Annotated in this window: 436 protein-coding genes, 5 tRNA genes, 1 other RNA gene and 7 pseudogenes (2 of these 449 running past the window's edge); 224 read left to right on the top strand and 225 right to left on the bottom strand. The window is 66.5% G+C overall.

Going from position 1 to position 453220, the window contains the following annotated elements; translation table 11 throughout:
- The 3 genes from AB0876_RS07925 to AB0876_RS07935 all read right to left on the bottom strand — a co-directional run.
- Window positions 1–34, bottom strand: the 5' portion of a protein-coding gene (locus tag AB0876_RS07925) for a hypothetical protein (RefSeq protein WP_491839954.1). The gene continues 521 nt to the left of window position 1, outside the view; 34 of the gene's 555 nt are visible here — the first part of the coding sequence; its start codon is at window positions 32–34; its stop codon lies beyond the left edge, outside the window.
- Window positions 35–78: 44 nt separating this feature from the next.
- A complete protein-coding gene (locus tag AB0876_RS07930) occupies window positions 79–702 on the bottom strand; it encodes a hypothetical protein (RefSeq protein ID WP_526041666.1) in 624 nt (207 codons plus the stop codon).
- A gap of 72 nt (window positions 703–774) precedes the next feature.
- Window positions 775–1425: a hypothetical protein gene (locus AB0876_RS07935; RefSeq protein ID WP_526041667.1), complete on the bottom strand. Its 651-nt coding sequence runs from the start codon at window positions 1423–1425 to the stop codon at window positions 775–777.
- 157 nt (window positions 1426–1582) lie between these two features.
- On the opposite strand from AB0876_RS07935, the gene rpsF reads away from it, so the two are divergent.
- From rpsF to AB0876_RS07960, 5 genes are all read left to right on the top strand, one after another.
- The gene (rpsF, locus tag AB0876_RS07940) at window positions 1583–1873 is read left to right on the top strand and encodes a 30S ribosomal protein S6 (protein ID WP_018603055.1); all 291 of its coding nucleotides are present in this window, start codon (window positions 1583–1585) and stop codon (window positions 1871–1873) included.
- A 69-nt stretch (window positions 1874–1942) separates the two neighbouring features.
- Window positions 1943–2443 (top strand): single-stranded DNA-binding protein, encoded by a 501-nt coding sequence (locus AB0876_RS07945; RefSeq protein WP_064932225.1) that lies wholly within the window; start codon window positions 1943–1945, stop codon window positions 2441–2443.
- 35 nt (window positions 2444–2478) lie between these two features.
- The gene (gene rpsR / locus AB0876_RS07950; RefSeq protein ID WP_055119147.1) at window positions 2479–2742 is read left to right on the top strand and encodes a 30S ribosomal protein S18; all 264 of its coding nucleotides are present in this window, start codon (window positions 2479–2481) and stop codon (window positions 2740–2742) included.
- Window positions 2743–2754: 12 nt separating this feature from the next.
- Window positions 2755–3210 carry a 50S ribosomal protein L9 gene (gene rplI / locus AB0876_RS07955; protein ID WP_491839951.1) on the top strand — a complete coding sequence of 152 codons (456 nt, stop codon included), beginning with the start codon at window positions 2755–2757 and terminating at the stop codon, window positions 3208–3210.
- A gap of 514 nt (window positions 3211–3724) precedes the next feature.
- Window positions 3725–6799, top strand: coding sequence for a replicative DNA helicase (locus AB0876_RS07960; protein ID WP_526041926.1), 3075 nt, complete (start codon window positions 3725–3727; stop codon window positions 6797–6799).
- A gap of 49 nt (window positions 6800–6848) precedes the next feature.
- Here AB0876_RS07960 and AB0876_RS07965 read toward each other — a convergent pair whose 3' ends face one another.
- The 3 genes from AB0876_RS07965 to AB0876_RS07975 form a co-directional block, all read right to left on the bottom strand.
- Window positions 6849–7229, bottom strand: a complete 381-nt coding sequence (locus AB0876_RS07965; protein WP_448444513.1) for a hypothetical protein — start codon at window positions 7227–7229, stop codon at window positions 6849–6851.
- Window positions 7226–7474, bottom strand: a complete 249-nt coding sequence (locus AB0876_RS07970) for a transposase (protein WP_448444515.1) — start codon at window positions 7472–7474, stop codon at window positions 7226–7228. Before AB0876_RS07970 ends, AB0876_RS07965 begins: the two co-directional genes overlap by 4 nt.
- 349 nt (window positions 7475–7823) lie before the next feature.
- The gene (locus AB0876_RS07975; RefSeq protein ID WP_448444517.1) at window positions 7824–8387 is read right to left on the bottom strand and encodes a TetR/AcrR family transcriptional regulator C-terminal ligand-binding domain-containing protein; all 564 of its coding nucleotides are present in this window, start codon (window positions 8385–8387) and stop codon (window positions 7824–7826) included.
- A gap of 124 nt (window positions 8388–8511) precedes the next feature.
- On the opposite strand from AB0876_RS07975, the gene AB0876_RS07980 reads away from it, so the two are divergent.
- On the top strand, window positions 8512–9483 hold the full coding sequence (locus AB0876_RS07980) for an amidohydrolase family protein (protein ID WP_526041668.1): 972 nt from the start codon (window positions 8512–8514) through the stop codon (window positions 9481–9483).
- A gap of 1015 nt (window positions 9484–10498) precedes the next feature.
- On the opposite strand, the gene AB0876_RS07985 is transcribed toward AB0876_RS07980, so the two are convergent.
- Entirely contained in the window at window positions 10499–11401 is a 903-nt protein-coding gene (locus AB0876_RS07985) for a serine hydrolase (protein ID WP_064880301.1), read from the bottom strand.
- Window positions 11402–11651: 250 nt separating this feature from the next.
- Here AB0876_RS07985 and AB0876_RS07990 point away from each other — a divergent pair, with 250 nt between their 5' ends.
- Window positions 11652–12494: an NHL repeat-containing protein gene (locus AB0876_RS07990; RefSeq protein WP_526041669.1), complete on the top strand. Its 843-nt coding sequence runs from the start codon at window positions 11652–11654 to the stop codon at window positions 12492–12494.
- Between the two features lie 26 nt (window positions 12495–12520).
- On the opposite strand, the gene AB0876_RS07995 is transcribed toward AB0876_RS07990, so the two are convergent.
- Window positions 12521–13357: a peptidoglycan-binding domain-containing protein gene (locus AB0876_RS07995; protein ID WP_064880305.1), complete on the bottom strand. Its 837-nt coding sequence runs from the start codon at window positions 13355–13357 to the stop codon at window positions 12521–12523.
- 226 nt (window positions 13358–13583) lie between these two features.
- On the opposite strand from AB0876_RS07995, the gene AB0876_RS08000 reads away from it, so the two are divergent.
- Window positions 13584–14612, top strand: coding sequence for a coiled-coil domain-containing protein (locus AB0876_RS08000; RefSeq protein ID WP_526041670.1), 1029 nt, complete (start codon window positions 13584–13586; stop codon window positions 14610–14612).
- A 28-nt stretch (window positions 14613–14640) separates the two neighbouring features.
- Here AB0876_RS08000 and AB0876_RS08005 read toward each other — a convergent pair whose 3' ends face one another.
- Window positions 14641–16692 (bottom strand): class I adenylate-forming enzyme family protein, encoded by a 2052-nt coding sequence (locus tag AB0876_RS08005; protein ID WP_526041671.1) that lies wholly within the window; start codon window positions 16690–16692, stop codon window positions 14641–14643.
- Window positions 16693–16833: 141 nt separating this feature from the next.
- Between AB0876_RS08005 and AB0876_RS08010 the strand changes: the two genes are divergently transcribed.
- From AB0876_RS08010 to AB0876_RS08030, 5 genes and pseudogenes are all read left to right on the top strand, one after another.
- Window positions 16834–17613 (top strand): glycoside hydrolase domain-containing protein, encoded by a 780-nt coding sequence (locus AB0876_RS08010; protein WP_448444531.1) that lies wholly within the window; start codon window positions 16834–16836, stop codon window positions 17611–17613.
- Window positions 17614–17635: 22 nt separating this feature from the next.
- Entirely contained in the window at window positions 17636–18394 is a 759-nt protein-coding gene (locus AB0876_RS08015) for an SCO6745 family protein (RefSeq protein WP_526041672.1), read from the top strand.
- Between the two features lie 11 nt (window positions 18395–18405).
- The gene (locus tag AB0876_RS08020) at window positions 18406–19053 is read left to right on the top strand and encodes a maleylpyruvate isomerase family mycothiol-dependent enzyme (protein ID WP_448444535.1); all 648 of its coding nucleotides are present in this window, start codon (window positions 18406–18408) and stop codon (window positions 19051–19053) included.
- Between the two features lie 242 nt (window positions 19054–19295).
- The gene (locus tag AB0876_RS08025; protein ID WP_526041927.1) at window positions 19296–19721 is read left to right on the top strand and encodes an MmpS family transport accessory protein; all 426 of its coding nucleotides are present in this window, start codon (window positions 19296–19298) and stop codon (window positions 19719–19721) included.
- Window positions 19718–22617: pseudogene (locus AB0876_RS08030) on the top strand (MMPL/RND family transporter). The gene AB0876_RS08025 and the pseudogene AB0876_RS08030 overlap by 4 nt, the downstream one beginning before the upstream one ends.
- Window positions 22618–22632: 15 nt before the next feature.
- Here AB0876_RS08030 and AB0876_RS08035 read toward each other — a convergent pair.
- Window positions 22633–23664 carry a fused (3R)-hydroxyacyl-ACP dehydratase subunits HadA/HadB gene (locus AB0876_RS08035; RefSeq protein ID WP_064880320.1) on the bottom strand — a complete coding sequence of 344 codons (1032 nt, stop codon included), beginning with the start codon at window positions 23662–23664 and terminating at the stop codon, window positions 22633–22635.
- Window positions 23665–23765: 101 nt separating this feature from the next.
- Between AB0876_RS08035 and AB0876_RS08040 the strand changes: the two are divergent.
- Together AB0876_RS08040 and AB0876_RS08045 are read left to right on the top strand one after the other, a co-directional pair.
- A pseudogene (locus tag AB0876_RS08040) lies at window positions 23766–23979 on the top strand (hypothetical protein).
- On the top strand, window positions 23943–24983 hold the full coding sequence (locus tag AB0876_RS08045; protein ID WP_526041673.1) for a hypothetical protein: 1041 nt from the start codon (window positions 23943–23945) through the stop codon (window positions 24981–24983). Before AB0876_RS08040 ends, AB0876_RS08045 begins: the two are co-directional and overlap by 37 nt.
- Here AB0876_RS08045 and AB0876_RS08050 read toward each other — a convergent pair.
- Complete coding sequence (locus tag AB0876_RS08050; protein ID WP_526041674.1) at window positions 24940–25515, bottom strand: PadR family transcriptional regulator; 576 nt, start codon at window positions 25513–25515, stop codon at window positions 24940–24942. The genes AB0876_RS08045 and AB0876_RS08050 overlap by 44 nt on opposite strands.
- A gap of 102 nt (window positions 25516–25617) precedes the next feature.
- Here AB0876_RS08050 and AB0876_RS08055 point away from each other — a divergent pair, with 102 nt between their 5' ends.
- The gene (locus AB0876_RS08055; protein WP_499047958.1) at window positions 25618–26034 is read left to right on the top strand and encodes a nuclear transport factor 2 family protein; all 417 of its coding nucleotides are present in this window, start codon (window positions 25618–25620) and stop codon (window positions 26032–26034) included.
- A 37-nt stretch (window positions 26035–26071) separates the two neighbouring features.
- Here AB0876_RS08055 and AB0876_RS08060 read toward each other — a convergent pair whose 3' ends face one another.
- Window positions 26072–27937, bottom strand: a complete 1866-nt coding sequence (locus AB0876_RS08060; RefSeq protein WP_526041675.1) for a hypothetical protein — start codon at window positions 27935–27937, stop codon at window positions 26072–26074.
- 171 nt (window positions 27938–28108) lie between these two features.
- On the opposite strand from AB0876_RS08060, the gene AB0876_RS08065 reads away from it, so the two are divergent.
- From AB0876_RS08065 to AB0876_RS08075, 3 genes are all read left to right on the top strand, one after another.
- Window positions 28109–28447, top strand: a complete 339-nt coding sequence (locus AB0876_RS08065) for an ArsR/SmtB family transcription factor (RefSeq protein ID WP_491839476.1) — start codon at window positions 28109–28111, stop codon at window positions 28445–28447.
- 3 nt (window positions 28448–28450) lie between these two features.
- The gene (locus AB0876_RS08070) at window positions 28451–28936 is read left to right on the top strand and encodes an SRPBCC family protein (RefSeq protein WP_526041676.1); all 486 of its coding nucleotides are present in this window, start codon (window positions 28451–28453) and stop codon (window positions 28934–28936) included.
- Window positions 28937–29021: 85 nt separating this feature from the next.
- Complete coding sequence (locus AB0876_RS08075) at window positions 29022–29480, top strand: hypothetical protein (protein ID WP_526041677.1); 459 nt, start codon at window positions 29022–29024, stop codon at window positions 29478–29480.
- A 10-nt stretch (window positions 29481–29490) separates the two neighbouring features.
- Here the strand turns inward: AB0876_RS08075 and AB0876_RS08080 are convergent, their stop codons facing one another.
- From AB0876_RS08080 to AB0876_RS08110, 7 genes are all read right to left on the bottom strand, one after another.
- Window positions 29491–30123, bottom strand: a complete 633-nt coding sequence (locus tag AB0876_RS08080) for a DUF305 domain-containing protein (protein ID WP_526041678.1) — start codon at window positions 30121–30123, stop codon at window positions 29491–29493.
- Complete coding sequence (locus AB0876_RS08085) at window positions 30120–31652, bottom strand: LVIVD repeat-containing protein (RefSeq protein ID WP_526041679.1); 1533 nt, start codon at window positions 31650–31652, stop codon at window positions 30120–30122. Before AB0876_RS08085 ends, AB0876_RS08080 begins: the two co-directional genes overlap by 4 nt.
- 103 nt (window positions 31653–31755) lie before the next feature.
- Window positions 31756–32541: an MHYT domain-containing protein gene (locus tag AB0876_RS08090; RefSeq protein WP_491839482.1), complete on the bottom strand. Its 786-nt coding sequence runs from the start codon at window positions 32539–32541 to the stop codon at window positions 31756–31758.
- Between the two features lie 42 nt (window positions 32542–32583).
- On the bottom strand, window positions 32584–33168 hold the full coding sequence (locus AB0876_RS08095; protein WP_491839483.1) for a GTP-binding protein: 585 nt from the start codon (window positions 33166–33168) through the stop codon (window positions 32584–32586).
- A complete protein-coding gene (locus AB0876_RS08100) occupies window positions 33149–33526 on the bottom strand; it encodes a DUF742 domain-containing protein (protein WP_110776968.1) in 378 nt (125 codons plus the stop codon). Before AB0876_RS08100 ends, AB0876_RS08095 begins: the two co-directional genes overlap by 20 nt.
- Window positions 33523–33978, bottom strand: coding sequence for a roadblock/LC7 domain-containing protein (locus AB0876_RS08105; protein WP_491839484.1), 456 nt, complete (start codon window positions 33976–33978; stop codon window positions 33523–33525). Before AB0876_RS08105 ends, AB0876_RS08100 begins: the two co-directional genes overlap by 4 nt.
- On the bottom strand, window positions 33975–36515 hold the full coding sequence (locus AB0876_RS08110) for a sensor histidine kinase (RefSeq protein ID WP_526041680.1): 2541 nt from the start codon (window positions 36513–36515) through the stop codon (window positions 33975–33977). Before AB0876_RS08110 ends, AB0876_RS08105 begins: the two co-directional genes overlap by 4 nt.
- A 941-nt stretch (window positions 36516–37456) precedes the next feature.
- On the opposite strand from AB0876_RS08110, the gene AB0876_RS08115 reads away from it, so the two are divergent.
- On the top strand, window positions 37457–37723 hold the full coding sequence (locus AB0876_RS08115; protein ID WP_491839486.1) for a hypothetical protein: 267 nt from the start codon (window positions 37457–37459) through the stop codon (window positions 37721–37723).
- A gap of 230 nt (window positions 37724–37953) precedes the next feature.
- Window positions 37954–38763 (top strand): L,D-transpeptidase, encoded by an 810-nt coding sequence (locus AB0876_RS08120; protein ID WP_526041681.1) that lies wholly within the window; start codon window positions 37954–37956, stop codon window positions 38761–38763.
- A 153-nt stretch (window positions 38764–38916) separates the two neighbouring features.
- Here the strand turns inward: AB0876_RS08120 and AB0876_RS08125 are convergent, their stop codons facing one another.
- Both AB0876_RS08125 and AB0876_RS08130 read right to left on the bottom strand, forming a co-directional pair.
- Window positions 38917–39393: a hypothetical protein gene (locus AB0876_RS08125; protein ID WP_491839488.1), complete on the bottom strand. Its 477-nt coding sequence runs from the start codon at window positions 39391–39393 to the stop codon at window positions 38917–38919.
- Between the two features lie 231 nt (window positions 39394–39624).
- Window positions 39625–40293, bottom strand: coding sequence for a DUF732 domain-containing protein (locus AB0876_RS08130; RefSeq protein WP_491839489.1), 669 nt, complete (start codon window positions 40291–40293; stop codon window positions 39625–39627).
- A gap of 342 nt (window positions 40294–40635) precedes the next feature.
- Here AB0876_RS08130 and AB0876_RS08135 point away from each other — a divergent pair, with 342 nt between their 5' ends.
- Entirely contained in the window at window positions 40636–41475 is an 840-nt protein-coding gene (locus tag AB0876_RS08135; protein WP_491839490.1) for an SDR family oxidoreductase, read from the top strand.
- Here the strand turns inward: AB0876_RS08135 and AB0876_RS08140 are convergent, their stop codons facing one another.
- Window positions 41476–42327 (bottom strand): class I SAM-dependent methyltransferase, encoded by an 852-nt coding sequence (locus AB0876_RS08140; protein ID WP_526041682.1) that lies wholly within the window; start codon window positions 42325–42327, stop codon window positions 41476–41478.
- A 155-nt stretch (window positions 42328–42482) separates the two neighbouring features.
- Here AB0876_RS08140 and AB0876_RS08145 point away from each other — a divergent pair, with 155 nt between their 5' ends.
- Complete coding sequence (locus tag AB0876_RS08145; protein WP_526041928.1) at window positions 42483–43628, top strand: glycoside hydrolase 5 family protein; 1146 nt, start codon at window positions 42483–42485, stop codon at window positions 43626–43628.
- Window positions 43629–43633: 5 nt separating this feature from the next.
- Here the strand turns inward: AB0876_RS08145 and AB0876_RS08150 are convergent, their stop codons facing one another.
- Entirely contained in the window at window positions 43634–44530 is an 897-nt protein-coding gene (locus AB0876_RS08150) for an alpha/beta fold hydrolase (protein WP_448444566.1), read from the bottom strand.
- Window positions 44531–44780: 250 nt separating this feature from the next.
- Between AB0876_RS08150 and AB0876_RS08155 the strand changes: the two genes are divergently transcribed.
- Window positions 44781–45674: a LysR substrate-binding domain-containing protein gene (locus AB0876_RS08155; protein ID WP_526041683.1), complete on the top strand. Its 894-nt coding sequence runs from the start codon at window positions 44781–44783 to the stop codon at window positions 45672–45674.
- Here AB0876_RS08155 and AB0876_RS08160 read toward each other — a convergent pair.
- Window positions 45671–46024, bottom strand: coding sequence for a VOC family protein (locus AB0876_RS08160; protein WP_055119019.1), 354 nt, complete (start codon window positions 46022–46024; stop codon window positions 45671–45673). The genes AB0876_RS08155 and AB0876_RS08160 overlap by 4 nt on opposite strands.
- A gap of 62 nt (window positions 46025–46086) precedes the next feature.
- Complete coding sequence (locus AB0876_RS08165) at window positions 46087–47007, bottom strand: TIGR03619 family F420-dependent LLM class oxidoreductase (protein WP_055119016.1); 921 nt, start codon at window positions 47005–47007, stop codon at window positions 46087–46089.
- 94 nt (window positions 47008–47101) lie between these two features.
- Between AB0876_RS08165 and AB0876_RS08170 the strand changes: the two genes are divergently transcribed.
- Window positions 47102–47881, top strand: coding sequence for an SDR family NAD(P)-dependent oxidoreductase (locus AB0876_RS08170; protein ID WP_526041684.1), 780 nt, complete (start codon window positions 47102–47104; stop codon window positions 47879–47881).
- On the opposite strand, the gene AB0876_RS08175 is transcribed toward AB0876_RS08170, so the two are convergent.
- From AB0876_RS08175 to AB0876_RS08195, 5 genes are all read right to left on the bottom strand, one after another.
- Window positions 47846–48469: a TetR/AcrR family transcriptional regulator gene (locus tag AB0876_RS08175; RefSeq protein WP_526041685.1), complete on the bottom strand. Its 624-nt coding sequence runs from the start codon at window positions 48467–48469 to the stop codon at window positions 47846–47848. The two genes, AB0876_RS08170 and AB0876_RS08175, sit on opposite strands and share 36 nt — an antisense overlap.
- A 7-nt stretch (window positions 48470–48476) precedes the next feature.
- On the bottom strand, window positions 48477–49682 hold the full coding sequence (locus AB0876_RS08180) for an FAD-dependent oxidoreductase (RefSeq protein WP_526041686.1): 1206 nt from the start codon (window positions 49680–49682) through the stop codon (window positions 48477–48479).
- On the bottom strand, window positions 49675–51846 hold the full coding sequence (helR, locus tag AB0876_RS08185; RefSeq protein WP_526041687.1) for an RNA polymerase recycling motor ATPase HelR: 2172 nt from the start codon (window positions 51844–51846) through the stop codon (window positions 49675–49677). The genes AB0876_RS08180 and helR overlap by 8 nt, the downstream gene beginning before the upstream one ends.
- A 106-nt stretch (window positions 51847–51952) precedes the next feature.
- Window positions 51953–54496, bottom strand: coding sequence for a DEAD/DEAH box helicase (locus AB0876_RS08190; RefSeq protein ID WP_526041688.1), 2544 nt, complete (start codon window positions 54494–54496; stop codon window positions 51953–51955).
- A 124-nt stretch (window positions 54497–54620) separates the two neighbouring features.
- Window positions 54621–55094 carry a carboxymuconolactone decarboxylase family protein gene (locus AB0876_RS08195; protein ID WP_448444578.1) on the bottom strand — a complete coding sequence of 158 codons (474 nt, stop codon included), beginning with the start codon at window positions 55092–55094 and terminating at the stop codon, window positions 54621–54623.
- Window positions 55095–55179: 85 nt separating this feature from the next.
- Here AB0876_RS08195 and AB0876_RS08200 point away from each other — a divergent pair, with 85 nt between their 5' ends.
- A complete protein-coding gene (locus AB0876_RS08200) occupies window positions 55180–56025 on the top strand; it encodes an adenylate/guanylate cyclase domain-containing protein (protein WP_526041929.1) in 846 nt (281 codons plus the stop codon).
- On the opposite strand, the gene AB0876_RS08205 is transcribed toward AB0876_RS08200, so the two are convergent.
- A complete protein-coding gene (locus AB0876_RS08205; protein WP_110776985.1) occupies window positions 55988–56596 on the bottom strand; it encodes a cutinase family protein in 609 nt (202 codons plus the stop codon). The two genes, AB0876_RS08200 and AB0876_RS08205, sit on opposite strands and share 38 nt — an antisense overlap.
- 159 nt (window positions 56597–56755) lie before the next feature.
- Between AB0876_RS08205 and AB0876_RS08210 the strand changes: the two genes are divergently transcribed.
- Both AB0876_RS08210 and AB0876_RS08215 read left to right on the top strand, forming a co-directional pair.
- Window positions 56756–57133, top strand: coding sequence for a nuclear transport factor 2 family protein (locus AB0876_RS08210; RefSeq protein WP_064880378.1), 378 nt, complete (start codon window positions 56756–56758; stop codon window positions 57131–57133).
- Window positions 57134–57184: 51 nt separating this feature from the next.
- Window positions 57185–57904 carry an NUDIX domain-containing protein gene (locus tag AB0876_RS08215; RefSeq protein WP_448444583.1) on the top strand — a complete coding sequence of 240 codons (720 nt, stop codon included), beginning with the start codon at window positions 57185–57187 and terminating at the stop codon, window positions 57902–57904.
- Between the two features lie 3 nt (window positions 57905–57907).
- Here AB0876_RS08215 and AB0876_RS08220 read toward each other — a convergent pair whose 3' ends face one another.
- Window positions 57908–58402, bottom strand: a complete 495-nt coding sequence (locus tag AB0876_RS08220; RefSeq protein WP_448444585.1) for a flavin reductase — start codon at window positions 58400–58402, stop codon at window positions 57908–57910.
- Between the two features lie 89 nt (window positions 58403–58491).
- Between AB0876_RS08220 and AB0876_RS08225 the strand changes: the two genes are divergently transcribed.
- Complete coding sequence (locus tag AB0876_RS08225; RefSeq protein WP_526041689.1) at window positions 58492–59673, top strand: zinc-dependent alcohol dehydrogenase; 1182 nt, start codon at window positions 58492–58494, stop codon at window positions 59671–59673.
- Window positions 59674–59678: 5 nt separating this feature from the next.
- Here the strand turns inward: AB0876_RS08225 and AB0876_RS08230 are convergent, their stop codons facing one another.
- The gene (locus tag AB0876_RS08230) at window positions 59679–60392 is read right to left on the bottom strand and encodes a WHG domain-containing protein (protein WP_448444589.1); all 714 of its coding nucleotides are present in this window, start codon (window positions 60390–60392) and stop codon (window positions 59679–59681) included.
- Between the two features lie 59 nt (window positions 60393–60451).
- Between AB0876_RS08230 and AB0876_RS08235 the strand changes: the two genes are divergently transcribed.
- The 10 genes from AB0876_RS08235 to AB0876_RS08280 all read left to right on the top strand — a co-directional run bounded on the left by AB0876_RS08235 (window position 60452) and on the right by AB0876_RS08280 (window position 70313).
- Window positions 60452–63298, top strand: coding sequence for an MMPL/RND family transporter (locus AB0876_RS08235; RefSeq protein WP_526041690.1), 2847 nt, complete (start codon window positions 60452–60454; stop codon window positions 63296–63298).
- A 340-nt stretch (window positions 63299–63638) separates the two neighbouring features.
- Window positions 63639–64640, top strand: a complete 1002-nt coding sequence (locus AB0876_RS08240; RefSeq protein WP_526041691.1) for an AAA family ATPase — start codon at window positions 63639–63641, stop codon at window positions 64638–64640.
- A 7-nt stretch (window positions 64641–64647) separates the two neighbouring features.
- Window positions 64648–65514 carry a DUF58 domain-containing protein gene (locus tag AB0876_RS08245; RefSeq protein ID WP_499047997.1) on the top strand — a complete coding sequence of 289 codons (867 nt, stop codon included), beginning with the start codon at window positions 64648–64650 and terminating at the stop codon, window positions 65512–65514.
- On the top strand, window positions 65504–65977 hold the full coding sequence (locus tag AB0876_RS08250; protein WP_448444599.1) for a hypothetical protein: 474 nt from the start codon (window positions 65504–65506) through the stop codon (window positions 65975–65977). The genes AB0876_RS08245 and AB0876_RS08250 overlap by 11 nt, the downstream gene beginning before the upstream one ends.
- A complete protein-coding gene (locus AB0876_RS08255) occupies window positions 65968–66927 on the top strand; it encodes a hypothetical protein (protein ID WP_448444601.1) in 960 nt (319 codons plus the stop codon). The genes AB0876_RS08250 and AB0876_RS08255 overlap by 10 nt, the downstream gene beginning before the upstream one ends.
- The gene (locus tag AB0876_RS08260) at window positions 66924–67832 is read left to right on the top strand and encodes a VWA domain-containing protein (protein WP_448444603.1); all 909 of its coding nucleotides are present in this window, start codon (window positions 66924–66926) and stop codon (window positions 67830–67832) included. The genes AB0876_RS08255 and AB0876_RS08260 overlap by 4 nt, the downstream gene beginning before the upstream one ends.
- Entirely contained in the window at window positions 67829–68479 is a 651-nt protein-coding gene (locus AB0876_RS08265; protein WP_491839513.1) for a hypothetical protein, read from the top strand. The genes AB0876_RS08260 and AB0876_RS08265 overlap by 4 nt, the downstream gene beginning before the upstream one ends.
- Window positions 68480–68527: 48 nt before the next feature.
- Window positions 68528–69127 carry a TetR/AcrR family transcriptional regulator gene (locus tag AB0876_RS08270; protein ID WP_491839514.1) on the top strand — a complete coding sequence of 200 codons (600 nt, stop codon included), beginning with the start codon at window positions 68528–68530 and terminating at the stop codon, window positions 69125–69127.
- 139 nt (window positions 69128–69266) lie between these two features.
- Window positions 69267–69806 (top strand): hypothetical protein, encoded by a 540-nt coding sequence (locus tag AB0876_RS08275; RefSeq protein WP_491839515.1) that lies wholly within the window; start codon window positions 69267–69269, stop codon window positions 69804–69806.
- 66 nt (window positions 69807–69872) lie between these two features.
- On the top strand, window positions 69873–70313 hold the full coding sequence (locus AB0876_RS08280; RefSeq protein ID WP_526041692.1) for a hypothetical protein: 441 nt from the start codon (window positions 69873–69875) through the stop codon (window positions 70311–70313).
- Here the strand turns inward: AB0876_RS08280 and AB0876_RS08285 are convergent.
- On the bottom strand, window positions 70292–70912 hold the full coding sequence (locus tag AB0876_RS08285; RefSeq protein ID WP_064932302.1) for a TetR/AcrR family transcriptional regulator: 621 nt from the start codon (window positions 70910–70912) through the stop codon (window positions 70292–70294). The two genes, AB0876_RS08280 and AB0876_RS08285, sit on opposite strands and share 22 nt — an antisense overlap.
- 410 nt (window positions 70913–71322) lie before the next feature.
- Between AB0876_RS08285 and AB0876_RS08290 the strand changes: the two genes are divergently transcribed.
- The 4 genes from AB0876_RS08290 to AB0876_RS08305 all read left to right on the top strand — a co-directional run bounded on the left by AB0876_RS08290 (window position 71323) and on the right by AB0876_RS08305 (window position 75154).
- Entirely contained in the window at window positions 71323–71721 is a 399-nt protein-coding gene (locus tag AB0876_RS08290) for an STAS domain-containing protein (RefSeq protein ID WP_491839517.1), read from the top strand.
- A 98-nt stretch (window positions 71722–71819) separates the two neighbouring features.
- Window positions 71820–72776 carry a helix-turn-helix transcriptional regulator gene (locus AB0876_RS08295; RefSeq protein ID WP_491839518.1) on the top strand — a complete coding sequence of 319 codons (957 nt, stop codon included), beginning with the start codon at window positions 71820–71822 and terminating at the stop codon, window positions 72774–72776.
- A 34-nt stretch (window positions 72777–72810) separates the two neighbouring features.
- Window positions 72811–73716: an alpha/beta hydrolase gene (locus tag AB0876_RS08300; protein WP_491839519.1), complete on the top strand. Its 906-nt coding sequence runs from the start codon at window positions 72811–72813 to the stop codon at window positions 73714–73716.
- Window positions 73717–73792: 76 nt separating this feature from the next.
- Window positions 73793–75154 (top strand): FAD-dependent oxidoreductase, encoded by a 1362-nt coding sequence (locus tag AB0876_RS08305; RefSeq protein ID WP_491839520.1) that lies wholly within the window; start codon window positions 73793–73795, stop codon window positions 75152–75154.
- Here AB0876_RS08305 and AB0876_RS08310 read toward each other — a convergent pair.
- Window positions 75151–75603 (bottom strand): 6,7-dimethyl-8-ribityllumazine synthase, encoded by a 453-nt coding sequence (locus tag AB0876_RS08310; protein WP_491839521.1) that lies wholly within the window; start codon window positions 75601–75603, stop codon window positions 75151–75153. The two genes, AB0876_RS08305 and AB0876_RS08310, sit on opposite strands and share 4 nt — an antisense overlap.
- A gap of 9 nt (window positions 75604–75612) precedes the next feature.
- Window positions 75613–76374, bottom strand: coding sequence for an alpha/beta hydrolase family protein (locus AB0876_RS08315; RefSeq protein WP_491839522.1), 762 nt, complete (start codon window positions 76372–76374; stop codon window positions 75613–75615).
- Window positions 76375–76518: 144 nt separating this feature from the next.
- Between AB0876_RS08315 and AB0876_RS08320 the strand changes: the two genes are divergently transcribed.
- Entirely contained in the window at window positions 76519–77412 is an 894-nt protein-coding gene (locus tag AB0876_RS08320; protein ID WP_064961132.1) for a mycobacterial-type methylenetetrahydrofolate reductase, read from the top strand.
- A gap of 30 nt (window positions 77413–77442) precedes the next feature.
- A pseudogene (locus AB0876_RS08325) lies at window positions 77443–78942 on the top strand (DUF222 domain-containing protein); the annotation flags it as partial.
- A 269-nt stretch (window positions 78943–79211) separates the two neighbouring features.
- On the opposite strand, the gene AB0876_RS08330 reads toward AB0876_RS08325, so the two are convergent.
- The 3 genes from AB0876_RS08330 to AB0876_RS08340 are packed head-to-tail and all read right to left on the bottom strand — an operon-like array spanning window position 79212 to window position 81476.
- Window positions 79212–80030 carry an SDR family NAD(P)-dependent oxidoreductase gene (locus AB0876_RS08330; protein WP_526041693.1) on the bottom strand — a complete coding sequence of 273 codons (819 nt, stop codon included), beginning with the start codon at window positions 80028–80030 and terminating at the stop codon, window positions 79212–79214.
- On the bottom strand, window positions 80023–80427 hold the full coding sequence (locus AB0876_RS08335) for a nuclear transport factor 2 family protein (RefSeq protein WP_526041694.1): 405 nt from the start codon (window positions 80425–80427) through the stop codon (window positions 80023–80025). The genes AB0876_RS08330 and AB0876_RS08335 overlap by 8 nt, the downstream gene beginning before the upstream one ends.
- Complete coding sequence (locus tag AB0876_RS08340; protein WP_526041695.1) at window positions 80424–81476, bottom strand: zinc-binding dehydrogenase; 1053 nt, start codon at window positions 81474–81476, stop codon at window positions 80424–80426. Before AB0876_RS08340 ends, AB0876_RS08335 begins: the two co-directional genes overlap by 4 nt.
- A gap of 117 nt (window positions 81477–81593) precedes the next feature.
- Here AB0876_RS08340 and AB0876_RS08345 point away from each other — a divergent pair, with 117 nt between their 5' ends.
- Window positions 81594–82424 carry an IclR family transcriptional regulator gene (locus AB0876_RS08345; RefSeq protein ID WP_491839697.1) on the top strand — a complete coding sequence of 277 codons (831 nt, stop codon included), beginning with the start codon at window positions 81594–81596 and terminating at the stop codon, window positions 82422–82424.
- Here the strand turns inward: AB0876_RS08345 and AB0876_RS08350 are convergent.
- Window positions 82390–83100 (bottom strand): fumarylacetoacetate hydrolase family protein, encoded by a 711-nt coding sequence (locus AB0876_RS08350; RefSeq protein ID WP_491839530.1) that lies wholly within the window; start codon window positions 83098–83100, stop codon window positions 82390–82392. The two genes, AB0876_RS08345 and AB0876_RS08350, sit on opposite strands and share 35 nt — an antisense overlap.
- Window positions 83101–83125: 25 nt before the next feature.
- Entirely contained in the window at window positions 83126–84952 is a 1827-nt protein-coding gene (locus AB0876_RS08355) for an acyl-CoA dehydrogenase C-terminal domain-containing protein (protein ID WP_526041696.1), read from the bottom strand.
- A gap of 138 nt (window positions 84953–85090) precedes the next feature.
- Between AB0876_RS08355 and hrpA the strand changes: the two genes are divergently transcribed.
- Window positions 85091–89020, top strand: coding sequence for an ATP-dependent RNA helicase HrpA (gene hrpA, locus AB0876_RS08360; protein ID WP_526041697.1), 3930 nt, complete (start codon window positions 85091–85093; stop codon window positions 89018–89020).
- Here hrpA and AB0876_RS08365 read toward each other — a convergent pair whose 3' ends face one another.
- From AB0876_RS08365 to AB0876_RS08380, 4 genes are read right to left on the bottom strand one after another with little or no spacing between them, the layout of a single operon-like run.
- On the bottom strand, window positions 89021–89926 hold the full coding sequence (locus tag AB0876_RS08365) for a fumarylacetoacetate hydrolase family protein (RefSeq protein WP_526041698.1): 906 nt from the start codon (window positions 89924–89926) through the stop codon (window positions 89021–89023).
- Window positions 89923–90762 (bottom strand): alpha/beta fold hydrolase, encoded by an 840-nt coding sequence (locus AB0876_RS08370; protein WP_491839534.1) that lies wholly within the window; start codon window positions 90760–90762, stop codon window positions 89923–89925. The genes AB0876_RS08365 and AB0876_RS08370 overlap by 4 nt, the downstream gene beginning before the upstream one ends.
- A gap of 48 nt (window positions 90763–90810) precedes the next feature.
- Window positions 90811–92070 (bottom strand): acyl-CoA dehydrogenase family protein, encoded by a 1260-nt coding sequence (locus AB0876_RS08375; RefSeq protein WP_526041699.1) that lies wholly within the window; start codon window positions 92068–92070, stop codon window positions 90811–90813.
- The gene (locus AB0876_RS08380; RefSeq protein WP_526041700.1) at window positions 92063–93265 is read right to left on the bottom strand and encodes an acyl-CoA dehydrogenase family protein; all 1203 of its coding nucleotides are present in this window, start codon (window positions 93263–93265) and stop codon (window positions 92063–92065) included. The genes AB0876_RS08375 and AB0876_RS08380 overlap by 8 nt, the downstream gene beginning before the upstream one ends.
- A 59-nt stretch (window positions 93266–93324) precedes the next feature.
- Between AB0876_RS08380 and AB0876_RS08385 the strand changes: the two genes are divergently transcribed.
- Window positions 93325–94461: an FAD-dependent oxidoreductase gene (locus AB0876_RS08385; protein WP_526041701.1), complete on the top strand. Its 1137-nt coding sequence runs from the start codon at window positions 93325–93327 to the stop codon at window positions 94459–94461.
- On the opposite strand, the gene AB0876_RS08390 is transcribed toward AB0876_RS08385, so the two are convergent.
- The 3 genes from AB0876_RS08390 to AB0876_RS08400 form a co-directional block, all read right to left on the bottom strand.
- On the bottom strand, window positions 94437–94847 hold the full coding sequence (locus AB0876_RS08390) for a cupin domain-containing protein (protein ID WP_526041702.1): 411 nt from the start codon (window positions 94845–94847) through the stop codon (window positions 94437–94439). The genes AB0876_RS08385 and AB0876_RS08390 overlap by 25 nt on opposite strands.
- A gap of 82 nt (window positions 94848–94929) precedes the next feature.
- A complete protein-coding gene (locus tag AB0876_RS08395) occupies window positions 94930–96147 on the bottom strand; it encodes an alpha/beta hydrolase (protein ID WP_526041930.1) in 1218 nt (405 codons plus the stop codon).
- A gap of 128 nt (window positions 96148–96275) precedes the next feature.
- Window positions 96276–97154: a helix-turn-helix transcriptional regulator gene (locus tag AB0876_RS08400; protein WP_526041703.1), complete on the bottom strand. Its 879-nt coding sequence runs from the start codon at window positions 97152–97154 to the stop codon at window positions 96276–96278.
- A 74-nt stretch (window positions 97155–97228) separates the two neighbouring features.
- Here AB0876_RS08400 and AB0876_RS08405 point away from each other — a divergent pair, with 74 nt between their 5' ends.
- A complete protein-coding gene (locus tag AB0876_RS08405) occupies window positions 97229–97822 on the top strand; it encodes a class I SAM-dependent methyltransferase (RefSeq protein WP_526041704.1) in 594 nt (197 codons plus the stop codon).
- Here AB0876_RS08405 and AB0876_RS08410 read toward each other — a convergent pair.
- The 4 genes from AB0876_RS08410 to AB0876_RS08425 form a co-directional block, all read right to left on the bottom strand.
- Window positions 97806–99617 (bottom strand): CocE/NonD family hydrolase, encoded by a 1812-nt coding sequence (locus tag AB0876_RS08410; RefSeq protein ID WP_526041931.1) that lies wholly within the window; start codon window positions 99615–99617, stop codon window positions 97806–97808. The two genes, AB0876_RS08405 and AB0876_RS08410, sit on opposite strands and share 17 nt — an antisense overlap.
- A gap of 179 nt (window positions 99618–99796) precedes the next feature.
- On the bottom strand, window positions 99797–100195 hold the full coding sequence (locus AB0876_RS08415) for a heme-binding protein (protein WP_491839541.1): 399 nt from the start codon (window positions 100193–100195) through the stop codon (window positions 99797–99799).
- Window positions 100196–100498: 303 nt separating this feature from the next.
- Entirely contained in the window at window positions 100499–100963 is a 465-nt protein-coding gene (locus AB0876_RS08420; protein ID WP_526041705.1) for a DUF4383 domain-containing protein, read from the bottom strand.
- Window positions 100964–101022: 59 nt separating this feature from the next.
- Window positions 101023–102570, bottom strand: a complete 1548-nt coding sequence (locus AB0876_RS08425) for an acyl-CoA carboxylase subunit beta (protein WP_526041706.1) — start codon at window positions 102568–102570, stop codon at window positions 101023–101025.
- A 49-nt stretch (window positions 102571–102619) separates the two neighbouring features.
- On the opposite strand from AB0876_RS08425, the gene AB0876_RS08430 reads away from it, so the two are divergent.
- Window positions 102620–103063: a PPOX class F420-dependent oxidoreductase gene (locus AB0876_RS08430; RefSeq protein WP_491839700.1), complete on the top strand. Its 444-nt coding sequence runs from the start codon at window positions 102620–102622 to the stop codon at window positions 103061–103063.
- Window positions 103064–103078: 15 nt separating this feature from the next.
- On the opposite strand, the gene lipE is transcribed toward AB0876_RS08430, so the two are convergent.
- The 5 genes from lipE to AB0876_RS08455 are packed head-to-tail and all read right to left on the bottom strand — an operon-like array spanning window position 103079 to window position 106516.
- Entirely contained in the window at window positions 103079–104314 is a 1236-nt protein-coding gene (lipE, locus tag AB0876_RS08435; protein ID WP_526041707.1) for a lipase LipE, read from the bottom strand.
- A complete protein-coding gene (locus AB0876_RS08440; RefSeq protein ID WP_491839545.1) occupies window positions 104311–104796 on the bottom strand; it encodes a peroxynitrite isomerase in 486 nt (161 codons plus the stop codon). The genes lipE and AB0876_RS08440 overlap by 4 nt, the downstream gene beginning before the upstream one ends.
- A gap of 56 nt (window positions 104797–104852) precedes the next feature.
- A complete protein-coding gene (locus AB0876_RS08445) occupies window positions 104853–105488 on the bottom strand; it encodes an SRPBCC family protein (protein ID WP_526041708.1) in 636 nt (211 codons plus the stop codon).
- Window positions 105485–105838 (bottom strand): ArsR/SmtB family transcription factor, encoded by a 354-nt coding sequence (locus AB0876_RS08450; protein WP_526041709.1) that lies wholly within the window; start codon window positions 105836–105838, stop codon window positions 105485–105487. Before AB0876_RS08450 ends, AB0876_RS08445 begins: the two co-directional genes overlap by 4 nt.
- A gap of 45 nt (window positions 105839–105883) precedes the next feature.
- The gene (locus AB0876_RS08455; protein WP_526041710.1) at window positions 105884–106516 is read right to left on the bottom strand and encodes a class I SAM-dependent DNA methyltransferase; all 633 of its coding nucleotides are present in this window, start codon (window positions 106514–106516) and stop codon (window positions 105884–105886) included.
- A 61-nt stretch (window positions 106517–106577) separates the two neighbouring features.
- Between AB0876_RS08455 and AB0876_RS08460 the strand changes: the two genes are divergently transcribed.
- From AB0876_RS08460 to AB0876_RS08480, 5 genes are all read left to right on the top strand, one after another.
- Complete coding sequence (locus tag AB0876_RS08460; RefSeq protein WP_526041711.1) at window positions 106578–107120, top strand: hypothetical protein; 543 nt, start codon at window positions 106578–106580, stop codon at window positions 107118–107120.
- A gap of 99 nt (window positions 107121–107219) precedes the next feature.
- Window positions 107220–108620, top strand: coding sequence for a PepSY domain-containing protein (locus AB0876_RS08465; RefSeq protein ID WP_526041712.1), 1401 nt, complete (start codon window positions 107220–107222; stop codon window positions 108618–108620).
- Entirely contained in the window at window positions 108613–109116 is a 504-nt protein-coding gene (locus AB0876_RS08470; protein ID WP_526041713.1) for a copper chaperone PCu(A)C, read from the top strand. The genes AB0876_RS08465 and AB0876_RS08470 overlap by 8 nt, the downstream gene beginning before the upstream one ends.
- Window positions 109109–110329 carry a Dyp-type peroxidase gene (locus AB0876_RS08475; protein WP_526041714.1) on the top strand — a complete coding sequence of 407 codons (1221 nt, stop codon included), beginning with the start codon at window positions 109109–109111 and terminating at the stop codon, window positions 110327–110329. Before AB0876_RS08470 ends, AB0876_RS08475 begins: the two co-directional genes overlap by 8 nt.
- 88 nt (window positions 110330–110417) lie before the next feature.
- Complete coding sequence (locus tag AB0876_RS08480) at window positions 110418–111086, top strand: GNAT family N-acetyltransferase (protein WP_055118904.1); 669 nt, start codon at window positions 110418–110420, stop codon at window positions 111084–111086.
- A gap of 19 nt (window positions 111087–111105) precedes the next feature.
- On the opposite strand, the gene AB0876_RS08485 is transcribed toward AB0876_RS08480, so the two are convergent.
- Window positions 111106–111714 (bottom strand): TetR/AcrR family transcriptional regulator, encoded by a 609-nt coding sequence (locus tag AB0876_RS08485; protein ID WP_055118902.1) that lies wholly within the window; start codon window positions 111712–111714, stop codon window positions 111106–111108.
- 118 nt (window positions 111715–111832) lie between these two features.
- Here AB0876_RS08485 and AB0876_RS08490 point away from each other — a divergent pair, with 118 nt between their 5' ends.
- From AB0876_RS08490 to AB0876_RS08515, 6 genes are read left to right on the top strand one after another with little or no spacing between them, the layout of a single operon-like run.
- The gene (locus AB0876_RS08490) at window positions 111833–112825 is read left to right on the top strand and encodes an NAD-dependent epimerase/dehydratase family protein (protein WP_491839546.1); all 993 of its coding nucleotides are present in this window, start codon (window positions 111833–111835) and stop codon (window positions 112823–112825) included.
- 5 nt (window positions 112826–112830) lie between these two features.
- Window positions 112831–115050 carry an acyl-CoA dehydrogenase family protein gene (locus tag AB0876_RS08495; protein ID WP_526041932.1) on the top strand — a complete coding sequence of 740 codons (2220 nt, stop codon included), beginning with the start codon at window positions 112831–112833 and terminating at the stop codon, window positions 115048–115050.
- A gap of 9 nt (window positions 115051–115059) precedes the next feature.
- Window positions 115060–116280 carry a thiolase family protein gene (locus tag AB0876_RS08500; RefSeq protein WP_491839547.1) on the top strand — a complete coding sequence of 407 codons (1221 nt, stop codon included), beginning with the start codon at window positions 115060–115062 and terminating at the stop codon, window positions 116278–116280.
- Window positions 116281–116285: 5 nt separating this feature from the next.
- Window positions 116286–116708 carry a Zn-ribbon domain-containing OB-fold protein gene (locus AB0876_RS08505; protein WP_491839548.1) on the top strand — a complete coding sequence of 141 codons (423 nt, stop codon included), beginning with the start codon at window positions 116286–116288 and terminating at the stop codon, window positions 116706–116708.
- 44 nt (window positions 116709–116752) lie between these two features.
- A complete protein-coding gene (locus tag AB0876_RS08510; protein WP_491839549.1) occupies window positions 116753–117031 on the top strand; it encodes a hypothetical protein in 279 nt (92 codons plus the stop codon).
- Window positions 117032–117083: 52 nt separating this feature from the next.
- Window positions 117084–117974: an SDR family NAD(P)-dependent oxidoreductase gene (locus AB0876_RS08515; RefSeq protein WP_526041933.1), complete on the top strand. Its 891-nt coding sequence runs from the start codon at window positions 117084–117086 to the stop codon at window positions 117972–117974.
- On the opposite strand, the gene AB0876_RS08520 is transcribed toward AB0876_RS08515, so the two are convergent.
- The gene (locus tag AB0876_RS08520) at window positions 117971–118630 is read right to left on the bottom strand and encodes an enoyl-CoA hydratase-related protein (protein WP_491839550.1); all 660 of its coding nucleotides are present in this window, start codon (window positions 118628–118630) and stop codon (window positions 117971–117973) included. The genes AB0876_RS08515 and AB0876_RS08520 overlap by 4 nt on opposite strands.
- Window positions 118614–119243, bottom strand: a complete 630-nt coding sequence (locus tag AB0876_RS08525) for a TetR/AcrR family transcriptional regulator (RefSeq protein ID WP_526041715.1) — start codon at window positions 119241–119243, stop codon at window positions 118614–118616. Before AB0876_RS08525 ends, AB0876_RS08520 begins: the two co-directional genes overlap by 17 nt.
- 103 nt (window positions 119244–119346) lie before the next feature.
- Between AB0876_RS08525 and AB0876_RS08530 the strand changes: the two genes are divergently transcribed.
- The 6 genes from AB0876_RS08530 to AB0876_RS08555 all read left to right on the top strand — a co-directional run bounded on the left by AB0876_RS08530 (window position 119347) and on the right by AB0876_RS08555 (window position 127701).
- A complete protein-coding gene (locus AB0876_RS08530; protein ID WP_491839552.1) occupies window positions 119347–120057 on the top strand; it encodes a TetR/AcrR family transcriptional regulator in 711 nt (236 codons plus the stop codon).
- Window positions 120057–122654: an ABC transporter ATP-binding protein/permease gene (locus AB0876_RS08535; protein WP_526041716.1), complete on the top strand. Its 2598-nt coding sequence runs from the start codon at window positions 120057–120059 to the stop codon at window positions 122652–122654. Before AB0876_RS08530 ends, AB0876_RS08535 begins: the two co-directional genes overlap by 1 nt.
- Window positions 122651–124387 carry an ABC transporter ATP-binding protein gene (locus tag AB0876_RS08540; RefSeq protein ID WP_491839554.1) on the top strand — a complete coding sequence of 579 codons (1737 nt, stop codon included), beginning with the start codon at window positions 122651–122653 and terminating at the stop codon, window positions 124385–124387. Before AB0876_RS08535 ends, AB0876_RS08540 begins: the two co-directional genes overlap by 4 nt.
- 100 nt (window positions 124388–124487) lie before the next feature.
- On the top strand, window positions 124488–125870 hold the full coding sequence (locus tag AB0876_RS08545; protein ID WP_526041717.1) for a 9-bladed beta-propeller domain-containing protein: 1383 nt from the start codon (window positions 124488–124490) through the stop codon (window positions 125868–125870).
- A gap of 134 nt (window positions 125871–126004) precedes the next feature.
- Complete coding sequence (locus AB0876_RS08550; RefSeq protein WP_526041718.1) at window positions 126005–127213, top strand: cytochrome P450; 1209 nt, start codon at window positions 126005–126007, stop codon at window positions 127211–127213.
- A complete protein-coding gene (locus AB0876_RS08555) occupies window positions 127210–127701 on the top strand; it encodes a hypothetical protein (RefSeq protein ID WP_526041719.1) in 492 nt (163 codons plus the stop codon). Before AB0876_RS08550 ends, AB0876_RS08555 begins: the two co-directional genes overlap by 4 nt.
- Window positions 127702–127721: 20 nt before the next feature.
- On the opposite strand, the gene AB0876_RS08560 is transcribed toward AB0876_RS08555, so the two are convergent.
- On the bottom strand, window positions 127722–128984 hold the full coding sequence (locus AB0876_RS08560; RefSeq protein ID WP_491839558.1) for an amidohydrolase family protein: 1263 nt from the start codon (window positions 128982–128984) through the stop codon (window positions 127722–127724).
- 25 nt (window positions 128985–129009) lie between these two features.
- On the opposite strand from AB0876_RS08560, the gene AB0876_RS08565 reads away from it, so the two are divergent.
- Window positions 129010–129876 (top strand): AraC family transcriptional regulator, encoded by an 867-nt coding sequence (locus AB0876_RS08565; protein ID WP_526041720.1) that lies wholly within the window; start codon window positions 129010–129012, stop codon window positions 129874–129876.
- Here AB0876_RS08565 and AB0876_RS08570 read toward each other — a convergent pair.
- Together AB0876_RS08570 and AB0876_RS08575 are read right to left on the bottom strand one after the other, a co-directional pair.
- Window positions 129785–130603 (bottom strand): DUF2127 domain-containing protein, encoded by an 819-nt coding sequence (locus AB0876_RS08570; RefSeq protein WP_526041721.1) that lies wholly within the window; start codon window positions 130601–130603, stop codon window positions 129785–129787. The genes AB0876_RS08565 and AB0876_RS08570 overlap by 92 nt on opposite strands.
- Window positions 130604–130630: 27 nt before the next feature.
- Window positions 130631–131293: an O-methyltransferase gene (locus tag AB0876_RS08575; protein WP_526041722.1), complete on the bottom strand. Its 663-nt coding sequence runs from the start codon at window positions 131291–131293 to the stop codon at window positions 130631–130633.
- Window positions 131294–131322: 29 nt separating this feature from the next.
- Between AB0876_RS08575 and AB0876_RS08580 the strand changes: the two genes are divergently transcribed.
- The 5 genes from AB0876_RS08580 to AB0876_RS08600 all read left to right on the top strand — a co-directional run bounded on the left by AB0876_RS08580 (window position 131323) and on the right by AB0876_RS08600 (window position 134040).
- Window positions 131323–132030, top strand: a complete 708-nt coding sequence (locus AB0876_RS08580) for a histidine phosphatase family protein (RefSeq protein ID WP_526041723.1) — start codon at window positions 131323–131325, stop codon at window positions 132028–132030.
- Window positions 132031–132162: 132 nt separating this feature from the next.
- Window positions 132163–132450, top strand: coding sequence for a hypothetical protein (locus AB0876_RS08585; protein WP_055118876.1), 288 nt, complete (start codon window positions 132163–132165; stop codon window positions 132448–132450).
- Window positions 132451–132550: 100 nt separating this feature from the next.
- Window positions 132551–133453 (top strand): DMT family transporter, encoded by a 903-nt coding sequence (locus AB0876_RS08590; protein ID WP_491839563.1) that lies wholly within the window; start codon window positions 132551–132553, stop codon window positions 133451–133453.
- 12 nt (window positions 133454–133465) lie between these two features.
- Entirely contained in the window at window positions 133466–133894 is a 429-nt protein-coding gene (locus tag AB0876_RS08595; RefSeq protein ID WP_526041724.1) for a hypothetical protein, read from the top strand.
- On the top strand, window positions 133891–134040 hold the full coding sequence (locus AB0876_RS08600; RefSeq protein WP_526041725.1) for a hypothetical protein: 150 nt from the start codon (window positions 133891–133893) through the stop codon (window positions 134038–134040). The genes AB0876_RS08595 and AB0876_RS08600 overlap by 4 nt, the downstream gene beginning before the upstream one ends.
- A 4-nt stretch (window positions 134041–134044) precedes the next feature.
- On the opposite strand, the gene AB0876_RS08605 is transcribed toward AB0876_RS08600, so the two are convergent.
- The 3 genes from AB0876_RS08605 to AB0876_RS08615 all read right to left on the bottom strand — a co-directional run bounded on the left by AB0876_RS08605 (window position 134045) and on the right by AB0876_RS08615 (window position 136740).
- The gene (locus tag AB0876_RS08605) at window positions 134045–135196 is read right to left on the bottom strand and encodes an MCE family protein (protein WP_491839704.1); all 1152 of its coding nucleotides are present in this window, start codon (window positions 135194–135196) and stop codon (window positions 134045–134047) included.
- 242 nt (window positions 135197–135438) lie between these two features.
- On the bottom strand, window positions 135439–136146 hold the full coding sequence (locus AB0876_RS08610) for an SDR family NAD(P)-dependent oxidoreductase (RefSeq protein WP_491839565.1): 708 nt from the start codon (window positions 136144–136146) through the stop codon (window positions 135439–135441).
- 15 nt (window positions 136147–136161) lie between these two features.
- Window positions 136162–136740 (bottom strand): TetR/AcrR family transcriptional regulator, encoded by a 579-nt coding sequence (locus AB0876_RS08615; RefSeq protein ID WP_491839566.1) that lies wholly within the window; start codon window positions 136738–136740, stop codon window positions 136162–136164.
- An 87-nt stretch (window positions 136741–136827) separates the two neighbouring features.
- Between AB0876_RS08615 and AB0876_RS08620 the strand changes: the two genes are divergently transcribed.
- Window positions 136828–137388: a carboxymuconolactone decarboxylase family protein gene (locus AB0876_RS08620; protein WP_418021114.1), complete on the top strand. Its 561-nt coding sequence runs from the start codon at window positions 136828–136830 to the stop codon at window positions 137386–137388.
- Between the two features lie 12 nt (window positions 137389–137400).
- Here AB0876_RS08620 and AB0876_RS08625 read toward each other — a convergent pair whose 3' ends face one another.
- Window positions 137401–139554 carry an elongation factor G-like protein EF-G2 gene (locus tag AB0876_RS08625; RefSeq protein ID WP_491839567.1) on the bottom strand — a complete coding sequence of 718 codons (2154 nt, stop codon included), beginning with the start codon at window positions 139552–139554 and terminating at the stop codon, window positions 137401–137403.
- A gap of 152 nt (window positions 139555–139706) precedes the next feature.
- Here AB0876_RS08625 and AB0876_RS08630 point away from each other — a divergent pair, with 152 nt between their 5' ends.
- Window positions 139707–140504: a hypothetical protein gene (locus AB0876_RS08630; RefSeq protein WP_526041726.1), complete on the top strand. Its 798-nt coding sequence runs from the start codon at window positions 139707–139709 to the stop codon at window positions 140502–140504.
- On the opposite strand, the gene AB0876_RS08635 is transcribed toward AB0876_RS08630, so the two are convergent.
- The 6 genes from AB0876_RS08635 to AB0876_RS08660 form a co-directional block, all read right to left on the bottom strand.
- Complete coding sequence (locus AB0876_RS08635; protein ID WP_526041727.1) at window positions 140484–141839, bottom strand: 9-bladed beta-propeller domain-containing protein; 1356 nt, start codon at window positions 141837–141839, stop codon at window positions 140484–140486. The genes AB0876_RS08630 and AB0876_RS08635 overlap by 21 nt on opposite strands.
- On the bottom strand, window positions 141836–142363 hold the full coding sequence (locus AB0876_RS08640; RefSeq protein WP_526041728.1) for a hypothetical protein: 528 nt from the start codon (window positions 142361–142363) through the stop codon (window positions 141836–141838). The genes AB0876_RS08635 and AB0876_RS08640 overlap by 4 nt, the downstream gene beginning before the upstream one ends.
- Window positions 142364–142587: 224 nt before the next feature.
- Window positions 142588–143748: a hypothetical protein gene (locus tag AB0876_RS08645; protein WP_526041729.1), complete on the bottom strand. Its 1161-nt coding sequence runs from the start codon at window positions 143746–143748 to the stop codon at window positions 142588–142590.
- A 132-nt stretch (window positions 143749–143880) separates the two neighbouring features.
- Window positions 143881–144165: a WXG100 family type VII secretion target gene (locus AB0876_RS08650; RefSeq protein ID WP_064935325.1), complete on the bottom strand. Its 285-nt coding sequence runs from the start codon at window positions 144163–144165 to the stop codon at window positions 143881–143883.
- A 96-nt stretch (window positions 144166–144261) separates the two neighbouring features.
- On the bottom strand, window positions 144262–144681 hold the full coding sequence (locus tag AB0876_RS08655) for a TIGR03668 family PPOX class F420-dependent oxidoreductase (protein WP_418021118.1): 420 nt from the start codon (window positions 144679–144681) through the stop codon (window positions 144262–144264).
- 34 nt (window positions 144682–144715) lie between these two features.
- Complete coding sequence (locus tag AB0876_RS08660) at window positions 144716–145126, bottom strand: hypothetical protein (protein WP_055118855.1); 411 nt, start codon at window positions 145124–145126, stop codon at window positions 144716–144718.
- A 92-nt stretch (window positions 145127–145218) separates the two neighbouring features.
- On the opposite strand from AB0876_RS08660, the gene AB0876_RS08665 reads away from it, so the two are divergent.
- The 4 genes from AB0876_RS08665 to AB0876_RS08680 are packed head-to-tail and all read left to right on the top strand — an operon-like array spanning window position 145219 to window position 149046.
- Window positions 145219–146358, top strand: coding sequence for an extracellular solute-binding protein (locus tag AB0876_RS08665; protein WP_526041730.1), 1140 nt, complete (start codon window positions 145219–145221; stop codon window positions 146356–146358).
- 8 nt (window positions 146359–146366) lie between these two features.
- A complete protein-coding gene (locus AB0876_RS08670) occupies window positions 146367–147239 on the top strand; it encodes an ABC transporter permease (protein ID WP_526041731.1) in 873 nt (290 codons plus the stop codon).
- The gene (locus tag AB0876_RS08675; RefSeq protein WP_526041732.1) at window positions 147236–148009 is read left to right on the top strand and encodes an ABC transporter permease; all 774 of its coding nucleotides are present in this window, start codon (window positions 147236–147238) and stop codon (window positions 148007–148009) included. The genes AB0876_RS08670 and AB0876_RS08675 overlap by 4 nt, the downstream gene beginning before the upstream one ends.
- Window positions 148006–149046, top strand: coding sequence for an ABC transporter ATP-binding protein (locus tag AB0876_RS08680; protein WP_526041733.1), 1041 nt, complete (start codon window positions 148006–148008; stop codon window positions 149044–149046). The genes AB0876_RS08675 and AB0876_RS08680 overlap by 4 nt, the downstream gene beginning before the upstream one ends.
- Before the next feature lie 75 nt (window positions 149047–149121).
- Here AB0876_RS08680 and AB0876_RS08685 read toward each other — a convergent pair whose 3' ends face one another.
- The 3 genes from AB0876_RS08685 to AB0876_RS08695 are packed head-to-tail and all read right to left on the bottom strand — an operon-like array spanning window position 149122 to window position 150955.
- Complete coding sequence (locus AB0876_RS08685; protein WP_526041734.1) at window positions 149122–149691, bottom strand: orotate phosphoribosyltransferase; 570 nt, start codon at window positions 149689–149691, stop codon at window positions 149122–149124.
- A 60-nt stretch (window positions 149692–149751) separates the two neighbouring features.
- On the bottom strand, window positions 149752–150546 hold the full coding sequence (locus AB0876_RS08690) for a HugZ family pyridoxamine 5'-phosphate oxidase (RefSeq protein ID WP_526041735.1): 795 nt from the start codon (window positions 150544–150546) through the stop codon (window positions 149752–149754).
- A 19-nt stretch (window positions 150547–150565) separates the two neighbouring features.
- Window positions 150566–150955, bottom strand: coding sequence for a hypothetical protein (locus AB0876_RS08695; protein WP_526041934.1), 390 nt, complete (start codon window positions 150953–150955; stop codon window positions 150566–150568).
- A 296-nt stretch (window positions 150956–151251) separates the two neighbouring features.
- On the opposite strand from AB0876_RS08695, the gene treS reads away from it, so the two are divergent.
- Both treS and AB0876_RS08705 read left to right on the top strand, forming a co-directional pair.
- Window positions 151252–152997 carry a maltose alpha-D-glucosyltransferase gene (gene treS, locus AB0876_RS08700; RefSeq protein WP_526041736.1) on the top strand — a complete coding sequence of 582 codons (1746 nt, stop codon included), beginning with the start codon at window positions 151252–151254 and terminating at the stop codon, window positions 152995–152997.
- Window positions 152994–154316, top strand: a complete 1323-nt coding sequence (locus AB0876_RS08705) for a maltokinase N-terminal cap-like domain-containing protein (RefSeq protein ID WP_526041737.1) — start codon at window positions 152994–152996, stop codon at window positions 154314–154316. Before treS ends, AB0876_RS08705 begins: the two co-directional genes overlap by 4 nt.
- A gap of 61 nt (window positions 154317–154377) precedes the next feature.
- On the opposite strand, the pseudogene AB0876_RS08710 reads toward AB0876_RS08705, so the two are convergent.
- Window positions 154378–154593 (bottom strand): annotated as a pseudogene (locus AB0876_RS08710) (type ISP restriction/modification enzyme); the annotation flags it as partial.
- 149 nt (window positions 154594–154742) lie between these two features.
- On the opposite strand from AB0876_RS08710, the gene AB0876_RS08715 reads away from it, so the two are divergent.
- Window positions 154743–155708 carry a gamma-glutamylcyclotransferase gene (locus tag AB0876_RS08715; protein WP_526041738.1) on the top strand — a complete coding sequence of 322 codons (966 nt, stop codon included), beginning with the start codon at window positions 154743–154745 and terminating at the stop codon, window positions 155706–155708.
- A 67-nt stretch (window positions 155709–155775) separates the two neighbouring features.
- Here AB0876_RS08715 and AB0876_RS08720 read toward each other — a convergent pair whose 3' ends face one another.
- Window positions 155776–156162, bottom strand: a complete 387-nt coding sequence (locus tag AB0876_RS08720; RefSeq protein WP_526041739.1) for a YgjP-like metallopeptidase domain-containing protein — start codon at window positions 156160–156162, stop codon at window positions 155776–155778.
- Between AB0876_RS08720 and AB0876_RS08725 the strand changes: the two genes are divergently transcribed.
- The 4 genes from AB0876_RS08725 to AB0876_RS08740 all read left to right on the top strand — a co-directional run bounded on the left by AB0876_RS08725 (window position 156161) and on the right by AB0876_RS08740 (window position 160879).
- Window positions 156161–157276: a hypothetical protein gene (locus tag AB0876_RS08725; protein ID WP_526041740.1), complete on the top strand. Its 1116-nt coding sequence runs from the start codon at window positions 156161–156163 to the stop codon at window positions 157274–157276. The two genes, AB0876_RS08720 and AB0876_RS08725, sit on opposite strands and share 2 nt — an antisense overlap.
- A 2-nt stretch (window positions 157277–157278) precedes the next feature.
- Window positions 157279–157722, top strand: a complete 444-nt coding sequence (locus AB0876_RS08730; RefSeq protein WP_526041741.1) for a hypothetical protein — start codon at window positions 157279–157281, stop codon at window positions 157720–157722.
- A 340-nt stretch (window positions 157723–158062) separates the two neighbouring features.
- On the top strand, window positions 158063–159538 hold the full coding sequence (locus AB0876_RS08735; RefSeq protein ID WP_526041742.1) for an MFS transporter: 1476 nt from the start codon (window positions 158063–158065) through the stop codon (window positions 159536–159538).
- A gap of 87 nt (window positions 159539–159625) precedes the next feature.
- Entirely contained in the window at window positions 159626–160879 is a 1254-nt protein-coding gene (locus tag AB0876_RS08740; RefSeq protein WP_526041743.1) for a transposase, read from the top strand.
- Window positions 160880–160928: 49 nt separating this feature from the next.
- On the opposite strand, the gene AB0876_RS08745 is transcribed toward AB0876_RS08740, so the two are convergent.
- The 6 genes from AB0876_RS08745 to glgX all read right to left on the bottom strand — a co-directional run bounded on the left by AB0876_RS08745 (window position 160929) and on the right by glgX (window position 167760).
- Window positions 160929–162038 carry an acyl-CoA dehydrogenase family protein gene (locus AB0876_RS08745; RefSeq protein ID WP_526041744.1) on the bottom strand — a complete coding sequence of 370 codons (1110 nt, stop codon included), beginning with the start codon at window positions 162036–162038 and terminating at the stop codon, window positions 160929–160931.
- 8 nt (window positions 162039–162046) lie between these two features.
- Window positions 162047–163204 carry an acyl-CoA dehydrogenase family protein gene (locus AB0876_RS08750; protein ID WP_526041745.1) on the bottom strand — a complete coding sequence of 386 codons (1158 nt, stop codon included), beginning with the start codon at window positions 163202–163204 and terminating at the stop codon, window positions 162047–162049.
- A gap of 71 nt (window positions 163205–163275) precedes the next feature.
- Complete coding sequence (locus AB0876_RS08755) at window positions 163276–164046, bottom strand: ABC transporter permease (protein WP_526041935.1); 771 nt, start codon at window positions 164044–164046, stop codon at window positions 163276–163278.
- 25 nt (window positions 164047–164071) lie between these two features.
- A complete protein-coding gene (locus tag AB0876_RS08760) occupies window positions 164072–164899 on the bottom strand; it encodes an ATP-binding cassette domain-containing protein (protein WP_526041746.1) in 828 nt (275 codons plus the stop codon).
- Window positions 164896–165348 (bottom strand): MarR family winged helix-turn-helix transcriptional regulator, encoded by a 453-nt coding sequence (locus tag AB0876_RS08765; protein ID WP_491839583.1) that lies wholly within the window; start codon window positions 165346–165348, stop codon window positions 164896–164898. Before AB0876_RS08765 ends, AB0876_RS08760 begins: the two co-directional genes overlap by 4 nt.
- A 300-nt stretch (window positions 165349–165648) precedes the next feature.
- Window positions 165649–167760: a glycogen debranching protein GlgX gene (gene glgX / locus AB0876_RS08770; protein ID WP_526041936.1), complete on the bottom strand. Its 2112-nt coding sequence runs from the start codon at window positions 167758–167760 to the stop codon at window positions 165649–165651.
- 75 nt (window positions 167761–167835) lie between these two features.
- On the opposite strand from glgX, the gene AB0876_RS08775 reads away from it, so the two are divergent.
- Window positions 167836–168651, top strand: coding sequence for an enoyl-CoA hydratase/isomerase family protein (locus AB0876_RS08775; protein ID WP_526041747.1), 816 nt, complete (start codon window positions 167836–167838; stop codon window positions 168649–168651).
- On the opposite strand, the gene AB0876_RS08780 is transcribed toward AB0876_RS08775, so the two are convergent.
- The 7 genes from AB0876_RS08780 to AB0876_RS08810 all read right to left on the bottom strand — a co-directional run bounded on the left by AB0876_RS08780 (window position 168644) and on the right by AB0876_RS08810 (window position 174158).
- Complete coding sequence (locus AB0876_RS08780) at window positions 168644–169204, bottom strand: isochorismatase family protein (protein ID WP_491839585.1); 561 nt, start codon at window positions 169202–169204, stop codon at window positions 168644–168646. The genes AB0876_RS08775 and AB0876_RS08780 overlap by 8 nt on opposite strands.
- 10 nt (window positions 169205–169214) lie before the next feature.
- The gene (locus AB0876_RS08785; RefSeq protein WP_526041748.1) at window positions 169215–170501 is read right to left on the bottom strand and encodes a hypothetical protein; all 1287 of its coding nucleotides are present in this window, start codon (window positions 170499–170501) and stop codon (window positions 169215–169217) included.
- Window positions 170498–170908 carry a hypothetical protein gene (locus AB0876_RS08790; protein WP_491839587.1) on the bottom strand — a complete coding sequence of 137 codons (411 nt, stop codon included), beginning with the start codon at window positions 170906–170908 and terminating at the stop codon, window positions 170498–170500. The genes AB0876_RS08785 and AB0876_RS08790 overlap by 4 nt, the downstream gene beginning before the upstream one ends.
- Window positions 170909–170934: 26 nt before the next feature.
- Window positions 170935–171120: a hypothetical protein gene (locus AB0876_RS08795; protein WP_526041749.1), complete on the bottom strand. Its 186-nt coding sequence runs from the start codon at window positions 171118–171120 to the stop codon at window positions 170935–170937.
- Window positions 171117–172949, bottom strand: a complete 1833-nt coding sequence (locus AB0876_RS08800; protein ID WP_491839589.1) for a hypothetical protein — start codon at window positions 172947–172949, stop codon at window positions 171117–171119. Before AB0876_RS08800 ends, AB0876_RS08795 begins: the two co-directional genes overlap by 4 nt.
- 87 nt (window positions 172950–173036) lie before the next feature.
- The gene (locus AB0876_RS08805) at window positions 173037–173831 is read right to left on the bottom strand and encodes a DUF427 domain-containing protein (protein ID WP_491839590.1); all 795 of its coding nucleotides are present in this window, start codon (window positions 173829–173831) and stop codon (window positions 173037–173039) included.
- 36 nt (window positions 173832–173867) lie between these two features.
- Window positions 173868–174158, bottom strand: coding sequence for a hypothetical protein (locus AB0876_RS08810; protein WP_491839591.1), 291 nt, complete (start codon window positions 174156–174158; stop codon window positions 173868–173870).
- 114 nt (window positions 174159–174272) lie between these two features.
- On the opposite strand from AB0876_RS08810, the gene AB0876_RS08815 reads away from it, so the two are divergent.
- The 5 genes from AB0876_RS08815 to mmpH all read left to right on the top strand — a co-directional run bounded on the left by AB0876_RS08815 (window position 174273) and on the right by mmpH (window position 178440).
- Window positions 174273–174830, top strand: a complete 558-nt coding sequence (locus AB0876_RS08815; protein WP_526041937.1) for a hypothetical protein — start codon at window positions 174273–174275, stop codon at window positions 174828–174830.
- The gene (locus tag AB0876_RS08820) at window positions 174805–175260 is read left to right on the top strand and encodes a PPOX class F420-dependent oxidoreductase (RefSeq protein WP_526041750.1); all 456 of its coding nucleotides are present in this window, start codon (window positions 174805–174807) and stop codon (window positions 175258–175260) included. The genes AB0876_RS08815 and AB0876_RS08820 overlap by 26 nt, the downstream gene beginning before the upstream one ends.
- A 130-nt stretch (window positions 175261–175390) precedes the next feature.
- The gene (gene manT, locus AB0876_RS08825) at window positions 175391–176635 is read left to right on the top strand and encodes an MMP alpha-(1->4)-mannosyltransferase (protein WP_526041751.1); all 1245 of its coding nucleotides are present in this window, start codon (window positions 175391–175393) and stop codon (window positions 176633–176635) included.
- The gene (locus tag AB0876_RS08830) at window positions 176629–177351 is read left to right on the top strand and encodes a class I SAM-dependent methyltransferase (protein ID WP_526041752.1); all 723 of its coding nucleotides are present in this window, start codon (window positions 176629–176631) and stop codon (window positions 177349–177351) included. Before manT ends, AB0876_RS08830 begins: the two co-directional genes overlap by 7 nt.
- A 9-nt stretch (window positions 177352–177360) precedes the next feature.
- Window positions 177361–178440 (top strand): MMP endo-(1,4)-3-O-methyl-alpha-D-mannosidase, encoded by a 1080-nt coding sequence (gene mmpH / locus AB0876_RS08835; protein ID WP_526041753.1) that lies wholly within the window; start codon window positions 177361–177363, stop codon window positions 178438–178440.
- Here the strand turns inward: mmpH and AB0876_RS08840 are convergent.
- Complete coding sequence (locus tag AB0876_RS08840; RefSeq protein WP_526041754.1) at window positions 178437–179108, bottom strand: class I SAM-dependent methyltransferase; 672 nt, start codon at window positions 179106–179108, stop codon at window positions 178437–178439. The two genes, mmpH and AB0876_RS08840, sit on opposite strands and share 4 nt — an antisense overlap.
- 54 nt (window positions 179109–179162) lie before the next feature.
- On the opposite strand from AB0876_RS08840, the gene AB0876_RS08845 reads away from it, so the two are divergent.
- Window positions 179163–179732 (top strand): TetR/AcrR family transcriptional regulator, encoded by a 570-nt coding sequence (locus AB0876_RS08845; RefSeq protein WP_491839596.1) that lies wholly within the window; start codon window positions 179163–179165, stop codon window positions 179730–179732.
- On the opposite strand, the gene AB0876_RS08850 is transcribed toward AB0876_RS08845, so the two are convergent.
- Window positions 179709–180293 (bottom strand): TetR/AcrR family transcriptional regulator, encoded by a 585-nt coding sequence (locus AB0876_RS08850; RefSeq protein ID WP_491839597.1) that lies wholly within the window; start codon window positions 180291–180293, stop codon window positions 179709–179711. The two genes, AB0876_RS08845 and AB0876_RS08850, sit on opposite strands and share 24 nt — an antisense overlap.
- 94 nt (window positions 180294–180387) lie before the next feature.
- Between AB0876_RS08850 and AB0876_RS08855 the strand changes: the two genes are divergently transcribed.
- On the top strand, window positions 180388–181749 hold the full coding sequence (locus AB0876_RS08855) for a cytochrome P450 (RefSeq protein WP_526041755.1): 1362 nt from the start codon (window positions 180388–180390) through the stop codon (window positions 181747–181749).
- Between the two features lie 4 nt (window positions 181750–181753).
- Here the strand turns inward: AB0876_RS08855 and msrA are convergent, their stop codons facing one another.
- Window positions 181754–182266: a peptide-methionine (S)-S-oxide reductase MsrA gene (gene msrA, locus AB0876_RS08860; protein ID WP_491839599.1), complete on the bottom strand. Its 513-nt coding sequence runs from the start codon at window positions 182264–182266 to the stop codon at window positions 181754–181756.
- 35 nt (window positions 182267–182301) lie between these two features.
- Here msrA and AB0876_RS08865 point away from each other — a divergent pair, with 35 nt between their 5' ends.
- From AB0876_RS08865 to AB0876_RS08880, 4 genes are all read left to right on the top strand, one after another.
- Entirely contained in the window at window positions 182302–182706 is a 405-nt protein-coding gene (locus tag AB0876_RS08865) for a hypothetical protein (RefSeq protein WP_526041756.1), read from the top strand.
- Window positions 182707–182748: 42 nt separating this feature from the next.
- Entirely contained in the window at window positions 182749–183255 is a 507-nt protein-coding gene (locus AB0876_RS08870; RefSeq protein WP_491839601.1) for a nuclear transport factor 2-like protein, read from the top strand.
- Complete coding sequence (locus AB0876_RS08875) at window positions 183252–184283, top strand: NAD-dependent epimerase/dehydratase family protein (protein WP_526041757.1); 1032 nt, start codon at window positions 183252–183254, stop codon at window positions 184281–184283. The genes AB0876_RS08870 and AB0876_RS08875 overlap by 4 nt, the downstream gene beginning before the upstream one ends.
- 62 nt (window positions 184284–184345) lie before the next feature.
- Window positions 184346–185164 carry a class I SAM-dependent methyltransferase gene (locus AB0876_RS08880; RefSeq protein WP_526041758.1) on the top strand — a complete coding sequence of 273 codons (819 nt, stop codon included), beginning with the start codon at window positions 184346–184348 and terminating at the stop codon, window positions 185162–185164.
- 62 nt (window positions 185165–185226) lie between these two features.
- Here the strand turns inward: AB0876_RS08880 and AB0876_RS08885 are convergent, their stop codons facing one another.
- Window positions 185227–185445 (bottom strand): hypothetical protein, encoded by a 219-nt coding sequence (locus tag AB0876_RS08885; RefSeq protein ID WP_055118792.1) that lies wholly within the window; start codon window positions 185443–185445, stop codon window positions 185227–185229.
- Window positions 185446–185554: 109 nt separating this feature from the next.
- On the bottom strand, window positions 185555–186121 hold the full coding sequence (locus AB0876_RS08890) for a DUF4262 domain-containing protein (RefSeq protein WP_526041759.1): 567 nt from the start codon (window positions 186119–186121) through the stop codon (window positions 185555–185557).
- A 10-nt stretch (window positions 186122–186131) separates the two neighbouring features.
- Here AB0876_RS08890 and AB0876_RS08895 point away from each other — a divergent pair, with 10 nt between their 5' ends.
- Window positions 186132–187664 carry an HNH endonuclease signature motif containing protein gene (locus AB0876_RS08895; RefSeq protein ID WP_526041938.1) on the top strand — a complete coding sequence of 511 codons (1533 nt, stop codon included), beginning with the start codon at window positions 186132–186134 and terminating at the stop codon, window positions 187662–187664.
- 10 nt (window positions 187665–187674) lie between these two features.
- On the opposite strand, the gene AB0876_RS08900 is transcribed toward AB0876_RS08895, so the two are convergent.
- Both AB0876_RS08900 and AB0876_RS08905 read right to left on the bottom strand, forming a co-directional pair.
- Entirely contained in the window at window positions 187675–188130 is a 456-nt protein-coding gene (locus tag AB0876_RS08900) for an SRPBCC family protein (protein WP_491839606.1), read from the bottom strand.
- A gap of 20 nt (window positions 188131–188150) precedes the next feature.
- On the bottom strand, window positions 188151–189122 hold the full coding sequence (locus AB0876_RS08905; protein ID WP_526041939.1) for an aldo/keto reductase: 972 nt from the start codon (window positions 189120–189122) through the stop codon (window positions 188151–188153).
- A gap of 61 nt (window positions 189123–189183) precedes the next feature.
- Here AB0876_RS08905 and AB0876_RS08910 point away from each other — a divergent pair, with 61 nt between their 5' ends.
- The 4 genes from AB0876_RS08910 to AB0876_RS08925 all read left to right on the top strand — a co-directional run bounded on the left by AB0876_RS08910 (window position 189184) and on the right by AB0876_RS08925 (window position 191935).
- A complete protein-coding gene (locus tag AB0876_RS08910) occupies window positions 189184–189543 on the top strand; it encodes a DUF427 domain-containing protein (protein ID WP_526041760.1) in 360 nt (119 codons plus the stop codon).
- Window positions 189544–189552: 9 nt separating this feature from the next.
- The gene (locus tag AB0876_RS08915) at window positions 189553–190452 is read left to right on the top strand and encodes a DNA-3-methyladenine glycosylase family protein (protein ID WP_526041761.1); all 900 of its coding nucleotides are present in this window, start codon (window positions 189553–189555) and stop codon (window positions 190450–190452) included.
- Window positions 190453–190524: 72 nt separating this feature from the next.
- Entirely contained in the window at window positions 190525–191076 is a 552-nt protein-coding gene (locus AB0876_RS08920; protein WP_491839609.1) for a Dps family protein, read from the top strand.
- 34 nt (window positions 191077–191110) lie between these two features.
- Window positions 191111–191935, top strand: coding sequence for an MBL fold metallo-hydrolase (locus AB0876_RS08925; RefSeq protein WP_491839610.1), 825 nt, complete (start codon window positions 191111–191113; stop codon window positions 191933–191935).
- A gap of 1 nt (window position 191936) precedes the next feature.
- Here the strand turns inward: AB0876_RS08925 and aqpZ are convergent, their stop codons facing one another.
- Together aqpZ and AB0876_RS08935 are read right to left on the bottom strand one after the other, a co-directional pair.
- A complete protein-coding gene (gene aqpZ, locus AB0876_RS08930; RefSeq protein ID WP_491839611.1) occupies window positions 191937–192710 on the bottom strand; it encodes an aquaporin Z in 774 nt (257 codons plus the stop codon).
- A 113-nt stretch (window positions 192711–192823) separates the two neighbouring features.
- Window positions 192824–193624 carry a PaaI family thioesterase gene (locus AB0876_RS08935; protein ID WP_526041762.1) on the bottom strand — a complete coding sequence of 267 codons (801 nt, stop codon included), beginning with the start codon at window positions 193622–193624 and terminating at the stop codon, window positions 192824–192826.
- A gap of 63 nt (window positions 193625–193687) precedes the next feature.
- Between AB0876_RS08935 and AB0876_RS08940 the strand changes: the two genes are divergently transcribed.
- From AB0876_RS08940 to AB0876_RS08955, 4 genes are all read left to right on the top strand, one after another.
- Window positions 193688–195745, top strand: coding sequence for a heavy metal translocating P-type ATPase (locus tag AB0876_RS08940; protein WP_526041763.1), 2058 nt, complete (start codon window positions 193688–193690; stop codon window positions 195743–195745).
- A 394-nt stretch (window positions 195746–196139) separates the two neighbouring features.
- On the top strand, window positions 196140–200729 hold the full coding sequence (gltB, locus tag AB0876_RS08945; protein ID WP_526041940.1) for a glutamate synthase large subunit: 4590 nt from the start codon (window positions 196140–196142) through the stop codon (window positions 200727–200729).
- Window positions 200722–202188: a glutamate synthase small subunit gene (gene gltD, locus AB0876_RS08950; RefSeq protein ID WP_526041764.1), complete on the top strand. Its 1467-nt coding sequence runs from the start codon at window positions 200722–200724 to the stop codon at window positions 202186–202188. The genes gltB and gltD overlap by 8 nt, the downstream gene beginning before the upstream one ends.
- A gap of 37 nt (window positions 202189–202225) precedes the next feature.
- On the top strand, window positions 202226–203536 hold the full coding sequence (locus AB0876_RS08955) for a glycosyltransferase 87 family protein (protein ID WP_526041765.1): 1311 nt from the start codon (window positions 202226–202228) through the stop codon (window positions 203534–203536).
- Between the two features lie 8 nt (window positions 203537–203544).
- Here the strand turns inward: AB0876_RS08955 and AB0876_RS08960 are convergent, their stop codons facing one another.
- The 5 genes from AB0876_RS08960 to AB0876_RS08980 all read right to left on the bottom strand — a co-directional run bounded on the left by AB0876_RS08960 (window position 203545) and on the right by AB0876_RS08980 (window position 208354).
- On the bottom strand, window positions 203545–204825 hold the full coding sequence (locus AB0876_RS08960) for a 9-bladed beta-propeller domain-containing protein (RefSeq protein ID WP_491839616.1): 1281 nt from the start codon (window positions 204823–204825) through the stop codon (window positions 203545–203547).
- Between the two features lie 59 nt (window positions 204826–204884).
- A complete protein-coding gene (locus AB0876_RS08965) occupies window positions 204885–205373 on the bottom strand; it encodes a YbaB/EbfC family DNA-binding protein (protein ID WP_491839617.1) in 489 nt (162 codons plus the stop codon).
- Window positions 205374–205697: an ESX-1 secretion-associated protein gene (locus tag AB0876_RS08970; protein ID WP_491839618.1), complete on the bottom strand. Its 324-nt coding sequence runs from the start codon at window positions 205695–205697 to the stop codon at window positions 205374–205376.
- A gap of 20 nt (window positions 205698–205717) precedes the next feature.
- Window positions 205718–206914 (bottom strand): EspA/EspE family type VII secretion system effector, encoded by a 1197-nt coding sequence (locus tag AB0876_RS08975; protein ID WP_526041766.1) that lies wholly within the window; start codon window positions 206912–206914, stop codon window positions 205718–205720.
- A gap of 588 nt (window positions 206915–207502) precedes the next feature.
- Window positions 207503–208354 (bottom strand): LLM class F420-dependent oxidoreductase, encoded by an 852-nt coding sequence (locus AB0876_RS08980; protein WP_055118769.1) that lies wholly within the window; start codon window positions 208352–208354, stop codon window positions 207503–207505.
- Between the two features lie 150 nt (window positions 208355–208504).
- On the opposite strand from AB0876_RS08980, the gene AB0876_RS08985 reads away from it, so the two are divergent.
- Complete coding sequence (locus AB0876_RS08985) at window positions 208505–209851, top strand: NAD-dependent succinate-semialdehyde dehydrogenase (protein WP_526041767.1); 1347 nt, start codon at window positions 208505–208507, stop codon at window positions 209849–209851.
- Here AB0876_RS08985 and AB0876_RS08990 read toward each other — a convergent pair.
- The gene (locus AB0876_RS08990; RefSeq protein ID WP_526041768.1) at window positions 209844–211460 is read right to left on the bottom strand and encodes a SulP family inorganic anion transporter; all 1617 of its coding nucleotides are present in this window, start codon (window positions 211458–211460) and stop codon (window positions 209844–209846) included. The genes AB0876_RS08985 and AB0876_RS08990 overlap by 8 nt on opposite strands.
- A gap of 103 nt (window positions 211461–211563) precedes the next feature.
- On the opposite strand from AB0876_RS08990, the gene AB0876_RS08995 reads away from it, so the two are divergent.
- Together AB0876_RS08995 and AB0876_RS09000 are read left to right on the top strand one after the other, a co-directional pair.
- Window positions 211564–211941: a thiol-disulfide oxidoreductase DCC family protein gene (locus AB0876_RS08995; RefSeq protein ID WP_526041769.1), complete on the top strand. Its 378-nt coding sequence runs from the start codon at window positions 211564–211566 to the stop codon at window positions 211939–211941.
- A gap of 9 nt (window positions 211942–211950) precedes the next feature.
- Window positions 211951–212958, top strand: a complete 1008-nt coding sequence (locus AB0876_RS09000) for a PHP domain-containing protein (protein WP_526041770.1) — start codon at window positions 211951–211953, stop codon at window positions 212956–212958.
- Here AB0876_RS09000 and AB0876_RS09005 read toward each other — a convergent pair.
- Both AB0876_RS09005 and AB0876_RS09010 read right to left on the bottom strand, forming a co-directional pair.
- Window positions 212947–213237, bottom strand: a complete 291-nt coding sequence (locus tag AB0876_RS09005; RefSeq protein WP_526041941.1) for a YiaA/YiaB family inner membrane protein — start codon at window positions 213235–213237, stop codon at window positions 212947–212949. The two genes, AB0876_RS09000 and AB0876_RS09005, sit on opposite strands and share 12 nt — an antisense overlap.
- 48 nt (window positions 213238–213285) lie before the next feature.
- Window positions 213286–213915, bottom strand: a complete 630-nt coding sequence (locus AB0876_RS09010; protein ID WP_526041771.1) for a TetR/AcrR family transcriptional regulator — start codon at window positions 213913–213915, stop codon at window positions 213286–213288.
- Between the two features lie 60 nt (window positions 213916–213975).
- Here AB0876_RS09010 and AB0876_RS09015 point away from each other — a divergent pair, with 60 nt between their 5' ends.
- Window positions 213976–215136, top strand: coding sequence for an FAD-dependent oxidoreductase (locus AB0876_RS09015; RefSeq protein ID WP_526041772.1), 1161 nt, complete (start codon window positions 213976–213978; stop codon window positions 215134–215136).
- Window positions 215082–215513 (top strand): hypothetical protein, encoded by a 432-nt coding sequence (locus AB0876_RS09020; RefSeq protein WP_526041773.1) that lies wholly within the window; start codon window positions 215082–215084, stop codon window positions 215511–215513. The genes AB0876_RS09015 and AB0876_RS09020 overlap by 55 nt, the downstream gene beginning before the upstream one ends.
- Here AB0876_RS09020 and dinB read toward each other — a convergent pair.
- Both dinB and AB0876_RS09030 read right to left on the bottom strand, forming a co-directional pair.
- Window positions 215510–216730 (bottom strand): DNA polymerase IV, encoded by a 1221-nt coding sequence (gene dinB, locus AB0876_RS09025; RefSeq protein WP_526041774.1) that lies wholly within the window; start codon window positions 216728–216730, stop codon window positions 215510–215512. The two genes, AB0876_RS09020 and dinB, sit on opposite strands and share 4 nt — an antisense overlap.
- Before the next feature lie 13 nt (window positions 216731–216743).
- Window positions 216744–217385: a TetR/AcrR family transcriptional regulator gene (locus AB0876_RS09030; protein ID WP_526041775.1), complete on the bottom strand. Its 642-nt coding sequence runs from the start codon at window positions 217383–217385 to the stop codon at window positions 216744–216746.
- A gap of 79 nt (window positions 217386–217464) precedes the next feature.
- Here AB0876_RS09030 and AB0876_RS09035 point away from each other — a divergent pair, with 79 nt between their 5' ends.
- The gene (locus tag AB0876_RS09035; protein WP_526041776.1) at window positions 217465–218934 is read left to right on the top strand and encodes a flavin-containing monooxygenase; all 1470 of its coding nucleotides are present in this window, start codon (window positions 217465–217467) and stop codon (window positions 218932–218934) included.
- A gap of 78 nt (window positions 218935–219012) precedes the next feature.
- Here AB0876_RS09035 and rraA read toward each other — a convergent pair whose 3' ends face one another.
- The 8 genes from rraA to AB0876_RS09075 form a co-directional block, all read right to left on the bottom strand.
- Window positions 219013–219498: a ribonuclease E activity regulator RraA gene (gene rraA, locus AB0876_RS09040; RefSeq protein ID WP_135361332.1), complete on the bottom strand. Its 486-nt coding sequence runs from the start codon at window positions 219496–219498 to the stop codon at window positions 219013–219015.
- 20 nt (window positions 219499–219518) lie between these two features.
- Window positions 219519–220283, bottom strand: coding sequence for a MerR family transcriptional regulator (locus AB0876_RS09045; protein WP_526041777.1), 765 nt, complete (start codon window positions 220281–220283; stop codon window positions 219519–219521).
- Between the two features lie 44 nt (window positions 220284–220327).
- Window positions 220328–220891, bottom strand: coding sequence for a hypothetical protein (locus AB0876_RS09050; protein WP_526041778.1), 564 nt, complete (start codon window positions 220889–220891; stop codon window positions 220328–220330).
- An 89-nt stretch (window positions 220892–220980) separates the two neighbouring features.
- Window positions 220981–221835 carry a CopD family protein gene (locus AB0876_RS09055; protein ID WP_526041779.1) on the bottom strand — a complete coding sequence of 285 codons (855 nt, stop codon included), beginning with the start codon at window positions 221833–221835 and terminating at the stop codon, window positions 220981–220983.
- Window positions 221811–222317 carry a copper resistance CopC family protein gene (locus AB0876_RS09060; protein WP_491839635.1) on the bottom strand — a complete coding sequence of 169 codons (507 nt, stop codon included), beginning with the start codon at window positions 222315–222317 and terminating at the stop codon, window positions 221811–221813. The genes AB0876_RS09055 and AB0876_RS09060 overlap by 25 nt, the downstream gene beginning before the upstream one ends.
- Window positions 222314–222967 (bottom strand): YcnI family copper-binding membrane protein, encoded by a 654-nt coding sequence (locus AB0876_RS09065; RefSeq protein ID WP_491839636.1) that lies wholly within the window; start codon window positions 222965–222967, stop codon window positions 222314–222316. Before AB0876_RS09065 ends, AB0876_RS09060 begins: the two co-directional genes overlap by 4 nt.
- 34 nt (window positions 222968–223001) lie before the next feature.
- Window positions 223002–223529: a hypothetical protein gene (locus tag AB0876_RS09070; protein WP_491839637.1), complete on the bottom strand. Its 528-nt coding sequence runs from the start codon at window positions 223527–223529 to the stop codon at window positions 223002–223004.
- A gap of 9 nt (window positions 223530–223538) precedes the next feature.
- Window positions 223539–224195, bottom strand: coding sequence for a DUF6474 family protein (locus AB0876_RS09075; RefSeq protein WP_491839711.1), 657 nt, complete (start codon window positions 224193–224195; stop codon window positions 223539–223541).
- Between the two features lie 212 nt (window positions 224196–224407).
- Between AB0876_RS09075 and AB0876_RS09080 the strand changes: the two genes are divergently transcribed.
- The 3 genes from AB0876_RS09080 to AB0876_RS09090 are packed head-to-tail and all read left to right on the top strand — an operon-like array spanning window position 224408 to window position 227281.
- Complete coding sequence (locus AB0876_RS09080) at window positions 224408–225613, top strand: hypothetical protein (RefSeq protein WP_526041780.1); 1206 nt, start codon at window positions 224408–224410, stop codon at window positions 225611–225613.
- Window positions 225614–225650: 37 nt separating this feature from the next.
- On the top strand, window positions 225651–226142 hold the full coding sequence (locus AB0876_RS09085) for an ImmA/IrrE family metallo-endopeptidase (protein ID WP_135459462.1): 492 nt from the start codon (window positions 225651–225653) through the stop codon (window positions 226140–226142).
- Window positions 226139–227281 (top strand): hypothetical protein, encoded by a 1143-nt coding sequence (locus AB0876_RS09090; RefSeq protein WP_526041781.1) that lies wholly within the window; start codon window positions 226139–226141, stop codon window positions 227279–227281. The genes AB0876_RS09085 and AB0876_RS09090 overlap by 4 nt, the downstream gene beginning before the upstream one ends.
- A 79-nt stretch (window positions 227282–227360) precedes the next feature.
- Here the strand turns inward: AB0876_RS09090 and AB0876_RS09095 are convergent, their stop codons facing one another.
- The 4 genes from AB0876_RS09095 to AB0876_RS09110 all read right to left on the bottom strand — a co-directional run bounded on the left by AB0876_RS09095 (window position 227361) and on the right by AB0876_RS09110 (window position 230378).
- Window positions 227361–227759, bottom strand: coding sequence for a secretion protein EspR (locus AB0876_RS09095; RefSeq protein ID WP_055120869.1), 399 nt, complete (start codon window positions 227757–227759; stop codon window positions 227361–227363).
- A gap of 890 nt (window positions 227760–228649) precedes the next feature.
- On the bottom strand, window positions 228650–229186 hold the full coding sequence (locus AB0876_RS09100) for a hypothetical protein (protein WP_064884533.1): 537 nt from the start codon (window positions 229184–229186) through the stop codon (window positions 228650–228652).
- 244 nt (window positions 229187–229430) lie between these two features.
- The gene (locus AB0876_RS09105) at window positions 229431–230054 is read right to left on the bottom strand and encodes a superoxide dismutase (RefSeq protein ID WP_003883955.1); all 624 of its coding nucleotides are present in this window, start codon (window positions 230052–230054) and stop codon (window positions 229431–229433) included.
- A gap of 165 nt (window positions 230055–230219) precedes the next feature.
- Window positions 230220–230378 carry a hypothetical protein gene (locus AB0876_RS09110; RefSeq protein ID WP_164681027.1) on the bottom strand — a complete coding sequence of 53 codons (159 nt, stop codon included), beginning with the start codon at window positions 230376–230378 and terminating at the stop codon, window positions 230220–230222.
- Between the two features lie 425 nt (window positions 230379–230803).
- Here AB0876_RS09110 and AB0876_RS09115 point away from each other — a divergent pair, with 425 nt between their 5' ends.
- Genes AB0876_RS09115 through AB0876_RS09125 form a run of 3 tightly spaced genes read left to right on the top strand, consistent with a single transcriptional unit; the run spans window position 230804 to window position 233219 of the window.
- Window positions 230804–231145 carry a rhodanese-like domain-containing protein gene (locus AB0876_RS09115; RefSeq protein ID WP_491839640.1) on the top strand — a complete coding sequence of 114 codons (342 nt, stop codon included), beginning with the start codon at window positions 230804–230806 and terminating at the stop codon, window positions 231143–231145.
- A gap of 41 nt (window positions 231146–231186) precedes the next feature.
- Window positions 231187–232314 carry a DUF4328 domain-containing protein gene (locus AB0876_RS09120; protein WP_526041782.1) on the top strand — a complete coding sequence of 376 codons (1128 nt, stop codon included), beginning with the start codon at window positions 231187–231189 and terminating at the stop codon, window positions 232312–232314.
- A 5-nt stretch (window positions 232315–232319) separates the two neighbouring features.
- On the top strand, window positions 232320–233219 hold the full coding sequence (locus AB0876_RS09125; protein ID WP_526041783.1) for a glycerophosphodiester phosphodiesterase: 900 nt from the start codon (window positions 232320–232322) through the stop codon (window positions 233217–233219).
- Between the two features lie 13 nt (window positions 233220–233232).
- Here AB0876_RS09125 and AB0876_RS09130 read toward each other — a convergent pair whose 3' ends face one another.
- The 4 genes from AB0876_RS09130 to AB0876_RS09145 form a co-directional block, all read right to left on the bottom strand.
- On the bottom strand, window positions 233233–233781 hold the full coding sequence (locus AB0876_RS09130) for a ferritin (RefSeq protein WP_491839642.1): 549 nt from the start codon (window positions 233779–233781) through the stop codon (window positions 233233–233235).
- Between the two features lie 149 nt (window positions 233782–233930).
- Entirely contained in the window at window positions 233931–235202 is a 1272-nt protein-coding gene (locus AB0876_RS09135) for an LCP family protein (RefSeq protein WP_491839643.1), read from the bottom strand.
- A gap of 25 nt (window positions 235203–235227) precedes the next feature.
- A complete protein-coding gene (locus AB0876_RS09140; RefSeq protein WP_491839644.1) occupies window positions 235228–235992 on the bottom strand; it encodes a CPBP family intramembrane glutamic endopeptidase in 765 nt (254 codons plus the stop codon).
- Between the two features lie 34 nt (window positions 235993–236026).
- Window positions 236027–236821 (bottom strand): DUF2470 domain-containing protein, encoded by a 795-nt coding sequence (locus AB0876_RS09145; protein ID WP_491839645.1) that lies wholly within the window; start codon window positions 236819–236821, stop codon window positions 236027–236029.
- A 146-nt stretch (window positions 236822–236967) separates the two neighbouring features.
- On the opposite strand from AB0876_RS09145, the gene pheA reads away from it, so the two are divergent.
- A complete protein-coding gene (gene pheA, locus AB0876_RS09150; RefSeq protein WP_491839646.1) occupies window positions 236968–237912 on the top strand; it encodes a prephenate dehydratase in 945 nt (314 codons plus the stop codon).
- Complete coding sequence (locus AB0876_RS09155; RefSeq protein WP_491839647.1) at window positions 237909–238598, top strand: histidine phosphatase family protein; 690 nt, start codon at window positions 237909–237911, stop codon at window positions 238596–238598. Before pheA ends, AB0876_RS09155 begins: the two co-directional genes overlap by 4 nt.
- Here the strand turns inward: AB0876_RS09155 and AB0876_RS09160 are convergent.
- Genes AB0876_RS09160 through AB0876_RS09170 form a run of 3 tightly spaced genes read right to left on the bottom strand, consistent with a single transcriptional unit; the run spans window position 238595 to window position 240634 of the window.
- A complete protein-coding gene (locus AB0876_RS09160) occupies window positions 238595–238795 on the bottom strand; it encodes a hypothetical protein (protein ID WP_491839648.1) in 201 nt (66 codons plus the stop codon). The genes AB0876_RS09155 and AB0876_RS09160 overlap by 4 nt on opposite strands.
- Window positions 238796–238844: 49 nt before the next feature.
- On the bottom strand, window positions 238845–239195 hold the full coding sequence (locus AB0876_RS09165; RefSeq protein WP_491839649.1) for a metallopeptidase family protein: 351 nt from the start codon (window positions 239193–239195) through the stop codon (window positions 238845–238847).
- A gap of 2 nt (window positions 239196–239197) precedes the next feature.
- Window positions 239198–240634 (bottom strand): septum formation family protein, encoded by a 1437-nt coding sequence (locus tag AB0876_RS09170; RefSeq protein WP_491839650.1) that lies wholly within the window; start codon window positions 240632–240634, stop codon window positions 239198–239200.
- Window positions 240635–240789: 155 nt separating this feature from the next.
- Between AB0876_RS09170 and serS the strand changes: the two genes are divergently transcribed.
- Both serS and AB0876_RS09180 read left to right on the top strand, forming a co-directional pair.
- Window positions 240790–242046: a serine--tRNA ligase gene (gene serS, locus AB0876_RS09175; RefSeq protein WP_491839651.1), complete on the top strand. Its 1257-nt coding sequence runs from the start codon at window positions 240790–240792 to the stop codon at window positions 242044–242046.
- A gap of 33 nt (window positions 242047–242079) precedes the next feature.
- Window positions 242080–245403 (top strand): ATP-binding protein, encoded by a 3324-nt coding sequence (locus AB0876_RS09180; RefSeq protein ID WP_491839652.1) that lies wholly within the window; start codon window positions 242080–242082, stop codon window positions 245401–245403.
- 16 nt (window positions 245404–245419) lie between these two features.
- Here the strand turns inward: AB0876_RS09180 and AB0876_RS09185 are convergent, their stop codons facing one another.
- Complete coding sequence (locus AB0876_RS09185) at window positions 245420–246127, bottom strand: hemerythrin domain-containing protein (RefSeq protein ID WP_526041784.1); 708 nt, start codon at window positions 246125–246127, stop codon at window positions 245420–245422.
- Between the two features lie 120 nt (window positions 246128–246247).
- Between AB0876_RS09185 and AB0876_RS09190 the strand changes: the two genes are divergently transcribed.
- On the top strand, window positions 246248–247066 hold the full coding sequence (locus AB0876_RS09190; RefSeq protein ID WP_491839654.1) for a DUF5718 family protein: 819 nt from the start codon (window positions 246248–246250) through the stop codon (window positions 247064–247066).
- Window positions 247067–247069: 3 nt separating this feature from the next.
- Here the strand turns inward: AB0876_RS09190 and AB0876_RS09195 are convergent, their stop codons facing one another.
- Both AB0876_RS09195 and AB0876_RS09200 read right to left on the bottom strand, forming a co-directional pair.
- A complete protein-coding gene (locus AB0876_RS09195; protein ID WP_448446133.1) occupies window positions 247070–247405 on the bottom strand; it encodes a hypothetical protein in 336 nt (111 codons plus the stop codon).
- Window positions 247402–248958, bottom strand: coding sequence for a Rieske 2Fe-2S domain-containing protein (locus AB0876_RS09200; RefSeq protein WP_491839655.1), 1557 nt, complete (start codon window positions 248956–248958; stop codon window positions 247402–247404). The genes AB0876_RS09195 and AB0876_RS09200 overlap by 4 nt, the downstream gene beginning before the upstream one ends.
- A gap of 90 nt (window positions 248959–249048) precedes the next feature.
- On the opposite strand from AB0876_RS09200, the gene AB0876_RS09205 reads away from it, so the two are divergent.
- The 3 genes from AB0876_RS09205 to AB0876_RS09215 are packed head-to-tail and all read left to right on the top strand — an operon-like array spanning window position 249049 to window position 251478.
- Window positions 249049–249858 (top strand): lysophospholipid acyltransferase family protein, encoded by an 810-nt coding sequence (locus AB0876_RS09205; RefSeq protein WP_526041785.1) that lies wholly within the window; start codon window positions 249049–249051, stop codon window positions 249856–249858.
- A gap of 7 nt (window positions 249859–249865) precedes the next feature.
- Window positions 249866–250654 carry a lysophospholipid acyltransferase family protein gene (locus AB0876_RS09210; protein WP_491839657.1) on the top strand — a complete coding sequence of 263 codons (789 nt, stop codon included), beginning with the start codon at window positions 249866–249868 and terminating at the stop codon, window positions 250652–250654.
- Window positions 250654–251478 (top strand): HAD family hydrolase, encoded by an 825-nt coding sequence (locus AB0876_RS09215; protein WP_491839658.1) that lies wholly within the window; start codon window positions 250654–250656, stop codon window positions 251476–251478. The genes AB0876_RS09210 and AB0876_RS09215 overlap by 1 nt, the downstream gene beginning before the upstream one ends.
- Before the next feature lie 21 nt (window positions 251479–251499).
- Here the strand turns inward: AB0876_RS09215 and AB0876_RS09220 are convergent, their stop codons facing one another.
- Window positions 251500–253107 (bottom strand): N-acetylmuramoyl-L-alanine amidase, encoded by a 1608-nt coding sequence (locus tag AB0876_RS09220; RefSeq protein WP_491839659.1) that lies wholly within the window; start codon window positions 253105–253107, stop codon window positions 251500–251502.
- A gap of 141 nt (window positions 253108–253248) precedes the next feature.
- A complete protein-coding gene (locus AB0876_RS09225; protein ID WP_526041786.1) occupies window positions 253249–254208 on the bottom strand; it encodes a hypothetical protein in 960 nt (319 codons plus the stop codon).
- A 242-nt stretch (window positions 254209–254450) separates the two neighbouring features.
- On the opposite strand from AB0876_RS09225, the gene glf reads away from it, so the two are divergent.
- From glf to AB0876_RS09295, 14 genes are all read left to right on the top strand, one after another.
- Window positions 254451–255689 (top strand): UDP-galactopyranose mutase, encoded by a 1239-nt coding sequence (gene glf / locus AB0876_RS09230; RefSeq protein WP_526041787.1) that lies wholly within the window; start codon window positions 254451–254453, stop codon window positions 255687–255689.
- Window positions 255686–257623 carry a glycosyltransferase family 2 protein gene (locus tag AB0876_RS09235; RefSeq protein ID WP_526041788.1) on the top strand — a complete coding sequence of 646 codons (1938 nt, stop codon included), beginning with the start codon at window positions 255686–255688 and terminating at the stop codon, window positions 257621–257623. The genes glf and AB0876_RS09235 overlap by 4 nt, the downstream gene beginning before the upstream one ends.
- 1 nt (window position 257624) lies before the next feature.
- A complete protein-coding gene (locus AB0876_RS09240) occupies window positions 257625–258158 on the top strand; it encodes a phosphatase PAP2 family protein (protein ID WP_526041789.1) in 534 nt (177 codons plus the stop codon).
- Window positions 258155–259096, top strand: a complete 942-nt coding sequence (locus tag AB0876_RS09245) for a decaprenyl-phosphate phosphoribosyltransferase (protein ID WP_526041790.1) — start codon at window positions 258155–258157, stop codon at window positions 259094–259096. Before AB0876_RS09240 ends, AB0876_RS09245 begins: the two co-directional genes overlap by 4 nt.
- Before the next feature lie 31 nt (window positions 259097–259127).
- On the top strand, window positions 259128–261116 hold the full coding sequence (gene aftB / locus AB0876_RS09250; protein WP_526041791.1) for a terminal beta-(1->2)-arabinofuranosyltransferase: 1989 nt from the start codon (window positions 259128–259130) through the stop codon (window positions 261114–261116).
- 114 nt (window positions 261117–261230) lie between these two features.
- On the top strand, window positions 261231–261659 hold the full coding sequence (locus AB0876_RS09255) for a hypothetical protein (protein ID WP_526041792.1): 429 nt from the start codon (window positions 261231–261233) through the stop codon (window positions 261657–261659).
- Window positions 261660–261794: 135 nt separating this feature from the next.
- Complete coding sequence (locus AB0876_RS09260; protein ID WP_055118679.1) at window positions 261795–262790, top strand: esterase family protein; 996 nt, start codon at window positions 261795–261797, stop codon at window positions 262788–262790.
- A gap of 202 nt (window positions 262791–262992) precedes the next feature.
- Window positions 262993–263904 carry an alpha/beta hydrolase-fold protein gene (locus AB0876_RS09265; protein WP_491839712.1) on the top strand — a complete coding sequence of 304 codons (912 nt, stop codon included), beginning with the start codon at window positions 262993–262995 and terminating at the stop codon, window positions 263902–263904.
- A 75-nt stretch (window positions 263905–263979) separates the two neighbouring features.
- The gene (locus tag AB0876_RS09270; RefSeq protein ID WP_064882834.1) at window positions 263980–264426 is read left to right on the top strand and encodes a hypothetical protein; all 447 of its coding nucleotides are present in this window, start codon (window positions 263980–263982) and stop codon (window positions 264424–264426) included.
- A 42-nt stretch (window positions 264427–264468) separates the two neighbouring features.
- Complete coding sequence (gene culp6, locus AB0876_RS09275; RefSeq protein WP_491839667.1) at window positions 264469–265482, top strand: carboxylesterase Culp6; 1014 nt, start codon at window positions 264469–264471, stop codon at window positions 265480–265482.
- A gap of 254 nt (window positions 265483–265736) precedes the next feature.
- Complete coding sequence (gene fadD32, locus AB0876_RS09280) at window positions 265737–267629, top strand: long-chain-fatty-acid--AMP ligase FadD32 (protein WP_491839668.1); 1893 nt, start codon at window positions 265737–265739, stop codon at window positions 267627–267629.
- A 62-nt stretch (window positions 267630–267691) separates the two neighbouring features.
- Window positions 267692–273139, top strand: coding sequence for a polyketide synthase Pks13 (gene pks13, locus AB0876_RS09285; RefSeq protein ID WP_491839669.1), 5448 nt, complete (start codon window positions 267692–267694; stop codon window positions 273137–273139).
- A complete protein-coding gene (locus AB0876_RS09290) occupies window positions 273136–274689 on the top strand; it encodes an acyl-CoA carboxylase subunit beta (RefSeq protein ID WP_055118670.1) in 1554 nt (517 codons plus the stop codon). Before pks13 ends, AB0876_RS09290 begins: the two co-directional genes overlap by 4 nt.
- 38 nt (window positions 274690–274727) lie before the next feature.
- On the top strand, window positions 274728–276143 hold the full coding sequence (locus AB0876_RS09295) for a phytoene desaturase family protein (protein WP_526041793.1): 1416 nt from the start codon (window positions 274728–274730) through the stop codon (window positions 276141–276143).
- Window positions 276144–276289: 146 nt separating this feature from the next.
- On the opposite strand, the gene AB0876_RS09300 is transcribed toward AB0876_RS09295, so the two are convergent.
- A complete protein-coding gene (locus AB0876_RS09300; protein WP_491839671.1) occupies window positions 276290–276898 on the bottom strand; it encodes a TetR/AcrR family transcriptional regulator in 609 nt (202 codons plus the stop codon).
- A 39-nt stretch (window positions 276899–276937) separates the two neighbouring features.
- On the opposite strand from AB0876_RS09300, the gene AB0876_RS09305 reads away from it, so the two are divergent.
- Window positions 276938–277387 carry an SRPBCC family protein gene (locus AB0876_RS09305; RefSeq protein WP_418021164.1) on the top strand — a complete coding sequence of 150 codons (450 nt, stop codon included), beginning with the start codon at window positions 276938–276940 and terminating at the stop codon, window positions 277385–277387.
- A 76-nt stretch (window positions 277388–277463) separates the two neighbouring features.
- Here AB0876_RS09305 and AB0876_RS09310 read toward each other — a convergent pair whose 3' ends face one another.
- The 6 genes from AB0876_RS09310 to AB0876_RS09335 all read right to left on the bottom strand — a co-directional run bounded on the left by AB0876_RS09310 (window position 277464) and on the right by AB0876_RS09335 (window position 291022).
- Window positions 277464–280664, bottom strand: coding sequence for an arabinosyltransferase domain-containing protein (locus tag AB0876_RS09310; RefSeq protein ID WP_526041794.1), 3201 nt, complete (start codon window positions 280662–280664; stop codon window positions 277464–277466).
- Window positions 280661–283954 (bottom strand): arabinosyltransferase domain-containing protein, encoded by a 3294-nt coding sequence (locus tag AB0876_RS09315; protein WP_526041795.1) that lies wholly within the window; start codon window positions 283952–283954, stop codon window positions 280661–280663. The genes AB0876_RS09310 and AB0876_RS09315 overlap by 4 nt, the downstream gene beginning before the upstream one ends.
- A gap of 184 nt (window positions 283955–284138) precedes the next feature.
- Entirely contained in the window at window positions 284139–287417 is a 3279-nt protein-coding gene (locus tag AB0876_RS09320; protein ID WP_491839674.1) for an arabinosyltransferase domain-containing protein, read from the bottom strand.
- Window positions 287407–289287 carry a galactan 5-O-arabinofuranosyltransferase gene (locus tag AB0876_RS09325; RefSeq protein ID WP_491839675.1) on the bottom strand — a complete coding sequence of 627 codons (1881 nt, stop codon included), beginning with the start codon at window positions 289285–289287 and terminating at the stop codon, window positions 287407–287409. The genes AB0876_RS09320 and AB0876_RS09325 overlap by 11 nt, the downstream gene beginning before the upstream one ends.
- Complete coding sequence (dprE2, locus tag AB0876_RS09330; RefSeq protein WP_064882760.1) at window positions 289287–290051, bottom strand: decaprenylphospho-beta-D-erythro-pentofuranosid-2-ulose 2-reductase; 765 nt, start codon at window positions 290049–290051, stop codon at window positions 289287–289289. The genes AB0876_RS09325 and dprE2 overlap by 1 nt, the downstream gene beginning before the upstream one ends.
- A gap of 92 nt (window positions 290052–290143) precedes the next feature.
- Window positions 290144–291022: an SDR family oxidoreductase gene (locus AB0876_RS09335; protein WP_491839713.1), complete on the bottom strand. Its 879-nt coding sequence runs from the start codon at window positions 291020–291022 to the stop codon at window positions 290144–290146.
- A gap of 83 nt (window positions 291023–291105) precedes the next feature.
- On the opposite strand from AB0876_RS09335, the gene AB0876_RS09340 reads away from it, so the two are divergent.
- The 3 genes from AB0876_RS09340 (at window position 291106) to AB0876_RS09350 (ending at window position 293475) form a co-directional block, all read left to right on the top strand.
- Window positions 291106–291669, top strand: coding sequence for a TetR/AcrR family transcriptional regulator (locus AB0876_RS09340; protein ID WP_491839676.1), 564 nt, complete (start codon window positions 291106–291108; stop codon window positions 291667–291669).
- A 95-nt stretch (window positions 291670–291764) separates the two neighbouring features.
- The gene (locus tag AB0876_RS09345; protein ID WP_491839677.1) at window positions 291765–292847 is read left to right on the top strand and encodes an oxygenase MpaB family protein; all 1083 of its coding nucleotides are present in this window, start codon (window positions 291765–291767) and stop codon (window positions 292845–292847) included.
- A 1-nt stretch (window position 292848) separates the two neighbouring features.
- Window positions 292849–293475, top strand: coding sequence for a TetR/AcrR family transcriptional regulator (locus AB0876_RS09350; RefSeq protein ID WP_491839678.1), 627 nt, complete (start codon window positions 292849–292851; stop codon window positions 293473–293475).
- Window positions 293476–293528: 53 nt separating this feature from the next.
- Here AB0876_RS09350 and katG read toward each other — a convergent pair whose 3' ends face one another.
- From katG to AB0876_RS09370, 4 genes are all read right to left on the bottom strand, one after another.
- On the bottom strand, window positions 293529–295730 hold the full coding sequence (gene katG / locus AB0876_RS09355; protein ID WP_491839679.1) for a catalase/peroxidase HPI: 2202 nt from the start codon (window positions 295728–295730) through the stop codon (window positions 293529–293531).
- Between the two features lie 33 nt (window positions 295731–295763).
- The gene (locus AB0876_RS09360) at window positions 295764–296168 is read right to left on the bottom strand and encodes a Fur family transcriptional regulator (RefSeq protein WP_064931554.1); all 405 of its coding nucleotides are present in this window, start codon (window positions 296166–296168) and stop codon (window positions 295764–295766) included.
- A 102-nt stretch (window positions 296169–296270) separates the two neighbouring features.
- Window positions 296271–297653 (bottom strand): decaprenylphosphoryl-beta-D-ribose oxidase, encoded by a 1383-nt coding sequence (gene dprE1, locus AB0876_RS09365; RefSeq protein ID WP_491839680.1) that lies wholly within the window; start codon window positions 297651–297653, stop codon window positions 296271–296273.
- Between the two features lie 124 nt (window positions 297654–297777).
- Window positions 297778–298200: a GtrA family protein gene (locus AB0876_RS09370; RefSeq protein WP_491839714.1), complete on the bottom strand. Its 423-nt coding sequence runs from the start codon at window positions 298198–298200 to the stop codon at window positions 297778–297780.
- Between the two features lie 48 nt (window positions 298201–298248).
- On the opposite strand from AB0876_RS09370, the gene AB0876_RS09375 reads away from it, so the two are divergent.
- Window positions 298249–298875 (top strand): TRIC cation channel family protein, encoded by a 627-nt coding sequence (locus tag AB0876_RS09375; RefSeq protein ID WP_526041796.1) that lies wholly within the window; start codon window positions 298249–298251, stop codon window positions 298873–298875.
- Here the strand turns inward: AB0876_RS09375 and pdxR (AB0876_RS09380) are convergent.
- Entirely contained in the window at window positions 298872–300281 is a 1410-nt protein-coding gene (gene pdxR, locus AB0876_RS09380; protein WP_526041797.1) for a MocR-like pyridoxine biosynthesis transcription factor PdxR, read from the bottom strand. The genes AB0876_RS09375 and pdxR (AB0876_RS09380) overlap by 4 nt on opposite strands.
- Before the next feature lie 49 nt (window positions 300282–300330).
- On the opposite strand from pdxR (AB0876_RS09380), the gene AB0876_RS09385 reads away from it, so the two are divergent.
- The 3 genes from AB0876_RS09385 to AB0876_RS09395 all read left to right on the top strand — a co-directional run bounded on the left by AB0876_RS09385 (window position 300331) and on the right by AB0876_RS09395 (window position 302571).
- The gene (locus AB0876_RS09385) at window positions 300331–300804 is read left to right on the top strand and encodes a carboxymuconolactone decarboxylase family protein (protein ID WP_526041798.1); all 474 of its coding nucleotides are present in this window, start codon (window positions 300331–300333) and stop codon (window positions 300802–300804) included.
- A gap of 601 nt (window positions 300805–301405) precedes the next feature.
- On the top strand, window positions 301406–302053 hold the full coding sequence (gene mspA / locus AB0876_RS09390) for a porin MspA (protein WP_491839683.1): 648 nt from the start codon (window positions 301406–301408) through the stop codon (window positions 302051–302053).
- 98 nt (window positions 302054–302151) lie between these two features.
- On the top strand, window positions 302152–302571 hold the full coding sequence (locus tag AB0876_RS09395) for a pyridoxamine 5'-phosphate oxidase family protein (RefSeq protein WP_526041799.1): 420 nt from the start codon (window positions 302152–302154) through the stop codon (window positions 302569–302571).
- A 5-nt stretch (window positions 302572–302576) separates the two neighbouring features.
- Here AB0876_RS09395 and wzm read toward each other — a convergent pair whose 3' ends face one another.
- From wzm to AB0876_RS09420, 5 genes are read right to left on the bottom strand one after another with little or no spacing between them, the layout of a single operon-like run.
- Window positions 302577–303407: a galactan export ABC transporter permease subunit Wzm/RfbD gene (gene wzm / locus AB0876_RS09400; RefSeq protein ID WP_491839685.1), complete on the bottom strand. Its 831-nt coding sequence runs from the start codon at window positions 303405–303407 to the stop codon at window positions 302577–302579.
- The gene (gene glfT1 / locus AB0876_RS09405) at window positions 303404–304330 is read right to left on the bottom strand and encodes a galactofuranosyltransferase GlfT1 (RefSeq protein WP_491839686.1); all 927 of its coding nucleotides are present in this window, start codon (window positions 304328–304330) and stop codon (window positions 303404–303406) included. The genes wzm and glfT1 overlap by 4 nt, the downstream gene beginning before the upstream one ends.
- Window positions 304320–305117: a galactan export ABC transporter ATP-binding subunit Wzt/RfbE gene (gene wzt / locus AB0876_RS09410; RefSeq protein WP_491839687.1), complete on the bottom strand. Its 798-nt coding sequence runs from the start codon at window positions 305115–305117 to the stop codon at window positions 304320–304322. Before wzt ends, glfT1 begins: the two co-directional genes overlap by 11 nt.
- Before the next feature lie 7 nt (window positions 305118–305124).
- Window positions 305125–305640 (bottom strand): bacterial proteasome activator family protein, encoded by a 516-nt coding sequence (locus tag AB0876_RS09415; RefSeq protein ID WP_491839688.1) that lies wholly within the window; start codon window positions 305638–305640, stop codon window positions 305125–305127.
- A 23-nt stretch (window positions 305641–305663) separates the two neighbouring features.
- Window positions 305664–307622 (bottom strand): DUF6541 family protein, encoded by a 1959-nt coding sequence (locus AB0876_RS09420; protein ID WP_526041800.1) that lies wholly within the window; start codon window positions 307620–307622, stop codon window positions 305664–305666.
- A gap of 124 nt (window positions 307623–307746) precedes the next feature.
- On the opposite strand from AB0876_RS09420, the gene AB0876_RS09425 reads away from it, so the two are divergent.
- Entirely contained in the window at window positions 307747–308943 is a 1197-nt protein-coding gene (locus tag AB0876_RS09425) for a cysteine desulfurase-like protein (protein ID WP_491839690.1), read from the top strand.
- A gap of 5 nt (window positions 308944–308948) precedes the next feature.
- On the opposite strand, the gene AB0876_RS09430 is transcribed toward AB0876_RS09425, so the two are convergent.
- Window positions 308949–309926, bottom strand: a complete 978-nt coding sequence (locus AB0876_RS09430; RefSeq protein ID WP_491839691.1) for an NAD(P)H-quinone oxidoreductase — start codon at window positions 309924–309926, stop codon at window positions 308949–308951.
- A 67-nt stretch (window positions 309927–309993) separates the two neighbouring features.
- Here AB0876_RS09430 and AB0876_RS09435 point away from each other — a divergent pair, with 67 nt between their 5' ends.
- Both AB0876_RS09435 and AB0876_RS09440 read left to right on the top strand, forming a co-directional pair.
- On the top strand, window positions 309994–310506 hold the full coding sequence (locus AB0876_RS09435) for a MarR family winged helix-turn-helix transcriptional regulator (protein ID WP_055118620.1): 513 nt from the start codon (window positions 309994–309996) through the stop codon (window positions 310504–310506).
- 19 nt (window positions 310507–310525) lie between these two features.
- Window positions 310526–310615 (top strand) — tRNA-Ser (locus AB0876_RS09440).
- Window positions 310616–310690: 75 nt separating this feature from the next.
- On the opposite strand, the gene AB0876_RS09445 is transcribed toward AB0876_RS09440, so the two are convergent.
- From AB0876_RS09445 to AB0876_RS09455, 3 genes are all read right to left on the bottom strand, one after another.
- The gene (locus tag AB0876_RS09445; RefSeq protein ID WP_526041801.1) at window positions 310691–311212 is read right to left on the bottom strand and encodes a DUF1990 domain-containing protein; all 522 of its coding nucleotides are present in this window, start codon (window positions 311210–311212) and stop codon (window positions 310691–310693) included.
- Between the two features lie 476 nt (window positions 311213–311688).
- Window positions 311689–312480 carry a hypothetical protein gene (locus tag AB0876_RS09450; RefSeq protein ID WP_526041802.1) on the bottom strand — a complete coding sequence of 264 codons (792 nt, stop codon included), beginning with the start codon at window positions 312478–312480 and terminating at the stop codon, window positions 311689–311691.
- Window positions 312481–312851: 371 nt separating this feature from the next.
- Window positions 312852–313016, bottom strand: a complete 165-nt coding sequence (locus AB0876_RS09455) for a hypothetical protein (protein WP_526041803.1) — start codon at window positions 313014–313016, stop codon at window positions 312852–312854.
- Between the two features lie 223 nt (window positions 313017–313239).
- On the opposite strand from AB0876_RS09455, the gene bsh reads away from it, so the two are divergent.
- The 4 genes and pseudogenes from bsh (at window position 313240) to AB0876_RS09475 (ending at window position 316385) form a co-directional block, all read left to right on the top strand.
- On the top strand, window positions 313240–314265 hold the full coding sequence (bsh, locus tag AB0876_RS09460) for a bile salt hydrolase (protein WP_491840077.1): 1026 nt from the start codon (window positions 313240–313242) through the stop codon (window positions 314263–314265).
- Between the two features lie 128 nt (window positions 314266–314393).
- A pseudogene (locus tag AB0876_RS09465) lies at window positions 314394–315306 on the top strand (acyl-ACP desaturase); the annotation flags it as partial.
- Between the two features lie 145 nt (window positions 315307–315451).
- On the top strand, window positions 315452–316177 hold the full coding sequence (locus tag AB0876_RS09470) for a cutinase family protein (protein WP_491840078.1): 726 nt from the start codon (window positions 315452–315454) through the stop codon (window positions 316175–316177).
- A 58-nt stretch (window positions 316178–316235) separates the two neighbouring features.
- On the top strand, window positions 316236–316385 hold the full coding sequence (locus tag AB0876_RS09475; RefSeq protein ID WP_526041804.1) for a hypothetical protein: 150 nt from the start codon (window positions 316236–316238) through the stop codon (window positions 316383–316385).
- A gap of 13 nt (window positions 316386–316398) precedes the next feature.
- Here the strand turns inward: AB0876_RS09475 and pdxR (AB0876_RS09480) are convergent, their stop codons facing one another.
- Window positions 316399–317796 carry a MocR-like pyridoxine biosynthesis transcription factor PdxR gene (gene pdxR / locus AB0876_RS09480; RefSeq protein WP_526041805.1) on the bottom strand — a complete coding sequence of 466 codons (1398 nt, stop codon included), beginning with the start codon at window positions 317794–317796 and terminating at the stop codon, window positions 316399–316401.
- A gap of 46 nt (window positions 317797–317842) precedes the next feature.
- Between pdxR (AB0876_RS09480) and AB0876_RS09485 the strand changes: the two genes are divergently transcribed.
- Window positions 317843–318265 carry a hypothetical protein gene (locus tag AB0876_RS09485; protein WP_526041806.1) on the top strand — a complete coding sequence of 141 codons (423 nt, stop codon included), beginning with the start codon at window positions 317843–317845 and terminating at the stop codon, window positions 318263–318265.
- Window positions 318266–319174, top strand: a complete 909-nt coding sequence (locus AB0876_RS09490; protein ID WP_491840081.1) for an NAD-dependent epimerase/dehydratase family protein — start codon at window positions 318266–318268, stop codon at window positions 319172–319174.
- Here AB0876_RS09490 and AB0876_RS09495 read toward each other — a convergent pair.
- Window positions 319161–319976 (bottom strand): crotonase/enoyl-CoA hydratase family protein, encoded by an 816-nt coding sequence (locus tag AB0876_RS09495; RefSeq protein ID WP_526041807.1) that lies wholly within the window; start codon window positions 319974–319976, stop codon window positions 319161–319163. The genes AB0876_RS09490 and AB0876_RS09495 overlap by 14 nt on opposite strands.
- A gap of 19 nt (window positions 319977–319995) precedes the next feature.
- On the opposite strand from AB0876_RS09495, the gene AB0876_RS09500 reads away from it, so the two are divergent.
- A complete protein-coding gene (locus tag AB0876_RS09500; RefSeq protein WP_526041808.1) occupies window positions 319996–320541 on the top strand; it encodes a TIGR03086 family metal-binding protein in 546 nt (181 codons plus the stop codon).
- On the opposite strand, the gene AB0876_RS09505 is transcribed toward AB0876_RS09500, so the two are convergent.
- Both AB0876_RS09505 and hisC read right to left on the bottom strand, forming a co-directional pair.
- The gene (locus AB0876_RS09505) at window positions 320538–320999 is read right to left on the bottom strand and encodes a DUF4334 domain-containing protein (protein ID WP_526041809.1); all 462 of its coding nucleotides are present in this window, start codon (window positions 320997–320999) and stop codon (window positions 320538–320540) included. The two genes, AB0876_RS09500 and AB0876_RS09505, sit on opposite strands and share 4 nt — an antisense overlap.
- The gene (gene hisC, locus AB0876_RS09510) at window positions 320996–322078 is read right to left on the bottom strand and encodes a histidinol-phosphate transaminase (RefSeq protein WP_526041810.1); all 1083 of its coding nucleotides are present in this window, start codon (window positions 322076–322078) and stop codon (window positions 320996–320998) included. The genes AB0876_RS09505 and hisC overlap by 4 nt, the downstream gene beginning before the upstream one ends.
- 88 nt (window positions 322079–322166) lie before the next feature.
- Between hisC and AB0876_RS09515 the strand changes: the two genes are divergently transcribed.
- Together AB0876_RS09515 and AB0876_RS09520 are read left to right on the top strand one after the other, a co-directional pair.
- A tRNA-Ser gene (locus AB0876_RS09515) sits at window positions 322167–322258 on the top strand.
- Window positions 322259–322295: 37 nt separating this feature from the next.
- Window positions 322296–322368 (top strand) — tRNA-Arg (locus tag AB0876_RS09520).
- 145 nt (window positions 322369–322513) lie between these two features.
- On the opposite strand, the gene AB0876_RS09525 is transcribed toward AB0876_RS09520, so the two are convergent.
- Together AB0876_RS09525 and AB0876_RS09530 are read right to left on the bottom strand one after the other, a co-directional pair.
- Window positions 322514–322927, bottom strand: a complete 414-nt coding sequence (locus AB0876_RS09525; RefSeq protein WP_526041811.1) for a hypothetical protein — start codon at window positions 322925–322927, stop codon at window positions 322514–322516.
- Between the two features lie 103 nt (window positions 322928–323030).
- The gene (locus tag AB0876_RS09530) at window positions 323031–323384 is read right to left on the bottom strand and encodes a Fe-S protein (RefSeq protein ID WP_491840087.1); all 354 of its coding nucleotides are present in this window, start codon (window positions 323382–323384) and stop codon (window positions 323031–323033) included.
- 64 nt (window positions 323385–323448) lie between these two features.
- On the opposite strand from AB0876_RS09530, the gene AB0876_RS09535 reads away from it, so the two are divergent.
- Entirely contained in the window at window positions 323449–323949 is a 501-nt protein-coding gene (locus AB0876_RS09535; protein WP_491840088.1) for a metallophosphoesterase family protein, read from the top strand.
- A gap of 5 nt (window positions 323950–323954) precedes the next feature.
- Here AB0876_RS09535 and AB0876_RS09540 read toward each other — a convergent pair whose 3' ends face one another.
- Window positions 323955–324293, bottom strand: a complete 339-nt coding sequence (locus AB0876_RS09540; RefSeq protein WP_491840089.1) for a winged helix-turn-helix transcriptional regulator — start codon at window positions 324291–324293, stop codon at window positions 323955–323957.
- Window positions 324294–324395: 102 nt separating this feature from the next.
- Here AB0876_RS09540 and AB0876_RS09545 point away from each other — a divergent pair, with 102 nt between their 5' ends.
- The 6 genes from AB0876_RS09545 (at window position 324396) to AB0876_RS09570 (ending at window position 331502) form a co-directional block, all read left to right on the top strand.
- Window positions 324396–325271, top strand: a complete 876-nt coding sequence (locus AB0876_RS09545) for an NAD(P)-dependent oxidoreductase (protein WP_526041812.1) — start codon at window positions 324396–324398, stop codon at window positions 325269–325271.
- The gene (locus tag AB0876_RS09550) at window positions 325268–326137 is read left to right on the top strand and encodes an NAD(P)-dependent oxidoreductase (protein WP_491840091.1); all 870 of its coding nucleotides are present in this window, start codon (window positions 325268–325270) and stop codon (window positions 326135–326137) included. The genes AB0876_RS09545 and AB0876_RS09550 overlap by 4 nt, the downstream gene beginning before the upstream one ends.
- 18 nt (window positions 326138–326155) lie before the next feature.
- Window positions 326156–328033: an alkyl/aryl-sulfatase gene (locus tag AB0876_RS09555; RefSeq protein WP_526041813.1), complete on the top strand. Its 1878-nt coding sequence runs from the start codon at window positions 326156–326158 to the stop codon at window positions 328031–328033.
- A gap of 88 nt (window positions 328034–328121) precedes the next feature.
- A complete protein-coding gene (locus AB0876_RS09560) occupies window positions 328122–329258 on the top strand; it encodes a TIGR03364 family FAD-dependent oxidoreductase (RefSeq protein WP_526041814.1) in 1137 nt (378 codons plus the stop codon).
- A gap of 26 nt (window positions 329259–329284) precedes the next feature.
- Window positions 329285–329983, top strand: coding sequence for a phosphonatase-like hydrolase (locus tag AB0876_RS09565; RefSeq protein ID WP_491840094.1), 699 nt, complete (start codon window positions 329285–329287; stop codon window positions 329981–329983).
- Between the two features lie 184 nt (window positions 329984–330167).
- Entirely contained in the window at window positions 330168–331502 is a 1335-nt protein-coding gene (locus AB0876_RS09570) for an MFS transporter (RefSeq protein WP_526041815.1), read from the top strand.
- 50 nt (window positions 331503–331552) lie between these two features.
- Here AB0876_RS09570 and AB0876_RS09575 read toward each other — a convergent pair whose 3' ends face one another.
- A complete protein-coding gene (locus tag AB0876_RS09575; RefSeq protein ID WP_491840254.1) occupies window positions 331553–332299 on the bottom strand; it encodes a GntR family transcriptional regulator in 747 nt (248 codons plus the stop codon).
- Between the two features lie 60 nt (window positions 332300–332359).
- Entirely contained in the window at window positions 332360–333115 is a 756-nt protein-coding gene (locus AB0876_RS09580) for an SDR family NAD(P)-dependent oxidoreductase (protein ID WP_526041816.1), read from the bottom strand.
- Between the two features lie 48 nt (window positions 333116–333163).
- On the opposite strand from AB0876_RS09580, the gene AB0876_RS09585 reads away from it, so the two are divergent.
- Window positions 333164–333772 (top strand): histidine phosphatase family protein, encoded by a 609-nt coding sequence (locus tag AB0876_RS09585; RefSeq protein WP_491840097.1) that lies wholly within the window; start codon window positions 333164–333166, stop codon window positions 333770–333772.
- A 9-nt stretch (window positions 333773–333781) separates the two neighbouring features.
- On the top strand, window positions 333782–334804 hold the full coding sequence (locus AB0876_RS09590) for a phosphotransferase family protein (RefSeq protein WP_088305307.1): 1023 nt from the start codon (window positions 333782–333784) through the stop codon (window positions 334802–334804).
- 4 nt (window positions 334805–334808) lie between these two features.
- On the opposite strand, the gene AB0876_RS09595 is transcribed toward AB0876_RS09590, so the two are convergent.
- Window positions 334809–335204: a LapA family protein gene (locus tag AB0876_RS09595; RefSeq protein ID WP_055118451.1), complete on the bottom strand. Its 396-nt coding sequence runs from the start codon at window positions 335202–335204 to the stop codon at window positions 334809–334811.
- Window positions 335205–335318: 114 nt separating this feature from the next.
- Here AB0876_RS09595 and AB0876_RS09600 point away from each other — a divergent pair, with 114 nt between their 5' ends.
- The 5 genes from AB0876_RS09600 to AB0876_RS09620 are packed head-to-tail and all read left to right on the top strand — an operon-like array spanning window position 335319 to window position 339424.
- Window positions 335319–336251 (top strand): ABC transporter substrate-binding protein, encoded by a 933-nt coding sequence (locus AB0876_RS09600; protein WP_526041817.1) that lies wholly within the window; start codon window positions 335319–335321, stop codon window positions 336249–336251.
- Window positions 336252–336279: 28 nt separating this feature from the next.
- Entirely contained in the window at window positions 336280–337386 is a 1107-nt protein-coding gene (locus AB0876_RS09605; protein ID WP_526041818.1) for an ABC transporter ATP-binding protein, read from the top strand.
- 3 nt (window positions 337387–337389) lie between these two features.
- Window positions 337390–338061: an ABC transporter permease gene (locus tag AB0876_RS09610; protein ID WP_526041819.1), complete on the top strand. Its 672-nt coding sequence runs from the start codon at window positions 337390–337392 to the stop codon at window positions 338059–338061.
- A complete protein-coding gene (locus AB0876_RS09615) occupies window positions 338058–338840 on the top strand; it encodes an ABC transporter permease (protein WP_526041820.1) in 783 nt (260 codons plus the stop codon). The genes AB0876_RS09610 and AB0876_RS09615 overlap by 4 nt, the downstream gene beginning before the upstream one ends.
- Entirely contained in the window at window positions 338837–339424 is a 588-nt protein-coding gene (locus AB0876_RS09620; RefSeq protein WP_055118442.1) for a putative glycolipid-binding domain-containing protein, read from the top strand. Before AB0876_RS09615 ends, AB0876_RS09620 begins: the two co-directional genes overlap by 4 nt.
- Here AB0876_RS09620 and AB0876_RS09625 read toward each other — a convergent pair.
- On the bottom strand, window positions 339387–340331 hold the full coding sequence (locus AB0876_RS09625) for a prephenate dehydrogenase (RefSeq protein ID WP_491840255.1): 945 nt from the start codon (window positions 340329–340331) through the stop codon (window positions 339387–339389). The genes AB0876_RS09620 and AB0876_RS09625 overlap by 38 nt on opposite strands.
- Window positions 340332–340429: 98 nt before the next feature.
- Here AB0876_RS09625 and AB0876_RS09630 point away from each other — a divergent pair, with 98 nt between their 5' ends.
- The 3 genes from AB0876_RS09630 to AB0876_RS09640 all read left to right on the top strand — a co-directional run bounded on the left by AB0876_RS09630 (window position 340430) and on the right by AB0876_RS09640 (window position 341520).
- On the top strand, window positions 340430–340936 hold the full coding sequence (locus AB0876_RS09630; protein ID WP_491840103.1) for a tRNA adenosine deaminase-associated protein: 507 nt from the start codon (window positions 340430–340432) through the stop codon (window positions 340934–340936).
- Window positions 340933–341388, top strand: coding sequence for a nucleoside deaminase (locus AB0876_RS09635; protein WP_418009426.1), 456 nt, complete (start codon window positions 340933–340935; stop codon window positions 341386–341388). The genes AB0876_RS09630 and AB0876_RS09635 overlap by 4 nt, the downstream gene beginning before the upstream one ends.
- A gap of 41 nt (window positions 341389–341429) precedes the next feature.
- A tRNA-Ser gene (locus tag AB0876_RS09640) sits at window positions 341430–341520 on the top strand.
- Window positions 341521–341558: 38 nt separating this feature from the next.
- Here AB0876_RS09640 and AB0876_RS09645 read toward each other — a convergent pair.
- Window positions 341559–342431: an SAM-dependent methyltransferase gene (locus AB0876_RS09645; RefSeq protein ID WP_526041821.1), complete on the bottom strand. Its 873-nt coding sequence runs from the start codon at window positions 342429–342431 to the stop codon at window positions 341559–341561.
- Window positions 342432–342538: 107 nt separating this feature from the next.
- On the opposite strand from AB0876_RS09645, the gene AB0876_RS09650 reads away from it, so the two are divergent.
- The gene (locus AB0876_RS09650) at window positions 342539–343096 is read left to right on the top strand and encodes a TetR/AcrR family transcriptional regulator (RefSeq protein WP_526041822.1); all 558 of its coding nucleotides are present in this window, start codon (window positions 342539–342541) and stop codon (window positions 343094–343096) included.
- Here AB0876_RS09650 and AB0876_RS09655 read toward each other — a convergent pair.
- From AB0876_RS09655 to AB0876_RS09665, 3 genes are read right to left on the bottom strand one after another with little or no spacing between them, the layout of a single operon-like run.
- Window positions 343093–343632: a nitroreductase family deazaflavin-dependent oxidoreductase gene (locus AB0876_RS09655; protein WP_526041823.1), complete on the bottom strand. Its 540-nt coding sequence runs from the start codon at window positions 343630–343632 to the stop codon at window positions 343093–343095. The genes AB0876_RS09650 and AB0876_RS09655 overlap by 4 nt on opposite strands.
- 10 nt (window positions 343633–343642) lie before the next feature.
- On the bottom strand, window positions 343643–345418 hold the full coding sequence (locus AB0876_RS09660; protein WP_526041824.1) for a peroxidase family protein: 1776 nt from the start codon (window positions 345416–345418) through the stop codon (window positions 343643–343645).
- The gene (locus AB0876_RS09665; RefSeq protein WP_491840108.1) at window positions 345378–345788 is read right to left on the bottom strand and encodes a hypothetical protein; all 411 of its coding nucleotides are present in this window, start codon (window positions 345786–345788) and stop codon (window positions 345378–345380) included. Before AB0876_RS09665 ends, AB0876_RS09660 begins: the two co-directional genes overlap by 41 nt.
- Before the next feature lie 110 nt (window positions 345789–345898).
- On the opposite strand from AB0876_RS09665, the gene AB0876_RS09670 reads away from it, so the two are divergent.
- Window positions 345899–347254, top strand: a complete 1356-nt coding sequence (locus AB0876_RS09670; RefSeq protein WP_526041825.1) for a WS/DGAT/MGAT family O-acyltransferase — start codon at window positions 345899–345901, stop codon at window positions 347252–347254.
- A 14-nt stretch (window positions 347255–347268) separates the two neighbouring features.
- On the opposite strand, the gene AB0876_RS09675 is transcribed toward AB0876_RS09670, so the two are convergent.
- The 3 genes from AB0876_RS09675 to AB0876_RS09685 all read right to left on the bottom strand — a co-directional run bounded on the left by AB0876_RS09675 (window position 347269) and on the right by AB0876_RS09685 (window position 351001).
- Window positions 347269–349041 carry a penicillin-binding transpeptidase domain-containing protein gene (locus tag AB0876_RS09675; protein ID WP_526041826.1) on the bottom strand — a complete coding sequence of 591 codons (1773 nt, stop codon included), beginning with the start codon at window positions 349039–349041 and terminating at the stop codon, window positions 347269–347271.
- 24 nt (window positions 349042–349065) lie between these two features.
- Window positions 349066–350394, bottom strand: coding sequence for a PE-PPE domain-containing protein (locus tag AB0876_RS09680; RefSeq protein WP_526041827.1), 1329 nt, complete (start codon window positions 350392–350394; stop codon window positions 349066–349068).
- Window positions 350395–350500: 106 nt separating this feature from the next.
- Window positions 350501–351001: a lipoprotein LpqH gene (locus AB0876_RS09685; RefSeq protein ID WP_491840112.1), complete on the bottom strand. Its 501-nt coding sequence runs from the start codon at window positions 350999–351001 to the stop codon at window positions 350501–350503.
- 138 nt (window positions 351002–351139) lie between these two features.
- On the opposite strand from AB0876_RS09685, the gene AB0876_RS09690 reads away from it, so the two are divergent.
- Entirely contained in the window at window positions 351140–352048 is a 909-nt protein-coding gene (locus AB0876_RS09690) for an alpha/beta fold hydrolase (protein ID WP_526041828.1), read from the top strand.
- On the opposite strand, the gene AB0876_RS09695 is transcribed toward AB0876_RS09690, so the two are convergent.
- Window positions 352035–352484 carry a lipoprotein LpqH gene (locus AB0876_RS09695; protein ID WP_491840114.1) on the bottom strand — a complete coding sequence of 150 codons (450 nt, stop codon included), beginning with the start codon at window positions 352482–352484 and terminating at the stop codon, window positions 352035–352037. The genes AB0876_RS09690 and AB0876_RS09695 overlap by 14 nt on opposite strands.
- A gap of 66 nt (window positions 352485–352550) precedes the next feature.
- On the opposite strand from AB0876_RS09695, the gene tgt reads away from it, so the two are divergent.
- Entirely contained in the window at window positions 352551–353795 is a 1245-nt protein-coding gene (tgt, locus tag AB0876_RS09700; protein ID WP_526041829.1) for a tRNA guanosine(34) transglycosylase Tgt, read from the top strand.
- A gap of 7 nt (window positions 353796–353802) precedes the next feature.
- On the opposite strand, the gene AB0876_RS09705 is transcribed toward tgt, so the two are convergent.
- Window positions 353803–355011, bottom strand: coding sequence for an MFS transporter (locus AB0876_RS09705; protein ID WP_526041830.1), 1209 nt, complete (start codon window positions 355009–355011; stop codon window positions 353803–353805).
- 73 nt (window positions 355012–355084) lie between these two features.
- Between AB0876_RS09705 and AB0876_RS09710 the strand changes: the two are divergent.
- From AB0876_RS09710 to AB0876_RS09720, 3 genes and pseudogenes are all read left to right on the top strand, one after another.
- Window positions 355085–356397 (top strand): annotated as a pseudogene (locus AB0876_RS09710) (acetyl-CoA hydrolase/transferase family protein).
- Window positions 356398–356458: 61 nt separating this feature from the next.
- On the top strand, window positions 356459–357808 hold the full coding sequence (hpnE, locus tag AB0876_RS09715; protein WP_526041831.1) for a hydroxysqualene dehydroxylase HpnE: 1350 nt from the start codon (window positions 356459–356461) through the stop codon (window positions 357806–357808).
- Complete coding sequence (locus AB0876_RS09720) at window positions 357805–358395, top strand: TetR/AcrR family transcriptional regulator (protein WP_526041832.1); 591 nt, start codon at window positions 357805–357807, stop codon at window positions 358393–358395. The genes hpnE and AB0876_RS09720 overlap by 4 nt, the downstream gene beginning before the upstream one ends.
- Here the strand turns inward: AB0876_RS09720 and AB0876_RS09725 are convergent.
- The 4 genes from AB0876_RS09725 to AB0876_RS09740 form a co-directional block, all read right to left on the bottom strand.
- Window positions 358382–359146, bottom strand: coding sequence for an amino acid ABC transporter ATP-binding protein (locus AB0876_RS09725; RefSeq protein ID WP_526041833.1), 765 nt, complete (start codon window positions 359144–359146; stop codon window positions 358382–358384). The genes AB0876_RS09720 and AB0876_RS09725 overlap by 14 nt on opposite strands.
- Window positions 359143–360561 (bottom strand): ABC transporter permease subunit, encoded by a 1419-nt coding sequence (locus AB0876_RS09730; protein WP_526041942.1) that lies wholly within the window; start codon window positions 360559–360561, stop codon window positions 359143–359145. The genes AB0876_RS09725 and AB0876_RS09730 overlap by 4 nt, the downstream gene beginning before the upstream one ends.
- Window positions 360562–360656: 95 nt before the next feature.
- Window positions 360657–361538: a tRNA glutamyl-Q(34) synthetase GluQRS gene (gluQRS, locus tag AB0876_RS09735; protein ID WP_526041834.1), complete on the bottom strand. Its 882-nt coding sequence runs from the start codon at window positions 361536–361538 to the stop codon at window positions 360657–360659.
- A 13-nt stretch (window positions 361539–361551) separates the two neighbouring features.
- Window positions 361552–361920: a hypothetical protein gene (locus AB0876_RS09740; protein WP_526041835.1), complete on the bottom strand. Its 369-nt coding sequence runs from the start codon at window positions 361918–361920 to the stop codon at window positions 361552–361554.
- Window positions 361921–361970: 50 nt separating this feature from the next.
- On the opposite strand from AB0876_RS09740, the gene AB0876_RS09745 reads away from it, so the two are divergent.
- The 3 genes from AB0876_RS09745 to AB0876_RS09755 all read left to right on the top strand — a co-directional run bounded on the left by AB0876_RS09745 (window position 361971) and on the right by AB0876_RS09755 (window position 367089).
- Window positions 361971–363272 carry a carboxylesterase family protein gene (locus AB0876_RS09745; protein WP_526041836.1) on the top strand — a complete coding sequence of 434 codons (1302 nt, stop codon included), beginning with the start codon at window positions 361971–361973 and terminating at the stop codon, window positions 363270–363272.
- A 91-nt stretch (window positions 363273–363363) separates the two neighbouring features.
- Window positions 363364–366165, top strand: coding sequence for a helix-turn-helix transcriptional regulator (locus tag AB0876_RS09750; protein WP_526041837.1), 2802 nt, complete (start codon window positions 363364–363366; stop codon window positions 366163–366165).
- A 69-nt stretch (window positions 366166–366234) separates the two neighbouring features.
- Complete coding sequence (locus AB0876_RS09755; protein ID WP_491840125.1) at window positions 366235–367089, top strand: hypothetical protein; 855 nt, start codon at window positions 366235–366237, stop codon at window positions 367087–367089.
- Here AB0876_RS09755 and AB0876_RS09760 read toward each other — a convergent pair.
- The gene (locus AB0876_RS09760; protein WP_526041838.1) at window positions 367086–368159 is read right to left on the bottom strand and encodes an ATP-dependent DNA ligase; all 1074 of its coding nucleotides are present in this window, start codon (window positions 368157–368159) and stop codon (window positions 367086–367088) included. The genes AB0876_RS09755 and AB0876_RS09760 overlap by 4 nt on opposite strands.
- Before the next feature lie 218 nt (window positions 368160–368377).
- On the opposite strand from AB0876_RS09760, the gene AB0876_RS09765 reads away from it, so the two are divergent.
- Together AB0876_RS09765 and ligD are read left to right on the top strand one after the other, a co-directional pair.
- Complete coding sequence (locus AB0876_RS09765; protein ID WP_526041839.1) at window positions 368378–369436, top strand: ATP-dependent DNA ligase; 1059 nt, start codon at window positions 368378–368380, stop codon at window positions 369434–369436.
- A gap of 1 nt (window position 369437) precedes the next feature.
- A complete protein-coding gene (gene ligD, locus AB0876_RS09770; protein WP_526041840.1) occupies window positions 369438–370484 on the top strand; it encodes a non-homologous end-joining DNA ligase in 1047 nt (348 codons plus the stop codon).
- Between the two features lie 444 nt (window positions 370485–370928).
- On the opposite strand, the gene AB0876_RS09775 is transcribed toward ligD, so the two are convergent.
- The 6 genes from AB0876_RS09775 to AB0876_RS09800 all read right to left on the bottom strand — a co-directional run bounded on the left by AB0876_RS09775 (window position 370929) and on the right by AB0876_RS09800 (window position 377233).
- A complete protein-coding gene (locus tag AB0876_RS09775; protein WP_526041841.1) occupies window positions 370929–373535 on the bottom strand; it encodes a hypothetical protein in 2607 nt (868 codons plus the stop codon).
- On the bottom strand, window positions 373528–375003 hold the full coding sequence (locus tag AB0876_RS09780; protein ID WP_526041842.1) for a hypothetical protein: 1476 nt from the start codon (window positions 375001–375003) through the stop codon (window positions 373528–373530). Before AB0876_RS09780 ends, AB0876_RS09775 begins: the two co-directional genes overlap by 8 nt.
- Window positions 375000–375980 carry a hypothetical protein gene (locus AB0876_RS09785; RefSeq protein WP_526041843.1) on the bottom strand — a complete coding sequence of 327 codons (981 nt, stop codon included), beginning with the start codon at window positions 375978–375980 and terminating at the stop codon, window positions 375000–375002. The genes AB0876_RS09780 and AB0876_RS09785 overlap by 4 nt, the downstream gene beginning before the upstream one ends.
- 115 nt (window positions 375981–376095) lie before the next feature.
- Window positions 376096–376488: a DUF732 domain-containing protein gene (locus AB0876_RS09790; RefSeq protein WP_526041844.1), complete on the bottom strand. Its 393-nt coding sequence runs from the start codon at window positions 376486–376488 to the stop codon at window positions 376096–376098.
- Complete coding sequence (locus tag AB0876_RS09795; RefSeq protein WP_526041845.1) at window positions 376482–376838, bottom strand: hypothetical protein; 357 nt, start codon at window positions 376836–376838, stop codon at window positions 376482–376484. The genes AB0876_RS09790 and AB0876_RS09795 overlap by 7 nt, the downstream gene beginning before the upstream one ends.
- Entirely contained in the window at window positions 376835–377233 is a 399-nt protein-coding gene (locus tag AB0876_RS09800; RefSeq protein WP_131809084.1) for a hypothetical protein, read from the bottom strand. The genes AB0876_RS09795 and AB0876_RS09800 overlap by 4 nt, the downstream gene beginning before the upstream one ends.
- Before the next feature lie 708 nt (window positions 377234–377941).
- Here AB0876_RS09800 and AB0876_RS09805 point away from each other — a divergent pair.
- Window positions 377942–378055: pseudogene (locus AB0876_RS09805) on the top strand (ATP-dependent DNA ligase); the annotation flags it as partial.
- Window positions 378056–378061: 6 nt separating this feature from the next.
- Here AB0876_RS09805 and AB0876_RS09810 read toward each other — a convergent pair.
- The 3 genes from AB0876_RS09810 to AB0876_RS09820 all read right to left on the bottom strand — a co-directional run bounded on the left by AB0876_RS09810 (window position 378062) and on the right by AB0876_RS09820 (window position 381824).
- Window positions 378062–379327, bottom strand: a complete 1266-nt coding sequence (locus AB0876_RS09810) for a hypothetical protein (protein WP_526041846.1) — start codon at window positions 379325–379327, stop codon at window positions 378062–378064.
- A 560-nt stretch (window positions 379328–379887) separates the two neighbouring features.
- Complete coding sequence (locus AB0876_RS09815) at window positions 379888–380940, bottom strand: aldo/keto reductase (protein WP_526041847.1); 1053 nt, start codon at window positions 380938–380940, stop codon at window positions 379888–379890.
- A complete protein-coding gene (locus tag AB0876_RS09820) occupies window positions 380937–381824 on the bottom strand; it encodes an SDR family oxidoreductase (RefSeq protein WP_526041848.1) in 888 nt (295 codons plus the stop codon). Before AB0876_RS09820 ends, AB0876_RS09815 begins: the two co-directional genes overlap by 4 nt.
- Window positions 381825–381907: 83 nt before the next feature.
- Here AB0876_RS09820 and AB0876_RS09825 point away from each other — a divergent pair, with 83 nt between their 5' ends.
- Window positions 381908–382474 carry a TetR/AcrR family transcriptional regulator gene (locus AB0876_RS09825; RefSeq protein WP_526041849.1) on the top strand — a complete coding sequence of 189 codons (567 nt, stop codon included), beginning with the start codon at window positions 381908–381910 and terminating at the stop codon, window positions 382472–382474.
- Here AB0876_RS09825 and AB0876_RS09830 read toward each other — a convergent pair.
- The 7 genes from AB0876_RS09830 to AB0876_RS09860 form a co-directional block, all read right to left on the bottom strand.
- Window positions 382458–383021, bottom strand: coding sequence for a TetR/AcrR family transcriptional regulator (locus AB0876_RS09830; RefSeq protein ID WP_491840132.1), 564 nt, complete (start codon window positions 383019–383021; stop codon window positions 382458–382460). The genes AB0876_RS09825 and AB0876_RS09830 overlap by 17 nt on opposite strands.
- Window positions 383022–383046: 25 nt before the next feature.
- The gene (locus AB0876_RS09835; RefSeq protein WP_491840133.1) at window positions 383047–383511 is read right to left on the bottom strand and encodes a GreA/GreB family elongation factor; all 465 of its coding nucleotides are present in this window, start codon (window positions 383509–383511) and stop codon (window positions 383047–383049) included.
- A gap of 96 nt (window positions 383512–383607) precedes the next feature.
- Entirely contained in the window at window positions 383608–384858 is a 1251-nt protein-coding gene (locus tag AB0876_RS09840; RefSeq protein ID WP_526041850.1) for an NAD(P)/FAD-dependent oxidoreductase, read from the bottom strand.
- Between the two features lie 74 nt (window positions 384859–384932).
- Window positions 384933–386498 carry a PucR family transcriptional regulator gene (locus AB0876_RS09845; protein ID WP_526041851.1) on the bottom strand — a complete coding sequence of 522 codons (1566 nt, stop codon included), beginning with the start codon at window positions 386496–386498 and terminating at the stop codon, window positions 384933–384935.
- 3 nt (window positions 386499–386501) lie between these two features.
- Window positions 386502–387524, bottom strand: coding sequence for a S1C family serine protease (locus AB0876_RS09850; protein WP_491840136.1), 1023 nt, complete (start codon window positions 387522–387524; stop codon window positions 386502–386504).
- Between the two features lie 50 nt (window positions 387525–387574).
- On the bottom strand, window positions 387575–388366 hold the full coding sequence (gene lucA, locus AB0876_RS09855) for a lipid uptake coordinator LucA (RefSeq protein WP_526041852.1): 792 nt from the start codon (window positions 388364–388366) through the stop codon (window positions 387575–387577).
- A gap of 84 nt (window positions 388367–388450) precedes the next feature.
- Window positions 388451–388536 (bottom strand) — tRNA-Ser (locus AB0876_RS09860).
- A 69-nt stretch (window positions 388537–388605) separates the two neighbouring features.
- Here AB0876_RS09860 and ffs point away from each other — a divergent pair.
- Window positions 388606–388700: signal recognition particle sRNA small type (gene ffs, locus AB0876_RS09865), an RNA gene on the top strand.
- A 34-nt stretch (window positions 388701–388734) separates the two neighbouring features.
- The gene (locus tag AB0876_RS09870; RefSeq protein WP_526041853.1) at window positions 388735–390015 is read left to right on the top strand and encodes an aspartate aminotransferase type Ic; all 1281 of its coding nucleotides are present in this window, start codon (window positions 388735–388737) and stop codon (window positions 390013–390015) included.
- A 12-nt stretch (window positions 390016–390027) separates the two neighbouring features.
- Here the strand turns inward: AB0876_RS09870 and AB0876_RS09875 are convergent, their stop codons facing one another.
- Complete coding sequence (locus AB0876_RS09875; protein ID WP_526041854.1) at window positions 390028–390693, bottom strand: MmpS family transport accessory protein; 666 nt, start codon at window positions 390691–390693, stop codon at window positions 390028–390030.
- An 81-nt stretch (window positions 390694–390774) separates the two neighbouring features.
- Here AB0876_RS09875 and AB0876_RS09880 point away from each other — a divergent pair, with 81 nt between their 5' ends.
- Window positions 390775–392853 (top strand): DNA polymerase III subunits gamma/tau, encoded by a 2079-nt coding sequence (locus AB0876_RS09880; RefSeq protein ID WP_526041855.1) that lies wholly within the window; start codon window positions 390775–390777, stop codon window positions 392851–392853.
- Between the two features lie 15 nt (window positions 392854–392868).
- Here AB0876_RS09880 and AB0876_RS09885 read toward each other — a convergent pair whose 3' ends face one another.
- Both AB0876_RS09885 and AB0876_RS09890 read right to left on the bottom strand, forming a co-directional pair.
- On the bottom strand, window positions 392869–394182 hold the full coding sequence (locus AB0876_RS09885) for a class I SAM-dependent methyltransferase (RefSeq protein WP_491840140.1): 1314 nt from the start codon (window positions 394180–394182) through the stop codon (window positions 392869–392871).
- 13 nt (window positions 394183–394195) lie between these two features.
- A complete protein-coding gene (locus AB0876_RS09890; RefSeq protein ID WP_526041856.1) occupies window positions 394196–395599 on the bottom strand; it encodes an FAD-binding oxidoreductase in 1404 nt (467 codons plus the stop codon).
- Between the two features lie 65 nt (window positions 395600–395664).
- On the opposite strand from AB0876_RS09890, the gene AB0876_RS09895 reads away from it, so the two are divergent.
- Window positions 395665–396102 carry an SRPBCC family protein gene (locus tag AB0876_RS09895; RefSeq protein WP_036442858.1) on the top strand — a complete coding sequence of 146 codons (438 nt, stop codon included), beginning with the start codon at window positions 395665–395667 and terminating at the stop codon, window positions 396100–396102.
- On the opposite strand, the gene AB0876_RS09900 is transcribed toward AB0876_RS09895, so the two are convergent.
- Complete coding sequence (locus AB0876_RS09900) at window positions 396099–396848, bottom strand: Rv3717 family N-acetylmuramoyl-L-alanine amidase (protein ID WP_491840258.1); 750 nt, start codon at window positions 396846–396848, stop codon at window positions 396099–396101. The genes AB0876_RS09895 and AB0876_RS09900 overlap by 4 nt on opposite strands.
- Window positions 396849–396997: 149 nt before the next feature.
- On the opposite strand from AB0876_RS09900, the gene AB0876_RS09905 reads away from it, so the two are divergent.
- The 3 genes from AB0876_RS09905 (at window position 396998) to AB0876_RS09915 (ending at window position 398832) form a co-directional block, all read left to right on the top strand.
- Window positions 396998–397330, top strand: a complete 333-nt coding sequence (locus AB0876_RS09905; RefSeq protein ID WP_054603655.1) for a YbaB/EbfC family nucleoid-associated protein — start codon at window positions 396998–397000, stop codon at window positions 397328–397330.
- Window positions 397331–397942: a recombination mediator RecR gene (gene recR, locus AB0876_RS09910; protein WP_003883644.1), complete on the top strand. Its 612-nt coding sequence runs from the start codon at window positions 397331–397333 to the stop codon at window positions 397940–397942.
- A 179-nt stretch (window positions 397943–398121) separates the two neighbouring features.
- Window positions 398122–398832: an MBL fold metallo-hydrolase gene (locus AB0876_RS09915; RefSeq protein ID WP_526041857.1), complete on the top strand. Its 711-nt coding sequence runs from the start codon at window positions 398122–398124 to the stop codon at window positions 398830–398832.
- 70 nt (window positions 398833–398902) lie between these two features.
- On the opposite strand, the gene AB0876_RS09920 is transcribed toward AB0876_RS09915, so the two are convergent.
- Window positions 398903–399613 carry a type 1 glutamine amidotransferase gene (locus AB0876_RS09920; RefSeq protein ID WP_526041858.1) on the bottom strand — a complete coding sequence of 237 codons (711 nt, stop codon included), beginning with the start codon at window positions 399611–399613 and terminating at the stop codon, window positions 398903–398905.
- The gene (locus AB0876_RS09925; protein WP_491840145.1) at window positions 399610–400830 is read right to left on the bottom strand and encodes a Mur ligase family protein; all 1221 of its coding nucleotides are present in this window, start codon (window positions 400828–400830) and stop codon (window positions 399610–399612) included. Before AB0876_RS09925 ends, AB0876_RS09920 begins: the two co-directional genes overlap by 4 nt.
- 74 nt (window positions 400831–400904) lie before the next feature.
- Between AB0876_RS09925 and AB0876_RS09930 the strand changes: the two genes are divergently transcribed.
- Window positions 400905–401894 carry a DEDDh family exonuclease gene (locus AB0876_RS09930; protein WP_526041859.1) on the top strand — a complete coding sequence of 330 codons (990 nt, stop codon included), beginning with the start codon at window positions 400905–400907 and terminating at the stop codon, window positions 401892–401894.
- Window position 401895: 1 nt separating this feature from the next.
- Here AB0876_RS09930 and AB0876_RS09935 read toward each other — a convergent pair whose 3' ends face one another.
- From AB0876_RS09935 to AB0876_RS09945, 3 genes are all read right to left on the bottom strand, one after another.
- The gene (locus tag AB0876_RS09935; protein WP_055118348.1) at window positions 401896–402282 is read right to left on the bottom strand and encodes an SHOCT domain-containing protein; all 387 of its coding nucleotides are present in this window, start codon (window positions 402280–402282) and stop codon (window positions 401896–401898) included.
- A gap of 51 nt (window positions 402283–402333) precedes the next feature.
- Complete coding sequence (leuA, locus tag AB0876_RS09940) at window positions 402334–404151, bottom strand: 2-isopropylmalate synthase (RefSeq protein ID WP_526041860.1); 1818 nt, start codon at window positions 404149–404151, stop codon at window positions 402334–402336.
- 178 nt (window positions 404152–404329) lie between these two features.
- Window positions 404330–405403, bottom strand: coding sequence for a lytic transglycosylase domain-containing protein (locus AB0876_RS09945; RefSeq protein WP_526041861.1), 1074 nt, complete (start codon window positions 405401–405403; stop codon window positions 404330–404332).
- Between the two features lie 194 nt (window positions 405404–405597).
- On the opposite strand from AB0876_RS09945, the gene AB0876_RS09950 reads away from it, so the two are divergent.
- Entirely contained in the window at window positions 405598–405813 is a 216-nt protein-coding gene (locus AB0876_RS09950; RefSeq protein ID WP_044521346.1) for a hypothetical protein, read from the top strand.
- A 13-nt stretch (window positions 405814–405826) separates the two neighbouring features.
- Here AB0876_RS09950 and relB read toward each other — a convergent pair whose 3' ends face one another.
- The 7 genes from relB to AB0876_RS09985 form a co-directional block, all read right to left on the bottom strand.
- Entirely contained in the window at window positions 405827–406465 is a 639-nt protein-coding gene (relB, locus tag AB0876_RS09955) for a type II toxin-antitoxin system RelB family anti-toxin (RefSeq protein WP_064878781.1), read from the bottom strand.
- Between the two features lie 12 nt (window positions 406466–406477).
- Window positions 406478–407665, bottom strand: a complete 1188-nt coding sequence (locus AB0876_RS09960; RefSeq protein ID WP_526041862.1) for an NAD(P)/FAD-dependent oxidoreductase — start codon at window positions 407663–407665, stop codon at window positions 406478–406480.
- Window positions 407662–408954, bottom strand: coding sequence for an FMN-binding glutamate synthase family protein (locus tag AB0876_RS09965; RefSeq protein ID WP_526041863.1), 1293 nt, complete (start codon window positions 408952–408954; stop codon window positions 407662–407664). Before AB0876_RS09965 ends, AB0876_RS09960 begins: the two co-directional genes overlap by 4 nt.
- Window positions 408954–409676 carry a protein glxC gene (locus tag AB0876_RS09970; RefSeq protein WP_526041864.1) on the bottom strand — a complete coding sequence of 241 codons (723 nt, stop codon included), beginning with the start codon at window positions 409674–409676 and terminating at the stop codon, window positions 408954–408956. The genes AB0876_RS09965 and AB0876_RS09970 overlap by 1 nt, the downstream gene beginning before the upstream one ends.
- Window positions 409664–410533 carry a class II glutamine amidotransferase domain-containing protein gene (locus AB0876_RS09975; RefSeq protein WP_526041865.1) on the bottom strand — a complete coding sequence of 290 codons (870 nt, stop codon included), beginning with the start codon at window positions 410531–410533 and terminating at the stop codon, window positions 409664–409666. The genes AB0876_RS09970 and AB0876_RS09975 overlap by 13 nt, the downstream gene beginning before the upstream one ends.
- Window positions 410534–410547: 14 nt before the next feature.
- Window positions 410548–411852: a type III glutamate--ammonia ligase gene (gene glnT / locus AB0876_RS09980; protein WP_491840155.1), complete on the bottom strand. Its 1305-nt coding sequence runs from the start codon at window positions 411850–411852 to the stop codon at window positions 410548–410550.
- 133 nt (window positions 411853–411985) lie between these two features.
- Window positions 411986–413239: an ammonium transporter gene (locus tag AB0876_RS09985; RefSeq protein ID WP_090517592.1), complete on the bottom strand. Its 1254-nt coding sequence runs from the start codon at window positions 413237–413239 to the stop codon at window positions 411986–411988.
- A 188-nt stretch (window positions 413240–413427) separates the two neighbouring features.
- On the opposite strand from AB0876_RS09985, the gene AB0876_RS09990 reads away from it, so the two are divergent.
- From AB0876_RS09990 to AB0876_RS10000, 3 genes are read left to right on the top strand one after another with little or no spacing between them, the layout of a single operon-like run.
- Window positions 413428–414738, top strand: coding sequence for a cytosine permease (locus AB0876_RS09990; RefSeq protein WP_526041866.1), 1311 nt, complete (start codon window positions 413428–413430; stop codon window positions 414736–414738).
- Complete coding sequence (gene biuH, locus AB0876_RS09995) at window positions 414735–415421, top strand: biuret amidohydrolase (protein ID WP_491840157.1); 687 nt, start codon at window positions 414735–414737, stop codon at window positions 415419–415421. Before AB0876_RS09990 ends, biuH begins: the two co-directional genes overlap by 4 nt.
- Window positions 415418–416140 carry a GntR family transcriptional regulator gene (locus tag AB0876_RS10000; RefSeq protein ID WP_526041867.1) on the top strand — a complete coding sequence of 241 codons (723 nt, stop codon included), beginning with the start codon at window positions 415418–415420 and terminating at the stop codon, window positions 416138–416140. The genes biuH and AB0876_RS10000 overlap by 4 nt, the downstream gene beginning before the upstream one ends.
- A 5-nt stretch (window positions 416141–416145) precedes the next feature.
- On the opposite strand, the gene AB0876_RS10005 is transcribed toward AB0876_RS10000, so the two are convergent.
- From AB0876_RS10005 to AB0876_RS10015, 3 genes are all read right to left on the bottom strand, one after another.
- Window positions 416146–417324 (bottom strand): lipase family protein, encoded by a 1179-nt coding sequence (locus AB0876_RS10005; RefSeq protein ID WP_526041868.1) that lies wholly within the window; start codon window positions 417322–417324, stop codon window positions 416146–416148.
- A 65-nt stretch (window positions 417325–417389) separates the two neighbouring features.
- Window positions 417390–418760 (bottom strand): alpha/beta hydrolase-fold protein, encoded by a 1371-nt coding sequence (locus tag AB0876_RS10010; RefSeq protein WP_526041869.1) that lies wholly within the window; start codon window positions 418758–418760, stop codon window positions 417390–417392.
- Window positions 418761–418898: 138 nt separating this feature from the next.
- Window positions 418899–420170 carry a hypothetical protein gene (locus tag AB0876_RS10015; protein WP_526041870.1) on the bottom strand — a complete coding sequence of 424 codons (1272 nt, stop codon included), beginning with the start codon at window positions 420168–420170 and terminating at the stop codon, window positions 418899–418901.
- 1099 nt (window positions 420171–421269) lie between these two features.
- On the opposite strand from AB0876_RS10015, the gene AB0876_RS10020 reads away from it, so the two are divergent.
- From AB0876_RS10020 to AB0876_RS10040, 5 genes are all read left to right on the top strand, one after another.
- Window positions 421270–422706: a sugar transferase gene (locus tag AB0876_RS10020; protein ID WP_157923473.1), complete on the top strand. Its 1437-nt coding sequence runs from the start codon at window positions 421270–421272 to the stop codon at window positions 422704–422706.
- Between the two features lie 198 nt (window positions 422707–422904).
- Entirely contained in the window at window positions 422905–424086 is a 1182-nt protein-coding gene (locus AB0876_RS10025) for a CpaE/TadZ family protein (protein ID WP_491840162.1), read from the top strand.
- The gene (locus AB0876_RS10030) at window positions 424079–425278 is read left to right on the top strand and encodes an MATE family efflux transporter (RefSeq protein ID WP_491840163.1); all 1200 of its coding nucleotides are present in this window, start codon (window positions 424079–424081) and stop codon (window positions 425276–425278) included. Before AB0876_RS10025 ends, AB0876_RS10030 begins: the two co-directional genes overlap by 8 nt.
- 115 nt (window positions 425279–425393) lie before the next feature.
- The gene (locus tag AB0876_RS10035) at window positions 425394–426617 is read left to right on the top strand and encodes an O-antigen polymerase (RefSeq protein WP_526041871.1); all 1224 of its coding nucleotides are present in this window, start codon (window positions 425394–425396) and stop codon (window positions 426615–426617) included.
- Window positions 426569–428170 carry a glycosyl hydrolase family 28-related protein gene (locus AB0876_RS10040; RefSeq protein ID WP_526041872.1) on the top strand — a complete coding sequence of 534 codons (1602 nt, stop codon included), beginning with the start codon at window positions 426569–426571 and terminating at the stop codon, window positions 428168–428170. Before AB0876_RS10035 ends, AB0876_RS10040 begins: the two co-directional genes overlap by 49 nt.
- Before the next feature lie 18 nt (window positions 428171–428188).
- Here the strand turns inward: AB0876_RS10040 and AB0876_RS10045 are convergent, their stop codons facing one another.
- From AB0876_RS10045 to AB0876_RS10065, 5 genes are read right to left on the bottom strand one after another with little or no spacing between them, the layout of a single operon-like run.
- Complete coding sequence (locus tag AB0876_RS10045; RefSeq protein ID WP_526041873.1) at window positions 428189–429298, bottom strand: glycosyltransferase; 1110 nt, start codon at window positions 429296–429298, stop codon at window positions 428189–428191.
- A complete protein-coding gene (locus tag AB0876_RS10050; RefSeq protein WP_491840167.1) occupies window positions 429298–430239 on the bottom strand; it encodes a UTP--glucose-1-phosphate uridylyltransferase in 942 nt (313 codons plus the stop codon). The genes AB0876_RS10045 and AB0876_RS10050 overlap by 1 nt, the downstream gene beginning before the upstream one ends.
- A 33-nt stretch (window positions 430240–430272) precedes the next feature.
- A complete protein-coding gene (locus AB0876_RS10055) occupies window positions 430273–431826 on the bottom strand; it encodes a glycosyl hydrolase family 28-related protein (RefSeq protein WP_491840168.1) in 1554 nt (517 codons plus the stop codon).
- Entirely contained in the window at window positions 431823–432953 is a 1131-nt protein-coding gene (locus AB0876_RS10060) for a glycosyltransferase family 4 protein (RefSeq protein ID WP_491840169.1), read from the bottom strand. Before AB0876_RS10060 ends, AB0876_RS10055 begins: the two co-directional genes overlap by 4 nt.
- A 35-nt stretch (window positions 432954–432988) precedes the next feature.
- Window positions 432989–433588: a nitroreductase family protein gene (locus AB0876_RS10065; protein WP_491840170.1), complete on the bottom strand. Its 600-nt coding sequence runs from the start codon at window positions 433586–433588 to the stop codon at window positions 432989–432991.
- Window positions 433589–433675: 87 nt separating this feature from the next.
- Here AB0876_RS10065 and AB0876_RS10070 point away from each other — a divergent pair, with 87 nt between their 5' ends.
- From AB0876_RS10070 to AB0876_RS10130, 13 genes are all read left to right on the top strand, one after another.
- Window positions 433676–434941, top strand: a complete 1266-nt coding sequence (locus AB0876_RS10070) for an aspartate kinase (RefSeq protein WP_491840171.1) — start codon at window positions 433676–433678, stop codon at window positions 434939–434941.
- 1 nt (window position 434942) lies between these two features.
- Window positions 434943–435989 (top strand): aspartate-semialdehyde dehydrogenase, encoded by a 1047-nt coding sequence (locus AB0876_RS10075; protein ID WP_491840172.1) that lies wholly within the window; start codon window positions 434943–434945, stop codon window positions 435987–435989.
- Window positions 435990–435996: 7 nt separating this feature from the next.
- Entirely contained in the window at window positions 435997–437121 is a 1125-nt protein-coding gene (locus tag AB0876_RS10080; RefSeq protein WP_491840173.1) for a DUF4185 domain-containing protein, read from the top strand.
- 193 nt (window positions 437122–437314) lie between these two features.
- Window positions 437315–437773 carry a hypothetical protein gene (locus AB0876_RS10085; protein ID WP_491840174.1) on the top strand — a complete coding sequence of 153 codons (459 nt, stop codon included), beginning with the start codon at window positions 437315–437317 and terminating at the stop codon, window positions 437771–437773.
- A 50-nt stretch (window positions 437774–437823) separates the two neighbouring features.
- Complete coding sequence (locus AB0876_RS10090) at window positions 437824–438264, top strand: Fur family transcriptional regulator (RefSeq protein ID WP_055118294.1); 441 nt, start codon at window positions 437824–437826, stop codon at window positions 438262–438264.
- 113 nt (window positions 438265–438377) lie between these two features.
- Window positions 438378–438905, top strand: coding sequence for a hypothetical protein (locus tag AB0876_RS10095; protein WP_491840175.1), 528 nt, complete (start codon window positions 438378–438380; stop codon window positions 438903–438905).
- Between the two features lie 17 nt (window positions 438906–438922).
- Complete coding sequence (locus AB0876_RS10100; protein ID WP_169619451.1) at window positions 438923–439564, top strand: sensor domain-containing protein; 642 nt, start codon at window positions 438923–438925, stop codon at window positions 439562–439564.
- Window positions 439565–439640: 76 nt separating this feature from the next.
- Window positions 439641–440912 (top strand): ergothioneine biosynthesis glutamate--cysteine ligase EgtA, encoded by a 1272-nt coding sequence (gene egtA, locus AB0876_RS10105; protein ID WP_526041874.1) that lies wholly within the window; start codon window positions 439641–439643, stop codon window positions 440910–440912.
- A complete protein-coding gene (gene egtB, locus AB0876_RS10110) occupies window positions 440909–442183 on the top strand; it encodes an ergothioneine biosynthesis protein EgtB (RefSeq protein ID WP_491840177.1) in 1275 nt (424 codons plus the stop codon). The genes egtA and egtB overlap by 4 nt, the downstream gene beginning before the upstream one ends.
- The gene (egtC, locus tag AB0876_RS10115; protein WP_526041875.1) at window positions 442183–442875 is read left to right on the top strand and encodes an ergothioneine biosynthesis protein EgtC; all 693 of its coding nucleotides are present in this window, start codon (window positions 442183–442185) and stop codon (window positions 442873–442875) included. Before egtB ends, egtC begins: the two co-directional genes overlap by 1 nt.
- Window positions 442872–443837, top strand: coding sequence for an L-histidine N(alpha)-methyltransferase (gene egtD / locus AB0876_RS10120; protein ID WP_526041876.1), 966 nt, complete (start codon window positions 442872–442874; stop codon window positions 443835–443837). The genes egtC and egtD overlap by 4 nt, the downstream gene beginning before the upstream one ends.
- Window positions 443834–444967, top strand: a complete 1134-nt coding sequence (egtE, locus tag AB0876_RS10125; protein ID WP_526041877.1) for an ergothioneine biosynthesis PLP-dependent enzyme EgtE — start codon at window positions 443834–443836, stop codon at window positions 444965–444967. Before egtD ends, egtE begins: the two co-directional genes overlap by 4 nt.
- Entirely contained in the window at window positions 444967–445278 is a 312-nt protein-coding gene (locus AB0876_RS10130) for a hypothetical protein (protein WP_526041878.1), read from the top strand. Before egtE ends, AB0876_RS10130 begins: the two co-directional genes overlap by 1 nt.
- 16 nt (window positions 445279–445294) lie before the next feature.
- Here AB0876_RS10130 and AB0876_RS10135 read toward each other — a convergent pair whose 3' ends face one another.
- A complete protein-coding gene (locus tag AB0876_RS10135; protein ID WP_526041879.1) occupies window positions 445295–445975 on the bottom strand; it encodes a class I SAM-dependent methyltransferase in 681 nt (226 codons plus the stop codon).
- An 18-nt stretch (window positions 445976–445993) separates the two neighbouring features.
- Entirely contained in the window at window positions 445994–447463 is a 1470-nt protein-coding gene (locus AB0876_RS10140; RefSeq protein ID WP_491840183.1) for a glutamate-cysteine ligase family protein, read from the bottom strand.
- A 48-nt stretch (window positions 447464–447511) separates the two neighbouring features.
- On the opposite strand from AB0876_RS10140, the gene AB0876_RS10145 reads away from it, so the two are divergent.
- On the top strand, window positions 447512–448645 hold the full coding sequence (locus tag AB0876_RS10145; protein ID WP_526041880.1) for an acyltransferase family protein: 1134 nt from the start codon (window positions 447512–447514) through the stop codon (window positions 448643–448645).
- Here the strand turns inward: AB0876_RS10145 and AB0876_RS10150 are convergent.
- Both AB0876_RS10150 and eccE read right to left on the bottom strand, forming a co-directional pair.
- Complete coding sequence (locus AB0876_RS10150; RefSeq protein WP_526041881.1) at window positions 448619–449338, bottom strand: DUF5336 domain-containing protein; 720 nt, start codon at window positions 449336–449338, stop codon at window positions 448619–448621. The genes AB0876_RS10145 and AB0876_RS10150 overlap by 27 nt on opposite strands.
- Before the next feature lie 15 nt (window positions 449339–449353).
- Window positions 449354–451060: a type VII secretion protein EccE gene (eccE, locus tag AB0876_RS10155; protein ID WP_491840186.1), complete on the bottom strand. Its 1707-nt coding sequence runs from the start codon at window positions 451058–451060 to the stop codon at window positions 449354–449356.
- A gap of 62 nt (window positions 451061–451122) precedes the next feature.
- Between eccE and eccB the strand changes: the two genes are divergently transcribed.
- Window positions 451123–452628: a type VII secretion protein EccB gene (gene eccB, locus AB0876_RS10160; protein ID WP_491840187.1), complete on the top strand. Its 1506-nt coding sequence runs from the start codon at window positions 451123–451125 to the stop codon at window positions 452626–452628.
- Here eccB and eccD read toward each other — a convergent pair whose 3' ends face one another.
- Window positions 452629–453220, bottom strand: partial view of a type VII secretion integral membrane protein EccD gene (eccD, locus tag AB0876_RS10165; protein ID WP_526041882.1) — the 3' portion only. 929 nt of this gene lie beyond the right edge of the window; 592 of the gene's 1521 nt are visible here — the last part of the coding sequence; the start codon falls outside the window, past its right edge; its stop codon occupies window positions 452629–452631.

The following is a 453220-nucleotide window of genomic DNA, read 5'->3' on the forward strand; positions in this document are numbered from 1 at the left end:
GTTGTTGACCCTCGGATTCTGAGGGAGAGGTCACTGCTGCTCCGATCGTGAGTGGTTGGCAGGTCGGTACCTGAGCGGTCAGCCCGGGTACGGCGGGTAGGGCTGGGGAGCAGGCGGATTCTGCTGGGCCCGGATCCAGGCCCCGGTCGGCGGCAGCAGGACCAGCACGAGCGTCACGATCGGGAAGATGACACCCACGAGATCAGCGCCGACGCCGCGGTCGTACTCGTAGTCGGCGATGGCCGACGGTGTCCACGTGAGGTTGATCAGCGTGCTCAGGATGGACACCGCGCATCCCGCGGCCACGAGCCAGCGGCCAATCATCTTGCGTAGCAACAATGTCACCGTTCCGATCAGAAGCAGCAGCCCGGCGACGATGTTCAGCGTCGTCATGGCGATCAGCGGTGTCCACCCGCCCCAGGCGGAACCGGCTACTTCGGACGATCCGTTGATCAACACGGAAAGTCCGAAGGCCATCGCCAGGCCGCCGAAGAAGTTCGCCAGGCCGCCGAGCCCGGCCAGAACCCCTGCGATGATGCCGGTCACCCCGCTGGGGGACGCGGGTGGCGCGGGTGGCAGGCCATAGGGCTGTTGCGGGTAGCCGGGCGGGAAATAGCCGGGCTGTTGTTGATACCCAGGCTGCTGGGGGTAACCGGACTGATCGGGAGACCCCGGACCGTAAGGCCCATTGGGATAGGTCACGGCTGCCCCCGATCCTCGAAGTTTGACGGGCTCACCCTATTCCGGATGGGGGCGGACAGAGCGGCTTTGGCGTCAACTCCAGCCCGGGTACTGCGGGTAGGTCGGGGGCGTAGCCGGATTCTGTGGGTAGGGCTGGGGCGCAACCGGATTCTGCTTCGCTCGGATCCACGCCGTGGTCGACGGAACCAAGGTCAGCACGATGGTCGCGATCGGGAAGATGAGTGACACCAGTACGAGTGGGCTGCCGGGGGCGCCGGGGTAGTCGTTCTGGAACGAGGCAGCCGCAGCGAAGCTGCCCACCCGGCCGAGAATAGCCAAGGAGCACCCGATCACGACGAGCATACGGCCGATCAACTTGCGTTGAAACAGCATTATCGAGCCGGCCAGGAGCACGAGTGCGGAGGTGCCGGTGACCACCGTTGCGACGATCTCGAGCACATGGGTTTTGGTGCTGAAGTTGCGGAGACCGGTCGACAAGATCCAGTTGAGAATCAGGAGGCTGCCTTCGGCCGCGCCCTCGAGCGCGCCCAATCCCGCCAGGACGGCGGCGATGATCCCTGTGACCCCGCTGGGTTCCCCGGATGCCTGTGCTTGGGGCTGCTGTCCGGGATAGCCGGGTTGTTGGCCCAGCACCGGCGGGAAACCGGGTTGCTGTGTGTAGGGCGGCTGATAGCCGGGTTGGTCAGGGAACCCCTGACCGAAGGGCGAATTGGGAAAGGTCACAGATCCCCTCGATCCTGACGTCGATATGGTCCCGGTCATACGGATTTCGCAGATCAGGGCTATTTCCGGTAGCCTAACCCGGTTGCCGACGCAGGCGACCCTCCTGCCACGGAATTCGCCGTGGCCGTACACGACCAGAGGAGGTGATGAGGTTCTAATGCGTCCATACGAAATCATGGTCATTCTCGACCCCACACTTGACGAGCGCACCGTAGCTCCGTCGTTGGAGACGTTCCTGAACGTCATCCGCAAGGATGGCGGTTCTGTCGACAAGGTCGACATCTGGGGACGCCGCCGGCTGGCCTACGAGATTGCCAAGCACGCCGAGGGCATTTACGCCGTTGTCGACGTCAAGGCTGAACCGGCCACCGTGTCCGAGCTCGACCGTCAGCTCAACCTGAACGAGTCCGTGCTGCGGACCAAGGTGATGCGGACCGACAAGCACTAAAGGCTGTCAGTCGTCGGCGGGGCTACGTAGGCTTCGCGCAAACGGACATGCCTATCCCAGGAGGATCTCGTGGCTGGTGACACCACCATCACAGTTGTCGGAAACCTGACCGCTGACCCGGAACTGCGTTTCACTCCGTCTGGCGCAGCAGTCGCCAACTTCACCGTTGCCTCGACGCCGAGGATGTTCGATCGGCAGAGCAACGAGTGGAAGGACGGCGAGGCGCTGTTCCTGCGGTGCAACATCTGGCGTGAGGCGGCCGAGAACGTGGCCGAGAGCCTCACCCGGGGTTCGCGGGTGATCGTCACCGGCCGGCTCAAGCAGCGTTCCTTCGAAACCCGCGAGGGTGAGAAGCGCACCGTTGTCGAGGTCGAGGTCGACGAGATCGGTCCGTCCCTGCGCTACGCCACGGCCAAGGTCAACAAGGCCAGCCGTAGTGGCGGCGGCGGTGGTGGCTTCGGCGGTGGTGGCGGCGGAGGTTCGCGCCAGGCCGAGCCCAAAGACGATCCGTGGGGCAGTGCGCCGGCGTCGGGCTCCTTCAGTGGAGCCGACGACGAGCCGCCGTTCTGATCAACAACGAAATTTTTGCAAGGAAGAGATAACCAATGGCCAAGTCGAATACCAAGCGGCGGCCGGCACCGGAAAAGCCGGTCAAGACCCGCAAGTGCGTGTTCTGCTCCAAGAAGGGCAAGGGGCAGATCATCGATTACAAGGACACCGCGCTGCTGCGCACCTACATCAGCGAGCGCGGCAAGATCCGTGCCCGCCGGGTGACCGGCAACTGCGTCCAGCACCAGCGTGACGTTGCCGTCGCGGTGAAGAATGCCCGCGAGGTGGCTCTGCTGCCGTTCGGCTCGTCGACGCGGTAGGGGGGCAGAACAATGAAGCTGATTCTCACCGCTGAGGTGGAGCACCTGGGCGTCGCAGGCGATGTCGTCGAGGTCAAGGACGGCTACGGCCGTAACTACCTGCTGCCCCGTGGGCTGGGCATCGTGGCCTCCCGCGGCGCCGAGCGCCAGGCCGACGAGATCCGCCGGGCCCGCGAGGCCAAGTCGATCCGCGGCGTCGAGCATGCCAACGAGCTCAAGACCGCGCTCGAGGGTCTGGGCGAGGTGTCGCTGCCGGTTCACGCCGCTGCCGACACCGGCAAGCTGTTCGGTTCGGTCACTGCCGCTGATGTCGTGGCCGTGATCAAGAAGGCCGGCGGCCCGAACCTGGACAAGCGCACCGTGCAGCTGCCCAAGGCGCATATCAAGTCGGTCGGCACGCATCCGGTTACCGTCCGGCTGCACACCGGGGTGGAAGCCAAGGTGTCGCTGAACGTCGTCGCGGAGTAATCCCGTAGCGGAATAATCCGTAGCGGAGTAATTCCGCCGGCACTCAATCGCCCGGGTGGGGACCTGCAGAGGTTTCCACTCGGGCGTTTGCTGTATGTCTGGCGAACTCGTTGCGGGAAACTCTGGACAGCGAAGCTAACTCGGTGTTAACCCGCCGGGTCCCGGGGCGCAACACAACACGCCCGGGACGGCAACCCGGCACGACACGCCGAAGAACTTCCCATACACAAACACTGACAACCCCTATGGCACTCTGACCTGGGAAAATAAAAGATCGCTCGGGAATGATCCACAGGTTCTCCCCAGAGGCTCAACACCGCGACCGAGACCTATCCCCACACCATCCACAGGTTCATCAACAGGGGTGGCTTTCGGGGGTGCCAGCAACCGTCTACCGTGATGCGTCGCAGCGCCGTCACGAGCTTGTCGGAGCCCTGTTTTACAGTTGCAGTACCGATTCGAATAAACGTTCGAGCTTGTCGTGAGGCAGGTCTCGGAAGGGGGTGGGGAGTCCGTGGCGGTGGTGGACGACCTGGGGCATCCAGATTCGGAGATGGATGGCCCTCCGCCTGGGGAGGACTTCGGCCGGCAGCCGCCGCAGGACATGGCGGCCGAGCAGGCGGTCCTGGGCGGCATGCTGTTGAGCAAGGACGCGATCGCGGACGTCCTCGAGCGCTTGCGTCCCGGTGACTTCTACCGGCCGGCACACCAGAACGTCTACGACGCGATCCTGGACCTCTACGGCCGAGGGGAGCCCGCCGACGCGGTCACCGTGGCGGCCGAGCTGGATCGGCGTAGCCTGCTGCGCCGCATCGGCGGGGCGCCATATCTGCACACGCTGATCTCCACCGTGCCCACTGCGGCCAATGCCGGTTTCTATGCCGGCATCGTGGCCGAGAAGGCCCTGCTGCGCCGGTTGGTGGAGGCCGGTACCCGGGTGGTCCAGTACGGCTACGCCGGGGCCGACGGCGCCGACGTCACCGATGTGGTCGACCGGGCACAGGCCGAGATCTACGACGTGACCGAGCGACGCGCCTCGGAAGACTTCGTCGCGCTCGAGGACCTGCTGCAGCCCACGATGGACGAGATCGACGCGATCGCCTCGCAGGGCGGAATCTCGCGTGGCGTGCCGACCGGGTTCACCGAATTCGACGAGATCACCAACGGCCTGCACCCCGGGCAGATGGTCATCATTGCGGCCCGACCTGGTGTCGGGAAGGCACTCGCGCTCGATACCCCGCTTCCGACGCCTAACGGGTGGGCCACGATGGGTGACATCGCCGTGGGCGACTACCTCATCGGCGCTGACGGTGAGCCCACGCGTGTGGTCGCGGCCACTGAGGTCATGCTGGGCCGGCCGTGTTTCGAGGTTGAATTCTCCGACGGCACAGTGATTGTCGCGGATGCCCAGCATCAATGGCCGACGGGCGACGGCATTCGCACCACCACTCGGCTGCGCCCGGGTCTGCACACCATTGCTGCACCCACCTCGGGTGGGGGAGCTGCAGTGCTGACGCCGGTCTGTCAGGTGGCGGCGGTGCGCCGGCTACCCAGCGTGCCGGTGCGGTGCGTCGAGGTCGACAACGCCGCACATCTGTACCTGGCGGGCCCCGCCATGGTGCCGACGCACAACTCCACCCTTGGCCTGGATTTCATGCGGTCGTGCTCGATCAAGCACCGGATGGCCAGCGTCATCTTCTCGCTGGAAATGAGCAAGTCCGAGATCGTGATGCGACTGCTCTCGGCCGAGGCGAAGATCAAACTGGCCGATATGCGTTCGGGCCGGATGAGCGATGACGACTGGACCAAGCTGGCCCGCCGGATGAGCGAGATCAGTGAGGCGCCGCTCTACATCGACGACTCGCCGAACCTGACCATGATGGAGATCCGGGCCAAGGGGCGGCGGCTCGCACAGAAGGCGGATCTGAAGCTCGTCGTCGTCGACTACATGCAGCTGATGAGCTCGGGCAAGAAGTACGAGTCACGCCAGCAGGAAGTGTCGGACTTTTCCCGAAGCCTCAAACTGATGGCCAAGGAACTCGAAGTGCCGGTGATCGCGATCAGCCAGCTCAACCGTGGTCCCGAGCAACGTACCGACAAGCGTCCCCAGGTCTCTGATCTTCGTGAGTCGGGCTGCCTGACGGCGAACACGCGAATTCTGCGCGCCGACAACGGTGCTGAGGTTACCTTCGGTGAGCTGATGGCGACCGATGAGCGCCCGTTGGTGTGGTCGCTCGACGAGCACAAGCGCATGGTCGCCCGCCCGATGACCAACGTGTTCTACAGCGGGCACAAGGAAGTCTTTAAGGTCCGGCTGGCATCGGGGCGTGAGGTCGAGGCCACCGCCAACCACCCCTTCCACACACTGGACGGTTGGGTTCCATTGGGAGAGTTGACCGTTGGTTCCCGGGTGGCGGCTCCGCGGTTAGTGCCCGAACCGGTGCATACCGAACGGATGGCGGAGTCGGAGATCGTGATGCTGGCGCACATGATCGGCGACGGCTCATGCGTGAAGCGTCAGCCGATCCGCTACGCCAGCATCGATGAGGAGAATCTGACCGCCGTGACGACGGCGGCGACCCATTTCGGAATCTCCGCCGTACGTGACGAGTACGCGGCGGCCCGGGTGACGACCCTGCGTATGCCGGCGCCGTACCGGCTCACCCACGGTAAGCGCAATCCGATCGCAGCCTGGCTGGACGGTTTGGGGCTGTTCGGGAAGCGAAGCTACGAGAAGTTCGTGCCCAAGCTGGTTTTCGCGCTGCCCAATGATCAGGTGGCGTTGTTCCTCCACCACCTGTGGGCGACGGATGGATCGGTGCGGTGGGACGCCAAGGTCAACCAGGGCCGGATCTACTACGCCACCACCAGCCGACAGTTGGCCGACGATGTGATGCAGTTGCTGCTGCGGGTCGGGGTGTCCGCGCGGATCAAGCGGGCCAAGAAGACCGGGTACCGGGACTGCTGGCACGTGCTGATCTATGGTGTGGAGAACCAGCGACGGTTCCTGTCCGATGTCGGCGTGCACGGTGGGCGTGGTGTGCTGGCGCGTGATGTGTTGAGCCACCTGACGGCTATCAGCTGCAATACCAATCTCGACACCGTGCCCAAAGAGGTGTGGGAGCAAGTGAAGTCGGCTCTGACCCGTGACGGCATGACACACCGCCAGTTCGCGGCGGCGATGGGCACCCAGTTCTGTGGTTCGACAATGTGGAAGCACTCGCCGAGTCGGGAACGGTTGCGTAAGGCCGCGAACCTGCTCAACAACCAGACTCTGCGCGACCTCGCTACCAACGACGTGTTCTGGGACGAGATTGTGGAGATCACCAGCATTGGCGAACAGGACGTCTACGACGGAACGGTCAGCGGGACGCACAATTTCGTCGCTAATTTAGTTAGCCTACATAATTCGTTGGAGCAAGATGCGGACATGGTCCTGCTGCTGCACCGCCCCGATGCGATCGACCGGGAAGATCCGCGCGGCGGTGAAGCCGACATCATCCTGGGCAAGCACCGTAACGGACCTACCGCGAATATCACTGTGGCGCACCAGCTTCACTTCTCGCGGTTCACGAATATGGCGCGTTAGCCGAATGCTTGTCGAGATGCAATGAAGATTGAAAAGCGTGCATTGATTGTTAAACAACAGCCCACAACTGATTTGGCGCATCAGCGGTGAAGTCACGCTCGACAAGATCATCGTGTACCGGCGGACCAACCTTGCCGTTCTTGCCGCGCTTCTTGCCGAACACGCTCCACAACTGATTCTGCGAGCAGATCCGCCAGGCGGTGCGCTCGGCCATCGACTCGCCGGCCTCTCGGGCCACTTCGACCAGGTAGCGGTACCCGAACTCGGGGTCGTCCTTATGCGCGTCGAACAGCGCATTGGCGCGATAGGCCTCGACGAGTTCGGCGTCGGTGATGGGATGGGCCAGCCAGCGGTAATAGGGCTGGCGGGCGAGCTTGAGAACCCGGCACGTCACCGCGACGGGTATCCCGTCGGCGGCGAGCTCACTCACGAGCGGGTAGAACCTTTTCCCGGAAGGTTGGCCTGCGACAGATAGGCCGTGGCCCGGCGCAGGACTTCATTCTCCTGCTCCAACAACTTGATCCGACGCCGCGCATCCCGCAGCTCAGCGGACTCGCCAGTGCTCCTGCCAGGCTTGGCGCCTTCATCGATATCGGCCTGGCGCATCCACTTGTGCAGCGTCACCGGGTCCCCCTCACTGGCACCGTGAACCAGGACGAATGTCGAAATGAGCATCCTCGGCGGACATCCATCATTCGATGTAACGCGAAGTAGACCAACTGCATTCATGGAGTGGCTGGACGCGCGCCAACGGCCTCGAAGATGAAAGGCTAGGAGCGCCGCCGATCACGACATCGCTAAGTGCGTGCAGCGGGCGACGAACACCGCTGTGCAATGCACGTTGGGCACCGCGATGAGATGTCTGAGTTGCTCACAGTTTTTCTGCTGTCTCGCATAGCAATTCGTTGGCTGGCGTCAATCTTGGATGTTCAATTGTGCGTCTGTCGGGACGGTGAGGTGCCGCTTCGTTTAAGGGAGCCGGAAGCGGCGGGGTGAGACATCGGCAAGGCGCGGCTGTTATTCGTCAGTCGCTTAGTGCTATCAACAGCGGGACGACGCAGTCGTCGACGATTGCGTCGATATCGGCGTCGCTTAGGGGTGCGCCGACAAGTGCGTCGTGGCGCATCAGGTCGAACGGAACGCGTAGTGCTCTTAACGGGATCTCTCCATCGCCGAGTTCGCCGCGAGCACGTCCGCGTCGCAGGATCGGTTGTAGTAGTTCGTCTGCGGATTCCAATAGCAACGCGTGTGCAAGTACGCCTGCCCGGTCGTCGAGGTCGGCCATCAGCCCGATGATGGTGTCGCGGCTCTTTTCGGGAAACCGATCCCGTATCGCGCTGAGCAGTGCCGTCAGATCTCCGGCGAGTGAGCCGGTGTCGGGAGTTGGCGTCAGCGGTGCGGTCACCTCTAAAGCGTTGACGACCATCAACGCTTTGGTCGGCCAGCGTCGGTACAGCACCGGTTTACTGGTTTGCGCCTGCGCCGCAACGCCGTCGAACGTCAGCCCGGAATAACCGTGCCTCGCTAGCTCGGTGCGCACCGCTGCCCGGATCGCGTCCTCAAGGGCCTGTCCGTAGCGCCTGGCCAAGGCACCTCCCTGCGACATAGATACGTTGCGTATCTCGAAAGAATAGCTTAGCGTCAAGATACGAATAGTATCTTGCGGCTGAAGCGGCCATTGCCGCGACACCGCCTCAGCAGAGGAGCGTGCGATGGCCGGTCGTCGTATTGATGTGCACAACCACTACATGGGCCAACCAATCTACGGATACCTGCGCAATTCAGGCTTTCTGCCGGGCAACTTCCCGATCGCGGAGTGGACACCGGAGAAGGCAATCGCGTTCATGGACCGCCACGACATCGCCACTCAGGTGTTGTCGTTGCCGTTCAGCTTCACCACCAATCCTGCTGATTCCACCGATTCGCAGTCCCCCACGGTGCTGGTCCGCCAGATCAACGAAGCCATGGCGGAGGTGATTAAAGACCATCCTGGGCGCTTCGGAGCTTTCGCCACGCTGCCGTTCAATACCATCGACGCGACGCTGGCTGAGATCGATTACGCCCTCGATGTGTTGAAGCTCGACGGTGTCGCACTGACCTCGAATGTTGGTGGACGTTACTTCGGTCAGCCGACTTTGGAGCCGATCCTGGCAGAACTGGGCCGCCGACGCGTGCCGGTGTTCGTGCATCCGACAGACTGCGCGTACAGCAGCGAACTCAACCTGGGCAGGGTCGGATCGTTCATCGAGTTCCCGTTCGACACGGCCCGCAACATCACCAACGCCGCCTTGACCGGAGTGTTTGAACGTCACCCAGGGCTCACGCTGATCCTGGCTCATTGCGGGGGAGCGTTACCCACCTTGGCGGTGCGTATCGCCGAGCATCTCGGGCTGGGTCAAGGGCCCGCTGATGTTGCCATCGATGCTCAGCAGTTCCGTGATGTGCTAGCCGATCTCTACTACGAGACCGCGCTGGCGGGCAGCCCCAATTCGTTGCTTCCTACTCTGGAAGTCACCCGCACGGATCATATCCTCTTCGGCACCGATTTTACTGCCGCGCCAGAGGGTTTCATCACCCGCAACATCGAGCAGTTGATGTCCTCAAAGGCGCTCGACAGCGCCGATCGGCATGCCATCGAGCGAGGTAACGCCGAGCGCTTGTTCCCTCGTTTCGGAGCTGCCTGACAACCAGAGGATCGCGGCTTGCTGAAGAACCGTTTTGGCGCCCCGCGTGTCCGGGCCGAAGGGGGTTCCACTAGTCGCGAAACGCCAATCGGGGACTCGACAGTCGGGTACGGTCGCGGCAACGGGTCGTCCCGTTTGACGTCTTCGGGCAATCGTAAGCAGCCCATTCGCAAGATGCGTTGCTGCTGAGCAACTTTGGGGCCACAAGCAAATATCGACGACGTTGCTCGTCAGTGGCGAAACGCCGGGTATTGAGCCCGTCAGGGTGGATTAGACACGGCGCGAATCAATGCCCCGTCCTGTGGCAGTGGACACCAAAGTGAGAATTCGCGGCGTGGACATCAATTGAGAACGTCGCCAACAACGCAGCTCCGCGAGCCGGGTGTGAACACAGAACTTGAGAAGCACAGGACTTGAAGAAGTAGCGGCTGCCGCTCCGTCGGTGAGCAGCGCTCCGCCGTAATCAGCTACGCAGCAGGGATTCTCGGACCGCAAGTCTTCGTCGGCAGCATCCTGCACCGGACCGCCGCGAAGGGCAAGGGAATTCAGAAAATCGTCGACGAGGCCGAGATGCAGGTCGCATGGAAGGAGCAGAAGAACAAGACGCCGTCGGTGTGCGATTGGATGATGCCGCTTAGCGATCACATTCTCAACAACAGCCGCAGGGGTGACAAAGCTGCTTGACGGCAATTAGGCGAGTCCTATAAACCTTCGCTGCATCTCGACAGCACGTCGCACCGCCGTTCGAGCGAGCACGGGCGGTTGGAGGGCCTCACCGCGACGAAACTCGCCGCCCTGAACTCAAGCCGCTACAGCGTCCAACAGATCTAGAGCCCATGACCTTCGAGGTACTTGTAGGAAATGCAACGGCTCGTGAGACAACGGCAGTGCGGTCACCGTGAGACAAAGGTCGAAAGGCCACGTCAAGACGGTCGGTCGATTCAGCCGAGGATGAGAACCTACTTGCGCGAGAGCACCGACAACACGCCATGAACGTAAGCGAGTACGGCTGGCGTCAGATGTGCCCGCCGGGGAACATGGTCTTGACGGCCTGAGTGATGGTGTTGCGAGCGGCCGCGGCGTCGCCCGGTTCCAGGGAGCTGATCGCCATCACATAGCGGGCGTCCAGGCCGATCGCTCCGGTGGACACGTGCAGCTGGTTGGCGCCGCTCCAGCAGCAGAACCAGCCCTGCTTGACGGCGACCGCCTCGGCGAACAGCCCCTCGGGGATGCCGAAGCGCTGCGGGTATCCGTCGGTTCCCGTCGGCGTGGATTGGGCGAGGTTGGTGATGATCACGCTGGTCTGTTCCGGAGGCAGCCCACCAGTGCCGTCGAGCAGCATGTCGTAATAGCGGACCAGGTCACTTGCGGTGCTCTGCGTGACGTCCCAGTGTCCGTTGTAGGGCGCGGTGGTGCCCGACAATCCGTACCGCGCCACGACGCGTGAGATGATCGCGTTTCCTCCGCTGCGGTCCCAGAAGGTCTGGGCCGCGCCGTCGTCGGAGGAGCGGAGCATGATGTCGAGCGATTTGCGGTCCGCAGCAGACAGTTTCGTCTCGCCCTTGGATTCCTGCAGCAGCAGGTCGTCGGCGATGAACAGCTTCACCACCGAGGCGATCGGGAAGGGTTGGTTGGCACCGTTGGAGACGATCTGACCGGTGTCGCGGTCCATCACGACGACTTCGATGTCGGCTCCGGACTTGGCCGCGTCGGCGGTGGCCTGGCGGGTGCGGGCATCGAGTCCGTCCCATGGCGTCAGCGGCTCGGCATCCACGTCCAATGGTGTCAACGGCGGCTGCGGGGCGATGACCGGCGCTGCGGGCATGCACCAAGCTGGTGCCGCAGAACCGTTGACGAGCAGCGCCACGCCGACGATCGCCATGCACGTCATCGCAGGCTTCGACAGCCGCCTCCGCATAAGTCCTCCAATTGATCCATAGCCAGGGCAGCTGGGATGGACTCTGCGCCCGCCGGTCCTACCAGCTTAATCGGCCGCCCAGATGGCCGAGGAGGCGCGGCGACCAACCTGACCGGCGAGTCACCCTGGCCCGGCTCACCGAAACGCGCGCCTGAAGAGGAAGTCATCCGCTGGGACGGGCAAGCTTAGGATCCGAACTGTCGGGAGGGGACAGATGAAACTGGGTCCGAGTGCAGGATGTGTCTTCGGCATGGTCGTTGCTGTCCTGGGCAGTGTGCTGGTGGCGTGTTCGCCGGGGTCTGCGCCGACCGCGCTGATCAAGGATGTCCCGTTGCAGTCGGGTGAGCAGACCACGATTCCGTTCAGTGGGTTTGACTACCGGGAGATGGGTGTCGACGCGAAGAACGTTCTCTATCTGGGTGGTATCGGTGGGTTCGCGACCTTGATTCCGGGGGCGGCCCAGCCGACGCCCATGAAGCCCAGTGGCAATCCTCCTGTGTCGACGTTCGGGGTTGCGCCGGACGGCCGGTTGTCCTTTGCCACTCTCGATGGCGTCGTCGAGACGATCGCACCCGGCTCCAGCACCTCGGAGCCGCTGCCGTTCGACAAGCTCACCAGGCACGGTCAGATGGCGGTGGGCCAGGACGGGTCGGTCTACCTGGCCGACAACCAGCGCGACAAGCTGTTGAAGCTCACGCCCGGCGCGAGCGCCCCCACGGAGCTCTCCGTCGAGATCACCAACGGGTTGGGGCACTTGGTGATCGACGCCGACGACAACGTGTATGCAGCCATGGACGAGAAGATCGTGAAGATTGCGAAGGACGCGGAGAAGGCCGAGCCGGTGGCAGGGGCGCCGGACAAGGTGGGCGGGCTGGCGGTGGACGCCGCGGGCAATCTGTATGCCACCGACCGGAAGGCCGCAACGGTGTCTCGGATGCCGGCCGGCGGGGGTGACTGGGTCGAACTCCCGTTCAACGGGCTTCAAAGCCCATCCGCCATCACGGTCGACGGCGACGGCAACGTGTACGTCATGAACACGAACCTCCGCGAGACCGCTACGAGAGACACAATCGTCAGGCTCGCTGCCGAGTAGCCGGGGTTTCCTCCCGGGTTGGGCAGTCAGAACATTTCGACGACCCACACCTCCATGTCGAACTGAGGATTCCCGGGATCGGCGGGGTCGGAGATGCGGTGCTGCTGGATGACGGTGCCGAGGCTGAGAATGTCCGCGCGTGGGGTCGAGAACTGCACTTGGTTCGATGCGTAGGTGAACCGGCACCCACCGACGAGGGCTGACTGTGCCAGGCGTCGAATCTCTTCGAGGGTCACCTGGTTGATGGGCGCGCTGCGCATGCAGATATCGCTGGCGCAACCACTGACCAGGCCGGCCGTCAATGGTCGGCCATGAGCATGCTGACTCTCGGTGGCGAAGTCGGAGAACCCGAGGTAGTCGGTTTCCCCCTCGCCGTAGATGTTGATCCGCATGGCGTTCCCGATCGGGTTGATCGGGGTCCCCTGATGCTGGGCACGGCCGTCGGGCCCCGGCGCGGAGACGCGCGGTGGGGTCGGGCATTGCGAATGATCATGTAGGTCGCCCGCTTCCGTGGGTGAGACCAGGCCGTCTCCCGGTGGCGTCAGGCTCTCGAAATCCCTGACGTCGTCGTCGAGATGTCTGATCGTGCCTTTTCCGACGATCCTGTCTGCGGTGACCTGCCCCGGGCCCAGAATCCCGCGCTTGTTCTTGTATGCCTCCACCGCGTCGCCGGTGCCTTCTCCGTACACACCGTCCACGGAGAGCCCGGCGGCATCGACCTCATTCAGCGCGATCTGGATTCGCCGCACGTGCTCGCCGACGTCGTGGATGCCCTCCCCGATGTGCGCCGGATCAGACACCAGGCAGGCCTCGAGCTGACCGTCACGAGCCGGCGAGGTGAGGAGCATGCTGTTGAGTCCCATTTTTCGTCCACCTCTGGTTCGCGCAAGCGGGCTGCTTGCTGATGGATCCAATCCTGGGCGGGCACGTTTCGGGGTGCGCGAGTAGTCGGCTACCCGACTCTTCGGATGGCATCGTGAAAAGCAGCTCAAGAGAGACTCGACATCTCCCATGCCAGTTCGTAGCCTGTGCGAGACGTCCAAGCCGGGCCACGACGGTCCTCGCAGCGAAAGATCGTGACAAATCCGTATGACCTGGGTGCGCCATTCACTGCGGCGAGCGCTGTGCGGTTCCGCCATCGCCGCCCTGGTGGTGGCGACGTCGATGGGCGACGTGAAGGCGGAGCCCGGGGCTGACGCGCTGTCGAAGCTCCACGAGTTGTCCCGACAGGCGGTGCAGGGTCGCGAGGCCGTCACTGCCGCTCAACGCGATGTCGACGCCAAACTTGCTGCCCAGACCGCGGCCGAAGACCGCCACCGCGCGGACCTGGAGGCCCTTGCCGCCGCCAACGTCCAGCTTGCGCCCTATCAGGCCGCGGTCAACCGGGTGGCGGCAATGACCTATATGAGCGGCGGCGACGGTCAGATGGCAGCGGTGCTGACCGCAGGCTCGCCGCGACAACTGATCGACAAGCTGTCGTTGCAACGGGTCGTGGCTGCCAAGTCGGCCGATGACATGTTCGCCTTCAAGGCGACGCATCAGCGCGCGGCGGCCGCCGCGCAGGCGTCAGAGACATCGGCCGCTGATGCCCGCGCCGCCGTCGAGCAAGCCTCCGCTGTGCGCGCAGACCTTCAGGCCAAATGGAGTGAACTGCAGCGGCAGATCGCCGCCGCAGAGGCGCAGTACGGCGCACTGGCACCGCAACAGCAGGCAATCGTCGACAACGCGGGATCACTTCCCGTGGGCGCTCCCGCAGACATCCCGGAAGGGTTGCCGGTCGGTGTCGCCTCCGAGGTCGGGTTACAGCCCAACACCATCCTGGCCGCCCGGGCCGTCAGCGCGCGCTTTCCCCAGATCGCCGACATCGACGGGGTCCGGCCGGATTCGAAGCCGTGGCATCCCAGCGGTCTGGCGATCGACATCATGATTCCCAACCCCGGAAGCCCTGAGGGCATCGCGCTCGGCGACGAGATTCTCGCGTACGCGCTGAGCAATGCGGCCCGATTCGGGTTGCAGGACGTGATCTGGCGCGGCACCTATTACACGCCGAGCGGTTCGCAGTCATCGGGTTACGGCCACTACGACCACGTGCACATCACCACGACGCCGCGCCACTGACCGCGATGCCGCGCAGCCTTCGGTCGGGCTATCCCTCGAGCAGGCTACGTTTGATGATCTTGCCTGTCGTCGTGCGCGGCAACTTGTCGAGGAAGGTGACGTCGCGCGGAATCGAGAAGCGGCTCAGGCGGTTTCGGATGTAATTCTTGACCATTTCCTGGTCGAGAGAGGCGCCGTCGGCAACGACGACGAACGCCGCGAGGCGTTGGCCGAACACCGGATCGGGAACGCCGATCACCGCGACTTCGGAGACCTGTGGCAACAGCGCGAGCGCTTCTTCGACGGGCCGCGGAAAAACGTTCTCGCCGCCGGAGATGATCATCTCGTCGTCGCGTCCGGCGACGAAGAGGCGCCCACTGGCGTCGAGGTATCCGACATCGCCGGTGTCCATCAGTTGGTCTTTGATGGCAGGTGACGCTGCGTTGGTGTAGCCGTCGAACAGCATGTCGTTGCCGACGAAGATGCGACCGACGGCGCCGACCGGCACGGGATCGCCCGCCTGATCGAGTATGGCGATGCGGGTACCGAGCGGAGGCCGACCGGCGGTGGTCGGGGCGGCGCGAAGGTCGGTCGGGTCGGCGATCGTCGCCCAGGACACTTCGGTCGAGCCGTAGAAGTTGTACAGGATGTCGCCGAAGGTATCCATGAACTTGATGACGGAGGCTCCGGGGATCGGCGACCCACTGCTGGCAACCACCCTCAGCGACGACGTGTCGTATCGATTGATCACGGAGACCGGCAACTCAAGAATCCGCTGCAGCATGACCGGTACGGCAATCAGGACCGTGCATCGGTGTTGCGCAATGGTTTTCAGACACTCTTCAGCGTCGAACCGTTCCATCAGCACCACCGTCGCACGCAGCGCGGCACTGAGCTGCAGCGCGGCCAGGCCCCAGGCGTGGAACAGTGGCGCGGCCACCAGCATCACCTCGTCGCGACGCAGCGGCATCCGGGACAGCATCGCGGCGATCGTGCCGAAGCCCTGTGGGGTGGGTCGGCGCGCACCTTTCGGTGTGCCCGTTGTACCGGAGGTGAGAACGACCAGCTTGCCCGGCTGTTTCGGCGGGGCCAGTGGCCCGTTGTTGGTACCGGCCGAGATCAGGTCGCCGATCGAACGACGCTGCGGTGCAGCGGAAGCGGGGCGCGTGGCGATGCGGGGAATCTCGGCGGGGAGATAGCGCACCTGCTGCTCGAACTCCTCGTCGACGAATATCGCGTCGACGGCATGGCGGCGGATGATCTCTTCGATCGGGTGCGCGGCCAGACCGGTGTTGAGCAACACGAGGTCGGCGCCCAGCTTGCTGGCCGCCACCATGCACTCCACCATCGCCGAGTGATTGCGCGCCAGGATGGCGAGCTTGCTGTTCGCGGTGAAGCCGACGGTGGTGAGACCCGACGCGATGGAGGTGGTGCGCTCAGCCACTTCCGCATAGGTCGATTGCCCGAGGCCATCGATCAACGCAAGGTTGCGGGGTGATCGGGCAGCGGCGGAGGTGAGGCCGCCGGCCAGGGTGAATCCCCACTTGGACAGGGAGTTGAGTTGTCGCAGTCCGCGATCGGGCCGGGATGCCCGCACAACGCCACTGAGGACCATGGTCTTGGCGACGCTGAGCTGCAGGGAGCGCATGTCGCCCATGTTGACCAGGAGTGAGGATGGCTTGCCGGCCAGATAGTCGGCAATGCGCTGTAGGCCTTCTCGGACCCAGTTTTCGACGGCGCTGTCGTCGATCTTGGCCAGGTCAGGGTGAAGCTGGCCGATGGAGAAGGCGGTCACTGCGATCCGGGTGTCGTTCGCTCCGGGAGTCAGCCGAATCGACACCGAACTTTCGGGCATCTGGGTGGCGTGGAGGAGCATCTCCCTGCCGGAGCGCCGAACTGTCAGGTGCATCTCGTGAACAACGACTGTGCCGCGGGGGGTGGAGAACCGGAGCTCGAACTGCTGCGCATGGTCAGAGGTCTGCTCGCACGACCCGAGTCCGCGAAAGAATCGCGGATACTCCTCGGGTGATTGCAGGACCTCCCAGATATCCGGACATGAATGATCCAGCATCACGTCGAAATCGATCACGTCACGTCGCACGGGTGGTCCTGCCAGTCGATCGTCTGTTCGCTCGGCCGCCAACTGAGTGAACACATTGTGGTTCATCGGCCCGCGATACGGAGCAGTTCTGGCTCCAACGCCGCAACACTCAGCGGAGGCAACAGGGGATACGCTTCCTGCGTGACGCCATCCGCTTCACGACGCGAAGTCCTCAGGTATGCCGCTGTCCTGGCCCCGGCCTTGGTTGTCCCGGGTGCGTTGACTGCGTCAGCCGGCGCACCGACGGCCTCGGCCGACGGTCTGCAGATCGTCGATTTCGCCGACCGGCTGGTCCAGCCCGAACAGCTCAAGTCCGCGGGGTTCGGCGGTGCGTTGGTCTATGTGTCCGAGTTGCGGCCGGGCGCCACGTTCGATTTCAAGCCCGTCACCCGTGACTACGCCGATCGCCTCCGCGCGGCCGGCTTGCAGGTCGTCAGCTGCTACCAGTTCGGCAAGCCCGGGTGGCCGACGCCGTCGGACTTCACCCGCGGGTACGACGGAGGTGTGGCCGACGCGCGGACGGCGTTGGGGCTCCATACCGCGGCGGGCGGTCCGGCATCGGCACCGATCTTCTTCAGCGTCGATGAGGACATCGACGCGGCAACGTGGAAACGTTTGGCAGTCCAGTGGTTTCGGGGGATCAACTCCGTGCTGGGGGTGGCGCGGACCGGAATCTACGGCGGTCGCAGGCAATGTGGATGGGCGCTAGCCGACGGTGTGGTCGGCGCCTCCAGCACTCCCGGCTACCGGTGGGCCTGGCAGACGAAGGCATGGTCGCGGGGTGAGCGTGAGCCGGCTGCCGTGCTGTTCCAGAGAGAGGTCGTGACCGCATCCGACCCGGGTTTCGTGATCGACGGTATCCACGTCGACGTGAATGACGTTCTCGCAGCCGATTACGGCCAGTGGGATCTCGCCAGATGATGCACCAGGAGGAATCACTGTCATGACCAACACCGACATGCTGAACGCTGCTGCCGCTACCGGTACGGCGATGGAGCAGGCGGTCGCGATCTTCATGCTGCATCCGGAGAACTTCGCGGCCAGTATCGCCGCCGGCTACGAGAATCCGCTGGCGGGGTATGTCGCAGGCCGCGGCGGGGTGCTGGGTGATGCGTCCGGTGCCACGGTCAGTGCCGTTTTCGCGGTGTTCGAGCCGACCGGCCTTGCCGCGATGTGGGATGAAGGCGTCGCGGTCCGCGGCGCTGAGGGTGCGGCACAACAGTATTGGGAGCAGGCCGCGGAGTTCGGACGCAAGTACCTGTCCGCTGCCGAAGGGCTGGATCGCATCTCCGAACTGGGGGAGAAGCTCATCGCCGCGACGCCGATCGCGGGCCTGCCGCTGTTCGCGGGGTGGCGCGCGATGCCGTTGGCCGACGATGCCCCGGCGCGGGCGCTGCAGGTGATGTTCGTGCTCCGTGAACTGCGCGCGGGCGTTCACTTCAACGCGCTCACGATCTCGGGTATCGCCCCGGTGGAGGCACACATGCTCAACAAGGGGCCCCAGTACACCGCGATGTTCGGTTGGCCCGAGCCATTCGCCGACGGTGAAGACAAGAAGGACCGGTACGCCGAGATCGAGCAGTCGACCAACCGGCGGATGGTCGAGATCTTCGAGGCCGCCCTTGATCAGGCCGAGGCCGACGAGCTCGCCCGGCTGAGCACCGAAGCGTTGGCCACCTTCAAAGCCGGTGTCCCGGGCTGAAAGGCCGATCTGTGCGGTTGAGCCGAGACGAGCGCGAGCGGGTGTTCGCGGCGGTGGCCGACGAGCGCCGGTCGATCGCCACCCTGGTCGAGGGGCTCGATGCCGACCAGTTGGCCACACCGAGCCTGTGCGCGGGCTGGGACGTCAAGACGGTTGCGGCTCATCTGGTCAGCGATTTCACCGACGGGTTCTGGGGATTCCTGGTCAGCGGTATCCGCCACGGTGATATCGACCGTGGCATCGATGCACTGGCCCGCCGCCGGGCCCAGGCGTCAGCTGCCGAGATCGCCGAGACGCTCCGTCGTCGCGCCGACTATCGGCTCAGCCCGCCCATCACCGGCCCGTTGTCGGGACTGACAGATGTCTTGGTGCACGGCGCCGATATGCGCATCCCGCTGGGACTTCCGCATCAGCCCGATCCTGAGCACGTCGCTCGGGTGCTCGATTTCCTCACCAGCCGAACACAATTCGGGTTCTTCCCACGTAATCGCCTGCGTGGTATCGCGCTACACGACGAGGATACTGGGCGCACATGGGGGGAGGGCCGGGCCGTCTCCGGTCCGGGCGTTGCGATCATGCTGGCGGTGTGCGGTCGCACCGTCGCGTTCGACCGCCTGTCCGGCCCTGGACTTCTTGCCCTGGACTCGCGCCTGCACTAGCGCAGCGAGCTCTTCACCACCCATTTCGTTGCGTTTTCGTCCGGCGGTCGAGGTTTGCTCCTTAAGCTGACGACGACCACCAGATCCTGTGGCCATTCGAAAACTTCGAAAGGCCGGACGATGACAGCTGCCAATAGGTTTCCGACACGTGTACCGCGGTCACGTGTTCGATGGCCTTGGGAAATCGGTCGGGTCAGCAGGTGGCCGAAGGTTGCATTGGTCAACTTCGGGAGGCAGGGATGCTGACAAAAATATTCCGGAAGGTCTGGCTGCCGATCGCCATCGTGGTTGCCCTGTCCGTTGGCTTTCTCACGGTCTCGCACCTGAGGACGATCTTCGGTGCGCATCCGGTGCTGGTCACACCGATCGGCGCTGACACCGCGGAGAAGTTCAATCCCAAGGTCGTCACCTATGAGGTGTACGGCTCGAGCGGTGCGGCGGTGATCAACTACAAGGATCTTGACGGAATTCCACAGCGTGCCGGAACCGTGGGGCTGCCCTGGAGCCTGACGTTGACGACTACGGCCCCCTCGGCGTCACCGAACATCTTGGCCCAGACCGACGGCGACAGCATCGGTTGCCGAATCACCGTCGATGACGTCGTCAAGGACGAGAGGACGGCTACCGGAGTGAACGCACAAACCTTCTGCCTGGTGAAGGCAGCATGAGCGCGCCTGTGGACGATGCGCCGACCGCTCCCGTTCCAGGCCGGCGTCACAAGTCGCGGCCGGTCATCCCCCGGTTCATCCGGATTTTCGCTGTCCCGATCATCGTTATCTGGATCGCCTTGATCGCGATTCTCAACACCGTCGTGCCCCAACTTGAGGAAGTGGGCAAGATGCGGTCGGTGTCGATGAGCCCCAACGATGCGCCGTCGATGATCGCCATCAAACGTATCGGCACGAAATTCGAGGAATACCGCAGCAGTAGCTCGGTGATGATCGTGATCGAGGGACAGGACAAGTTGGGTGCCGACGCGCACGCGTACTACGACAAGATGATCCGCGACCTGCGCGCCGACACCAAACACGTAGAGCACGTGCAGGACCTGTGGGGCGACTCGTTCACGGCGGCGGGAGCCCAGAGCGTCGACGGCAAGGCCGCGTATGTCCAGGTTTACCTCGCGGGCGATCAAGGCGAGGCATTGGCCAATGAATCGGTGGACGCCGTTCGTCAGATCGCCGAGGAGAGCCCGGCGCCGCCGGGGGTCAAGGCGTACGTGACGGGCGCGGCGGCGACGAGCTCGGATCAGAACAGGATCGGCGACGAGAGCATGCGGATGATCGAGATGGTCACCTTCGGGGTCATCATCGTCATGCTGTTGGTGATCTACCGATCCGTGACCACCACGCTTCTCCTGTGCGTACTGCTTATCGCCGGACTGGCGGGTGCCAGTGGGCTGGTCGCATTCCTGGGTTACTACAACGTCTTTGGCCTGACAACCTTCGCGACGAACATGGTGGTGACCCTGGCCATCGCCGCGGTGACCGACTACGGGATCTTCCTGGTCGGCCGATATCACGAGGCGCGCCGAGCCGGCGAGGATCGAGAATCGGCGTACTACACCATGTTTGAAGGGACTGCCCACGTCGTACTGGCCTCGGGCCTGACCATCGCGGGCGCCACCTTCTGCCTTCACTTCACCCGGCTGCCCTACTTCCAGACGATGGGCTTCCCCTTGGCCGTCGGTATGGCGCGTTCGTCGTCGCGACAGCGCTGACGTTCGGAACCGCGCTGATCTCGATAGCCAGCCGCTGGGGCAAGTTCCTGGAGCCGCGCGGGAAGTCGAAGGCCAGAGGGTGGCGCCGGGTCGGCACCGCGGCGGTCCGCTGGCCCGGCCCGCTGCTGGTGTTCGCGGTGTCGGCGTGCCTGCTCGGTCTGCTTGCCCTGCCCGGCTATCACACCATCTACAACGATCGGAGATATCTGCCCCCTGATGTGTCGGCGAATGTCGGTTACGCGGCTGCGACCAGACACTTCTCCGAGGCCAGGATGAATCCCGACGTGATGATGATCGAGACGGACCACGATCTGCGGAATCCAGCTGACTTCCTCGTGATCAACAAGATCGCCAAGGCGCTGGCGCAGGTGCCGGGCATCGCCCAGGTGCAGACCATCACCCGCCCCGACGGCAAACCCATTGAGCACTCGACGATCCCGTACACACTCAGCCAGAGCGGCACGGGCCAGATCATGGGCAACGACTACCAGCAGGGGGTCATCGACAACATCCTGGCCCAGGCGGGCGAGATGCAGACCTCCATCGACACGATGCAGAAGATGCAGTCCATCACCCAGCAGATGGCTGCGGTCACCCACAGCATGGTGCAGAAGACGAAGAAGACCTCGACGGATACCAATGAGGTTCGCGACCACATTGCCGACTTTGATGACTTCTTCCGGCCGATCCGAAACTACTTCTATTGGGAGCCACACTGTTTCGATACCCCGGTGTGCTGGGCGTTGCGGTCGATATTCGATACTCTCGACGGAATCAACACGTTGTCTGACGACATTCAGGATCTCGTACCCGACCTGGAGCGCCTGGACGCCGTGATGCCGCAACTGGTCGCATTGATGCCGTCGATGATCCAGTCGATGAAGAACCAGAAGCAGATGATGCTCAATCAGTATCAGGTTCAGAAGACGCAGCAGGACCAGACCATGGCGCAGCAGAAGGACAGCACCGCGATGGGAGAGGCGTTCGACAAAGCCCAGAACGATGATTCGTTCTACATTCCCCCGGAAGCGTTCGAAACCGATGATTTTCAGCGAGGCATGAAGCTGATGATGTCGCCGGATGGAAAGGCCGTGCGGTTCACCATCATTCATGAAGGCGACCCGCTGACGCCCGAAGGCACGTCCCGTTCCGAGCTGCTGAAGAACGCTGCGGCCGCGGCCATCAGGGGAACACCGTGGGAGGGATCCTCTGTCTATCTCGGCGGTACCGCGGCGATGTTCAAGGACATGCAGCAGGGTGCCGACTACGACTTGTTGATCGCGGCAACGGCTGCGCTGATGTTGATCCTCATCATCATGATGATCCTCACCCGGGCTCTGGTGGCCGCGGCGGTCATCGTCGGCACCGTGGTGGTCAGCTTGGCCACCGCCTTCGGACTCTCCGTGGTGATATGGCAGCACATCGTCGGGATACCGCTGCACTGGATGGTGCTACCGATGTCGGTCATCGTGCTGGTGGCCGTCGGCGCGGACTACAACCTGTTGCTGGTGTCGCGGATGAAAGAGGAAATCCATGCCGGGTTGAAGACCGGCACCATTCGCGCCATGGGTGGCAGCGGTCCGGTGGTCACCGCCGCGGGGCTGGTGTTCGCGTTCACCATGGCTTCGATGGCGGTCAGCAAGCTGATCGTGATCGGCCAGGTCGGCACCACCATCGGCCTGGGCCTGATGTTCGACACGTTCGTCATCCGGGCGTTGATGACACCGTCGATCGCCACTCTGCTCGGGCGGTGGTTCTGGTGGCCGCAGCGGGTGCGGCCGCGCCCGCCGCGTTCCCCATGGCCCAAGCCCATCCAGCGAGATCCGGCGGAGGTGGCGTCGTGAGGCGGCGTCAGCGGGTCAGCTGAAGCGGATGTTCAGCGTCGCCAGGCCGAAGATCTTCTTTCCCTCGGATTTCGCCGCGACCAGAATGACGCCGGTGCGGGTCTCGGGGTCCAGCGACTTGATCTTTCCGCTGAACTCGATATCGCAGCCCTCCTTGGCCGACACGATCGCCGGCTGGGACAACCGCACCGCGTAGCGGGTGACGGCACCGGGGTCACCCGACCACGCGGAGACGAAGCCGGCGCCGAGCCCCATGGTGAGCATGCCGTGGGCGATCACGTCGGGCAGCCCGGCAAGCTTGGCGATGTCCTCGTCCCAGTGAATCGGGTTGGCATCGCCGGCCACGCCGGCATAGTTCACCAGGTCGCCGCGCGACAGCCGGGTGTGGTGCACCCCAAGTTCGTCGCCGACCTTGAGGTCGTCGAAGGACAGGGTTCCGGGCGTGCGGGTGAGGCCGCCTTCGGAGATCCGTACTTCGCCTTCGGGGCGCACGGTCTTCACATAATCGTCATCGGATGCGCCGATACCGGAGAAGTCGACGTCGTGCATCATCGCGTTCTGGACGGCGGTCATCGTCGCCGGATTGATGTCGTCTGCGGTGACGCCGACGACGGTGGTGTGCAGGGTGTGGACCCGCTCGCCGGCGGTGTCGGTGAAGGTGTTGGTGACGGTGATCATGTCGCGGCCCGCGATCCTGCGAACCGCCGTCAATTCGATGTCGATCTTCAGTTCGTCACCTGCCACGATCGGCCGATGCTGCTCGAAGACCTCTTCGGTCTGCAGGTAGGTGTCGTACCCGACGACCACCGATTCGAACATGCGCCGGTTGCAGGCCATGGCCGGGGTCGAGGTGAAGGTCAGCGGCGCGACCAGCCCGGCGTACCCCAGCTTCGCCGCGGCGTCGACGTCCCAGTGTGCGGGGTGATAGTCCTGCACGGCACGCGCGTACTCGCGTACCTTCTCGCGGCCTACCAGGTAGAGGCCGTCCGCCTCGTAGTAGTGGCCGACGCGGGCTTCGAGCGCCGATGCTTCTGGTGCTGCGGTCATGGATTTGCTCAACTTTTCTATCGACTTGTTCGCTGAAGCCGACGAAAGCACATTAACGTCTGTGCGGCACCAGGCATAAAACCGGCAGTTAGGGTTCGCCCATGTCCGGCCCCGGTAACCCCGAGCTTGTGTCTGCCTACGCTGCCCAGTTCAACCGGCACGTTCTCGGTGGGCACGCAGTGGCCTCACCGTTGGGGTTGTGGCTGTTGTTGGCACTGGTGGGGCCCGCCACGCACGGAACTGCCCGCCGCGATCTGGAGGCTGTGCTCGGGACGACCGTGGATGACGCCGCTGGGCGGGCCGGCGCGCTGTTGAGTGACCCGCACCCGGCGGTGTCCGCGCTCGCGGCGGTGTGGGATCGCAAGCTCGGCCCGGCGTTCGACGACTGGGTGCGGACCCTGCCCGATGTGGTGGAGCGGGGTCCGGTCCCGGATCAGGCGCGAGCCGATGCCTGGGCGCGGGACCGCACCGGCGGGCTGATCGACGAATTCCCGCTGCAGCTGGACGAATTGACCAGGTTGGTACTTGCCTCGGCACTGGCCACCGACATCGGCTGGGCGCGACCGCTGGGCACCACGAATGAGTTGGGCGGGGCCTTCGGTACGGCGATCGGTACGGCGTTGATGCTCTCGGACGGAATTCAGCTGATCGTCGAGACCGATGCCGCTGGTCTGGTCGCGGTGGCCGTACCGCCCTCGTCGTCGGCGCTCGACGTCCTCAGCGTGATCGCCGCGCCCGAGGTCGCGCCCCACGATGTGGGCATCGCGGCACATCAGGCGGCCGCGATGCTACGGGGCCACGAGCGCGGCGCGCGCCGGGTCCCGGTCGAAGAACTGGCCGACGGGCACGCATGGACGGTGACCGAGCGCCGCGAACGCCGGGTCGGGGGCCCGGACGTTCACGCCGAGTGGCGTAGTTATCTGCCGGCCTGGTCGGCGACCAGCGACCACGACCTGAACGAGGCCCCCGGCATCGCCCCGGTGTTCGACAGTCTCCGCGGCTTCGCAAGGCGCGAGGACCTGCCGGTGGAGTTCACCGCCAAGCAGTCGGCCGTGGCGTCGTACACGAGGGAAGGGTTCAAGGCGGCGGCGGTGACGGCCTTCGACATGGTCGCCGGATCGGTGCCGCAGTTCCACGAAGTTCTGGTGCGCCGGATCGAGATCCGGTTCAACCGCCCGTACGCGGTCCTGGCCTGCGCGGACCGCTCGGACGGGCCGGCGGCGTGGCGCGGCGTGCCGGTATTCAGTGCCTGGGTCACCGAGCCGCAGGAGACCGTCATCGAAGCGGTCGGTCGACCGCAGCCAGTCGCTGCTCGATGACGGCCAGCGCCCGGCTCGCCCACTCGATGTTCTCTTCCTCGAATCGGATGCCGCGCAGCAGCGTCAGGTAGGGGCCGATGCGGTCGGCCTTGGCCAGGTAGGCGTCTTCGGTACGTCCGGCCAGGAGGTGGTCCTGGCCGCGCCGGTACCGCGCGAGCTTGGCAGTAGCCCATTCCAGGCGTTCGGCGAGCGCGGAGCGGACGGCCTCGATGTTGCCCGAGTCCACGGCCTGGATCTGTACCAGGAGATCCTCCCGGATTGCCCCGGGTTTGGGCGGCACCTCGGTGAACTCGAGCAAGGCCTTGCGACCCGCGTCGGTCAGCGAATACAGGCGCTTGTTGGGCCGCCGGTCCTGTTCGACGAGCCGCGCTTCGATCAGACCCTCGGCGGACATGCGGTCCAGTTCGCGGTAGAGCTGCTGGGGCGTTGCCATCCAGAAGTTGGCGACTGACGCATCAAACCCTTTGGCCAGGTCATAGCCCGACGCCTCGCCGTCGAGCAGCGTGGCCAGGATCGCGTCGCGTAACGCCATGAGCCGATGCTAGCAGCAATGTGAATAATCAAAATGTTGACTATACGAATGGCGCGCGCCTACCATCGCCGCTAGTCGATGAATGGGTTGAGGAGGTGTCATATGCATCCGTTCCGGGAGGCAGTCGAGGCACGTGACGAGGCGGCGATCGAGGCATTGCTGGCCGACAACGTGGTGTTCACCAGTCCGGTGGCGTTCAAGCCGTATCCGGGCAAGCCGATCACTGCGGCGATCCTGCGCGGAGTCATGCGGGTGTTCGAGGACTTCCGCTACATCCGCGAGATCGCCGACACCGACGGCCGTGACCACGCACTGGTCTTCGAGGCCACGGTGGACGGCAAGAAGATCACCGGGTGCGACTTCCTGCATGTCGACGACGAAGGCAAGATCGACGACTTCATGGTGATGGTTCGGCCCCTGTCGGGAGCCACCGCACTGTCCGAGGCGATGGCTGCGCAATTCGAACAGATCAAAGCCGAAGCGGCAGAACAGATTCAGCGAGAGTCCGCCACTGCTTGATCAGCGGCTCGCCGCTGTCGCTTGACCAGCGGCCTGCTCACGGCCTGATCAGCGTCCCCGCATCCGATGCCGCCTTCTTCAGTTCCGGAATCGTCATGTCGGCGTAGTCGGCGTTCACCGGTCCCGACGCGTTGCCCAGCCACGGCACCACGCCGGGGTCGGGGTTGACGCCCAGGTGGTAGGCCTGGATGCCGGGCAGGTGGTACTGGAGGAAGTTCACCAGGATGTCGGCGACGAAGATCGCGGCGCCGATCGGTCCGGTGCTCAGCAGCGCGGCCGAGTTCATCAGCGGGATCGCGGCGTCGGGATCGCCGATCATCACGATCGATCCGTAGTGCGGCTTGCTGCCTCCACCCGGCACGTACTCCGGCATGAACGGCTGCAGTCCGGGCAGGTCGGTGGAGAAGTAGGCCGCCGTGTCGCCGTAGGTCAGCACGTTGACGAACCCGGAGTCGGCGCCGTTGCCCGGCACCGTGGTGTTGAGGCCGGGGCTCTCGAAACCGACGCCGCCGACGCCCGTCTGCTGCGCGACGTAGGCCGCTTCCCATCCGCCGAGTGAGTGCCCGGTGACGAAGATGTCTTCCTTGCGGTAGCCCTGCGCGATCGCGGCGGCCTCCACCTGCTGCTCGAAGGCCACCGAGTCGAGGAAGGCCTGGGGCGGGGTATCGGTGAAGATCACCTGCGTATCGGCGATCACCTGAGAAATCGCGATCAGCGGGTTGTGCAGCAGGTTCGTGCCACCCGTCGTGCCCTGGTAGGCGATGATGATCTGGCCTTCCGGCGTCACCCACGCCTTGCCGGACATACCGGTCAGCACGTTGGTCGATTGCATCTGCTTGCCGTTGACCACGAACGGTTTCAGGTCGCCCGGAGTGCCGCCCCACACGTACGCGGCGGTCGCGGCGTTGAGGAACTGCGACACCGTCGGGGTCTTGCCGGTGGTGGGCCCGTCATACGTCATCGTGGGCGGCACCGGTTGCGCGGCAGGCGTTTTGGTCAGACCCAGCTGGCCTTCGATCTCGCGGAACGCCGCGAAGAGGACATTGTTGATCGGCGCGAAGTCGATCGGGCTCTTCGGGCCGTTCGCGGACACGGTGATGTCCAGTACCTGCAGCACCGTGTTGACGATGCGTCCGGGCAGCTCGGCGATCTTCGCGATCGGCGACAGCGGCTCGGGCGGTTTCGGCGTGGTCTCGGTCGTGCTGGTGACCGCGGCGACCTTGGCGGTCGGCTGGATCGTCTTCGCGGCGGTGTCGGGGGCGGTCCGGACGATTGCGGTGAGATCCGGCAGCGTGGCCTTGATCGCCGGAGCCTGAGCGGGTGCCTGAGACAGTTCCGAAGCCTGCGCCCGTGACGGCGTGGCGTCCGTGATCGCGGACGACGTGATCGCGGCCAGGCGTTTCGTGGTGGCTCGTGGCGAGAAGTCTGACTTGGCCGGCTGCGTGCCGTCGGGCCGGACCGGAGCGGTGGGCCTGATGTCGCGGAGCTTCCCGCGGACGAAGTCGGCAATCGACTCCTGCTGCGGCGCCGACGAATTCGCTTTGGGGGTGGAGGGGGACCGTACAGCGGAGGTGTCGTCGTCATCGTCCGGCGAGGTCGACGAGGACGACGCGGGGGACGTCGCGCCGGCCGCCGGGGTCTTCGGCGAGGACGGAGATGACTTGCCCGGTCGGTTACCGCGACGGTCGGCCGGCTTCTTGGGGCCGTGCCCGGTTCCCGAACTCGAATGGCTCGACGACTGGCCCGTTGAGCCGGATGACCCGGAGGCGCCGGGGTCCGCCCACGCCACGGTGTGTCCGCTGGTGCCTGCGATCCCGACGCCGATCCCGACGGCTATGACGGACAGGCCGTACCGCAGCGGCAGGCGTTTGGCGGTTTTCGGGCAGCGTGAACCGTGCGCCATTATCGATGTCCCCCTTGACATTCCCCGACCTTGTTCGCATCCACCGGTGACGGGAATGCCGGCCGCCGCGAACACATGCCGGCTCAATATATATGACAACGTGTGATGCCAGTCACGAATTCTGAACGAACCGCTTGACAACATACAACCAATCGGTTGTATGTTTGGGAGGTGACCGAGCACGACGAGGACCGGGCAGACGCCCTGTTCCACGCGCTCGCCGATCGGACCAGGCGGGACATCATGCGCCGGGTCCTGGCCGGAGAGCACTCGGTCTCGGTGCTTGCGGCGAAGTACGACATGAGCTTCGCGGCAGTGCAGAAGCACGTCGCCGTGCTGGAGAAGGCCGGGCTGATCACCAAGCGGCGCAACGGTCGTGAGCAGCTGGCCAGCGGTGACGTGGAGGCAGTGCGGTCGGTGGCGTCCATGTTGACTGAGCTGGAACAGGTTTGGCGTGGCCGCATCGCACGTATCGATGAATTGATCGCATCCGATCCCAAGGAGGACTGACCCATGCCCGTGACCGACGTCCAACACGACCTGGACAAATTGACACTGACCATCACCGCCGACTTCGCGGCGCCGGTGCAGCGCATCTGGCAGGTGTACGCCGACCCGCGGCAGCTGGAGAAGGTGTGGGGCCCGCCGACCTACCCGGCCACCGTGGTCGACCACAGCCTCACACCCGGCGGCCGTGTCACCTATTTCATGACCGGTCCGGAGGGCGACAAGCACGCGGGCTACTGGGAGATCACCGCCGTCGACGAGCCGACGAGTTTCTCCTTCGACGACGGATTCGCCGACCAGGACTTCAACCCGAATCCCGAGATGCCCGTCTCGAAGAACGTCTACACCTTTACCGAGCACAACGGCGGCACCCGAGCCGTCTACGTGAGCACCTACGGGTCCGCCGAAGGGCTTCAGCAGGTCCTGAACATGGGTGTGGTCGAGGGCGCTTCGTCGGCGATCAACCAGATCGATGAGCTGATCGCATCCTGACCGACTGAGTGGGGAAACGGGCCCGGTGGGGAATCACTTGTCGCGATAAGCGATCCGGGCCCACCCCGGCGTCGTAATCTCAAGTATGCGTCCGTTCAGGGGTCTCGCCGCAGTAACCGTCAGTGTCGTGTCGGCGGCGGCGGTGGCCGCGGGATGCACGACGACCGCAGGAACCCCGGTGGCGAAAACCACCAGCGATGTGGCGTCCGAGAGCTCCTCGACCGAACCGGCTCGTACGACGACCGAGTCGCCCAAGGCGGCCGAGCCCACCGGGGCGCCGGTCGGTACCGCGGTCATGAAGGTCCTCGGTGGATCCGCCCCCGTGACGATCCGTTACCGCATCAACGGCGGTGCCGAGCAGACCGAATCGAACGTGACGCTGCCGTGGGAAAAGCAGTACTCCGTTTATGAAGAGGTGGAATCAGAGGTCGCCGCCGATGGCGGAAGTGCCACGCTCACTTGCACCATCACGATGGACGGCGACAAACTGGTGTCGTTCAAGACCGAGGTGAAGCCCGTCTGCAACTTCTCCTACTGGGGTTAGCGCTTCCGAATCACGGATACGGCAGCGGTGTGGCATCCCGCGTCTTCATCAGGTGTTCCATGAGCTGGATCTCCTGCGTCTGCTCGGTGACCATGGCCAGGGCAGTACGCCGGATCGTCTCGTTGGAGCCATCGCGGGTCTCGTCGAAGGCCATCTCGGCGCCACCCTGGTGGTGGCGGGTCATCAATTGGAGAAACAACGCTTCGTTGGCGTGGCCGGTGGCGCGCTGAAGGCGGGCCAATTCTTCGGGGGACGCCATCCCCATCTGCATGCCGGTGGGCTGTCCGGTGTCGTGGTGGTGGGACATGCCGTGTCCGGTGCCCTCGGTGGGCACCGTGGGGTTCAGGGGCTGATCCGCCAGCTGCAACCAGCCGACCATGGTGCCGACCTCCGCCTGCTGCTGAAGTCTGATCTGGTCTGCGAGCGTGCGTATTTCGGGTGCGGCGTCTGCACTGAGCAGGTCGCAGATGGTGATCGCCTGCTGATGGTGGGTCATCATCATCTGCGCGAAGCTCACGTCGGCCTCTGACATCAGTGGCGGCGGGCTGCCATGCCGGTGGGATTCGGCGAACGCGCCGAGGAACGCGGCGGCGGCGATGACGACGGTCGCGCCGAATATGCGGGCGGGTATGGAAGCGCTCATCGTGGCGGGTAGACGGTCGGGTCCAGCTTCAGGGTCATGAACCCATTGTCCGAACACGTGACGTAGAGCAGGTTTCCCCGGAACTCCGGCGGTGACATGCACCAGTCTGCGGAGAAATCGGCCGGCTGACCCCAGCCCGGACGGTTGCCCAGCACGATGTCGGAAAGCTGGATCTTCCCGTCGAGGGCAGCCCGTCCCACCCCGAATATTCCGGTGAGTGGTGGGGTCGCGAGAACCGAAAGATTGTAGACGTGAATCGAATTGGGCAGGTCTTCGTACTTCTTGTCAGACTGTGCCGGTGGGTTGAAGTAGGCGAGCTCCGTGATGTGCTCGGGGTCTCGGACGTCGAACACCCGGATACCTGACTGGATCCATCCGCAGGCCAGAGCCGTCGGATCGTCTTGCCGGTCCACCGAACAGTAGTGCGAGTCGTAGGCGAACACCCCGTTGAATCCACCGCTGCTCGTCCAGTTGTCCATGTTCTCGGGCAGATTGATCTCGAGTTTGATGATGTTGCGGAGCTTGAGGTCGGTGGGGTCGGAGACGTCGAACAGTTTGACGCCCCCGGAACCGAGTTCGTCGATGGTGAAGATGTGCGGTACGCCGCGGTAGGTGACGTAGACACTGTGCTGGGCCTCCTGCCCGTCCACCCAGGCTTTGTGGCTGTGGGCCGGAAGCAGTTGGTGCATGGTGAAATCAGGTGCCACCCGGTCCTGCACCGCCGAGGTGTCGAGCACGGTCAATCCGCTGAACTGCGACATGTACATGGTCCGCCCGTCCGGTGCGAAGCCCATGCCGTGCGAGGCCCAACCGACCGGCGCACTCCACACCACATGCGGAGCAGTCGGATCGGTGATGTCCACCGCGCTGTTCCAGATGATGCCTCCGGCCCAGTAGGTGTTGCCGTCGGGCGAGAAGCTGCCCTCGTGGGTCAGCATCGGGATCCGTACGCCGGGAAGGGAACCCGCACCCTCGTTGAGCAACCGGGGGTGTCGACAATCCTGCGAGATGTCGTAGATGGAGATGTAGCCGCCCCCGAACAACAGGGGAACACCGGTTCCGACCAGCAACCCCCGGCCCGCGTGTACCTTCAGGGACTCCCAAGTTCCGCCGACCATCGCCGGCTCGGTGAGCAGATCGGCCTGGACCGGGTGGGCAGGATCGGACGCGTCGATCACCTGCACGCCATTGGTGTAGGGCCAGGTCGACCCGACGTAGGTGCAGTTCTTGTATGAAGTACTCGTGATGCCGGCGCCCGTGCCCTGGTGCTGACCCACCAGGTCGATGTTGCAGTTGTAGCCCTGCGCGCTGCGGTGGTTCTCGCGGTCTGCGACCGGCACCTCGCCCTGCAATCCGGTCTCGACCCGGTCGCCCGGTCGGCATTTTGCCTTGTCGACCGCGGTCGGCCAGATGTCGAATCGCGTGTCGTATCCCGGCGGAAGTCCGGCGTGCGCCGCAGGGGACGGCCCCAGTCCTGCGATGGCCACGAGAAGCGCGACGCATACCGCGCGGAGGAGGTTATCCAGCATCGACCGCATCATGGCATTGCGGAGGGACGCTGCGGACGAAAACTGTCAGATTCTGACAGCTTTTACAGTTAGGCGGCGAACTGTTACGCCCGTGGGTGACGGTCTACCGGTGCCGACCGGATGTCGCTGCCACCGGGCGTGACTCGGATTCGGCGTTCTCGGCGTTGCGATCCGGCGCCAGCATGACGGCGGTGATCGGCACACCGAGTGCGAGCAGGCCGATCACGAAGACCGGGAACAGGAACGAGAACACTTCGGGCCCACCGGGAACCGGCATCATGTGATCGACATTCACCCGCACCGCGGCCATGCCCGTGTAGTGCATGCCGACCACGGCCACGCCCATCACCAGGCCGGCCACGAATCGCAGACCGCGTGATTTCAGGACCAGGGTGAACCACAGCGCTGCGGTGGCGGCGACGACGGCGATCACGAAGGAGAGGACGACAAGGGTGGTGTCGTAGGTCATGGTGCCCTGCATCTGTACCGCCCACATGCCGGTGTAGTGCATCACCGCGACCGCCAGGCCGGTGATCACGCCGCCGGCCAGCAGCCGGCGCAGATCGAATTCGCGGCCGATGGTGATCAGCCCGACGAAGACCGCGGCGATCGCGATCACGGCCGAGGCGATCGTCCAGCCGAGGTGGTAGCGAACCGAGCTGTTGGGGATCGCGAAGCCGAGCATCGCGATGAAGTGCATGAGCCAGATACCAACGCCGCCAATGGCGATCGAGGCCATGAGCAGCCAGCGGAGGCGGTCCCGACCGCTGGTTGCCCTGGCACCGCAGCGGGTGCAGGCGAGGCCGACGACCGAGCCGGTCACCGAGACGATGTACGCCAGGAACAGCAGCCAGAGGCCCATGTCGAAGTGATGTACTTGGTGGTTCATGACGTGGTTTCCTCGAGACTGTGAGACTGGCGGACGGTGGATCTAGAAAGCTGACGACGGAAGTCGTTCCAGCGCGAACGAGGTGATGGCGATCAACGCGTTCTTCGCCGAATCACGTTGCCGGGCATCGACATTGATGATCGGAACGTTCGGCGACACGGACATCGCCTCGCGTAGCTCTTCGATGCTGTGGGTCGGGGAATCGTCGAACTCGTTGACGGCGATCAGGAACGGCAGGCTGCGGGCCTCGAAGAAGTCGACGGCCGCGAAGCTGTCTTCGAGCCTGCGGGTGTCCACGAGCACCACGGCGCCGATCGCGCCGTGGACGAGGTCGTCCCACATGAACCAGAACCGGCGTTGCCCCGGGGTGCCGAAAAGGTAGAGCACGAGGTCGTCGGCGATGGTGATCCGGCCGAAATCCATGGCAACCGTGGTGGTTTCCTTGCCGGGAATCGCTTCGAGGTCGTCGTGGCCCTGCGACGCGTTCGTGACGAGGGCCTCGGTGCGCAACGGCACGATCTCCGACACGGCGCCGACGAACGTGGTCTTGCCGACGCCGAAGCCGCCGGCAATCACGATCTTCGTCGAAGACACCGTGGAGCCGGAGTCAGAGTGCGCGTAAGCCACTGAGGGTCCTTTCGATCAGTAGGCGCCGTTCTGCAACGGTCGAGCGGTCGGTCAGGGTGGCGTGAACTCGGAGGTGGCCGCTGTCCACCAGGTCGCTCACCAGTACCCGGGCCACTCCGATCGGCAGACCGGCGTGAGCCGAGATCTCGGCGATCGACGGTCGGCTGCTGCACAGCCGGACGATGACGGCGGGGATATCGCCTGGCGCGCAGTCGAGTTCACCGGAGGGCAGCAGGGCCTCCACCGGAGCTTCGATCGGGATCTCGACCCGGGCGCGGGTCCGCCCGCCGGTGAGGGTGTACGGCCGGGCGCGGCTGGCGGTCTGCTTCTGCTCGGGTCTGTCCATGCTGAGCGTCATCGAGCTCCATGGTTGGCGCGCGGGGTCGCCTCCACCGTCTTGCCGACCCGGTCGACGAGCAGGGCCATCTCGTAGCCGACCTGTCCGATGTCGCACGAGATCGACGCCAAGGTAGCGAGGTACGAACCGTTGCCGACGCCCATCAACAACAGGAAACCGTCGTCCATCTCGACGATCGACTGGCGCACGTTGCCGGCCTCGAACAGCCGGGCGGCACCGGTGGACAGGCTCGCCAAACCCGATGTCACGGCGGCCAATTGCTCGGCACGGTCAGCCGGAAGGTGGGAATTCGAGGCCATCAGCAGCCCGTCGGCCGACACCAGGATCGCATGTGACACGCCGGGCACGTCGCGGACGAAGTTGGACACGAACCAGTCGAGGGTGCCGGAGGTCCCTGACGGCGTTGCAGCAGAGCCCGCGGACCGATCCTGTGGTTGCGTGCCGGTGTTCATCGATCTCCTTCGATTCGGCTGTGTGCTGCGTCGGTTTCGGCTCGGCCCCTGCGAACGCCGGCCAGTTGTCGGCTCAGGATGTCGCGGATCGCCGCGGGGTCCTTGCCCCCGTTGGCCTTGGCCTGGGGTTCCGATCTTGCCTCATCGGGCACCAGGCGCGCTCCGCGTTCGCGGATCGGCAGTCCGGATGCGGTGTGCCGCTTCGGTTCCTGCTCGACAGCCTTTGCTGCAGCCGCCCAGCCGGCGTCGGCGGAGCTGGACCAGACCCGGTTGCGGGATTCGGGCGCGGTGGGATCCATCAGCCACTCCGACGCCATCCGCTCGAAGATCGGCGAGCTCTCGGACTCAACATCCAGCCACGTGGACTCGGTGGCGGGTGTGGGTGCAGCGTCGGCGGGCTCGGCGGTGGCCGGGGCCGATGTTCCAGAGGTGAAGTAGGACAGCGGGTTGCCGCGCTGTGGCCGGTCGGGTTCCTCGGGTGTTGCCGGAGACGCCGGGGCGGGGGCGGTCAGTGCAGTCACGGGAGCGGGGGTGCCGTTGACGCCGCTGGCACCGGGCGAGCGTTTCGGCAGCCCGTTGACGGTGGCCCGGGCCGGGGTGTCGGATCCTCGCTCCGACGGCAGTGACGCTGCCGTCGAGCCGTTGGCCTCGGCGAGCGTGCCGCCTGCAGCACCCGTCAGCGCATTCCGTCCTTCGTCGGCGGGCAGCGGCCGCGACCCGGTAAACGAGCCGTTGCGCAGATCGTCGAGCGACTCGCCCACCCCGATGGGCGAGATCAGCGTGCCGGGGAGGTGCACACTTGCCGTCACGCCGGGCCGATCGGTCAACGCCGAGGTGGTACGCAGGCGCACCGTGGCTTCATGACGTCCCGCCAGCCGGCCGACCACGAAAAGTCCCATCCGCTTGGCGGTTTCGGAGGTCACCTCACCACCGAGCGCGAGCCGTTCGTTCGCGGCGGTCAAGTCGTCCTTCGACATGCCGAGTCCGCGGTCGGCCACCTCGACCAGCAGGCCGGCGTCGACCGCGCGTCCGACGGTGACCAACACGGGCGCGTCGGGCGGCGAGTAGCGCAGTGCGTTGTCGAGCAGCTCGGCGATCAGGTGGCCGATATCGCCGGCGGCTGAGCCGGCGATCGAGACGTCGGCCAGGTGTCCGACCTGAACCCGGCGGTACTCCTCGACCTCGGACATGGCGGCGCGCAGCATGTCGGGCAGCGCGACAGGCGCGGACACCCGATGGCGCTCCACGGTGTCGGCGAGGACGAGAAGGTTGTCCCCGTTGCGGCGCATACGCGTCGCAAGGTGGTCGAGGCGGAAGAGATGATCCAGCCGGACCGGATCCTCCTCGTCGAGTTCGAGTGTCTCGATGAGGGCCAGTTGCTCTTCGACGAGTGAGCGGCTTCGGCGGGACAGGGTTTCGAACATGTCGCCGATCTGCAGGCGGACACCGTGCTCGCCGGCCAGCCGGACGGCTTGGGAGTGGATGTCGTCGATCGCTCGCGCGAGCTGTCCGACCTCTTCATTGGTGCGGAACGGCAGCGGCTCGATCTCCGGTATGCCACCGCCCTTGCTGAGCCGTTCGATTTCTTCGGGTAGCTCGACCTGCGCAACCTGCAGCGCGCCCTGGCGCAGGCGGCCGATCGACCGGATGAGCGAGCGGCCGACGGCGAGCGCGAAGACGAGGGCGGCGAGCACCGCGCCGAGGATGATCGCGGTGTCACGCAGCGCATCGGACCGGAGGGCGTTGGCGCGATGGTGCAACGTGCCGTCGAGGTCGGCGGACAGGTCCTGCGTCATCGCGCGGTAGCCCTCGACGCTGGCCCGCATCGCGTCGGTGAACGCGGGTGCGTGCACGCTGTCGTCCGACGGCCGGGTGTAGGTGGCGCGACGGACGTCGGATTCCTTGGACAGCGCCGTGGCCTCGTCGGTGGTGGTCAGCCGGTTGAGCCGATCGATCGCGGCCGCTTCCGCTCCTGCCGCGTCCGAGACCTCGCTGCGCAGCTCATCGGAATCGGCGAAGTCGGGTGCGGCGATCAGAATCCGCTGTGCCGTCAGTGCGCGTTGCGCCGCGAGGGCGTCGACGAGTTGGTCCGCGAGCGGGCGCACGGTCCGGTCGTCCACGGTGGCGGTGGTCGCTGCGATCGCGGAGACGACGCCGGAGGCGACGTTCTGCGCCCGCTCGGCGATCACCCGCTGGGGCAGTGGCCCGGATTTGAGGTCGTCGCGCAACGTCCTGGCGGTGGAGGACGCGGTCGTCAGTTCGGTGGCGACGGTCGAGTCGAAGTCGGCGGACTTGATCAGGGTGTCGAGCGCCTTGGCGCTCTCGTCGAATTGTGCGAGCGGCTCGTCGATCGGTGCACCGGAGGCGGCGGCGTATGCCAGTCCGTCGATCCGGTCGACCAGTTCCACCGCCGGCACCACGATCACGGCGTTGTCCGACGCGAGGTTGAGCCGCGATGCGGCCGACAGTTCGTTGTAGATACGTACCGCGCCGAAGGTCGCCGCGAGCATGATCGGCAGCACCAGTGTCGCTGCCACTTTCCACCGCAGCGGCCAGCTCTCGATCGATGCGCGAGAAGCCCGAGTCACGGTCGGACGCGCATGTTCTCCGACGCTCGGATCATGTGCATCCACAGCCGTACCACCCTTCACCGAGCTAATTGACGTTCTAGAAGGGCAGCTCGGCCACGGGACAGGTTAAATGATTGGTAACGATTGTGCATCGACGGGGCTAACCGCGGCGCGTTCGCTGGCGTGCTTCCTTATTTTGTGAGCGCCCCTACATGCACGTTTCTTGCGAATGTAAGAAAGTGGGTCGATTCTTGTGGGCGCTCCTGACGGGCAGGCGGCGCGAGGCGGAGAATCCGGTAGCTGGAACCCGCGACGGCGACGACGGAACACCCTGAGAAACCGCACAACGCGTCCCGGTTCGACCGGTGGGGCGGGTCGCGATCGGCACTCGACGGTCCGCTGTATATACGGCAAACCAGCGGCCGGTTACCCGGTGGGCCGTCGCGTAACTTGGGTGAAGCTCTCAGGGAGGCGCGCGCCGTTTCTTTGGACTCTTCGGAGTTCTGTGAGTGACGGCTCGGATCGGGACGGGACCGCGACACTCGACGGATTCCGCTGCGGGAGGGTGACGCGCGATCATCACCCTTCGGCGGGTTGTCACCGATCCGGCGTCGGGGCAGGCTGGTGTTCTTCGAGGTTGGCGTGCTGCGGTCCCGCGACCGGCTGGGGACGTGCCGCGGTTATTGCGTCACCGTGACGCACTTCGACTTGCCCAAGCAGTCACAGCAAACAAAGTCAAATTCAGGAATGTGAATTACGTCTCTGTTCAAGCTCTTTGGATGTGTAAAAGAGGTTTAAGAGGGATCCTTAAGGAGTCCACGGCCAGCTCGATGCACCGTCTCAGCTTGGCCGAGCACGCTTGGCACTGAGTATGAAGTGTCGTGAAGCTCCGCTGGAGGTCATTGAACATGGCGACAAAAGCTGCCGGCTCGACGGTCATCGAGCTGGCGACGCACCCACTGTGGTGTTCGTCGCAGCGGTACGCCCGTGAACTCGCCGCGGCCAAGCGCAGGCATCCGTCGTCCTATCGGCTTGACGAAGAGGACGACGCGCCCGACGTGGAATCTCAGCGTCCGTCGCAGTCCGGCCTGCGGACCAACGCTCTCGTGACCCCTCTGGCGTGCGCTCGGGTTCTCACCCTGCACGCCGTCCGCGACGAGGCCGTCGCGGACTGACGTCTTCGAAGATCTACGCGGGGTCACAGTGCGCGCAGCGCCCGCCGTCCACGCCTATGGAGTAGCCGGTTCTGTCGGCCGTCCGCCCTCCGCCGCGGGATCGGCGCCGTAGCCGAAACGTGACGAACGCTTGACCGAATTGTCTACGTGTGACTACACATTCGGGCTGTCCGCGAGCCATACCATGACATCGTTCAAGATCATGGGGGCATCGCAGAGAGATCGGGTTGATGCGCGCGGTAGTTCAGGGTGTTCTCGTTCTGGTCGTGGTCGTCATGACCTATTTCTCCGGCGGTACGAACAGCGTCGACACGGCGGCGGTGAGCCTTCCGCTGACGTCGACCATCGAATCGATCGCGCCGGCCGAGGGTGCCGTCGTCGGTGTGGGGCATCCGGTGGTGGTCACGTTCAAGAACCCGGTCACCAACCGCCCGGTCGTCGAACGTGCCCTCGGGCTCAAGTCGACACCGACTCGTGCAGGCACCTACGAGTGGCTCGACGCCAATGTCGTGTCGTGGAAGCCGGCCGAGTTCTGGCCGGCGCACAGCACCGTGATGTTGTCGGTCGCGGGCATGCGGACCGAGTTCCAAACCGGCCCAGCCGTTATCAGTGTCGCGGATATCTCCGAGCACACCTTCACGGTGACCATCGACGGGATCGGTGAAGACCCGCCGATCGATCTTCCTGCGCCGCACCACCTACCGCACGCCGGCGAGGCGGGGGTGCTGCTGGCCTCCCTGGGACGTCCGGAATATCCGACCCCGGTGGGCACCTACACCGTTCTGGGGAAAGACCGCACGGTGAAGATGGACTCCAGCAGTGTCGGCATCCCCGTCGATGCTCCGGACGGCTACCTCCTTGACGTGGACTACGCGGTCCGCTTCACCCAGCGTGGTCTGTTCGTGCATTCGGCGCCGTGGGCCGTGCCGTCGATGGGGCTGGACAACACGAGCCACGGTTGCATCAGCCTGATCCCGGCGGCCGCCGAGTGGTACTTCAACACGGTCCACATCGGCGACCCGGTGATCGTCCAGGAGTAGCGAAACCCGCTGCAAGGCAGGACAAGGCAGCTCGCGGCTGAGTAGAACCAAGCGCAGACTTCCGAGGACACACGAACGTAGACACGCAAACGAAGACACAGAAAAGGCGCCTGGCTCACGAGCCAGGCGCCTTTTCTGGCGCTAGGGGATGGGTTAGTCGGCGGGACCGGGCAGGGTGGGCGTCCCGGCGACCGGGCCGCCCCCGGGCGAAACGGTCGGCACACCCTTTCCGGTCCCTGCGGCGACGGCCACCGGAGCGGCGGCGATCGGTGCGGCGGCGGGGACGACGGGAGCGGCGGGTACCACCGGCACCGGTGGTGGCGCCAGCGGCACAGGCGGAACGATGGGTGGCGGGGGTGCCAGGGGGACCGGCGGAACTACCGGCGGCGGCGCCAGAGGTACCGGAGGAACGGCTGCAGGTGCGGCAGCGGGAACCACCCCCGCGGCTTCCACGGCCGGCGCGGCGCATGGTGCACCGGCCGCGGCGGCCCCGTCGACGCATTTATATCCGCCGGTCTTGAGTGGTAACGCTGTCGCATGCGGGCTCAGCGCCATCGCGGCCGCCACTGCGGTCAGGCAAAACCCAGCGCCGATAGCAGTTTTGACGGTGATGTTGGCAAAGGTGGTCATCACGAGCGACTCCCTTTTTCGTGCGGATAAATTACATCGATGAAAATTGTGTCGAGCGCAACCGTAGAGCTGGCCGAAATCGGTGTCCAGACAAGTTCTCAGATGGTTGCGGGGTTGACACGTGAGTGAGCCGTACTCGTGACCGCATCGTTTCCAACCGCCCGCGTCCGTCATGATAAGGAGGGTCATCGACGGTGCGAAGTCCCCGTCAGGGCGTGATTTTCGCAAACATCACTGGCCGAGCTGCATCAGAATCCCTTTGGCCACAAGCTGTTCGAAGCTGTAGCTGAATTCACCACGGCGCCCGACCGAAAGGACGTAGCGGTCCTGACCTTCGGTCAGCGGCACGGTGAACGTGAAAGTGCAGTTGGCGGTACCGCTTTTGCCGGGTCCCAGGGTGGTGGTGGCCAGCACGTCGCCCTTGCCGTTCTTGACGGTGACGGGGGTGCCGGCATTGACGTCGGCATATCCGTTCGCTCCCTGGCATTTTGCGCCGTCGGAGACGATGCCCTCGGCGCCAGAATTGTCGGTGAGTACGAAGTTGCCGGTGACATTTGCCTTTTCGAGGATGTGAAAGCCCTTCGAGAAAAGCGGACAGAAGGTGTCAACCGCGATCTTGTCGGCGAGCAGGCCCTGCTGGGGATCGCCGTCTTCCAGATGACGGCAGACCTGGCGACCGTGAGCAACGGCGTTGGCGTCGGAATTGAACTGATCGCTGAGCCCGGCGTCCTTCAGGGCGTTGAGGTACCCGGCTTCCGGCGAAGGTGGTGGCCTGCGCCCGGCCACCAGCAGCACCCAGACCACGGCGGCGGCCATCACGATGACCGCCGCCGCGGCCGTGGTCCCCAGCCAGGTCGCCCTGATACCTGACGTCTTCAGTTCGAGGTAGTCCGGCAGCATCCGCCCGCCATCCGGATCGCTCGATGCGGCTCTGCCGTCGCGTACCCGATTCGTCGGATGCCCGGTGACGAAGTAGCGGCCCTCGTGGCGCGCGGTGGGGTCCGGGCGCCACCCGGTCGGTGCGGACGAATGGATCTGCCCGCACCGGCTGCAGGTGTCGGCGTCATCGAGCGGAGATCCGCAGTACGGGCAGGTCATCACTACCCGTTATATGCCGGTCGGACCGTTCGCACAGCGGGCCGACACATATTCGGGCTGGAAACCCTCAGCTCTGAACGCTGCTGAGCAGTCGCACCAACCCCGCCGCGACGGGGCCGCTTACCGGCCATTACCGTGCTAGCCATGACACGGGTGACGGTGATCACAGGCGGCGCAGGTGGAATGGGGTTTGCCACGGCCAAGGTTGTCGGCCGCGACCAGACAGTGGTGTTGTGCGATGTCCGGCAGGACCGCCTCGACGCCGCCGCGACTGCCCTGGGAGACCTGGGGATCGCCGCCAGGATCGTCAACGCCGACGTCACGGACCGGGCTGCCGTCGACCGGCTGTTGGTGACCGCCGCCGGGCTCGGCACGGTCAGTGCCGTCATCCATGCGGCCGGGGTGAGCCCCAGCATGGGCGACGCCGAGTACGTGATGAGAACCAACGCGCTGGGCACGCTGCATGTGAACGAAGCGTTTTTCGCGACCGCGGCCGAGGGGGCGGCGATCGTCAACGTGGCGTCGATGGCGGCACATCTGCTGCCCGAGGAAGTCATTCCCGCGCAGCACTTCCCCCTGGCGCTGCAGGACCAGGACCAGTTCCTCACCGAAATGCTGGCGGCGTGCGGCATGGCTCCGGAAGACATGCGCTCCGGTTTCTCCTATGCCATCAGCAAGGCCTTCGTGAAGTGGTACAGCTCGTCGCAGGCCGAGCGGTTCAACGGCCGTGGCATCCGGATCGTCTCCGTCTCCCCGGGGTCCATCGATACCGAGATGGGTCGGCTGGAGGAGCAGGCGGGCGCGGGCGCGATGGTGGCCGACGCGGCGGTACCGCGCTGGGGCAAGGCCGAGGAGATGGCTGATCTGCTGGCCTACTGCGCCAGTGAGCGGGCGGGTTACCTCACCGGTACGGACATCCTCAACGACGGCGGTGTCGTCGCTTCGATGCGGGAACGCGCCCGGCTGGCCGCTGCGGGCAGCTAGTCAGCCGAACTCCAGCAGCGTGTAGGCCCCGCGAATCTGGCGCGTGGGCTTGAACTGCCAGAACGCCGGAAAAGCGGTGCGGAAGAACCACCCACGCCCGCGCGGCATCGGCAGATCGTGCACGGCTTTGATTCCCGGCACCGTGTGCGCGAGGTCGGCCAATTGGGCCGGGCTCAGGCTGAACGGCATCGGTGGCACGCGGTAGTGCCGTGAGGACCGCATGCCCTTGGGCGCGAACTTCTTCACCAGCACGGGTGGTAGGTCGAAGATCATCTGACCGCCGGGAAAACGCTTGGCGCACTCGGTGATCAGGCCGAGCGCTTCCTCGGGCTGCAGGTACATCAGCAACCCCTCCGCCGTGATGAACACCCCGTCGGTGGCATCGACGGGGTCCATCCAGCTGTAGTCCAGCGCCGACTGTGCCCGCACGGTGATGCGGTCGGACGCGGGCAACAGCCGCTCGCGCAGCTCGACGATGGGCGGGAAATCGACGGTAAGCCAACGGAACCGGGCACCCGGCAGCGCCGCATCGAGTCGCCAGAAACTCGTCTGCAGACCTTCGGCCAGCGCCACCACCGTGGCCGACGGGTGCTCGGTCAGGTAACCACGGGCGGCCTTGTCGAAGGCCAGCGAGCGCAGCGCCATCTCCTGGCCCGTCCGGCGGCCGAATTTCGCGAAGTCGTAGGCGATGGAATCGGCCAGTTGGACGGCCATGGCATCATCGATGATGGGGTGGGGATGGCGGGCCTGGGTGGCCCGGCCGTTCAGGGTCAGCAGTGCGGTTTCCGAAACGCCGGTCAGGGCGCTGGCCTCGGCCTTCTTGGGGACCGTCTCGTCGTCTGCGTGCTCCACCTGAGCAACGCTACCGGCGGATGCGGAGTCGACAACTCACCGTGGAGTTGGGATCCCTTGTGGTGGGTACTCGTCGAGCGTCACGGTTTCGTACAGGAAGATTGCCATTGATTCGTAAAGCCATGCAGGCCAACAGGAAAGACGACGGCGCCAGTTTGGGCCGTCGTGCTGCGTTCAAGCTGTCGCTGCTGATCACCGCAGGTTTGTCGGTAGCCAGGGCGCCGCGGGCCGATGCGCAGATCGACGGCCACGGAGCCCGCTGGTCGCCGGAGCGGGCGCACCGCTGGTACGCCGAACAGGGGTGGCTGGTCGGCGCCAACTTCATCCCGTCGAACGCGGGCAACCAGCTGGAGATGTTCCAGCCGGACACCTACGACCCACAGCAGATCGACAACGAGTTGCGGATCGCCCGGCTGGCCGGGTTCAACACGGTGCGGGTCTTCCTGCACGACCAGCTGTGGGCGCAGGGGCATCTGGGCTTTCAGAACCGCCTGGCCCAGTTCGTTGCTCTCGCGTCCAGTCACGGCATCAAACCGCTGTTCGTACTGTTCGACTCCTGCTGGGATCCGTTTCCCCGGTTGGGGCATCAGCGTCGCCCCCGGCCCGGGATCCACAACTCGGTGTGGGTGCAGGGCCCGGGTGCACAGCACCTGGACGATCACCGCTACCGGCGACTGCTGCGCGAGTACGTCGTCGGCGTGATCAGCCAGTTCCGTCGTGACGAGCGGGTGCTGGGGTGGGACCTGTGGAACGAGCCGGACAATCCCGCGGCCAACTACCGCGAGGTGGAACGCCAGGACAAGGTCGCCCTGATCGAGGAGCTGCTCCCGCAGGTCTTCGGCTGGGCCCGCTCGGTCAACCCCGTCCAACCTTTGACCAGCGGCGTGTGGGACGGTCCGTGGGCTGACCCGTTGGCGCGCAGCCGGATGGCGACGCTGCAGCTCGACCTCTCCGACGTGGTGACCTTCCACAGCTATGACCATCCGGAAGGGTTCGAGGCCCGCATCGGTGAGCTGGCCCCGATGGGGCGTCCGATCCTGTGCACCGAGTACCTGGCCCGTGGGGAGGGCAGCACCATCGAGGGTGTACTGCCGATCGCCAAACGACACAACGTCGGTGCGTACAACTGGGGCCTGGTCGCGGGTAAGACGCAGACCTATCTGCCGTGGGACTCCTGGGACAGGCCGTACAAGGCTCCGCCGCCGGTGTGGTTCCATGACTTGTTCCATGCTGATGGCCGGCCCTACCGCGACGGTGAGATCCGTACGATCCGGAAGCTGACCGGACGGCCGTATCCCTGATGAGGTCAGTGTCCACCCATCCGGCTGACGTCGGCGATGGCGGCGACGAACTGTTCGGGCGCTTCCTGGGGAACGTTGTGTCCGATGCCGTCGAGGATTCGGTGTTCGTAGGGCCCGGTGTAGAGCGAGCGGTAGCCGGCACCGTCCTTGGCCGCACCGTCGAAGTCGGACCCGATCGTGATGGTCGGCACGGTGACCGGGGGCTTGCCGGCCAACCGGGCTTCGTCGGCGTCGTAGCGCGCTTCGCCGGGAGCCAGGCTGAGCCGCCACCGGTAGTTGTGCACCACGATCGCGACGTGATCGGGATTGTCGAACGCGGCGGCGGACAGATCGTAGGTGGCGTCGTCGAAGTGCCACAGTGGTGAGGCCTTGGTCCAGATCAGCCGGTTGAATTCCTTGGTGTTCTCGCGGTAGCCGAGTTCGCCGCGCGGGGTCGCGAAGTAGTACTGGTACCACCATCCCAACTCGGCCTCGGGTGCCAGCGGCTTGAGGTTGGCGGCCAGGTTGACCGTGATGTAACCGCTGACGGCGACCAGTCCCGCACAGCGCTGCGGCCACAGTGCGGCAACGTTGTTGGCGGTCCGCCCGCCCCAGTCGTATCCGCCGAGCACGGCCTTGGGGATGTTCAGCGCGTCCATCAGCGCGACGACGTCCTGCGCCAGGGCCGCCTGCTGGCCGTTGCGGACGGTGTCGGCCGAGCGGAACCGGGTCGAGCCGAAGCCGCGGAGGTGGGGCACGATCACGCGGAAGCCCTGCTCGGCGAGCAGCGCGGAGGCGTCGGCGTAGCTGTGGATGTCGTAGGGCCAGCCGTGCAGCAGGATTACCGGGAGGCCATCGGTCGGACCGGCCTCGGTGTAGCCCACGTTGAGATCACCGGCGTCGATCTGCTTGACCGGGTTCATGGGGTGTGACGGTTTCGATGGCGCGCCGGCTGAGGCAGCCGGGGCAGGAGTGGACGGCGTGCCACAGGCCGCCAAGGTGGCCGCGCCGGCAGCGGCTGCCGTGAGGAAGCCGAAATTCCTTCTGCTCAAACCGTTCACCGTTGCTGCTCCTTCTCGCGGGCTCGTCGGTATCCATCTCACCCCCGAGTGTCCATCAAGTCCAACGATTGAATCTGATGAGCCCTATCGACTAGATAGATAGGCTGACACGGTGGAGTTACGCCAGATCGAACACTTCATTGCGGTGGCCGGTGAGATGAGCTTCACCCGAGCCGCCGAACGCGCGCACGTCGTGCAGTCGGCGTTGTCGACGTCGATCGCGAAATTGGAGCGTGAACTCGGGGTGGCGTTGTTCGACCGGTCACGGCAGCGGATCAGCCTGACCGCCGCGGGGGAGGCCTTCTCGGCACATGCCCACGAGATTCTGCACGCAGCCAGGGCGGCGGCTGAATCCGCCGCCCAGTTTCGTGGATCACTGATGGGCACAGTCGAATTCGGTTCGCTCATTTCCTATGGGCCGGTAGACGTCGCCCGCGCCCTCGGCGATTTTCACCGGGCCCACCCGCATGTCCGGCTGCGGTTGAGGCTGAGCCAGTCCGGCGCGTCGGCCTATCTTGCCGCGCTGCTCGAGGGCTCGCTGGACCTGGCGCTGGTGTCGCTGCCCAATCGGTTCCCGGCGCAGCTCGACATGAAGATGCTGTTCGAGGAGCCGATGGTGTTCGTCTGCCGTGACGACCACGAGCTGGCGCGCCGTCGTCGCCTCGATCTCGGTGATCTGGCCGGTGAGGATCTCGTCGGTTTCCCGCCCGAATTCGGATTGCGGCGCCTGATGGACGAGGCGTTCCACCGCGCAGGCGTGCAACCTCAGACGCAGTACGAGGTGCCCGCCGGATTCGCCGCGATCGCCGAACTCGTCGGCAACGGTCTTGGGACGTCCTTCATGCCCGTGTCCGAGGCGCGGCGCTTTGGTGATCTGCGAGCTGTGGCTTTGCGGGACCCGGCGGTGTGGCAGGTCTATCTCGCCGCACCGCCGGCCGAGCGCATGACACCCGCGGCAGCACTTCTGGCCGAAACCCTGCTCGCCGCCGCGGGTTCGCTGGGCTAGCGGTTGAGAGGGCTGTAGAAGACCAGGCCGTTGCCTTTGTTGTCGTAGACCACGGCCCGACGCTCGTGCGCATCGTCGTACGGGTGCTTGATGATTCCGCCGCCGCTGGCTTCGATGGCCTTGGCCGCGCCGTCGACGTCGGCGGTCTTGATCCCCACGACAACCTGGCCGGGGATCGGGTGGTCCACCGACGTGGCCAGCGCGAGGGTGAGCGATCCACCGTCGAGCGCGGCGAAGTGTGCGCCGTCGCGGAACTTCAGTGGCATTCCCAGCGTCTCGCTGTAGAAGCGGATCGACTCATCCAGGTCGTCCGTCGACAGGATGATCATCCGTACGTCGTGGTCGCTCATCAGTGCCCTCCTATGGCTGAACGCTTCCAGGTTATGGGTTGCACCGGTGCGTACCCAGGGTCCTAGGGCACCTTTGTTTTGATCTCCTCGATCACCCATTGGGCGTATTCGAGATATTCGTCGACACCGCTCACCGCCGGCAGCGGAACCGCGCTCACCGTGACTCCCTGTTCCCCCAGCCAGCACAACCGGTCGACCATCTCCTGCGCACTCATCCCGGACCGGGCATCGGGGTCCTCACGCACGGTATGCGCCTCCCCGACCCGTCTGGTCGCCATGCCGTGAACGACGTCGAAGTCGCGTCCGTCGTATTCGGGCTGCGACTTGATGAACTCGATCCGCTCGGCCAATTGTTCGGGAGGGGTGAGAAACGACCACCATCCGGTGGCGTACTTCGCTGCGCGCCGCAGCGCTCCGTCGGCGTCTCCGCCGATCCACACCGGAAGGTATGGTTTCTGAATCGGTTTGGGTTCGACGGCGATGTCCTCGAAGGCCACGTACCGTCCGTCGAATCGCGGGTTCTCACTGGTCCACAGCTCGATGATGGCCGCCAGGTATTCGTCGGCAATCCGCCCCCGTTCGTGAAATGGCACACCGAGCAATTCGAATTCGCGCTGCAGCCAACCGACTCCGAACGTGACCATCATTCGCCCACTGCTCATCCAGTCCGCGGTTGCCAGTGACTTGGCGAGGACGAGCGGATGCTGGAGCGGCAGCACCGTGATGCAGGAGTTGAGCCGTATCCGTGAGGTGGCACCTGCCAGGTAGGCCTGCGCGACTGTGGACTGCAGATAGTGCGGCCCCGACAACTCGACGTGCTCACGCGGGATGGCGAAATGCTCGGGTACGGCGATCATGTCGTATCCCAACTCGTCAGCCCGTTTGGCCATCCGGGTCTGGTCGGCACCGGTGACTTCAGCTTCCCACGGCTGCATCGTCGCCTTCAGCCGCAGCATGTGAGGCAGGTTGAAGATGAATTTCACGAGGGCTCCGTTCCGTCGTGCACGGACTCTACATATATAGAGACTTCGTGGAGTAGGTTGTCCCAAACCAAACCACAAGGAGAGCTCACCGACGATGACGCTGCAATTCGATCTGTCGGGCCGACGCGTGCTGATCACCGGTGCCGGACAGGGAGTCGGCCGGGGACTGGCCGATGCCTTCGCGGCCGCCGGCGCCACCGTGCTGGTCAATGACCTCCGGGGTGACCGAGCCGAGGCGGTGGCCGCAGAGCTGCGGGAAGCGGGCGGTGACGTGCTGTCGGTACCGTTCGACGTCACCGACTATCGAGCGGTCACCGAGGCGATCGAAGAGGCCGGCCCGGTCGATGTACTGGTGAACAACGCGGGTAATGCCGGGGCCGAGGGATTCGCGGCCCGGATGCCGTTCGCGGAAACCTCACCCGCGGACTGGGACCCCTTCCTCCAGGTGAATCTGTACGGCGTGCTGAATTGCACGCGGGCGGTTCTGCCGACGATGGTGGAGCGGCAGTGGGGTCGGGTCGTGACGATCGTCTCGGACGCGGGCCGGACGGGGGACGCCAGTGGCGCGGTCTATGCGGCGGCCAAGGCCGGTGCCGCGGGTCTGACGCGGTCGATCGCGCTGGAGAACGGCCGCTACGGTGTCACCGCCAACAACATCGCGCTGGGCACCATGCGCACACCGCTCACCGAACCGCTGTGGGCCGAGATGGCCGATTCCCCGCAGGCGAAGGCGATCCTGTCGCGTTACCCGATCCGCAGGCCCGGGCTGCCCGAGGATGTGGCCTACCTGGCGGTGCTGCTGGCCGGCGACCACGGCTCCTGGATCACCGGCCAGACGCTACCGGTCAACGGTGGCTACTCCTTCGCGATGTGAGGCGGCCGGGGCAGCGGCGACGATCGCGGCGATGATGTCGTGGAGTTCCTCGTCGGAGTTGATGGTGCGGTCGCCGCGGGCCAGTGCGAGCATCAGTCCACTGATGAAAGTCAGCAGTACGTACGCTTTTTCGTCGATCAGACCGGGATCGCTCTCGGCCGGGCAGAGCGCCACCACAACGTTGCGGTGTAGTTCGAAGAACCGCTGCTGGTTGTGGCTGAACGCCTCGGCCAGTCCGGCGTCGCGGCTCGAGGGCATGACCAGCTCGTAGCGGGCCTTGCTCCGGACCAGACGCGCGCCGGTGCTCGACCGGATGACCAGCCGCGCCAGACCGCGCACATCACCGTGCGCCCCCGGACCTGTGGCCGCGGTCAGATCGGCCAGGTCCAGATCGGCGATGCGGTTGGCCGCCGCCCGCATCAAGGCCGCGCTGGTGCGGAAGTAGAACGACGTGGTGCCGTCCGGTACCCCGGCTTTGCGGTCGACCTTCAGATGGGTGACGCCTTTGATGCCCTCGCGGGCCAGCAGAGTGATTGCCGCGTCGCACAATTCGCGCCGGCGTTGATCGGGATTCTGTTTTGCCCCCACGCCGCACCTATCGGCGGGCCGGTGCGGCGACGTGCTCGGGACGCACCCCGGTACCGACCAGGTACGCCGGAATCGTGGTCAGCTGGGGGAACCGGTGCACGATCTTCAGCAGAGCTCCGGGCGGGGTGATGTCGGCCCCGGCCATGACGGGCGCAATCACCCGGCGATGCAGGATCCGTTGGAAGCCTTGGGTGATGACAGTGGGCAGCGTGCGCCGACGCTGCACAGCGGCGAGGTCGGAGCCGGTGACCCGATGCTCCCGTAGCGGTTGGTACAGCAGGCGGGCGGCCGCGGCGGCGTCCTGGATGGCGACATTGATGCCGACGCCGCCGACCGGCGACATCGCGTGGGCGGCGTCGCCGATGCACAGCAGCCCCTCGCGGTGCCACCGCGGCAGACGGTTGAGTTGGACGTCGAGATGCTTGACGTCGTCCCAGGAGGTGAGTGCGCCGGGATCGGCCTCCGGAATGAGTTCGGCGAGTTCGGCGTGGAAGGCGTCCAGGCCGCGGGCCCGGAGTCCGGCATCGCTGCCCTTCGGGATCAGGTAGGCGACCTGGAAGTAGCCGGTGCGGGGAATCATGATCAACGCCCGTCCGGGCGCGGTCCGCGGGATCAGTGAGTACTGGCCATCTTCGGTGCGCGGCAGGCGGAACCACCACACGTCGAAGGGCACCGGGTAGTCCCGGGTGTTGAGTCCGGCCTCCCGCCTGACCAGCGACGAGCGCCCGTCGCAGGCCACCGTGAGCTCGGCGCGCAGTTCCCCGTCCCCGTCCGGACTGGTGTAGCGGACCCCGGTGACGCGCTCGCCTTCGCGCAGTAGTCCGGTCACTTCGGTCTGCATGCGCAGGGTGAAGTTGGGTTCCGCTCTGCCCGCATCGGCCAGCAGGTCGAGGAAGTCCCACTGCGGCACCATCGCCACGTACGGGTGGGGCTGGCGCAGCCGACGGAAGTCGACCAGCGTCACCGGCTCGCCGTCGACCGTGAACTCGCCCTTTTCCACCTTGCTGTAGCCGATCTTGTCGAACTCTCCGAAGAGGCCCAGCTCGTCGAGCATGCGCATGGTGCTCGGATGCACGGTGTCGCCGCGGAAGTCGCGCAGGAAGTCGGCGTGCTTCTCCATGACGGTGACCGGTACCCCGCACCTGGCCAGGATCAGCCCGAGCATCATTCCGGCGGGGCCGCCGCCCGCGATCACGCAGGTGGTGTCAGGCATGGGCGAGTCCGTTCAGCGCGTCGGGCAGGGGTTCGGTGTGGAGCACGCCGAGGCGCTGCGTCGCGCGGGTGAGGGCGACATACAACTCGGCGGCGCCGCGGTCGCCGTCGGCCAGGATGTGTGCGGGTTCCACCACGAGCACGGCGTCGAACTCGAGGCCCTTGGTTTCCGACGGTGCCACCGCACCGGGCACGCCGGGTGGGCCGATCACCACACACGTGCCCTCGCGGGTGGCTTCCTCCCGCACGAATTCCTCGACAGCTGATGGGATTTCAGCGGCGGCCAGCTGCCTGGCCCACGGCTGCACACCGCAGGACCGGACGGACTCCGGCGGTTTGACGCCGGGCGCGAACTCGGCGAGCAGCGCCCCGGCCACTGTCATGATCTCGGCCGGGGTCCGGTAGTTGACCGACAGGGTCCGGTAGATCCACCGGCCGGGCACGTAGGGTTCGAGCATCGCGTCCCAGGACCGGGCGCCGGCGGCCGAGCGGCGCTGAGCCAGGTCGCCGACCACCGTGAAGGACCGGCGTGGACACCGACGCATCAACACCCGCCAGTCCATCTCGGACAGTTCCTGGGCTTCGTCGACCACAACATGACCGTAGGTCCAATCCCGGTCGGCCGCAGCGCGTTCGGCGAGTTCCCGGGTGTCGCGCTCGAGGAACCGGTCGGCCAGGTCCTCGGCGTCGATGAGGTCGCTGGCCAGCAGGTGGTCCTCGTCGTCCATCAGGTCCTCGCGGGCGATCATCAGATCGAGCACGCCTGCGGCGTAGGCGGCTTCCTCGCGCCGTTCGCGTTCGGCGGCTTCCTCGCCCGCCTTGTCCCGGCCCAGGAGGTCGACCAACTCGTCGAGCAACGGCACGTCCGACACGGTCCAGGCGCTGCCGTCGGTACGCAACAGGCGAGGGTCGGCGCCGGCCGCGGCCAACCTCTCGGCCGACGAATACAGCGGGGCCAGCAGGGTCTCCGGGGTCAGGATCGGCCAGAGTCGATCTAAGGCCGCGGCGAACGCCGCGTTCTCGTCGAGCTCGCTGACCACGCTGGCCCGCAGCTCCTCCCACGCCGCCTTGTCCTGACGGCTCAACCAGCCCTTGCCGATACGCGCGACGGCACGTTCGGTGAGGACGTAGGTGACGATGTCGCGGAACGTCGTACGCGCCTCGTTGTGCGGTAGTCCCGTTTCACGGGCCTCCTCGATGGCCCACTGCGCGGTTTCGGCGTCGATGCGGACGGTGACATCGGGCAGTTCGATGTAGATCGGCTCGTCGGGGACCTCCTGACGGTCGGCGACCGCGGCGGCCAGCACATCGAGGATCTTCAACGAGCCCTTGATCGCGGCCACCTCGGGTGCGTCCTCGGCGGTGACGTGCAGGCCGGGAGCCAGGTCGCCGGGCGTCATGAACACCGCGTCGGACTCACCCAGCGAGGGCAGCACCCGGCCGATGTGGTTCAGGAACGCCTCGTTGGGTCCGACCACGAGCACGCCGTGACGTTCGATCCGCTCCCGGTGGGTGTAGAGCAGATAGGCCACCCGGTGCAGCGCCACCACGGTCTTACCGGTGCCAGGACCGCCCTCGACCACCAGCACGCCGGTGCGTTCGTTGCGGATGACCTCGTCCTGCTCGGACTGGATCGTGGCGACGATGTCGCGCATGCCCTCGCCGCGCGGAGCGTTCACCGCGGCCAGCAGTGCGGCGTCCTCGTCACCTTCGTCGCCCGCGGCGGGCCGGCCCAGCACCTCGTCGGTGAAATCGAGCACCCGCCGACCCAGGGTGCGGAACTGGCGCCGCCGGCGCATGTTCTCCGGGTTGGCCCCGGTTGCGGTGTAGAACGGTCGCGCCAACGGTGCCCGCCAGTCCAGCAGCAACGGCTCGTAGTCGTCCTCACGATCGAAGATGCCGAGGCGCCCGACGTAGAGATGTTCCCCGGCAACGGTTTCCAGCCGCCCGAAGCACAGGCCGTTGTCGGCCACGTCGAGCCGGTTGGCTTCCTTGGCCAATGCGCGCACCTCGGCGTCGCGTTCCACCGCGGAGCCGCCGTGCTCGCGCAGCGCGGTGCGGTAGCGGTCACGCACCCGGATGCGTTCGGCGTCCAGGCGGGTATAGAGCCCGTCGACATAGGTCTGTTCGGACTGCACTTCGACATCGTGATCGTCAGCTGGCACGTGCTCCCTGTTCCTCCATGGCTTGCTCCGGCCAGCGATTGTGCGCCATCACCGGGGCCTTGCCGCAAGGCCCCGGGGTCGCGATAAAATTCAGGTCAGCAAGCGCTCACCCCATCCGGCCGACATCCACGATACGCAGCACCGCGGCACCCTCTTCGTCGCTCGCGGCCAGGTCGACTTCCACGTCGAAGCCCCAATCGTGATCTCCGGCAGGATCTTCGAGGATCTGTCGAATCCGCCACACCTGCGGCTGCCGGTCGAAGATCAGCAACGCCGGGCCCCGAGCATCTGCTCCGGTGCCCACCTCGGCGTGCTCGTCGAAGTACTCTTCCCCGATTTCGGCCCAGCGTTCGGGCGTCCACCCGGATGAGGCGTCCAGCGCACCGAGCTCGTCCCAGCGGGCCCGCGCGAACAACTCCACCCGACGGAACAGTGCGTTGCGCACCATCGCGGTGAACGCCCGCTCGTTGCCGGTCAGCGGCCGTGGTCGGGCCGGAACCGCCACCGGTGCGTCGTGAGGTTGGTCCGGACTGGTCAGCTGCTCCCATTCGTCGAGCAGGCTGGAATCCACTTGGCGCACCAATTCGCCGAGCCATTCGACGATGTCGGCGAGTTGCTCGGTCCGCGCCGAGGCGGGCACACCGGAGCGCAGCGCCTTGAACGCATCCGACAGGTAGCGCAGCACCGCGCCTTCGGAGCGGGTCAGCCCATAGACGCTGATGTACTCACGGAAGGTCAGGGCCCGTTCCCACATCTCACGCACCACCGACTTGGGCGACAGGTGCCCGTCGGCCGCCCACGGATTGGTCTGCCGGTAGACCTCGTAGGTGTGTTCCAGCAGTTCGGCCAGTGGCTTGGGATAGGTGACCTCGTCGAGCAGTTCGATGCGTTCGTCGTACTCGATGCCCTCGGCCTTCATCTCGGCCACCGCTTCGCCCCTGGCCTTGTTCAGCTGCGCGGCCAGAATCTGGCGGGGATCTTCCAGGGTGGCCTCGATCACCGAAATGACATTCAAGGCATAGCTTGCTGGATCTTCCGCGTCGGGATCGAGCACGTCCACCGCGGCCAGAGCGAAGGTCGACAGCGGTTGGTTGAGCGCGAAATCGGGCGGCAGGTCGACGGTCAGCCGGTAGCGACGACCATCGGCCTCGGGTTCGTCGAGACGTTCCACGACGCCGGCCTGCAGCAGGGACCGGGCGATGCCCACGGCCTCCCGGATGTGTTTCAGCTGACGTTTGCGCGGTTCATGGTTGTCGGTGAGCAGGCGCCGCATCGCCGCGAACGGATCGCCGGGACGGTCCACCACGTCGAGGATCATCGCCGTCGACACCCGCATGTTGCTGGTCAACGCCTCGGGCGCGGCCTCTATCAGCCGGTTCATGGTGTTCTCGCCCCACGGCACCATGCCCTCAGGCGCCTTGCGCCGCACCAACTTTCGGCGCTTCTTAGGATCGTCGGCGACCTTGGCGAACTGCTTGATGTTCTCGACCTCGTGGTCGGGCGCCTGCACCACCACGGTGCCCGCGGTGTCGTATCCGGCGCGGCCGGCGCGCCCGGCGATCTGGTGGAACTCGCGGGCGTTGAGCAACCGCATCCGGGTGCCGTCGTATTTGGACAGCGCGGAGAAGACGACGGTGCGGATCGGCACGTTGATCCCGACGCCGAGGGTGTCGGTACCGCAGATCACCTTGAGCAACCCGGCCTGGGCCAACTGTTCCACCAGCCGGCGGTACTTGGGCAGCATGCCGGCGTGGTGGACGCCGATGCCGTGGCGCACCAGCCGCGACAACGTGGTTCCGAATGTCGTGGAAAAGCGGAAACCGCCGATCATCTCGGCGATCGCGGCCTTCTCCTCCTTGGTGCTGACGTTGACACTCATCAGGGCCTGCGCCCGCTCCAGCGCCGAGGCCTGGGTGAAGTGCACGACGTAGATCGGGGCCTGCTTGGTATCGAGCAGGTCGGCGATGGTCTCGTGCATCGGCGTGGTGGCATATGAGAAGAACAGCGGCACCGGCCGTTGCGCCCCGGCCACCAGGGCCGTCTCCCGTCCGGTGCGCCGGGTCAGGTCCTTGCGCAGGAATTCGACGTCGCCCAGCGTGGCCGACATCAGCAGGAACTGGGCCTTGGGAAGTTCCAGCAGTGGCACCTGCCAGGCCCAGCCGCGGTCCGGGTCGCCGTAGAAGTGGAACTCGTCCATCACCACCAGGCCGATGTCAGCGTCGGCGCCCTCCCGCAACGCGAGGTTGGCCAAGATTTCGGCGGTGCAGGCGATGATCGGTGCGTCGGCGTTGACCGATGCGTCCCCGGTCAGCATGCCGACGTTGTCGGCCCCGAACACGTCGCACAGCGCGAAGAACTTCTCACTGACCAGCGCCTTGATCGGGGCGGTGTAGAAACTGACGCGGTCCGCGGCGAGTGCCGCATAGATCGCGCCGGTGGCCACCAGCGACTTTCCGGAACCGGTCGGCGTCGCGAGGATCACGTTCGCTCCGCTGACCAGTTCGATCAGCGCCTCCTCCTGCGCGGGGTAGAGCGTGGTGCCGTTGGCCTCGGCCCAGCCGGCGAAGTCGGTGAACAGAGCGTCGGCGTCACCGCCCTTGGCTTGCAGTGCCGAGAGGTCGTTCGGATCGTCGAGCAGGGGAGTGGTCATATTGATGACCAGCGTGCCAGTTGGCCGGCCCCGTCGATCGCCGGGCACGGTTCACGTTCGTAACGCTGTGGCGAAGAACTGGCCTCTCGCCCGCCACTGCGTTACGAACGCGAGCGCAGCATCGCTATCCGAACTGACCTGGCTGGTAGTCCCCTGCGGGCATCTGAACGATCACGTTCAGGCGGTTGACGGTGTTCATGAAGGCGATGAGGCACACCAGGGCGGCCAGCTGATCCTCGTCGTAGTGCTTGACCGCGTTCGCCCACACCTCGTCGCTGACCCCGCCCGCGGCGTCGGCGATCCGGGTGCCCTCCTCGGTCAGTTCCAGCGCGGCGCGTTCGGCTTCGGTGAACACGGTGGCCTCCCGCCACGCCGCGACCAGGTGCAGGCGCTGCTGGGTCTCACCGGCGGCAGCGGCGTCCTTGGTGTGCATGTCGGTGCAGAAGGCGCAGCCGTTGATCTGGCTGGCGCGCAGCGCCACCAATTGGTGGGTGGACTCGGGAAGCGTCGAGTCCGTGATGACCTTGCCCGCCGACGTGACGTACTTCAGCATCTTGGCGGCGGTCCGGTTCTCGAACAGGTTCAAACGAGCATCCATGGTGACTCCTAGTTGTCGGTGACTACCCCCTTGGGACACCGCGAATCGACGAAATGTGACATGCGGCGATAATCAGCGGGTGCCGATGCCGTCCACTGTCGAGGTCGTACTGCTGGTGGTTGTCGTCGCGCTGTTCGCGGCGTTCGTGACGTTCCTGGTGCTGTTCATCGTGAGCCGGCGGCAGCTGAACAACGCCCGCCGTGAGATCGAGCGCATGAAGCTCGAGGACGAGGACCGGCGGCGGAAGCGTCGTCGCGGGGTGGCACCCCTGGCGATCAAGACGGTCTTTCAGACCGCGGACATGCTGATCAACAAGGGCCTGGGCGCGACGGTGCGCAACTCGATCGAGGATCTGGCCGGATGGGCTCAGGTGGAACGCCCGGACCTGGCCCGGCTGACCGCTGACGGGCGCGTCGTCATCGTCTTCTCCGACATCGAGGGCTCGACCGAATACAACGCCGCGATGGGTGACCGGGCCTGGGTGAAGCTGCTGGAGAAGCACAACAAACTCGTTCAGGCGCGGGTCGACAAGCATGGCGGTCATGTGGTCAAGACCCAGGGCGACGGGTTCATGATCGCGTTCGCCGACCCGGAGAACGCGGTGCGCTTCGCCACCGACGTGCAGCGCGCGCTCGCGGAGAACCCCCAACGCTGGCAGGCGATCCGGGTGCGCATCGGTGTGCACATGGGCACATCGGTGCGCCGTGGCGACGATCTGTTCGGGCTCGACGTGGCGATGGCGGCGCGGGTCGCCGGACAGGCCGACGGCGGCGAGATCCTGGTCAGCGAACCGGTGGGGGAGGCGGTTAAGCACCTCGATGACATCGCGCTGGGTGCGGCGCGGGATGTGGAGCTGAAGGGTCTCCCGGGGACCCACCGGCTCTATCCGGTGCTCAGCGCCGAGCAGCCGGCGCTGGAGGCGGCGCCTTGACGTGCCGCGTGACCCATTGCGCGGCAAGCTTGATCAGGCCCGATTTGGGATAGGTGATGTGCGCATTCCAGTCCCGGCCGAGCGAACAGATCGGATCGTTGGTGTTGCACAGGTCCGCGGTCCTGGCGCCGAAGTCCGGGCTCATCCGGGTCAACGGCTGACCGAGGCGCGCCGACGGGTTTCCGAAAACCACGACCGACGCGACGCGCGGGACGACCGCGGCGGGCAGTGGGGCGCTGTAGCCCAGACCGGCGATCGGCGAGGTGGCCACCACGTCGACGACGGCCGCGCCCTGTGAATAGCCGCCCATCACGATCTTGGTCTTGGGGCACCGGGCCGCGGTGGCCTGGACGCGCTTGCTCATGTCGGTGGCGCCGGCCGCGGCCTTCATGAAGTCCCACGACGCGGGGTACTGGACCGCGTAGGTGCCGATCGTCGAGCCCTTGACCATGGGGCGCAGCGTGTCGACGAACGCCTTGCCGACGTTGCCGATACCGGCGGGTTCGTCGGTGCCACGGGCGAAGACGACCTCGATGTCGGGACAGTCGGGTGCGGCCGCGGCCGAGGGCATCGCGATGGGCGTCGCGATCGTGCCCAGCGCGGCGGCCGCAGACACTGCTGCGATGCCCGCGAGGGCCGATACCTGACGGACACCCACACGTCACTTCTACCACTGTTTTAACAGAGTTGCCCAGGCATACCAGGTCCGAGTAACGGGTATCACCCAGCAGTGACCAGCCAAGTTTCCGACGAACTCCTGCACATCGAACGTGCCGGGTGGGACTCGCTGTGCGAGTCCACCGGCGCCGATTTCTATGGCGAGCTGATGCTGCCCGATGCGGTGATGGTGCTCGCCAACGGCATGGTGATGGACCGCAACACGGTCGTCAGCGCACTCTCGGAGTCGCCGCCGTGGCGTGCCTATGAGATCAGCGGAGTGCGGCTCATCGTGCTCGACGACGACAGCGCCGCCCTGGTCTACACCGGTACGGCCTATCGCGACGAGGAGGAGCCTGCCTTCGTCGGCGCCATGTCCAGCGTCTACCACCGGGTCGACGGTGCCTGGAAGCTCGCGCTGTATCAGCAGACTCGCAAGCCGGACCAGTAGCGGGCGTCACCTCGGCGTCGGGTCCTCGGCGTATCCGCATATGGTCGAGCGGTGACGATCGCCTATGACGAAGCCCTGCGGGAACGTATCGGGGCGCATCTGGCGGGGCACGAGCGCCGCGCCGTGACCGACCCGACGAAGCGGCATGCGGCGGTCGCGGTGGTGCTGGTCGATTCCGAACTCGGTGAGGACCGGGTGGATCCGGCGCCGGTCGACGAGTGGATCGGCGGACGGCCGATGCCGGAGCCCGGGCTGGACGGCCGCATGGTGGATGTGTCGGGCGGGGCAGCTTTTCTGTTGTGTCGCAGGACATCTCGGTTGTCGTCGCACGCTGCGCAGTGGGCGCTTCCCGGCGGCCGGCTGGACCCGGGTGAAAATGCGGTCGAGGCCGCGCTGCGGGAACTGGACGAAGAGGTCGGGGTGAGCCTGTCGGACTCGTCGGTGCTGGGACTGCTCGACGACTACCCGACCCGCTCCGGCTACGTCATCACCCCGGTGGTGATCTGGGGCGGCGGCCGGCTGGATCTACGGCCGTCTCCCGACGAGGTGGTGGCGGCGTACCGCGTGGGCCTGCACCAACTGCAGCGCGAGGATTCGCCGCGGTTCATCACGATCCCGGAGAGCCCGCGCCCGGTCGTGCAGATTCCGTTGGGCAACGATCTGATCCACGCGCCGACCGGTGCGGTCCTGTTGCAGTTGCGGTGGTTGGCCCTGGAGGGTCGTACGGATCCGGTCGACGAACTCGAGCAGCCGGTTTTCGCCTGGAAGTGACGCTCAGGCGTCGTGTCCGGGCTTGAGGTCGGCGACGTCGCTGAGGTTGACCCATGGCCGCGGCTCGCCGGGCGCCTGGCCGTCAACCGGGTTCAACAGGTAGCCGACATGGTCGCCGAGATCGAACCGGTCGAGGATGACGCCGACGAACCAGGCCGGGGCGGCATCGAGAATCGGTGTGCCGGCGGTGCCTAGATGCCAGCTGCACTCGGCGAACTTGTCGACCTCGTCACCGGTCTGGCCACCGAACCAGCGAGCCAGTTCGAGGTCGTCGCCGGCCAATAGGTGCACACCCAGATGCGTGGCCGCTTCCGAGACGGCAAAGGTGTGGTTCTGCTTCGAAATACCGACAAGGAAACGAGGTGGATCGATGCTGGCCTGAGTGGTGAAGCCGACCAGACAACCTGCCGGCCCGTCCTCGCCGTGTGCCGTCACGACGAACATCGGGTAGTCGATGAGCTCGAGAAATCCATCGAAGCCGTCCCAGCTCTGTGCCATCAGCCCATTGTCGACCACCCCGGTGCGGTTTGGCGCCGGTCTGGCGGGGTAGCCCTCACCTGCGATACCGCGAGCGATGGGAGTAGATCTTGAAAGCTGTTACCTGGCACGGCCGGCGGGACGTGCGGGTCGATACCGTGCCCGACCCCGAGATCCAAGATCCCACCGACGCAATCATCGAGGTGACCTCGACCAACATCTGCGGCTCGGACCTCCATCTCTATGAGGTGCTCGGTGCCTTCATGCATCCGGGCGACATCCTGGGCCACGAGCCGATGGGCATCGTCCAAGAGGTGGGTCCCGCCGTCGGCAGTCTGACAGTCGGCGAGCGTGTGGTCATCCCCTTCCAGATTTCGTGCGGCCACTGCTTCATGTGCGATCAGCAGCTCTACACGCAGTGCGAGACCACCCAGGTTCGTGATCAGGGCATGGGCGCCGCGCTGTTCGGCTATTCGGAGCTCTACGGTCAGGTTCCCGGCGGTCAAGCCGAGTATCTCCGAGTGCCCCAGGCCCAGTTCACGCACATCAAAGTGCCTGAGGGGCCGCCGGATTCGCGGTTCGTCTATCTGTCGGACGTGCTGCCCACCGCATGGCAGGCCGTTGCCTATGCCGACATTCCCGATGGGGGCTCGGTGACGGTCCTCGGGCTCGGGCCGATCGGCGACATGGCAGCCCGCATCGCACAACATCTCGGCTACCGGGTGATCGCAGTGGATCGGATCCGGGAGCGGCTGGCCCGTGCCGAACTTCGCGGGATCACCACCATCGACCTCGACACACTCGACGAATCGGTCGGCGACGCGGTGCGGTCGATGACCGAAGGCCGAGGCACGGACTCGGTGATCGATGCCGTCGGCATGGAGGCGCACGGTTCGCCGGTGGCCTCCGCCCTGCAGAAGATGACCGCGTTGATGCCCGACGCGATCGCCAAGCCGTTCATGCAGAACGCCGGGCTGGACCGGCTGGACGCGTTCTATTCGGCGATCGACATCGTGCGCCGCGGCGGCACGATCTCTCTCATCGGCGTCTACGGCGGCATGGCGGACCCACTGCCGATGCTGACTTTGTTCGACAAGCAGGTCCAGTTGCGGATGGGACAGGCAAATGTGAAGAAGTGGGTGGGCGACATTCTGCCGTTGCTCGGCGATGACGACCCCTTGGGTGTCGACGATTTCGCCACGCACGTGCTGCCGCTCGATGAAGCTCCGCACGCGTACGACATCTTCCAGAAGAAGCGGGACGGCGCCGTCAAGATCATCCTCAGGCCGTAGGCGGCCTAGGGGTTGCGGGTCCGGCGCCCGCGCCGGACGGTGGCGGTCGCGGGTGATGGCGGGCGCGGCGGCGTCGCAGGCGGATCCAGTCGCTGAAACGACAGCTGGATACGTTCGCGGTCACCGCCGAGGCCGACCAGGAGATTGGTGATGTGGGGTGCGAGCACCCGCGAGACTCCCGCGCCGTCGACGCCGAAGACACCGATGATCTCGGCCAGGACGTAGCCGTGCATCATCGTCCAGATCTGGGCGGCCACGGCCACCGGATCGCCCACGTCGATCGCGCCGGCATCCATGCAGCGCTGTACGAATGCCGGGATCTGCGCGAAGACCGAGTTGATCTCGGACAGAGCTGCCGGTTTGCCGTCGACGGTGAGATCACGGCCGATCGGCAGCGTGATGGACGGCGACGTGACCCCGAACATCAGCCGGTAGCGCTGCGGGTAGGTCAGTGCGTACTCGCGGTAGGCGAGGCCGGAGGCGAGTAGATCCGCCACCGGGTCGTCGGTGTCGGGCCGTCGGCTCAGGTGTTCGCCGAAGCGGACGTACGACTCCCGCACCAGTGCCTCGTAGAGGCCGGGCATGCCCTCGAAGTGGGTGTACACCGCCATCGTCGACGCGCCGATCCGCTTGGCCAGCATGCGGGCGCTGAGTGCCTCAGGTCCGCTCTCCTCGAGGACCTGGAGGCTCTCCTCGATCAAGCTTTCGCGAATTCCCATGCTGGACATCGTCCTGGACATGCTGCCATAACAATGTTATACCTGCCAATAACATTGTTATGGATGTTGGGGGAGCCATGTTGGAGACCATTGCCCGAGCGGTGAGTCGGTATGCACTCCTGGTCGTGGCGGCCTGGTTGGTCCTGGCGGGCCTCGGCAACGTCGCGGTGCCCCAGCTGGAACACGTCGTGAAGGAGCAGTCCCGGGCGTTCTTCCCCACCGATTCCGGGGCGACGCAGGCAGCGCAACGGATGGGCACGCTGTTCGGAGATTCCGACAGCAACAACATCGCCTACGTCGTCCTCGAGGCGGACCGAACGCTGGGCGAGTCCGACCGCGGCTACTACCGCAGCTTGGCCGACCGCTTGCGCACCGCCACTCCCGGCGTCGAATCGGTGATGGACCTGTGGGACGACCCGGCCGCCGCAGGAGTCTTCGAAAGCCGGGACCACACGTCGGCCTACCTGATGGCCCGGCTCTCCGGCCAGTTGGGCAGCACCACCGCGACCGACGCCGTGACCGCCCTGCGAGCTGCGGTCGACGCGCCTGACATCCCGCCCGGATTGCGTGTCCACGTCACCGGCCCCGGGCCCAGCCTGGTCGATGAATTCGCCGCGCTGGACTCGCAATTGGCGAGGATCACCGTCCTGACGGTCGGGTTGATCGCGGCCCTGCTGCTGTTCGTCTACCGCTCGCCGATCACTGCCGCAGTCCCGCTCGCCTCCGTCGGTCTGTCCCTGGCGGTCGCCCGGCCGGTGGTCGCGCTGCTCGGCGAGCACGGCGTGATCGAGGTGTCGGTGTTCTCGGTGGCGCTGATGTCGGCGATGGTGCTGGGCGCGGGGACCGACTACGGCATCTTCCTACTGGGCCGCTACCACGAGAACCGGCGGGCGGGGATGACGCAACCGGATGCGTTGGCCGACGCCTACCGGCGGGTGGCCCCGGTGATCGCCGGCTCCGCCGCGACCATTGCCACCGCGTTGTTCTGCCTGACCTTCGCCAAGGTGAGCTTTCTGCGCAGCGCCGGAATACCCAGCGGGATAGGTGTTCTCGCGGCGATGCTGGGCGCGCTCACCCTCACCCCGGCGTTGATCGGCTGGTTCGGCCGGCGCGGTTGGGTGGAACCGCGGGCCGCGACGATCAGCCACCGGTGGCGCCGGATCGGCACGGCGGTGGCCCGCTGGCCAGGACCGGTCCTGGTGGTCGCCGTGGCTGCGCTGATCTTCTGCGCGGTGCCATTGCTCGGCGCCAACATCTCCTTCGCGGAACTGAGCGCGCAACCCGCGGACACCGACTCCAGTCGCGGATACCGGGCGGTTCACGACCGGTTCCCGGACAACCGGCTCCTGCCTGAGATCGTCTCGGTCGAGGCCGATCGCGATCTGCGCAATCCAGCCGGGCTCATCACGATCGAGCGGGTCACCCGAAAGATCCTGGAAGTACGCGGGGTACGGACGGTCCAATCGGCCAGCAGGCCGGCCGGGACGCCGGTGCGCCAGGGCACCCTGACCTACCAGGCCGGCCAGATCGGCGAACAGCTCGACGGCACAGCGCAATCCGCGCTCGACGGGATGAGCTCCGTGGAAACTGTCACGGGCACCATCGGCCAACTCGACGCCGCCCTCGACGGCATGCAACGCGGCTTGAGCGGCGCCGTCGACGGCCTGAACCGGGTCGGGGCCGGCTCACAGGACATCGGGACGGGTATGTCGGGATTGCAGGGCAACCTCCAGTCGGTCTCCGGATACGCCGACCCGCTGCGGCAATTCGTCAACAGCAACCCCAACTGCGCGGCCAATCCCATCTGCGCGGCAGTGCAGAAAATCGTCACGCCCCTCGACGACGCGGTGAGTGCGACCGGCACCCTGGCAGGCGGGGCTGGGGCACTCAACGACGGTGCCACCAGCGCCACGAACTCACTCGACGATGCGGCCAATGCAGTGGCGACCATGCGCTCGGCGCTGACGCAACTGCGTGCTCTCACGTCGACCCTGCGCTCCAGCCTGGGATCGGTCGGCCCGCAGATGCAACAGATGACCGCCTACCTGTCGCAGCTCAGCACCGACTTCGACGGCAGCTCCGAAGGTGGATTCTATCTGCCACCAAGGACTTTCGACGACCCGGAGTACCGCCGGGTGATGGGCATGATGTTCTCCCCGGACGGCCGTGCCACCCGATTGCTGGTCTACGGCGACGGTGAGTCCTGGGGCCGCGACGGTGCGGACCGCTCGAGTGAGATTCGTATTGCCGCCACCGAGGCACTCAAGGACACGCCGCTGGCCTCCAGCGGCGTCGTCGATCTGACCGGCGTCGGCACCGCCACCGCAGAGCTCGTCGACTACGTGCAACACGACTTCACGCTGCTCGTGATCGCCACGCTGGTGCTCATTTTCGTGATCGTGGCCGGCATGCTGCGCAGTCCGGTCGCCGGGATCGTGGTGCTGGCCACCGTCACCATCTCCTACGCATCGGCGCTGGGAGCCAGTGTCGCGGTCTGGCAGTACCTGTTCGGCCAGCCCCTGCACTGGGCGGTGCCCGCCCTGGCCTTCATCGCCCTGGTCGCCGTCGGTGCGGACTACAACCTGCTGTTGGCGATGCGGCTGCGTGACGAGGCGCGGGCCGGCGTCCGCACTGCGACGATCCGGGCCTTCGCCGGTACCGGAAGCGTCGTCACCGTCGCCGGGATCGTGTTCGGGCTGACCATGTTCGCGATGCTCGGCGCCAGTGTGGTGACGATCGCCCAGGTGGGCTCCACCATCGGCATCGGCCTGATGATCGACACCCTGGTGGTACGGACGTTCGTGGTCCCGCCGATCGCCGTGCTGCTCGGACGCTGGTTCTGGTGGCCCCGGCGCATCGCCGAACCTGTGCCGGCGTGTACGCCGCTCAGTAGACCGGTCATCTGACCCACCTCGATGAGGTAGCCGTCCGGATCGCGCATGTAGCACCGGACTTCGGCCTTCCGGTCGATGCACGGGTCCTCGGCCATCACCACCTCGCCGCCGAGCACGTCGCGGTAGAAAGCCCTCGATCGCGGCACGTCGGCGACGGTCAAGAAGTGGGTCAACAGCATCCCTGTTTCGGGAGTTGGAAGGTCCTTGCTTTCCATCGGAATTCCTCTCCGCGTGGCGTACGGCCCGGATACCCGGGCGCGGGGCCCGACTAATCCCGCGCGCATGACATCGGCAAAGTCTGGGTACATCGACTGGGTCTGGGGAAGGGGGACGACCGAACCGGAGAGGATCCATGACCGCACCGCGATTGCAGGCTGACCAGCGCGATGCCGCCGAAGCTCAGCGCATTGTGGGTGCGGTGACCTCGGCGTTCTCGGCCCGGGTGGTCGGCCAGGACCATTTGCGCGAGTCGATGCTGGTCGCGCTGCTCGCCGGTGGACACCTGCTGCTGGAAAGCGTGCCCGGGCTGGCCAAGACCACGGCCGCCCGCGTGGTGGCCGAGTCCATCGACGGCAGCTTCCGCCGCATCCAGTGCACACCCGACCTGTTGCCCAGCGACATCATCGGCACCCAGATCTACGAGGCGGCCAGCAACTCGTTCGCGACCCAACTGGGCCCGGTACACGCCAACATCGTGCTGCTCGACGAGATCAACCGCTCCAGCGCCAAGACCCAGAGCGCCATGCTGGAGGCGATGGAGGAACGCCAGACCACGATCGCCGGCGTCGAATATCCCATCCCCGAACCGTTTCTCGTCATCGCCACCCAGAACCCGGTCGACCAGGAGGGCACCTATCCGCTGTCGGAGGCTCAGACCGACCGCTTCATGCTCAAGGAGATCGTGGGCTACCCCTCGATCGAGGACGAGGTGGAGATCGCCGCCCGGATGGACGCAGGCCTCTACGACCGGGGCAACCGTGCAGCTCCCGTCGTCACCATCGACGACATACGTCGCGTGCAGGACATCGTCCGGACGGTATATCTCGACCGGGCGCTGGTCGAGTACGCCAGCCGCCTGGTGGCGGTCACCCGTGAGCCCGGACAGCATCTGCCCGCCAACCTGGCACGGGTGATCGAGTACGGCGCCAGCCCGCGAGCGACGCTGGCGCTGTGCCGGACGGCACGCGCCTTGGCGATGCTGCGCGGACGGGACCACGTGGTGCCCGATGACATCGCCCGCCTGGCCCACCGCGTGCTGCGGCACCGGCTGATCCTCGGCTTCGAAGCCGCCACCGCCCGAATCACCCCCGATGTCGTCATCGATTCGGTGCTGCGCGCGGTGCAGGTCCCGTGAGGCCGCGATGGGCAGATACCTGGACTCCGCCAAGGCGTATGCCGGCCGCGACATCGGCGGGCTGCTCGAAGGCGGCCGCTACGCGCTGGTGCACACCCGCAGCCTGGAATTCGACGAGCTGCGCCCCTACGTGCCCGGTGACGACGTCCGCGACATCGACTGGAAGGCCACCGCACGCTCTGGGCACACCCTGATCAAGCGGTTCGTCTCCGAGAAGCACCACAAGGTCCTGGTGATCGCGGACGCCGGGCGCAACAGCTGCGCACTGGCGCCGTCGGGTGAGTTGAAAAGGACTGTGGCCCAACACCTCATCGGTGCGATCGGATTGATGACGCTGCCCCGATCCGACGAGATCGCGATGGTGCTCGGCGACCATCGCGGTAATGTGGACATCCGGCTGCGCCGCGGCGAGACCCACATCGAGAGCATGCTGCACCGGTTCCACCACCACGCCACCGACCATCCCGGTCCGAGCGACATCCTGGTTCAGCTCGAGTGGGTGGCCCGCCATTACCGTCACCGGTTGCTGATCTTCGTCGTTTCCGACGAACCCGAGATGAGTGACCGGTTGGCCGAGGTCCTTGGTTCATTGACCGCCCGCCACGACGTGCTGTGGCCCCTGGTCAGTGACATGCCTGCGGTGAGCGCACACCGCGACACCGGCCGCAGCTATGAGGTCGCCGACGGGCGACCCATCCTGACTGGGCTGGACCAAGACATCATCGAGGCCTATCGGCGGGCAGAAGCGCAACGGCGCGAACAACTTTCCGAATTCCTGACCAGGCAGCGAATACCTCATGCCCGGGTGACCGGGAGCGTGCGGATCAGGGCGGCATTGACCGCGATGACCGGGGTGTACGCCCGTGCCGGATGACCTGCTGCGGGATGTGATCGGCCCGACACCCTACTCATCGGTGTGGCTGTGGATCGCGATCGGCCTGACCCTGCTGCTGTGCGCGTGGTACGGAGGGGTTTTCGTGCTGACATCGCGGCGGCGAGCGGTGCGGGAGCTGCCCGTCCTCGGTGCCGCCCGGGCCGAACTGCTGCGCCGACGGTCGGCCCGCGCGGTGCGGCTCATCGGAAACCGTTACCGGGCGGGGGATCTCACCGCGGCAGGCGCGGGTTCGGCGCTGAGTGCCGAACTGCGCGCATTCCTGCATGCTGCCACCGGAGTGCAGGCACAGTACATGCAGGTCGACGCGATCGCGGACAGTGCCGCGGCGCCCGCCGCGCCGGTTCTGGAAGACCTCACCGACATTCAGTTCAACCACCGTTCGACGCTCGATGCGGGTACGGCCAGCGCCACCACCGAGGAGTTGATCCGCGGATGGACCTGATCTGGTGGGCGGTGGCGGCCGCCGGTTGCCTCGCACTTGCCGGGTGCGTTGGCCTGGCCCTGTTGCCGAAGCAGTCGGTGGACCCGGACGAATTCGTGCCGCTGGCCAATACCCGGCGGGTGACCCGGCTGCCCGAGTACGTGCGCGCCGCGCGTCGGCGAACCGTGGCAGCCGTCGTCGCCATGGTGACGCTGACGGTGGCCTTCGCGGCCTCGGCGCTGATCGCGGCCCGCCCCACCGGCCTGCCGTCGTGGAGCCGTGCCAACCAGATTGCGACCCCGGAGGACATCATGGTGTGCGTCGGCGGCCCGCTCACCGATCCCGCCGTCGGCACCACGCTGCGGTACTTCGCCGATCGGGCCGGCTCCTTCGGTACCGAGCGGGTCGGGTTGACCTCGGCGAACCGGCGGGTCATTCCACTGACCCGGGACTACCAATACGCCGCAGCACAGTTCGCCGCATTCGGGCAGCAGGAAGGTGCGTGGCCGTTCGTCGCGCCGGTGTCCTACGTCGATTACGCCGCCGGCGTCGAGGATGTGCTGGCGATGTGTCTGACCGGGTTTCCGTCCTTTTCCGAGCCGTCCGCGCAGCGCCGGTCGATGATCTATGTGGGCCCTGAGTCCCTGCCCCGACCTGGTGACGTGGCACCGCTGTTCGACACCGACCGACTCCGCGACCTGGCGGTGACGGCCGGTGTTCAGGTCAACGCGATCACCCCCGGATCTGGAGATGGCGCTGCCGGCCAACTGGCCCGCGCCACCGGGGGTAGATCGTTTGGATCGGCCGATGTCGCTTCGCATCTGACCGAGATCCGGGACCATCCGCCGCAAGCGGGGTCGACCGGCGAGTCAGCGGACGTCCGATCGGCCGAAACGCCGGGGTTTCCGGTGTTGCTCGCGCTGCTGGCCATGGCGGTGCTGTGGTGGTGGCCGGTGGTGATGCGGGGATGAGGTTTGAACCGATCCTGCCGCCACTGCTGGTCGCGGTGCTCGCGGTGGTACTGCTCGGGGCCCGCGCGATCAGCTTCGGGCGGGTCCGGGTGCAGGGTGGTGGTTGGGCCTCGGTGTGGCGCTGGTCGGCACTCACCACAGCCGGCTTGCTGCTGCTGGTGGCTGCGCTCGGCCCCGTCGCCGGAAGAACGCACGACACCGTGCCCCGACCCGCCGGCGATCGCGACCCGAATATCTTTGTGCTGTTGGACCGTTCACCGGACATGTCGGGGAAACGGATCGCGGCGGCCCGCGACGACATCACGGCCCTGATCGAACGCTACCCGCAGGCACGCTTCGCCCTGATTTCCTTCGCCGACCGCCCGTCGGTGGACTGGCCGCTGTCCGCCGACACCTGGAGCCTGCGCCCGGTGGTGGCCGCGACCAATGCCGCACCCGAGGCATCGGACACGCCGGATGCCAACGTCGGCGCCGCCGCCAACATCCTGCGCTACCAGCTGATCAGCGCCGTACAGCAATTTCCGCGGGCCCAGAACCTCGTGTTCTATCTCGGCGCGGGTGCCCCGGAATCGCAGGCACCGCAACGTGAATTCCAGCTGACCGAGAATGCGGTGGACGGGGGCGCGGTACTCGGGTACGACGACGCCGGGGCGCAGGCGCTTCGCGGGGTGGCCGAGCAGATCGGGGTGCCGTTCGTGTCGCGTACGGATGCGAGACCGTTGGCCGAAGCGTTGCCGGGCGACAAAACCCGAAGTCAGTCACCTGCGGCCGTACCGGTGTCCACCGCCGTGGAGCTGTACTGGGTGTTCGCCGCTGTGGCCGCCCTGCTCATCCTGGTCGAGCTCTTTCAGGTGCTCCGTGAATTTCGTCGCACCCAACCGATCGACATGGGGCTGCGGTCATGAGCACGGTGCGTCGCCGCCTTCTGGTGTACTCGGCCCCGGTCGCGTTGGTGCTCGTCATCGCGATCGTCAAACTGCTCTCGGTCGTGCTGATCGGTAATTCGGCGGCGGCCAGCTTCACCGACCGGGACACCGAGGCGCTGACGAGCGAGGTGAGCCGGCTCCAGATGCTGGATGTCGTCGAACCCGGCAAGGCGAGTTTCGCCGCGGGCGCACTGGCTGTTCTCGAGGACCGGCTCGTCGAGGCCGATCAGAACTTCGCCGACGCGGTGGCCCGTCTGAGCGGAGCTGAATCATGTTCGGCGAGGATCAATCTGGAACTGGTGCGGGAAACACTCGGTGACCGTGCCACCGCGGCTGCCGACGGCCGGACGGCACTGAGCCATTACCTGTCCGCACGGGATGTGATCGACCGTGCCCCTGCGGGTTGCTTTGCCGACAGCGGGGCCCCCGCGCGGTTGAACAGCAAGATCGGTGCGGCCGGAGCCATCGTGCCGCCGAACCCGCCACCCCCGCCACCGGCAGCGCAGGTACTGCCGCCGGGGGCGGTCGGGACGGCGCCTACCCAGCCCCCGAATCGACTCGACCCGACCTCCGGTGATCCGTTGGACCGGCTGCAACAGATCTTGCGTGACGCGGCGACGGGTTAGATTCGGGTGAGTCGGGCGCGTTGGGCCCGGTCAACGCGAAGGAATGGAATGGCTGTGGCAGACGGGCTGTCCGCGCGTGAGGCGAAGCGCCTACAGACGCGCGAGCGGTTGATGGGTGCGGCGATCGCCGAGTTCAAGCGCGCCGGGATGGCCGAAGCGGATGTGGGCACGATCGTCACTGCGGCTGGTGTCGCACACGGCACGTTCTTCTTTCACTTCCCCACCAAGGAACATGTGCTGCTGGAACTCGAGCAGCGCGAAGAGGTACGTATCGCCAAGCTGTACACGCAGTTCCTCAAGAAGCCGCACACCCTGGAGGACGGACTGCGCGAGTCGATGCGGCTCGTCGTCGGCCTGGAGCGACGGCTTGGTGGCGTGTTGTTCAAAGACTTTCTGGCCCTGCATTTCTCGCAGACCCGTCCCCCTGCGCCGGACAGCCAGGAGCATCCTGTGATCTCGGGTGTCGCGCGCGAGATCGAACTGGCCCAGCAGCAAGGTGAGGTCGCCGCCGACGTCAGCCCGTGGAACAGCGCGGTGTTCTTCCTGCTCGGTTTCTATGCCCTGCTGATCACCACCAACGACTGGCCCACCCGCGACGCCCTGCTGGACGACTTCGTGGTGAGGACCATGCGCAGCCTGGCGTCCTAGAACCCGCCCGCGGGCTACCGACGGATCCCGTGGGTGTTCTCCCCGTCAGAACCGGTTGTATTGCGGGGACCTAACGATTCGGTGCTGTCTCGGGGTTGACGCTCTCGTAAGCAGCAAAGCCGTGGTTCAGTGGTAACCGATGTCTGGTGTCTGGTCCCCGCGTCGCTGTCTCACCGCTGCGGTGACGGCGGGTGTCACGTTGCTCGCGGTGGGTGTTCCGTCGGCGTCGGCCGCGCCGGCCAGTGACGGCCGCGGGTACGTCGACTCGACGGCCCGGTGTTCGAGTGCGGACGCCACCGTGCTGTACGGCAGCACTGACGCCTCGCGGGTGGCGATCTGTTCGGTGGCGGGCGGCAAGTACGAGTACCGCGGTGTCCGGCTGCGCGACGGCGCCAAGCTGATCGTGCCCGCGACGCGCAACGACGACGGCGCGTTCCGGGTGGACAACGCCGGGATCGAATACCTGGTGACGGCGAAGTCACTGGTGCTCAGTGTGGGGGAGAAGGTGATCCGGGAGGAGGCGATGATCGACTTTCACCGCCCCGGTTCGCCCGCCACACAGGACTCGGTGAAGAGTCCGGGCGCGGCTCCCGCTCCGGCCACCGCGTCGCCCACACCGACGACACCGTTGCCGCCGCCACTGGCCGCCGAAGTCGGTGGCAGCGGGGCCCGCCGCTGACCCGCTGAGCTGCGCAGTTGCCCGAGAAGTTGAGGGCAATTGATGAAAATGATAATCATTAACGGTATGCGTGCGTGTTCGTCGCCCCTGCAGACGGCCGGTCTGGACCGGCTGCTGGACCAACTCCGGCCCGGAACCACCTGGCTGAGTGTTCCGCTCGTCGACGACGTCGTCCAGGTCGGGATCGGCGGCGACTTCGAAACCACCACCGTCGCCGTGTCGGCCACGCCGACGTCGCTACTGGTCCGGCGGGTCGACGGCAACCGCCTACAGGTGCACATCGTCGAAAACTGGACTGATGCGAGCTCGCCGGGCGTGGCGACCCCGGTGTTCGACGAGCCGGTGGAGGAGCTCGTGCTCGAACGCTGTGATGGGCAATGGACCTTCGGTTCGCGGATGCGCGCCCGGCCCTCGCAACTCGATCGGTTCGTCGGCACGCTCACCCGGTTCGCGCTGGCCAAGCAACTCCGCGCCGGTGGCTTTGATCAGGCGGTGGGTGCGGCGTAGGCCTGCAGGTACTGGGTGAGCGCCTGTTCGCCCTCGGTGAGAATCGCGCGGTCCTTCTCGGGGCCGGCGTGAAAGGCCATCTCCAGCAGGCGATCACCCATCTCGACGGCGACCATCGTCACCAGCGGATCGGTGCCCTCTCGCAGCAGCCCCCAGTGCAGCAGGCCGGCATGCAACGCGGTGGCGAACTCGGCCCGGCGCACTCGCGGATCGGCGAGTTGTCCACTCGCCAGGCTGGTGTAGTGCAAGTTGACCAGATGCGGATGGTTCCGCAGGTGTTCGTAGTGGAATTCGAAGATGCCGTGGGCGACCTCGGCGAGGCTGGTCGGCGCCAGCGCGGCCAGGACTGCTGCGCCCTCGGCATCGCGGCGGTCCAGGTGGTCGGTGACGATCTCCTGCAGGATCGCATCCCGGTTCGGGAAGAACTGATACACCGTTGCGACCGGAACTTCGGCACGGTGGGCGATCGCCCGGGTGGTGACGGCGTCGACTCCCTGAGTCTCGAGCAGCTCGAGCGCCGCAGCCCGGATGCGCTCGACGCGTCGTCTGCTGCGCTCCTGTACTGGTTGGCGGCGCCGTAGTGGCTTGTGGGTGACCACGTCTGAATCGTCGCACATCACTGACATGAGCCATGTTCACGTTTATCGGGATTGGACCGATGTCCAGGACTTTCCGGGGCCTTTGCCATCCGCGGGTGGCCGGATTCACATAATTGACTGAACATGGCCCGTGACACGGTGCCGCAAACGTGCGGGTCAATAAACGAACATCCGGCGGTGTGGGTCGATCCAGGCAACGAAATCCTCATCAGTCGCCGAGCCGTCTCATTGGAGTCGAAAATATCAGTGGCTAAACGCGTTTCGAATTATCGAAGGCTCGTGCGCCGGAATCCGAATCGATCCCCGCCTGCGGCGATCGCGATAGCCTCAATGCGGTTGAGGACACAGCCGAAGTCGTGTGATCGAGGGTCGCACCTCGCTCCCTTGTAGCTAGGCGATGGAGTGTCATCATGACTGCAGTTCACTACGCGGATCGGCTGCGTCCGGTCCGTTCCTCCGACACCACGGTCGTCGACTGCGCCGGCGCGCGGGTCTCGGCGCATATCCGTGGCCCGGCCACTGTGCTGGTGGTCGAGGGGGAAATCGATATCTGCAACGCGGACCGATTGATCGCCGCGATCCGCCGGCTCATTCAGCCGGGGACCCCCTTCGTCCTGGATCTACGCGCGGTGGATTTCATGGCGGTCAGTGGTTTCCGCGAACTGTTGACATTCGCCGACGAGTGCAACCAAGGGCACGCGGCCTGGCACGTGGTGGCCGGGAGTGCGTTGCGTCCGCTACTGAAGGTGTTCGCGGACCATCACCTGCCCGTCGTGGGCCTCACGGGCGCGACGGCTGGTTCCGGCTGATCGGCCCGCTGTTGCCGTTTACAACGTAAGCGATGCAGGTAGGATGGCTTTCTGGGGCTGCGACCGCGCCCCAGTGAGTCCACCTCGAGCGAAACGTGATGACGGCGAACGAAGATCTGGATTTCACCAGTACGAACCTCGGCGAAACCGAGGACTTCCTGGCGCGCGCCTACACGAAGATGTCCATCGGCCGGGGCCCGGGGGAGCGCCCGACGACGCGCATCGTCCGGAAGTGGCTGGGGTCCATCAGTTTCGACGAACTCGAGCTCGACTATCACATGTCGTATGACGCCGATCCGCTGAACCGGATTTGCCTGTGCCGAGTGCACTCCGGCCGTATCGAGGAGAACTTCATCGGCGAACCGCAGGATGTGTTCGGGCCCGGAGACGTCACGTTGTTCTCGCCGCCGGAACTTCCCTACTCGGGCCGGGTCTGCCGGGCCGGCTACGACCTGACGATGTTCGACACCGGATTACTGGGGCGCGTCGCGACGACGGGTCCCGGCGAACCGGGCGGACCCGTGCGGTTCACCGGCCATCGTCCGATATCGCCGCAGGCGGGGTACCAGCTCACCGTCGCGATCGAGTACGTGCGCTCGGTGGTGCAGGGCAGGAGTGGTCCCGTGCCGCCGCTGCTGGCCTCGACGACCGCCTCGATGCTGGCTGCGACCGTGGTCTCCACGATGCCGACCAATGCCGGGCTCGAACCCGGTCCCACCGATCGGCGCGACGCGAAACCGGCGCTGCTGCGGCGAGCCATCGCCTATATCGAAGCCAACGCCGACCGCGATATCGCCCTCGCCGACATCGCCGAGGCGGTTTACGTCACGCCCCGCGCGTTGCAATACATGTTCCGGCGCCACCTCGAGGTCTCGCCGATGGGATATCTGCGCCGGGTGCGTCTGGACCTCGCCCGGCGCCAGCTGCTGAACGCCGATCCGGCGACAACGACGGTGCAGGCCGTCGCGGCTCGCTGGGGATTCGCCCATACCGGGCGTTTCGCGGCTGCCTATCGGCATACTTTCGGTGAGAATCCGTCGGACACTCTCGGTTGAAACAATTGAACTCACCGCTCATGCGAAGGAAATCGTGTCCATACTGTCCACACCGATGTTGGCTGATGCCCTGGCCCGATTGTTCTCCGTAGGAGTGCGGCCGGGGCCCATGAGCGCCGTTCGGTTCCCCGAAATACCTGGCCGCACAACGCTGATCACGATCCCGACCCGTCACGGTGACGTTGCCGCCACGGTGTATCACCCGGCGGCCGGCGAGGGGAAGCCCGCGGTGTACGTGAACGTGCACGGCGGAGGTTTCGTCGTCGGACACCGGGAGCAGGACGACCCGTGGTGTCGTTTCCTCGCCGCACACGCGAATGTCGTTGTGATCAACGTCGATTACCTGTTGGCCCCGCACCGTCGGTTTCCCGCCCCGGCTGAACAGATCTATGACGTACTGAGCTGGGTCTCCAAGCCCGAGCATGACTGGGACGGCGGCCGGTTGTGTGTGGGCGGGCAGAGTGCGGGCGGCAGCTTGTCCGCGGCGGCCGCGCGGCTGGCGCTGGAGGGCGGCGGACCGCGGATCGCGCTACAGGTCCTGCACTATCCACCGCTGGATCTGGTCACCGCCACCAAGGACAAACACTCCCCGGTGGGCGCCAAGGCCGTGTTGAAGCCGTGGATGGGCGAGGTCTTCGACACCGCCTACATACCCGATCGGGCCCGTCGCACCGATCGGCTGGCGTCCCCGGCCTGGGGCGCGAACGCCGACGGAATCGAGGGCATCGCCCCGGCGCTGATCGTCACCGCCGAGTACGACCGGTTGCGCGACGAGGCGTGGCGATACGCCGAGAAACTCGAGGCGGTCGGCGCCCTGGCCGAGTACTACGAAGTGCCCGACGTCGACCACGGCTACAACATCATGAGCAACAACGTCGACGTCACCAGGAAGGTCTACGACCACATCGCCGGGCACGTCCGGCGCGCCACCGCACCGTGACGGGGATCTCGTAGGGAAGACCTCACACGGCCGCACCTTCTATTTAGGCTTGCCTTACCTAAATAGAAGGGCTGGCATGAGGAAGATCCAGGTAGCAGTCATCGGCGCGGGCCCGGCCGGCATCTACGCCGCCGACATCCTGACCAAGGAGTACGAGCACGCGCGCGTCGACGTATTCGACCGGTTGCCTGCCCCGTACGGACTCGTGCGTTACGGAGTCGCCCCGGATCATCCGCGGATCAAGGAGATCATCAAGGCCCTGCGACGGGTGCTCTCCCGTGACGAGAACAGCGTGCGGTTCATCGGCAATGTCCACTACGGCACGGATCTGCGGTTGGCCGATCTGCGCCGCCACTATGACGCGGTGATCTTCTCCACCGGGGCCAGGGCCGACCGGCAGCTGGACATCCCGGGCATCGATCTGCCGGGAAGCTACGGTGCCGCCGACTTCGTGTCCTGGTACGACGGGCATCCCGACGTACCCCGTACGTGGCCGCTGACCGCGAAGCACGTCGCGGTGCTCGGTGCGGGCAACGTGGCACTCGACATCGCGCGCATGCTGGCCAAGCCGGCTGACGAACAACTCAGCACCGAGATACCCGGCAACGTCTACCAGGGGTTGGCCGCCAACCAGGCCACCGACGTCCACGTCTTCGCCCGCCGCGGGCCGGCACAGATCAAGTTCAGCCCCATGGAGTTTCGCGAGCTGTCGCACTCACCCAGCGTCGACGTCATCGTGCATCCGGAGGGTTTCGAGATCGACGAGGCCAGCCAGCACGCGATCAACACGAGCAAGTCGACCAGGCTCGTGGTGGACACCATGATGAAGTATCTGCAGCGCGAGCCCACCGGTGCGGCGCACCGCATTCACCTTCACCTGTGCCAGTCGCCGGTCGAGGTGCTGGGCACGGAGCGAGTCGAGGGCCTGCGCACCGAGCGCACCGAACTGTGCGGCGACGGGAATGTCCGCGGCACAGGAGAATTCACCGATTGGCCGGTGGAAGCGGTGTACCGCGCCGTGGGTTATCTGTCATCGCATCTGGCGGAGCTGCCGTTCGACCACCACGCGGGCGTCGTCCCGAATGACGCGGGCCGGGTGCTGGATATCGACGGTGGGTTGATCGACGCCGCGTACGTGACGGGGTGGATCAAGCGAGGCCCGATCGGGTTGATCGGACACACCAAGTCCGATGCGGCCGAAACCGTCGCGAGCCTGCTCAACGACCTGCCGGGCCTGCGGACTCCCGAAACTCGCGATCCTGACGCGATACTCGAGCACCTGTCGGCCAACGGTGTCGACTACACCACGTGGGCGGAATGGGAGCGCCTCGATGCCCACGAGGTCTCCTTGGGAGAAGTGCAGGGGCGTGAGCGGGTGAAGGTGGTGGCCCGAGAAGACATGATCCGGGCCGGCCGTGACGCCCTGGTGCGCGACTAATCCAGCGAGCTGTGCAATGCCAGGGTGGCCGCGACGGCGTTGGCCGCCTCCGCGCCCTTCTTGACGAAGTGCTTGGTGAAGTAGTCGATGTGCTCGTCGTGTTCGTGGAAGTGATGCGGGGTGAGCACGACCGAGAACACCGGCACCTCGGTGTCGAGCTGCACGCGCATCAGACCGTCGATCACCGCGGTGGCCACGAACTCGTGGCGGTAGATGCCGCCGTCGACCACGAGCCCGGCCGCGACGATCGCCCGGTAACGTCCGGTGAGTGCCAGACGCTTTGCGGTGAGCGGAATTTCGAAGGCGCCGGGCACCTCGAAGAACTCGCACGCCGTGCCGTCGAAGCCATGGGTGCCGATCTGCTCGGTGAACCCCTCTCGGGCCTTGTCGACGATATTGCGATGCCAGGTGGCTTGCACGAACGCGATCTGAGTGGCTGCGTCAGACATGTAGCGACGCTATCGCACGTCGAGGTAGGCGTCGGCCCAGGCGCCGATGATTCGTCCGGCGCGTTTGGCCTGCCCGGGCCCGGTCAGCAGGTGTTCGGAACCTTCCAGCGAGACGAAACTGCGCGGATGGCGGGCGGCCCAGAAGATGTCGCTGGCGTTCTTGATGCCGACGGTGTTGTCGGTCGGGGAGTGCAGGATGAGCAGTGGCATCTTGAGGCCCTTGATCTTGTCGAGCAGTTCCGTGGCTCGGACATCTTCGACGAATGCGCGCTTGAGGGTCAGGGTCTTCCCGCCGACCATCCACTGCCCGCTGCCCTCGGCGCAGACCTGCTCGATCACTGCGTCGTACTGACGCTCGACGTGTGTGGGATCGAACGGTGCACCCACGGTCACCACCGCCCGGACACCCGGTGATCGTCGGGCCGCGGCAATGACGGCCGAACCGCCCCACGAATGTCCGATCAGGATGTCGGCCGGGGTGCCGCGCTCGGCCATGAACTTGCAGGCCTCGATGATGTCCTGGGTCTTGTGGGTGAACGAGCCGTCACCCCAGTCACCCTCGGACCCGCCCAGGCCGAGTGCGTCGTAGCGCAGCATCCCTATGCCGTCGGCAGCCAGCTGTTTGCAGATGCGCGAGGCGGCGGGAGAGTCCTTGCCGAGGGTGAAGCCGTGCGAGAACACGCCCCAGCCGCGGACCGGTCCGACGGGCCGATCGATCACCCCGGCCAGCATCGGGCCCGTCGAACTGGGGAATGTGACGCGCTCAGCCATGCAGGTGGTCTACCACGCCGCGGATTGGCGGAGGTACCTGTGTGGTCGCACGATCTGGCTCCGTAGGGTGGATGGACCGGCCGGTCATGGTCAACGCTGCCCGTGACGCCGTGTCTGAATGTAATGAGAGTGTGGAGCAATCAGGTGCCTCTGAACACCATCGCGCTGGAACTCGTCCCGCCGACCCTTGATCGCGGTGTGCAGTACCCCGTTGACGAGGCGCGAAAAGTGCTCGCCTTGGCATCTGAGACCGGTATCGAAGGCCGGATCCGCCACGTGATGATCCCCGGGATGATCGACGAGGACGACGACCGTCCGATCGAGATGAAGCCGCGGATGGATGTCCTGGACTACTGGAACATCCTCCGGCCCGAGCTGCCCGGCATGCGCGGTCTGTGCACACAGGTCACCTCGTTCCTGGACTCCGAGGCGCTGGGCAAGCGCCTGACCGATCTGAGTGCGGCGGGTTTCGAGGGCATCGCCTTCGTCGGCGTGCCTCGGACGATGAAAGACGGCGAGGGCGAGGGTGTGGCCCCGACCGACGCCCTGTCGACCTATGAGGACCTGGTGCCCAACCGCGGCGCCATCCTGATCCCCACCCGTGAGGGCGAGCAGGGCAGGTTCAACTTCAAGTGCGACCAGGGCGCGACATACGGCATGACCCAGCTGCTGTACTCCGACGCCATCGTCGAGTTCCTGACCGAGCTCGCCAAGACCACCGATCACCGCCCCGAGATCCTCCTGTCGTTCGGGTTCGTGCCGAAGATGGAGACCAAGGTCGGTCTGATCAACTGGCTGATCCAGGACCCGGGCAACGAGGCCGTCGCCGCTGAGCAGGCGTTCGTCACCGACCTGGCCCAGCGGGAGCCCGCCGACAAGCGCCGGCTGATGCTCGACCTCTACAAGCGGGTCATCGACGGCGTGGCCGAGCTCGGTTTCCCGTTGAGCATCCACTTCGAGGCGGCCTACGGGGTGTCGAAGCCGGCGTTCGAGACCTTCGCCGAGATGCTGGAGTACTGGGCGCCCGACCGGGTCTAGTTTGCGCCGGCCGCACTTGTCGGTGGTCGAATGTATGTTCGATTCATGGTGGCGGGTGCGGTCCAGGCGGTAGCGGGGTTACGCGCCGCGTACGACGCGTTCGCCGGGTGTGATTTCGGTTCGTTGACCCGCGCTGAGCTGGTCGCGGTGCTCGACGAGTACGAAACCCTGACGTGCCAGCTGCCTTCGGTGGCGCATCGGCTGCTGGCCCACCTGCAAGCCGGATCCACTGCGCAGGAGTTGGGCGCCAAAACCTGGAACGAGGTGCTGCGGATCCGCTGGCGGCTGTCGACCACCGAAGCCAGCCGCCGCCTGGGTGAGGCCGCCGAGTTGGGGCCACGGCGTTCGTTGACCGGGGAGCCGTTGCCTGCGGAGCTGCCCGTGGTCGCTGCCGCCCAAGGTGCGGGGTTGATCAACGGGGATCACGTCAAGGTGCTGCGTGATGCGGTGCACCGGCTACCGGGCTTTGTCGATCAGGTGACTCGTGAGCAGTTCGAAGCCGACCTGGTCCGGGTCGCGGTCGGGGTCGGTCCCAAAGAGCTCAAAGACACCGCCGAGTTGCGGTTGTTCCTGCTCGATCAGGACGGCCCCGAACCCGACGACACCGAACGGGCCCGCACACGCGCGATCACGATGAGCAAGCAGGGCCGCGACGGTATGACCGCGTTGATGGCCAACCTGGATCCCGAAGCCGCCGCCGTCATGGAAGTGTTGTTCGCGAAATTCGCCGCTCCCGGGATGTGCAACCCCGACGATGAACAACCCTGCACATCCGGCACCCCGAGCCAGGCTCAAATCGACAATGACCACCGCAGCCTCGCGCAGCGTCAGCACGATGCGCTGATCGTGATCGGGCGGATCGCGTTGATGAGCGATCTGGGTCAGCTCAACGGGCTCCCGGTGTCGATCATCATCCGCACCACCCTGCACGACCTGGAATCGCGCGCCGGGATCGGGATCACCGGGGGTGGGACGAAGGTGCCCATCAAAGACGTCATCCGGATGGGTGGCCACGCCAACCATCACCTGGCGGTGTTCGACAAGGCCACCGGCGCAGCGCTGAACTATTTTCGGGCCCGCCGTACCGCCAGCCCGGCGCAACGCATCATGCTCATCGCCCGTGACGGAGGCTGCACCAAACCGGGCTGCAATGTCGGGGACTACGGCTGCCAAGCCCACCACGGCGAGGCCGACTGGGCTGCCGGCGGCAACACCAACGTCGATGAGATGGCGTTGGCCTGTGGCCCGGATAATCGCCTGGTCGATGACGGCGGCGGCTACACCACCACCATCACCCCCGACGGTGTCGTGCAGTGGCACCCGCCACTAGAACTGGATCACGGCCAGAACCGCATCAACTACCTTCACCGCCCCGAACTTCTGCTCACCCCACCCGAATCCGATCGCGCACCAGCCGACCTCGCACCGGATCCCACATGGGAATGGGAACGGGCACCAGGCCCCCAACAACAATCCCAGCCGGACCCGAACCCCACCCAAGACCCGGACCCGGAGCCGCGGCCGGTGCCGGTGGTTGACCCAGACCCGGACTGGGACGTGAAGCCAGGCCCCGAGTTCGAGCCGGACGCAGAGTGGGACTTCGACTGGAACACGGACTGGGACAGCACCTTCTGCCAACCTGACCTTCCCAGCATCGAACACCTCTGGGACCCAGAACCATGCGCCCTGGAAGCCGTAGAGCCGGAAATTCCGCTCGGGTCGACGCCGCTCGACCACCCCGACCCATGGCAACGCATCAGCAACCACTACACCGGCGGAGGCAAAGGAGTACGCGGGCCCTAGTTCGCACCCATCGCCGCGGTGACCGCCTGCGCGATGAACCGCACCGCATCGTTGCGGCTCACCGAGGCCATCAGTTGTGCGGCAGCCTGAATCTCGGGACCCACCAGGCACGTCGGTCCCTCGGTCAGGTTTGCGAATGCCGCCGCCACCACATCATCGACGGCCGCCGCGCCCGGTGGAGTGTCCTCGGGTGAGGAGATCTGGCCCCGCTCGTGTTCCAGCTTGCGCAGGGCAGGAGTGTCGGTCTTACCGAGAATCAGCCCGAGCACGTCGACACCCGAGGGATGTAGTTCGGTCCAGAGTGCCTCGGCGAACACCATGTCGAAGGCCTTGCTCGCGCCGTAGGCCACCATGTTCGGCCCGCCGGCGAATCCGGCCCCGGACCCGAAGATGACGATGCCTCCGCGGCCTCGCTCCACCATGGGCTGCGCGTAGTGATGGCACAGTTGCATCGGCACCAGGCAGTTGCGTTGCACCAGTGACTCGGCATCCGACAGGGGGCTCGACAGGAACGGCCGGAAGTTCGGATCGGCGCCCGCACAATAGACCAGGAAGCCGATGTCGAGATCCTCGGTCGCAGCGATCACGTCACCGGCAGCCCCTGGCACAGCCAGATCTATTGCCAGCGTTCGGGTTTGCACTCCGGTACGTTCCGTGATCCCCGCGGCCACGTCGTCGAGAACCTCTTGCCGGCGGGCCAGCAGCACCACGTCGAGGCCGCGCCGCGCCAACTCCTCGGCCATCGCCGAGCCGACCCCGTCGGAGGCGCCCGCCACCAACGCCCACGGCCCGTACTGGTTCGCGAAGTCAGACATTGGCTATCCGCACCGCGGTGAACTGCCGTCGCGCGATCTGCCAACCCGCTGTGGTCCGGACCAACTCGTCGTCGTAGAAGCCGATGCCGTTGACACCGGAGCTGTTGTCTTGAGCCATGATCAGCGAGTCCACATACGTTCGGGCCGTTGCGGTGTCGCCATCGACTGCGATCGCATGGTTGCTCAGCCGGTGCAGGGTGTGCCCGGCCATCGCGTGCACCTGGTCCATGAACTCGGTGACGGAGTCCACTCCATTCCACTTGCCGATCTCGCCGTAGTCCAGCACGCAGTCATCGGTGAAGACGGTGCGGAACAGCGGCCAGTCCCGCCGGTCGATCCCGGTGGCGTAGCGGACGAGTACGTCGATGATGTCCAGGCGGTCGTCGTGGGCGGTCATGCGTGGTCTCCGTTCGGATGCACAATGATTCGCGCGGGTCCGGTCGACCGGCGGGCCAGGTCAAGCGCGTCGGGAACTTCGTCGAGTGGCACCACCATGCCGATGCTGGGTGTCGGGTCCAGGTCTCCGGCGACGATGGCGTCCAGCGTTCCGTACCAGTCCTGCGGCCACGGCCCGCCGCCGAACTGCAAGGTCACGCCCTGGCGGGTGGCGGTGGTGATGTCGAGGGTGTCGCCGGTGTACCAACCGCCCGCGCAGTAGATCCGGGTACCCATCTCGGATTCCTCGACGATCTTCTGGATCAGGCCCGACGCTCCGACGCATTCGAACACCACCGCCGGGCCCCACAGGTTGCGTTCGGCGCGTAGCTCGCGCCAAACGTCCATCGGTGAGCGTTCGGCCGGGTCGACGGCGATGTGGGCGCCGAACTCCTTGCAGGCCAGGGCACGTCGGTCGGCCTGGAAGTCCGAGACGATGATCGGTTCGACGCCGCGACGGGCCAGTGCCGCGACCGCGGACAGCCCGATCGCTCCGGCGCCGATCACGATGGGGATCTCGCCGGGCTCCAATCTGGCTGAGCGAACATAGAACTCGCCGACCGCGAAGGCGTCCGTCAGCGCGACGGCGTCAACGGAGGCGTCGCCGGTGACGGGGCGGGCGATCGATTCGGCCACCACTAGCAGTTCGGCGAAACTCCCGGGGGTGTCCGGGTGCTGGCCGATGATGTGGGCGCCGTCGGCACCACCGTTGACCAGCCTGATGGGGATCGATGTGGCTCGGCTACCCACGGGGAACTGATCGCTGCAGTCGGCCCCGTGACCGATGACCTCGCCGATGAACTCGTGGCCCAGTACGACGTCACGGTCCGCGTCATAGAGCGATCGGCCGGTCGGATCGTTGAGGCCGAGTTCGGGGTGGTCCATGAAGTGGACGTCGGACGCGCAGATCGCGGTGCTGAGCACGCGCAGGAGAAGCTCACCGGGACCCGGTACGGGATCAGGGATCTCGCGGACCTGGAGTTGACCGGCCCGGAGGACGACTGCGCGCATCGCACCTACCAATTCTCTGATATTCGAGATAATCTCTCGAATTGACAAGGTCGACTGTAGGAACCGTCCAGAACGGAGTCAAGGGTGCGTGGTGCGGGCTCGGCGCCGACGAATCGGGTGCTCGATGTGATCGAGTTGCTGGCGGGTGCCGGTGATACCCGGTTGCGGTTCTCCGATGTGGTCAGCGCGCTGGACCTGACGCAGGCCACCGCGCACGCCATCCTCAAGACCTTGTGCGACCGCGGCTGGCTGATCCGCGATCCCGCTGACAAGACGTTCGCCCTCGGCCCGGGCCTGGCGGTGGTGGCGGCCCGAACGGAGGCCGCGCGACCTCTGGCGCATGCGGCCCGCATTGCCGCCCAAGAACTTTCACAAGAACTCGACTGCGCGGCCTCGGTCGTCGAACGGCTCGATGACGAGCTGGTGATCACCGCGTTCGAGGGAGCCGGCCTTCAGCCGGCCTCGGCGCCGGGCGACCGGATCCGATACGCACCGCCGTTCGGCGTCGCGTTCGCGGCCTGGGGCGGCTCAGATGAGCAACGCAGCTGGATCGAGCGGGCGCCCGGCCTCAGCGAGGAGTTGGCGGGCCGCCTCGAGGAGGTGCTTGCCCAGACCAGGGAACGTGGTTACGACATCGACTGGACGACACCGGACCTGACCCGGGCGGCACAACTGGTCGGCACGTTGTCGAGTGACGGGCTGCCCGACCATGTGCGCGGTATCACCGATCAACTGCTCGCCGAATTCGCCACGATCGGCCTGGTGCCGTCCGGCGGGACGGCAGGCAAGGCGCAGCCGGTGGCCACCATTGCCGCACCCGTCTTCGACGCCGACGGTCGGGTCGCGCTGATCCTGTCGGTACACCCATTGCGATCCATGACCGCCCGCCAGGTGGAGACCGCCGGCCAGCGGGTCAGGCGGGCTGCCGATCGGCTGGGCCGATCGTGAAGCTGAATTCAGCGACTCCTCCGACGCCACCGGAGATGACGTCACCGGGCTGCATCGGCCCGACCCCGGCGGGGGTTCCGCTGTAGATCAGGTCGCCGGGGGCCAGGTCGACAGCCGTCGAGATCGCACTGATGACCTCGGGCACCGACCAGATCAGGTCCTTGAGGTCGCCGTGCTGCTTCAGCTCACCGTTGACCCGCAGCCAGATCTCGCCGCTGTCCGGGTGACCGACCTCTGCGACCGGGCGGATCGGGGTGCACGGGGCCGACGCGTCGAACCCCTTGGCCCAATCCCAGGGCCGGCTCAGCTTCTTGGCCTCGTCCTGCAGATCGCGCCGGGTCAGATCGACACCGACGCCGTAGCCCCAGACCAGCCCGAGCGCGTCGTCCGGTGCCACCTCGCTGCCACCGGACCCCAGCGCGACCACCAGTTCGATCTCGTGGTGAAACGACGATGTCAGCGACGGATACGGGACAGTGCCCGCCGCGTCGATCACGGCGTCGGCCGGCTTCATGAAGAAGAACGGCGGCTCCCGGTCGGGGTCCTTGCCCATCTCCCGTGCGTGGGCCGCGTAGTTGCGCCCCACGCAGAACACCCGGCGGATCGGAAAGCGTCCGGCCCCGCCGCTGACGGGTAGCGATGCCTGCGGCGGGGGAGCGATCACGAAGTCGGCCATGCGAACCATCTTCCCCGGCGCGACGTCAGAACGCGTCGTTGTCCAGTTGCATCACGTCGCCGTCGACCGACTCGACGACCTCACGCACCGCCGTCAGGATCGGCAACATGTTGTGCGCGAAGAACTTCGCCACAGCCATCTTGCCTTCGTAGAACGGACGGTCGCGATCGGTGGCGGTTGTCAGCGCGGCCTGAGCGACCTGCGCGCCGGCCAGCAGCCGCCAGCCGATCAGCAGATCGCCCACCGCCAGCAGGAACCGCACCGAACCGAGGCCGACCTTGTAGAGCTGCTCGGGCTGTTCCTGTGCTGCCATGAGGTAGCCGGTGAGGGTGGCGGCCATCGACTGCACGTCGTTCAGCGCCGTGGCGAGCCGGGCGATCTCAGGCTCCAGCCCACCCACGGCTTCCAACGTTGCCGAGATCTGGGCCGCGACGTGGGCCAGCGCGCTGCCCTGATCGCGGACGATCTTGCGGAAGAAGAAGTCCAGGGCCTGGATGGCGGTGGTGCCCTCGTAGAGCGAGTCGATCTTGGCGTCACGGATGTACTGCTCGATCGGGTAGTCCTGCAGGTAGCCGGAACCGCCCAGGGTCTGCAGCGATTCGGTCAGCAGTTCGTAGGCCCGCTCGGAGCCGACGCCCTTCACGATCGGCAGCAGCAGATCGTTGACGCGATGGGCCAATTCGGCGTCCGCGCCCGAGACATGTTGCGCCACCACGGAATCCTGGTGCGCGGCGGTGTACAGGTACACCGACCGTAGGCCCTCCGCGTAGGCCTTCTGGGTGAGCAGGCTGCGTCGGACATCGGGGTGCTCGATGATCGCGACCCGCGGTGCGGTCTTGTCGGTCATCTTGAGCATGTCGGAGCCCTGGATGCGGTCCTTGGCGAACGCCAGGGCGTTGAGGTAGCCGGTGGACAGGGTTCCGGCCGACTTCACCCCGACGGTCATGCGGGCGTTCTCGATCACGCGGAACATCTGGGCGATGCCGTTGTGTACGTCGCCGACGAGATAACCGACGGCCGGGGTGCCGTGCGCGCCGAAGGTGACCTCGCACGTCGGCGAGGATTTGATGCCCATCTTGTGCTCGAGCCCGGTGACGTATACACCGTTGCGCTCCCCGAGTTCGAGGGTCTCCGAGTCGAAATGGAACTTCGGGACGTAGAACAGGCTCAGCCCCTTCGTGCCGGGCCCGGCGCCCTCGGGGCGGGCCAGCACCAGGTGGAAGACGTTCTCGGCGGTATCGCCGACGTCGCCGCCGGAGATGAAGCGCTTCACCCCGTCGATGTGCCAGGTGCCGTCGGGCTGTGCGATGGCCTTGGTGCGCCCGGCTCCCACATCAGACCCGGCATCGGGCTCGGTCAGCACCATGGTGCCGGCCCACCCCTTGTCCATGCTCATGCGCGCCCAGCGCTGCTGCTCTTCGGTGCCGACCTCGGCCAGCGTGTGTGCCATCGCCGGGCCGAGACCGTAGAAGAACATCGCCGACGGGTTGGCGGACATGACCATTTCCTGGATCGCCCACACCAACGACGCGGGCGCCGCTGTGCCACCGGCGTTCTCGGCGAGCCCGACGCGCCACCACTCGGCGTCCTTGACGGCCTGCACGGTCTTGGCGAGTGGTCCCGGCACGGTGATGTCGTGGCTGGCCGGATCGAACTCGGGAGGGTTGCGGTCGGCGTCGACGAACGATTCTGCGACAACACCTTCGGCAAAGCGCGCGACCTCGTCGAGCATGGTGCGCGCGGTCTCGGTGTCGAGGTCGCCGAATGCGCCCGAGTCGATGACCGGCCCCAAGGCCAGAACCTGGAAGAGATTGAATTCGATGTCGCGAACGTTCGCGATGTAGTGACCCACGATCCGTCAGCGTCGACCAGTCCTGACGGGGTACGCAAGCGTAGGTTGCAGCAACCTACGGCTACGGAACCGGAGGTTGCCAGTTCAGTATCTGATGTGATCTGCATCACATAGGGTCAAACCCCTATCCTTGACCGAGTGTCCGAACCGTCAGTCGCCGAGCTCCGCTCCCGCCTCGACGGGCTGACCATTCGCGACGCGGACCGGCTGCGCCGCCGCTTGCGGAATCTGCGCGGGGGCGAGACCGCCAAGATCGCCGAACAGATCGCGACCGCTGAAGGCCTCGTACTCACCCGCCAGGCCGCGGTCCCGGCAATCACCTACCCAGACCTGCCGGTCAGCGCACACCGCGACGAGCTCGCCAAGGCCATCAGTGAGAACCAGGTGGTGGTGGTCGCCGGTGCGACGGGGTCCGGCAAGACCACGCAGCTGCCCAAGATCTGCCTGGAGCTGGGTCGCGGCATTCGCGGCACCATCGGCCACACCCAGCCCCGCCGGCTGGCCGCCCGCACCGTCGCCCAACGCATCGCCGACGAACTCGGCACCCCGCTCGGCGACGCCGTCGGGTACACCGTGCGATTCACCGACCAGGCCAGTGATTCCACCCTGATCAAACTGATGACCGACGGCATTCTGCTCGCCGAGATTCAAAGAGATCGCCGGCTGTTGCGCTACGACACCCTCATCCTCGACGAGGCCCACGAGCGCAGCCTCAACATCGACTTCCTGCTGGGCTACCTGCGCGAGCTGTTGCCCCGCCGACCGGATCTCAAGGTCATCGTCACCTCGGCCACCATCGAGCCGGAGCGGTTCGCGGCGCACTTCGGCGGTGCCGAAAATGGGCTCAGCGGCGGTGCCGAAAATGGGCTCAGGCATGGTGCCCCGATTGTCGAGGTCTCCGGGCGCACCTATCCGGTCGAGATCCGCTACCGCCCCTTGGAAGTCCCGGCACCGCCTTCGGAAGACGATGACCCCGACGATCCCGACCACGAGATCGTGCGTACCGAGGTGCGGGATCCGACCGAGGCCATCGTCGACGCGGTTCGCGAGCTCGAGTCCGAGCCCCCGGGAGACGTCCTGGTCTTCCTGTCGGGGGAACGCGAGATCCGGGACACCGCAGAAGCATTGAAGGACCTGAGGAACACCGAGGTGCTGCCGCTCTACGCGCGGCTGCCCACCGCCGATCAGCAGAAGGTGTTTCAACCCAGCCACAGCGGGCGGCGAATCGTGTTGGCCACCAACGTGGCCGAGACGTCACTCACCGTGCCGGGTATCCGTTACGTCGTCGACCCAGGCACCGCGCGGATCTCCCGGTACAGTCGCCGCACCAAGGTGCAGCGGCTGCCGATCGAGCCGATCTCGCAGGCGTCAGCCGCACAGCGGGCGGGTCGGTCCGGACGTACCGCTCCGGGTGTCTGCATCCGGCTGTACTCGGAGCAGGATTTCGAATCTCGGCCGCGCTACACCGATCCGGAGATCCTGCGAACCAACCTGGCCGCGGTCATCTTGCAGATGGCCGCCCTGCAACTCGGCGACATCGCGGAGTTTCCGTTTCTGGATCCGCCGGACGCCCGCAGCATCCGTGACGGGGTCCAACTGCTGCAGGAGCTCGGTGCGTTCGATGCCGCGGGTGCCCTGACCGATGTCGGGCGACGGCTGGCCCGGCTGCCGCTCGACCCGCGCGTCGGCCGGATGATTCTGCAGGCCGACACCGAGGGCTGTGTTCGTGAGGTGCTGGTGCTGGCCGCGGCACTGTCGATCCCCGACCCGCGCGAGCGTCCCACGGACAAGGAAGAGGCGGCGCGGCAGAAGCACGCCCGGTTCGCCGACGAGCACTCGGATTTCATCTCGTACCTCAACCTGTGGAACTACCTGCGAGAGCAACGGAACCAGCGCTCCGGCAATGCCTTCCGGCGGGTGTGCCGCGAGGAGTTCCTGCACTACCTGCGGATCCGGGAGTGGCAGGACCTGACCGGGCAGCTGCGCAGCATCGCCCGCGACATCGGGATCCGGGAGGGTGACGAGCCGGCCGAGCCGGCCAGCATCCACGCCGCGCTGACCGCGGGCCTGCTGTCCCACGTCGGCTTGCGCGAGGGTGAGTCCCGCGATTATCAAGGCGCCCGCAACTCCAAGTTCGTGCTGGCGCCCGGCTCGGTGCTGACGAAGAAGCCGCCCCGCTGGATCGTGGTAGCCGACCTGGTGGAGACCAGCCGGTTGTTCGGCCGCATCGCTGCGAAGGTCGAGCCCGAGGCGATAGAGCGCGTCGCCGGACATCTGGTGCAGCGCAACTACAGCGAGCCGCACTGGGAGGCCAAACGCGGTGCGGTCGTGGCGTTCGAGCGGGTCACGCTCTATGGGCTGCCGCTGGTTCCGCGCCGGAAGATCGGCTATACCCAGATCGATCCGGAGCTGTGCCGCGAGTTGTTCATCCGCCACGCCTTGGTCGAGGGGGATTGGCAGACCCGTCACCATTTCTTCCGCGACAACGCGCGGCTGCGGGCCGAACTCGAAGAGATCGAGGAGCGGGCCCGTCGGCGTGACCTGCTGGTCAGCGACGACGACATCTACGCGCTCTACGACGCCCGTATCCCGGCCGATATCGTCTCCGCCCGCCATTTCGACGCATGGTGGAAGAAGCAGCGGCACAAGACACCTGACCTGCTCACCTTCACCCGTGACGATCTGCTGCGTTCCGAGGACGGCGCGGACAACCCCGATACCTGGCAGGCCGGCGATCTCGAACTGCCGCTGACCTACCGGTTCGAGCCCGGGGCGGCCGATGACGGCGTCACCGTGCATGTGCCGGTGGGGGTGTTGGCCCGCCTCGGTGGTGACGGCTTCGCCTGGCAGGTACCGGCCCTGCGGGAGGAACTGGTCACCGCGCTGATCAAATCGCTGCCCAAGGATCTGCGCCGCAACTTCGTCCCGGCGCCGGACACCGCGCGGGCCATCCTGGGTGACATCGATCCGTCGGCCGGGTCCCTGCTGGACGAGGTGCAGCGTGAACTACGCAGGCGCAGCGGCATTCTGGTGCCGATCGATGCATTCGACCTGAGCAAGATCCCGGACCACCTACGGATGACCTTCGCCGTGGAATCGGCCGACGGCAAAGAGGTGGCCCGCGGCAAGAACATCGACGCGCTGCGTGAGCAGCTCGCGGTGCCCGTCGCACAGGCCGTGGCCGACGCACTGGGTGGCGACCTGGAACGCACCGGGCTGCGGGCGTGGCCCGACGATCTCGACGAGCTGCCGCGCACAGTGGAGAACATCAGCGGCGGACACGCAGTCCGCGGATATCCGGCCTTCGTCGACACCGGAAAAGCCGTCGATATCAAGGTGTTCGCCAACCCGGCCGACCAGGCTGCGGCTATGCGGCCGGGCCTGCGGCGTCTACTGCGGCTGACCACACCCTCACCGGTGAAGGCGATCGAACGCGGCCTGAGCACCCGCACCCGGCTGGCGCTCAACGCCAATCCCGACGGTTCGCTGGCCGCGTTGCTCGACGATTGCGCCGATGCGGCTGCTGACGTACTGGTGCCCAAGCCGGTGTGGACGAAGGCGGAGTTCGCCGAGGTTCTGGCCCGGGCCGGCAAGGAGCTCGGCCCCACGACCCAAGCTGGGGTGAACCGGGTGGAGAAGGTGCTGGCCGCGGCGCACGAGGTGCAGGTCGGGCTGCCCGACAAGCCGTCAGCTGCCCAGGCCGATGCGGTAGCCGATATCCGGTCTCAACTGGAACGGCTGTTGCCCAAGGGTTTTGTGACCGAGACCGGGATAGCGCGGCTGAACGACCTGACCCGATATGTCACCGCGATCACCCGCCGGCTGGAACGCCTGCCCCAGGCGCTCGGCGCCGATCGGGACCGGATGTCGCGTGTGCACGCTGTCGAGGATGCCTATGACGAACTGGTTCAGGCGCTTTCGCCGGGACGGGCCGCAGCGGCCGACATCCGTGACATCGCGTGGCAGATCGAGGAGTTGCGGGTGAGCCTGTGGGCCCAGCAGCTGGGTACGCCGCGTCCGGTCAGCGAGCAGCGCATCTACAAGGCCATCGACGCCGCAGCCCGGTAGTCAGGTGATCCGGTGTTCGATGCGGCCGATGTCGTCGAGGATCAGGGTGAGGGTGTCTCCGCGACGCAGCCAGTGCCCGGTCTCCATGCCGCTTCCGCCCGGCAGCGTCCCGGTGCCGAAAAGCTCCCCGGGATACAGCGGTTCGCTGCGTGATGCGTGAGCCAGGACCTGGCCCAAGCTGTACTGCATCCCGGCGCTGCTGACCGTGCTGACGACTTTTCCGTTGAGGGCAACCGAACCGGTCAGGGTGTCGATGCGCGGCAGGATGTCGTCGGCGGTGACCGCGGCGTCCGACATGGAGCTGGCGAAATGCTTGGACTTCTGCGGCCCGAAACCGCTGAGCATTTCGGGTCGCTGCACATCGCGGGCGCTGAAATCGTTGAGTACGACGAATGCTCCGATCGCTTCGGCAGCCTCATCGGGGGTGGCGTTGAACAGCGGTGCGGCCAGGACGAATCCGATCTCCAACTCGAAGTCGAGCGCTTGCGAGTAGTCCGGGACCGCCACCGGGGTGCCGGTCGGGACGAAAGTCTGCGCGTTGGACATGTAGTAGATCGGCTGCTCATAGAACAGCGGCTTCGGCTTGAACTGCGGTACCGGGCGACCGGTGACGCGTTCGAACAGCGACGTCACCCGGTAGAGGCCGGGGTGAAAGCGCCGGATCAGCCCGCGGGCCGCGTCGATGTTGTGCTGTTCGTACAACATGAAGTCGCGAAATGACACCGGCTGGAACGGCATGAGATGGTCGCTGTGGTGCAGCTGGCGGTCGGCCGCTGCTGTCAGCCAGGCCTCGTCGAACACCCGGCCGCCAAGGGGCGTGAGGTCGGAGTGCTCAGACCAATTACCTTCGGAATCAAGGGATTGCACACTCAGGCCGGTGGCGGTGCGGATGCGGCGTAGTTTCACCGGGTCCTCCCGAGCTGCCTGCGCAGGAACTCGGTGACGTGTCCGGCCACCGTGTCGGGCTGCTCGAGCCACGGCCAGTGACCTGTCCCCGGCACCGGCTGCACCTCGCAGTTCCGGAAGATCCGGCGGTATTCGTCCGTCTGTGCGTACGGCACGTAGTGGTCATCGGCGCCCCACACCACGAGGACATCGCCGGTGAACTCGGTGAGCCGATCGACATACGGGGCAAGGGCATTCGGGCCGGTGGATCGGTACAGCTTCAACACCGCATCGGGTGTGCCACGGGCGAACATGTGCTCGGCGATCGACTCCAGCGCATCGGCGGGCAGCCCCGGATCGCGCATGGCGAGCACGCGACGTAGCACCGCCGGGTTCCCGATCCGCGACAACGCCTCGGCCAGTACGGGTGTCCGCCACAGCTTGGCGGCGAAGTGGTTGATCACCACGGGGGTGTTGATCAGCGTGATGCTGGCTACCGAGTCGAGATGGTCGACCGCCCAGGCTAGTGCCCAGGGGCCGCCGAAATCATGGGCGACGAGGTGGGCGCGCTCGACGCCGAGTTGGTCGAGGAGCGCGCCCAGATGTGCGGCGTATGCCGGCACGGTGTACGGCCACTGGGCCGGCTTGTCAGCCGCACCGAATCCCGGCATCTCCGGGGCGATCACCCGAGCGATACCGGCGACCGGCATCAGCAAACGGTCCCATCTGGCCCCGGCGTTGTTGCCGTGCACGAACACCACTGCCTCGCCGGCGTCCGGTTGCGCCGCGCCGGCGACGAGCACCGGCGACCGCACCCCGTCGACCGCCAGCGTGCGGTGCTCGACGGGGCTGTCCATCAGCGGGATCTTACGGTCGCAGAAGGCCCGCCGCGTCTTTTCAACCGATCACTGTGTGCCCGTCGCCACCCACGGGACGCGATCCGCCGGGGCATCGTCGAGCACGAGGTCGGCCACGCGTGACCGATGGGCTTCCGCACTGCCCAACAGGGCGGCATCGGTGGTGGCCCGCTTGAAGTACAGGTGCGCCTGGTGCTCCCAGGTGAACCCGATGCCGCCGTGTACCTGGATGGTGTCCGCCGCGATCTTGGCGAACGCCGCCGACGCGGTGGCCTGCGCAATGCTGGCTGCCAGCGCCGGGTCGTCGGTGCCGTCGGTCAGTGCCCACGCCGCGTGATAGGTCGCCGAGCGGGCATGCTCGAGGTCGACCAGGTCATCCGCCAACCGGTGCTTGACGGCCTGGAACGACCCGATCTGCCTGCCGAACTGAAGCCGCGATTTCGCGTACTCGACGGACAGATCGAGCAGATGCTGTGCGGCTCCGATCTGTTCGGCGGCCAGGAGCGTCGCCGCCACCTGGAACGTGTGGGTGATGATGCGGTCGGCCTCGTCGGGTCCGGCCACCAGTTGGGCGGGAGCCGCGGTCAAGACAATGGTGGCCTGCGGTCGGGTGAGGTCGAGCGTGGTCAGCGGGGTGCGTTGCACTCCCGCGTTCGACGCGTCGACCGCGTACAGGCCGACGCCGCCGGATCCGGCGGCCGCCACCAACAAGGTGTCCGCGGCGTCGCCGTCAACCACGCGTTCGACCGTGCCGGTCAACGTCCCGCCCTCGGCGACAGTCACATTCACCGCGGTGGGATCGAACGCGCCGGCCTGATCCGGCACCGCGAACGCCGCGGTGCGCGTGCCTTCGGTGAGTGCGCCGAGGAGTTCGTCGCGCACCGGGCCGGCCGGGGCTGCGACGAGAGCGGGGACGGCCAGCAACACGGTGCCGAAGACCGGTCCGCAGGCCAGCGCCGCCCCGAGTTCCTCGACCGCGATGGCCTGGTCGACGAGGGTGCCGCCGGCTCCGCCGTCGGCCTCGGGAACCGCCAGGCCGAGGACGCCGAGTTCGGCGCCCAACCGGACCCACACCTTCGGATCGAATCGTGGCTCGGACTCCATGAGCGTCCGCACCGTCGGCTCGGAGAAGTTCTCGGCACAGAACTTTCGGACTGCCGTGCGCAGTTGGGCCTGCTCGTCGGTGAACGCGAACTCAGATTCAGCCACATCTTTGGGCTGATCCGCAAGCTTCTCAACTTGCTCGTCGGGTTGATCCGCAAGCTTCTCAGCCACATCTTTGGGCTGATCCGTAAACTCCTCAGCCACGCGGGATCTCCTTCCACGGCATACCGGCATCGGCGCGCAGATCACCGGGCAGCCCTAGGATCCGTTCGCCGAGAATGTTGCGCATCACCTCTGAGGTGCCGCCTTCGATGGTGTTGGCCTTGCTGCGCAGGAAGCGCTGCTGGAGAGGCCCGCGCCAGTCCTTGCCGTCCTGCTCGTCGTCCCGGTCACCCGTCCCGTAGCCGTGATACATGATCCCCTCGGGCCCAAGCAGATCCATGCACCACTGGTAGATGTGCTGGTTGAGCTCGGCGCCGACGAGCTTGCCGATCGAGCCTTCAGGCCCCGGTCCTCCGACGGTGGCAGCCGCCCGGGACCGCTCGGCGGTCAGCCGTTGGGCCTCCGAACGCAGCCAGAGCTGGCTCAGCCGGTCCCGGAGCACCGGAGTCCGCAGGTCCGGGCGTGATGCCCACAGCGCCACGGCATCCGAGATGGTCCCGGCTCCGCGCCGATTGCCGCTGCCACCGAGCGCGCTGCGCTCGTTCATCAGGGTGGTCATCGCGACGTTCCAGCCGTTGCCCACTGCGCCGAGCCGGTGCGCATCGGGGATGCGGGCGTCGGTGATGTACACCTCGTTGAACTCGGCCTGGCCGGTCATCTGTCGCAGCGGCCTGGTCTCGACGCCTGGACCGTGCATGTCCAGCACGAAGTACGTCAGGCCCTTGTGTTTGGGCACATCGGGATTCGTACGGGCCAGCAGCAGACCCCAGCGGGCACGGTGCGCCAGACTGGTCCACACCTTCTGCCCGTTCAGCACCCATTCGTCGCCGTCGGGCACCGCCGACGTGGCCAGCCCGGCCAGATCCGATCCTGCGCCAGGCTCGGAGAACAACTGGCACCAGATGTGTTCAGTGCTGGCCAGCGGCCGCAGCCAGGATTTCTTGAGCTTGTCGGACTGGGCATGCTCGCGCACCGTGGGTGCGGCCATGCCGTAGCCCATCGGGTTCAGGCTCAGCGGGATGGGCCCGCCGGCGCCCTGCAGGATGCGGTCGGCCACGGCCTGCAGACCACGTGACACCCCGAGACCGCCGAGGCCCTCGGGGAAGTGCACCCAGGACAGGCCCGCGTCGTAACAGGCGGCCAGGTACTCCGGGATCGGGACTTTCTTGGGGTCGTGGTCGGCCACGACCCGGCGGGCGAGGTCGGCGACCCGGTCCGCATCAGCGACGCTGCTCATCCAGCCACGATAGGGAAAGGGGTCTGCCGTCCTGCAGGCGGGCGGTAGCGTCCACGGGCGTGGACCGAAAGCGCGTGGTGATTGCGGGGCTCGGCGATACCGGAGTGCTCACCGCGATCCGCTTGGCGCGTCGCTTCGACGTCGTCGGCATCTCGGTCAACCCCGGTCTGGTCAGCGGTCAGGAACTGGGCACCCGGTTGGCCCGGCCCGAAGACTGGGCACGCAACTACTGGATCGGCTTCGACCGGTTCCGCGAACTCGACCGGGTCCGCACCGTGCACGGCACGTTGGCCGGTGTCGACCTTTCGGCACGCACGGTCAGCGTGCGAGACGCCGACGGGAACGAGCAGGTGGAACCCTATGACGCGCTGGTCATCTCGACCGGTGTGACGAACGGCTTCTGGCGGCAGGCGGTGCTGCAGTCGGTCGGCGATGTCGATGCTGGGCTGAGGACTGCGCACGAACGGTTGGGTTCGGCACGTTCGGTTGCCGTCATCGGTGGTGGCGCAGCGGCGGCCAGCAGTGCGGCCAATATCGCCGTTCGGTGGCCGGGTACCCGGGTGGGGCTGTACTACCCGGGCGAACATCCTCTGCCGCAGCACCATTGGCGGGCCCGGAAGCGGGTCGAAGACAGGCTGGCCGCAGCGGGCGTGACCCTGAACCCCGGGCATCGAGCCGTGGTACCGGAAGGCTTCGAGTGCGCGGCCATCACCTCCGAACCGGTCCACTGGGCCACGGGCCAACCGTCGGTGCAGGCCGATGCGGTGCTGTGGGCCATCGGCCGGGTCCGGCCAAACACGGACTGGCTGCCGGCGGACGTCCTCGACGAGCGCAGGTTCGTTCGGGTGACACCGGAACTGCGGGTGCCGGGACACGATGGCGTATTCGCTGTCGGCGATGTCGCGGCCACCGACCCGCTGCGTTCCTCGGCCCGAAACCGGGCCGACGGCCTGCTGGCCCGAAACGTGACCGCCTACTTCACCGGCGGCACGATGCGCACCTACCGTCCGCCGTCCAGCCGGTGGGGCTCGGTGCTCGGAGTGCAGCCCGACGGCCTGGAGGTGTTCGCTCCCAACGGATTTGCCTTCCGGTTCCCGTCCTGGTCGATCGAACGGGTGCTCCAGCCATGGATCGTCCGCCGCGGCATCTACCGTGGCGTGCGGCCGGGGGATCAATACATCGTCACCAACGGCTGATCTACGGGCACCACGTAGGTGGACAGCATCAAGGTCCGCACCGTGCCGACGTTGTGGGCGTTGTGCACGACGCCGGCCGGGATGAGGAACGGGTCGCCCGAATGCAGGTGCTGGGTCGGCCGATCGTCGAAGACCATGTCGACGTCGCCCTGGACGATGTAACCCACCTCAGGACCGGGGTGGCTGTGGCGGCCCGACTCCTTGCCCACCGGGATTTCGAAGCGGGTCTGGACGATCTCGAAACCCGGTGTGGGAGCCGCAGAACGCTGAAGTTCGGTGCGGGAGACCCCGGCAGTCGGATCGTCGGCGAGCGCGGTCGGAGCGGTGAGGGTGGCGGCCGTGGCGATCGACGCGAAGGCGGCCAGGGCGAGGCGGGTGCGTGTCATGTCTCCATGACAGTCGTATCAGACCATCAAGTCCAACGATGGTTTTAGATGGAAGTCATCTGTATCGGTGATGTGTCGTGGCTCAGGCCCGGGGCAGCGCGACGGGAATGGTCTGCAGGCCGGGGCTCACCGGGGCCGCCGGTGCGGGAGCAACTCCGGGCACCCCGGCGACCCGAGGCACGGCGGCTACACCGGGCACCTGGCCGGGTATGGCGGGTGCAGCGGGTGCTGCAGCGACGCCGGGCACCTGAGCGACCTGGCCGGGCACTTGAGCGACCTGGCCGGGCAGGGTAGGAGCTACCTGGCCGGGCACAGCCGGTGGGGCCTGACCCGGCACGGCCGGAGCCGGAGCAGCCGGAGCGGGCGGAGCAGCGGCCGCCGCAGCGTTCTGACTGAGCACCCTCAGCATGTCGGGCTTCATCTGCTGCAGTTGGGCTCCCCAGTAGTTCCACCCGTGGGTCCCGTTGGGAGGGAACTCGAACTTCGCATTGCGCCCGCCCGCAGCCACGTACTTCTGCTGGAACTCCTTGTTGGAGTTGATCGTGATGTTCTCCAGGAACTGCGCGCTGTACAGGGTGCCGAAGTTGCCGCCGGGGTCGTCGAGTTCGGAAGGAACACCGTTACCGCAGTACACCCAGATCGCGGTGTTGTTGGCCACGAGCCGGTTGATGTTGACCGTCGGGTCGTTGCGACGCCAGGCCGGATCACTGGAGATGCCCCACATGTCGGTGGGGTTGTACCCACCGGCGTCCTTCATCGCGAAGCCGATCATCGTGGGCCACAGGCCTTGTGACGGATTCAGGAAGCCGGACAGGGCGCCGGCGAAGATGAACTGGGCTGGATGCCAGATCGCCAGGTTCAGTGCCGCGCCACCGGACATCGACAGCCCGACGACGGCATTGCCGGTCGGCGCGACCTCGCGTTTGGCAGCCAGGTAGGCCGGAAGTTCCTGGGTGAGGAAGGTTTCCCACTTGTAGGTGGTGGTGCCCGCACTGCCGGCCGCGGGGCGGTACCAGTCGCTGTAGAAGCTGGACTGCCCTCCGACGGGCATGACGACCGAGATGCCCGACTTGTAGAACCACTCGAACGCGGCGGTATTGATGTCCCAACCGTTGTTGTCATCCTGGGCGCGCAGGCCATCGAGCAGGTACAGCGCCTGTGGCCCGCCGCCCTGGAACTGAACGGTGATATCGCGGCCCATCGCGGCCGACGGCACCTGCAGGCGTTCCACGGGCAGGCCGTCGCGCGAATACGCCGCGGCGGTCGGCGTCGGCGCAGCCATCACCAGTGCCGGCAACATCAACCCTGAAATCGCCGCAGCCGCCACGCGGCGCGACACCCGACCGAAGTTTTTCAGTCTCACACCGGCACGCTAACAACGCCTGAGCTGCGACTACCGGGGCCGCGCCCGGCGTAACCCCTCTGTTATCAAGGTGATTCGGTTCTGATGCCGGCAGAGCCCGGCCGTCGCCACTCGCGTGGTGACACGCCGTGTGTCCGGCGGAACTGGCGGCTGAAGTATCCAGGGTCGGCTACACCCACCCGCATGGCGACCTCGGCGACAGGCAGCTCCGTCTCGCCCAACAGCTCGCGTGCCAGGCTCATCCTGCGCTCGTTGATCCACTCACCGACCGTGCGACCGGTCCGTCGCCGCACCAGCGTGGTGAGATGACCCGCTGTCATCCCGACCTCGTCGGCGACATCGCTGAGCGACAGGGGCTCGGACAACCGGCGGTCGATCACCGAGAAGACCTCGGCCAGCAACGGCTCTCCGCTGCGCCGCAGGTCGCTCACGACGTCGTCGGCGAGTCGGGCCAGATCGATGAGCAGCAGGGTCAGATGGGCCAACGCCGCTTGGCGGTAGCCTGCACGCCGGGCGGCCAGCTCCTCCTCGATGAACCGGATGGTGTTGTCCCACAGTGGCTGTCGATCCGCCCGAACCTGCAACTGCAGCAGCCCGCCGGACCGGCCGTGGAGGAACGGGAACAGCAGGGGATGAGCCTGCCAGCTGGGCCAGGGCGATGCGGCGTCGTGCCCCAGCGCAGCGGGGTCAAAGAACACGCCGATGCCGTCGGCCTCGGCGGTCAGCGGCCGTGGGTCGATCACCTCACCTGCCGCGACCACGTAGATGACCCCGTCGGTCGGTACGTACCAGAGCACCGGGAAGTCGTGGATGTGCGGCCGGTGTTCGGGGAGTTCGGCACGCCGGCCACGGGTCACCGACACCGGCGGTGCATCGCGGTCGGTCCAATATCGGTAGACCGGGACACCATCGCGGTGGCGAACCAATCGGGACGCGTCGGACACAATGCCAAAGATAATCCTGATATCGCCAATCTTCACTCAACTATTCCTGCCCAGAACGCTGGACCATGGAAAGCATGACCGAACATCGTCCATATTTGTTGAAGAACCGGCATGACTACGTGCCTGCAGCCGGCCGTGACGCGTTCCTGCCCGGTTACGACCTGCTGACCCGGGTCCTGGGGATGGGCCCCGCCTATCGGGAACTGGTCACCCAGGCCGGACCGGCAGCCGGCCGGCGGGTCGTCGAAATAGGCTGCGGTACCGGAAATCTCACTGTCCGCGTCAAGAAAGCCTGTCCCACCGCCGATATCGTCGCCACCGACCCCGACCCACGGGCACTGCAGCGGGCGCAGCGAAAGGCGAAGGGGATGACCGGTATCCGCTTCGAGCGTGCCTACGCCCAGGAACTGCCCTTCGCTGACGCCCGGTTTGACCTGGCCCTGTCCTCGATGATGCTGCACCACGTGGACGAGGCGACCAAGGCGGCCGCTGCCGCCGAAGTGTTTCGGGTCCTGCGGCCCGGCGGCGTATTACACGTCGTCGACGTGCGCGGCGACGCTCTGCCGCACCTGTTCGAGACGGCCGGATTCGCTTGCGCGGTAGTGGGCTACGGGCACATCCGCCTGGCCGGCAAGCTTACGTACCTCCGCGCTACTCGTCCGGCGTGAACGCGGCGGGCTCGGCCAACGAGATGAGCAGACTTGACGGTGCGTCGCCGCCCTGACGGATTCGGTACGTTCCGGCGACCAGTGCCTCCCGCGCGGGCTGCGTGGGGACGAGGTGCGGGAAGTCGTAGGTGGTCAGGGTCAGCCGCAACCGGTGGCCCGGTTCGATCGACGCGGCGGTGGGGAAGATCTCCAGGTCATACCGAGTGAGCTCGCCACGTACGACCGGTTCGGTGGCGGCGCGGGTGCTGATGTGATGCGCCCGGAGCACTTCTCCTTCTGGCCCATCCGACGTAAACCAGGTCTTGTCCGGATCCAGGGCCCGATGCGAGCCGAGCAGTGCACCCTGGGTCAGCGGCCGACTGGCCCCGTCCGGGGCGACGTCGTCGAGATGGGCCACCCACAGGGTCTCGGTCGTGTCAGCCGTCGCGTGCACGGTCAGAGTGACCGGACCTGCGATCAGCCGGGTTTCGCTGAACTCTTCTGTGGTGTAGGTCAGGGCCTCACGCTGCAGGCGACGGTTGTCCAGGTCGTAGCGGATGCGCCGTCCCGTCTGCGCGGCCATGAAACTGCCCATACCCAGCGTCCACTGTTCGAGGCTGCGGCCGGATATGGGCCCACGGACCGCATAGCGCAGGACGGCGTCGGTCTGCTCGGCAGTCGGCTCGGTGACGAGGTGCCCGCCCTCGGCCAGGTACAGCCGGGTCGGCGTGGCTTCAGGGAACGGATAATCCTCTGCCTGAAACCATTTCGAGCTGCCGATGGCCTGGAACCGGATGGGAGGGCCGGTCACCTCGGCGTCGGCGTCGTCCTTGAGCCAGCGGTCGAACCAGCGGAGTTGCAACGCATGGACGTGCAACCCGTCCATGTCCGAGACGTGGTACCAGGGCCCCATCATCAATTGCACCCGGTCCGAGAGCGGCTGGCCGGGCTCCATGGGAGCGTTGGGTGGCCGGCCGGTGTAGGCGTTCTGCAGTGCGGTGTAGTTCAGCGGAGCGCCGCGCTGGAAAGCGTCGTGCCAGCCGCCGATCAGGAACACGGCGACCTTGTTCTTCGCAATGTCGGGCAATACGTCCGACGCCCGCATGGTGTCCCAGAACGGCCCGTCGAACGCGGTGTCCCCACCGGCGGTGGCGTCGCCGATCATGGTCTTGAAGTATTGCCGCTGGTCACGTCCGCGTTGGCGCACCGCGGCCAGGCCGCCGGCGCGCGGCCGTTCGTGAGTGCCGCGTTTGGCGAACTCCAGCACCGGGTTGACGACGTTCAGCAGTGAATAGACAGCCCCGTAGGCGCGCACCGTGCGCATGTGCGGCACGCCGCCCATGGTGACGACATCGCGGTAGAAGTCATTGCCCGCCATCACCGGGAAGATCGCCTTCAACGGTGAGTCGGGACCGACCGCTGCGGCGGTGAGGAGCTGGTTGATGGCCAGGTACGAGATGCCGAACATTCCGACCCTGCCATTGGAATTCGGCAGCGTCGCAGCCCAATTCACCAGGTCGACGCCGTCCTGGACCTGCACGGCACCCAGCATCTCGAACGATCCGCCCGAGGCTCCGGTGCCCCGCACGTCGGCCATCACCTCGATGTAGCCGCGCCGGATCAGATACGGGGTGGCCCCGCCGCCGATCTGGGCGGCCGGCGGCGGGGCCTTCTTGCCGTAGGGGGTGATGGACAACAGCACCGGGAACGGTCCCGGTGCCGGCGCCCCGGTCTCGGGAATCGTCGGATAGTGGATGTCGGCCCGCAGCACGGTGCCGTCGGAAGCGCGGATCGCGACGTTGTGGTGGACGCCGATCCCAAAGCGAGCCGGCGGTGGTGTCCAGGCCGGTTCCAGCGGAGACGGGTTGCGCTTACGGATGTGGGTCGTCGTTTGCCCGGCCACCTTCCTGCCGCGGTTGCCTCGGACCACCTGCCACGGGTTCGCCATCCGTCCTCCTTGACGTGTGTGGGCTTACCTCCACGCTATCCAGTGGACTACCCGGCCATGAACTCCGAGTAGGCCGAGGCCAGTTCGGGGGAGAGCGCCGTGACGTTGCACGCACGCTGCGTGTCCCCGATGGGGGCCAAGATGCCGCGCAGGTCGTTGTACTCCTGCGGGTTGGCGGTGAAGTAGCCGCGCAGCGTGGCCGCGGCCTGCGGACGCGGCTGGGTGAACGCGGCGCTTACCGCCTGGTTGGCACCTGGGTGACTGTCCAGGTAAGCGCGAGCGGCGCCCGTGGTGCTGCTGACGGTGCCCGCCACTCCGCTGGCGCTGCAGTCGGGTGCGGCGGCTGCACTCGGTGCGCCGATCATTGCGGCGGCGACGCCGCCGAGCAGGCCCGCGGCACAAGCGCCGGCAATTCCGCGGCGCGCGGTGATACCAGTGAATTTCATGATCATTTTCCTTCGGGATTCTGGGATTCTCATTGGTTCGCGATCCGTGATCGCTCTCCCCGGCCCGAATTCGAAAGTAACCGCATCGGCGTCGAGCAAAACCTCTGCGCTGTGAAACAGCTGTGACAGGTGTGGATGTGTTACGGCAGGCGGCCGTGAATTACGCCTCAATATCACCCAATTGGGTCCGATGATCTTGAAATGTCTCAGAGACCGGACGCCATTCTTAATTGATCGTGATGTGCGGCTACGGGTGTAGTAACCGAATCGTTATCCGGGAGGCCTCCAGCAAACCGCTGAGGTTTACCGCTTGAGCGTTAGCCCGGCAAGCGAGTTTCGCAGTCCTCCATCGCGGTAGATCTGCACACCGGCCACGGACAGCATCACCGCGGCCGTTGCCAGGTGCACGATCGCATCCGTGGTGTTGTTGGGGAAGGCGAATATCACGGCCACCTGATTGGAGAAGAACGCCCAGATTCCGGGCAGCGCCCCGGCCACCGCGGCCAGCAGGAGATAGAGCACGGCCCACGATTTTCGCCAACACAGCACCAGGCCCGGGCCGAACAACGCCAGGCCGGCCACCGCATGCCAACCGTTGTAATCCATCCCCAGAATCGGTGTCGTCGGCGCATCCGGTCCGATGGCGAAACTCGGCTCGGCAATGAACCCGATGATTGCCTGGACGACGTGAAACAGCGAGATGATCAGCAGTCCCCATTGTGCGAAACTCCACTGCCGACCCCGCACGCGAGGAGGACTATTGGACACAGTCCGGACGTTACGTCTACTACAGCGTGTAGTCAACGGTTCGGGCCTGTGGTTGACGGTCACCAGGTGTCGACGAACCGCGCACGGGGTGAGGGGCGTTCATGCTGCGCGGCCGCGGCGAGCGTGGCCGCGATCAGTCCCCGCGTTTCGGCCGGGTCGACGACGTCGTCGATCTCGAACAACGATGCGGAGTTGAGCGCCCGCGCATTCTCTTCGGCGGCCGCGGTGGCGGCCCGCACGGCCTGCTCGCGTTCGTCGTCGTCGGCGATGGCTTCCAGTTCCTTGCGTAGACCCAGGCGGACGGCGCCCTCCAATCCCATCGGACCCAGGTGGGCACCCGGCCACGCGACGGTCAGCAGCGGTTCGTGGAGGCTTCCGCCGCACATCGCCTGTGCCCCAAGGCCGTAACCGCGCCGCAGGATCACTGCGACCAACGGCACCGTGAGCGCTGCCCCGGCCACCAGCATCCGGGAACCGCGCCGCACCAGGGCTTCGGCTTCGGCTGCCGGGCCGACCATGTAGCCCGGACAGTCGACCAGCGACACCACCGGCAGGCCGAATGCGTTGCACAGCTGCAGGAACCGGGCGGCCTTGTCGGAGGCCGCAGCGGTGATGGCACCGGCCATCACCATGGTGTTGTTGGCGATGACGCCCACGGGCCTGCCGTCGATGCGGGCCAGCGCCGTCACCATCTCCGGGGCGAACTTCTCGCGCAGAAAGGTCACCGATCCGGCGTCGGCCAGTGTCTCGATGATCGGCGCCACCGGGTAGGCGCGTCGCGCCCGCTCGGGAATCATTGTGCGCAGCGCGGTTTGATCGGCAACGGGGCCAGGCCCGACCGGTCCGGTGAAGTAGCCCATCAGCTTCCGGGTGGCGGCGACGGCCTGTGCCTCGTCCGCGACCACGACGTCGACGACGCCGTTGGGCGCCTGCACCGAGATCGGGCCGACGTCGTCGGGGGCGACCTCACCCAGCCCGCCGCCGGCGATCATCGCCGGTCCGCCCATTCCGATCGAGCTGTCCTGGGTGGCGACGATCAGGTCGGCGGCCCCCGCGATCACCGCGTTGCCCGCGAAGCACCGGCCCTTGACCACGGCGATGCGGGGCACCAGGCCGGACAGTCCGGCCCACAACGCGAACGCCCGGATCTCCAGCGACGAGACCGTCGGGATGTCGGTGTCACCGGGACGGCCGCCGCCGCCCTCGGCGAAGAACACCGTCGGCAACTTCAGCCGCTCGATGATCTCGAACAGGCGGTCCTTCTTGCGATGGCCGATGGCGCCCTGGGTTCCGGCCAGCACGGTGTAGTCGTACGAGAGCACCGCACATGCGGCGCCGTCGATTCGCGCGGTTCCGGCCAGCAGACCATCGCCGGGGGTGCGTTCGATGAGGTCGTCGGCGCTGCGACGTTGTTTCTGCGCTGCGATCGCGAACCGCCCGTACTCGACGAACGAACCGTCATCGATCAGGTCGGCGATGTTCTCCCGCGCCGTGCGGCCACCGGCGGCGTGACGGCGACCGACCGCGTCGGGCCGGCCGGCGTCCTCCGTCAGCGCCCTCCGGCGCAGCAGTTCGGCGAGATCGTCGCGGACAGCGTCGTCGGGCATCGGCAGGCTCCTGGAATAGCAGGCGTGCGGTCGGCGGTTGCGCACAGATGTGACCGCCACCTCATCTAACCCGCCGTTCGATCCGCATGAACTGTTGGCCGAGGCCCGCCTCGGCGTGTTGGCCACCATCAAGGCTTCGGGTATTCCACAGCTGTCGCCGGTGACACCGTTCTACGACCGGGCCGCCGGCGTCATCTACGTGTCGATGACCGAAGGCCGAGCCAAGACGGTCAACCTGCGCCGCGATCCCCGGGCTGCGCTCGAGGTGACCAGCCCGGACGGCTGGGCCTGGGCCACGGCCGAAGGGCCGGTGACGCTCACCGGCCCGGGGACCGATCCGCACGGCCCCGAGGTCGAGGCGCTCGTCGACTACTACCGCAGCGCGGCAGGGGAGCACCCCGACTGGGACGAGTACCGGTCGGTGATGGTCTCCGACCGTCGGGTCCTGATGACGCTGACCGTCGAGCGGGTGTACGGGGAGAAGCTGCGCTGACCCGGCGAACGAGACTCAGCCGACCGGCATCTCGGCCGCGATCCGGTCCAGCACCGCGGGGTAGCGGTTGGCCTCGCGGTGCGCGCCGGGCTTGCCACTGCTGACGATCGCGGCGGACAGGCTGCGTTGCGGATCGGCCCACACCGCGATGTCGACGAGGCCGGTGTGTCCGAACGCCGAGGGAGTGTTGCGGCCGAACGGCCCGAAGCGTTTTCCACCGAGCATGTAGCCCGTACCCCAGCGCATCGGCTTGAGGCCGGTCGCCACATCGGGACGCATCCGCCGGCAGGGCGCGGTGGCGGCCTGCAGGGTCTCCGGCTTCATGATCCGGACCCCGTCGAGTTCGCCTCCGCGACGCAGGATCTCGGCGAACCGAGACAGTTCGTCGGCGTTGGAGACGGTGGTCGACGACGGGATCACGCTGGTGAGGAACAACGGGGTGTTGCTGAGCGGGATGATCCGGTCCAGTGTCCCGCCCACTGCGGCCCGGAATGCCGCGGCGATCGGCGCGGGCAGCGGCTTACCGGTCACGTGGCTCGGCGCGACCAACGGAACCTCGTCTGCGGCAACGCCGTAATTCGTCCACCGGAAACCCAGCGGGTCGAGGATCTCGTCGGCCAGGATGTCGCGGATGTTGCGACCGGTGGCCGCCGAGACGATCTCGCGGATCAGCGGGCCCCAGGTCAGCCCGTGGTAGATGTGCACCAGGCCCGGCCGGTACACCGGCTTGAGCAGGGCCAGTTGCTCCCGGGTGTACTCGCTGTCGTCGACGCGGGTGACGTCGGGACGCGGACCGGTGTGGATCGGGACTCCGGCGCTGTGGGTCACCACATGCCGGATGGTGGTGCGGTCCTTGCCGTGACTCGTGAAGCTGGGCAGGTAGTCGCAGACCCGGTCGTCGAGGGAGAAGTGCCCCTGCTCGACGAGCATGTGCACCACAGTGGTGCTGATCGCCTTGGCCGCCGAGTAGACGCAGAACGGGGTCGCGGTGGTGACGGGAATCTTCTCGGCGTCCGGTGCGTCGTCGGGTCCGTTGCCCCAGCCGTGGCCGATGGCCCGGTTCAGCACGGTTTTTCCGTTGCGCCGCAAGCACACCTGAATGGCCGGGTGCATGCCGGATCCGTACCAGTACCGGACCGATTCCCAGACGCGCTCGACGGCCTTCGGGTCGATGTCCGAATGATCCTCGTCGCCGATGTCGGTGACCGCGTCGAGGTCGGAGGGGAGGGCGATCTTGCCGTCTGGGCTCATGCGGTCTTCCTGGTCAGGGTGGCGGACAGGTGGTGCTGCAGTGGTTGTCCGACCGCGCCCATCTGCAGGTTGTACGTGAGTTCGTCGCCGACCACCTGGATGGAACGCGACAGTGCCGCAACGTTTTTGGCCGAGGCGGTCAGGCCGATAGTGGTCGCCGCGAGTTGAATGTCGATGCGCCCGTCGACGACGCGGACGGTGCCTTCCTGGATCTCGGTGATGCCGGTCGGATGCGCCAGCACCCATTCGACCCGCCCCGGCGCCGGGACCCGCAGGTATCCGGTCTCGGCGTGCAGCGGGCGACCGTCATCGCGGGCCTTGGTGCGCTGGCTGTAGCTCAGGAACGGCTTGCCGACGTGGCCGAAGGTGATCTCTTCGAGGTATTCGAACGACTCGATCGTCGGATACTCACCAGCCCCGGGACCCGCCCAGGTCCCGAGCAGGGGAGCCAGGGCGGTCAGGTTCGGGTGGAGGTCAGGCACAACGACAGGGTACGGCGGTGCTGTGGCCGCACCCCGTCACGTCGCGTCCGCGCAGGTCAGCCGCCGGTGTACGCCGCGGCGGTGCGATCAGCTGCGGCGCGTGCCTGAGCCGGATCCTCGCCGGCCGCCAGGTCTGCTTGATACCAGAGTTCGCTGGCGGAGGTCATGAATGCGCGGCCCTCGTCGCCGGCCGCCCAGGCGGCACCCTCCTCCGGGGTGATGCGGTCGCCGTCGCCGAGGTATCCGGCAAGCCCGAGAAGTGCGGAATCCCAACCGACTCCGACCGCCCCGGGGCCGAACTGCAACCAGAACTCGTCGTCGTCGCCGGAGTGCATGATGTGGTCCAGCGTGAAAGTGGCGCGGCCCTCGCCGGCCTCGGTGATGGTGACCTCGACCCAACTGGTGGCGCCCATGGCCTCCCACGTGGTCGTGAAGGAGCGGGGCGGTTCGCAGGTCAGCACCTCTCCCGAGGCGTTGCCTTCCAGCTGGAAACGGCCGCCCACCTGCAGGTCGCCGGTGATCGGCAGGAACCAGCGGGGGATCCGCTCGATGTTGGTGCAGGCATCCCACAGATCGGCGGCGTCGGTGGGATAGGTCTGGCTGACGCTCACCACTCGTGCCTCCCGGGCTTCGAACGTCGTGCGGCCCACACTGCGGCGGACCTCGTTGAGCTGTTGTTGGACGTCGATCACTGGGAAGCCTCCTTGTTCGTGGTTCTTCTTCGTTCCCGCTTGCCGCGCGCGATCTCGGTCGCCAGCGCATCCAGGTGCGGTGTCCAGTTGCGCCGGAACCGCTCCAGCCACTGGTCGACCTCACGCAGTGGTGCGGTGTCGACGCTGTACAGCCGACGCGTGCCTTCGGCCCGAACATTGGCGAAGCCGTTGTCCCGCAACACCTTGAGATGTTGCGACACCGCGGGCTGGCTGATCTCGAACTCGGCCCGGATCACCTCGGTGATGGCGCCGGAGGTCAACTCGTCCGCCTGGATGAGCTCCAAGATCCGCCTGCGCACCGGATCTCCGAGGATGTCGAAGGCGTGCACGTGCCCAATCTAGAAGCTAGTACTTATATAAGTCAAGGATGATAATCAGGTGTGCGCGATGACCATGGCCTGGGCTGTGGGCTCGTCGAGCTGCGCCTGACGCGCGCGCTTGGTGGTCGCGTACACGGTGAATCCCGTCGCTTCCAGGGCAGCGCACACCGCGGCGGTGCCATGGCGCAGGAACGTCAGCTCGACGTCCCTGCCGAAGGCGTGGTCATAGACCGCGGGCTCGCCGTCGGTCTGGAAGGCGAGCAACACCCACCCGGGCTCGGTCAGGACCCGGCGGTACTCGGTGAACAGTTCCGGCAGCGCCGCGCCGGGAGTGTGGATGATCGAGTACCAGGCGCACACCGCATCGAAGGTTCCCGGCGTGTACGGAAGGTCGAACATGTCGGCGGTCCGAAACCGCACTTCCGGCCATTGTTGCTCCGCGAGAGACACCATCGCGGCCGAGCCGTCGATTCCTTCGGTCTGCAATCCGCAGCCGGCGAGCTCGGCGGCGGCCTCACCGGGCCCGCAGCCCACATCGAGGGCGGTTCGTCCGCCGGCCCGCGCCACCAGGTCGGCGAAGGACCGCAGAACCGCACGGTCGAAGGGCCGGGATTCGAATTCGCCGGCAAAGGTCCGGGCGTACTCGGGGGCGATCAACTCGTACTGGTCGTATGCCGGGCTACCCACAGGGTCACCCTAGGGCGCCACGGCAGCTGCCCTGCTCAGACTGCACGGTAGGGTTCCGCAGGTGAGCACGTCTGCCGAGCATGCCGCGCGCCTGCGCGGTGGTCTTGTCGGCGCGTGCTCGGCACTGACCGCGACGGTCGCCCATACCGCAGCCGGGGGCATGGCTCCCGCGAGCAGCCCACTGATCGTGCTGCTGTTGCTGTGTGCGGCCCTCGGTGCCGCAGTCGGTGGCGTGAACCCGCAGACGCGCGGGGCCAAGACCGGCCTGCTGATCGCCGGCCTGGGCGCCGGGCAGTTGCTCGGTCACTTCGCCCTGGCAACGGCCGGCGGGCACCATCACGCGGCCTCGTTGCTCAGTGCCCCCATGGTCGGTCTGCACGCCGCTGCCGCGGTGGGGCTCGGCCTGGTCATCGGTCTCGCCGAGTACCTCTACGTGGTGTGCGCCTCGGTGCTGTCCTGGCTACGGATCTTCGCTGCCGCCAGGATCCGCCCGTCGGTCCGTGAGCTCTGGTGGCCTTCGAATGTGGTTGTGGCGCGGCCTGTTCTGCTGCGCACCGGGCTGGGGATGCGGGCGCCGCCGGCGGTGCCCGCCATGGGCAACTAAGGCCCACTCCTTCAGCTGAGCCCGCCGTCCGTGACGGGCTGTTACGCGTTGTGCCCCGTGTGCACCTCTCCACGGGTTCTCCTGAGCGAAAGCATCACCATGACCATCACCCCTGACGATCAACTACGCGAGGAATCCCCTCCGCCCGTCAAACGCCATTCGATCCGCCCGCTTCTGGTGCGGTTGCACTTCTATGCCGGCGTATTCGTCGGACCGTTCATCCTGATCGCGGCCGTCACCGGCCTGCTCTATGCGCTGATCCCGCAGATCGACACATTCGTCAATCGGCACGAGCTGACGGTCGCGCAGGTGGGGACCGAGCGCCTGCCGCTGGCCGACCAGCTCGCCGCGGCCCGCCATGCTCACCCCGAGGGCACGGTGGAGAGCATCCGTCCGCCCGCGGCGCCTGACGAGACCACCCAGATCAGCCTGCTGGTGGGACCGGAGTTCAAGGACATTCCGCCGGACTACTCGCGCACGGTGTTCGTCGACCCGTACACCGGTGAGGTGCGCGGCGCGCTGACCACCTACGGGCAGTGGATGCCGGTGCGGGCCTGGTTCGACGAGTTGCACCGCAACCTGCATCTGGGGGCATTCGGCCGCAACTACAGCGAGCTGGCAGCCAGCTGGATGTGGGTGATCGTGCTGGCCGGGCTGGCGCTGTGGATCATGCGGCGTCGGGAGAACCGCGCGATGCGCGACCTGGTCCTGCCCGACCGCACGACCTCGGGGCGACGACGCACGCTGTCGTGGCACGGTGCGGTCGGCGTGTGGACAGTGGCGGTGCTGCTGGCGCTGTCGGTTTCGGGTATCACCTGGTCCCGGTACGGCGGCGAGACGGTCAATGGCATCCAGGCGCAGCTGAACACCACGGCGCCAGCCGTGGACACCGCGCTCTCCGGAACCGCGGCCGCCCAGCCGGGACATCACGGCAACCACGGCGGCCGGTCCGAGTTGCGCGGCGCCGACACTGTGCTGCACACCGCCGAACAGGCCGGGCTACAAGGCCCGATGTGGATGTACCCGCCGGCCGAAGCCGGTCAGGCCTGGAAAGTGGCCGAGCGCAAACGTGATTGGCCCACGCGCGCCGACGCGATCGCGGTTGACCCCGATACCGGCAAGGTGACCGATCGGGTGAACTTGTCGCAGTGGCCCCTGCTGGCCAAGCTCACCGACTGGACGATCGACGCCCACATGGGCCTGTTGTTCGGGGTTGCCAACCAGATCGTGCTGGCGCTCACCATGGTCGGCCTGATCTCGGTCATCGTGCGCGGTTATCGGATGTGGTGGCAGCGCCGGCCCACTCGAGGTTCGGCCTGGGCGGTGGGTCGCGCACCGCTGCGCGGCACGCTGCGCCAATTGCCGCCCTGGGGCAGCGTGGCCGTGGTTGTCGTCGCCGTCGGCATCGGGTGGGCTCTGCCGTTGTTCGGGCTGAGCCTGCTGGCTTTCCTGTTGGTCGATGTCGCCGTGGCGTGGTGGAAAGGAAGATCAAATGTCTAGGGTTGCAGCTGTTCTGACGGCGACCGGCTTGACCTTGGCGGTCGGGTTGGCGGCCTGCACCGAGAGCCATCGCGAGGAGAAGATGGCCGAGACGGTTCAGGTGAGTGAGCAGTGGGCCAGTGCGGCAGACGGTGGAATGACCGCGGTCTTCGGCACGCTCACGAACACCGGGCACCACGACGCGCGCATCGTCTCGGCGACCTCGCCCGCGGCCGGCACGGTGGAACTGCACGAGGTCGTGAGCGACGGCGGTTCGAAAACCATGCGGCCCAAGGAAGGTGGGCTCGCCATCGTGGCCGGGTCCACGCACGAGTTGGCGCCCGGCGGGGACCACCTGATGCTGATGGACCTGAAGGCTCCGCTGCAACCCGGTGCGGACGTTCCGGTCTCGCTGGTGTTCGAGGACGGCTCGTCGCTTCCGATCACGGCCCAGGTGCGTGATTTCGCCGGGGGTAACGAGAACTATCAGCCGCCGTCACCTCACGGACATGGCTGATCGGTCCCCTCTGTCCGTCAACCGGCGCCGCCTCCTCGCCGGAGGCGCCGCCGCCCTGGCCGGCGGTGCGGTGCTGAACCAGTCCGGTGCGGCCCATTCCGCCACCCTGCGCAACGGTTTCGGGGTCGACGTCGACCCGTTCTACGGACCGCATCAAGGGGGCATCGCCACCGCACCGCAGTCACACGGGCTGTTCGTCGCGTTCGATCTGAACGACGGCGGAAGGCCTGCTGCAGGGCGCACCGAGCGGGAGACCGTCGCCGCGATCCTGCGGTTGTGGACGACGGATGCGTCCCGGTTGACGCAGGGTGCGCCCGCATTGGCCGACACCGAGCCCGAACTCGCCACCCGCCCAGCCAGATTGACCATCACGGTCGGCCTGGGGGTCGGGCTGCTCGACCGGATCGGCGCGGCCGGTGCCCGGCCGCCGTCGGCGCGTGAGTTGCCGGTGTTCGAGGTGGACCGACTCGAACGCCGGTGGTCCGGGGGCGACCTGCTGTTGCAGATCTGTGCCGACGATCCGGTGACGGTGGCCCATGCCAACCGGGTGCTGACCAAGAACGTCCGGTCGATGGCGGCGCCGCGGTGGCGGCAGGCCGGATTCCGCAATGCCCGCGGGGCCGACGTCGGCGGAACCACCATGCGCAACCTGATGGGGCAGGTCGACGGCACCGCGAATCTGGCCGCCGCCGACTTCGACGATCTGGTCTGGATGTCGGGACCGGCACACCCGGGACTTGTCGGTGGCACGTTAATGGTCATCCGGCGCATCGCGATGCACATGGACACCTGGGACGAGCTGGACCGCCAGAGCAAGGAGTTCACCGTCGGCCGCACCCTGGATTCGGGTGCTCCCCTGACCGGCAGCCGTGAGCATGACGAACCGGATTTCGCGTTGACACATAACGGGATTCCGGTCATCCCGCAGAACTCCCACGTCGCGCTGGCCCATCATCGGGGCACCCGCGAGCGGTTCCTGCGTAGGCCCTACAACTACGACGACCCGGCAGAACCCGGCCAGACGTCGAACAGCGGGTTGATCTTCGCGACTTTCCAACGCGACATCGACGAGCAGTTCCTCCCGGTACAACGGCGTCTCGCGAAGTTCGATGCGCTGAACCAGTGGACCACCGCGATCGGGTCGGCGGTGTTCGTGGTGCCCGGCGGAGTGCGGACACCCGACGACTACCTGGGACAGGAGTTGGTCGGCTGAGTTCAGGCCGCCTGGTGCGAGAAATGGACCGACTCTGAGCTGACGATTGCACTGCACAGAGCACGGACCGCTGATCTACGCTCGCGGTATGACCGATCACGACAAAGCCGCGGCGCGGCGCGAAATTGCCGACGCTCTGCTCAACGCCCTGAACCGGCGCCACGAGGTGCTCGACGTGATCGTGGACGCCGACGATCGCGCGGCCGCCGTCGAAGCGGTCGCCCAGCTTCTCGGCACCTCGCACCTCGCGTCGGAGGCCGTGGTGGGGCTGTCGTTCGCGCAGATCACCAAGGATTCGCGACGGGGGATTGCTGCCGAACTCGACGACTTGAACAGCCAGCTCAGCTTCACGGTGTCCGAGCGTCCGGCAGCCTCGGGTGAATCGCTGGAGTTGCGGGCGTTCTCCGCCGATACCGACCGCGACATCTTCGTCGCCCGGACCACTGACGTGGGTGCTTCCGGCGACGGATCGGGTGCCCCGGCGGCCGATGTCGACGACGAGATCCGCGCGGCGCTGCGCCGGGTGGACGCCGAAGAGGCCGCCTGGTTCGTGGCGTTGGAGGGCGACGAGAAGGTCGGCATGGTGTTCGGTGAGCTGACCCACGGCGAGGTCAACGTCCGGATCTGGATCCACCCGGGCTTCCGCAAGCGCGGCTACGGTACCGCCGCCCTGCGCAAGTGCCGCTCGGAGATGGCGACGTACTTTCCTGCCGTGCCGATGGTGGTGCGGGCACCCGGGGCCGAACCTCGGGCCTGAGGGGCCTGACCGTCTGACCTCAGACGGAAGGCGGGCGGAGCAGGCTCGCGACGATGGTGCGCGCCATGGTCTCGGCGCGCTGCCGCGAGTAGCTCTGTCCTTCGGAAAGCACCGGATAGACCACACCGCCGAGCAGCGCATCGGCAGCCGCTGACGCCAGGTCGGGATCGATCTGCTCGGCGAGCAGCCGGGTGCGCACCGAGTCGAGCAGGGGATGGCTGAAACCTGCCCGCAGCCGTGCCGCGGTGTCCTCGTGTTCCAGTGAGGCGGCGGTCAGGATGCGCAGCATGGCGTTGCCGCGTTTCGTGGTCAGGGCCGACGCCAGCGTACGGGCCCAGGAGACCAGGTCCGCGGTGACGTCATCGGTGCGCGGCATGGTGGCCAGGATCTTGTCGGCGTCTTCCAAGAGCACGTCGGCGACCAGTGCGGGCCGGCTCGGCCACCAGCGGTAAATGGTCTGCTTGCCGACCCCGGCTCGGGCAGCGACAGCCTCGATGCTCAGCCCGTCAAAACCCCGCTCCAGCAGAAGTGCGCGGGTGGCCTCGATGATGGCGACCCGCGACTTCTCGCTGCGGCGTCGCGGGGGCTCAGAGTTTGTCGGCACCGCCTCGTCGGCAGTGGGGGTCATCGGCACGTCCTCGTCGGTCCTTTGCAGGGATCTTTACACGGAAAGCTACCCACCGTAGTCTCCCACAAGACGAGACGTAGCGTCTCGTTAATTCGGAGAACGACGAACGCAAGGGCGCATGGCAACAAAGAAACTGGTCATCGGGGCCAGCGGTTTCCTCGGATCGCATGTCGCCAGGCGACTCGTCGAGCGCGGCGAGGATGTTCGGGTACTCATCCGCAACACCAGCTCCACCCGCGGGATCGACGACCTCGACGTGGAGCGGGTCTACGGGGACATCTTCGACCCAGAGTCGGTGCGTGCCGCGATGGATGACTGCGACGTCGTGTACTACTGCGTCGTCGACGCCAGGGCCTGGCTCAGCGACCCGGCCCCGCTGTGGCGAACCAACATCGAAGGGCTGCAAGAGGTTCTGGACGTCGCGGTCGAGGCGGGGCTGAGCAAGTTCGTCTTCACCAGCTCGATCGCCACCATCGGCATCGCCGAATCCGGGCTTGCCACCGAGGATCTGCCGAACAACTGGCTCGACGTCGGCGGCGACTACGTGCACACCAGGGTGCTCGCCGAACAGATGGTGCTGCGCTACGCCCGCGAGCACGGTCTGCCCGCCGTCGCGATGTGTGTGTCCAATACCTATGGACCCGGCGACTGGTTGCCGACACCGCACGGGGGTCTGGTCGCCGCCGCGGTACGGGGCAAGATGCCGTTCTACGTCAAGGGCGCGGCAGCCGAGACCGTCGGCATCGCGGACGCCGCCGAGGCACTGGTCCTGGCCGGTGAGCGCGGCCGGGTCGGCGAACGCTACATCGTGTCCGAACGTTTCATGAGCGCTCAGGAGATCTACCAGACCGCCTGCGCGGCGGTCGATGTCGAGCCGCCCCGGCGTGGGATTCCGGTCCGTGTGCTGGCCGCTGCAGGCGCGGTGGTCGATCCGCTGGCCCGGCTGCGCAAGAAGGAGAACCAGCTCAGCCCGCTGACCGTGCGGCTCATGCACGTGATGTCGCCGATGGATCACGGCAAGGCGGTCCGCGAACTCGGATGGCAGCCGAGGCCGACGACGGAGTCCATCGTCGAAGGCGCCCGCTTCTTCGCCGCCAGGAGGCGCGCATGACCCACGTGTCCATCGCTCTGACCCCGGAGCAACAGCAGCTCAGTCAGGCCGTCGAGCAGTTCGCGGCCCGGCACGCGCCGATCGATGCGACCAGGGCCGGTCTGGACGATCTGGCCGCAGGCCGACCACCATCCTGGTGGGACACATTGGTGGACAACGGCTTCCATGCTGTTCATCTACCGGAATCGGTCGGCGGGCAGGGCGGTGGACTGACGGACATGGCCTGCGTACTGGAGGCTGCGGGCTCAGCGCTGCTGCCGGGGCCGCTGCTCACCACCGCGATCGCCGGGGCCGCGGCGGCCGGCCTGCAAGGCGCGGCCGCATCGACGCTCCTCAAGGAGATCGCCGCGGGCGCACGCGCAGTCGTGCTGTCCGGTGAGCACTCCGCCTTCACGGCTCGACGCGACGGTGACGGGTGGCGCCTGACCGGGTCGTCCGGGCCGGCCCTGGGGATCTGCTCGGCACAGCGTGTCGTGGTGCCCTTCACCGACGAGACGGGCGCCCTGGCCTGGGCAGTGCTGAATCCGGCTGAGGCGCAGGTCGAATCGCGTCGGGGCACCGACCTGACCACCGATCTGGGCATCCTGCACCTGCACGATCTGGCAGTGCCGGCCGGCGCGGTCCTGCCCGGACTGGACGCCGGCCGGGTCAGCGATCTGATCGTCGCATTCACCGCGGCGACAGCAGCCGGCATCACCCAGTGGTGCGTGGACACCGTGACCGAGCACCTACGCACGCGAGAACAGTTCGGCAAGCCGATCGGGACGTTTCAGGCGTTGCAGCACAAGGCGGCGATGCTGCTGGTGAACAGCGCACTGGCGACGGCAGCGGCCTGGGATGCGGTGCGTGCCCTCAACGGATCCGCGGACACCGACCAGCACCGGCTGACCGCCTGCTCGGCCGCGGTGAGAGCGGTCATGCCGGTTCCCGGCCTCGTGCTTGAGACGCTCACCATGCTCGGGGCCATCGGGTACACCTGGGAACACGACCTGCACCTGTACTGGCGCCGGGCCACCAGCCTGGCCGCCTCGATCGGTCCGGTCTCGCGCTGGACCCGCGAGCTCGGCGAGTTGTCGGCCACCGTCGTCCGCGACGTCACGGTTCACCTCGGCGACTCCGATGCCGACTTCCGGGCCCGGGTCGCCGACGTGCTGGACCGTGCACTCACGCTGTCCGACAGCGGTTTCGGAGACCAGGACGATCGCGGTGAGTCCCCCGTGGGAGACCGGCGCAACCTGCTCGCCGACTCCGGACTGATCACTCCGCACTGGCCCGCGCCGTGGGGATGCGACGCGACCGTACGCCAGCAACTCATCGTGGACGAGGAGTTCGGCAAGCGAGCCGGCCTCGTGCGGCCTTCGGTGGGTATCGCCGAATGGATCCTGCCGAGCGTCATCGCGGCCGGAACCCCGGATCTGCAGGACCGTTTCGTGCCCGCGACCCTGCGCGGGGACCTGTCCTGGTGTCAGCTGTTCAGTGAGCCGGGCGCGGGTTCCGACCTGGCCTCCCTGAGTACCCGGGCCGTGCGGGTCGAGGGCGGTTGGCGCATCAACGGGCACAAGATCTGGACGTCGCTCGCACATCGAGCCGACTACGGAGCGCTGCTGGCCCGCACCGATCCGGACGCCCCCAAGCACCGCGGCATCGGTTACTTCATCCTCGACATGCGGTCACCCGGAGTCGAATTCAAGCAGATCACCCAGTCCAGCGGGCGATCCGAATTCAATGAGGTGTTCCTGACCGACGTGCTCGTGCCCGACGAGATGCTGCTCGGGGACCCGACTTCGGGCTGGCAGTTGGCCATCAGCACCATGGCCCACGAACGGGTGGCGATCAGCGGCTACGTCAACATCGACCGGATGGGCGCCCTGCGTGAACTCGTCGCGGTCAGCCCCGATCCCGACCCGGTGCTGCACGCCATCGGCGAGATCGACGCCTACACCAACGCGCTCAAGGCACTGGGGGTCCGCGAGACGCTGCGCCTGCTCGACGGGCAGGCGCCCGGTCCGGCGTCGAGCATCGCCAAGGTGGCCACCAACGTGATGCTGCGCCGTGCGGCCGAACTCACCCTCGGCCTCACCGGACCGCTTGCCCTGGAACAGGACAGCCAACCGGCTGTGGTGGCGCCTTACCTGGACCTTCCCGCCGAGTTGATCGGCGGCGGCACCACCGAGATCCAGCTCAACATCATCGCCCAGCTGATCCTGGGACTACCCCGCAAGTGAGGAGTGAGTATGAGACCGCGTAGGGGATTACAGGGCGACGCCGCGATCGTCGGCTACGTCGAGTTGCCGCCGGAACGCATGTCGAAAGCCTCGCCGGCTCCGTTCACCTTGGAGCAGTGGGCCCTGCTGGCAGCAGCGGCCCTGGAGGATGCCGGTCTGTCCGCCGAGGAGGTCGACGGCATCGTCACCTCTCATCTGGGCGAGTCGGAGATCTTCGTACCGTCTACCGTGGCCGAATACCTCGGTGTACGAGCGAACTTCGCAGAGTTGCTGGACCTCGGTGGGGCGAGCGCAGCAGGCATGGTGTGGCGGGCGGCCGCCGCAATCGAACTCGGCCTGTGCGACGTGGTGCTGTGTGCTCTGCCTGCGCGTTACATCACCCCGTCCTCCGAGTTGAAACCGAAGACGCTGACCGATGCGGTGTTCTTCGGTTCGTCCAGCAACCAGTTCGGCTCGCCGCAGGCCGAATTCGAGATTCCCTACGGCAACCTCGGTCAGAACGGGCCGTACGGGCAGGTGGCCCAACGTTATTCCCACGAGTACGGCTACGACGAGCGGGCGATGGCAAAGATCGTGGTGGATCAGCGGGTCAATGCCAACCACACCGACGGCGCCATCTGGAAAGACACCCCGCTGAGCATCGAAGACGTGCTGGCCAGCCCGGTGATCGCCGATCCACTACACATGCTCGAGATCGTGATGCCGTGCGTCGGTGGGGCCGCGGTCGTCGTGGCCAGCGCCGAGGTGGCTGCCCGTTCCCGCAACCGGCCGGTGTGGATCAAGGGTTTTGGTGAACACGTGCCCTTCAAGACCCCTACCTACGCCGAGAATCTGTTGGACACGCCGATGCGCAAGGCGGCCGATACCGCGTTCGGGATGACCGAGCTGACGCGCGACCAGATGGACATGGTGTCGATCTACGACTGCTACACGATCACGGTGCTGCTCAGCCTGGAGGACGCCGGATTCTGCGAGAAGGGCAAGGGCATGTCCTTCGTGTCCGATCATGACCTGACCTTCCGCGGAGATTTCCCGCTGAACACCGCAGGCGGCCAACTCGGTTTCGGGCAAGCAGGATTGGCTGGCGGCATGCACCACGTGTGTGACGCCACCCGCCAGATCATGGGCCGTGCCGGCGCGGCCCAGATCAGCGACTGCAATCGCGCGTTCGTGTCCGGCAACGGCGGCATCCTGTCCGAGCAAACCACTCTGATCCTGGAAGGCGACTGAAACCGATGACCGGATTCGCCCGGCCGATGCCGGTGAAAACCCCTACCAGCGCGCCGTTCTGGGATGCGCTCGCGCAGCACCGCATCGCCATCCAGTACTCGCCGTCGACGCAGGCCTACGTGTTCTACCCGCGCGTGCTGGCGCCCCGCACCCTCGCCGATGACCTTGAATGGCGCGAGATCTCGGGGATGGGCACGCTGTATTCCTTCACGGTGGCCCGCCGCCCCGTGGGCCCGCATTTCGCGGACGCAGTTCCGCAAATGCTTGCGATAGTAGAATGGGACGAGGGTCCGCGGTTCTCCACCGAACTGGTTGACGTCGCACCCGAGGATCTCTGCGTCGGAATGCGTGTCAAGCCCGTTTTCTGCGAGTACCCGGATGCCTTTGCTGGGACCGGTGTGACAATGCTGCGCTACACGCGGGCTTGATCACATCGCTTGGCAGGAGGCTCACAGGAGAGGAGTATGGAGCCATGCTAACCATACGAAAACTCATGGGGTCAGTGTTCGTAGCGGGAGCTGCGGTGGCGATTGCAGCAGGACCGACCGCCGTACTTATGACTGACGCGCCCGCGACGACGATCAGTGCTCAACCCAGCGGCGGCGGTGACGCCGGCGGTGGCGGTGGCTGCGACAGCGGCCCCGGCTGGAACGGTTGCGGTGGCTGGAACCCGGCCCAGGGTGGCTGGGGCCACGGCTGCTTGAACGGCATCTGCGGTGGCTGGGACGGCCAGCGCGGTTGGGGCAACTGACACCCCGAGGTGACCATCCCGGCATGAGACTGCCGGGATGGATCACCCTGCCATGACCACACATTGGACGCCGGGTCGTCTCGGCGACCTCACCGGTACGCGCATCATCGTGACCGGCGCGACCAACGGGGTCGGCCTCGGCACGGCCAGGGCACTGACGCGCGCAGGCGCGCACGTGATCCTCGCCGTTCGTAACACTGCGCTGGGCGCGCAGCGTGTGGCGGAGATCGGCGGATCCACCGAGGTGATCGAGCTCGACCTCGCCGATCTGTCTTCGGTACGCGCCTTTCCCGGACGCCTCGACGGCGATGTCGACATCCTGATCAACAACGCCGGCGCGCTCTCCCAGCATCGGACCGACACGGTCGACGGTTTCGAGATGACCATCGGCACCAACCTGCTCGGTCCGTTCGCGCTGACGAATCTGCTGTTCGACCGGGTCCGCAAGCAGATCGTCAACGTCGGCTCCGAAGCACACAAGTCCGCGACGTTGCACCTCGACGACATGCACCTGCGCCACCACAAGTGGACGGTGATGGGTGCCTACGGCCGGTCGAAGCTGGCCGTCATGTTGTGGGGCCTTGAACTCGACCGCCGCCTGCGGACCGCGAAGTCGCCCTTGGTCACCCAACTCACGCATCCGGGTTGGGTCGCCTCCAACCTGCCGAACGTCTCGGACAAACCGTTGATGAGCGCGGTACAGCGCGGTGTCAAGGCAGTGGCCGATGTGTTCGCCAACGACATCGACGCGGGGGCGGCGCCCACGCTGTACTGCCTGAGCGAACCGATCCCGCCCGGAAGCTATGTCGGGGTGGAAGGCCGGTTCGGGCTCCGTGGCGGACCCGTACTGATCGGACGTTCCGCGGTGGCGTGCGACTACGAAATCGCTGCGGGCGTTGTCGAATTCGCCGAGCGGGAGACCGGCACGGTCATTCCGGTCTAGCCGGCCCGGGTCAGGGCCTGGACCGCCGGACCGAACATGCCCTGCTTGATCGCGCCCAGGGTGCCGGAGTCCTTGCCGCCCAACGGCCGCAGTAGTTCGGTGGCCGTGATGGTCACCGAACCCTCGGTGGCCGTGGCGTCGACCAGGCCGTACGCCTTGGCATCGATGCCGCCGAACCGGCGGCCCGTGGTCATCGACGCGACCGCGGCCTGCGGGGTCAGCTTGGCCTGGATCAGCGCCGCCATGCCCGGGGTGAACGGGATCCGGATGTCGACCTCGGGGAAGCAGAAGAAACCGCGGTCGTCGCGCATCACCCGGAAGTCGTGGGCGATGGCGAGCATCGCGCCCGCCCCGAAGGCGTGTCCGACCACGGCCGCGGCCGTCGGGATGGGCAGTGTCAGCATGCGGGCCAACAGGCCCTGTACCCGGCCGACGTACCAATCTCCCTGATCACTGTGGGCGCCAAGCCAATCCAGATCGAGACCGTTGGAGTAGAACTTGCTGTCCGCGGTCGTCACCAGGCCGTGTGCGCCCCTGGCGAGGACCGCGTCGAGTTGTGCATCGACTTCGTCGAGGAATTCCGGGGAGAACCGGTTCTCGTCGTCGCCGAGATCGAGGATGGCGATGTCGCCGTCGTAATCAAGATTTGTGGCCATGGGATTCCTTCCTTCGGGGGTTGGGGGCGGGTCCTACCGCCAGCACGGCCGCCACGGCGGCACTGAGATGATGGCGGGAAGTCGGGTCGTCGATGCGGTTGCGGTGCAGCAGGATCGCGGTCGGTAGGTCGACGATGCAGGTCGTCACGGTGTCCACCGCGGCCCGGTCGCGCCGGTCCCACGTGGCCATCGAGAGTTCGATCATCAAGTCCACCAACTGTTTTTCCAGCTCGCGTATCTGCTCGGTCAGCTCGGCGGGGAGGTCATGGCCGAGCACCTGGTCGCGACTGACCTGCAGCAGCAGTCGTGCGGAAGCCAGGTGGCGTTCGGCGAAGATCACCGGCGCGTAGGCGGCCGCGGCGATCGCGTCGGCGCCGCGGTGCGCCGCGGTGACCAGCTCACGCTGCAGGACCAGGAATCGGCGCCCGGCCCGGAGCCAGACCTGGCCGAGAAGGCCGGCCCGTGAGCCGAACGAGTGATACAGCGCGCCGTTGGAAACGCCGACGGCATCGCTGATCGCGCGGATGGTCACCGAGGCCGGTCCCGAGTGCACGGCCAGGGCTTCGGCGGCGTCGAGCACCGAATCCGGGTCGTAGACGCGAGGGCGAGGCACGCGGCCACCATAACAGAGCAATCGCTCTGTTATGCAAGAGGCGGGTTGACGCGCACTAAGGTGACCCTTAGTTTGTGGGGGTAACTTTCCTGTGGAGGTAGTCGTGGCCGGAACCGGTGCTCCCGCGCGCGTGGGTGGGCGCCCGCCGCTGATCGCGGTGTCCGACATCGTCTCCGCCGGTCGCGAGCTCGGCATGCGCAACCTGAGCATCAATGCCGTCGCCGCTCGGCTCGGGGTCTCCGCGACCGCGTTGTACCGCCACATCAGCGGCCGCTGGGAACTTGAGCGCCTGGTCGGGGAGAGCCTGCTCGCCGAGTTGGAGTTCGTCGACGATCCGGCCCGGTCCGTCGAAGACCATCTGCTGGCATTCGGGGTCAGCCTGCACCGGTTCACCCTGGACAATCCGGGCCTGGCCACCTACATGCAGGTGCTGTTCCCGCGTGGGGAGGCCGGGGCCCAGCTGCTGACCGACGAGATCGCCGCACTGGGCAGGCGCGGCTACACGGCCGAGGGGGCAGCGCTGCTCAGCAGTTCGGTGGCCGTGCTCGCGATCGGGCTGGCCGCCCAGCACGAACTCAAGGCCGAGGCCAGCGGTGGCGACGAATTCGTCGTGGAACGCGATGCCGCCGCCCAACGACTGGCCGGTGACGCGGCGCTCGGACCGGTGCACACGGCGGGTATGCAACTCAGTGGCCCGCAGTATCTGGAACTTCTGATGAACGCGCTGATCCGGGGACTGCTGACGTCCGTGGTCCCCGGCAGGCCGATGACCGACATCGTGGCGGATCTGACCGCCCAGGGAGAGGACCGCTGATGGCACGCGGATTTCAGGGAGTGATGATGCGCGGCTTCGGTGCGCGTGATCACCAGGCGACGGTGGTCGAGACCACCTATCTGACACCGAACATGCTGCGCCTGCGCCTGGTGTCGCCGACGGTGTTCGAGGACGCCATCGCCGAGCCGACGTCGTACCTGCGTTTCTGGGTTCCGGACCCCGACGGCTCGAAGACCGAGTTCCAACGGGGCTACACCATGTCCGAAATGGATCCGGACACCGGGCATTTCGCGGTGGACGTGGTGCTGCACGAGCCGTCGGGACCGGCGTCGAAGTGGGCGCGCGCTGCGAAGCCGGGCGACACGATCCCGGTGATGGCCCTGGGCTCCACGGGATTCACCGTGCCCGAGGATCTGCCCGCCGGCTACCTGTTGATCGGTGACGCGGCGGCCATACCCGCCATCAACGGGATCATCGGTGCGCTGCCGCGCGACATCCCGATCGAGGCCTATCTCGAGCAGCACGACGAGAACGACCTGCTGATCCCGATCGCCGAGCACCCACGGCTGCAGGTGCACTGGGTCAAGCGCCACGACACGACCTCGCTGGCCGCCGCGATCGAGGCCAGGGACTGGTCGGACTGGTACTGCTGGGTGACACCGGAGGCCGGTTCGCTCAAGCACCTGCGTGCGCGGTTGAAGGATGAGTTCGGCTTCCCCAAGTCCGAACTGCACGCCCAGGCCTACTGGACCGAGGGCCGGGCCATGGGCACCGACCGCACGGAAGCCGAGCCCGGCCCTGAGGCCGAGTCCGAAACCGCTGACTCCGAAACGGTTGTGGCCGAGCCTGTAGCCGCCGCAGCCACGGCTGCGCCCGCACGTGGTACCTGGCGCGCGCAGGGTGCGGGACGGCTGCTGGCCCCACTGAAAACCCCGCTGATCGTGTCGGGCGTGCTGCAGGCGATCATCACCCTGATCCAGCTGGCGCCCTTCGTCCTGCTGGTCGAGTTGGCCCGGCTGCTGCTGTCCGGAGCCGACGAATCCCGGTTGTGGACACTGGGTTTGACCGCGGTCTGGCTGTTGGGTCTGGGCGCACTGCTGGGTGCCGGCCTGACCTTGTGGCTGCACCGGCTCGACGCGAAGTTCGCCCGTGAGTTGCGGACCCGGCTGTTGACGAAGATGGCCCGATTGCCGCTCGGCTGGTTCACCGCCCGCGGTTCGGGCTCGATCAAACAGCTGGTGCAGGACGACACCCTGTCACTGCACTACCTGGTCACCCACGCCATCCCGGATGCCGTTGCGGCGGTGGTTGCCCCGGTGGCCGTGCTGGTCTACCTGTTCACCGTCGACTGGCGCCTGGCGCTGGTGCTGTTCATCCCGGTGCTCACCTATCTGGTGCTGATGTCGGTGATGACCATCCAGTCCGGTGCCAAGATCGGCCAGGCGCAACGCTGGGCCGACCGGATGAGTGGAGAGGCCGGCGCCTACCTCGAAGGCCAGCCTGTCGTCCGGGTGTTCGGCGGCGCGGCGTCGTCGAGTTTCCGCCGCCGCCTCGACGAGTACATCGGATTCCTCGTCGGCTGGCAGCGCCCGTTCACCGGCAAGAAGTCGCTGATGGACCTCGTCACCCGGCCCGGCACGTTCCTGTGGCTGATCGCCGCCGTCGGCACCCCGATGATCATCGGCGGCTCGATGGACCCCGTCGATCTGCTGCCCTTCCTGTTGCTCGGCACCACATTCGGTGTCCGGCTGCTCGGGGTGGGCTACGGACTGGGTGGGATCCGCGGTGGCATGCTGGCCGCCCGCCGCATTCAGAACGCACTCGACGAGGCGGACCTGGCGCTGCTCGAGCACCCGGGTGAGCCGGGTTCCGCGGCCGCCGTGGTGTTCGACGGCGTGACCTTCGGGTACCGGCCGAGCGTTCCGGTGATCCAGGACGTCTCGCTGACCTTGCGTCCGGGTACTGTCACCGCGCTCGTCGGTCCCTCGGGCTCGGGCAAGTCCACCCTGGCCGCGCTGCTGGCCCGGTTCCATGACGTGGGTACGGGATCGATCCGCCTGGACGGCAAGGACATCCGGTCCTTACCGGCTGACGAGCTGTACCGCCAGGTCGGGTTCGTGCTGCAGGAGACCCAACTGGTGGCGGGTACCGTCGCCGAGAACATCGCGCTGGCCGACCCGGACGCCGACCAGACCCGGATCGAGCAGGCCGCGCGCGACGCCCAGATCCACGAGCGGATCCTGCGCCTGCCCGACGGATATCAGACGGTGCTCGGGGCATCGTCGGCACTGTCCGGCGGTGAGCGGCAACGACTCACCATCGCCAGGGCCATCCTGGCCGACACCCCGGTACTGATCCTGGACGAGGCCACGGCCTTTGCCGACCCGGAATCGGAATACCTTGTGCAGCAGGCGCTCAACCGATTGACCAAGGACCGGACCGTGCTGGTGATCGCGCACCGGTTGCACACCATCACCCACGCCGACCAGATCGTGGTGCTCGACGGCGGCCGGGTCGCCGAAACCGGCACCCATGAAGAACTGCTCGCCGCCGAGGGGCGTTACCACCAGCTCTGGCAGACCGGTCAGTCACTGCATCCCAGCGACGCCGTTACCGCAGGAGAGGCCGCACGATGATCCGCACCTTGATCGCTCTCATCCCGGCGGATCGCCGCGGCCGGGTCGGCGTCTACGCCACGCTGACCCTCGTTTCGGTGGTGATCCGCGCGGCCGGCACCGTGCTGCTGATTCCCCTTGTGGCAGCGTTGTTCAGCGATGCGCCGCGTGACGCGCTGCCGTGGCTGGGCTGGCTCACCGCCGCCACGGTCATCGGCTGGATCGTCGACACCGCAACGTCACGGCTGGGATTCGATCTGGGCTTCGCCCTGCTCGACAACACTCAACACGATGTGGCCGATCGGCTGCCCGGCATCCGGATGGACTGGCTCGGGAGCGAGAACGGGGCGAACACCGCCAACGCCCGCCAGGCCATCGCGGCGACCGGACCCGAACTCGTCGGCATGGTGGTCAACCTCCTGACGCCGTTGATCGGGGCGATTCTGCTCCCCGCAGCCATCGGCATTGCGCTGCTGTTCATTTCGGTCCCACTCGGGTTGGCCGCGCTGGCCGGTGTCGTGATCCTGCTCGGTGCGTTCTGGGCCTCGGGCCGGCTGAGCCGCAAGGCCGACACGGTGGCCGACGAGACCAACCGGGCATTCACCGAACGGATCATCGAGTTCGCCCGCACCCAGCAGGCGCTGCGCGCCGCCCGGCGGGTGGAACCGGCCCGCAGCATGGTCGGCGACGCCCTGGCCGCCCAGCACGGCGCCAGCATGCGGCTGCTGCTCATGCAGGTGCCGGGACAATTGCTGTTCAGCCTGGCCAGCCAACTGGCACTGCTGATCCTGGCCGGCATGGCCACGATGCTGACGGTGCGCGGCGCTCTCGGCGTGCCCGAGGCGATCGCGATGATCGTCGTCGCCGCGCGCTACCTCGAGCCGTTCACCTCACTGTCGGAGCTGGCCCCGGCGATCGAAACCACCCGGGCCTCGCTCGGCCGGATCCGAGCCGTGCTCGATGCCCCCGTCATGGCCACCGGCAGCGCGACGCTGGATACGAACACCGCACCCCGCATCGAATTCGAAGGCGTGAGTTTCGGTTACGGAACCACCCCGGTACTGGAGGACGTCAGCTTCGTCCTGGAGTCCGGCGGAACCACCGCGATCGTCGGTCCGTCCGGATCGGGCAAGAGCACGATCCTGTCGCTCATAGCCGGCCTGCATCATCCGAGCTCCGGCCGGGTTTTGATCGACGGAGTCGACACCGCCCAGATGGATGCCGAAACCCGTAGGGCGGCAACCAGTGTGGTGTTCCAGCATCCCTACCTGTTCGACGGATCGATCCGGGACAACATCCTGGTCGGCGACCCGGACGCCGACGCCGGGCAGCTCGCCACCGCGGCGCGGCTGGCCCGTGTGGACGAGTTGACGGCGCGGCTGCCCGACGGCGACGGCGCCAAGGTCGGTGAAGCCGGGACGGCGCTGTCGGGCGGTGAGCGTCAGCGGGTCAGCATCGCGCGCGCCCTGGTCAAGCCGGCGCCGGTACTGCTGGTCGACGAGGCGACCAGCGCGCTGGACACCGAGAACGAGGCCGCCGTGGTCGACGCCCTGACCGCGGACGAGAAGTCGCGCACCCGTGTCATCGTCGCGCACCGCCTGGCCAGCATCCGGCACGCGGACCGGGTGCTGTTCCTCGACGGCGGAAAGGTGGTCGAGGACGGCAGTATCGACGAACTGTTGGCCGCGCGAGGACGTTTTGACGAGTTCTGGAACCAGCAGCGTGAGGCCGCCGACTGGCAGATCACCCACTGACTGAACTGCGTTATCCCTGAACACAAATTGGTGTCCGGTGCGTCGTCGCACCGTTGCTAATGTCACCGGTGTCCAGGCAGACGAAATTTGGGGGTACCGCATGCGCGGGTCGGAGGCGGAATCCGGTGGGCACCGTCGAAAGTGGTGGCCGGCCACGCTCGTCAGCATCGCAGGTCTCGTCAGCGGCTGTTGGCTCCCCTTTCCGTCCGCTGTTGAACTCGATCCGGTCAGTTACCCCGGCCGGGTCGGCGTACCAGGTCAGGTGTTGTTGCCGTCGCTGCAATCGGAGCCGGTGCCAGGATGGCGGGTGGATCTCAACAAGATCCTTTCCCAACCGGTCAAGATCAACCCGGAATATATCGGCAACGACGGCAACCGCGCCTACTTCACCGTCGAGTATCTGGTCCGCACAAAGGGGCTGAGGAAGACCGCGGTGCTGGGCATCGATGTCTCGAACGGTACGACGCTCTTTCCTCCGGTGGATATCCCCGATGCCCGATCCGCCGACTGCTTTCTCAACGGCCCGCGACGGCTGGTGTGTGTCAACGATCTGTTGAGCGATGATCGCGACGACGTGTGGGTTGTCGACAGTGGCGCGGGCGCCGTCATCGCGCACGTTCCGACCGGACTTCGTCCACAACAGGAAGGCGCGCGAGCGCTTGAAGTGAAGCAGGTGGGCAACTATGCGGTCGCGTTGGAAAAGGGTGTCGGAGCGCACGGCATCGGAGACCAGGGACAACTGACGTGGTCGGTGGCGGGCGACGGTGACCTGCTGTCGACGTTCGACCAAAGCCGATTCCCGGGCGACCCGCCGACAACGGTCGCGGCGACCATGAATGCCGACGGTCCGGAGACCGTGTTCTCTGTCGTCGACGGGGCGGTGCTGGCCGAGAACGTCGACCGGCGAGTCGAACCCGTCATCGGCGGCTTCATGATGGATGAGCAGCGCGGCCGTGGTTCCCAGGTGTTCGGGTTCTACGACGAGAAGGGCACCAAGGTCGGCGAATATCGCCCACCGAAGGGGGCATCGGCTGTGCCGACCGGCGAAGGTGAGCTGCCGGTGTTGGCGATCAACCTCGACGATGCGCAACTGGTGCTCGACAATCACGGCACTCCGATGTCGGTGGTCAAGACCGAGAACGCCGTAGCGGACCGATTCATCGGCGAACACCTCTTTCTCAACCACGATCTCGGTGTCCACGGACGTGACGTGGTGTGGAAGAAGTTCGACCTGACGACTGGAGACCAGGTGTCGGCGTGTTCCGGGGTACCGCTGGGTTCGATGGACTTCGTCGGCTCCGACGGCACGGTGGTGATCGGTCGATTCGAACGTGACGGGGCATTGACGGCAGTCGACACCGATACCTGCGAGACGCTGTGGCAGATCGCCGATCCGCCCGCCATGTGGGCGGCCGGATCAACCCTTGTGCAGCTACTGCCGCAGAGCGCCGAGTTCACCGCGCTGGTACCGCCGACCAGGTGACTCCATCTGGGGTGCCACCCGCACGCCCGTCGGCGTACTAGCCGATCGGATACTTGAACCAGACCTACTGTAACTATTACAGTTGGGCGTCCCACAATGATGTCGGGGCGGGTTGGGTATTCCAGCGGGAGGCCATGTTGACGACGGCGCAGGTGGTGTTCGACCCGTTCTCGGCGGATTTCTTCAACGGCCCGTACGAGACCTATCGGCGAATGCGGGAGGAAGCCCCGGTTTATTACAGCGCCGAATACGACTTCTACGCGCTGACCCGGCACGTCGACGTAGCGGCCGCATTCAAGGACTTCGAGACGTACTCGTCGGCGTACGGCGTCGACCTCGCCATGGTCCGGACGGGACAGAAGGCGCCGGCGAAGATGATCATCTCGCTGGATCCGCCCGAGCACCGGCACATGCGCAGCCTGGTGAACAAGGTCTTCACCCCCAGGGCGATCACGGCGTTGCGGGACATGGTGTCCCAGCAGATCGATCGCTACCTCGGAGCTGTCGATCCGGCGGGATTCGATGTGGTGTCCGACTTCTCGGCGTACTTCCCGGTCGAGGTCATCACCACCATGCTCGGGGTTCCGCCGGAATCACGCCAGCAGGTGCGGCTGTGGATCGATGCCTCGCTGCACCGGGAGCCGGGCCAGATCGAGATGTCGGAATCCGGGATCGAAGCGATGGCCCAGTCCTGGCTGTTGTACTACGACCTGATCAAACAGCGCCAGGCCGAGCCGCGCGACGACATGATCAGCCGGCTGATCTCGGCCGAGATCGAGCGCGAGGACGGCGAGCTGACCCGCCTGCGCAATTCCGAAATCGCGGGATTCGCCACCCTTCTCGGCGGTGCCGGGGCCGAGACGGTGACCAAGCTGGTCGGTGCGGCCACCGTGATGTTCGCCCGTCACCCCGAACAATGGCAGCGTCTGCGCGAGGACCGCAGCAAGATACCGGCCGCGATCGAGGAACTGCTGCGGTACGAGGCTCCGGCTCAGTACAACGTTCGACGTTCGCAACGTGAGATCGACCTGCACGGTGTGACGATACCGGCGGGCAAGCCGGTGTTCCTGGTCGGCGGTTCGGCCAACCGTGATCCCGATGCCTGGACGGACCCCGACGTGTTCGACATCGACCGGGACCGTACCGAGGCCCAGAACCTCGGATTCGGATACGGGATCCACAGCTGCCTCGGTGCCGCGCTGGCGAGATTGGAATGCAGCATCGCCCTGGACAAGCTCCTGGACTTCATGCCGCGCTACGAGGTGGCGTGGGACCGCTGCGAGCGAGTGAGTATGCAGAACGTGGCGGGCTGGGCCCACGTCCCGGTGCGGGTACTGCGATGAAGGGCGAAAAAGGCGGCGGCGCAGTCGGATACCGTATGCACGTGGTGGCCCGGGACGCCGCGGAACTCGCGGCCAATGCCGGCGGCCTGATCGTCGACCGGACGATGAGCGGCTGGCGGGTGACCGTGGCACTTTCCGACAACGCGGTTGACGTTCGGCCGGTGCAGATCCTCGGTGCCGAGTTGGTCGATGACGTGACCTCACCGGGGCTTCCGGACGAGGAGCAGTGCGTGGTGGTAATGGGTGCCGACGTATACGCCCGCGCGGTTTCGGGCGACAGTCGACAGCTCCCCGCAGGGTGTGCCGAAGTGCTGGTCTGGGGTGAATCACCGGACCCGAGCCGTCGGTTCGGACACAACCTGAGCGCGGCTGCACAGGCATTCAAGACACTGGCCGTCGCCGCAGCGCATCTCGCCGTGGAAGTAGCCGTCTCTGAGGCCTTCACCTCGGTGGCTACCAAGACCGGCGACGTCATCCTGCGTGCCTAACGCCGCCGGTCAACGGCAGCTCAGGCCTTGGCGAGCTGCTTCTGCTCGTAGAGGCGGGCCCATTCCGCGCGCGGGCGGATCGAGGTGTCGACGTCGGTTGCCTTGGCGCGCAACGCACCAACGGTGGCCTGATCCCGCGGCGTCAACGCGAACGGATCCCAGCCGAAGAACCGTGCCGAGTTCTGCCAGGTGATCTTGTTGATGTCGGAATCGCTTGCGCCGGCGGCATTCAGCTCGGCGAGCACCTGCTCGGGGGCGTCGGGCCAGAAGCAGTCGCTGTGTGGGTAGTCGCATTCCCAGGCGATGTTGTCGATACCGATCTCGTGACGCAGCTTCAGCGACGTCTTGTCGGTGACATAGCAGGCGAGTGAGTGCTCGCGGAACACGTCGGACGGCAGCTTGTCGCCGAAGTCGCGGCGCAGCCACTTCTGGTTGGTGTAGTGGCGGTCGCTTCGATCGAGATAGAAAGGAATCCAACCGATTCCGCCCTCGGAGAAGGCGAACTTGAGGTCGGGGTAGTTGCGCATCGCCGGTCCCCACAGCAGGTCCTGGGCGCACATCGCCGAGACCTGGGTGGCCAGGATGATCAGGTTGTCGATCGGCGCGTTGGGCGCCATGCTGATCGCCCCGAAGCCCGTGCCGATGTGCAGACACATCACCACGTTCTCTTCGGACAGGGTGCGGAACACCGGGCCCCAGTAGTCCTCGTCGTGGTAGCTCGGCAGGCCCTCGAGGTGTGGCAGTTCGGGCATCGTCACCGCGCGGCAACCCTTGGCGGCCACGCGGCGGATCTCGGCGCACATCCCCTCGGGAGTCCACGTCGGCAGGATCGCGATCGGGATGAAGCGTCCGGGCGCCGAACCGGCCCACTCGTCGATGTGCCAGTCGTTGTAGGCCGACACCATCACCAGCGTGACGTCTTCGCGGGTCATGTTGAGGTGGCGCGCGGAGAACCCGGTGAAGGTCGGGAAGCACATCGAGGCCAGGATGCCGTTGCGGTCCATGTCGCGGACCCGCTCGTGGACGTCGTACACACCGGGCCGCATCTCGGCGAACCCGGCCGGATCACGACCCCACTCCTCGGCAGGCCACGACACCACCGCGTTGAGACCGGACACGCCCTGCGGGCGGCCCTGGTACATCCACTGATCGACGCCCTTGTCGTCGGTCACCACGATGGGTGCCTCGGGCTTGTATTTCGCCGGCACGTGGTTGAGAAACATGTCGGGCGGCTCGACGACGTGGTCGTCGATGCTGATCAGGATCAGGTCGTCGGTCTGCATGATTCAACTAGTACCCTCGGACGGTGTGACCGTCTCTGCACTTTCGGACAGAGGTTTGACTGAACCGGCCAACATGTCCCGGCCGGTCATCGAACTGCGCCGTGGCGGCCACGCGCCGGCCGGCAGCTACCTCTACGAAGGCGACGGACTGATCACCGGCTGGCACTCCCACGAGGTGCACCAGATCGAGTACGCGCTGCACGGTGTGGTCGAGGTCGAGACCGACGCCGCGCACTATCTCCTTCCGCCGCAGCAGGCCGCGTGGATTCCCGCCGGCCTGCAACACCAGGCCGTGATGAACCCCGACGTCAAGACCGTCGCGGTGATGTTCGATGCCGAGATGATCGCCGATGGCGGCGATCGGGCTCGGATCATCGCGGTGTCCCCGCTCATTCGCGAGATGATGATCTACGGGTTGCGCTGGCCGGTCGACCGCGCCCATGGCGATGACACATCCGACACGTTCTTCCGAACGTTGGCCAACCTGGTCGTCGAGGCGCTCGATCACGAAGCGCCGCTGAGCCTGCCGACCACCGACCATCCGATCGTGGCCGCCGCGCTGGCCTACACCAAGGAGCACCTCGCCTCGGTGACAGCCGAGGACGTCAGCCGGGCCGTCGCGGTGTCCGAACGGACGTTGCGCCGCCTGTTCGCCGATACGATCGGAATCTCTTGGCGGACATATCTTCTGCATGCCCGGATGCTGCGAGCCATGGCATTGCTGGCCGGGCCCGATCAGTCGGTGCAGGCGACCGCGACGGCGGTGGGGTTCGAGAACCTCAGCTCGTTCACCCGGTGCTTCACCCAGTTTTGTGGTCAGACGCCGTCGGCGTATCGGAACCGCTCGCGTGAGGAGCATCAGGCGTCGCCAACCCGGCCCGTTCGACACTGAGCAGGCTCTCGGTGTGATGCTCGGCGCGGTAGGCCTCGCCGCCACCGTTGATCCCGAAAAGCCTTTTGCTCCAGAGCAACCAGACCACTGCGGCCAGGTTGATCACCAGGGCGCCCAGACGCAGGGCGGTCACCTTCTCGGTGAGCTCGTAGATTTCCAGCGGCAGGAAGACGCCGGTGGCGATCACCGCGAAGTACTCGCCCCATCGTTTCATCAACCACAGGCCGGCGGCCTCGGTGAACTCGACCAGGGCATAGGCGGCGACGCCGGCAGCGATCCACAGCAGGGTGGCCGACGACAACGTGAACGCCTCGCCGATGTGCCGCACGATCTTGGAATCGTCGATGTTCCAACCGATCTGGTCGGCCAGCGGCCGCATCAGCGGAATGTCCTTCTCGAACGCGTCCTGTAGCTCACTGCGCGATGCGCGCACCTTGAGGATGCCCACTGCCAGCAGCGTGAACACGATCCCGCGCACCGCCCGCTCGACGGCGAGCAGTCGCATGATGGTGCGGTCTCGCAGCAGCCGGCCGCGGGGGATCTCCGGTGCGGTGTCGGCGGGTCCGTGACCACGGGGCGGGCCGACCACGAACGTCTCGCACCGCAGACAACGCCACGCCTCCCCGACCGGGGTGTCGACGCGCAACCGGTCGCGAAGTTCCGGTTCGTCCGGGGCAAACGTGGCGTGACCGCGCAGCCCGCATGACCGCAGCGCGAAATCGACCATGTCAGCACCGTAGCCCGGCCGAACCGGCTAAGCGCGGCAGCTGAGCTCCATGCTGTCGCTGTCGCGGGCCAGGAAGTTCACGCTGACATACCCGTTGGCTTGCTCGCGGACATGATCCAGATACGGCTGGGTGTCGGCCATCGACGTGTTGTCCGCGACCAGCAGTGCGCCCGTGGCGAGTTGGGGCTCGAGAAGTTTGAGCACCGGCAGATAGAGCTCCTTCCAGCCGTCGAGCAGGACGAAGCCGATGTCGCCCGTCACCGTCTTGAGCGTCTCCAGCGCGTCGCCCTCCAGCACGGTGATGACGTCGTCGAGGCCGCTCTCGGCGAAGGTCTGCTTGGCCGCAGCGATCTTCGCGGCACTGAGCTCGGTGGTGAAGACCCGGCCGGTTCCGTTGTCGCGCACGGCCGATGCCAGGTGCAGCGCCGAGAGGCCGAACGACATGCCGAACTCGATCACGATCGCGGGCTTGGTGGCCCGAACCAGGGAGTAGAGCAGCCGGCCGGCCTCCCGCGTCACCGGCATGTAGATGTCGCTGAGGGCATCCGCACGTTCCTGCGCGGTGGCACCGGACAGATCGGCGAAGCGGCCCGACCCGCCCTCGCGCATCTTCTTGAACTGCTCGTCGGAGGCGGCGTACATCCGGTCCAGCGCGTCCGCGACGCGCGCGTCGTCGAGAGTGGTAGTCACGCTGACGAACCTACGCCGAAGGGTGAATTATGGCCGGTGTGCGAGAACTACGAGCACTCCCGCTGTCTGCCGCCATCGTTCTTGTCCTCGCCACGCTGCTGGCTCCGGTCGCGGCGGCGGGCGGCTACCGCTCCATCACCCTGACCTTCGTCCGGCACGCCCAGTCGGCGGGGAACGCCTCAGGTCTCATCGACAGCTCCACGCCGGGGCCGCCGCTGACCGATCTGGGCCGGCAACAGGCCGTCGCCAGTGCAGAACGCCTGGCACCGAACCACTACGACGGCATCTTCGCCTCGACGATGATCCGGACCCAGCAGACCGCTCAGCCGATGGCCGACGCTCTGCACGAGTCGATCACCGTGCTGCCCGGGCTCCACGAGGTCGAGGCAGGCATCTACGAGGGCCAGCCCGAGGCGAGCGCGGTCCAGACGTACTTCACCGCCCCCGAGCAGTGGCTGCGTGGTGACCGCAACGCCCGCATTCCAGGCTCGATCGACGGAAACGAGTTCGACGCCCGGTTCGACGGGGCGGTGCAGCAGATCTACGACAGCGGCGACGACGAACCTGTCGCGTACTCGCACGGCGCCGCGATCATGCTGTGGGTGCAGATGAACGTCCGCAATCCCAATCCTCAGCTGCTGATGCAGCACCCGCTCGACAACACCGGCTATGTCGTCATCAAAGGCAATCCAACCGACGGCTGGACCCTGACCGACTGGGACGGAGCGGGAAGCTAGCTGCCGAAGTGATCTACCCGCCATAAACTGGCGGAATGCGGCGCCGATCACGTCTGGGTCGAACACCGGCCGGGCGCGGTTACTGTGTGCCAAGGCAAGCGGAGATGGGAGCGCGGCTATGAGGTTTCTGTCATGAGGTTTCGGTTGTTGCCCTACGTGACCGTCGAGGTCGACGACCGGGTACGGCTGCGGGCACGCCGGGCCGGTGAGCGGCTCCGGATCAATCTCAGGGCCTACCTGCGTAGTGCCGCCGACGAGGTCGAGACCGCCAGCGGCCGGGTCCGCGACATGTGCGACAACGCGGTGAACCGCGTCGACCTGGCCGTGGCCAGCGTCAACGACAAGATCGCTCCCGCCCCGCCGACCGCTCCCACAGACTCTGCCGACGAGCCCCCGAAGCGGCATCTGCAGGTCGTCTAGCCCGGAGCAGCGCGCAGCGCGTCCGCGCTCTACGGTTGAAGGGCACTGGCCTTCTCTTCTCGAGAGGTCGACACATCGGCCCGGGAGGGGTTGACGAGGCTTGCTCGGCAACAGTCTTGCGGTGCTGTTCGCCCTGTGCGCAGCGGTTTTCGCGGCTGTCGGCATTGTGGTGCGGCAGCGCGCCACCATGGACGTGCCGCCCGAAAAGGGCGTCAGCACCGTCATGCTGCGGACCCTGCTGCGCCGCAGGCTCTGGTGGGCCGGGACCGCATCGGCGGTGGCCGGGTACGTGTTCCAGGCGCTCGCACTCGGATTCGGCTCGCTGCTCCTTGTCCAGCCGGTGCTGGTGTCGGCCCTGTTGTTCGCGCTTCCGCTCAGCGCCCGCCTGGCCCACCGGAAGGTCAGCCGCGCCGAATGGCTGTGGGCCCTGTTGCTGACCGGCGCGCTGACCGTGTTCGTGGCGCTGGCCAGGGCCAGCACCGGGACCTATGGGGTATCTGTGGCCACCACGGTCACCGTCGTCGTGGTCTGCGCCACCGCCGTCGGCCTGTGTGTCCTGGCCGCCACCCGGAGTACCAACTGGCGCCGTGCGGTGCTGTTGGCACTGGCCGTTGGCGTGATGTTCGGCGTGGTCGCCGTACTGACCAAGATCGTGATGCACACGATCGCGGTCGACGGTGTGCTCGCGGTACTCACCACGCCGGCCCTCTACCTGGTGGTGACTCTCGGGGTGGTTGCGACGCTGTTGCAGCAGTCGGCATTTCACGCCGGCTCCCTGCAGACCTCGGTGCCGACCATGCTGGTGCTCGAGCCGGTCGTGGCCGTCGTTCTCGGTTCGGTGGTGCTGGGGGAGCACCTGTCGATCACCGGGTGGGAGCCCGTTGCACTCGCGGTGGCAATCGGTGCGATGGCCGCCGCCACCATCGCACTCGGCCGGGACGAGGGCGCGTACGAGGAGAAGCTCGAGGCCGAACTGGAGGTCAAGACCACTCGGCCCGTCTGAAATTGGTGCGCCGTGACGGTCGACTCGTCATTGACCGGACTCCTGGTCACCGGTAGTGACTTTCCGGCCGGTTGGCATGTGGAGGACGTCAGCCAGAAGATGGCCGAGGAGTCGGGCAAGTCCGGCACCGGCCCGGCCGATCCTCCGGAGTGCGATTCCTCGGACAAGACCTCGCTGTCCAGCGGGGTGGCCGCCATGGTCAGCGAACGGCAGGGCACCCCGGGGGTGATCGCCACCCTCAGCCGTGAACCGGACTCCGGACTGGTGGCGGTGACCGAGAAATGGCTGAGCCAGTGTCAGGCGTTCAGCGTGGAGAAGGACGGTGTGAAAGCCGAAGCGGCGGTGCACCGCCTCGAACCGCCGGCCAGCAAGGCCGATGCCCAGGTCGGCTTCGACATGACGTCGACCGCAGGCGCCGTCGGCGAGACCATGAAGATATGATCAAGGGCTACACGGCGCAGGTCGGCGACATCGTCGTCATGTGCATCGCGGTGGGCGGCGAGTCGAGCAGCCGCAGCGTCGCGCCGGATGTCGAGATGCTCAACGCGGTGTTCACCGAGCAGGTGACCAAGGTCCGCAACGGCTGACGCACTACGGGTTGATCGTGTTCTCGCCGATCTGGCGGCCCCACACGTACTCGGACACGAGCGGCTGGCCGAGTTCGAAGTGGTTGTACGGCGCGATCGAGGCACCGATGTCCATGACCAGGTAGGGAGCCGGCCACAGGTCCTTGGTGATCGGCTGCCAGCAGCCGGGCCGGCCTTCGGGCCCGCCGGTGGCGTTCACCCGGGGCAGGTTGTCCGGATAGACCCACGCGTTGGGTGCACCGACGAGGAAGTCCTGAAGCTCGAATCCGTAGCCGTTACGGGTCTGCTGGGCGAACTTCGGTGCGGCCTCGGCGTAGTTGTGGATCATGCAGTACAGCGCCGGGCTGTTGCGGTCCAGCATCGCGCTGACCGGCAGCAGGTCCTGCGCGCCGCGGACCAGGTACGGGCCGCCGCGCTCGAAGATGTCGCCGCCGGTGTTGCCGAAGCCGACCGCGGCCACCAACGCCTGGTCGAGGTTGCCGCGCTGCTCGTTGAGGGTGCGGGCGGTGGTGACGGCGTTGGTCAGGCCGTCGAACAGGTCGGGGGCGGCGTTGGCGTAGACCTCGCCGAGGTCGGCCAGACCGGAGATGTCGCGGCGGATCTGGGGCATCCGCGGATTGAGGTCCGCCAGGATGTCGTTGCCGTTGATGATCGACTGGCCGAACTTGTCACCCAGCCCGTCGAGGGCCTGCGCCGTCGCAGTCAGGGTCTCGTTGAGCTTGATCGGGTCGATCTGCTCGGAGATCGCGGTGATCGTCTCGAACAGCGTGTTGAACTCCGTCGTCACGCCCTTGGCGCGAATCGGGATGGACGGGTCGACCCGTGCCGACGACGGATTGTCCGGTGCGACGAACGAGATGTACTTGTTGCCGAACACCGTGGTGGCCTTGAGTTCGGCGGTGACGTTCTCGGGGATCAGCTTGAGGTATTTGGGCTTGACGTCGAGCGTGAGCTGGGCCTGCTGCTCGCCGTCGACATCGGCCACGTCCACGGCGGTCAACCTGCCGATCGGCACACCGTTGAACGTGACCTTCGAACCAGGATCCATCGACAGACCAGAACGGTTGGACAACACCGTGAGCTGCGTCTTTTCCTCGAACACGCCGCGGAACTGCATCCACGTCAACACCAGCACCGCGATCACCAAGATGACCATGCCCGCGCATGCGGTCTTGTACGGCGGGTCGTACCGCCAGTGCTTGAACCGCTGTTGAAAGCGGTCCCGCACCGTCGCGGTGGATGAGGCCACGCGCAAACCTCCGACATATTGACGCAGCCAGCTAGTAAGTGAGCAAAACTGTCGCAAACAACCAGAGACAACTGCAACTACAGGCCGCCCAGTGCGGCGAACATCAAATTGCCAACTCTGGGAGACCCCCGTCACAGCGTAAGCGCTGATCAGGTATTTCTGCCGCCGTTCACGCCGACGACCTGGCCGGTGATATAGCCGGCCTCCTCAGAGATGAGGAACGAACACGTTGCTGCAATGTCCTCCGGCCGCCCTATCCGCCGTACCGGGGTGGCGTCGATGGTGTTCTGGATGTCGCCCAGCTCGCCACGAGATTCGGCGGCGCGCAGCATCGGCGTGTCGATGAAACCCGGCGGAACGGCGTTCACCGTGATGCCGGCCGGGCCGAATTCCAGGGCCAGCGACTTGGTCAGCCCGTTGACGGCGGACTTGGCTGCCACGTAGTCCGACATGTACGGCACGCCGGAGTGGGTGCTCGACGAGGAGATGTTGACGATGCGGCCCCAGCCCGCGGCGATCATGTCGGGCAGTGCGGCCTGGACGACATGGAAGACACCGTTGAGGTTGACGTCGACGACCCTCTGCCAACGCTCGAAGGTGAGTTCGGTGAACGGCGTGAAATCGCTGAGACCGGCCGAGTTCACCAGGATCGTGACGGGGCCCAACTGCTCCCGGACCGCCTTGAAGACCGCGTCGACCTGGGCCCGGTCGGTGACGTCGGCCGCGTAGGCGTGCGGGTCGTCGGAGGCGTTGAGGTCGAGGGTGGCCACCTGGTACCCGTCGGCGGCCAGCCGGTCGGCGATCGCCTTGCCGATTCCGGAGGCGCCCCCGGTGACCAATGCTGTCTTGGCTGTCATCTCTGTTCCTTTTCGTCAGCGCCGGGTGATGCGCAGGCCGAGAGCGCGGCGAGCGGCCTCGGTCAGATGGTGGTAGAGCTCCTCATCGGTGAGGCCCGCCGAAGCGATGCCCGCGCCGCCGGCGATCCCCGAGAACACCATCGCCGCCTTGACGGTGCCGGCCGGACCAGGATCGACATCGGCCAGAAGAGCCATCTGGCGGTCGATCACGGAGTCCCACTCGGGCCGGGTACGCAGGGCCTCGTTCACGCTCGGGTCGGTGCCCAGCACCGAGACCATGGCGCGGTTGTGCACGGCCAGGTCGGCGTAGCCGCGCACCATGCGATCGGCCCGGTTGTGTACGCCGCGGAGGTTCTCGGCCTCTTCGACGATCCGCTGCATCTGCCGCAGGAGCGGGTCCAGCGCAGCCGTCAGCAGTTGTTCACGGGTACGGAAGTGGTAGTAGATGGCGGCCTTGGTGAAGCCCAGCTCGTCCGCGATCATCTGCAGCGACGTGCCCGCGAAGCCGTGTCGGGTGAACAGCCGGACCGCAGCCTCGACGAGGCGTTCTCGGGTGGTGCTCGAGCCGGCCGGTTCGGCCGTGGCGGCGTCCATCGGTGCTTCCCCTCGTGTGCGCTGCGGCAAAATCTCCTTTACGATCGTAAAGGAGATTACTAGTCGATCGTAAAGTGGGGCCATCACATGTTGACGCCGTTGCCGGCCGAGGACTGGGACGATCAGGCACGCGAGGCGTTGGCCTCCACGGTGCCGCCGGAGCGTCGCCGCCCGGACAAGGTGGGCAACGCGTTGTCGACGCTGGTGCGCCATCCCATGCTGGCCGGGGCCTTTCTGCCGTTCAACACCTACCTGCAGAAGGACTCCACGTTGCCCGAGCGCATCCGTGAGCTGGTGATCCTGCGTACTGCCTTTCACCACGGCTGTGTGTACGAGTGGGGTCATCACAGTGCAATGGCGCGGCAGGTGGGGCTGAGCGAGGTCGACGTCGAGGCGGCCCGAAGTGGCTCGGCGACAGATGAATTCGACCAAGCCGTGCTGGACGCGGTCGACGAACTGCACGCCGGATCCCGGATATCGGCCGGGGTCTGGGAGCGCCTCGGGCAGCGACTCGACGACCGGCAGCGGATGGACCTGATGTTCACCTTCGGTGGCTACAGCACACTTGCCTTCGCCCTGAACACCTTTGACGTCCAGCTTGAGAACGGCGCAGGCAGCGACGAGTTCTACGCCTCGATGAGGAGCTGAGCTGACCGACGACTACGCGGAGCGGCGCACCCGGGCGGCGGCCGATTCTGGCATCGGCTCATAGCGGGCGAACTGTCGGCTGAACGTCCCGGCGCCATGCGACAGTGACCGCAGGTCGATCGCATACCGGGTCAGCTCGACCTCGGGAATTTCCGCCTTCACCACGGTCCGGTCCTCGTCGGCCTTGTCCGTGCCGAGTACGCGGCCGCGCCGCGCGGCCAGATCGCTCATCACCGCGCCCACGAGATCGTCGGGCACCACCACGGTCACGTCGTCGATGGGCTCGAGCAGGTTCACCCCGGCAGCTTCGGACGCCTCCCGCAACGCCAGCCCGCCCGCCATCTGGAAGGCGAAGTCAGAAGAGTCGACGCTGTGTGCCTTGCCGTCGACCAGCGTCACCCGAATGTCGACGACGGGATACCCGACCTCGGAACCGACCCCCTTCTCCATCTGCGCGCGTACGCCTTTCTCGACGCTCGGGATGAACTGGCGCGGTACGGATCCGCCGACGACCTTGTCGACGAACTCGAACCCGGTGCCCTCCGGCAGCGGCTCGACCTCGATGTCGCAGACCGCGTACTGACCGTGCCCGCCGGACTGCTTGACGTGCCTGCCGTGTCCTTTTGCCTTGCCGCCGAGCGTTTCTCGCAGTGGTACCCGCAGCTCGACCGTGTCCACCGACACCCCGTAGCGCCGCGACAATCCGTCGAGCACCACCCCGGCGTGCGCCTCACCCATGCACCACAGCACGATCTGGTGCGTTTCGGGATTCTGCTCGATGCGCAGCGTGGGATCCTCGGCGGCCAGCCGCTGCAACCCGACCGAGAGCTTGTCCTCGTCGGTCTTGGCGCGTGGCTGCACCGCGATCGGCAGCAGCGGGTCGGGCATGGTCCACGGGCGCAGCACCAGGGGATCAGCCTTGTCGCTGAGGGTGTCACCGGTCTCGGCCCGGCTGAGTCGCCCGATCGCACAGATGTCTCCGGCCACCACCGACGGGGCCGGGCGCTGCTGCTTGCCCAGCGGGAAGGACAAGGTGCCGATGCGCTCGTCCTCGTCGTGATCCGCGTGGCCGTGGGATCCCTCAGGTGCCACAGCGTCGTTGAAGGCAGAAAAATGGCCCGACACATGCACGGTGGCGTCGGGCCTGATGGTGCCGGAGAACACCCGGACCAGGCTGACCCTGCCGACATAGGGATCCGACGTCGTCTTCACCACCTCGGCCAGCAGCGGCCCGGACGGGTCGCAGGCCATCGGCTTGCGGGCCGCGCCGCTGGCCGCGAACACCTCGGGCAGACGGTGCTCGGGCGGCGACGGGAAGCCGCGGGTGGCGATCTCCAGCAGCTCCAGCGTGCCGACCCCGGATCCACTGCACACCGGGATCACGGGGAAGAACGAGCCGCGGGCCACCGCCTTCTCTAGGTCGGCGATCAACACCGCCTCGTCGATCTCCTCGCCGCCGAGGTAGCGCTCCATCAGCGTCTCGTCCTCCGACTCCTCGATGATTCCCTCGATCAGGGAGCCGCGGAGCTCGGCGATCTCGTCGTCATAGGCGCCGTCGGGCGGCCGGGTGGTGCGGGTGCCGTCGCTGTAGCAGTAGTAGGTGCGGGTGAGAAGCCCGATGACTCCCTCACCGGCAGGGAAGTACAGCGGCGCGACCTTGTCACCGAACGCCTGCTGGGCGCCGGCCAGGGCACTGGCGTAGTTGGCTCGGGCGTGATCGAGCTTGGTGATGACCACCGCCCGCGGCATCCCCACCGCCGTGCATTCCTGCCACAACGCCTTGGTCGGCTCGTCGATGTCCTCGTTGGCCGCGATCACGAACAGTGCGCAGTCGGCGGCGCGCAACCCGGCGCGGAGTTCCCCGACGAAATCCGCGTATCCGGGGGTGTCGATCAGATTGACCTTGATCCCGTTGTGCTGCAACGGGGCAAGCGCCAGCCCGACCGAGCGCTGCTGGCCGATCTCAGCCTCGTCGAAATCGCAGACCGTCGATCCGTCGACCACCGAACCCGCCCGGGTCAGCACACCGGCGGCGACCAGGAGTGCCTCGACGAGGGTGGTCTTGCCGCCACCCGACGGGCCGACGAGCGCCACGTTGCGAATGGCGGCGGGGCTGTCCGCGGTGGGAACAGCCCCGTTGCCGGCCGAATGGGTCTTGTCCGCCATGGCACTCCTCCTGGTGTCCCCGGGGCGCCCCCTGCGGCCCGCCGGACCTGCTCTCCACCATTCCCCGATGTGATCTGGAGCACAAGGGCTGCCCGGTCGGGCCGCAGGTGAGCATTCCGAGGAAGTGCACAGCAAGCTGTCAGAATGTGGCCATGACGCATGCGCTGGATGCGGTGGGCACTGTCGCGGTGGTCGATCTCGAGGCAGCGTGCGAGCTGTACGGCCGCGACACGTTGCCGTACCCGTTGGGCCGTAGCCGGCCGGTGGGGTCGGTATGGCTGCTCACCCGAGACGTGGGACCGATCGAAGACCGTCTCAACGGTGGTGATCTTGCCCGCGTGCGCGCGTGGGTGGAAGCCTTTGTGCGGGCTGATGTTTGCGTCGGTTGTCGGGTCAGCCTCTCCGGTCGGGACACCCCCGATCTTCGGTTGAACGGCCTGCTGGCCGGTGACTTAGGTTTTGTCGCGGTGCAGCACAGTGACCCCGATGGCGTCGACGCCGTCGACGTCTACGCGGTGTCACCGGGGGCCGTCGGCGCGGTGATCGCTGATTCGGTCGGCTTGGCCGGTGCCGGTTCCCATCTGCGTATCGCGGTGGCAGGCCTGGACGATCGCCTTCCGGCTCCACCGCCTGGGGCGGTCGACGAATATGACGACCTCGGCTTCCTGATTCCACATGCCGAATCGGACGGTCCGCCCGTCCATGTGGTGGACGGGCGTGATGTCGCAGCGATCGGGACAGTGCAGTCGCTCTCCGGTTCGACTCGGTACTGGGTCACGGTCGACGATGACGGCGACTACCTGTACGCGCCCGACGATGCGGGTTATGCCGAACCGCTCGATGCCGAGACGCTGCGTGCGTGCCTCGATGGATCTGTCTCCGATGCCATTGTCGATATGGGTGGCGAGATGTCAGACCAGTGGGACGATTCAGTCGGGTGGGACGAGTGATGAGAGCTCGTTGTTGACACGCTGGACGAGTGTCGTGTTCACCCGCCAGAGGTCTTTGGCTTCGTCATCGGTCGACCCGGGCAGCGTCCACAGGATTTCGCACGTCGTCAGATCCATGGCCTGAGCCAGAGCCAGGGTACGACCACCGCCCATGACCACGACATCGCCGCTTGAGCCGATGTAGGAGTACCACAGAGCCTCGTTGTCGCAGGTCTTGGCTTCTTCACCGGTCCGCAGATCGAACTGTCGCCACATGCGGCGGTCCTCATCTGTGGACACCAGCAGTGTCGTGCCGGCCAGGCGCGTGTAGGGCATCAGTTTCGGGTCCGACAGCTCCAACAGGGGCTTGCCGGCCATCGTGAGGACTCGGTCGGCGTCGGCGGTTCGTGCCACAGGAATGACTTCAGAGCCGGAGAGTAGCTCTGCGGCACCGTCGAATTGGCCCTTCTCGGTGCCCGCATTATCGAAGAATGTGATGCCGGTGTCTTTGTAATCGAGCTGGCGCTGGTAGGCAAAGCCATCCGGGTATACGACAGCTCGGCGAACTTCTTCGCCGGCGGGCACCTTCGGTGTGAGCACCTTGCCGTCGGCGACGGAGAACACCACGTCGGGCTCACGGAGGCGGGACGCCACCGCCAGAACAGGCGCGGGGACATCGCTGGCGTCGTCTGTAGGGAAGTCCACCAACCCGGTGCCCGGCACGTGCCAGGTCAGTTCGGCGCGTGGGCCGACGCCGTAGACGCCCCGATCATCGACGGTGGCCACCAGGTAATCGCCGAGCTGCTGGACAGCCGGATCTGCCTTGGGCATGGACGACCTCAGGTCGGTGGGGCCGTCGTACAGCAACGCACCGGTATCGGTGTCGATGACCCAGGCATGTGTCGGGGCATCCTGCGGGGTGTGACCCCGCAGGCACACGACCATCTTCGGGCCATTGGCAAAACAGGCCGAGGCCAGCATTCCCTCGGCGCTTTCGTGACGGCCCAACCGGACCGGCTCGAACAGTTTGTGTCCGTTGCTCACGTCGATGCCGATCACCGACCAGTCCGCAGTGGTCATCGCCAGAAAGATGGCCCGGTCCCCGACGTTGCGGATCGGTGAGTAGCGGATGTGGGCTTTGGCATCCAATCCGAGTGTGGCTGCGCCGATCCGCCAGCCGCGCACGGGTTGGCGCTGCATCGGCATCGCCAGTCGGGCCTGTTCAGGTAAACCCAGCTCCTCAGCTGTGGGCAGTTTGTTGCGCACCGGTTGTCCGTCAACGACGCAACCGGCCGTCAGCAGCATGAGCACGACGAGCGTCGCTGTTGTCAGTCGAGACCGGGTACTCGGAGTCACTGGATAGTGAACTTCTCATCATCAAGCCGCTGTAGGGCCCGACCATCGGTCAGTTCGTCGCGACACTCGGGATGCTGCCAGTAGAACCGCACCCACTCACGCAGTGCGTGGCTGTTGGCGGTGATGGTGCCGGAGGCCAGTTTCGCGCTATGCCCCTTCGGGAGCGCAAAAACTATCACCTCATTGAATGACGTCTTCCCTTTCAGCGGGTGGTCCAGGATCTGTTCGACATCGTCCCACTTCCCACGTTTGAAAGAGTTCCATTGCCCATCCCACACTTCGAAGCCGTGCTGATCAAGGCGTAGATGGCTTCCGGCGCGGTACTTGAACATCCGATAGAGGACCGGCGTGCCGTAGATCACGTAGAAAATGCAACCGGCTGGTATGAGTCTGCGAGTGACAGTGCCTGACGGAACGAAATCGAGCATATCAAAATGCGAGAATACGAGGTACAAGGCGGCCGTGAGAACACCGATTGAGAGGCCGACGATAAATATCAGGTCCGCATATTTCTGCGGACGCACTTCGGTCCCTTCCGGTCCGAATACTCCCCTGGGTCGGGCAGCGCCCGACAGTGGGTAAGCTACGAAAAACACCAAACTGAAAAGCAGTAGCGACGAACCAAGGCAGAGGATTGCTGTCAAATAACTGCCGCGGGTGAACCAAATTGCAGCCCACACTGCAACGAACGCACCGCCTGCTATCAATATGCCGAAGAGTAATGCTAAACGCAGGTAATCGGAGATTTTTAGCGGGGACAAAATGTATTACCAATCCAGTTGCCGAGTGCTTCCCCGCCGGATGCTGCGAGAATGCCGGCGGGGATAGACACAATTGGGGTGAATTCGGACAATCCGATGCCCACAAATGTTCCGGCAGCGACCGATGCTGCGCCTTCGGCCGACGCGACGCACCGCTGGAAATCGGATTCTGCAACAGCTACGCCCCACAGTGCGGACGCAATGCTCACACCTGGCCCGAAGTATTTGCCGGTAGCGCCCAACACGGTCGTAACCGGAGTGTCGAGTACGTCGAGGGGGACATCGGCTTCACGACCCTCCGGTGTAATAACTTTGCAAGTTTGTTTGCCGTCTGGCCAATCTGTTAATTTGGCAACTGTGCCGTTTGCGTACTCGGTAGTGGAAATGGTTTTTCCAGCAAAATCTTTGTGAGCCGAAAGGCCATACTTGACCGTCCGTGTAGTGGAGATGGTGTTGCCATTCTTATCGTAATGCACTTCCGTCGTGATCGGACTTCGATCCGGAAAAGGTGGTTTGGCATCGACGGTCGTGACGTACCTGCTGCCATCCATCATGTATTTAGTCGTGGTAGTGGAAACTACCGCTCCGGTAACGGGGTCGTAATTTGGCTCTACCTTCGTTTCGCGAAGTGTCTCCGCCATGTCGGCGTCTCGGAGGATGGCCTGCTGCGCGGCTCCAACGTGTGAGAACGGGTTAGGCACTTCGTCACCTGGCTCCAGCGCCCCAGGAAACAAGCGGTCCAGACTGGTGGGATCAGGTAACTGCAATCCGTGCGATTGTCCAGCGGCAGTCACTGCTTTGGCAGCAGCGTCGTCGGCAGCTCCCACATCCGTCAGTAGCCGATTGACAGTGATCTGCTCAGACTGCGCACGCTTTTCCAGCGCCGCCGCCTGTTCGATAGTCATCTGGCCGCCTTTGACCAGAACCACCCACTGGTCGCTTACGTGCAACTGGCCGGTGTTGTCGATCTCGTCGGCCTTGTTCAGCAGTGCGGTGCGGGCGCTACCGATCGGGCCGGCGGCGCCGCTGAGCGCATCCCCCACGGCCGCGGTGTATCTCGAGAATTCATCGGTCTGTATTTTGGCTCGACCGAACATCGCCGTGGCTGCCTTGTGCGCATCACCAGACCACGCCTTGGTGTCTGCCATTTTCGCTAAGTTGGAGCTCATCCCGGATACTGCGGCACCGACGGCTTTGCCAGCGTTCTTGACCGCATCGCCGGCGGGTGTCAGAGAATCTGGATTCCAGCGTTCCAGCCTGGGGCGCGAGGGCAACACGTGTCAGAAGATCCCTTTGAAGCTGCCTGCCAGGTCAGCGTCGCTGACCTCGTAGGTGCCCGCCGCGCCGCGGACCGCGGTGCCCATGTTGTTGACATTGGTGGCGATCTTCTCGGCGACCTGTTTGACGTGCGAGCCGACGAGTCGTGCCGCCCACTGCGTGGTCGATCCGTCCAGGCCGTCGGCTGCGGTGGCGACCTTGTTGCCGACGTCCGCTTCGCGGATCAGCCCCGATGCGATCTCCACCTGACCGGCGAAGGCGCGTAGGACCTCGGGGTCGACCTCCATGACAGCTCCGTTCAGCCGTTGGTTCGTTGCATCATCAATGATGTTAGGGCAGGTCGGTGGCCCCGCTGATCACCAATTTGGCTGCTTCGGGCGCTGTCACACCTGCCAGGACGACCAGCGCGTGACCTCGACGGTGACGACCGGGCCGTTCAGTGCAATCCGCTCGTACTGCGGATATTTCGCGCGTAACAGCCCGTAGCAGGCCGCCATCTGATCGCCGCCGTGATGGACCGTGGCCAGTCCGTCGGCTCTTACCCACCACAGGTCCGCCCACTCGTCGGTGTAGTGGTCGACCAGCAGGCTGACCCGGGAATCGTTTTCGATGTTGGCCAGTCGGCGCAGTCGCTGGGTGGACTTGGGTTTGGCGTCCACAGCGGAGTAGATGGTGTCGCCCTCGGCGGAACGATGCACGGCGAAGACCACCGGGACCAGGTGCGGTGCGCCGTCCGGTCGCAGTGTGGCCAGGACGGCAGTGGGTGCAGCGGCGAATCGAGTTGCGGCATCGAGATCAGCCATCGCTCGAGACTATGTGGCTGACACCGTCGACGTCTCAGGGCGGCGGGACATCGCCGGGCACCGCAGGGGCGTCCGGCAGTGGCGGCAGCTTCATGAGCTCGTCGTAGTTCGCGTCGCCCTCACCCGGTGGCGTGGGCAGGCTCGGCATGACGATCGTGGGCCGGTAGTCCTCTGGTGGATTCTCGACGGGCGCGACGCAGCCCACGCCGTATTTGGTGTCGGCAGGGACTCCGGCGTTGTCGACGCAGCAGGTCGTGGCGACGGAGTCGATGTTCTGGTCGGGACCGGGCGCCGCCGTCGCGGTACACGTCTCATATCCCTGCACGTCGAAGGCCGCCGAGGCCGGTGCGATCGCCGCCTGACCTGCGGCGCAGACGGCCACGAAGGCGGCAGCCGTGGCGAGCGGACGCCGCCGACTTGTGAGGCGGATGCGGATGGACGTCATGGGCGCCAACCCTAGCGCGATGCGTCTCACGTTCGGTGGGGCCGCGATAGGGTGCCGGTGCGCGCGCTTGGTGGCCAACGGAGGGTTTGGTAATGATCACGTCCCGGATCGTGACAGCATCTGCGGCTCTGGCCGCATCGGCACTCGTCGCGGTGGGTCTGGCGGCGTGCGCGCCGCCGCAGAAGGGCGCTGCCGGTGGTGACACCGATACCGGCGTCAAGGTCGCCGAGGCCAAGTCTGCGGCCGACTTCGGCGGGATGGACAAGCTCATCGCGGCGGCCAAGGCCGAAGGCGAGCTCAATGTCATTGCGCTGCCTCCGGATTGGGCCAACTACGGCGCCATCATCAAGGCCTTCGAGGAGAAGTACGGCATCGAGGTGAACTCCGCACTGCCTGACGGCTCCAGCCAGGAAGAGATCAACGCGGCCAACCAGCAGAAGGGCAAGAGCACCGCACCCGACGTGTTCGACCTGGGACAGTCGGTCGCGCTCGCGAACACCTCGATGTTCGCCCCGTACAAGGTGGCCACCTTCGACGACATCCAGGAGAACCTCAAGGACCCGGATGGCACCTGGGTCAACGATTACGGCGGCTTCATGTCCATCGGCTTCGATTCCACGAAGGTTCCACCGATCACCTCCGTCGAAGACCTGCTCAAGCCCGAGTACCACGGCAAGGTCGCGCTCAACGGCGACCCGACCCAGGCCGGCGCGGCGTTCGCCGGGGTCCTGATGGCCGCGGTGGCTCAGGGCGGGTCGGCCGACGACATCGCCCCCGGCGTCGCGTTCTTCGAAAAGCTCAACGAGGCAGGCAACTTCCTGCCGCTCGATCCGACCCCGGCCACCATCGAATCGGGGCAGACCCCGGTGGTGATCGACTGGAACTACCTCAACGGCACCGAGAGTCAGAAGGTCCCGGGCTGGCAGGTGATCGTTCCCCACGAGGCGCTGGTCGCCGGGTACTACTACCAGGCGATCAACAAGGATGCGCCGCATCCGGCCGCGGCCCGGCTGTGGCAGGAATTCCTGTTCAGCGACGAGGGCCAGAACCTGTACGCCAAGGGCGGGGTACGCCCGGTCCGCGCGGACAAGATGATCTTGGCAGGCACCGCCGACCGTGCGGCGTTCGGTCAACTGCCTCCCATCGACGGCCCGGTGACCGTCGCGAGCCAGGCCCAAACCGACACGGCCAACAAGTACCTGGCCGACAACTGGGCCAAGGCGATCGGCTGAGGTCATGCATGCCAGGTAGGACTTCTCGCCGGGATCTACGCGCGGACATCCGTGACGCGCTGCCCTTGCTGCCGTTCGTTGCGGTGGTGACGATCTTCCTGATCGTCCCCACAGTGACGGTGATCGTCATGGCGTTCTTCGCCGACGGTTCCTTCTCCTTAGACCGCATCGCAGCGTTGTTCTCCGGTACCGCATTGGCGGCGCTGGCCAAAAGTATTGCGCTGTCGGCCAGTACAGCCCTGATCGGGGCGGTGCTGGGTGCCGCACTGGCCTGGTTGATCGTCAGCAGCCCACCGGCGTCGATGCTTCGCCGAGCGGTGCTGGCCCTGTGCAGTGTGCTGGCTCAGTTCGGCGGTGTGGCACTGGCTTTCGCGTTTCTGGCCACCATCGGGCTCAACGGCGTGCTGACGCTGTGGGTCAAGGAGAACCTCGGCTGGGATCTGGCCGGTTCGGGCTGGTTGTACGGACTCGGCGGGCTGATCCTGGTGTACAGCTACTTCCAGATCCCGTTGATGGTGATTGTCTTCCTGCCCGCCCTCGAAGGGCTGCGTGAGCAGTGGCGTGAAGCCGCGGTGAGCCTAGGCGCCTCCCGGTGGCAGTACCTGCGCGAGGTTGCGGTGCCGCTGCTGACCCCGGCGTTCTGGGGAGCGACGTTGTTGTTGTTCGCCAATGCTTTTGCCGCCTACGCCACCGCGGCCGCACTGGTCAGTCAAGGCAGTCCGATCGTGCCGCTGTTGATCCGTGCCGCACTCACCAGCGAGGTGGTGCTGGGTCAGTCCGGATTCGCCTATGCGCTCGCGTGCGAGATGATCGTGGTGGTCGCCGTGGTCATGATCGCCTACAACGCGCTGGTGCGCCGCACGGCGAGGTGGCTCAAATGAACCGCGCTGCCCGCGTGGCACTCTGGGTGTTGTTCGGCCTGTTCTTCCTCTTTCCGCTCTACGCGATGGCCGACTTCTCCACCCGCGACCTGCTCGCCGGCGGGCGCACCGGCGCGGCATGGCGCAATCTGGTGGCCGATGAGGAGTTGTACCAGGCCATTCTGATCTCGCTGCTGCTCGCGGTGTTCACCGTCATGCTGATGCTGGTGCTGCTGGTGCCGACGATGATCTGGGTGCGCGTGCGGGTCCGCTGGGCCGCGCCGCTGGTGGAGTTTCTATGCCTGCTGCCGTTGACCATCCCGGCCCTGGTGATCGTGGTGGGCCTGCGCAACGTATACCTGTGGGTCACCTACCTTCTCGGCGAGTCGGCGATCACCCTGACGTTCGTCTACGTGGTGCTGGTACTTCCGTTCGCCTACCGGGCAATCGATTCCGCGTTGTCCGCCATCGACCTGCAGACCCTGTCGGAGGCGGCCCGGTCGTTGGGTGCCGGTTGGGTGTCGACGATCACCCGGGTAATCGTGCCCAACATCTGGTCTGGGATCCTGTCGGCGGCCTTCATCTCCATTGCGGTGGTGCTCGGTGAATACACCGTCGCCTCGCTGAGTGGGTTCGAGACGCTCCCGGTCCAGATCGTGGTGATCGGGAAGAGCGACGGCGCGACGTCGGTGGCGGCCTCGCTGGCCACCCTGCTGCTCGGGTTCGCTCTGTTGTTGGTCTTGGCGGTGCTCACGCGGGGCCGCCGCCGGACGTTGGGAGTTCAGACATGAGTCTCGGGGCCGGTGTGCGCGTTGAACTTCGTGACCTCACCCGCACTTACGGCAACGTTCACGCACTCGACGGGCTGAGGTTGTCCATCGAACCGGGGGAGTTGGTCGCACTGCTCGGGCCGTCCGGCTGCGGCAAGACCACTGCGTTGCGAATCCTGGCCGGACTCGAGGAGGCCAGCTCCGGCACCGTGCTCGTCGGCGGTCGCGACATCAGCTCGATGCCGGCCAACAAGCGAGATATGGGCATGGTGTTCCAGGCCTACAGCCTGTTTCCGCACCTGACCGTGTTGGACAATGTCGCATTCGGTTTGAAGATGCGCGGAAAATCCAAGCAGGACAGGTTGTTTCGGGCTGCAGACATGCTCGACCTGGTGGGCTTGGCGGCGCACAAGAGCAAGTACGCAAGCGAGCTGTCCGGGGGTGAACAGCAGCGCGTGGCACTGGCCCGGGCGCTGGCGATCGAGCCGAGGGTGCTGCTGCTCGACGAGCCGTTGTCGGCGCTCGATGCCAAGGTGCGTTCGCAATTGCGTGACGAGATCCGGCGGGTGCAGCTCGAAGTCGGCATCACCACGTTGTTCGTCACCCATGACCAGGAAGAGGCCCTGGCGGTTGCGGACCGGGTCGGGGTGATGAGTCACGGCAAACTCGAGCAGCTCGCCACCCCTGCCGTGGTCTATGCCCGCCCGTCGACGCCGTTCGTCGCCGAATTCGTCGGCCTGCACAACAAGGTGCGCGCGCGGGTGTCGGGTGGACGGGCCAGACTGCTGGGCGCCGAGTTGCCGACGCTGCCCGGATCGATCACCTCCGGGGCAGGTACCGCGATGGTGCGACCGGAAGCGGTCCGGGTGCGCGCCGATCCCGATGGGCCTGCGGTGGTGGAATCCGTGTCGTTCCTCGGTCCGACCTCGCACGTGTACATGTCGCTGCCCGACGGCTCGCTGATCCACGCCCAGCTGCCCAGTTCACGGGCCCGCGCCTTCCGGCCCGGCGTCGTGGTCGGCCTCGCGCTGGAACGGGCGCCGGTCCTGGTGATCTAGGCGAGTCGCCGATGCTCGCCGCTTTCTGGAGAACGGCGGCGGAAAACGGCTGATAAAAACGCCCAGGCGTCGGCCTCAAACGTCCTTGACCGGTTCGATGCCCAGATCGCGGTAGGTGACCAGCGCCGCGAACGGGACCCCACGCGCCGCGAACCGTCCGGTGGCGACGTCGCCTCGGTCGACCATCGGAATGACGCCGGTGACGACGGCGCCGACGGAGGTCACCCGCTCGTAGGCGATCTCCGTGGAGCCGCCGGTGCTGATCACGTCGTCGACCAGCAGCACGCGGGTGCCGGGCTCGAGCCGGGTGCCCTCGATCCACTGCTCGCGGCCTCGTGACTTCTGTTCCTTGCGCACCGAGAACCAGGCCTTGCCGGTCACCATCGCCACCCCGTGGGCCAGCGGGTCGGCGCCCATGGTGAGCCCGCCGACGGCGTCGAACTCGATACCGCTCGCGGCGGCCAGATCGGCGACCGCACGACTGACGATGGCCATCCGCTCGCCGGTGTCGATGGCGAACTTGCCGTCGATGTAGTCGTGGCTCAGCTGTCCGCTGGCCAGCCGGAAGGGCTCTTCGCGGTGTTCGTAGCCGCGGGTTCGGATCAGGTCGAAGGCGGCTTGCCAGGTCTTTGGGCGCTCAGGCATACCCGCGATCGTATTGCACGGCCTGACGGGGTCCCGGGCCCAGCCGGCGCGGTGCGCCGATCAAGCCCGAGCGCGCCGAGCCAACTCGACGGTGGCCGCCCGCAGCTCGCCGTAGGAGCCGATCGGTGCGGCGTAGCCGACCCGGGTGTAGGCCATCCCGCGCTCGGTGGTGACGCGCAGATCCAGGCCGTAGCGGTCGGCGCCGGTGCACACCGCCGCGGTGGTGTCGGGGTAGCCGCCGAGGGTCCGGGCCATCTCGGCCAGCGAATCGGCATGGTCGGCGTTGAGGTGCTCGATCGCGCCGGCGGCGTGCGGTGCGACGGGGTCGGGTTCGGCGGTGGCGTAGGCCTCGCCGGTGGTCGAGTCCATCCGGCCGTATCCGCCGACCCAGCGCACGCGGCGGACGCGCAGCACCCAGAGCGAGAAGTCGCTGAAGTCGATGTAGTAGCGGGCGGCGGCCACCGCGTCCAGGTGGGCCGCCCGCGCCGCGGCGAGCTCGTCGCCGCTGGGCCGCTCGGCGATACCGGCCAGCGTGATGCGGCTGCCGGCCAACGGATCTGACCCGGTGTCGGGGGCGACGACGGAGATGCTGGCCCGCGGGTCGCCGGCGAGGTTGCGGCCGTGCTCGGCCATGTTCGACACACAGAGCACCGGGGCGCCGGCCAGGAGCCCGTAGGTGACGAAGGACGCCCACGGGTCGCCCTCGGCGGTGAGCGAGGCCAGCGTGCCTGCGTTGGTCGACGCGGCGACGGTGCGGGCTTCCTCGGCCGCAGACGGACGTGCCCCCTCGACAACCTCCGTCAATGGGGGAGGAACCGAGGGGGCATCACCGGGGTCACCATGATCGCGCGTCACGCAGCGACCCTACCGTCGGCTATCCGCCGAGCGCGGCGATCAGATCCTTGATCTGAGCGGTTTCGGCTTCGGTCGCGGGCTCCTCGGCCTCGACGGCCTCGATGAGGTCCTTACGCAGCCCGACGCCGTTGGCGGCTTCCTCGGTGGTCAGCTTCGCGTTGCCGCGTGCAACGTAGAGACGCTGACCGAGGGTGGCGCCGGGGCCTTCGGACGCGGTCGTCATCAGCTCGTCGTAGCGGTGCCGCACACCGCTGAGCGCCACGATGACCGACGGGGTGACGCGGCTGCGTCCCGCCGCCTCCGACAGCGAGGTCTGCAGCTTGCGCAGACCGCTGAGGACGACCGCGGCGCGGTCGGCGTACTCCGGGTCGCCGACCGGCGGTAGCGCGTCGATCGCGGCGATGTACATGTGCATCGCTGCATCAGAAAGTCCAACGATTACTGGTGCTTCACCATCATTAGGTGCCGACTCACCCACAGGCCATCCCTCGTCGAAAGTTTGTGCTCGCCGGCTCACAGCCGCCGAGGAGATCAAATGCGGGAAAAACGTAACCCGTTGCTGTCTCTTATTCAACCGTTAGTTTTTCCGCAAACACGTGCCCGGTGGCGAATCACGTTGCTGCAGGATCGTTTCGGATCGCCACGCCCGGTGCGAGGTTTCGTGCAGGTGTCGACTCCGGATGAAGTGGGTACGTTGGGAAGCTGATGGACAACGTTCAGGACGAACACGGCATGGTCGAGCATCCGACCGCCGAGGACTTCGGCCATGCCAGAACGCTGCCGACGGACCGTGACTGGTTCAAGCGGGCGGTGTTCTACGAGGTTCTGGTCCGTGCGTTCTATGACTCCAACGCTGACGGTGTCGGCGATCTGCAGGGGCTGACCCAGCAACTCGACTACCTCAAGTGGCTGGGTGTGGACTGCCTCTGGCTGCCACCGTTCTACGATTCGCCGCTGCGTGACGGTGGCTACGACATCCGGGACTTCTACAAGGTGCTGCCCGAGTTCGGCACCGTGGAGGATTTCGTCGCGCTATTGGACGGGGCACATCGACGTGGTATCCGGGTCATCACCGACCTGGTGATGAACCACACCTCCGACTCCCACGCCTGGTTCCAGGAGTCGCGGCAGAACCCCGACGGCCCCTACGGCGACTTCTATGTCTGGAGCGACACCAGCGACCGGTACGCCGACGCGCGCATCATCTTCGTCGACACCGAGGAGTCGAACTGGACCTTCGACCCCGTACGCCGTCAGTTCTACTGGCACCGGTTCTTCTCACACCAACCCGATCTGAACTACGACAATCCGGCGGTGCAGGAGGCGATGATCGACGTCCTGCGGTTCTGGCTCGATCTCGGTATCGACGGTTTCCGGTTGGACGCGGTGCCCTACCTCTTCGAACGCGAGGGCACCAACTGCGAGAACCTGCCCGAGACCCATGCCTTCCTCAAGCGCTGCCGCAAGGTGGTCGACGACGAGTTCCCGGGCCGGGTGCTGCTGGCCGAGGCCAATCAGTGGCCGGCCGATGTCGTGGAGTACTTCGGCGATCCGAGCACGGGCGGCGACGAGTGCCACATGGCCTTCCATTTCCCATTGATGCCACGGATCTTCATGGCGGTGCGGCGGGAGTCGCGGTTCCCGATCTCGGAGATCCTGGCGCAGACGCCAGCGATTCCCGACCTGGCGCACTGGGCGATCTTCCTGCGTAACCACGACGAGCTCACGCTGGAGATGGTCACCGACGACGAGCGCGACTACATGTACGCCGAGTACGCCAAGGATCCGCGGATGAAGGCCAACGTCGGTATCCGACGCCGGCTGGCTCCGCTGTTGGAGAACGACCGCAACCAGATCGAACTGTTCACCGCGCTGCTGCTGTCCCTGCCCGGGTCTCCGATGCTCTACTACGGCGACGAGATCGGCATGGGCGACATCATCTGGCTCGGTGACCGCGACAGCGTGCGCACCCCGATGCAGTGGACGCCGGACCGCAACACCGGGTTCTCCACAGCCAACCCCGGCAGGCTGTACCTGCCGCCGAACCAGGACGCGGTGTACGGCTACCAATCGGTGAATGTCGAAGCGCAGCGGGACAGTTCGACGTCGCTGCTGAACTGGACCCGCAGCATGCTGGCGGTGCGCGGCCGTCACGATGCATTCGCGGTCGGAGCGTTCCGCGAGCTGGGCGGCTCCAACCCGTCGGTGCTGGCCTATGTGCGCCAGATCGAGAGCAACGGCGATGCGGTGCTGTGTGTGAACAACCTGTCTAGGTTCCCGCAGCCGATCGAACTGAATCTGCAGGAGTGGAGCGGATATACGCCCATCGAGATGTCCGGCCACGTCGAGTTCCCCAGTATCGGCCAGCTGCCGTACCTGCTGACCCTGCCCGGGCACGGGTTCTACTGGTTCGAGCTCCGCGGGCCCGTACGAGAGGCCGTACAGCCATGAGTATCGAGTTCGGAGGCTGGCTGAGTCAGCAGCGCTGGTATGGCGGCCGTGGCCGCGAATTGGTCGACGCCACACCAGGTCTGGTGCTCGAGTTGAACAAGGATCTCGAGCTGACGCTGCTGCAGGTTTCTTACGCGGACGGGGCCGCCGAGCGCTACCAGGTGCTGGTGACGTGGGACGCGGACCCGATCGAGGAGTACAGCTCCGTGGCCACGATCGGCAGCGACGACGGGCGGACCGGCTATGACGCCCTCTACGACCAGGACGCCGCGCGGTACCTGCTGGAGATGGTCGACCGTTCGGCCACGGTGGGCGGGCTGACGTGCAGCAAGGAGCCAGGGGCCGCCCTGCCGCTGGATGCGCTGCCCCGGGTGTCGGCGGCAGAGCAGAGCAACACCAGCGTCGTGTTCGGGCAGGATGCCGTGCTCAAGGTGTTCCGCCGGATCACCCCGGGCATCAACCCCGACATCGAACTCAACCGCGTGCTGGCCCGGGCCGGTAACCCGCACGTGGCCAGATTGCTCGGATCGATCGATATCGATTGGGACGGTGAGCCTTTCGCGTTGGGGATGGTGACCGAATTTGCCGCCAACTCTGCCGAGGGCTGGGACATGGCCAACGCCAGCACCCGTGACCTGTTCGCCGAGGGCGATCTCTATGCCGACGAGGTGGGCGGTGACTTCGCCGCCGAGTCCCACCGGCTGGGGGAGGCGGTGGCCTCGGTACATGCCTGTCTGGCCGAGCAGCTCGGCACCGAGTCGGTGCCGTTCCCGACCGAGCTCATGACCGCCCGGCTGGCCACCGCCGCAGAGGCGGTACCCGAACTGCGCGAGCATGTCTCGCTGATCGAGGACCGCTACCGCAAGCTCGCCGACGAGCAGGTGAGGGTCCAGCGGGTACACGGCGATCTGCATCTCGGGCAGGTGCTGCGCACCCCGGAGAACTGGCTGCTGATCGACTTCGAGGGCGAGCCCGGCCAACCGTTGCAGCTGCGGCGCAGCCCCGACTCGCCCCTGCGTGACGTCGCGGGCATGCTGAGGTCTTTCGACTACGCGGCGTATGCCCGCCTGGTGGACCTGGCCACCGACGACGACCGGGCCCGGCAGTTGGCGGCCCGGGCCCGGGAGTGGGCCGACCGCAACAGCGCGGCATTCTGCGACGGCTACACCGAGGCAGCCGGCACCGATCCGCGCGAGCAGGCCGCGCTGTTGGCGGCCTACGAGCTGGACAAGGCGGTGTACGAGGCGGCCTACGAGGCCCGGTTCCGGCCGAGTTGGCTACCCGTCCCACTGGGATCGGTGACCCGCCTGATTTCCTGACGGCCGGAATTCAGCCGCGGACTCATTACGGTGTCGACGTTGTGTATTTCGTACGGCGGGACTACCCGTTTTCAGCCAGCTCGTCGACGATCTTCATGGTCTCCACCGCAACGGTCGTGACCTTGGCGACGAGATCGACGATGTAGCGCGGATCGTCGTGCTCATCGCACCAGGAGTTGGGGTCGTTGACGATGCCGGATGCCTTGTCGGTCTTGACCTGGTAGCGGTCGATGATCCAAGCCAGCGCGGAACGGGAGCCGAGCATGTGCCGATCGGCCACTCAGATCGGTTCCAGATGAAAGGTGACGGGACCGCTGGCGCCGGTGAGCTCCAAAGAGAACAATCGGACGTGTTCGGTCTGTCTGTTAGGTGTTGTCTGAGAGCCTCGGCGCTCGGGTTTCTAAGCGGAGGACCTCTGGAGAGCGGATGTGTGATGAAAACGGAGGCGCCCGCCTCGGGTTGCCACTCGATATTGAGAAGCCACTGTTCGTGTACGGGAATCTCAAGCCAGGCGAACTGGGCTACGACCTGATCTCCAAACAGGTGCTCGGCCGTCAGACCGGTGAACTGCCGGGTGATCTGTGGGTTAGAGACGGAGTTCCACTAGCCAATTTGAACTCCAGTGGTGGCAGGATCTCCGGCTATCTCCTGACATTGTCACCTGATGGGTATGACAATGTCGGTAAGTGCGAGCCCGCAACGTATTACCAATGGTCGACTGCCACCTGCGTTGAACCCGCAGGACTTGAGGTCAACGTCCTGGGACCGGTCGAGGGGCTCACGGCCGACAGGGGCGGCGGCGACGCACTTCATGAGCCGTGGACTACTGCATTGGATCCGCTCTTCACGTATGGTCTGGCAGCCGTCGCGGCGACACTCAGGAGCGACGGCCGTATGGCTTTTGAGGGCAATTTCTACGACCCATCGACGTGGACGCGCTTCTACCGGCTGCAAGCTGCGTACATGCTGGCCTGCTCGATCCTTGAGCGGCTCGCGTTTTGGATTGCCTCAAACGACGGACCAACCGCGGCGGTGAACGCCGTTGGGCGCCAAGCTGAGTTCGTGGCGGCTGTTCAACAGATCGGCGTACAGATCCCGCAACACGCGGTCCATCGCGCAGACAATCCTCGGAAAAAAGTTGTTCTGAATAGGCCTGATCAGTTCGCGAAGTGGGCCTATCAGATCCGCAGCAACTTAATGCACCGTGGTAAGAGTGCGTGGAGCGAGGCCAACCTTGTTCGCACGGCGTTGATAGACCTGCACGATGTACTTCGCGTCTATCTCTTGACCAAGGTCCCCAAATTTCGCAAGGCGTGGACGGAAAGCGAGCCCAAAAGTCAGCCCTATTGCTGGCGGATCAAGGCTGAGTTCGACGCCTCGTCCGGTGACTGAAATAGAGCATCGAAGAACGAAGAACCCTGCCAGTTTAGGCGGCGCCCTGTCTCGCTCACCCCCGCTACTACCCCCACTTCTCATCGGCGAGCGGAGCGTCGTTCAGCAGGTCTCGGCGCGTCCGCCAGTCCGGCATCGTATCGTCCATCAGCTTGGTGAATCGTTCGCCGTGGTTGCGTTCGAAGTAGTGCGACGCAATCAAGTTCGAGGGCGAGGGCGAGGAACGTGACGGCGCCGTTCGGTTCGTCGACCACACGATCAAACACGACGCCGAGGACAAGGACCAGCCAGGCGACAAGAAGCCCGCGACCGCTGGGCAGGCGCCAGGCCAGATCGGCCCGTTCGCCGTACCCAAATCGGTTGAGGACGCTGCGAAGAAACCGGAGGCCAAGCTGGAAAGCAAGCCTTCTGGCGCGGACCCAGAACTGCGCACGCCGCACTCACTGGAAGACATGTTGCTACCCGAAGGCCGAGCTGAACCGGGTTCCAACGCGCCGCCTCCGCTGAGCCCGGCACAGATTGCAGAGTTCAAAACTCAGGCGCGAAAGCTGTTGCAGCAAGAGGGCGTGTCGCCCGACCAGATCGAGTCGCGGGTCGATGCCATGCTGACCGAAACGCAGCGGATCAAAACCGAGCTTGACAGCCTACCTCCGTACACCTCCCCAGCAGGACCGCCGCCGGCCAGACCCAGCTACAGTGACGGCTTCGGCGACGCCTGGCGCAGCATGGAAGACGGCGTCCATAGTCTCACCGGCCAAAACGGATTCGAAAGCTTTAAAGACGCGTGGAAAGACATGGGTTCCGGTGTCGTCGAGACGGTTAAGGACCCGTACGGCACCGCGTTCAGGGCCATCGAATCCGAGATCGAAGCGTTTCGCAACAATCCCGAGTATTGGCTCGGACAAAAAGGTTTCGATGCCGCGGCCACTGCGGCGACCCTCCCCTTCGGGGGCGAAATAGCCGCCGCACGTGGCGCACTCGGCGACGTTGTTCACCCAGGCGTCCCACACGAGGTGGTACACACACCTCCCCACGTCGACACGTCATCACCGCACGTCGATCACCCGACATCTGAAGGTGGCCATCACCCAATCGATCCGGGCGGGCATGGGGCACCCGGAGGCAACCCAGTGCCCTTCGACATTGACAACCCGATCCCGACTGCGCGCCCAGAGTTCAATATCGTTAACCCGCTTGAGCACATGAGTCCTGAACTGCGGGTTCTATCGGAGCAACATCTAACCGGGAGTGGCGAAACAGTTCTCGGCCCCTACCGCAACCCGATACCCGGTGGCCCGTCGTACATTGAACTAGCGCAGCAATACGGAGCGAGCTATTTCGACATCGGCGACGCGTGGGACGTGTCCACGCCGACTCAGCAACTCGCCGCCAACCAGCATGTGCTCGACATGGCAATAACTAACCGCGACACGATCAGGCTGTCTGTCTCGGTCGACATGATAAAACAGGATACGTTTACCGGCGCAGAGATCAGATATCTACAGGCGCATGGATACGAGATTGCGAGCGATGGTAGATCGCTCACGCCGCCGAAGGCTGGAGGTTAGCCGTGAAAGCACTTCTTGAATTTGTCGTTGGTTACCTGCAGGTGCTTTATCTGAACCCAGCGTATCGGTTCACGGATTCAAGTTCTCGCGGTATCGCCGACATCGATGCGTCGATCACGCTATCGAGTGAATCATTGCGCTGGGATATCACGAACGATCGTGGGTTGGTCGAGATGATTCTGACTCCGCTCCGGTACCCGAGCGAGGAGAATCACTTCTGGCTTTCTCTGCTGCGTCAATACCTAGAGGGCGGGGACGACAGCACTCAGGGCTCAGCTGTCGAGTTGGCGGCATGGTTGACCGTGAACTTGGCTCGCATCGAGCAACTGTTCACAGACCCGGCGAACGCCCCGCGTGTCTGCGAAGAGCTGGTTCAATTGCGCCTTGCGAATGCGCGGAAGAACTGGGGTTGGCCGCCGCAAAGCGCGCAAAATAGCGATTCTTAACCGACTGGTAAAACGGCTCAACTGCGATGAGTCGTCAATCCCTTCACGGAGGGAACTATCAGTCGCTCGGAAGGCGCTGGAATGATTCTGACATCCAGTATGCGCGACTATTCCTGCAGTCAGAGCAACCGGAAAATGGTCGAACAGCGCGGATTATTATTGGTCATCAACGAAATGTGCATGCGCAGGACTTACTGTCGACTTGAAAACGTCGCCTGTGCTGCTTTGTCCATCGCCGGGTAGCGGGTCGGTCGGGATCCTGATCGCCGTGCCTGGCCTCATGCGGCCACGTCCACCGGCGATTGTGTATTGGGACCGCTGATCCACTATCTTCATTAGCATGCCTAATCAGCCCGCGCGCCGATCGGCGTCCGGTGGGCTGCTGATCGCCGTACTCGCGGCCGCGGGTATCAGCGTCTCGCTCATGCAGACCCTGATCATCCCGCTGATCCCGCAGTTGCCCGCCCTGCTCGACACCACCGGGGCCAACGCCTCGTGGGCGATCACCGCGACCCTGCTGACCGGCGCCGTCGCGACACCGATGCTGGGCCGTCTCGGGGACATGTTCGGCCCCAAGTGGATTCTCGTGCTGTGCGCCGTACTGCTGTTCGCCGGATCGGTGATCGCCGCCATGACCACCTCGCTGATCCCGTTGATCATCGGGCGTGGGCTGCAGGGTTTCGGGGCCCCGGTGATCCCACTGGGCATCAGCGTGCTGCGCGCCGCCCTGCCTCCTGAGCGGGTGGCCTCGGCCATGGGTTTGATGAGCGCGTCCCTGGGTGTCGGTGGCGCGCTGGGCCTGCCGTTGTCGGCGGTGATCGCCGAACAGTTCAACTGGCACGCCCTGTTCTGGTGTGCGGCCGGGCTCGGCCTGGCCTCGGGCATCCTGTTCGTCGTGCTGGTGCCCGACCTGGAACCCGTGTCCGCCGATCACCGCTTCGACCCCGTCGGCGCCGTCACGCTGGGCATCGGCCTGGTGCTGCTGTTGCTGCCGATCTCCAAGGGCGCGATGTGGGGTTGGACCAGTGTCACCACGTTGGGCATGTTCGCCGCCGCGGTGGCGACCTTCAGCGTGTTCACCTGGTGGCAGTACCGGGTGCCCTCGCCCATCGTGGACATGCGCACCACGTTGAAACGGCCTGTGCTGCTGACGAACCTGGCCTCGATCGCGGTGGGCTTCGGCATGTTCGCGCTGTCGCTGGTGGGGCCCCAGCTGCTCGAGATGCCCCGAGAGACGGGTTTCGGTCTCGGGCAGAGCATGATCGCGACCGGTCTCTGGATGGCGCCCGGTGGCCTGGCGATGATGGCCGCGGCGCCGGTCGCCGCACGGGTGGTGTCGGCGCACGGGCCGAAGATCGTCCTGGTGGTCGGCAGCGCGATCATCGCCGCGGGCTACCTGGCCGGCACCCTGATGCTGGGCAGCCCCGTCGGTCTGATGGTGCTCGGCCTGATCGTCAGCTTCGGCGTCGGTTTCGCCTTCGCTGCGCTACCCGCCCTGATCAATGCCGCGGTGCCGGTGTCGGAGACCGCATCCGCGAACAGCATCAACTCACTGGCCCGCTCGCTGGGAACCTCGACCTCCAGCGCGGTGATGACCGCGGTGCTGGCCCAGATGACCATCACGTTCGCCGGCCACGCGCTGCCGTCGCCGGCCGGGTTCCGCACTGCGCTGCTGATCGCGGCGGCCGCGGCTGCCGGTGCCGCGCTGATCGCCCTGGCGATACCGAAAGCGCCCCGACCGGGTGTACCGGAAAAATCAGGCCGGTTGCTTTCGACTGATGCTCGCGAGGAATCCAGGTCATTGGCAGTTGGGTAGGACCTACTTTCCTGTCGGGTGAGGAGGTCCCGCGGCTTTATCGCCGAGTGAGAAATGGTTGTCGGTACCGAGAGATACCGTGCGGGTGTGAAGCAGGTGGTGCAGGTTCGGCTGGAGGCCAACGCCCGTCAGATGGATATGTTGGTTCGCACCCTGATCGCGTGTAACCAGACCGCGAACCTCGTCTCGCAGGTCGCCTGGGCCCAGCGGGTGTACCGGTCGCGGGATCTACGGGCGGTCACCTACGCTGCGGCCCGCCAGCACGCCGGTCTGGGCGCTCAGGTCGCGCAATCGTGCATCCGTAAGGTCGCCGATGCATATGCGGCCTTGAGAGCCAACCTGCGCGCTGGCCGTTACGGTGAACCAGGCACCGCACGCCGCCGCAAGGTGGAATCGGCCCCAGTCAGGTTCCGCGCGTTGGCCGCTCAGCCGTTCGATGATCGATGCCTGTCCTGGACGCATGAGGCGGATACCGATACGGGCGGGACCGTATCGATCTGGACGGTGGATGGACGATTGAAGAATCTGCGGTTTACCGGGAACGCAGATCAGGTTGCGATGCTGCGGTTGTACCGCGGTGGTGAATCCGATCTGGTAATCCGCCGGCAGCGACGCGGCGGTGGGTTCGCGGCGTATCTGATCGCCACCGTGGATGTGCCAGAACTACCGGTGCGCACCGGCGATCACCTCAACACCGCAGAGGGATGGATTGGGGTGGACCTGGGCGTGGAGAACATTGCGGTCACCAGTGATCGACCCCTGGCCGCTGAGTTGATGAGCACTTATGGCGCTGGGACATCGCGGAGGGCCGCGGGGCCGGGCAGTGTGAAGGACCGGCGTACTCGCAACCGCGAACTGCGCCAGAAACTGCAAGCGAAAAATACGAAGTCGGCGAAACGGTTGCTGCGCAAACGGGCTCGCAAAGAGGCGCGTTTCGCAACTGATGTCAATCACCAGATTTCGAAGAGGATCGTGGCCGAGGCTGAACGCACCGGACGCGGGATTGCCGTCGAGGATTTGACGGGGATCCGCGAGCGGGTACGGCTTCGCAAGCCCCAGCGCGCCACGCATTCCAGCTGGGCTTTCGCCCAGCTTGGGGTGTTCCTCACTTATAAAGCAGCCCGCGCTGGTGTGCCGATAGTCCACGTGGACCCGGCCTACACCAGCCAGCGCTGCACAGACTGCGGCCATATCGACAAACGCAACCGGACCAGCCAGGCCGAGTTCGTCTGCCGGGACTGCGGATTCACCGCAGAGCACGCAGATATCCTCGGCGCCGACAACATCGCGCACCGAGCCCCCACCACCTGGGCCCAGTCGACGGCCCCCAGCGCGGCGTAACACCTGACAACCAGCCGGGGATTACAGCTGCAAACCTGACCCTTCTAGGTCAGGTAGTTGACAGCGTGGCGATCTCGTAGCTGTCGAGCTGGCCGACCAGCGTCCGTAGCTGATCCGACGACGAGCCCAGGGTGTGCTCGATCGCGGTCAGTCGTGCGGCGTAGTGGCCGACGGGGTACTCCGCGGTGACGCCGATGCCGCCGTGGAGCTGGATCGACTCCTGCGAGATGTGCCGACCCGAGCGGCCGATCTGCAGCTTGGCGCGCGCCGCGATCACCGGGTTGAGCTCGCCGTCGGCGATCGACATCGCGGCGTAGGTGCCCATGCTGCGCGCCAGTTCCAGCGACATGTACATGTCGGCGGCGCGCTGGGTCAGCGTCTGGAACTTGCTCAGCGTGACCCCGAACTGCTTGCGCTGCTTGAGGTAATCGGTGGTCAGGCGCAGCGATTCCTCCATCACGCCGACGGCCTCGGCGCACAGCGCCGCCGAGATCCGCACCAGGGCGTTGGCGATCGCCTCACCGGCGTCGGCGGCCTCGCCGAGCGGTTCGGCAGGCGTGGCATCGAAGGTGATCTGGGCGCCGCGCTGGCCGTCGAAGGTGCGGTAGCCGGTGCGGGTCACGTTCGCGGCGTCGACCAGGAACAGTCCGGTCCCGCCCTCGGGCAGTGCCGCGGTCACGACCAGGGTGTCGGCGACGTCGCCGGCCAACACCGGATTCTTGGTGCCGCTCAACACCCATCCGTCGCCGCTGCGCGTCGCGGACGTCGTCACCCCGGCCGATCCCCGCACACCAGGCTCGGCGTGCGCGAAGGCCAGGATCCGCTCACCCGCGGCGACCTCGTCGAGCAGGGCGCGCTGGGCGTCGGTGCCGACCTCGGCGATGATCGCGCCGGGGCCGATCGCCCCGTGCAGGACGGGTTCGGGTGCCAGCCGGCGCCCGATCTCGTTGAGCACCACCATGATCTCGATCTGGCCACCGGAATCCTCATCGAAACCCAGTCCCAGAACGCCGATCTCGGCGAGCTGGCCCCAGACCTGACGGTCGAATCCGGGCTCGGACTCCACCACCTTGTTGCGCTTTTCGGTGTCGTAGCCCGACAGCAGGTCACGGGTGGTGTCCGCCAGCAGGGTCTGTTCGTCAGTCAGCTGAAAGTCCATGGCTCAACTCACAATCCGAGAATGGTGGACGAGATGATGGTGCGCTGCACCTCGTTGCTACCGCCGTAGATCGAGGTCTTGCGGTAGTTGAGGTAGTGGGGGGCGGCGTGCTGTGCCCACTCCGGTGAGGCGATGTCGCCGGCCTCGTACGGCAGCGAGTCGACGCCGGCCACCTCGACGAGGAGCTCGGTGGCGGTCTGCTGAAGCTGGCTGCCGCGCAGCTTGAGCACCGAGGATGCCGGGCTGGGCTTGCCGTCGGCCGAATCCGAGGTCACCCGCATCTGGGTGAGTTCCAGTGCCAGCACGTCGTTCTCGGCCTCGGCCAGGCGGGCGGCGAACAGCGGATCGGCCAGCAGGCCGTTGGCCGCGGCACGTTCCTTGACCTCGGCGAGGCGCACCTTGGTGCGGGCCACCTGGGCGATCCCGGTCCGCTCGTTGCCGAGCAGGAACTTCGCGTAGGTCCAGCCCTGGTTCTCTTCGCCGACGAGCTGGTTGGCGGGCACCCGGACGTCTTCGAAGAAGACCTCGTTGACCTCGTAGCTGCCGTCGACCAGCTTGATCGGGCGCAGCGTGACACCGGGGGTGTCCATTTCGAACAGCAGGAACGAGATGCCTGCCTGCTTCTTGGGTGCCTGCGGGTCGGTGCGGACCAGGCAGAAGATCCAGTCCGCGTGCTGACCGAGCGTCGTCCACGTCTTCTGGCCGTTGACCACGTAGCTGTCGCCGTCACGCACCGCGGTGGTGCGCAGCGAGGCCAGGTCGGAGCCGGCCTCGGGCTCGGAGAAGCCCTGGCACCACCAGATGTCCAGCGCCGCGGTCGGCGGCAGGAAGCGCTCCTTGACCTCCTGCGAGCCGAACTCGGCGATCACCGGGCCGACCATCCTCGCGTTGAAGGTCAGCGGCTCGGGGACGCTGGCCAGCTGCATCTCGTCGAGCCAGATCTGATGCTGGTTGGGCGTCCAGTCCTTGCCGCCCCACTCGACGGGCCAGTTGGGCACCGCAAGGCCGTGCTCATGGAGGATTTTGTGCGCCGTGATGATGCCCTCTTTGCCGATCGGCAGCCCCAGCCGGTTTCGTTCTCGAAGCTCGGCGGGAATCTTCGTCGTGTAGAAGGTGCGCAGCTCATCGCGGAAAGCTGCTTCCTCCGGTGTGAGCGCCAGTTGCATGACCGTCTCCCTGTCGGTGGATCTGAGTGCACACTAAACCACCCGGTTGGTTGGGGGCACCTGGGTCCGGGTTAGCGCACCAGTCGGCGCAGCAACGACGAGGCGACGACAACTCCGAGCACCGCGGCCACGATCAGGACGCTGATGTCGAGTGCCCAATTGGTCGGGGTGCCGATCAGCAGCCCGCGTAGCGCGTTCACCTCATAGCTGAGCGGGTTGACCGTGGAGAGCCATCGCAGCCAGGTCGGCATGATGTCGACGGGATAGAGCGCATTGGACGCGAAGAACAACGGCATGGTGATGGCCTGGCCGATCCCCATCAACCGGTCACGCTTGCGCACCAAACCGGCCAGCGTCATCGACAGGCACGCGAAGAACGCCGCGCCGAGCGCCACCACGGCCATCGCGGCCAGGATGCGCAGCGGATTGACCGTCATCGCGATGCCCATCAGATAGGCCAGCAACACCACTCCGAGCACCTGGACCACCGAACGCACCCCGGCTGCGAACGCCTTGCCCGTCACCAGGGCAGAGGCCGGCGCCGGAGTAACCATGAGTTTGGCCAGAATGCCGGCGTCGCGGTCCCAGATGATCTGGATGCCGTAGAAGATCGAGATGAACAGGGCCGACTGGGCGATGATGCCCGGCGCCAGGAATGTCAGGTAGGGAACGCCACCGGTGTCTACGAGATGCAGCCGGCTGAAGGTCTGGCCGAAGATCAGCAGCCACAGCGCGGGCTGGACCATGCGGGTGAAGAGTTCGGTGCGGTCGTGGCGCAGTTTCTGCAGTTCGACGAGGGCGAAGGCCGACATCCGCAGCGCCATCGCGCGGACCCGACGCATTCCGCGCGGCGCCAGGACCAGGGACTCAGCTGACACGGCGGGCCGTCCTTCGGGTCGCACGCACCTCGCGCATGGCGCCGTTCTGTTGCCCGTCGTCGGTCAGGTCCGAGCCGGCGTAGTGGCGGAAGACGTCCTCGAGCGTGGCATCGGGCGCATCGGTGGCCTTGACCACCCGCTCCTTCAGCTCGCCGGGCGTTCCGACCGCCTGCAACCGGCCGTGATGCATCAGTGCCACCCGGTCACACAGCGCGTCGGCCTCGCCCATGTAGTGCGTGGTGAGCAGCACCGTCATCCCGAACTCGGCCTGCATCCGGCCGACCTGCGTCCAGACGCTGTCGCGGGCGATGGGATCGAGCCCGACCGTGGGCTCGTCGAGGATCAGCAGCAGCGGGCGGTTGACGAGTGCCTGGGCCAGCTCGAGGCGGCGCACCATGCCTCCTGAGTAGGTGCCCGCCACGGCATCGGCAACGTCGAGCAGCTGCATCGACTCGAGCGCCTGGTCCACTCGCACCCTGCGTTCGGCCCGCGGCACGTCGTACAGACGCGCGAACAACTCGACGTTCTGTCGGCCAGTCAGCGCCGCCTCGATCGAGAGTTGTTGCGGCACATAGCCGATATTGTGTCGGATGTCCATGGTGCGCCGGTCGGCGTCGAGGCCGAAGATCCGCACCTCGCCCTCCTGCACCGGAGTCAATGTGGTCAGCACCCGCACTGCTGTGGTCTTGCCCGCCCCGTTCGGGCCGAGCAGGCCCAGGGTCTCGCCGCGATGTACCTGCAAGGTGAGGTCGTCGACGGCGGTGAAGGTGCCGTAACGATGGGTTAGGTGCCGGCAGTCGATGGCCGGGTCGGTCATGTGTCCCCCTCGCGCAGGAGCCGGGTCAGTTCGGTCATCACGTCCAATCCGTTTGCCAGGTCATTGATCTGGTCGTCATCGAGTTGTGCCAGCACGGCCGACAACGCGGCGCGGCGGGCCGCCCTGGACTCGTCGGCGATCGCCTGCGCGGGCGGGGTGAGTCGCAGACGGACCACCCGTCGGTCCGAGTCGTCGGTGGTTCTCGCCAGCAGTCCGTCTCCGACCAGGCGCGACACCAGCGTGGACGCGGAATTGGGCACCAGGCTGAGTTCGGCGGCCGCTTCGCGCACCGAGATGTCGGGCCGTCGGCCGACCAGGCGCAACAGTTCGCCCTGGGACTGGGTCAACCCGGTGGCATCGAATCCGCCGCCGGTGGCCCGGCGTAACTGTCTGCGGAACCGGCCGACGACGGTGAACAACTCGCCGACGAGATCTCGATGTGCTTCCACGCCGACACAATACCTCTGTAACAGAGGTATTGCATGATGCGTGACTGCGAGATGAACGCTGAATGAACCAACTTGCCAGGCTCGGAAGGGGGCGCGGCAAACCCGCTGAGACGCCGCAGCCGTGGCCGCAGGGTAGTTGCCGCCGCTCTTCGGCTCGTACCCCCCAGCCCGCCCGGCCGGTGACATCAAGCAAGCGCTCAACGTCTACTTAGGCGGCCACGGCTGCTACATGTTCAAGGTACCAGATTTCCTGGTTAGGGCACGGACATTGGACCAATGAGCAACGCTTTGAATTGACGCTCAATCTGATTCGGCCTGCAGCACCAGGACGGCGCGCGCATCCACACTGACTGTGTTGGCGGCGGGGGTGGCGTCGCGTGTGGAGTTTGCCGAAGTGCTGATCGCGGGAATCCAGCGGGCGCCGAATTGCGCCGGTGGTAACGCGAACTCGATGGGCTCGTAGTGCGCGTTGAAGCACAACAGGAACGAGTCGTCGACCACGCGTTGGCCCCGGACATCCGGGTCGGCGATGCCCTCACCGTTCAGGTACATGGCAACCGACTTGGCGTACCCCGTCTCCCAGTCCTCGGCGGACATGTCGGAGCCGTCGGGGGCGAACCACGCGATGTCGGGCAGTGCGGCCGCGCCCGCCTCCCGTACCGGTCGACCGTCGAAGAACCTGCGGCGCCGGAACACCGGATGCGCCGCGCGCAGCGCCGACACCGACCGGGTGAACTCGATCAGGTCGAGATCGGCTGTGGCCCAGTCGATCCAGGAGGTCTCGTTGTCCTGGCAGTAGACGTTGTTGTTCCCGCGCTGGCTGCGGCCCAACTCGTCGCCGTGGGAGAGCATCGGAACACCCTGGGACAGCAGCAGAGTGGCCAGGAAGTTGCGCTGCTGACGGGCGCGCAGGGTGTTGACCGCAGGATCGTCGGACGGGCCTTCGGCCCCACAGTTCCACGACTTGTTGTTGCTCTCGCCGTCGCGGTTGTCCTCGCCGTTGGCCTGATTGTGTTTTTCGTTGTAGGACACCAGATCACGCAGTGTGAAGCCGTCGTGAGCGGTGACGAAGTTGATCGAGGCGAACGGGCGACGGCCGGTCTGCTCGTAGAGATCGGCCGAACCGGTCAGCCGGTAGGCGAACTCGTCGAGGGTGGCCGGCTCGCCCCGCCAATAGTCGCGCACGGTGTCGCGGAACTTGCCGTTCCACTCGGTCCACTGCGGCGGGAAGTTGCCCACCTGGTACCCGCCGGGGCCGACGTCCCACGGCTCGGCGATCAGTTTGACCTGGCTGACGATCGGATCCTGTTGCACCAGTTCGAAGAACGCGCTCAGCCGGTCCACGTCATAGAACTCGCGGGCCAGCGTGGCGGCCAGGTCGAAGCGGAAACCGTCGACATGCATCTCCGTCACCCAGTACCGCAACGAGTCCATGATGAGCTGCAACGAGTGGGGATGACCGACGTTGAGACTGTTGCCGGTACCGGTGTAGTCCATGTAGTACTGCTTGTCGTCGTCCACGAGTCGGTAGTAGGCGGCATTGTCGATACCACGCATCGACAGCGTCGGCCCCAGGTGGTTGCCCTCGGCCGTGTGGTTGTAGACGACGTCGAGGATCACCTCGATGCCGTTGGCGTGCAGTTCACGCACCATGGCCTTGAACTCCTGCACGTGACCGCCCGGCGTGCCGGCCGAACTGTAGCGCGGGTCCGGCGCCAGGAACCCGATCGTGTTGTAGCCCCAGTAATTCGACAGACCTTTGTCGACCAGGGTGGAGTCATCCACGAAGTGGTGTACCGGCATCAGCTCGACGGCGTTGACCCCCAAGGCTTTCAGATGCTCGACGATCACGGGGTGGGCAACGCCGGCGTAGGTTCCGCGCAGCTGCTCGGGGATATCCGGGTGGGTCTGGGTGAGGCCCTTGACGTGGGCCTCGTAGATGACGGTGTCGGCGTACTCGTGGCTGGGCGGGTGGTCGACACCCCAGTCGAAATACGGATTGATCACCACGGCTTTCGGCATGTGGGCCGCCGAATCGTCGTCGTTGCGAGTATCCGGCTCACCGAAGTCGTAGGAGAACAGCGCCTGGCCCCAGTCGAAGGCACCTTCGATGGCCTTGGCATACGGGTCGAGCACGAGCTTGTTCGGGTTGCAGCGGTGCCCGGCCGCCGGATCGTACGGGCCGTGGACCCGGTAGCCGTAGCGCTGGCCGGGCTCGATCCCGGGAATGAAACCGTGCCAGACGAATCCGTCGACCTCGGGTAGCGTCACCCGCGTCTCGTGCAGTTCCCCGGATTCGTCGGGATCGAACAGGCATAGTTCCACCCGGTCGGCGACCTCGCTGAACAACGCGAAATTGGTACCCGAGCCGTCATAGGTCGCACCGAGCGGGTAGGGCTTGCCGCGCCACATTTCCAAGGTCACAAAATCGACGATACGGCGCTCGGAGACCTGCAGCCGGGTGAATGTTCGGCGGTACAGTCAGCTGTGACCACTCGCTCTGACCTGCCGGCGTACCGGACGGTGCGGGTCACCCTCGACCATTCGGTCGCGATCATCACGCTGGACCGCCCAGCGCAGCGCAACGCGTTCGGCGGCGGCATGCGCGATGAGTTGGCCGATGCCTACCTGCGGTGCGACGCCGACGACGCGGTCCGGGTGATCGTGCTGACCGGGGCCCCACCCGCGTTCTGTGCCGGCGCGGATCTCGGCGCGGGGGAGCAGACCTTCACCGAGCCGGGGCAGGAGTTCAGCGCCGCCGGCCTGGCCGTACCGGCCTGGACCCTCGGCAAGCCGGTGATCGCGGCTGTCAACGGACACGCCATCGGCATCGGCCTGACACTCGCATTGCAGTGCGACATCAGGTTTTTCGCCGCCGATGCCCGGTACGGCGTGGTGCAGGCCCGGCGCGGCATGGTCGGCGACGCCTACTCGCACTGGGTGCTACCCAGGCTGGTGGGCCTCGCCAATGCGGCGGAGATCCTGCTGACCGGAGCCACATTCGACGGACATCGCGCGGTCGAACTCGGCCTGGGCAGCCGGGTGCTGCCGGCGGAGCAGGTGCTGCCCGCCGCACTGGAACTCGCACACGACATCGCGGTCAACACCGCGCCGATGTCCGTCGCGGCCAGCAAGCGGCTGCTGTGGGATTCGTACGACCTCGACCGGTCCGGCGTCGGTGCCCGGGAGACCGAGATCCATCTGCGTTTGATGGCGCACGACGATGCGCGCGAAGGGGTTCGTGCCTACGTCGAGCGTCGGGATCCGCGCTGGTCGGGCCGGCCGGTCGACCCGACTAGATGACTTCCACTCCGGCGCTGCGAAGTTCATCGATTGCCGCAGTGCTGCTCTCGGGCGCGACACCCGCGGTCAGATCGGTCAACACCCTGGTCTGCAGGCCGGTTCGAGCCGCGTCGGCTGCGGTGGCCGCGACGCAGTAGTCGGTGGCGATGCCCACCACGTCCACCGCCTCGACGCCCCGCCCGGCCAACCAGTCCGCCAGCGGCGTCCCCGAAGAGTCGACGCCCTCGAAGCCGCTGTAGGCGGCCGAGTGATGCCCCTTCTCGAACACGGCCTCGACCGCGGCCGGATCGAAATCGGGGTGGAACGCCGCACCTGGGGTGCCGGCCACGCAGTGGCGCGGCCACGAAGTCCGATAGTCGGGGGTGTCGGAGAAATGGTCGCCCGGGTCGATGTGGAAATCCTTGGTGGCCACCACATGGTCGTATCCGTGGTCGCCGGCGAGCAGTGCGGTGATGTCCCGCGCCACCGCCGACCCACCGGTGACCGCCAGCGAGCCGCCTTCACAGAAATCGTTCTGCACGTCGACGACGATGAGTGCGCGGGACGTGTGCATGATCCCGACGCTACCCGCCGAACAGCAGATAAAGACCGGTGAAGGTGTAGCCGACCATCACCAGCATCGTCGCGAGTTGGCCGGTCAGCTGATGCTGTTTCGGCAGCAGGCGTAGGGCCCGGTCATGCGCCGCGATCACCCCGGCCACGTGTCCGGCGAGCACGAACCCGACCTTGAGGGTGGCCAACAGCGTCGGATGACCGGACAGGAAGTAGCTGACCTGCACGTCGTGGAGCCCGAAGAGCAGGATCACCGTCTGCTGGCCCCGCTCGACCAGGTAGGACAGGTAGTGCGCGAACACGTAGCCGATGACGATCGGGATCAGCGAGTGCGCCATCAGTCCGGGCAATTGGCGGCGCAGCAGGCGGTCGACCCCGCCGGTGGTGCGGGTGGCCGCCCAGAACGTGACCGCCACCGTGGCGGCGAACACCAGCAGGCCCGCGGTCCGGATCAGGCTGGAGCCCAGTGGCGATCCTGAATGCGCGTCGACGAAGTTGCGCCACTGCGGCATCGCCGAGAAGCTGTCGAACGCGGTGGATCCCAGGAGCACCGCCAGCACGGCGACCAGTCCCGGCCGCACCGTCAGCGACGGCAGGTGATCGAACGGGTTGCCCAGCACGAACCGGCCGTCGTGGCGGCGCACCGGCGAAAGCTCCGACGCCACCGTGCTGTACACCTCGAACGGGTCGGCGCTCTCCAGCCAGCGCGGACCGCAGCACAATGCTCCGGCGAGTGTCACCGCCAGGTAGACCAACAGCCAGTTGCGAATCGCCACAACCGATCCCGGGTCCGGGCTGGCCAACTCCAGCCATACGAAGGCGAACAACCCCGCGGCGGCCGGCCAGTAGCCGAGCCGCTCGGGGTAGTGCCACCGCGACGCGACGGGCACGAAGCGGTACAGGGTCCGGACCGGAGAGATGAGCCGCCACACCGGGCCCAACAGCACCGAGGTCGCGACCAGCCCGACCCACAGCAGGACATAGAAGACACCCGGCAGGGGGTTGGCGCCCGCCGCCCGGGCGAAGCCGGTGTAGGCCACCCACCCGGCGAGGGTGAGCGCGAGCAGGCCCACCACCCAGCGCGTCACGGCGGCGTCCACGGCCGTCGTCACCCAGGACGGAAGGGGCAGGCCCGGCTTGTCCGGATCGAATCGGGGCCGACGCCAGGCCAGTGCCACCACCGCGAAGGTGAACGTCAGCGTCCACGCCGCGCCGATCAGCGCATAGGTGTACGGGATCGGGAGATCGGTCGAACCGCCCAGACCATGGGCCAGTACCGCGGTCGACCCGGCCGTCACTGCTGTACTTGCACGCTGGCGATCGTCCGGTTCAGCTGGTGCAGTTCGATGTCGACCGTGCCGGGCACATCGACGGCGAACTGGAACTGCTGACCGTTGCGAGCCTCGATCTTGAAGCTGTGCTCGGGGTTGGAGTGCACGTGCAGCTCATCGGTGGCGTCGCTGTTGACCCGCACCACGATCGGCTCGCCGACCTTGCCCTGCACCCGCTCGTTGGTCGGGGTGACCTCCCCGCCCTTGATGGTGACGTCGATCAGCAGCCGGGCGGGTGCCTGCTGCTCATTGGTCATGTCTGACGGGTTCACCGTGGTGACCGAGGGAGTGGCCGAACCGGCTGAGCCGTCGGTCTTCTCGGACCCGCCGGAGCCGCCGCAACCGGCCGTCACCAGGGCGAGGGCGGACGCCATTACGATGACACTGCTTTTGAGGTTGATCACGGTGAACCATCTTCGCCTGAGGAGTCCGTACCTTCATCTTGAACGTCGTCTTGGTTCGCGTCGCTGTCATCTCCGCGGCGCCTGTCCCGCATGGCCACGTACACCACGACGCCCACCACGACCACGGCCGGAGCGAACGCCGGCAATGCGAGCAGCAGCGTGTGGTCGGCCTGATACGTCATGTGCGCCCGGCGGGTTCACGGCCTGCGGCCAGCTCCCTGGCGTTGATCCGGCCCGCACCCCAGGTCAGCCCGGCGATCAGGATCAGGGTGCACACCAGGACGACCAGCGAAGCCGCGTTGTACAACCAGGACGGATGATCGAGATTGCGTTCGCGCTGCAGAATCTCGATCTCCTGCACGAACTCCCGGTTGCTGGAGGTGAGTGCCGGGGTTTCGGTGGCACCGATGCCCGGATCGGCGGGCAGGAAGATCGGCACACCGGCCATCGTGGTGCCGTCCTGCACGCGTAACAGGGTCTTCCAACTTCCGGAAACGGGGATGGGCTGCGTCGAGCGGTAGTGCCCCGGGCCCACCTTCTCCAACCGGTCGATGATCAGGCCGCGATGGTTGGCCAGGCCGCCCTGCCACGCCAGGATCGACACCCACTCCGGGTTGTCGCCGATCAGGCCGGCCGGGGTGATCTGGACATCGGCCGAGGCCATCCGGTGCCCATTGTCAGCCGGGAGGTCCGTCAAAGCGATGGTGGCAGTGGCATTTTGCGGAACTTCGGTGCGTAACCCGTTGGCCACCGCGCCGCCGATCACCAGGACGGTGAGCACCACGATGGAGATTCCCACCGCGGGCCGGGGTAACGGCTGCCCGGTGAGGACCAGGGCCAGCAGCGCGCCGCACAGACCCATCGCGACGGCGACCGGGATCGCCATGGCCAGCGCCTCGCCCCACATGCTGGTGGGCCACGGGTAGTGGTAGACCGCGCCGATCCACAACGATTCCAGCCAGAGTCCGACGGTGGCCACACCGAGACCGGCCACCGCGCCGAACAGGATGGGGCGCTTCACAAGTGGGGTCAGCGCGATGAGTTCGACCACCAGTGCCGGGCCCAGGTAGAGCGCGAACCAACTGATCGGCGCTCCCAGGACCGGGCCGACGATGAAGGCCACGGCTCCGCGCAACGCGATCGCGAATGCGGCGGCGATCAGGGCGGCGCCCGGGCCGAGGACCAGACGTGCCGCGACCGCGGCAAATGCTGCCGCGGCCGCGATCATCATCGGCTGCAGCACCAGGCGGAACTGCTCGACACCGAAGTCGTATTCGATCTGGAAGACCGAGAGTCCGATGAACAGACCGCCGAAGGACAGGAAGTAGAGGAACTTGTTGAACTTGCTGTCTTCGGCCATGCCGTCGGGGCCCATGGCCACCCGGCCCTCGTGTTCGAGTAACAGCACGGCTATCAGAGACAACCCGGCTCCACCGATGAGCATCAAATGGGTTGGGCCCCAAAGGGTGACGTCCTGCCCGAAGATCCGGTGCCAGATGTCGTCGAGCGGGAAACCGATGAGCGCGTACAGTCCGCACAGCGCCATCAGCACACCGCCGACCGGGGCGTACCAGGTACGGGTGATCCGGATGGCGGCCGGGCCGGGCTTGTCATACGGCAAGACGATGGCCATCGACCCGGCGATGAACAGCAGGAACAGGCCGATCAGGATGAAATAGTGCGCGGGATTGGCCAGCGGACCGGCATCGCGGCCCTTGCCGATATGGAGGCTGACGTCCCAGATGAAACCGAACAGCGCGCAGATGATGGTCGCGGTGAACAGGAACACCTGCAGCGCCACCCACGGCGGCCGGTGGAACTTGCGGCCCAGCCATTCGGCGAAATTATTGAGCCAGGTGATACGCCGGTTGCGGTGCAGGTAGCCGATCCACAGCAGCGCGACGGTGACGATCAGGGCGACCACCGACATCCCGATCACCTGGTCGAGTGCGGCACCACCGCCTTCTGTGCCGGCGGCCGCGGTGAGCGTGACGTCCGATGGGCCCATCATGACCTCCGGTCAGCTGACATTGGTGTCGGTGTCAGATGTTGCCAGAACCGGGCGGCCGCAAACAGACGTTCCGTCAGTCCTGCGCCGTCAGCTCCACGCGGTGACAGGGCGATCCATCCGTTCACCGTCGACGAATACGTCGACCCGCTCGTCGAAGAAGCAGATGTGGTCGCGGACCGGCACCGCCTCGATCAGCGGTTCGTGATAGGCCCAGGCCAGATCGGCAGGTCCGCCGGGCAGTGAAAAGTAGGTGGCCCGGCCTTTGTACGCGCAGTAGGTGACGGTGTCGCTGACGTCGAGAACGGCCGTCACGTCTTCGCGGGGAAGGTAGTGGCGGGTCGGCAGTCCGGTCTCGAATAGCAGCATGGGACTGCAGGATTCGGCCAGCACCTTCCCGTCGAGTTCGATGCGGATCCGTCGGCGGCTGCGCCGGACGTCTATCCGGTGGAACGGGTCGTGCGGGTGCGCGACGATCGGCTCATCCTCTTCACGCCATTCGAACGTCGCGAAGTCCAGGATCACGTACTCGGTCAGCTCCGGGTCGTCCGGCTGGAACGCCGCGGCGGCACCGGTTTCTTCACCGGCGATGACGTCGAACGCCGTGCCCGGACAGGTGTGCGCCGTGAACGGCACCGACGGATCGAGGAAGCCGGGGATCTCGTCGTCCCCGACATCCCCGCCGGCCGGAACAAGTTGCGCCGTCAATGCCGAGCGCGGCACCGCATACGTCGGGACCACCCGGCGTGGCTCCCAGACCAGGACGGCCTCGCTGGTGTCGGCCACCGGCTCACCGCCGAGACAGATCCGAATTCGCTTGGGCGTGGGCTGATATCGCAGGGCGCCCAACTCGCTGCCGAGCAGGTCCGCCACGTTTACTGCCATCGCATCATTATCGACGCCGACGGCGGTGGCTGTCTGCTACTTGACGTCGACGTAAACCGTGCGCTGCGTGACCGCGCTGAGAGTGTCGGTGCGGCTGAAGTTGGGGCCCGGCCGCACGGCCACGACGGACGCCTGATCCAGTGGGGACGAGCCCACGCGGTTGACGATCACCGTGTAACCCTGCGACTGCAGCTCTTTGATGGTCTGCTGGGCATTGCTGGGGCCGTTGGGCGCGGCCGAGGCCACCCCCGCCGAACCGATGATCGCGGCCACCGCAACGCCCAGCGCCGCGGCGATGATCCGAGAGTTTCCGATGGTGTTTCGCACTGGAGTGTCCTGACTTCCGATAGTCGCTTACGCTGCCATGTACCGGTAAGAACCGGCAGTTCAGACGCTTTAATTCCGATGGCAGAAATTGATCGCTCCGATGACCGGATCTGTGTGAAGCCAGGCAAACTGGCGGCCTTGCGGCTACGGCAGCGCGACGGGGTCACGTGTGGCCCGACCGTGGCGGTGGTGGCCGGTGCCCTGCTGGATCACACGTATCGTGCGGAGTTGCTGAGCCCCGAGGGGCACACCTGGTTCGCCGCGGAGCAGGGGCGAATTCACGCCGCTGTCAACCGGATCTGGCCGCGACAGCTCGGGACCACACCCGCGGGCATGGCCCGCGCATTGACCGATCACAGTGCGAAACGTGGAGTGGCATACCGGTGGCGGCGGTTTCGGGGTACCCGTGACTCGTTGTCGGATGTGCGACGCGCGGTCGCGGAGGGTTGGCCAGTGGCGATGCTGATCGGCGAGCGCGGCATCCCACGGCACTGGGTGTTGTTCGTCGGCGAGGGCCGCGAGGTTCTGGAGTGCTACGAACCCTCGTCGGGCCTGGTGTTGCCGGTCGATGTCGCGGATATGCGGGGCGCCAGGCTGACCGGGCTGGGTTTCCCACGGCCCTTCGCCTTTGTCCTACCGTCGAACCATGACCAGAAAGTACGCGACCGCTGACACCGTAGGGATCGACGAACTCCTGGACTTCGTGCGCCCCAGGCACCACATGGTGCTGACCACGTTCCGGGCCGACGGCTCGCTACAGACGTCACCGGTGACCGGTGGGGTAGATGAGCAGGGACGCATCGTGATCGCGAGCTATCCGCAGCGGGCGAAGGCAGCCAACCTCCGGCGTACGCCCCGGGCCAGCGTGACGGTGCTGTCCGATGAGTTCAACGGTCCGTACGTGCAAGTCGACGGTGACGCCGAGGTGATCGGACTGCCCGACGCGGTCGAACCGCTGGTCGACTATTTCCGGGCGGTGGCGGGTGAGCACCCGGACTGGGATGAGTACCGGCAGGCGATGGTGGAGCAGGGAAAGTGCCTGATCCGGGTCACCCCCGTGCGCTGGGGCCCGGTTGCCACGGGCGGCTTTCCTCCCGGCTGACCGCGGGCCGACGCGTTGCGTTGGCTAGCAGGTCAAACTATAGTCTGGACACATGTCCAGAGGGTTCGGAGTCGACGCGTGAGCGTGTATTCCCAGCTCAGCACGATTTCGGCCGTCGGGTGATCTGATTATGCGTATCGCGTTGCTGTCCTATCGGAGCAAGACTCACTGCGGTGGCCAGGGCGTCTACGTGCGCTATCTGAGCCGCGGGCTCGCCGAACTCGGCCACGAGGTCGAGGTCTTCTCCGGCCAGCCCTATCCCGAGGGCCTGGATCCCCGGGTCAAGCTCACCAAGGTCCCCAGCCTCGATCTCTACCGCGAGCCGGACCCGTTCCGGGTGCCCCGGCCCAGCGAGATCCGCGACGGTATCGACGCCCTGGAACTGGCCACCATGTGGAGTGCCGGGTTCCCTGAGCCGCGGACCTTCACCATGCGGGTCGCCAGGATTCTGGCCGAGCGCCGCGACGAGTTCGACGTCGTCCACGACAACCAGAGCCTGGGCTCGGCGCTGCTGAAGATCGCCGCCAGTGGCCTACCCGTCGTGGCCACGGTGCATCACCCGATCACGCGTGACCGGGTCGTCGAGATCGCCGCGGCCAAGTGGTGGCGCAAGCCGCTGGTGCGGCGCTGGTACGGGTTCGCCGAGATGCAGAAGAAGGTCGCCCGCAAGATCCCCGAGCTACTCACCGTGTCGTCGTCCTCGGCCGCTGATATCGCCGAGGACTTCGGCGTGACTCCGGATCAGCTGCACATCGTGCCGCTGGGTGTGGACACCGAGCTGTTCAAACCTGCCGAGCACCGGGTGAGCGGCCGGATCATCGCGATCGCCAGCGCCGACGTTCCGCTCAAGGGTGTCAGCCATCTGCTCCACGCGGTGGCCCGGCTGCGGGTGGCCCGCGATCTCGACGTGCAGTTGGTGTCCAAGCTCGAACCGAACGGGCCGACCGAGAAACTCATTGCCGAGCTCGGTATTTCCGACATCGTGCACAGCTCGAGTGGGCTGAGCGATGAGGAACTCGCCGCGCTGCTCGCCTCCGCCGAAGTGGCCTGCATCCCGTCGCTCTACGAGGGCTTTTCGCTGCCCGCCGTGGAGGCCATGGCCAGCGGCACCCCGATCGTCGCCAGCCGCGCGGGGGCACTGCCCGAGGTGGTCGGTGACGACGGTGCCTGCGCCCGGTTGGTGCGCCCGGCCGACGTCGACGAGCTGACCGCCGTCCTGGGTGAACTGCTCGACTCGCCGTCGGAACGGCGCAGACTCGGCGCTGCCGGGCGCCAGCGCGCGCTCGACGTCTTCAGTTGGGAATCGGTTGCCGCACAGACGGTATCGGTGTACGAGATGGCCCGTTCGCGGGCAGGGAAGGAAGCGCGATGCTGACCGTCGATTTCGACCGTCTGGGTGTCGGACCGGGCACCACGGTGATCGACGTCGGCTGCGGCGCGGGCCGGCACACATTCGAGGCGTACCGGCGCGGTGCGTCGGTGATCGGCTTTGACCAGAGCGCGTCCGACCTCAACGACGTCGACACGATGCTGCAGGCCATGCGGGCAGAGGGCGAGGTTCCGCTGTCGGCCAAGGGCGAGGCCGTCAAGGGTGACGCGCTCGACCTGCCGTACACCGACGCCAGCTTCGATTGCGTCATCGCCTCGGAGATCCTGGAGCACGTCCCGCAGGACGAGCAGGCCATCGCCGAACTGGTACGTGTCCTCAAACCCGGTGGCTCCCTGGCCATCACCGTGCCGCGCTGGCTCCCGGAGAAGCTGTGCTGGCTGCTGTCGGACGAGTATCACGCCAACGAGGGCGGACACATCCGCATCTACAAGGCCGACGAGCTGCGCGACAAGGTCCTGGCACATGGGCTCAAACTGACCCATACGCACCACGAGCACGCGCTGCACGCGCCGTACTGGTGGCTGAAATGTCTTGTCGGCACCGAGAAGAACGACCACTTCGCAGTCAAGGCCTATCACCAGCTGCTGGTGTGGGACATGATGGGGCGCCCCTGGCTCACCCGCACCGCCGAGTCGCTGCTGAACCCGGTGATCGGCAAGAGCGTGGCACTCTATTTCCGCAAGCCGGAATACAACGGGTAGGCCGCCGCGGTGCTTTTGCCTGAGATCCCCGGTGTGCCCGGAGTTTTGACACCAGACGACTGTGTGCAGACGGCACGGTCGATCGCTGCGACCCAGGAGTCCTCAGGGGCCCTGCCGTGGTTCGACGGCGGCCACACCGACCCGTGGGACCACGTCGAGAACGCCATGGCGCTGACCGTGGCCGGCCTGATCGAACCGGCCCGGGCGGCGTTCGACTGGTGCCGCACCGTGCAGCGTGCGGACGGTTCCTGGCCGATCCAGCTGCGCAACGGTGTCATCGAGGACGCCAACAGCGACAGCAACTTCTGTGCCTACGTCGCCACCGGCGTCTGGCACCATGTGCTGATCACCGGGGACCGGTCCTTCGCCGAGCTGATGTGGCCGGTGGTGACCCGGGCGCTCGACTTCGTCCTCGGCCTGCAGGCCTCCGGCGGCGAGATCTACTGGGCTGCAAGCCCCGCGGGTCCGGTCGAGGAGGCGCTGCTGACCGGCTGCGCCAGTGTGTACCACAGCATCCGGTGCGGGCTGGCGCTCGCCGATTACCTCGACGATCCCCAGCCGGAGTGGGAGGTCGCCGTCGGACGTCTCGGCCACGCCATCGCTGCGCATCCAGAGGCCTTCTCCGCCAAGGACACCCACGCGATGGAGTGGTACTACCCGGTGCTCGGCGGGGCCCTGCACGGAACTGCGGCTCACGCCCGGATCGCCGATCGGTGGGACGACTTCGTGGTGCCGGGGCTGGGCATCCGGTGCGTCGATCACCGGCCCTGGGTCACCGGCGCGGAGACGTGTGAGCTGGTGATGGCGCTGGATGCGATCGGTGACACCCGCAGGGCGCACGAGCAGTTCGCGGCCATGCAGCACCTGCGCGAGGACGACGGATCTTATTGGACCGGACTGGTTTTCGCCGACGGCAAACGCTGGCCAGAGGAGCGCACCACCTGGACCGGCGCGGCCATGATCCTGGCCGCCGACGCGCTGTCGCAGACCACCGCGGCCGGCGGCATCTTCCGGGGCGTCGGGCTGCCGCGCGGCCTGGAGGGTGAGTACGACTGTGAGTGCGTCGGCGGGAAGGCCGGCGACCGCTAGTCGAGCCGACCCGGCTCGCCCGAGGTCCGCTCCAGGACCCTCATCGAACCCATCGCGGCGACCTCGTCGAAGGCGCCTGTGGCCAGCGCACGCTGGTAGATGTGGAACGGAGCCTGGCCGCCGTCGTTCGGATCGGGGAACACGTCGTGGATGATCAGCGCGCCGCCGACCTCGACCCAGCGGGCCCAGCCGTCGAAGTCCCGTTGTGCGGCCTCTTCGGTGTGGCCGCCGTCGATGAACAACAGCCGCAACGGCGTTCGCCAGCCCCGTGCCACCACGGGTGAGCGGCCGACCACGGCCACCACATGCTCGTCCAGCCCCGCGGCATCCAGGGTGTGGCGCATCGTGGGCAGCGTGTCGAACAACCCGGTGACCGGGTCGACCATGGTGGTGTCGTGGTACTCCCAGCCCACCTGGTGCTCCTCCGAGCCGTGGTGGTGGTCGACGGTGTAGAGGACCGAGCCCGTCTCCTGTGCAGCCGCGCCGAGCATCACCGTCGACTTGCCGCAGTAGGTGCCGATCTCCACCCCGACCCCACCGTCGAGGTAGCGCACCCCGGCGTCGTAGAGGGCACGGCCCTCGTCGGCCGGCATGAAGCCGATGACCTGCTCGGCGAGGGTGAAAAGGCGCTCGGCGCGGGGCGGCAGGGCGGTGTCAGCGGTGCTCATGAATGCCCAACCTACCGTTGCTGGCCTCAGGCGGTTGTAGTAGCGTCCGGACACGTGTCCGAGACGGCTCTGGAGTCGACGCGCCGCCGTCTGAGTGCACGGCAGGCCGATACTGTCGAGCGCCTGGGTAAGGCCGCATTACAGCTGATCACCCGGGACGGATTCGCCGGACTGACCGTGCGCCGGGTGGCTGCCGAGGCCGGGGTCGGAGCAGCGACGGCATACACCTACTTTTCGTCGAAAGAACACCTCGTCGCCGAGGTGTTCTGGCGCAGGCTGTCCGCCGCGCCGCCGGCCGCGCACGAATCGGCCGACCCGGCCACGCGGGTGGTCGAGGTGCTGCAGCACATCGCCTCGCTGGTGGCCGACGAACCGGAGTTCGCCGGCGCGGTCACCAACGCGCTGCTCGGCAAGGACCCCGATGTCGATGTGCTGCGGCAGCGTATCGGTGCGGATATCCGGGGCCGCCTGGTCGCGGCCCTCGGACCCGACGTGAACCTGGACGTGATCGAGGCGCTGGAATTGCTCTACACCGGCACGCTGGTGTGGGCGGGCATGGGGTACGAGAACTATTCGGGCGTTGTGCGCCGGCTGGAGAAGTCAGCGCGGTTGGTGCTGAGCTGAATTCGCCGTCATGATCGCCGTCGATGCGGCGACCGCGGGCCCGTAGATCTCCTGGATGTCCCCGCCGTCCTCGACGATCAGCGCGGTCAGTTCGCGAAGCCCGCCCAACAGGATGATGGCCATCGGCTCGGTAAGCCGGGGGAGGCCGGCGCGCTCGAAGCCGGCGCTGCCGCTGAGTTCGATCAGCAGATCGGTCAGTTCGCGTAGGGCTGCGCGTTGCAGCGGTCGAGCTCTGCTGCCCAGCGCCGGCAGTTCACGGATCCAGCTCAACGTGATGGCCGGGGCGGACGCGATGTGGTCGACATAGGCGCCGACGGCCTGGCCGATCTGGTCTTGCCAGGGCGCCTCCGGGTCGACGGCGGCCTGGATGCCGTCGACGAGTGCGGCGTTGTTGGCGCGCAACAGTTCGAGGAAGCCGTCCTCTTTGGTGCCGAACTGGTCGTAGAACGTGCGCTTGGATGTTCGGGCGTGCCGGACGATGTCGGCCACCGTGGTCTCGCGATAGCCCTTGTCGCTGATCGCCGCGGCGAGACCGTCGAGAAGTCGTAGCCGGTAGGTCATCAAGGCCGACCCCCTTGCTTTGCCTGGTACCTGGGAGTACCGTACCTCATAACCGATTGGTACCGAGCGGTACCAGGACCTGGCTGGAGATGGTATGACCGAGCTGGCAGCAGCTGAGAAGACCACCGAGAAGTCCACCGCGACCACCGCAGCGGGGCGCGTGCCGCCCGACGCGCGGGTTCCGAAGCCGTTGCAGGCCATCGGCTTCGCCCTGGCCAGGCGTCGGGTGGTCAAACTGATCGCCCGCCGTCAGGGTGATGTCTTCAGGCTCAAACTCCCCATCTTCGGGCCCACGGTGATCGTCGCCGATGCGCAGTTGGCCAAGCAGCTCTTCACCGCCAACACCGACGACGTCGGCAACATCCAGCCGAACCTGAGCCGCATCCTGGGATCCGGATCGGTGTTCGCCCTGGACGGCACGGATCATCGTCGCCGTCGCAAGCTGCTCACCCCGCCGTTCCACGGCAAGAGCATCAAGAACTACGAGCAGATCTTCGAAGAGGAGACCCTGCGGGAATCGGCGAACTGGCCGGAAGGTCAGGAGTTCGAGACGCTCGAGCCGATGATGCGGATCACCCTCAACGTGATCCTGCGCGCGGTGTTCGGTGCCGACGGCGAGCAACTCGACGAGCTGCGCCGGATCATCCCGCCATGGGTCACCCTGGGCTCTCGGCTGGTGGTGGTGCCCACCCCGACCCGCACCTTCGGCCGGTTCAGTCCGTGGGGCCGGTTGGCCAGATACCGCCAGCAGTACGACGCAGTCATCAACCGGCTCATCGACAAGGTCGAAGCCGACCCGGACATCGACCAGCGCGACGACATCCTGGCGCTGTTGTTGCGCAGCACCTACGAGGATGGATCGGCCATGTCCCGCAAGGACATCGGCGACGAGCTGCTGACCCTGCTGGCCGCCGGACACGAGACCACGGCGTCGACCCTGGGCTGGGCCTTCGAGCGGATCAGCCGTCATCCGAAGGTGCTGACCGAGCTGGAGGCCGAGGCGGCCACCGACGGCAATGAATACCGTCAGGCCACCATCCTCGAGGTGCAGCGCAACCGCACCGTCATCGACTTCGCCGGCCGCCATGTCTACGCACCGTCGATCCGACTGGGGGACTGGGAGATTCCGCGGGGACACTCTGTGATCGTGGCGATCTCGCAGATCCAGGAGGCGCAGAAGGAGTTCTCCGACCCGGAGCGGTTCGATCCACAGCGATTCGTCGGCAGCCGGCCCGGGCTGGGCTGGCTACCGTACGGCGGCGGTACCCGACGCTGCGTCGGGGCGGTGTTCGCCAACGTGGAGATGGACGTGGTGCTGCGAACGGTCCTGCGCCACTTCGAGATCGAGACCACCACGGCACCGGGAGAGAAAGTGCACTCTCGCGGCGTGGCCTACACCCCTGCGGCGGGTGGGCGCATGGTCGTGCGTCGCCGCGCCACGCCGCTGGGGGACTGACCCGCTATCCGGTGGTCTGGCGCTTGGGCAGCTTCCAGCCCGCGCGTGGGAAATGACAGGTGTACCCGTTCGGGTAGTGCATCAGATAGTCCTGGTGCTCGGGCTCGGCCTCCCAGAAATCGACGGCAGGCGTCACCTCGGTGACGACCTTGCCCGGCCACAGTCCGGACGCGTCCACATCGGCGATCGTGTCCAGCGCAACGCGCTTCTGCTCGTCGTCGAGGTAGAAGATCGCCGACCGGTAGCTGGTGCCGACGTCATTGCCCTGCCGGTCCTTGGTGGACGGATCGTGGATCTGGAAGAAGAACTCCAGCAGTGCCCGGTAATCGGTCTGTGCGGGGTCGTACTCGATCTCGACGGCCTCCGCGTGGCCCGGATGATTCCGATACGTCGGGTGATCGTTGCGGCCGCCGGTGTAACCCACCCGGGTGGAGACGACTCCGGGCTGCTTGCGGATGAGGTCCTGCATGCCCCAGAAGCAGCCGCCCGCCAGGATCGCTGTCGAATAATTGCCCATGTGCCCCATTGTGCTCCGTGGTTACCGTGGTGGTCATGCGTGTAGTTGCAACCGCAGGCCTGGCCGGTTTACTCCTGCTGACCGGCTGCCCCACCGCGACGGCCGATCCCACCCAGGTCGCAGTGCCGGAGGTGCCGCCCGACCCCGCGCGCACCCTGTTCGTCGACAACCCGGCGATCGTCGACCCACACCTGACCCGGATCGAATCGTTCAGCCGTGAGGGGGAACGCCTGCTGGTCAACTTCACCGCAGGGACCCCGGACTGCTTCGGCGTCCACGTGAGCGCACAGGAAACCGCCGATGCTGTCACGATCGACCTTCGCGGCGGGACGCCCCCGGAGTCCGTCGGCCGGATGTGTATCGCCCTGGCGGTGCACGGCACCGCCGAGGTGGCCCTGCAGGCCCCGCTGGGTTCCCGGCAGGTGCTGGCCGCGCAGTGACGGGTCTCGACAAAGGTCGATAGAACGTGTTCTAGTTTTGGGGTGACGAGCAGGTCTTTCAGCCGCGATGAACTCGCCGCTGCCTTTGAAACGTTCGAGCAGACCGTCGACCGGGCCGCGCAGACCAAGAACTGGGATGTGTGGGCCGACCACTACACCGTCGACGTCGACTACATCGAACACGCCGTGGGCACGATGAAGGGCCGTGAACAGGTGCGGCCCTGGATCTGGAAGACCATGACGACGTTCCCGGGTAGCTACATGACCTCGTTCCCGTCGCTGTGGTCGGTGATCGACGAACCCACAGGACGCATCATCTGCGAACTCGACAACCCCATGCGCGATCCCGGTGACGGCACCATCATCACCGCCACCAACATCTCGATCCTGACCTACGCCGGCGACGGCCTGTGGTCACGTCAGGAAGACGTCTACAACCCGCTGCGGTTCGCCTCTGCAGCCCGCAAGTGGTGCCGCAAGGCAGCCGAACTCGGCACCCTCACCGACGAGGCCGAGGCGTGGCTCAAGAAGTTCGGTGGCGGCAAGTGAGCGCCAAGCTGGTCATCGGCGCCAACGGATTCCTGGGCTCTCATGTGCTGCGGCAGTTGGTCGCAAGTGCCGACGAACGCGCCGGAAACAACACAGAGATCCGGGCCATGGTGCGTCCCAATGCCAGCACCATCGGGATCGATGACCTGGACGTCAAGCGGATTCACGGCGACGTCTTCGACACCGAGGTCCTGCGCGAGGCGATGACCGGTTGCGACGTCGTGTACCACTGCGTCGTCGACGCCCGCGGTTGGTTGCGCGACCCGGCGCCGCTGTTCCGCACGAACGTCGAGGGCACTCGTAACGTGCTCGACGTCGCTGCGGAAATCCCCGGCCTGCGCAAGTTCGTCTACACCAGCAGTTACGTCACCGTCGGCCGGCACCGCGGCAAGCGGTCCACCGAGGCCGACGTCGTCGACGTGTCGAAGGTGACGCCGTACGTGCGCTCGCGGGTACAGGCCGAAGATCTGGTGCTGCAATACGCGCGTGAGCGCGGCCTGCCCGCCGTCGCGATGTGCGTGTCCACCACCTATGGCAGCGGTGACTGGGGCCGGACCCCGCACGGCGCGATCATCGCCGGAGCGGCCTTCGGCAAGCTGCCGTTCGTCATGAGCGGGATCGATCTCGAAGCCGTCGGTATCGACGACGCGGCCAAGGCCATGCTCCTGGCCGCCGACCGGGGCACTCCCGGTGAGCGCTACCTCATCTCGGAGAAGATGATCAGCAACGCCGAGGTGGCCAGGCTGGCCGCCTCGGCCGCCGGCGTGGCACCCCCACAGCGATCCATTCCGCTACCCGTGTCGTACGCACTGGCCGCAGCAGGCACCCTCAAGGGCAAGCTGCGCGGTACCGACGAGCGGTTGTCGCTGGAATCTCTGCGGCTCATGCGGGCCGAAGCCGAGCTCGACCACTCCAAGGCCGTGCGTGAACTCGGTTGGCAGCCAAGGCCCGTCGAGGAATCGATCGCCGAGGCGGCAAAGTTCTGGGTGAGCCTGCGGGCGGCCAAACGCGCACAGAAGAGCAGCTGAACACCACGCCGAGAGGTGTTAAGCCACTGGGCGGCAAGCGTATTGCGGCCTAACCTGGCGATATGACCGACAAGCTGAAAGTCGACCTCACCGGGGCGCCGCAGACGATGCTGGCGACGTTCTACGCCAAGGCGCTCGATGCCGGGATGCCCCATCCGATCCTCGGTGACCAGCTGGCCAAGGAGATCGCCGACCGCATCGACTACGACTGGAGCCGCACCTCGATCACCGAGGCGACGTCGCCGTCGGTGACCACCCGCAGTGCCCACTTCGACCACTGGACCCGGCAGTTCCTGGCCGTACATCCCGAAGCCGTGGTGCTGCATCTCGGATGCGGTCTGGACGGCCGGTTTTTCCGAATCCAGCCCGGCCCCGGCGTCGAGTGGTACGACATCGACTACCCCGATGTCGCGCACCTGCGGGAGCAGCTGTATCCGTCAGCCGAGCACTATCACGTCATCGCCGCCTCGGTGACCGACCCGGCCTGGCTGCGGGACGTTCTCACCGACCGGCCGACCCTGATGCTCGGCGAGGGGTTGACGATGTACCTCACCGAGCAGGATGGCGTTGCGCTTCTGCGGCGCATCGTCGACGGATTCCCTTCCGGGGAACTGCAATTCGACGCGTTCAACACCCTGGGCATCAGGGCGCAACTGGTTAATACCGTGGTGCGTCGCTCCGGGGCCAAACTGCACTGGGCCATCGACAGCCCGGAGGACATCCTGCGTGCGGTGCCGGGTACCCGGCTGCTGACCCGGGAGTCGCCGTTCGACGATCCGGTGTTCGCTACCCTGCCCTGGTACTACCGGTTGATGCTGGCCGTCATGAAGCCGGTACCGGTGCTGCGGTACATGGCGCAGTATCACCGTTACGCGTTCTGATCTTTCCTTGAAAAGCAAAGAGGGGCAGCCCTTTCTGGGCTGCCCCTCTTTGTCTGTCGGTGTCAGCGGCCGCTGTGGCGAACGGTGGTGTCCACCTTGGGGACCATCGGCTTGGGGTGCAGTCGGTCGAGCCAGTCGAGCCGGTCGACACCCGCGGAGATGGTGACGCTGCTGGGGGTTGCGGTGTGAGCGGGCTCAGCGGCCAGCGCCGGTGCGGCCAGGCCCAGTACGGCTGCGCCCAATCCGCTGGCAGCGATGACGGCGAATCCGAACTTCTTCATTTCCCTGCTTCTCTCTGTCTCATGCCGGTTATGCCTGTGTAAACCGAGAGCTCAGGGGATCAATTTCCGTTGGCAGTAATTGATCGACTCATGGCAGAAAGAAGGATGTTCAGGCGGTTTTGCGGGGCCCTCGAGCGCCGAGAACAGGTTGGCGGGGACCGCCCCGATTGAACTCTGAACACCACGGTGAGTGGCCGTGCCGGTCATACCAGACGATTTGCAGCGCGCGGATATCGCGACCGCACAACTCCACCGCGAACCCGAGATGGGCGGTGGGCTCGCTGATTTCGACGAACTCGGCGAACCAGTCATCGGGCAGTGTGATGGTGTCGCCCGGGGCGGGTTCGGTCTGGTCCACCAGGTATACCGCCACGGTGTTCAGTAGCTTGCATGTCATCAGCGGTGACAGACCGGTGATCAGCAGCTCGGGGAGGCCGGCCTCGCTGAGCCCGATCGTGTAGCCGAACGGCCTGCGGTCGTGCTCGACGTAATGCACTGCCCAGCCGCGCTTGAAAGTCTTCTCCCGCAGGAGATCGAGATAGTCCTGTCTGGTTGCCTCGGGGTGGTCGCAGATCCAGCACATCAGGTCGCCCTTCTGTTGGTACTTGGCCGTGACGTTCCTCCAGGGGTACGACATATCCGGCAGGGCCCAGTCGATGTCGGTGGGTGGTGGCATGATCGAAAGTATGTTCGAGTCTGATGTGGCGTTGATCGACAAGGTCGGTGCTGCCACGCGGGCGGAGTCGGTGGCGATCGCGGCCCGGTTGGCCGCGATCGGGGCGTTGGACACCCTGCGCGAACGAGAACTGGTCGACAGCATTTTGTGGCGCACCGACCCGTATGCGGAGGTGTGCGCCGAGGTGTCGGCGGCGATGCGCATCTCCCGGGGTCGGGCGGGTACCCAGGTGCATCACGCCCGGATACTGCGCGACAAACTGCCGCTGGTGGCGGCCCGATTCGCCGTGGGGGATATTGATTATCGGGTGGTGTCGATGATCATCGCCCGCACCGAGACCGCGGACCGGTCGGTGTGGGCCGAACTGGATGCCGAACTCGCGGGCCGGGCGCATCGGTGGATGCGGTTCTCTGAGCGGCAGTTGCGGGATCGGGTCGATCATTGGATCGCCAAACTGGATCCGAACGGGGTGCGGGTGCCTCCGGATCTGGCGCAGGACCGGTTCGTGCAGGTGGACCCGGGCAGTCCGGGTGCGGCCACGATCTGGGCGAATGTCGATGCTGAGGACGCGGCGGCGTTCGATCAACGGTTGGATGCGTTGGCCGACACGGTGTGTGAGCATGATCCGCGCAGTTGGGAGCGGCGCCGTTCTGATGCGGTCGGGCCGCTGGCGCGGCTGGAAGCTCAGTTGGTGTGCCGGTGTGGTCGTGAGGACTGCCCGGCGGCCCAGAAGCGCGCGGCCGCTGATGCGGCGGTGGTTCATGTGCTGGCCAGCCAAGCCACCCTGGATGGGATGTCGCAGGATCCGGGATATCTACCCGGGTACGGGATCCTGCCCGCCGACCGTGTGCGCGACCTCGCGAGTAACGCCAAGCTCAAGCCGGTGCGGGTACCCGCTGACACCTCTACGTCGCCCAGCGAATCCAGCGCGCCACCCGAGCTCGGCGAGTCGACGGGGCTGCCTGAGCCCGCCCAACCCAGCGAGTCCATCGTCCCTGACGGTTCCGAGCCGGGGTATCGCCCGTCGGTGGCGCTCTCCGAGTTCATTCGGTGGCGGGATTTGACGTGCCGGTTCCCCGGCTGTGACGCACCCGTGGACCGCTGCGACATCGACCACACCGTCCCGTACCCGATCGGGCCGACGCATCCGTCCAACACCAAGCTTTACTGCCGGGCGCATCACTTGATCAAAACGTTCTGCCCCGGCTGGTCAGACCGTCAATTACCTGATGGCACAGTAGAAATCACCACACCCACCGGCCACACCTACGCCACCGAACCCCACGGCGCCGGCATGTTCCCCACCCTGGGTCAACCCACCGGGGACCTCAACCTCCCCGAACCCGAACCGCCGGCCCCGAACCTGAACTCAAATCCGAACCGGGCCGCGAAGATGCCCAAGCGCAGCCGCACCCGCGAACAAGACCGCCAAGACCGCATCGCCGAGGAACGACGCCTCCGCGCCGAACTCAACAACGACCTCGCCACCGAACGCGACTACCAAGCCTGGCTCGCCGAAGAATACGGACCACCACCCTTCTGAACGGGGGCGATCAACCTTCGGCGCGTTCCTTCAGCCGCTGCAGGGTCAGCTGGATGTGCTCGGCGTTGGCGCCGTCGCGGTCGGGCACGCCGGTGGCCAGCCCAGCGACCTTCTTGAACCAGCCCGCGCGACGGTCCCAGGTGGACTCCGTCACTGTGCAGCCGCCCTCGGTGGCAGTGATGTCGTAGCGCCAGTGCGCCACCGGGAACACCAGAGACTTCACGTCGAAGGCGAACGTCTTGTCCGGCTCGGCGTCGGTGACGGTGCACGTCGTACTCCAGGCCTTCGAGCCATTGCGGTTGTGGCCCTTGAAAACTGACCCGGGAGTCGCCGAACTGCCCTTCTGCCACTCCATCGCATGAGCCTCCTCGGCGAGCGAGGCCAGCGTCGGCAGATCGGTGATGAGTGCGTACACGGCTGCGGGGTCGGCAGCGATCGACACAGTGGCTTTCACAGGCGCGGTCATGGGCCGATCGTAGACCCGGGCTAGCGGTCGATCATCCGCATCTGGGCCTCGGTGTGATGGTCACCGGCGGGCGCGGCGAGATTGTCGAGCCGGGACAGCTGGTCGGGAGTCAGCGTGACCGCATCCGCTGCGAGGTTCTCCTCCAGTCGTTCGACACGCCGGGTTCCGGGAATCGGCACGATGTCGGGGCCACGCGACAGCAGCCAGGCCAGCGCGACCTGCCCTGGCGTCGCTCCCGAGGACTCGGCGATGGTCCGCACCTCGTCGGCCAGTCGCAGATTCACCGCGAAGTTCTCGCCGGTAAACCGGGGGTTGTCCCGGCGGGTGTCGTCGTCGGCGAGGTCGTCGACGGATCGGATCTGGCCGGTGAGGAACCCGCGTCCGAGAGGTGAGTAGGCGACAAAGCCAATACCGTTCTCGCGCAAGATGTCCAGGATTCCGTCCTCGGGGTCCCGGGTGAACAGCGAGTACTCCGACTGCAGTGCGGTGATCGGGTGGACCGCTTGGGCACGCCGGATGGTCTCGACACCCACCTCGGACAACCCGATATGGCGAATCTTGCCCTCGGTGATGAGGTCGGCCAGCACGCCGATGGTCTCCTCGATCGGCGTGGAGCGGTCCAGGCGGTGCTGGTAGTAGAGGTCGATGTGGTCGGTGCCCAGGCGGTGGAGCGACCCCTCCACCGCGGTGCGGATGTTGGCCGGGCTGCTGTCCGCGCCGTCGCGGCCGGTGTGGGAGATCATGCCGAACTTGGTGGCGAGCACGACCTCGTCGCGTCGACCCTTCAGCGCCTGCCCGACCAACACTTCGTTGGCGTACGGGCCGTACACCTCGGCGGTGTCGATGAGGGTGACACCGAGGTCGATGGCCCGGTGGATGGTGCGAATCGATTCGGCGTCGTCGCGGCCGGCGCTGCCGTAGGCGAAGGACATGCCCATCGTGCCCAGACCGATCCGCGCCACTTCGAGATCACCCAACCGTGCGGTCTGCAAAGTACCCATCGCTCCAGTCTGCACGGGAATCACGACCCACGCCGGTGGTGTTGTAGCTCACATGACTGAGCGCCCGGTGCTGCAGCCCAGCGCAGCCCACCCCATCACCATTGCCCCGACCGGACGTCGGGTCACCGTCACTGTCGGCGGAGCGATCATCGCGCAGACCGATGCTGCCCTGACCTTGCAGGAGTCGACTTATCCAGCCGTGCAATATATTCCGCGCGCCGACGTCGTGTGGGAAACGCTGACCCGTAGCGCCGCCACCACCTACTGCCCCTACAAGGGCGAGGCGAACTACTACCACGTCGGCGACCTCGAGGACGCGGTCTGGACCTATGAGAAGCCGTATGCGGCCGTCGCCGAAATAGCCGATCACCTGGCCTTCTACCCACAGAAGGCTGACATCGCGCTGGCCTAGTCTGGAGCGGTGCCCTCAATCAGCGTCACGTTCGACAGCCCGGCCAGTCCGGGGCTGACGCTGGCTCCCTGGCGGCGCGGCGGGTACGACCCGACCAACCGGATCAGTGCCGACGGCGCGATCTGGCGCGTAAGCGCGATGAAAACCGGGCCGGTGACCGCGCGGATCACCAAATCGGCTCCCGGCACCGTGAATTGCGAGGCGTGGGGCCCGGGTGACGCGGAGTTCCTGGACGGTTTTCCGGCGCTGGTGGGTGCCGACGACGACGCCGGCGGCTTCGACCCCGTCGAGCCGACCATCGCCGAGGCGCACCGGCGTGTGCCGCACCTGCGCCTCGGGCGCAGCGGCCGGGTATTGGAGGCGTTGGTACCCGCGGTCATCGAGCAGCGGGTCTCGGGCATGGATGCCTGGCGTGCTTGGCGGCGGTTGGTGACGAAGTACGGCGCCCCGGCCCCCGGTCCGGCGCCTGATGGCATGCGGGTGCCCCCTACCGCCGACGTGTGGCGTCGCATCCCGTCGTGGGAATTCCACCGGGCCAACGTGGACCCGGGCCGGGCGCGCACCATCGTCGGCTGTGCGCAGCGCGCCGACGCCCTCGAGAGACTCACTGCCGAGCGGGCAGTGAAGGCGCTGCGCTCGTTGCCCGGGGTCGGTGAGTGGACGGCGGCGGAAACCGTGCAACGCGCCTTCGGCGACGCCGACGCGCTGTCGGTCGGCGACTATCACCTGGCGACGATGGTGGGACGCACCCTGCTCGGCCGGCCGATCGACGATGCGGAGATGGTGGAACTGCTCGAACCGCTGCGGCCACACCGGCAGCGGGTCGTCCGCTTGTTGGAAGCCAGTGGGCTGGCCCACAACCCGCGTTTCGGAGCGCGTCAGGCCATTCCGAACCTGCGCGCGCTGTAACCCGGGGTGATTGCACGCCCTGGTTGACGGGTATCCCGGGGCGGAACCGATCGTGAACCGAAAGGAGCCGCAATGACCTCGTTCACCATTCCCGGCCTGACTGACAAACAGGGCAACGAAGTGGCCCAGCTGTTGCAGAAGCAGCTCAGCACGTACAACGACCTCCATCTGACGCTCAAGCACGTCCACTGGAACGTTGTCGGTCCGAACTTCATCGGCGTACACGAGATGATCGACCCACAGGTGGCGCTGGTGCGGGGGTACGCCGATGAGGTCGCCGAACGGATTGCTGCACTGGGCAAATCGCCGAAGGGCACGCCGGGGGCCATCATCTCGGACCGCACCTGGGACGACTACTCCGTCGGACGTGACAACGTGCAAGCCCACCTCGCGGCACTCGACCTCGTCTACAACGGGGTGATCGAGGACACCCGCAAGGCGATCGACAAGTTGGAGAAACTCGATCTTGTCTCGCAGGACGTTCTCATCGACCACGCCGCCGAACTCGAGAAGTTCCAGTGGTTCGTCCGGGCTCACCTGGAGAGCGCCGGTGGCACGCTGGCCCATGAAGGCGCACCCACCGAGCGCGGTGCCGCCGGCAAGGCGCGGCGCAAGAGCGCTTGACCTCAACAGCTGTTGAGGTGCCAGGCTCGGTGCCATGCCTACCTGGATTTGCACGGGATGCGGTGTGGAACACCCGGATTCCGCCACCGAACCGGCCGACAGCTGTGTGTTGACCTCGGAGGTCGTCTCGATCGAGGAGCGCGGGGACCTGCCGCCACACGGCACCTGGACGACGCTGGAGGAACTGGCGGCACAACCGCACCACACCGAACACGTCGACCACGGTCGCGGAGTGCACAGCCTGCGGCGCGCGCCCCAGTTCGCCATCGGGCACCGTTCGTTTGTGGTGCAGACCGCGCACGGGAACCTGCTGTGGGATGCGCCGAGCTATCTGGACGACGAGATCATCGGCCTCGTTCACGGCCTCGGTGGTGTCGACGCTGTCGCTGCCAGCCATCCCCACATGTTCGGGGCGCAACTCAGTTGGAGCAGGGCATTCGGCGGCGTCCCCGTGTACGTGAATGCCCTTGACGCAGAGTGGCTCCCGGCTCCCGATCCGCTGATCAAGCAGTGGACCGAGGAGTTGGAACCACTGTCCGGCGTACGACTGATCCACGTGGGCGGGCACATGCGAGGCAGTTCGGTGGCGTTGACGGCTGACGGCACGCTGCTGGTCGGAGACACCATCTCCGGCGGACTGGCCCGCAACTGGGTGTCGTTTCAGCGCAACTTTCCCAAGCACATCCCGCTGTCGGCCGCGGTGGTGCGCCGGATCGTGGATCGGCTCGACGGGTACGACTATGACCGGCTCTACACCCTTGGCGGCGACGAGATCGACAGCGCCGCCAAGGATGTAGTGCACCGGTCAGCCGATACTCATATTCGTTGGGTGAGTGGGGAATTCGACCATTTGACCTGATCTAGCGGGCGCGCTCCTGGTCCAGGGTGTCCTCTCGGACCGGGCGCTCGGCCAGCGCCTCCGGGGCGCCGAACAGGAACGAGTAGGCCAGGCCGGCGATGGCCGCACCGACCAGTGGGGCCAGCCAGAACGCCCACAGTTGCGCGGGTGCACCGTTTCCGTTGAAGAACGCGACCGCCGTGGACCGGGCCGGGTTGACCGAGGTGTTGGAGATCGGGATCGAGATCAGGTGGATCAGAGTGAGGGTGAGTCCGATCGACAGACCGGCGAAGCCCTTGGGCGCCCGGTCATCGGTGGAACCGAGGATGACCAGCAGGAACACCGCGGTCAGGATCACCTCGGCCAGCAGCACCGCGACCAGTGAATATCCGCCGGGGGAGTGCTCGCCGTATCCGTTGGCGGCCATGTTCCCGGTGGCAGACCAACCGTCCTTGCCGCTCGCGATCACATAGATCACCACACCGGCCACCAGGCCACCCACGACCTGCGAGATCCAGTACGGCACAACGGCCGCCCACTCGACGCGGCGGGCGAGCGCGGCGCCCAGCGTGACGGCCGGGTTGAAGTGCCCGCCGGAAATGGTGCCGAAGGCGTACACGCCGGTCAGCACCGTCAGGCCGAATGCGAGGGCCACCCCGAGGAACCCGATCCCCACGGAGAAGCCGTCGGAGAGAAACTTCGCGGCGAAAACCGCGCTGCCGCAACCGCCCAGGACCAGCCAGAACGTCCCGATGAATTCGGCTGCCAATCGATGTGACATGCTCGGCGTACTCATGGCGAACTCCTCCGTAGATGTGGTTCATCCGGAGGGTTTCACGCCAGTAGCTGATGGCAGAGTCGTTGTTGCCGAATTGATCGCACAGTGAAATTAACGTTGCCGTGCCGAAATCAGCGGTAAGCGGTCAACCGGGCTACGAGTGCCACCGCACCGTCATCGCCGATGGCCTGCGCGTCAACTGCTCCTGAGCTGCGTCCAACCCGCAATGTGCGTGCTTCGTAACGTGATTCGTCACCGCCACGGAACTGGCGCAGATAGTTGACCCGCAGCGAAGCTGTCCGCCACGGCTCGCCGGCGTCGACGCCGAGGGCCGCGGAGCCGACGAGTTCCAATGCCGCCGCCGACACTCCGCCGTGCACGATGCCGATGCTGTTGTTGATGACAGGATCGGGCAACTGCCGCAGTACCGCGGTGCTGCCACCGGTCTCGGCGACCTGGACCGACATGCGGTCCTCGAGAGCGGTAGGTGGCGCGCCCTCGGTGGAGTCGGCGGGCCATTCGACGAGGTGCCCCGGCGCGTGGATGTGGAACGACCGTACCGTCGCCGTCCCGATCAACTGGTCTCCGTGGGTGAGTTCGCAGAGCCCCAGTGAACCCGTTCCCTTCGGGCCGAAAGGCCGGGCGGTCGCCAGCACCGGAACCTCCGGTATGGCCGTGACCAGGTCTACGGCATTCGGGGTGAGCTCGAGGGCCAGTTCGCTGGACACGGTCCACTCGTCGTCGTTGCGGCGAAGGTGGTTGATCAGGCCGCCGACGTGATCGACCAGCATCGCCAGCGGAGCGATGGTCGGCATCCGGGTCAGGGGATTGAGCAGTCCGCCGACGGGGATGGAGGCCACGCAGCGATCCGGGTGCTCTTCAAGGGTTTGTACGCCCATGCGGCCCAACGGGGTATTCAGCGGATAGTGCATCGCCGTCAACAGTTACGCCCACCACGGTAGCCATATACCCCCTAGGGGTATATGGTGGGCGATATGACCACGACCGAACACGCGATGCACGAGCACGAACACACCGGTCACGCGGGACATGCCGGCCACGGCGACCACGTCGCCCAGTTCCGTCGGCTGTTCTGGGTCATGGCGGCCATGGCAGTGCCGACGGTGGCTCTGTCGCCGATGTTCGCGATGCTCCTCGGCTACTCGATCCCGGATTTCCCCGGCGCACGCTGGATCTCCCCGGTGCTCGGCACCGTGATGTACGTCTGGGGCGGCCGACCGTTCCTGACCGGCGCCGTCAGCGAGATACGTTCGCGCGCACCGGGAATGATGCTGTTGATCGGCTTGGCAATCAGCGTCGCGTTCATCGCGTCGTGGGGTGCGAGCCTCGGCGTGCTGCACCACCAGCTGGACTTCTGGTGGGAGCTGGCGCTGCTGATCGTGATCATGCTGCTGGGCCACTGGATCGAGATGCGCTCCTTGGCGCAGACCACCTCCGCGCTGGACTCACTGGCCGCGCTGCTGCCCGACGAGGCCGAGCGAGTCGAGGGTGACGACGACTCCGAGCAGGTGGTGACCGTGGCCCCGTCGGATCTGCGGGTCGGTGACCTGGTGATCGTCCGGCCCGGGGGCAGCGTCCCCGTAGACGGCCGGATCACCGACGGTGCGGCCGATATGGACGAGTCGATGGTCACCGGTGAGTCGCGGACGGTGCGCCGGGGCGTGGGCGACGACGTCGTCGCGGGCACCGTCGCCACCGACTCCGGGCTCCGGATCCGGGTGACCGCCGTCGGCGACGACACTGCCCTGGCCGGCATCCAACGACTGGTCGGCGAGGCGATGAACTCGTCGTCGCGGGCGCAGCGGCTGGCCGACCGGGCCGCGGGCTGGCTGTTCTGGTTCGCGCTGGGATCGGCAGTGCTGACGGCACTGGCCTGGACCCTGTTCGGCGAACCCGATCAGGCCGTCGTCCGCACCATCACGGTGCTGGTGATCGCATGCCCGCACGCCCTGGGCCTGGCCATCCCGCTGGTGGTGTCCATCGCGACCGAGCGAGCCGCCCGCGGTGGCGTGCTGATCAAGGATCGGCTGGCGCTGGAAACCATGCGCACCGTCGGGGCGGTGCTGTTCGACAAGACCGGCACGCTGACCAAGGGCGAGCCGGCCGTCACCGCCATGGCGACCACCGACCGTCCGGACAGCGATGTGCTGGCGCTGGCGGCGGCCGCCGAGGCCGACTCCGAACACCCGCTGGCCCGCGCCATCGTCGACGCGGCCCGGCGCCGCAACCTCGACATTCCGTCGGCGAGCGACTTCAGCTCGTCGCCCGCGGTCGGTGTCAGTGCCGTGGTCGGTGGGCGCCGGGTGCAGGTCGGTGGGCCCGCATTGCTCGATCAGGAGGGGCAGTCTGCGCTGCCCGATGCCTCCGGGTGGGATGGCGCCACGGTGCTGCACGTGCTGGTCGACGGGGAAGTGGCCGGCGCGCTGGCGCTGGCCGACGAGGTGCGACAGGAATCCAGGCAGGCCGTGGGCGCGCTGCACGACCTCGGGATCGAAGTGGTGATGATCACCGGCGACGCGGCTCAGGTGGCTTCGGCAGTGGCGGCAGAACTGGGTATCGACCGGGTCTTCGCCGGTGTGCGGCCTGAAGACAAGGCAGCAAAAGTCGCCGAACTGCAGGGCGAAGGTCTGACCGTTGCGATGGTGGGTGACGGCGTCAACGATGCGCCGGCGCTGGCCCAGGCCGACGTCGGCATCGCGATCGGCGCGGGGACCGACGTCGCCATCGCATCGGCAGGCGTCATCCTGGCCAGCTCCGATCCCCGGTCGGTGCTCTCGGTGATCGAGCTTTCCCGGCAGTCGTATCGGAAGATGAAGCAAAACCTTTGGTGGGCAGCGGGTTACAACCTGATCTCGGTGCCGTTGGCCGCGGGAGTGGCGGCTCCGCTGGGCTTTGTAATGCCGATGTCGGTCGGAGCGATACTGATGTCAGCGTCGACGGTTGTCGTGGCACTCAATGCGCAGTCGCTACGTCGTCTCGACCTACGGCCCGAGGCCGGCGTGCGCAGCGTTGCGCGGGCCTCGGGCCGTTGATCATGCAATTCTAAGAATCTGACTAAGCTTTCCTGCAAATATTGAATGTTGATATAACGGCACTATAACGGCACAATGTGATGTGTATGGCAAACTAAATTGACGCATGGGGTGGCTACCGGGTTCGTCGGGGGCTGAGATGTTCTCGATGGGGCCGTCATGAAATCTCAAGGGCTGCAGTGGAATTCGCTGGTTTTCCGATCGGTCGGCGAGCGTGTTCCAAAGCCGCCAAGCAAGTATAGTTAGGCTTGGCTAAGTTGGCATCTGCCACGGTAGTTGCCTTATCGTTTTCTCCACTTATGGCGTGTGGGACATAGCCGTCGTCCAGTGCTGCACGGAGGCGCCCACGCCGAGCCGGCTTCTTCGTAGAAGCGTGTTGAAGGGCAAGGTGGGAATGGCGCCCAGCAAGGTCGGGCTGTACAACCCCGCATATGAACACGATGCGTGTGGTGTGGCAATGGTGGCAGACATCCATGGTCGCCGCAGCCGGGACATCGTGGACAAGGCGATCACAGCACTGGTGAATCTGGAGCACCGCGGTGCCCAGGGCGCAGAACCGAACACCGGCGACGGAGCAGGCATCCTGCTGCAGGTCCCGGATTCGTTCCTGCGCGAGGTCTGCAAGGACCTGGGCTTCGAGCTCCCCGAGGCCGGCAGCTATGCCACCGGCATCGCGTTCCTGCCGCAATCGTCGCGCGACGCGTCGACCGCAGCCGAGTCTGTGGAGAAGATTGTCGAGGCCGAGGGCCTGAAGGTGCTGGGTTGGCGCGAGGTGCCGACCGACGACTCGTCGCTGGGCGCACTGGCGCGTGACGCCATGCCGACGTTCCGGCAGCTGTTCATCGGCGGCGCCTCCGGCATGGACCTGGAGCGCAAGGCCTACGTCGTGCGCAAGCGCGCCGAACACGAGTTGGGCACCAAGGGCCCGGGCCAGGACGGCCCCGGTCGCGAGACGGTGTACTTCCCCAGCCTGTCCGGTCAGACCTTCGTCTACAAGGGCATGCTGACCACGCCGCAGCTCAAGGCGTTCTACCTGGACCTGCAGGACGAGCGGATGACCAGCGCGCTGGGCATCGTGCACTCCCGCTTCTCCACCAACACGTTCCCGTCCTGGCCGCTGGCCCACCCGTTCCGGCGGATCGCCCACAACGGCGAGATCAACACCGTCACCGGTAACGAGAACTGGATGCGCGCCCGTGAGGCGCTGATCCGCACCGACGTGTTCGGCACCGACGGGCTCGACAAGATCGTGCCGGTCTGTACCCCCGGGGCATCGGACACCGCACGGTTCGACGAGGTGCTCGAGCTGCTGCACCTCGGTGGCCGCAGCCTGCCGCACGCGGTGCTCATGATGATCCCCGAGGCGTGGGAACGCCACGAGTCGATGGATCCGGCGCGCCGTGCGTTCTACGAGTTCCACGACTCCTTGATGGAGCCCTGGGACGGACCGGCATCGGTGTGCTTCACCGACGGCACCGTCATCGGCGCCGTGCTCGACCGCAACGGGCTGCGCCCCTCGCGCATCTGGGTGACCGACGACGGCCTCGTCGTCATGGCGTCCGAGGCCGGCGTGCTGCCGCTCGACCCGTCCACCGTTGTCAAGAAGCTGCGCCTGCAGCCCGGCCGGATGTTCCTGGTGGATACCGCCCAGGGCCGCATCGTCTCCGACGAGGAGATCAAGGCTCAGCTGGCCAGCGAGCAGCCCTACCAGGAGTGGATCGAGGCGGGCCTGTTCCCACTCGACGAGCTGCCGCCGGGTGACTACGTCCGGATGCCGCACCACCGCGTGGTGCTGCGCCAGCAGATCTTCGGCTACACCTACGAGGAGCTCAACCTGCTGGTGGCGCCGATGGCCCGCACCGGTGCCGAGGCACTGGGCTCGATGGGCACCGACACCCCGGTCGCCATCCTCTCGGCCCGGCCGCGGATGCTGTTCGACTACTTCCAGCAGCTGTTCGCCCAGGTCACCAACCCGCCGCTGGACGCCATCCGCGAAGAGGTGGTCACCAGCCTGCAGGGCGTGATCGGACCCGAGGGCGACCTGCTCAACCCCGGTCCGGACTCGTGCCGGCAAATCGTGCTCCCGCAGCCGATCCTGCGTAACGCCGACCTGTCCAAGCTGATCTGCGTCGACCCGGACCACGAGGTCCGCGGCCACAAGCACGGCATGCGTGCCGCGGTGATCCGCTGCCTGTACCCGGTCAACCGGGGCGGTCAGGGGCTCAAGGAAGCGCTGGACAACGTCCGCGCCAAGGTGTCCGAGGCGATCCGTGAGGGCGCCCGCATCATCGTGCTGTCCGACCGCGAGTCCAACGAGACCATGGCGCCGATCCCGTCGCTGCTGTCGGTGGCGGCCGTGCACCATCACCTGGTCCGCGAGCGCACCCGCACCAAGGTCGGCCTGGTGGTCGAGGCCGGTGACGCCCGCGAGGTGCACCACATGGCAATGCTGTGCGGCTTCGGTGCCGCCGCGGTCAACCCGTACATGGCCTTCGAGTCGATCGAGGACATGGTCGACCGCGGGGTGATCTCCGGGATCAACAGCGATAAGGCCAAGGCCAACTACGTCAAGGCCGCGGGCAAGGGCGTGCTCAAGGTGATGTCCAAGATGGGCATCTCCACCTTGGCCTCCTACACCGGTGCACAGCTGTTCCAGGCGATCGGCATCTCCCAGGAAGTGCTCGACCAGTACTTCACCGGGCTGAGCTGCCCGGTGGGCGGCATCGAGCTCGACGACATCGCCGCCGACGTCGCCACCCGCCACTCGCTGGCCTACCTTGACCGTCCCGACGAGCGCGCTCACCGCGAGCTCGAGGTCGGCGGCGAGTACCAGTGGCGCCGCGAGGGCGAGTACCACCTGTTCAACCCGGACACGGTGTTCAAGCTCCAGCATTCGACTCGCACCGGGCAGTACTCGATCTTCAAGGAGTACACCGCCCTGGTCGACGACCAGAGTGAGCGGATGGCCTCGCTTCGCGGTCTGCTGAAGTTCCGTGACGGTGTCCGCCAGCCGATCTCGATCGACGAGGTCGAGCCGGCCTCCGAGATCGTCAAGCGCTTCTCCACCGGTGCCATGAGCTACGGCTCGATCTCGGCCGAGGCACACGAGACGCTCGCCATCGCGATGAACCGCCTTGGTGGACGGTCGAACTCGGGTGAGGGCGGCGAGAGCGTGCACCGCTTCGAGCCGGAAGAGAACGGCGACTGGCGCCGTAGTGCCATCAAGCAGGTGGCCTCCGGCCGGTTCGGTGTCACCAGCCACTACCTGACCAACTGCTCTGACATCCAGATCAAGATGGCCCAGGGTGCGAAGCCTGGTGAGGGCGGGCAGCTTCCGGGGCACAAGGTGTACCCGTGGGTGGCCGAGGTGCGGCACTCGACCCCGGGCGTCGGCCTGATCTCGCCGCCGCCGCACCACGACATCTACTCGATCGAGGATCTGGCGCAGCTGATCCACGATCTGAAGAACGCCAACCCCAGTGCTCGCGTGCACGTGAAGCTGGTGTCCGAGAACGGCGTCGGAACCGTCGCCGCGGGTGTCTCCAAGGCCCACGCCGACGTGGTGCTGATCTCCGGCCACGACGGCGGGACCGGAGCGACTCCGCTCACCTCGATGAAGCACGCCGGTGCCCCATGGGAGCTGGGCCTGGCCGAGACGCAGCAGACCCTGCTGCTCAACGGCCTGCGCGACCGCATCGTGGTCCAGGTCGACGGCCAGCTCAAAACCGGTCGCGACGTCGTGGTCGCCGCGCTGCTGGGCGCCGAGGAATTCGGCTTCGCCACTGCGCCGCTGGTGGTTTCGGGCTGCATCATGATGCGCGTCTGCCACCTCGACACCTGCCCGGTGGGTGTGGCCACCCAGAATCCGGTGCTGCGTGAGCGGTTCAACGGCAAGCCCGAGTTCGTCGAGAACTTCTTCATGTTCATCGCCGAAGAAGTGCGCGAGTTGATGGCCCAACTGGGTTTCAAAACGGTCAACGAGATGGTCGGCCAGGTCGGCGCTCTGGACACCACCCAGGCCGCCGAGCACTGGAAGGCCCACAAGCTGGACCTGACGCCTGTGCTCTACGAGCCCGAGTCGGCGTTCATGAACCAGGACCTGTACTGCAGCTCGCGTCAGGACCACGGTCTGGACAAGGCGCTCGATCAGCAGCTGATCACCCAGAGTCGCGAGGCGCTGGATTCCGGTTCGCCGGTGCGATTCGCCGCCAAGATCACGAACGTCAACCGGACGGTCGGCACCATGCTCGGCCACGAGGTCACCAAGGCCTATGGGGGGCAAGGGCTTCCGGACGGCACGATCGACATCACGTTCGACGGCTCCGCAGGCAACAGCTTCGGCGCGTTCGTCCCCAAGGGCATGACGCTGCGGGTTTACGGCGACGCCAACGACTATGTGGGCAAGGGCCTGTCGGGTGGCCGGATAGTAGTCCGCCCGGCCGACGAGGCGCCGGCTGACTTCGCCGCCGAGGACAACATCATCGCCGGCAACGTGGTGCTCTTCGGCGCCACCAGCGGCGAGGCGTTCCTGCGCGGCCAGGTCGGCGAGCGGTTCGCGGTCCGTAACTCCGGCGCCCACGCGGTCGTCGAGGGTGTGGGTGACCACGGTTGCGAATACATGACCGGCGGCAAGGTCGTCATCCTCGGACCCACCGGCCGCAACTTCGCGGCGGGTATGTCCGGCGGTGTCGCCTACGTCTACGACCCGGCCGGCGTGCTGGGCGAGAACCTGAACACCGAGATGGTGGAGCTGGAAGCCCTCGAGGCCTCTGATGTCGAATTCTTGCAGGGCATCCTCACGGCCCACGTCGATGCAACTGATTCGGCTGTGGGACAACGGGTCCTATCTGATTGGGATAACGAGTTGAAGGACTTTGTGAAGGTCATGCCGCGCGATTACAAGCGCGTGCTGGCTGCGATCGCCGAGGCCGAACAGGCCGGCGTGAACGTGGACGAGGCGATCATGGCGGCCGCCAATGGCTGATCCGCGCGGTTTCCTCAAGCACACCTCCAAAGAGCTTCCGACCCGTAGGCCGGTTCCGCTGCGCCTGAAGGACTGGAAAGAGGTCTACGAGGACTTCTCCCACGACAAGCTGCGGGACCAGGCATCGCGGTGCATGGACTGCGGTATCCCGTTCTGCCACAACGGCTGCCCGCTGGGGAACCTGATCCCCGAGTGGAACGACCTGGTCTACAAGGACCGGTGGCGCGACGGGATCGAGCGGCTGCACGCCACCAACAACTTCCCGGAGTTCACCGGAAGGTTGTGCCCCGCCCCGTGCGAGGCATCCTGCGTCCTGGGGATCAACCAGGATCCGGTGACCATCAAGCAGGTCGAGGTCGAGCTCATCGACAACGCCTTCGACCAGGGCTGGGTGGTCCCGAAGCTGCCCGACGTGCAGACCGGCAAGAAGGTCGCCGTCGTCGGGTCCGGCCCGGCCGGACTGGCCGCCGCCCAGCAGCTCACTCGCGCCGGCCACACCGTCACCGTGTTCGAGCGTGCCGACCGCATCGGCGGCCTGCTGCGCTACGGCATCCCCGAGTTCAAGATGGAAAAGCGCCACATCGACCGGCGTCTGGAGCAGATGGCGGCCGAAGGCACCCAGTTCCGGCCCGGTGTCAACGTCGGCGTCGATATCACCGTGGCGCAGCTGCGGCTGAACTACGACGCGGTCGTGCTTGCCGGCGGTGCCACCGCCTGGCGTGATCTGCCGATCCCGGGCCGCGAGCTCGACGGCATCCACCAGGCCATGGAATTCCTGCCCTGGGCCAACCGGGTTCAGCTCGGCGACGACGTCCTCGACGAGACCGGCCAGCCGCCGATCACCGCCAAGGACAAGCACGTCATCATCATCGGCGGTGGCGACACCGGCGCGGACTGCCTGGGCACCTCGCACCGGCAGGGTGCGGCCAGCATCCACCAGTTCGAGATCATGCCGCGCCCGCCGGAGACCCGCGCGGACTCGACCCCGTGGCCGACCTACCCGCTGATGTTCCGGGTGTCCTCGGCGCACGAAGAGGGCGGCGAGCGCGTGTTCTCGGTCAATACCGAGGAGTTCACCGGCGCCGACGGTCGTGTCACCGGCCTGCGTGCGCACGAGGTCAAGATGAACGCCGGCAAGTTCGAGAAGGTCGAAGGGACCGACTTCGAGCTCAAGGCCGACCTGGTGCTGCTCGCCATGGGCTTCGTCGGACCGGAGAAGGAAGGCCTGCTGAACAAGCTCGGCGTCGAGCTGACCGACCGTGGCAACGTCTCTCGCGACGAAAACTTCCAGAGCTCGGTGCCCGGCGTATTCGTCGCCGGTGACATGGGTCGTGGACAGTCGCTGATCGTGTGGGCGATCGCCGAGGGCCGGGCCGCCGCCGCAGGTGTCGACCGCTACCTGATGGGCAAGACCGCCCTGCCGGTGGTGATCAAGCCGACGGCAGCGCCGCAGCGCTAGGTTTCCGCGGTTCGACTCGCCAACCGGGGGTGGAGAGGTGAGGCTGCGACGTCGCATCGTCTCAGGTGCGGTGCTGGTGGCTGTGCTGGCACTGGTGGTGCACAACCACCTGGTGCCGTTCGGGACGCATTTCTTCGGGTTGACCGGGAACAATTTCGACCTGGACACCTACCGCGCCGGCGTGCACGCTTCCTGGGACGGTAGGAGCCTCTACCAGGAACCGGCGCTGCGCGGCGCCTGGTTTGTCTACCCGCCGTTCGCGGCCTTCATCCTCGCGCCGTTCGCCTGGCTCGGTTTCGACGTCGCCAAATACCTTCTGCTGGCACTCTCGGTCTGCTTGTTGGCGCTCATCGCATGGCGGATCCTGCGCCTGGCCGGCATCCGCGCCGATCTGCGGCTCGGCGTGATGAGCGCCGCGCTCGCGGTGATCGTCGTCGACGTCGAACCGGTGCAGGCCACCCTGTGGTGGGGACAGATCAACGTCCTACTCATGGCGATAGCGGTGCTCGACCTGCTGCGCCCGGAACAAGCCCGATGGCGGGGGATCGGGCTGGGGATCGCCGCGGGCATCAAGCTCACCCCGCTGGTGTTCCTCCCGTACCTGTTGCTCACCCGGCAGTGGCGGGCCTCGGCCACGGCCGGGATCACCTTTGTCGCAACGGCGGCGTTCACCTGGCCGCTGCTGCCGAAAGACAGCGCCTGGTTCTGGACTCACCTCGGCGACACCGCCCACATCAGCTCGATCGATCACCTGGCCAACCAGTCGATCAACGGATTTCTGGCCCGGTACTTCGCCCCGAACCCGCGGCCGGAATGGCTGTGGATCGTGGTGAGCCTGCTGGTACTCGCGGCGTGCATGGCCATCGCGGCGTGGGCGCACCGACGAGGCGAACGAGCACTGGCCGTGGTGCTGGTGGGTCTGACCGGTTGCGCGGTGTCGCCGTTCAGTTGGGCGGCGCACTGGGTGTGGTTCGCCCCCGCCATCTTCTGGCTCGTCGCGAAGGCGTGTACGACGCAGGGGCAGTGGGCCCGTGGCTGGGCGTACCGGGCTGCCGGGCTGCTCACGTTGACCTTCATGTGGACGCTGCACCGGCCCGGCCGCAATCACACCACCATGTACTTCAGCGGGGTGTACTGGAATTTCCTGGACCTGCGACGCTTCTGGACCGGCCAGCTCGCGAGCGGGTGGTACCCGTTGGTGTTTGGGTGCTTCGTGATCGCGGCGGTCAGTTGGCTGCGGCTGAGCACGCCGCCGGAGCCGGACGATCCCGACGAGATCGCCATGACTACGGACGACCTCGACGACTACCCACCGGAGTTCCTCGACGAGGAGCTGGCTCGGGCCTAGATGTACACCTAGCGCAGCGAATACAGTTCGGTGCCGTCGTCAGACAAGCGCACCAGGGTGTCGCCCAGGCGGGTGACCCGGCCGAGTGGTCCGTTCCTCGGGATCGACCACACTCGTTCACACTTGGTGAGATCCCAGGCATCGGCCAGCAGGTCGGACTTCGGATTGACCGGAGCGCGCACCGCCACTGTGCCGTCGGATCCGAGATAGCCTGTGCTCAAGTTGAATTCGCACGGCTTGCCCTTGTTGCCGGTCCGCATGTCATACGGGCGATAGAGGTCTTGCTGGGTAGTTTTGTCGGTCTCACTTACCCACAGCGTGGTGCCGATCAGTTGTACGGCGGCACCGGATGGGCGCAGTAGTTTTGCGCCTTGCGGTGTGTACACCGCGTAGCCATCGGATCCATTGACCGTGATCAAGTTGGCTGTCGTGCTGGCGAGGGTGCCCTCGAAACGTTTGTCGGTGGTGAGTTTCCCTGTCGTGTCGAAGAATTGGACGAAGCCAGGACCTGGTGCGTCGGCGAACTGACCAACTAATCCGCCCTCGAAGAACTTTGCATTGCGTGTTTCGGCGTCGCTGGGAAACTCCGGGACGATCACCCCGCCGTCCTTGAGGGAGAACATGGTGGCGCTACCTTCTGTGCCCGTGCCCTGAACTACGAGACCATCGTTGTGGGGACCGATGACGCCGTTCCCGGGAACAAACCACGTGGTCTCGGCCTCGGAGCCCACTCCGTAGATGCCCTGCTTCTCGGTGGCCGCGACCAGATAATTGCCAACCTGTGCGGCCTTGAGCTTCCCCGTTATCAAACGCACGTCGGTCGGGCCCGTGAACGTCAGTTCCCCGGTGCGCTGGTCGATCACCCACGCGGTGGCTCGGTAATAGTCGTCTGCGATGCACATGACCGAAGGTCCGTTGATGAAGCAGCTCGGTGCTGTGTCCGTCACGTTCAGCGCGACTGGGGGAAACAACCGGTGGCCGTCCGCGGCGTCAACTCCGGTCAGCCACCACTGTGGTGCGGGCCCAGGACTACTGGCGATGAGGTAGGCGCGAGACGTTCCCGTTCTGACGATGGGGCCGGGCAGGCTCGGGTCGTCGCCGATGGTGATTCTCGAATCCGGGGGCAACCCAAGTGTTGCGACGTCAATCTTCCACCCAGGAACCGGCTTTGTGTGCATCGACGGCAGGAAAGTCTGCTCCGGGGGCGTCCAGCGATGCCGCGCCAAGGCTTCAGCGCCGGCCGAGAACCACCACATGATGGCACCGATGACGATAATGACGACCGTCACGAGTGCTGCGACAACGAATGGCCAACGTGAACGTCGTTTGGCCGGGAGCGGTTGGGAAATCAGTCGTCTCCGTCATCTCGGTACCGGGTAGCGAAGATCTGAGCTTTCTCGGCGAGCACGGCTTCGGCCGACGGTAGCCCTGCATCGTGCTCCAGATGGTTGCGGATCGAGGTTCGATCGGCGCCCAATCGCTCCAGGACGCTCGAAAGAATCAGGTTCTGTCCAGCCAGGGCTTGTTGTGCAGCGAGCCTCGCAATCACGAGGATCTCGTCGGCGAGTTGGCTTTCCGTCATATCGACTACTCGCGGTGAGAGGTCGACATGTGCAGGCTGACCACTCGTCATCGCACTGACCGACACTGTCCCTGGGGGATTTGTCACGGTGAAATAGACTGCCAGGACAGCGTCGTCGTCAGCATCGGGAGTCGGCGTCTCTGCTGCAGAGTTGTCCTCGGGCGGCTCGATCAGGTTCGTGAAGTCGAGTGCATCGAGCGACGACTCGTCTTCGGGATAGCCGTCCCAGGCGTCGTCATCCCAGTTGTCACCCACTCAAACCCCGCATGTATTGATGTTCCCGCCTTCGGCGGAGTCGGTGTTGTCGTAGTTGGCGGCCGCGGTGGTCAACTTCTCGGCGAGTTCGGTGGAAACCTTCTCCATCTTTCCACCGGCCGTCCGACGGGCAGCCTCGACCGCAGCCACAGCGAGATTCGTTGCACCGCAAATGAGTCCGTGGGTATCTAGAACATTCCGTGCAGGGTCGACAATCGACCGATTGGCTCCCGTGATCAGGTCGACTGCCGTGTGTTGCTTCTCGGACAGGTGTCGGATGTGATCGGTGAGGACCGAGAGGTTCTTCTCGTAATCGGTTGGCATTGAGATTCTTTCGCGATAATTCAGGATCGGGCAGTGGGCACGGGGGTTGTGCTTTCGGCGCGAACATCTGGGGTGACGGGCGCGCGTTGGCCGGTATGAGCGGCAGGTGCAGCAGCTGCCGGCACCTTGGGCGGCGGGGCCGCGGGTGGTGGCCCCGCAGCCGCTGGAGCTTTTGGTGTCGCGGGTGGGGGAGTACTCGGCGTGGTCGGGCTCAAGGGCGCTGGATTCCCGTAAGGCGTAGCCGGTGGGCCGTAGACGATGGGATCCTCGGGACTCGGAACGGTGTATTTCGTTTCGGGTCGCGACCGTGTCGGGGCCTCGATCGGGCTGTAAGGGTCCTCCGGCAGCTTGTCCGCCAACCTGTCATAGCGGGGAAGCTCTTCCTCGGGATTCTTTGGCATCGAAAATACTTCGCACGCACCGTCGGGGTTGCCTGAGGTGTCTCGTGCTCCGTTTTCGTACCCGTCGAGCTGATCGCGGATGCGCCAGGCGTTCTCCAAGCTGTTCTTGAACAGGACGCCGATCGCGGAACCCGCAATTCCCGTTGCGGTGGCGGCGGCGGCGGTATCCAGCAGCATCTTGAGTGCGGCGCTGGGACCGGTGGCATTCATCGCCATGGTTGCGTAGTCATAGACCTTGAGCCAGTCGATCTGGTCGTCGAGGGTTTCTCGGGTATGACCCACCTGTTTGGCCTCGTCATCGAGGATGTCTGCAACTCCGATGTCAGCGTTCTGTACCTCGAACGTGACGCGTCGATGCGATGCGTTCACCGCGTTGTAGACCTGGGAGGCGGTTCCATCCCAACGATCAGTATGTGGCTCCGCCGCGATGAGAGTTGTCACCGCTGTCGCGAGGCGCTCGCTCGAGCCGCGGAACTCGTCGCCGTTAGTGGGGTTTCCCGATCCCGTCGTCGACTTCATGCCGTCGATCGCCATTTGCGCTAGCCATAGGATCTTGGACTCGGCCGGCACAAGACTCTTCATCGATTTGAATGCTGTCGGTAGTGGCCCAACCCCGAATCCGAGGCTTGTGAGGCCCTCGACGATGTCACCGGCGTCGTCCGCAAGCTTCAAGCCATCTTGAAGGGCGCCCCCCATGTCCCTGTCGAGTATGTTGTCGACGAAACTCGCGCCGTCTTTGGCACCGTTTACGACACCACTGACGAGTTTGAGTGGGCCCTCGGCGAAATTAGTCAGACCATCGACGAAACCCAACATGACCCCCTATATCCCGCGAGAAGTTTAGCGGTGCGACGAGTGGCTCCCGCGCGGCAATTTTCGTGTTCGCGCGCCGGAGCTTCACCATGGACGTTCGGTAACTAAGCCGAGTTTGAGAGATCTCTTAATTAACTGTTATGACCTGCATCACACCGCGCGCTGGCCCTGACCAGCGCCGAATTGTGATCCGCATCTCGAAATGTCGCAACTTCGGCGCATCAATCGCCACATCAGTCACATCAGAAACATCTGATCTTTTTGCGGCGTGCCTCGCACTGTTTGCCGGATACCGGGTATTTAATGACGTGGTGAGAGTGCTGCGGTAACGTAGAACTACGGGTACAGCAACCAGTAATTCGCAGGAGTGATCACCGTGTACATCAATCCGATCAGCCGGTCGCGGATGGGTCGTATTGCCTGGTCATTGTTCCGTCATCCGATGAAGAGCCGTGAATTCCCAGCTAAGAGCGAACGCCTGGTCACGGCCGACGAGCTACTTCGCTTCGGGGTTTGACGGGTATCCGTCTCGATAGCTGAACGCCCTCGAATCGACGCAAAAGCGCCGATCCGAGGGCGTAGCCGTATGCGTCAGGCGGTGAGCTGGCCCGAGTCCCTGATCGCCTCGGCCAGGGGTTCCAGTACGGCCGGATCGTAGGGCGGCGGCAGGTAGATGATCGCCAGGTCCAGGCCTTCGGCGCCCAGCGCTGCGGCCTCGTCGACCACCTTCGCGACATCGTGGTCCGCACCGAGGCGCACGTGCGCCGACAGGGTGATCTCCTTGGGATCGCGGCCGAGATCGGCGCAGTGCGCAGCCAACACATCGCGCTTACGGGCGAACTCCTCCGGCGGACCGCCGACGAAGTTCCAGTGATCGGCGTACTTCGCGGTGATGCGCAACGTGCGCTTTTCGCCACTGCCGCCGATGCAGAACGGCGGATGCGGCTGCTGCGGGCCCTTGGGCTCGTTGCGGGCATCCTTGAGTTGGTAGAACTTGCCGTCGAACGTCGTCGTGTCCTGTGTCAGCAGTCCTTTCAGAACCTCGCAGGCCTCCTCGAACCGGTCGAAGCGTTCCTTGATCGAGCCCAACTCGATTCCGTAGGCACCCGATTCCTCCTCGTTCCAGCCGGCGCCGATGCCGAGCTCGAGGCGACCGTTGGAGACGATGTCGAGTGCTGACGCCATATTCGCCAGCACGGCGGGATGGCGGTAGTGGATACCGGTGACGAGCACGCCGACGCGCAACCGCTCAGTGGCCTGGGCCAGCGCGGTCAGCGTCGTCCAGCCTTCGAGGCAGGGGCCGGACGAGTCGGAGAAGATCGGATAGAAGTGGTCGAACGTCCAGCCGGATTCGAAGACGTCGATCGTGTCGGCCGCTTTCCAGATGGCAAGCATGTCGGCCCAGGTCGTGTTCTGCGGGGATGTTTTGAAGGCGAAGCGCACGCCTTCAGAAACTAGTCCCGCCGCGGCATTCATTCCGGGCGAACCGGTCCGTGCTGATTCCGTATCTTCGGTGCCATTTTGACGCCGCAATCGGTAGTCTCAGGCAGGGAAATATGCGGAATCACGCGATCAGACCATCTGGGAGTAGACATGAGCGAGTACGCAGTCACCGATCCGGCGACCGCAAAGGTGGTCGCCACCTACCCGACCTCGACCGACGCCGAGATCCAGGCCGCAATCGAAGCTGCCGCCAAGACCGGCCGCACCTGGGCACGTACCACCACGGTGGCCGAGCGGGCAGCGCTCATCGGTAAGGTCGCCGCCCTGCACGAGCAGCGTCGCGAGCAGCTTGCCGACGTCATCGTCCGAGAGATGGGCAAGCCGCGCGACCAGGCCCTGGGCGAGGTCGACTACAGCGCCGCCATCTACCAGTACTACGCCGACAACGCCGAGAAGTTCCTCGCCGACGAGAAGATCACCCTGCTCGAGGGCGAGGGCAACGCGGTGGTCAAGCGGGGCCCGGTCGGTGTGCTGCTCGGGATCATGCCGTGGAACTACCCCTACTACCAGGTCGCCCGCTTCGCCGGCCCAAACCTGATCGTGGGCAACACAATTCTGCTCAAGCACGCTCCGCAGTGCCCCGAGTCCGCCGAACTGCTGCAGCTGATCTTCCTGGAGGCCGGGCTGCCGCAAGGTGCTTACGTCGACATCCGTGCCACCAACGACCAGGTCGCCGAGATCATCGCCGACCCCCGGGTGGCCGCGGTGTCGCTGACGGGTTCCGAGCGGGCGGGTGCGGCAGTGGCCGAGATCGCCGGCCGCAACCTCAAGAAGTGCGTGCTGGAACTCGGCGGGTCCGACCCGTTCATCCTGCTGTCCACCGATGATCTCGACGCGACGGTGGAAGCCGCCGTCGAGGGGCGGATGGAGAACACCGGGCAGGCCTGCAACGCCGCCAAGCGGTTCATCGTCGCGGAGGACATCTACGACGACTTCCTGACCAAGTTCACCGACAAGCTGCTGGCGGCCGCCGACGGGATCGCCCCGCTCTCTTCGGAACTGGCCGCCGAACGGCTCGAGCAACAGGTCAAGGCCGCCGTCGCGCAGGGCGCCGAGCTCAAGTCGGCAGGTGAGCGCCGCGGTGCGTTCTATCCGCCTGCCGTGCTCACCGGAGTCACCGTGGACAACGACGCCTACCGTCAGGAGCTCTTCGGCCCGGTGGCCGTGGTGTACAAGGCTGGATCGGAAGACGAGGCCGTCGAGATCGCCAACGACACCCCGTTCGGACTGGGTTCCTACGTCTTCACCACCGACGCCGATCAGGCCGCGCGGGTGGCCGACCGGATCGATGCCGGCATGGTGTTTGTCAACGCGGTCGGCGCCGAAGGGGCCGAGCTGCCGTTCGGCGGTATCAAGCGGTCCGGTTTCGGCCGCGAGCTCGGCAGGTTCGGCATGGACGAGTTCGTGAACAAGAAGCTGATCCGTACGGTCACCTAGCGCTGACGTGCGTTCGCGCATGTGCGACCGCGTCATCCAGCGAATCGAGCAGGTGGTTCTCGTGCCGTAGTGACTCGAACACGCCGACGTTGGCCAACAACTCGGCGTGTTCGGGTCGGACACCCTTGATGATCACCGTGATACCGCGCGACTCCAGTTCGGTGGCGATCTCCGCGAGGGTGTGCGCACCCGTGGCGTCGAGCATGCCGAGTTGCGACATCCGGATGATGACGACGGACGTGTGTGGATGTTCAGCGTCCACGATCGCGCTCGAAATACGTTCGGCCGCACCGAAGAACATTGCACCGTCGAGCCGCAGCAGCGCGATCTCGTCGTCGCCGGGCAGGTGCGGACCGGGAAGTTCCTCTCGAACCACGCTGCTGCGCCGCGCCACGGAACGCAACGCGAAGAATGCGGCGACGACGATGCCGATCTCGACCGCCTCGATCAGGTCGAAGCACACGGTCACCACCGCGGTCAGCACGAAAGTCAATGCATCGGATCGGGTGGAGCGCAGGATCTTTCGTACCGTGCCCGCCGAGATCATCCGGAACGACGTCACCATCAGCACTCCGGCCAGTGCGGCGAGTGGAATGGTCGAGACCGGCCCCGTCGCCAGGTAGACGACGCCGAGCAACACCAGGGAGTGCACGATCGCCGCGACGCGGGTTCGGGCGCCGGCCCGGACGTTGACCGCGGTGCGGGCGATCGCGCCCGTTGCGGGCATACCGCCGAAAACGCCCGAAGCCACTGAGGCCAAACCCTGCCCGACCAACTCGCGGTCGGGGTCGTACGGTCCGGTCGGTGACATGGTGGCCGCAACCCGCGCCGAGAGCAGCGATTCGATGGCCGACAGCGCGGCGATGGCCAGCGCCGCGCCGAGCAGGGTGCGCAAGGCGCCCAGATCAGCGTGGGGCAGCACCGGCGCGGGCAGATGAGACGGCAGCTCACCGATCGCGGCCACCGGGAGGTGGAGGAGGCTGACCAGCACGGTGACCACGATGACCGCTGTCAGGGATTCCGGAATGGCGCGGTGCAGGCGGGGGAGCGCGACCATCAGGAGCGCGACAACCCCAACCACCCCAAGGGTTTTCGCCGCGGCTGTCCAGTCCGTCTGGGCGATCACCGTGATCGCGGCCGGCAGCGTGCGCTCACCGGCGGGCGCCTGCTGGGCGAATGCGGCGGGGACCTGCTGCAGGAAGATGATCATCGCGATGCCCAGGGTGAACCCCTCGATCACCGGCCACGGGATGAACGTCACCGCCCGGCCCAGTCCGGTGACGCCGGCGGCCAGCACCACGAGCCCCGCCACCACCGTCACCAGTGCGATGCTGCCGAGTCCGTGTTGCGCGACGATCGGCGCGAGGACCACCGCCATCGCTCCCGTCGGGCCGGACACCTGCACGTGCGAACCGCCGAACACGGCCGCGACCAGGCCCGCCACTACTGCCGTGACCAAGCCGGCGGCGGCTCCCACACCCGAGCTGATCCCGAAAGCCAACGCCAATGGCAGGGCCACTACGCCGACGGTCACCCCGGCGAGGGCATCGCGGCGCCACGACCGCGGCAGTTCGGTGTAGTCGCCGCGATTGGGCAGTAGCCGAGACATGGCAGGACCTGATGAATTGATGGATTGAGGAATTGCTCAATCCACTGTAGGGCTGCCCGTCATACGGCGCAAATGCCCGTCCCGATGCGGGCACACTGGAGGTATGAACGGCGTCCTGTACTTCGACGGCAACTGCGGCATGTGTACCCGCAGCGTGAACGCTCTGACGAGCCGGCAGCGCACCGGCGATCTGCGGACCGCGCCATTCCAGGCCGCCGGCACCGCTGACCGGCTCGGCGTGCCGGCCGATCAGATGCTCGAAGCGGCGTGGTGGCAGGACTCCTCGGGCGAGGTGTACCGCGGCGCCGAAGCCATCAACGCCGCCGTCTCGGCCGGGTTCGGCACCCGGATCCCGTTGCGCGTGTACCGGGTGCCGGGGGTGCGTCAACTGCAGAACGCGGTCTACCGCTGGATCGCCACACATCGCTACCGGTTCCCGGGCACCACGCCGCACTGCGCGGCACGGCCGGGCGACTGCTGAGCAGTGCCCATGGACCCGGTGACCGCACTACGTCAGATCGCGTACTACAAGGATCGCGCCCGGGAGGACCCGCGGCGGGTGATGGCCTACCGCAATGCCGCCGACATCGTCGAGGCGCTGTCGGATGCCCAACGGGAACGCCTCGGCGCGACGAACGGTTGGCAGTCGTTGCCGGGGGTGGGGCCCAAGACCGCCAAGGTGATCGCGCAGGCCTGGGCCGGCCGGGAGCCCGACACCCTCGTCGAATTACGTGAGGCGGCTGTCGATCTCGGGGGCGGCGACGTACGGGCCGCACTCCGGGGAGACCTGCACGTGCACTCCAACTGGTCGGACGGATCCGCCCCGATCGAGGAGATGATGCTGGCCGCCCGCGACCTCGGACACGAGTACTGCGCGCTGACCGACCACTCGCCCCGGCTCAAGATCGCCAACGGCCTGTCCCCGGACCGGCTGCGCGAGCAGCTCGACGTCATCGAGGAGCTACGCGAGGTTGTGGCCCCGATGCGGATCCTGACCGGGATCGAAGTCGACATCCTCGAAGACGGATCGCTGGACCAGGAGCCTGAACTGCTGGAACGCCTGGATGTGGTGGTGGCCAGCGTGCACTCCAAACTGGCGATGGACTCCACGGCCATGACTCGACGCATGATCAAGGCTGTCTCGAATCCGCACACAGATGTGCTGGGGCACTGCACCGGACGCCTGGTCACCGGGGGACGCGGCATGCGGCCCGAGTCGAAATTCGATGCCGAGAAAGTCTTCACCGCCTGTCTCGAACACGGCACGGCCGTCGAGATCAATTCCCGTCCCGAGCGGCGCGACCCGCCGACCCGGCTGCTCACGATGGCACTGGAGATCGGCTGCCTGTTCAGCATCGACACCGATTCCCATGCGCCCGGTCAGCTCGACTTCCTCGGCTACGGGGCCCAGCGGGCCCTCGATGCGGAGGTGCCGATCGAGCGCATCGTCAACACCTGGCCCGCCGACCAACTCCTGGAGTGGACCTCAGGAGGCTGAGGTGAACGGATTGTGTTCGGCGATCAGCTTTTCCATTCTGGCCTCGTCGAGCCGGACCCGGATGGTGGTGGCTTCCTGCTGATCGCGGATGACCTTGGCAAGGGTGAACGAGCTCGTCACGAGGAACAGGACCGTCATCGCCAGGAACAGGCGCTGCCACAGATCCAGGGGCAGGAACAGGACCCCGCCGAGCAGACCCAGAAAACTGGCACCGAAAGCGATGGCGGCCTGGAGGAAGAATGCGGCGGTGACCCTGGATGAGTCGTTGAGTGCGTTCATGTTTCGCAGCTTGTCGTAGTCCGGCGTGCTGCGGATGGGGGACATTACTCAGATTCCATGCTCAGTTCGCTGCCACGGCCGCAGCGCGATCTCGGTGGCCCGCCGTAAGGCCAGGGCGCGGGCCTTACGGCCTGGGGGTATGCCGGTGTCGACCATTGCCTGGACGGCGCCGGTCACCGCGCCGACGAAGGCGCCGACGATGGCACCCGCACCGATGGCGTCGAGTTCGTCCGCGTACGCCGTCTGCAGATGCTGCGCGATCTCCCGCTGGGCGTCGAGTTGGTACTGCAGTGCTCGTCCCCGGATTGCCGGAATGGTCTGCACCAGCCGGAACCGCAGCGCACCCTGCTCGTCGGCGAAGTCGTGGCCACCGTCGATCACCGAGCCGAGGGCACGCAGCAGCACGTCGGCCGGACGATCCTCGGGCCCGCGCTCGGCAATGGCGTCGATGGCCGCCTGCACTCGGGCGTCGGCGCCGGGCAACAGCACGTCGTCCTTGCTGGCGAAATAGCTGAAGAACGTGCGCGGTGCGATATCGGCCGCCGCGGCGATATCGGCCACCGTCGTTCCGTCGTATCCGTTGGCGGCGAACAGCTTCAGCGCGGCGTCGACGATGGCGGCACGGGTCCGCTCACGCTTGCGCTCGCGCAGCGAGGCGGCAGCGGTATCGGTGGGCATGCATCGAGTGTATAACTGCAGTAAGTGCAATATTGCATTGACTGCAGAAAGGCGCTTGAAATGAAGACGGTGCTCATCGTGGGAGCGGGGGTGGCCGGATCGACCGCGGCGTACTGGCTGGCTCGATCGGGAATGGCGGTCACCGTCGTGGAACGCGCCGGTGGTGACCGGTCCAGCGGCAGTCCCGTCGACGTGCGGGGTGCCGCCTACGGCGTCGCGGAACGGATGGACGTGCTGCCCGCGCTCAGGTCTGCGGCAACCCGGGCCACCGGGATCAGCGCGGTGGACCGCCACGGCCGGCGGATCGGATGGGCACCGATGCAATGGGGAGACGGGATCGAGATTCCCCGCAGTGACCTGGCCGCGATCCTGGCCGATGCCGGTCGCAACGCCGCCGAGTTCCGCTACGACGACACTGTCACCGCGTTGGACCAGAATGCAGCCGGTGTCGAGGTCAGCTTCGAACGTGCGAAGCCCCAGCGGTTCGATCTGGTGGTCGGCGCCGATGGATTGCACTCGCGGGTAAGGGAACTGGCGTTCGATGGCGGGCTCATCGAACATCTCGGACTGTACGTCGCCACCGTGGACCTGGCCGACGAGGTCGAAGGCGACACCGTCCTGATGTACAACGAGCCCGGACGGATGGCGGCGGTGCACCCGGCGACCGGTCGTGGGATCGCCGCGTTCATCTTCCGCCACCCGGCGCTGCCGGACTTCGACCATCGCGACTCGTCGGCGCACAGAGACGTCGTCGCCCGCACTTACGCCGGCATGGGGTGGCAGGTGCCCGACCTGCTGCGGCAGGTGCGGGAGGCCCCCGACATCTATTTCGACTCGGTCAGTCGTGTCCGTATGGACACCTGGTCGTGCGGGCGGATCGTTCTGCTCGGTGACGCGGCCTCGTGCGTATCGCTGCTCGGGGACGGATCGAGCCTGGCAATCGCCGGAGCGGCAACACTTTCCGAGTGCGTGGCCGCCTACGGGGGCGATCCTGTGAAGGCGCTGCGCGAATACGAACGCCGACACCGGCGCGTCGTGATGCCGCGGCAACGCTGGATGGGGCCAGGTTCCCGGGTGATCGTGCCGGCCAGTGCTGCCGGCGTGCTGGCACGCAATACCGCACTGCGGGTGACCGGCGGTATTCGACAGGCTCGTAAACTCACGCGATGCACGCGGAACTCGGCATCGACACCGTCATCACCCTGCTCGCCGCCGGCCTGATCTTCCTGCTGGCCCTGGTGCTCGGGGTGTGGAAGTACCGGCAGATGGCCACCAGCGAGAACCACCTGGCCCACCCGTACGTCGACATCGCCCACCGGGCCGCGCTGCTGTACTCCTTCGCGACGCTGCTGGTCGCCGTCTTCGTCGAACTCAGCGCCTGGCCCACGTGGGTGAACCTCACCGCAGCCATGGTGCTCGTGCTGTTCTTCGTCGTCGCCATCGCCGCCTACATCGAGCACGGTGCCAAGCGCGACACCACCAACCAGTTCGAGAAGCCCACCGCATCACTGCACGCCGGGATGTTTGCCCTCATCGCCGGCGAGATCGGCGGATTCGCCGTGCTGCTCGCGGGATTCATTGCCGCGCAATTCTTTTAGTACGGGAGCGTGGGCATCTCCAATCCGGGATCGCGCCCGACGAGCACCCCGCGGGTCAGCATCGCATTGCCGAACCGGTGGCGCACCTCGTCGATGGCGCCGTCGATAGCCACCGGATCGGGCTGCGATTCGAAAGGCAACTCCAACTGCTGGCTGCCCTCGGGATCGATGTTGGACACCGCGAACCCGATGAGGGTCAGCCCGCGCTCGGCGATCACCGGCGCGGCGGCCGTCACCAGCACCCGGGCGGCGGCCAGGATCGCGTCGGTCGATGCGGTGGCCCGGGGCAGGGTGTGCGAGCGGGTGGCCCGGCCGAAATCATCGAAGCGCAAACGTAATACGACCGTGCGTCCGGTCCGGCCGGCCCCGCGCATCCTGCGGGTGATGCGGTCGATGAGGTTGACCACCACGACATCGACCTCCGCGGCCGACATCGTGTTGCCGCGCCGGCCGAGCGCGCGTTGGGCGCCGACCGAACTGCGCCGGACCCCCGTCGTCACCCGGCGCCGGTCGATGTTGCGCGACAACGCATACAGCTGTCGTGCCGTCGCACCGCCGACCATGGGCCGCAGGGCCGACTCGGGCAGCTCAGCCACATCGGCGACGGTCTCGATGCCGTGGGCGTGGAGCTTCTCGGCCGTCTTGGCGCCCACACCCCACAGCCGGCGCACCGGCAACGGATGCAGGAACGCCAGTTCACGATCGGGCGGGACCAACAGCAGGCCGTCCGGCTTGGCCACCTGACTGGCCACCTTGGCCAGGAACTTCGTGCGTGCGATGCCGACGGTGATGGGTAGGCCCACCTGCTCGCTGACCTGCTCGCGCAGCCGTCGAGCGATCTCCACCGGAGTTCCGGAAACCCGCCCCAACCCGGACACGTCGAGAAACGCCTCGTCCACCGACAGTGGCTCGACCACCGGCGTGGTGTCGTGAAAGACCTCGAACACGTGCCCGCTGGCCTCCGAATACGCCGACATCCGTGGCGGCACGACGATGGCTTGCGGGCACAGCGTCCTGGCCTGACCACCGTTCATCGCCGTGCGGACCCCGAACGCCTTCGCCTCGTAACTGGCCGCCAACACCACCCCGCCGCCGACGATCACCGGGCGGCCACGCAGCGCCGGATCGTCGCGCTGCTCGACCGATGCGTAAAACGAGTCGAGATCAGCGTGCAGGATGGCCGCCTGCGGAGCGGTGGGTGAACCCGACACGAACATATGTTCGCATAGGTTACAGAGCGCCGCCGTAGATGCTGGTCAGCCAGATGTGCGCGAGGGTGTCGACGACCTTGTCGTAGTCGACCGCGGGTTGTTCGGCGCTCAGGGCTGCCATCATGGTCCGCTCGTTCATCAGGTTGAGCGACGTCGCGAGGTCCATGGCCGGAATGGTCTCCGGGGCGCCGCCGCGTTGGCGTTCGGCGGTGATCAGGGCGGCGGTCAGGGCGATCCACTTCTGCATGAGCCCGGACCAGAGCGCGCGGAACTCCGGACTGCTGTTGACTGCCTCGGTGCCGGCGCGCGCGGTGGCCGGATCCGACCCGAACGAGCTGAAGAAGATCTCGATACCGCGGCGGATCGCCCGCTTGGGGTCGGCCGGCATGGCCTCCAGCGCGCTGTCGAAACCGGTGTCCGCGCGCTTGATCAGTGGATCGAGCAGCGACAACACGACCGCTTCCTTCGACGGGAAGTAGAAGTAGAACGTGGGCCGCGAGATCCCGGCGCCTTTGGCCAGGTCATCGACCGATATGTCGGCGAACTTCTTGGTCTCCAGCAGCCGCCTGGCGGTGGCGAGAATCGCCGCCTCGCGGTCGTCGCCCGACGGGCGGGTGGCACGGCGGCCGCGCGGAGCGCGCGTCGTGCTGGAGCTGGTCACAATCAAGCAGCCTAACACTGCGTTGAGTTTCTCAACACACTGTTGACCGACTCAACACGGTGTTGATACCGTCGGTCCCATGACCGAACATTTCGATGTTGTGATCGTCGGTGCCGGCATTTCCGGCATCAGCACGGCCTGGCACCTGCAGGACCGTTGCCCGACCAAGAGCTACGTGATCCTCGAGCGCCGCGAGAACATCGGCGGCACCTGGGACCTGTTCAAATACCCGGGTATCCGTTCCGACTCCGACATGTTCACCCTCGGATTCCGGTTCAAGCCGTGGGAGTCCGCCAAGTCCATCGCCGACGGCGAGTCGATCTGGAACTACATCAACGAGGCCGCCGACGAGAACGGCATCCGCAACCACATCCGCACCGGGCACCGGGTGCTCTCGGTGGACTGGTCGGACGCTGACAACCGCTGGACCGTCGACGTCGAGCACAACGGCGAAGCCAAGCAGATCACCGCGTCGTTCCTGTCGGTGTGCAGTGGCTACTACAACTACGACGAGGGCTACTCGCCGGAATTCCCGGGGTCCGAGAACTTCAAGGGACAGATCATCCACCCGCAGCACTGGCCCGAGGACCTCGACTACGCAGGCAAGAACGTCGTGGTGATCGGCTCCGGAGCCACCGCCATCACGCTCATCCCGTCGCTGGTCAGCGGCGGCGTCGGACACGTCACGATGCTGCAGCGTTCACCGACCTACATCGGATCCCTGCCGCTGGTCGACCCGGTGGCCGTGAAGACCAACAAGTACCTGCCCAAGAACCTGGCGCACTTCGTCAACCGGTGGAAGCAGATCGGATACAGCACCGGCCAGTACCAGGTCGCGCGCCGCTTCCCGTCGGTCTTCAAGCAGTTCCTGCGCAAGATGGGGACCCGCCGCCTGCCTGAGGGCTTCGACTACGACAAGCACTTCAGCCCGAGCTACGCCCCTTGGGACGAGCGAGTCTGCCTGGCCCCCAACGGGGATCTGTTCAAGGCCATCCGCTCCGGCAAGGCCGGCGTCGTCACCGACACCATCGAGACCTTCACCGAAACCGGCATCAAGCTGAGCTCCGGTGAGGAGCTGCAGGCCGACATCATCGTCACCGCGACCGGCCTCAACATGCAGCTGTTCGGCGGCGCGGTGGCCCACCGCAACGGCGAGCCGATCGATCTGACCAGGTCCATGACCTACAAGGGCCTCATGCTCTCGGGTGTGCCGAACATGGCCATCACGTTCGGCTACACGAACGCGTCCTGGACGCTGAAGGCGGACCTGGTGTCCGAGTTCATCTGCCGCGTGCTGAACTACATGGACGCCAACGGATTCGACCGCGTCGAACCGCAGCATCCCGGCGGTGCCGTCGACGAGCTGCCGTTCATGGACTTCACCCCGGGCTACTTCCGGCGGGCCATGGACTCCCTGCCCAAGTCGGGCTCGGAAGCGCCGTGGAAGCTCAAGCAGAACTACTTCTTCGACATGCGGACCATCCGGTACGGCAAGGTCGACGAAGAGGCGCTGATGTTCACCAAACACCGTGCCGCTGTGACGGTTTAGCGCGGCGATGAACGAGAAAAGCCCCCACCGCGAGGTGGGGGCCTTTTTCGCGTAGGTCTTAGGGAGCGACGACGTGGCCTACTTGTCGTCTCCGACGACGACGATGCCGTCCTCGTCGGCGTAGGCGATCTCGCCCGGCACGAACGTCACGCCGCCGAAGCTGACCTCGACATCGCGCTCACCCTCGCCGGTCTTGGTGCCCTTGCGCGGGTTGGTGCCCAGCGCCTTGATCCCGACATCGATGGTGCGCAGCGCGGCGGCATCGCGTACCGCGCCGTGCACGATCACCCCGGACCAGCCGTTGTCGGCGGCCAACCCGGCGATGATGTCGCCGACCAGCGCGGTGTGCACCGACCCGTCGCCGTCGACCACAAGCACGCCGCCGTTACCCGGGGTGGACAGGATCGACTTCAGCAGGGCGTTGTCCTGGAAGCAGCGCACCGTGGTGATCGGCCCGGCGAACATGGTCCTGCCGCCGTAGTTCTGCAACTGCAGATCGCAGCTACGGACGTCGGGGTAGATCTCGTCGACCAGATCAGCGGTGGCGCGCGGTTCGATACTCACCCCGCGATTATCGCAGCCCGTCAGCGGCCGACACTTTGCACGATGATGTCGTGCACGAACTGGGCCAGCCCAGGCTCTGCATCGTCGTAGTAGCGGGTGAACCGCTCATCGGCCAGATACATCTGCGCCAGGCACACATGCATGTCGTCGCCGCAGTCATAAAACCGCGAAATGTTGGCGCGATGCCGTGCTGCCAGCTCGTCGGCCTGCGCCGAGCCCGGTTCGACCCCGGCGCGCTTACCCTCGACCAGGGCGTCGAGCAGCGCGTCGTTCTCGGCCTTGAACTCGATCCAGTCCTGCTTGGTCATCTGCGCGGTGCGTTGCCGGGACTGTTTCCATTCCTCGGTATCGGCCCAGCGCGCTTCGGCCTCCTCCGCGTGCTCGTCGAAAACGGCGCTGCCGAAGATCTCCACCTGCTCCTCGGCGGTCAGCTGAATTCCTCTGTTGTGGGCGCTCATCAATTCCTCCACTGCCTTGATGGTCTGCTGCAGCTGCTCGGCCTGATCGCACAGGACGCTGTGCTGGCGTTGCAGGTGGGCGAGCACGTCGGCATCCGGATCGTCGAGCAGGGACCGGATCTCATCCAGCGCTAGCCCCGCCGACCGGTACACCAGCACCAGGTGCAACCGCTCGATATCGGCGTCGGTGTAGCCGCGATAACCCGCCGCGGTACGCACGCTGGGCACCACGAGACCGATGTGGTCGTAGTGATGCAAAGTCCGCACCGAGATCTCCGTCAGCGCGGCCACCGCGCCGACGGATCTCACCTGCGGATCTGCGTGCATGAGGCCACTATCGACCCTGACGTCGCGTCAGGGTCAAGCTCAGGTCAGCTGTCCTCGGAATGCCGACGGCTGAGCACAACCAGGAGCAGGGCCAGTACGCCGACGGCCACCGCCGCGGCCAGTGGCAGCTTGGACGACGGGCTCTCGCTCAGTGCGGACGGCACCGGGCCCGACACCGGATTGGCGGCAGAGGTGACAGTCGACTTGGCTTGGGCGGCCGTCTCTTTGGCTGCCTTGGCGACATCCGGCAGAGGGATGACGGGCGCGGGCGCCGGTTCGGCCGGGGGCGGGGCGGGAGTAGCCGGGGCTGGGGCTGGAGCGGTAGGGGCCGGAGCCGCAGGCGGAGCGGGCGGGGCTTTCTTGGCCGGGGCCTTCTTCGCCGGAGCTTTCTTGGCGGCCTTGGCCGGAGCCTTCTTCGCCGGGGTTTTCTTGGCGGGGGCCTTCTTCGCAGCGGCCTTCTTGGCCGGCGGAGGACCGGGCTTGGGGGCCGGAGTGGGAGGGGCCGGAGTGGGCGGAGCAGGATCCGCGCCGGCCGCTGACGCGTCGGCCCCAGCCGACTCGGCCCCGGTTTCGGGCTTCTCGGCGGGTTGATCCTGCTGCTCTGCCATCTGGCTGCTCCTTTGCAGTGTCCGGTGTTCCGCGCGAGCGCGGTGGGTAGGGCCGGCAGTGTTTCCCATCATGCCAGGCGCCGCAGCGGTCAACCCGTGACGGCCAGAACCGCGGCGAGGGTGACCGCCACAGCCATGATGCCCAACTCCACCAACGAACGGTTCTGTGACAGTGCGGCGCTGCTGCGGTGGGCCCGCGCCGCGGGCAGCCAATTCGACCGGTTACGCCAGGCCAACACCAACAGGGCCGCGGTCACGACCACCTTGGCCGTCAACACCTGGCCGTAGGCGGTCGTCCACAGATCGGCAGGCGAGTTCAGCCTGATCGCCGCCCCGGCCACGCCGGCGACCAGCAGCACGCCCACGCACGACAGCGACAACTGCGAGAACTTCGGCAACACCCTCGCCCACTGACCCCGGTGCGTCACGGTGAGCACCAGCGCGGCGAGCACGCCGCACCACACCGCGGCAGCCAGTGCGTGCACCGCCACGGCCATTCCGCCGACCGGACTCTCCGAGAGATGCCCGGCCAGTGTCCTGGCCGCCACACCGACCGCTGCCAGACCGACTGTCGCGACCGTGGTCGTCGCACCGCGCGGGGCCAGGATCGCCACCGCGGCGACGATCAACGCGGCCGCCACACCGACCAGCCCTGAACGGCCCGCCGTCGTATGGAGCCCGAAGTCGGTCAGGGTGTGGACGCCGATCTGCCAGAACCCGACGCCCGCGGTCTGCGCCGCGTCCGCCGTCAGCCGTACGACCTCGGTCAACAGCCATACGGCCGCCACCAGCCCGAGCGGTCCCGCGGCTCGGCGACGCAATTCGGCGCGGTAACGGTCGGATTCGAGCAGTGGCACCGCGGCCAGGCCGAGGGTCACGATGGCGGCGCCGTCAGCCAGCGCCCGGATCAGCGCGCCGATCACCGCTGGCGCCGGACCGCCCACCAGGCTCCGCCGCCGATGAGTACGGCGGCGACCAGCACGAACGGCCACACCACGATGCCGCCGTCGGACTGCGCCGGCGTCGACGCGGCCGCGCCCGGCGTCCCCGATCCGGCCACCGTCAGGTCGAACGACCAGGAACCCGAAACGACGTGTCCGTCGGCCGAGGTCACCCGGTAGTTGACCGTGTACGTCCCGGCCGGGCCGAGCGGCCGGACCCCGACGCTGAGCACCGCGCCGGCCACCGTCGGATCGCCCTCGGACCACAGGTTGTTGTCGGGCCCGACGACCGTCATGTTGGCGAATGCGGGCTGCAGTGCCTCGTTGAACGTGGCGCTCACCCGCGGCGGCGAGCTGCTCAGCGCGGAATGTTCAGCCGGGTCGGTCGCGATCCGGGCCGCATGTGCGGACGCCGCGGGGGCTCCGAGCAGTGCGGACGCGGCCAGGATCAGTCCGCTCAGAAAGGCGGCCAGCAGGCGGCTCATGACCGGCGCCGGTTCAGCAGGGATGCGACCACCGCGGCCGCTGCCACGATCAACGCCCCGCCGGCCAGCCAGCGGGCGGAATTGTCGACGGTGCCTGCGGGCTGTGCGACGGCAGGAGCCGTCGGGCTGGGCGCCGGAGCGGCCTCGGTGCCGGTGAGTGCCAGCTGTGGAGCCGGATGTTCGGGCTCGCTGCCATCGGGCAGGGGCGGCTGATCCCAGCGGACCACCGAGCCGTCGGAGTAGGTCTGGGTGACGGGAAAGCTCGCGGTCGCCGCGTCGGGAAGCTTGACCGACACCCGGAACAGCGCGAACTGCTCGGATGAGATGCCCACCCCGGGCGCCGCCGTCCACGTCACCGTCCGGACCGTGCCCGCCGCGGTGTCACGGTCGAGCTTGGCGGCCCAGCCCGGCATCACCTCGGTGCGGGCCGAGGCCACGTTGGGCAGGTCGACCTTCAATTGTGTTGTCAGCGCACCGGTATCGGACTCGCCGGGAACCCGGAAGGTGAGTACCGAGGTGGTCCCCGGACTCGGATTGTCGGCGTCGACGTGGACATGGGCCCAGGCCGGTGCGGCGGTGAGTAGGCCGGTGACGGCTACCGCGGCGGTCGTGAGCAGGGCGCGCGAGGACGCCCCGGTGAAGGGTTGCATTGGTGTCTTTCTGAAATGGCTCGGGGTTGGATGGTCAGGCAGTGACGCCGACCGGCGGACCCCGATGCGACACCGAAGCGGCGAGGAGACGCGCGGAGTGCAACGGCTGATCGGCGCTGCGTGCCGTGCCGCCGGGCGCCGATCCGGGTACGACGCCGCCATTGCACACCATCACGCGGACCACCCGCGAAACCGCCGCCGACAGGCGCGCACCACACGCGATCAGACCCGCGCCCAGCGATACCGCTGCCAGGTGCGCGCCGAACATGGCCAGGCCGGGCTGCGCGCCGTGCGCGTGACCAGCCGTGGCCAACAACGCATGCGCCAGCAGTTGGCCGGTACCGAGCAGGCTCCACAGCACCGCGGTGCGGTTCGCGGCGGCCAGGGTCGCGGCCAACGCACCCAAGGTCACCGAGAGCACCAGGAGCTGGGCAGCCACGGCCCCGTCCGGCAGACCGCCCCCGGCGACGCCATGGGCGGCGATGGCCAGCGCAGCGGTGAGTGCGCCGACGGCCGTACCGCGCAGCGGGGCTGCGGTGTCGATACGGGCGGCGCCGGTCATGGAGCTGAGCTAGACCAGCCCGAGCCGAGCCATCAGATCGGCATCGATGCCGTCGAGCTGAGCGGCGATCGCCGCGTGGGCACCCCGGCGACGGGCGGTCGGCATGTTCTCTGCGGCCGTCACCGCTGCGGCCAAATCGGAGAGCCGCTCGTTGATCGCCGACACGAACTGCTTGGTCTCGGCGTCCTTGGGCTTCTTGTCGGCGACCTGTCGCAGCGTCTGCTCGGCCCCGGAAATCCGCGCGGACAACTCGGCGCCGTGCCCGGAGAACTGACCGAGCTGGGCCAGCGGAACGCCGAGACGATCAGCGCGACGTTCGTCCAGGGCGCCCCGGGCGGCCGTGGCGGCCCGGTAGATCAACGGCACGAGCACCGGTGCCAGCAAACGCGTGACGGTGAGGACACGGCGAATCCGCGCGGGGGAGAGCAGACGTCCCTCGCGGGCCGCCTTCAACTCGGTTTCGGCCACCTTGAGGGCATTGCGGTCACTGTCCCGCTGAGCTTTGACCTGAGCTTTGAGCGCCCGTTGCGCAGATTTTTGATCGGACTTGATGCGACGAGCCTCATTCTTTGCGGTGAGCCGGGCCTCCAGCTTGGCCTTGGCCTTGATGGCGCGGGCTTCGGCGCGGCGGGTGGCGCGGCTTTTTCGTCGCGTGAACAGGCCCATTCCGGTTGCCTCCCGGTCAATTCGTCGTGTGTTCGTGGTCACCGCAGAACTGCTGCAGACCCACAGTATCGTCCGGTGGATTTGCTCTGCTGCGGCTCCCCGCTCGTGGCCCGGGTAATCGCCTCAGCTAGCAAATTTGGCATGCCCGATTGTGCAAGAATCAGATTCATCAATCGAAGCTGTTGGGCGGTGCGCGAAAGGGTGGTGACATCGTGCGTTCGCGGTTGCGCGTCGCCGCCTCGACCGGTCTGGTGCTTACGGGCCTGATCACCGCCGGTGTCGGAGGGGCATTGGCATTTGCCGATCCCGATCGGGGTCGGCCCGATAGCGGCCAGGGATCCTCGAACAGCGCCGGCAATGGCCACGACGGGCACAGCGGTAAGGACCACGGCCAAGGCCATTCCCAGGACGGCGACTCCCAGGGCGAAGACGGCGACGGCAGCGGCTCGCCGGGCACGCGTCCGTCCCACAGCGGCACCCGGCCCACCGGCAAGCCGACCAAGACAACGGGCCGGCCGACCAAGCCAACCGGCAAACCGTCCGAATCCGGAGGGCCATCAGGGACCGCGCAACCGTCCGGCTCGCAGACCCCTCCGCAAACTGGGACCGACACCAAGACCCAGACTCCGACGAAGACCGACACCCCGAGCACGGAGCCGTCGGAGACCTCAGCCGAGCCGACCACGTCGGAGGCCACCACTCCGCCCACGACACCGCCGACGAGCGTGCCGACTTCGACGAGCGTGCCGACTTCGACGACCGAGACGACTTCGACGAGCGTGCCGACTTCCACGACCGAGTCGACGACCAAGACAACCGAACCGACCTCTGAGACGACCACGAAGACGACCGAGACCACCGAAACAACCGAGACCACCACGACCCTCGTCGGTGGTGCAGCCGGCGGCGGTGGTGGCGGCGGCGGAGGCGGTGTCCCGGCGCCGTTCAACTACCCGCGTCCCCCGGATATGTACGTCTCGGCAGGGCAGGCTCAGGCTCCCGACGTGGCCGTGCCACCCCCGCCCGGACTGGCCGCAGCGGCCGGGGTGCCGCCGATCGCCGTCCCGGTGATCGCCCTGCCGGTCATCGTGCCGCCGCTCGCAGTGCCGTTGGGTGCTCCGGGCTCTGATCGCGGGCCGCAGTCCGGGCCATGGTCGGGACCCGTCCAGCCCAGCATCAAGATGCGCACCGGGTCGCCGGCGCCCGCCGCTGTCGGGTTGGACGCCGCGATGCCCGTGGCCTTCCGGGCCGGGTACGCGGACTACCTACGCACCGCGAACACGATGGAACTCGCGGCAGTGGCGCTGCCCGGGGTGACCGGGATGATGGCCCTGACCGGCCTCGGTGGATTCGTGGGCTACCGGCAGGCCAAAGCCGGTCGTACGGTCCGAATCGATGCCAGTCGGTTCATGAGTTAGCACGACTTGGAAGAATCCAGGGTGGAAAGGGGGGATCATGTCCGCCAGTCGAAGCGTCACGCGCGCTGTCAACGAGGTTCTCGACCTCGCCCCGCGACAGGGTGAAGTCACGTTGACCCGTCTGGTCGATGCGGTGAGCGAAGATCGCGGCAGACCCATCGAGCTGACCATGGCCGAACTTCCGCCGGGGGTGTGCGGGCAGTGGCGGCAGTACACCGACCGCGACGTCTTCCTCATCCAGCAGGGTCTGCCGGCCTGGGACCGCACCCTGGCTCACGAACTCGGACATCTGGTCCTGGGCCACGAAGGCATTTCGATCGTCGACGCAGCCGCGGCCACCGCCGAGGTGGCCACCTCGGATCTGATCAGCTACATGCTCAACCAGCGGACCGGCTGTATGGGACCCAACGGCGAGGACATCGAGCAGGAGGCCGAGGACTTCGCCGCGCTCCTGCTCTACCGCCTCGGCCGGTTGCCGTCAGACCGCTCATCGATCGTGCAGGTCCGCCTCGGAGAGGCGTTTGGTTGATCGTCTGGGTGATCGCCGGCCTACTCGGTCTGGCTACTGGCCTGCGCATCGGTTGGGCTCTGGTCAACAAACAATCCCTGGTGAGCTCCGCGATGATCCTGTCGTTGGGCAGCCTCGGGGTCGTAGCCGCGCTGAACTGGGAGCCGCTCGCCCTGCTGATCGACACGGTGGTGCACTGGCCCAACGTCGCGGCCGGCCTGAGCCAGGTCGCGTTGATCGCCTGTGCGGCAGGCAGTTGCGTCATGATCACGACCGCGTCCTCGGGCCATTCAGCCACCCTCACTCGTCGTATCGCGCTGATCCAGTACGGCATCGCCGGTGTCGTCGCGGTGATCAGCCTGGTGATCTTCTTCGGCGCAGGCAGACAACCGGAGATGTCCCCGGCCGAGTACCTGCGGCGGGACCTCGGGTCCCACGGCGCGTCGTGGCTGCTGCCACTGCTCTACGTGTTCCTGGCGCTCACCCTGGTGGTCTGGGCCGGCCTGCGCTACTCGAACCGCAGCCGTCGCGGACGGGCGCTGTTCCTGTTCACCGTCGGCATGGTGCTGATCGTGGCTGCCAGCGGCTTCGTTCTACTCAGAGCCGTGGGCCGGACCGAACCTGTCGGCGTCGGCGCTGCGGCCACCCTTCTCGGTTGTGCGATGGTCATCGTGGCCGCCGGATCGCTGCTGCCGAGCGTTGAAGACTGGTTCGGTGCGCACCACGAATTACGGACAATCAAGCCGCTTCTGAACGAATTGGCCCGGCGCCAGCCCGATGTCGGCATCGGCGTGCGTCCGCGCGGACCGTTGGTGTTCCGCGTCGCCGAACGGATGTCGCTGATCTCCGATGCGCTCTACCTGGAGGCGACCGCCGCCGACGCGCGTCAGCATGAAACGATTGCGCCCCGTGGCTCAAGCGGATCGGGAGAGACAAGTGACACAACACAATTGGACGAGGTGGAGCGACCTGACGTGCCGCCGCGGGAGCAGGCTGGGGCCATCGCCCAGTGGATCTACGACACCCGCGAGGGGGACAAGGATTCCGGGTTTCCGGGGCTCGCCTGGTTGAGCCAGCCCGAATCGTATTCCGACCGGGAATGGATTCTCGCGATTTCCGAGCGGTACCGGGAAATGAACGGCGCGGCCACGCGCAGCTGAAACCCGCGCGAGTGGGAACCGAATGGGGCCCCACTGACGTGGGTTTCAGCGCGCGAAGGTGCCGGCCGAAACCGACGAATCAGTCGTCGAGGTGTTCCCGGCGGCGCAGTTCATCGACCTTCTGGACCAGATCCTGCTGAGCTTCGTTGGACAGCCCGACAGTACGGGCAGCGATCCGGCGGATCCCCTCGTCACGCATGCTGGCCAGCCAGGTCAGTTCCTTGTCGAGCTTCTCGTAGTACTCGTCGTCGGTGAAGTAAGCCGGCTTGATCCGGAAGAAGTTGGCAAGTGCGGCCATGGTTGCCTGCGACGGGTTTGTCCGGTTGCCCGAACGGAGCTGGGACAGGTACGGAGCCGACATGGTGACGCCCTCGGACTTCAGTGCGGCGATCACCTCGGCAGACGTGTGGGGTCCGCGCCCAGGTGGATAAACCGTATCGAACAGGCGGTTTAGGCGGGCGGCGAACGTCTTGCTCATCGATTTGACCTCCACATGCTTCATAAGCGGTACGAATTAGGCGGCGTATTTGCTGACCATCGTAGCGAGTGTTGTGACGACAACCAAGTGCAAACGCCACAAAAGTTAAACTGGCTTTGCGTTTTGACCCCTCGGCTGCGGATACCCGGAGCTTCGCCGTGAGGGGTGGGCGGGATTGCACCGTCTGGCAATGCAAAAGGTGACGGTTGCGTTGTATTGGGCGCGGTGAGCTGCGAGCACAGGGGTGCCCGATCGTGATCAACTTCTTGACCGGCAACCGATGCAGGGCCGTGACTAGCGGAAACAGATATTTGCTAGAGTACCGACCTCCGGTCGCGTCGGATTGCACGCGAGGCCGTTGTCGGGCGACGTGGAACACGTTACAGCTTGGGCGGTGGAATGCCCGTCAACCCCCTCGCGCGCGATAGCCAGACGGGTCTGACTGGATTCTGGCACTGATTCCGGAAGGTAGTTGCCGGGCGGAAACGGGCGGGGGTTTCCGTCGTCGCCAGACAATCACTGGCACAAATGCCGCAACGACCATGATTGCGGCGGGACGCCACGGCTATCTGGAGCTCATGTCGGGTCGCCGACATCGGCGATCCTGCTATGACGCTGACACCTGCGCCTGCGGACATGGCGACCTTTCGACACACCGCCGATACCTGCCGCTTGCGCGGCTCACCCATATACGGTCGAAGGTGTCGCCCACCGCATCGCAGGTTGTCGGCCGGGCTCAAGGCCAGCATGTCGACACGACGATTGCGGGGCTTCCGCCCTTCGCTGATCTAGAGGACCATAGCCGCTGTCCGGCCGACCCGCCAGGTTTCTTATCCATTTTCGGTAGCTGGATTCTCCTTGTTGGAGAAGATGTCCCGCTCCTGGTGTACCTACGCCGCCAACAGCATCGCCAGAATCGCCGTATCGGGGTGACTGATCGGATCGACACCGACCCTGCTGACCATCGATGTCACCGTGCCGTCGGATTCGGCTTCCACCCAGGCCGCGCGGTGTTCCAGTCCGAGATGTGGCAGGCCGGGCAGTAACACGCAGCCAGAAGCGGCGCCGGTGCACTCGGGAAGCGACGGTGTTGTCTCCGAGGGCGGATGCAGCATCAGCAGTGCCGGCGGTTGGTGCTCGGCGAAATATCCGGGCGGGACGGCGGATTCGCCGACTACCGGACCTTCGGCGATGACGATGCCGACGGTGCCGGGGCGGGGTGTCTCGGGCAATTCCTCCCGAACCCCGAAAATCGTTGTGGTGGAAAGTAATCCAGGTAGCGAGGCGACCCGGACAGTGACCATGAGAAGCTGCGCCCACTCCTTGGTGGAATCGGGCCATCGGCCCAGCACCACAAACCCTTTGAGTGCACCACCGGAATGGAAGGGGGCGATCTCAATCGCCCGGCCGGACCCCGTCGTATCCATATCGCCTCCGGGACATCGGTGTTGGCTCGCCGGCTGGCCGGTACTCCGACACGTCTGTGGGTCGATGACATCAGAATGCGGCAGCAACCCGAGCGGTGCAAGGCGACACGGGATCCGGACCGGTAACGAGTCGGCCAAGAACGACCGACCCCCGAAACGAGGGCGGGGCGTCACGCAATTTGCGTGACGCCCCTTGGTGAGAGATCAGAAAACCGATCCAGCCCTCAGTCGAACGAGACGGGAGCTAGCCGAAGATCAGGCCGTTGGTCTTGGAGGTGGCCGCCGCGTAGCGGTTCTGCACGTCCTCCCAGTTCACAACGTTCCAGAACGCCTTGACGTAGTCGGCCTTGACGTTCTTGTACTGCAGGTAGAAAGCGTGCTCCCACATGTCGACCTGCAGCAGCGGGATGATGCCGAGCGGCACGTTGGCCTGCTGGTCGTAGAGCTGGAAGGTCAGCAGCCGGTCGCCCAGGCTGTCATAGCCGAGCACGGCCCAACCCGAACCCTGCAGCCCGTTGGCGGCGGCGGTGAACTGCGCCTGGAACTTGTCGAACGAGCCGAACTGATCGTCGATCGCCGCGGCAAGGTCACCCGTCGGCTTGTCGCCACCGTTGGGGGACAGGTTCTTCCACCAGATCGAGTGGTTCACGTGGCCGCCGAGGTGGAAGGCCAGGTTCTTCTCGTTGAGGAAAATCGCCGCGTGGTCTCCGTTGGCCCGCGCCTCGTCGAGCTTGGCGACGGCGTCGTTGACGCCCTTGACGTACGCCGCGTGGTGCTTGCTGTGGTGGAGTTCGTTGATCTGCCCGGAGATGTGGGGCTCCAGCGCTCCATAGTCGTAATCCAGGTCCGGCAAGGTGTATTCAGCCACGAGATTCCTTCCTCATTATCGATCGATGGAGCCAGGCGTTCGTCAGAGATCGTCGAGTTCGAGCCTCAAGGTTCGACACTCAAGATCACCGCCAACATTGCTCCATCGCAGGGCGCACCGCAAGGACGCGTGCGCCGACCACACGTATACCCGATCGGGCGTCGGTCAGAACAAGACGATGACGGCCAGCACGCCGAGCAGCAGCACGGCGATCACGCTGGCCCGAAGGAAGGACATCAACTGGTTACGGGTGTGCAGATGCCCAGACGAATGCCATTCGGGCTGCGGAAGGGCTGATCCCGATCCGATCGGATGTGACGCCATCAACAACTCCTGACCTGCACGATCAATGCTTGCCCCCCAGTGAGTTCTGTCACAACAGCTGGTGTGACGCCGATCATAGCCCGTGTAATGGCCAGGGGAAAATCGGCCTCCGCGTCGATTTAGGGGGGCCTGGAATCAGGCTGATCCCAAACCGGACCGGTCGGTGCCGGCGACCGAGGTTTAGCCGAGTGCTTAATTTCGCTCCGCGGCGGTGGTGGTTGTTGATCGCTGCCGTGAACCCCCCAGGTTTATCCACAGTGACGGCCAGCTACCGCACAGTAACTCCCATTTCGGGGGCTTTTCTCCAGGTGCCCGCCCTGTGGATGAACCTGTGGAAACTGTGGATAGCTTTCCGGTTGCTAACGCCGCGACCAGCCATCGGGGGCGGCTGCGCTCACCGGTGTCGGCATGCGAGCATTGACGGCATGGACGATGTGGAAGTCGGGCAGGCAGATATCGCTGCGGTACCCACCACGTTCGAAGGGGCTGTCGTGCTGCTGGACGTCCGTGAGGACGACGAATGGCAACGCGGCCACGCCGAAGGAGCCCAGCACATACCGATGGGTGATGTGCCGACACGAATCGCCGAGATCGACCCGGACGCCGAGCTGTACGTGATCTGCCATGCGGGCGGACGCTCCCTGCGGGTGGCGAACTATCTGGCCCGCAACGGGTACACGCCGGTCAATGTCGAGGGCGGAATGTTGGCGTGGGCCGGGGCCGGACGTCCCGTCGTCACCGACGCCGGTGGCCCGGGAACCGTCTGACCGCCAAGGACCTGTTCAGAGATCGTGGCTAGGCTGGTCGGATGATCCAGGTGTGTTCGCAGTGCGGGACGCGCTGGAACGTGCGTGACCGGCAGCGGTCGTGGTGCCCCCGATGCGGCGGGTCGTTGATGGCGCCCTCGGCGCCGTCGTCGTCCCAATCTCAGTGGGGACCTTCCGCGCAGCCTCCGGCGCCGGCACAGACATCGCTGACGGCGCAACGCACTCCGCCGCACCTCGCCCCCGGCTATCGCTGGATCGCCCTGCGTCCCGGCCCTCCGCCGCACCAGCGCAGGCAGCGGCGCGCGCTCGGCCCGACTCCGCACTACCGCTCGATTCCGAGTTGGGGGCTGCACCAACAGTTCGATCTCGAGGAACAGCCGCAGAAAACCGAGGGCGAGACCGACGCAGGCACCGTGCGCCTCATGCTCGTCGCAGCCATGGTGGTGCTCGGAATCGCCGCGTTCGCCCACGTGATTCGTTACGTGCTGCTGCTGATCAACCGCAGCGTGCTGCTGCATCCGCTGATCGCGATCGGCGGAGTGGCCATCGGGCTGCTGGCCAGCGTGGTGGCGATGGGCGTCGTGGTCGTCGCGGTGGTGTCGCTGGTGCGTTGGCTGATCACGCGGCGAGCCGCCGGGTACGCCGCACACGGTGAGGTGGATCCGCGCAGCACCAGGACACTGTGGCTGTGCTGCCTGGTGCCCGGGGTGAACCTCGTGATGGCACCGGTGTTCGTGTGGGAACTGGCCGCCCTCGAAGGGCGCCTCTCGCATCTGCGTCGCCAGATCGTGGTGTGGTGGATCGTCTGGGTGTTCAGCGCGGTCGTCGCGCTCGCGTCGATGGTCAGCACCGTGTACGTGACGTTCTTCAACGACACCCCGCAGAACATCGCGAACAACACCGTGACCGCGATCGTCGGGTATCTGCTGGCGCTGGCGGCATTCCTGCTGACCGCGAAGGTGTTCGTCGGGTTCGAGGGCAGCGGTGCGGCGGCTGCTGTGCGCAGCGTCCGGCGCTGGGTGGTGCTCGAGCCCGAATCTTCTGATCCGACACCCACTTCCGACCCGCCCCCGGTCGACACCGAGGCGGCGGACAGTTCGCAGAATCGTGAGGATTCCGCTGAATCCGCCGTTCCGGTTGAGACTCAGGGGCAGAACCCGGCAGCATAGGCCGTATGGAAACGGGCGACGGCGGAGCCGCTGCGCAGGCGACCCCGGGGCCTGGGCATCCGTTCGTGGTGGCCCACCGGGGAGCGTCCGCCGAGAAGCCCGAACACACGCTCGCCGCATACGACCTGGCGCTGCGCGAGGGTGCCGACGGCGTGGAATGCGATGTGCGGCTGACCCGCGACGGGCACCTGGTGTGCGTGCACGATCGCCGGGTGGACCGCACCTCCACGGGCACCGGTCTGGTCAGCGAGATGACGCTGGCCGAGTTGCGCAAGCTGGACTACGGGTCGTGGCATGCCGGCGGGCGCTCCGAGGGCGGTGAAGGTTCAGCCGACGCCGACGCCGACTCCGACGACGCAGGCGACGAGGGCGCCATCGGAGACACCGGACTGCTGACCCTCGACGACCTCGTATCGCTGGTGCTCGACTGGAACCGGCCGGTCAAGTTGTTCATCGAGACCAAACACCCCGTGCGCTACGGCGCGCTGGTGGAGAACAAGGTGCTGGCGCTGTTGCACCGGTACGGCATCGCCGCGCCGGCCTCGGCCGATCTGTCCCGCGCGGTGGTGATGTCCTTCTCGGCGGCTGCGGTGTGGCGGATTCGCCGGGCCGCTCCGATGCTCCCCACGGTGCTGCTCGGTGAGACGTCGCGGTATCTGGGCGGCAGTGCCGCCACCACGGTCGGGGCCACCGCCGTCGGCCCGTCCATCGCAACATTGCGCGAGCACCCGGAACTGGTCGACCGGGCCGCCGCCCAGGGGCGTGCCCTGTACTGCTGGACCGTCGACCACTACGAGGATGTCCAGTTCTGCCGCGACATCGGGGTGGGGTGGGTGGCCACGAATCATCCCGGCCGCACCAAGAGCTGGCTGCAGAACGGCCTGACCGGCGCCGGCCGGGACTGACGGGATCTGAGGGCTAGAGGTTGCCGCCCGCGGCCTTCGGCGCCGCCGCGTCCGCACCGGCTGCACCGGCGAGTTCCCGGGCGACGAAGTCCTCGATGTGGAACAGATTGGAACCGGCGCGGTCGGCGATCCGCACCAGCGTCGCCATCGACGCGACCTCTTCGATCTGCTCCTTGAGGAACCACTGCATGAACTGCTCGCCGAGGTAGTCACCCTCCTCGCGGGCAACGCTGGCGAGCCGGCTGATCTGCTCGGTGACGGTGCGCTCCTGGCTGAGCGCCAGCGCGAGCGCGTCCCGGGGAGCGTCGAAGCGGTTGCACACCGCATCGACACCGGGGATCTCGGCGTCGATATCCCGGTCGAGCAGGTACTGGACCAGCATCATGGCGTGGTTGCGCTCTTCGACCGCCTGCGCATAGAAGTGCTTGGCGAGCTGCGGAAGGTCCGCGCCGTCGAAATAAACCGCAATTGCGATGTATTGCTGTGACGCGGTGAACTCGCTACGGATCTGGTCCTGAACAAGTGCGTGAAATTTCGTGTCGTGTTCGCCGGTCATCGTCATGATCGCGAGGATATAGCAGGTCAGAACCCATTGTCATCGAAGGTTGACCTCATTGAGGTCAGCTTTACCTTAGTTGGAGGGTGGCGGTGTGGCGCGCATTACATTAGCTGTAGCGAATTTGCTATCGCCGTTTTTAGCTTTGCCTAAGCTCAAGGTTGGGGTTTCTCGACCACATCGTCCGGAACGGCGGTGTCGTTGGCCAGTGCGGTGAACAGTCTGCTCGCCGCGTCGCTGTCCCACACCACCACCGCACCCGAATCGCTGCCGGTGAATTCGCCGATCGGCACCGTCGTCGTCACCATGTCGCCGTGCATCGCCCAGCCCAGCCGGCCCAGATCCCAGACGCGGGCGTCCTGGTCGACGGCCACCGAGTTGGTGGCCGCGCGGGCCATCGGCTGCCACCGCAGCGGGTTGAGCAGCACCTCCGGACTGGTGGCCCGGTGCAGCAATGCGGACATGAACGCCCGCTGATGGATCATCCGGTCCAGATCAGCGCGCGGCGTGGCGCGGCTGCGGACGTAACCGAGCGCGTTGCGGCCGTCGAACTCCTGGCAACCCGCCGGAAGGTCGATCCCGGCCAGCGGGTCGCTGATCGGTTCGGCCGGGCACATCGTCACCCCGCCGACGGCATCGACGAGCCCGGCGAATCCGTCGAAACCGATCTCTGCGTAATGGTCGAGGCGCAGGCCGGTTGCCTGCTCGACCGTCTGCGCCAGCAGCGGCGCCCCGCCCAGTGAGAACGCGGCGTTGACCTTGTCCTCGCCGTAGCCCGGGATCGGCAGGTAGGAATCCCGGGGGATCGAGACCATGGTGGCCGGTGTGTCCGAGCCGATCCCGGGAATGTGCACCAACAGGATCGTGTCGGTGCGGCCGTTGCCGATGTCCCCGCCGGTGGCCAGGTCGGCCTGCTGCTCGGGGCTGAGGTTCTGGCGGCTGTCCGATCCGACCAGCAGCCAGGTGGTGCCGTGCGCCGCCCCAGGCCGCTCGGGATAGTCGGCCAGCGCCGGAATCCGGTGCAGTGACGAGTCGATCCACACACCGCCGCCGATCAGCGCTAGCACGCCGACGAGCAGCACCACGAACACCAGACGGCCCCAGTGGCGTCGCCGGCGGGGCTTGCGCACCGGTGCGGGCGCGGGCGGCGGCGCGGCCGTGGTCCGGGGCGGGTGCGAACCTCGGGGTGGGCGGGGTGGAGGCGGCGGCGCCGACCTGGGCGGGGGTTGCCGCGGCGGGGGTTGCCTGGGTGGGGGCTGTCTGGGTGGCGGCGGCGTTCGTGGTGGCGTGGGCGGATTCGGCGGCCATGCCGGGCGGTAGTTCGGGTCGCGACGGATCACCTGGGACGGCTCGTTGCCGCGGCGGCGCGGTCCAGGACGCCGCGATCGCGGGTCGCGAGGTCCGCCCGAGGCAGTGAAGTCGTCCACAGCAAAAATGTACGTGCCGCAGGCGTCAATGCAGCCAACTGAGATGATCCGCCACCAGCGCGTAGCCGACGAACGCCACCGCGTCGATCAGAGTGTGCGCGATGATCAGCGGCCACAGCCGCCCGGTGCGCTGCCACGCGTAGCCGAACACCAGACCCATGACCACATTGCCCAGGCCCGCGCTGTAGCCCTGGTACAGGTGATAGGCGCCGCGTAGCAGGCTGGAGATGATCAGCGCCCGTCCCGGACTCACGTCGAGTTGACGCAGCCGGGTGAGCAGGAACCCCACCACGATGATCTCTTCGGCCCACCCGTTGGCGAACGCCACACCGAGCAGCATCGGGATGCGCCACCACGTGTCATACAACTCGGCCGGTTCCACGTCGGCGCTCAGGCCCAGCGCGCGGGCCAGCACGTAGAACGCCAACCCGGGCAGGCCGATGAGCAGGGCCAGGCCGAGTCCGCCTAATCCGTCGCCGCGCCACTGCGGGCGGGACAGACCGATCTTGGCCGGCCCGAAACCGCTGCGCCACAACAGGTAAAGGGCCAGCGCGCCCCAGGCCAGCAGCTGCAGGATCACGGCCAGGTGCAGGCCGAGGTCGATCAGGTCGAACGGGGAGCGCTTCGGGTTGAGCGCGACGGTCTGCCCAGACAGTCCGAGGAGTACGGCCTCGATGAGCCGTAGGCCCGCGGTGTAGGCGCTGAGCCCGAAGGTCACCGCGAGCACGACGGCGATCTCGATCTTGAGCGTGCGGCGTTGCGGCTCGAGTTGCTCGTGGGGCCCGGTCACCGAAGCTACGGTAGCGGCGCCCAGGCCGTGCGGGTCAGATCCGGCGCGCGCGCAGGCCGTTGAGGAATGGGCAGCCCATCAATATCCGGATGGCCTGGCTCAGGCCGGTGACGTCGTCGACCGGCTTGGGGAACGGCAACCGGACGTCGTGGTCGCCGTGTTCGTTCTCCACCCGCAGTTGCACGCCGTAGCGGTCCAGGCCCAGCGGTCGGACCCGCCCCGTGCGCAGTGTCATCGGCAACCGGGTGGCCAGGCGTTCCACCACATCGCGGTGTGCGGACTCCATATGCTGCAGCCACCCGGATTCCATCGCGCAGAACGGGTCGGGCCGCGCCTGCAGCAGTGCTCCGAGTCCGACCGACTCGGCGCCGGTGGCGTCGGCCACGACCACGGACTCGATCTCCAGGCGCATCAGGGTGTGGTTGTCGTCGTCGTGGGCGTCGTTCGGCTGGGGCCTGGAATTCACCTGCAGCAGAGCCGGATTCGGGTTCTCGGCGGCGACCAGGTCGAGCAGGGCCGGGACCGCGTCGGTCGGCACGTGCTGCAGGCGGCCGCGGATCCACACCAGGGAGCGCACCGGTTCGCGCAGTGGGAGCGGCGCGTAGTCGGTCATCTCCAGCACGGCCTGCACCCCTGCCGAGCCGGCGGCCATCGCCATGCCGGCCAACGGGCCGGTCTCGGGGACGGTGATCGCGAACGAGCCGTCGTCGAGCAGGTGATGAACGGGTGAGGCGACGGGTTCGATGCCCTCGACCGCGACCATGGCGCCGCCGCCCCGTGCACATGCGCTGCGGATCCGCTCGGCTGTCGTCGGTGTCGCTATGGCCATCTCGCCGCCTTCGAAACTAGGTGAGGAACTTAGGTGAGGTAAGCCTAACTTAACTGGGAGGTGCCCGGCGGGCAAGGCTTCCGGTGAAACGCCCGGCTGGGCGTCATCAACCCATGACGCCGACGCCGACCCGATAGGGTTGGGATGTGCCGCGCATCGCCTACCTCGGGCCCGAGGGGACCTTCACCGAAGTGGCGTTACTGCAGATGGTGGCCCATGAGATGGTGCCCGGACTGGCCCCGGCATCCGTCGACGACAGGGCCCGCTTCACCCCGGTTCTGACCGACAGCACCCCGGGCGCGCTGGCTGCGGTGCGCGACGGCCGGGCCGATTACGCGTGCGTGCCGATCGAGAACTCGATCGAGGGGTCCGTGCTGCCGACCCTGGACAGCCTCGCGGTCGGGAAGCCGCTGCAGATCTACGCCGAGCTGACTCTCGACGTCGCGTTCACCATCGTGACCCGGCCCGGGCACAGCGGGCCCGTGCAGACCGTCGCGGCCTTCCCGGTGGCGCTGGCGCAGGTGCGTCGGTGGCTGGCCGCCAACCTGCCCGATGCCGACATCGTCCCGGCTACGTCCAATGCCGCCGCCGCCCACGAGGTGGCCGAGGGCCGGGCCCACGCCGGGGTGAGCACACGGTTGGCCGCCGAGCGCTGCGGCCTGGACATCCTCGCCGCCGACGTGGTCGACGAGGCCAACGCACGCACCCGCTTCGTCCTGGCCGGCCCGCCCGGCGCGCCGCCGGCAGCCACCGGCGCCGATCGCACTTCGGTGGTCCTTCGGCTGGACAACACCCCGGGCGCGCTGGTCACGGCGATGACCGAATTCTCGATCCGCGACATCGACCTGACCCGGATCGAATCCCGGCCCACCCGAACCGAGCTGGGCACCTACATGTTCTTCCTGGACTGTGTCGGACACATCGACGACGATCCGGTGGCCGAGGCACTCAAAGCGCTCTATCGACGTTGTACCGATGTGCGATATCTAGGTTCCTGGCCGACCGGGGCGAGCGCGGGTGCACCCCCGCCGCGCCTGGATGAGGCCTCACGGTGGTTGGCGGGCTTACGCGAGGGAGCGGACGACTCATGAGCGGACGGCTGATCCTCGTCCGTCACGGACAGTCCCACGGCAATGTCGCCCGGCGTCTGGACACGGTGCCACCCGGAGCCGACCTGACTGATCTCGGCCATGAGCAGGCTCGGAGATTCGCCGGAACGCTGAACCAGCGCCCGTCGATCCTGGCTCATTCGATCGCCCGGCGGGCAGCACAGACCGCCGCCGGTATCGGTGTCGAAACCGGGCTTGTCCCATTCGAATTCGATGGGGTCCATGAAGTTCAGGTAGGTGAGCTCGAGGACCGTAGCGACGATGACGCCGTCGCCGAGTTCAACCGGATCTACGAGCGCTGGCACCGGGGCGAACTGGACGTGCCGATGCCCGGGGGCGAGAGCGCCGAGGCGGTGCTGGCCCGGTACGTGCCCGTGCTCACCGAGCTGCGGCTCCGCTACCTGGACGACCACGACTTCGAGAGCGACATCGTGCTGGTGAGCCATGGCGCGGCCATCCGCCTGGTGGCCGCCGTGCTGGCCGGCGTCGACGGCAGCTTCGCCCTCGATCATCATCTGGCCAACACCGAATCGGTGGTGCTGGCACCGATCACCGACGGACGCTGGAGCTGCGTTCAGTGGGCGGCCGTGACACCGCCCTTCTACCCGGAGCCCCACGCCACGCCGGTCATCGACGCGGTGAAGTCCGAAACCGACCCGATGGGTTAACCGGCTCGCCGGATCGACTGTGCACTGTCTTGTGCACACGGGCAGCCAACCGACTCACAGTCGAGGCTGAACGTATGCGCTGCTTCCGGGGTGGTGCAGGTGTCGTCGGTGCATTCCACGCGGTACCGGACGTGGTGGATCAGGGTGCCGTGGCAATGCTCCAGACCGGCTGCGCACTCCCGGCACTGGATCGTCATAGCCCGTTGATAGCACTGCGGGCTGACAAAACCCGGTTGCCGCGCGGGCTCATCCCCAGCCCAGTTCGTGCAGCCGCTCGTCATCGATCCCGAAGTGGTGTGCGATCTCGTGGATCACGGTGATGGCCACCTCGTCGACCACATCGGCCTCGCTGTCACAGAAATCCAGCAGGGCCCCGCGGTAGATCGTGATGGTGTCCGGCAATGAGCCGGCGTACCAGGAATCCCGCTCGGTCAGCGCGACGCCCTGGTACAGGCCCAGGATCTCGGGCTCCTCGGGATCGCGGTCCTCCACCAGGATCACGACGTTGTCGATCGCGGCCGTCAACCGCGGAGGGATCAGGTCGAGCGCATCGGATACCAACTCGTCGAACCGCTGCGAGCTCATCCGCACCGGCACGGCTACGGCGCCGGCGGTACGGGGGCAGGCTCACCCGGAGGCGGGCCCGCGGGTGGTGCCGCACCATCGGGAGCCGGCGCGGGGCCCTGCTCGGGTGCCGGGGCCGGTGCCTGCTCGGGCGGCGGCGGGTTGAAGGTGTTGGCCTGCGTCGGAGCCGGCGCTGCGGTGGTCGAGGCCTGCGGCATGTGCTGGCCGCTCGACGAGGATCCCGACGAACCCGAGGACCCCGACGAGCTCGATGAGCCGGAACCGGACGAATTGGATCCCGACGAACCGGATCCCGACGACGAGGACGAACCTGACGACGAGGACGAACCCGACGACGAGGACGAGGACGAGGTCTCGTCCACATCCGGCATCGGGATGGGCGGCATGTTGAGCCGCTCCTCCGGGATGTCAGGCGGCGCCACCGGGGGCTGTCCGTTGATCATCAGCGGGCCCTTGGCGCTGTTGACCAGTGTCGACCAGCCGCCGTTGCCCAGCGTGGCGCCGATGCTGCACGACACCTGGTGGCTGCCCGCCGACCAGCTGGGCAGTGAGATCGTGCTGTAGCTCAGTGCCAGCGTGGTGGTGCGCAACTGGACCGGGGCGAGGTAGGTATCGGTCTGCGCGGTGCACGCGTCCTTGATGAAGTTGTCCTGATCGCCCTCGGCAGGCAATCCGCCCGGGAACTTCTCGGCGAGGTTGACCGCGCCGGTGACCTCCATGGCGTGCGGTGCCGCGCAATCGACCGGGACGTCGGTGGGCTGGTTGGTGGCGGCGTCGATTCCGAGGCACGTGCCGGCGGCCCAGACCTTCGACTGATCGACGTCGGATACCTTGCCCGCCGACTCCAACTGGCCGTCGCCGGGGCCGAGCAGTTGCAGCCCGCACAGCATGCGCCGCTCACCGGACTGCTTCCAGGCCTTCTCGCCCGACCACAGCAGCCCGATCGTGTACTTGCCGTTCGGGTCGTACTTCGGACCCAGGTAACTACGGACCGACGGGGTGCACTGCTCCTGGCTGATCTGCTTGATCCGGTCCACCGACGGCGGCGGCGCACCTGGCCCGTACTCGCTGCCGGGGAAGGTACGCATGTCGACGGCCTGGGCGACCTCGAAGCGATGGTTGTCCTTGCAGTCCACGATGTGGGCGGCGTCAGGGTTGCGGCCGGGCCAGTTCAGGCAGTCGCCGCGCTTGACGTGATTGAAGGTGTCGTTGCCGCGCGGCCCGAGGGCGATCGCGCCCGGTGCGGAGTTCGATCCCCCACCCATGGGCAACGCGGTGATCAGGCCGGCGATGAGCAGCGCGCCGAGCGCGGTCAACAGCAGCGCACGTCGCGTCGACGCGGCCGCAAGACTCTGCCACCACCGTTCCCTCGCGGGTTGTCCGTCCGGAAGAGGTTCGGCGAGCAGGGCCCCGTGCTCGGGGTACTCGGGGTGCTCGGGTGCTTCCAACATTGCCCTCCATTGTGACAGGCGTGTCAGCCCCTGTGACAAGTGATGCGGTTGTAATGTTGCGAGGTTGTGCCCGGAGGCCGTCACACTCGACCGGCGCCACCTGTTCGACCACCTCAGATGTACGTCTTCGCACTTCAAAAAGTAGGGTTGCGCCCGTGATCGACCTCAAGCTGCTGCGCGACAATCCCGACATCGTCCGTGCGTCGCAACGAGCCCGCGGGGAAGACCCGGCGCGCGTCGACGCCCTGCTGCAGGCCGATGCGGCGCGGCGGGCCGCGATCTCGACGGCCGACAATCTGCGGGCCGACCAGAAGGCCGCCAGCAAGCTGGTGGGCAAGGCGACATCCGAGGAACGTCCGGCCCTGCTGCAGCAGGCCAAGGACCTGGCCGAGCAGGTCAAGGCCGCCGAGGTGGCGCAGGCCGAGGCCGAGAGCGCCTTCACCGCTGCGCACATGGCGATCGGCAACGTGATCATCGACGGTGTGCCCGCCGGCGGCGAGGACGACTTCGCGCTGCTGGACACCGTCGGCGAGCCGCGGGCGATCGAGAACGCCAAGGACCACCTCGAGCTGGGCGAGGCGCTCGGGCTCATCGACATGGAACGCGGCGCCAAGGTGTCGGGTTCGCGGTTCTACTTCCTCACCGGTGCCGGTGCGCTGCTACAGCTGGGCCTGCTGCAGCTGGCCACCCAGGTGGCCGTGGCGAACGGGTTCACACTGATGATCCCGCCGGTGCTGGTGCGCCCGGAAGTCATGGCGGGCACCGGATTCCTCGGCGCCCACGCCGACGAGATCTACCGGCTCGAAGCCGACGACCTGTACCTGGTCGGCACCTCCGAGGTGCCGCTGGCGGGCTACCACTCGGGCGAGATCCTGGACCTGTCCGATGGTCCGAAGCGGTATGCCGGCTGGTCGTCGTGCTTCCGGCGCGAGGCCGGCAGCTACGGCAAGGACACCCGCGGCATCATTCGCGTGCATCAGTTCGACAAGGTCGAGGGCTTCATCTACTGCAAGCCCGAGGACGCCGAGTCCGAGCACCAGCAACTGCTGGGCTGGCAGCGCCAGATGCTGGCGGCGATCGAGGTGCCCTACCGGGTGATCGACGTCGCCGCAGGCGATCTCGGCTCCTCGGCGGCACGCAAGTACGACTGCGAGGCATGGGTGCCCACCCAGCAGACCTACCGGGAGCTCACCTCGACCTCGAACTGCACGACGTTCCAGGCGCGGCGATTGGCCACGCGCTACCGCGACGAGAACGGCAAGCCGCAGATCGCCGCCACGCTCAACGGCACGCTGGCCACCACGCGCTGGCTGGTGGCGATCCTGGAGAACCATCAGCAACCGGACGGCAGCGTGCGGGTACCCGAGGCGCTGGTGCCGTTCGTCGGCACCCCGGTGCTGGAACCCCGGTAACCGTCCACACCGCGGCCCAGTAGAACTGCGGACATGTCGGGGGACAGCGTGGTACGGGTGAGGGTGCTCGGGCCCGTACAGGCCTGGGTGGGCGGGCAGCCGGTGGATCTGGGGGCCCGGCTGCAACGGGCGCTGCTGGCGAGACTGGTTGTCGCACACGGACACACGGTGTCCGTCGACCGTCTCATCGATGACCTGTGGGAGGGCGAACCACCGCCCAAGGCATTGGCGGCTCTCCAGGTGTACGTGTCGCATCTGCGGCGGGCACTCGAGCCGGGGCGGCAGCGTCGCGCCCCGGCCCGCATCCTGGTCAGCGCCGCGCCCGGATACTGTCTGCGACTGCCGGCCGACGCCGTCGACTCCTGGCATTTCGAGGCGAAAGTCACTGCCGCATATGGGGAATCGGATCCGCAGCAACGCGTGTTCCTGCTCGACGAGGCCTTGGCCGACTGGTCGGGAGACCCGTTCGCGGGGGCGGGCGATGCGCTGTGGGCAGCGCCCGAGATCGCCCGGCTGACCGAGCTCCGGCTGGCCGCGGTGGAGGCCCGGGCCGCTGCCCAGGTCGAGCTGGGCCGGTACGGCACCGCGATCGCCGCGCTGGAACGGCATGTCGGTGAGCGTCCCGGCCGCGAGGGTGCCGCTGCCGTGCTGGCGACGGCGCTGTATCAGACCGGACGCCAGACCGACGCGCTGGAAGTGCTGCGGCGCACCCGCGACCACCTCGTCGACGAGCTCGGTCTGGAACCGGGCCGCGCGCTGCGCGACCTCGAGAGCGACATCCTGCGCCAGGCCGACCATTTGGAGCCCTCCCGCCCGGCCCAGCCGGCGATCCCGGAGGTCGTCGCGCCCGGCGGCCCAGAATTGACCGCTTACGGCCGGGCCGAGGAATTCGCCGAGATCGACACTGCCGCACGCGCTGTCGCCGCCGGCAGCAGCGCCGTGCTGTGGATCGGGGGAGAGGCGGGATCCGGTAAGACCACCCTGGCGGCCGCGGCGACAGCCCGGTTGCGGGCTGCGGGCTGGCGCACCGTGCTCGGCCGTTGCCCAGAGGTCCACGGCGCGCCGGCGGGGTGGGCGTGGACCGAGGTGCTACGCGAGCTGCTGGAGGCGGGAGCATCGGCGGACGACGGAAGGCAGGCGTTGGCACCGCTGCTGCACGACGTCGCCGCGGTCGAGCCGGGCACGTTCTGGCTGGGGCATGCGGTGGCCGACGTGTTGAGCGCGGTCGCAGGCAGTCAGCCGTTGGCGGTGGTCCTCGACGACCTGCACCGCACCGACGGCCTGACCTTGGAGCTCCTGCGGCTGGTGGCCGACCGGATCAGGGATCTTCCGGTGTTGGTCATCGGCACCTATCGCCCGTCGGAGGACCGCGGCGAACTCGAGGTGGCGCGGGCGGCGCTGACGGTGCACACCGCGGCACATCTGATGCTCGACGGTCTGGACGCGGCGGCCACGGCCGCGCTGGCAGCGGACTACGGACTAACCGCCGCCAGCGGGGAGGCGCTGCGACTGCTGCGTGAGCGCACCGGCGGCAACCCGTTGTTCGTCCGCGAACTGGCCCGGCTGATGGCCGCCGAGGGGTCGGACGCAGTCTGGGCCTCGGTGCCCGTCGGTGTTCGAGATGTGTTGCGCCGCAGATTGGCCCGGTTGCCGGGCCCGACCATAACGGCGTTGCGTCAAGCGGCCGTGCTGGGCCGCGACATCGACGTCGACCTGCTAGCGGAACTGGGACGCAACGATCCCGACGACCTGCTCGACGCGCTCGAACCGGCCGTCCTGCTCGGTCTGCTCGACGAGCCGGCGCCAGGCCGATTGAGGTTCGCCCACTCGCTGGTCCGCGACACGCTCTATGAGGACACCTCCAAACTGCGGCGGTCGCGGCTGCACGGTGCGGCGCTGGAGTTGTTGCGCGCGCCTGGTCGATCCGTCGACCCCGCCGCCCTGGCACACCACGCGGTGGCGTCGGCGACAGCGGAAACTGCTTTGGCCGCCACGGCTTTCGCGACAGCAGCAGCCCGCGAGGCGGATTCGGTCGGTGCTCACGTAGAAGCCGCCCGGCAGTGGCGTGCCGCGGTGCAGATGCTGGAGTTGGCGGCAAGTCGCCGGCTGCGGCCCAGCGCCGAGGGTCTCGAGCCCGAGATCGATGCCCGGTGCGGGCTCATCTCCGCACTGGCCCAGTCCGGTGACGCCGTCGCCGCGCGCATCGAGTTGAAGGCCGCGCTGCAGTTGCTGACCGGGAAGTCGCGCGACGACCTCATGGTGCGGGTACTGACCGCGTGGGACACCCCGCTGGTGTGGCGGGACCGCGAATACGACGAATCCGATGCGCAGATGATCGGCCTGCTGCGCCAGGTGCTGGCCGGTGGCCAGACGGAAGTCGCTGCGGCTGAACGGATCCGGTTGCTCAAGGCGCTCTATGTGGAGCTGGAGGGCACCGATCCGGAGGGCGCATTGGCCGCCAGCACGGAACTCCTCGAGCTGGCGCGACGCGCCTACGCCGAGGACCCAGGATCGTCGGGCCGCTTGTTGTGCACTGCCCTCAATGTCCGGGCGTACTGCGCGCTGGGCCCCGACATCGATGGCGAGCGGGAATCGACCGCTGCCGAACTGCTGCAGACCGCCGAGGCTACCGAACAGGCCGACTATCAAGCGGTGGCGCACTGGCTGCTGTCGCTGGCGGCTGGTCATCGGTCCGATCTGGTGACCGCGAAACGACACGTGGACATCGCGGTGGCCCGGGCCGGTACCGGGCAGCTCGTCCATCTCCTCGGCGTGCTGGGACTGTTCCGTGCCCGGATGTATCTGCTCGCAGCGCGATTGGACGAGGCGGTGGGCGCCTACACCGACCTGGCGGCGCGGATGGTCGAGAACGGCGCCGCCAACGGAGCCAAGCTGGCGATGGTCGGCCGGGTGACGGGTGAGTTCTGCCTCGGCGACCTCGGTGTGCTGGCCGACGAGTTGGTGTTCTTCTACCGGGAGGTGTCGGTTGCGGCGCTGGACGCCGCGGTGCTGGCGCTGATCGCGCGCGGGCGCGAGGCGGAGGCTCGCGAACTCTGGTGCGACCGGCAACCGATCGAGCGGGCGTACTTCTGGCTTCCGTTCACCGTGCTGCGCGTCAATGCGGCTGTGGCGCTCGGCGACGTCGAGGAGGCCGAGGCCCGGGCGGCCGAGCTCGAGCCCTACTCCGGTCGCATCGCCGGACTCGGTGTCGACGGTCTCATGGTGGGTCCCGTCGACGAGGCGCTGGCCGTCGCTGCCGACGCGCTGGGCCGGCCGGAGCACGCGGGCGGTTACCGGGAGGCCGCCGCGAAGCTGAGGGACCGGTTGGCGGCCGAGGCGCGGCGCTTCATCGACTGAGGCCGGCGGTGCCGGCTTATCGACTGCCGCCGGCGGTGCCGAAGACAGCCCGCTCCCGGCGCCGGTGCAGCACCAGCAGCCCGGCCAGCAGGACCCGCTGGCCGATCCCGGTGTGCTGTGTCAGCGCGGCACGCTCGTCGTCGGTCATCACCGCCACCGAGCGCGGACCGTCGAACGACATCCGGCTGCCGTCCCGGGCGGCTTTCTCCACTGCCGCCCAATCGGCCACCGAGACGTGCTCGGTGATCAGCGGGAACACCTCCATCTCCTCGTCGTTGATGTGTTCGGTCAGCAGGGCCGCCAGTTCGGCCAGCTCCATGGCCATGAGGCCGGCGATGTGGCGATCACCCATCGACAGCCGGAACGCCGCGGCGCGGGCGCGCAGCTGCTCCAACCGCGGGTCCAGCGCGGCGTGGTCGTCGATCAGCTCGCTCAGGTCCACGTGGTCGCCCACACTGGCCCAGATCGCCGGCCAGAGCACCGCATCCTCGGTGGTGTGGTGATGGTGGATGCAATCGCACAGCAGCTCGACATACCGGGAGATGGCCCGGGCCCGGCCGGGAGTGCAGATCACATCCCGGTCGCGCACCGCCGCGGCCAGGTCTGCCAGGCGGAGCAGGTCGGCCAGCATCGCGCGGTGTGCCAACGCGATACCCAGTAGGTCCGGCGCGGGGTCGCCCGCGCGACGAGGTGAGACGGTGGCGGTTGTGGTGGTTGTCGGCACGGGACACTCCTCGGATTCGGCCGATCCGGCGTGGATCGGCACTCGCGGAGCACAGCCTGGTCCCGGCGACTTAAGAGCGACTTGTTACCGGCTTGTCGCGGCCACAGTAGGGTTGCAGCCATGATCGACATCGACCTTGCCGAATTGCGCAACTGGTTCGGCTTCGGCGTGGCGGGTAACTTCGCGGGGCACCTCGAACAGGCGGGGGAGGCCGGGGATTTCGTCAAGGTTGTTACCGAAGGGTATGCGCCCAAAGGTATCTTCCCGTGGTACGCGCCCGGCCGGGACGACTTTCTGGGCGAGTTCCCGCTGTCCAGCGACGCCATCGTGCTGCCCGAGGCCGGTGAGGTTGACGGTCCGCTCAACCTTCAGATCGAGCCCGAGGTCGGGGTGGCCTGCCGGGTGGTGTGGAACGGCGACACCGTCGTGCGGCTGGAGCCGTTCGCGCTCGGTGCCTTCAACGACTGCTCGATCCGCAGGCCGGGCGCACCCAAGATCAGCTACAAGAAGAACTGGGGTCCGGCCTCCAAAGGCGTTGCGCCGCAATTCTTCGAGATCAGTGATCTCACCCCGGACGGTCCGACGGCCACCATGCGGCTGGTCTGCTACCTGAGCGAGGACGGCGGCCAGCAGCACGCCTACGGCGTGGATTCACCTCTGGTGGGCTACTCGTACTACGGCGAGGTGCTGCTGGACTGGATCGTCGAACGCCTGGCCAACCAGAAGGGCTCGGCCGACACGCCGTTGGAGGATGTCGGTGCGTTGATGGTGGCGAGCGGCCATCCCGAGAACGTGCTGATCGGCATCGGAGCCACCCGCTACACCCCGTTGGGCGAGTCCACCTTCCTCAAGCCGGGCGACGAGGCCATCGTGCGGGTGTACGACAGTGCCTCGAGCGCGGCATCCGAACTGCGGCAGGTGGTCCGCGCTGCGGACTGACGGTCAGCGCCCCAGTAGTTCGTCGAGTACCGCGATGAACTCGGCGGGCCGCTGCGGGGTGAACGCCGGGTCGGGGCGAGTCCCTTTGACCTTCAAGGTGATCAACGTCGACTTGAGGGGCCGCCACACGTCCAGCGGCAGCCAGCGGCGCAGGTCTGAACTGCCCCAGATGCGGAACCGGTTGAGGACCAGACCGAGTGATTCGGCCCGGTACCCGCTGATGGACCGCAGCGGGATCACCTTCGAGGTTCCCGACGGGAAGTGATAGCGCCGCAACGTGATCGCCTCACGGTCCAACTGGATCAGACCGTCGTCGTAGTACTGGCGTGGGGCGGTCATGACTTGCTGCAGCGCAACTCGTGGCCCTTGGTGGTCAGGCATTTGCCGTTGTCCAGGTTCCACTGCCAGCCGTGCAGGTTGCAGGTGAGGGTGTTGCCTTCCACCACACCGAATTTCGACAGGTCGGCCTTCAGGTGCGGGCAGCGACGCTGGATCTCCCACCCGTCGAGGGTGATCGACGAGGAGTCGTCGTGGGCTTCGGCGAACCAGCCGTCGGCGTAGGCGATGCGCTCAGCGGTGAGGCATTTGAAGAAGGTGTACAGGTACTCGTTGTAACCGCCCACGCGCCAGGCTTTGAACCGGGTGGACAGGAAGATGGTGTTGACCCAGTCCGGTTCGTCGTCGCGCAGCACGGTGCGCACCAGCTCGGGCGGGATCGCGAAGCCGTAGCGGAACTTCTCGTCGGCGATGGGTTCGCGGACAAGGCGTTTCGGGAAGTCCAGCACCACGGTCTCGCTGTGGTCGGGGCCGGACAGCCGCAACTCCACCGGGTAGCCGATGCCGTCGCAGATCTGGTCGGTCTGGCTCATGATCGGCTCGAACAGTGCCCGCAGCCCCGGCAGCAGAGGTTCGCCCGCCGCCGGTGCCCACGAGGCCTTCTCGGCAGCCAGGACCGGGGCCATGCGCTGGGCGAAATCCTCGATGTAGGCAGCCTTGCCGGTGGTGAAGATCACCTCCGGGTCCTCGACCGGGTGGGTCAACGAATTGAGCTGTGAGCCGGTGAAATCGGCGGCACTCCCCGGGATCATCAGCAGCCCGCCGTCATGCCCGTGGCGCCGCATCTGGTCCAGGAACACCACCTGGTCGGGGAAGATGTTGGCCGGATCGCCGTGGTCGTCGTTCAGATCGCGCAACTCGGGGTCCAGGAAGCACGGCGGACCGGCCGAGGGGATCACCCAGGTCGCGCCGACCTGTGCGATGTACTGGCGGCACCGGTCCATCTGGCGCTGCCGCTTCTGGATGCCGAAGGCCTCCTTGGCGCGGGCAGGCATGTCGTAGACCATCGGATACCAGATAGCCCCCGAGTACTGCAGCATGTGGACGTCGATCTGGCCGAAGTCCGAGTGCAGCATGTCGAGATCTACGGGGCGCGCGTCGTTCATGTTGAAGACGACGGTCTCACCGTCGTCGACCACCAGGCCCGAATCACCGATCGGGCCGTCGGCCGGGGCGCGCAGCGCGATGATCATCACATCGAGGTCGCCCTTGGGGCCGCTGACGGTGTGTTTGACCGAATCGGTGGTCTCGAAGAACCGGTGGAAGCCCAGTGCCTGCAGCTCGCGCTGCAGATCGGGCACCGGGAAGTCGGGTAACAGCACCACGGCGTCCTTGTTGACGTGGCGGCGCAGGTTCTCCGGGTCGAAGTGGTCCTTGTGCAGGTGCGACACGTAGAGGTAGTCGACATTTCCGAGGGTGTCCCAATCCAACTGCGTGTTGTCGGGGAACGGGAACCAGGAGGCGAAGTAGGCGGGGTTGACCCAGGGGTCGCACAGAATGCTGCCAGCCTTGGTCTCGATCAGGAAGCCGGCATGCCCGACGCTGGTGACCTGCACAAACGGCCTTTCGATGGAGTACTTCGATGCCCGCCCAGCCTAGCCCGAGTTGGGTGACGCGCCGATCCGGGCTGGGATTAGGCTGGCTACGTGGAACCGGTGTACGGGACTGTCATACAAGTTGCTCGGGCTGCCTGGCGTTTGCAGGGGCTGAAGTTCACGGTGACGGGGGTGGAGAACCTCCCGGTCACCGGCGGTGCGGTGGTGGCCATCAACCACACCAGCTACTTCGACTTCACCTTTGCCGGCTTGCCTGCCTACCTGCAGAAGCGGGGCCGCAAGGTGCGGTTCATGGCAAAGAAGGAAGTCTTCGACAACAAGATCACCGGACCGATCATGCGCAGCCTGCGCCACATCGAGGTGGATCGCGACAGCGGGGCCGCCTCGTTCGAATCCGCGGTCGACTACCTCAAGGCCGGTGAGCTGGTCGGGGTGTACCCCGAGGCGACGATCAGCCGCAGCTTCGAGATCAAGGACTTCAAGTCCGGCGCAGCGCGGATGGCGATCGAGGCCGGGGTGCCGATCGTGCCGCACATCGTGTGGGGCGCCCAGCGCATCTGGACCAAGGGCCACCCGAAGAATCTGTACCGGCCCAAGGTGCCCATCTCGATCGCCCTCGGCGAGCCGATCCAGCCCACCCTGCCCGCGCCGGAGCTGACCGCACTGCTGCATTCGCGCATGCAACATCTGCTCACCCAGGTGCAGGACGCCTACGGCCCGTATCCGCCCGGTGAATTCTGGGTACCGCACCGGCTCGGCGGTTCGGCCCCGACGCTGGCCGAGGCGAACCGGATGGATGCCGAGGAGGCTGCCGCCAAGGCGGCCAAGCGAGCCGAGGCCGGACCCGCGGGGCCCACCGAACCCACCGGACCTTCTGGACCCACCGGGCTCTCGGGGTAAGTCGCGTATGGAACCGGTCTTCCGAAGTTTGGAGATTGCCGCCGGGCTCGTGGTGCGGGCCACCGGCACCCGGATCACCTTCCGTGGGCTGGACAATCTGCCCACCACAGGTGGTGCCGTCGTCGCCATCAACCACACCAGCTACGTCGACTTCCTGCCCGCTGCACTGGCCGCGACCGAACGTGGCCGCCGGATGCGCTTCATGATCAAGGCGGAGATGGAGCAGGTGAAGCCCGTGGGCTACCTGATCAGACACACCGGGACGATCCCGGTGGACCGCAGGGCGGGAGCGGGTGCCTACAGCGCAGCGGTGGACGCGTTACGCCGCGGCGAGTTGGTCGGGGTGTACCCGGAGGCGACGATCAGCCGCAGCTTCGAACTCAAGGACTTCAAGACCGGTGCGGCGCGCATGGCCCTGGAGTCCGGTGTGCCGATCATTCCGCTGATCGTCTGGGGAGCCCAGCGCATCTGGACCAAGGACCACCCGAAGTCGGTGGGGCGCAAAAAGATTCCGGTTAGTGTGGCGGTCGGCGAGCCGATCTGGGCATCAGGTCCGGTCACCCAGATCGACGACACCCTGCGGGCCGCGATGTCGGCACTACTCGAGCAGGCCCATCAGGGCTACGCCGAACCTGCCGGGGCGTACTGGGTACCGAACCGGCTGGGTGGAAGCGCGCCGACACCGGCCGAAGCGAAGGCGCTCGACGAGGCAGAACTGGCCGAACGTGCGCGCAAGCGGGCGAGCGAAGCGCCGGGAAATAGTGGCCGGGCGAGCGAAGCGACGGGAAATAATTGATGAGCGACGAACGGGCGCCGGGGCTGATCGCCTCGGACGTGGACGGAACGCTGCTCGACGAGGACGAGAAGGTCACGCCGCGCACGCGGGCGGCGGTACAGGCTGCGGTCGAGGCAGGAACGACGTTCGTCCTGGCCACCGGACGCCCGCCACGCTGGATCGCACCGGTGGTCGACGGCCTGGGCCTCGCGCCGATGGCGGTGTGCGCCAACGGCGCCGTGATCTACGACCCCGCCACCGACCGCATCGTGTCGGCGCACACGCTCTCGACCGAGGTGCTCGGTGAGCTCGCCGAGATCGCCACGCGGGTGATCCCGGGCGCGGGGCTGGCTGTGGAACGCGTGGGTCGGTCTGCGCACGACGCCGCGACCCCGCAGTTCGTCAGCTCACCGGGATACGAACATGCCTGGCTCAATCCGGACAACACCGAGGTGTCGGTGGAGGATCTGCTCAGTGCCCCCGCGGTGAAGCTGCTCATCCGCAAGGCCGGCGCACGCAGTGCGGACATGGCCGCCGAACTGCTCAAACACGTTGGCTTGCAAGGTGATATCACCTACTCGACCAACAACGGGCTGATCGAGGTGGTGCCGCTGGGCATCAGCAAGGCCACCGGTGTGGCGGAGTTGGCCGCCCCGCTGGGACTCAGCGCGACCGACATCGTCACCTTCGGCGACATGCCCAACGACATACCGATGTTGAGCTGGGCCGGGCGTGGTGTGGCAATGGGCAATGCCCACCCCGAGGCGGTGGCCGCTGCTGACGAGGTCACCGTGACCAATGCCGAGAACGGTGTGGCCCACGTGCTCGAACGCTGGTGGTCCTGAGCCGCAACCGGTTTCGCCCGGTCAGGTGATCGGGGTGAAGCGCTCCAGCTGCACCGGCTGATCGTCGGGTGACGGCGGGGGCAACTCGGTCGGCACGCCGTCGACGACACGGGTGACCGTGCCCTTCTCGCGGTCGAAGTTCAGCGTGCCGTGCTGGAAGTTCTGCACGATCCACTGGGGTTCGGGGATCTCGGAACTGGTAGGCAGGCCCAGAACTCCCCGTTCGAAGCCAAGGGTTCCCCACGCCTCGTAGATGGCGCCGGAGACCGGTTCGGCACCGCTGTCGGGCGACCAGTACACGGCACCGCGTTCGAAGGTGGCGTAGCGGGTGGTGCCTTCGCCCGCGGTCTCGGGGGAGGTCGGATTGCCCAGCATTCCGGCCGGACCGCCTGCGGCCTGCCACCGGTTGTAGATCGCGCCGCCGCGCATCTGGTCGGCGAGATCCGCGGGGCCGGGTGGCTGGTTGAACCGGGCGGCGATGTCGCGGATGTGGTCCATCTGGGCGTACGCCGCGTTGCCCGGGCAGTCGGTGATGCCGACGTCGCGGTGGGTGAAGATCGTCGGCAAAGTGGGGGTGGCTCCGCGCGGGAAGTGGGTGAAGGATCCGCCGGCGGAGGTGAGCACGACGGTGCCGTGCGGGTCGATGTGATCGAGGCCGAGCCGCCAGCCCAGCAGACGGCCGGTGTTGCGCACCTGGATCTCGGTCGGTGGCACGACGTCGAAGTCGCCCATCATCGCCACGCCCCAGGTGTCGATGTTGAAACCGCCGGTGTGGGATCCCTCGACGGGCTTGTCCATGCCGCCCGCGCGGCCCTCGAACACCTGGCCGTATTTGTCGACCATGGCGTTGTAGGCGATGTCGCACCAGCCCAGCTCGCGGGTGTGGTACTCGTAGATCGACCGGATGATGCCGGCCGAATCCTCGGGGGCGTAATCGTTGCTACCTGCCGTGTGATGGACGATGCCGGCTCGGATGCCCTTGTCGTACACGGTGTTTCCGCATCGCATCGACTCGTTGGCGCCCCACTGTGCGCGGCTGATGATCGCCGGCGGTTGGCCGGGGTTGATGGCGGCGGTAGGCAGTGGGCCGACGTCGACGGGGGCCTGGGGTGGGCTGATCAGTACCGCCGTGACGTTCTGGCCGATGGGTGCTTCGACGTTGGCAGGTACGTAGCCGAGCGCCGGCCCGGCCTTCCCCTTCTTGCCGGGAGGCGGCGGCGGGGCCTGCGGCGCGCGGGTGACGGCGATCTGCACGGTGGTGGTGCGGCCGACGAACACCGGTTCGGTGCCACGTGGGCCCGCAGTGTCGGCGCCGACCCCGTCGAGATTCTCGGCCTGGTACCAGGGTCCCCAGCTGCCGTCGTCCTTGCGGGCGCGAACCCGGGCCGAGGTGCCACGCAGGTCCGGCGAGGTGAGCGCGACCATCGAGAACGGGGTGTCCTGATGGATCTCGCGGATGCTCTCACCGACCGTGAGATTGTCGAGTGGTTGCTGTGTGAGCTGCGGTGCAGCGCTTGCCGCACTTTGCTGTTCGCTGGAATCCGATCCGGAGATGGCCCACGGCACGATCACGACCGTCGCCGCGAGTGCGGTGAAGAGAATCGACGGCGCGGAGCGGCGGGACTGCACGGACTGATGTTACGTATGAGTCTGGTGTTACGAATGATTCGACACGGTCCGCGCCGTATCTTTCGTTCCGCGGATTTCCGACACAACGGCACCGCAGAGCCGGAGGGCTTCTGCGGTGCCGTTCTTCTAACCGGGTCTGTACTACGCGGGCGGCGGCACGGGGGCCGGAGCGGGCGCGGGCACCGGCGGCTTCATCGCCGAGGTGATCGCCGGCATGACCATGCCCTTGAGTAGGTCGATGGCCTGGCCGGCACCGAGCTGGTTGGCAGCGCTCGACAGGTCACCGAACAGGCCGCCACCGCCGCCGCCGGTGGCGGGCATCGCGGACAGCGACGGATCGGCGCCCAGCAGCGGGTAGGTGCCCGCACTGGGATCCAGCCCGATCGGCGCCGAGATCGGCACCTCTCCCGGAGCCGGGAGCCCGCCCAGTCCGCCGCTCAGGGCGGGGTCCAGGCCGGTCGGCGAGGTCAGGCCCCCACCGCCCAGGCCGGCGGGGGTGGTGGTCAGCCCGCCCGGGGTGCCGACCGGGGTCAGCGCCGGGTTGGTGAGCGAGCCGGTCGTCGGCGGGGTCAGCGCCGGGTTGGTCAGCCCATCGGGTGAGCCCGCAAGCCCGGCCGGCGAGGTCAGGCTCGGCGTCGCGCCATTGGGGCTGGTCAGCGCGGCGTCAGGGGACGTCAGACCCGGCGAGGCGAGCCCCGGTGAGGTGAGTCCGGGTGACGTGAGCCCGGGCGAGGTGAGTCCCGGTGACGTGAGACCCGGGTCGGTCAGGCCCGGCGCGGTCAGCCCCGGCGACGTCAGCCCCGGCGAGGCCAGGCCGGGAGAGGTCAGGGTCGGCGAGCCGAGCGTCGGCGTCGGCGACGAGCCGGTCAGCAGGCTGTTCGGCATCGGCGGCAGGTTGATGCCGAACTGGGACAGGCCCTGCGAGAGTGCGGACATCAGTTCGCCCGGGAGGTCGGTGACCAGCGCGGCCTGGGTGAACTCGCGCTCCTGCGGCGCGGGGGACAGCTGCGACATGGCAACTAGGGCGACTGGACTTGCGACTGCCACTGCGGCGACTGCGCTCATGGCTGTCGAGAGCTTGCGTCGACGGCGGTTCGGCACGGAAGTCTCCTCAATATGTTTGCAGCCATAAGGGCTGCACTTCGGATAGCAGGTGGGTGCTCTCCTCTTGCTTCATCGGTATTCCGGACCAGGTGGTGTGACGCCCGTGAATGCCAACGAGATCGATGTTAAGGCTGTGACTCGTGTGTCTAGAGTGACGATATTGAATCGTGAGCGAATTGCGACCTGGGCCCTTTGTCGAATTCGGGGCAGCGGGGCCCGGTCGGATACCCTGGCTGCCGATGACGTCCTTATCTCCCCGGGTCGCTACAGACCAGTCCAGCGGACATTTCGACTTATTCGTCGTCGGTTCCGGTTTCTTCGGTCTGACGATCGCTGAGCGCGCGGCGACGCAGCTGGGCAAGCGTGTCCTTGTTATAGAACGACGCCCGCACATCGGTGGCAACGCCTACTCGGAAGCCGAACCGAAGACCGGTATCGAGGTCCACAAGTACGGCGCCCACCTGTTCCACACCTCCAACCAACGGGTGTGGGACTACGTGCGGCAGTTCACCGACTTCACCGGCTATCAGCACCGGGTCTTCGCGATGCACGACGGCCAGGCCTACCAGTTCCCGATGGGGCTGGGTCTGGTCTCGCAGTTCTTCGGACGCTACTTCACCCCCGACGAGGCCCGCGCCCTGATCAAGGAGCAGGCCAGCGAGATCGCCGGGCACGAGGCGGCCAACTTCGAGGAGAAGGCCATCTCGCTGATCGGGCGCCCGCTCTACGAGGCGTTCGTGAAGCACTACACCGCCAAGCAGTGGGAGACCGACCCGACGAATCTGCCGGCGGGCAACATCACCCGGCTGCCGGTGCGCTACACCTTCGACAACCGGTACTTCAACGACACCTACGAGGGCCTGCCGGTCGACGGGTACACCGCCTGGCTGGAGAACATGGCCGCCGACGACCGTATCGAGGTGCGGTTGGACACCGACTGGTTCGACGTCCGCGACGAACTCCGGGCGGCCAACCCCGACGCACCCGTGGTGTACACCGGTCCACTTGACCGCTACTTCGACTACTCCGAGGGCCGGTTGGGCTGGCGCACACTGGATTTCGACCTCGAAGTGCTTGACACCGGCGACTTTCAGGGCACCCCGGTGATGAACTACAACGACGCCGACGTGGACTACACCCGGATCCACGAGTTCCGCCATTTCCACCCGGAGCGGGACTACCCGGCCGACAGGACCGTGATCATGCGGGAGTACTCGCGATTCGCCAAAGAAGACGACGAGCCGTACTACCCGATCAACACCGAATCCGACCGCGCCCTGCTGGCCTCCTACCGGGCTCGCGCCAAGGCCGAGACCGCCACGGCGAAGGTGCTTTTCGGCGGCCGGCTCGGCACCTACCAGTACCTCGACATGCACATGGCCATCGCCAGTGCACTGAACATGTACGACAACACCCTGGCGCCGCACCTGTCCGACGGTGCACCGCTGGCTACCGAAGAGGAAAGCAGCAAAGCATGAGTGACATCCCATCCGGCGCACTCGACGCCGGAGAATCGCGGGCCGTCAGTCTGCTGGCCCGTGTCATCCTGCCGCGACCGGGTGAGCCACTGGACGTCCGCAAGCTCTATCTCGTCGAAGACCCGACCAATGCCCGCCGGGCCCACGCGCCGACCCGCACGACGCTGGAGATCGGCACCGAATCCGGCATCTCGTTCGCGACCTACTTCAACGCCTTCCCGGCCAGCTACTGGCGCCGCTGGTCCACCCTGAAGTCGGTGGTGCTGCGCGTCGAGCTGACCGGCACGGCCCGCGTCGACGTCTACCGGTCCAAGGCCACCGGCGCCCGGATCACCGTCGGCGGCGCCCCCGTCTCCAGCGGCGACTCCGGCGAACCCGCCGCCGTCGAGTTCGAGATCGACCTGACGCCCTTCGAGGACGGCGGCTGGATCTGGTTCGACATCACCAGCAACACCGCGGTGCGGGTGCACAGTGCCGGTTGGTACGCCCCGTCGCCCGCGCCCGGCCGCGCGAACATCGCCGTCGGCATCCCGACGTTCAACCGGCCGGCGGACTGCGTCAACGCACTAGCCGCCCTGACCTCGGATCCGTTGGTGAACGAGGTCGTCAGCGCCGTCATCGTGTCTGATCAGGGCACCAGCAAGGCCAAGGATCATCCCGGATTCACCGCGGCCGCAGAGGCGTTGGGCAACCGGCTCTCGATTCACAACCAGCCCAACCTCGGCGGGTCCGGCGGGTACAGCCGGGTGATGTACGAGGCGCTGAAGAACACCGACTGTGAGCAGATCCTGTTCATGGACGACGACATCCGCATCGAACCCGATTCGATCCTGCGCGCCCTGGCCATGAACCGGTTCGCCAAGGAGCCGATCCTGGTCGGCGGGCAGATGCTCAACCTGCAGGAGCCGTCGCACCTGCACATCATGGGCGAGATGGTCGACCGGGCGAACTTCATGTGGTCGGCGGCCCCCAACGCCGAATACGACCACGACTTCGCCAAGTACGCGCTGGACGACACCGAGTCCGACCGCAGCAAGCTGCTGCACCGCCGGATCGACGTGGACTTCAACGGCTGGTGGATGTGCATGATCCCGCGGCAGGTGGCCGAGGAGCTCGGCCAGCCGGTGCCGCTGTTCATCAAGTGGGACGACGTCGAGTACGGGCTGCGGGCTGCCGAGCACGGCTACCGCACGGTCACGCTGCCCGGCGCGGCGATCTGGCACATGGCCTGGAGCGACAAGGACGACGCCATCGACTGGCAGGCCTACTTCCACCTGCGCAACCGGCTCGTGATCGCCGCGCTGCACTGGGATGGCGACGTGCGTGGCCTGCTGGCCAGCCATCTCAAGGCCACGTTCAAACACCTTCTGTGCCTTGAGTATTCGACGGTCGCCATCCAGAACCGGGCCATGGAGGACTTCCTGGCCGGCCCGGAGCACATCTTCTCCATCCTGGAATCGGCCCTGCCCGACATCCGCGCGATGCGTCAGCAGTTCCCCGATGCCGTCGTGCTGGGCGGTGCCACCGAGCTGCCGGCAGCCTCGGACCTCAAGCGCAAGAAGATCGGCATCCCGGTCTCCAAGCCGGCGATCATGGTGAACCTCGCTCGCGGCGTCGTCCACCAACTGCGTCAGCACGACCCGGAAACCCATGTCCGGCCGCAGATCAACGTGGCGACCCAGGACGCCCGCTGGTTCTCCCTGTGCCGGGCCGACGGGGTGACCGTCACCACCGCCGATGGGCGTGGTGTGGTGTACCGGCAGCGGGACCGCGCCAAGATGTTCGCGTTGTTGCGTGCCTCGCTGCGCCAGCAGTTGCGTGTGGTCCGTCAGTTCGACCGGTTGCGCAAGGTCTATCGTGAGGCGCTGCCGGTGCTGACCAGCACCCAGAAGTGGGAGACGGTGTTGCTGACAGAGTCGGCGGAGAAAAACTGACATGACCGATGCCCCGCGCGGCGAGGACGCCGTGTTGGTTGCCGTGCAGTCTGCCCTGGCCACCCGGCCGGGCGTACTGACCGGAGCGCGTGCGTTGTCGCATTTCGGCGAGCACAGTCTGGGTTGGCTGGGGCTCGCGGCCGCCGGTGCACTGGCCCAGCCGGCCAAGCGCAAGTCATGGTTGGCGGTGGGTGCCGGCGCATTCCTGGCCCATGCCGCCGCGGTCGTCATCAAGCGGGTGGTGCGCCGTGAGCGGCCGCACCACCCCGATATCGCCGTGAACGTCGGGACGCCGAGCCGGTTGAGTTTCCCCTCGGCACATGCCACCTCGACCGCCGCGGCCGCGGTGCTGCTGGCCCGGACCACCGGTCTGCCGCTGCGCGCGGTGCTGGTGGTGCCCATGGCGCTGTCGCGTCTGGTGCTGGGCGTGCACTATCCCACCGACGTACTGACCGGCGTGGCCGTCGGGACGGTCGTGGGTTCTGTGGTCGGTAAAACTGCCGGTGTCGGGCCGAAGGAGACTGTGGCCAAATGAGTGAGGAAGCGCAGCCGGAGGCCGGTCCGCCCAAGAATCTGGCGACCGGGCTGATCAAGGCGCTGCGGCCACGGCAGTGGATCAAGAACCTGCTGGTGCTCGCGGCGCCGCTGGCCGCCGTCGGCAGCGGCATCGAGTACAACTACGCCGACCTCGCCTACAAGGTGTCGATTGCGTTCGTCGTGTTCTGCCTCGCGGCCTCGTCGATCTATCTGGTCAACGACGCCCGCGACGTCGAGGCCGACCGCGCCCATCCCACGAAACGGTTCCGGCCGATCGCCGCGGGCGTCGTACCGGAGTCGCTGGCCTACGTGCTGGCCGTCGTGCTCGCGCTGGCCTCGCTGGCCATCTCGTGGCTTCTGACCCCGAACCTGGCGTTGGTGATGGCGGTGTACATCGCTGTCCAGCTGGCGTACTGCTTCGGGCTCAAGCACCAGGCGGTGCTCGACATCTGCATCGTGTCCTCGGGGTTCCTGCTCCGCGCGATCGCAGGTGGCGTGGCCGCCGATATCCCGCTGTCGCAATGGTTCCTCCTGGTGATGGCCTTCGGCTCACTGTTCATGGCGGCCGGCAAACGTTATGCCGAACTGCAATTGGCCGAGCGCACCGGCGCCAAGATCCGCAAGTCGCTGGAGAGCTACACGAGCAGCTACCTGCGTTTCGTGTGGACGTTGTCGGCTACCGCGATGGTGCTCTGCTACGGCCTGTGGGCGTTCGGGCGCGACAGCGCCAACGACGCTCTGGGGCTCGACGGCCAGGATGCGTCGTGGTACGCGATCACGATGGTTCCGTTCACCATCGCGATCCTGCGCTATGCGGTTGACATTGATGGTGGCATCGCCGGTGAGCCAGAGGAGATCGCGCTGAAAGACCGAGTGCTGCAGGTCCTGTTCCTGGCGTGGATCGGAACCATCGGTGCAGCTATCTACTTCAGCTGACCGAATTACACTGCGCCGCCTGGCGGGCGGCGTGGGTAGCCGGCTGGCGCGCTGGCCGGTGTTTCCGTACGACATCACGGTGCGGATCAGCCTGTGGGTGAGTGTGGTCGTGGTCGCCGGCCTGTTCGGCTGGGGTGCCTGGCAGCGCCGCTGGATCGCCGACGACGGTCTGATCGTGCTGCGGACGGTCCGAAACCTGCTGGCGGGCAACGGTCCCGTCTTCAATGCGGGTGAGCGGATCGAAGCCAACACCTCGACCGCGTGGACCTATCTGGTGACGCTGGGTGCCTGGCTCGGCGGCTCGGTCCGGATGGAGTACGTGGCGCTGGCCCTCGCGCTGACGCTGAGTGTGCTCGGTGTCGTCCTGGCAATGCTCGGCACCGGCCGGTTGTACGCCCCGAGCCTGCAGGGCCGCCGTGCCCTGTTGCTGCCCGCCGGTGCGCTGGTCTACATCGCCGTCCCGCCGGCCCGCGACTTCGCGACGTCGGGGCTCGAAAACGGTTTGGTACTGGCCTATCTGGGCCTGCTGTGGTGGATGTTGGTGTGCTGGTCGCAGGCCTTGCGCGCGGCTCCGGCGACGCGCCGCGGCGTGGCCAAGGGGGCACCGAATCCGGCGTCCAGCAAGTACTTCGATGGTGCGCTGGCGACCCTGGCCGGGCTCAGTGTGCTGATCCGCCCCGAGTTGGCGTTGATCGGCGGTGGCGCTCTGGTCATGATGCTGATCGCCGCGCGGGGCTGGCGTCGCCGCGTCCTGATCTTGGTGGCCGGCGGACTGCTGCCGGTCGCCTACCAGATCTTCCGGATGGGTTACTACGGGCTGATCGTGCCGGGCACCGCGGTGGCCAAGGACGCGTCGGGGTCCAAGTGGGCTCAGGGCCTGACCTATCTCACCAATTTCAACCACCCGTACCTGCTGTGGGTGCCGGTGCTGTTGCTGGCCGCCCTCGGCGCGGTGCTGCTGACCACGCGGACCCGGCCGTGGTGGGTGCGCCATCAGGTGCCCCGTGGCTACGGCTGGCTGGCCCGCACCGTCCAGAGTCCCGCCGCCGTAGTGCTTTTCATGTTCGCCAGCGGGTTGCTGCAGGGCATCTACTGGGTGCGCCAGGGTGGTGACTTCATGCACGGCCGGGTGCTGCTGACCCCGCTGTTCTGCCTGCTGATGCCCGTCGCGGTCATACCGGTCGTGCTGCCGGACGGCACCAGGTTCACCCGGGAAACCGGGTACCTGCTCGCCGCGGCCACCAGCGTGTTGTGGGCCTCGGTGGTGGGCTGGTCGATCTGGGCCGCCAACTCGCCGGGCCTGGGGGCCGACGGCACCCGGGTCACCTACACCGGAATCGTCGACGAGCGCCGGTTCTACTCGCAGGCCACCGGTCATGCGCACCCGCTGACCGCCGCCGACTACCTGGACTATCCCCGGATGCGTGCGGTGCTGACCGCGATCAACAACACCCCCGACGGGGCGTTGCTGTTGCCGTCGGGCAACTATGACCAATGGGACGTCGTCCCCGCGTATCCGCCGCCGGCGGACCTGAGCCCGACGGACCGTCGGGCGCTGAAAACCCCGCACACCGTGTTCTTCACCAACATGGGCATGCTCGGCATGAACGTCGGACTCGATGTGCGGGTCATCGACCAGATCGGTCTGACGAATCCGCTGGCGATGCACACCCAGCGGCTCACCGACGGCCGCATCGGCCACGACAAGAACCTGTTCCCGGACTGGGCGGTGGCCGAAGGGCCCTTCCTCAAGACCAAGCAATGGATCCCGCCCTACCTGGACGAGGACTGGATCTCGCAGGCGGAGGCCGCGCTGGACTGCCCGGCCACCGAGTCGATGCTGAACTCGGTCCGCGGGGAGATGAGCCCGCGGCGGTTCCTGTCCAACCTGGTGCACGCGTACGAGTTCACCAAGTACCGGATCGACCGGGTGCCGCTCTATGACCTGAAGCGGTGCGGACTGCCGGTGCCCGAGCCCAAGAACCCGCCGTACACGGGGATGCCCGCCACCGGACCGTGACCGCGCGCGAGATCGTAGGACCGAATTCTGTGTATTCGGTAACGCCCGGGCGGGCGGCACCGATACCCAGACGAGCCCGCGTGATCGATCTTGAACGGACGGTACGAGAAACCGATGCTGACCTCTGGTGTCTCCGGTATGCGCCCTTGGGGTCCGCGCTTACCGACGGCCACAGCCGGTGTGTTGTCTCGCGAGACCTTCCTCACACAGAAGTTCCCGGGTCATATGGCCGCCGACAGGCAGGTCGTCCGGGCCGGCAACACCGCGGAGGGATTGTCGCTGTCGGGTGGGGCCGCGTCGATCATGTCGGCCTACCACCCGAGCCTGTCCACCCGTGCCACGTCGCTGCCGGCATTGCGCACCGGCGCCAGGACGCGCAACGACCCGATCAAGTGCAACAAGGACTTTCACGCTGCCCACGGCAACGCGGCCGGCAGCAACGTGAGCTCTCATTTTCCCCCGGCGGGCAACCACGCCCGGCCGGACCGGGCCGCTCAACCGAGGGCCTTCAAACCAGACCTGATCGCGACCATCAACGGCTGAGGGGCGACCAGGGACGACAACTGCTGCAGAGAAGCAACACGAGTTCGTGTGGTTGACTACACGGGCACGTGAGCCGCTTACGTCGGTGTGTATCGATGTGCGGAATACGAAGAAGAGATTCAGATAGGGAGCGGTATGAAGTTCGTTGGGAAGATGCGCGGCCTGTCGCGCCGGTTGACGGTTGCGGTCGCCGCAGCAGCCGTGCTGCCTGGCCTGGTTGGCGTCGTAGGCGGCTCGGCAACCGCTGGAGCCTGGTCTCGGCCCGGCCTACCGGTCGAGTATCTCGAAGTCCCGTCGGCAGCGATGGGACGTGACATCAAGGTCGAGTTCCAGAGCGGTGGCGCGGGTGCACCTGCGCTCTATCTGCTCGACGGTATGCGCGCTCGCGAAGACCAGAACGGGTGGGACATCGAACTGCCGACGTTCGAGTGGTTCCTGAACTCCGGCATCTCGGTTGTCATGCCGGTCGGTGGCCAGTCCAGCTTCTACAGCGACTGGTACAAGCCGGCCTGTGGCAGCAAGGACGGCGGCTGCAAGACCTACAAGTGGGAGACCTTCCTGACCCAGGAGCTCCCGGCGTGGCTGGCGGCCAACAAGGACGTGAAGTCGACCGGCAGCGCTGTGGTCGGTCTGTCGATGGCCGGTTCGTCGGCGCTGATGCTTTCGGCTCGCCACCCGGATCAGTTCATCTACGCCTCCTCCCTGTCGGGCACGTTGAACCCGTCCGAGGGCTGGTGGCCCATGCTGATCGGTATCTCGATGGGTGACGCCGGCGGCTACAAGGCCGACGACATGTGGGGCAAGACTGGCGATCCGGACAACGCCTGGAAGGCCAACGACCCGACCGAGAACGTCGCGACCCTGGCCAACAACGGCACCCGGCTCTGGGTGTACTGCGGTAACGGCAAGCCGGGCGAGCTCGGTGGCGCCGACATGCCCGCCAAGTTCCTCGAGGGCTTCGTGTGCCGCACGAACTCCACCTTCCAGGAGAAGTACATCGCGGCCGGCGGCAAGAACGCAGTGTTCAACTTCCCGCAGAGCGGTACGCACAACTGGGCCTACTGGGGCCAGCAGCTGCAGGCCATGAAGCCTGACCTGCAGCGCGTCCTGGGCGCCACGCCGACCGCCTGATCCGGCGGTAGGTGGCGACCTGACACGTACGACGCCTGACGGCGGCGATCCCCACGGGGTCGCCGCCGTCAGCCGTTTCCGGACCTGGTGATTCACCCCGGCTGTGAGGTCGATGTGGTTCACTACAACGCGGGTTACGTGTGCGGTGGGCCCAAATGTGTAGGACACAGCGAAGTCCGGCAGGCAGCAGGAGAGGTTGATGATGAGACGTGCGTTGAGTCTGATGCGGGCGATGCTGCTGGCCCTGCTGGCGCCGGTACTGGGCGCCGGCCTGTGGACCGTGTCCGCGATGGCGGGCGCACCGGCTCGGGCCGATGGTGTCGAATACCTGATGGTTCCGTCGGCGGCCATGGGTCGCGACATTCCGGTGGCCTTCCAGGGCGGTGGCCCGCACGCGGTGATCCTGCTCGATGCGTTCAACGCGGCCCCTGATGTCAGCAACTGGGTCAACGCAGGTCATGCGATGTCGACCCTGGCCGGCCGAGGTATCTCGGTGGCGGCCCCGGCCGGCGGCGCGTTCAGCCTCTACACGAACTGGGAGCAGGACGGCAGCAAGCAGTGGGAGACCTTCCTCTCCGCCGAGCTGCCGGACTGGCTGGCCGCCAACAAGGGGCTGGCCCCCGGCGGGCACGGGGTCGTGGGCGCCTCGCAGGGCGGCACCGCCGCGCTGACACTGGCCGCATTCCACCCCGACCGGTATCGCTTCGCCGGATCGCTGTCGGGTTTCCTGACTCCGTCGGCCACCACTCTCAACGGCGCGATCACCGCAGGCATGGCGCAGTTCGGCGGGGTGGACAGCTACGGCATGTGGGGTGCCCCACAGCTGGGCCGCTGGAAGTGGCATGACCCCGACGTGCACGTGCAGTTGCTGGCCGATGCCAATACCCGGCTGTGGGTGTACAGCCCCGCCGCGCTGACATGCAGCGATCCGGCTGCCATGATCGGTGTCTGCGATCTGGCGCAGGGCAGCAACCGGTCCTTCTACCAGCACTACCGCTCGGTCGGCGGCAGCAACGGCCACTTCGACATGCCGGCCGGGGGCCAGCATGACTGGGGTAGCTGGGCGCCGCAGCTGGCACAGATGTCGGGTGAACTGGTCGCGACCATCAAGTAGCGGTCCGGGCGGGCGGCCGTGGTGACCAGAATCAGCTGCGCCGGGGCACTTTTCACCAGCCGGTACGGTGGAAGCGTGCAGCACACGGTACGGTCGGCCACCCTGGTGGCAGCGGTGTCCGCTGCGTCGTTGCTCACGGCGTGCGACGCCGGCGGCGACATCATGGCGCCGCTGGCCCTGCCGACGTCACAGGTCAACGGGGCACAGCCGCAGGCGGTGTCCGCGCAACCCCAGCAGGGCCGCCCCGGTGAGCTGGACCTCACGTCGCAGCAGCACACCTATCTCGACAAGCTCAAGGACACGGGGATCAACCCGTCCAGTGAGCTGCTGGCGCTGTCGATCGGGTCGTACGTGTGCCAGGCTCACGCCGCCAAGCTGAACGACCAGGCGGTACGGGATTTCGTCCTGCCGTTGGTGCGTAGCGATGTCCGGGCTGCCCATACCTCGGAGAGCCCGACGTCCGGCGAGATCGACGCCGCCGCCACCGACTACATCCGTATCGCCACCGAACATCTCTGCTGACAAGCAGATCACCGCACCGCACGCGAGGAGCCCGAGTAACCCATGGCAAAAAATGCCGGCCGCCGGAAGCGGCACCGCATCCTGGCACTGATCGCCGCCGGGGCGATGGCACTCGTCGTGGTGCTGGTGGTGTCCATCGTGGTGATCTACCTGCGTCGTCCCGAGAGCCCGTCGGCGCCGCCGTCGGCCCAGCCGCCGGTCGGGGTTCCGGGCCCGTCGACGACGCGTAAGCCGCGCCCGGAGTTCCAGTCCGCCGACTGCCCCGACGTGATGCTGGTTTCGATCCCCGGTACCTGGGAGTCCTCGCCGCAGGACGACCCGTTCAACCCGACGCAGTTCCCGCTGTCGCTGATGACGAATATCAGCCGGCCGATGGCCGAGCAGTTCGGCAAGGACCGGCTCGAGGTCTACACGGTGCCCTACACCGCGCAGTTCCATAACCCGTTCGCCGCCGACAAGCAGATGTCCTACAACGACAGCCGCGCCGAGGGGAAGCGCACCGCGGTCAAGGCGATGACGGACATGAACGACCGGTGCCCGCTGACCAGCTATGTGATCGCCGGGTTCTCGCAGGGCGCGGTGATCGGTGGGGACCTGGCCAGCGACATCGGCAACGGCCGCGGGCCGGTGGACGAGGACCTGGTGCTGGGCGTGACATTGATCGCCGACGGGCGCCGCCAGCTCGGTGTCGGGCAGGACATCGGTCCCAACCCGCCGGGTCAGGGCGCCGAGATCACCTTGCACGAGGTGCCGGTGCTGTCCGAGATGGGCCTGACCATGACGGGACCGCGGCAGGGCGGTTTCGGGGCGCTCAACGACCGGACCAATCAGATCTGCGGCAAGGGAGACCTGATCTGTTCGGCGCCCGAGGAGGCGTTCTCGATCTTCAACCTGCCCAAGACCCTGGAGACACTGACCGGCAGCGCGGCCGGGCCGGTGCACGCCCTGTACAACACCCCGCAGTTCTGGGTGGAGAACGGGGAGACCGCCACGCAGTGGACGCTGAGCTGGGCCAAGGGCCTGGTGGACAACGCGCCGCACCCCAAGCACGGTTGACACCGAACACGCCCGGACCGCGACTCGCGTGGCGGATTTGGCCGGGACCGTCACGGTCCCTTAACATTAAGAGAAAAATAAGAGCTTTGCGCGTGCGTGGTTGGTTGACTAGAGCCGTCAGCTGACTCGTAGGCGTGGTCGCCGCGCCCGGTACGATCGTCCGGGTTTGGGTACGTACGGCCGCCCGAGTGGCTGCAACGCACCTCCAGTGACGTGCGACAACGCGACGAGTACGGCTCTGACAGGAGAGTTATATGCCGTTCATCAATCCGTTCATCAAGGACGGTCAGATCAAGTTCCCTGACGGCGCCAGCATCGTCGAGCACGTCGAGCGTTGGGCCAGGGTTCGTAGCGACAAGCTGGCATACCGCTTCCTGGACTTCTCGACCGAGCGCGACGGTGTCGCCCGCGACCTGACCTGGGCGCAGTTCAGCGCCCGCAACAAGGCGGTGGCCGCACGGCTTCAGCAGGTCACCCAACCCGGTGACCGGGTCGCCATCCTGTGCCCGCAGAACCTCGACTACCTCGTCGCCTTCTTCGGTGCGCTCTATGCCGGACGCATCGCGGTGCCGCTGTTCGACCCGTCCGAGCCCGGCCACGTCGGCCGCCTGCACGCGGTGCTGGACGACTGCCACCCCGCGGCGGTCCTGACCACCACCGAGGCCGCCGAGGGCGTCCGCAAGTTCTTCCGCAGCCGACCGGCCAACCAGCGTCCCCGTGTCATCGCGGTCGACGCCGTGCCCGACGACGTCGCCGCCACCTGGGTCCATTTCGAGGACGTCGACGAGTCCACCATCGCCTACCTGCAGTACACCTCCGGCTCGACCCGGATCCCGACCGGTGTGCAGATCACCCACCTGAACATGGCCACCAACGTCGTGCAGATCGTCGAGGCGCTCGAAGGTGAGGAGGGCGACCGTGGCCTGTCCTGGTTGCCGTTCTTCCACGACATGGGTCTGGTCACCGGGCTGATCGCCCCGATGATCGGCCACTACTTCACCTTCATGACCCCGGCCGCATTCGTGCGCCGGCCGGAGCGCTGGATCCGCGAGATGGCCCGCAAGGAAGGCGACACCGGCGGTGTCATCTCGGTGGCGCCGAACTTCGCGTTCGACCACGCCGCTGCCCGGGGTGTCCCGAAAGAAGGTGAGGCGGCGCTCGATCTCTCCAACGTCAAGGCCGTGCTCAACGGCAGCGAGCCGATCTCGGCGGCCACCGTGCGCCGGTTCAACGAGGCCTTCAGCCCCTTCGGCTTCCCGGCCAAGGCCATCAAACCGTCCTACGGTCTGGCTGAGGCCACGCTGATGGTGTCGACCACCCCGGCCGCCGAAGAGCCCAAGATCATCTACGTCGACCGCGACGAGCTCAACACCGGTCGCATCGTCGAGGTGGACGGCGATTCGATCAAGGCGGTCGCGCAGGCCTCGGCCGGCAAGGTCGGCGTCTCTGAGTGGGCCGTCATCGTGGACGCCGAGACCGCCACCGAGCTGCCCGACGGACAGGTCGGCGAGATCTGGATGAGCGGCCAGAACATGGGCACCGGCTACTGGGGTAAGCCCGAAGAGACCGTCCAGGTATTCCAGAACACCCTCAAGTCGCGGACCAGCCCGTCCCACGCGGAGGGTGCCGACGACGACGCCACCTGGGTTCGCACCGGCGATTACGGCGCCTTCTACGACGGCGACCTCTACATCACCGGCCGCGTCAAGGACCTGGTCATCATCGACGGCCGCAACCACTACCCGCAGGACCTGGAGTACTCGGCGCAGGAAGCCAGCAAGGCGCTGCGCACCGGCTACGTCGCGGCTTTCTCGGTGCCGGCCAATCAGCTGCCCGCCGAGGTGTTCGAGAACGCGCACGCCGGCCTGCACCGTGACGACGACGACAGCTCCGAGCAGCTGGTCATCGTCGCCGAGCGCGCACCCGGCTCCCACAAGCTCGAGGTCGGCCCGATCACCGACGACATCCGCGCGGCGATCGCCGTGCGCCACGGTGTCACGGTGCGCGACGTGCTGCTGACCGCCGCCGGCGCCGTCCCGCGTACCTCCAGCGGCAAGATCGGTCGCCGGGCCTGCCGCTCCGCGTACCTGGACGGCTCTCTGCGCGCCGGGAAGATCGCGAACGACTTCCCGGATGAGACGGACTGACCGAACCTCTAAGCCAACGACACGTGGCCGACCAGCCCGTTCTGATGCAAGGTGACCTGAATATGGATGAAACACAAAGCAATTCGAATCTTCCAGAGGGCACCCAGCCCGCTGCGACACCGGCGCAGCGCCCCGACCTGACCGTCGCGGAGATGCGGGAGTGGCTGCGTAAGGCGGTGGCAACCGCCACCAGTCAGTCGCCTGACGCGATCGACGAGACCACCCCGCTGATCGAGCTGGGTCTGTCCTCGCGCGACGCGGTGGCCATGGCCAGCGACATCGAGGACCTCACCGGGGTCACGCTGACCGCCACGGTGCTGTTCCGGCACCCGACCATCGAGTCGCTGGCGACCGTGATCATCGAGGGCGAACCAGAGCCCGAGAACACCGATGACGCGGACTGGTCGCGCGACGCCGATGTCGAGGACATCGCGATCGTCGGCGTCGCAACCCGCTTCCCAGGGGACATGAACTCCCCTGACGAGATGTGGGAGGCGCTGCTCGAAGGTCGCGATGCCATCACGGACCTGCCCGAGGGCCGCTGGGAGGAGTTCCTCGCCGAGCCGCGGATCGCCGAACGTGTCGGCAAGGCCAGCATCCGCGGCGGCTATCTCTCGGATATCAAGGGTTTCGACTCCGAGTTCTTCGCGCTGTCGAAGATGGAGGCCGACAACATCGATCCGCAGCAGCGGATGGCGCTCGAACTGACCTGGCAGGCCCTCGAGCATGCCCGCATCCCGGCGTCGAGCCTGCGCGGCACCAATGTCGCGGTTTACGTGGGTAGTTCGAACAACGACTACCAGTTCCTCGCCCTGATGGACCCCACAGCCGCGCACCCTTACGCGATCACCGGCACCGCCACCTCGATCATCGCCAACCGGGTGTCCTACTTCTACGACTTCCGCGGACCGTCGGTGTCGGTCGACACCGCCTGCTCCAGCTCGCTGGTCGCCGCGCACCAGGGTGTGCAGGCGCTGCGCTCCGGCGAGGCCGACGTGGCCATCGTCGGTGGTGTCAACGCCATGATCACCCCGATCGTCACCATCGGTTTCGACGAGGTCGGCGGAGTGCTGGCCCCGGACGGCCGGATCAAGTCCTTCTCCTCCGACGCCAACGGTTACGCCCGCTCCGAGGGCGGCGGCATGCTGGTGTTCAAGCGGGTCTCCGATGCCCGCCGCGACGGGGACACCATTCTTGCCGTGATCGCCGGCAGCGCGGTCAACCACGACGGCCGTTCCAACGGCATGCTCGCGCCCAACCCGGACGCGCAGGAAGACGTGCTGCGCAAGGCCTACAAGGACGCCGGGATCAACCCGCGCGACGTCGACTACATCGAGGCGCACGGCACCGGCACCATCCTGGGTGACCCGATCGAGGCCGACGCACTGGGCCGCGTGGTCGGCCGCGGTCGCGATGCCGACAAGCCCGCCCTGCTGGGCGCGGTGAAATCCAATGTGGGACACCTGGAGTCGGCTGCCGGCGCGGCCAGCCTGGCGAAGATGACCCTGTCGCTGCAGCGCGACAAGCTGCCCCCGTCGATCAACTACGCGGGCCCCAACCCGTACATCGACTTCGACAAGGAACACCTCAAGGTCAACGACACCGTCTCCGAGTGGCCGCGCTACAGCGGACACGCCATCACCGGTGTCTCGGGCTTCGGCTTCGGTGGCGCCAACGCGCACCTGGTGCTGCGCGAGGTGCTGCCGTCGGATCTGGTTGAACCAGAACCGGCGCCGCAGTCCGCCGAGGACAAGTCGTCTTCCGAGGACGCCGACGCCGTGTACGTCGGCGGGGTGCGGATGGACGAGTACGGCGAATTCATTCACGACGAGGCTGAGTCTGATTCCGGGGCCGGTGAGTACCCCGCCTACGACGAGGCGAACCACGAACTGCCCGGCCTGACCGACGAGGCCAAGCGGCTGATCGAGGCGGCCCGCGAAGAGCTGGCCGCGGCTGACGCCGCCGAGCCCGTCAAAAAGGTTGTCCCGCTCGCGATCTCGGCATTCCTGACCTCTCGCAAGAAGGTCGCCGCGGCCGAGCTGGCGGACTGGATCGACAGCCCCGAGGGGCGCGAGGCGTCCCTGGAATCCATCGGACGCTCGTTGTCGCGCCGCAACCACGGCCGTTCCCGCGCCGTGGTGCTGGCCCATGACCACGACGAGGCGATCAAGGGCCTGCGGGCGATCGCCGAGGGCAAGCAGCATCCGACGGTGATCTCGGCCGACGGCCCGGTCACCAACGGCCCGGTCTGGGTGCTCGCCGGTTTCGGTGCGCAGCACCGCAAGATGGGCAAGAGCCTCTACCTGCGCGAGCCGGTCTTCGCCGAGTGGATCGACAAGGTCGATGCCTACATCCAGGACGAGCGCGGGTACTCGATTGTCGAACTGATCCTCGACGACGCGATCGACTACACCAACGACACCTGCGAATACCCGATCGAAGTGGTCCAGACGGTGATCTTCGCCCTCCAGATCGCGCTCGGTGAGTTCCTCAAGGCACACGGAGCGAAACCCGGTGCGGTGGTGGGACAGTCGCTCGGCGAGGCGGCCGCCGCCTACTTCGCGGGCGGCCTGTCGCTGGCCGATGCCACCCGGACCATCTGCTCGCGCGCGCACCTGATGGGTGAGGGCGAGGCGATGCTGTTCGGCGAGTACATCCGGCTGATGGCGCTCGTGGAGTACTCGGCCGACGAGATCAAGACCGTGTTCGCGGACTACCCGGGCCTCGAGGTGTGTGTCTACGCCGCCCCGACCCAGACCGTCATCGGTGGCCCGCCGGAGCAGATCGACGCGATCATCGCCCGTGCCGAAGCCGAGGGCAAGTTCGCCCGCAAGCTGCAGACCAAGGGTGCCAGCCATACCCAGCAGATGGATCCGCTACTCGGTGAGCTGTCCGCCGAAATCCAAGGTATCGAACCGCATCCGCTGACCACGGGCTACTTCTCGACCGTGCACGAGGGCAAGTTCATCCGTGCCGGCGCCGAGCCGATCCACGACGTGGAGTACTGGAAGAAGGGGCTGCGGCACAGCGTCTACTTCACCCACGGCATCCGCAACGCGGTGGACAACGGTCACACCACGTTCCTCGAGCTGGCGCCGAACCCGGTGGCGCTCATGCAGGTTGGGCTGACCACCGCATCGGCCGGTCTCCACGACGCGCAGCTGATCGCGACCCTGGCCCGCAAGCAGGACGAGGTCGAGTCGATGGTCACGGCCATGGCCCACCTGTTCGTGCACGGCCACGACCTGGACTTCCGGACCCTGTTCCCGCGCAAGTCCAGCGGTTTGGCTGGTGCCCTGGACTTCGCCAACATCCCGCCCACCCGCTTCAAGCGCAAGCAGCATTGGCTGGATGCCCAGTTCACCGCGGACAGCTCGGCAGTGATGCCCGGCAACCACGTCGCGACACCCGACGGCAAGCATGTCTGGGAGTTCGTCTCGAAGGGCGCCGCTGACCTCGCCGCACTGGTGAAAGCGGCTGCCGCGCAGGTGCTCCCGGATGCCAAGCTCACCGCGTCCGAGCAGCGTGCGGTGCCCGCCGAGGGCTCGCGTCTGGTCACCACGCTGACCCGGCACCCCGGCGGTGCCTCGGTGCAGGTGCACGCCCGGTTGGATAACGGGGGCGAGTCTTCCTTCTGTTTGGTCTACGACGCGATCGTGAGCCGCGGCGGTGCCGCGGCTGCGCTGCCGACTGCCGTCGGCGCCGGCGTTGTCGCCGAGCAGGTTTCGGCTGCCCCGGCAGCGGCTGAGCCCGTGGTCGAGGACGACGCGGCCATTCTGTCCGACAACCTGACCAAGGGCGCGGGCATGGGCGCGGGATTTGCCAAGTGGTCGGCCGATTCGGGTGAGACGGTCGCGCAGCGCCTCGGCGCCATCGTCGGCGGTGCCATGGGCTACGAGCCAGAGGACCTGCCCTGGGAGGTGCCGCTGATCGAGCTGGGCCTGGATTCCCTGATGGCGGTCCGGATCAAGAACCGGGTCGAGTACGACTTCGACATTCCGCCGATCCAGCTGACCGCGGTGCGCGACGCCAACCTCTACAACATCGAGGAATTGCTCAAGTACGCGATCGAGCACCGCGACGAGGTCGATCAGATCGCCGAATCCCAGAAGGGCAAGACGGCCGAGGAGATCGCCGCCGAGCAGTCCGAACTCCTGGGTGGTGCCTCGACGGTCGCTGAGCTCGAGGCCAAGCTGGCCGAGTCCGGGCATCCGTTGGGGGAGCAGGACTCCGAGGACAGCGGGGTGGATCCCGCTGCCGAGGCCGCCGCCATCGAGGGCCTGGAGATCCCACCGCCCCCGAGTGATCCGAGCGGACCGGCCGTGCCGGCGCCGCCGAGCGATCCGAGCGGACCCAGCAAGGCCACCGCGGCTGCCGCAGCTGCCAAGGTGCTCACCCAGGAGGCGGTCACCGAGGCGCTCGGCGCCGACGTACCCCCGCGTGACGCCGCGGAGCGGGTCACCTTCGCCACCTGGGCGATCGTCACCGGCAAGTCGCCGAGCGGCATCTTCAACGAGTTGCCCTTCGTCGATGTCGAGACCGCGACCAAGCTGTCCGAGCGGCTCTCCGAGCGCGCTGAGGGCACCGTCACCGTCGAACAGGTGCGTTCGGCCAAGACCATCGAAGAGCTGTCCACGATCGTGCGCGATCAGCTCGAAGAGGGTGTGGTGGACGGATTTGTCCGTACGCTGCGTGCTCCACGCGAAAACACAGCGGGCGCGTCCAAGGTTCCCTTGTTCGTGTTCCACCCCGCCGGCGGATCCACCGTCGTCTACGAGCCGCTGATCAAGCGGCTGCCTGCCGATACCCCGATCTACGGAATCGAGCGGGTCGAGGGTGCGATCGAGGAGCGTGCCGCCGAGTACGTGCCCAAGCTGCTGGCGATGCACAACGGTCCGTTCATGCTGGCCGGCTGGTCGCTGGGCGGGGCACTGGCCTACGCGTGTGCGATCGGGCTGAAGCAGGCCGGTGCCGATGTCCGGTTCGTCGGGCTGATCGACCTCGCGCTTCCTGGCGAGCCGATCGACCAGAGCAAGGAAGGTATGCGGGCCCGTTGGGACCGCTACGCCCTGTTCGCCCAGCGCACGTTCAATGTCGAGATCCCGGCGATTCCCTACGAGGAGCTGGAGCAGCTCGACGACGAGGGCCAGGTGAAGTTCGTCCTGGACGCGATCAAGGACAGCGGTGTGCAGATCCCGGGCGGGATCATCGAGCATCAGCGCACGTCGTACCTGGATCAGCGGGCTCTGGCCACCATCGAGGTCCAGCCGTACGACGGCCACGTCACGCTGTACCTGGCCGACCGGTACCACGATGACGCCATCGTCTTCGAGCCCGCGTACGCGACCCGCAAGCCCGACGGCGGCTGGGGCGAGTACGTCAAGGATCTCGAGGTGGTGCCCATCGGGGGCGAGCACATCCAGGCCATCGATGAGCCGTACATTGCCAAAGTCGGTGCTCACATGAGCGAAGCGATCAACCGTATCGAAGCCGAGAGCGAGAGCAAGTGACGAACAAGACCACGGCTGAACTCCTGGCCGAGCTCCGCGAGAAGCTGGAACTGGCCAAAGAGCCGGGCGACCCCAAAGCCATTGCGCGACGGGACAAGAAGGGCATCCCGAGCGCCCGTGCCCGCATCCACGCACTGCTCGATCCGGGCAGCTTCCTGGAGATCGGCGCACTGGCCAAGACCCCGGGTGATCCCAACGCGCTCTTCGGCGACGGCGTGGTCACCGGGCACGGAACCATCAACGGCCGCCCGGTCGGCGTGTTCAGCCACGACCAGACGGTGTTCCAGGGTTCGGTCGGTGAGATGTTCGGCCGCAAGGTCGCCAAGCTGATGGAGTGGGTGGCCATGGTCGGCTGCCCGATCATCGGGATCAACGACTCCGCCGGCGCCCGCATCCAGGACGCGGCGACCTCGCTGGCCTGGTACGCCGAACTCGGCCGCCGGCACGAGATGCTGCGCGGTCTGGTCCCGGAGATCTCCATCATCCTGGGCAAATGCGCTGGCGGCGCGGTCTATTCGCCGATCCAGACCGATCTGCTGGTGGCGGTGCGCGACCAGGGCTACATGTTCATCACCGGCCCGGACGTGATCAAGGACGTCACCGGTGAAGATGTGACGTTCGACGAGCTCGGCGGCGCCGACGTGCAGGCCCAGCGCGGCAACATCCACAAGGTTGTCGAGGATGAGGCGGCCGCGTTCCAGTACGTGCGCGACTACCTTTCGTTCCTGCCCGCCAACCACTTCGACGATGCCCCGATCGTGAACCCGGGTCTGGAACCCGAGATCACCCCGCACGATCTCGAGCTGGATTCGATCGTGCCGGATTCCGACAACACGGCGTACGACATGCACGAGATCCTGCTGCGGATCTTCGACGACGGTGACGTCTTCGAGATCGCCGAGCAGCGTGGCCCCGCGATGATCACCGCGTTCGCGCGGGTGGACGGTCGGCCGGTCGGTGTGATCGCCAACCAGCCGATGTTCCTGTCCGGTGTGGTGGACACGGATGCCTCCGACAAGGCCGCGAGCTTCATCCGGTTCTGCGACTCCTTCAACCTGCCTTTGGTTTTCGTGGTCGACACCCCGGGCGCCATGCCGGGTGTGCAGCAGGAGAAGGACGGCATCATCAAGCGTGGTGGCCGGTTCTTCAACGCGATCGTCGAGGCCGATGTGCCGAAGGTGACCATCGTCGTCCGCAAGGCCTACGGCGGCGGGTACGCGGTGATGGGCTCCAAGCAGCTCTCGGCGGACCTGAACTTCGCCTGGCCGACCGCGCGTATCGCGGTGATCGGCGCCGAGGGCGCGGCGCAGCTGTTGGTGAAGCGATTCCCGGATCCGACCGCGCCCGAGGTGCAGAAGATCCGTGCCGACTTCATCGAGGGCTACAACCTCAACCTGGCCACGCCGTGGATCGCGGCCGAGCGCGGATACATCGACGGGGTGATCCAGCCGCACGAGACCCGGTTGCTGCTCCGCAAGTCCCTGCACCTGTTGCGGGACAAGCAGAACATGCCCAAGGTTCAGCGCAAGCACGGGCTGACCCCGATCTAACCTTCGTTTCCAGGGCGTACGGCAGGAGGGCACCACGCATGACTACCGCGCTTGTGGTCGGCGCCGGGCCCAACGGTCTCGCGGCCGCCATCACCCTGGCCCAGGCCGGACTGGACGTCACCGTGCTGGAGGCTGCCGACGAGATCGGCGGTGGGGTACGTTCCGGCGAGGGCGACATCGCGGGCCTGGTTCACGACCAATGCTCGGCGATCCATCCGATGGCGGTCGGCTCGGCGTTCCTGAGCGGCCTGGGGCTGGAACGCCATGGACTGCACTGGAAATGGCCTGAGATCGATTGCGCGCACCCGCTCGACGACGGGGAGGCCGGCCTGCTGTATCGCAGTGTCGAGGACACTGCAGCGGCTCTCGGGTCGGACGGCCGCCGCTGGCGTCGGGCCTTCGGCGGGCCGTCGGCGAACTTCGACCTCCTGTCGGAGGACATCATGGGGCCGCTGTTGCGGGTGCCAAGGCATCCGGTGGCATTGGCCCGTTTCGGTGCGCCCACCGTGCTCCCGGCGTCGGCATTCGCCCGGCTCTTCCGTACCGAACCGGCCCGGGCATTGTTCGGTGGCGTTGCGGCACATACTTTCCGGCCCCTCCACTATCCGCTGACGTCCGCCATCGGCCTCGGCATCATCACGGCCGGGCACCGGCACGGCTGGCCGGTGGCGCAGGGCGGTTCGCAGGCCATCACCGATGCGTTGGCTGCGGTGCTCGCGGACCTCGGCGTCAAGGTGGAAACCGGTGTCCGCATCACGTCGGCAGCGCAGCTCCCACGGGCCGAGGTGACGATGTTCGACCTTGCGCCGACGGCCGTCGTCGACATCCTGGGGGACCGACTGCCACGGCGGGTGGCCCGCGGCCTGGGTGGATTCCGTTACGGTCCAGGTGCATTCAAGGTCGACTTCGCGGTCCAGGGTCCGGTGCCGTGGACGAATCCCGCGGTCAAGGATGCCGGCACCGTACATCTGGGTGGAAGCTTCGCCGAGGTCGCGGCGACGGAGCGGGAGATCCACGCCGGCCGGATGCCGCAGCGACCGTTTGTACTCGTCGGGCAGCAGTATGTGGCCGATCCCAGCCGCTCGGTCGGCGACATCAATCCGGTGTATTCGTATGCCCATGTGCCACATGGCTATACCGGTGACGCGACCGAGGCGATCATCGGCCAGTTCGAGCGGTTCGCCCCCGGGTTCCGCGACCGCATCGTCGGGATGTCGGTGCGGTCGACGACGGAGATGTCGGTGTACAACGCCAACTACGTCGGCGGGGATATCTGTACGGGCGCCAAGGACATCCGGCAGTTGATGTTCGGCCCACGTACTACGCTGCAGCCGTACCGAATTGGTGTCCCCGGCATGTACCTGTGTTCGGCGGCCACCCCGCCAGGGCCTGGGGCGCACGGTATATGCGGCGCCAACGCCGCCGCGGTCGCCCTGGCCGCTCTTCCACAGTGACACCGGTCGGGGTTTGCGACAGGCCGCCGACGCACAACCTTACTCACAAGCGTGTAATTCAAAAATGTGCCGCCTGAAAAGCTGTGATGCTTGGGCTGTCGAAAACTATCCACAAGTTGTCCACAGGACACTCGTGTTCGCTACGGTTAGGCCCGCAGGCCTGCGATGAAGATCTCCAGCAGCCGGCTCACGGTTGCCTCGAAGTCGGTGACCATGGTGTTGCGCCCGGGCGAATGCGGGGTCGCCCACGTCCAGGCGGTGCCGGTGAAGGCGTGGACGGCGGCGGTCAGGGACCGAAGCTGTTCGTCGGACAACGGAAGTGACTGCTGCAGCGCTGCGCCGAGCCGCTGCTGTGCCGCTTCGGCCTGAGCGGTCAGGGCGCGGAAGTCCTGCGGGCCGAGCCGATTGATGAGCACGGGCGAGGCCGCGATGAGATCGCACAGCACCGGGCGATCTGCCAGGGTGCGAGCCAGCGCCGCCGCGGGCGTTGTCCGGCCGAGTTCGTCGGCGAGGGCCTCGATCCAGGTCAGGTGCGCGTCGTACATCACCTGCAGCAGCAGTGCCTCGCGTGACCCGAAGTACCGCAGGATGCCCGATTTCGCGAGTCCGGCTGCTGCGGCCACGTCACCCAATGTCAGTGTTGCCGCGCCGGTTTCCTCGAGGCATCGCCGCGTTGCGGCCAACACGTGGGACGTCCGGTCCTGACGTTGCGCGTCGCTGCGTGCGCGGGTGAACGGCGGAGCGGATTCTGACATTCCGCAATAATAGAACACTGTTCTGTTATTGTCTCGACCGTGTACCGCCACTTCGAATGCGTTGTCCGTCGCCGCACCACGGCGTCGCCGCACGCCCTGTTCGCCATCGTGTCCGACGGATCCCGCTGGTCCGAGTGGGCCGCACCCCTGATCCCCTATTCGGCATGGGAGACGCGGGGCCCGGCCGATGACGGCGGGGTCGGGGCGATCAGGGCCGTGGGCACGCGCAGGAAACCGACCCGCGAGATGACCACCATCCACGAACCCGATCGCCGGCATGGCTACACCATGCTCACCGACGGCCCGATCCGCGACTATCAGGCGCAGGTGACGTTTGACGAGGTGGCCGACGGTACCGAGGTGACCTGGCGGGGACGGTACGAGACCCGTTGGCGGGTGGTCGGACTGGCCTACTGGCTGGTTCTGCGGGTAGTGCTCGGGACGCTGGCCCGCAAGCTGGTGACGGCCGCGGAGCGCGGTACCTCATAGCGCGAGTGGCCAGTTATGACACGGTTTTTCGTCGTACCCGTGTCACAACTGGCCACTCGCCGCCTCTGCCGGAACGTTACGGCTTGATACGGATCCGGCCCGGCTTGTAGAGCCCGGAATGTGTTGCCGTCCCGAGCTCGACCTCGGCGGGTGTCGCGTCGACGATGGTGTCGAACTTGCGCAGCGAGCCCCAGTCGCGGCCCCAGTCCTTGTTCAGGTAGGTGGCCATCACATGCTGGCGCAGCAGCAGGTCACTGATGCCCAGCAGACCGCCGTTGATGCCGTCCTCCCAGGTGTCGGTGTCCTTCATCTTGGCGTTGTAATCCGGGGTGATGCGGAACTTCGGCACCTCGGTGACACCGTTGGCGTGCAGCATCGGCTGCTGGCACGGGAAGGCCAGGCCCACAGCCCAGTCCATCAGCACGGGCTGTTGTGAGCCGATGTACTCCTGCACGGTCTTGACCTCGGGAACGCGGGGCGGGGTGACCGCGATCCAGTCGCCGAGAGACAGCGACTTGTCCTCGGCGATCACCCGGACGAACGTCGCGTCCGCCGGGATCTCGCTGCGGTCGAAGCGCAGGTTGCGCCAGGACGGGATCGGACCGAGGTCGTAGGGCGTCACGCGTCCGGCCGGGACGGCGGCGCCGTCGGGCCCGGACCTTCCGTACTCCAGCTCGACCGCCTGTCCCTCGGTTCGGCCGTTGAAAATGCTGTTGCCGGTGATGGTTCCGGCCGCGGTGACGACCACCAGCGGGTGGGCGGCATCGGGAGCGGGCAGCTGGTACCAGGCGGAGGCCAGCTTGCTCTCCTGCTGGGCCGGGCCTTCGACGTAGCTGCCGGCCAGCGGCACCCGGGCCGGGTCAAGTCCGTAGGGCAGCGGCACGGTCGAGCCGTTGATGCCCGGGGTCTTCAGCTCGGCGGGCGCATTCCAGTCGGCGTCGATGCCCGGCATCGGGACGGTGATCCGAATCGCCTCGGCGACAATGTGGTCCGGAACGCCGTTCGGGGTGAACCCGGTCGGTGCCGTGCCGCCCAGCGGTCCCAGCGGGCCGTAGTCCCCGGGCGCCGGGGTCAGGAACCCGTCGTTGGTGTCGGGTTCGACCAGCACATCGTCGGCAAGGCCGCAGCCGCCGGCGAAGGCCCGCAGGTTCGAGGACGCGTTGGAGTAGGTGCCGTCCTGGCGCACCACGCCGTAGAGCATCGAACCGACGAACACCACGACCATGAACCCGGCCGCGATCGGCACCGGTGCGGTGGTCAGTGCCCGCGCCACCCGGCCCTCGGCAGAGGGTCTCAGGTGCAGCCAGTACGCCCACAGCGCGGCGACGGCGAACAGCGCGAAGAAGATGGCGCTCACGGTGATTCCGCCGATGTTCGGCTTGTCGTTGTTGAACGGCACGCCGTAGCTGGACACGTACCACCAGCCGTTGGTGGTGGCGAAGCACAGCGCAAGCACGAACAGCACCGCCGCGGTGAAGGCCATCCGGTTACGGGCCGAGCGCAGGACCGCAGGCCCGGCCAGCACCGTGACCACCGCTGCCATCGCCGCGCCCACGGCGGCGAACAGGCCGAAGTGGTGCACCCACTTGGTGGGGGTGAACATCAGGCAGAACATCGTCGCGAAGATGATGCCCATCAGTCGCCATACCGGCCCGCGGGCCACACCGGGAACCCGCTTGCGCCGCAACATGATGAACAGCGAGGCGAACAGGCTCAGTGCGGTGATGATGAAACCGAACCGGCGCGACAGCGAGCCGTCGACGGTGGGCAGGATCAGGTAGTAGTAGCGCAGGTTCTCGGTGTACCACTCCTGGCTCGGGCCGATCGCGGTGCGAATCCTGGTGGCCTCCAGCACCGTTGCCAGCGTCTGGTCGGCGAACACCACGGTCAGGATCACCGTGCCCGCGGCGAGCAGCGGCAGCACCAGCGGCCACACGCCCAGCACGCGGCGGCGGCGCACCAGGATGCGCAGCAGCGGACGACCACCGGCGAGCAGTGCGGCGACGGCGATCAGGCCAGTCGGCTGGATGCCGAGGGTGAAGGCTGCGGAGATGATCGCCATGGCGGCCGGCGTGAGCCGTCCGGAGATGATGGCCCGTTCGATCAGCACGTAGGTGATCAGGGCGCCGGTGGCGATCTGGCCCTCGGGGCGCAGGCCGTTGTTGAACGGCATCCAGGCGGCCATCAGTACCAGGCCCGCGGCCCACAGCGCGGGCTTGGAGGCGATCACCGCGGGGCCGAGGCGGGGCAGCACCTCACGGGACAGCAGCAGCCAGCAGACCAGCGCGCAGATCAGGTCGGGCAGCCGCATCCAGATGCTGGCGTCGCTGACATGGGTCATCAGGGCCAGCAGGTTGTAGAACCAGCCGAACGGGTCCTCGGGACTGCCGAACCAGCGGAAGTAGTTCGACATGTAGCCGGCGTGGTCGGCCACCCGCGCCATCTGCAGGATGTAGCCGTCGTCCGACGAGTTCGCGCCGATCACGTGCCAGCTCAGGAACCCGCCGACCACCACCACGTCGACGGCGCTGAAGGTGCGCCAGCGTGACGGGATCAGGTGGTGCATCCGCCGTCCGTCGAGCCGGTCGAGGCGCCACAGCGCCAGCAGCGCCACCACGGTGGCGGCGATGCCGAGCAGGATCGCCACCAGCTTCAGTGCGGTGGGTTTGGAGGTGAACCGGGTGTCGATCGTGGCCGACAACGAAAGACCTTGCGGTGCAGCTCCGCTCAGCTCGGTGAAGACACCGACGATCTGGGGCCGCAGGTTGGGGTCGGCGAAGCCGGTGCGCAGTTCCTTGCCGTCAGTGCCGGTGAGACCGACGAACGTGGCGAAGGTTCCGGCGTCCGACGAGGTGATCTCGATGCGTTCACAGGCAGGCGAGTTCACCTTCTCCCGCACCACACTGGCGATCACCACGTTGCGGTCGGTGATGTCGACGCGCTTGGCGTTGACGTTGACGAACAACGCGTTGAGCGCGGCCTGCCTGCCCTCCTTGGGAGCAGTGCCGAGCACCATCGCACCCTCGGGCGGGACCGAGCGGATCACCTCGCACGGCACCGTCACCGACATGGTGACCGGAGTCTGGGTGATCAGCGGGGCGGTGACGTTACTGAGCTGACCCTGCTGGGGCCAGTTCAGCGTTGCAGTCGTCTGCACCACCGGAAGTAGCGGTGTGGCCACCGCGCACAGGAAGCCGATGAGTCCGGCGATCATCGCGACCCAGCGGGTCAGCTGAACGCCCTTGTCTGCGCTGTGTTCGCGCACCGTGGTGCTCATGGCAGGGCCCGGATCGGTCCGGGCCGGCTGAAGCCGAACACTCGCTGGGTTCCTTGATCGATCGTGGCGACGGGCGCCTGCCCGGCCGGTACCACGGGGTTGTACTTCTCGATCGAGCCCCAGTCCCGGTACCAGTCGTCACGCAGATACGTCGGAATGGTCGACGTGCCCAGCAGCGCCTGGATGAAGAGGAAGGGACCACCCTTTTGGGCGGACTGCCACATGTTCGACGACACCACCACTTGCTTGACGTTGGGAAGGATCCGGTACTCCGGCAGCTCGGCGACACCGAGATGTTCGGAGAACGGGCGCTGGCACGGGAAATTCGCGGCGGTCGCGATGTCCATCAGCACCGGGGTCTGCGCGCCGAGGAACTGCTGCGCGGTCTGCAGGGTCGGCACCCGCGGCGGGGTGAAGCCGAACCACTGGTCTTCGGAGAGGTTGGGATCGTCGGCGACGATCCGGGCCACGTTCGCTTCCGGCGGTGCCCACGCCAGCGGGAAACGCAGGTTGCGCCAGGCATATTGGGCGAACACGTCGATCGGCTGGACGGCGTCGAGCGCCTGGAAGCTGCCGTCGGGGCGGTGCACGCCCCACTGCAGTTTCAGCGACTGCCCGTAGTGGAACTCGTGTTCCTCGTCGTAGTACCAGATGGCGCCGGCGGCGGCGACCGTCACGAGGGGGCGGTCCGCGGTGCGGGGCGGCAGCTGGTACCAGGCCGAGGTGGCCTTGGCGGCGACGGTGTTCTCCTTGTAGCTGCCCATCACCGGAGTCCGGGCCGGGTCGAGGCCGAACGGCAGGTACACCCGGGAGCCGTTGACGCCGACGGGTCCGTAGCCACCACCGGTGCCTGCGGCGTACGCGATGCCGACGTTGGGCTTGTTGGGTGAGCCGTCCGAGTTGACCGTGCCGGGGTTGGCGACCACGGGCTTCGGCGGTTCCAGGGTGTCGCTGATCCCATTGGGGGTGAACCCAACTGGGTTCTCGCCGCCCAGCGGCCCGTACTCGCCGTAGGTCTGGCCTTCCACCGGTTGCAGCATGCCCGCGTTGGTGTCGGCCTCGACGAGTACGTCGTCGGCCATGGCGCAACTGTTGGACGACAACCCCGAGGTCAGCGCCGAGATGTTGGCCTTGGCGGTGGTGTAGACGGGGTAGCGCTGGACGAATCCCTTTGCCATCGAGCCGACTTCGAGCACCACCATGATGGTCGCGACCACCAGCAGCGGTGTCGACGCCAGCACGCGGTTGCGTCGGGTGTCGGCCACCTCGGTGTGCCCGGCGTAGTCGATCCGGAAGTGCAACCAGCCGGCCAGTACCGCGGTGATGATGGCCAGGGCCAGGAAGAGGGTGGTCACCGGGAACCCGGCGATCACGGGCTGGCGGTCGAACCAGGGCACGCCGTAGTTGCCGACGTAGAACCACCCGTTGGTGCCGGAGGTGGCCCACGCCAGGACGAACAGCAGCGCCGTCACGTACAGGGCGAGGTTGCGTCGGCTGTGCAGGCCGACCCGGGCGAAGGCGAACGCCGTCACCGCGCCGAGAGCGGCGGCCAGCCCAGCGAAGGCACCGAACTGCACGGCCCACTTGGTCGGGGTGAAGTGCAGCAGGAGCAGGCCGATCGCGGTGGTGCCGATCAGCCGCCAGACGGGTCCGCTGGCCAGCCCGGGCACCCGGCCCTTGCGCAGCAGGACGGCGATCATGCCGAACAGGCACAGCATCATCGCCAGGACCGCGAACCGCCGCGTCAACGAGCTGTCGACAGAATCTTCGACGGTCAGGAAGTAGTAGCGCAGGAACTCCTGGTACCACGAGATGGTCGGGCCGACGGTGTATTTGATGCGGGCCGATTCGGCGACGCTGGCCAGGGTCTGGTCGCGGAACACCACGACGAAGATCAGTGCGGCCGACCCGGCGAGCGTGGCCAGTGCGGGCAGTGCGATGCGCCGGGCTTTGATGATCCTGACGACGGTGCGGGCGCCGACCAGCAGCGGGGCCAGCGCGATGAGGCCCTGCGGGGCCAGCGTGACGCTGAACGCCGCGACGATGATTGCCAGGCAGGTCGGCCACAGGCGGTGGGTGGCGATCGTGTTCTCGACCAGCGCCCACACCGCGAGCACGCCGAAGGCGATCAGTGGTTCGGGGCGCAGGCCGTTGTTGAACGGCATCCAGGCGGCCAGGAACACCGCGCCGGCGGTCCACACGGTGACGCGGTTGAGCGCGACGCGGCGGCCGAGCCGGGGGAGCACCCAGCGACTCAGCAGCAACCAGGTGCCGATACCGGCCAGGGTGGCGGGCAGCCGCATCCACACTCCGGCCGTGCTGATCGCCGCGAAGTGACCCAGCACGGACTGGTACCAGTCGAACGGGGCCTCGGTGGTGCCGAAGTAGCGGAAATAGTTGGCGGTGTACCCGGCGTCGGCCGACACCCGCGCGATGGTCAGGTTGTAGCCGTCGTCGGAGGAGATGGCGCCGATGACGTGCCACACCAGCAGGCCGCCGATGACGCCGATGTCGGCGATCCAGGTGGCGACCGGGACCTTCACGAACCGGCGCCAGGCGCGACGAAAGCGACTGCTACTGGCCTGAATGTCGCCGCCGGGGCGGCTCCGGCGGTCCAGCACGGCGAGCGCCAGGATCGACGCCACCACGCACACCACTCCGAGCGTCATCACGAGCAGCTTCAGTGCGGTCGGCGTGGTGATGAAGCGGGTGTCGATGTCGACGCGGGCGGACAGTCCCGGCTGCGGCGCCATCTTCAGGTCGGTGAACAGGCCGGCAACCTGAGGCTTCTTCTCCACGGCCGCGGTGCCGGTGGCGCCGGGGATGCCGACGAAGTCCGCGCCCACGCCGCCGAGGTTCGCCCACAGGTGCAGCGCGCTGCAGCCGCCTGCGTTGATGGCGGCCCGGGGCGCGACGGCGGCCACCGAGTCGCGGAACGCCACCACCACGGTCTCGGGGTTGGCTCGCACGAACAGGCCGTTTCGGCTGGCGTCGATGCCGCCCGAGGGGATCGTCGAGAACACCAGGCCGCCCTCGGCGGGCAGTGTCGCGATCGCCGAGCACGGGATGGACACGTCGAGGGACTGCGGGGCACCCGACACCAGCGGGGCCGTCACCGAGGTGACGTTGCCTGCGGCATCGGTGCCCTGCGGCCACTGGATGGTCGCGGTGGTCTGTTTGACGGGCAGCAGCGGCACCAGCGCGCACAGCACCACACCCGCGATGCCCGCGACGATGGCGATCAGGCGTGCGATGCCCACAACACGGTCGGTTGGCTCATCGGAAGGCACGAGGCTCGATGTTATGCGACCCGTATGTGAGGCCCGGTTCTCCGTCGCCCTTTTGGTGAGAGTGTGTGCGAACTTCTAATCAAGCAGCCTCATCGAGACGGTGCCTGCGCGGCGGATCACTGTTCGGTGTGGTGACTGCGATCCGCCGCGTAGTGCCCGACATCTGGCCCCTGCCGCGCTCGTCCTAGCTGTGCCTCAGCGGCGCCGGGCTCCACAATCCACTGCGGATCGCGGTGCCCAGGTCCAGGCGGGCCGTTGTGGCGTCCGGGTACCAGGGGGTGAGCCGTTGCAGCGAGCCCCAGTCCCGGAACCAGTCGTCCTTGAGATACGTCGGCACGCTCGACGGCCGCAGCAGCAGTTCGGAGATGCCCAACGGGCCGCCGCCCAGGTAGTCCATCACCGGCGAGTTGGCCTCGGCACCGAAGCGGTCCGGCAGGATCCGCCACTTGGGCACCTCGGTGACGCCGTACTGATGACCGAACGGGCGCTGGCACGGGAATGCCAGACCCACCAGCCAGTCGAGCAGCACCGGGTCCTCTGAGCCGACCACGTCCTGCAGGCTGCGCAGTTCCGGGATCCGCGGCGGGGTCACCGCGATCCAGTGTTGCGGGGCCAGGTCGTCGTCGGAGGCGACCAGGCGGATCTGGGTGGCCTCGTGTGGGATCGCCGCCATCGGGGCGCGCAGATTGCGCCAGGCCGGCGCGGCGCCCACGTCGGCGAATCCGACACCGCCGCCGGGCTTGTTCTCGGCGGCCTGGGCATCGGTGGCCCACTGCACCACGACCTCACCCGGATCGAAGCGGCCCGCGGCCGAGACGACCAGCAGCGGTCCGGCCTTGTCCCGGTCGGGAAGCCGGTACCAGGCCGAGCGCATGATCGCAGGCTGCTGGGTGCCGGCCCGCCAGCTTCCGAGCACCGGGGTGGTGGCGGGGTCGAGTCCGTAGGGCAACCGGGCCCGGGATCCGTTGACCCCGGCCGCGGCGGTGGTCCCGCCTTCGGTGCCGACCTCGCTGCCCGTCACGGTGCCCGAGTCGGTGTCGGCAAAGTTGCCCGCACCGGGCTGTTCCATCACCGGGTCGGCCGAGACGTCCGAAGGGATGCCGTTGGGACCGAATCCCTGCGCGGTGACCGCGCCGAGCGCCTGCCCCGGCGGCTCGCTGATCGGTGCCAGCAGGCCGGTGTTCGCGTTCTCCTCGACCATTACGTCGTTGGCCAGTCCGCAGGTCTTGCCGGTGAGCGCCTCGAGGTTGGAGCGCCCGACCGACCAGGCCGGGTACTGCTCGGTCATCGCCAGGGTCAGCGAGACCACCTCGAACATCACCAGCACCCAGGCGGCGATCGCCAGCGGCGATTGCACGATCCGTTGCCAGCGGCGCTGCGGCTCGTCCGGGGACTGGTCGCGGTCGGTGAAGTGGAACCAGGCCGCCAGCAGAAGGGCCAGCACCGACAGGCCCAGCAGCATCGTGGTGAATCCGAAGTGCCACTCGGGGAATGAGTTCGACCACGGCACTCCGAAGTTGGATACGTACCACCAGCCGTTGACGGTCGCGAACGACAGCGCCATCACGAACAGCACGAGTGCGGCGAACATCGACCGGTTGCGCCGGGACTTCATCGCTGCGGCGGTCACCGCGACTGCGGCCAGCGCGCCGAGCGATCCGGCCAGCCCGGCGAACACGCCGAAGTGGTGGGTCCACTTGGTCGGGGTGAACATCATCGCGAGGAACGAGATGATCGTGATGCCGATGATGCGTCGGCTCGGACCGGCGGCGGTGCCGGGGATGCGGCCCTTGCGCAGCGTCATCGCCACCGACACGGCCAGCGCCACCAGCAGCGTCAGCACCGCGAAGCGCCGCGCCACCGAACCGTCCGGGCTCGAGGTGAACAACCGCGAGTAGCGGATGTGCTCGTCGAACCACGCCAGGCTGGGGCCGACGGCGGATTTGAAGGTGCTGGCCTGCAGCTCGCCGGCCAGGGTCTGGTCGCGGAAGATCAAGATGATCGTCACGGTGCAGGCGGCCAGGATGGGGGCCAGCAGCGGCAGGTGCCCAAAGCGTGAGGTATGCCGGGCCACAATCGTTTTCAGCGGTCCCACGGCGACCAGCAGGGCGCCGACGGCAGCGATGCCGGTGGGCCCGGAGAACAGTGTCAGCGCGCCGATGATGATCGCGATCGCCACCGGCAACATGCGGTTGGTGGCCACCCCGCGCTCCACCGAACACCAGGTCAGCAGGATGCCGAGGGCGATGATCGGTTCGGGGCGCAGGCCGTTGTTGAGCGGCAGCCAGAACGCCAGGAACATGCCTGCGGCGGTCCAGGCCGCGGCGCGGTTGGTCTTGACGGCACGGCCCAGGCGGGGGAGCACCTCGCGGCTGATCACCCACCAGCAGGCGAGTGCCATCACGAGCGTGGGCAGCCGCATCCAGACGCTGTTGGTGGAGACGTGGGCCCACAACGCCAGCAGGTCGTAGTACCAGCCGAACGGGGCCTCGGGAGTGCCGAACCAGCGGTAGTAGTTGGCCATGTAGCCGGCGTGTTCGGACACCCGGGCCATGGTCAGGATGTAGCCGTCGTCCGATGTGTTCGCTCCGACGAAGTGCCACCACACGAGGACCGCGGTGACCAGTCCGTCAAGCGGCGTCATCGACCACCAGCGGGGCGGGAGGAAGCGCCGGTGCCGGACGCCGTCGGCGGTGTCGAGACGGTGCAGGGCGCCCAGCGCGATGACGGTCATCGCCACCCCGATGATCATCGCCAGCATCTTGAGCAGCGTCGGGGCGCTGCTGTAGCGCGAGTCGATGGTGGCCGAGAACTTCAGGCCCTCGGGCGCCGGCCCGGACAGGTCGGTGAAGACGCCGACGATCTGCGGACGGAAGTCGTAGCCGCCGCGCTCACCACGCAGAGGTGCGGTCGGGTCGTCGGCGGTTTCGCTGGCGTCGCCCTGTGTCAGCCCGACGAATTCACCCGTCACCTTGTCGGCGTGCGCGGTGAACGTCAGCGACTGGCAGGCCGGGCTGAGCACCGCGGCCAGCGGCGCGCTGACCACTGGGGTGTTGCGCACGATGACCAGCAGGTCGTTGTTGACCCGCTCGATCAACAACCCGCGGTCGATTGCCTTCGGGGCCTGCTTGGGCACGGTGGACAGAAGGACGGTGCGGCCGCGATTCTCCGGTCCGGCCAGTCCGGCGGCGGCCTGGCACGGCACGGTGATGGTCAGGTCGGTGGCGACATACCCGATCAGCGGCGCGTTGATGCTCTGCCAGGTGCCGTTCTGCGGCCAGTTCAACTGGGCGGTGGTCTGCTTGACCGGAAGCAGCGGTGTTGCCACCGCCATCAATACGCCGAGCAAACCGGCGACGATCGCGATGAGCCGCACCGTCCGGTGATTGCTGCCGGCGGTTCCCTGCGGTCCCGTCACGGGCTCTGATGCTATCGGCGTATCTGCGCCGGAACTAATGGCCATCGGGGGTTGGCTTTCTGATCGCCAGGACAAATGGGCCGATGTCGGTCACCTCGAAACGTGGATCTTTGAACAGGGCCGCGTCGAGCGCCACGTGGTAGCGGCGCACGTTCGGCTGATTGGGGTAGACGTCGGAGGCCAGGCGCAGCGTGTAGGTGTCGTTCGCGCCGTGGCGCATGAGGAACACGGTGGGCGCCTTCCACGGCATCTCGTCGAGCGCCTTCACGAACTGGTCGGCGTTGCCCATCGTGGCCCAGCCCTCGATGGCCTTGGCGCGCTTGTCGAATTCGGCCAGCGGGTTCGCGTAGTGCGACGTCAGGCCCTGGAACCCGTAGTAGGGGTAGAACGACAGGAAGCTGTAGTCGGCGGTCAGCACCACGGTCTGGTTGCGCGGCACCCCGGTGACCTCGGCGATCTTGGCGTCGATCTCGCGGTAGTACCGTTCGGCTCCCGGTGCCCGGCGGTCGGCCCGCAGTCCGGTGCCGTCGGTGTCGGTGTAGGCCACGTTGATGTCGGGGCGCAGCACATCGGGGATGTCCTGGCTGAAGGTGACGGCGCCGATCGCGCCGACGGCAGTGGCTGCGGCGACCACCCGCCGCGCGGTTTCCGGCTGATACCGCCTGGAGATGGCTTGCGTCGCTTCGATGAACCCGAATGCTCCTGCGGTGGTGAGCAGGACGGTCAGAGCGGGCTGAAGCCGGAAGGACAGCAGGGTGGTGCCGGCCAGGGTGGTCAGCATCGACAGCAGCGACCAGGCGTAGACGGCGAGCACCGCGATGGCCAGGGCTCCGGCCCGGGTCGAACTGCGGGCGCGGACCACCAGCCACAATGTGCCGAGCATGCACAGCGCGCCGAGCAAGGTGAAGCTCAGCATGGGGAATGTCAGCTGGGCGCCGGCGTCGGGCAGGTAGTGCTGGGCGGTGCCCTTCTCGGCGGGGGTTCCGCGCAGCGACGCCAGTAGGTACGGGGCCCAGGTGAGCAGGGCGATGGCTCCGGAGATCACGGCGACAACCGTGAGGCGCAGCAATGGGTCGATGCTGCGGCGGGCGACGGCCAGCACCAACGCCATCAGGGCCAGAGTGAACGCGCAGTAGGCCAGCAGCAGCGTGTAGAAGAGGGCGGCGAAGCCGAGGAAGATCCCGACGCCGATGACGGCGGCCCAGCCCCCGTTGCGGGTCTTACCCCGGAGCCCCGACCAGGCCAGCACGAACACCGGCGGCAGCAGCACGGTGATGATCGCGGCGTAGGGCTCGGTCGAGGAGTAGGCCAGCGTCGCCGCGCTGCTCGCGGTGGTGACGATGAGCGCGTATTCGAAGCGAATCATGGCTGCCCACAACACGAATGCCAGGGCGACGGCGATGGTGATCGAAACGATCGACCACGGCTTGAACATCTCCCAGGCCGGGGTGTCGGTGGCCGCGGCGATGCGTCCGCCCATCCAGAACCAGCCGGCCGGGTAGTAGGGCGGCAGCCCGAAGTAGGTCATGTCGTGCAGGCCGGGAGTATCGGCCAGCCGGGTCAGGTATTCGGTGCGGAACTGCTGGTCGACCGAGACCCCGAACAGGTACAGCTTGGTGGCGCCCAGCGGCATCGCCAGGGTGACCACCGAGAACGCCGACAGGAAGATCAGGCCGACCAGTCGGGCCAAGGTGCGCCGGCCGCGCCGCCAGATCAGGCCGGCGGCGAAGATTCCGGCCAGCGCGCCGACCTGGCCCACCGTGGTGAGTGCGTGCAGTTGGTTGGACGTGTTGTAGGCCGGCCATTGGACCTGGGCGATCGCCGCGATCGACACCCCGGCCACCGCCGAGGCGAGCATCAGGGCGATCACCATGTGTCCGGCCACCCTGGCCGGACCGGCCACTCCGGCCGACATTAGATGGGGAGCTTGCGGAAGATGGAGCGCGGGATGTGCCGCAAAACCATCATCACGTAGCGGAACGCGCCCGGCGCCCAGACCAGCTCCTTGCCCTTGGCCGACGCGGTGACGGCCAGTTCGGCGACGTATTCCTTGTCGACGGTCAGCGGGGCTTCCTTGACGTGGGCGCTCATCCGGGTGCGGACCTGCCCGGGCCGGATCACCAGCACCCGCGGGCCGTATTCCCGCAGCGCCTCGCCGAGGCCGAGGTAGAACCCGTCGAGCCCGGCTTTGGTGGAGCCGTAGACGAAGTTGGAGCGACGCACCCGCTCGCCGGCGGCCGAGCTCATCGCGATGATCTGGCCGTAGCCCTGGGCCCGCATCTTCTCGCCGACCAGGACACCGACCGAAACGGCTGCGGTGTAGTTGATCTCGGCGATCTGCACGGCCTTGCGCTGGTTCTGCCACAACTCCTCGGCATCACCGAGCAGACCGAACGCGACGATCGCGACATCAACGTCACCCGAGGCGAACGCCTTGTCGATCACGTCGGGGTGACTGGCGGTGTCTACGGCGTCGAAGTCGATGACCTCGACCGCGCTGGCGCCCGCTTTGCGCAGCTGGGCGACCGCGTCGTCGCGGCCCGGATCACCGGGCAGGGCGGCCAACACGATGCGGGCCGACGCGTCGCGCAGATAGCGCTCACAGATCGCCAGCCCGATCTCTGAAGTGCCGCCGAGCAGCAGAATCGTCTGGGGGTTACCTACGGCGTCGAACACCATCTAGCGCAGCTCCAAGCCTCGTGGGACATCGTGACGAGGGTACCGTGCGTCCCGTCCCGCGAGGTCGAACGTCCAGGCCAGGCCATGGGGGCTCAGAAGTAGTGGCCGAGCGCGAGGTCGGCGAGCAGTCCGATCTCGGTCGGCGTCCAACCGAACCGGTCCCTGGTGTGCACGCTCGATGCGGGGACATCGAGCGAGAAGATCGTGCCGATCCATCCGAAGTGCTCCGTCGCGGCGTCCGGGGCGATGCCCGTGACGGGCAGTTGCAGTTGCCTGCCGATGACGCCGGCGATGTCGCGGACCGGCATGCCCTCCTCGGCGACCGCGTGAAGTCGCGAGCCGGCGGGCGCCGATTCGACGGCCAGCCGGAACAGTCGCGCAGCGTCGAGCCGGTGCACGGCCGGCCAGCGGTTGGAGCCGTCACCGGGGTAGCCCGATTCACCGCGTGCCCGGGCGATCTCGATGAGCTGCGGGACGAATCCGTGATCGCCCGGCCCGTGTACCGAGGGTGGCAGCCGCACCACCGACGAGCGCACGCCGCGGTCGGCGAACGCCAATGCCGTCGCCTCGGAGACCCGCGGTAACCCGGGCGTCGCCGCGTCGTCCTCGGTGGAGACCTCCCCAAACCGGATGCCGGTGGTGCCGGACGCCACGACCAGTGGGCGGTCCGACCCGGTGAGTGTCTCGCCGAGTGTCTCGATCGCGCGGCGGTCGATCTCGCTCGCGGCGGCGAACTCGTTGAAGTCGTGCACGAAGGCCAGGTGGATGACGCCGTCGGCGTCCTGTGCGCCTGACCGGAGGCTGTCCAGGTCGTCGAGGTCGCCGCGGTGGACTTCGGCCCCGGCGGTTCGCAGCGCTGCTGCCGACGCGTCGGAGCGGGCCAGGCCGAGGACCTGATGCCCGGCCCCGATGAGCTCGGGTACGACGGCCGAGCCGATGAAGCCGGATGCGCCGGTGACGAATATCCGCATGGGAACCTCCGCAGTGATGTCAGTTGCTGTCATCGCCGACGATACGCATGATGTCAGCAACTGTCATCACATAGAATCTCGGGATGGCACGATGGGAACCCAATGCCCGTGGCCGGCTGGAAGGGGCTGCGCTCGAGCTCTTCGGGGAGCAGGGCTTCGAGCAGACCGCCGTCGCCGAGATCGCAGAGCGGGCCGGGCTTACCGAGCGCACCTACTTCCGTCATTTCGCCGACAAGCGCGAGGTGCTGTTCTGGGGTGAGCACCTGCTGGGCGACACCCTGGTGGGTGCGATCGCGGACGCGCCGGAGTCGGCCTCCGCGCTGGACATGGTCAGGGCGGGGCTCGCGGCGGTGACGGCGATCTTCGTCGAACGGCGGGACCACGCCCGCCGGCGGCAGGCTGTCATCGACGCCAACCCGGGCTTACAGGAGCGCGAGCTCGCCAAGCTCGCCGCGCTGGCTGCCGCCACTGCCGAGGCCCTGCGCGCCCGTGGCGTTGCCGAGCCCGCTGCGAGCCTTGCCGCGCAGGCCGGCATCGCGGTATTCAAAGTGGCCTTCGCGCAATGGATCTCGGCCTCCGACGGTGCCGATCTGGCTGATCTGATCGACGCGGCGTTCGCCGAGCTCAAGGCCGTCACCGCGCTCTGACCTCTGAGCCGGGTCGATCTCCGTCGGAAAATTCGGGCGCAGGGTCTTGACCGCATTTCCTACACGTCGTAGCTTTTTTCTACACCGTGTAGGAAATGGGGGAGATCATGACGATCCGTGACTGGCTGACACTGCCCGACACAGAACCGGGCGAGGACTACGGATTCTTCGGTCCCGATTCGGTGACCTGGAAGGTGTGGAGTTATCCCACCTCGCTGTCCATCGGGTTCCAGCGAGCCGTCGTCATCGAGGAACTCGACCCAGCCCTGGTCGCGGCGGTCGACAAGACCCATGAGATCTACGCGCGGCCCCGCACCCGCTATGACCGGACCCTGCGGTACTTCGCGATGGTGGCGTTCGACGACAGTCGATCCACGACGAAGGCCGCCGACGTCCTGGTCAAGATCCACTCCAAGGCCATCGGCACCGACCCCGTCACCGGAAAGACGTATGACGCCAACGATCCCGGTTCGCAGTTGTGGATCCACCTGACCGCCTGGCATTCCATCCTGGTGGCCTACGAGAAGTACGGCCCCGGCCCGCTGTCGCCCGAGGAGGAGTTGCAGTACTGGCGGGAATGCGCGATCGCCGCCGAACTGCAGACCTGCGATCCCTCCGACGTTCCCCTGACCCGCGATGGCATCCGCGAGTACTTCGAGCAGATGCGGCCCCAGCTGATCGGCTCGGACATCGCCCGCCAGGCCATGCATCACCTGCTCGGTGCCGAGGTGATGTTGCCCAGGATGCCGCTGCTGCTGCGCCCCGGCACCACGGTCATCACCGCCTTCCTGCGCCGCGGCACCCTGGCGACGATGCCGCGCTGGATGCGGGAAATGGCCGGGCTCAGCACTTCCCGAGTTCTCGACGCGCTGGCCGTGCTGCCGCTGCGGATCGGGTTCCGGGTGATCGCGATGAGTACCCGGCTCGAGCTGATCCTGCTGCGACTGCTCTCGCCGGCGACCCTGCCCATCGGTGCCCGGGTACTGCTGTCCGTCCCGCCGAAGGATCCCGTGACGACGACGCCGCGAGAGGCCCAACGCCGCTTCGGTTACGACGCACCGAGCCAGGCCCACTTCGCGCTTCGCGACAGGCAGGCCGTCCGGGTGTTCGGCGAGGGCCGCGCGCCGAGTGACGAGGGAATCGTGGAATCACAGCCGATCCTTGGCACCATCGGTTGACATGGAAGATGCCGCACTGGCCAGCCGGGGCCGCGCTGAACACCTGGGCCCGGACCGCCGCCGGCCGCAGGTGCTCGACACCGCGTTGGACATCGCCGCGCACCAGGGTCTGGCCGACGTGACGATGGGGACGATCGCGCGATGTCTGGGCGTCACCCGGCCGGTGGTCTACGCCTGCTACCCCGGCCGCGGGGAAGTGCTTGCGGCACTGCTGGACCGGGAAACCGATGCGGTGCTTGCGAGCCTGCTCGAACTGTTGCCACCCGAGCGCACCGGATCCATCGAGCAACTGTTTGTCGATGGGTTCCACGCACTGCACAGCACGGTCCGTGAGCGCCCGGCCTCGTGGCGCATCATCTTCGCGGCCGATCCGGATCCGGTGCTGACCGCGGCGATCGTTGCCGGCCGGGAGCGGATCCGGGGGCAGCTCGCCACGGCGATGCGCCCACTGCTGCAACGGTGGCAGGTCGCCGACGTCGATGTCACGCTGCCCATGCTGGTCGAGGTGTTCCTGGCGATCTGTGAGGCGGCGGTCCGGAAGATGCTCGCCGACGATGGCGATGCCGAGTTGGTGGCCGAGACGTTCGGTAAGGCGGCCTATCGGGCGATGCGGGCAAAAGGCCAGTGAGACAACAACACCCCGCGAGCCGGAGCCCGCGGGGTGTTGAGTTACTGATCAGATCAGACGTCGAACCGGTCGGCGTTCATCACCTTGTTCCAGGCAGCGACGAAGTCCTTGACGAACTTCTCCTTGGAATCGTCCTCGGCGTAGACCTCGGCGAGCGCCCGCAGCTGCGAGTTCGAGCCGAACAGCAGGTCGACCCGGCTGGCGGTCCACTTCGGCGAGCCGCTGGCGCGGTCGGTGCCGACGTAGGTGCCGTCATCGGCCGGAGCCGGTGCCCACTTGATGCCCATGTCGGTGAGGTTGACGAAGTAGTCGTTGGTCAGCTGACCCTTCTTGTCCGTCAGGACACCGACATCCGAGCCACCGTGGTTGGCGCCCAGCACGCGCAGGCCGCCGATCAGCACTGTCAGCTCCGGACCCGACAGGCCGAGCAGGTTGGCCCGGTCGATCAGGCGGTACTCGGCAGGCAGGCTGTCACCCTTGGCCACGAAGTTGCGGAAGCCATCGCCCTTGGGCTCCAGGTAGGCGAACGAGTCGACGTCCGTCTGCTCCTGGGTGGCATCGCCGCGACCCGAGGTGAACGGCACCGCGACGTCGAAACCGGCGTCCTTGATTGCCTTTTCGAGGCCGACGACACCGCCGAGAACCACCAGATCGGCGAACGACACCCCGGTGTCAGACGCCTGCTGGATCTCCTCGAGCTTGGCGATCACCGGGGCCAGCTCCTCGGTCTCGTTGACCTCCCAGCCCAGCTGCGGCTGCAGCCGGATCCGGCCGCCGTTCGCGCCGCCACGCATGTCGCTGGAGCGGTACGAGGCCGCCGCCTTCCACGCGGTGTCGACCAGCTGCTGGGTGGTCAGACCCGAATCCGCGATCGCCGCCTTGAGAGTGGCGACGTCGGCATCGGACAGCTGCTTACCGGCCGGAATGATGTCCTGCCAGAGCCAGGTCTGCTTGGGCACCAGCGGACCGAGGTAGCGGGTCACCGGACCCATGTCGCGGTGGATCAGCTTGAACCAGGCCTTGGCGTACTCCTCGGCCAGCTCCTCGGGGTGATCCAGCCAGCGGCGGGTGATCTCGCCGTAGATCGGGTCGAACCGCATCGACAGGTCGGTGGTCAGCATCGACGGGTGGGTCTTGCCGGTGCCCTGCGCCATCGGCACCGAGTTGGCCCAGCCGCCGTCCTTGGGCTTCCACTGGTTGGCGCCCGCGGGGCTCTTGGTCAGCTCCCACTCGTTGCTGTAGAGGATCTCCAGGAAGCTGTTGTCCCACTTGGTGGGGGTGTGCGTCCAGGTGACCTCGATGCCGCTGCTGACGGTGTCGTTGCCGAGGCCGGGATTGGCCCAGCCCAGGCCCATCTGCTCCAGCGGTGCAGCCTCGGGCTCGACACCGTTCTCGATGTCGGTGGCACCGTGGGTCTTGCCGAAGGTGTGGCCACCGACGATCAGCGCCGCGGTCTCGATGTCGTTCATCGCCATGCGGCCGAACGTCTCGCGGATGTCGATGGCGGCGGCCAGGTAATCCGGATTGCCTTCGGGCCCTTCGGGGTTGACGTAGATCAGACCCATGTGGCTGGCGCCCAGCGGGTTCTCCAGCTTGGTGCGGTCACCGTCGGCGCCGGCGTAGCGTTCCTGCGACCCCAGCCACTCGTGCTCGGCGCCCCAGTAGATGTCCTCCTCGGGCTCCCAGAAGTCCGGGCGGCCGAAGGCGAAGCCCGCGGTCTTGAAGCCCATGTGCTCCATCGCCCGGTTGCCGGCGTAGACGATCAGGTCGGACCACGAGATCTGCTTGCCGTACTTCTTCTTCAGCGGCCACAGCAGGCGGCGGGCCTTGTCCAGGCTGACGTTGTCGGGCCAGCTGTTCAGCGGGGCGAAGCGCTGCATGCCGCGTCCGCCGCCACCGCGGCCGTCCTCGACGCGGTAGGTGCCCGCGGCGTGCCAGGACATCCGGACGAACAGGGGGCCGTAGTGACCGAAGTCGGCGGGCCACCAGTCCTGCGAATTGGTCAGCAGCTCATCGAAGTCGCGCTGGAAGGCCTCGACATCGAGAGACTTGACGGCCTCGCGGTAGTCGTAGCCCTCGTCCGACGGGTCGATGGCGGGGGGATTCTTCTGAAGGATCTTCAGATTGACCGCGTTGGGCCACCAGTCGCGGTTGCTGCCGCCCTCGACGGGGGGCTTGATGACCATCGGACAGCCGCTTTCGGCGGGTTCCGTCTGTGCTTCACCAATCGGGGGGTGAGTTTCGGCGTCGGCCATGACAAATCCTTTCCGGGGCTGGCGGGTTAAGGGTTATCTAGTTGGGGCAGTGGAACATTCGGGGCAAGTACCCCAATAGATGACCTCGGCTTCATCGATCTCGAAACCGTGGTCATGTGACGCGGTCAGGCATGGGGCAGACCCGGCCGCGCAGTCCACGTCGGCGATTGCGCCACACGATCGGCACACGACGTGGTGGTGGTTGTCGCCGATACGTGATTCGTATCGGGCGACCGAACCGGATGGTTGGATGCGCCGTACCAGGGCTGCTGCGGTCAGCGCATGCAACGAGTCATACACGGCCTGGTGGGAGACCTCGGGCAGGTCTTCACGCACCGACCGGATGATCGTTTCCGTATCGGCGTGCGGATGTGCATGGACTGCATGCAGCACCGCCACTCGGGGGCGGGTCACACGCATGTCGGCACTTCTCAGCATCTGCTGGAAGTCCGCGGTTGTCGCCACGGGACCGAGTCTGGCCCGTTTTCTGGAATTAGTCAAGAATAAAATTCTCGCCAATCCGAGGTGAACGGTGAGGAGCTAGACGAGCTCCAGCCGGCGTGCCATGTCCGAGACGAACAAGCCGTCGGGATCGACCTTGCGTCGCACCGCCAGCCACTCTTCGATGCGCGGGTACATGGCGTGGAACGTCTTGGCCGTGGTCCGTGAGTCCTTGGCGGTGTAGAGCCGGCCGCCGAATTCCATTACGCGGCGGTCGAGTTCGGTGAGGAACTCACTGAGGCCTGCCTTGATCTGGAAGTCGACGCAGACGTTCCACCCAGGGATCGGGAAGCTCAGAGGCGCCTGGTTGCCCGGGCCGAACAGCTTGAACACATTGAGGAACGAGTAGTGCCCGGACCGCTGGATGTCGATCATGATGCGCTTGAACTCGTCGACGGCCTCGGTGGGCACCACGAACTGATACTGGGTGAATCCGCTCGAACCGTACGCGCGGTTCCATTCACCGACCATGTCCAGCGGGTGGTAGAACTGCGTCAGGTTCTGCGCCTTACCCCGGTAGGTCTTGCCCAACCGGTACCACGCCTCGGTCATCGCACCGAAGATGAGCTTGTTGCCCAGGCCGTTGGGGAAGATGTCCGGCGCAGTGAAGTACTGCGGCGCATCGAATTTCAGCGGATCGCGCTGCAGGTTGGCAGGCAGTTGGTCGAGTTTCGCCAGCGAGCCGCGGGAGATCACGGCGCGGCCCAGCTTGGGCGGGGCGCTCATCGCATCGAACCAGGCCGACGAGTAGGTGTAGTTGTCCTCGGTGCCGTCGCTGTGGAACTCGATGGTCTCGTCGAGGCCGTGGGTCACATCGCCGTCGGCGATGAAATACGCGGTCTCCGTGGGGGTCATCTCGATCGTGGCCCGCAGGACGATGCCGGTCAGGCCGTTACCGCCGACCGTCGCCCAGAACAGCTCGGCTTCGGGGCCGTCCGGGGTGAGCTTGCGGATCTCGCCACTCGCGGTCAGCAGATCGATCGAGCGCACGTGGTTGCCGAAGCTGCCTGCGCTGTGGTGATTCTTGCCGTGGATGTCACAGCCGATGGCGCCGCCGATGGTGACCTGCCGGGTACCCGGCAGCACCGGAACCCACAGACCGTGGGGCAGTGCGGCGCGCATCAATTGGTCGAGGTTCACCCCGCCGTCCACGTCGACCAGCCGGGAACCGGCGTCGATCGAGTGGATCTGGTTCAGCGCGGACATGTCGATGACGAGCCCGCCACCGTTCTGCGCGTTGTCGCCGTACGAACGGCCCAGGCCGCGGGCGATCACGCCCCGGCCCTTCTCCTCGGCGGCCCTGGTCACGGCCTTGACAATGACCTCGGGATCGCTGGTAGAGAGCACCTGTGCCACGGTCGGTGCGGTCCGGCCCCAGCCTGTCAGGCGCTTGGGAGTGGTCGGCAAGTCAGTAGTCGACATCGCAGAGAAGCGTACCCGGCAGTAGTCACGGACCGGCCGGACTGAACGCCGAGTGTGACGTGATGGTTGTCAGATCGGTGCGCAGAACAGCCCCGGCGTCACTTTCGCGGAGGCGATGCCAACCTCAGCGCAGTTTGAAGATCACCGCACGTTGCACGATGAAGTTGATCACCGTCGCGGTGCCCTGGGCGATGACGAAGGCCACCGGCACTCGCCAGGGCTGGTTCTCGAACTGCATGTAGAACACGAAGTTGATGCCCACCTGCACCGCGTACGTGAGTGCGTAGAGAACGCAGACTGCGATGAACCGGGCCCTGCTGGGCGGCGCCTGGAAGGTCCAGCGCCGGTTGATCAGGTAGGCCGTGGTGGTTCCGGCGATGAAGCTGATGGTCTTGGCGACGTTGACCCGGATGTCCTCGTCGACGTGCCAGACCGTGGCGAACAGCCGAAGGAGGGTGACGTACAGGCCGAAGTCCACGATCGCGGCCAGTCCGCCGGTGACGAGGAACCGGAAAGCCTGCGTTTTGAGGTCAAGAGTCGGCGACATGACAGGTTCGGCCACCCGGGCAGCTTAGCGAGGGCCTAACGTTCAGTCGTGTTGCAGACGGTGCTCAACGACCTCGGGATCGCGGTGTTCGCGTCGTCGGGGGTCATGGTGGCGATCCGCAAGGGCTTCGATCTGTTCGGGATCGCGGCCCTGGGCGTGCTGACCGGCGTGAGTGGCGGGGTGATCCGTGACGTCTTCCTCGGCGTCCATCCGCCCGTCTCCATTCAGCACTGGCCGAACATCACGGTGGCGCTGGCGGCGACGGTGGTGGCCACCCTCACCGCGAAGTACCTCATCCGGTTCAACCACATCGTGTTGCCGCTGGATGCGATCGGCATGGGTTTTTTCGCGACCTCGGGCGCGGCGTTCGCCGTCGACCACGGAGCCAGCTGGTTCGCGGCCGTGCTGATCGGAATGACCACCGCCATCGGCGGCGGCATCATCCGCGATGTGCTGGTCCGCGAGATCCCGATGTTGATGCGGCCTGCCGATCTCTATGCCGTGCCCGCCTTGATCGGTGCGACGGCCTACGCCGTCATCGACTATTTCGGACCGCAGTGGGTCGGCCTGGTGGTGGGCTCGGTACTGGCGACGACGCTTCGGCTGGCCGGATTGATATTCGGGTGGCGGCTGCCCACCGGGCCGGCAGACCTGATCGTCGGTGAGGGCTCCTAACGCAACGTAGCTGAAAGTACGCCGCGCAACGCGTCGACCGCAGGACCGAAGGCATGCTCGGCGGGGGCCCCGAAACCGATGATCACCCCGTCCGGGTCCGGTGTGTCCGGTCCGGCCAGGGGGTGGCGCATCAGCGACAGCCCGTTCAACGCGATGCCGGCCTCACCGGCCCGGCGCAGCACCTCGGGTTCGGCTCCGTCGGGCAGCGTGAGCAGCATGTTGACTCCTGCAGCCAGACCGCCGATGCCCAGGTCGAACCCGGCCAGTGCGGCCACAAGGATGTCGCGTCGTTGCCGATAGCGGTTGCGCATCCGCCGGATGTGCCGGTCGTAGCCGCCGCTGCGGATGAAGTCGGCCAGCGTCAGTGCCGTGAGGGCGTCGACGTGGTACTGCGCCCCGCCGGCCGCCGCGATGACCGGATCGATCAACGCCTCGGGCAGCACCATCCAACCCACGCGCATCACCTGCGCCATGCTCTTACTGGCCGAGCCCAGGTAGACGACCCGTTCGGGGTCCAAGGACTGCAGGGCGCCGACGGGCTGACGGTCGTAGCGGAACTCGCCGTCGTAGTCGTCGTCCAACACGTATCCGTTGGCGCGTTGTGCCCAGTCGATGACTGCGGTGCGGCGGGCCGGGTGCAGCGCCATGCCGAACGGACTCTGGTGCGCAGGAGTAAGTAGTACGGCGGACACATCGAGTCTCTCCAGATCGCCGATCACCGCACCGTGGTCGTCGACCCCGATCGGCATCGTCGGCACGCCCAGCGCCGCGAGCACGTCGCGAAAGATGAACAGCCCGTGGGCTTCTACCGCGATGGGGCGGCCGGTGCCCAGCACCCGCCCGATCAGGTCGACGCCGTCGCGGACCCCGGAGCAGATCACGACCGACTCCGGTGTCGTCCGCACGCCCCGCACCCGGCCCAGGTATTCGGTGAGTGCCTCGCGCAGCACCAGCGGTCCGCGCGGATCGCCCATTCGCAGCGCGGATACGGGCGCATCGGTGATGGCCCGGCGAGCCGATGCCAACCAGGCCGACCGTGGGAACTGAGAGACATCAGGGGAGCCGGGCATCAGATTGTGCCGAGGGGCCGTGGGAATGCGGCGAGGGCGCGGCGCCGACGGCGGGACCGTGGTCCGCGCTACCCAGGTGCCCGCTCCCTGACGGGAGCCCAGCCAGCCCTCGGCGACCAACTCGGCGTAGGCCTCGGCAACGGTGTTGCGGGCCAGACCCAGATCGGAGGCCAGCGTGCGTGACGGTGGCAGTCGGGTGCCGGCACTCAGGCTGCCGGTCCGGACTCCGTCCCGGAGTGCGGTGAGCAGCTGTTCGCGGGCGGTACGGCTGCCCGGTTCGATCTTCGTACGCAGCTCGAGGTGTAGATCCCGGCCAAAATTGGCCCATGAAGTCACCACAGTATTGAACCATCTGGGCGGTACTTTCCCGGCTAGCGTTGGTGGCATGACACAGACACTCGAGCCCGCCGCCACCGTGGACCGCCTCAAGATCTACAAGGTCTCGCCCGGGCTCTACGACGCGATGATGACGCTGTCGAACGCCGCCGCCAAAGACCTCGACCCGACCATCGGCGAGCTGGTCAAGATCCGCGCATCTCAGATGAACCGCTGCGCCTTCTGCCTCGACATGCACACCCACGACGCCCGCCAAAACGGGGAGACCGAGCAGCGGTTGTCTCTGATCGCCGCCTGGGAAGAGGCAGGCGATCTGTTCACCGAGCAGGAGCAGGCGGCATTGGCGTTGACCGAGGCTGTCACTGATCTGACCCGCGGACCCGTGTCCGACACCGTCTACGCCCGTGCGGCGGCGGCCTTCACCGAACGCGAGCTGGGTCAGGTCATCTCCATGGCGGTGACGATCAATGCGTGGAACCGCATCAATGCGGTGGTGAAGGCGGTTCCGCCCAGGCGGCGATGACCGCTGAGCGGCCCCGGAAGCCACGTTCCCCATCGCTGCAAGTGTGATGTCGGCCACAAAAAGGAATAACGGCTGCGGGGTCGCCGAAGGATCTTCGGCCGGTGTAGTTAATCCAGACGTTCCGCGGCGCGTAACGGGACGTTTACACAGCAAGCGCAAACGTGGAGCCGTCGGCGGGGTGGGTTGCGATATTGACGATGGTGACGGCAATCCTTCTGCTCAGCGTGATTGACTCCCCGGCTGTCCACGGAAATGGCGAAATAGCAGTTCCGGCGCCATGGCGAGGGCTTGTGGCGGTGTTCTCGCGGCCCGCGTAGGCGAACGCGACGCCCCGTGCTCTCAGGTAACGGACAGCGACGGTGTGTCGCGTTCGGCTGCTGATCCAGCAAACTTTGTGCCAAGGTTTGTCTGCTCGGTGGCCGGAAACCGTTGGCGTTGCCGCCCGGGTAATGCCCGGTTACGTTGCTCCTGCCAATCATGAGCACGGCATGAGAACCGGATGTGACCTGCCTAATCGGGTAGCGGATCGCCCATGTATCTCTGGGGTGGGGACCCTGGTTGGTGAAGAACGAATCGGATCACCGACACAGCTAGGGAGAACATGTTGGCATTCAGTCGGGTGCTGGTCGCATTGGTGACCGCAATGGCAGGGGTCTTTGCGGGCCTCTTCATAGGCACGGCCACTTCTCATGCGGGCCTGGACAATGAACTGAGCCTGGTCGATGGTCAGGATCGGACCCTGACGGTTCAGCAGTGGGACACCTTCCTCAATGGTGTGTTCCCGCTGGACCGCAACCGGCTGACCCGCGAGTGGTTCCATTCCGGCCGCGCCAAGTACACCGTCGCCGGCCCGGCTGCCGATGACTTCGAGGGCACCTTGGAGCTGGGCTACCAGATCGGCTTCCCCTGGTCGCTGGGCGTCGGGATCAACTTCTCGTACACGACCCCCAACATCCTGATCGACGATGGTGACATCACGGGCCCGCCCTTCGGCCTGAACTCGGTGATCACGCCGAACCTGTTCCCAGGCGTGTCGATCAGCGCGGACCTGGGCAACGGCCCCGGCATCCAGGAAGTCGCCACCTTCTCGGTGGACGTCAAGGGTCCCGCCGGTGGTGTGGCGGTGTCCAACGCGCACGGCACCGTGACCGGTGCGGCCGGCGGCGTGCTGCTGCGTCCGTTCGCCCGGTTGATCGCCTCGACCGGTGACAGCGTCACCACCTACGGCGAGCCCTGGAACATGAATTAAGGACATCAACGTCCAGCAGTCGTTCCCGATCGGCGCGTCCCGCTTCTTCTTCGAGGAGCTGGGCGCGCCGATTGTCTTTTCGGCGCTACGGTGGCCCCATGACGCAGCAGGGCCCGGTTTCGGTGCTCGGGGAAGACGAGTGCTGGCAGTTGTTGTCCAGCGTGACGCTGGGGCGCCTGGTCACGACGGTCGGCACCCGACTCGAAATCTTCCCGGTCAACTTCGTCGTCCAGCGTCGCACCGTGTTGTTCCGCACCGCCGAGGGCACCAAGCTGATCAGCGCCCTGTGGAATGACCGGGTGCTGTTCGAGGCCGACGAGCACAACGTCGTCGGGGGCTGGAGTGTGATCGTGCGGGGCGAACCGCAGCTTCTTGAGACGCCGGATGAGATCGCCGAGGCCGACAGCGGGCAGCTGCTCTCATGGATTGCCACCACGAAACGTCGCTACGTCCGCATCCGCCCGAAGGAGATCTCCGGACGGAGCTTCGTGTTCGGCTCCGAACCGGAGGATGGGTAGCGGTCTTACACCCAGTAGGGCACGCGTGCCCGGTACTGGCGCATGGCGATGGCCGCGAAGCCCCAGCCGATCGCCGTCAGGACCAGCACCACAATCCAGTGCCGTGCTTCCTGATCGGCGCCCAACAGTGGGGCTCGCACGATGTCCAGGTAGTGGAGCAGCGGATTGATCTCGACGATCTTCGCCCACGATCCGGCGCCCTGCTGTTGCAGCGTCGACTCGTTCCAGATGATCGGAGTCATGAAGAACAGCAGCTGTACCACCGAGGCCAGCAGCGGACCGATGTCGCGGTAGCGGGTGGCGAGGATGCCGAAGCAGATCGACACCCATACGCAGTTCAGCACGATCAGCCCGAGTGCCGGGATGACCGCCAGGTCAGTCCACTTCCATGGTTTCGGATAGACGATCGCGATGATCACGAAGATGACGATGTTGTGGCCGAACAGGATCAGCTGCCGCCACACCAACCGGTAGACGTGAACCGACAACGGGGTCGGAAGTTGTTTGATCAGACCCTCATTGGCGATGAACACCTCGGAGCCCTCGAGGATCGAGGCATTGATCAGATTCCAGATGATCAACCCGAGGGTGACGTAGGGCAGGTGCTCTTCGAGGGGCAGCTTGAACAGCTTCGAGTACAGCAGGCCCATCGCCACCGCGGTGGTGCCGGTGGCGATCGTGATCCAGAACGGGCCGAGCACACTGCGCCGGTAGCGCTGCTTGATGTCCTGCCAGCCCAGGTGCAGCCACAGCTCGCGCTTACTGAAACCTTCGCGCAGATCGCGCACGGCCCGGGCCATGGTCTTGGAGTCGGACGCCGCGTCGGTGAACGTCATCTGTTACTACCCCCGTCGCTTCGCTCGGCCCGGAAAAACCTTTCGCTACTGCCCAACCGCCGCAGGCGGATCCATTCGCGCAGACCCGCCGGGTCGCGGCGGGATACCAGAAAGTACCAGCCGAACCGCACCCACTCCTGCGGCAGCAGTTTGCGCAGACCTGGCTGGGACAGCAGGTAGCCCCGGTTGCGGTAGGTGAAGAATCGCTTCGTCTCGTCGTCCGGGTATTGCGTATGCATCCGGCCGCCCAGGATCGGCTTGAACTCATCGGTCCCGCACGGGTGCAGATAGCTTGCGGTCAAACAGGTTCCGAACGGCAGGCCGGAGCGGACGAGTCGCCGGTGTAGCTCGACCTCGTCGCCGCGGACGAACAGGCGCAGATCCGGGACGCCGACGGACTCGACTGCGGCGGCCCGGAACAGGGCACCGTTGAACAGTGAGGCGATACCGGGCAGCAGATCACCCTCACCCTCGGTGCGTAACTCGCTGACCAGTCGACGCCACACCAGCCCGCGGCGCAGCGGGAACGCCAGGCGCTCCGGATCGTCGAGGTTGCACACCATGGGCGAGACCTCGGCCAGGCTGTACTGCTCGGCACAGGCCAGCAGAGTGGCAAGCACCGTGTTGTCGGCGGGACGGCCGTCGTCGTCGGCCAGCCAGACCCAGTCGGCTCCCTGGGCCAGGGCATGCAGCATGCCCAGCGCGAAACCGCCTGCGCCACCGAGGTTTCGGCGGGATCCGAGATACGTTGCCGGTACCGGCTGGCTCAGGACCAGCTCGCGTACCTCCTCGTCGTTGTCATTGTCGACGACGATCAGGTGATCGGGTTTGCGGTCCTGGTTGACCACGGCCGCCAGGGATTTGGTGAGCAGTTCACGACGCCGGTGCGTGACGATGACCGCGATGACGGTTTCAGGCTCCACGCGCCGTTTCCTCCAACACCTCGCGCACATGCCGGGCCGCATCCGGTCCCTCGTAGGCGCCGACGACCTCTTCGATACCGCCGGTCATCCGGATGGTGCCGTGGTCGATCCACATCGCGGTCTTGCACAGGCGGGCCAGGAACTCGTTGGAATGGCTTGCGAACACCAGGATTCCGGAACGTTCGACCAGGCTCTGCAGCCGTGACTGCGCCTTCTTCAGGAACTCCGCGTCGACGGCCCCGATGCCTTCGTCGAGCAGCAGGATCTCGGGGTCGATGCTGGTGACCACGCCCATCGCGAGGCGCACCCGCATACCGGTCGAGTACGTCCGCAACGGCATCGACAGGTACTCGCCCAGTTCGGTGAACTCGGCGATCTCGTCGACCTTGGCCAGCATCTGCTTGCGGGTCTGCCCGAGGAACAGTCCACGGATGATGATGTTCTCGAAGCCCGAGATCTCAGGGTCCATCCCGACACCGAGGTCGAACACCGGAGCCACCCGCCCACTCACCGTGGCCGAGCCTCGCGTCGGCTCGTAGATACCCGAAAGTAGCCGCAGCAGTGTGGATTTGCCGGCGCCGTTGTGGCCGACCAGCCCGACCCGGTCGCCCATTTTCAGCGACATCGTGATGTCGCGCAGTGCTTCGATGACGACGACGTTGGACTCGTTGCGTCCGATGGCGCCGCCGGCCTTGCCGAGGAACGCCTTCTTCAGCGAGCGGGTCTTGGCATCGAAGATGGGGAACTCCACCCACGCTTCGCGCGTCGAGATAAACGGTTCAGACAACTCAGACCTACAGGTACTGACCGGTGCCGGAGTGCGACGGGCCGCCGCGCTGCCCGCCCGGGACCTGTAGTCCTGGCGGAAGTGCGCCCTGGCGCATCTGCTCGAGCTGCGCGCGGGCCGCCATCTGCTGGGCGAACAACGCCGTCTGGATGCCGTGGAACAGGCCTTCCAGCCAGCCCACCAGCTGGGCCTGCGCGATGCGGAGTTCGGCGTCCGACGGCACGCTCTCCTCGGTGAAGGGCAGCGTCAGCCGCTCGAGTTCGTCCCGCAGTTCAGGGGCCAGACCGTCCTCGAGCTCGCGGATGCTGGTCCGGTGGATGTCGCGCAGCCGCTCCCGGCTGGCGTCGTCGAGCGGAGCGGCGCGCACCTCCTCGAGCAGTTGCTTGATCATGGTGCCGATGCGCATGACCTTGGCCGGTTGTTCGACGAGGTCGGTCAGCGCCTTGCCGTCGGCGTCGGCATCGGTCTCATCGGCCGTGCTGGCGAGGATCTCGATGTTGTCATCGTCGGGGTTGATGGTCATGGCCTTCCCTTGGATCGGTCGTGTCAGTTCGTCTTCTTCGCCGCGTTCTCTCCGTGCCAGCGGTAGATGCGGTCCTCACCGTTGTCGTAGATCTTCTCCCACGACCGTGAGCTGTCTAGCGACACTAGTCCGTCGGGCATGACGAACCCCCGGACCACCGGTGTGCTGGTGAGCACGTAGCGGATGTTGAGTGCCTCGACCGCCTCGGCAACGCGGGGATCGGTGTCGGCATCATCTGCGTATGCCCAGAAAATGAACCGGTGATACCCCGGACCTTGCTGCATCGGGTAGTCGTAGTGGGTCCACAGCGGGTGTAGCCCCGAAACCGCGTACATCCAGGCGGTGCCGTCGGTGTTGGCGTCGCCGATCAACGTGGTGCGGGCATCCGGCAGTTCGGCCAGGTAGGCGAAGGCCTCGAGGTCCTTCGCGCCGATCATCACCGAGTCGTACTTCTGCCCGAACAGGTACTTGTGCCGGGGAAAGTAGTGCCAGGCCAGGCCCACTGTGGTGGCGACCAGTGCGACGGCCGCCGTCGCGTGGATCCAGGTCGGGCGGGCGCCGGCCCGGCGCAGCGCAGCGGCGCCCAACAGGACCAGTGCGCCCAGACCGATCGCCGCCATCGGCGCGTACAGAAGGGTGACCACCGCCGACAGTCGGCGCGGATCGCTGTAGAACAGGTCGCTGAACTTGCCGGTGATGGCGCCCACCGGCCCGCCGAACGGTGCGCCGGAATGCACGATCGACGCGATGAGGATCAGCCACACCGCGAGCGGCCACCAGATCTTCTTGACCAGCATGACCAGTCCGCCGATGGCGGCCAGAGCGATGAGGGCGTTCTGGATCGGGAAGTCGTTGAGGTGGCGGGTGTGCTGGACGACGGCCGCGAACAGCGAGTACTTCTTGCCGAGGTGGTTGACGAAGGCGTGGCCGACGATGATGTCCGCCTGCTGAAGGACCCCCAGAAACTGGGGGAGCAGGATCAGCAGGGTCGGCACCGCGACGGCGGCCAGCGTCAGGAAGTCGGACAGCCGGCCGCGCACCGGCTGCCACAGCGCATGCCCCAGCCACCAGACGGCCACCAGCAGCGCCGTCACCACGCCACCCGTCAGGTGCACCGAGAAGACGCCGACCGTGGCGAGCACGGCCAGGCCGATGCGGTCGCGATGGGCCGGGGTCGAGGCGATCAGGGCGAACACCGGCACCGCGAGGCCGTAGGCCACCAGATTGGGCATGGCCGCCACATCGAACTCGACGTAGGGCACCGCGGTGAACGACGCGGCGAGTGCGGCGGCAGTGCCCGCAACCACAGCGGTGCGCATCTGGCAGGTGTGCGGGCGAACCATCTTCCACGTCAGCACCGCGGCGCTCACCGGGAACAGCCATACCGCCGCGACGACCGAACTCACCGTGTACGCGGTGGTCGCGGCGGCACCGGTGACCTGGCAGTAGACAGCCGCAAGGGCATGGAAGGCCGACGGGTAGTAGAGCGCCTCGTGGGTCTCGACGTTGCGCAGTTCGCCCATGTGGGTCGGAGAGGCCTGGCCGGTGTCGAGGATCCACCTGATGGTGTTGGCGTGCCACACCGAGTCCCAGGTGCTGGGGACGGATTGCCAGTGCACGAGTCCGGCGAATGCGGCGGCGGCGATCAGGACGGCGCCGAGCACCACCCCCACCGCAACCACCGATGCCGGCCGCAGCGCGATGCCCGACGCCTCGGCGTCGCGGTCCCGATAGCGGGCCAGCAGCCTCCGCAACCCGGCCGCAATGGCGGCAACGATGCCTACAGCAAACAAAGCTGACCATGCGTTCCACGGGACGCCGATGGCCCCGAGTGGAACGATCGTCAACGCGACGGTGCCGTAGGTCAAGGCTGGACCCACTGCGACCGCCGTCGACACGGTGAGTCCACCCGCCCTGGCTATCAACGCCCCGGGTATTACCAGCAACAACAGTGCGATTAGCACTCCGAACCCGAAGCCCACTGGACTAGTATGGCTGCCCAGGGCGACCCGGTCCGAGCATGGTCTCGGAAGTGCAAACGTGCGGTCGGGCGCTCACCAAATCGTGTCGGTTTGTGATATTCGCGGACGCTCTAAGGTGGCTGGCATGGCATACGACGTCGCCCGGGTGCGTGGCTTGCATCCGTCATTGGGCGATGGGTGGGTCCACTTCGATGCCCAGAACGGCATGCTGGTGCCCGATTCCGTCGCAACGACGGTGTCCACTGCGTTCCGAGGCTCGATGCCCACGGCAGTGGGACCGCACCCATCGGCACGCCGCAGCGCGGCCGTCCTCACCGCTGCCCGTCAGGCTGTCGCCGACCTGGTCAACGCCGATCCGCGGGGCGTGGTGCTGGGCGCCGACCGGGCCCAACTGCTGACCTCGCTGGCCGAGGCCTCCTCCAGTCGGGTCGGGCTCGGCTACGAGGTCGTGGTCACCCGCCTGGATGACGAGGCGAACATCGCGCCCTGGTTGCGGGCGGCGAATCGCTATGGCGCCAAGGTCAAGTGGGCCGAGGTCGACATCGAGACGGGTGAGCTGCCGTCCTGGCAGTGGGAAGGGCTGATCGACAAGCCGACTCGTCTGGTGGCCATCGCTTCGGCATCGTCGACGTTGGGGACCGTCACCGATCTGGGTGAGGTGACCAAGCTCACGCATGAGGTCGGCGGAATGGTGGTCGTCGACCACTCGGCCGCGGCCCCGTACCGGCTGATCGACATCAACGAGATCGACGCCGATGTCGTTGCTCTCAACGCTGTGCCGTGGGGTGGCCCTCCGATCGGCGCCCTGGTGTTCCGCGACCCGTCGGTGATCGACTCGCTGGCCTCGGTGTCGTTGAACCCCCAGGCGACCGGCCCGGCCCGCCTCGAGGTGGGCATGCACCAGTACGGCTTCCTGGGCGGCGTGGTGGCCAGCATCGAGTACCTGTCGAATCTCGATGACACGGCCAGCGGCTCGCGGCGCGAACGGCTGGCCGTGTCGATGCAGTCGGCCGGGGCGTATCTGGACCGCCTGTTCGAGTACCTGGTGGCCTCGCTGCGCTCGTTGCCGTTGGTGATGGTGATCGGCAGGCCGGAGTCGCAGATTCCGGTGCTCAGCTTCGTGGTGCGGGACGTGCCGGCCGAGCGGGTGGTGCAACGGCTGGCCGACAACGGCATCCTGGCGATCTCGAATGCCAGCTCCCGCGTGCTGGACGTGATCGGGGTGAACGACATCGGTGGCGCGGTGACCGTGGGGTTGTCGCACTACTCGACGGGCGCCGAGGTCGATCAGCTCGTGCGGGCCCTGGCCTCGCTGGGCTGATCGCGCTACACCGTCAGGACGATCTTTCCCGACACCTCGCCGGAGGCGAGCAGTTCGTGGGCCTGCTGAGCCTGCTGGATGGGCAGTTCGGCACCGATGATCGGCCGCACCCGCCCGTCGGCGATCATCGGCCACACGTTGTCGAGGACCGCCCGCACGATCTCGCCCTTGCCGCCGGGTCCGTCGACGGGCCGGGGACGCAGCGAGGTGGCGATGACGCCGGCGCGCTTACCGAGCAGCTTGGCGATGTTCAGCTCGGCCTTGATGCCGCCCTGCATGCCGATGATCACCAGCCGTCCCCCGGTGGCCAGGGCGTCGACATTGCGGTCGAGGTAGGCGGCGCCCATGATGTCGAGGATCACGTCGGCGCCGGAGCCGCCGGTCTCGGCCCGCAGCCGCTCGACGAAGTCCTCGTCCCGGTAGTTGATCGTGACGTCGGCGCCGAGCTCGCGGCACAGGGCGAGTTTCTCCGCCGACCCGGCAGTTACGGCGACCCGCGCGCCGAGCGCGTGGGCCACCTGGGTGCCGTGGGTGCCGATGCCGCTGCCGCCGCCGTGGAACAGGACGAGCTGACCGGCCTCCAGGCCCGCGGTCATCATGACGTTCGACCACACCGTGCAGGCCACTTCGGGCAGACCTGCGGCCTCGCTCAGGGCAACGCCATCAGGCAATGGCAGCACCTGGGCGGCGGGTACGGCGACGTATTCGGCATAGCCGCCGCCGGCGAGCAATGCGCACACGGGTTGCCCAACTGACCAGTCGGTAACATTCGCGCCGAGCTCGGCGACGGTGCCCGACACCTCCAATCCGATGACCTCGCTGGCGCCTGGCGGGGGCGGATACTTGCCCGCCGCTTGCAGCAAGTCGGCCCGATTGACGCCCGCGGCCTGAACCCGAATGAGAACCTCGTCGTTTGCTGGTGTGATATCAGCGATGTTTTCCCAGGTCAGATGGCCATCGACGGAAGCGACAATTGCATGCATTTTTTCTACGCTACAAGCCTTCTATTTCCCGAGCGCAGCAATACTGACGTCCCTTACGATTGCGCCCATGGCGGGGATGATTGCGGGGCGCACGGCGGGTGACATGCCGGGCCTGGACATCGCCGAGCAGAGGTCATGGCAGAACTACCTCGACTCGGCGCTGCGAATGTATGCGACCTTGAACCGGTCGTTGGTAGATGCGCATCATCTGACGCTGAATGATGTGCGCCTGCTCGATATCTTGGACAAGTCGTCGACCGGGTCGGCGCGGATGGGTGACTTGGCCGAGCGGCTGATGTCTCTGCCCAGCCGGGTGACCCGGCAGATCCGACGGCTGGAAGTTCAGAACCTGGTGACCAGGTGTGCCAGCCCGGACGACGGGCGCGGCGTGGTCGCCACGATCACCGAAGAAGGCAGGGTCGCTGTCCGCGAGGCGATGGTGACGTACGGGCAGGGTGTCCGCTCGCACTTCCTCGGCAGGCTTTCGCGTCCACAGATCGCGGCGATGGGGGAGAACTGTCGCCGCATCAGCGTCGCATTGAAGAACGGATCGCCGCCCGCGCACATCGGCCGGGTGTGAAGCCCGTACTCTTGTCGGCGGTGGCGTGGCAGAGCGGCCTAATGCACTCGCCTTGAAAGCGAGAGACGGCTAACACCGTCCGGGGGTTCAAATCCCTCCGCCACCGCCATCAGGCGTATGAGCCGGTTGGTCGTCAGCCGAGGAGTTCGGCGCGTTCGGTTTCAGCTCGGCCGAGGTCAATCGTTCAGACCGTAAGTGCCCGCAGATAGCGGCGGCGGAAGAAGCGCTGCGCGATCAGCAGTGCGGGAAACAGCGGCCGCCAGGGTCCTTCGGGTGCGGGCCGCGTCAGGGACCGCAGTGTCAGAAATACTGTGCCGACGGCGTTTCGGTGCACGATGAATGCCTCTTCGCCACACACGGGGTGTCCGAGTCGCGTGCCGTACGCGAAACCGCAACGGTCGTCGTTGTCGACGACAGCGACGACTCGTACCGGCTCGCGTACGACGACAGGCCCCCACCTTGCCGTGATGCAATAGTCGGCACCTTCAGCGGCAACGCTGTCCGGTGTGACATCGAAGCCGCTGCGCCGCTTGATGCCCCACTTCATCACCTCGGCCGTCGCGAAGATCCACACGGCATCCCCGTGGCCCACGACGATCGTGTGCTCGAAGCGGCGGAAGGTCGGTGGGTTGGCCGTCCAGACATCGCGGGCCGGTTGGGTCAGGCTTGCACCGGCATAGGTCAATTCCGCCGGAAATGTCGGCATGGGAACAAGGGTACGGCTGGGCTTGTTGTGCGACCGAGGCGATACCGGAGCTTCGGTTGCAGTTGCCCTCGTGGTCAGCACTATGTCGTGTCTGTGAATTGCCGACGCGATAGAAGGTGGTGACGGATCGGCGGTCCCGGCTGTGCGCGTGCCGAGTCTAGCGAATCGGACGTTGTCCGCGACACATCGGGTCTCCCTGTGTGCCACAACATCATTCATGTTGATTAGATATGCTCTACGCCGAGGATTGCTGCCACATGCTGGCAGTAATCCTCGGCGTAAGTACTTCCAGGGTTTGGAATGGCTGTGCCTGAGCCCGGTTCCCGGCCGACGCCCAGGATGGCATCCACGTGTTCCAGAGATCTTGGGTTGTAATCAAGTTCGATGCCGTCGACGTTGAATGCGGCGTCGACGGCGCGCTGTGCCAGTTCGGCCGCGTGTTCGGCGGTGTCCGGTCGCCATCGGTCAGTCGCTACTCAGTCCGCCCGCAGCGCATCGAGCATCCCCGGCCGCAGCTGATCTGCGATCTGGTCCCATGGCACCGTCACGACCACGTAGTCACCCATTACATGGGCCACCGACACGTAGACCTCGAGCCCGGCCGGCGTGGGCAGCCAATTATCGGCGATGTCATCGCCCGACACCGAGCCCGCATTGAGCCGCCCGCTGGTGTCCAGCTGCGGCAGCAGCGTCCGCAGCCGGGCCTGCGCTGCAGCGCGATCCTGGTACAGATCGTCGACGGTGACCGGCGTCGCGGTGTGGGTCGCGATCACCACGGTGCCCAAACTGTGATTGGGGTGTGCGGCGCCCTTGCCGTACCAGAGCAGCACCATGCGTCCGGCGACGACGCCGGAGCCGATTCTGGTCACGCCACTGCCGAACCCGCCGGGGAGTTCGCCGTCGTCCACGCTCATGTCGGCGGACTGTGCGGGCATCCCGGCCCGCGAGGCTTGCATGGCAGCGTTGAAGCGCGCGGTGACGGCCGGGTCGCCGCCGGACAGCTGCGGGATGGTCACCGACTTGTCCGGTTGCGAGCCTGGCTCGGTGATCGACGTGATCGTGTAGCCGTGCGCATCGGTGGCCAGTGGTGGGGCCGAGGTGGCGGCGGACGGCTCGTGCGTCGAGCTCGATGGCGTCGTACTGGCCGGTGCCGCAGTGGTTGTCGCACTTGTGGGTACGGCTGGTGGCGCCGGTGCGGTTGTCGGCCCGCAACCGGTGAGGGTGACAGCGGCTACTGCGGTAGCCCCGATCAGTCTTGCCGGCAACATGAAGGTGAATCCTATCGCTCGCAACGGAAAATCATGGTGCGCCACAGCCGGTGGCCCGCAAACCATCAGAACGCGAGTTGCAGCGTGACGAGCGACAGAAGCGCCAGCGGTGCAGAGGCCATGAGTACCAACACTATTGGGACGACCATGCGACCCGCGACAACTGCCACCCATGCGCACCCTGCGGCCACGACGCCACCCACTGCGGCGATGCGGTTACCCAACACGTCAGTCCCCGGTGGTGCGACGCCATTCTCGAATTTGGATGCCATGTCCGTGTCGGAGAGCACCGCGACAGCGACCCGCGGTGACTCGGTTCGTGATTCATGACGCCATCGTGGGTCACGGAGTGGACAACCAGATCGGTAGAACTACGCGATCAACTCGTTGAAGCTCAACCGAATACCGGCAAGCCGTTCGGCCCGATCTGTGGCGGCGGCATGAAACAGGGCGGGATGCCTGGCGCGTACGGCGGCACGCACGGTTGCGGAAAGCACGGTTGCCCATTCCAGTAGGACGGTTGGTTCGGCGGGCACACCGTCATCGGATCGGCCGTGGCGCTCGAGGCGCACGACAGTGCTGTCGCGGCAGCGATCACCGTTGCCGCGAGGGCCGTGTGAAGCATTGCCGAGAACGCGGAAGGCAACTTGTACAACGTCGTTGACGTCATACCCCAAGACCATAGCGGTTAACTGCTCGAGGGGATCTGGTCCGTGGGTTCGCCGTACAGCAATGCGCGCCGACACTAGGCTCGCTCAAATGTGCACGCGAGTCATGTGGCCCGATGCGGGCGATGCGGTTCTGGTCGGCAGGAACATGGACTTCCACAAGGACTTGATGACCAATTTGTGGAAGCAACCCCGGGGCGTCAAACGGGATGACGCGGTATCGGGCAAGCTCACCTGGACCTCGAAGTACGGCAGTGTGATCGCCTCGGCCTTCGACATCACGTCCGTCGACGGCATGAACGAGGCCGGTCTGGCCGGGCACATCCTGTGGTTGGCCGAGTCGACCTACGGTGAGCCGGACGATTCGCGGACCCAACTCGGTCAGGCCATCTGGCTGCAATATTTCCTGGACAACTTCGCCACCGTCGCCGAGGCGACCGCATGGATCGCGCAGACCGATGTCCAGGTGGTGCAGATGGACGATCCGACCGGGGGTGTCCGCCCGGGTCTGCACCTGGCACTCGACGATGCGTCCGGCGACTCGGCGATCATCGAGTACGTCGACGGCAAGGCCCGGGTGTACCACTCGAAGGACTACACGGTCATGACGAATTCGCCGACCTTCGATCAGCAGTTGGAGCTGGTGAAGTCGTTCACCGGTCTGGGTGGCGATCAGCCGATCCCGGGCTCCACCCTGGCCAGCGATCGGTTCGCCCGGGCCAGCTACTACGCCGGCCGGTTGCCCGAGCCGTCTAGTCAGGTGGAGGCCATTGCGAGCATGTTCTCGGTGATACGCAACGCCGCGCAGCCGTTCCGCATCCCGGACCCGGGCAAGCCCGATGCCTCCCAGACCATTTGGCAGGTGGTCCTCGACCTCACCAACAAGCGGTACGTCTACGAGTCCACTACCCGCCCGAACATCGTGTGGGTGGATCTGGCGGATCTCGACTTCTCCGAGGGCAGTCCGCAGCTCAAACTCGACCTGATCGGTGAGCTCGCCGTCCAAGGCGGCATCGCCGGCAACGTGGCCCACAAGTTCGAGGACAAGGGCGCCATGACCTTCCTGTCCCTCGGGTTGCTCCGTGGTTTGGAGAAGGGCGCGGCCGGGGCGAAGTGAGCTGACGCCCGATCCGCTGCGCCTGTTCATTCACCAAAAAATAACCTACGGTCCCGTAACCTACGCTACCGTAGGTTACGAATGGCGCGTTGACGCCGCTGTGTCGCCAACACCTTGGGAGGACTGGAATGGACGCCCAGAGCGGAGTGCTCCACGAACTGGAACCGGTTGTCGCGAGCAACCTCGACCGCCATCTGTCGATGGCGCGGGAATGGTTTCCGCACGACTACGTCCCGTGGAGTCGGGGGCGCGACTTCGCCTTCCTGGACGGGGAAGACTGGCAACCCGAGGATTCGCCGCTGGATCACGTCGCCAAAGTGGCTATGACGGTGAACCTGCTGACCGAGGACAACCTGCCGTCCTACCACCGTGAGATCGCCACGCGCTTCTCCCGGGACGGCGCGTGGGGCACCTGGGTCGGGCAGTGGACTGCCGAAGAGGGGCGCCACAGCATCGCGCTGCGCGACTACCTCGTCGTCACGCGCGGCGTGGATCCCGTTGCCCTGGAACGTCTTCGCATGGCTCATACGGTGGCGGGTTACGACTCTGGTGACAAGACGCCGCTTGCGGCGATGGCCTACGTGTCGTTCCAGGAGCTCGCGACGCGGGTGTCGCACCGCAACACCGGCCGGGCGTCCGGTTGCCTCATTGCCGATCAGTTGCTCGCCCGGATCGCCGCCGACGAGAACCTGCACATGGTCTTCTACCGCAATCTCATGGCGGCAGCGCTGGACATCGCGCCCGACGCTTCGATGATCGCCATCCGCGACGAGGTGGTGAACTTCGCGATGCCGGGCCTCGGGATGGCGGACTTCGCGCAGAATGCGATCACCATCGCCAAGGCCGGCATCTACGATCTGCGCGTCCATCACGACGACGTGGTGCAGCCGGTGTTGCGCTTCTGGCGGATTTTCGACCGAACCGATTTCGGGCCAGAAGGTGAGAAGGCCCGCGAGGAGCTAGCCCAGTTCCTCGATGCGGTTGACGAGCGTGCCCGGTTCTACGAGGAGAAACGCGAGCGCCAGCGCGTCGGCGCAGCTTCCTAGCAACCTGAAGACCGCCGCCGCGCCCCGCGGAACGTGTCGTACATCACACCCTCGGAGAGATTCACCCCGCCGTGATCTTGGGTATCGAGGAGTAGTTGGTGCGAAAAGTTGTCGCGGGTCGGAACGAGTGGGGTCGAAAAATGAATCGGATTGGTCGTTGGTTGGCGGCAGTGGCATCGTCGGTGTTCGTGGCGGGTGGGTGCATCGCCGCTGCCGGTCAGGCTTCTGCGGATTCATGTGCGGACGTGCAGGTGGTATTCGCGCGGGGCACGTTCGAGCCGCCGGGTGTGGGTGGTGTCGGGGACGCGTTCGTCAACGCGCTGCAGGCCAGGACCGGCGGGAAGTCCGTCGACGTCTACGCGGTGAATTACCCTGCCTCACTTGACTTTGCGACTGCGGCCGACGGTGTCGCCGACGCGAGCAACAAGGTCAGGGCCACGGTGGCGGCCTGCCCGGACACCAAGATCGTGCTGGGCGGTTTCTCGCAGGGTGCTGCGGTGGCCGCCTACCTCACCGAGGATGCGGTGCCGCAGGGGTTCGTGTTGCCGCCGAGCATCAGTGGCCCGCTGCCCGCCGACGTGGCCGACCATGTCGCCGCGGTGACGTTGTTCGGCAAGCCGTCGAGCGGCTTCCTGCAGATGATCTACACCGGTGCGCCGCCCATCACGGTCGGGTCCCGCTACACCGCCAAGACCGATGACCTGTGCATCCCGGAGGATCCGGTGTGCTCGCCCGGCGGTAGTGACAACAACGCCCACAACCTGTACGCCGTGAACGGGTTGACGGATCAGGCTGCCGACTACGTGGCCGGCAAGCTGGGGGTCAAGCCGGCGGACCGCAGTGTCGACCAGTCCGCCGGGCGGTAGGAGCTCCCAAGCTGACGCACGCTACTGTTCGGGCACGTTCTCGGATAGGGGAGAGTCAGTGACGGAACAAGAGCAGCAGTTGACGTTTGGGCAGAAGGCCAAGCTGTACCTTCAGGCCGCCGGCGCGTTCGCGCGCAATCCCAAGGCTCTGGTCGCTCTTGTCAAGTACAAGATGGCAGAGCGGAAGTCAGCCAAAGAAGCAGACTGACAATGCTTTACGGTCAGGCCGCGCCCAGTTCGCGTGCGGCCTGACCCAGCATTTCCACGCCGGTGGCGATCTGATCCTCGGTGAGGTTGGCATACCCGAGGATCAGCCCGGGCGGTGCGGTCACAGGGTCGGCGTAACAGGGCCCCAGTGGCTCCAGTCGGATGCGTGACTCGGCGGCACGGCGGGTCAGCTCCTCGAGCGGGAATCCTTCCGGAAACCGCACGGTCAGGTGGACGCCTGCGGCCGCGCCGAGAACCTCGGCCCGGGGTAGGTGCCGCGACAACGCTGCCAGCAGCGCGTCGCGTCGGGCCGGGTAGCGCCGGCGCATCTGCCGTAGGTGGCGGTCGTAGCCCCCGGAGGTCAGGAATTGGGCGAACGCGATCTGATCCATCACCGAGCTGCCGGTGTCGGCAAGGCTTTTGGCGGTTCTGACCCGCTCGATCAGGTGGGCCGGCAACACCATCCAGCCGATGCGCAGTCCGGGGGCCAAGGTCTTACTGGTCGAGCCGAGGTACACCACCCGGTCCGGCGCGACTCCCTGCAGAGCGCCCACCGGCGCCCGGTCGTAGCGGTACTCGGCGTCGTAGTCGTCTTCGATGATCAACCGTCCGGGCTGGGCCCATTCGAGTAGTGCGGTGCGCCGGACGGTGGAGAGCACCACCCCGGTCGGCGATTGGTGGGCCGGGGTGGTCAGCACCGTGGTGGCATTGCAGGCAGCCAGTGCGCCGACGTCGATACCGTTGTCGTCCACCGGGATCGGGACCGGTTCGACGCCGTTGTGGCGCAGGATCATCCGGTGCAACCAGAATCCCGGATTCTCCGCCGCGATCGGCCCGTCCAGGCACCGGGAGAGTAGTGCGATGGCTTGCGTTGCGCCCGAGCACAACACGATGCGGCGTGGGTCGGCGACCACTCCGCGGGTACGGCGCAGGTAGTCGGCCACTGCGCTCCGGGCGGCCGGCAGTCCGTGGGGTGCCACGTAGCCGAATGCGCTGGATTCGATCTCGGCCAGGCCCTGGCGCATGGCCCGTAGCCAGGCCTGACGTGGAAAGCTGGTGAGATCCGGTGAGCCTGGCGCGAAGTCGATGTCGAAGCGCGGGCGGGCGCGGTCGGGACCGAAGCTGCCGGAGGGGGCGGCGTCGACGGCTGCGACCCGGGTGCTGCCGCCCTGGCTGCTGTGCAGGAATCCCTCTGCCGTCAGTTGCTCGTAGGCCTCGACCACGAGCCGTCTCGATACTCCGAGGTCGGCGGACAGCACGCGGGTGGACGGCATCCGCGACGCCGGGGCCAACCGACCGGAACGGATGGCCTCGCGCAGTCCGTCGGCGAGTTGACGATGCAACGGCGCCTTGCTGCCCCGGTCGAGTTCGACGAGCAGCTCCGGACCGGAACTGGTACCCGAATCTGCCATGAAATTGGAGCCTACTCGGAGACCACTGCGGCGTTAGCGTGATGACATGGCCAATGCCGCGCCGCCAGTGCCGCAGACCCGGCGCTACCCCGAAGTGGTCCTCGCCGTGTTCGGCGTCTACTCGGTGATCCTCGGTCTGTTCATGCTGTTCGCGCCGGGCACATTCTTCGACACCCTCGGCGCGTTCGGCACGCGCAACGATCACTACATCCTCGACAACGCCTCGTTCGAACTGCCGCTCGGGCTGATGATGCTGGCGGCGCTGAAGTGGCCGCGTTGGCGCGTGCCCGCGCTGGCCTTCGCCACCGCGCACTGGGCCCTGCATTCGCTGAGTCACCTGATCGACACCAACCACGCCGCAGGCAACTGGGTGGGTTGGCTGGAAGCTGCGGGGCTGGTGCTGACCACGGTGCTACTGGCAATTGCCTTACGTATCAGCATGTCCGACGAGAAGGCAGGGGAACCATAGATGCGTGTCCTGGTGGCGGGTGCAACCAGTGTCCCGGGAATCCCGTTGCTGCGGGAGCTCAACGCGCGCGGTCACGAGGTGATCGGAGTGACCCGCTCGTCGGGCAAGACCGCCCAGATCTCCGCCGAGGGTGCCAAACCGGTGGTGGCCGACGTCCTCGACGCCGGCCAGATCGATGCGGTGCTGGCCGAATTCGCACCCGAGGCGGTGGTGAGCCTGCTGACCACGCTGCCGAAGTGGGGACCGAAACGGCCCAAGGACTTCGGCCCCGCCACCGAACTCTGGAGCCGCGGAGCACCGAACCTGGTGGCCGCGGCCCAACGTGCGGGCGTGCGTCGCGTCGTCGCGGAATCGGTCGTCTTCGCCTACGGCTATGGCACGGACGGGCCGCCCCTGATCGACGAGAGCGATCCCTATCCGGGGCCGCCACCGCCGCACGGTGCCGAGTTCCTGGAGGCGCTGCGGGGCATGGAACGCAGCGTGCTCAGTTCGGGCGAGCGCAGCGGAACCGAGGGAATCGTGTTGCGCTACGGCGTCTTCTACGGGCCGGGGGTCATTCACGACGAACTGTTCCACCGCCTCGCGAAGTGGTGGGCCCTGCCGGCACTGACCGGCCCGGGAGTCCTGTCCTGGGTACACATCGACGACGTCGCCCGCGCCACTGCCGACGCGCTCGACAAGGGTCGGGGCGGGCAGATCTACAACATCGTCGACGACCGTCCGCAGTCGTTCGGCGATTACGTCCGGGAGCTGAGCGGCAAGCTGCACCGACCGCGGCCGGTGCCGATCTCGCACCGTCTGGTCGGACTGCTGGCCTCGTACCCCGCCACCGCGTTCGGTCAGGCGTGGCTGCCGCTGTCCAACGCGAAGGCCAAAGCCGAACTCGGCTGGACGCCTATTCCCCGGTGAACTGCGGTGGGCGCTTCTGGAACATCGCGGTGACCGCCTCGGCCAGATCCTTCGACGGCAGGAATGCCGAATTCCACGCGGCCACGTACCGCAGGCTTTCGGCCACCCTGGCGGTGCGCTGCTGATCCAGCACGTCCTTGACCCCGGCGACGGTCAGCGGCGGGTTGGCGGCGATCTCAGTGGCAGTCGCGTGCGCGGCCGCCAACGAGGCGTCGGCGTCGTCGTACACGTCGTTGACGAGACCGATCTTCTCGGCGCGCGCCGCGTCAATGTCCTTACCCGTCAGAACCAGCTCGCGCAGGTGCCCGTCGGACAGGATCAGCGGCAGGCGCGCCAGGCTGCCCACGTCGGCGACGATGGCCAGCTTGGTCTCGCGCACCGAGAACTTGGCGTCGGCGCTGGCGTAGCGGATGTCCACCGCGCTGATCAGGTCGACGCCACCGCCGATGCACCAGCCGTGGATCGACGCGATGGTGGGGGTGCGGCAGTCGGCGACCGCCGTGATGGCGCCCTGCATCTTGCGCAGTGTGGCGTGGAAATCGGCCCGGGCCTTCGCACCGGCGTCCAGCCCTGGCATCGTCGCGCCCATGGCTGGCAGGTCCAGGCCGTAGCTGAAGTTCTTGCCCGAGCCGGTCAGCACGATCGCGCGCACGTCCGGGTCGGCGTCGAGAGTGCCGAACACGTCGGGCATCTCCGCCCAGAACGCCGGACCCATCGCGTTGCCCTTGCCGGGACCCAGCAGCGTCACCTGGGCGACGTAGTCCTTGATCTCGACGGAAACGGACTCGTACGTGTCAGACATGGGGTGGACACTACCGAGTATGGATGAACTCGATAGCGCCGAGGCCACCCTCGACGTGCTGCAACGCGTGCTGAGCGGCATCACTGCGGACGATCTGTCCCGTCAGACGCCCTGTCGCGAGTTCGACGTGGCGGGTCTGACGGACCACCTGCTGAACTCCATCACCGTGATCGGCTCGGCGGCCGATGCGCAGCTTCCCGAACGTAGGCCAGATACCTCGGTCGAGGAGCAGGTGGTCAGCGCGGCGCGGCCGGCCGTGGCGGCGTGGCGTCGACGCGGGGTGGACGGCACCGTGCCGTTCGGTCCGGGGGAGGCCCCGGCGCGGATGATGGCCCGGATCCTGTCGCTGGAATTCCTGGTGCACGCCTGGGATTACGCCGCGGCCACCGGGCAGACGGTCGACGTGTCGGATGATCAACCGCAGCGTGTCCTGGAGTGGGCGCGGGGAATCATCACGCCCGACGGGCGGGTGCGTGCCGGCTTCGACGATCCGGTGGAGATCGGCGAGGGTGCGCCGGTGCTGGACCAGTTGCTGGCCTTCACCGGCCGCCGGCCGCAGGGTTAGACGCGCTGCAGGTAGAAGTACAGGTAGCGGCCGTCGACCACGGCGGCCTTGCCGTTCATGATGCCGACGACGGTGTTGTCGTCGACGACCTTGAAGTGGTCGTGCACGGGACGGCCGTCGTAGACCATGGTCGCGGTCACCTCGCCGCGGAACTCCTCCAGCCACAGGCTGGCCTCGCCGTTCATCGCCTCGGTGTTGGAGAACTTGTTGCCGTCGGCGTCCAGGCACACGAGCGGTTGGGCCTCGGCGGCCGAGCGGAACGTCTTGCCGAACCAGTTGAGCCGGTTCATGAATCCGTTGGCCTTGTGGCCGGTCTGGAACTCGCCGCCCTTCCACTCGCCGAGCATGAAGTCGATGCTCGCGGGCCGCAACAGCGCCCAGAACGCGTCGAGTTCGGCGTCGGGGATCTGACCCTCGCGGCTGACGAATCCGTCGAACGTGCCGCGTACACCGTTCACTTCGTCTCTCCTGTCCGAGTCCCGGCGTCACCCGCGATCCAGCGCGTGGCGAATTCCAGGAAGGCGTCGTTCTCGTGCGGGGCCCCGATGGTGACCCGCACGCCGTCCTCACCGTACGGGCGCACGATGAGCCGGTTGTCGGCGGCCCTGGCCACGAAGTCCAGAGTGCGTTCGGCCAGAGGTAACCAGACGAAGTTGGCCTGCGACGGCGGGAGCGTGAATCCGGCGTCACGCAGGGCTGCGCTGACGCGGATGCGCTCGGCGACGACAGCGTCGGTGCGGGCCAGGAGTTCGTCGGCGGCCTCGAGGCTGGCGATGGCCGCGGCCTGGGACACGCTGGTCGCGCTGAAGGGCACGTAGACCTTGCCCAGGGCGGTCACGATCTCCGGATCGGCGACGGCGTACCCGACCCGCAGGCCGGCCAGCCCGTAGGCCTTCGAGAAGGTGCGCAGAACAACGACATTGCGGTGCGAGCGGACCAGGCCGAGGCTGTCGGGCAGCAACCCATCTCGGATGTACTCCACGTAGGCCTCGTCGAGCACGATCAGGACGTCGTCGGGGACCGCCGCCACGAACCGGGCCAGCGCCTCGGGCTCGACGACGGTGGAAGTCGGGTTGTTCGGGTTGCAGACGAAGATCAGCCGGGTGCGATCCGTTACCGCCGCGAGCATGGCGTCGAGATCGTGAGTCTCGTCACGCAACGGCACCGGAACGCCCGTCGCGCCTGCGGTGCGGATCTGCAGCGGATAGATCTCGAAACTGCGCCATCCGTACACGACTTCGTCGCCGGGAGCAGATGTGATTTGTATCAACTGCTGGCACAGGCTCACCGAACCGCAGCCGACAGCGATGTTCTCGGGCGCGAAGCCGACGTGCTTGGCCAGGTGTTCGCGCAGGTCAAGGTACCCGTTGTCGGGGTATCGGTTGATGTTCTCGGTGGCTTTCAGGATCGCCTCGCGCACGCTGGGAAGCGGCGGATGCACGGTCTCGTTGCTCGCGATCTTGATTGCGCCCGGAACTGTTTTGCCTGGTGCGTACGCCGGGAGGTCGGCCATTTCGGGGCGCAGACGGATGCTCACTTGGCCAGAATAGGGGAGGCTGTGTACTGTGTGCCCTCGGCGGTTTCGGGCATTTGGACGTAGTCCGGTACCCTCACAGAAGTTCAAAGGAGGCGTGCCAGAGCGGCCGAATGGGACTCACTGCTAATGAGTTGTCCCCCTTACAGGGGACCGGAGGTTCAAATCCTCTCGCCTCCGCCACGGTTGACTTGTCAACCGCACAACTGAATAACGCTAGGCGCCCGTAGCTCAACGGATAGAGCATCTGACTACGGATCAGAAGGTTAGGGGTTCGAATCCCTTCGGGCGCACACTGGAAAAAATCGAGGCGAGGTCTGCGGACCGCGCCTCGATTTTTTTGCGTCGAGATCGACACCAGGGCTGCGATTTCGGCGAAGCAACGACCCTGGCGTCGATCTCGGCGCGTCGGCGTCGGGCACCCGACGCCGCAACCACCTAGTCGGAAGCGACGGCTGTGGCGATGTCGACGGCCATCTCACGCAGTACGTCGTCGGTGACGAACTGACGCGCGCTCTGCCGGTCCAGTCGGAGCACAGAGACCAGTAGTTCGATGTGGCCGGCCACCTGGACCCGGGCGAGTTCGGGCGGCAGATGCAGCCCGTGCAACTCGGCGAGGAACCCGCGCAGCACGGTGACGCGATCGTTCATCCACGGTGACCGGCCGGCCACCGTGGATGTCGAGGTTTTCAGCTGCCCGATGTAGCGGCGCTTCCGCGGCCGCTCGAACGCGCCGTGGTGGGTTTGGCGCGCGGATTCCGCGGGACGCGTGCGTGCGCGCACCCGGATGTCACCGTGTGGGGAAGCGCATCCGGTGAATGCCGCCGTGCGCATGACCTTGGCGGTTGCCATGGCGTGTCTGTGACCCATCGTTCCCGTACCTGCCGACAAATGTTGTTTGCCAGTTAACTTTACGGGAACGTCTCAGGTTCAGCTCAGGTTCGGGCCTGGGGCCTCAGTTCCAGAGCACCGCGATCGCCGACGCGAGCAGGGGCAATACGCCCGCGGCGATGAAGAGTCCCATGACCGGTTGGCCGCCCGCGCGACGCTGCCGCGCCGTGCCGATGCCCAAAACCGCCCCGAGCGCCACCAGGATGACCAGCTTGGTGCCGAGCTTGGGGTAGTTCAACTCGACGTCGGGCCAGGGCGCGGCCAGGGCCAGGCCGGTGATGAGCGACAGCGTCATGCCGTAGGTCATCACCGGGGTGATCAGGAAGCGTCGGGCTGCGGCCTCGGCGATCCAGGCGCCGACCATGACCGCGAAACCGATGAGATGCGCATAAACAACTACGTTGCGTAGTAGATCCATGGTCGGAGTGTAAGCGGTGTCAGATCCCGGGCTCACCGGCATCGGTCACGTAGGCTCGGCTGGCATGCGGCTGCTGCTGATCGCCGATACCCATGTCCCCAAGCGCGCCAAGGATCTGCCGGCTCAGGTGTGGGAGGAGGTAGATCAGGCGGATGTCGTTGTCCACGCCGGTGATTGGGTCGATCCCGCACTGCTCGACGTGCTCAGTTCACGCGCGGCCCACCTCATCGGCTGCTGGGGTAACAACGACGGGGCCGAGTTGCGTAGGCGACTGCCCGAGCGTGCCGACGTGACGCTGGACGGTCTGCGTTTCACCGTCGTGCACGAGACCGGTGCGGCCACGGGTCGGGAGGCCCGGATGGCCCGCGACTATCCCGGCACCGATGTCCTGGTGTTCGGGCACAGTCACATCCCCTGGGATACCACCGCGAAAACCGGTCTGCGCCTGTTGAATCCGGGGTCGCCGACGGACCGGCGTCGCCAGCCGTACTGCACGTACATGACGGCCCGTATCGCCGCCGGCGTGTTGTCCGACGTCAACCTGCACACGGTCGATCGGTCCTGAACCGGCTAGCTTGCTTCGCCCTCGCAGATCAGCTCGATGTGCTTGGTAGCCCAATTGCCCAGCGGCTCAAGGGAGTCGAGTAGTTCTTGACCGGCCGGTGTCATGGAGTACTCCACCCGCGGCGGCACCTCGTGGTAGCTCTCCCGGTGCACCACGCCGTGCCGCTGAAGCTCCTTGAGATGCTGGGTCAGCATTTTCTGGGAGACCCCGGGCAGGCTGCGGTGCAGTGCGTTGAAGCGCTTGGGCCCGGCCTGGAGCTCCCACAGGATGAGCGGCTTCCACTTCCCGTCCACCACGGCGAACGCCGCATCGAGGCCACAGGTGAACCTGCCGAGCTGAGCCATCGGATATTCTCCCTGGTCAGAGTCAATAGTTTCAGAAAGGTAAGTATCGCACTTTTTAGTGGGTACTTGTCGGTTGGTCAGTGTCTCTCCAACGATGGTGGCATGACAACCACACACCACACGGTCAGTTTCGTCGGCCTGGGCGCGATGGGCTCAGAGCTGGCCCGCACCGCCATGAAAGCGGGCCACCCGACCATCGTCTGGAATCGCACCGCCGCGCGGACGGCCGCGCTCGTCGACGAGGGCGCCACAGCAGCACCCACTCCGGAGCGGGCTCTCGACGCGAACCTGATCGTGGTGTGCCTGTTCGACCAGGCTTCGGTGCACGAGGTTCTCGACCCGGTGGCGCACGGGCTGGCGGGGCGCCGCCTGGTGAACCTGACCACGACGTCACCGGAAGGGTCACGCGAGCTGGCCCGGTGGGCCGCCGGCCACGGGGCCGAGTATCTCGACGGCGGCATCATGGCGACGCCGGAGATGATCGCGACGCCGCAGTCGGCGATCCTCTACAGCGGTTCGGCGGCGTTGTTCGCGGACTATCGCGAGTTCTTCGAACTGTGGGGCAGCACTGAGTACTTCGGCGACGACGCCGGGCTGGCGTCGCTGTACGACCTGGCGCTGCTCTCGTCGATGTACGTAATGTTCGCGGGCTTCTTCCACGGGGCCGCGATGGTGGGGGCCGCGGGCGTGCCCGCCAAGGAGTTCGCCGCCCGCGCTGCCGCCTGGCTGCCGGCGCTCATGCCCACGCTGGCTGAATACGCGACCGTCATCGACGGCGGCGACTACGCGGTGCCGGGCCAGCAGAGCCTGCTCTTCTCCGATCTCAGCGACATCGTCAACGCCAGCCGGGACCAGGGCATCAGCACCGAGGTCGTCGACGTGGTGCAGCGGCTGATCCACCGGCAGATCGATGCCGGCCACGGCAGCGACGGCTTCGCCCGCATCGTCGAGAGCATCAGGAACGGGGCGGCTGCATGACCACCGTGAGCGTGCTCGGTCTCGGACCGATGGGACAGGCGCTCGCCGGCGCCTTGGTTGCGGCGAATCTCCGCACCACCGTGTGGAATCGGACTCCCGCCAAGGCCGACGCCCTGCGGGCCCGTGGTGCGGTATGGGCCGACACCCCCGCGAAGGCCGTGGCGGCCAGTGACCTGATCCTGGTCAACGTCGTCGATCAGGCGGCCGCGGACGCGGTCCTGGACGCCGCCGGAGACGCGATCGCGGGCCGGGTCGTCATCGGCCTGTCCTCCGACATTCCGGATTCGGCGCACCGCACGGCACAACTGGTCGCCGCGCGTGGCGGACGGTATCTGGACGGGGCCATCATGACTCCGACCGACACCATCGGAACCCCGAGCGCCAGCATTCTTTTCGCGGGGCCACGTGATCTGTTCGACGCCCACCGTTCGGTGTTCGACGTGCTCGCCACGGTCAGTTGGGTGGGTGCCGACGTGGGCCGCGCCGCGGCCTTCGACATGGCGCTGCTGGACGTCTTCTGGACCTCGGTCAGCGGGTTCGTCCATGCCCTGGCGATGGCCGGCGTCCACGGCATCGCCCCCACCGAACTGCTGCCGCACGCGAACAACATCGCCGCCATCCTGCCGCCGGTCTTCGGTGAGATCGCCGAACGCACCGAATCCGACCGGCACACCGATCCCAGTGCGTCGGTGTCCTCGGCGGCGGCCTCCGTGCGGCATCTGATCGCGGCGTCGGAGGCGGCGGGTCTGGATGCCGGTGCCCTGGAGGCATTCCGGGGCTACGTGGACGCCGCAGTCGACGCCGGGCACGGCGCTGATGAGATCAGCCGGATCAGTCCGAGCCGCGATACCGTGCCGACACCTTGAGGTGGCAGGCTCGTCCGCATGGAGCAGAAGCCGCCGGCCGCTGTCATCGAGGCCGCCTATCGCGCACACCTGACGAGCCTGCCGTTCGAGGACACCCGGGATTTCGAGGACGCTGACCGGGGTTTCATCGCCGCGCTCGAACCCTGTGTGGTGAAGGCCGCCGACGGAAGGGTGGTGTGGGACAACGACGCCTATGACTTCCTGACCGGGGATGCGCCCGCATCGGTGCATCCCAGCCTGTGGCGCCAGTCGCAACTGTGCGCCAAGCAGGGCCTCTACGAGGTGGTCGAGGGCATCTATCAGGTGCGCGGTCTGGACCTGTCGAACATCACCTTCATCGAGGGCGATACCGGCGTCATCGTCATCGATCCGCTGATCTCCACCGAGACTGCGGCCGCCGCGCTGGAGCTGTACCGGGCGCACCGGGGAAACCGTGCGGTCAGCGCCGTTATTTATTCCCACAGCCACGCCGACCATTTCGGCGGCGTGCTGGGCGTGACCAACCAGGCCGACGTCGACGCGGGCAAGGTCGTCATCATCGCGCCGGAGCACTTCACCGAGCACGCCGTGCAGGAGAACGTGTATGCCGGCACCGCGATGGCGCGCCGCGCCGGCTACATGTATGGCGCAGCGCTGGACCGTAGCCCGCAGGGCCAGGTCGGCTGCGGGCTGGGGCAGGTCGGCTCGACCGGCGAGGTGGCGCTGATCGTGCCGACCCTCGACATCCGCGAAACCGGGGAGACCCACACCATCGACGGTGTCGAGATCGAGTTCCAGATGGCGCCCGGCACCGAGGCGCCCGCCGAGATGCACTTCTACTTCCCGCAACACCGGGCACTGTGCATGGCCGAGAACGCCACCCACAATCTGCACAACCTGCTGACGCTGCGGGGTGCGCTGGTGCGTGACCCGCACGGTTGGGCGGGCTACCTCACGGAGGCCATCGACACCTTCTCCGACCGCGCCGACGTGGTGTTCGCCTCGCATCACTGGCCTACCTGGGGCCGTGAGCGGATTGTCGAATTCCTTTCGCTGCAGCGGGATCTGTACGCCTACCTGCATGACCAGACGTTGCGGCAGCTCAACCAGGGTTACACCGGGATCGAGATCGCGGAGCAGTTCCAGCTGCCGCCGGAGCTGGAGAAGGCCTGGCATGCCCACGGCTACTACGGTTCGGTGAGCCACAACGTCAAGGCGATCTACCAGCGCTACATGGGTTGGTTCGACGGCAACCCGGCCCGGTTGTGGCCGCACCCGCCCGAGGCGGCCGGCCCCCGCTACGTCGAGGCCATGGGTGGTGCGGACCGAGTGGTCGAGCTGGCCCGGAAGGCTTTCGGCGACGGTGATTTCCGTTGGGCGGCAACACTGCTCGACCATGTGATCTTCACTGACGAGAACCATGCGCGAGCCCGCGAACTCTACGCCGACGTGCTCGAGCAGCTCGCCTACGGCGCGGAGAACGCCACGTGGCGCAACTTCTTCCTGAGCGGCGTCACCGAACTGCGGGAGGGAAAGTTCGGAACACCGACTTCCTCGGCATCGCCGTCGCTGCTCGGACAGCTCACGCCCGAGCAGATCTTCGACACTTTCGCGATCAACGTGAACGGCCCGCGGGCCTGGGATCTCGACCTGGCCATCGACGTGACCTTCCTCGATGCCGCGGCCAACTACCGGCTCACCCTGCGCAACGGAGTGCTGGTCTACCGCGAGGCCGATGCGGACGAGGCAAGTGCGCACGCCACCGTGAAGCTCGCGAACAAGCTGCGGCTGCTGGCCTTCGCCGCGGGCGATACGGCCTCACCCGGCCTGGAGGTCACCGGTGACGCAGAGGCCCTGCCGTCGCTGCTGGCGGTGCTGGACCGGCCCGATCCGAACTTCGACATCGTCACGCCGTGAGGTGAACGGGACTTTACATATATAGACATGAGGTAAAAACTTCGAACTTGTATTGACAAGTTGAGGTGATGCGGACCACAGTATCCGCATGGGAAATCACAGCTACGACGTCGTGGTGGTCGGCGCAGGCATCGTCGGCCTGGCGCACGCCTATCACGCGCACCAGCGGGGACTGAGCGTCGCCGTGGTCGATCACGCCGACGGTGTCGTCGGTGCGTCGGTCCAGAACTTCGGCCACGCCTGCATCACCGCCCAGTCCGGCGTCGCGCGGGACTACGGCCGCAACGGCCGTCAGCACTGGCTTGACCTGTCCCGCAAGGCGGGGTTCTGGTCGTCCGAGTCGGGCACGTTCTGCGTCGCCCGCCACGACGACGAGCTCGCGGTGATGGATGAGTTCGCCACCACCCGCGGGGGCGGCGAGGTGCGGCTGCTGAGCCGCGAGCAGATCCTCGAGCGGATCCCGGTGGTACCAGCCGGCGTCACCGGTGGCATGTACCTGCCGAATGATCTGCAGGTCGACCCGCGGACCGCCGCCCCGTCGATCGCCCGCTGGCTCGAATCCGAGGGCGTCGACTTCCATTGGCGCACCGCGGCTTCCGGGTTCGAGCTGGGAGTGGTGCACACCTCGCGCGGGCCGCTGCGCGCCGGTACGACGTTCGTCACCGTCAACTACGACGTCGACCGGTTGTTCCCCGCGCTGGCCGAACGTGACGGCCTGCTGCGGTGCCGGCTGCACATGCTGCGGGCCCGCCTGCCGCTGGCCTTCGCGCTGCCCGCGCCGCTGTTCACCGGCTGGTCGCTGCTGCGGTACTCCGGATTCGAGGGGCTCCCGAGTACCGACGCTGTGGCTGATCGGCTGCGGACCGAGCATCCCGACTACGTCGCGATCGACCTGCACCAGATGTACACGCCGCAGCCCGACGGCTCACTGCTGATCGGCGACACCCACTACCGGGACATCTCCGCGCCGCCGTTCCAGTCCGAGGAGGGCTTCGCCGTCCTTCTCGACGAGGCCCGGAAACTGTTCGGCGTCAATGACATCGAGGTGACCGAGCGTTGGCAGGGTGTCTACACCTCCGCGCCTGGACAGGAGTTCCTGATCGAGCAGCCCATCGAGGGCACCCATGTCGTCACCGTCACCACCGGTATCGGCATGACCACCAGCATGGGCCTCGCCCACGCCAGCGTCGGCAACGCGCTGGACCGAGTCTCCGCCACCGTCTGAACGATCCAAACCGAAGGGATAAACCAATGGGTACCAAAGCAAGTGATCCGATCAGCCTCGTCGTCTTCGACATGGCCGGAACCACCGTCGAGGACAGCGGGCTGGTTCAGCAGTCGTTCCTGGCCGCCGATCGCCACGCGGCTCTGTCGAAGACCGACGCCGACCGTGAGGAGATGCTGCGCTACGTCACCGACACCATGGGCCAGTCCAAGATCGTGGTGTTCCGGCACCTGGCCAAGGGCAACGAGGAGCAGGCGCAGGCGGCGAACAAGGAGTTCGAGCGCTGCTACGCGCAGCTGGTCTCCGAGGGCAACTGCAGCCCCATCCCTGGCGCAGAAGGTGTCATTACATCTTTGCGTTCCAGCGGCATCAAGACCGCGCTGACCACCGGATTCGCCCGGGAGACCCAGTCGGCCATCATCGATGCGCTGGGCTGGCAGGACCTCGCCGACGTGGTGCTGTGTCCGTCGGACAGTGTGCGCGGCCGGCCCTTCCCGGACATGCCGCTCACCGCGCTGATGCAGACCCGAACCGATTCGGTGCGTTCGATGATCGTCCTGGGGGACACGTCGTCGGACGTCATCAGCGGGCTGCGCGCCGGCGCGCGGGCCTCGATCGGCGTGCTGACCGGGGCCCACAACCGGGCTCAGCTGTCCGAGGCCGGAGCCACCCACATTCTCGACAGCGTCGCCGATCTCCCCGCTCTGGTGGCAGCCCTTCGGTAGTCCGCCAACCACCACCACCGCCCCCGCGGCGGTCGGTCGCAGGCCGCGCCTCCCGACCGCCGCACCCCCTCTGCACCGTTCTCGCAAGAGAAACCTGCCTTTGACGTTCGGCCACACTCGCTCGGCAATCTGCCCCGGCCCGTCAGCACACCGCCTGCAGCACGCCCACCAGAGGTGCAATCTCATGACTCAAACCGCGATTCCCGTCACTGCAACGACCATTCCGCGCTACAAGCGCTGGCGCATCCAGATCTTCGCCGTCACCTGGATCGCCTATGCCGGTTTCTATTTCACCCGCCAGGCCTTCTCTGTGGCCAAGCTGGGCATCCTCGAAGACCCCATCCTGAGCACGCATCTGACCAAGAGCGTGATGGCGAACCTCGACGCCGTCTACCTCGCGGCCTATGCGGTCGGGCAGTTCGTCTGGGGCCAGGTGTCCGACCGTTTCGGCCCCCGGGTGGTGATTCTCGGTGGTCTGGCGATATCGGCGATCGCCACCGTGTTCATGGGGCTGCTGCCCGCGCTGGTGTTCCTGCTGCCGCTGATGATCGTGCAGGGCCTGGCCCAGTCCACCGGCTGGTCCCCGACGCTGAGCAACATGGCCCAGTTCTTCTCGATCGGCGAACGGGGTCGCGTCCTCGGATTGTGGAGCACCAACTACGCATTCGGCGGTCTGGTGGCCGCACCGATTCTGGGCTGGGCCGCCTACGACGTGTTCGGCACGTGGCGGGCAGCGTTCTTCACCGGGGCCGCCATCGTGGTCGGGGTGTTCGTGCTGGTGCTGCTCTTCCAGCGCAACCGGCCGCAAGACGTCGGGTTGCCGCCGATCGAGGAGTACCGCGCTGCGCAGGACGCCAGGGAAGGTGTCGAACTCGATGAGTCACCCGAAGCCGAGGCGGTCGCCGAACCCACCCCGTCGTGGCGGGAATCGCTGAAGGTGGTGCTGAGTGACAGCATGGTGAGAACCCTTGGCGCGTCGTACTTCCTGCTAAAGCCGGCCCGCTACGCGATCCTGCTGTGGGGTCCGGTGATCGTCGCGGAACGACTGGCCGACGGCGACAAGTTCCAGGCCGTGACCATCCCGGTGGCGTTCGGTGTGGCGGGCGTGATCGCCCCGATCCTGCTCGGCCGCATCTCCGACCGGGTGTTCAGCGCGCGACGCGTACCGGCCTGCGTGATCAGTCTCGGGATCCTGGTGGCGGTGCTCGCGCTGTTCGGTCCGCTGACGGCGACGGGCAGTGCCTGGATCATGGTGGTGGTGCTCGGCCTGATCGGCCTGAGTGTGTACGGCGCCGACGCGATGATCTCCTGTGTCGCCGCGGTGGACTTCGGCACCTCGAAGCACGCCGGGACCGCGGCCGGGTTGATCAACTGTTGCGGTTCGGTTGGCGCGATCCTCGGCGGGCTGCTGCCCGGCTACCTGAGCACGTCGACGTTGTTCTACGGATTCGCCGGCGCCGCACTGCTGTCCATGCTGTTGCTCCTCCCGCACTGGAACCGGATGCCTGCTGCGGACTGACCTCGCGAGCAGACATAGAACTGTCCCTTTTCACGCGAAAAGGGACAGTTCTATGTCTGCTCGGCGGAGGAAAATTTGGTGCGCGCGTTGACGATGCTGAACGTGACCACGTCGGGCCGGTAGCGGTCGTCGGCGCACTCGAACACCACGCCGTGCTGATCCCGCGAGACCCGGCGCTCGCGCAGCAGTGGGCTGCCCGGCGCGATACCGAGATTCGCGGCATCGTCCGGTCCGGCCGCCACCGCGTCGAGGACATGTTCCATCGAGTCGAAGTACACGTCGCGGCTGGCCAGGTAGTCGGTCATCGAGCCGGAGTCGGTATCGAACTCGAACAGCAGCGAACCCACCGATTCGATGAACGTGCTGCGCTCGATCATCGCCGGTTCACCGTCGAGCAGGCGCACGCGCAACACCTCGACCACGAAGTCATCGGCGGTCAAACCCAATGCCTCGATGGCGGTTTCAGAGGCGCGACGGCGCGCCACCTCGATCGTGCGGTTGCCGGCGACGCGCCCGGCACGCTCGGCCCACTGGGTAAACGGGGTGAACGTGTCCAGCGTCTGGGTGGCGTCATGACTGCGGACCACCGCCGGCTTGCCGCGGGAGACCCGGATCAGGCCCTCGTTCTTCAACGTCGCCAGAGCCTGGCGCACCGGGCCGCGCGACACGTCGAACTCCGCGCACAGCGCGCTCTCGGTGGGAAGTGGTGCTCCGATGGCGTAGTCGCGACGCCTGATGCGCTGACGTAGCTCGGAGGCGACGTGCTCGTGGCGCGAAACGGGCCCCGCCATCTGCATCACCTTCCGGTCAGGGTGTCATGACAAGTTTGCTACCCGCGCTACATTACCGCGCCCGGCTCAGGGCAGGCCGCCGTCCACCCGCAGGATCGAGCCGGTGGTGAAGCTGGACGCATCGGACATCAGAAACAGTGCAGCCCCGACGATCTCGGGAGGGTTACCGGCCCGTTGCAGGGCGAGGTGGGCGAACGGCTCGCCGGCCATGTCCCAGGCCTTGCTGACATCGGTGAGGAACGGCCCGGCCATCAGGGTGTTGACCCGCACGGTCGGCCCGAACGCCTTGGCCAGCCCTTCGGTCAACGCGTTGAGCCCGGCCTTGGCTGCGGCGTAGGGGAGCATGTACTGGTCGGGCCGTAGCGATCCGGATGAGCTGACGTTGATGATCGCGCCACCGCCGTCGGCAACCATGCGCTCACCGAGCAGGGCCGAAAGCCGGAACGGCCCTTTGAGATTCAGGTTGAACACCGAGTCGAAGAGTTTCTCGCTCACCGAGCCCAGCGACTCGTACAGCGGTGACATGCCCGCGTTGTTGACCAACACGTCGACCTTGCCGAACCGCTCGTACACCGCGTCCACCAGACCGTCGAGCTGATCCCATCGGCCCACGTGCACCTGATAGGGCAGAACGGCACGACCGGTGGCGGCGGCGATCTCCTCGGCCGCGGCCACGCAGGAGTCCAGGTTGCGGCTGGCGATCACCACGTCGGCGCCGCACCGCGCGGCTCCCATCGCGATCTCGCGGCCCAGTCCGCGGCTGCCGCCGGTGACCAGGACGACCCGGTCGGTGAGGTCGAACAACCCGTCGGCATATCCCATGTGATGACCCTCTCCGGCCGGCTTACACCGCGGCCCTATGGTGACACGGTGCAACTGCTTCTCGTCCGACATGCTTTACCGCTGCGCAGCGAGCCCGGTCAAGGGTCCGATCCCGACCTGTCCGAAGAAGGTCTCGCCCAGGCGCAGCGACTGCCCGCTGCCCTGGCCCGCTTCCCCGTCAGCCGGCTCGTCAGCAGCCCGCAGCGGCGCGCGATCCAGACCGCGGGACCGGTCGCCAAGGAGCTGGGCCTGCAGGTCGAGGTCGACGAGCGGCTCGCCGAGTACGACCGCGACATGTCGCACTACGTGCCGATCGAGGAGATCGCCAAGGAGAACCCCGAAGAACTGGCGCGGTTGGTGAACGGTCACCTGCCCAGCAGCGTGGACGAGAACGCGTTCATGGCCAGAATCGCCGCCGCCGTCGAGGACCTGGTGGAGGTCGGTGACCATGACGGCACCGTCGCGGTGTTCAGCCACGGTGGGGTGATCAACGTGCTGCTACACCAGATCCTGCAGACCCAGCGACTGCTGTCCTTCCACGTCGACTACGCCTCGGTCACCCGGCTGCTGTCATCGCGCTCGGGCAAGCTGGCCGTCGCCTCGGTCAACGGGACCGAACACGTATGGGACCTGCTGCCTCGAAATGTCCGGTGGTAAACAGTGACGGTGACAAATCTGGAGGGTCTCGACCTCACCGCCCTGGACCGGCATCTGCGCTCGGAGGGCATCGCCCGCAGCGGTGAGCTCCGCGCCGAGCTGATCGCCGGTGGCCGTTCCAACCTGACGTTCCGGGTGTGCGACGACGAGTCCGCCTGGGTGCTGCGCCGACCGCCGCTGCACGGTCTGACCCCGTCCGCGCATGACATGGCCCGCGAGTACAAGGTGGTGGCGGGGCTGGCGGGCACCGCGGTCCCGGTCGCCCGGGCAGTGACGATGAGCAACGACGACTCCGTGTTGGGTGCACCGTTCCAGATGGTCGAGAACGTGGACGGCCGGGTGGTCCGCAGCGCATCCGAGCTTGCCGAACTGGGCGACGAGACCGTGATCAGCGACAGCGTCGACGCCCTGATCCGGGTACTGGCCGACCTGCACGCGGTGGACCCCGAGGCCGTCGGCCTCGGCGATTTCGGCAAGCCCGCGGGCTACCTGGAACGTCAGGTACGCCGCTGGGGTTCGCAGTGGGACCTGGTCCGGCTGCCCGACGACCCCCGCGACGACGACGTCAAGCGCCTGCATCAGGCCCTGGCGGATTCGGTTCCGGCCCAGAGCCGCAACTCGATCGTGCACGGTGACTATCGCATCGACAACACGATCCTGGACGCACAGGATCCGACGAAGGTCCTCGCGGTGCTCGACTGGGAGCTCTCCACGCTGGGCGACCCGCTGAGCGACGCCGCGCTGATGTGCGTGTACCGCGACCCGATGTTCAACCTGATCCTGAGCATGGAAGCGGCGTGGAGCTCACCGCAGATGCCGTCGGCCGACGAGTTGGCCAACCGTTACTCGGTGCAGTCCGGCCAGGACCTGGCGCACTGGGACTTCTACATGGCGCTTGCGTACTTCAAGGCAGCGATCATCGCCGCGGGGATCGACTTCCGTGCGCGCCAAGGCTCCGAGGCGCCCGGCGGTTCGAGTGTCGGCGAGGCGGTGGCCCCGGCGATCGCCTCGGGCCTACGCGCCATCGGCTGACGCGTCAGCTGCGCTGGGCGGCCTTGAAGTTCTTCTTGGCCGTGCGGCGCAACTGGAAGATTCGCGCCGATCCGGCGGCGACGGTCAGCAATCCGCCGGCCACCGCGGCGCCCAGAATGGCCACGCCTGTCGGCAACGACCAGTGCCAGGCCAGGAACGTCATCGGGACCGGCTCGGTGTTCTGCGCGATGAAGATCAGCAGCACGATGAGCACCAGGAAACCCAGGATCAATGCTGACCACAGCGCCCCGGCGCGGGTCAGTTTGGGCTCGGCGGCCTTACCTGACTTGGCGGGGGGCTTGCCGGCATCGGGGACCTTGCCTGGGTCAGGAGTCGGTGTCACCGGCACATTCGGCGTCGGCTCAGGCAGATCGGGCGATGCAGACGGATCGCTGGTCATACTGACATCTTTGCCCGTCGCGGCGTCAAAGCAAACACCCTGAGGTAAAGCGCGGCGGCATGTCGGGTGTGCCGTTAGGGTCTGGAGAAAGGCTGAACCGCCGAAAGGACGCGGATGCACCGCAAAACCCTGGCGACTCTGGCGATACTGCTTGCCTTCTTGATGTCTGGTTGTGGCAGTGCCAATCCGTTGGGCGGCGGGCCGATCTCGGGTGACCTGAAGTCGATCACCGTCGGGTCGGCCGACTTCCCGGAGTCCAAGATCATCGCCGAGATCTATGCCCAGGCTCTGGAGGCCAATGACTTTCAGATCCGCCGGCAGTTCGGTATCGGTAGCCGTGAGACGTATGTGCCTGCGGTGCAGGACCACTCGATCGATCTGATCCCCGAGTACACCGGGAATCTCCTGCAGTACTTCGATAAGGACACCACGGCTACTACCTCTGATGAAGTGCTGATCGCGCTGTTCAAGGCCTTGCCGGGAGACCTGTCGATCCTGTATCCCTCACCGGCTGAGGACAAGGACACCCTCGCGGTCACCGCCGAGACCGCCCAGCGCTGGAACCTCAAGACCGTCGCCGATCTCGCTGCACATTCGGCCGAGGTGAAAGTCGGTGCACCATCTGAGTTTCAGACCCGTCAGACCGGGCTGGTCGGCCTGAAGTCCCGGTATGGGCTGGACATCGCGCCCGTCAATTTCGTCGCGATCAGTGACGGTGGTGGTCCGGCCACCGTTCAAGCCCTCAACAGCGGTGCCGTCACGGCCGCCAACATCTTCAGCACCTCACCGGCGATCGAGCAGCACCACCTGGTGCCTCTGGGAGATCCCGAGAACGTCTTCCTGGCCGCCAATGTCGTTCCGCTGGTGGCCTCGCAGAAGATGTCGAATGAGCTCAAGACCGTGCTCGACGCGGTGTCGGCCAAGCTCACCACCGAGGCCCTGATCGAGCTGAACACCGCGGTCGAGGGCAATGCCGGCGTCGACCCGGACGAGGCGGCCGGAAAGTGGATCAGGGACAACGGATTCGATCGGCGGGTGACGCGATGAGCGCCTGCGCGAAGAGCAGAGGGACGCGGTGATCTCCTTTACCAACGTCACCAAGCAGTACCCGGACGGCACCGTCGCCGTCGACAACCTCAATCTCGAAGTGCCGCAAGGCACGCTGACGGTGTTCGTCGGCCCGTCGGGCTGCGGTAAGACCACCTCGATGCGGATGATCAACCGGATGATCGACCCCACCTCGGGCACCATCACCGTCAACGGGGACGACATCAGCACGGTCGATCCGGTCAAGCTGCGCCTCAGCATCGGCTACGTCATCCAGAGCGCCGGCCTGATGCCGCATCTGCGGGTGGTCGACAACGTCGCGACCGTGCCCGTGTTGCGAGGCGAATCCCGGCGCAAGGCGCGCAAGGCCGCGATCGGCGTGATGGAACGGGTGGGGCTCGACCCGAAACTCGCCGATCGATATCCGGCGCAACTGTCGGGCGGGCAGCAGCAGCGGGTCGGGGTGGCCCGCGCGTTGGCCGCCGATCCGCCGATTCTGTTGATGGACGAGCCGTTCAGTGCGGTCGACCCGGTGGTCCGTGAGGATCTGCAGGCCGAAATCCTGCGATTGCAAAGCGAATTGCGCAAGACGATCGTGTTCGTCACGCACGACATCGACGAGGCGGTCAAGCTCGGGGACAAGGTGGCGGTGTTCGGCCGCGGCGGGGCGCTACTGCAATACGCCGATCCCGCCTTCGTCCTGTCGAACCCGGCCAACGAACTCGTATCGGCCTTCGTCGGTGCCGACCGCGGTTACCGCGGGCTGCAGTTCTTCCACACCAGTGGGTTGCCACTGCACCAGATCGAACACGTCGACGAGGACAATATCGACGCGCTCGACCTGAGCCCAGGCCAGTGGCGGCTGGTCATCAAATCAGGCAAGCCGTTCGCGTGGATCAACGCCGACGGTGTCGAGGTGCATCGCAAGGGCAATGAGCTCTACGACAGCACCATCGGCGGCGGGTCGTTCTTTCCGCCCGACGGCACCCTGCGGCAGGCGCTGGACTCCGCGCTGTCGTCGCCGAGCGGTCTCGGTGTGGCGGTCGACGAGGACGGCAGGCTCGTCGGGGGTGTGCGTGCCGACGACGTGCTCGACGCGCTCAAGGAGCAGCGCCGCGTCCCGGAGTTGGGGTAGCCCGTGCGGTATCTGCTGAACCATCTCGACGACCTGTGGGTGTTGACCATTGTGCACCTGCGGTTGTCGCTGGTGCCGATCGTGCTCGGGCTGCTGATCGCCGTGCCGTTGGGTGCGGCGGTGCAACGCACCACGGCGCTGCGGAGGCTGACCACCCTGACCGCGAGCATCATCTTCACCATTCCGTCGCTGGCGTTGTTCGTGGTGCTGCCGCTGGTCATCCCGACTCGCATCCTGGACGAGGCCAATGTCATTGTGGCGCTGACGCTTTACACCACGGCCCTGTTGGTGCGGGCGGTGCCGGAGGCGCTCGACGCGGTGGACGAGCAGGTGCGTGACGCGGCGACGGCGATCGGTTACCGGCCGTGGGTGCGGATGCTCAAGGTGGAACTTCCGCTGGCCATCCCGGTGCTCATCGCCGGGCTGCGGGTGGTGGCCGTCACCAACATCTCGATGGTGTCAGTGGGTTCGGTGATCGGCATCGGCGGCCTCGGCACCTGGTTCACCGAGGGCTATCAGTCCAACAAGAGTGACCAGATCATCGCCGGGATCATCGCGATCTTCGTGCTGGCCGTCGTCATCGACACCCTGATCATGTTGGCCGGCAAGGCGATCACGCCGTGGAATCGCACGCCTCGAACCCGGCGGGCCGCGCGCGTCAAGGCGGCCGCATGAACTTCCTCCAGCAGGCACTCGATTTCATCTTCACCGCTGCCAACTGGGCCGGGCCGGCCGGTCTGAGCGCGCGCATCGTCGAACACCTGCAGTACACCGTCGTCGCGGTGGCGGCCTCGGCGCTCATCGCGATCCCGGTCGGACTGGTCATCGGGCACACCAGGCGCGGCACCTTTCTGGTCGTCACCGGGGTCAACGCGCTGCGCGCCCTGCCCACGCTCGGCGTGCTGCTGCTCGGGGTGTTGTTGTGGGGGCTCGGGTTGGTGCCACCGACGGTTGCCCTGATGCTGCTGGGCATCCCTCCGTTGCTGGCCGGCACCTACGCCGGCATCGCGAACGTCGATCCCGCCGTGGTGGACGCCGCCAGGTCGATGGGCATGACGGAGCGACGGGTGCTGTTCGGGGTCGAGGTGCCCAACGCGCTGCCGTTGATCGTGGGCGGTCTGCGAACCGCGACACTGCAGATCGTGGCGACCGCGACGGTGGCGGCCTATGCGAGTCTCGGCGGGTTGGGCCGGTATCTGATCGACGGCATCAAGGTGCGCCAGTTTCACATCGCGCTGGTGGGTGCGCTCATGGTGACGGCGTTGGCCCTGATTCTCGATGCCGCGCTGGCGTTCGCGGTGTGGCTCTCGGTGCCCGGTAGTGGCCGTTTGGGAGGTCGGCGACGGATTCCGCAGCCGTTGCTCGGCGACGAGGTGGCCCTCGAGTCACGTCCGGCTGGGAGTTCCGGACTCGGCTACGAAGGCCGCGCATCGTCGCATACGGTAGACGGGTGAGCGACGAGAAGGATCGTGCCTGGCCAGCAGTGTTGACCTGGCGGGCGCACGACGAACCCCGGATGGAATCCGCTCGGGTTCAGCTGTCGGGCAACAGGATCAAGGCCTACGGCCGGATCGTGGCGGCTTCCACCGAATCCCACCCGGCCTTCTCGGCCTCATACGACCTGGTCACCGACGAGACCGGCGCCACCAAGCGGTTGTCTCTCACCGTCACGCTGGCCGAGCGAGAACGCCAGCTCTCCATCGCCCGCGATGAGGAGAACATGTGGCTGGTGCAGGATCACACCCAGACCAAGCGCTCGGACTTCGGCGGTGCGCTCGACGTGGACCTCGTGTTCAGCCCGTTCTTCAACGCGCTGCCGATCCGGCGGACGGGTCTGCACCAACGCGCGGAGTCGGTGACGTTGCCGGTGGTCTACGTGCGGCTGCCGGACCTGTCGGTGGAGACCGCGAACATCAGCTACAGCAGCCCGGGACCCGGAGCCGCGGTGAAACTGCGCTCGCCCGTCGCCGACACCACCATCACGGTGGATCCCGACGGCTTCATCCTTGATTACCCAGGACTGGCAGAGCGGATCTGATCACCCCGCCGGCCCGTCCGGCGGCAGCCAGCTCGGCCCGCCAGTTGTCGGTCCCGACCACCGTGGTGATGATCTCGGGGCGGCTGAAGCTGTCGTAACGCATCCGCGCGGCATGCCCGGTCTCGACCAGATCGGCCACCGAACCCGTGGCCGCCAGGGTCTCCTTGGCGCGGGTCAGCAGTTCGATGCCGTGTTCCAGCGCGGGCAGCAGCTGGTCGGCGTTGGCCTCACACATGGCCCGCACCAGGTCCGGTGCCGTGGCCGCCACCCGGGTGCCGTCGCGGAACGATCCGGCGGCCAGGGCGAAGGCCAGCGGCACCTCGCCGGCGATCACGGCCAGGGTTTCGGCGAACAGGTGCGGGAGGTGCGAGATCGTGGCGGCAGCCGCGTCGTGCTCGTCGGAGCGGGCCGGTACCACGACGGCATGGCAGTCCAGCGCCAGTTGGGCCACCTGGGACCAGATGCGGGCGTCGACGTGGTCGTCCACGCTGACCACCCACGCGGCGCCGGTGAACAGGGCGGCGTCCCCGGCCGACCAGCCGGAGTGCGCGGTTCCGGCCATCGGATGCCCGCCGACGAAGTTCTGCAGGAGGCCGGCTCGCTCCACCTCGGCGAGCACCGCGCCCTTGACACTGGTCACGTCGGTCAACGGGCACTGGGGTGCAGTGCTGCGGATGCGGTCGAGCATCTGCGGCAGGGCCGGCATTGGCACCGCCACCACGATCAGCGCGTTGCAGTCGGCGGCCCGGCGCAGCGCCTCGTCGAGGTCCGCCGTGGCGTCGAACCCGTCGAACTTGGCGGCCGCGACGGACTCCAGGGACCGGTTGTAGCCGAAGACCTCGCGGCCGGCCCCGGCGGCGGCACGCATCAGCGAGCCACCGATCAGACCGAGGCCCAACACGCACACGGGTGTGTTCGTCACGCATCAAGGTTGGCATACCGACCCGGCCGGGGCCGAGGGTGATCCCTGTCAAAATTGCTGGTCGGCGACTACCGTAGGCGGGCATGGAGGCGCAGCGTGCACCGGCAGACCTGCCCGATGGTTTCGGGGTGGCCGTTGTCCGGGAGGACGGCAAGTGGCGGTGCGCCCCAATGCGGTCGTCGTCGTTGAAGAGTTTGACCGCGGCCGAGACCGAGCTTCGCGAGCTGCGCAGCGCCGGGGCGGTCTTCGGGCTGCTCGATGTGGACGACGAATTTTTCGTGATCGTGCGGCCGGCGCCGGCGGGTACCCGGTTGCTGCTGTCGGATGCCACCGCGGCACTGGACTACGACATCGCCGCCGAGGCGCTGGAGAATTTGGACGCTGACCTGGAAGAAGAGGATCTCGAAGACGCGGATCCCTTCGAAGAGGGCGACCTCGCGGTGCTGTCCGATATCGGTCTGCACGAGGACGTGCTCGGGGTGATCCTGTCGGAGACCGACCTGTACGCCGACGAACAGATCGGGCGGATCGCCCGCGAGATGGGCTTCGCCGACGAACTGTCGGCGGTGCTCGACCGGCTCGGTCGGTGAGTGCCTCAGACGAATCCCTGATCCGTGCGGCGCTGGGGGCTGCCCGGACGGCCGGTCCGCGCGACGTGCCGATCGGTGCGGTGGTGTTCGCCGCCGACGGCAGCGAGTTGGCGCGCGCGGCGAACGTCCGTGAGGCCACCGGCGACCCGGCCGGGCATGCCGAGATCGTGGCGATGCGCGAGGCCGCCCGGGTGCTCGGCGACGGGTGGCGGCTGGAAGGTGCGACGCTGGCCGTGACGGTCGAGCCGTGCACGATGTGTGCGGGCGCGTTGGTGCTGGCCCGGGTGGCGCGGGTGGTGTTCGGCGCGTGGGAACCCAAGACCGGGGCGGTCGGCTCGCTGTGGGATGTGGTCCGCGATCGCCGGCTCAACCACCGTCCCGAGGTGGTCGGCGGGGTGCTGGCCGACGAGTGCGCGGCCCTGCTGGAGGAGTTCTTCGCGGCCCAGCGGTAAGCGATTAGGGCTTGCGGCACTCGCCCGGTAAGCTGCCACACGGTGGCGTGTCCGAGCGGCCTAAGGAGCACGCCTCGAAAGCGTGTGACGGGTAACCCCCGTCCGAGGGTTCAAATCCCTCCGCCACCGCCATAAATCCCGCACCTGTTCTCACAGGTAGCGGGGTTTTTTTATGTCGACCGAGCAGCCAACCGCGTGGCGGTGACAGTCCCGCTGCCGGAATCCGAACCGACAGCGCGGGGATAGCGCGCCGCAAGTTCCGCGAAACTGTTGAACGACGTTGACCATCCCAGGGTTTCGATCCATTGCCGGGCGTCGTCACCGAGGCCCCGGTCGACATTGGACATGCCGCGATACAGGTCCGCGGCGCCGTCGACCGACTTCAGTGTGGTGTTGAAGCTCTGGCTACCCATGGTCGGGAATCCGTACTGACTGCCGGGCGCGGACAGCCGCGTGATCGACTCGACCCCGGCGCGAGCTGCGGCCCTCGGCAGTGTCATCAGTGCATGGTCGACCCAATGTGTCGGGATGGCGGGATCAAACCCGTTGGCCACCAGGGATTCCGCCCAGTCGCCGTCGGACAGGTCCGCCTCGATGACGTGACGTTCGCAGGTCGCGACGGCGTCGCGCAGGATCGGTTCCTTGAAGGCGAAGAGTTCGGGCAGGTCGACCTCGAACAGGCGCACGGGTCCGGGCCAGGTCAGCCGGAACGCGTGGGTGTCCAGCCCGGCGCCGATCAGCACGATCTGGGTGCGCCCGGCCGCCGCGGCTTCGGTCAGTGCGTCGTCGACGAGGCGGACACCGATTGTGCGGGATTCGTACATCACGTCGGCCAACCGCAGCACTGTTGCCCAGGTTTCGGCGGCGCCTGCGGGCGCGTCCGGGGCGAGATATGCCCTCTGTGCTGCCGCGACGAACCGGGCGGCGTACGGATCGGCGTAGAGGCAGTCATCCCGTTCGAATTCTCGGGCCCGGATCACCGCGACCCCGACGGCCGTGAGTGGCGGGCCGGTCAGTGTTGTGGGCAGCTGTGAACCGTGCATGGATTCCCCCTCGATGCGAAGTATTCATTACTTGACGGCAGGTAAGTAATGGATGCGGCCACGCTAAGCTCATCCCTTACCGGGCGTCAAGTAATGGGAGGGTCTGGATGGCAGGTCGACGGACCGACACCCGAGACAAGATCCGCGCAGTGGCCCTTGAGCTGTTCTCGGCCCACGGCTACGACCACACTTCGATCCGTCAGATCGCCGAAAGTCTCGGGATCACGAAAGCTGCTGTCTACTACCACTTCCCAGCCAAAGAAGACATCGTTGTCAGCCTCGCCGATGATCTGCGCAACGGCATCGACGATATCCTGAGCTGGGCTGCTGATCAGCCGGACGGGCGGGACACCGGACTCGAGGTCCTGCGACGGTACGGCACGGTGCTGCACGGCACCGGCCGGGCCATGACGCGGTTCATGCACGAGAACTACGCGGCGTTCAATCGGCTCGGGGTCGGCGCCGACCTGCGCTACCAGTTCCGCACCGTCTCCGACGCCATGACTGCTCCCGACCACGATCCGGTCGCGGTGTATCACGCCCGCCAGGCGCTACTGACCATCTCCTGGAGCGTGGCAATGATGGGTGACCTGCCGCTCACCGATGAGCAGTGCAACGACACGGCCATCGCCATCGCCTCGGAGATCTACCGGCGCAGCCCTTAGCCCCGGAGCGGCGAAAGCCGCAGCACCGGGATGGTGCGGATCCCGTCGGTGCGTCGCTTGTAGGTGTTCCAGCCCTTGTTCAGCCGGTCGGCGGCCAGGGCGTAGAGCCGGTCGCGGTCGGTGCCGGCGACCTCGCGTGCGACGAAGCGCCCGCCGTTCGGCCCGATGTGCAGCTCGCAGTCCGGATGCGCCAGCAGGTTGTGATACCAGCTCGGGTGACGGTCACGCCCGTAGTTGGAAGCGATCAACACCACGTCGTCGCCGTCGGTGAAGTAGGCCAGCGGGGTCTCGTACTGCTTGCCGCTGCGTGCGCCGGTCGAGGTCAGCATGAGCACCGGTATGCCCACGCTGATGCGGACCCGTCCGCCGGTCGCCTTCATCACCGGACCTTCCAGCGGCGCGACCCGTCGCCGCCAGAACTTCGCGGCTCGCTCGGTGGTGAACAACTTGCCCCCGACCGCCCAGGACAGCTCGCGTTTCCACAACGGCCGCGCTTTCAGGTCGACGCGGGGGATGCCGTGGAGGAAACCGGTCACGACAAAGCGCCTATATCCGCGCCCACGGCGCGAAGGCGTTGCGCTGCCCGCGCAGTGATGGCTCGAGCTCGGGATAGTGCCGCAGCAACACCGAGGTCATGTCGTTGTGGTCGATCCAGTCCATGCCTTCGGGGGTGTACACGCGCGGCGTGAAGTCCACGGTGTAGAACCGGTCGCTCTTGAGGCGACGGGTGGCCATCAACACGAAGATCCGGAATGCGGTGTCGCTGAAGCCGAATCCCTCGGGCAGTTTCTCGCCGAACATGCCGACGGTGGTGTCCACCTTCTCGATGTCGCCGCCGTAGATCTCGGCCATCACGGCGGCGGTGGCAGCGTCGCCGCCGCTGATCTGGTCGAAACTGATCACCGGGTTCAGTCGTAACGCACGGCGGAAGTCGTTGTAGCGCGGGACTCCTCGTTCCCTGGAACGCAGGATGTCGGTGGCGATCATGTCGAGTGTGTGCTCGTCGGTGCGCTGGAAGTTCCGCATGAAGTTCGGGCTGTTGTGCAGGGTGACCGCGCCGGGATGGGCGACACCCAGGGAGTACAGGCACTCGGCCACACCCATACTCTTGAGGACACCGCGGGAGTTCGCGCCGCCGTGGATCTCACCGAAGGTAATTGTGCGCGGCTCGACTCCGGTTGTGAGGCTGAGGAATTCGTAGTCGTCGGGCACCAGGGGGTGCATCCGGTAGACGGTGACGAAGTCCTCGGTGATCGAATACGGGGCGGTGTGGTGGTCGGTGGTCGAGCCGGGGATTCCGCTGACCACATCGCTGGACCCGATCCGGCCGAACAACTCCTTGACCCGCTCACCGGCCAGGCCGAACCAGTTGGCCCGCATCCCGATCTGCAGGGTCGGATGCCCGAGGATCGCCGGGGTCCATTCGATGGTGTGGATCTTGGCGATCAGCGCGGCGTTGATCAGCCGTGCCTTGTTGAACAGTTGGTCGTCGTCCCAGCTCGGGTATGCCGCCTTGAGCCGGTCGCAGATGGCGTTGTGCTCACGCATGAATATCGTGCCCATCAGCTCCATGCCCAGCCACCAGCCGTCTGCGCCACCGGAAGCGCCGATGAGGGCCGGGTCGATGTCGATGAACCCGTCGGCGTCGATGCGCACCTTGCCGCCCTTGCCGCTGCGGATGGCCTTCTGGAAATCCTGGTTGCTGCCGTAGATCTGCGAGGCATCCCACCAGTGGGTTTCGGTGTTGACAAAGGTCGAACCGCCCGGCGCGGCCGTGGGGTCGACGGCCGTGGCGGGGACCTTGATGGTGGCCTCGGGCCATTCGGTGTCACCGTCGGGGCGGGGAATCTCGAGCATCCGATTGAGGTCGGTGCCGTGGCTGAACCAGTCGCGGGTCTCGAACTGCAGCCAGGCCGCTGCGAGCACGTTGAGTGTGGTGGCCGGCTGGAATTCGCGGCGCTGCAGCAGTTTGGTGCTGATCAGCCGGGGATTGGGGTCCATCAGCTCAGGCATCGTTTCGGCATGGCCCTCGGCCGGCGGCACATTGCGTCCGAACCGGGTGTTCGCCATGCCCATCGAGGGCACCGAGAGATCGTTGTAGGAACCGTTGGCCGTCCGGACGGTCAGGTAGTCGGTCGGTTCCACGGTCGGCGCCTCCGGTGGCCGGCCCTGATAGGTGTCGTACAAGTTGTGTTCCCGCAACGCGTCGCGGATACCGACCAGCACCGAGATGCCCAGCATCGGCGGCAGTTTGTCCCAGCCGATCCGCCGGTCGATCAGCTCAGTGGTCTTGAGGAACAACCTCGTGAGAAGCGATGGCATGACGGGATCCTTTCCACGCGATGACGGCGAGAGCGGTGTTGATGGCGGAGATGACAGTGGCCGTCACGCCGTGGCGGCGCGGCAGATCGCCGCGCGCTGTGGTGACGGCGGCCGACAGGGTGTCGGTGGCGTGGATCAGGATCGCGAGGTTCTCGGCCCGACGAAGTTCGCTGCCCCGCAGGACGAGTAGATCCAGCCCGATCAGCACGGTCCGGATGCCGAACATCCGGAACGGATAGCCGGCCGAACGATCGCGTGCGGTGTCGACGCCGAGGCGGGTGAGAAGTCTTTCGGGCGCCACAAGGGCGGTCGCGCCATTGAGGATCCGGATCACCGCCAGCGCGGTGCGTGCTGCTGTCGGGCTCAGCATGTCTAGATCTTGGGCGTTCGCCGCGGCCGGTGCATGAGTAGTCGGCTACTTGTTTCGCCTGTTTCGCCGGGTCTTCGTCAGAGCCCGCCGCAACGGCGTTGAATGTGTCCATGGATCTGATGTCGCCGACCGATTCGATGTTCCTGATCGCTGAGACGCGGGAGCACCCGTTCCATGTCGGTGGCCTCGCACTCTACGAACCTCCGGCCGGTGCGGGCATTGACTTCGTGCGCGAACTGCACGAGGAGATGGTGGCCCAGACCGACATTCAGCCGGTGTTCCGCAAACATCCGGCCACCATCCTCGGCGGCATCGCGAACGTCGGCTGGACCTACGACAACGACGTCGACATGGACTACCACCTGCGCCGGTCGGCGCTGCCGACCCCGGGCCGCGTTCGGGATCTGCTGGAGTTGACCTCCCGTCTGCACGGCGGCCTGCTCGACCGGCACCGTCCGCTGTGGGAGGCGCACCTGATCGAGGGGCTCGCCGACGGCCGGTTCGCGGTGTACACCAAGATGCACCATTCGTTGATCGACGGGGTGTCGGCACTGAAGCTCTTGATGCGCACCCTGTCGGAGGATCCCGATGACACCGAGGTGCGGGTGCCGTGGTCGCTGCCGCGCCGCAAGCGGGAGCACCAGAGTTCGTCGGTGCTGCGGACCGTCACCGATACCGTCGGCTCGGTCGCCGGGCTGGCGCCGTCGACGGTCAAGCTGGCCCGGTCGGCGCTGCTCGAACAGCAGCTCACCCTGCCGTTCGCGGCTCCCAAGACCATGTTCAACGTCAAGATCGGCGGAGCCCGCCGGGTCGCGGCGCAGTCCTGGCCGCTGGAGCGGTTCCAGCGGATCTCGCGGGCGGCCGGGTTCACGGTCAACGATGTGGTGCTCGCGGTGTGCGCCGGAGCGCTGCGTGCCTACCTGTTGGAACAGGACGCGCTGCCGGAACAACCGCTGATCGCGATGGTGCCGGTGAGCCTGCGTGCCGAACACGAGGCCGACGCCGGCGGCAATATGGTCGGCACGGTCCTGTGCAATCTGGGTACCGATGTGGACGACCCCGCCGAGCGGCTGAATGTCATCGGGGAGTCGATGCGGGGCAACAAGAAGGTGTTCTCCGAACTGCCGCGGGTCCAGGCACTGGCGCTGTCGGCGATGATGATCGCCCCGCTCGGCCTGGCCGCGGTCCCCGGGTTCGTCAGGGCCACGGCACCGCCGTTCAACCTGGTCATCTCCAACGTGCCCGGGCCGCGACATCCGTTGTACTGGAAGGGCGCTCGGCTCGACGGCAACTATCCACTGTCGATCGCGCTGGACGGTCAGGCGATGAACATCACCTTGGCCAACAATGCCGACAACCTGGATTTCGGTCTGGTCGGTTGCCGCCGCAGTGTGCCGCACCTGCAGCGGATGCTCAGCCATCTGGAGGACTCGCTCAAGGCGCTGGAGGTTGCGTCGGGCGCCTGACCCAAAGGCATTGTTCAGGCGGCGGACCGCAGGAAGTCTCCCGAGATCTTGACCGCGGGCGTCGAGGAATCACCGCCCACCACCAGGGTCGCGAACGCGATGTCCCCGGCGATCCCGGCGAACCACCCGTGGGAGTGTGTGTTGTCGCCGAATTCCGCCGTACCGGTCTTGCCGCCGAGATCCGGGATATCGCTCAACTGGCTGGCGGTTCCCTCGGTGACGGTCTTGCGCATCATGTCCAGCAGCGCCGCGGTGACGCCGGCAGGCAGCGTTTCGGAGGGGGTATCGGCGGTCACCTTCTCACCGTCGACCAGGCTGGGCAGGACCGTCGAGCCGTGCGCCAGGCTGGCCTCGGCGACGGCGAGACCGAACGGGCTGACGGTTACGGTGCCCTGGCCGATACCGTTCTCCACCCGCTGGGCGGCCGTGTCGGCGTTGGGAACCCGGCCGGTGACCGTGGTGAGCCCCGGAATGGTGAAGTCCACCCCGATACCGAACGCGCGCGCCGTCTTGGTGAGCGCATCGGCGGGCAGCTTGTCCGACAGTGCCGCCATGCTGGTGTTGCACGAATGGGAGAACGCCGACGCCAAAGGCACTATCCCCAGGTCGAAGTCGTCGTCGTTGGGGATGGTGCGGTTCTCGATCGTCAACTGACCCGGGCAGGCTACCGGGCTGTCCGGGGTGGCCAGGTTGGCTTCCAGCGCGGCTGCGGTGGTGATGGTCTTGAACGTCGACCCCGGTGGGTAGAGCCCGGAAAAGGCAATGGCGCCTTGGGGATCCGCGGCCGTGTTCTGTGCGGCAGCCAGAATCCCACCCGTCTTGCCCGACAGCGCGACCAGCACCGCGGGACGCGTCTCATGGTCGACGGACTGTTGGGCGAGCAGTTGCAGCCGGAGGTCCATGGTGGTGCGCATCGGGTCGGTCGGTGCGGGCGGTTGCGCGGTGAGGCGCTGCGCGGGTGCGCCGTCCCCGTCGACCAGATAGACCGACCATCCGGCGGCTTTGGTGATCCGGTCGTGCCACAGCTCGGTGAGCCCGCCGATGGCCGGCGAAGACAGTTGGCGGTCAGCAGTCAGCAACTCACCCTGCTCGGCCACCGCGACTCCCGGAATCTGGGCCAGTTGGTCGCGTACCTGGGCGAGGTCGTCTTCGCGCAGTTTCATCACCGTCACGCGATCGTCGGTGTTCGACGTGAACTGCGCGCCGATGGATTCCGCGGTCGTGGTGGGGTCGAAGCGGTTCAACAGCGCGGCGAGCGGCGCGGCGGAATCGACGTGGGCGCGGTCCAGCGAGACGACGCCCACGGTCTGCCAGGTCATCAACGGCTGGCCGGTCCGGTCGAGCACCGGGGTCTGCAGGTCACTGTCGGTGCTGTACTGAAAGCGCAAGCCGTCCCGCAGATCTCGGTGCAACAGCGTCGGGGCCCAGGTGATCAGCCAGTCGTCACCGGCCTTGGCGGCGGTGCCGGTGGTGTCGTAGCCGAAGTCGTGGCCTTCACCCCAGGACCACTGATACTTCAGGGTGGCGCCGGTCTGGTCATCGGGTTCGGCGCTGACCTTGACCGAGGCGGCATCGCCCATGCCGTTGAACATCGAGGTGATTGCCGGTTCGGCAGCTGCGGGGTCGTTGGTCTGCGCGGCCGCGCCGTGGGCGTCCTTGCGTTGCAGGGCATCGGCGAAGGCGGCGAATCGGTCAGCCGGGTCCGGGGACGACGAGCATCCCACGACGGGAAGAAACAGGCCGATCAAGAGGAACCAGACGAAGGCGGGGCGGTGCCGTCGAGTCATGTTCCCAGCATGACATCCCGGGCTCTAGGCAGCCTTGTCCGTGTCGGACGCCCGTTGCGGCTTGGCCCGGTGCTTGGGCTCGGACTTGGGCTTGGGCTTGAATGAGTCCCTGACGTTCTTCGCCACATCCGACATCGTGTTTCGCACCTCGTCGCGTCGCTGTGCGGGTGCCCGCTTGATCGGCTTCTTCGGGGTCTCGGTGTCGGCAGTCGTCTCGACGGCCTTAGGAGCTTCCTTTGCCGCGACACGGACGGTGGGAGCCGGAGCCGTCGAAGGTGATGTCGTCGAGGGCAATGTAGTAGAAGGCGATCCGCCCTTGAAGTTGTCCGCACCCTGCTGCAGCGCAGCGGGCAGCTGATTCAGGGTCTCGGCAATCCGTTTCGGCGGCGTGATCAACGAGAACCGGGTCGGCGTGGCGGGATCGGAGTAGTCGCGATCTGTGTAGCCCATGTCGACGGCGAGCTTGAGGGTGGGCTCGATCGCGCCGAGCACCGGCTCGGTGAATGCCGTGGTGTTCAGCGCCGTCGACACGTCGCGGATCGGCTGCAGCAAGGGCAGGTGCTCGGTCTTGACCAGGATGTAGGTGTCTGTCCCGCCACCCGGCGTCGTGACGGTCTTCACGATGACGGCGTCGGGATCGTTGAGGTCGGTGGCATCCGGCGTCGGGTCGCCGTGCAGGTAGAAGAACCCGGCCGCCGCATTGGCCAGTGCCAGTGGGTTGGCGTAGGCCGGGAAGTCACCGACGGGGTCGTACTCGATGGTGATGAAGGTTTCGCCATACGGCGACTGTTCGGCTGCGCCGGTGCTGGTGAATCCGAGGAGCCCGAGCGGTCCCATATTCGGGAAGCGGGCATAGATTCCGCCGTTGGGAACCGTGGGCGCCGCGATGTACACGAACTTCAACGTGCCGGTGTCAGGGTTGTTTTGGGCATCGAGTTCGCGCTTGTACTTCTCGGCGACGATGGTCCCCTCGGAGTAACTGACGATGTAGACGGTCCCGTCGGGACCGGCCGCGGCGCGCGCTTCGTCGACCGTGTCGATCAGCGGCTGGCGCCCCTCGGCCACGCTCTGATCGATCGGCAGCGTGGCCGGGTAGTTGACGCCGTAGAACTGGCCCGGGTCGGTACCGACGAACTCACCGCCGTACGGCACGTAGTTGCTCTGGAACTTGTTCGGGATCCGGTCGCTGTTCGGGTTCTTCGCCCCGCCGACACCGACCACCGCATTGCCTCCCGGCAGGGTGGCCGCCAGCGCGTCGGCGACATGTCCGAAGGTGAGCACCGCGGCCAGGCCTGCGGTGGCACCGGCCACCGCGGCAGCCGATGAACGCGCGCGCTTACGGTGATCGGCCACGGTGCTCCTCAGATCGTCCGAAGTGAAAACGACTGAGAACAGAGCGTGGGCCCGGATCAGTCCGGGCCCACACTATGCCAGATGTTTGCTAAAAGTGAGTGGATTGCTACGGGCAGGAGACTTCCAGCTCGAAAGGCTTGGTCACCGGGTTCATTCCGTCCACACCCGTGGCCTCACCCTTGATCGTGTACTTGTTGCCATCCTTGGTGGCTTCGGCGCTCCCGCCGGGCACGCCGGGCGTGTAGCCGAGGCTGACGCCGTCGATATTGCCGAGTGCCACGGCGGTCACCGACGGTTGGTCGCCCTCGCCGAGCGTGGCGCTGACGCCGGACATGCCCTGTCCGACGGTCAGGGTGACATTGCCTGCGACCGTGGCGCACACGACGGTGCCCTCGATCTGGTGGTCCTTGCCGTCGATGCTGACCCTGGCGGTGCCCGCACCGGTGGTCGCCTTGGCGTCGCCTGCCTCGACCGAAGCCGTTGCCGACGCCGAGGCGGTGGCCTTCGTGTCGCTGGAGGTGTCTTTCTTGTCGCTCGACGAACAGCCGGACAGGCCGGCGATGACGATCGCGGCGCCGCCGACGGCAACCAGGAACTCACGCTTCACCACTGCTCTCCTCACGGTTGTGCAGCCCGTCTTCATTGGCGGACTGTCAGGCAGAAGTATTGGGGTTGATGCAGGTCATGGGCATGCGATTGGAAGAATCGTTCCCCGCGGGCGCTGTGCAGTCGTAAGTTCAGCGTCATGCAGACGTTGCGTACTCCAGACGACCGGTTCGCTAACCTTCCCGAGTTTGCTTATGTCCCAGCCTATTCCGAGATCGATGACACCGAGGGCGGCCGATTGCGGGTGGCGTGGGTGCAGGCCGGTCCGCCGGAGGCCGACCCGGTGTTGTTGTTGCACGGGGAACCATCCTGGGCGTTTCTCTACCGGCGCATGATCCCGATCCTGGCCGCGGCGGGCCATCGCGTCGTTTGTCCTGACCTGGTCGGCTTCGGCCGATCGGACAAACCCACGCGCATCGAGGATCACACCTATGCCCGGCACGTCGAGTGGATGCGGGCCCTGGTCTGCGATGTCTTGGACTTGCGTCGGGTGACCCTGGTCGGTCAGGACTGGGGTGGCCTGATCGGGTTGCGGCTGGCGGCCGAGAATCCCGACCGGTTCGCCAACATCGTCGTCGCCAACACGGGGCTGCCCAGCGGCGACATCCCCATGCCGGAGATCTGGTGGCAGTTCCGCAAGGCCATCCAGAATCTGCCGACCATCGATGTCGGCAGATTCGTGGAGGCCGGGTGCCGCCGCCCGGTCAGCGACGAGGTCCGGGCGGCGTACGACGCGCCGTTCCCCGACGACACCTTTTGCGCGGGTCCGCGCGCAATGCCCGGTCTTGTTCCCACCGCACCCGACGACCCGGCCGCGGCCGCCAACCGGTCAGCTTGGAAAGCGTTGACGGCCGGCGAAACCCCGATGCTGGTGGCGTTCAGCGACGGCGACCCGATCACCGGAGCCATGGCGCCCATCTTCCAGCGGGACATGCGGGGCGCCCAGGGTATCGATCATCCGACGATCGCGAACGCGGGTCATTTCCTGCAGGAGGACGCCGGTGAGGAACTTGCCGAGGCGATCGTGACCTTCCTCAGGGGCAGGTGACCGCGATGTCGAACGGCATGTCCACCGGTTCGCCCGGCTGGTTGGGGTCGATACCCATGCCGGTGCCGGTGATCGTGTAGGCCTTGCCGTCGCGGGCGGCCACGACCGGTGCGCCCGAAAGGCCGGACAGGTAGGTCAGCGAAGCCCCCTCGCCGTTGACGTCGCCGATGTTCACCGACTGCACCACGGGTGCCTCTCCGTCGGTCAGCGCCACGGAGGCCGGCATCTTGCCCTTGACGCCGATCGTGGTCAGCCCGTCCTTGGTCTCACAGCTGACGCTGGTCACGGGACCGGCGTCGTTGGGACCGAAGGTCACCCGGCCCTGGCCGGACTTCCCAGATGAACCCGATTCCTGCGACGAGCATCCGGCGACTGCAGCCAGACACACAGCAAATCCGGTGGCAATGACAATGGGGCGGCGCATGACCAAATTCACGTCCGCAGTATGGCCGCGTCCGCCCCTGTGACGGAAATCGGACGCGCATCCGGTTGAATACCAGGTGTGGACCAGCCGTATTTCACCGTGGAGGCCGAGTTGCCCGGCCGACTCGGTCGGGTCGGGACCATCCATACGCCGCACGGCGATATCCAGACTCCGGCGTTCATCGCGGTCGGGACCGCGGCCACCGTGAAATCGGTGCTGCCAGAGACCATGAAACAGCTTGGTGCCCAAGCGATCCTGGCCAACGCCTACCACCTCTACCTGCAACCGGGCCCGGATGTGGTGGCCGAGGCCGGCGGGCTCGGGGCGTTCATGAACTGGCCCGGACCGACCTTCACCGACAGCGGCGGCTTCCAGGTGATGTCGCTGGGTGTCGGGTTCAAGAAGGTCCTGGCGATGGACACCGAGCGGCTGCAGGCCGACGACATCATCGCCAAGGGCAAAGAACGGTTGGCTCACGTCGACGACGACGGGGTCACGTTCCGCTCGCATCTGGACGGGTCGAAACACCGGTTCACCCCGGAAATCTCGATCGGCATCCAGAACAAGCTCGGCGCCGACATCATCTTCGCGTTCGACGAGCTCACCACGCTCGTCAACACCCGCGCCTACCAGGAAAGCTCGGTGCAGCGCACCCATGAGTGGGCGGTGCGGTGCCTGGCCGAGCATCACCGGCTGCAGGCTTTGTCTCCGGAGCGGCCGCGGCAGGCGTTGTTCGGGGTGGTGCAGGGCGCGCAGTACGAGGATCTGCGCCGGCAGGCCGCGAGCGGGCTGGCCTCGATCGGGCAGGAGGCCGGGGCCGCCGAGGGACTGAGTTTCGACGGCTACGGCATCGGTGGCGCGCTGGAGAAGCAGAATCTGGCCACCATCGTCGGCTGGGTCAGCAGTGAACTGCCTGCGGACAAGCCCCGGCATCTGCTCGGTATCAGTGAGCCCGATGACCTGTTCGACGCCGTGGCCGCCGGCGCGGACACCTTCGACTGTGTGTCGCCGTCGCGGGTGGCTCGCAATGCGGCGGTCTACTCGGCGACCGGCCGCTTCAACATCACCGGGGCGCGGTACAAGCGGGATTTCACCCCGATCGATGCCGAATGCGATTGCTACACCTGCGCCAACTACTCCCGCGCCTACATCCGGCACCTGTTCAAGGCCAAGGAGATGTTGTCGGCGACGCTGTGCACGATCCACAACGAGCGGTTCGTGATCCGGCTGGTCGATCAGATCCGGGCATCGATCCTGGCTGGCGAATTCGATGAGCTCCGGGCGCATGTGTTGGGGCGGTACTACGGGGTGCCCGTCAACTGACCTGCCCTCACTTTGTCACGCTGGCGTGGCATTGGCCGACGGCAGCCACTCTGGCGTGACGGTCGGTGGCGCTGAGGACCATGGCGACAACGATTGCCGCGGCAGTTACAGCTGCGGTCGCAGGCCATCCCATCCACCCGACCGCGGCCGCGCCGAAGGCGGTACCGAGGCTGCCGCCCACGAAGTACACCACCATGTAGGCGCTGTTGAAGCGCGCGGGTGCGGCGGCGTCGATCGCCAAAACCGTGCTCTGATTGGCAACTTGGGCCGCGAAGAGTCCGGCGTCGAACACGGCCAGACCGACGAGCGTGGCCGCCGTGTTCGCCAGGCACACAGCGAGGGTGATCGCGCCGAGGGCCGCGACGACCAGGCCGACCACCATCACTCGACGCGGGCCCACGCGATCGGTCCACGTGCCGGCGATGCGCGTCGCGGCGATGCCCAGGAGGCCGGCAAGGGCGTACAGGCCGATCCGTTCCGCTGAATACGAGTAGGGCGGTTGTGCCAGCGCAACGGCGAGGCCGGCCCATACCGCGCAGAAGGCGAAGAACCAGAGCGCACCGCGCACCGCGGCGATGCGCAGCTTCGGGAACCGAACGTACAGGCCGGGCAGGGCGCGAAGCGTCGCCATGATGCCGCTCGTGGTGGAACCGGCGGTGGCAGGCAGCATCCGTACGGCGACAAGTGCGGCGATCGCCGATGCGACGGCGAACACGAGCAGGGCGCCGCGCCATCCCGATACGTCGGCCAGCCAGCCGCCGGCGATGCGGCCTCCGATGATCCCGGCCGAAATGCCCGCCGTGACTATGCCCAGCGCGGTGGCCCGGCGCCCCGCCGGGACGAAGCGTGCGGTGATCGAACTCAACTGCGCACCGACCGTGGAACAGGCACCGATCAGCGTGATGGTGAGCGCCAGCAACCACATCGTGCCGGCCGCGGCGTTGGCCGCCAAGGCTGCGGCCAAGGCGCCGAACTGTGCGCCGAGGACGTATCTCGGTGGAAACCGATCGACGAGCGGTACCAGCAGCGCGAGCCCCAACAGATAGCCGACCGGGCCGCACGCCAGCGCGACGCCGACGTGGGCGACCGAGATGTCAAGGCTGTCGGCGACATCGGAGACCGCCGGTTGGAGCGGATAGATCGCGGCAGTGCCGAGGGCGGCGGCAATCGCCATGAACCACACGGTGTTTCGGGTCATTTGGGGCTGCGATGTCATGCCGGTGACGCTATGGGCGCCCAGGTCAGCGTGCTGGCGGAAATCGGACCATGCGGTGTGGGAGAGTGGCGCCATGCCGGAAGAGCTCACCGCCGAACAGGCCGCCACGCGTCTGGCGACCGCCGACACGCTCGGGATCCCGCTGGGGCCCGGCCAGCCGCCGGCGTTCCTCCGTGCACTCGGAGAGCGCACGGATTGGACGGACCTACGTGTCTACGGCGCACTGCTCGGAGTCGGGACCGAACTGTTCAACCGCTCCGGTGTCCGTTACCTGTCCGGCTTCTTCGGTCCGTTCGAGCGGATGTTGCGGGATATGGGCGCCGACGTGGAATTCGCGCCCGCGGATTTCCGCCGGTTCGCTCCGCTGCTCGAGCGTCAGGCGCCGCGCGTGATGACGACCGTGGCGGCAGCGCCCGACGAGGATGGCTGGTGCTCCCTGTCGCTACATGCCGGTGCCACGGTGGGCGAATTACGCCGCGCCGGCGCCGATCCGCAGCGGTTGCTCGTCGTCGAGGCGTCTGACGCCTACCCGCGGACATTCGGGCTCGAAGGGTATCGACATGCGCTGCACGTCGACGAGATCGACGTCCTCGTGCACTCGACCGATGCACCGCTCGCGCTTCCCTCGGCGTCACCCTCCGACGTCGACAGAGCGATCGCGAGGCACGCGGTCGCCTACATCCCGTCCGGTGCGACGCTGCAGACGGGCATCGGCTCGATTCCCAGCCAGATCGCCGCTCTGCTCGCCGAAGGCGACGGGGCGATTACGGGCTGCACAGCGAGATGTTCACCGATGGGTGCATGCAGTTGCACCGGGCCGGCAAGGTCACCAACGTGGGCAAAGGACTGTACGACGGGGTGAGCGTGACGACCTTCGCGTTCGGCTCGACCGAGCTCTATGCGTGGCTGGACGCCAACTCCGATGTCGCGTTCCTCCCCGTCGAGATCGTCAATGCGCCGGAGGTGATCGGCGCCAACAACGACATGGTCACGATCAACGGCGCGCTCGGAGTCGACGTCCAAGGCCAGGTCGTCGCCGACACCATTGCCGGCGACCAGTTCAGCGGGGTCGGCGGCGCCGAGGATTTCGTGGCCGGTGCGGGGCTTGAGCTGTCGGACCGCTCGTTGATCTGCCTGCCCTCGACGTTCGAGAAGGACGGAGTGCTCCAGTCGCGGATCGTGCCGTGGTTCGGTCCCGGCGCTGTGATCACGACGCCACGGCATCAGGTCGACGTGATCGTCACCGAGTACGGGGCAGCCGAATTGGAGGGCCGGACGGTTCGTGAGCGCGGCGAGGCGTTGGCGGCTATCGCACACCCGCAGTTCCGCGACGCGATGCTGGCGGCTGCGCAGCGCGCGGCCCAGGGACGCTCGCCCGTCGGGTAGCGCCCACGCGCCGCAGCGTCTAACTTACATTTTGTAAGTTGATCGGCGGAGGGGCTGCGACGTGAGTGGACGCTACGTGGTGATCGGCGGTGGACTGGCCGGACTGGCCGCCGCGGTGTGGCTGAGCGAAGCCGGAAAGAACGTCACCCTGTTGGAACGTCGAGGTCAACTCGGCGGTCGCACCCACGCCATGCGCGCCGAAAGCGCCGACGACACACCTGACAACGGCCAGCACGTGGTCGCCAGTGGATATGAGCACCTGTGGCGCTATCTCACCAGTGTGGGTACCAGGCAGTTCATCGAGTTTCCGAGAAGCTCGACGCTGCGCTGGCCCGACGGGCGCAAGGTCACCATGCAGACCACCGGCGCCGGTGCGATACGCACCCTGCTCGGGGTCCATCCCGACGCGAGCTGGGGCGACCGGTTGCGTGCGGCCCGTGCGACCGTGCGATTGGGTTGGCAGGCCCTGCACCAACCTGCCGACCTGGCCGACCTCACCACGGAGCAGTGGTTCGAGCGGGTCGGCATGCCGGCTCCGGCGCGGGAAGCCCTGTGGGACTGGTTGGCCCTGGGTATTGCGGCCGAGCCGGTTGACCGCGAATCCGCCAAGGTGTTCGCCAACGTGATGGCCACCGGTTTCCGGCTCGGGGTCAAACACCGCACCCCGGTCACCATCGGCTACCCCACGGTGGATCTCGACACGCTCTACATCGCCGGGGCGTTGAAAGTGTTCGAGGAGCGTGGGGTCGACGTCCGCTACCGCTCGGTGGCGCGAAAGATCGTGATCGACGAGGGCAGGGTCACCGGCGTCACGCTGTCCGACGGCTCGCAGATCCCCGCCGACGCCGTCGTCTGCGCAGTGCCCAACTCGAACATCGGCGGACTACTCGACGATCTGCCCGAGCATCCCGAGATCTATGCCGCGGCAGACAAACTCGGCTACACCCCGATCGTCAGCACCAACCTGTATCTGGACCGGCCGTTGGGTACCGAATCGGCGTTCGAGGGGTTGATCGGCGGAACCGGGGTGATCGACGAGGTATTCGACCGCCAGATCATGCACGGCCGCAACACCGAACGGGCCTGGCTGTACTGCCTGACCACCAGTGGCGCCTACGAGCAGATCCACAAGAGCAACGACGAGATCGTCGACGAGCAGCTGGCGCTGCTGCGCCGGTACTACCCGGCGGCGCGGGAGGCGAACGTGGTTCAGGCTCAGGTGGTCAAGATGCCCAAGGCGACCTTTTCACAGGTGGTGGGAACCGACGCGCTTCGCCCGTCGCAACGGACCTCGGTTCCCTCGTTGGTGCTCGCCGGCGACTGGACCGCCACCGACTGGTCGGCGACCATGGAGAGCGCTGTGCAGAGCGCCGCGAAGGCCGTGGACCTGTTGCTGGAACTCCGGCAATGACGCGACGCCGGCTCAGCGGCGCCGAGCGCAGGGCGCAGCTGCTCGACGCGGCCCGTGACATCGTGGCCGAGGACGGCTACCCCGCATTGACCATCGAGCAGGTTGCGAGCCGGACAGGCGTCACCAGAACGGTTGTCTACCAGCAGTTCACCGATCTGGCGGGTCTGACCACCGCGCTGCTGGACCGTGAGTCGGCGGTCGCGTTCGCGGGAATGGGCTCCGTAGACCGACCCGACCTCGATCCGGAGCAGTTGGGCAGGGGCATTCTGGCCTACCTGCATGCGGCACCCGCGAGTTGGCGCATCATCCTGCGACCACCCGACGGCGCTCCTCCGGCGCTGCGAGAGCGCATCGAACTGGGTCGCGCCTACGCCAGGAAGGTCGCGGTCCGTCCGCTTTCGCTCGCGGCAGGGGTGGATATCGACCCGGATGCCACCACGGTGCGAATTCTGTTGTCGGCCATCGAGGAACTCGCCCGGATACACCTCGACGATCCGGTCGGTCATCCCGACGACGAGGTGCTGGACCACCTGCGGTCCCTCTCCGCGTGGGCGGTGGCCACCATGCGAAAGGCTACAGCGGGTTGAGGATCCGCTGCAGGAACTGGCGGGTGCGCTCTTCCTTGGGGTCGCCGATCACCGCGGCAGGCGGGCCCTGTTCGAGGATCACGCCGCGGTCGGTGAACAGCACCTGATCGGAAACCTGCCGGGCGAACTGGATTTCGTGCGTGACGATCACGAGCGTCCAACCTTCGACGGCCAGGTCCCGGATCACCGCGAGCACCTCGCCGACCAGCTCGGGGTCCAGTGCCGAGGTCGGTTCGTCGAACAGCACCACTTTGGGTTTCAACGCGAGCGCCCGGGCGATGCCGACGCGCTGCTGCTGGCCGCCCGAGAGCTGATACGGGTACTTGTCGCGCTGGTCGGCCAGCCCCACCTGGCCCAGCAGCTCGGTCGCCTCGGCCAGCACCTCCTCACGCGGGCGCTTCTGCACGATCAGCGGGCCCTCGGTGACGTTCTGAAGGACGGTCTTGTGCGGAAACAGGTTGTGGGACTGGAACACAAAGCCGCTCTGCGCCCGGTAGCGGCGTAGCTGGTCCTTGGGTACCGGCTTGGAGAAGTCGAGTTCGGTGTCGCCGACCCGGATCACCCCGGAGTCCGCGACATCGAGGGCGTTCAGCGTGCGCAACAGCGTGGTCTTACCGGAACCCGACGGACCGATGACGGTGGTCGCAGTGCCGCGCGGCACGGTGAACGACACACCCTTGAGCACCTGGAAGTCGCCGAACGCCTTGTGCACGTCGGTGGCGACGATTCGGTCTTCGCCTTCTGTGGTCATCGCGCAACGTGCCTTTCCAGTCGGCGTTCCAGGCGACTCTGGCCGAACGACAGCACCAGGCAGATCACCCAGTAGTAGATCGCGGCCGTGCCGTAGAGAGCGAAGAACTCGAACGTGGGCGCCGCGATGATCTGGGCCTGCCGCAGCAGTTCGGTGACCAGAATCGTCGACGCCAGCGAGGTGTCTTTGACCAGGGAGATCAACGTGTTCGACAACGGCGGGACCGCGACCCGGGCGGCCTGGGGCAGGACGATGCGCCGCAGCGTGCCGGTGTAGTTCAGCCCGATCGTCTCGGCGGCTTCCCACTGCCCCTTCGGGATGCTCTGGATCGCCGAGCGGATGATCTCGGCCGCATAGCCGCCGACGTTGAGGCTGAACGCGATCACTGCGGCAGGGAACGGGTCGATCTTCACCCCGAACTCAGGAAGGGCGAAGAACACGATGAACAACTGCACCAGCAGTGGGGTGCCGCGGATGATCGAAATGTAGAACCGGGCGATGTTGCTCAGCACCACATTCGGCGACAGCCGGGCCAGCGCCACCGCCAGCGCGATGACGAGCCCGATGGCGAAGCTGATGATCGTCAGCGGAATGGTCATCGTCAGAGCCGCTTTGGCCAGCGGCCACAAGTTGTCGGCGATCAACTGCCAGGTGGAGCGGGGCGCAGGCGCGCCGCCTTCGGGCGCCCCCGACGCGTTGGCCTTGAGGTACTTCTGCGAGATGGTGGCCAGCGTGCCGTCGGCCCGCAACTCGTCGAGTGCGGTGTTGAGTTCGGGCAGCAGGCCGCTGTCCTTGCGTGCGGCGAAGCCCTGTTCGCTCTTCTCGCCGACGGTGCCCGCGATCTTCACCGACGTGTCGTTGGTCTCGGCCAGATACGCGTAGACGGCGATGCTGTCGTTGACCACGACGTCGACGCGGCCCTGGTTGAGGAGCTTGATGGCCTGGGTGAACCCTTCGACCGCTTCCACGCGCGCCCCGGCCTTGCGGGCGATCTCCGACCAGTTGCTGGTGGCGTTCTCGGCGGCGACCTTGCCCTTCAGATCCGCCAGCGACTTGATCGAGTTGTCGTCGGCGCGGGTGACGATGACGCCCTCGCCGATCGAGTAAGGCTGGGACAGGTCGTATTTGGCCTGACGTTCCGGCGTGATCGTCACCTCGTTGGCCACCACGTCGAACCGGTTGGCCTCCAGTGCGGCGAAGATCGAATCCCACGGCGTTTCGACGAATTCCACTCTGACGCCGAGTTTGTCGCCGACCGCGCGAGCGACGTCGACGTCGTAGCCGACGAGTTGTCCGGTGCCGGTGTCGTGGTAGCTGAAGGGGGAGTACACGCCTTCGGTGCCCACGCGCAGCACGCCGGACGATTTCAGCGGTTCATCGGTATTGCCGGCTTTCCCGCCGCAGGCGGCCAGCATCACCGCGACGATCAGCAGGAGGCCCAGCAGCGGAATTCGTCGGGAGCGCACGGCCGGACGCTAACAGGGGCACGCCCGATTCGGCAGGCTTCTGCTCAGCCCGGCTGATATATCCACGGATGCCGCGGCAGAGCGGTCGGGTCGAACCGGTCGAGCATGCCGTCGACGTCGAGCGGCGGCCACCCCAGCGACGCACTGATCTGCTCCAGCGCCCGCTCGACGCCGATCTCGGCCAGGGTGGCCGCGCCGTCGCGTTTTGCCAGCCGGGCACCGTCCTCGTTGAGCACCAGCGGGACATGGGCGTAGACCGGCTCCGGGTACCCGAGCAGCCGCGCCAGATAGGCCTGCCGTGGAGACGAACTCAACAGGTCGTCGCCGCGCACCACCTGGTCGACGCCGCCTGTGGAATCGTCGACCACGACGGCGAGGTTGTAGGCGGGCACCCCGTCACCGCGGCGCACCACGAAGTCGTCGATGATTCCCGTGTAGCTGCCGTGCAGCAGGTCGGTGACGGTGCCGACGAAGGTGTCCGTGCGCAGGCGCAGCGCGGGTGGGCGTCCGGTCTCGGCGCGACGTTCGGCGCGTTCGGCGTCGCTGAGGTCTCGGCAGGTGCCCGGATACGCCCCTTCGGGGGCGTGCGGGGCTCGCGGTGCCTGGGCGATATCCCTTCGGCTGCAATAGCATTCGTACAGCAGCCCACGCTCGAACAGGCCCCCGATCACCGCGTCGTAGCGTTCCTCGTGGGCCGTCTGCCATTGCACCGGTTCGTCCCAGGTCAGTCCGATCGCGGCCAGGTCGGCCACCTGGCTTTGTCCGATCTCGGGAAAAGTGCGGTCGTCGAGATCCTCGACGCGCAGCAGGAACCGCCGCCCGGTGGACCGGGCGAACAACCAGGCCAGCACCGCGGTGCGCAGGTTGCCGATGTGCAGGTCGGCCGACGGGCTCGGCGCGAACCGCCCGGCGGGGGTTGGGCTCACGCCCGCAATCTAGCTAATCGCGGTCCCAGGGCGCTGTCTCGCCCATCTTCTCGTAGTACTTCGCGAGGTGGCTTTTCACTCGGCCGATGTCGTCCTTCGGGAGATCGACGCCGCCGCGGGCGCCGTCCACGATCCCGCCGGCAGCCATCACGCCGCGAGGTACGACCTCCAGCTTGCCACCGACGACGTCGGCGATCAGCAACTTGTAGCCGATGAAGTTGTCCTTCGCCTCCTTGTCGTACCAGACGTGCGCGTCGCGGTATTTCTCGTTGGGTTCGTCCTCTGCACCGGCCCACTTGCGGACCCGTTTGTCGGCGGCATCGCCGTCCCACTCCCGGTCCCGGTCGGCCAGTGGCAGATCCTGAAATGCGGTTACAGACATGCTGTTGGCATGCCCGGCTGCGGGCGGCGGTAAACGCTAGCGTTGGCCTCGTGCGCGAGCGACACATCACCGGCGGCACCATCCAGGTTGAACGCGAGGACGGACTGGTCCGCGCACGCGGCGTGCGCTACGGCACCGCGAAGCGGTTCGCCGTGTCCGAACCGCCCGCGGCCTGGTCGGGGGTTCGCGACGCGACGCAACCGGGTCCGGCCTGCCCGCAGCGGCCGTCGCGTCTGGGCTGGGTGACCGGCGACGCACTCGCGGGCTTGTCGATGAACGAGAACTGTCTCGTGCTGACCGTCACGGCTCCGGCCGATGCGCACCGGTTACCCGTCATGGTGTGGTTTCACGGCGGTGCGTACGTCGCAGGCAGCGGTGAGTCTGCCAAGTACGACCCCGGTGCCCTGGTCCGTGCGGGCAACGTGGTGGTGGTCAACGTGAGCTACCGGCTCGGCATCTTCGGCTACCTGTCGCCGCCCGGGGCCGGCGCGGACAACCTCGGACTGCGCGACCAGATCCTGGCGCTGCGCTGGGTGCAGGACAACATCGCGGCGTTCGGCGGGGACGCTGCCAATGTCACCGCGTTCGGTCAGTCCGCGGGTGCACATTCGGTCATGTCGCTGATGCTGTGCGAGGAGGCGGCCGGGTTGTTCCACCGCGCGATCCTGCAGAGCGCCCCGCTGGAGCTGGACGAGGGGCGCGACGACATGGCTCATGCCATGGGCGCGGCGATGGCCGGCTCGCTCGCCGGAGCCGACCCGGCCGAGGCCAGCGTGGAAAAGCTGCTTGCCGCAGAAGCTGCCGCCGTTGCCGCCGCACAGGGCTTCGGTCTGCTGGGCGGTCTGGCGTTCGCGCCGCGGCTCGGCCGGGGCCCGCTGCCGGCACCCGCAGACGTGCCCGGGGCCATCGCCGCTGCCGCGCGCCGCATCGAGCTCCTGATCGGCTACACCAAGGACGACGCGGCGCCGTTCGTCGCGATGGATCCGCGGGTGGCCAGACTCAACCGGGTGCCTGCCCTCGGCCGGCTCGCCGTCCGGGCCGGTTCGAAGGCGGTCACGAAGCAGGCGTTCTCGGGCCCCGCCGAACGTTTGGCGCAGGCCTGGCGATCCCACGGCGGCCGGATCGGTACTTATCGTTTCGACTGGATACCGGCCAGCGCGCCGCTGGGCGCCTGCCACTGCATGGAGTTGCCGTTCCTGTTCGGCTCACCGCAGTCCTGGGCGGATGCCCCCATGCTCGGCCCGCAGCGTGCGATCGACAACCAGCTTTCCGCCGAAATGCGCACTCGCTGGACGCAATTCGCGCACCGTGGCGTCGAATCGCTGCCCACACCGGCACTGCGGTTCGGCTAGTTCAGCAGCCGGCCCGGGATGCACCTTGCCGGGGAGGCCGTGCCTGGCCTGCCTTGATAAAGTTTCGGCAAAATTCGGACTCGGTGGTGTGATGGCGATTATGGGCGCAGTCCCGTCTCTACGTGGACGCGTCAGCGAATGCGCGGCCCTTCGAACCCTGGTCTCGGGTGGCCGTTCGGGCGGCAGCGCGGTGCTGGTGGTGCGCGGCGAGGCGGGAGTCGGGAAGACCGCCCTGCTGGACTACGTCGTCGAACACGCGCCGGGGTTCCGGGTGACCCAGGTGGCCGGGGTCGAATCCGACATGGAACTTGCCTTCGCCGGATTGCACCACCTGTGTGCACCGCTGCTGGATCATCTCGACAAGCTCCCCGAACCGCAGCGCGACGCGCTCTCGGTGGCTTTCGGTCGTGGCGTCGGCCCGGTGCCTGACCGTTTTCTGGTCGGTCTGGCGGTGCTCAGTCTGTTGGCTGCCGCGGCTGACCGGAAGCCGCTGCTGTGTGTGATCGACGATGCGCAGTGGCTCGATCAGGTGTCGGTACAGACGCTGGGTTTCGTTGCGCGGCGATTGTTGGCGGAGCCGGTCGTCATGGTGTTCGCCGTCCGGGACAGTCACGCCGGCGCCGCCGTGGACATCCTGCCCGACCTGCCCGAGCTGCGGCTCGAAGGGCTTTCGGACAGTGATGCCAGGGACCTGCTGGACTCGGTGGTTCTGGGGCGGCTCGATGAGCGGGTCCGTGACCGGCTCATCGCCGAAAGCCGCGGTAATCCGCTGGCGCTGTTGGAAGTGCCGCGAAATGTCTCGGCCGCGGAGCGCGCCGGCGGCTTTTGGATCGTGGGCACGCGGCCATCCGTCGGGCAGGTGGAGGAGGGCTTCGTCCGCCGAATCCAATCGCTGCCTGCGGACACTCGTCGGTTGGCACTGCTCGCGGCGGCGGATCCGGTCGGTGATCCGGTGGTGTTCTCCCGTGCCGCGGGGTACTTGGGGATCGGCATGGATGCGCTGGCGCCGGCCGAGGCTGCCGGGGTGATCGAGTTCGGCCCCCGCATGCGGTTTCACCACCCGTTGGTCCGGTCGGCGGCCTATCGGGCGGCGGACGTGGCCGACCGCCGGGAAGTGCACCGCGCCTTGTCTGTTGCCACTGATCCCGAGCTCGATCCCGACCGCCGGGCCTGGCATGCGGCAAACGCCGCGGCCGGTCCCGACGACGCAGTGGCAGCCGAACTGGAAGCCTCGGCCTGGCGGGCGCAGAGCCGGGGCGGGATCGCCGCCGCGGCGACTTTCCTCGAGCGGGCGGCGATCCTGTCGGCCGATCCGGCCCTGCGCAGCTCCCGGGCGATCGCGGCCGCCGAGGCCAAACGTGAGGCGGCTGCCCCTGAATCCGCCTATGAGCTGCTGTCCCTGGCTGAACTGAATCCGCTGACCGAGCTCCAGCGGGCACAGGTGGGCAGGCTGCGGGCGCAGATGGAGTTCACCCGCAGCCGGGGTGGACTGCCGGGTGCGCCACCGGTCCGGCATGCGGCCGGATTGCTGCTCGACGCCGCCAAGCGGTTGGAAAATCTCGACGACGAGTTGGCGCGCGAGACCTACATGGAGGCGCTGGCCGCCGCGATGTTTGCTTCGCGCAGTCAACCGGAGGCCCTCGTCGTGGCCGCCGAGGCAGCGCGCGCCGCGGTCGAAAAGGTCGAGGCACCGTCTGGGCCCATCGATCTACTCCTCATCGGCATGGCGAACCTGATCACCGATGGACTGCCCGCGGCGGTCGAGCCTCTGCGCACCGCGCTGGAGCTGTGGAGTGAACACACCCGGCGCCACGACGGCCGGGCGTTTCGTTGGTTGGCATTGGCCTTCCCGATCGTGCACGAATCCGCTGCCCATGAGATCTGGGACGACGAGCTGGTCGACCGGCTGGCCACCGACATGATCGGCTACGCCCGCGCCACCGGCGCGTTGGCCATCCTTCCGCCGGCGATCGCCTACCACGCCGGTGTCCAGACACATAAAGGTGAATTCGTCACAGCTGCAAGGCTTATGGAGGAGGCCGACTCCATCTCGGAGGCGATCGGTCACCGTCCGATGAAGTACCACAAGGTGGAATTGGCGGCCTGGCGCGGCGATCTCACCGAGGCCGGCGACCTCATCGAGGCTGGTATGGCCGAGGGGACCGCCAAGGGCGAGGGCCGACTGCTCGGGGCGGCGGGCTACGCCGCCGCAGTGCTCTACAACGGCTTGGGTCGCTACGAGGAGGCCCTGACAGCTGCCAAACAGACGTGCGAATTCCACGACGTCGGGTTCTACTGCTGGACCCTGATCGAACTGGTCGAGGCCGCCATGCGGGTCGGCGAGCGGGATGTCGCCGAGGACGCAGTGCGGCGGTTGGAAAGATGTACGGAGTCCAGCGGAACCGATTGGGGGCTGGGCGTATTGGCCGCGGCCCGGGCTGTCGTCGCCGACGACACCGAGGCCGACGTGCTGTTCAAAGAGTCCGTCGAGCGGCTCAGTCGCACTCGGATCGGGGTGCAGCTGGCGCGGACCCATCTCCGCTACGGGGAATGGCTACGTCGCCAGAAGCAACGCACCAGTGCCCGTGAGCATCTCAACACCGCCTACGAGATGTTCACCAAGATGGGCGCCACCGGGTTCGCCGAGCGGGCCCGGCGTGAGCTGACCGCCACCGGTGAGAAGGTGCGCAAACAGCCGATGGCCTCGGGCGACGTGCTGACCGCCCAGGAGGCGCAGATCGCCGGTTTGGCCCGTGACGGGCTGACCAATCAGGAGATCGGCGCACAGTTGTTCATCAGCACCCACACCGTCGAATGGCACCTGCGCAAGGTCTTCGTCAAGCTCGGTGTCCGGTCACGCCGGCAGCTCCGCACCGTGTCGTGGAGTAGCTGAACCGCACTCGCTCCAAGACCACGGGTTTTCAAGGGTCCCAAGGGTCCTTCCAACAACGAAGCTCACCAAATGGCGACAATTTTGTTGCAGACCACGATCACCGAGAATCCCGACGACTGGGATGTCAGCCGATTCTCGATGCTGGCGGCTGAGCTGCGCGCGGACGGCCACGAGGTGCTGGCCCGTAACCGCACCGAACATGCCGGGCAGGACCCGGTGCTCAGCCATCTCGACGAGCTCGGGTTCGATCAACTGTGGTTGATGGCCGTCGACGTCGGCAACGGTCTGACACCCGAAGAATGCGCGGCGATCGGCCGGTTCCGCGGACTCGGAGGCGGGGTGCTCACCGCCCGTGATCATCAGAACCTGGGCAGCTGCCTGAAGGGACTGGGCTCGTTGGGGCAGGTCAACGAGTTCCACGACGCCAGCTTGGACCCGCTGACGCGGTGCGACGACCAGGACAATCCCGACATCTCTTGGCCCAACTATCACTCGGGCGCCAACGGCGACTACCAGCCGGTGCTCGCCGGGGAGCCGGTGCACCAGCTGCTACGCACGTCCCGGACCGTCACCGGTCGCATCGAGTGGTTCCCGGCGCACCCCCATGAGGGTGCGGTCTCGGCCGGCGTGCCGTTCGCGACGGTGGTGGCTCAGGGCCGCAGCACCGCGACCGGCCGACAGTTCAATCTCGCGGTGGCACTCGACGGTGAGCGCACACCGGAGGGCAGACCGATGGGGCGGGCCGTTGCCGAGTCGACGTTCCACCACTTCGCCGACTACAACTGGGATCTGGCGCATGGGGCGCCTTCGTTCGTCACCGACCGGCCCGGCCGGCAGATCGGGGCCGATCCTTCCCGTCTGGGCGTGTTCAAGGATTACGTGCGTAATCTCGCCACCTGGCTGCAGCCGGCGGACCATTACTAGCTGGAGAGCAGGCCCGGGACGATGTCGTTGAGCCCGAAGGTGACGGGCTGTTCCAGTTGGGCGTAGGTGCACGAGCGTGGGTCCCGGTCGGGCCGCCAGCGGTTGAACTGGGCGGTGTGCCGGAAGCGCCTACCCTCCATGTGGTCATAACGGACCTCGACGACGCGTTCGGGCCGCAACGGCACGAAAGACAGGTCCTTGCCGGCGTTCCAACGTGAGCCGCCGCCGTACCTACGCGCGAGGTCCGGGTCGGCGGCCACCTGGGCGGCCCAGTTCCATGGATGGTTCTCGAAACTGGTGACCAGGGGTTGCAATTCGGTGAACAGGGCCCGGCGTCGCGCCATCGGGAGGGCGCCGATGACGCCGACGGATGCCAGCTCGCCGTCATCGGTGTAGAGCCCCAGCAGCAGCGACCCGATCGCATCCGGCCCTGACTTGTGGAGCCGATAGCCGGCGACCACGCAGTCGGCGGTCCGCTGGTGCTTGATCTTCACCATGACCCGTTTGTCGGGCTGATAGGTGAGCGTCAGGGGTTTGGCGATCAATCCGTCGAGCCCGGCCCCCTCGAATTCGTCGAACCAGCGCCGCGCGGTCACCATGTCGGTGGTGGCCGGGGTGACATGAAAGGCCGGGCCGGAACCCAGCGCGCCGACCAGGGCGGCGCGGCGTTCACTGAACGGTCGGCCGGTGAGGTCGTCGTCTCCGAGGGCGAGCAGGTCGAAGGCGATGAAGCTGGCCGGGGTCTGTTCGGCCAACAGACGCACCCGGGAAGCCGCCGGGTGCAGACGCAGTTGGAGTGCCTCGAAGTCCAGGCCTTGCTCGGTCGGCAGGACTATCTCGCCGTCGACGACGCACCGCGGCGGCAGCTCGGCTTTCGCGGCCTCGACCAGTTCGGGGAAGTAGCGGGTCATCGGCCGCTCGTTACGGCTGCCCAACTCGACCTCGTCGCCGTCGCGGAACACCAACGCCCGGAAGCCGTCCCACTTCGGTTCGTAGGACGCGTCCGGTGGAATCGCCGTTGCGGGCTTGGCCAGCATCGGTGAGACGGGCGGCATCACGGGTAGCAGCATGGATCCGGACCTGGTGTGGATTGGGTGGATTGTGGCTACTCAGTATGCGCGACACAGTCCGGCCGAGCCGCGAGACAAGAGCGGGAGTACTGGGTTTCAGGCGGCCTCATCGGGTATGCGTCAAGCAGAGCACGGCTGGTCCCACCCGCCGCCGGTGTCCGCGCGATGAGTTCGCCGCGGCGCGGCGGTCTAGATCCGTGACGCCCCGATGAACCAGGATGGAGCCCGTGGACCTACCCGTAGTGCCGCCGATCGAACCGATGCTCGCCAAAGCCCAGGCGAAGGTGCCCGACGAGGCCGGGGCGTGGTCATACGAGCCGAAATGGGACGGCTTCCGCGCACTGGCCTTCCGGGACGGCGACGAGGTGGTGTTGCAGTCGCGCAGCGGAAAGGAACTCGGGCGCTACTTCCCCGAACTACTCGACGCGCTGCGTGACGAACTCGCCGACCGTTGTGTCCTCGATGGTGAGGTGGTGGTGCCCCGCGAGATCGACGGCCGGGTCCGCCTGGACTGGGAGTCGTTGTCGCAGCGCATCCACCCCGCCGAATCGAGGGTGCGGATGCTCGCCGAACAGACCCCGGCACACTTCATCGGATTCGATGCGCTGGCCACCGGTGACCGGTCGTTGCTCGCCGAGCCGTTCCGGGTGCGCCGGGAGGCGCTGATCGAGGGCGTCAAGTCCAAGAAGTGGTGCCATGTCACGCGGACCACCACGGATCCCGAACTCGGCGCGCAGTGGTTGCAGACCTTCGAGGGAGCCGGGCTCGACGGGGTGATCGCCAAGAAGCTCGACGGCCCCTACCTGCCGGGCAAGCGGGAGATGGTGAAGGTCAAGCATCACCGCGACGCCGACTGCGTGGCCATCGGTTACCGCATCCACAAGAGCGGGGAGGGCGTCGGCTCGATCCTGCTGGGCCTCTACCGATCTGATGGCGAGCTGCAGATGGTCGGTGGCGCAGCCTCGTTCAGCGTCAAGGACCGGATCAAGCTGCTGGCCGACCTGGAGCCGCTGCGGGAGGGTGACGAAGTCCGCGAGGGTGACCCCAGCCGCTGGAACTCGGCCGCCGACAAGCGCTGGATCCCGGTGCGCCCGGAGCGCGTCTGCGAGGTGGCGTATGACCAGATGGAGGGCAACACCGAGAACGGTCGCCGCTTCCGGCATGCGGTGAAGTTCATGCGCTGGCGCCCGGACCGGGAACCGTCGAGCTGCACATTCGACCAGCTCGATGTGCCGCTGAACTACGACCTGTACGACGTCCTCGAGGGAGACAGTTGAGATGGCAACCCCCGCAACCGAACTCGATGTCGACGGAATCAAGGTCCGGTTCACCAACCCGGACAAGGTGTACTACCCGAAGCTCGGCAAGGACGGCACCAAGGGCAAGCTGATGGAGTACTACCTGTTCGTCGCCGACCGTATGGTCACGCTGCTCAGAGACCGGCCCACGCATCTGCAGCGGTTCCCCGACGGCATCGAGGGGGAGGAGATCTACCAGAAGCGGGTGCCGCAGAAGCATCCCGAATACCTGGAGACCTGCGTCGTCACCTTCCCGTCCGGCCGCACCGCCGACGCCCTCAAGGTGACCCATCCGGCGTCGATCGCGTGGGCCGCGCAGATGGGCACGATCACGTTGCACCCGTGGCAGGTTCGCTGCCCGGACACCGAGCATCCCGACGAGTTGCGCATCGACCTCGACCCGCAACCGGGCACCGGATTCGCCGAGGCCGCCGCGGTGGCCTGCGATGTGCTCAAGCCGCTGCTCGACGAGCTGGGCCTGGTCGGCTATCCCAAAACCTCGGGCGGTCGCGGCGTGCACATCTTCCTGCGGATCAAGACCGACTGGGATTTCATCGCGGTGCGCCGCGCCGGAATCGCGTTGGCCCGTGAGGTGGAACGGCGGGCCCCCGATGCGGTGACCACGTCGTGGTGGAAGGAAGAGCGTGGCGAGCGGCTGTTCATCGACTACAACCAGAATGCCCGCGACCGCACGTTTGCCTCGCCGTATTCGGCCCGCAAGACCCCGATCGCGACGGTCTCGACCCCGTTGTCCTGGGACGAACTGCGCACCGCCAACCCCGACGACTACACGATCGCCACCGTGCCGGATTTCCTTGCCGGACGCGAGGATCCCTGGGCGGACATCGACAAGAAGAAGCAGTCGCTACAGCCCCTGTTGGACCTGGTAGCCGCCGACGAGGAATGCGGTCTCGGTGACCTGCCGTACCCGCCGAGCTATCCCAAGATGCCCGGTGAGCCGCCGCGGGTGCAGCCCAGCAAGAAAGTCGCCAAGAACTGGGACGAGGACGGCAACCGCCGGTCCTGACTCTGACCGCGACACTAGGTCGCATCGGGAAAGGTCCGTTGTTCACCATGGGCAAGTTCGAATCCGCCGAGTTGGACGAGAGCCCTGAGCGGTTCGTGAGTTTCGTTGTGCACCATCGTATTAGATGAAGCAGACGCGACATTTGCGCGTACCTGACTCGGCCTCTTGTTGCGGTAGCGTAGTCGGTTGACGCAGGACGCAGTCGAACAGGCAGATTCGACGGCCGGGTTCCAGTTCTTTGGGGGTTCATCGACAATCGGACATGGCATGTCCGGTCCGCACCGACAGCATTTGCCGAGGAGCCACTCGGGCGGCAGGATGATTGACGTATGACGATTGCGCTAGAACTACGCGACCAGATGCGCCTGTCTTGGTTCCGTACAAACGTCTGGTGGCTCGATCGAGGAACTGACAGCGGGCCTGACCGAGGTCGACTCAGTGGGATCAGGCTTGCTGCGATGGAGGGGTGAGATCCGGTAATCCGAGTGCGGAGAGGATCTCCAGCCCAAGCGGCACCGGCATGACCCACGGCGTGTGGGGCACTCGCTCTGCCAAGCCATAAATACGATCGGCGTCGGAATGCGACCGCTCGCCGTGCACCACTGCCCTCAGCGTTACACGCGCAGTCCTGAAGTGTTGCCATTTGGGCGGTCCGCTAGCTGTGCCATTGACCACGATGAAATCTGGTCGTCTCCAAAGCACGAGTGCCCATTTGGTTGGTGTGGAACACCATGCGGCCATCATGTCGGTCTTTTCTGCGTAACTGATCGCTTCCAGGGCTACGAGGTCAGGGCGAGTGGTGGTAGCAGATATGTGCAGCGTCGACGGCGATGGTCGGTAGGCGTCCCGGCCAGCGTCGAGAAGCCGGGCCAGGGCGTCAGCGATATCGTCGTCCTGAACCACTTGGTCGGCTATCTCGATAATGTCGTCGACCTCCAAGGTAAATCCGAGACCGGTGACTACCTCGGCGCTGCTGAGATAGCGCAAGTATGCCGAAACGCGGTCGGAGTCCAGAGCGGGCAACAGGTAACCGATTTCGTCACGAGCTTTCCGTACTGCGAGCGATGCTGCGGTGCCGTGCCGTTGGTCGACTTTCCGGTCCAGGATGGCCAAGGCGACGGCGCCGAGACTGCCTGCGCTGGCTTCGATTTCGATCGGAGTCGGCTCGGAGGCCAAAGAGGTCAACGCCCGAGCGAGCAACAGGACACTGTCGATGTCGTCGTCCTCCCAGACGCGCGCGGCCATCATCCAGATGATGAGGCGCACAACGGCGAGTCGCCCGGTGGCTGTCAGCGCAGGCATCATGCTTACGCCGCTGTCCGCCCATCGCCGATAGCGTCGGGGGTTCTCGGTTGCCGCAGTCGCCAGATTCGCAATCGGACTACGGTCGTCGAGGACCTCTTCGGCGGCGGTTAGCTCCTCGAGGTCGGTATCGGCATCGTCGTCGTCGAGCTGAGCCCACTCGCCGTCGGTAGCGTAGGCGGGCTCCTCAGTTTCTGCGCCGAGTGCGAAGTCCACCATCGGCAACCCGACCCGCTGCGCGTACGCCTCGACCTCGGATGTTCCATCGGAATCGGCGGGATTGACCGCGACAGAGTGTGCGGCGGTGTCAGGCACGGTTACTGATTTCAGGTCGGCGCGCAACGCCTGCAGATCCTCCAAAAAGCGGGTGAGGAGGTCACCGACGAAGATACTTGAGGGCTGATATCGCGACTGCTCCGTTGACACGTCTGAGCGCCGACTAGTGGTCGCTGCCAAGTCGACGACGACCACGACGTTGCTGAACTCGGCGTGGTCTCCGGTGCTGGCGAGGCGCAATCGGGTGCCCGGAGCCAACGACTCGGGAACAACGAAGACGTCGTGGTGCGCTGGTGCTGCTGCGATCGGGATCCATTGCGTGGCCCCGGGGTTCAGGTACTGCACGCCGGCGGCTTCGCTTAGCGGTTCGACGAGTTGCACGCGCAAGCCATCTTCCACCAGATGGGCCCCGAGCAGGCGGGCGTAGGGTTCAACTACCGACGGAGCGCGGCTGATTGTGATTTGTCTAATCTCCGCGGTGGTCGGTTGAGTGGTGTCGAACGGCATGAGTGAAGTCGAAATCTCGGTGACTATGCCAAGTTCGCAGTTGCCGCCGTCGATTTGGGCCCGAAGCAGAGCGGATCGGGAAATATTGGCGCTGCCCGTCAGCGCCCAGCGTCGTTCACCACGTGACCACTCGATTAGCTTCCCGTGCCGGTAGCGCGGGTCGTTGTCGAGAAGCGCGCGTGCCTCGACGCCGCCGAGTACAGCGAGTAATGCGGTGCCATCGAAGCTACCCATTGTCGGTTGAACGGTGACCGTGACGCTGGCTGGCTGGAATCGCTCGATGAGGCGAGCCAAGGCGGCGCCATCTGCGTCGAAGAACGGTGCGAACAAACATAACTCGTCAACTGGGCCATAGGGGAGTTGGTCGATGATGGGTACTTCGAGGCTCGATACCAATGTGGGCTCGTTGTCTGACCGCCCAGAACTGGCGTGGGCGCTCCGCAACAGTGCTGCGATGTTGTGCAGCCTGTCCTCGACGCCGGCCGAGAAGCGGACGGCCGCGGGCAGAAGATCCAGCCAGTCCGCAAGTTGCGCCGACAGCGCAGGGCTCGCGGCAGGCGAACCTGACGCGACTGTCCATAGTTCGTGATTGTATGACCAGCCCGCCATGGTGGAATTGCCTGAGCCGATGGCGATACGGGTGTTCGTGTTACTGGCCAGAACGAGGAGCTTCGGGTGAAATGCTCCTGGGCAGTGCGCGTAGGCCGGATTGAAGCCTTGCCCTGCCCGCGGTGCGGTCCTGGGGTCGAAACTGGCCATGTTGACATCACCGACCGCAGTTACCCGCGCTCCGATAGACCGCAGAAGTGGGACTGCGACAGTATCGAGAAACCCGAAATCAGCTGTGTAAGAGAGGAGCAACGCTTCTTCGTAGCGACCGACGTCGGTGGCCGTCCGGTCCACGTCGGCGGCCCGTTTGATCAGCGTTAGCGGTGAAGCGATGAGTTGTGAAGCCGGATCAGTCAAGAAGGTCTCTCCCCTGATCGGTGACACGCCAGGTTGGTCCGCTGACGTCGAAGACTCCGCAGGCGGCGGCATTAACCGCTAACTGCAGTAGGCGTGTACCAACGTCGCCCGAACCTTCACGCGCGATAGCGATCAGTTCCTCGCCGCGCTGGTGTAAGCGGGACGGAATCCATAGCGTGCCGTCTTCGCGGATCACGGTCTTACTCATAGCGACTCGCTGGCTCTTTGCCATTACGTCGCGCACCAGTTGGATGCCGAAGTCGCGAAGGGACTGGGTCGCAGAATCGGTGAGTCGGTGTCGGACCCAGGCGGGTGTCAGATCGTCGGCGTGAGATCGGCCAAATGCGGTTGCCGTGGCGCCGTCAAGCCGGTCGACGCGACCGGCGCCAGCAGCGAGTACCTGCAGTTCGCGATGCGGGATAGGACAATCGGTTGTGCGCAACGCGGGTTCGACAGGGGCCGGGTTGCCACTCACATCGAACAATTCAGGGATTCCAGCGACAAGATCAGCAACCGTGCCGTCCGGAAGGTGATCTGCAAAGACGCTGGCGAGCGTCTCGATTGTTGCAGCCTTCTGGTCGTAGATCTGGTCCACGAGCCATGCCCACAACCTGCGCCATGCCCCGACGCTGTAGTTACGTAGAAGCACACCGCGCCATGTGTTCGCGACCTGCGAAGAAACTGCGAGGGGGTCGGTGGACACAAACTGTCCGAACATCAGCGCCGCGCTGACGTCCCGGTCCAGTGCCTCCACCGGGTGGGTGTCGAAGACGCGTGCGATCAGCTGCAACGTGCTGCGACGAAGTTGATTTGGTTTGCCCTCACCGCCACAGAACAGAGCCGCCAGCCATGGCCCGTCGGGGTTGGTCGCGCACCTGTACAAAGACAGCTCGTTTGCGGCGCCGGCAAGGGTTGTGGCCGATAGACACGGTTGTTCTGCAAGTGCGAGGATCGATCCCAATGCATGTCGAGCGGAGGCGTCGTTGTATCGCTTGCCGGGTGTCGGCGATCTGCCACGTCGCAGGATTCCAAGAGAGGTTTCGGAACCGGCGTAAGCACCCCAGAAGCCCCACTTAGCCAGGGAGTAGCCGGTCGTACCTGGTGTCGACAAGGTAGCCACATCAAGGTCGGCACCGCTGATGACGGCTTGCAGTTTTCCGGCTCCGTGCGGACGGGCATAAACGCTGGGGCGTGGGGCGCTGTCGAGAGCGCTGACGGCCGCCATGACGACTTCGCAGCGGCGCATCAGATCTTGTGCGTCCGGCACGGACAGGGAACGGCTGGCGCACTCGCTGGCCACCAGGCCATGTAGCGCAAAGTAACGCGCGTGGGGAGTCACCGTGGTAACGCCGGGGGCGAGATACGCCACCCGGTTGGAAACGGCCTGCTCGACCTGAAGCGGAAACCGGCCGCCCGATGTTTCGCTCCCTCGCACACTCCAGGTCGGCCCGACGATCGTTGTCGTCATCGACTCGCCGACCCATACGTGCGCACTATCCAGTCGAGGTCGGATTCCCAGTCTGCGATAGCTTCCGAGTAATCGGCGCTGCGGCGCTGCGCGTTTCGGGATAAGGTCGCAATAGCGTTGTAGGCCTTGGTGACTCGATCGCTGCTGCCGGGGGCACCCCACCCGCGAATGTAGCTTTCAACGTCGTCCGAGCCCGCAACGAGTTCAACACTCAGTACTTGATTCAAGATCTCACGTCGCGCTGCTGTAGGCAGACCGTTCCTTCCGACTTTGTAGCCCATTTTTCGGAGGACGCCTGTCTCCGGCCAGCGGCCCGTATCAAAATCAACATGCAACTGATAGATCGGCCGGTCGAGGTCTGATACCGGTGATGGTGACGATTGTCGTGTCGGAGTGCTGCGAGGTTCAGCGATAGGCTCCTCATGAACCCATGGCAGCACAGCGATGACTTGTTGCCATAGGCTCTTCTTACGCGGCCTTCGGGATGTGGCGTCTGTCTTATCGCGCGCGACCACGGCCGAAAGGAAGTCGGTGCCATCATCGGCAATGAAGAGACCGTCCCGCTCGAAGAACTGTCCTCCTCCAGCGTTGAAAGAGCGGAAGACATCCGTCGCCTCATCGAGCACTGCGGACAATCCGGTGACGAACACGCGATCCCCGGTGTCTGGTTCAACTACGTACACTGCGCCGCTTGGGGTGACACCGAACTCTCCGAAATCGTCGCCTCCTCCAATGACTTTGACGATGAGAAGTTCTGTCTGATCCGTGGTTACCTTCACTGGCAACGACGGCCGACAATTCATGTCGGCGAAGCGGCTCAGTGGGGGGAGTGCGTTACCCAGCCACTTGTCGAGCCGCTTCTGCAGTTCATTTGTTGCATGTCGTTGAAGGCGGGTTTCGGGAACACTCAAGGTGCGCAAACGAAGTAAGAATATCGAGCGCTGACTTTCGAGCTGCTGAAATGACAGCCTAGCCAATCTCTCCCCCTTTTGCCTCAGCCAGATTCACCGGCAGTGCGCAAAGCCGGAAGTGGCGGCGGTCCTTGTAGCAGTCGGTTTCGCTGCTCAGAACCACGTTGCTGCGACCGGCGTCTCAGCTAGTACCGAGCGTGAATGGACAGAGGTGTTGCTGCGCTGCAGCGACGATAGCCTCGGCCTGGTTCAATCTCATCGCGGCGCTCCCGTAGACCTTCTGCACGACGACGCTCCGCGGAATGTTGCTAGCGAGTTGCCCGCAGACTAGCTGCCCTCGGTTGACCATTATTCGGGGTGTGTCGGTCGGGACTATGCCAACCGCAGCTAAGTCGTCAACGAACAATTGCTCGTTTGAACACAAGATGTTGACGTCGTCGGAATCCGTACATGCATGAGCGGGTGCTGCTGCGATAACCGCGCCAAGTGGCATCGCGAGGAGCCAGATACCTAATGCGGTAGCTCTAGACACGTAAGGCCTGCGACGGGCGCGTGACAGCCGGCGGCTCAACATAATTGGCCCTCCGCCGCTTCGACGAGGAACATGCCGTCTGGCATAGATAGACCAATGCCCAGGCTCTGTGAGGCGTATCCGACTGCCTGGTCCGCATGGTGGCGCGCTTTCCCGAACGTCAGGCCACTCTGCACCCCGGAGTTGAGCGCTCGGCAGGCGACGTTGCCGAGCTCAATCGCTTCCGCATCGGTGAGCGGTGCGTCGACTTTGGCTCGGACCTCTTGAAGGTATAACTCGACGCTCGCGGCTGCCGTGGGCGCGATTAACAACGAGGTCGCGCCGAGAGACGCTCCCAATGTTGCGAACGGGGCCCATCGCGCGAAGATCGCGGTGTTGGTAAAGATGCTCATGAACAGGCCCTGTCCTGAGCCATGATGAACATCTGGCCCGCCTGTCCTTCGCTGACGCCGATGTCCTCGGACAACCATTGGACGATGTTGTTCGAGTTCGTCCCGTAGGCCAGAGATTGACATATTCCTCTGGCGATCTGCAGAAGCCTCGTGCGGTCGGTCGGGATTCCCGCCATGTCGTATTGGAGCCTGTAGTTGATAAAGGCAATTTCGCCGGGTCGGGCCGGGCTTATGTCAGACCAACAATCCCAAGGGCTTGTATGGGCGCCGCAGAAGCCCGGATCCGCGGGACCTGGAACAGTCGGAGGAGGTTCGGCGGCCGCAACGCCGCCCGCCGCCAACGCGACAGCCGCAATGCCGCCAGCCAGCGCGACCTTGAAAATCCGTGCTGCCATCGGTTAGCCCCCTTTGCGTTTGCCTCGGGCGAACGTGCGCAGCCCGGTTCTGTAGCCCCAGATCGGCCACCCGAGGCTAAGTGTTACTTCTTAGCTGATACGGACCAGGTTGTCAGCTAATCGACGCTATTGCTGCACGTGGCATGGGTCGATGCCACGGTCACCGACGCTCCAAACCGACATCCAGTCATTGGTCTGGATCTATAGGGGTACCGCTATCCCAAGATGCCGGGTGAGCCGCCGCGGGAGCAGCCGAGCAGGAAGGTCGCCGTGGACTGGGACGATGAGGGTAACCGCCGCAAGTAGGTGCCCGGCTTGTCAGTCGGCGGATGGCTGAGCGACAGAGCCGGCCTATAGCGCCAAGGTTGATTGTGCCGGAGCAACTCCCAATTCGCGTTGGAGCCAGCCTGGTGAAGGCGTCGAGGTGGCGTTCGGCCCGTGCTCTGTCGCCGTTCCGCAGATAGGCGTTGATGAGCGGTGCGTTGGAGGCCTCTCGGATCGGGTCGCATTCGACGGTGGCCAGCGCTGCCAGCACCGCGCCGAAACCGTCCAGTCGAGTAAAAGCCCGATCAGGTAGTACGCGCAGAACGGGTGAGCTGAGTGTCAAGGAGTGAGGCTTGGCTTGTTAGAGCAAACGCACAGCAGTCTGGCGGTTCCCACCGACGCTATTGCGGAATGGTGGGGTGAGCACGGAAACCGCACAGCTCTGAACTACCCGGAGAACCGAGCTATCCCAAGATGCCTGGTGAGCCGCCGCGTGTGCAGCCGAGCAAGAAGGTCGCCGAGAACTGGGACGAGGACGGCAACCGCCGTCAGGATTAGGCGCCGTCAGAGCAGCCGGATCAAAGCGAAGTCTGACGGTGGCCGGGGAGCCACCGGCGCCGTGGCAAGCATCGGCTGGAATGCGGTGGTGATCGGTGCCAGGGCGGCACCGCCGATCACCACGGCGCTGGTCGGTCCGGTCGGTGTCGGGAGGTCGAGGGTCTGGCCTGGCTCGCCATAGATGCCCGAGCAGTCATCGCCTTCACAAGCACCGGTGGACGCATCGATCCGGCCCGCGAACATGTCATTCACCCAACCGGTGATGAGGGTTTGTGAGGCTGCCTTGTTCGGTGCCGTCGAAAAGCCGTAGAACAGGTACGACAGCAACTGGATGAGTGGGCTACCGCCCTGCATGGCATCCAGGTGTTGGCCGTCGGCCAGCACCACGCCGTTGAACATGTCCGGTCGATGCTCGATCAGGGCCGCATCGACCCTGCGGACTTCCTTGGGCGCACCAAGCTCCAGTACCGGGACGTAAGCGTCCAGACCGTCCAGTTTGTCCAGTGCATCCGGCAGCACGTCCTCTGGCGGTGCCCCGTCGAGCAGTACCACGCCGGCCAGATGGTTCTCTGCGCCAGTCGATTTGATCGCATCCGCGTAGTAGCCCGCGGCGCCGGCCACCACACCCGCGCCCAGAGAGTGCCCGACCAGGACGAACGTTTCCGGGAGGGGAACGTCGGCACCGTACTTGGCGGCGTATCCGGCTGCCTTCGCACTGGCGGTCAGCGCCTCGCGGTCACCGAGGAACAGCTCGGCTGTTGCGCGATAGACCTGATCGTCACCCAGCCAGAACCCGTCCCGGACAAAACGATTCGACGAGTAGGTCGGCACCACCACGACGCTGTTGGTGCGCTCGGCAAGGTTTGCCGCGGTGTAGCTGTACATCGCACTCACGCCGAGGAACCCGTGCTGCAGCAGGATGATCCGCTCCGGCGCTTCGTCGCCCTCCGGGTAGTACCAGTCGGCCGGTACGTTGCGGCCCTCCGTGATCTCCAACGAGGAGCTTCGCACCGTGACGCCGCTCCCGGCGGGAACCCTGGGGGGACCCGCGATGGCGGTGACGGCGACGCCGACGAAGTCGAAGACGAATGACTGGATCTGCTCCGGCAGCGGCAGCGACGGCGCAGCGGTTGCCGACACCGGCGAGGTGGGCGCGACCGCCTGCGGAACAGATGCTGCGTACGGGGCCGCAGCACGCTTGAAGACGTCTCGCAGCATCGGCGGGGCGGCTTGCTGCTCTCCGGTTTCGACGGCTTTGACCGCGGTCGTCACGGACCTGACGGGCTCGGCGGCGGTCTCCAGAGATGCCGCCGGTGTGTCGGGTGCAGAGCTCGGCTCTGCCTTCGAGAGCAAGTTCGCTAATGCGCTCTTCCGTTGCGCGGCGCGGGATTCGCGGCTGCTTGCGCCCGGCTCGGTTTCCGGCGCGAGCCGGGACACGGCTGTCTTGGCGGGCTTGGTCGCCTTCTTGCGTATGACGGCCTGAGCGGCATCAGTTGACTGGATTGAATGGCGTGTTCGGTTGAAGCTGCGACGTGGACCGGTCCGGTGGCCCTTGCCCGACGGACTTGCGCTTGAAGCGGACTCGGATGTCTTCGGACCGTCCGAACCAGATGTGGTGTCGGCATTCGCCACATCGGCTCCGGCTACCAATGCAGCAGAAACCCCGGCCGTTACCGCGCCTGCGCCGAGCCACACTGACAGTCGCGCCACAATGTCTCCTGACCCGAGAAGCGTCGATTCCCGAGCGTCAATTTATGACACGAGCAGGCTGCAGTAGACAGTTTTCGCAATCTGCGCACGAACGGCTCGGAACCGTCACCGTCCCAGCGGCCTCACCGGACTGTCCGGGCGTGAACCGGGGCGTAGCGCTCGCCGGTGATGCGCCCCGGTGCGAAGATTTCGGCCAGCAGTGCCACCTCGTCCGCACTGATCGCAACGTCGGTGGCGGCGATGTTCTCCCGAACGAACGGGATCTGTTTGGTGCCGGGGATCGGCACCACATCGAGCGGCTGCGCCAGCAACCATGCCAACGCGAGCTGTCCTGGGCTGCAACCCTTCTCTGCTGCCAACGCCTGAAGTTGCTCGACGGGCTCGAGGTTGCCGGCGAGATTCTCGGCAGAGAACCTCGGGTTGGTGGCGCGGAAGTCGTCCGCGGCGAAGGTGCTGCCGGATTTCAGGGAACCGGTGAGCGCCGAGCGGCCCAGCGGGCTGTAGGGAACCAGGGTGATGCCCAACTCCCGGCACGTCGATGTGATGCCGTCCTCGACGCGTCGCTCCCACAGCGAGTACTCGGATTGCAGTGCAGAGATCGGGTGGGTGGCGTGGGCGCGGCGGATCTGGTCGGGCCCGACTTCACTGAGCCCGATGGCACGGACTTTGCCCGCCGCGACGAGTTCGGCCATCGCTCCGACGGTTTCCTCGATCGGCACGTCCGGATCGAGGCGATGGCAGTAGTACAGGTCGATGACGTCGGTGCGCAAGCGTCGCAGGCTGGCCTCACATGCAGTCCGCACATACTCCGGCCGGCCGTCGATCGCGATCCCGTCCTCGGTGTCGTTGATCTTCGCCGCAAACTTGGTCGCCAGTACGATCTCGTCCCGGTGCCCGGCGATCGCTTCGCCGATCAGTTGTTCGTTGTGGCCGAAGCCGCGGATCGGCACACCGAAAGTGATGTCGGAAGCGCCATAGACGTCGGAGGTGTCGAGGAAGTCGACCCCGAGTTCGAGTGCAGCGCGAATGGTCGCCATTGACTTGTTGTCGTCGGCGGGCCCGTAGAACTGTGACATTCCCATGCAGCCCAAGCCGATTGGGTGCACCGTCAAATCGGAGTGTCCGAGGGTGACGGTCGCCGCCCCGAAGGCCGGGCTGTGATTCGTTGTCGTCATTTGACGGCTCCCAGCGGGTCGACCTGAGCGGTGGTGACGTCATCGGCTGCGGTGGACAGGCTGAGGGCCTCCCACTTCTCGTCGTCGGCGAGCAGGTCGCGTCCGGCAGCGGTGGCGTAGCGGTAGGCATCGGGTCCGACGAGCAATCGCTCTGGAGGATCAGGCATCTCGGCGATGGTGAGCACCAGTTCGGCCACCTTGGCCGGATCGCTGGCGCCGAGGTTCTCCGGAGTGCTCTGGGCGATCGACGTACCGACGGTGTCGGCGTATTCGGCGCGGACCTCGGCGACCCGCATCGACGACCCGGCCCAATCGGTGCGCATGCCACCGGGTTCCAGGACGGTGACCGTGATTCCGAGTGGTGCGACTTCCTGTGCGAGCACACCGGAGAAGCCGGTGACTGCCCACTTGGCCGACTGGTAGGCGCCCAAGCCGGCCCGCACGAGTCGCCCGCCGACCGAAGAGATCTGCACGATGTGGCCGGCGCGCTGGGCACGCATGACGGGTAGTGCGGCTTGCGTGAGCCTTACGACGCCGAAGAAGTTGGCGTCGATCTGGGCACGAAAGTCGTCGAAGTCGAAGTCTTCGATCGCGGCCATGTTCGCGTAGCCGGCGTTGTTGACCAACACGTCGAGTCCGCCGAACCGCTCGACCGCGGTGGCTACGGCGGCGCGCACTTGTTCGTCGTCGGTCACATCGAGTTGGACGACGGCGAGACGGTCCGGCTCCTGAGCGGCCAGATCGGACAGGGCGGTGGTGGAGCGGACGCCGGCGACGACGCGGTGCCCCGCGCCCAACGCGGCCTCGACGATCGAGCGGCCCAGCCCGCGGGATGCGCCGGATACCAGGAACACAGATGGCTTTGCCGATAACTCGATGTCCATGACTCTCCTATGTCTACGACTGTATACATCTGACAGGTATACATACGTAGACTTGGCGCCGGTTATTCCCTAGCGTTCTGGGCATGGCTTCATCCCGACCACGCAATGCGGCCGCCACCCGCGAGGCGATCCTGCAATCGGCGATCCGGCACTTTGCGCTGTCCGGGTACGACGGGGTCGGCGTTCGTGAGATCGCGCGAGACGCCGGGGTCACCGCGATGCTGGTGAACCGCTACTTCGGTTCCAAGGAGCAGCTGTTCGCCGAGGCTGTCGAAACCTCTTTCGCGCCACCGACGATCGTCGCGGAGGAGCCGGACGCCCTCGCACGCGATGCTGCGACCGCGCTGACCGAACGCTCCGACCCGGATGCCGACCCGCTGGAGCCGTTCCTGATCATGCTCCGCTCGGTCTCGAACCCGGTTGCGGTGAACATCGTGCGCGACGCGATCGCACGCCACGTGGGCCAACGGTTGGCCCGCCAGCTCCCGGGGCCCGACCGTCAGCTCCGCGCCGACGCCATGCTGTCGGTGATGAGCGGGGTCCTGCTGATGCGGCGGGTGATCAGGAGCCCGGGCCTGACCGATGCCAGCGCCGGCCAACTGACGGACCTGTTCGAGCGCGTGTTCTCCGCGATCATCGAGCCAGCATGAGATCCAGGAATCTCTCGTAGCGGTCGGCGGTGGTCAGGGCGTCGGCTGAGTCCATCAGATGCAGCACGCCGATACCCGTTGCGAACGTGGCCTGTCCGCGCAGCGCCGCGTCCTCGGGGCTGAACCCGTAGTCGAGATAGGCCTTGGTCACGGCGACCAGTACGCGGTGGTCGGCCGCCCGCACGTTGGCGGCGGCGACGTCGTCGGAGCGGGCCCACTCCCGCATCGCGCGTTCCAGTGTCCAGTGCTGCGGGCTGAGCAGCTGCCTCATCATCCCCGACAATCGCTCGCGAGGCGGCAGGTGTTCGAGTTCGGCCAGTGACCGGCGGTCCTGCTCCAGGAACGCATTCCACGACGCGACCAGGGCCGCTCGGTAGCCCTTCATGTCGGTGAAGTGCCAGTAGAAGCTGCCCCGGGTCGCACCGATCTGCTCGCAGAGTCGCTCGATCTTCAGTGCCCGCATCCCGTCGGAGGCCAGCAGGGCATACCCGGCCTGCACCCAGTCATCGGCGGTCAGGCTGCCCGGCGTGCCTTTGCGTTCGGCCATCCGAACAGACTAGGACGCACGCGGCTTATCCCACGGCCGGCAGGTGCATCCCGAACGGCACTGCACTGATCAGGGTGACCGGCAGGGCCTCGCCGCTGGGTACCGGGTAGTGGCGCTGCTCGCCGGGACGCGCGCCGACGATCGCCTCGCCCAACGGTGAGTTCACCGAATAGACCTCCAGGTCGCCGTATTCCGCGCCGCGGACGCCCAGCAGGAAGGTCTCGATCTCGCCGGTCTCGTCGTAGCGCACGGTCAACACCATGCCCGGCTCGGCTACCCCGTCGTCCGGCGGATCCTCACCGACGACGGCGTTGAGCAGCAGGTCGTGGATCTGCTGGATACGGGCTTGGCGGGCCCGCTGGATGGCCACTTCGTTCTCGTCAGAATCGGACGCGGCTTCGTTCGCGATCAGATCGCGCAGCGTCGACAGCTCGACCTGCATGCGCTCATACGCCTGCGGAGATAACCAAATACGTTGGCTGACAGTCATTGTGATTTCCTTCCGATGATGCGGAGTTGCCGCCAGGGGCGGGATGCTCGCCGCCCCTGACGGCTTGTGGGCCCGTCAGGGCAAAGTCGTGGATCGTCAGCGCAGGGGATCGAATTCCCGCAGCGCCTCGGGTTGCTTCCCGGTGGTCATGTATTCGGCGAGCAGTCGGCCGGTGACCGGACCGTGGGCCAGTCCCCACATGCCGTGACCGCCGGCCACGTAGATGCCTTGTGCCACTTCGCCTATCAGCGGGCGACCATCCGAGCTGACGGGGCGCGGGCCCACCCACACATCGGTGCGGGCCTCCCAGTCCACACCGTCGAGCAGCGGGGCCGCCGACGCGATGATCGCGTCGACCCGCGGCGGTTGCACCGGATCGTCGGGGGAGCGGAACTCCATGGTTCCGGCCACCCGCAGCTTGCCCTGATACGGCGTACAGGCGACGCGGGCGTCGGGCAGGTAGATGGGCCCGAGAATCGGGCGGTCCACCGGCACGGTGAACGAGTAACCGCGACCGGCCTGCACAGGAGTACGGACCCAGGGTTTCGCCAGCTTCGACAGCCACGCCCCGGTGGCGATCACGGCGGTCTCGGCGCTCAGTGATCGGTCGGCCAGGTCAACGTTCACTCCGGCACCCATGGCGCGCACGTCGGTGACCTCGCCGATGACCAGTTCGGCGCCCCTGGCGATGACGGCATCACCGAGTGCCTGGACGAACCGGCCCGGGTCCACGAAGCGTTGGCCCTCCACGCTGATGCCCGCGGTGATTGCCGGCGACGCCAGCGGGACATGGTCGCGCAGCGTGTCACCGGACAGGCCGGTGACCGTGACGGTCTGCCCGACGGCGGCCATCCGGCGTAGTTCGGTCATCAGGTGCTCGGCCTGACGGGCGGTTTCGAACAGTGCGGTGATCGGCCCGTCGGTGGTGGGTACCGCCACGCCGTTGGCGGTCAGCACGTCGTAGGCCTCGAGGCACTCCTCGTTGAGCGGCACGTTGGCCTTGGCCACCCGGGTCCAGGTCGACAGGCGGCAGCTCATGGCGAACCGGGCCAGGAAGGCCAGCAGGCGAGGGCCCGATGTCAGCGGGATGTGCAGCGGAGCGGCCGGGTCGAAAAGCGACCGCAGGCCATAACGCAGCACCCCCGGATCGTTGAGCGGGATCGTCAGCGTCGGCGAGACCCAGCCGGCGTTGCCCCACGACGCACCTGCGGCGACCCCGGTGCGGTCGACCACGGTGACCTTGACCCCGTGCTCCTGAAGAAACCATGCGGTGGACAGGCCGACGATGCCTGCACCCACGACAACCGCTGACCGCGGTGCACCGTCAATGCGCTCGACCCCATACATGCTCCCATGGTGAGGCCGCTCACGCGCTCAGTGTTTGCGCCATGTCGACAAACAGAAGCGGTGCGATTGTCGAGTTACGACAACTCTTCGGTTGCAGCCAGCTCGATCATCATCGCCAGTCGCTTGCGGGCATCCGCGAGGTCCAGCTGAGTCAGTTCGATCATCTTGCGCAGCCGGTAGCGCACGGTGTTCTCGTGCACACCGAGCGCTCGCCCGGCCCCGGCCAGATCACCCTGGGCTTCCAGCCAGGCTCGCAGCGTGGCCGCGTACTGCGTGCCGTTGGCCTGATCGTGGGCCCGTAGCTCGGCGACGGGTCCGCGCTGAGGGGCGCGGCCGGCGCGCGCGGCGATCCGCAGCCGCTGCAGCAGGATCTCGTCCCAGGCCTCGTCGTAGACCGGCACCCTGTCGTCGAGGCCGGCGTCGTCCCCTTGCACCTCGTGCCGGACTTCGTGCAGGGCCAGGCACTCGTCGGCCTCACTGCGGGCCAGCGCCAGCTCGGCGGCGGTGGCAGGGCCGCTGATGCCGGCCAGCACGGTCACCGGTTGGGGCAACGCGGCGCGCAGCCCCGTCACCCAACGGCCCGCGGCGTCGGCCTCGGCGCCGGGCAACACGGTGTAGACGGTGTTGCCGGCCAGGGCACTGCGCCCGGGACGCGACCAGCCGAAACCCGCGGTCGCTCGCTCGAACGCCAGCAGTAGCGCGGCATGCCGCTCGTCCCCGGTGCGGGCACGCAATGCGATCACCCGCAGCGGCGTCTGCGGCAACCCGAGCCGGCTCGCCGCCGTGGTGGCGTCGGCGGCACCTTCGAGCAGACGGATCACCAGCTCCGACTCCACCTGGCGTTCCAGATCGGCGCTGGCCCGGGAGCGCAACAGATGCAGGGCGACCATGCGGGCGCCGTCGGCCAGCGCGGCGCGGCGCGCGTCGGGTAGGGGAGCGGCACACGTCACCCAGATCGAACCGAGCAGTTCGCGACCGGCCCGGGCCGCCACCACCATCCGCCCGGTCAGACCGAGCTCGGCATCGCCGTCGACGAACATCGGGTCGTCGGACTCGGCCAGATGCCGGAACACCCCACGGGCCTCGAAGAGGGTGCGCAGCCGTTCCGGCGCCCCACGGCTCAGGATCGTCTCGGCGCGCGCCGGGTCGGCGTGCTGCTGCAGCCGCGAGTACGCCAGCACCGCACTGCGCCGGTCCTCGATGGTGACCGCGCCACCCACGGCGTCGGCGAGGCTGTCGGCCAGGGCGAACAGATCGGTTGGGCCGCGACCGGATTCGGTCTCCCGGCCTTCCAGTACGACCCCGTAGACCACGGCCGCGAGCTCGCTCCAGGAGACCTCGGGCTCGACCGTCATCACCGCGATGCGGTCGTCGGCCGTCAGTTCGTCGTCGTCGGCCGGGTCGTGCGGGCCGCGGACCAGGACCACCACGGCGCGCGCGGCCTTCGCCCACTGCACCGCCTCGGCCACCGAACCGGCTCCGACAGCCAGCAGGACATCGCCGATGACGGCGCCCGGCTCGTGCATCACCACGCTGCGCAGCTCGGTCGAGCGTGGCGCCGGAGCGGATCCAGGTGTCGGGGCGCGCAGCCGCACCCCGTAGCCGCCCAGGACGTTGATCAGGCGGTCCAGCGTGACCACGGATTACGGCCCGGCGGCCAGGGTGGCCTTGCCGGTGTGCTGCTGGCCGCCCTGGTCCAGCCAGGTCAGGCCGACCACGTCGCCCGGGTAGTGCCGATCGAGGACCAGCGTCAGGGCGCGGGCCGAATCCAGCGGGGTGTTGTCGATGGTGGTGAGCACGTCGCCCGGGATCAGGCCGGCCGCGTCGGCCGGGCCGCCCGCGATGACGTCCTGGACGATCACGCCGCCGCTCTGGCGCTGCGCGGTGCGGACACCGACGCCGAGCAGGGTCGGCGGCCCGATGTGCACCGAGGCCGACGGGGTGCGGGCGCGGATCTGCCCGGCAATCGCCATCGCATCGTTGATAGGGATCGCGAACCCCTTGCCGCCGGGACCCATGCGGAAGTTCACCGAGGCGGCGGTCGTCATACCCACGACCTGCCCGGCGTCGTTGACCACGGGACCGCCGGAGTCACCGGCACGCACCGGCGCGGCGAACTCGAACAGGCCGTTGATCTCATCGCTCGTGCCGGTCAGCTCGTCTTCGGCCTGGACGGTGCGGTTGAACGCGCTGATGGTGCCGACCTCGCGGGTCAGGGGTGCGCCGCTGCCCCCGGCATTGCCGAGTGCGACGACGGGGCGCCCCGGTGCCAGCGCGGCCGAATCGCCGATCGGCGCCGGCGGCAGGCCTGCCGCACCGTGCAGTTGCAGCACTGCGATGTCGTTCTGCCGGTCGTAGCCGACCAGGTCGGCCGGGTACCGCTGGCCGCCGACCGTGGCGCTGATCGAGTTGGCTCCCTGGACGACGTGGTAGTTGGTCAGGACCTCACCGTTCGGCGACAACACGATGCCGGTGCCGATGCCGTAGGCCTGTTGGTAATCCACGACGGTGTCGATGCGGGCCACCGACGGTTCGATCTGGGAGGCCACCGTCTCGGGGTCACCGGGTGCGGCGGCGGCAGGTGCAATCGGGGCGATAACGGCCGTCGCGGCGGTCACTGCCACCGCGACGATCGTTCTGAACGGATGTGAGCTCACTTTGCTCATATACCCATCTTGGCTGGATAAGTAGCCGATGTCGACGCGATTGGTGTGCGTCAGTCCTCGGTGGCGACTTCGCCGCGCGAGCGCCAGCCCCGTCGCTTGGTACCGCTCTTGCTGGACGGCCGCCGGTTACGCAGGGAGTTGCCTTCGATCGGCTCGGCTTCCTCTGCCGTCGACTGAGGCTCCTCGTCGGCGTCCTCTGTCTCGTTGGCGTCCACTGTCGAAGGTGAACTCTCCTTCGTCAGATCCACCTTTGGCGCGTCGACCTCATCAGCTTCGACCGCTTCGGTCTCGTCGACCTCTTCTGCCTCGTCCGTCTCCTCGGCGTCCGACTCAGCAGCGTCCTCGGTCTCGGCTGCGGCCTTCTTGCGTCCGCGGCGCTCGGACTTCTCGCGGGTCTTGAGCGGCTTCGGCGGCGGTGGCGGGAGTTCGGCGACGAAGGCCAGGTAGAAGGCGAAGATGCCCAGCAGTGCGATCGCGGCGGCTGCGCCGTAGATCCCGAACAGCCACGGCCCGAAGCTGTCCAGGGACAGCCAGATCTCGGAGACGGCGGTGCCGACGATCAGCACCGCGGCCAGCACGTGCAGGGCGATCGAGGCGGCCCGCAACCGCAGCGCCAACTCGGGGGTGGACAGCTCGGGACGCTTGGTCCGCTGCAGCGTGAACACCACCGGCAGGGCGGCCAGACCGATCAGCACTCCGGTGACGATGCGCAGGATCAGCCCGAGCGTGGGCGAGGTATCGCCGACGAGCTCATGCCATCGGGGAAGAACGAAAAAGAAGTAGAGGCCGGCGGCCACGATCGAAAACGACACGTGCCAGATCACCGCGACGGTGCGGCCCATACTCCTCCTCGGGTACTGAAATTGGGCCGGGGTGCGAGCTGCTGATCAGGGTTGATTCAGCAGGTCGCACCCCGGACCCGAGCGCGGAGGATAGGGGATTTGAACCCCTGAGGGCTGTTAACCCAACCCGCGTTCCAGGCGAGCGCCATAGGCCACTAGGCGAATCCTCCGTCGGCAATCGTAGCGGACGCTCGAACCGGTCCCGAAACGCCGGGGACAAGGACGGGTATTACACTCGCCTTGGACCCCGCGCGGCGTCCATCCTGTGAACTCCCCCAGGGCCGGAAGGCAGCAAGGGTCAACGGGCTCTGGCGGGTGCGCGGGGTCCCCTTATGTCCAGCTCATTCCGCTTCTGTGAAAGGCGCGCGGTGTCGTTCCAGTCTCTTGGCCGCGACGATCTGCTCGCGCAGCATGAAGTCCAACAGCGAAACTACGCAGAGCTACAGGCGAAGAAGCTGAGTCTGGACCTGACGCGCGGTAAGCCGGCCCCCGAGCAGTTGGACCTGTCCAACGCGCTGCTGTCGCTGCCCGGCCCGGAGAAGGATTCCTTCCGCGACCGCACGGGCACCGATACCCGCAACTACGGCGGACTGCACGGGCTGCCCGAACTGCGCGAGATCTTCGGTGAGCTGCTCGGAATCCCGGTGCAGAACCTGATCGCGGGCAACAACGCGAGCCTGGAGATGATGCACGACGTCATCGTGTTCTCGCTGCTGCACGGCGGGGTGGATTCGGTGCGGCCCTGGATCCAAGAGCCCGTCGTGAAGTTCCTGTGTCCCTCGCCCGGTTATGACCGCCACTTCGCGATCACCGAGTCCTTCGGGATCGAGATGATCCCGGTGCCGATGCGCGAGGACGGTCCCGACGTCGACCTCATCGAGGAACTCGTCGCGGCCGACCCGGCGATCAAGGGCATGTGGTGCGTCCCCGTGTACGGCAACCCGACCGGGGTCACCTACTCCTGGGAGGCCGTCCGTCGCCTCGTCCAGATGCGCACGGCGGCAAACGATTTCCGGTTGATGTGGGACAACGCCTACGCGGTCCACACCCTCACCGGCGAGTTCATCCGTCAGGTCGACGTGCTGGGCCTGGCCGAGGCGGCCGGCAACCCGAACCGCCCGCTGGTGTTCGCCTCGACCTCCAAGATCACCTTCGCCGGGGCCGGGGTGAGCTTCCTGGGCGGCTCGCTGGGCAACATCGCCTGGTACCTGCAGCACGCCGGCAAGAAGTCGATCGGGCCGGACAAGATCAACCAGTTGCGTCACCGGATCTTCTTCGGCGACGCCGACGGCGTGAAGTTGCAGATGCAGCGTCACCGCGAGCTGATCGCACCCAAGTTTGCCCTCGTCGCCGAGATCCTCGAGGACCGGTTGGGTGAGTCGAAGATCGCATCGTGGACCGATCCCAAGGGTGGCTACTTCGTCAGCCTCGATGTGTGGCCCGGCACTGCCAAGCGCACCGTCGCCCTGGCCAAGGATGCCGGCATCGCGGTGACCGAGGCAGGTGCGTCGTTCCCGTACCGCAAGGACCCCGAGGACAAGAACATCCGCATCGCCCCGACGTTCCCGTCGTTGTCCGATGTGCGTGAGGCGATCGACGGCCTGGCCACCTGCGCGCTGCTCGCGGCCACCGAGTCGCTGCTCGGCTAGAAACCGCGCAGACTATCCAGATTTCATCAGACAGAAGGTCTGGGCGTTGGCGCCGTCACTGGTCCGCTCATCCTGGATCTTGTCGTCGACGGTGATCCGGCAGCCGATCGAGTCGCCGTCGCTCTGAGCCGTGATGTTGAGGTAGACCGACGGGTCCGTGGAGTCCAGCGTCAGCGTCCACGGCAGGGCCGCGTCGTCGATGCGCTGCGGTGTGGCGTCGAGATCGAGATAGTTGATGTCGGCGGAGGAACCGTTGCCCCAGACCTCGTAGGTGACCCGCTTGCGGATGCCCGTCCCGGGGTGATTGGGGTTGGTCCTGGTGGACGCGTCGCTCGTGGCGGTGTCGGAGCCAGCGCCGGTGAAGACGACCACGGCGCCCGTGAAGATCGCGATGGCGATCACAATCGAGGCCAGCGTCCATATCCAGCCGATGATGATGGCGGCCACTGCCAGGCCTGCGCCGCCCTCATGACTACGGCGGATCTGGCTGCGGGCGACGTAGCCGAGGACGAGCCCGACAGGCGCGATGAGCAGCGAGAAGATCAGGGCGACGATCGCTGTGCGGTTGGTGGGCGACGGGGCTGGTGGATACCCGGGCGGCGGTGCCGCTGAATACACGGGCGGCGGCGTCGGATGGCCGTATGGCTCCTGCCCGTAGGGCGGCTGCGGATAGCTCACTCAATCCCCCAAGTCATCGATGACGGGCGACAGCGTAACCGGGCTTGGCGACTGGTCGGAGGTAGTCGGTAGCCTTCTCCCGTGGCTCTCTACCGCAAATACCGGCCGGCAAGCTTCGCGGAAGTCGTTGGCCAGGAACATGTCACCGAGCCGCTATCGACCGCGCTGACCGCCAACCGGATCAACCACGCATATCTGTTCTCCGGACCGCGCGGCTGCGGTAAGACGTCCTCGGCGCGCATCATGGCCCGCTCGCTCAATTGCGAGCAGGGACCCACACCGACACCGTGTGGGGTGTGCCCATCGTGCGTCGCCCTGGCGCCGAACGGCCCGGGCAACCTCGACGTCACCGAACTCGACGCGGCCAGCCACAACGGCGTCGACGATGCGCGTGAGCTCCGTGACCGGGCGTTCTACGCGCCGGCCCAGTCGAGGTATCGCATCTTCATCATCGACGAAGCGCACATGGTGACGCCTCAGGCGTTCAATGCACTTCTGAAGATCGTCGAGGAGCCGCCCGAGCATCTGATCTTCGTGTTCGCCACCACCGAACCGGAGAAGGTGCTGACCACGATCCGGTCGCGCACGCACCAATATCCGTTCCGGTTGCTGGCCCCCAAGACCATGCGGACCCTGGTCGAGCGGATCTGCACGCAGGAAAACGTCGTCGTCGATGACGCCGTGTACCCGCTGGTCATCCGGGCCGGCGGCGGTTCACCTCGTGACACGCTCTCGGTGCTCGATCAGCTGCTGGCCGGCTCCGAGCAGGGCGCCAACGGCAACCACATCACCTATCAACGGGCGCTGGCCCTGCTGGGCGCCACCGACATGGCGCTCATCGACGACGCGGTCGAGGCGCTGGCCGCCGGCGATGCGGCGGCGCTGTTCGGTGCGGTCGAGGCCGTGATCGACGCCGGTCATGATCCGCGGCGGTTCGCCACCGATCTGCTGGAGCGCTTCCGCGATCTGATCGTGCTGCAGGCCGTGCCCGACGCAGTCACCCGCGGTGTCGTGGATGCCCCGGCCGACGTGCTGGAACGCATGCGGGAGCAGGCCGACCGGGTGGGCGCGGCAACATTGGCCCGGTATGCCGAGGTGGTGCACGCCGGTCTCGGTGAGATGCGCGGTGCCACCGCGCCGCGGCTGCTGCTGGAAGTCGTGTGCGCCCGCCTGCTGCTGCCCTCGGCGCACGACACCGAATCCGCGCTGCTGCAGCGCATCGAACGTATCGAGACCCGGCTGGACATGTCGCTGCCGGCCGGCGAGGCATCGTCATCGGGTGCCCGGCCTGCAGCGTCGGCTCGGCCCGCTGCTGCCGTCGAGGACTCTGCACCCGCCGCCGAACCCACCAAGACCTTCACCCGCCGCAGCCAAGCGGCACCGGCCCCGGCGCTTGAACCCGCCCCGGCTCCGGCGCCGCCTAGTCCGGCACCGCCCGCTCCCGAGCCCGAGCGTGGACCAGTGCCGGTGTCCGCTCCCGAACCTGTTCTCGCACCGCCACCGCCGCCCCCTGCGGCTGAACCCACACCCCAGCCCGAACCCGCACCCCAGCCCGAGCCGGAGCCACCGCTTCCGCCGGAGCCGGACTTCGAGCCCGAGCCCCCTCCGGAGCCCGAACCCGAGCCACAGCCGGTGCAGGCATCGGTGACTCCCGGGGGTGAACCCAACGCGGCTGCGGTGCGCTCGATGTGGACGACGGTCCGGGAGAAGGTGCGCGAGCGCAGTCGGACCACCGAGGTCATGCTCTCGGGCGCCATCGTGCGGGCCGTCGAGGACAAAACCCTTGTGCTGTCCCATGACTCGCCACCGCTGGCCAAGCGGCTGACCGAATCGCGAAATGCCGACGTGATCCGGGAGGCGTTGAAGGACGCGCTCGGTGTGGACTGGCAGATCCGCTGTGAGGTCGGCACGGCAGAGGCGGCCCCGCCGCCCGCGCCGAAGGCCAGTAAGCCCCCGCCACGGGTCCCCACCCGGCCGGGCCGCGTCATTCCCGAACCTGAGCCGGAGCCTGCCCCGGAACCGCCGTCCTCCCCGGAGCAGGAAGAGGCGGAGATGCTCGCCGAGGCTTCGCAGAGCGAGGCCGGGCCTCGTCGTGATCCCGAAGAGGTTGCGCTGGAACTGCTTCAGAACGAACTGGGTGCGCGAAAGATCGAGAGCTAGGCAGGAGCCGTGGCGCTAGGCCGTCCACCACGGCCGCAGTGGCAGGCCTCCGTCATTCCCGTGCTCGTCGAGCTTGACGGCCAGAACCTGGTGCAGCTGAACCACATTCGTCTCGAAACCGAGCCGGGATCCGGCCATGTACAGGCCCCAGACCTTCGCGGTGGGGAGCCCGACCTCGGCGACCGCCTCATCCCAGTGCTCGACGAGGTTGGCGCACCAATCGCGCAGCGTCATCGCGTAGTGGTTGCGTAGGTTCTCCTCGTGCATGACCTCAAGGCCGACGTCCTGCACCTCGGCGATGATCCGCCCGGAACCGGTCAGCTCTCCGTCCGGGAACACGTAGCGGTCGATGAACCCACCGGCAGCCGAGCCGGATCGATTGTCGTGACGGGTGATGCAGTGGTTCAGCAGCAGCGCGCCGGGGCGCATCTTCGACTTCAGGAAACCGAAGTACGCCGGGTAGTTGTGCACGCCGATGTGCTCGGTCAGGCCGATCGAGGACACGGCGTCGAATCCGGTCTCGACGATGTCGCGGTAATCGCCGTGGCGCACCTCGGCCAGGTCCGAGAGGCCCTCCTTGTCGATGGCCTCCTGGGCCCAGTAGGCCTGTTCTTTCGAAAGAGTCACGCCGAGCGCATTGACGCCGTGGCGCGCGGCGTAACGCACCATGCCGCCCCAGCCGCAGCCGACATCGAGCAACCGATCGCCGGGTTGCAGCCGCAGCTTCTCGAAAACCAGCCGATACTTGTTGTCCTGCGCGGTTTCCAGGCTCGCATCGGCATCCGGGTAGCAGGCGCAGGTGTAGGTCATCGACGGCCCGAGCACCCATTCGTAGAAGGTGTTCGACACGTCGTAGTGATGGTGGATCGCGTCGGCATCGCGGGTCTTGCTGTGCCGCAACCCCTCCATCATCCGGCGCCAGCGGGGCAGTGCCTCCTGTGGCGGCGGGGCGATGGGCTTGAGGTGTTCGATGCCGATGGACCGGACGATGTTGGCAAGCACTCGAGCCGGCGGGCGCTTGAACGCCATCTTCTCGGCCAGCGCGCACAGCAGCAGGTAGGGATCGCCGGGATGCACGCCGTGCGGCTCGAGGTCGCCGGAGACATAGGCGCGGGCCAGGCCGAGATCGCCAGGGGCGGTGGCCAGATAGGTGGTGCCGCGCGGGGTTTTGAGATCCAGGCCGAGCGTGGCGCTTTCCGGACCTGCGGAACTGCCGTCGTAGGCAGTGAATTTCAGCGGCAGCGACCCCGAGGCGAAGATCTCCAGGATCTCGGCCAGGCTGAGCTTGTGGTCGGTACTGTGCGTCGAGTGGTCCTTGAAGGTGGTCATCGCTGTTCTCCGTTCATCGGCGCAAGACGGCTTTCGAATACAGGTCAAACAGGCGCGTATCGGGGTCGTAGGACTTCTTGACGGTCTTGTAGGTCTCGCCGCCGTAGAGCTCGTCGAAATCCTCACGCTGATAGTAGGAATCCGAATACAGGGACTTGTGCCCGTCGAGCTCGCTGACCTTGGTCTCGATCAGCTTGTTGGTGTGGCCTTCGACCGGGCCGACCGGAACCGAGGACCAGAACCCGACATTGACGTAGGTGTGGTGAGCGCGCAGAGGGTACAGGGGCCAGCCTCCGGACAAGCCTGAGTCCTTGTGACGATTCTCCCTCAACCGCAGCGGGCACAGCCAGATCGGCTCGATCGGGACGTTCTGCAGGAACCAGTCGAGGAATGCTGCGCAACGCTCTATCGGCACCTCGACGTCTTGAACCACCCTCTCCCGCGGTGGGCGGCCATGGTGCTTTTCGATCCGGTCGGCGATGTTGAACCGCTGGTCGTAGCCGACCAGCTTCCAGTAGAAGCTGCTGCGGCGCAGCTTTCGTGGCCAGAACCGCCGGATCGTCGGGTTCTGTGCGCCGAAAGCGCGTGAACACCAGAACCAGTCGGTGTCCCACCGCCAGAGATAGTCGTGGATGGTCAGCCGGTCGTGCTTTTCGCCTTGTGCGTGCTGGATCGAGCGGTAGTAGATGTCCTGGCCGGTGTAGTCGCTGACCGGCCCCGGTGTCGTCGTCTTGAATCCGACGCACAGGTAGCTCTCGTCGGCACTGAACACGACGCCGTCGAGGTAATCGACGGGTTCGCCATCGAGACCACCGGTCTCGATGATCCGATCCATCGCGGCGACGAGTTCCGTCAGTGAGTGGAAGCGCAGGTGGCGCAGTGCGACGAACGGTGTGACGGGCTCGAGTTCGATCTTCAGCCGGGTCGAATAGCCCAGCGTGCCATAGGAATTGGGGAAGGTGCGAAACAGGTCGGAATGCTGGTCCGGTGATGCGGTGACGATTTCGCCTGCCCCGGTGAGGATGTCCATCTCCAGGACCGATTCGTGCGGCAGGCCGTTGCGGAACGACGTCGACTCGATACCGAGACCGGTGACCGCACCGCCCAGGGTGATGGTCTTGAGTTGCGGCACCACCAGTGGAGCCAGGCCGTGTGGCAGCGTCGCGGCCACCAGATCCTCATAGGTGCACATGCCCGCGACGTCGGCGGTGCGGGCTTCGGCGTCGACCGCAATCACATTGGTCAGACCCGAGACGTCCAAACCTTTGGCATCGCTGCGATCTCGCGCGCGGAACAGGTTCGACGTGGGCTTGGCAAGCCGGACCGTCGAATTGGGCGATATGGCGCGGTAACTGTCCAATAGGCGCTGCACGCCCATGGCATGGACAGCTTGTGCGTCAGTCGTAACAACAGACACACATATACGCTAGTCGGAGGTTGCCGACGATGCGACCGCAGACACGAGTTAAAGGAGTTTCAGTCATGGGACAGGTCAGTGCGGTCAGCACGGTTCTGATCAACGCCGAGCCGGCCGCTGTGTTCGCCGCGATCGCGGACTACCAGACCGTGCGCCCCAAGATCCTTTCCTCGCATTACCGCGATTACCAGGTGCTTGAGGGCGGTCAGGGCGCAGGAACCGTGGCCAGCTGGAAGCTGCAGGCCACCGAGTCGCGGGTACGTGACATCAAGGCCTCGGTGGACGTCGCCGGCCACACGGTGATCGAGAAGGACGCCAACTCCAGCCTGGTGACCAACTGGACCGTCGCCCCCGCGGGCACCGGATCGTCGGTCAATCTCAAGACCAGCTGGACCGGCGCCGGCGGGGTCAAGGGCTTCTTCGAGAAGACGTTCGCACCGCTCGGCCTGCGCAAGATCCAGGACGAGGTGCTGGCCAACCTGAAGAAGGAAGTCGAAAGCTAGCGCGCCGGGGCCGGGGCGGCGACCGCCTGGGTGCCCAGATAGGCCGCGACGCCCCGGGCGATGGCCTCGGCGTACTTCTGCTGACCGTCGGGCGTCTTCATCAGGGCGGAGTCGACCGGGTTCTTCATGTTGCCGCACTCGACGAGGATCGACGGGAACTGCGCCAGATTCAGCCCGGCGATGTCCGAGCGGGCATCCAGGCCACCCGAACCGATGTAGGTGGCCGGCGGGATGCCCGAGGCCGACAGCTGATCGCGCATGGTCTTGGCGAACTGCACCGACGGTCCGGCCTGCACGTTGTTCAGCGGCGGCGACGAGTAGAGCACGTGGAAGCCGCGACCGTTGGCCGGGCCGCCGTCGGCGTGGATGGAGACGATGGCGTTGGGGCGCAGCGCGTTGGCCATCGATGCGCGTTCGTCGACGCATGGGCCCAGTGCGTTGTCGTTGCCGCGCGACATCGCGGTGCGCACGCCCATCTGGCTGAGGATGGCGCGGACCCGCAGGGTGGTGTCCCAGGTGAAGGTGTGCTCGGGGAATCCGTCCGCGGTGGACGTACCGCTGGCCTGGCAGTCCTTGGTGCCGCCGCGGCCGGTCGGCACCTGGCGACTGATCGATGCGTCGTTGGCGCCGTTGTGGCCGGGATCGAGGAAGACGATCATGCCGGCGATGTTCGAGGGGGCTGCGGTGGCGTGGGGAGCGTCGACGACCGCCGATGCGGTCGCAGCGATGATGACGCTGCTGACCATGGCGGTGCCGACACGCACGCAGGCTGGGACTCGCACGGGCGCCACGCTAGCCCGCCCGCCGACTAGGCTGAAAGCTCAAATCGCCGCCGACAGGCGAGAGCAACCAAGTCGAGACCAAGACGCAATCAACACGGCAAGGGGACCCAGTCATGCAACCCGGAGGCACACCCGACATGTCGGCCCTGCTTGCGCAGGCGCAGCAGGTACAGCAGCAGCTCATGGAGGCGCAGGAGGCGCTGGCCAATTCCGAGGTGCACGGCCAGGCCGGCGGCGGCTTGGTGCAGGTCACGGTCAAGGGCAGCGGTGAGGTCGTCGCGGTGGCCATCGACCCCAAGGTGATCGATCCCGCCGACCCCGAGACCCTGCAGGACCTCATCGTCGGTGCTCTCGCCGATGCCTCCAACCAGGTGAACACCCTGGCCCAGAGCCGGTTGGGCCCGCTGGCCGGCGGTTTGGGCGGGCTCGGACTTCCGGGGCTGTAAGTGTTCGAAGGCCCGGTTCAGGATCTGATCGACGAGCTCGGCAAGCTGCCGGGGATCGGGCCCAAGAGCGCGCAGCGGATCGCTTTCCACCTGCTGAGCGTCGAGCCGCCGGACATCGACCGGCTGACTGCGGTTCTGGGCCGCATCCGTGACGGCGTCACGTTCTGTGCGGTGTGCGGCAACGTCTCAGACGAGGAACGCTGCCGTATCTGTAAGGACCCCCGCCGCGACGCCTCACTGGTGTGCGTCGTCGAGGAACCCAAGGACGTGCAGGCTGTCGAGCGCACCCGCGAATTCCGCGGCCGTTATCACGTGCTGGGCGGCGCGCTTGATCCGTTGTCGGGCGTCGGACCGGACCAGTTGCGCATCCGGGAGCTGCTCAACCGGATCGGTGAACGCGTCGACGGTGTCGACGTGGCCGAGGTGATCATCGCCACCGACCCCAACACCGAGGGCGAGGCCACTGCGACCTATCTGGTCCGGATGCTGCGTGACATCCCCGGGCTGACCGTCACCCGTATCGCCTCGGGCCTGCCGATGGGCGGTGACCTGGAGTTCGCCGACGAGCTTACGCTGGGCCGCGCCCTGGCGGGCCGCCGCGCGATGGCCTGATTCGCCTGGATCGGGCCACGCAGGTCTGGGGTTGGTGTCCTGTTCCGCGCGCTGTGACGAGAGTGCAGCTTGTTGGGGCATTTCCCGACTTGGGTTCACGAGAGCCTGCACGTTCGGCGCAGTGCGCTGTGAGCGAAGTCAAGACCTGAACCGGCTCGGGCGTCGGTAGCGTCGGAGCCATGCCCGACCTACTCCAGATGGCGGAATCGCTGTACCGGCTGCGGATTCCCGGCGGCCAGGCCCACCTGCTCAACAGCTACCTGTGGACCGAACCGGACGGCGTGACGTTGATCGACACCGGGTGGTCGGACAGTGCCGAGCTGATCGCCGACGCGCTCGCCGAACTGGGGCGGCGCCGGATCCACGTCAAGCGCATCGTGCTCACGCACTTTCACGAGGACCATTGCGGGGCAGCCGCCGAGATCGCCGGCTGGTCTGATGTGGAGGTCATCGCCGGCTCGGGCGACGCCGACTTCGTGCGCGGCACTCCGGGCCCGGTGCCGGTGTTGACCGCGGGGGAGCGCACGCTTCGCCCCGATATCGACGAACCGCCGAACGGGCCGCCGTGCGCAGTGGACCGGGTGGTCGGCGACGGTGACGTTCTCGACTTCGCCGGCGGCGCCCGGGTGATCGGGGTGCCCGGCCATACTCCGGGCAGCATCGCGCTGTACCTGCCCGCCGCCGATACCGTGCTCACCGGTGATGCGATCGCCGAGTTCGACGGACAGCTGATCCTCGGCGTCTTCAACACCGACCGGGCGGCCGCCTCCCGCGCGGTGGAGATTCTCGCGGCCACCGGCGCACAGCGGGCCGGATTCGGCCACGGGGAGCCGATTCTCGCCGACGCCGCGGCACGGATCGGTGCGGCGGTCGACGTTTTCGCGTCCTGATTCCCGCCGACTGGCCAGTTGTTACACGGATTTTCCTAAGGGGCGTGGCACAAGTGGCCACTCGGCGCTGTCACACCCGGCGCGGGGCAGCCAGGCGCTCGCGGCGCAGCAGATCCACCTCGGGCAGCTCCAGGGGTGGCAGTTCACCGACCACCTGTGAGAGCAGATGGTCGGCCAGTTCCGGATTGCGGGCCAGGCACGGCCCGTGTAGGTAGGTGGCGACGACGCTGCCCTGCACCGCACCGTCGTAGCCGTCGCCCAGGCGGTTGCCCGCACCTTTGGTGACCGCGGCCAGCGGCCGGGCATCGGCTCCCAGAACCGTTCCGCCACGGTGGTTTTCGAAACCCGTCAACGGTTGCGACAGCCCATCCAGCAGTGGTTTCGAGGCGACCTCGCCGATGGTGCGGGTTTCCTGCGGTGACGTGGTGACGTCGAGCAGCCCGACACCTTCCACCCGTTCACCGGCCGAGGTCTCATACCAGTGGCCGAGCACCTGGATGGCCGCGCAGATCGCCAGCACCGGCGCACCCCGCGAAACCGCCTGCTGCAGACCGGGATACCGGATCAGATGCTTGGTGGCCAGCCGCTGTGCATAGTCTTCGGCGCCGCCGAGGGTGTACAGGTCCAGAGAGTCGGGCACCGGATCGTCGAGCGTGATCTCCACGATCTCGGCGTCGATGCCCCGCAGCCGCAACCGTTGCCGCAGTACCACCGCATTGCCGCTGTCGCCGTAGGTGCCCATCACGTCGGGCAGCACGAGCCCGATCTGCACAGCACTCATGAGATCCGCCGATTCAGTTGCAGGAACGCGGTGTAGTTGGCGATCACCTCGACGTGTCCGGGTGGGCAGGAGTCGATCGCGGCGACGGTGTCATGCACCAGGGAGTGTTCGACGCCGGCGTATCCGAGTCGGACTGCCAGGTCGGTGCCGCGCTCACCGGCGGCCACTACGACAGTGTCCTCAAAGTGTTCGAAGCGAACATCCCACAACCAGGACAGGTCCTCGCCGTCGGGCACCTGTCCGTTGACGGAGATGACGACGCCGGCCGCCTGCTTGTCCACCATCGACAGCGCCTCCTGCCACCCGGCCGGGTTCTTGGCCAGCAGGATCCGGGCGGTGTGTGAGCCGATCTGCACGGTGCGGTACCGGCCGGCGACCTCGTCGACGCCGGAGACCGCAGCGACCGCGGCGGCCGGGTCAGCGCCGAGTGCGACGGCGGCCGCGACGGCCTGGGTGGCGTTGCCGCGGTTGACTGCGCCGGGCAGGGCCAGCATCATCGGCAGCACGAGACCGTCGGGCCCGTAGATGTGCGTGTCGTCGAACCACCACTGCGGGCTCGGCCTCTTGAAGTCGGTGCCCGTCGAGCGCCAGTCCCGCCCGTCGCGCACGATGATCTCGCCGGAGCGCGGGCAGCTCACCGAGTCGCCCGACCAACTGCCGCCGGCGGCCACCCACACGACGTTGGGGCTGTCGTAGGCAGCCGAGGTCATCAGCACGTCGTCGCAGTTGGCCACGATCACCGCGTCGCGGTGTCGTGCCAGACCGCCGCGCAGGGTCCGTTCGATGTGGTTGATCTCACCGACCCGGTCGAGCTGATCTCGGGACAGATTGAGCAGGACGATCACCGACGGGTCCACGGCATCGGACACGTGCGGGACGTGCATCTCGTCAACTTCCAGGGCGGCCAGCTCGGCCTCGCGCGCCGAGGCCAGCGCCGCCACCAGGCCGGCATCCATGTTGGCGCCCTCGGAATTACTGGCCACGGGGCCGAGCGTCGCCAGGGCGGCCGCGGTCATCCGGGTGGTGGTCGATTTGCCGTTCGTGCCGGTCACGACGACGCTGCGGCGGCCCTGGCCCAGCTGGCCCAGGATCGAACGGTCCAGTGTCATGGCGACCAGTCCGCCGATCATCGCGCCTGCACCGCGGCCGGTGACCCGCGACGCCCAGCGTGCGGTTGCTCCGGCGGCCAGAGCGGCGCGCCCACGGATGGTCAGCATTCCGGCGATTTTAGGGGCACGACACGCTGCCGCGCCGCCCGACTCTGTCGGGCCTGCGTGCCATCCTGGCGAATATGAGCAGCGCGTGGGGCAGGCCGGCGGAGGAGCCGGGAGCGGGCTGGGCGGTCGTAGACGTGGAGACGACCGGGTTCCGGCCCGGGCAGGCACGCATCGTCAGCGTCGCCGCGCTCGCGGTCGGGGACGACGGAAATGTCGAGCGCAGCGTCGCGTCCCTGCTGAATCCGGGGGTGGATCCCGGGCCCACCCATGTGCACGGGTTGACGTCCGAGATGCTGGAAGGCCAGCCCACCTTCGGTGATGTCGTCGACGAGCTCAGTGATGTCCTGCGGGGACGCACGCTGGTCGCCCACAACGTGGGCTTCGACTACAGCTTCCTGACCGCCGAGGCCGAGCTGGTCGGGGCTGAGCTGCCGGTCGACAGCGTGATGTGCACGGTCGAGCTGGCGCGGCGATTGGCGTTGGGTACCGAGAATCTGCGGCTGGAGACGTTGGCGGCGCACTGGGGCGTGAGCCAGATGCGGCCGCATGACGCGCTCGACGACGCGTTGGTCCTGGCACAGATCCTCAAACCGACGCTGGCCCGCGCGCGCGACCGCAAGGTCTGGCTGCCGCTGCGGGAGGTGAGTCGACGCCGCTGGCCCAACGGCCACGTCACCCACGAAGAACTGCGGCCGTTGAAGGTGCTGGCCTCGCGGCTGCCGTGCGAGTACGCCAACCCGGGCGTCTTCGTGCCGGGGCGGCCGCTGGTGCAGGGCATGCGGGTGGCGCTGTCGGCGGAGGTCGTGCGCACCCATGAGGAGCTCGTAGAGCGCATCCTGCACGCCGGGCTGTCCTACACCGATCTGGTGGATCAGCAGACCTCACTGGTGCTCTGCAACGAGACCGCACCCAGCCAGGGCAAGGGTTACCAGGCTGTCGAGCTGGGGGTGCCGCTACTCGACGACGAGACATTCATGGGTCTGCTGAACCATGTCGTCGGTGGCGCCGATATCGAGGAGTTCTGCGACACCCCCGCAGAGAGCGATCAGTACACGCTCTTCTGAGCTAGCTGAGCGCCTTGGCTTTCAGCCCGTCGAACTCGGCCTGGGTGATCGTGCCGGCATCCAGCAAGGCCTTGGCGTCGGCGATCTCCTGCGCCGGGGACCGGCCTGCCGCCTGCTTGATGTAGGCGTCGGTCTCCTGCTTGGCCGCCAGCGCTGCCGCCTGGGCGCGTTCGGACATGCCCTTGCCACGGGCGATCAGGTACACCAGCGCCGTGAGCCACGGGAACACGATCAGGAAGACCACCCACACGGCCTTCACCCAGCCGGAGGTCTTGTGATCACGCCAGAACAGGTCCGTGAGGATCTGGAACAGGACCAGCAGGTACGCGATCCAGGCGAAGATGATCAGGAAATGCCAGAGGAAATCCCACGTTGAGCCCCAGTCCATGGAGCGCTCCTTGCCATTGACGTCAGGCGTAGTGATCTACGCCGACGTCAGCTAAGCACGCGCGGCTCTGTTGACGGCAGATACGACCGCGCGAAGTGATGCAGTTGTGATCGAAGTCGCGATACCGACGCCCCAGACGGTCCTGCCGCCGATCGACGCCTCGACATAGGCCGCGGCCTGCGCCTCTTCACCCGAGGACATGGCGTGCTCCGAGTAGTCCAGCACGTTGATGTCGTAGCCGATGGCTCCCAGGGCGTCGACGAATGCCGCCAGCGGGCCGTTGCCTGCGCCGACGATCTCGCGTTCGACGCCGTCGATCTTGACGATCGCGGTGATGGTGTCGGTGCCACCGTCCACCTCGGAGGCGACCACCTTCTGGCGAATGCGCTCCAACGGGGTGATCGGGGCCAGGTACTCCTCGGAGAACGCGTCCCAGATCGCCTTGGGCGAGACCTCGCCGCCCTCGCCGTCGGTGATCTGCTGGATGGCCTTCGAGAACTCCATCTGCAGCCGCCGCGGCAGGGCCAGGCCGTGGTCGGCCTTCATGATGTAGGCGACGCCGCCCTTGCCGGACTGCGAGTTCACCCGGATCACGGCCTCGTACGTGCGGCCGACGTCCTTGGGGTCGATCGGCAGGTAGGGAACTTGCCACAGGAGATCATCAACATCGACGTCAGCCTCGTCGGCGTCGAACTTCATCTGGTCCAGGCCCTTGTTGATGGCATCCTGGTGGCTGCCGGAGAACGCGGTGTAGACCAGGTCACCGCCGTAGGGATGACGCTCGTGGACGGGCAGCTGGTTGCAGTACTCGACGGTGCGCCGGATCTCGTCGATGTTGGAGAAGTCGATCTGCGGGTCGACCCCGCGGCTGAACATGTTCAGTCCCAGCGTCACCAGGCAGACATTGCCCGTGCGCTCGCCGTTGCCGAACAGGCAGCCCTCGATCCGGTCGGCGCCGGCCTGGTAGCCCAATTCGGCTGCGGCAACACCGGTTCCGCGATCGTTGTGCGGGTGCAGGCTCAGGATGATCGAGTCGCGCGGGGTCAGGTGCCGGCTCATCCACTCGATCGAGTCGGCATAGACGTTCGGGGTGGCCATCTCGACGGTGGCCGGCAGGTTGACGATCAGCGGCCACTCGGGCGTGGGCTTGACGATGTCGGCGACCGCGTTGCACACCTCGACGGCGTACTCCAGCTCGGTGCCCGTGTAGGACTCGGGGGAGTACTCGAAGCGCCAGCGGGTCTGCGGGTACTTCTTGGCCTCCTCGACGCACATGTGGGCGCCGTCGGTGGCGATCTTCTTGACGGCCTCGCGGTCGGCCCGGAACACCACGCGGCGCTGCAGGATGGACGTCGAGTTGTAGAAGTGCACGATCGCCTGCGGAGCGCCCGCGCAAGCCTCGAACGTCCGCTCGATCAGCTCGGGCCGGCACTGGGTCAGCACCTGGATCGTCACATCGTCCGGGATGGCGCCGTCCTCGATGATCTCGCGGACGAAGTCGTAGTCGGTCTGGCTGGCCGAGGGGAAGCCGACCTCGATCTCCTTGTAGCCCATCCGTACCAGCAGGTCGAACATGCGGCGCTTGCGCGCGGGGCTCATGGGATCGATCAGGGCCTGGTTACCGTCGCGCAGGTCGACCGCGCACCACTGAGGTGCGGTGTCGATGACGCGGTCCGGCCAGGTGCGGTCGAACGGGACGCCCTGGCCGAAGGCCGGGCTGCCGCCGGGAACCTCGTCGGCGAAGCTGCGATAGCGGCTGACCGGCATGGATGAACCGCGCTGGGTGTTCCAGACGGGCTGACCGGAGTTGCCGGGGCCGGACGGTGTGGTGATGGTGCGGGCGGACGTGTAGGCGTCTGGGCTGGTCATGATGTTTGCTCCGGGAGATCAGGGGGACTCGACCGGCGGATCGCAAAACACCCGCGACGGGAAGCCGGTCTGGTCAAACCCCGTCGCGGCGTCCGAGAAGGAGCACCCGCTGCACGCGGTCAACTGTACGCCCGGGGGCCTGGTTGGCCCAAATGCCGCTAGATGCCGGTCCGAGGCGTCAGCGCGCGCCGCCGGAACGGCCGTTGCCGATCTTGACCTTGGGTGTGGCGGTGCCGGCGCGGTGCCGGGACCCGCTCGTCGTGCTCGTGTTCGTGTTGGTGGAGCCCTTGCTCGTCGCTGACGATCCCGGCTGGGGTGTCGATGAACCGGTGTCGCGGCCGTCGTCTCGACGCACCGACTTGTCCGGCGTGGCGGTGGCGGTTTCAGTCGAGCCGACATCCGACGCAGCGGTGCCGTCGACCGCGCGAACGGCGACGCTCGGCGAACGCGGCGCGGTGAGCGACGGCAGATTCACCGGAGCCACGCCGGTGGCGTAGGCCGCCGCCCAGCCCAGCACGTTGGCGACGTAGGGCATCGAGTGGTTGTAGCGCAGCACCGCGCTCGTCAGCTGCGTCTGGTTGCGCAGGTCCGCACCGTCGCTGCAGAGGTAGCGGGCCGCGGCCAGAGTGGCATCGAAGAGGTTGTGCGGATCGGCCTGACCGTCGCCGTCGCCATCGGCGCCGTGCAGCAGCCACGTGCTCGGCAGGAACTGCATGGGCCCCAGCGCGCGGGCGTAGTGCGTGCCGCCGCCGAAGCTGCCGGCGACGATGATCTCGTTGCCCGGCAGTGAGCCGTCGAGAGCCGGGCCATAGATGGGACTGACGGAGTCACCGCGTTCGTCGGCGGCGCCGCCGAACGCATGCGTGGACTCGACGTACCCGATCCCGGCGAGCAGGTTCCAGGTAACACCGCAGTCGGGTTGGCTTTGCGCCATCATGGCGTCCGCATTCTGGTAGGCCGTCAGTGCGATCGCGGGGATGTGCACCCCGCCCGGCGCCCGAACCTGCGGGGGTGGCGGTGACCCTGTGGTGGCCGGCGCTGCAGCAGTTGGACGCGCCGACGGCGACACCGGCCAGGGTTGGCCGGCGAGGTCGGGCAACGGCAGGACCGCGGCCACCGGCCGTACCCGGGTCTCCTGAACCAGGCCGACCAAGCTGGGCGCGACGGCGACCGCGCTGGTCAACGCCATCCGAACGATCACGGCGAGGCAGGTGGATGCGTCGCGGACCGCTCGACGGGCACGGTGGCGCATGGAACCACAGTGACACCCGGGTGGCTGCCTGCCAACTCCGACACGTTCCCCCGATCGGGGGAACGCATCTTCACCAGGTTGATCGCCTGATCGCCGGACAGACCCGGGGCCGTCCGGATCGCATTCTTGTCTCAGAGGCCGAACAGGCCGCAGCAGAAACCAAAACACACACTGAGACAGAAGGATTCACGATCATGACGAAGTTCACCAAGGCTCTGGCACTGCCCATCCTGTCCGCAGGCGTCTTCGGCGCTGTCGCGCTCGGCCTGGCCGGTACTGCCGGCGCGCAGACGCCGCAGGGCTCGGGCAACCTGTACAGCCCGGACACCTACGCCACCCCGGCTCCCGGCATGAAGCCCGGCTGGCACAACCACCACGGCCCGCAGCGGATCACCAGCATCTACGAGTGAGCGGTGGGATGACTCACACCTGCGAATCGGGGAAGGCGATCACCGACAGGAACCGGATCGGCAGTTCGATCAGGTCAACCGGTCCGTGAGCGCCTTCCCCGTCGATCTGCAGGGAGTCGCCCGGCTGCAAGCGGTAGACCGAGCGGCTGTGGCTGTAGTCCATGACGCCTTCGAGCATGTAGATGAACTCGGTACCGGGATGCTGGAACAGCGGGTAGGTCTGGCTCTTCTCGGTCAGCGTGACGTGCAGACATTCCAGCCGCTTGTGCTCCCCGCGCAGCGAGCTGAGCAGTTGGTATTCGTGCCCCTGTTTGGTGCCGTTGCGCACGATCTCGGGCCCCGTGCCCGCTTTGACGAAGGCCGCCGGACGTTCGACGTCGGCCCCGCGGAACAGGCTGGTCACCGGAACGTCGAGGCCCTTGGCCAACAGCGCCAGGGTGGACAGGCTGCAGGAGGTCTGGGCGTTCTCGATCTTGGACAGCATCGCCTTGGAGATGCCCACCCGCGCGGCCATGTCGGCGACGGTGAGCCCGTGCTGCTGGCGCAGTTGGCGCACGTTGCGCCCGATCGCCGCCTCGAACTCGAGCTCTTCGACCGGCGCGTGGGGATCGCGTTCCCGGGCCGTTCCGGCGTTACGCAGCAGGTCGCTCACCGGCACTCCCGTCTAACGCATCTCCCCGGCACCGACGTACGGATACCGGCTCTTGAGCAAATTGTCCTCTGCGAACCGGGTGAGCCGGAAATCCGACTCAGGTATCCGCGGGTCGCAGCTGCGTCCGTCGATCACCAGATCGGCGACCAGGTTGCCGACCGCCGGGGCGATCTTGAAGCCGTGCCCGCTGAATCCGGCCGCCACCAGCAGGCCGTCGATTCCGGTCGGGGAGATGACCGGGTTCCAGTCCGGGGTGACGTCGTAGCAGCCGGCGTAGCTGCCGCTGATCGCCGCGTCGGGGAAGCCCGGGAATCGCGTGCCGACCTTGTCGACGGTCAGGTCGATGAACCCGTCGGTGGCCCGGTTCAGGTAGTCGTCCGGGTCGGCGGGTTCCAGTTCGGCCAGATCGGAGTTTCCGAACAGCAACTCGCCGTTGGGCTCGGGCCGGATGTATTGCAGCGAGACCAGGTCGGAGAAGACGGGCACGGGGCCGGTGTCCACCCCGGGCTTGATCGTCACGATCTGTTCCCGGTGCACCCGGATGGGCACGTCCACGCCGTAGGGCGCCAGGAATGGCCGGGTCCATACGCCGGTGGCGACGACGACGGTGCCTGCCGAGACCCGGCTGCCGTCGGCCAATTCGACGCCGGTGACCCGGTCTCCGTCGAGTGCCAGCGCGGTCACGTTGGCGCCCTGCATGATTCGCACCCGGGCCGCCCTTGCCGATACCGCGAACGCCTGCGCGGTCTGGTAGGCGTCGCCGTGTCCGCCTCGAGCCTCCCAGCCGAAGGCCGCGAACGGTTCCAGATCGGCCCACGGCCACAGCCTGGCCACCTCGGCGGCATCGATCTCCTCGGTCTGCACCCCGACCTCGCGTTGGGCGGCCAGACTCTTACGAAGGTTGTCGACGTTGGGTTCGCCGACGCCGACGACGTAGCCGGTCTGCCGGAACCCGATGTCGGTGCCGAAGATCTGCCTGGCGTTCTCGAAGATCTCGAGACCGACGGTCGCCATCGCGGCCAGTGAGCTGACCCCGTAGTGGCAGCGCACGATCCCGCTGGATTTCCCGGTCATCCCGGATCCGACGGAATTGCGCTCCAGGACAGTCACATCGGTGACGCCGCGTTGACTCAACGCCCAGGCGGCCGCGGCCCCTTCCAGTCCGCCGCCGACGATGACGACGTCTGTGGTGGCGTTCACTGGCCCGGGATCCAGTTGGTGCCGGCCAGCGGAACCCGGGCCATCGCGGCGGCCTCAATGGTCACCGCCACCAGGTCTTCGGGCTCCAGATGACACACGTGGGCCTTGCCGCACGCCCGCGCGATGGTCTGGGCCTCCATGGTCAGCACGCGCAGATAGTTGGCCAGTCGGCGACCGCCCTCGACCGGGTCGAACCGGGCGGCCAGTTCCGGATCCTGCGTGGTGATTCCGGCCGGATCGCGTCCGTCCTGGAAGTCGTCGTAGAAACCGGCGGCGCTGCCGAGCTTCTCGTACTCGGCGGCATAGCGGGGATGGTTGTCGCCCAGCGCGATCAACGCGGCGGTGCCGATCGCGACGGCATCGGCACCCAGCGCCAGTGCCTTGGCGACATCCGCGCCGGTGCGGATACCGCCCGACACGATCAACTGGACTTGGCGGTGGACCCCCAGCTCCTGCAACGCCTGCACCGCCTGCGGTACCGCAGCCAGGGTCGGGATGCCCACGTGCTCGATGAACACCTCCTGGGTGGCGGCAGTGCCGCCCTGCATTCCGTCGACCACCACCACGTCGGCGCCGGCGTGCACGGCGAGCTTCACGTCGTAGTAGGTGCGGGTGGCCCCGACCTTGACGTAGATGGGCTTCTCCCAGTCGGTGATCTCCCGCAGTTCGTTGATCTTGATGGTCAGATCGTCGGGCCCGGTCCAGTCCGGGTGCCGGCACGCGCTTCGCTGGTCGATGCCTTCGGGCAGCGTGCGCATCTGGGCCACCCGCGGGGAGATCTTCTGGCCCAACAACATTCCACCGCCGCCCGGTTTGGCGCCCTGGCCGAGCACTACCTCGATGGCATCGGCCTTGAGTAGGTCGTCGGGGTTCATCCCGTAGCGCGAGGGCAGGTACTGGTACACCAGGTGCTTGCTCTGCCCGCGCTCCTCCGGTGTCATGCCGCCGTCACCCGTGGTGGTCGAGGTGCCTGCCTCGCTGGCCCCGCGGCCCAGGGCCTCCTTGGCCGGACCGGACAGCGCGCCGAAGCTCATGCCAGCGATGGTGACCGGGATGTTCAGGTGCAGTGGATGTTTGGCGTGCCGGTCACCGAGCACCACGTCGGTGCCGCAGCGTTCCCGGTAGCCCTCCAGCGGGTAGCGCGACATCGACGCGCCGAGGAACAGCAGGTCGTCGAAGTGGGGCAGCCGGCGTTTGGCACCCCAGCCGCGGATGTCGTAGATCCCGGTCTCGGCGGCTCGCTGGATGTCGGCGATGGTGGATCGATCGAAGGTGGCGGATTCTCGCATCAGTACTCACTCGCATTGTCGACGTGGAAGTGGTAGAGGTTTCGGGCCGAGCCGTAGCGGGTGTAAGCCGCGGTGTCGTCGTCACCGAAGCCACTGGCGGCCAACAACTCCGCGAGTTCGGCATGGTGCTCGGGCCGCATCGGCTTGGCGATGCAGTCCGCGCCTAGTGAAGCCACCTCGCCCCGCACGTAGATGCGGGCCTCATAGATCGAGTCGCCCAGCGCCTCCCCGGCGTCGCCGCGCACCACCAGACGTCCGGCCTGGGCCATGAACGCGCTCATGTGGCCGATGCTGCCGCCCACCACGATGTCCACACCCTTCATCGAGATGCCGCAGCGGGCAGCTGCGTCTCCCTCGATGACCAGCAGCCCGCCGTGCGCGGTGGCGCCTGCCGACTGAGAGGCGTTCCCGGTGACGCGCACCGTGCCGCTCATCATGTTCTCGGCAATGCCGGTCCCGGCGTTGCCGTTGATCGTGACCTCGGCGAGCTGGTTCATCCCAGCGGCGTAGTAGCCGACGTGGCCCTCGACGGTCACCCGCAACGGCGCGTTGAGGCCGACGGCGACGTTATGGGCACCGTCGGGATGCGCGATGACGTGGTCACCGTCGACGCCCGGCTGGTGCAATGCGGCATTGACCTCACGCAACGGCGTTGTCCGCAAATCGAACCGCGACAGATTCCCCGGTCGCTGCGCTCCTGCCCGCCGTATCAACGTGTCCATGCGTAGACCACCTCCGGTTCCGGTTCCCAAATACGTGCCTGCTCGACGCCGGGCAGCCCGGCCAGGGCCCGGTACTCGCTGGCCATCGCCACCCAGTCGGCGGTTTCGGCGATCACGGCCGGCTTGCACGCGATGGCGTCGCGCACCACCGCGAACGAGTCGTGATCGGAGACCAGCAGGGTGTAGAAGCCATCAAAGGTGGCGCAGAGCTCCTTGAGTGCGGTGGCCACGTCGCGGCCCGCGGCCAGTTGTCCGGCCACGAACCGGGCGCCCACCTCGGTGTCGTTCTCGCTGTCGAACCTCACACCGGCCCGGCGCAGGTCGCGGCGGATGGTGGCGTGGTTGGCGAAAGATCCGTTGTGCACCAGGCACTGTCCTGGGCCGACGGTGTAGGGATGGCAGCCCGACGGCGTCACCGCGGACTCGGTGGCCATCCTGGTGTGCCCGACACCCTGCCAGCCCTGGGCCTTGGCCAGACCCCAGGCCTCGGTGAGCGAGCGGGGATGGCCGACTCCTTTGAGGACCGCCAGATCGGCGCCGAACCCCGAGATCAGTGCCGTCGGATAGGCCGCCCGCACCAGGTCCAGCAGCTCCTCGGACTCCAGGTCGGCCGACAGCAGGTACGTCGAATCGACCTGCACTACATCGACATCCGGGCCCAGATCGGGCCGATCCGCGACATCGGTCACCGAGACACAGCCCTGCCCGTACGGTGACCACTCGGGATCCCCGTAGACCGCGATCCCCGCTGAGTCGGCACCGCGATCGGACATCTCGCCGAGCATGGCGGCGAGCAGTTCCCCCAGCCGCGGATACAGCTCCGGTGTGCGTAGGTGTAGCCCCACGATCCCGCACATGTGTTGTCTCCCTTCTAGAACGCCGTCAGGTATTGGTCGATCTCCCACGGCGTGACGGTGCCGTGGTAGGCGAAGAACTCCTCGCGTTTGACGTCGGCGAAGTAGGAGGCGACGCCGTCGCCCGCGACGTCGAGCACCCCGGTGACGATCGGATCGGTCTCCAGCGATTCGACCGCGTGCAGCAGTGTGGGCGGCAGTGCCGCCGGTCCCTGGGCTCCCACGGCTCCCGGGTCGAGGCTGCGTTTGACGCCGTCGAGCCCGGCGCCCAGTGCCGCGGCGATCGCGAGATACGGGTTGGCCGACCCGTCGCCGCCGCGCAACTCGATGCGCTGACTGTCGGGCACTCGGATGTAGTGGGTGCGATCGTTGCCGCCGTAGCTGGGTTTGCGCGGGGCCCACGAGGCGCCCGATGCGGTCGAGGTCGCGCCGGTCCGCTTGTAGGAGTTGACCGTCGGGGCGACGACGGACTGCAGCGCGCAGGCGTGGTCGAGGATGCCACCGATGAACGCGTACGCCGTCTCGGACAGGCCCAGGCCCCGCTCGTCGGCGTCGGCAGGGAAGACCGGGGTACCGCCGCTGGTCAGCGACAGGTGCAGATGCAGACCACTGCCGGTGCGGTCGCTGAAGGGCTTGGGCATGAAGGTGGCCACCATGTCGCGTTCGCCGGCGATCATCGACAGCAGGTAGCGCAGCGTGATCACCCGGTCGGCGGTGGTCAGCGCATCGGAGAACTCGAAGTTCTGCTCAAACTGCCCGTTGCCGTCCTCGTGGTCGTTGGCGTAGTTGGACCAGCCGAGGGTGTTCATCGCCGTCGAGATCGCGGTGAGGTGCTCGTACATGCGGGTGACGCCACGCGCGTCGTAACAGGGCTGGGCGGCGGTGTCGGCGGCGTCGGCGGTGGCCAGGACGCCATCGGCGTTGCGCCGCAGAAGGAAATACTCGACCTCGGCGCCCACCCAGGGTTCAAATCCGGCGTCGGCGGCGCGCTGGATCAGGCCCTTGAGGATCACCCGCGGTGCATACGGCCACGGTGCGCCCCCGACGTGAGGGTCGCAGTGCACGAGGGCCAGGCCCTCCTTGATGAACGGGATCGGGGTGAACGAGGCCGGGTCGGGGATGGCGACGAGGTCCGGGTCCTTCGGTTCCTGGCCCATCGCGCCGACGGCATAGCCGGCGAAGCCCACACCCTCGGTGGCCAGGAGCTCGACTGATTCAACGGGAACCAGTTTGGCGCAAGGCTTTCCGCGCAGGTCCACGAACAGCGCGAGGATGAACTTGGTGCCGGATTGTTCGGCGAGGGTGGCGAGATCGGAGGGCATAGCACCAGCACTTTCGTCTCTTGTTAAGAATCAAAGTATCACTGTAGGAAACTTCGGCAAGTCGAGGAAACCCCGGTCACCGGCTGCCGCGGATGCGGGTCCTCGGCAGCCGGGCCGGGGATCATCTTTTCTGTCAGGCGAATTCGAGCTCGTAGGCCGAATCCCGGTGGAATGTGGTGTCGATACCCTTCTCCTCTTCCTCGGAGGAGATGCGGATTCCGATGGTCTTCTTCAGGACGAACGCGATGGCGAAGGCAACCGCGAACGAGTAGGCCATCACCGCACCGGCCGCGACCGCCTGCTTCCACAGCTGGTCGAATCCGCCGCCGTAGAACAGGCCGTTGGTGGCATTGGGCATGCCCTCGCTGGCGAAGAAGCCGATCAGCAGGGTGCCGACCACGCCGCCGACCAGGTGTACGCCGACCACGTCGAGCGAGTCGTCGTAGCCAAGCTTCTCCTTGAAGCCGACGGCGTAGACGCAGATCGCCCCGGCGATGGCGCCGACGAAGATCGCGCCGATCGGGGTGACCGCACCGCAGGCCGGGGTGATGGCCACCAGGCCGGTGATCGCGCCCGAGGCGGCGCCCACGCCGGTGACGTGGCCGTCCTTGAGTTTCTCGACGCCGATCCAGGCCAGGGTGGCCGCGCAGGTGGCGACGAAGGTGGTGACCATCACGATGGCAGCGGAATTGCCTGCGGCCAGGGCGGATCCGCCGTTGAAGGCATACCAGCCGGCCCATAGCATGCCCGCGCCGAGCAGGGTCAGGGGGACGTTGTGCGGCTTGCGCAACTGGCCGAACATGGCCGACTTGCCGAGCACGATGGCCACGGCGAGGGCGGCCGCGCCGGCGTTGATGTGCACGGCGGTGCCACCGGCGAAGTCGATGGCGTGCAGCTTGTTGGCGATCCAGCCGCCGACCGAGTTCTCGGTGACGACACCGTCGAAGGCGAAAACCCAGTGTGCGACCGGGAAGTACACCAGGACCGCCCAGGCCGCGGCGAAGATCATCCAGGCGCCGAACTTCATCCGGTCGGCGACCGCACCCGAGATCAGCGCCACAGTGATGGCCGCGAACAGCGCCTGGAAGATGGAGAACAAGCTGACCGGAAGCCCCGCGACCGTGGTCATCGGCTCCATGAGGTCCTTCATGCCGGCGAATTCGGTGAAGCTGCCGACGAATCCGCCGTAGGACGTCCCGAAGACCATCGAGAATCCGAACAGCACCCACAGCACGCCCACGAGGGCGACTGCGCCGAACGTCATCATCATCATGTTGGTCGAGCTCTTGACCGAGACCATGCCGCCGTAGAACAGGGCAAGGCCGGGGATCATCAGCGTGAGGCCGATGATGCAACACAGCATGAACGCTGTGGTTCCTGTATCCATCAACATCTCCTGGGGGTGGCGGCCCGGGCGGGCCGATCACTGGGAGTTGACGACGTTTCTGTTACGTGGACCGACCTGTTGTGTTGCGACGACGTAAAGCTGAGCGCCGGACGCCCGTGAGGACCTCGTTACGGAACGTTCATCGACAGAAATGCCAGGGAAATCCGTATACCCGACGGTATACAGCCATGGATACAGCGCTCGCCGAACAGCATTCGGCGCTTGGTGAGGAGTACGAGAACCAGCCCGTCCCGCTGACCGCCCGCAAGTCACTGTTCGCGGTGTCCGCGGTGTGGGTCGGCTTCCCGATGATCATGACCTCGGCCGTCTTCGCGGGCATCGTGGTCTACAACCTCGGCTTCGTCATGGGCTTGGTCGCCATCGTGGTCGGTGACCTGATCCTGATGGGCTATGTCGGCACACTGAGCTACCTGGCCGGCCGCTCCGGCAAGAACTTCGCGCTCACCGCGGCCGACACCTTCGGGACCCGGGGTTTCCGCATTGTCTCGGCCTTCCTCTCGGCATTGGTGATCGGCTGGTTCGCCTTCCAGACGGGCATGGTCGGATCCACGCTCAACCTCTCGATGGGCTGGAGCGCGCCGTGGATCACCCTGCTGGCCGGGGTGCTGTTCGTGGCGTTGACCTTCGTCGGGATCCGTGCGATCTCCTGGATCGGGGTGGTGGCCTCGGTGTTGTTCATCCCGCTCGGCGTGGTGGCGGTGATCCTGGCCGCCGGTAGCGCCGGCGGGATCGGATCGGCGCTGGATTACCGCGGCGGCGCCGGCGTGAGCGCCTTCGGCTTCGGCGTCGCGGTGACCATGGTGTTCGCCTGCTTCGCCGACTCGGGGACCATGACCGCTGACTTCACCCGGTGGGCCCGCAACGGCAGAGAGGGCGCATTGGCGGCATTCTCCGCGTTTCCGGTCGCCTACCTCATCGCTCAGCTGGCCGGCGCGTTCGTGGTCGCACTGGGCGCCGCCGCCGCACCCGGCACGGCGGGCGGTGACTTCCTGCATGTCCTGGTCGGCGCCGGGGGAGTCCTGGTGCCGTTGGCGATCGTCTTCGTCTTCGTCAACCTCGGCAGCGTGTGTGCGCACTGCCTCTACAACGGTGCGGTCGGGTTCGGCAACATCACCGGAAAGACCATGCGTCAGTTGACGATCGTGCTGGGTGTGGTGGGAACCGTCGCCGCCGTCGCAGGCATCTGGTCGTACTTCGCGACGTGGCTGAACATCCTCGGAGTGCTGGTGCCCCCGATCGGCATCGTGATGATCCTCGACCAGTTGGTGTTCGCCCACCGCCGGGCCACCGCGGCGATTGCCTGGAAACCGTTCGCGGCGTGGGGAATCGGAGCCGGAGGAGCGCTGCTGACGCACTTCTACGCCCCGCAGCTGTCGGATGCGGTGGTGGCGATGGTGGTCGGCGGGCTGGCCTTCACCGCGTTGGCGTACCTGCCGGTCCGCGCTGTGCAACCGGCGCTGGTGGGAGAAACCGCATGATCACCATCGAGGCCAACCCCTACGTCTGGCCGTATGACGGTGACATACCCACCGGGCGGACGGCATTGATCAACATCGACTGGCAGGTCGACTTCTGCGGTGAGGGCGGCTACGTCGACAGCATGGGCTACGACCTGTCGCTGGTGCGGGCGCCGCTGGGCCCCGCGCAGGAGGTGCTCGCAGCGGCCCGCGCGGCCGGGCTCCTGGTCATCCACACCCGCGAAGGGCACCGCCCCGACCTCTCGGACCTGCCCGCCAACAAGCGGTGGCGGTCGGCGCAGATCGGTGCCGAGATCGGATCGACCGGACCGTGCGGCCGGATCCTCACCCGGGGCGAGCCGGGCTGGCAATTGGTGCCCGAGATGGCCGATCTGCCAGGCGAACCCGTCATCGACAAGCCCGGCAAGGGCAGCTTCTACGCGACCGATCTGGACCTGGTGCTGCGCACCCGCGGCATCACGCACCTCATCTTCACGGGCATCACGACCGACGTGTGCGTGCACACCACCATGCGGGACGCCAACGACCGCGGCTACGAGTGCCTGGTCGTCTCGGATGCCACCGGGGCCACCGACTACGCCAATCACGTTGCGGCACTGAACATGATCACCATGCAGGGCGGGGTGTTCGGGGCGCATGCCGCCAGCGTCGACGTGGTGGCCGCGCTCAAGGAACTGCAATGACGTCGGCGCCGATCACCGAACCGGTCTCCCTGCGTGACCGCGTCTACCTTGACCTGGGCAAGAAGCTCATGGTCGGCGAGATCGACCATCGCACGAGGCTGGTCGAGTCGCAGCTCTGCGAGACGCTCAACGTCAGCCGGACTCCACTACGGGAGGCGCTGGTCCGGTTGCATGCGGACGGCATGCTCGAACGCAGGCCCGACGGCTACTACCCGGTGGCGTTGGACATCCCGGGCGTCCGCGACCTCTACGAGCTGCGCATCACCATCGAACTGCGCGGCATCGCACGGATTCTGGAAACCGACGAGCTGCGGTACGACAAAGACCGGCTCGCGGCGCTGCGCGCCGAGTGGCTGGGGCTGAAGGCCAGCCCGCCCCCACCGGACGGCGACATGGTGCTGCGCGACGAGTCTTTCCACGTCGAACTGTGCGCGGCATCCGGGAACAAGGCGATGGTAGCCACGCTCGACAATGTCAACCGGAGGATCCGGTTGATCCGGATGTATGACTTCGTCACCGAAGAACGGGTGATCGCCACCATCGATGAGCATCTCCAGATCGTCGACCTGCTCCTCGACGATCAGCTCGACGCTGGCCGCACTGCCTTGCATGAGCACGTCGGCGCGAGTTTCGAGGTCGTAGAGCGGCGTGCCCTGCGCGCGCTGAGTGCCCGCGCGCTCGGCCAGTCGGTCACCTCGCTGGAGGCGCTGTGGAAGTAGCGGGCCTAGCTACGGCCCTCACAGTCGTTCGGAGCGGGTGCCGATGTGAATCGGTTGTTGATCCATGACAGCGTCGCGGTGGAATCCAGCTGGGGCTGTGGATCCTTGCGGATCGTGATGGTGTCGCCTAGCTTGCATGCCGCGTTGAGTGCGCGGTCAGTCCAGACGGCCGGAGTCGCCGGTTCGGTCCCGCTGTACGCGACCAGCATCGGAGCCCGTGTCGGCCCCTGTGGCAGGTTGACCTTTTGAAGGAATCCACGCAGGGTGTCCATCGCTTCTGCGGAGGCCGGTCGCAGATCATCGGGGGGAACCTGGGCAGCCACCTGCGCGGCTGTGGGCGCGGATTGACAGCCAAGCAGGTTGTCCCACTGCTGTTCGGCGGCGCCGCGCCGGAAGTCGTCAAGGTTGATCGCATCGGGATATGCGGCTTCCAGTCCGGCCAGGAACCGGGCGAGGACAACCTTCTGCTCGTTGTTCAAGGTGCCGTTCTCGGCGGCGTCGGCGAGACCGTCGAGGTCCGTCATGGGCGACACGCTCACGGAGCCCGCGAGTTCGAGCTCGTATGAGTAGTTGTCGGCGAGCTCATTGGCCGCCCACGCGGCCTGACCGCCTTCGGCGATTCCCATCGTCAGCCATGCACCCGATGTTTGCGGTACCACGATCCGCGCGGCCTGAGCTCCGTCAACCAAGTTGTAGGCGGCCGTCGTCGAGTCCAGATACGGGTGATACTGCGGTTCCATGTCTTCACCGGTGGAGGGATGACCAAGCCCCTGGAAGTCCGGAACTGCCACGACGTAACCGGCTTTCAACAACGCCACAACAGTCGGGATAAGCCCGACCAGGGTAGGGGAACCGGACGGTGCGCAGTCAGGGGCAGTCCCGGTGGCTCCGGGTGCCAGTGCGACGATCGGGAACCCGTCTTCGGGCGCGTCCCCTTTGGGCTTGAAAACGGTAGTGGTGAGCGTTGATTGGGTGTCATCGATCCCAGATCGGGAGATATGGGTGACGAGATCGATCGATGCGGCGGCATCTCGCAGCGGTTCTGCAGCGTTCGTCACAGGAACGGAACCGAGGTTATGGGGCGCCTCTTCCTCGGACTGTTCGGCCTTGTCCGGTGTTCCGCAACCGGCGAACACGAGCGTGGCGGCCGAGAGCGCGACCAGTGCTTTGTAGCCTTTGCGCATCAACAGATCTCTCTCCTCGTCCTATGCCGACATGACAACATTCAGCGATGTCGACCAGTGCATTCCTACTTGCCGGCGGTCCCGGGCAACTGTCGATCTCGCACATCTGGGGTGCCGAGTGCGCTTGCCAGCCACGGCAGAGCTGCGTCGAATGCTGAGCCGGCAGATTGGAAGTCATGTGCGCCCTTGTAACCGACCACGGAACATTCGATGTTGTAGCCGCTGAGCAGGGCACAGAGTTTGGTCGCGTTGGGGGCGTGTTCCTCCGAGTAGGTGTCCCAGTCGGCAATCGAGTCCTCGGAAGGCGGCGTGGTGCTGGCGTCGCGGTGGACGGTCGGTGTGTCGTCGGCGACACCGAGCCATGCCGACAAGTCGTCGTACGGACCGTGGCGGGTGATGATCGTCTTGGGGTCGAACGATTCCCAGGCATTTTCGTCGCCTCCGAACAGTCGCGCGACGGTCTGGTCCTTCGTGCCCGCATTGGGGCCCAAGGTGCCGTCGAGCCAGACGAACGCACTGAACATGTCGGGGTTACGCACTGCGGTGAGCAGGGAGCAGGTAGCGCCCGTGGACCAGCCCACCAGCCCCCAGTTCTCGGGCTTCGAGCTGACCCCGAACCGGGAGATCATGTATGGCACCACGTCTTTGGTGAGATGTGCGGCGGCGTTGCCGCGGACGCCGTCGACGCATTCGGTGTCGTTGTTGAATTTCCCTGATATGTCCGGGAATACGACGATAGGGGCATTGCCGTGGTGCAGTGCTGCGAAGTCGTCCAGTGTTTGAAGCGCTTCCGTGGACTGGAGCCAGTCGTTGGGATGGTTGAACTCTCCGCCCATCATGATCACCGCCGGCAGTTGCGGCGGCGGGTTGCTGGAGAACCAGGCCGGCGGGAGGTACACGACCTCGGTCCGGTGCGCGAAGCCTGAAGCGTCGGCCGGGATGGTCACCCGCACGACGGTGCCTCGGGTGGGTACCTCACCTTTCTGCTGCAACGCGGCGAGTTCGGATTCGTCGATCCATTGTTCTGGCTCAGTCTGCGTTACCCGCAGCCACGCCGCGCGGACCGTGGGAAAGTATCCGGTCGCCGTGTTGAGCGCGGAGAACCCGCACACGACGACCAGCACGACCGACAGAATTGCCACCAGGCGTCGCCACCACTCAGACCCGCGCCATCCTGCGATCAAGACTGTTGCAGTGAACCCGAGCATGGCAGTCCAGAAGACTGTTCCGAACGCGATGGCGTCGGCTGACCAACCCTGATCGCGGACGATCAGTCGTCCGGCCGCCGCCAGGCCCACCCCAGCGAGTACCGCGACGAGCAGCCATCGTCGCAGCCATTCTCGGGACCGTCCACGTCCGATCGCGACCACGATCGCCGCCAGTGCGAGAATCTGCAGGGCTATCGGAATCAGACCGCTGGTCAGAGACAGGTTCATGGGATAAGGCCCTCGCAATCATCTAGGGCGGGTGTCGGTATGAATCGATCGTTGGTCCGTGTCAGCGTCGCGATGGAATGCAGCTGGGGCCTCCTGTTCTGCACGGCACGTCCTCTCATGCTGTTCCGGCTGAAGCACCTATTTGCGGGATCTGCGCCGCCACAGGAGAACTCCACCGATGGCCGCGGCCACCGCGAGCACGATGGCACCCGCAATCTGGAGTCCGTGGCCACCGCCTGACTGCGCGAGCCCAGACTCGTTGTCGTCACTGCGGATCGACACATTGACGGGCGTTCCCGCTGCGCCGGCCGCCAGTACATCCCCGGTCAGCTGTGCCCAATTGATGTCTGGCCTTTCGAGATAGTCGATCAGCGGATCGACCAGAGACCACGAATCGGTGGTCGTGACCAGTGCGACGGTGCGGTTGCGTGGGTTGTCGGCGAAGACCTGGACTGATCCGAGGCCCTTGGTCATGTCGGCGCGCAACTGCGTCGGCAGATCGACGGTGAGGGCCGAGCCGGCACCGTTGAGCGGCGGGTTCAGCGTCGTGTGTTTGAGCGTGTCTGCGTTCGCCACGATGAGCGCGGAATCGGACGCCTCGGCCGCGGCTTTGACGTCCACGACCTGCGGTAGCAACTGAGCCTTCGTCTGGCGTGCGATGTCAGTGATGAGGCGAGTGGTGTAACCGAGCTGGTTTGGACTGGTTCCGTCAAGCGCGACGTAGAACTTTGGGCTGAACTCCGAAGGCAGAGCGCTGAATCCGCCAGGCGCCGATCCGCCGCGCTTCACGGTCAGGGTCGACTGGGGGTCGACCTGAAAAGTGAGTGGCGCGATCATGGGCCCGCACAGCTGACGCGGAGTGTAGGTCAGGGCGAAATCAAGACTGACTCGTTGTGTGAGCGCCTGCTTCGGTAAGTCGAAGGTTGCGTCGAGTCGGCCGGTCTGGTCGAGGGCCTGGGTGTGTACGACGACGCCGTTCGCACGGACCATCACCGTTCCCGCATCGTCTTTCGCCACCGGTGTGTAATCGGCAAGTAGGTGAACTTGGGCGTTCTGGATGCGACCGGCCCCCAACGCAGCTCGATCGGTGCTGACAGACATATCTCCGGATCGCAGCACCTCCGCCCGGCCTTTCATCCCGAGCTGGTCAAACGTCAGGGTGTCGCCACTGGGAGTGGGGCCGATGCCGGCCTGGTACACCCTGGCTGTGTCCACCTGCGCCAACGACTGCAGGTCATTGACGATCAGCGAGGTCTGTGCGGTCAGTTCGTCGCCGCGACCAGAGAGTCGGAGATACGCACCGGCAGCCCCGGCGTTGGCTACGTTGAGGCCGGCGGGACCACGTTCGACGACGACCGCACGGGTCAACGGTCCGGTTGGCGGTGGCGTAGTTCCTCGCGGTTGACTCATCACAGCGATTCCGAGAGGTTGGGGCGCGTACTGCTTGACCAAGGCTGATGCCAACGTGAGCACGGCCTGCTGCTCGGATGCATCCGCGTCGTTGGGAGCGTAGATGACAATCCGTTGAAGGACCGGGGGAAAGAACGTGCCAACGGTCGCCGGTGATGGCTCCGTTCCGGTGAAATCCACATCCAGATCACTGATTTGAAGCTGTTGCATTGGCCCGCAGATCTGACCGGTGCTGTCGGCCTGTCGTGCCGTGAACGACAATCCGATCGCCGAGCCCCGTACGCGGGCAGCCGAAATGTCAACGGTGAAGGGCGTGACCGCCTGACTGGCGGCTACCGGCGGTAAGTTCACTGCTCCTAGAAAGCCGCCGCTTGGGTCAGAGACTTCCAAGAATCCAGGGCCGAGATTGACCGGGGCGTGAATAACGCCGTGCAGTCTGACCGGGTTCAGTCCGGCGGGCACGGGCACCGTGAAATCTTGGTTGCTGTTGGCGGCGCTGAGATTGATCGTGCGGGGTAATCCGAGAGACGGCCACGCCAGATTGAGGGTGTTGGACTCGGGATCTGCAGAGGCGGGTGCGGCAAGTGCGCTCGCAGCGAGGAATAGCGCTAACAGCAAGCGAATATTGGTTAATGCGAACATAAATCGATGCCCACGGGGGCGGTTCGCTGGCCGCGGGTAATCCGAATCGGGTGAGGACGCCGTGCTGACCGGATTCACGAATTTCCCACCTTCGGTATCACAGTTTGCGGACACCCACACTGGCGTCGGACTATACCGGCGTTGGTGGGGGCGAGTGGGCCGGTTGCAATCACATTGCAACCATTAATAAGTGAGCGCGGCGGCTCAAACCGTTGTCCCGCCAGTACCTGAGCGCCATAATCACGGGGAACACGTGAGGATGGTGACGACTCGGTGGCCGTGGTGCTAGCAAACGCGCATCCGTCTGAATCGCGGGTCAGAGTCAACGACCTGCTCACGAAAATGTCAGGTTTCCCGGTTCTGACCCACACCACGTGGAGCAACTATGAATAAGCGTCTGCCTGCGTCCACCGAAATGAAGCCCGGCGCTTTTGGGGCCGCGGATGTGTCCCCCTCGATGGCACACGCGCGAGCCCGTAGATGGCGATCCGCCTACCGCCGGCGTGTTTTGGTCGCCGATGCCGTCGTCCTCGCAGTGGTCGTTGTCTTCGCGGAATGGATCGGAACTTCGCTGGCGCACCGTCATTTCGCCAGCTTCACCACCGCCACGGCGTTTTCGATCGGGATCTACATCGGCTGGCTGATCGCGCTCGGATATGTGCATTCGCGCGATCTCACGTTGGTGGGGCAGCAGGCCGAGGAATACCGCCTCGTCGGAGTGGCGACCGGTTGGACGTTCGCGCTTGCTGCGGCGGCCGAGGTTTTCCTGGACATGCCGATCTCGCGGATCCAGTTCGGAGTGACGTTCGGACTGGGGTTGATCGGTCTGTTCGTGGTCAGGCACCTGTTGCGCGCCGACGTGCGTCGACGTAGGAAGCGGGGAAGCTACCTCTCCCGGGTTGTTGCGCTCGGCGATGTCAATGCGGCGCGCACGTTGTCCGAGTATTTCCAGCGCTCGCCGAGCGCGGGATACCAGGTTGTCGGCGTCTGCATCCCGGATGCCGGCGACTTGATCGGGCAGAACGTCGAGTTGCCCACCGGTCCCGTTCCCGTTCTCGGTTTCAACAACGACGCCGAGGTCGAGGCTGCCGTGGCGTCAGCAGGCGCTGACGCCCTGGCCGCGGTCTATGCCGGGAACTTCGGGCCTGAGAAGGTCAAATTCCTCGCTTGGCGAATGCAGGCGATCAACACTGAACTCATTGTGGTTCCAGGCTTGACTGAGGTGGCGACGCACCGGCTCCAGCTGCGCCCGCTGGAGAATTTGCCGCTGTTCGTCATCGAAGCGCCCACACACGACCGGGTGTCGATGATCTCCAAGCGGATACTGGACCTCGTGCTGGGCACCATCGGCACGATCATTGCCTTGCCGGTCATCGCGCTTGCGGGTCTGGCCATCAAACTCGACGACTGGGGCCCGGTCTTCTACCGGCAAGAAAGGGTCGGCCTCGACCAGAAAACATTCCGGATCTTCAAGTTGAGGACGATGCATGTAGGCACCGACAAGTTGCCGCAAACCAATGAGCAGCATGCGGAGAGCATGTTCAACAAGCGATCATCGTCGTCCAGCGTCACGAAGGTCGGCAAATTTCTACGGGCCACGAGCCTCGACGAGTTGCCTCAGTTGTTCAACGTGCTGGGCGGCTCGATGAGCATTGTCGGGCCGCGCCCACTGGTGCCGGGCGAAGCCGGGACGGATGTCGCATTCCTGGAACACCGAGAGCACGTGAAGCCCGGAATGACGGGTCTGTGGCAGGTATCCGGACGTTCTGATCTGGAGGATAAGGACCGGGTTCGGCTCGATCGGTCCTATGCCGGCAACTGGTCCGTGATCGGCGACCTGGTGATCATCTGGCGTACAGTTGGCGCCGTTCTGAAGAGGAAAGGCGCCTATTGACGCATTTGCTACTCGGTGACTTGGCGAACAAAAGTGGAAGGGCGGTGAATACCAGTTTTGCCCGCGAACACAACGGCCTCACAGACTGCTCTGGCTGCCATTAAGAGGGTCGAAGCGCGCAATTGGATCACGCAGTTGCTGGCTGGAGCGGTGATCGGTGCTTGTGTCTGCGCAGGACTTGGCAGCGTTCTGTTCAGCATGATGGCCGCGGACACCACTGCCACCGCGCTGGTGCGCATTGTCGAGCCGCCGGATCTGGTGGCGATCGCAGGTGGAGCAAGCCAAACGACGCCACAGACCCAGGACAACACGGGTCGATATGTTGCCGGTGAGGTGGCCTATCTGTCGGGTGACGGATTCGGCCAGGCGGTGGCTGCCCGACTGGGCAAGAACAAGCCGCCGAAACTGAAGGTGGTGCAGGACGGCCAGTCGTCGGTAGTGGCGATCAGCGATACCGAGAAGTCGCGCAGCGACGCCATCCGCGCGGTACAGATGACGATCGATGTGTACGGACAGCAGCTTGCCGAACGCACCGACCGACAGATGCAGGTGATTCTGCCGGCCCTCGGCCAGTGGCAACAGACTGCGGACGGCCCCGGTGCAGCGGCGATTCAAGCGTTGCGTGACAGGGTCCGCCTGCAAGCCACCCAGTCGAGCAAGCTGCCGGTGCTGCAGCCTCCGACGCCCGATTACGTCAGTTCTCATCGTGCGACCATCGGTGCGGCACTGGGGTTTTTCCTGGGCGGCGCACTCGTACCGTTGATCATGATGGCGCGGCGCAAACGGTCTGGGCTCGTTTCGCTTTCATCGGACGCCCCGGAGCTCAGCGAGGCCGTCGACCGCATCCTTGTCCCGGTGGTAGATCTCCGACAACCACCGCGTCCGGCGTGGGGGGACGATCAGATCGCGCTCGGCCGCAAGCTATACGCGCAACTGGGTGCGCCCGATGCTGGCCGGACGATTGTTGTAGTCGGAGCCTCGCCCTCCTCGGGCGCATCGACGGTCGCGGCACTGCTCGAGTTGGCCGCCTCAGAGCACGGCCCTGTGCAGGTGACGAACGAACCGATCGCCAAACCCGACTCGTCCACCACCGTGATTGTCAAGGCCGGCACCGTTGGTTCCTCGGGTTCGATTCCGGAGGCGATCGCGTCGGCCACCGATCTTGTGCTCGTGTGTCGGCCGGGTACTGATACCTCCGAACAGGTTCACATCGCCTGTTCGGCGACGGCCTCGAGCGCCGCGACGCGCAACGCGGTCTTCACGTCGCTTCCGTGGTGGAGATTCGGTCGGCACTCCGACGAGAAGCCAGAACCGCATGTGAACGGCGCGGACGTGTCTTCACCGGATGGCAAGACGATGACCAGGGACGTCATTGTCTGAAAGTCGGGCGTTACATGCGGTGGTGCAGGTCATCGCCGGCCTGGGGCTGAACATCTTCCCCGCGATATTCATCGCCGTGTACGCCCGGATCGCACCGATCGAGGTGCAGGGCTTTCTCGCCGTCGCGTTGACGGTCGGCGTATATGTGGCCCAGTTGATCAACGCGTTCATCATCGAAGGACGCCTCGCCACTCCTGGCGCGGAACACAACTTCTGCCTGCCGGTGTGGATCGCGTTGTTGAGTGTGGGGGCAGGCGCTTTGCTCATCTTCGGCCCGGCGGTCTCGTCGCCGGTCGTATTGATGGCGAGTGCAACCGGGCTGATGACCGGCATGCTGGTGGGCCGATCTATCGGGATGGTCAGCGGCAGGTGGCGGCGGGAAGCGGTGGCCTCCACGATCCTGATCGTCTCCGGCGTGGTCGCGCTCGTGCTGGCCGTCCAACACAGCGGCCACAGCGTTCGGGTTCTGGCAGCGGGTGCCGTCGCCGCGATATTGATGCGGTACCTGCCGCGGACGCCGTTTGGGCGTTCGGGCCTGCCGCCTGACATCGGTAAGGCGAGTTGGGTCACAGCGGAAACTGCGGTGGTCGGCGCCGTGATGCCGGCGATGACGTCGGTCGTGCTGTACGCGATGGGGCCGGCTGCTTCGGTGGCATTTCGCGTCATCTCGACGGTGTCCGGTGCACTTGAGCCGATCATCTCTTACGGCAGGTATCGGTTGCTCGCTCGGGCTCATAAGCGCGAGGCAGCCATTGTAGGTGTGATATTCCTGCTCGGGCTGGCGGCAGTCCTTATCGCTGCGTTCGGTGGATTCGGACAGCTCGTGTTCGGGCCGGCTTGGAGCAACGTCGGTGTGGTCGCCCTGTTGCTCGCGTGCCTCTGGAAGGGCTTGATGCTGCTCTCCACGGTGCCGTTCGCGGCCCTGCGCGCAGCGGGGGAGACCAGGGCAGTTTTCTGGGGACGTGTGGTGAGCACACTGGTCTACCTCGCGCTCGGTTTGGGATTCTTGTTCATCTGGCACTCGACGATCGCGATATTCCTCTCGTTCGTCATCGCCGAGATCTTCACCGGGATCCTGTACCGGACCGTGGCGCGTAGATACGTCCCTGACTTCGAGGGAGTTGTCGACGTGGTGGCCCGCCGACTGCGGAGCGGCCGACAGTCCACAAGTGGCGGCAGCGGTGCTGCTTAGCGAGTCGGGATCGGTTTCGCCGACTCCGAGCCGGCGTCGGAAGGCACCGATGCCGCCCTGGTTCACCCCGGGCCTGTTCATATTGGTTCCGGTCACGATGTCTTTCGTCGCGTGGATGGCCCTGGCCGCGTGGCGCAACCGCGCATTTCGGAGCGGGCCGTTCGAAAAGCTCGCAGGATGGCCGGACCCTTCCCCAGTTGAACCGAAAGGCGTTGTTCTACTGGTGGTCTGGTACGCGACCATGGTCGCGGTGGCGACCATCGGGTGGCGGATCGGATCCGCGGGTCGCCCGCCGGCTCCGAAGGTGATGGCGATGACGTCCACCCCGCAATTCGAAAAGCGCTATTTCCTCTTGGTATTGGCGATCTCCGTGGTCGGTGTCGGTTACACCTATGTCCAGATCGCCAGCGCGACGTCGATCCTTGGCGCTCTGGGCTCTCAGCAGGCAAATGCGTTCAGCCAGTCGATATCCCAGTCTGCCGGCATCGGAACACTCCGCTATGCCCCGATTCTCGCGGCGCCACTAGGTGTCTACCTGTGGAGGAAGAAGATCGTCGGGTGGCCTCTGATGGTGGCCGGGGTCCTTCTGCTGTTCTTGGACGCGGTGATCTCCAGTCGGCTGTCCTTGCTGATGGCAGCCGTCGTCTATCTCGTCATTTGGGCGAAGACGGCGGTACCGTCCCGGAGTCCCGGTGCGCGGCGGCGCCGATGGATGGCAATTATTGCGATTCTGGTGGTGGGATTCTCACTCTTGGCTGTGCTCAACTACTTCCGCAACGCCAATTACTATCGCGACGTCGGCGTTACGAGCCCCATCGCGATGAACTTCTTCCAGATGGGCGCGTATCTCTCGGTGCCCGCCCAGGTGCAGCTGGGCGCGTCAGGCGCCATCATGCAGGGATCCTGGGAGAAGGACGGCGATCCGGTCGATTCGATCAACGCGATCGAACCAACGTTCCTGCAGTTCAACAAAGTGACCAAGGACAACAGCTGGAAAGGTGCCGAGGTATACGGCTACTCCGCATCGTTCGGATCCAGCTTCTTCACCAATTCCGTGTTTGCCGATATTTACTCCGACTTCGGAGCGTGGGGTTGGTACTACACATTTCTGCTTTACGGGTTGTGCGGGCTCCTGCTGGCCAAGGTCGTCCGGTACAACACCGTGATCGCCGCTTCAGGTGGCGTCCTTGCGTATTGCTTCTCCGAGGTGTGGCGTATCCAGATTGTGAGCTATGGCTTCGTCATCTTCCTTCTGTTGTCGACGGTGGCATGTGCTGTGCTGGCCGCTCGATGGCCGTTCGGGAAGAAATCGACGGACGATCTTGCCGGTGCGCGGTGAGCATTTCACGACGCTCTGCGCTTTCGGCAATTGTCTTGGCGGGATTGGCGGGGTGTACGCGCTCAACAAAGGAGCCTTCGATCAATGTGCGTGACTATGGCGCCACGGGAGACGGCGAGACCGACGATTCAGCTGCGATCCAGGCCGCGGTCAAGGCGTTGCGGGCGGGCGACACCCTGTACTTCCCGAATGGAAAGTACCGATTCGCCGAGCAGTACCCCAGCGGCGGGGCTGCGATCGCCATCACCGGAATCTCCGATGTGGCCATCGAGTTCGACGGCAACGCTGAGCTTGTCATGGACAACATCGACGAGGCCGAGGCCACTGGTACCAGCCACGGAGTCCTGATTCGCGGTCCGGCTTCGCGTATCGCCCTGCGCAAGGTGAAGATTCGATGGGCATCTCGGCCGCCGCGCTCGTTGGGTGACGGGATCAGGATCGTCGGCTATCCGACGGGATTGAGCAGTATGCTCCACGGGTGGATCGGTTCGCCCGCACCGGTCAGCAACGTGGTCCTCTCCGATTGTGAGGTCCGGTCCAGCCCGCAGGCAGGTGTCATCTTCGTCGGTGTTTCCGATATCGATGTCACGAATCTGCAAGCACATGAGACGGCGGCCGACGGATTGCATTTCAACGCATGCCGACGCGCCAGTGTCAGCCGCCATACCGCGACCGGCAACGGGGACGATGGTCTTGCCTTGGTTACCGAATATTCCGATCGACCCACGTTCGATGGGGATGCGCAGACCTTCGCTTTTCCTGACCTTACCGATTGGTCGAACTCGGATTTCGAAATAACCGATGTCAGGGTTTCCGGCGGTCGGGCCAACGGCGTTCGACTTTCAGGCGCGAACCGGGTGCTCCTGCGTAGGGTCGACGTAACGGATAAGCGATCAGGCGCCGGTGTGATGGTCGACTCGACGGCGCAGATCACGTCCGAAAGCGAGTGGCTGCACGTGGCATCTCGCGGCGTGCGGCTCGAAGACATCACGGTCGCTGATTGTGAGTTGGGTATACACCTGCTGGGCCGCCCAGACCCCAAAGGGGACAACCGTTTCACCGACTTCGATGTGGCAGTGATCGACGTGAGCATACACAACTGCACCAACTGGGCCGTACGTGTGGAATCACTGACCACACGACCTGTCACGGGCTTCGAGCTCTCCGGATGTGATGTCACTGCCACATCGATATCTGAGGGAAATGGAGGCGTAGGTTTCGGCAACACCCACGATCTGAACATCGACAAGGTTTTCGTCACTCACGCCCAACTCGCCGTCGTGTTCCTGGCAGAGAACTCGCACCGTTTGAATGGCGGCGAGGTGAAGCTCTCGATCACTCAGACGAACGAGGCGGACGACGACTCGATACCTTGTGCGTACTTCGACAACAGCGATGGCACGATCAACACGATGGACGTCAGTTGGCCACAAGCCCCCGAGACCTGGGTTCCGGTCCAGTTCACCGCCGAGACTTTCAAGGCGCACTCACTGGCCATTCGGACACTGTCGGTAACGCCGGATTCGATCGTCAACCGTACGGGTGTGGGCTGACTCGGTCGCCCCGATGCATCACCCCAATACTTCGTCCAAAACTGTTTGCATCTTCGCGCGGAAGTTGGCTTCTGAGAACCCTTCCGCCCACCGCCGGATGCTGGGCCCGTCGTATGCTGATGGGTCGAAAGCCTTTATGGCCGAGACGAATCCATCAATGATTTCCGGGTCACTACCCAGCGGAACCAGCGCACCCGTCGACCCGGGGACCACGCTGTCGAGCGCGCCCCCCGCCCCGAGTGCGATGACGGGGGTGCCGGTCGCCATCGACTCCACCGGAACGATCCCGAAGTCCTCGATTCCGGGCATGAGCAATGCGCGCGCTCGCCGGTGCAAGCTGAGCAACTCGTCGTGAGGTACCCGGCCGAGAAAAGTCACGTTCGGGCCGGCCAGGTCCTGGCACTGTTTCATCGAGCGCCCGTCGCCGGCGACCATCAGTCGCACGCCGGCCTTGGTTGCCGCGGCAATGGCAAGATCTGGTCGCTTGTAGGGCACGAGCCTGCCTGCGAGAAGGAAGAAATCCTCCCGTTCGACCGATGGATCCGGGGTGAACCCGTCAGTGTCGACCGGCGGGTGCACGACAGTAGATTCCCGGTTCCACCACTCGCTGATCCGCTGAGCGACGGCCGTCGAGTTGGCGACGATACGGCGCAACTTGGGGGCAGCCGTGCTCTCGCCCTTTTTCGCTATCCGGCCCAGCACGGCGAGTGCTGCGGCGCCCGCCGGCCCGCCGGCTTCCTGGGCACGCATCGACGGTTCCCATGCCCATCGAGCCGGGCTGTGTACGTAGGCGATCACGGGAGCATCTGTGGCGAACACCGCCTGGGTGGCAAAGGCGTGATGGCTCACCACCACGACGTCGAAGTCGTGAAGATCCATGTGCCGGAACGCTGCTGGTATCAGCGGTGCCAGCGGCGCGTAGGAACGCTGTCCGAGGAGGCGATAACCATAGTTCAGCCACGTCGCGTGCGGAGGGTGCGTGATGCCGTCCGGGATGCTGCCCGGTTTGGTGATCGCCGCAAAAACCTCTGCGTCAGGCCATTGCAGGGCTAATTGTTCGACCACGTTCTCCGAACCGGCGATCTCGGTGAAGCGTTCGTGGACTATTCCGATCCTGCTGTCCGACATCACCTGTCGCCTCCGATCTCGTGCGCAATCGTATGAAGCAGCGGACCTTCCAGCTGGGTGGCCAGATCGCGTAGCACCGGGCCGTATTCGGGATGAGCCAGGGCGAAAGCGAACTGCGCGACCAGGTAATCGGACGGATTGCCGGTGTCGCACCAGTGGCCCTGGATGACCTGGCCGTAGACGGCATGGTCTTTGGCGTAGGCATTGATCGAGTCGGTCAGGTAGATCTCGCCGGTCTGGGTTCCCTCATGCCAGCGTCGGGTTTGTTCAGCCAGTTCGTCGACGACGCCTGGGGTGATGACATAGCCGCCGATCGCGGCGTAGTTGGACGGGGCCTCGTTCGGCTGGGGTTTCTCTACGATTCCACTTATCCGGAGTAGTCCGCCATCCCGATCTTCCTTGATGACCGGCACTCCGTACCGGCGTGAATCCTCCGGTGCCATCGGCATCAGGGCCAGCACCGGGGCCGATGTCTGCTCGTAGGCGTGGATCAGCTGCTGGGCACGGGGCACTTCGGCCACGAACACGTCGTCTGGCCAGAGCACCAGGACCGGCTCGCCGCCGAAGGATCGAGAGGCGTTGAGCACCGGAGTGCCGTTGCCGTACGGACCGTGCTGATGGAGGTAGGTGATGTGTCCCTGCGCGGACAGCTCCCCGACTTCCTCGACGGCATCGGCATACGCGTCCTTGCCGTCCGCGCGCAGCTGGTCGACGAGCGTGGTGTTGGGACGAAAGTGCTCCTCTATCAAGTTCTTTCCACCAGAAACCACGATCGTGATGTCGGTGATGCCGGAGTTGACGAGCTCACGCACGGTGTGCTCGATGACGGGCTTGTCGCCGACCGGCAACATCTCCTTGGGAATGGCCTTGGTCAGCGGCAGCAGGCGCGAACCGATACCGGCCGCCGGAATGACGGCTTTGCGGATGGTCTCTGGTGCCATGGGTGCCTTTCCGTCAGGTGCGGCCAGCAGGTCCTACACCGTACGCATGCGTTCGATGATTGAGCTCGGCTTCACCGAGAGCTTCCGGATTGCGACCGGTTGTGCATTTGCCGTGATGTGAACCGGTGTCCAGGTCTCGGGGGCCTGTGGCCAATTGACATGCATAGCGTTGATCGCACCTTCACAGTTGTCGAATAGTGCGCTCGGCGTCGAGTCGTCGGGTACCCCGTCGGCCTGCGTAACCGATAAATTCAGCGCGGCGATCGAGAGGTTTCTTGTGTCGGAGGCGCTGAAGGCGACGACGGGCTGAGAATGCGTTACCCCGATCTTGCCGAAGTTCAGATCCTGAGTGTTGCCCAGGCCGATGCCACCGTTTCCGCCCGTCGTCGAGGTGGCGTCGACAGTGCAGTTGTCGACCCGGAGCCCACTGATAGGCAGGGATGTCAGTGACTCCGCCCGGACGGCCCAGTTGCTGCAGCTACGAATGCTCACGTCGGATACGGAGATGTCGAAATCGGTGAACTTGCGGTCGCCGTCAGCGCCGGGTCGTGCCAGCAGTTGAATGCCCATTTCACAGTCGGCAACACTGATGTGCTCCAGTCGCAGGCCGCGCGACGCCAGATACTGCCAATCCGCGCCCGAGTCGATTTCCGCGGTCGAATCGACGACAACTCCTGCCCCGGTTTGCTTTCCAGCCACGGTCAGGCCGCGGAGGTTCACATTATTGGCGCCTGCGAATCGGACGCCGTTGGCCCGCCCGCCGGAAACAGTGACATTTCTAATCGTGAAATCGGTGTTGGACCAGGCGGTCAGTTCGGGGAACGCGAACGTCTGTGCCGCGCTGTCGTAGCGGGGGCGATCGGAATAGTAGGTGACCAACGCCAGGCCGTCGTCGCCGTTGTCGGTGACTGAATACTCGTCGACCCTGGCGCGCCGACACGCGTTGAAATGCAGCCCATCGGCTGCGGTGTCGTGCACGAGCAGGTTGGTCACCTCGATATCGGAAACGCCCATGAGGATGACACCGGCCTGCGGGCTGGAGTCAACCTCACAGTCGGCGATCCGGACGTCGCTGACCGGTGCCGGGGGACCACTCCAGCCCGCAGGTGGATCGTCGGAAATCCCCGCGGGATAGCCGACGATACGGATGCCATCACCCAGGGATCGCGGGGCCTTTGTTGCCCACCGAACTTTCACGTTGTCCAGGGTGATATGCGACGCCGGCCCTTGTATCAGGATTGCGTGGCCCGCTCCGACGCCGTCATCGAGGTTGTCCATGAGAAGGTCAGCGCCGGCGTCGAATTTGATGTCCACATGCGAGATTCCGACGATGGTCAGTGCCGCCCCGCCCTCCGGGTTCGGCGCGGCGAATCGGTAGCTTCCCTTCGGAAAATGCAACGTAGCGCCTGACCGCAACGCCAGGACAGCGGCTTGGATCGCGGCCGAATCATCGGTGTTGCCGTCACCTTTGGCCCCGAAATCACGCACGTTGACGACGGGTCGTACGGCGGAAGACTTCGGTGCCAAACCCGCCATCGCCGCGAGCGCCGGCACTACTGACAGAACCGACCGCCGGGGAATACTCACCGCCCTGCCCCGAGAAGCTCCGCGACTATCGTTTCCGCCGCGGTTGTGGTTTGGATCCGAGACTGCCTGCTGTTCACGTGAGCCCACCCCCGCTCAACCAAACCTGACCTGGCGGTGTCGTCGCGACAATATGTGCGGAGAAGCGCGGCCAATGCTCGATAGTCGTACGGGTCGAAGTACTCAGCGCCATCGCCACAAGTTTCCCGCAACGACGGGATACTCGATGCCAGAACGGCTGTGTGGGATGCCATTGCCTCGAGCGGCGGTAGCCCGGCACCCTCGTACAGCGACGGCATTACCAGTAGATCTGCTCCGGCGACCATCGCCCGCAGCGTCTCGAAGTCCAATCGCCCGATCATCTGAACCCGGTCCGCAAGCTCGGTCGCGTAGCCCGCGAGGCGGTCATCGAAGTTTCGGACCGACTCGCCTGCTCCCGCTATCACCAGCTTTTGCGGGATCTCCGAGGCGATCTCTCGAAACGCCTCGAACAAGATAGGAAGGTTCTTGTGCCATTTGGTATTGCCGACGAAGAGGACGTACCTGTCCTCGACAGGGGTCAATGTGGCATCCGCAGGGGTGAGCCAGGCCTCTCCCACCGGAATCGGCGTCACCACGGTTTGCGCCTTGGGCGACACAGCGGCCAGCGCATCGGCCGTTGCCCGTGACGGTGTGAAGATCTTGCTGCACCGTCGCGCATCCATGGTGATCATCATGCGTGCATATGCACGGTAGGCGAAGCCCTTGCCCGAGACGCTCTGCGGCTGCAGGTGCAAGATGTCGTGAATCGTGACAAATAGTTTCGTTCGTTTGTTGCGTGGGCCGAGAATGGCAAACGGAAAAGGATAGTGCGGCAACCACAATGCCCTCGGCTGAAGTCCCTGCAAGGCGTGACGCCAGACCTGCTGCTCACTTGGCGAGTACATCCCCGCGTTCGACGGTTGTGCGAACACCACTTTCGTGCTGGCGGCCAGTGGCGGCTCTTTGCCCTCGTCGACGAGGACGCCTAACGAAAGTCCTTGCTGGTTCAGCGTCTTCTCTACGGTCGGCAACTCGGTCCGGATATACGTACCGATACCGCTCTGATTGATATGCCGAGCATCGAGCAACAGGTCGACGTGCTCTGCCATGGCTCCAACGGTAGCGGCAATCTTGTTCGAATTTGTCAGACGAGCGGAATTCCCCAGTGCCCACCAAATGCAATCTGTTCCAATGGCAACCGTTGCCGGGGCCGACCGTCGCGCTCGGCAATTTCCTCACCCATTTCGGAGTAGTCCCCGAGCGTGCCCACGGCGACGACGGCCAGCGGCCGCACTCCTTCGGGGATACCGAATGCCGCCTGCGCGCCGTCGACGTCGAAGCCGGCCATCGGATGGGCGATCAGTCCGCGGGACACTGCCTCGACGGTGAGCTGTGCGATCGCCGCTCCGGCGTCGACGCAGGCATACCGTGCGGTCCTCTCGTCTTCTCCTTCATCTGCGCACACCAGGATCAGCGCCGAGGCGGCATGGGCATAGCTGTTGCCGCGTTTGAGCAGGCCGGCCAGTGTGGTGAATGTCTCGTCGGCTCTGACCCCGACCACGAACCGCACGGGCTCACGGTGGCCCCAGCTGGCGGCCCAGCGTGCGGCCTCCAGCAGCGCGGTGAGCTGGTCAGCGGCGATGGCGGCGTCGGGGTCGAAGGCCCGGGGGCTCCAGCGGGCGGCGAGATCGGGGTGGATCGGCACGCTGGTGCTGGCCAGGCGGCCGTTCGGCGTGGCAGACACGTCAGCCAAGCTACCGGCGGGGAAAACCGCGTGCGTGTCTCCCTTATCCTGTGTGGGACTCAATCCAGCGTTCTGAAGGGTTAGATAGTGGCGCTCGTCGTACAGAAGTACGGCGGATCCTCGGTATCGGATGCCGATCGGATCCGTCGCGTGGCCGAGCGGATCGTCGAGACGAAGAAGGCCGGCAACGACGTCGTCGTCGTGGTCTCCGCGATGGGCGACACCACCGACGACCTGCTTGACCTGGCCCGTCAGGTATCCCCGGCCCCGCCGGCGCGTGAGATGGACATGCTGCTGACCGCTGGTGAGCGCATTTCCAACGCCCTGGTCGCGATGGCCATCGAGTCGCTCGGTGCACAGGCCCGCTCGTTCACCGGGTCACAGGCCGGCATCGTCACCACCGGCACCCACGGCAACGCCAAGATCATCGACGTCACCCCCGGCCGCCTGCGCGATGCGCTGGACGAGGGCGTCATCGTGCTGGTCGCCGGGTTCCAGGGCGTCAGCCAGGACAGCAAGGACGTCACCACCATGGGCCGTGGCGGCTCGGACACCACCGCCGTCGCCTTGGCCGCCGCACTCAAGGCCGACGTCTGCGAGATCTACACCGACGTCGACGGCATCTTCACCGCCGACCCGCGCATCGTGCCCAACGCCCGCCACCTCGACACCGTCTCCTTCGAGGAGATGCTCGAGATGGCCGCATGCGGCGCCAAGGTGCTGATGTTGCGCTGCGTCGAATACGCCCGCCGCTACAACGTGCCGATTCACGTGCGTTCGTCGTACACGGACAAGCCCGGCACCATCGTCAAAGGATCGATCGAGGACATCCCCATGGAAGACGCACTGCTGACCGGAGTAGCCCACGACCGCGGGGAGGCCAAGGTCACCGTCGTCGGTGTCCCGGACGTACCCGGCTATGCCGCCAGAGTGTTCCGCGCGGTCGCCGACGCCGACGTGAACATCGACATGGTGCTGCAGAACATCTCGAAGGTCGAAGACGGCAAGACCGACATCACCTTCACCTGCCCCATGGACAACGGCCCGACGGCCGTGGAGAAGCTGACCGGACTGAAGGACGAGATCGGGTTCAGCCAGGTGCTGTACGACGATCACATCGGCAAGGTTTCGCTGGTCGGTGCGGGCATGCGCAGCCACCCCGGCGTCACCGCGAAGTTCTGTGAGTCACTGGCCGAGGCGGGCGTCAACATCGACCTGATTTCCACGTCGGAGATCCGGATCTCGGTCCTGGTCAAGGACACCGAGTTGGACACCGCCGTCCGCGCGCTGCACGAGGCCTTCGACCTCGGCAGCGAGGAAGAGGCCGTGGTTCACGGCGGGACAGGGCGCTGAGATGGTCAACATTGGTGTAGTGGGAGCGACCGGTCAGGTCGGCCAGGTCATGCGCACGCTGCTGGAAGAACGCAACTTCCCGGCCAGCTCGGTCCGGTTCTTCGCCTCGGCCCGTTCCGAGGGCAAGAAGCTGACGTTCCGCGGCGAGGAGATCGAGGTCGAGAACAGCGAGACGGCCGACCCGTCGGGTCTGGACATCGCGCTGTTCTCCGCCGGTGCGACGATGTCGCGCGTGCAGGCTCCGCGGTTCGCCGCGGCCGGCGCCGTCGTCGTCGACAACTCCTCGGCCTGGCGCAAGGACCCCGACGTCCCGCTGGTGGTCTCCGAGGTCAACTTCGCAAGAGACGTCGGAGTCCGCGCTCGGTCTCTTCCTAAGGGCATCATCGCCAACCCGAACTGCACCACCATGGCCGCCATGCCGGTGCTCAAGCCGCTGCACGAGGAGGCCGGGCTGACCCGGTTGATCGTGTCGAGCTACCAGGCGGTGTCGGGCAGCGGCCTGGCCGGTGTCGAGGAACTCGCATCGCAGACCCGTGCGGTCATCGACGGCGCGGAGCAGCTGGTTCATGACGGCTCGGCGCTGACGTATCCGGAGCCCGTGAAATACGTTGCCCCCATTGCGTTCAACGTTATTCCGCTCGCCGGCGCACTCGTTGATGACGACTCGGGTGAGACCGACGAAGACCAGAAGCTGCGCAACGAGAGTCGCAAGATCCTCGGTATCCCAGACCTTTTGGTCAGCGGCACGTGCGTGCGCGTTCCGGTGTTCACCGGGCACTCGCTGTCGATCAATGCCGAGTTCGCCCAGCCGCTTTCAGTGGAGCACGCCAGGTCGCTGCTTGCCGCCGCGCCGGGCGTGAAGCTGGTCGATGTGCCGACCCCGCTGGCTGCCGCCGGCGCCGACGAGTCCCTCGTCGGCCGGATCCGGCAGGACCCGGGTGTGCCCGACGGGCGTGGACTTGCCCTGTTCGTGTCCGGCGACAACCTGCGAAAAGGTGCGGCGCTGAACACGATTCAAATCGCCGAACTGCTGGCCGCCGAGCTTTGATCCGCGGGTGAGCCCAGCCCGCAGGTTCGCCGCTGTCGCGATACTTGCTGCGGCGGTTTGGCAAGCGCCTACCGCCCATGCGAACCCCGCCTTCGGCGATCCGGTGGTGCCCCCGTTGGCCCCCGGTCAGGTGCTACGCATCGGTCCGAGCGCCGGAACCGGTACTCCCACCCGTGATTACGGCATCGGTGCCACCGATCTGTGTGAGTTCATGGAGTTCCCCAGTCGGGTGCTGCAGGTCTGTGGTGACAGCTTCGCGGGACAGGCCGTCGGCTTCGGCGGTTGGCACTCACCGGTGGCGCTGCATGTGGATGCCGATTCGATCGAGGATGCCGGCGGCGTCCGCTACCGCGGTGTGACCGGGGTGGACAAGCCGTTGCTGGCCGACGCCGCGCCGCCCGGGTCGTCGCAGTTGCCTGCCGGCGTGATCTCGATCAACCGCGAGAACTACATGCTGGTGACCACCACCAAGGAACTGCGGCCGCAGAGTTCCCGGTTGGTGAAAGCCGATGCGGCCCAGCCTAATTGGCCAACGGTCCCGGGGTCGGTGCGGGAGGCCAAGTATCAGGGCGGCGCCCAGTCACAGATCACCGGCTATTACGACCCGGTCCCGGCGCCGGATTCGCCCAGCGGTTGGGTGTACATCCTGGCCAACAACTTCGACCGCAGCAGCCCGGCGTTCCTGTACCGGGCCAACCCGAAGAACTTCACCGACCGGGCCGGCTGGCAGGGGTGGTCGTCGTCGGGTGGTTGGGGTAAGCCGCCGACGGCGTTGTTCTCCGACCGAGTGGGGGAGATGAGCATCCGGCAGATCGACGGCAAGCCCGTGCTGTCCTACTTCAACGCCACCAACGGAAACATGGAGGTGCGGGTCGCCTACGACCCGACCGGTTTGGGTAGTGCACCGGTGACGACGGTCGTGTTCGCCAGTGCCTGGCCGGACCCGGTCGACTCGTTGCCCCCGCCGGAGGTCAACCAGCTGGCCCAGCCCTATGGCGGCTACATCTCACCGGGATCCACGCTGGATCAGGTCAGGGTCTTCATCAGCCAGTGGAACACCATGGCGCGCGGTGGCACCCCGTACCGGGTCATCCAGTACGCGGTGAACCCATTCAAGCCGTGGGAGCAGTAGCGCTCGCCTTCGCTTCGCGCACGCCCTCCCGTGCGCCTTCGCGCCGATTTCTACCGCAGGGCTGTGGTCCGCGTGTGCGAGCACCCTCTGGGTCAAAAACGGCGAAGTGGACTCAGCCCGCGTCCCGGGCCTTCACAGCTGATTCATAGCCAATTCTTGATCTGCACCTCAGCAGTGCTCGCATGCTCGTGTCATGACTGAAACACCCCCCGATCCTGAACCTGCGACCGAGCCGGTGGTCGCACCGGCGGCTCAGCCGGCAGTAGTGACACCCCCGCCCGCCGAGAACAAGCCGAGCCGGCTCATGCAGGCGCTCGCGTGGGTCGGCATCGCCGCCGGCAGCGTTTTCATCGTCGCCGTGGTCTTCGGCACCGGCTTCTTCCTCGGCGCGCATTCCGATGGCGGCGGCCATCACCATCGCGGCGGCCATGACCGTGGCGGCATGATGATGTTCCACCACGGCGGACCCGGTGGTGGCGGCCCGGGCCAGATGGGGCCACGGCACGGCATGATGCCGCCGTGGGGTCCCGGTGGGCCCGGCGGATTCGGCCCGGGCGGCCCCGGATGGGGGCCTGGCGGACCCGGCGGTCCGGGCGGCGGCTCTGAGCGTCCTGAGACCCCGCCGACACCGGCACCGCCCGCGCGACCATAATCACAGCCCACTCTTTTGGACTGACTCCAAAGAGCGCGCATACTGGAGCCGTGACCACGGTGCATGAACACGACCCCAAGGCCCTGTTGCGGGCTGCCGGGCTGCGCGTGACCGCACCGCGGGTCGCGGTTCTCCAGGCGCTGGCCGACCACCCTCATTCGACTGCAGACGATGTGGCCGGCCTGGCTCGCGAGAACCTCGGTTCGGTGTCGACCCAAGCGGTCTACGACGTCCTTCGCGCCTGCGTCAACGCGGGTCTGGTCCGTCGGATCGAACCTGCAGGTTCCTCGGCGCGTTACGAGACCCGCGCCGGCGACAACCACCATCACCTGGTCTGCCGGGTGTGTGGCGTGGTCGCCGACGTCGATTGCGCAGTGGGCGAGACCCCCTGCCTGGAGCCCTCTGACCTCGCCGGTTTCGCCGTCGACGAGGCCGAGGTCGTGTTCTGGGGAATCTGCGCCGACTGCCAGAAGAGCGCCGTCACCGCATAAGACCACTCTGCAGCCCACGGACGCCCCGGCCACTACCCCTTGGTGGCCGGGGCGCCTGGCTTTTCAGCCAAGCATCGGGTGAGACCCCCGGAATCGTGAGATTCTCGCTAACCATGACCCGCAATCGGACGCTGGTGGCCGCACTGCTCGCAGTGCCGGTGCTGGCTGCCGGATGCAGCGGCGGCGCGGATCCCGGGAGAGGCGCGGCCATGGTCTTCGCGGTCGGCGATTGCGTGAGCGTCCCGGCCGCCACACCCGCTGCCCCTGAGGTGACCCGGGCCGGCCGAGTTTCCTGCGACACCGACCCCAGTTACACCGTCGGGGCCATCGCCGACCGCACCGGGGCCTGCCCGAGCGCCGAGTACCAGCACCTGCCCGCCGCGCTCGCCGATCCGTCGACCGCACGCCTGTGCCTGGTCCCCAATCTCGTCGCCAACCACTGCTACGAACTCGGCATGCCCGCGGGCATGGTGGAGCTGGCCGATTGCACCGCGCGCACCGAGCGCGGCCCAGGGGTGATGGTCCAGGTGACACAGCGCCTCGACGTTCGGGACGGGTCGGCCTGCCCAGCCGAAACAGGGCACTACGCCTGGCCTTATCCGTCGCCGGCGCGAACCTATTGCACGCGGACGGTTCACTAACTGGCATGATCGAGGCCATGCGTGCCCTGACTGTCGGTTTCGGGCTGGCCGGTCTCGCGCTGGCATTGGCTGCACCTGCGGGTGCGCGCCCCTCGGATCCTGGTGTCGTGTCCTATGCCGTCATGCCCAAAGGTTCGGTGGGCAACATCATCGGTGCCCCGATGACGTGGGAATCCGAGTTCACTGTCCCGTTCCAGGGCTTCTCGGTGGAGAACCCGGTGTGCAACAACTGGGCCGATGTCGGGCTGCCCGAGGTGTTCAACGACCCGGACCTCGCTTCGTTCAACGGCGCGACCACCCAGACGGCGGCCGGCGACGACAGCCATTTCGTCAAACAGGCCATCGGGGTGTTCGCGACGCCGGAGGCCGCCGACCGTGCCTTCCACCGCGTGGTGGACCGCACCAACGGGTGTTCGGGCCAGACCACCGCGATGCACCTGGACAACTTCGTCACTCAGGTGTGGACGTTCACCGGCGGCCCGGCGAGCGCTACCGACGCAGATTGGGTGAAACAGGAGGCCGGAACCGACCGTCGCTGTTTCAACACCACCCGCAAACGGGAAAACGTGCTGCTACAAGCCAAGGTGTGCCAGTCCGGCAACGCAGGTCCCGCGGTCAATGTGCTGGCCGGAGCCATGCAGAACACGCTGGGGCAGTAGAAGATGTCGGTCCTATCTGGATGATGGAACAGAACCGAGCCGTTTGATCCGGTGAGGACCGGGAGGGGTGGTTGCGTTGGCAGTACCCGTCACGACCGATGCGGCCCGTCTAGCTCCCGTCGAGTTCACCAGCGCCGAACACGCCGCGGCGTTCATCGAAGCCCGCTGTCTGGATGACGGGCCGGTCGGGAAGGTAGGCCTCGAGATCGAGGCACACTGTTTCGACCTCCAGGATCCACTGCGACGCCCCGGCTGGGATGAAATCTCAGAGGTGATCGCGTCGGTGCCCGCGTTGCCCGGCGACAGCCGGATCACCGTCGAACCCGGGGGCGCCGTGGAGCTGTCCGGCCCCCCGACCGACGGACCGTCGGCCGCGACCGCCGCCCTACTCGCCGATCGGGCCGTGCTGCGGGCGGAGTTCGAACGCCGCGGTCTGGGTCTGGTGCTGTTGGGTGCCGACCCGGTGCGGCCCACTCAACGGGTCAACCCGGGTCCGCGCTATCAGGCCATGGAGACGTTCTTCGCGGCCAGCGGGTCGGCCGAGCCGGGGGCGGCGATGATGACGTCGACCGCGTCGGTTCAGGTCAACCTCGATGCCGGGCCGCGGGACGGTTGGGCGCAGCGGGTGCGGCTGGCGCATGCCCTCGGTCCCACGATGATTGCCATCACCGCGAATTCGCCGATGCTGCGTGGGGAGTTCACCGGCTGGAAGTCCTCGCGGCAGCGTGTGTGGAGTCAGCTGGACTCCGCCCGCTGTGGCCCGGTCCTGGGCGCCGACGGGGACGATCCGGCCAGTGACTGGGCGCGTTACGCGCTGCGGGCGCCGGTGATGCTGGTCAACACCCCGGATGCCGTCCCCGTGACCAACTGGGTCCCGTTCGCCGACTGGGCCGACGGACGCGCGGTGCTCGGCGGCCGCCGTCCCACCGAAGCCGACCTCGAATACCACCTGACGACGCTGTTCCCGCCGGTCCGGCCGCGGCGCTGGTTGGAGATCCGCTATCTCGACAGCGTGCCGGATGCGTTATGGCCCGCGGTGGTGTTCATGCTGACCACTCTTCTCGACGATCCCGAGGCGGCCGCGATCGCCACCGAGGCGACGGCCCCGGTTGCCACCGCATGGGACCGGGCCGCCCGGATCGGGCTCACCGATCAACGGCTGCAGGACGCGGCGATCGCGTGCGTGTCGGCGGCGGCGGAGCGGGCGCCGTCAGACCTCGCGGAATCGATGGAGCGATTGGCGCGTTCGGTCCAGGAGGGACGCTGCCCGGCCGACGATTTCGCCGACCAGGTCGTGGGCCATGGAATCGCTTCTGCGATGAGCCAACTGGTGAAGGGCGAGCTTTGACGACACGCGAGGCGCTGGCGCAGCAGCTCACCCGGGCGCGGGAACGTACCCTGCGCCTGGTCGACTTCGACGACGCTGAACTGCACCGCCAGTACAGCCCGTTGATGAGCCCGCTCGTCTGGGACCTCGCCCACATCGGTCAGCAGGAGGAGCTGTGGCTGCTACGGGCTGGCAACTCGGACCGTCCGGGCATCCTGGATCCCGAGGTCGACCGGCTGTATGACGCCTTCGTGCACTCGCGGGCCAGTCGCGTCGACCTTCCGTTGTTACCGCCGGCGGATGCGCGAACCTATTGCGCGACGGTGCGATCCAAGGCGCTCGATGCACTCGACTCCCTCGACACCGATGACCCCGCGTTCAACTTCGGTCTGGTGATCAGCCACGAGAACCAGCACGACGAGACCATGTTGCAGGCATTGAACATGCGGACCGGGCTACCACTGCTCGACACCGGCAGCGCGTTGCCCGCCGGTCGCCCTGGTGTGGCCGGCACCTCGGTGCTGATCCCGGGCGGCTCGTTCGTGCTCGGCGTCGACGAACTGTCCGAACCGCATTCGTTGGACAATGAACGTCCGGCGCACTCTGTCGACGTGGCCTCCTTTCGGATCGGCCGGGTGCCGGTCACCAATGCCGAATGGCGCGAGTTCATCGACGACGGCGGATATCAGCAGTCCCGTTGGTGGTCGGAACGCGGATGGGCGCATCGTCAGGAAGCGGGTTTGGTGGCGCCCGCGTTCTGGGGTCCCGACGGAACCCGCACCAGGTTCGGCCACATCGAGACCATTCCGGCCGACGAACCGGTCCAGCACGTCACCTTCTTCGAAGCCGAGGCCTATACCGCGTGGGCCGGGGCCCGGCTGCCCACCGAGATCGAGTGGGAAAAGGCCTGCGCCTGGGATCCGGAGGCCGGAATCCGGCGCCGATTCCCCTGGGGTACTTCGGAACCCACCGAGGCGCTGGCCAACCTCGGCGGTGAGGCGCGCCGGCCCGCACCCGTGGGGGCTTATCCCACCGGAGCGTCGGCTTATGGCGTCGAGCAGATGCTGGGCGATGTCTGGGAGTGGACCACATCCCCGCTGCGGCCGTGGCCCGGCTTCACCCCGATGGTCTACGACCGCTACACCGAACCCTTCTTCGACGGCGACTACCGGATCCTGCGCGGCGGCTCGTGGGCGGTGTCCGCCGACATACTGCGCCCGAGCTTCCGTAACTGGGACCATCCGATCCGGCGGCAGATCTTCTCCGGTGTGCGTCTGGCCTGGGACGTCTGATGTGCCGGCACATCGGGTGGCTTGGCGCACCGCGGTCGGTGGCCTCGCTGATGCTGGATCCACCGCAGGGCCTGCTCGTGCAGTCGTACGCGCCCCGTCGCCAGAAGAACGGCTTGATGAACGCCGATGGTTGGGGCGCGGGGTTTTTCGACTCCGGTGTGGCCCGACGGTGGCGCAGCGACAAGCCGCTGTGGGGCGATGCGTCGTTCGCCTCGGTCGCGCCGGCGTTGATCAGTGGATGCGTGGTCGCGGCCGTGCGTTCGGCGACCATCGGCATGCCGATCGAGCCCTCGGCCTCGGCGCCGTTCACCGACGGGCAGTGGCTGCTGTCGCACAACGGGGTGGTGGACCGTGCGGTTCTGCCGTTGACCGGGGAAGCCGAATCCACTGTGGACAGCGCGGTGCTGGCGGCGCTGATCTTCGCGCGTGGTGTCGACGCGCTGGGGCAGACGATCGTCGAAGTCGGCACGCTGGATCCGAATGCCAGACTGAACATCCTGGCTGCCAACGGTTCTCGTATGATCGCCACCACCTGGGGCGACACCTTGTCGATGCTGGCAACGCCGGACGGCGTTGTGCTCGCCAGTGAACCCTACGACGACGATCCCGGCTGGTCCGACATCCCGGACCGGCACCTCGTCACCGTGGCCGGCTCTGACGTCGAGCTCACCCCACTGAAAGGTTCGGTATGACGCTCACCCTGTCCAACTATCTAGCGGCCGATTCCGCCGCCATCGCGCTCCGTCGCGATGTGCGCGAGGGGTTGTCCCAGTCGCCGAAGATGCTGCCACCCAAGTGGTTCTACGATTCGGTGGGCAGCGACCTGTTCGACCAGATCACTCGGCTGCCCGAGTACTACCCGACCCGAACCGAGGCGCAGATCCTCACGCACCGCTCGCCGGAGATCGTTGCGGCTGCCGGTGCCGACACTCTCGTCGAGTTGGGCAGCGGCACCTCGGAGAAGACCAGAATGCTGCTCGACGCGATGCGCGACGGCGGCCAGTTGCGCCGGTTCATCCCGTTCGACGTCGACGCCAGTGTGCTTCGTTCTGCCGGAGATGCCATCGGCCAGGAGTATCCGGGCATCGAAATTGACGCGGTATGTGGAGATTTCGAGGAGCACCTGGGCAAGATCCCGGCAGTCGGACGCCGTTTGGTGGCCTTCCTCGGGTCGACGATCGGTAACCTCACCCCAGGTCCGCGGGCGGATTTCCTGGCGTCACTGGCCGACACCCTGCAGCCCGGCGACAGCGTGCTGTTGGGTACCGACCTGGTCAAGGACACCGAGCGGCTCGTCAGCGCCTACGACGACAGTGCCGGTGTGACCGCCGCTTTCAACCGCAATGTGCTGTCGGTGGTGAACCGTGAACTGGACGCCGATTTCGATCTCGACGCCTTCGAGCACGTAGCGAAGTGGAATCCCGACGAGGAGCGCATCGAGATGTGGCTGCGGGCGGATGAGCCGCAGCAAGTTCGTGTGGCGGCGCTGGATCTCGACGTCGCATTCGGTGCCGGCGAGGAGATGCTGACCGAGGTGTCCTGCAAGTTCCGGGCCGCCGGGGTTGCTGATGAGCTGGCGAAAGCCGGTTTGCAGCAGACCCATTGGTGGACCGATGAAGCCGGTGATTTCGGCTTGTCTCTGGCGGTGAAATGAGCCTCGCGCAGCAGTGGGCCGACGCCCGGCCGAAGGTCGCAGGCCTGCACTTCGACAGTGGCGCCTGCTCGCGGCAGAGTCTCGCGGTCATCGACGCGGTCACCGCGCATGCCCGTCATGAGGCCGAAGTCGGCGGGTACGTCGCGGCCGAGGCAGCCGCGCCGGTGCTCGCAGCAGGGCGGGCCGCGGTTGCAGCGTTGACCGGCCTCGACGCCGCTGACGTGGTGTACACGACGGGGTCCAATCATTCGTTGGATCTGCTGCTCGGCAGCTGGGCAGGAGAGCGCACCCTGGCCTGCCTGCCCGGCGAGTTCGGGCCAAACCTGGCGGTCATGGCCGCCAACGGTTTTCAGGTGCGCGCGTTGCCTGTCGACGAGGACGGCCGGGTCGTGGTCGACGAGGTGGCTCGCCGGTTCGCCTCTGATCCACCAGCTTTGGTGCACTTCACCGCGCTGGCCAGCCACCGCGGGCTGGCTCAGCCGCTGGCCGAGATGGTCGCGGTGTGCCGCCAGGCGGGGGTCCCGATCGTGGTGGATGCTGCGCAGGCGTTCGGGCACCTGGACTGCAACGTCAGCCCCGACGCCATCTACTCGTCGTCACGCAAATGGCTCGCTGGGCCCCGCGGCGTGGGCTTCCTGGCGGTGGCACCGGAACTGGCCGCCCGGCTGCAGCGGCGTTTCCCGCCCGCGTCGTGGGATGTGCCCGTGTCGGTGCTGCAGAGCTTCGAGCACGGTGAGCACAATGCGGCGACCCGCATCGGATACTCGGTTGCTCTGGGTGAACACCTCGCCGCTGGACCGGATCTCGTCCGCGGCCGGCTCGCCGAGGTGGGCCGCACCGCGCGGCAGATCCTCGCCGGGGTGCCCGGCTGGCGCGTCGTGGAAGGTGTCGATGAACCCACCGCGATCACCACGCTCGAACCCACCGATGGTGCCGATCCTACCGCGGTGCGGGCCTGGCTGATCGCCGAACTCGGGATCGTCACCACCGCATGTGAACTGGCGCGGGCACCGTTCGAGATGAGCAAGCCGGTGCTGCGGGTGTCACCGCATGTCGACACGACTGCCGAGGATCTGGAGCAGTTCGCCGGGGTATTGCGGGACGTGCCTGGGCGACGAAGCGGCCAGTAGTGCAGCTTCTCTTCTTTGTGATGACGTTTGCAGGGCTGTTGCTTCCCTACCTGGCGCCTCGCCACAATCGTCGGCTCGGACGGCGCATCTTCTGGTGCGGGTTTTTCATCGCCACAGCGTCAGCATTCTTCATTGGATATCCCCCCAACTGGAAGTTGGGGCTCATACTCTCTCTACTGTTCGGTGGCGTGATGGTGTTTCGGGCCTTCATGAGCACCCCGTACCTCAAGTTCCGCGGCACTATTTACGCCTACTCCGCGAATGACAGCCAACCCGATCCGCCCGTCGACGGTAAACGTTCTGGTACATGACGGGTTGCCGCGCGGCTTAACCCTTGTGCGCGGTCAGCAGGAACGCCGGGAACTTGATCCGGCCCTTCTCGTCGCGGTCATGTGGCGGCATTTCGAACGGAACATCCGCGGGCACCGCCATGGCATTGGCATGGATGAAGGCCGGCCGGATGTCGTCGACCTCCCAGTACTTCGACACCGCGGCGCGCAGCTCGTCTTCGGACACCTCGTTGGGCTTGGTCTCCAACTCGGCGGGGAAGGCACCCTTGGCGAACACCAGCACGTAGTAGTGCGCACCCGGCGCCGAGGCCCGGTGGATGGAGCGCAGGTACCCGTCGCGGCCTTCGACGGGCAGGGAGTGGAACAGGGTCGAATCGATCACGGTGCTGAACCGGCCGTCGTACCCCGTGAACGAGGTGATGTCGGCCTGGGCGAAACTGGCCGTCGATAGCCCGCGCACCTGCGCGGCGTTGTTGGCCGCGGCGATCGCCGTCGGACTCAGGTCCAGCCCGACGACGGTGTAGCCGTCGGACGCCAGGGACAGTGACAACTCGGCATGCCCGCAGCCTGCGTCGAGCACGTCGCTCTCGAACTTCCCGGCCCGGTGCAGCGCTGCAAGCTCGGGTTGTGGCTCACCGATGTTCCACGGCGGCTGACCCTCGAAACCTGCTTCCCCCTTGTACGCGCCATCCCAGTCCAAGACCTGTTCAGAAGTCATTCCTCCAACGTACGCGTCTCAATCCCAGGTATGGACGGGCTCGTTGCTGTGCATCCGCTGCACATAGCGTCGTAGCATCTCGGCCAGCGCCTGGGGCCTGGTCATCCCCTGTGCCTGAAGGGCTTGGACCGTTGCGACCTGCCAGGTCGACCCGGTGCGGCCGGTCTTGGCACGGCCTTCGATGACGCCCAGATAGCGGTCGCACACCTCCGCGGCCACACCCCAGCGCCGCAGCCCGTCGTGCGCCATCGGCAGCAGCCTGCGCAGCACCAACTCATCGGGCGTCACCTCGCCCAGACCGGGCCAGTACAACCGGGCGTCGAGCCCGTGCTGGGCACCCTCGACGAAGTTGTGGTGGGCCGCGGCGAAGCTCATCTTGGTCCACAGCGGCCGGTCCTCCTCGGACAGTGTCCGGAGCAGGCCGTAGTAGAACGCCGCATTGGCCAGCATGTCGACGACGCTCGGGCCGGCGGGCAGCACGCGGTTCTCGACCCGCAGATGGGGGACCCCGTCCACCACGTCGTAGACGGGGCGGTTCCACCGGTAGATGGTCCCGTTGTGCAGCCGCAGCTCCGCCAGCTGAGGTGCCCGGCCCGCCGCGAGCTCGGCCACCGGGTCCTCGTCGGACAGCTCGGGCAGCAGGGACGGGAAGTACCGCACGTTCTCTTCGAACAGGTCGAAGATCGAGGTGATCCACCGTTCGCCGAACCAGACCCGCGGCCGGACGCCCTGAGCTTTGAGCTCGTCGGGCCGGGTGTCCGTGGACTGGGTGAACAGCTCGATGCGGGTCTCGGCCCACAGCTGATGGCCGAAGAAATAGGGCGAGTTGGCCCCCACTGCCAGCTGTGGCCCGGCCAGCACCTGGGCTGCATTCCAGTTGCGGGCGAAGTCGGCGGGGGACACCTGCAGGTGCAACTGCATGCTCGTGCACGCGGACTCCGGCGCGATCGACGCTGATTGCAGGCTGAGCCGTTCCGGTCCGGAGATGTCGATCGGCATGTCCTCGCCGCGAGCGGTGAAGATCGAGTCGTTGAGTGCCTGATACCGCGTGGACTCGCTCATCCACGGGCCCGACAGATGCTCGGGCATCAGCGTCGGCAGGATGCCCACCATCACGATGTGCGCGCCGTCCTCGCTGGCCTTGGTCTCCGCGGCATTGAGGCTGAGCCGCACCTCTTCCTCCAGTTCGAGCGCGGCCCGGCCGGGCAGCGGACGTGGTGGAACGTTGAATTCGATGTTGTAGGCGCCCAATTCGGTCTGGTAGGCCGGATCGGCGATCGAGGCGAGCACCTCCTGGTTGGTCATCGCGGGCTGGTATTCGCTGTCGACGAGGTTGCACTCGATTTCCATGCCGGTCAGCGGACGCTCGAACTCGAAACTCGACTGGGCCAGCATGGTCTCGAAAACGTCCAGGCACAGCTGCACCTTGCGCCGGTACTCCTGCCGGTGCGCGCGGCTGAACTCGGTGTTCCTGACCTCTTCACCCACACCGCGATGCAACAACGCGAATGGCTGTGCGCGCAGCAGAATGGCCAAATGACGTCAGAGGTGGAGGACGATCAGGGCGGACTCGAGCAGGTCTCGCACGCGGATCGTGTCGCGTCACTCACCGGGGTGCGCGCGGTCGCCGCGCTGACGGTCATGGGAACCCACGCTGCGTACGGCACCGGCCTGCTCTCGCAGGGGTACGTGGGATTGATGAGCGCGCGCCTCGAGGTCGGGGTGGCGATCTTCTTCGTGCTCTCGGGGTTGCTGTTGTTCGGTCCGTGGGTACGGGCGGCCGCCGCCGACTCCGATGCGCCGAGCGTCCGCCGCTATGCGCGAAACCGGTTCCGCCGCATCATGCCCGCATACGTCGTCACCGTCCTGCTCGTCTACGGCATCTACGAGCTGCGGCCCGTGCAGCCGAATCCCGGCCACACCTGGGCCGGCCTGCTGCGCAATCTGACGCTGGCCCAGATCTACAGCGACAACTACTTCACGGAGTATCTGCATCAGGGGTTGAGCCAGATGTGGAGCTTGGCGGTCGAGGTCGCGTTCTACGCGGTGCTGCCGCTACTGGCCTACCTGCTGCTGGTCATGTTGTGTCGCAGGCGGTTTCGGCCGGTGCTGCTGCTCGTCGGGTTGACCGGCCTGGCTGCGATCAGCCCGCTCTGGCTGGTCCTGCTGCACAACACCGACTGGCTGCCGGTGGGCGGAGGGGCCTGGCTGCCGCACTATCTGGTCTGGTTCGTCGGGGGGATGATGCTGGCGGTACTGGCGCGGATGGGCGTGCGCTGCTACGCGATGGCGACGTTGCCCCTCGCGCTGGCCTGCTACCTGGTGGTCTCGACCCCGATAGCGGGTACCACCACCGCGCTCACACTCGGCGTGAGTGAGGACGTGGCGAAGACGATGTTCTACGTGCTCATCGCGACGCTCGTGGTGGCTCCGTTGGCGTTGGGGGACAACGGACTGTACGCGCGGGTGATGGGCAGCCGACCGATGGTCGCTCTCGGCGAGATCTCCTACGAGATCTTCCTGCTGCACGTGGTCGCCATGGACCTGGTCATGGAGTTCGTACTGGGCTGGCACGTGTACACCGGTTCGGCGACCGTGCTGTTCCTCGTGACGTTGGTGGTCACGGTGCCCTTCGCCTGGCTGCTACATCGGTTGACCCGGCCGCGCTGATTCGTCGGCGCGGTACGGCACGTGCGTGGCGGGTGACTGGGCCGGACCCGCTCCGGCGCGCCCGGGCGGGGCGACGGACCCTTCGGGCTGAGCCGGCGCTGCGGCGGCGCTCCGGCCGTAATCCTGTTGCGTCGAAAGCAGATCGGCGTAATCGCCGTACTGGGCTGGTTGTTGCGTGGCCCGGGTGGCGGCCGGGGCTTGGGCATAGGACTGGGCATACGCCTGGCCATAGGCTTGTCCGTAGGCACTGCGCTGCGCCGAATCCGGTTGTGCCACAGCGCCCTGCTGGTAGTACTGCTGTACGGCCTGGTTGTAGTAGTCGAGGTAGGCCTCGTATCCGCCGGTGGCAGTGGTTGCGGCCGGCTGCGGTGCGAGCCACAGGGCCGCGGCGGCGGCCGCGACCTGTAGTCCGTTGAGTATCACGATCGTGGTCAGCACCCAGCCCGAGCCGGCGGTGACGACGCTGGACAGCGCGTCGAGAAAGCCCGCGGCGGCCAGGAGGGCGCTGAGCCAGGTGCGACCAGTCTGATTGGGCAGCAATCCGATAGCGGCGGTCAGGGCGGCCAGTACGGCGAACCGGACGTGCCAGTCGTTGCCGCCGCCGGCGTCCGCCGGTCCCAAGCTGACGCCGTAGCCGGCCAGGCCCAGCACCACCACCAGGATGGACAGGTTGCGGTGAAGCGGATTGACCACGATCACTCCTTCACATCAGTCGATGCTGTTCGCGGATGCTCTCAGATAACGCATCTCGTCGTCGGTGGCGACCATCGTGACGACCGCCGAGCCGGCCTGGGTGCTGACCTTGACGGTGTCGTGTTCCAGCGAGATCAGGTCGAGGACCACGTCGGCCTGATCGGATGGCCGGGTGTTCGGCGGGGCCACGACCATGGCGGTGACCCCGATCCGCACCGATTGCTCCGGTACACCGTCGAACATCTCGACGGTGTAGTTGCGCTCCGACCCGGCCTGAATGGCGCGCCGATTGAAGTCGGCCACCCACAGCAGGTCGTGGCGCCCGACCACCTCGACCATGTCGCGCCAGAAGGCCGGACGCCGGCTGTGCACCAGCACCCGGGCCCCCAACGCCAGTGAGCGCAGCACCACCTGCTGAGCCAGGTGCAGGGTCCCCACAATCTCCACCCGACGGATCTGCGGACCGAACAGCGGCAGCGCCACCGCCCGGCCCTCCTGGTCCGCGCCGATCACCTGGCCGCAGCCCGAGGCAGGCAGCGCGAGCTCACTGAGCGCGTCGGCGCGAAGGCCGGACGCCCAGTGCTCGATCTGCCGGGACCCGGGGACCGCCGGGATCGGCAGCGTGGCGGCCAGCGCCGAGAACTGCTGGCCGTGCAACGGGGTGAGGCCGCGCAACTGGGTGGGAACGCGCACGTCGCTGTCGAAGCGGACGAGTCCGCGCACCTGGACCAGGTCTTCCTCGCTGCCGTGATCGGCAGCCTCACGCAGCGACAGACACACGGTGGTGGAGTAGCTCGGAACCGTCCACAACAATCCGAGGCCGGCCGTGGTCAGCATGTTCGGCTGCACGGCAAAGCTGGACAGCCGGAACTGGCCTTCGCGGCAGTCCTCCCAGGTTTCCTCGACGGTGCCGAGGCTGACCCCGTCGCTGAGCTGATTGGTCGCCGCCGCGATGCCGCTCGCGGACAAGAACTGGGGCTGCAGGCCCGCCTCGGCCAGGCGGTTGGCGACGCGGCGGGTCGCGGTGGTGGCGGCACGCAGGATGCCGTCGCGGTCGCCGCCACGGCGCCGGACCGCCTCTGCGCATCGTGACGGGTTGAACCGCACGGCAATCCACACGGTGCGCTGCGCGATCGCGGGCAGCGGTCCCAGCACGGAGTCGTACACCGCGGCGACGTCGGTGTGGCCGGCCGAGCGGGCGCCCTGGCTGATGATGTCGATGGACTCCAGCGTGATATCGAACTGACGCAGACAGTCCAGCAGAGCCTGCACCGGGACCATCTCCCCGGAAACTGTGACCCCTGGCTCCAAAACCGTCAACGCCCTGGGGTTTTCGTCGATCTTGAGCAACGACAGCAAAGTTGTGCCGTTCCAACGGAATCCGATCTGTTGGCCGTCGGGAGTCGGCACGTCGAACGGTTCGGCAGGCAGTGACGCGGGCGCAGATTTACCGGTGCGTCGTCGTCGGTTGCGCCGAAAGCTCCCGCGCAACGCCAGCGCCCTGGGCGCTGTCGTGCCCCTGGCTATCGGGGCGACGAGGAGAAGGGCCACCACCAGACCCGCGACTGCACCCTGCCAACCGGGTCGGTCCAGCCCCAGCGCGACGACGATGCCGACGACGACGAGTATTTGCAGGGCGATCAGGTCGACCAGGGGGACGACCCGCTGCGGACCGGTATCACCGGCGGTGGTCAGCTTTGCTGCGAAAGCCAATGGACGCATCGCATTTCAAAAGGCCCCTCGGTTGTGATGTCGAGGTGGTGCGGACGTGCTATACCCTACGCATGCCAGCGCAAGTTACCACTCGCGCCCAAGTCAACGGCTACCGTTTCCTGCTCCGCAGGCTCGAGCACGCGCTCATCCGGGGCGATTCGCGGATGATCCACGACCCGATGCGGGGGCAGACCAGGGCTCTGATCGTGGGCGCGGTGATCGCTGTGCTGATCACCGGAGCGTCGGCCGTGATGGCGTTCTTCAAGCCCGCCCCCAATCTCGGGGATTCGCAGATCGTGCTGAGCAAGTCCAGCGGTGCGCCGTTCGTCCGGATCGGTGATCAGATCCATCCCGTGCTGAATCTGGCGTCGGCCCGCCTGATCGTCGGAAAGAGCGACAGTCCCAAGCAGGTCGACGACAAATTCCTCGATGCCGTGCCGCGCGGCCCCATGGTCGGCATCGTCGGTGCCCCCGCGGGCATCAGCGGCGGCGACGACCTGGCGATGTCGTCGTGGACCGTCTGCGACAACCTGCTGACACCGGCGGTCACCGAGACCACTGGTATGCCCAGCCTGCAGACCACCGTCCTGGCCAACGATCCGGTGCTCGACGGAGGTATCCGCCCGGTCGATCCCGCCGAGGCGATCCTCACCGCAACCGGCGGGACCACCTATCTTGTCTACCGCGGCGTGCGCGCTCCGATCGACCTGTCAGATCCGGTCCTGGTCAACGGACTTCACCTCCAGGGTGCCGCGACCCGACCGATGTCGTTGTCCCTGCTCAACACCTTCCCGCTGGTCGATCCGATCACGCCGGTGTTGATCCAGGGCTCGGGGGAGCCCGGCCCGCTCGGGTCGGACCATCCCGTCGGCGCCGTCGTCAAGTCCGTCGACTCCCGCGGCGAACAGCTCTACGTCGTGCTGCGCGAAGGTCTGCAGCCGATATCGCAGGCCACGGCTGACATCATCCGGTACGGCGCGTCCGGCGAGGTGGCCACCGGGCAGGCTGCCGAGATCGCCCCGGCGACACTGGCCGAGGTGCCGACGGTGCACCGGTTGCCGATCGACCATTACCCGCTGGTGTCGCCCCGGATCGTGTCGCCCAATCCCGACCGGGTGGCATGTATGGGCTGGCAGCGATCCAACACCGACGCGCGGGCCGAGGTGCGGCTGCTCGTCGGGCACCGGCTGCCCACCGCCGAGGGAGCGCAGACGGTACGCCTGGCCAGCGCCGATGGGACGGGGCCCGCCGTGGATTCGGTGTATCTGACGCCGGGGGCCGGGGAGTACGTGCAGGCCACGGGCAACGACCCGGACAGCCGCTCGACGGGGCAGCTGTTCTACGTCTCCGACACCGGAGTGCGTTACCACATCAAGGATCTGCCGACGGCCGAGGCGCTCGGGGTCAGCGGTGTCAAGGTTCCCGACGGCCCGGCCAATGCCCCGCAGTGGGCGCCGTGGCCGGTGATATCGCTGCTGCCGCCCGGGCCGGAACTGTCCCAGGAAGCGGCCCTCGTCGCGCATGACGGCATGGCCGCCGACCCGGACAGCACGAAGGTGTCGACCGGTAAGCCCTAGTCAGAGGCGCATCTCGCGGAAGAACGCGTAGACCCGGATGATCCAGAAGCACAACGGGAAAAGCGATCCGACTGCGATGTATTCGAGGATCTCGACCTGACGGCGCATCACCGGGGAGAACTCGCGCAACGGTGCCGCCAGCCCGCAGGCCAGGATCAGCACCATCAGCGCGAGCAGCACGACGACCGCGCGGACCTGCCACCCTTCGACGTTCACCGCGGTCTTGAGGACCACGGCAACCGCGATCGTCAGCCCGCTGCCGATGAGTGTCGCCGACTGCACCAGGTCATGGTGGCCGCGGCCGCGCAGACACAGCACGGTCGCCACCATGATGGCGAAAACCGTTCCCTGCCAGTAGAACCCGTTGCTGACATCCACCGCCAGATAGCAGCCCACCACGGCGGCGAGTGCGGCGGCGACCAGAATGCCGGTGAGGTGCTGGTTGGCCCGCCGAACCCGGCTGATCAGATCCTCCTCGGTGGGGATGATCTGCTTGCCGATCGCGTTGACGCCCTCGACGGTGGGACCGCCCTGGGTCTCGATGTCGTCGAGCGGTTCGCCCGCTGTCGGTACTCGGGGGATCGGCAGCTTC

This window comes from Mycobacterium sp. NPDC049093 (genome assembly GCF_040704635.1).
Taxonomy (GTDB): domain Bacteria; phylum Actinomycetota; class Actinomycetes; order Mycobacteriales; family Mycobacteriaceae; genus Mycobacterium.

Bases quoted from the DNA above. Each gene is read 5' to 3' on its own strand.
- AB0876_RS09560 (WP_526041814.1), top strand. From the start codon at position 328,122: ATGGGAAATCACAGCTACGACGTCGTGGTGGTCGGCGCAGGCATCGTC.
- AB0876_RS08330 (WP_526041693.1), bottom strand. From the start codon at position 80,030: ATGTCTGACTTCGCGAACCAGTACGGGCCGTGGGCGTTGGTGGCGGGC.
- AB0876_RS09065 (WP_491839636.1), bottom strand. From the start codon at position 222,967: ATGCAACCCTTCACCGGGGCGTCCTCGCGCGCCCTGCTCACGACCGCC.
- AB0876_RS09240 (WP_526041789.1), top strand. From the start codon at position 257,625: ATGACCGATGCCCCGCGCGGCGAGGACGCCGTGTTGGTTGCCGTGCAG.
- AB0876_RS09340 (WP_491839676.1), top strand. From the start codon at position 291,106: ATGGCACGATGGGAACCCAATGCCCGTGGCCGGCTGGAAGGGGCTGCG.
- AB0876_RS08295 (WP_491839518.1), top strand. From the start codon at position 71,820: ATGACGGCGAACGAAGATCTGGATTTCACCAGTACGAACCTCGGCGAA.
- AB0876_RS08880 (WP_526041758.1), top strand. From the start codon at position 184,346: ATGACCGACAAGCTGAAAGTCGACCTCACCGGGGCGCCGCAGACGATG.
- AB0876_RS08205 (WP_110776985.1), bottom strand. From the start codon at position 56,596: ATGCCCTCGGCCGCGGCCGCACCCGACTGTCCCGACATCGAGGTCGTC.
- AB0876_RS09915 (WP_526041857.1), top strand. From the start codon at position 398,122: ATGCCCGACCTACTCCAGATGGCGGAATCGCTGTACCGGCTGCGGATT.
- AB0876_RS08925 (WP_491839610.1), top strand. From the start codon at position 191,111: ATGCCTACCTGGATTTGCACGGGATGCGGTGTGGAACACCCGGATTCC.
- AB0876_RS08630 (WP_526041726.1), top strand. From the start codon at position 139,707: ATGACGCATGCGCTGGATGCGGTGGGCACTGTCGCGGTGGTCGATCTC.
- manT (WP_526041751.1), top strand. From the start codon at position 175,391: ATGCGTATCGCGTTGCTGTCCTATCGGAGCAAGACTCACTGCGGTGGC.
- AB0876_RS10075 (WP_491840172.1), top strand. From the start codon at position 434,943: ATGGTCAACATTGGTGTAGTGGGAGCGACCGGTCAGGTCGGCCAGGTC.
- AB0876_RS09075 (WP_491839711.1), bottom strand. From the start codon at position 224,195: ATGGGCCTGTTCACGCGACGAAAAAGCCGCGCCACCCGCCGCGCCGAA.
- AB0876_RS08570 (WP_526041721.1), bottom strand. From the start codon at position 130,603: ATGGTCGATTTCGCGCTGCGGTCATGCGGGCTGCGCGGTCACGCCACG.
- AB0876_RS09385 (WP_526041798.1), top strand. From the start codon at position 300,331: ATGACACAGACACTCGAGCCCGCCGCCACCGTGGACCGCCTCAAGATC.
- wzm (WP_491839685.1), bottom strand. From the start codon at position 303,407: ATGACGTTCACCGACGCGGCGTCCGACTCCAAGACCATGGCCCGGGCC.
- AB0876_RS10015 (WP_526041870.1), bottom strand. From the start codon at position 420,170: ATGAGTCAACCGCGAGGAACTACGCCACCGCCAACCGGACCGTTGACC.
- gltB (WP_526041940.1), top strand. From the start codon at position 196,140: ATGGCGCCCAGCAAGGTCGGGCTGTACAACCCCGCATATGAACACGAT.
- AB0876_RS09545 (WP_526041812.1), top strand. From the start codon at position 324,396: ATGACAACCACACACCACACGGTCAGTTTCGTCGGCCTGGGCGCGATG.
- AB0876_RS08340 (WP_526041695.1), bottom strand. From the start codon at position 81,476: ATGCGCGCAGTCGTCCTCCGGGCCGGTCAACTCCAGGTCCGCGAGATC.
- AB0876_RS08050 (WP_526041674.1), bottom strand. From the start codon at position 25,515: ATGGCGTTACGCGACGCGATCCTGGCCACGCTGCTCGACGGCGAGGCG.
- AB0876_RS09850 (WP_491840136.1), bottom strand. From the start codon at position 387,524: ATGAGCAAAGTGAGCTCACATCCGTTCAGAACGATCGTCGCGGTGGCA.
- glf (WP_526041787.1), top strand. From the start codon at position 254,451: ATGACGTCCTTATCTCCCCGGGTCGCTACAGACCAGTCCAGCGGACAT.
- glgX (WP_526041936.1), bottom strand. From the start codon at position 167,760: ATGTGGCGCGGCAAGCCCTACCCGCTCGGTGCGACCTATGACGGCTCG.
- AB0876_RS08745 (WP_526041744.1), bottom strand. From the start codon at position 162,038: ATGGACTTTCAGCTGACTGACGAACAGACCCTGCTGGCGGACACCACC.
- AB0876_RS08425 (WP_526041706.1), bottom strand. From the start codon at position 102,570: ATGCCCGACGACGCTGTCCGCGACGATCTCGCCGAACTGCTGCGCCGG.
- AB0876_RS09210 (WP_491839657.1), top strand. From the start codon at position 249,866: ATGGAACCGGTCTTCCGAAGTTTGGAGATTGCCGCCGGGCTCGTGGTG.
- AB0876_RS09690 (WP_526041828.1), top strand. From the start codon at position 351,140: ATGCAGACGTTGCGTACTCCAGACGACCGGTTCGCTAACCTTCCCGAG.
- AB0876_RS09115 (WP_491839640.1), top strand. From the start codon at position 230,804: ATGGACGATGTGGAAGTCGGGCAGGCAGATATCGCTGCGGTACCCACC.
- AB0876_RS08060 (WP_526041675.1), bottom strand. From the start codon at position 27,937: ATGGCGCACGGTTCACGCTGCCCGAAAACCGCCAAACGCCTGCCGCTG.
- katG (WP_491839679.1), bottom strand. From the start codon at position 295,730: ATGGCCGACGCCGAAACTCACCCCCCGATTGGTGAAGCACAGACGGAA.
- AB0876_RS08750 (WP_526041745.1), bottom strand. From the start codon at position 163,204: ATGCAACTGGCGCTCACACCGGAGGAAGCAGCTTTCCGCGATGAGCTG.
- AB0876_RS09895 (WP_036442858.1), top strand. From the start codon at position 395,665: ATGGGACAGGTCAGTGCGGTCAGCACGGTTCTGATCAACGCCGAGCCG.
- AB0876_RS08280 (WP_526041692.1), top strand. From the start codon at position 69,873: ATGCGTGCGTGTTCGTCGCCCCTGCAGACGGCCGGTCTGGACCGGCTG.
- AB0876_RS09160 (WP_491839648.1), bottom strand. From the start codon at position 238,795: ATGACGATCCAGTGCCGGGAGTGCGCAGCCGGTCTGGAGCATTGCCAC.
- pdxR (WP_526041805.1), bottom strand. From the start codon at position 317,796: ATGGCAGATTCGGGTACCAGTTCCGGTCCGGAGCTGCTCGTCGAACTC.
- AB0876_RS09765 (WP_526041839.1), top strand. From the start codon at position 368,378: ATGGAGCCCGTGGACCTACCCGTAGTGCCGCCGATCGAACCGATGCTC.
- AB0876_RS08970 (WP_491839618.1), bottom strand. From the start codon at position 205,697: ATGCCAACCGATTACGAGAAGAACCTCTCGGTCCTCACCGATCACATC.
- AB0876_RS09430 (WP_491839691.1), bottom strand. From the start codon at position 309,926: ATGCATGCAATTGTCGCTTCCGTCGATGGCCATCTGACCTGGGAAAAC.
- AB0876_RS08070 (WP_526041676.1), top strand. From the start codon at position 28,451: ATGCCCGTGACCGACGTCCAACACGACCTGGACAAATTGACACTGACC.
- AB0876_RS08695 (WP_526041934.1), bottom strand. From the start codon at position 150,955: ATGTACATCGCCGCGATCGACGCGCTACCGCCGGTCGGCGACCCGGAG.
- AB0876_RS08715 (WP_526041738.1), top strand. From the start codon at position 154,743: ATGTGTGATGAAAACGGAGGCGCCCGCCTCGGGTTGCCACTCGATATT.
- AB0876_RS09600 (WP_526041817.1), top strand. From the start codon at position 335,319: ATGCACCGCAAAACCCTGGCGACTCTGGCGATACTGCTTGCCTTCTTG.
- mspA (WP_491839683.1), top strand. From the start codon at position 301,406: ATGTTGGCATTCAGTCGGGTGCTGGTCGCATTGGTGACCGCAATGGCA.
- AB0876_RS09550 (WP_491840091.1), top strand. From the start codon at position 325,268: ATGACCACCGTGAGCGTGCTCGGTCTCGGACCGATGGGACAGGCGCTC.
- AB0876_RS09825 (WP_526041849.1), top strand. From the start codon at position 381,908: ATGGCTTCATCCCGACCACGCAATGCGGCCGCCACCCGCGAGGCGATC.
- AB0876_RS08125 (WP_491839488.1), bottom strand. From the start codon at position 39,393: ATGACCACCTTTGCCAACATCACCGTCAAAACTGCTATCGGCGCTGGG.
- AB0876_RS09925 (WP_491840145.1), bottom strand. From the start codon at position 400,830: ATGCTGACCATCCGTGGGCGCGCCGCTCTGGCCGCCGGAGCAACCGCA.
- AB0876_RS08660 (WP_055118855.1), bottom strand. From the start codon at position 145,126: ATGACGTCCATCCGCATCCGCCTCACAAGTCGGCGGCGTCCGCTCGCC.
- AB0876_RS08995 (WP_526041769.1), top strand. From the start codon at position 211,564: ATGAACGGCGTCCTGTACTTCGACGGCAACTGCGGCATGTGTACCCGC.
- AB0876_RS08170 (WP_526041684.1), top strand. From the start codon at position 47,102: ATGACGCTGCAATTCGATCTGTCGGGCCGACGCGTGCTGATCACCGGT.
- AB0876_RS08920 (WP_491839609.1), top strand. From the start codon at position 190,525: ATGACCTCGTTCACCATTCCCGGCCTGACTGACAAACAGGGCAACGAA.
- AB0876_RS08545 (WP_526041717.1), top strand. From the start codon at position 124,488: ATGCGCGGGTCGGAGGCGGAATCCGGTGGGCACCGTCGAAAGTGGTGG.
- AB0876_RS09815 (WP_526041847.1), bottom strand. From the start codon at position 380,940: ATGACGACAACGAATCACAGCCCGGCCTTCGGGGCGGCGACCGTCACC.
- AB0876_RS10010 (WP_526041869.1), bottom strand. From the start codon at position 418,760: ATGAACCTGTCTCTGACCAGCGGTCTGATTCCGATAGCCCTGCAGATT.
- AB0876_RS09905 (WP_054603655.1), top strand. From the start codon at position 396,998: ATGCAACCCGGAGGCACACCCGACATGTCGGCCCTGCTTGCGCAGGCG.
- AB0876_RS09180 (WP_491839652.1), top strand. From the start codon at position 242,080: ATGTCGGGGGACAGCGTGGTACGGGTGAGGGTGCTCGGGCCCGTACAG.
- AB0876_RS08130 (WP_491839489.1), bottom strand. From the start codon at position 40,293: ATGCTGCCGGACTACCTCGAACTGAAGACGTCAGGTATCAGGGCGACC.
- rplI (WP_491839951.1), top strand. From the start codon at position 2,755: ATGAAGCTGATTCTCACCGCTGAGGTGGAGCACCTGGGCGTCGCAGGC.
- AB0876_RS09575 (WP_491840254.1), bottom strand. From the start codon at position 332,299: ATGCAGATGGCGGGGCCCGTTTCGCGCCACGAGCACGTCGCCTCCGAG.
- AB0876_RS09820 (WP_526041848.1), bottom strand. From the start codon at position 381,824: ATGGACATCGAGTTATCGGCAAAGCCATCTGTGTTCCTGGTATCCGGC.
- AB0876_RS09570 (WP_526041815.1), top strand. From the start codon at position 330,168: ATGACTCAAACCGCGATTCCCGTCACTGCAACGACCATTCCGCGCTAC.
- AB0876_RS09725 (WP_526041833.1), bottom strand. From the start codon at position 359,146: ATGACCACAGAAGGCGAAGACCGAATCGTCGCCACCGACGTGCACAAG.
- AB0876_RS10045 (WP_526041873.1), bottom strand. From the start codon at position 429,298: ATGTCGGACAGCAGGATCGGAATAGTCCACGAACGCTTCACCGAGATC.
- AB0876_RS09190 (WP_491839654.1), top strand. From the start codon at position 246,248: ATGATCGACATCGACCTTGCCGAATTGCGCAACTGGTTCGGCTTCGGC.
- rpsR (WP_055119147.1), top strand. From the start codon at position 2,479: ATGGCCAAGTCGAATACCAAGCGGCGGCCGGCACCGGAAAAGCCGGTC.
- AB0876_RS09255 (WP_526041792.1), top strand. From the start codon at position 261,231: ATGCTGACCTCTGGTGTCTCCGGTATGCGCCCTTGGGGTCCGCGCTTA.
- AB0876_RS08615 (WP_491839566.1), bottom strand. From the start codon at position 136,740: ATGGACGCCGCCACGGCCGAACCGGCCGGCTCGAGCACCACCCGAGAA.
- AB0876_RS09415 (WP_491839688.1), bottom strand. From the start codon at position 305,640: ATGACCATCAACCCCGACGATGACAACATCGAGATCCTCGCCAGCACG.
- AB0876_RS09435 (WP_055118620.1), top strand. From the start codon at position 309,994: ATGGCGGGGATGATTGCGGGGCGCACGGCGGGTGACATGCCGGGCCTG.
- AB0876_RS09470 (WP_491840078.1), top strand. From the start codon at position 315,452: ATGAATCGGATTGGTCGTTGGTTGGCGGCAGTGGCATCGTCGGTGTTC.
- AB0876_RS09145 (WP_491839645.1), bottom strand. From the start codon at position 236,821: ATGGCCATAGCGACACCGACGACAGCCGAGCGGATCCGCAGCGCATGT.
- AB0876_RS08755 (WP_526041935.1), bottom strand. From the start codon at position 164,046: ATGCGTCGGGTCCGCGCGATGGCGCTGCGGATGTCGGCCTTCGCCCTC.
- AB0876_RS09780 (WP_526041842.1), bottom strand. From the start codon at position 375,003: ATGACGACAACGATCGTCGGGCCGACCTGGAGTGTGCGAGGGAGCGAA.
- AB0876_RS08895 (WP_526041938.1), top strand. From the start codon at position 186,132: ATGTTCGAGTCTGATGTGGCGTTGATCGACAAGGTCGGTGCTGCCACG.
- AB0876_RS08220 (WP_448444585.1), bottom strand. From the start codon at position 58,402: ATGGCACAGAGCTGGGACGGCTTCGATGGATTTCTCGAGCTCATCGAC.
- AB0876_RS09740 (WP_526041835.1), bottom strand. From the start codon at position 361,920: ATGTCTGTAACCGCATTTCAGGATCTGCCACTGGCCGACCGGGACCGG.
- AB0876_RS09705 (WP_526041830.1), bottom strand. From the start codon at position 355,011: ATGACATCGCAGCCCCAAATGACCCGAAACACCGTGTGGTTCATGGCG.
- egtD (WP_526041876.1), top strand. From the start codon at position 442,872: ATGACGCTCACCCTGTCCAACTATCTAGCGGCCGATTCCGCCGCCATC.
- AB0876_RS09840 (WP_526041850.1), bottom strand. From the start codon at position 384,858: ATGTATGGGGTCGAGCGCATTGACGGTGCACCGCGGTCAGCGGTTGTC.
- AB0876_RS08465 (WP_526041712.1), top strand. From the start codon at position 107,220: ATGACCATCACCCCTGACGATCAACTACGCGAGGAATCCCCTCCGCCC.
- AB0876_RS07985 (WP_064880301.1), bottom strand. From the start codon at position 11,401: ATGCGGAGGCGGCTGTCGAAGCCTGCGATGACGTGCATGGCGATCGTC.
- AB0876_RS09195 (WP_448446133.1), bottom strand. From the start codon at position 247,405: ATGACCGCCCCACGCCAGTACTACGACGACGGTCTGATCCAGTTGGAC.
- AB0876_RS10035 (WP_526041871.1), top strand. From the start codon at position 425,394: ATGGCCCTGGCCGCGTGGCGCAACCGCGCATTTCGGAGCGGGCCGTTC.
- AB0876_RS09245 (WP_526041790.1), top strand. From the start codon at position 258,155: ATGAGTGAGGAAGCGCAGCCGGAGGCCGGTCCGCCCAAGAATCTGGCG.
- AB0876_RS09445 (WP_526041801.1), bottom strand. From the start codon at position 311,212: ATGCCGACATTTCCGGCGGAATTGACCTATGCCGGTGCAAGCCTGACC.
- AB0876_RS08200 (WP_526041929.1), top strand. From the start codon at position 55,180: ATGCCGTCCACTGTCGAGGTCGTACTGCTGGTGGTTGTCGTCGCGCTG.
- AB0876_RS08480 (WP_055118904.1), top strand. From the start codon at position 110,418: ATGACCGATCACGACAAAGCCGCGGCGCGGCGCGAAATTGCCGACGCT.
- treS (WP_526041736.1), top strand. From the start codon at position 151,252: ATGGACAACGTTCAGGACGAACACGGCATGGTCGAGCATCCGACCGCC.
- lucA (WP_526041852.1), bottom strand. From the start codon at position 388,366: ATGGGCCGCACCGTCGCGGTGATCTGGCACGTGTCGTTTTCGATCGTG.
- AB0876_RS08655 (WP_418021118.1), bottom strand. From the start codon at position 144,681: ATGGCTGATCTCGATGCCGCAACTCGATTCGCCGCTGCACCCACTGCC.
- AB0876_RS08085 (WP_526041679.1), bottom strand. From the start codon at position 31,652: ATGCTGGATAACCTCCTCCGCGCGGTATGCGTCGCGCTTCTCGTGGCC.
- biuH (WP_491840157.1), top strand. From the start codon at position 414,735: ATGATCACCATCGAGGCCAACCCCTACGTCTGGCCGTATGACGGTGAC.
- AB0876_RS09050 (WP_526041778.1), bottom strand. From the start codon at position 220,891: ATGGCAGAGCAGCAGGATCAACCCGCCGAGAAGCCCGAAACCGGGGCC.
- AB0876_RS09360 (WP_064931554.1), bottom strand. From the start codon at position 296,168: ATGCTGAGAAGTGCCGACATGCGTGTGACCCGCCCCCGAGTGGCGGTG.
- AB0876_RS09345 (WP_491839677.1), top strand. From the start codon at position 291,765: ATGGGGGAGATCATGACGATCCGTGACTGGCTGACACTGCCCGACACA.
- AB0876_RS08265 (WP_491839513.1), top strand. From the start codon at position 67,829: ATGAGCACGGTGCGTCGCCGCCTTCTGGTGTACTCGGCCCCGGTCGCG.
- AB0876_RS09320 (WP_491839674.1), bottom strand. From the start codon at position 287,417: ATGGCCATTAGTTCCGGCGCAGATACGCCGATAGCATCAGAGCCCGTG.
- AB0876_RS08245 (WP_499047997.1), top strand. From the start codon at position 64,648: ATGGGCAGATACCTGGACTCCGCCAAGGCGTATGCCGGCCGCGACATC.
- AB0876_RS09795 (WP_526041845.1), bottom strand. From the start codon at position 376,838: ATGAGCATCTTTACCAACACCGCGATCTTCGCGCGATGGGCCCCGTTC.
- AB0876_RS09130 (WP_491839642.1), bottom strand. From the start codon at position 233,781: ATGACGATGACCGGCGAACACGACACGAAATTTCACGCACTTGTTCAG.
- AB0876_RS08760 (WP_526041746.1), bottom strand. From the start codon at position 164,899: ATGACCGACCCGGCCATCGACTGCCGGCACCTAACCCATCGTTACGGC.
- AB0876_RS09835 (WP_491840133.1), bottom strand. From the start codon at position 383,511: ATGACTGTCAGCCAACGTATTTGGTTATCTCCGCAGGCGTATGAGCGC.
- AB0876_RS09665 (WP_491840108.1), bottom strand. From the start codon at position 345,788: ATGCTGAGCCCGACAGCAGCACGCACCGCGCTGGCGGTGATCCGGATC.
- AB0876_RS08195 (WP_448444578.1), bottom strand. From the start codon at position 55,094: ATGGATGCTCGTTTGAACCTGTTCGAGAACCGGACCGCCGCCAAGATG.
- AB0876_RS09235 (WP_526041788.1), top strand. From the start codon at position 255,686: ATGAGTGACATCCCATCCGGCGCACTCGACGCCGGAGAATCGCGGGCC.
- AB0876_RS08305 (WP_491839520.1), top strand. From the start codon at position 73,793: ATGAGGAAGATCCAGGTAGCAGTCATCGGCGCGGGCCCGGCCGGCATC.
- AB0876_RS09565 (WP_491840094.1), top strand. From the start codon at position 329,285: ATGGGTACCAAAGCAAGTGATCCGATCAGCCTCGTCGTCTTCGACATG.
- egtE (WP_526041877.1), top strand. From the start codon at position 443,834: ATGAGCCTCGCGCAGCAGTGGGCCGACGCCCGGCCGAAGGTCGCAGGC.
- AB0876_RS08335 (WP_526041694.1), bottom strand. From the start codon at position 80,427: ATGACCGCCCACGACGACCGCCTGGACATCATCGACGTACTCGTCCGC.
- AB0876_RS09975 (WP_526041865.1), bottom strand. From the start codon at position 410,533: ATGTGCGGGATCGTGGGGCTACACCTACGCACACCGGAGCTGTATCCG.
- AB0876_RS09540 (WP_491840089.1), bottom strand. From the start codon at position 324,293: ATGGCTCAGCTCGGCAGGTTCACCTGTGGCCTCGATGCGGCGTTCGCC.
- AB0876_RS08520 (WP_491839550.1), bottom strand. From the start codon at position 118,630: ATGGCCACAAATCTTGATTACGACGGCGACATCGCCATCCTCGATCTC.
- AB0876_RS09630 (WP_491840103.1), top strand. From the start codon at position 340,430: ATGGAGGCGCAGCGTGCACCGGCAGACCTGCCCGATGGTTTCGGGGTG.
- AB0876_RS08720 (WP_526041739.1), bottom strand. From the start codon at position 156,162: ATGTCTTCCAGTGAGTGCGGCGTGCGCAGTTCTGGGTCCGCGCCAGAA.
- AB0876_RS08500 (WP_491839547.1), top strand. From the start codon at position 115,060: ATGAGACCGCGTAGGGGATTACAGGGCGACGCCGCGATCGTCGGCTAC.
- AB0876_RS08160 (WP_055119019.1), bottom strand. From the start codon at position 46,024: ATGAGCGACCACGACGTACGGATGATCATCCTGTCGACGGACGACCTG.
- AB0876_RS08240 (WP_526041691.1), top strand. From the start codon at position 63,639: ATGACCGCACCGCGATTGCAGGCTGACCAGCGCGATGCCGCCGAAGCT.
- AB0876_RS08685 (WP_526041734.1), bottom strand. From the start codon at position 149,691: ATGCCTGAGCGCCCAAAGACCTGGCAAGCCGCCTTCGACCTGATCCGA.
- AB0876_RS09935 (WP_055118348.1), bottom strand. From the start codon at position 402,282: ATGGACTGGGGCTCAACGTGGGATTTCCTCTGGCATTTCCTGATCATC.
- AB0876_RS09760 (WP_526041838.1), bottom strand. From the start codon at position 368,159: ATGCTGCTACCCGTGATGCCGCCCGTCTCACCGATGCTGGCCAAGCCC.
- AB0876_RS08395 (WP_526041930.1), bottom strand. From the start codon at position 96,147: ATGTTGCCGGCACTGGTGATGGCTGCGCCGACGCCGACCGCCGCGGCG.
- AB0876_RS08505 (WP_491839548.1), top strand. From the start codon at position 116,286: ATGACCGGATTCGCCCGGCCGATGCCGGTGAAAACCCCTACCAGCGCG.
- AB0876_RS08610 (WP_491839565.1), bottom strand. From the start codon at position 136,146: ATGACAGCCAAGACAGCATTGGTCACCGGGGGCGCCTCCGGAATCGGC.
- AB0876_RS09750 (WP_526041837.1), top strand. From the start codon at position 363,364: ATGGCGATTATGGGCGCAGTCCCGTCTCTACGTGGACGCGTCAGCGAA.
- AB0876_RS09800 (WP_131809084.1), bottom strand. From the start codon at position 377,233: ATGGCAGCACGGATTTTCAAGGTCGCGCTGGCTGGCGGCATTGCGGCT.
- dprE1 (WP_491839680.1), bottom strand. From the start codon at position 297,653: ATGTCGACTACTGACTTGCCGACCACTCCCAAGCGCCTGACAGGCTGG.
- AB0876_RS09920 (WP_526041858.1), bottom strand. From the start codon at position 399,613: ATGAGTGCTGTGCAGATCGGGCTCGTGCTGCCCGACGTGATGGGCACC.
- AB0876_RS10085 (WP_491840174.1), top strand. From the start codon at position 437,315: ATGACTGAAACACCCCCCGATCCTGAACCTGCGACCGAGCCGGTGGTC.
- AB0876_RS08105 (WP_491839484.1), bottom strand. From the start codon at position 33,978: ATGAACACCGGCACGCAACCACAGGATCGGTCCGCGGGCTCTGCTGCA.
- AB0876_RS09490 (WP_491840081.1), top strand. From the start codon at position 318,266: ATGCGTGTCCTGGTGGCGGGTGCAACCAGTGTCCCGGGAATCCCGTTG.
- AB0876_RS08840 (WP_526041754.1), bottom strand. From the start codon at position 179,108: ATGAGCACCGCTGACACCGCCCTGCCGCCCCGCGCCGAGCGCCTTTTC.
- AB0876_RS09060 (WP_491839635.1), bottom strand. From the start codon at position 222,317: ATGAGCCGCCTGCTGGCCGCCTTTCTGAGCGGACTGATCCTGGCCGCG.
- AB0876_RS10060 (WP_491840169.1), bottom strand. From the start codon at position 432,953: ATGGCAGAGCACGTCGACCTGTTGCTCGATGCTCGGCATATCAATCAG.
- AB0876_RS09085 (WP_135459462.1), top strand. From the start codon at position 225,651: ATGTCCGCCAGTCGAAGCGTCACGCGCGCTGTCAACGAGGTTCTCGAC.
- AB0876_RS08540 (WP_491839554.1), top strand. From the start codon at position 122,651: ATGATCCGCACCTTGATCGCTCTCATCCCGGCGGATCGCCGCGGCCGG.
- AB0876_RS09170 (WP_491839650.1), bottom strand. From the start codon at position 240,634: ATGTTGGAAGCACCCGAGCACCCCGAGTACCCCGAGCACGGGGCCCTG.
- AB0876_RS08015 (WP_526041672.1), top strand. From the start codon at position 17,636: ATGACCAACACCGACATGCTGAACGCTGCTGCCGCTACCGGTACGGCG.
- ligD (WP_526041840.1), top strand. From the start codon at position 369,438: ATGGCAACCCCCGCAACCGAACTCGATGTCGACGGAATCAAGGTCCGG.
- AB0876_RS09660 (WP_526041824.1), bottom strand. From the start codon at position 345,418: ATGCCATCGCTTCTCACGAGGTTGTTCCTCAAGACCACTGAGCTGATC.
- AB0876_RS09095 (WP_055120869.1), bottom strand. From the start codon at position 227,759: ATGAGCAAGACGTTCGCCGCCCGCCTAAACCGCCTGTTCGATACGGTT.
- AB0876_RS08490 (WP_491839546.1), top strand. From the start codon at position 111,833: ATGGCAACAAAGAAACTGGTCATCGGGGCCAGCGGTTTCCTCGGATCG.
- AB0876_RS08555 (WP_526041719.1), top strand. From the start codon at position 127,210: ATGAAGGGCGAAAAAGGCGGCGGCGCAGTCGGATACCGTATGCACGTG.
- AB0876_RS09100 (WP_064884533.1), bottom strand. From the start codon at position 229,186: ATGGATACGACGGGGTCCGGCCGGGCGATTGAGATCGCCCCCTTCCAT.
- AB0876_RS08820 (WP_526041750.1), top strand. From the start codon at position 174,805: ATGACCAGAAAGTACGCGACCGCTGACACCGTAGGGATCGACGAACTC.
- AB0876_RS09650 (WP_526041822.1), top strand. From the start codon at position 342,539: ATGGCAGGTCGACGGACCGACACCCGAGACAAGATCCGCGCAGTGGCC.
- AB0876_RS09260 (WP_055118679.1), top strand. From the start codon at position 261,795: ATGAAGTTCGTTGGGAAGATGCGCGGCCTGTCGCGCCGGTTGACGGTT.
- AB0876_RS08885 (WP_055118792.1), bottom strand. From the start codon at position 185,445: ATGAAGAAGTTCGGATTCGCCGTCATCGCTGCCAGCGGATTGGGCGCA.
- fadD32 (WP_491839668.1), top strand. From the start codon at position 265,737: ATGCCGTTCATCAATCCGTTCATCAAGGACGGTCAGATCAAGTTCCCT.
- AB0876_RS09215 (WP_491839658.1), top strand. From the start codon at position 250,654: ATGAGCGACGAACGGGCGCCGGGGCTGATCGCCTCGGACGTGGACGGA.
- AB0876_RS08150 (WP_448444566.1), bottom strand. From the start codon at position 44,530: ATGAACCCGGTCAAGCAGATCGACGCCGGTGATCTCAACGTGGGCTAC.
- AB0876_RS08535 (WP_526041716.1), top strand. From the start codon at position 120,057: ATGGCACGCGGATTTCAGGGAGTGATGATGCGCGGCTTCGGTGCGCGT.
- AB0876_RS08080 (WP_526041678.1), bottom strand. From the start codon at position 30,123: ATGAGCGCTTCCATACCCGCCCGCATATTCGGCGCGACCGTCGTCATC.
- AB0876_RS08780 (WP_491839585.1), bottom strand. From the start codon at position 169,204: ATGCACACGTCCCGCGCACTCATCGTCGTCGACGTGCAGAACGATTTC.
- AB0876_RS08990 (WP_526041768.1), bottom strand. From the start codon at position 211,460: ATGTCTCGGCTACTGCCCAATCGCGGCGACTACACCGAACTGCCGCGG.
- AB0876_RS08370 (WP_491839534.1), bottom strand. From the start codon at position 90,762: ATGGACAGCCCCGTCGAGCACCGCACGCTGGCGGTCGACGGGGTGCGG.
- AB0876_RS08115 (WP_491839486.1), top strand. From the start codon at position 37,457: ATGGCGACAAAAGCTGCCGGCTCGACGGTCATCGAGCTGGCGACGCAC.
- AB0876_RS09945 (WP_526041861.1), bottom strand. From the start codon at position 405,403: ATGCGCCACCGTGCCCGTCGAGCGGTCCGCGACGCATCCACCTGCCTC.
- AB0876_RS09500 (WP_526041808.1), top strand. From the start codon at position 319,996: ATGGATGAACTCGATAGCGCCGAGGCCACCCTCGACGTGCTGCAACGC.
- AB0876_RS08055 (WP_499047958.1), top strand. From the start codon at position 25,618: ATGCATCCGTTCCGGGAGGCAGTCGAGGCACGTGACGAGGCGGCGATC.
- AB0876_RS08315 (WP_491839522.1), bottom strand. From the start codon at position 76,374: ATGGCTGAGCGCGTCACATTCCCCAGTTCGACGGGCCCGATGCTGGCC.
- AB0876_RS08180 (WP_526041686.1), bottom strand. From the start codon at position 49,682: ATGCCTGACACCACCTGCGTGATCGCGGGCGGCGGCCCCGCCGGAATG.
- bsh (WP_491840077.1), top strand. From the start codon at position 313,240: ATGTGCACGCGAGTCATGTGGCCCGATGCGGGCGATGCGGTTCTGGTC.
- AB0876_RS09310 (WP_526041794.1), bottom strand. From the start codon at position 280,664: ATGAGCACCACGGTGCGCGAACACAGCGCAGACAAGGGCGTTCAGCTG.
- AB0876_RS08795 (WP_526041749.1), bottom strand. From the start codon at position 171,120: ATGACGTATCAGGCCGACCACACGCTGCTGCTCGCATTGCCGGCGTTC.
- AB0876_RS08985 (WP_526041767.1), top strand. From the start codon at position 208,505: ATGAGCGAGTACGCAGTCACCGATCCGGCGACCGCAAAGGTGGTCGCC.
- AB0876_RS08625 (WP_491839567.1), bottom strand. From the start codon at position 139,554: ATGGCGGACAAGACCCATTCGGCCGGCAACGGGGCTGTTCCCACCGCG.
- AB0876_RS07990 (WP_526041669.1), top strand. From the start codon at position 11,652: ATGGTCGTTGCTGTCCTGGGCAGTGTGCTGGTGGCGTGTTCGCCGGGG.
- AB0876_RS08035 (WP_064880320.1), bottom strand. From the start codon at position 23,664: ATGACCGCAGCACCAGAAGCATCGGCGCTCGAAGCCCGCGTCGGCCAC.
- AB0876_RS08260 (WP_448444603.1), top strand. From the start codon at position 66,924: ATGAGGTTTGAACCGATCCTGCCGCCACTGCTGGTCGCGGTGCTCGCG.
- AB0876_RS08800 (WP_491839589.1), bottom strand. From the start codon at position 172,949: ATGATGGGCCCATCGGACGTCACGCTCACCGCGGCCGCCGGCACAGAA.
- AB0876_RS09395 (WP_526041799.1), top strand. From the start codon at position 302,152: ATGACGCAGCAGGGCCCGGTTTCGGTGCTCGGGGAAGACGAGTGCTGG.
- AB0876_RS09070 (WP_491839637.1), bottom strand. From the start codon at position 223,529: ATGACCGGCGCCGCCCGTATCGACACCGCAGCCCCGCTGCGCGGTACG.
- AB0876_RS08380 (WP_526041700.1), bottom strand. From the start codon at position 93,265: ATGAGCAGCGTCGCTGATGCGGACCGGGTCGCCGACCTCGCCCGCCGG.
- eccB (WP_491840187.1), top strand. From the start codon at position 451,123: ATGCCAGCGCAAGTTACCACTCGCGCCCAAGTCAACGGCTACCGTTTC.
- aqpZ (WP_491839611.1), bottom strand. From the start codon at position 192,710: ATGAGTACGCCGAGCATGTCACATCGATTGGCAGCCGAATTCATCGGG.
- eccE (WP_491840186.1), bottom strand. From the start codon at position 451,060: ATGCGTCCATTGGCTTTCGCAGCAAAGCTGACCACCGCCGGTGATACC.
- AB0876_RS08890 (WP_526041759.1), bottom strand. From the start codon at position 186,121: ATGCCACCACCCACCGACATCGACTGGGCCCTGCCGGATATGTCGTAC.
- AB0876_RS09885 (WP_491840140.1), bottom strand. From the start codon at position 394,182: ATGACCACCTTCAAGGACCACTCGACGCACAGTACCGACCACAAGCTC.
- AB0876_RS08470 (WP_526041713.1), top strand. From the start codon at position 108,613: ATGTCTAGGGTTGCAGCTGTTCTGACGGCGACCGGCTTGACCTTGGCG.
- AB0876_RS08940 (WP_526041763.1), top strand. From the start codon at position 193,688: ATGACCACGACCGAACACGCGATGCACGAGCACGAACACACCGGTCAC.
- AB0876_RS09580 (WP_526041816.1), bottom strand. From the start codon at position 333,115: ATGGGATATGCCGACGGGTTGTTCGACCTCACCGACCGGGTCGTCCTG.
- AB0876_RS08900 (WP_491839606.1), bottom strand. From the start codon at position 188,130: ATGACCGCGCCTGTGAAAGCCACTGTGTCGATCGCTGCCGACCCCGCA.
- AB0876_RS09730 (WP_526041942.1), bottom strand. From the start codon at position 360,561: ATGCTGGCCGCCTGCGGCGGGAAAGCCGGCAATACCGATGAACCGCTG.
- AB0876_RS08235 (WP_526041690.1), top strand. From the start codon at position 60,452: ATGGATGTTGGGGGAGCCATGTTGGAGACCATTGCCCGAGCGGTGAGT.
- AB0876_RS09110 (WP_164681027.1), bottom strand. From the start codon at position 230,378: ATGGCGTCACATCCGATCGGATCGGGATCAGCCCTTCCGCAGCCCGAA.
- egtC (WP_526041875.1), top strand. From the start codon at position 442,183: ATGTGCCGGCACATCGGGTGGCTTGGCGCACCGCGGTCGGTGGCCTCG.
- AB0876_RS08230 (WP_448444589.1), bottom strand. From the start codon at position 60,392: ATGGGAATTCGCGAAAGCTTGATCGAGGAGAGCCTCCAGGTCCTCGAG.
- AB0876_RS08620 (WP_418021114.1), top strand. From the start codon at position 136,828: ATGTTGACGCCGTTGCCGGCCGAGGACTGGGACGATCAGGCACGCGAG.
- AB0876_RS07980 (WP_526041668.1), top strand. From the start codon at position 8,512: ATGGCCGGTCGTCGTATTGATGTGCACAACCACTACATGGGCCAACCA.
- AB0876_RS10005 (WP_526041868.1), bottom strand. From the start codon at position 417,324: ATGCGCAAAGGCTACAAAGCACTGGTCGCGCTCTCGGCCGCCACGCTC.
- AB0876_RS09830 (WP_491840132.1), bottom strand. From the start codon at position 383,021: ATGGCCGAACGCAAAGGCACGCCGGGCAGCCTGACCGCCGATGACTGG.
- AB0876_RS09530 (WP_491840087.1), bottom strand. From the start codon at position 323,384: ATGGATCTACTACGCAACGTAGTTGTTTATGCGCATCTCATCGGTTTC.
- AB0876_RS08790 (WP_491839587.1), bottom strand. From the start codon at position 170,908: ATGGCGTCCGCCCTCGCCCTGGTGACGGCCGGTTGCGGCGGCTCCGGC.
- AB0876_RS08415 (WP_491839541.1), bottom strand. From the start codon at position 100,195: ATGAAATTCACTGGTATCACCGCGCGCCGCGGAATTGCCGGCGCTTGT.
- AB0876_RS08485 (WP_055118902.1), bottom strand. From the start codon at position 111,714: ATGACCCCCACTGCCGACGAGGCGGTGCCGACAAACTCTGAGCCCCCG.
- AB0876_RS09325 (WP_491839675.1), bottom strand. From the start codon at position 289,287: ATGTCGGCCGGAGTGGCCGGTCCGGCCAGGGTGGCCGGACACATGGTG.
- AB0876_RS09020 (WP_526041773.1), top strand. From the start codon at position 215,082: ATGCACGCGGAACTCGGCATCGACACCGTCATCACCCTGCTCGCCGCC.
- AB0876_RS08675 (WP_526041732.1), top strand. From the start codon at position 147,236: ATGAACCGCGCTGCCCGCGTGGCACTCTGGGTGTTGTTCGGCCTGTTC.
- AB0876_RS07995 (WP_064880305.1), bottom strand. From the start codon at position 13,357: ATGGGACTCAACAGCATGCTCCTCACCTCGCCGGCTCGTGACGGTCAG.
- AB0876_RS10025 (WP_491840162.1), top strand. From the start codon at position 422,905: ATGATGGCCGCGGACACCACTGCCACCGCGCTGGTGCGCATTGTCGAG.
- AB0876_RS09535 (WP_491840088.1), top strand. From the start codon at position 323,449: ATGCGGCTGCTGCTGATCGCCGATACCCATGTCCCCAAGCGCGCCAAG.
- AB0876_RS09265 (WP_491839712.1), top strand. From the start codon at position 262,993: ATGAGACGTGCGTTGAGTCTGATGCGGGCGATGCTGCTGGCCCTGCTG.
- AB0876_RS08290 (WP_491839517.1), top strand. From the start codon at position 71,323: ATGACTGCAGTTCACTACGCGGATCGGCTGCGTCCGGTCCGTTCCTCC.
- AB0876_RS09555 (WP_526041813.1), top strand. From the start codon at position 326,156: ATGGAGCAGAAGCCGCCGGCCGCTGTCATCGAGGCCGCCTATCGCGCA.
- AB0876_RS09595 (WP_055118451.1), bottom strand. From the start codon at position 335,204: ATGACCAGCGATCCGTCTGCATCGCCCGATCTGCCTGAGCCGACGCCG.
- AB0876_RS08390 (WP_526041702.1), bottom strand. From the start codon at position 94,847: ATGACACGCACCCGCCTCGCCCTGGCCGCCTTCGCGTCGATCGCCACG.
- rpsF (WP_018603055.1), top strand. From the start codon at position 1,583: ATGCGTCCATACGAAATCATGGTCATTCTCGACCCCACACTTGACGAG.
- AB0876_RS08670 (WP_526041731.1), top strand. From the start codon at position 146,367: ATGCCAGGTAGGACTTCTCGCCGGGATCTACGCGCGGACATCCGTGAC.
- AB0876_RS08910 (WP_526041760.1), top strand. From the start codon at position 189,184: ATGACTGAGCGCCCGGTGCTGCAGCCCAGCGCAGCCCACCCCATCACC.
- AB0876_RS10040 (WP_526041872.1), top strand. From the start codon at position 426,569: ATGGCCGTTCGGGAAGAAATCGACGGACGATCTTGCCGGTGCGCGGTG.
- AB0876_RS10145 (WP_526041880.1), top strand. From the start codon at position 447,512: ATGACGTCAGAGGTGGAGGACGATCAGGGCGGACTCGAGCAGGTCTCG.
- AB0876_RS08190 (WP_526041688.1), bottom strand. From the start codon at position 54,496: ATGACCACTCCCCTGCTCGACGATCCGAACGACCTCTCGGCACTGCAA.
- AB0876_RS09985 (WP_090517592.1), bottom strand. From the start codon at position 413,239: ATGGATACAGGAACCACAGCGTTCATGCTGTGTTGCATCATCGGCCTC.
- AB0876_RS08855 (WP_526041755.1), top strand. From the start codon at position 180,388: ATGACCGAGCTGGCAGCAGCTGAGAAGACCACCGAGAAGTCCACCGCG.
- AB0876_RS08510 (WP_491839549.1), top strand. From the start codon at position 116,753: ATGCTAACCATACGAAAACTCATGGGGTCAGTGTTCGTAGCGGGAGCT.
- AB0876_RS08255 (WP_448444601.1), top strand. From the start codon at position 65,968: ATGGACCTGATCTGGTGGGCGGTGGCGGCCGCCGGTTGCCTCGCACTT.
- AB0876_RS09720 (WP_526041832.1), top strand. From the start codon at position 357,805: ATGACGCGACGCCGGCTCAGCGGCGCCGAGCGCAGGGCGCAGCTGCTC.
- AB0876_RS09010 (WP_526041771.1), bottom strand. From the start codon at position 213,915: ATGCCCACCGATACCGCTGCCGCCTCGCTGCGCGAGCGCAAGCGTGAG.
- AB0876_RS10095 (WP_491840175.1), top strand. From the start codon at position 438,378: ATGACCCGCAATCGGACGCTGGTGGCCGCACTGCTCGCAGTGCCGGTG.
- msrA (WP_491839599.1), bottom strand. From the start codon at position 182,266: ATGGGCAATTATTCGACAGCGATCCTGGCGGGCGGCTGCTTCTGGGGC.
- AB0876_RS09790 (WP_526041844.1), bottom strand. From the start codon at position 376,488: ATGTTGAGCCGCCGGCTGTCACGCGCCCGTCGCAGGCCTTACGTGTCT.
- AB0876_RS08605 (WP_491839704.1), bottom strand. From the start codon at position 135,196: ATGGTCATCTTGGTGATCGCGGTGCTGGTGTTGACGTGGATGCAGTTC.
- AB0876_RS09965 (WP_526041863.1), bottom strand. From the start codon at position 408,954: ATGCGAGAATCCGCCACCTTCGATCGATCCACCATCGCCGACATCCAG.
- AB0876_RS09035 (WP_526041776.1), top strand. From the start codon at position 217,465: ATGACCGAACATTTCGATGTTGTGATCGTCGGTGCCGGCATTTCCGGC.
- AB0876_RS09450 (WP_526041802.1), bottom strand. From the start codon at position 312,480: ATGTTGCCGGCAAGACTGATCGGGGCTACCGCAGTAGCCGCTGTCACC.
- AB0876_RS08310 (WP_491839521.1), bottom strand. From the start codon at position 75,603: ATGTCTGACGCAGCCACTCAGATCGCGTTCGTGCAAGCCACCTGGCAT.
- AB0876_RS08075 (WP_526041677.1), top strand. From the start codon at position 29,022: ATGCGTCCGTTCAGGGGTCTCGCCGCAGTAACCGTCAGTGTCGTGTCG.
- AB0876_RS09300 (WP_491839671.1), bottom strand. From the start codon at position 276,898: ATGTCAGAATCCGCTCCGCCGTTCACCCGCGCACGCAGCGACGCGCAA.
- AB0876_RS08515 (WP_526041933.1), top strand. From the start codon at position 117,084: ATGACCACACATTGGACGCCGGGTCGTCTCGGCGACCTCACCGGTACG.
- lipE (WP_526041707.1), bottom strand. From the start codon at position 104,314: ATGAGCCCAGACGGCAAGATCGCCCTCCCCTCCGACCTCGACGCGGTC.
- AB0876_RS08550 (WP_526041718.1), top strand. From the start codon at position 126,005: ATGTTGACGACGGCGCAGGTGGTGTTCGACCCGTTCTCGGCGGATTTC.
- AB0876_RS08000 (WP_526041670.1), top strand. From the start codon at position 13,584: ATGACCTGGGTGCGCCATTCACTGCGGCGAGCGCTGTGCGGTTCCGCC.
- AB0876_RS08275 (WP_491839515.1), top strand. From the start codon at position 69,267: ATGTCTGGTGTCTGGTCCCCGCGTCGCTGTCTCACCGCTGCGGTGACG.
- AB0876_RS09155 (WP_491839647.1), top strand. From the start codon at position 237,909: ATGAGCGGACGGCTGATCCTCGTCCGTCACGGACAGTCCCACGGCAAT.
- AB0876_RS08975 (WP_526041766.1), bottom strand. From the start codon at position 206,914: ATGTTGGGTTTCGTCGATGGTCTGACTAATTTCGCCGAGGGCCCACTC.
- AB0876_RS08270 (WP_491839514.1), top strand. From the start codon at position 68,528: ATGGCTGTGGCAGACGGGCTGTCCGCGCGTGAGGCGAAGCGCCTACAG.
- AB0876_RS08665 (WP_526041730.1), top strand. From the start codon at position 145,219: ATGATCACGTCCCGGATCGTGACAGCATCTGCGGCTCTGGCCGCATCG.
- AB0876_RS08100 (WP_110776968.1), bottom strand. From the start codon at position 33,526: ATGACGCTCAGCATGGACAGACCCGAGCAGAAGCAGACCGCCAGCCGC.
- AB0876_RS09000 (WP_526041770.1), top strand. From the start codon at position 211,951: ATGGACCCGGTGACCGCACTACGTCAGATCGCGTACTACAAGGATCGC.
- AB0876_RS08805 (WP_491839590.1), bottom strand. From the start codon at position 173,831: ATGGCAGTAAACGTGGCGGACCTGCTCGGCAGCGAGTTGGGCGCCCTG.
- leuA (WP_526041860.1), bottom strand. From the start codon at position 404,151: ATGACCAGCCCAGACGCCTACACGTCCGCCCGCACCATCACCACACCG.
- glnT (WP_491840155.1), bottom strand. From the start codon at position 411,852: ATGCCCTCCGATCTCGCCACCCTCGCCGAACAATCCGGCACCAAGTTC.
- dprE2 (WP_064882760.1), bottom strand. From the start codon at position 290,051: ATGGTGTTCGACGCCGTAGGTAACCCCCAGACGATTCTGCTGCTCGGC.
- AB0876_RS09495 (WP_526041807.1), bottom strand. From the start codon at position 319,976: ATGTCTGACACGTACGAGTCCGTTTCCGTCGAGATCAAGGACTACGTC.
- AB0876_RS08850 (WP_491839597.1), bottom strand. From the start codon at position 180,293: ATGACCTACCGGCTACGACTTCTCGACGGTCTCGCCGCGGCGATCAGC.
- AB0876_RS08725 (WP_526041740.1), top strand. From the start codon at position 156,161: ATGTTGCTACCCGAAGGCCGAGCTGAACCGGGTTCCAACGCGCCGCCT.
- dinB (WP_526041774.1), bottom strand. From the start codon at position 216,730: ATGTTCGTGTCGGGTTCACCCACCGCTCCGCAGGCGGCCATCCTGCAC.
- gltD (WP_526041764.1), top strand. From the start codon at position 200,722: ATGGCTGATCCGCGCGGTTTCCTCAAGCACACCTCCAAAGAGCTTCCG.
- AB0876_RS08600 (WP_526041725.1), top strand. From the start codon at position 133,891: ATGATCAAGGGCTACACGGCGCAGGTCGGCGACATCGTCGTCATGTGC.
- AB0876_RS08405 (WP_526041704.1), top strand. From the start codon at position 97,229: ATGACCGAACATCGTCCATATTTGTTGAAGAACCGGCATGACTACGTG.
- AB0876_RS09350 (WP_491839678.1), top strand. From the start codon at position 292,849: ATGGAAGATGCCGCACTGGCCAGCCGGGGCCGCGCTGAACACCTGGGC.
- AB0876_RS08935 (WP_526041762.1), bottom strand. From the start codon at position 193,624: ATGCACTATCCGCTGAATACCCCGTTGGGCCGCATGGGCGTACAAACC.
- AB0876_RS08560 (WP_491839558.1), bottom strand. From the start codon at position 128,984: ATGCAGACCGACGACCTGATCCTGATCAGCATCGACGACCACGTCGTC.
- AB0876_RS10020 (WP_157923473.1), top strand. From the start codon at position 421,270: ATGGCACACGCGCGAGCCCGTAGATGGCGATCCGCCTACCGCCGGCGT.
- AB0876_RS09755 (WP_491840125.1), top strand. From the start codon at position 366,235: ATGGCGACAATTTTGTTGCAGACCACGATCACCGAGAATCCCGACGAC.
- culp6 (WP_491839667.1), top strand. From the start codon at position 264,469: ATGGCAAAAAATGCCGGCCGCCGGAAGCGGCACCGCATCCTGGCACTG.
- AB0876_RS09370 (WP_491839714.1), bottom strand. From the start codon at position 298,200: ATGTCGCCGACTCTTGACCTCAAAACGCAGGCTTTCCGGTTCCTCGTC.
- AB0876_RS08475 (WP_526041714.1), top strand. From the start codon at position 109,109: ATGGCTGATCGGTCCCCTCTGTCCGTCAACCGGCGCCGCCTCCTCGCC.
- AB0876_RS09335 (WP_491839713.1), bottom strand. From the start codon at position 291,022: ATGCGGATATTCGTCACCGGCGCATCCGGCTTCATCGGCTCGGCCGTC.
- AB0876_RS09295 (WP_526041793.1), top strand. From the start codon at position 274,728: ATGACTACCGCGCTTGTGGTCGGCGCCGGGCCCAACGGTCTCGCGGCC.
- AB0876_RS10050 (WP_491840167.1), bottom strand. From the start codon at position 430,239: ATGGCACCAGAGACCATCCGCAAAGCCGTCATTCCGGCGGCCGGTATC.
- AB0876_RS09930 (WP_526041859.1), top strand. From the start codon at position 400,905: ATGAGCAGCGCGTGGGGCAGGCCGGCGGAGGAGCCGGGAGCGGGCTGG.
- AB0876_RS08585 (WP_055118876.1), top strand. From the start codon at position 132,163: ATGAGGTTTCGGTTGTTGCCCTACGTGACCGTCGAGGTCGACGACCGG.
- AB0876_RS08120 (WP_526041681.1), top strand. From the start codon at position 37,954: ATGCGCGCGGTAGTTCAGGGTGTTCTCGTTCTGGTCGTGGTCGTCATG.
- AB0876_RS09045 (WP_526041777.1), bottom strand. From the start codon at position 220,283: ATGCACGCAGATCCGCAGGTGAGATCCGTCGGCGCGGTGGCCGCGCTG.
- AB0876_RS09675 (WP_526041826.1), bottom strand. From the start codon at position 349,041: ATGACTCGACGGCACCGCCCCGCCTTCGTCTGGTTCCTCTTGATCGGC.
- AB0876_RS08350 (WP_491839530.1), bottom strand. From the start codon at position 83,100: ATGGCCGACTTCGTGATCGCTCCCCCGCCGCAGGCATCGCTACCCGTC.
- AB0876_RS09120 (WP_526041782.1), top strand. From the start codon at position 231,187: ATGATCCAGGTGTGTTCGCAGTGCGGGACGCGCTGGAACGTGCGTGAC.
- pks13 (WP_491839669.1), top strand. From the start codon at position 267,692: ATGGATGAAACACAAAGCAATTCGAATCTTCCAGAGGGCACCCAGCCC.
- AB0876_RS09485 (WP_526041806.1), top strand. From the start codon at position 317,843: ATGGCCAATGCCGCGCCGCCAGTGCCGCAGACCCGGCGCTACCCCGAA.
- AB0876_RS10000 (WP_526041867.1), top strand. From the start codon at position 415,418: ATGACGTCGGCGCCGATCACCGAACCGGTCTCCCTGCGTGACCGCGTC.
- AB0876_RS09525 (WP_526041811.1), bottom strand. From the start codon at position 322,927: ATGGCAACCGCCAAGGTCATGCGCACGGCGGCATTCACCGGATGCGCT.
- AB0876_RS09005 (WP_526041941.1), bottom strand. From the start codon at position 213,237: ATGAACGCACTCAACGACTCATCCAGGGTCACCGCCGCATTCTTCCTC.
- AB0876_RS09990 (WP_526041866.1), top strand. From the start codon at position 413,428: ATGGATACAGCGCTCGCCGAACAGCATTCGGCGCTTGGTGAGGAGTAC.
- AB0876_RS08650 (WP_064935325.1), bottom strand. From the start codon at position 144,165: ATGGAGGTCGACCCCGAGGTCCTACGCGCCTTCGCCGGTCAGGTGGAG.
- AB0876_RS10135 (WP_526041879.1), bottom strand. From the start codon at position 445,975: ATGACTTCTGAACAGGTCTTGGACTGGGATGGCGCGTACAAGGGGGAA.
- AB0876_RS08680 (WP_526041733.1), top strand. From the start codon at position 148,006: ATGAGTCTCGGGGCCGGTGTGCGCGTTGAACTTCGTGACCTCACCCGC.
- AB0876_RS08135 (WP_491839490.1), top strand. From the start codon at position 40,636: ATGACACGGGTGACGGTGATCACAGGCGGCGCAGGTGGAATGGGGTTT.
- AB0876_RS10100 (WP_169619451.1), top strand. From the start codon at position 438,923: ATGCGTGCCCTGACTGTCGGTTTCGGGCTGGCCGGTCTCGCGCTGGCA.
- AB0876_RS08865 (WP_526041756.1), top strand. From the start codon at position 182,302: ATGCGTGTAGTTGCAACCGCAGGCCTGGCCGGTTTACTCCTGCTGACC.
- AB0876_RS08830 (WP_526041752.1), top strand. From the start codon at position 176,629: ATGCTGACCGTCGATTTCGACCGTCTGGGTGTCGGACCGGGCACCACG.
- AB0876_RS09615 (WP_526041820.1), top strand. From the start codon at position 338,058: ATGAACTTCCTCCAGCAGGCACTCGATTTCATCTTCACCGCTGCCAAC.
- AB0876_RS09670 (WP_526041825.1), top strand. From the start codon at position 345,899: ATGGATCTGATGTCGCCGACCGATTCGATGTTCCTGATCGCTGAGACG.
- AB0876_RS08705 (WP_526041737.1), top strand. From the start codon at position 152,994: ATGAGTATCGAGTTCGGAGGCTGGCTGAGTCAGCAGCGCTGGTATGGC.
- AB0876_RS08645 (WP_526041729.1), bottom strand. From the start codon at position 143,748: ATGGCAGACACCAAGGCGTGGTCTGGTGATGCGCACAAGGCAGCCACG.
- AB0876_RS08735 (WP_526041742.1), top strand. From the start codon at position 158,063: ATGCCTAATCAGCCCGCGCGCCGATCGGCGTCCGGTGGGCTGCTGATC.
- AB0876_RS09645 (WP_526041821.1), bottom strand. From the start codon at position 342,431: ATGCACGGTTCACAGCTGCCCACAACACTGACCGGCCCGCCACTCACG.
- AB0876_RS08580 (WP_526041723.1), top strand. From the start codon at position 131,323: ATGGCCGGTGTGCGAGAACTACGAGCACTCCCGCTGTCTGCCGCCATC.
- AB0876_RS09125 (WP_526041783.1), top strand. From the start codon at position 232,320: ATGGAAACGGGCGACGGCGGAGCCGCTGCGCAGGCGACCCCGGGGCCT.
- AB0876_RS09425 (WP_491839690.1), top strand. From the start codon at position 307,747: ATGGCATACGACGTCGCCCGGGTGCGTGGCTTGCATCCGTCATTGGGC.
- AB0876_RS09900 (WP_491840258.1), bottom strand. From the start codon at position 396,848: ATGGTCAGCAGCGTCATCATCGCTGCGACCGCATCGGCGGTCGTCGAC.
- AB0876_RS09015 (WP_526041772.1), top strand. From the start codon at position 213,976: ATGAAGACGGTGCTCATCGTGGGAGCGGGGGTGGCCGGATCGACCGCG.
- AB0876_RS07970 (WP_448444515.1), bottom strand. From the start codon at position 7,474: ATGCTCATTTCGACATTCGTCCTGGTTCACGGTGCCAGTGAGGGGGAC.
- AB0876_RS09950 (WP_044521346.1), top strand. From the start codon at position 405,598: ATGACGAAGTTCACCAAGGCTCTGGCACTGCCCATCCTGTCCGCAGGC.
- AB0876_RS08090 (WP_491839482.1), bottom strand. From the start codon at position 32,541: ATGAACCACCAAGTACATCACTTCGACATGGGCCTCTGGCTGCTGTTC.
- AB0876_RS09970 (WP_526041864.1), bottom strand. From the start codon at position 409,676: ATGGACACGTTGATACGGCGGGCAGGAGCGCAGCGACCGGGGAATCTG.